The sequence below is a fragment of the Desulfomicrobium aestuarii genome, from assembly GCF_055385525.1.
Window position 1 is genome coordinate 113610 of the sequence record NZ_AP042427.1, and the last position, 459335, is coordinate 572944.

Genomic DNA, 459335 nt, shown 5'->3' on the forward strand with positions numbered 1-459335 from the left:
GTGATGGATTTGCCGTTCATATATCCTCCTTGCTATGCAGGGGGCGTTGGGATAGCCCTTGGCCGTCTCATGGATTGGGAAGCTATAAAGATTAATCGCCCCGCCGTCCATTGCGGGATGGGGGCGGTGATTGGTGTTCGCCTCGGGAAGAGGGGCGGCGGACGATGGCACGCGGCGTTGGATGGAGAGGAGCGCATTGCATGAAAGTGCTGGTTTTTGGAGGGACGGGGTTTATCGGCAGGAACCTCTGCGAAAGTTTGGTGCTTCAAGGCCATGGCGTGCGTGCGTTCAGCCTCAAACCGAAATGTGGCCACTGGCCAGACATTGAGGGCGTTGCTTGGACGGAAGGGGATTTTACATGCCAGTCCGATGTCTGTGAGGCGCTGCATGACGTCGACGCGGTTTTCCATTTGGTGAGCACGACACTTCCCCATACGTCGAATGAAAATCCGGTCAAGGATCTGCAAGATAATGTCGAAAGCACATTAAGAATGATGGATTGCATTGTTCGAATGAAGGAACGGCCGAAAATAATATTCGTGTCGTCCGGCGGCACTGTTTATGGGATTCCAAAGCTGATTCCTATTCCTGAAGATCATCCCACAGACCCGATATGTGCTTATGGTGTGGGTAAACTTGCAATTGAGAAGTATTTGTATCTTTACAATAAACTTCATGACCTTGATTATAGAATATTGAGACTAGCTAATCCGTACGGAGAGCATCAGCCTTTGTTTTCAGGTCAAGGAGTCATTCCTGTATTCCTCAGAAAGGCATTAAGTGGTGAGGATCTGGAGATTTGGGGGGATGGAACCGTTGTCAGGGACTATATTTACATAGGCGACGCCATATCTGCCGTAAGCATGGTTTTAAAATATGAAGGTGACGAGCGAATTTTCAATATCGGTAGTGGAAATGGTTTCAGTGTTAACGATATAATCGGCTTTATCGAGACAATACTGGAAAGGAAGATCATCTGTCGATATTTCCCCTCCCGCGTCTTTGACGTCCCTTCAAACGTTCTTGATATACGTCGTGCACAAACGCTCCTCGGCTGGAATCCGCAAGTCTCTCTCCTGAATGGCCTCGGGAGGATGGCGGATTACGTAAAAAAGAGCCTGGCTTCCTGATCCCTCAACCGCTTTGACGCTACCGGCGGGCGAATCGCCAGCGTTCCAGGAGAAAGAGGGCGACGGCCGCCCAGACCATGGAGAAGCCCGCCAGCTGGGTGCGGGTGAAGGGTTCGTGGTACATGAAGACGCCCAGCAGGAACTGGATGGTGGGGGCGATGTACTGCAGGATGCCGATCATGGACAGGGGGATGCGCTGGGCCGCGGCGGCGAACAGGGCCAGCGGGGCCGTGGTGACTGCGCCTGCGCCGACCAGGAGCAGGTCCGAGAGCGTTCCGGCGTGGAGGAAGACGCCTTTGCCCTCGAATTCGCTCCAGGCGAGCCAGGCCAGCGCGGGGGGGAGCAGGAGCGCGGTCTCCAGGGTCAGGCCCTCGAAGGCGGGCAGGGGTGCGCGCTTCTTGACCAAACCGTAGAGGCTGAAGGTCGACGCCAGCACCAGGGCGATCCAGGGCAGGCGGCCGTAGTCGAAGGCGAGGTAGACGACCCCGGCGGCGGCCAGGGCCAGGGGGGCCCACTGCAGGCCCCGCAGTCGTTCGCGCAGGAAGAAGACGCCCAGCAGCACCGAAAGAAGGGGCGTGATGAAATACCCCAGGCTCGCCTCGACGATGTAGCCCGCGTTGACGCTCCAGACATAGATGAACCAGTTCACGCCGATCAGAAGGCTCGCCAGCACGTAGCAGCGCCGGACCTCGGGGGACAGGCGGCCGCACAGGGGGCGCAGCCGCCCGAGCAGGCCCAGGAACACGGCCAGGGTGACGAAGGACCAGGCGATGCGGTGCGACAGGAGCTGGGCCGTGGGCACGTGTCCCAGAAGCTTCCAGTAGACGGGCAGCAGGCCCCAGCTGATGTAGGCCCCGGCGGCCATGAGGATTCCCGGTTGCATGTCGTGTTTCTTTCCGTTGCGTTCGAGGTTGTGGCGGCGCCGCGTTTCTAGAGGCCGTTCAGGTACTCCGGGCCGAGCTGGCGCATCTGGTTCTGGACCCAGTTCGCCCGCTGCATGACGTAGGGAGAGGGGCTTCGGGCCAGGAAGCGCCGCGGGTTCGGCAGCACCGAGGCCAGGATCGCGGCCTCGTGGCGGCTGAGCCGGTCGGGCGTCTTGCCGTAAAATCGTTTCGCCGCCGCCTCGACCCCGTACGTCCCGTCCCCGAATTCGGCGATGTTCAGATACACCTCCAGAATCCTCTCCTTGGACCACAGAATTTCAAGCAGGACGGTCAGGCCCGCCTCCAGCGCCTTGCGCACGTAGCTGCGCCCGGACCAGAGGAAGAGGTTCTTGGCCACCTGCTGGGTGATGGTGCTCGCCCCGCGGACCCGCGCGCTTTTTTCGTTGTGCTCCATGGCGCGGGCGATGGCGTCCACGTCGAAGCCGAAGTGGCTGGGGAAGTTCTGGTCCTCGGCGGCGACCACGGCAAGAGCCATGTGCCGCGGGATGTCCTTCATGGGCGTCCACGCATACATGACGGCCGGGCCGCCGTCACCGAAAAGCCGCTCGGCGTGCCGCACGAGCATGAAGGCGCTGGTGGGCGGAGGCACGAAACGCAGGACCGCGATGAGGAGCACGAGCCCCGGCAGGACCCATCCTGCCCCGCGCAGCACGCGACGCAGCAGGCCTGACGGGCTGCTGCCCGGCTTGCCGGTGGCGGGGCGCGCCGGGGTGCGGCGCGTGTTGGCGGAGGTTGTCTTGCGTGCCATGTTGGGGCTAGTGGTTCGGTTGCAGGGCGGGCGCCCGGCCAATGCTTGTGCGCCCGGGCCATGCCAAAGTCAATCCGCACCGTACGAGGGGACGAACATGAATCTTCTGCGCAACGCAACCCTGGACACCATCCACGCCCGTCACAGCATACGGCAGTTCTCGCCGGAGCCCCTGCCCGAGGACATGCTCACCACCATCCTGGACGCGGCCAACCAGGCCCCTTCGGCCCACAACCGCCAGTCCTGGAAGTTCGTCGTCCTGGAGGGCGATGCCCGGACGGAACTGGCCGAGCGCGTCTCGACCATATCCAAGACCTTCGAGAAACCGGCTTCGTCGCTCCTGCGCATGGCCGCCCGCAGCATCGCCTCGGCCCCGGTGACGATCGCCGTGGTCAACACCGGCGACCTCATCAGCCACGGCACGGAACTGTTCCAGGTCGACAAGGGCCAGGCCTTCGACTTCTTCCGCACCATGGAGATCCAGAGTTCGGCCGCGGCCGTGGAGAACCTGCTCCTGGCCGCCACGTCCTTGGGCCTGGGCGCCGTGTGGCTGGGCATCCTTTACCTGGTCAAGGACCGGGTGCTGGAGTTTCTGCAGGAGCCCGGCGGCGAGTTCATGGCCGTGGTGCCCGTCGGCAAACCGCTTCGGCCCACCCAAGGCCCGAACAAGAAGCCTTTGGAGAACGTCGTCAAGAAAATCTGATCAGTCGGAGGTGGGCGTCATGGCCGAAATGCGCATAGAAACCGACAGCATGGGGTCCGTCGAGGTCCCGGCCGACCGTTACTGGGGGGCTCAGACCCAGCGCTCCCTGAAATACTTCCGCATCGGGCATGACGTGATGCCGCTGGAGGTCATCCGCGCCTTCGGCGTCCTCAAGCTCGCCGCAGCCCGAACCAACATGGCGCTCGGCAAGCTCCCGGAGGGCCTGGCAGAGCCGATCATGGCGGCCTGCCGCGAGGTCATGGACGGGCGGCTCGACGAGCATTTCCCGCTGCGGGTTTGGCAGACGGGCAGCGGCACCCAGACCAACATGAACGTCAACGAGGTCGTGGCCAACCGGGCCATCGAAATCCTCGGCGGGGTCATGGGCAGCAAGCGGCCCGTGCACCCTAACGACCACGTCAACATGTCCCAGTCCTCCAACGACACCTTCCCGGCGGCCATGCACATCGCCGCGGCCCTCATGCTGACAGGCGAGCTTCTTCCGGCCGTGGAGGCCATGCGGGACGGACTGGAGGCCAAGGCCGCGGCCTGGGACCGGATCGTCAAGATCGGCCGCACGCACCTGCAGGACGCCGTGCCCATGACCCTGGGCCAGGAGTTCTCGGGTTACGCGGCGCTGCTGGCCGACAATCTGGAGCGCCTGCGCGGCTGCCTGCCGCATCTGTGCCGGCTGGCCCTGGGCGGCACGGCCGTGGGCACGGGTCTGGGTACGCACCCCGACTTCGCGCGCACGGCGGCGCGGGAGATCGCGGACATCACGGGCCTGCCCTTCGAGCCCGCCCCAAACTTCTTCGCCGCCCTTTCGGCCCATGACGCCGTGGTCGCGACCTCGGGCGCCGTGCGCACCCTGGCCGGGTCCCTGATGAAGATCGCCAACGACATCCGCTGGCTGGCCTCGGGGCCCCGGGCCGGCATCGGTGAGCTGGTCCTGCCGGCCAACGAGCCCGGCTCGTCCATCATGCCCGGCAAGGTCAACCCGACCCAGTCCGAGGCCATGACCATGGTCGCGGTCCAGATCATGGGCCTGGACGCGGCCGTGGGGTTCGCCGGGTCCCAGGGCAACTTCGAGCTCAACGTCTTCAAGCCCCTCATGATCTTCAACCTGCTGACCGGCATGCGCCTGGCGGCCGACGCCTGCCGAAGTTTCACCGAGCACGCCCTGCAGGGGCTCGCCGCGGACGAGGCGGCCATCGCCAGGCATGTCGGGGATTCCCTCATGCTGGTCACGGCCCTCTCTCCCGTCATCGGCTACGACAGGGCCGCCGAGGTGGCCCACAAGGCCCACGTCGAAGGCACGAGCCTGCGTCAGGCCTGCCTTGAACTCGGGTATCTGGACGGGGAGAGGTTCGACGAACTGGTCCAGCCCCTCCGGATGGCTCGGCCGCACGAAACGGGCTGAAGGGCATCCCGCCGCTCCCGGGAGCGGGGCGGCGGGAGGGACTAGGCGCCTTTGTTGCCCTTTTGGTTGAGTTCCGCCAGCCGGATGTATTTCTGGAAGGCGTAGAAGAAGGAGTTGACCGCCAGCACGAAGCCGGCCTTGCCGTCGAGGAAGCCGCGGCGGAAGACGTAGATCTTCAGGAACCTGGCCAGACCGTGTCCCAGGGCCTTGGCCACGCCAGAGCGTTTGCCCTTGGCGTGCATCTCCTCGGCTGCGATCTGCGTGTAATAGTTGATCTTGTCGACGTGCTGCTTCAGGTTTTCGTAGGGGTAGTGGATGATGTCGCCCGTCAGGCGGCGCGTCTTGCCCCTGGGCTCGAAGCCGTAGTGCGGGCCCGAGACGTGCACGCCCGTGTCGGCCAGGTGGAAGACGCGCGGCAGCAGGTCGGGGTACCAGCCGCTGTGGCGCAGGAACCGGTCGAAATAGAACGATGTGCGCGGGCAGACGAAGGCGCTCATGCCCTGCGTGTCCTCCAGGGCCGTCATGACCGAGGCGCGCAGCTCGTCGGACAGGATCTCGTCCTGGTCCAGGGACACAACCCACTGCGTCTCGATGTGGGCAAAGGCGAACTCGAACTGCTTCTTGGGGCCGGGCCAGGGGTTGACCAACACCGTGGCCCCGTGGCGTTCGGCGATGTCGCGCGTGGCGTCGGTGCTGCCCGAGTCCACGACCAGCAGCCGGTCGCAGAAATCCAGCGATTTCAGACAATCATCCAGATATTTGGCCCCGTTCAGGGTCAGGACCAGCCCCGTGACGGTGGGCCTAGCCAAGGCCTTTCTCCTCCAGCCCGCGCAGGATGGCGGCGAAGACGGCGTCCTCGTCCCTGTTGGCGTCCACCACCAGGAAGCGTCTGCGGTGCAGGGCGGCCCAGGTCAGGTAGCCTTCGCGAATGCGGGTGTGGAAGGCCATGCTCTCGGCCTCGAAGCGGCCTTCGGTGGCGGCCTTGTTGTCGCGCATGTTGCGGGTCAGGGCGCGCTTGAGGCCGATCTCCGGGTTCACGTCCAGGAGGATGGTGACGTCGGGCCACAGCCCCTGCACGGCCACGTCGTTCAATTGGTGCAGCAGGCTCGGTTCGAGGCCGCGGCCGTAGCCCTGGTAGACCACGGTGGAGTCGGCGAAGCGGTCGCAGATGACGGTCCGCCCGTCCTCCATGGCCGGCCGGATGACCGAGGCCACATGCTGGGCGCGGTCGGCCAGGTAGAGGAACAGCTCGCTGGTGGGGCAGAGGTCGCTGTTTTTCGGGTCGAGGAGTATCCGGCGCAGCTCCTTGCCCAGGCGGCTCCCACCGGGTTCAAGGGTGTGCAGGACGTCGTGGCCCTGCCTCACGAAATGCTCGATGATTTTTTTGCACTGCGTCGATTTGCCGCAGCCCTCCATGCCTTCGAACGTCAGAAACATGCATTCACCTCACTCGTGGTTGGATGTTGCGGTGAAGCCCATGGCCTTCAGCAGGGGCGAGGCGTCGGGTTTCGGGGCGGCCTTCCTGGCCTGTTTCGGCTCCGCCCCCGGAGTCTGCTTCGGCGTGCGTTCCGGCTGGAAGAGGTAGCGGCCCAGGGTGCGGTGGTACTCGCTCCAGCCCTGCGCCTCCTCGCCCTCGGGGGTGGTCAGGGCGCCCTGCACGGTGTTGATCTTGGAATCCAGGTTATCGGCGTAGTGCAGGACGAAGGCCTCCATGGTCTGCGGCACGCAGGGCGAGCCGAAGGCCAGTTCGCCGTGGTGGGCGACGATGATATGCTTGAGGTGCATGGCCAGGCCCTCGGGCAGGTCCTTGGCCTTGCGCAGGAAGGGCTCCAGCAGCTCCAAACCGATCTGGATGTGCCCCAGCAGCCGCCCGGCGTCGGTGTACTCGCGGCTGACGCCGTGGGACAGCTCGAAGGCCTTGCCCAGGTCGTGGCACAGGGCGCCCACGAGGAGAATCTCCTTGTCGATCTGCGGGTAGAGATCCGACAGGGCCCTGCAGATGCGCATGATGGCCAGGGTGTGCTCCAGCAGGCCGCCGGCGTAGGCGTGGTGGATGGTCTTGGCGCCGGGCGCGCTCAGCAGGGCCGTGCGGATGGGCTCGTCGCGCAGGATGCTTTTGCACAGGGCGGACCAGGGCTTGTACGTCAGTTCGGCGTGCAGGAAGGCCTCCAGCTCCTCCAGGAGCCGGGCCGGCGGGACGGCGGAGGAGGGCACGAAGTCGGCCATGTCCAGGCCCCGTTCCGCGGGGTCGATCACGACCATGCTGTTGATCCGCAGCTGCCGGATGCCGTTGTACGTCTCCTCCCGGCCGTTCACCTCGACGAACTGGTCGACCTGCAGGGACTCGTAGTTCTGGCTCTGGGGGAACCAGATGCGCGCCTCGATGCTGCCTGTCCGTCCCGTCAGGGTCAGGTGCCAGTACGGTCCGTTCTTGGCCTTTTTGGACTGGGCCTGGGAAATGACAAAAATGCCTGAAACAGTCTGATCTTCGGAAAAATCGCTTACGGATTTTTTTTCATTCGTCATCGAGTTGCAATTCCTGTATGAATATGGGAAAATACCGTTACGTCGAAGTATTATAATTTTCAAGAAGATTGGGCGGTTGAAGCCTCGCCTGCTATGGTGTCAAGCGGCGTCTTTTCCGTCCTTACAGGTAAGTTTTCGGCCTTGGCAAGGAGTGTGGCCCTGCCTGCCGGGTCAGAACGCTTTTCAGGGGGCGGGGGCGTGTCGTTCGTGTGACCTGCAACGGAACATCCAAACACAAGCGAAAGTTATGTCCAAAAAGAAAGGTCTGGCAAAAGTGACGATTTATCCGGACTGGTGCAAGGGCTGCGGGATCTGCGCCGCCTTCTGCCCGGCCGGAGTGTTCGAGCTTCGTGCGGACGGCAAGTCTCACGTGGTCCGCGAGGCCGAATGCGTGAACTGCGGCTTCTGCGAACTGCATTGTCCCGATTTCGCGGTTTCCGTGACGCCCAAGGAGATCAGCCGCAGAAAGACCGACGCGCGTCTGGATCCTCGTGTCGAGGCTGCGGATCCGTCCGCCGGGACGGATCCGGGTCCGGAAGAGAATGTTGGAACACCTAACCGGGAAGAGGATCATGGCCACAAAAAAGCGTAAGAAGAAGGAAATGTTCGCCCTCGGCAACGAGGCCGTGGTCGAAGGCGCCCTGCTTGCCGGTTGCACCTTCTATGCGGGCTATCCCATCACCCCCTCCACGGAGATAGCCGAGGTCATGTCGGCCAGGCTGCCGCTGGTCAAGGACGGCGTCTTCCTCCAGATGGAGGACGAGATCGCGAGCATGGGCGCCATCATCGGCTCGTCCCTGGCCGGCCGCAAGTCCATGACGGCCACCTCCGGTCCCGGCTTCTCCCTCATGCAGGAGAACCTGGGCTACGCCTGCATGACCGAGGTGCCCCTGGTCCTGGTCAACGTCATGCGCGGGGGGCCTAGCACCGGCCTGCCGACGAGCCCGGCCCAGGGCGACGTGCAGCAGGCGCGCTGGGGCTGCCACGGCGACCACCCCATCATCGTGCTTTCGGCCAGCGACGTGCAGGAATGCCTGGAAATGACCGTCGTGGCCTTCAATTTCGCCGAAAAGTACCGCACGCCCGTCATCCTGCTTCTGGATGAGATCACGGCCCACACCCGCGAGAAGATCGTCATCCCCGACCCCGAGGATTTCGAGATCATCTCCCGCGTCACGCCCGCCATGCCGCCCGAGTGGTATGTCTCCTACGAGGAGACCATGCGCGGCGTGCCGGCCCTGCCGCCGCTGGGTTCGGGCTACCGCTTCCACGTCACGGGCCTGACCCACGATCAGAACGGCTTCCCGACCTCCAAGCCCGACGAGGTCAAGGCCCTCATGCACCGGCAGTTCCGCAAGATCGACCAGTTCTTCTACGACATCCAGCTGGTGGACGAGGTGAACTGCGACGACGCCGAAGTGGTCGTAGTGGCCTACGGCTGCGTGGCCCGTTCGGCCGAGCTGGCCGTGCACATGGCCCGCGAGCGAGGGGTCAAGGCCGGGCTCCTGAAGCTCAAGACCCTGTTCCCCTTCCCCAAGACCGCTGTGCAGACCCTGGCGCGCCAATGCAAGGCCCTCGTCGTGCCGGAGATGAACATGGGCCAGATTTCGCGCGAGGTGAAGCGCGTCAACAACGGCCTGACCCACGTCATTACCAACAACCGCGTCGACGGGCAGATCATCACCCCCTCGGAAATCTTCAAAAACATCATGCAGGCGTGACCATGGCACAGGTAACACAACTCATCCACGACTACCTCCGGCACAACAAGAAGTTCCCCCACGTGTACTGCGCGGGATGCGGCCACGGCATCGTGCTCGGGTCGCTCATCCGCAGCGTGCACGGCCTGGGCTACGCCAAGGACGACATCGTGCTCGTGGCCGGCATCGGCTGCTCGGGCCGCATGGCCGTCTACGTGGACTTCAACACCGTGCACACGACCCACGGCCGCGCCCTGACGTTTGCCACGGGCATCAAGATGGCCAACCCAAACCTCAAGGTCATCGTCGTCATGGGCGACGGCGACGCCATGTCCATCGGCGGCAACCACCTCATCCACGCGGCGCGCCGCAACATCGGTCTGACCACGCTGGTCCTGAACAACAACATCTACGGCATGACCGGCGGCCAGTACTCGCCGACCAGCCCCGTGGGCACGGTCTCGGCCACTTCGCCCTTCGGGCAGCTTGAGCGCAGCTTCGACATCGTGGAGATGGCCATGGCCAGCGGCGCGAGCTACGTGGCGCGCGGCACGGTCTTCCACGCGACCATGCTCGACGGGCTCATCGCCGACGCCCTGGAGAAGCCCGGCTTCAACCTGGTGGAGATCCTGACGCCCTGCCACACCCAGTACGGACGCAAGAACAAGTTCAAGACCGTGGTCGACATGTACCAGTGGTACAAGAAGAACACGGTGAAGCTCGACCGCTACCGCCAGCTCAAGGCCGAGGAGCAGGACAAGTTCACGCCCATCGGCGTGTTCCGGGACGAGATGAGGCCGGGTCTGGAAACGCGGTACGCGGAACTGCGCAACAAGCTTCAGGAGCAGCGACATGCCTAAGCAGCACGAACTGAATCGATTCGAGATCCGTCTCTCCGGCACGGGCGGGCAGGGCATCCTGACCCTGGGCAAGATCATGGGCCAGGTCCTGGCCATCGACCACGGCTTCCACGTCACCCAGACCCAGAGCTACGGCCCCGAGGCCCGCGGCGGCGCCAGCCGGGCAGACCTGGTCATCAGCTCGCACCGCATCAGCTATCCCAAGCCCGTAAACCTTGACATGCTCGTGGCTCTCAGTCAGGAGGCCTGCAACCTGTACTTTCGGAATCTGAAGCCTTCGGGCTTCCTGCTCGTGGACACCTCGCTGGTGACGCAGACGCCCTCGAACATCTTCTGGGGCCTGCCCTTCACGAGCATGGCCCGGGACAAGGTCGGCGTGGCCCAGGCCACCAACATCGTCTGTCTCGGGGCCTTGAGCCACTTTCTGCCGTTCATGAACTTCGGCAACGTGAAAAAGGCCCTGGCCGGGGTGCTCCCGGCCAAGATACTCGACGTCAACGTCAAGGCCCTGACCCTGGGCTACAACCAGGCCAGGAAACTCTATCCGGACGCTTCCGAAAAATGGACATTCTCCTCACCAACGACGATGGAATCCGAGCAGTAGGCCTGCGGGCCCTGTACGCGGCGCTGGTCAAGGCCGGCCACCGCGTGCACGTGGCCGCGCCCATGACCGAGCAGAGCGCCGTGGGGCACTCGGTCACGCTCTTTTCGCCCCTGCGCGTCAGGGAAGTGGAGGAGCCGGGCTTTTCGGGCCTGGGCATCTCGGGCACGCCTGCGGACTGCGTCAAGCTGGCCCTGAGCCATCTGCTCCCGAAGCGTCCGGACATGATCGTGTCGGGCATCAACGCCGGCGCCAACGTCGGCGTTGATGTCCTTTATTCGGGCACGGTCTCTGCGGCCACCGAGGGCGCCCTGGCCGGCATCCCGGCCATGGCCGTGTCCGTGGACGACTACCACCCGGAAGAGCTCTCGGCCCAGGCCGGGTACGCCGTGGGCATGCTGGAGGGCGGTTTCTGGTCCTCGTTCCCGAAGCAGTGCGTCCTGAACGTGAATTTCCCGGCCGGTGCCCTGGCCGACGCCAAGGGCCTCCGGGTCTGCCGTCAGACGTCCTGCACCTACCGGGATTGGTACGACGAACGCAACGATCCCCGCGGCAACCCGTACTACTGGCTGTGCGGGGTCATCCCGCCGGAAAACGTGGAGCCCGACACGGACCGCGACTCCTTGAGCCGCGGGTACATCACGGTCACGCCCCTGACCTTTGACTTAACCCACGCAGAGTATATGAAGACTCTTGCCCGGCAGTTGGCCGGGAACGACTAACCGGATTTCAAGGAGACGACCATGCCTCTGACCACCCCCAAGGAAATGTTTGCCCGAGGTTACGCCGAAGGCTTCGCCATCGGCGGTTTCAACGTGAACAACATGGAGATCATCCAGGGGATCATGGAGGCGGGCAATCTCGAGAAATCCCCGCTCATCCTGCAGGTTTCGGCCGGCGCCCGCCGCTACGCCGGACAGGTCTACATCATCAAGCTCATGGAGGCCGCTCTGGCCGAGAACGACCTGCCCGCCTGCCTGCACCTGGACCACGGACAGAATTTCGAGATCTGCAAGGAAGTCATCGACGGCGGCTTCACCTCGGTCATGATCGACGGCTCGCATCTGCCCTACGAGGAGAACATCGCCCTGACCAAGAAGGTCGTGGCCTACGCCCATGACCGCGGCGTGTGGGTCGAGGCGGAGCTGGGACAGCTGGCCGGCGTCGAGGACGACGTGGACGTGGAGCACAGCGTCTACACCAACCCCGAGCAGGCCGCGGACTTCGTCGGCCGCACGGGCTGCGACTCCCTGGCCATCGCCATCGGCACAAGCCACGGCGCCTACAAGTTCGCCGGCGAGGCTAAGCTCGACTTCGACCGCCTGGAGAAGATCAAGGCCCTGCTGCCCGGCTTCCCCATCGTCCTGCACGGCGCGTCGTCCGTGCCCCAGGAGTTCGTCGAGATGGCCAACGCCTACGGCGCCCAGATCGCCGGCGCCAAGGGCGTGCCCGAGGACCTGCTGCGCAGGGCGGCCGCCTCGGCCGTGTGCAAGATCAACATTGACACGGACATCCGCCTGGCCATGACCGCCACCATCCGTAAGTACCTGACGGAAAACCCGTCCCACTTCGACCCGCGCCAGTACCTGCAGGTCGCCCGCAACGCCGTGCGCGACATGGTCGCCCACAAGATCCGCAACGTCCTTGGTTCATCCAACAAGATTTAAGCCCACGAGGAACAGAACATGGCTGTCAAAATCGCACTGAACGGATTCGGCCGCATCGGCCGCTACCTGGCCCGCATCATGGCCGGCAACAAGGACCTGCAGCTGGTCCGCGTCAACGCCCGCGGCGACAACGCGCAGCTGGCGTACCTGCTCAAGTACGACTCGGTCCACGGCACCTTCGCCGGGGACGTCACGCCCAACGAGCAGGGCTTCCTGCTGAACGGCCAGCAGGTCGAGGTGACCCGCAACGCCCCCGACGCCTGGGACTGGAAGGGCATCGACATCCTGGTCGAGTCCACGGGCAAGTTCACGGACCGCGAGAGCTGCGAGCGCCACCTGGCTGCCGGCGCGAAGAAGGTCCTCATCTCCGCCCCGGGCAAGAACGCCGACCTGACCGTGGTCATGGGCGTTAACGACTCCCTCTACGACCCGGCCGCGCACAACATCGTCTCCAACGCGTCCTGCACGACCAACTGCCTGGCCCCGGCGGCCAAGGCCCTGAACGACGCCTTCGGCATCAAGCACGGCCTGATGACCACAATCCACTCATACACCATGAGCCAGCGCATGCTCGACGGCACCCACAAGGACATCCGCCGCGGCCGCGCCGGCGCCATGAACATCCTGCCCACGACCACGGGCGCGGCCAAGGCCGTGAGCCTGGTCATCCCGGCTCTGGCCGGCAAGCTCGACGGCATGGCCGTGCGCGTGCCCACGCCCAACGTGTCCCTGGTCGATCTGGTGGTCGAGGTCGAGAAGCCGACCACGGCGGCCGAGGTCAATGCGGCCCTGAAGGCCGCGGCCAGCGGCCCCGAGGGCGGCGCCATGGGCTACACCGAAGTTCCGCTCGTTTCCATGGACTACGTCGGCAGCCACTACGGCGGCGTGGTCGACGGCCTGTGCACCTCGGTCATGAACGGAACCATGGTCAAGATCATCGTCTGGTACGACAACGAAGCCGGCTTCACCCATCAGCTGAAGCGCCTGGTCGCCATGGTCGGGGCCAAGCTCTAGGGATTTCGGCATGTTCCGCACAGAAACGCCCGGGCCGCCCGGGCGTTTCCGTTTTCAGGGCGGCTTGCAATTCGGCCCCGCCTTTTCTAGTCTCCGTCTTCCGGCCCACAAATTCCGTTTTCCCCCGAGAGCACCATGAGCGGTTTCACCCACCTGCATTGCCATTCCGAGTACAGCCTCCTGGACGGCGCCATCCGCCTGAAGGATCTGTGCGCACGGGCCGTTGATTTCGGTTTTTCCTCGGCCGCCATCACCGACCATGGCAATCTCTTCGGGTCCGTGCCGTTCTATCTCGAAGCCAAGAAGCACGGCATCAAGCCCATCATCGGCAGCGAGGTCTACATCGCCGACGACATGACCGACCGGGAGAACAAGAAGCGCTTCCACCTGGTCCTGCTGGCCCAGAACCTCGTAGGCTATCACAACCTGGTCAAGATCGTGTCCGCCGGGTTCCTGGACGGGTTCTACTACAAGCCGCGCGTGGACAAGAAACTCCTGCGCGCCCACAGCGAGGGGATCATCTGCCTCTCGGCCTGCCTGCAGGGCGAGGTGCCCTACGCCCTGCGCCACAGTACCTTCGACAAGGCGCTGCTGGTGGCCCGGGAGTACATGGAAATCTTCCCGGACCGCTTCTATCTGGAGCTGCAGTCCAACGGCCTCAAGGAGCAGGAGGTCGTCAACGACCGGCTCATGGAGCTGGCCAGGGAGACGGGTCTGCCCCTGGTGGCCACCAACGACTGCCACTACCTGGGCAAGGACGACTACGAGGCCCACGACATCCTCCTGTGCGTGGGCACGGGCAAGATCGCCTCGGAGAAGCAGCGCCTCAAGTTCGACACCAACGAGTTCTACTACAAGGCCCCCGAGGAGATGGAGGCCGCCTTCGCCCACTGCCCCGAGGCCGTCGAGAACGCCGGGCGCATCGCGGACATGTGCGAGGTGGAGCTCAAGCTCAAGCAGCATTTCTTCCCGGTCTACGACGTGCCCGAGGGCGTGACCCTGGACGAGGAGTTCCGCCGGTTGTGCGTCGAGGGCCTCAAGGAGCGCATCGCGGCCCTGCCCTACGAGGTGGACGAGGACTTCTACCGCGAGCGCCTTGAATTCGAGCTGAAGGTCATCATCGAGAAGGGCTTCCCGGCCTACTTCCTCATCGTCCAGGACTTCATCAACTGGGCCAAGTCCCAAGGCATCCCGGTTGGCCCGGGGCGCGGCTCGGCCGCCGGGTCCCTGGTCTCCTACGCCCTGAAGATCACGGACCTCGACCCCATCCGCTACGCGCTGTTCTTCGAGCGCTTCCTGAACGTGGAGCGCGCGTCCCTGCCCGATATCGACGTGGACTTCTGCTACAACCGGCGCGACGAGGTCATCAAGTACGTGACCCGCAAGTACGGCGCCGACCATGTGGCCCAGATCGTGGCCTTCGGGACCATGAAGGCCAAGGGCGCCATCCGCGACGTGGCCCGGGCCCTGGACGTGAGCCTCAAGGACGCCGACCGCATCGCCAAGCTCATCCCCGAAGACCTGAAGATGACCCTGGCCAAGGCCCTGGACGAAGAGCCGGACCTGCGGGCGCTCATCGACAGCGAGCCGCAGTTCCGCAAGCTCTACGACGTGGCCCGCCGCCTGGAGGGCATGGCCCGACACTCGTCCATCCACGCCGCCGGCATCGTCATCTCCCAGAAGCCCATGGTCGAGTACCTGCCGCTGCACAAGGGCAAGAACGGCGAAATCGTCACCCAGCTGGACATGAAGAAGGTCGAGCTCATCGGCCTCATCAAGTTCGACTTCCTGGGCCTCAAGACCCTGACCGTCATCGACGACGCCCTGAAGCTCATCCGCAAGAACGGAAAGCCCGTGCCGATTCTGGAGAAGCTTCCCCTGGACGACCCCCAGACCTACGAGCTCCTGTGCCGCGGCGAGACCGACGGCGTGTTCCAGCTGGAATCCGACGGCATGAGGCGCGTCCTGCGGGGCCTGAAACCCTCCTGCTTTGAGGACATCATCGCGCTCCTGGCCCTGTACCGTCCGGGGCCGCTGGAATCCGGCATGGTCGACGACTTCATCGGCCGCAAGCACGGCCTGCGCAAGGTCGAGTACGAGTACCCGGAGCTGGCCCCCGTGGTGCACCCCATCCTTGAGGACACCTACGGCGTCATCCTCTACCAGGAACAGGTCATGAAGATCGCCTCGGACCTGGCCAAGTACTCACTCGGCGAGGGCGACAACCTGCGCCGGGCCATGGGCAAGAAGGACCCGGCCGAGATGGCCAAGCAGCGGGTGCGCTTCCTGGACGGCGCGCGCGAGAACAACATTTCCCAGGAGGCGGCCGAGTACATCTTCGACCTGATGGAGAAGTTCGCGGGCTACGGCTTCAACAAGTCCCACAGCGCGGCCTACGCCGTCATCTCCTACCAGACGGCCTACGTGAAGGCCCACTACCCGGCCGAGTTCATGGCCGCCATCATCACCTCGGAAGTCTCCAACTCCGACAAGATCCTGGCCCACGTCAGCGCCTGCCGGGACATGAGCATCGAGGTGTTGCCGCCCGACGTGAACAGGAGCTTCAACGAGTTCACCGTCGAGGGCGAGTCCATCCGCTACGGCCTGTCGGGCATCAAGGGCGTGGGCGAGGGGGCGGTCGAATCCATCGTCGAGGAGCGCGAGAAGGGAGGTAATTTCACCAGCCTGCTCGATTTCTGCCAGCGCGTGAACCTGCGCAAGGTCAACAAGAAGGTGCTGGAGTCTCTCATCAAATCAGGCGCCATGGACGCCTTCGGGTGCTCGCGCCGGTCCCTGCTGGAGGGCCTCGACAAGGTCCAGGCCATGGCCCAGAAGCGGGCCAAGCGCAAAACCTCGGGGCAGCTCTCGTTCATGGGCATGGTGGAGGAGAACACCTGCAACCTGACGGGGCTGGGCATCGAGGGCGACGAGGCGGAGCTGTCCGAATACGGGGACGACGAGAAGTGCCGCATGGAGAAGGAGGCTTTCGGCTTCTTTCTCATCGGCCACCCCCTGCAGCCTTTCCGCCAGGAAATCCGCCGTCTCGGGTACACGTCGCTGGCGCAGTGCGTGGACCTGCCGGAGAAGACGCCGGTGCAGGTGCCGGTACTGGTCACGTCCGTCAAGACCATCATCACCAAGAAGGGCGACCGCATGGCCTTCTGCGGCATCGAGGACCTGGGCGGCTCGGGCGAGGCCATCGTCTTCGCCGAGCCGTACGCGGCCAGCCGCGACCTCCTGGCCTCGGAGGAGCCCCTGCTCATGACCGGCACCGTGGCCAAGCGGGAGGTTTCGGGCGGCGAGGAGGGCGAGGAGGGGCCCAAGAAGGCCAAGGTCCTGGCCGAGTCCTTCAAGCTCCTGTCGGAGGTGGTGGGCTCGGGCTCCGAGCCGGTGGTGCTCCTGGTGCGGGCCAACGGCCACGAACCGGACTGGGCGGGGCTCGGCGACATCGTGCAGCGCTACCCCGGCCAGGCCCCGGTGCAGGTCGATCTGGTGCGCGAGGACTACGTGTGCCGTCTGCAGTTCGGGCCCGACTTCATGGTCGCACCGTGTCCGGACTTTTGGCGGGAATTCGAACTGTGGCGACAGGCCTGAAGGAGATGAACATGGGCAAGGGACAATGGCGGCTGCGCGTCAGCGGCGATTTCAGTTCGTCGCACCAGCTGCGGCATTACGAGGGCAAGTGCGAGAACATGCACGGCCACAATTTCGAGGTCGAGGTGGACGTGGTCGGAGACCGGCTCGACCCGAAGCTCGGCATTCTCATTGATTTCAAGGTATTGAAACGCCTTCTCAAGACCGTGACCGACGAGCTGGACCACCGGCACCTGAACGAACTGCCCGCCTTCGCGGACCACAACCCGTCCTCGGAGCTGCTGGCGCAGTACGTCTACCGCCGCATGAAGGAACTGCTCGCCGCGCACCCCGTGCGCCTGGAGCAGGTCATGGTTTCGGAAAAGGCCAGTTCCCGCGCCTACTACTCCGAAGGAACGGACTGATGCGCGCGGTCCTGCAGCGGGTGCGCAGCGCCAGGGTCACGGTGGGCGGGCGCGTGACTGGCGAGATCGGCCCGGGCGTCCTGGTCTTCGTCGGCTTCGGCGGGGGCGACGAGCCCGGCATGGCCGGCGGGCCGGTCTGGAACAGGTTCGTGGACAAGCTCCTGGGCCTGCGGCTTTTCCCCGACGCCGGCGGTCCCATCAACGCGAGCCTGGCCGACCACGGCGGGGGCATCCTCGTCGTTTCCCAGTTCACCCTCTACGCCGACGTGCGCAAGGGGCGCCGCCCGTCCTTTTCCACGGCGGCCCCGCCCGAAGCAGCCCGGTCCCTGTACGATGCCTTCACCGCCGACCTGCGCCGCCGCTGGCCCGACGTGGCCGAGGGCGAGTTCGGCGCGGACATGGACGTGGCCCTGGTCAACTGGGGGCCCGTGACCATCTGGCTGGACAGCGACGAGCTGTAAGCCCCCTCTTGGCAGGCATGTTGCTAGCGCGGAGTTGAACGTTCACTTTTTGACAGGACGCAACATGCCGCACCCTTTCGGATCTTTCCGTATTCCTTGCCATCGCCCCGTGGAGCGGGCCAAACCGTGACCGCCGCGGACTATACAGCCGAAGCCCTGCGTGGCGAAGACGGCTCCCTGGATGTGCGCATCGTCAGTGACGGCCGTGCCCGCCATCTGGGAGGGCGTCGTGGGGCCGAGAACGAGCTGCGTCGCGCGGCCGACGTGCCGGGCGAGGGCGTACTGCCCGTGTTGCTCGGCTCGGGCCTGGGTGCGGGCCTGGCCGATGTCCTGGCGCGGATCGCGGGCCCCGTGGCCGTGGTCGACGCCGAGGGCGCTGTCTACGGCCTGACGGGGGTGCGGGAAAAATGGCGGGGAGATGCCCGGGTGCTGTGGATCGACGAGTCCGAACCCGAAACCGCGCTGGCCATGTTGACCCGCTGGCAGCTCGGTCACGGCGGTCTGCCCTTCGCCCCGGTCCTCGACCCCTTCTACGCCCGGCTGCGGCCGGAACTCTACCGCGCCCTGGCCGAGCGGCTTGAACTGTCCCGCAAGGTCGATTTCTGGGGCCGTGCGCGCTACCCCAAGTTCCGCTCGCCGCAGCCGCGGGTGCTCCTGCTGACCAGCACCTATTTTCTCATGGGCGAACTGGAGGCGGCCTGCAAACGTCTCGGCTTCGCCACATGCTTCGTACAGCTGCCCAGCCAGGAGGTGGGCAGCCAGGAGTTCGTGGAGCGCATGCTGGGGGAAATCCTGGCCTTCCGCCCCGACTTCGTGCTGACCATCAACCACCTCGGCGTGGACAAGGAGGGCATCCTGACCGGCCTCCTGGCCCGGCTCGAGCTGCCCCTGGCCTCGTGGTTCGTCGACAACCCCCACCTCATTCTCTACATATACGAAAATCTCTCCTCGGACTGGGTCACGCTCTTCACCTGGGACGCGGACAACATAGCGTCCCTGAAGGCCCAGGGCTTCGGGCGCGTGCATTATCTGCCCCTGGCCACGGACCCGCACCGCTTCGCCTTCGCGCCGGACACCGCGCCCGTGCGCGATGTGGCTTTCGTCGGCAACTCAATGGTCCACAAGGTGCGGGCCAAGCTCGAACGGTACGCGTTTCCGGACGCGCTCGAGCGCGACGTCGAGGATCTCGGCCGCGCCTTCATGGAGAGCGGCCTCCTGTCCGTCGGGGATTTTCTCGACCACGAGCGGCCAGGCCATGCCGCGCTGTTCCGGTCCCTGCCCGACGCGGACACGCGGCTGGCCTTCGAGACCCTGGTCACCTGGCAGGCGACCCTGCTCTACCGCCTGCAGCGGGTGGAGCGCCTGCTGCCCTTCAACCCCATGCTGGTCGGGGACCCGGGCTGGCACGAGTTGCTGCCGAAGGGCGGCTGGACCTATCACCGCGAACTCAACTATTACGAAGACCTGCCCCGGTTTTACCCGGCAACGCGCGTCAACTTCAACTGCACGAGCCAGCAGATGAAGGGCGCCGTCAACCAGCGGGTCTTCGACGTGCCCGTCTGCGGCGGCTTCCTGCTCACGGACCACCGACGCCAGATGGAGGATCTCTTCGAGCCCGGCCGCGAAATCGTCTGCTACGGCGATCCCGGGGAAATCCCGGACCTGGTGCGCCACTACCTGGCCCGCGACGACGCGAGGAGGAAGGTCACGGAGGCGGCGCGCCGCCGCATCCTGGCCGAGCACACCTACGACCTGCGCCTCTCGTCCCTGGCGCGGACCATGCGCGGGATCTACGGGTAATCCGTGAAGAAGCCCATCCTCGTCATCCAGATGCAGCGCATGGGGGACCTGATCCTGTCCTTCCCGCTCTTTTTGTGGCTGGGGCGGGCGTTCCCCGGTCACCCGGTCTGGGTCATGGCCGAACCCGCCTTTGCCGGCCCCCTGGCGCGCGTGAGCCCCGGCGTGCGCTATCTCGGGTACGGCCAGGCCGATGCCGTGCTGCACGAGAAGTTTCATCTGGTCCTGAACCTGAGCCACCGTCCCGAGAGCATGGAGCTGGCGGGCCGCCTGAAGTCCGAGACCCTTGTCGGCGGGTATTCGCGTGACGGCGTTGTCCGCGTCAACGGCGACTGGCAGGAATACCGCCTGTCCCTGACGCACAACAACCGCCACAACCGGTTCCATTGGGCCGACCTGAACGCCCTGGACGTGATCCCGCCGGGCGTCTTGGCCGCAACGAGTTGGCCCAGGCCGCGCGCCATGCCGGAGGACGTGCGCCAGGTGGGGCTTTTCCTCGGCGCGAACGAGCCGGACAAGCGGCCCTCGGCCCGGTTCTGGGCGGAGCTGGTGGGGGAGGTCGAGAAGCGCGGGCTGGTGCCAGTCCTGCTCGGCGGACCGGCCGAAATGGAGCTCGGACGCGAGGTGCGCCGCCTGGCCGGGCGCCCCGTGGCCAGCGCCTGCGGAGCGATGGGCCTGGACCGGTTTGCCCTGTTCGGCCAGCGCCTGGCGGCCATGGTCACGCCCGACACTGGGCCCATGCACCTGGCGGCCTGGTCGGGCCTGCGGGTCCTGAACCTGTCCATGGGGCCGGTCCACGCCTGGGAGACGGGCCCCTACCAGCCGGGGCATCTGGTCCTGCGCAGTTCGCGCGACTGCGTGGGCTGCTGGCGCTGCCGCTTCGACGGCCCGCGCTGCCACGATCCCTTTCGCCCGGCGCGGGTGGCCAGCCTGCTCGATGCGGCCCTGCGCGGCCCAGGGGAAAGGCTGGCGTCCATGCGGCTGCCCGGGCTTGAACTCTTCGCTTCGGACCGCAGGCATGGGCTGTATGACCTCGTTCCGGTCTCCGCGCACCCCAGGGCGTCCCAGGCCATAGGCGCGTACTGGCAGGCCTTCTGGATGCACGCCTTCGGCATAGGCCGGGCGGAAGGGTGCCGCCTGGCCGCCGATGCCCTGCGCCGGGAGCACGGCGCCCTGGCCCGCGTCATGGCCGTCCAGGGGGCGCGCTTCCTGCGCAGCCTGGCCGCGTGCGCCGACCCCGTGCGGCAGGCCCTGCAGTGGCAGAGCGCCTCGCCGTCGCTGCGGCCCTTGAGCGGTTACTGCGCAGCCCACGTCTCCAACCGCGACGGTTCCCCGGACAGCCTGCGGCGGGTTCTGGCCCTGACCGAAGAGCACATCGGTTTTCTGACGGAAAGCTGAAGCGTCACGGCTTCCCCCAACAAAAAAGGCGACCTGTGGGCCGCCTTTTTTGTTGGGTTTGAGGTGAATACCGTCCTCACTGCACCGATGTGTCGGCTCCGCCTTCCTCCCAGCCGCCGCCCAGGGCGGCGTAGAGTTCGACCACGGCCAGCTGCCGGGCCAGGCGCGCGGCCAGAAGGTCCTGGCGGGCCGAGAAGAGGGTGCGCTCGGCGTCATGCACGGCGAAGGCGCTCTCCAGACCGGCCTCGTAGCGCTTGTCCACGAGGATGCGGCTCTGTCCCGCGCTGGCGACCCGCCGAGCCTGGGCCTGGGACTGTCCTTCAAACCCCTCGTTCTTGGCCAGGGCGTCGGAGACCTCGCGGAAGGCGTTCTGCACGGCCAGTTCGTAGGCCGCGACCCGGATCTGCCGGTCGGCCTCGGCCACCTTCAGGTTGGCCTTGTTCCGGCCGGCGTCGAAGATGGGCAGGGAGACGCTCGGGATGAAGGTCCAGGTCCGGGCCGCGGCGTCGAAGAGGTCGTGGAGTTCGAGGCTCGCGTAGCCCATGCTGCCCGTCAGGCTGATGCGCGGGAAGAAGGCCGCCCGGGCCGCGCCGATCTGGGCCCCGGCGGCCCACAGGCGGTGTTCGGCCTCCAGGATGTCGGGACGTCGGGCCAGCAGTTCCGACGGCAGGCCGGGGGCCGGGGTTGCGCCCATGGCCACGTCGCGGATGGCCCTGGCCGGGAGGTCCAGCTCGGCCACGGGGCGGCCCGTGAGCACGGCCAGGGCGTTCTCGTCCATGGCCGCCTGGGCCGTGAGGCGGGCCTCCTCGGACTGGGTCACGGCCACGGCCTCCTCGGCCTGATGGCGTTCCAGGTCCGTGGCCATTCCGTTTGCGATCCTGGCCAGGGTCAGGTCCAGGGTGGCCTGGCGGCTCTGCCGGGTTTCACGCGCCAGATCCAGGGCCTCGCGGTCACCGGCCAGAGTCAGGTAGGTCCGGGCCACCTGGGAGACCAGGGAGATGTGCACGGCGCGCCGCGCTTCCTCCGTGGCCAGGTACTCCTCCAGGGCCTTGTCTTCCAGGCTTCTGACGCGCCCGAACAGGTCCAGTTCGAAGGCTGTAACGCTGAGGCCCGCGGCCCATTGCCGGTCGATGCCCTCGATGCCGCCGCGCAGGTCGCCCGGAGAGCGGGTATTGGAGTTCCGGCCCGAGGCGTCGACATTGGGCAGGAGGTCGGCCCGGACAATGCCGTGCTGGGCGCGCGCCTTGTCCATGGCCAGGATGGCCTGGCGAAGGTTTCTGTTCTCCTTCAGGGCCGTTTCGATGAGTTTCTGCAGGGCAGGGTCGGTGAAGACGTCCCGCCAGCCGGTTTCGTCGATGTCGGACGGCGCCGTGCCTGCATCGGCCTTGGCGGCTGCCCACGTCGCGGGCAGGTCCACGGCGGGGCGTTCGCGCTCCGGGGCCATGGTGGCGCACCCGGCTGCAAGGAGCAAGGCCAGGGTCAGGATCATTCTTCGCATGCTTCGCCTCCGCTGGGTATGATGATGCGCGACGTGGCGTTCTTGGGGTTCCTGCGGGACATGCCCAGCTTCGCCACGATGACGAAGAAGACCGGGACGAGCAGAGAGCCCAGGACCGTCGAGGCGATGGTGCCGCCGATGACGCCCGTTCCGATGGAGTTCTGGCCGCCCGAGCCGGCGCCGGAGTTCAGTGCCAGGGGCAGCACGCCCAGGCCGAAGGCCAGGGAGGTCATGATGATGGGCCGAAGCCTCTGGCGGGCCGCCTCGATGACGGCCTGGGCGAGGTCCATGCCCGATTCGGTCAGGCTCTTGGCGAACTCGACGATGAGGATGGCGTTCTTGGCCGCCAGGCCCATGGTCGTCAGCAGGCCGACCTGGAAGTACACGTCGTTGGTCATGCCGCGCAGGCTGACGGCCGCCAGGGCGCCGAGCACGCCGATGGGGATGACCAGGATGACCGAGGCCGGCAGGCTCCAGCTCTCGTACAGGGCCGCCAGGCAGAGGAAGACCACGATGATGGACAGGCTGTAGAGCAGGGTCGTCTGGGACCCGGCCTGGCGTTCCTGGAAGGACAGGCCGGTCCAGGAGAAGCCGATGCCCTCGGGCAACTGCCTGGCCAGGGACTCCATGGTCGCCATGGCCTGGCCCGAGCTCTTGCCCGGGGCCGGGGCGCCCAGGATCTGCATGGCCGGGACGCCGTTGTAGCGCTCCAGGCGCGGCGAGCCCGACGTCCAGTGGGCCGTGGCGAAGCTCGACATGGGCACCATCTGGCCCGACTTGCCGCGAACGTGCCAGCGGCCGAGGTCCTCGGGCATCATGCGGTAGGGCGCCTCTCCCTGCATGATGACCTTCTTCACACGCCCCTTGTCCAGGAAGTCGTTGACGTAGGAGCTGCCCCAGGCCGTGGCGATGACGCTGGTCACGTCGGACACGGCCAGGCCCAGGGCGCTGGCCTTGTCCCAGTCGATGTCGATGCGGTACTGGGGCGTGTCGTCCAGGCCGTTGGGCCGGACCATGGCCAGGTCGGGGTGCTGGCTGGCCATGCCGAGAAGCTGGTTGCGGGCGGCCGTGAGCTTTTCGTGGCCCAGTCCCGCCATGTCCTGCAGCTCGAAGTCGAAGCCCACGGCGTTGCCCAGCTCCAGCACCGCCGGCGGGGCGAAGGCGAAGACCATGGCGTCGCGGTACTGCGAGAAGGCGGCCATGGCGCGGCCGGCGATGGCCTTGACCTGCAGGTCCGGCGTCTTGCGCTGGCTCCAGTCCTTGAGGCGCACGAAGCACATGGCCGTGTTCTGGCCGTTGCCGGCGAAGCTGAAGCCCGCCACGGCCATCATGGATTCAACGGCCTGTTTCTCGTTTACCAGGAAGTGGTGCTCGATGCGTTCCAGCACCTCGATGGCCCGGTCCTGGGTCGAGCCCACGGGCAGTTGGGCCTGCACGAAGAGGATGCCCTGGTCCTCGTCGGGCAGAAAGCCCGTGGGCAGGCGCTGGAAGAGGAACATCATGCCGCCCAGGACCAGGGCGTAGACGATCAGGGAGCGGCCCCAGCGTCTGGTCATGCCCTCGACCAGCTTCCGGTACCCTCCGGCCGTGCGGTCGAAGCCGCGGTTGAACCAGCCGAAGAAGCCGCGCTTGCCGTGCCCGGCCTTGGCGGGCTTGAGCAGGGTGGCGCACAGGGCCGGGGTCAGGATCAGGGCCACCAGAACCGAGAGGACCATGGCCGAGACCACGGTGATGGAGAACTGGCGGTAGATGACGCCCGTGGAGCCGCCGAAGAAGGCCATGGGCACGAACACGGCGGAGAGGACCAGGGCGATGCCGACCAGGGCGCCGGAGATCTGGGTCATGGACAGGTGGGTCGCGTCGCGGGCCGAGAGGCCGTCCTCGTGCATGATGCGCTCGACGTTCTCGACCACGACGATGGCGTCGTCCACCAGCAGGCCGATGGCCAGGACCATGGCGAACATGGTCAAAGTGTTGATGGAGTAGCCGAATGCCGCCAGCACCCCGAAGGTGCCGAGCAAGACCACGGGTACGGCGATGGTCGGGATGAGTGTGGCCCGGAAGTTCTGCAGGAAGAGGTACATGACCAGGAAGACCAGGACCACGGCTTCAAGCAGCGTGCGGACCACTTCCTCGATGGAGATGCGCACGAAGGGCGTGGTGTCGAAGGCCGCCACGACCTTCATGCCTGCCGGGAAGGTGGAACCCATGTCCTCGATGTACTTCGCCACGGCCTCGACGGTCTGCAGGGCGTTGGCGCCGGTGGCCAGCTTGATGGCCGCGGCGGCGGCGGGCTGGCCGTTGAAGCGGGAGGCGATCTGGGAGTTTTCGGCCCCCAACTCCACCTTGGCCACGTCGCCGAGGCGCACGCTGGAGCCGTCGGAGTTGACCTTGAGCAGGATGTCCCGGAACTGCTCCGGGGTCTGCAGGCGGTCCTGGACGCTGACCGTGAAGTTGATGCGCTGCTCCTCCACCGAGGGCAGGCCGCCCAGCTGGCCGGCCGAAATCTGGGCGTTCTGGGCCCGGATGGCGGCGGCCACGTCGGCCGGGGTCAGGCTGTAGGTATGCAGCCTGTCGGGGTTGAGCCAGATGCGCATGGCGTGCTGGGACCCGAACAGGGTGACCTCGCCCACGCCCTCCACGCGGCTCAGCCCGTCGAGGACGTTGGCGGCCACGTAGTCGGCCAGCTGCGCCCTGTTCATGGAGCCGTCCTCGGACACGAAACCCAGGACCTGCACGAAGTTCTTGACGGCCTTGGTGACCTGCACGCCCTGGGCCTGCACTTCCTGGGGCAGCAGGGCCATGGCCAGCTGCAGCTTGTTCTGGACCTGGACCTGGGCGATGTCGGGGTTGGTGCCGGCCTTGAAGGTCAGGGTGATGGTGGCCTGGCCCGAGGACTCGCTGGTCGAGGACATGTAGTCGAGGTTGTCGATGCCCTTCATCTTCTGCTCGATGACCTGGGTCACCGAGTCTTCAAGTGTCTTGGCCGACGCGCCGGGGTAGGTCGCGCTGACGGACACGGACGGCGGGGCGATGGGCGGGTACTGCGAGATGGGCAGGCCGAAGATGGACAGCACGCCGCCAAGCATGGTGGCGATGGCCAGAACCCAGGCGAAGACCGGCCGGTTGATGAAAAAATGAGCCATGATATCTCCTTCTCTTTCCGGCTTGAGCGCGCGGAATCCGTTCGCGCCCCGGCTGGGCCGGGGCAACGGGGAGCGAGTTTTTAGTGATTCGGGAACGGGATCAGTTGGCGGCCTGGGCGACGCGGACCTGCGTGCCGGGGCGCGCCTTCTGCAGGCCCTCGACCACCACCCGGTCGCCCGAGGCCAGGCCCTGGCGCACGATCCAGTCGCCGCCCACGGCGCGGTCCAACTCCAGGGGGCGCGCGGCGACGGTCTCGGCGGCGTCCACGACCATGGCCATGGCCTGGCCCTGGGCGTTGCGGACCACGGCCTGCTGCGGCACGAGCAAGGTCTTGGCCAGCACGCCTTCCTCGACCACGGCCCGCACGTACATGCCGGGCAGCAGGTCGCGCTTCGGGTTGGGGAAGACCGCGCGCAGGGTCACGGCGCCGGTGCTCTGGTCCACGCTGGCCTCGGCCAGCTGCAGGGTGCCCTCATGCTCGTAGGCCGTGCCGTCCTCGAGGATGAGGCGCACGCGGGTCGCGGCCTCCCCGGCGGATTGGATGCTGCCGTTTTCCAGGGCGCGCTTGAGGCGCAGCATTTCGACGTTGGACTGGGTCAGGTCGACGTAGATGGGGTCGAGCTGCTGCACCGTGGCCAGAGCCAGGGCCTGGTTGGCCGTGACCAGGGCGCCGGGGGTGATGGAGGCACGGCCGATGCGCCCGGAAATGGGGGAGACGACGCTGGTCCGCTCCAAATCGATGCGGGCCGCCTCCAACTCGGCCTGGGCCGAGGAGACGTTGGCCTTGGCCAGGGCCAGGGCGGCCTGGACTTCGTCGTGGTCCTGCTGGCTGACGGCCTTGGTGCGGATCAGATCGGCGTAACGCACGGCCTTGAGGCGGGCGGGCTCAAGCTCGGCCTTGGCCTTGGCCACGGCGGCGGCGGCCCGGGCCACGGCCACCTCGTAGGTTGACGGGTCGATACGGTAGAGCAGGTCGCCGGCCTTGACCTCGGCGCCTTCGGTGAAGGCGCGCTTCTGGATGATGCCGCCGACCTGGGGCCGGATTTCGGCGACCTGATAGACGGCGGTGCGACCGGGCAGTTCGGACGTCAGCCGGACCTCGCGTTCCTGCATGGTGACGACGGCCACCTCGGGGGCGGGTCTGGCCGCGGCGGGAGCGGGCTGGTTGGCCTGGGACGGCTTGTGCCAGGCGAGATATCCGAGGCCGACTGCGGCCATGACGGCGATGATGACGAATGCTTTCTTCATGTGTACCTTCCTGAAGTTCTGGTGCATGCGGTAGGTGAATGATCGTTAACTTTGAGGGTAAAAAAAATCAGGGGGCCACGGCCTGCAGGAACATCCGCCAGTTGGCCTCGGCCTGGGCCTTGGGGTCGACCATGTCGCCGCGCCGGCTGTAGAGGATGGCGATGGTCAGGAACTGCCCCAGGAACTGGACGAAGATCCGGTCGGCGTCGATGTCCGGCCGGATCTCCCCGCTCTCCTGGCCTTCGCGGATGATGGCCGCGATCTGGGCTTGCTGCCGCTGGTGGCTTTCCACCAGGCGGGCCTTCAGGCGCGGCTCTTCGATCCATATGGAATCCGAGAGGACGAGGATGGGCAGGGCGCGGTAGCGCTCGATGACGCTGATGTGCAGTTCGAAGCAGCGGCGGAGTTTGGCCAGGGGCGGGCCGGGTTCCTCGAAGGCCAGCCGTGTCCCCTCGAACTTCACGGATTCCAGGAGGTCGAGGACGCTCGACAGGATATCCGCCTTGCCACCCGGAAAATGCCTGTACAGGGCCGGCGCGGTCACGCCCACGGCCCGGGCCACGTTGCGCGCGGTCAGGGCGCCGACGCCCTGGTCGGCCACGAGGGCCAGGGCCGCCTCGGCGATCTGTTCGCGGCGGATGGTGGTGGTCAGTCGTTTTGCCATGGGCGGCTAGTTAACGATCGTTCACTTCAGCGTCAAGCAGGAAATTTCAGACTCCCGAAAATGTGTTCGATCTCAAAAAAGGGAGGACGTTCTGTGCGGGATGAGGCGACTCATGGTCTGGACGCCTGACATGTGAAAAGACAACGGGCTGAAATTTTTGCTTGCCAGAGCGAAATGATTTCTTTAGAACTCTTCTTGATAATTTTTACTAATAATCAAAACAACCAAAAAAGGAGTAACAACCGATGAGCAAGACCACCGACAACCTGAAGGAAGCCTTTGCCGGAGAATCCCAGGCCAACCGCAAGTATCTGGCTTTCGCCAGAAAGGCGGACGAAGAGGGGTTGCCGCAGGTTGCCAAGCTGTTCCGCGCCGCCGCCGAGGCCGAGACCATCCACGCCCACGCCCATCTGCGCCTGCTCAAGGGCATCGGCTCCACGGCCGAGAACCTGAAGGAAGCCGTGGCCGGCGAGACCCACGAGTTCAAGTCCATGTACCCGGCCATGATCGCCGACGCCCAGGCCGAAGGCGAGAAGGCCGCCGAGCGCTACTTCGGCTTCGCCAACCAGGCCGAGGAGTGCCACGCCAATCTCTACGCCAAGGCCGCCGAAAAGATGGCCGCCCTGGAGTCCGTGGACTACTACGTCTGCAGCGTCTGCGGCCACATCCACGAGGGCGAGCCCAAGGACAAGTGCCCCATCTGCGGCGCCGCTCCCAAGGCCTACAACGTCGTGGCCTAGCGTCCTGCCGCCTGCCCGTGTCCGTTCGAGCCGCATCCTTTTGGGGGGTGCGGCTTTTTCATCCTTGCCGAAGGCGCCGCCGGTCATATCTTTCTGAAGAGACAAGGAGGCGACCCATGAAAATCGCCGTGGAAATCACGATCTTCGGGCACCGCTTTTCCGAGGTGGTCGACTACCCCGGCACGCCGCACTCCCAGGCCGAGGTCATCCGCTGGCTCATGAACCAGACCGAGTTCCGGTGGGTCGATTACGAGCATTCCCGCAGCGACGAGCGGCTTCTGTACGATCTCGAGGACGGCGTGAAGCAGTGAAGCGGGTTGGCCGCAAAGCCGACCTTGCGACGGCGTGTCGCAGGGGCTTCAAACGAGAAAGGCCGCGCTGTGGAGCGCGGCCTTTTGGTTATTTCCTGACGGGCGGCGGGGTCGGGCGCCCCTTGGCCTTGGTGAAGACGATGCCGCCTTCTTTGCCCTTGCGGTTGAACATGGACAGCACCTTCTCGGCTTCCTGGAAGGGCAGGGACACGAAGGCGAAGGTCTCCATGATCTGGATGTCCCAGACCTTGCGCGACGGGATGCGGCAGTTCTCGTCCAGGAAGGTCAGCAGGCGCTTGGGGGTCAGGCCGTCCTTGCGGCCCTGGGTGACGAAGAGGCGGGTCTTGCCCTTCTTGTCGACCACGAAGGCGTCCTCGATCTCACGGTAGTTGGAGGCGTCGAGTTCCTCCTGGAACATGTGCTGCAGCAGGGCGGCCAGGGTTTCGCGCGGCTTGCTCTGTTCGAGCAGTTCCTGGGCCATGCCCAGAAATTCAAGTTCCGGCTCCGTGGCCACGATGGCCGCCAGTTCCGCCCGGATACGCTCCTTCTTCATCTGGATGACGTCGCTGACCTTGGGCAGGCGCGCCTTGCGGATGTCCGTCTTGGCCTGCTTGCTGATGAACTGCAGGCGGCGGTACTCGGACGGCGTGATGAAGGTGATGGCGATGCCTTCCTTGCCGGCGCGGCCCGTGCGGCCGACGCGGTGCACGTATGCCTCGGGGTCGTGGGGCAGGTCGAAATTGATGACGTGGGTCAGGTCGTGCACGTCGATGCCGCGAGCGGCCACGTCCGTGGCCACGAGGATGCGCGCCAGGCGCTTCTTGAATTTGGCCAGGATCTTCTCGCGCAGGCTCTGGGACATGTCACCGTGCAGGGTGTCGGCGTCGTAGCCGCGCTCCATGAGTCGCTGGGACACGGCGTCGGCGTCGACCTTGGTGCGGGTGAAGACCAGCCCGTAGAAGTCCTCCTCCATGTCGATGATGCGGCACAGGGCCTCGAACTTGTCGGCCGCCGAGACCTCGAAGTAGATCTGGTCCGTCTGGGTGGCGGTCAGCTGCTCGGACGCGGCGCGGATGACCTGGTAGTCGCCCATGTATTTCTTGGCCACGCGCAGGATTTCCGGGGGCATGGTGGCGGAGAAGAGCATGGTCCGCTTGTCGGCCGCCGTCTGCTCCATGATCTCGGTCACGTCTTCAAGAAAGCCCATGTTCAGCATCTCGTCGGCTTCGTCGAGGATGAGGAAGCGGATGCTTGAGAGGTCGAGGGTGCCGCGGCGCAGGTGGTCGAGGACACGCCCCGGGGTGCCGACGACCACGGACACGCCCCGCTTCAGGTTCCGCAGCTGGATCTCCATGGACTGCCCGCCGTAGATGGGCGTCACGCTGACGGTCCGGCCGCCGCGCAGGGAGTTGATCTCCTCGGCCACCTGGATGGCCAGTTCGCGGGTCGGCGCCAGGACCAGGGCCTGCACCTTGCGGGCGTCCTGCTCCAGGAGATCCAGCAGCGGCAGGCCGAAGGCCGCGGTCTTGCCCGTGCCCGTCTGGGCCTGGGCCACGATGTCGCTTTCGCCGGCCAGCACGGCCGGGATGGTCTTGATCTGGATGGGGGTGGGCTCCTCGAAACCCTTGCGGGAGAGGGCCTGGATGGTCAGGTCGGACAGACCCAATTCGGAAAAAGTCGTCATGAGAGTACCTTGCGGGCGCGAGGCCACGCGGTCAAAAGTGCCCGGCGCTGGAACCGGGCCTACACCATGAGACCGACTGCCCAGGACGGGGGAAAACGCATTTCAGAAACGTGTGGAACCGGATGAGGCGACGCTCAAGAAGGTCGTGCGGATAGGGGGAACGCTCCCCCGCGAGGAAATGCTCGGGGTAAATAGACGACGTGGGCTCCGTTGGCAAGCAAAAAAAGGCGCCCCCCAGAGCCTGTCGCCCCGGCCCCGCCTTCAGCGGGCCAGGGCGATGGCGGCCAGGCTCTCCAGTTCCTCGGACAGGCCCAGGGCCTGGGTCATGCTCCCGCCCCAGCAGACCAGGCCGTGGTCGTCCATGAAAACGGCCTGGAAATAGCGGGCGGCCTGTCCCGCGGATTCCCCGAGCTCCGGCGTGCCGGGTATCTCGGACGGGATGCGGGTCAGCTTGGCGGCGAAGACCTGCCCTTCGTAGAGGGGCAGCTGCAGCAGGGACCCCTTGCCGCGCAGGGACAGGGCGATGAGCTTCGGGGGGTGGGTATGCACGATGGCCTGGGCCGCCGGCTGGTTGCGGTAGATTTCCAGGTGCACGGACAGTTCCGAAGAGGCCTGCGCCGACGACAGCGCGTTGCCGCTCTCAAGATCGACCACGGCCAAGTCTCGGGGCGAAAGGTGGCCCTTGGCGCTGCCCGTGGCTGTGATGACCACGCGGGAGCCCTGGCGCATGCTGATGTTGCCGTTGAACCCGGCGAAGAGCCCGCGCAGCCAGCCGTCGCGGCCCGCCTCGATGATGGCCCGCCCGGTGTCCGGGTTGACCAGGGACGGGAATTCCTCCCGGCCCGGGTCCGCGGAATTGTCCGGCTTGATGTCGATGACGGGCGTGCCGTCGATGACTTCCAGGGGATGGACCTGCAGGCGCAGGCCTTCGCGCCCGGTGATGCGCACGTTGTGCATGCCGATGGGTGTGGGCCGGTCCGGGGAGCGGGTGGAGAAGATGCCGCGCATGGGCAGGTCGCGGTTGCCCCGGGGGTGGCAGCGCAGCACGGAGCGGTCGCCCTGATGCATCCAGGTCAGCACGACGACGGCGTCGCCGATCTGCAGGTCCGTGGCCGCCGGTTCGAATTCGGGCATGATCTCGATCCAGACCGGGGGCAGGTCCGTATCCCCGTATTTGGGACATTCCTCGCGGGTGCGCAGATGGGAGCGGACGATGCCGACGATGTTCGGGTTCATGGAAGGTCCTTGGTGGATGTTCTCGGTTGCGGGGACGAACCTACCGCCCGTGCTGCCGCCAGTCAAACGCCGGACCTTTCTCCGCACGGGCCGCCCTGCGGCGTCGTGCATTTCTGAACGAAGCTTGTATTGAGGCATCGCGGGTGGTAGCGCTTGTGAAATACCAAACCGCAACCCCCGGAGCGCGCGCATGAACCGCTTCTCCACCAGCCTCCTGGGCGAGGCCAAAACCCTGCTGCTGGCCACCGACGGCTCGAACTACAGCGACGGCGCCGTCCAGGAGGCCATCTTTTTCGGGCAGGCCTGCCAGGCCAGGGTTGTCGTGCTGCATGTCGTCAGGATCGATACGGAGTCCCTGAAGTCCGCCAACGCCAAGGTCACGCGCAGGCAGCAGGAGATCGCGCCCTACATGGAGGAGGTCCGCAAGATGGCCAGGGACAGCGGGGTGGAGTGCGAGACCGTGGTCGTCGGGTCGTCGGTGCCGGAGCACGCCATCGTCGAGCAGGCGCGCATGCGCGGGGCGGATGTCATCCTCATGGGCCGGCACGGCCGCGCCGGCCGGCTGTACCTCATGGTCGGCAGCATGACGGCCAAGGTCATCGGCCTGGGCTTTCCCATGGTCCTCGTGCTGCCCAAGGAGTCGCTGCTGACGGGGACGCACGTCCTCGTGGCCGTGGAGGATTCGCCGAGCAGCCGCCTGGCCGTGGAGGAGGCTCTGAGCCTCGGGATGTGCTGCGTGACCCTGCAGCGCCTGACCTTCGTGGCCGTGGCCAAGCGCGAGAGCGGCCTCGGCGCTGCCCGGAAGATGGTCGAGGACGTCTGCGCGCGGGGACGGGAGAAGTGGCCGCACCTGCAGTTCGAGGCCGTGGCCGACGTCGGGCACCCCTCGAACGTCATCGTGCGGGCCGCCGAGGAGCGCGGGGTGGACATGATCATGATCGGCGGGGTCAACGGCAGCCGGCTGCCCAGGATGTTCACGGGCCGCGTGACCAAGGAGGTCTGCGGATGGGCCCACTGCGCGGTGCTGGTGGTCACTGCCTAGGAGCCCGTCCAAAATCCGTTCTGGACTGCGTTGCTCCCCGATTCCGGAGGGCTCATGTAGACGGCTACACTTCGCCCTCCGGAATCGGGGAGCGCCTTGCCAGAACGAATTTTGAACAGGCTCCGTCTTCAACAGGAAAGTTTTCAGAAGAGGAATGCAGGTGCGTTTCAGGGGCCTGGCCTCTTTTTCGAATAATCTGGCAAGGAACGGTCTCATGTCGATCAGGCTTTTGCGTTTTTTCCCCTTTCTCGCGTGGTTTCCCCTTTCCGCGCTGACGGTGCGGGCCGACCTCATGGCCGGCATGACCGGTGCCCTGATCCTGGTGCCCAAGGCCATGGCCTACGCCCAGCTCTCGGGCCTGCCCCTCTACTTCGGCCTCTACACGGCCTTCGTGCCGGCCATCGTCGGCGCCCTGTGGGGGTCGTCCCGGCAGCTCGCCACCGGGCCCGTGGCCATCGTCTCCCTCATGACGGCGGCCGCGGTCACGCCCCTGGCCGTGTCCAACACCCCGGAATACATCGGCCTGGCCCTGCTGCTGACCTTTCTCGTGGGCCTCATCCAGCTGCTGCTGGGCGTGCTCAAGCTCGGGACCATCGTCAATTTCGTGTCCCACCCCGTGATCCTCGGGTTCATGAACGCCGCGGCCATCATCATCGGCCTGTCCCAGCTGGACCTGATCCTTGGCATCCCCAAGGGGCGCAGCGACTTTTTCCTCAAAGACATCTGGGAGATGCTGTGGCTCATCCCCCATACGCACCTGCCCACCCTGGGCATGGCCCTGCTTGGCCTGGCGCTGCTCCTCGGGCTGAAGAGGATTCCCGCCCTGTCCAAGGCCGGCGTCCTCGTGGCTGTGGTCATCGCCACGCTGGTCAGCGCCCTGGTCGGGTACGACCAGAGGACCGGCGCCGTGCCCGGGGACATCGCCAGCCCTCGTGCGCGCGAGCTGGTTGCCCGCTACGAGGAGACCAACGAACGCATGAAGGAGGTGGCCGCGGACATCTCCGACCTTTCGTCCCGCCAGCGGCAGGCGGACAAGGAGGGGCAGGTCTGGGTGGCAGCGGGCCTGCGGCATCAAGTCGAGCTGGCGAAGCTCGACATGCGGTCCCTGGAGCGGCGACACAACGAACTGCTGCGCGGCGTGCGCCAGCTGCGCTTCGTGCGCCCCGCAGGCCGGGAGGACGGGCCCCTGTACGAACAGGGCGCCTCGCCCGAAGGCATGGTCACGGACGGCCGCGCATGGCACATCAAGAGCATCGAGCACGGCGCCATGAAGCTCGTGGGCGGCGGCGAGGTGGTGGGCGAGGTTCCGGCGGGCCTGCCGTCCCTGCAGATGCCGGCCATGAATCTCGACGCAGCGCTCCAGATCCTTTCCTCGGCGCTGATCATCGCCCTGGTGGCGTTCATGGAGTCCATCTCCATGGCCAAGGCCATGGCCAGCAAGGTCAGGCAGCATATCGACCCCAACCAGGAGCTCATCGGCCAGGGCCTGGCCAACATCGGCGGCTCCTTTTTCCAGACCTACCCAGCCTGCGGTTCCTTCACCGGGTCGGCCATCAACCTCCAGGCCGGGGCCAGGACCGGCCTGGCCATGGTCTTCAACGGCATCTTCGTGGCCGTGACCCTGCTTTTCTTCACCCCCTGGCTTTTCCATCTGCCCAAGGCCATGCTGGCCGTGATCATCATCCTGGCCGTGGCCGGGCTGCTCACCCCCCACGCGTTCATCCACACCTGGAAGGCCAGCCGCAGCGACGGCGTCGTGGCCGCGACGACCTTCTTCGTGACCCTGCTGGCCGCGCCGCATCTGGACCGCGGCGTCATGGTCGGGGCGGCCCTGTCCATCGGGCTGTACCTCTACCGGAGCATGGCCCCGCGCGTGGCCATCCTCGGCCGCTACACCGACGGGACACTGCGCGACGTGCACGTGCACCCGACCCTAGCCACCTCGGACCAGGTCACGGTCATGCGCTTCGACGGCTCCCTCTATTTCGCCAACGTGGCGCACTTCGAGGACGCGGTGCTGAAGGCCGTGGCCGACCACCGCGAGGCGAGGTTCCTGCTCGTCGTCGGGGACGCCATCAACCATCTGGACTCATCGGGCGAGGAGATGTTGCAGAGCCTGGTGGGGCAGCTCAGGGAGGCGGGTGTGGAGCCCGTGTTTTCAGGGCTCAAGAAGCAGGTCCTGGACGTGATGCGCGCGACGGGGCTGTACGAGCGCATCGGCGATGAGAACATCTTCGCCACGGAATGTCAGGCCCTGAAGGCCATTTTCCGCCGCCTCGGCGAAACCGTAGAGGACGACGCCCTCTTCGCCCACGTCAAGGCCATGGTCTGCTGACAGGAATCGATCCTTCGGTTCGCCTGGAACGGGGCGTCGGCAGGGCCGGCGTCCCGTTCTCTCATTCCAGTTCGACGAAATCCTCGATGATGAGCTTGAGACCGAAGCCGGGGAAGTTGATCTTGTATTTGTTGGGCTCCACCCGCTGCACGACCTTGCCGCGGCCGAAGATCTTGTGGCGGGCGTAGGTGCCCTGGACCGGCGTGTGGCCCTCGGGTCTGGCGCGGGGCGGCTCCTGGCCGGGGAAATCCTCGGCGCAGGTCGCGTGCGGCCTGGTTGCCTGCTGGACCGGCTGACGGGGCGGCGCGACCGTCTGCAGCCCGACGCCGCCCGTGAATTGCTCCCGGTAGCGGGACAGCAGGTGTGCGGGGATGTCCTGCAGGAAGGGGCTGACCCGGGCCGGGGTGGTGGCCGCGAGCTCCCGGCTGTAGAGGGTCTCGGGGGAGAAGAGGGTCAGGCTGTCGCGGGCCCGGGTGCAGGCCACGTACAGCAGGCGCCGCTCCTCCTCGAAGTCGTCGTTGTCGTTCATGGCGTGTCGCGAGGGGAAGCGGTCTTCCACCAGGTCGATGACCAGCACCGCGTCCCACTCCAGGCCCTTGGCCGAGTGAACCGTGGACAGGGTCACGGCCTGGCCGCGGGCCTCCTCGGCGTCGGGGCTGTCCAGGCTCAGGTCGCCCAGGAAGGAGGGGATGTCGTCGTAGCCCAGCGCGATCTGGGTCAGCTCCTCCAGGCCCGCCTCGCGGCGCGGGTAGTCGTCGGGGAACCGCTCCTTCATGACGGGCAGGTAGTAGTCGAGCACGAAGGTGATGGCCGTGGCGGGCCGCATGACCTGGGTGCGCAGGGTGTCCAGCACGCGCAGCAGCTCGTCCAGCTCCGGCTTCTTGGTCCGCTGCGCCTTGAGAAAGGTCTGGTCGTTGATCATGGCCGCGTGGTGGATCTTCTGGGCGCTCTTGGGCCCGATGCCCGGCACGTTGCCGAGCACCCGCTGCCAGGCCGGCAGGTCCGAGGCGTTCAGCCCCAGGCGCAGGCAGGCCAGCACGTCCTTGATGTGCGCCGCCTCGGAGAATTTGATGCCGCCGTACTTGCGGAACGGCAGGGCGATCTTGTTCAGCTCCACTTCGACATGGTAGGATTGATACCCCGCCCGGAAAAGCACGGCGATCTGGTCCAGGGGGTAGGTGCGGGCCAGTTCGGTGATCTTGGCCGTGACCAGGCGGGCCTGGCTGCGGTCCGAGAAGGGCTGGACGTGCTCGGGCAGGCGCGAGTCCGTGCGCTCGGAGAAGAGGCGCTTGCAGAACTTGTCGCGGAAGCCGTCGAGGATGGCGTTGGTCAGCTCCAGGATGGGCTGGGTGGAGCGGTAGTTCTGCTCCAGCTTGACGACCCTTGCGCCGGGGAAGGTCTTGGGGAAATCCAGGATGTTCTTCACGTTGGCGCCGCGGAAGGCGTAGATGGACTGCGCGTCGTCGCCCACGGCCATGACGTTGGGTCGCTCGTCGCCGGGCCGCGTCAGCAGACGCACCAGACGGGCCTGGACCAGGTTGGTGTCCTGGTATTCGTCGACCATGATGTGCGAGATGGACGAGGTCACGGCCTCGCGCACGTGCTGGTGGTCGTTCAGCAGCCGCTCCAGCAGGAAGAGCAGGTCGTCGTAGTCCAGCAGTCCGCATTCGGCCTTGATGCGCTCGTATTCCTCGATGAGCCGCGTCAGGTCGTCCTCGTAGGTTCCGAGGTGGTAGGCCTCCTGGCGCAGGACCTGGGACAGGGGCAGCTCCTTGTTGCGGCTCTTGCTGTACAGGCCCAGGATCGTGGCCCGCTTGGGGAACTTTCGGTCCCCGCGGCCGATGCGCAGACGGTCCTTGGCCTGGCCCAGAATGTCCTCGCCGTCGCCGCGGTCCATGACTGTGGCGCCGCGTTCGAAGCCCAGCAGGCCCGCGTACTGCTTGAGCAGGGAATAGGCGAAGCCGTGGAAGGTTCCGCCGCGCACGCCGCCCAGGCCCTGATGGCCCAGGAGCCCCTCGGCGCGGTGCAACATTTCCGACGAGGCCTTGCGGGTGAAGGTCAGCAGCAGGATTTCGAACGGGGATACCCCGGACTCAACCAGCCTGGCCAGGCGGTAGACAACGGTGCGGGTCTTGCCCGAGCCCGCGCCGGCGATGACCAGGACCGGGCCGTCCAGGGTTGTGGCGGCCTCGTACTGGGCCGGATTGAGATCGTTTTCGTAGTCGATGTGCATGGGTCTCAGTTCCCCAGGATGCAGGCGGGGAGGCCGTGGTGTTCGAGAATCAGGCGGCCGACGTCCGTGGGCGTGCGAGCGTCTTCGCCCATGGAGTCGAAGAAGAACACGTCGTCGGCCGTATGCATGCCCTGGCGTCCGAAGTGTCCGAAGACGCCCGGTCTGCCGAATTTGCCCTTTAGGTCGAAACCGGCCTCGGGAACCAGAATCAGGTCCGGGGCCAGGTGGGCCAGGGGGCCGCTGTAGAGGTCGGACCCGCGCAGGACGCTGCGCACGACCCTGCGGCCATGCCAGGTCAGGGCTGGCAGGGCGCGAATCAGTTCGCGGGCCAACCCTTCGGCCTCGGACCGGGTCAGATTGCCGCGGGCGAAGCGCTCTTTGGTGTGCAGGTAGATGCGTCCGGGGTCAAGGGCGAAGGCCCTGGTGCCAGGGCCGATGGCGTCCGTGTCCCACTCGCTCGTCGGGACGCGGGACAGGCGCAGCAGACCCGCCTCCCGCAGCCAGGCGTTGAGATCCACTTCCTGCACGAGGGCGGTGAACCCGTGGTCGGCCATGATCACGAGGCGTTTGGGTCCGGGCAGGGCGTCGTACATGCCCTGCACCTTTCCCACGAGCCGGTCCCAGGCGGCCATGAAGCGCAGGGCCTCGGAGCGCCAGGGGTGGAAGGGCTCCGTCAGGGCCGGGAAGAGGAAATGCCCCAGGCGGTCCGTTTCCGTCAGCACGAGGAAGAAAAGGTCCCAGGACATGTCCGGCCACAGGAGATCCAGGGCCTTTTCCCGGCAGGCCAGGGAACGGTGGAGTTCCTCAAGCAGGAAGGCCGGGTCCGTGGCCCCTCGCACGGTGTCGGCCTCGACCGTGTAGCCTTGGTCGGCCAGAATGCCCGCCAGGGCAGGGGGATGTACGGCGCCTTCCAGGGAGTGGGCCGGGAATCCCGCCACGAGCATGGCCCGCATGGGTCGCACCGGGGCCAGGTTGGGCATGTTCACGACCTTGGAGAAGAGCCCGGCCTCGGCCAGCCGTTCGAAGATGGTCGGCCCGTGCACATGGGTGAAATCCGTGAACCGCAGTTCGTAGGTCTGCGGGTCCATGTGCGTGAATCCGAAGACGCCGTGATGGCCCGGGGGGGACGCGGTGAACATGCTGGACCAGTTCACGGGCGAGAGTTCGGGCAACTCGGCGGAAATGGCCCTGCAGTGCGGCGAGGCGACGATGGCGGAGAGGTTCGGCAGCAGCCCCTGGGCGCACAGATTCACGGCCAAGGACCAGGGCAGGCCGTCCAGGCCCAGGAAAACCAGTCGGGAGGAATGCATGGGGGCGGTGTAGCAGGGGGAGGGGTCGTTGGCCAGACGGGAAAACCGGGCCGCCTGGCGGACGAATTTCGAACAAAATGTGCTTCCCCCCTTGCGCATGGGCCCCTAGATATTAGAAAGCAAACTATTATCAATCGGCCCCGGGGGCCCCGTAGAGTCATGCGGGACGCACCGGAGCGCAACAACGGGAGCAAGCAATGATCAAGAGAGATAATGTCGTGACGTTCATGGGCAATCCCCTGACTCTGGTCGGCCCCGAGATCACCCCCGGCATGGCGGCCCCGGATTTCTCCGTGGTCGACAACGACCTCGGCCCCGTGTCCCTGGCCGCCCTGAAAGGCAAGGTGGCCGTCATTTCCGCAGTCCCTTCCCTGGACACCCCGGTCTGCGACATGGAGACCCGCCGCTTCAATCAGGAGGCCCAGGCCCTCGGCGACAAGGTCAAGGTCCTGACCGTGAGCATGGACCTGCCCTTCGCCCAGAAGCGCTGGTGCGGCAACGCTGGAGTGGCCAACGTGCAGACCGTGTCCGACTATCAGGCGGCGTCCTTCGGTCAGGCCTACGGCGTGCTCATCGACGGCCTGCGCCTTCTTGCCCGGGCCGTTTTCGTGGTCGATGCGGCGGGCAAGGTGGCCTACGTGCAGGTCGTGCCGGAACTGACCCACGAACCCGATTACGCCGCGGTTCTCGATGCCGTGAAGAAGCTGCTGTAATCACGTTTCAGCGTATCGCTCAACACTCCACACCACGAGGAAGGTGACCCATGCTCAGTCCCAAGATGGAAAAAGCCCTGAACGAACAGATCAACGCGGAAATGTTCTCCGCCTACCTCTACCTGGCCATGGTGGCCTACTTCCAGGAAAAGAACCTGAGCGGCTTCGCCAACTGGATGACTGTCCAGAACCAGGAGGAGACGTTCCACGCCATGAAGTTCTTCAAGTATGTCGCCGAGCGCGGCGGACGCGTGACGCTGGGTGCCATCGACAAGCCCCAGTTCGAGTGGGAGAGCCCCCTGGCGGCCATGGAAGCGGCCCAGAAGCACGAGGCCTACATCACGGGCCGCATCAACGATCTCATGAACCTGGCCATCAAGGAAAAGGACCACGCCACTGCCAACTTCCTGAACTGGTTCGTGGCGGAACAGGTCGAGGAGGAGGACAGCGTGAACGAAGTCGTACAGAAGCTGCGCCTCCTGGGCTCCGACGGCGGCGGTCTGTTCATGATGGACCGCGACATGGCTACCCGCGTCTTCACCCCTCCGGTTGAATAGGGGGCGATCCGCCCCGCCGAGCGGCCCTTTCCTTCAAAGGGCCGCTCACGAAATGCATTGACAACCTGCTGACGGCGGCAATAGACCGGCCGCAGCAGTCATACCCTCGTCCTCATGAAGGCAGGCTGGGTCTCCCGGCCGCCTTTTTTTATGTGAGTCCATGGAAAGAATCTGGGTCAAGATCGCTCGCCTGAGCCGCTACACCTACCTACGCATCGTGCGCATCAAGGCGCCGGCCGAATCCATCGCCCTGGGCCTGGCCCTTGGCGTTTTCGCCGGGGCCATGCCGTTTCTCTCCCTGCAGATGGTCATCGCCGCGGCCCTGGCCCTGCTTCTGCGTGGGAACGTCATCGCCGCGGCCCTCGGGACGTGGTGGACCAACCCGTTCAACTGGCCCATTGTCTTCCCGCTCTTCTACGTGCTCGGCAAAGTCTTCGTGCCCGCCGACGTCACGCCCCTGAGCATCGGCGAGCTCATTCACCTGCCTCTGCTGGAGCTCCTGCAGAGAGGGTGGCAGTGGCTGCTCATCACCACCCTGGGCGGAGTCATCGCCGGCATCCCCATGTCCATCGTGACCTATTTCATCACCCTGCGCGCCGTGCGCATCTTTCACGACAGGCGCGCCAAGCGGAAGCTGGAGCGCCAGCGTCGGGTCCTGCACCGTGGCTAGTTCCGGGTTTTCCCAGCCCAAGAGGTCCCTGGGACAGAATTTCCTGTCCGACCCCAACATCTGTCGGCGCATCGTGGCCGCGGCGGAGCTCGGTCCCGCAGACCCGGTCCTCGAGATCGGGCCCGGGCGGGGGGCCCTGACCCGCGTCCTGGCCGGGCACGCCGGTCCGGTCATGGCCCTGGAGAAGGATTCGCAGCTGGTGCGGTTCATCCGGCAGGAATTTCCGCGCGTCGGCGTGGTGCATGCCGACGGCCTCGAATTCTGCTGGGAGGGTACGGGCGGGCTGCCCGGCCTGACCATCGTCGGCAACCTGCCCTACAACGTGGCTTCGCCCATGATCTGGGAGATGGTCCACCGCTGCCGTTCCTGGAAGACCATGCTCTTCATGGTCCAGAAGGAAGTGGCTCTGCGGCTCACGGCCCAGGCCGGAAGCCGGACCTACGGCGCCCTTTCGGCCTGGGTCGGCAATTTCGTGCGGGCCGAGTACGTGTTCACCGTCCCGCCGCACGTCTTCACCCCGCGCCCCAAGGTCGACTCGGCCATCGTGCGCTTCAGGCCCCGGCCCGACCCGGCTGAAGGGGAAGCGGCGGCCCTGTCGCGCCTGCTCAAGATCCTGTTCCAGCAACGCCGCAAACAGATCGGCACCATCCTCAAGGCTCACTGGACCGAAGCCATAGAGCGGTGGTGCAAACAGGCGGGCGTAGACCGGCGCGTCCGGCCCGAGGATCTGGGTTCCGACCTGCTGCGCTCGCTGGCTCCGCTGTTGGGGTGCGAAAAAAAGGGCGAGCGGGACCCGAAAAGCCCGCGAGCGTAGGTATTGCCTGTATTTTTGGAAAATTGACTTGACTTTGCCATGGAAATTCTGTTTGCCTGCGCTCTGAGCGTTTGCGCCGGAAACCTAGGCTGTAATTGGCTTCAGGCATCTGGACATGGTCCTTTTCTTCCAGTAGGGAGGAGCGCATTCGCATCTGGGTTTTTTTCGAATCAGGCTGGTTGTACCACATGTTGACGGCTGCGGGGTGCATGAGGCTTCTGGAGAGTCTCTCCGTGTCCGTTTGGTGAATTACTGCAAAGGAGGAAGACTGATGACGAAAGCTGAATTGGTTGCCAAGATGGCGGAAAAGGCCGGATTGACCAAGGCGAACGCCGAACGTGCCCTTACCGAATTTCTGAAGGCCGTCCAGGAGACCCTGGTGACCGAAAAGAAGATGACCCTGACCGGCTTCGGCACCTTCGTGGTCGAAGAGCGCCAGGCCCGCACCGGCCGCAATCCCCGCACCGGCGAAGAACTCAAGATTCCCGCCTGCAAGGTCGTCAAGTTTCGCCCCGGCAAGGAACTCAAGGACGCGATCAAGTAAGACCGTCAAGGGGGACTGACTTATGATGCTGCACGGGGAAACTGTTCAAAGCCCTCTGCCCCAGGATCTTCCCTGGTGGCAGCCTGATCACGCCATCTTTTTCGGAGTACTCTACGCGGTTCTGTTTATTATCGGAAGCGGCGTAGGCGTTGTCATCCTCAAGTCTCTCGCCGAGACCATCAAGGAAAAGATGTAGCAGCCTGATTTTCGGAGCTTTTCGAGGGCGCCACGGCGCCCTTTTCTTTTGCGCTTATTTTTCTTGCCATGCCTTTCGGCTTTGCGTAAGAAACAAAATTTCCTGCACGACACGAAGTGCGGGCAAGATCGAGAACGGGAGGTGATCCGTTTGCCAGGTGTATACATGGGTGACAGCGATACGTTTGACTACTCCCTGCGGAAGTTCAAGAAGCAGGTCGAGAAGGCCGGTATCCTTTCCGAGCTGAAAAAGCGTCAGCATTTCGAAAAGCCCAGCATCCAGAAGAAGAAGAAGGAAGCTGCGGCCAAGAAGCGTCTGATGAAGAAGATCCGTAAACTTCAGGTGATGTAATGAGTCTCTCCGAGCGCATTGAAAAGGACTACGTTGCCGCTTTCAAGGCGAAGAGGACTGACGAGGTGGCTGTCTTGAGAATGCTCAAGGCAGCCGTCAAGAACAAGCAGGTCGAACTCCGGCGGGAGTTGGCCGACAATGAAATCCTCGACGTCGTGGCCAAGCAGGTCAAGCAGCGTCAGGAGTCCATTGACCAGTTCCGAGCCGCGGGTCGGGTCGATCTGGCTGAAATCGAGGAGCGCGAGCTTCTCATTCTGCGCACCTATCTCCCCACGGCCCTCTCTCCCGCAGAACTGGAGGAGGCCGTCACGACGTCCATCCAGGCCCTCGGCGCTTCCGGCATGAAGGACATGGGCCGGGTCATGAACGCCATCCTGGGCGAATATGCCGGCCGCATCGACGGCAAGGAACTGAGCGCCCTGGTACGGGCGAAACTCACTTCGTAATCCTATGGATTCAAGAACATTGCAGCTGCTGGAATTCCCCAAGGTCCTGCAGCACCTTTCGCATTTTGCGGTCAGCGAGGCGGGCAGGGATGCCTGCCTTTCGCTTTTGCCCGATACCGACCCCGTCCGCATCGCCGAGCGCCTGTCCCTGGTGCGCGAGACCATGCACCTGTGCGGCAGCCGGGACGTGCATCTTTCCGCTTTTCCCGACGTGGCCGGCGTCTTCGCCTTCCTGAAGAACCCCCTGGCCTACCTCGACCTCGACGGTCTGGCTGGCGTGCGCGAGATGCTTAAGGCTGCCGCCACGCTGCTGGACGGCCTAGGCAGCGCCGACCCCGGGCGCTATCCCGGCCTGGCCGCCCTCGTCGCCGGTCTGACCCTGCCGCCCAAGACGTGGTCGGCCCTGTCGCGCTGCCTGGCCCCGGACGGGACCATCCGGGACGAGGCTTCGCCGGAACTCTACTCCGTGCGCCAGGAAATCCGCCGCGTGCATCAGATGTGCACGCGCAAGGTCCAGGACTTCTTTCAGAACAAGGATCTGCAGTTCATGCTGCAGGACGAGTTCCTGACCATCTCCTCGGACCGATACGTCCTGGCCCTCAAGAACAATTTCAAGGGACGCCTCAAAGGCATCGTCCACGACTACTCCCAGACGGGCGAGACGTGCTACTTCGAGCCGCTCTTCCTGGTGGAACTGAACAACGACCTGCAGGAGCACAGGCAGGAGGAGCGGGCCGAGGAGCAGAAGGTCCTGCGCTTCCTGAGCGAACTCATTCGCTCGGAGCAGGGCGCCATCGAGCGCACCTTCGCGGAGCTGGTCCGCTTCGACGGGCTTCTGGCCATCTGCCGCTTCGCCGCCAAGGCCGACGCCCACGTGGTCGACGTGGCCCCCGACGCGCCCCTGCACCTCACGGAAGCGCGCCACCCCCTGCTCGTCTTCGGCCATGAGGGCGTCGTGCCCGTGGACCTCGTCCTGCACGAGGGCCAGAAGGTGCTGATCATCACCGGCGGCAACGCGGGCGGCAAGACCGTGTGCCTGAAGACCCTGGGGCTGCTGGGCCTCATGGCCCACGCCGGCCTGCCGGTCACGGCCGCCGAGGGCAGCACCATGCCCCTGTGGGACAACTTCGTCGTGTCCATGGGCGACGAGCAGTCCATCGAGCAGAGCCTGTCGACCTTCACGGCCCAGATCCGCCATTTCAGCGAGATCTGGCCGCGTATCGACGCCCGCACCCTGGTCGTCCTCGACGAGTTCGGCGTGGGCACGGACCCGAGCCAGGGCGCGGCCCTGGCCCAGGCCGTGGTCGACGGCCTGCTCGAGCGCGGCGCCTGGGTCGGCGTGGCCACGCATTTCCCGGCCCTCAAGGCCTACGGCCTGTCCCGCGAGGGCGTGCGTGCGGCTTCGGTCATCTTTTCGCCGGACACCAGAAAGCCGCTCTTCAAGCTCGGCTACGACCAGGTCGGCGCCAGCCGCGCGCTGGACGTGGCCCGCGAGCAGGGCCTGCCCGACTCCATCCTGGCCCGGGCCCAAGAGTACCTGTACCTGGACGCCGGCAACACCGAAGAGATCTTCGACCGCCTGAACCGCCTGGCCGCGGAGAAGGAGGACGAGCTCGAGAAGCTCAAGGCCCGCACCCTGGAAGCAGAGCGCAAGTTCGCCCGCAAGCTCGAAAAGCTGGAGCAGGAAAAGGCACGCATGCAGACCGAGCTGCGCGCCGCCTCCGGCGAGATCATGCGCGAGTGGCGCGAAGGGCGGCGCGGACGCAAGGAGGCCCTCAAGGAATTGGCCCAGTTGCGGGAAGGCGTGGCCCAGACGCGGGGCGAAGAGGAAGAGGTCAAGAAACTTTCCATCGAGGCCATTGCCCAGGGGCAGGTCCTGTTTTATCTGCCCTGGAACAAAAAGGGGCAGGTCCAGGAAGTGGACGGCAAAAAGGAACGCGTTCGCCTGGACATGGGCGGTGTGTCCCTGTGGGTCTCCCTGGCTGACGTCCAGCCCGGGGAGCGCGACAAGACCGACGGCGGCAAGGTCGTGGTCCGCAGCGCCCCCTCACCGGTCACTCCGCTGCGCCTCGACCTGCGCGGCTTCCGCGCCGACGAGGCCGAGGCCGAACTGGCCAGGTTCCTGGACAAGGCGCTGCTGGCCGGGCGGAGCGAGGTCGAGATCGTGCACGGCATGGGCAGCGGCGTCATGCGCAAGGTCGTGCACGAGCACCTGAAGCGTTCCAGGGCCGTGGATTCGTACCGCCTGGCCGACGCGGACGAGGGCGGCGACGGAATGACCAGGGTGGTTCTGGCGGGATAATTTCAGCAAACGGAGCCTGATGAGCACGTTCGACCAGGGACTCATCGCGCAGATCAAGGCGCGCCTGCGCATCGAGGACGTGATCGGAAGGCATGTGGAGCTTCGCCCGGCCGGCACTAGGCTGGTAGCCCCGTGCCCCTTCCATCAGGAGACCAAGCCGTCCTTCTCGGTCAACCCTGAAGGGGGCTTTTATTATTGTTTCGGGTGCCAGGCCTCGGGCGACGTCATCGAGTTCTACCGGGCCATCAACGGCCTGGAGTTCGGCGAGGCCGTGGAGGCACTGGCGCGAGAGGCCGGTCTGGAGACCCGCCGGCGACCCTCGTACCAGCCTGCGGGGGCCCTGTCCAAAGGGCAGTGTCTGGAAATGCATGCCTTGGCCGCGGCCTTCTACCGGCAGACCCTCGCCCGGCCCGCCGGGCAGGCCGCGCGCGACTACATCGCGCGGCGGGGGCTGGCGCCGGAGATCGTCGAGCGCTTCTGCCTGGGCTGGGCTCCGGCCGGGTGGAACGAACTGCGCGACCATCTGCGGCGCGGCGGCTTCCCCGAGCAGCTGGCCGAGAAGGCCGGGCTGGTAAGCAGGTCGGCCAAGGGTTCGCATTACGACCGCTTTCGCGAGCGGCTCATTTTTCCGATCATGAACCTGTCGGGTCAGACCGTGGCCTTCGGCGGCCGCAGCCTGACGGACGGGGACGGGCCCAAGTACCTGAACTCGTGCGAGACGCCCATCTACACCAAGGGCGAGCACCTCTACGGACTGTACCAGGCCCGCCGCGCCATGTCGCACACCAAGAGCGTCCTGCTGACAGAGGGGTATGTGGACGTGCTGAGCCTGCACCAGTTCGGCTTCGAGAACAGCTGCGGGGTGCTCGGCACGGCCCTGACCAGGGAGCAGGTCCACCGCCTGTCCGGGCTGGTGGGGCGGGTGGACCTGGTCTTCGACGGGGACAACGCCGGCCGCAAGGCGGCCCTGCGCAGCGCCGAGATGATCCTGACCCAGGGCCTGAAGTGCCGGGTGCTGCTCATGCCCGAGGGCGAGGACGTGGACTCCGTGCTGCAGAAGTTCGGCCGGGAGCGCCTGGAGGAACTCGTGTCCCGGGCCGTGGACGGCCTCGACTACTGCATGCGCCAGGTCTCGGAGACCCGCTCTCCCAAGGAGGTGCTGCAGTGGGCCAGGGGCTTCGTACGGCAGCTCGGCGACCACGACTTGCAGGCCTTCTACCTGCCGAAGCTGCCGGCCGGGCTCGGGCTGTCCGAGGCCGAGTGGCGGCAGGTGCTGCCGGAGCCGGGCGGCGGGGCGGACAAATCCGCAGGCGGCAGTTCCCCGGCCAGGCTTGAAGCCTGCAAGCCGGCGCAGCGGGATCGGGATCTGCTGGCCTTCGCCGTGCGCTTTCCCGAGTACCACGGGCCGCTGCAGGAGCTGGGCATGGGATCGGCCCTGGCCACGGAGCGCGGCAGGATTTTCTGGAGCAAGATTTACGGGGCCAACACGCATGAGGTCTTGAGCACGCTCGATCAGGGCGAGAAGCAGTTTTACGTGCAGTGTCAGATGCGCTCCGACGTCGCCATGGACGACGGGCGGGGCGAGTGGGACGAGATCAGGGAATTTTTGCAGCAGACCGGCCGACGCCGCGAACTGGACAGCCTGAACGCGGGCCTGCGCAAGGCCCGCCTGGACGGGGACTTCCAGGAAGAGCTGCGTCTGCTGGCCCTCATTCAGGCCAGAAGGCAGGGCTGAAGTCCCGCGGCGTTCCTGCCGACGGGTGCATGGTTTTCATCAATTTTGGGGGTACGGATGAGCAATATCAAGGACGTGCAGCAGATTCAGGCGCTCATAGCCGAAGGGAAGAAAAAGGGCTTTCTGACCTTCGATGAGCTCAACAAGGCTCTGCCTTCGGAAGTCAACACTCCCGAACAGATCGACGAGATCATCGTCATCTTCGACCAGCTCGACATCGACATCGTCGACGAGAAGCTGTCCCGCGGCATCGAGATCGCCGAGGACGACGGCGAGGAGATCAAGGAGGAGGAGAAGCTCGAACTGTCCGAGGACGAGGACGGCGCCGACTATTCGTCCCGCAGCAACGACCCCGTGCGCATGTATCTGCGCGAGATGGGCGCCGTGGGCCTCCTGGACCGCGACGGCGAGGTCTACATCGCCAAGAAGATCGAAGCCGGCGAACTCGAGGTCATGTACGCCCTGGTCGAGGTGCCCGTGGCCGTCGAGGAACTCGTGCGCGTCGGCGAGGACCTGAAGAAGGGCCGCATGAAGCTCAAGGACGTCGTCAAGACCATCGAGGAGGACGACCCGTCCGAAGAGGAGATGAACCAGCGCGAGCGCGTCATCAAGCTTCTTGAGGAAGTGAAGAACATCTACCGCAAGAAGAAGCCCCTCTACACCCGCCTCGACGAGTGCGCGACGCTGGATAAGCGCGTCTTCGGCGTCCAGAAGAAGATCATGGACTACAAGGAAGGCGTGGTGCAGTGCCTGCGCGACATCAAGCTCGAAAAGACCCTGATCGACCGCATCATCGAGACCGTGGGCGACTACGTGCGCCAGATGCACAACTGCAAGCGCGACCTGTCGGCCTACATCCTGTCGCTCGGCAAATCCCAGGACGAGATTTTCGGCATCTTCAAGCAGCTCGACGCCCGGACCATCAACCCCGTGGCCGCGGCCGACCAGCTCGGCATGACCATGGAGGAGCTCTTCTCCTTCAAGGAAATGGTCAACGGCAAGATCGAGATCCTGGGCAAGCTGCAGGAAAACGCCATGCACGACGTGGAGCAGCTGGAGGAGATTCTGTGGCGCATCCGCAAGGGCAACACCGACGCACTCGACGCCAAGCAGGAGCTCATCCGCGCCAACCTGCGCCTGGTCGTGTCCATCGCCAAGAAGTACACCAACCGCGGCCTGCAGTTCCTGGACCTCATCCAGGAAGGCAACATCGGCCTCATGAAGGCCGTGGACAAGTTCGAGTACCAGCGCGGCTACAAGTTCTCGACCTACGCCACGTGGTGGATCCGCCAGGCCATCACCCGCGCCATCGCGGACCAGGCCCGCACCATCCGCATACCGGTGCACATGATCGAGACCATCAACAAGCTGGTGCGCACCTCGCGCTACCTCGTTCAGGAACTCGGCCGCGACCCCTCCCCCGAGGAGATCGCCGAGCGCATGGACTACCCGCTGGAGAAGGTCAAGAAGGTCCTCAAGATCGCCAAGGAGCCCATCTCCCTGGAAACCCCCATCGGCGACGAAGAGGATTCGAGCCTGGGCGATTTCATCGAGGACAAGAAGGCCGTGGCCCCGGCCGACGAGGTGGTCAACACCAAGCTGGCCGAGCAGATCGCCCAGGTCCTGTCCGACCTGACGCCCCGCGAGGAGCAGGTCCTGCGCAAGCGCTTCGGCATCGGCGAGAAGAGCGACCATACGCTGGAAGAAGTGGGCAAGCTCTTCAACGTCACGCGCGAGCGCATCCGCCAGATCGAGGCCAAGGCCCTGCGCAAGCTGCGCCACCCCGTGCGCAGCCAGCAGCTTCGCTCGTACTATGAATCCTGATCACGACCGGTTTCGGCATTCCAAGGCAACCTCCCGGGTTGCCTTCTTTTTTGGCGCGCTGCGGACGTTTTCGGCCGCAGTCCTGGTGCTGTGCATCCTGGGACAGGCAGCCTTCGCCGGCGACCGGCGCTTGCGGGTCGAAAAGGTGCTTGACGGGGACACCGTGGTCCTGGAAGGCGGCGAGCGGCTGCGACTGCGCGGCATCGACGCGCCCGAGGTCGGGCACAAAGGCGCCCCGGGACAGTACTACGGCCTGGAGGCGACCGAGGCCCTTGCGACCCTGGTGGCCGGGAAGACCATCGCCCTGGACAGGGACGAACTGGACCGGGACCGCTACGGACGCCTTGTGGGTCTGGCGCGGCTCGATGACGGGCGGCTGGTCAATCTGGCCATGATTGAACAAGGGGCCGCTTTCGTCTATCCACATCACTCGGACGGGGACGCGGAACTGGGCCATCGCCTTCTGCAGGCCCAGGTTGCGGCCATGACGCGCGGCAAGGGTTTCTGGCCGGCGCTGCTGCGGTCCGCTGCCGCGGAGCGCGGCTATCTGGGCAACCGCAATTCCCGGCGGTTCCATGCCCTGTCCTGTGCGCAGGGGCGCACGGTCGGCACGGCCAACCAGGTGCGGTTTTCCTCCCTTTCGGAGGCATTCGCGGCCGGTTTCGCCCCTGCCCGGGAATGCACCCCCTGGCCCGTCGAGCGGGGACGCTAGCTCACCACAACCGGAGAGATCTGCTTGAGAGTCATCATTGTCGGCGCGGGAGAGGTCGGGTTCCACATCGCCAAGCGCCTGGCGTCGGAAAACAAGGACGTCGTGGTCATCGACCGCAACCCTGCGGTGCTGCAGCGCATCCTCGACCACATGGACGTGCAGGTGCTCGAAGGGTCGGGCTGCAGCCCCCTGGTGCTGCGCGAGGCCGGCGTCGACAAGGCCGACATGCTGCTGGCCGTGACGGACAGCGACGAGATCAACCTCATGGCCTGCACCTTCGCCAAGATGCTCGCGCCCGGCCTGACCAAGCTGGCCCGCATCCGCAACGACGAGTACACGGCCTATGCGGAGCAGCTGTCGCGGGAGATCGGCATCGGCCTCATCATCAATCCCGAGGTCGAGGTCGTGCGCAGCATCGAGCACATGCTGCGCGCCCCCGGCGCCGTGGACATCAGCGACCTGGCCGGCGGCCGCATCAAGCTCGCCGGCACCTGGATCACCGAGGGCAACCCCCTGGCGGGCCTGCGCCTCCTGGAACTGCGCCGCAAGGCCGGCGACATGCCGCTCATCGTCGCGGCCATCGTGCGCAACGACAAGGTCATCGTACCGACGGGCTCCGACGAGATCCGCCAGGGCGACCTGGTCTATTTCGTCTGCGAGGACAGCCAGCTCCAGCCGGTCTTTTCCTTCCTCGGCAACCGACCGGGCAGGAAGAGCAGCGTGCTGATCATCGGCGGCGGGAACATCGGCCTGCGGCTGGCCCGCTCCCTGGAGAAAAAGCCCATCCACGTGAAGCTCCTGGACAAGAGCCCCGAGCGTTGCGCCGATCTGGCCGGCGAGTTGGACCGGACTGTGGTCCTGGTCGGGGACGGCACGGACCAGGAGGTGCTGCTGGAGGAGAACATCGGCGCCATGGACGTGGTCGTGACCATGACCGGCAACGAGGAAAGCAACATCCTGTCCTCGCTGTTGGCCAGGAAGCTGGGCACCCCGATGGCGATCACGCGACTGAACAAGATCGAGTACATGCCTTTGGTGCGTGCCATCGGTCTGGAGCATATCGTCAGTCCGCGCTTGTCCGCCGTGAACAGCATCTTCAAGCATGTGCGCAAGGGCGGTGTGCTCTCGGCCGTGGCCATCAAGGACGGGGCCGAGGCTCTGGAGGCCCTGGCGGGGCCCGATTCGAGCCTCGTAGGCAACGCCTTGAAAGATCTTTCCTTTCCCAAGGGCGTGCTCGTGCTGTGCATCATGCGCGGCGACAGCGTACTCATCCCTTCCGGTGACGACGTGATCCGCAGCGGTGACAGGCTGTTCATCCTGAGCCTCACGGAATCCATCCCCGAGGTCGAGCGGATGCTGACCCGGGGCCGGGAGGAAGACTGATGCGCTGGTCCGTCGCCCTGCACGTGACCGGGCTCATCCTCGTCTGCGTGGGCCTGTGCATGCTCGTGCCCCTGGCCTGCGGCTGGTACTATGACGACTCGTCCGTGGCCCCGCTCTTTCTGTCCCTGTGCGTGACGGTGCTGACCGGCTTTTTCCTCATGTTCCAGTTTCGCCGACCGGGCCCCATGGTAATCAACCACCGCGAGGGCATGGTCATCGTTTCGCTGGGTTGGGCCGCATGCGGCTTCTTCGGGGCCCTGCCCTTCGCCCTTGGCGACTTCCCGTCGTTCACGGACGCCTATTTCGAGTCCGTGTCCGGGTTCACGACCACGGGCGCTTCCATCCTGACCAACATCGAGGTCCTGCCCAAGGGGCTCCTCATGTGGCGCAGCCTGACCCACTGGCTGGGAGGCATGGGCATCATCGTCATGGCCATCGCCATCCTGCCCTTTCTGGGTGTTGGAGGCATGCAGCTCTACAAGGCCGAGGTGCCCGGGCCCGTGGCCGACAAGCTCCAGCCGCGGATCAAGGACACGGCCATGAGCCTGTGGAAGGTCTACGTGCTGCTGACCGCGGTGCAGGTGGTCCTGCTCCTCTTCGGCGGCATGGACCTCTTCGACAGCGTCTGCCATGCCTTCGGGACCATGGCCACGGGCGGCTTCTCCACGCGCAACGCGTCCGTGGCGGCCTACGGCTCGGCCTACATCGACTACGTCATCTCGTTCTTCATGCTTGCGGCGTCGCTCAATTTCGCCCTGCATTTCCAGCTCTTCCGCGGACGTCCCCTGGTCCTCTGGCGCGATCCCGAGTTCCGGTTCTTCGGCGTCCTCACGGCCGCGCTGACCCTCTTCGTGGTGCTGTCCATCCGGTTCACCAATTATCCATCCTGGGCCGACGCGGCGCGCTACGGCGTTTTCCAGGTGGCCTCCATCATCTCGACCACCGGGTTCGCCACCGCGGACTACGAGCTGTGGGGCCCCCTGCCGCAGGGCATCCTGCTCCTGTGCATGTTCGTGGGCGGTTGCGCCGGCTCCACGGCCGGCGGCATCAAAAGCATGAGGGTCATGCTGCTCTTCAAGCACGCCTACCGGGAACTCTTCCGCATGGTGCACCCGCGCGCGGTGCTGCCCATCAAGTTCGGGCCGAAGCTGGTCAAGGAGGAGGTGCTGGCGAGCATCTGGGGCTTCTTCGTGCTCTTCATCGCCCTGTTCGTCCTGTCCTCTCTGGCCCTGGCGGCCCTGGGCGTCGACGTGCTGACGTCCTTCTCCGCCGTGGTGGCCTGCATCGGCAACGTCGGCCCCGGTCTGGGCGAGGTCGGCCCCGTGGACAACTACGCCCGCATACCGCTGCTGGGCAAATGGGTGCTGATTTTCTGCATGTTGCTCGGGCGATTGGAGATTTATACGGTTTTGGTTCTTTTCATACCTGAATTCTGGAGAAAATAGCCCAAGGAGGCGTATATGACACAGTGGATCGAAATGGGAAAGTTTGCGGAGCTTGACGAAACGGCGCGCAAGGAAGCCAACCGCCTGGCGGAGTATGCCATCGACGTGGCCCTGGACCCGTCCAAGGTCATCCGCTTCGAGGAGACGGAGAAAGGTTTCCGCCTCATGATCGACGAGGACTTGTACAAGTTCTACCAGGGCATCTGATGATCCCTGAGGTGCTGCGGCGCATGCGCTCCCGGTTCGTGGGGCTGGCGGGCGGGTACGCGGAGCGGCTGGGGGAGCGGCGGGAGCACATCGTGCTCAAGCGCGACCACTCCCTGCGCGTGCACGCCCTGGCGGCCAGGATCGTGGCCGGCGAAGGGCTGGCGCCTGCCCTCCCGTTCCTGGCCGCGTCCCTGCTGCACGACATCGGGCGCTTCCCGCAGTTCGAGCGCTTCGGCACGTACCGCGACGACGAGTCCGTGGACCATGGGGACGAGGGGGCCGCCTTCCTCGAAGGAAGCGACTTGCTCGATTGCTTCGCGGGCCCTGATCGGGGCTGCATCGTCCAGGCGGTGCGTATGCACAACAAGCGGGAGATTCCGGAGGGCATGGACCCTCTGGCCAAGTCCATCTGCGAGGTGGTGCGGGACGCCGACAAGCTCGATATCGTGCCAGTGGTTCTGTCCAAAATGCAAGCTGCCGGGCCGCGCGATCCGGTGGTGACGCTCGGGCTCGCCGACGAACCGCTGGCCTGGACGCCGTCGGTGCTGGAGGCTGTGGTCGCCGGCGGCAACCCGTCCTACAAGGATCTGCGCTGCATCAACGATTTCGCGCTGCTGCTCGCGTCCTGGGGACCCGTGCTGGTGCACCGCAGCAGCCGCCGCATCTTCGCCGGCAGGGGCTATCTGGACCGGCTCTTCGCCCTTCTCCCCGCAGACCCCGGCATCGGGGCTCTCAGGGCCGATCTGGCCCGTCGCCTCGCGGCCTGAGTTGCAGCCACAGCAGCTCGTCCAGGGTCTGCAGGATTTCTCCGTAGAGTCCGCCGTAGCCCGGGAACTTGCCGAAGAGCTCCTGCTTGCTTTTCTGCAGGATGGGCGAGGCGCTGGATTCGGGGGAGGAGGGGGCGGTGGCCAGGATGCGGCGCTCCTCCAGCAGGTATTGCCGCGCCCGGCCGCAAAGTTCCCGGCAAAGGTTCAGGCAGGACGCGCCGCGGGCCGACCAGTATTCCGCGGCCGCGGGCGTCCGCTCTGCATGGCGGGCCTGCCAGACCATGGCCAGCAGGAAATTGAGCGGTGAGCCGGGCACGCCGCGTCGCCACCCCAGCAGCCAGGGCGTGCGCCAGGACAGGAGAAAGTGCCCCTGGCCGAAGGCGATGAGCTCCTCAAGTTCGCGCCGCATGGCGTCGAGGGCGGGGTCCGGCCACAGGGGGGCATCCAGCGAGAGGTCCCAGGGCGGTACGGCCGCGCCGCGACCCAGACCCAGCAGGCGGGCCAGCAGGGCGTTGGCCTGAGGCGAGTCCGGGGTCTCCAAGTGGGCGTAGCTCAGCACGAAACTCCCGTGGCCGAACCCGCCGCGCACGATGCAGGGCTCGCCGCGCAACCGCCCAGGATCGAGGTTGATGCCGTAGAGATCCTCCCATTGTCCCACCTCGTCGGCCGCGATGCCCGACCATTCCAGATCCGCAGACCAGAAATCAACTCCCGGACCTTCGTACCTGGCTACTACATCCAAGGGCAGGGCCTGATCCGGCTCGAACTGGGACGGCCACCAGACCGGCAGGGCCGCTTCGTAATCGGCCCCGCCGTCGCAGACCGCGCAGCGCAGGTGCCCGCTGAAGTTGGGCAGCCGGCGGCTGGCCGGCTTGCGGGACCACGAGCACAGGTCCAGGCACGGCGTGCCGCCCTCGGAGCCCAGGGCCAGTCCGGCCCCGCCGCAGAAGCCGAGGTAGGTCCCCCCTTCTTCGACGAAGTTGCGGATTTCCCGCCGCCCGTCTTCGCCCAGGGCCGTGGACTTGAGCCGGGCCCAGCCTCCGGGAACGATCAGGATGGGGGGCCTGAGGCTTTGCAGACGGCCGGAGCGGATTTCCCCGGCCCTGACCAGGGTGAAGGGGGCGTGCATGGCCGACAGGGCGCGGTGCAGGAGCAGGCCCCAGAGGTGCGATTCGTCCCACAGGACGGCCAGGGTGGAGGAAGGGGTGCGCATGGCCGTATCGCCTAGCAGGAACGGCGGTGGCGGGCAAGTCGGGCTTGATTTTTGGGGGGCGCCCCAGTACTCATTTTTGTTTCCGCCGCGCCGGGCCTCCCGGCGCTTTTTTCGCCGCAATCAGCTCACTGGAGTCCATCATATGGCCAACGAGACGCTTTCCAAGGGATACGAACCAGCCGACGTGGAAGGGCGCTGGCTCGACTACTGGAAGTCGCACCAGAGTTTCACGCCCGACGCGGCCAAGGCCGCCGCGCACCCCAAGGACAACTACTCCATCGTCATCCCGCCGCCCAACGTCACCGGCGCCCTGCACATGGGCCACGCCCTGAACATCACCCTGCAGGACATCATGTGCCGCTTCATGCGCCAGCACGGCAAGACCGTCCTGTGGGTGCCGGGCACGGACCACGCGGGCATCGCCACCCAGAACGTGGTGGAACGCAAGCTCCTGGCCGAAGGCAAGCGCCGCGAGGATCTGGGCCGCGAGGCCTTCATCGAGCGCGTCTGGGAATGGAAGGAGGACTACGGCGGACGCATCCTGAACCAGATCCGCCGCCTGGGCGCAAGCGTCGACTGGACCCGCGAGCGCTTCACCATGGACGAGGGCCTGTCCAAGGCCGTGCGTGAAGTCTTCGTCACCCTCTACGAGCAGGGGCTGGTCTACCGCGGCAAGTACATCGTCAACTGGTGCACCCGCTGCCACACGGCCTTGGCCGACGACGAGGTCGAGTACGCCCCGGCCAAGTCCACGCTCTACCACCTGCGCTACCCCCTGGAGGACGGCTCGGGCTCCGTCACCGTGGCCACGGTCCGCCCCGAGACCATGCTCGGCGACACTGCCGTGGCCGTGCACCCCGAGGACGAGCGCTACCAGCACATGGTCGGCAAGTTCGTCATCCTGCCCCTGGTGGGCCGCCGCATCCCGGTCATCGCCGACGCCTACGTGGACCGCGAGTTCGGCACCGGCTGCCTCAAGATCACCCCGGCCCACGACATGAACGACTGGGAACTGGGCCGCAAGCACGGCCTGGAAGCCGTCGGCGTCATCGACGACAAGGGCCGCATGAACGACAACGCGCCCGAGAAGTATCGGGGCTTGAGCGCCGCCGAGTGCCGCACGCTCATCGTCGAGGATCTTGGGGCCTGCGGGTCCCTGGTGTCCGAGGAGCCCTACGAGAACAAGGTCAACCAGTGCTATCGCTGCAAGACGACCATCGAGCCCTTCGTGTCCGAGCAGTGGTTCGTGTCCGTCAAGCCCCTGGCCGAGAAGGCCCGGGCCGCCGTGGAAGACGGCCGCACGACCATCTGGCCGGCCCAGTGGAACAAGACCTACTACAACTGGCTCGACAACATCCGCGACTGGTGCATCTCGCGCCAGCTGTGGTGGGGCCACCGCATCCCGGTCTGGACCTGCAAGGACTGCGGCGAGGTCATCGTGGCCCGCCAGGATCCGACGGCCTGCACGTGCGGCAGCGCCAACCTGACCCAGGACGAGGACGTCCTCGACACCTGGTTCTCCTCGGCCCTGTGGCCCTTCTCGACCATGGGCTGGCCCGAGAAGACCCATGAGCTGGCGGCCTTCTACCCGACCTCGCTCCTGGTCACGGGCTTCGACATCCTCTTCTTCTGGGTGGCCCGCATGATGATGATGGGCCTGCAGTTCATGGACAACGTGCCCTTCAAGGACGTCTACATCCACGCCCTGGTCCGCGACGAGCACGGCAAGAAGATGTCCAAGTCCACGGGCAACGTCATCGACCCCCTGCAGATGATCGACAAGTACGGCTGCGACTCCCTGCGTTTCACCCTGACCTCGTTCGCCGCCATGGGCCGCGACATCAAGCTGTCCGAGGCGCGCATCGAGGGCTACCGGCATTTCATCAACAAGATCTGGAACGCGGCCCGCTTCGCGCTGATGCACGTGGACGGCAACGAGCCCGAGTTCGACCCCAAGGCCCTGACAGGCCTGCACCACAAGTGGATCCTGCACCGCCTGGAGGTGCTTAAGAAGGAGCACGCGGCGCAGATCGAGGGCTACCGCTTTAACGAATCGGCCCAGGGCCTCTACGGCTTCGTCTGGCGCGAGTTCTGCGACTGGTACCTGGAGCTGATCAAGCCCGAACTCTACGGCGAGGACCAGGCGGCCAAGGCCGCGGCGCGTTCGTGCCTGAAGCACGTGCTGTCTGAGATCATGGTCGTGGCGCACCCCATCATCCCCTTCGTGACCCAGGAGATCTGGTCCTGCATCCCGGCCCTGGACGCCGAGAGCCTGTCCGTGCGCCCCTACCCCAAGGCCCGGCCCGAGTGCGAGGACGAGGGGGCCGTGCGCGACATGGAGTTCCTGCAGGGCGTCATCGTGGCCGTGCGCAACATCCGCGCCGAGCTGGGCGTGGCGCCTGGCATCGCCCTCAATGTCCTGGTGCGCGCCGGCGGCGAGGACCAGGCGTTCCTTGCGGCCCACGAGACCGAGATCGCGGCCCTGGCCCGCGTCGGCTCCCTGACGGCGGCCCCGGACATCGAGCCGCCCAAGGGCTGCGCCTCGGCCGTGGTCCGCGGCTGCGAGCTCTTCGTGCCCCTGGCCGGCGTGGTGGACTTCGTGGCCGAGCTGGCCCGCCTGGACAAGGAACTGGGCAAGATCACCAAGGAACTCGATTTCGTGACCAAGAAGCTCGGCAACGAAAGCTTCGTCAGCAAGGCCCCCGAGGACGTGGTGGCCAAGGAGAAGGCCAAGGCGGCGGAATTCGCCGAGAAGAAGGCCGCCCTGGAACAGCTGCGGGCCAAGGTGCAGGAGTTCGTCGGCTAGCCGGCCCACATATTCTAACGAAAGGAAACATCATGGCCAAAGCGTATCTCATCGGCGCAGGCCCGGGCGATCCCGGTCTGATCACGGTCAAGGGGCAGCGTCTCCTGCAGGAGTGCGAGGTCGTCATCTACGACTACCTCGCCAACAAGAGCTTCCTGTCCCTGTGCCGCCCCGACGCCGAGATCATCTACGTGGGCAAGAAGGGCGGGGACCACACCCTGCCCCAGGACCAGATCAACGAGCTCATCGTCAGGAAGGTCAAGGAAGGCAAGGACGTGGCGCGCCTCAAGGGCGGCGACCCGTACATCTTCGGCCGCGGCGCCGAGGAGGCCGAGGAGCTGCTCGAAGCGGGCCTGGAGTTCGAGGTCGTGCCCGGCGTGACTTCGGCCGTGGCCGGCGCGGCCTACGCGGGTATCCCGCTGACGCACCGCAAGTACGCCTCCTCCGTGTCCCTCATCACGGGCCACGAGGACCCGACCAAGCCCGATTCGGCCCACAACTGGCCGGCCCTGGCCACGGCGGCTAGCACCCTGTGCTTCTACATGGGCGTCAAGAACCTGCCCTACATCACGGGCAAGCTCATGGAGCACGGCATGCGCCCCGACATGCCCGCCGCCCTGGTGCGCTGGGGTACGACGAGCAAGCATCAGTCATGGGTCTCCACCGTGAGCGAGATCTCGGCCCTGGCCGAGCGCGAGGGCATCAAGGCCCCGTCCATGCTCGTGGTCGGCGAGGTGGTGCAGCTCCACGACACGCTGAACTGGTTCGAGAAGCTGCCCCTGCACGGCAAAGGCGTGGTCGTGACCCGCGCCCGCGAGCAGGCCAGCGGCCTCAAGGACACCCTGGAGCGCCTGGGCGCGGCCTGCTACGAATTTCCGACCATCACCATCGTGCCCCTGGAGGACTACGCCCCGGTGCGCGAGGCCATCGACGGGATTGCCGGCTACGACTGGGTCATCTTCACCTCGGTCAACGGCGTGCGCCATTTCTGGTACCAGCTCGAACTGGTCGGCAAGGACGCCCGGGCCCTTGGGGCCTCGCAGGTGGCGGCCATCGGCCCGGCCACGGCCGAGGCCCTGCTTGAGCGCGGCATCCGCCCCGACTTCATCCCGCCCAAGTACGTGGCCGAATCCGTGGTCGAGGGGCTCCTGGAGCGCGGCGTGGCCGGCAAGAAGGTGCTCATCCCCCGGGCCAAGGTCGCCCGCGAGGTGCTGCCCGAGGAACTGGCCAAGGTGGCGGCGCAGGTCGACGTGCTGCCGGTCTACGAGACGAAGCTGACCCAGGAGGACGGGGCCGAGATCGTCGAACTCCTGGAAAAGGGCAGGCTCCACTACCTGACCTTCTCCAGCTCCTCCACGGTGGAGAACTTCTTCGCCCTGGTCCCGGCCGACACCCTGCGCCCTTACGTGGGCAGGGGCCTCAAGATCTGCTGCATCGGACCCGTGACGGCCAGGACCTTGAAGGAATACGGGTTCACCCCGGACATCATGCCCGAGGACTACACCATCCCGGCCCTGGTCGACGCGCTGGTCAAGGGGTGATATGAGTCTGGCCCTGGGCGTTCTCGTCTCCGGCGCGGGCTCCAACCTGCAAGCCATCCTGGACCGGGTGCGGGAGGGGAGCCTCGACGCCGACATCCGCGTCGTCATCGCCAACAAGGCGGACGCCCTGGGCCTGGAACGCGCCCGAGAGGCAGGCATCCCCACGGCCTGTGTCCTGCACGCGGACTTTCCGCGGCGCGAGGACTTCGACCGCGAGCTGGTGCGCCTGCTGCGGCAGGCCGGCGTGGAGTGGGTGGCTCTGGCCGGGTTCATGCGCATCCTCACGCCCGAGTTCCTGACTCCCTTCGCCGGCCGCGTGGTCAACATCCACCCGGCTCTGCTGCCGGCCTGCGCGGGGCTGCACGCCCAGCGCCAGCAGGCCGGGCACGGGGTGCGCCTTGCCGGGTGCACGGTGCACTTCGTGGACGAGCAGATGGACCACGGCCCCATCGTCATCCAGGCCGCGGTGCCCGCCTTCGCGGACGACGACGAGGTGTCCCTTGGTGCGCGCATCCTGGAGATGGAGCACCGCATCTACCCGCAGGCCCTGCAGTGGATCGCCGAGGGGCGCGTGTACGTCGAGGGCCGTAAGGTCGTCGTCGACGGTGCGTCCCGGACGTTCTCGGGCCCGCATTGGACCAACCCCCCGCTGGAGCCACCTTTCGACCGTTAGGAGTCAGGCATGAACGCATTTCAGCTGGTTCTGACCGATGAGGAAAAGCGCTTCTGCAAGGACCTCATCCGCTACGTCATCGCCCATCATCTGGGCCAGGCAGAGGGCCCCAAACCGGCCCTGTCCTCCGAGACCCTGAACATGGAACTCGGCGCCTTCGTGACCCTCAAGAGGCAGGGCCGCCTGCGCGGCTGCATCGGCAACGTCGTTGGCAACGGCCCGCTGGTGTCGACCATCGAGCGCATGGCCGGGGCCGCGGCCTTCGAGGACCCGCGCTTCCCGCCGCTCACCTCGGAGGAACTGGACGATCTGGACATCGAGGTCTCGGTCCTGGGACCCATCACGCCCTGCCCGGATCCGGAACTCATCGAGATCGGCCGTCACGGGCTCTACATTCGCAAATCCCTGCACTCGGGCCTGCTCCTGCCGCAGGTGGCCACCGAGTGGGGCTGGGGCCGGGAAACGTTCCTGGACCAGACCTGCGTCAAGGCCGGCCTGCCCAAGGGGAGCTGGCGCAAGTCCAAGGTCGAGATCTGGTGGTTCGAAGCCGTCATCTTTTAAAGGAAGGTACATCATGCGCGCATTTCTCTTCGCTTTCGCCCTGTTCTGCCTGACCGCCACCGCGGCCCAGGCCGGAAACCCCAAGGTCGCCCTGACCACGAACAAGGGCGTCATCGTTCTCGAACTCGACGCGGTCCATGCCCCGGTCACGGTGGAGAACTTCCTGACGTACGTGAAGGAAGGGTTCTATTCGGGCACGGTCTTCCACCGCGTCATCAAGGGCTTCATGATCCAGGGCGGTGGCATGGACGAGTCCATGGCCCAGAAAAAGGGGCACGCCCCCATCAAGAACGAGGCGGCCAACGGCCTGAAGAACGACAAGTACGCCATCGCCATGGCCCGCACCGGCGAGGTCGACTCGGCCACGTCCCAGTTCTTCATCAACACGGCCGACAACGACTTCCTGAACCATGGCGTGCGCGATTTCGGCTACGCGGTCTTCGGCAAGGTCGTCGAGGGCCAGCAGGTGGTCGACGCCATCGACGCGGTCAAGACCGGGTCCAAGGGCATGCACGGCGACGTTCCGGTGGAGCCGGTGGTCATCGTAAAGGCCGAAGTGTTGCAGTAAGCTGCATCGCGGTTGCAACAAAAAAAGGGCGGTCCCGCAGAGGATCGCCCTTTTTTTTGGCCTTCCGCGCTGCGCTACGAGGCGAGCAGCTTGGGCAGGATGGTGATGATGGGCGGGAAGAGGGTCAGGATGAGCAGGCTGACCAACAGCGCCCAGAGGTACGGCAGGGACGCCTTCATGACCTTCTCCAGGGGTACCTTGGTGATGGCGCTGGCCACGAAGAGGTCCAGGCCCACGGGCGGCGTGATGCAGCCGATGGCCAGGTTGCAGACCATCAGCACGCCGAAGAAGAGCGGGTCGATGCCCAGGCTCTTGGCCACGGGCAGGAAGATGGGCGTCAGGATGACCACGGCCGCCGAGGCGTTGACCATGGTGCCGATGATCAGGAGCAGGATGTTCATGGCCATGAGGAAGAGCATCGGCGAGTTGGTCAGGCTGGCCACGAAGGCGCCGACGTGATGCGGGATCTGCAGGTTGGTCAGGAGCCACCCGAAGACGTTGGCAGCGCCCACCAGGAACATGATGATGGTCGTGCCGATGACGGCCTGGAAGATGATCTTGGGGAAGTCCCTGAGTTTGAGTTCCTTGTAGATGAACATGCCGACGAAGATGCCGTACACGGCGGCCACGGCCGCGGCCTCCGTCGGGGTGAAGATGCCGCCGTAGATGCCGCCGATGATGATGACCGGGGTCATGAGGGCGAAGAAGGAGTCCTTGAAGGAGGTCCACAGGGCCGGGACCGAGAACGTCCCTTCGGCCTTGAGGCCGTTCTTCTTGGCCAGCCACCAGCTGACCAGCATCATGGACACGCCCATGAGGATGCCGGGCAGGAAGCCGCCGACGAAGAGGTCGCCGATGGAGGTGTCGGCGATGACGCCGTAGACGACCAGGGTGATGGACGGCGGGATGACGATGCCCACGGTGCCGCCGGCGGCCACGATGCCCGTGGCCCACTCGCGGGAGTAGCCCTTTTTCTCCATTTCATTGACCATGGTCGAGCCTAGGGCGGCCGTGGTGGCTGCGGAGGAGCCCGAGATGGCGGCGAAGAACATGCCCGACACGGCCACGGCCTGGGCCAGGCCGCCCGTGAAGGAGCCCACCAGGGCCTGGGAGAAGTTCACCAGGCGCCCGGTCACGCCGCCGGCGGACATGAAGGAGCCGGCCAGCATGAAGAAGGGCACGGCCATGAAGGAGAAGGAGTCGATGCCCGCGTACATCATCTGCGAAACCATGACGAGGGGCATGTTCATGAAGAAGTGCAGGATGGTGGCAGCGGCCAGGCACAGGGCGAAGGCCACGGGCACGCCCAGGGCCGTCAGTCCCAGGAAGACGAAGAGAAGGACGAATTCCATGGCTATCCCTCCTGCCCGGTGCCGCGCCCGGAAATGTTTCTGAAGATGCGCAGGGTTTCCCGGAAGAGGTAGAGGAGCATCAGCACGCAGCTGACCGGGATGATGACGTAGACCCAGCTCATGGGGATATCGAGGCCCGGCGCGCGCTGGAAGGTCATGATGGAGGTCATCTTCCAGCCCTGGGTCAGGAGCAGCCCGATGAACACGTAACCGCAGACGTTGATGATGATGTCCAGGACGGTGCCGAAGACCGTGCCCTTGAACTTGTCCGGCAAGAACTGCACGGCCAGGTGGCCGCTCTCGCCCATGATCAGGGCCGAGCCCAGGAAGACCACCCAGACGAACAGGAAACGGGCCAGTTCTTCGGACCATTCAGGGGTGTAGTTGAACAGGTAGCGCGTCACGACCTGGGCAAAGATGATCACGAGCATGACCGACATGGCGACGACGGAGAAACCGTAGAGCACCGAGCGCACGCCCTTGAGAAGCTTGTCCATATAATCTCCTGAAATGTGAAATGTCCGAGCCATGGCCGCTTCAAAGCCCGCCCCGGGAGGCCGGGACGGGCTGGCTCACGTGTTTCTAGTTGCCCAGGGCCAGGACCTTGTCGATGTTGTCCTGCCCGACGGTGGGGGCGAATTCCTTCCACACGGGCTGGGTCGCTTCCATGAAGGGCTTGCGGTCCACTTCGATGACCTCGATCTTGCCGGTGGCCTTGATCTTGTCCCAGTACTCGTTGTCCTCCTTGGTGGACAGGTCGCGCTGCCAGGCGATGGCTTCCTTGGCGGCTTCCTGGATGATCGCCTTCTGGGCGTCGGAAAGCTTGCTCCAGGTGATCATGGAGATGAGCACCGGTTCCGGGGCGTAGGCGTGAGCCGTCAGGGAGGCGTACTTCTGCACCTCGAAGAAGCGCTTGGTGTAGATGTGGGCGCTGGGGTTCTCCTGGCCGTCGACCGTGCCCTGCTGCATGGCGGAGTACAGTTCGCCGAAGGCCATGGGGGTGGGGGAGCCGCCCAGGGACTTGATGGTTTCGATGTAGATCTTGTTGGACATGACGCGGATCTTGAGGCCGGCCATGTCGGTGGGGGCCTTCACCGGGCGGACGTTGTTGGTCAGGTGGCGGATGCCGTTCTCCATGTAGCCCAGGAGTTTGAGGCCCCGCGGCTCGAGTTCCTGGCCCAGTTCCATGCCGACGGTGTCCAGGGCCTTGTAGGCGTGGGCGCGGTCCTTGAACAGGAAGGGCAGGTCGAAGAGGGACATCTTGGGCTGGAACTGGCCGAGGTCGGCGGTGCCCGTCAGGACCATGTCGATGGTGCCGTAGATGAGGCCTTCGGTCATGTCCTTCTGGCTGCCGAGCTGGGAGGACGGGAAGACCTGGACTTCCATGTCGCCGCCGGACTTTTCGGCCACGAGCTTGGCGAAATGGTCGGCGCCCTGGGCGTAGGGGTGGCTGACCTCGGCGATGTGGCCGAGCTTCAGCACTGTCTTGGCGAACGCGGGGACGGTCAGCGCGATGGCGACGATGGCGACTGCGCACATGAAGAAACGTTTCATGACTCCTCCTGCAACAAAATCGTGTTGGGGGCGCGGGTGCGCCGTGAAAGGGACCTCGAGTTTCTGAAGCCACGGATACGCCGGCCGGTGAAGGAAATGTCGTTTGGAGCGAAAAAAGGAAAATCCCCATTTTGGGGATTTTGCTCATTGTGCTCACGCACGGAGGGACAAGGGCGGGGCGGGGTCAGCAGCGGAAGTAGCGGCGTTCCGGGCGGCCCACGCTGCCGTAGACCGCGTCGGCGTAGAGGGTGCCCTCGGAGATGAGGTATTCCAGGTAGCGGCGGGAGGTCGAGCGGCTGATGCCGATGAGGTCTGCCACGTCCTCTGCGCTCAGGCCCGCTTCCTGGGTCTGGTCGAACACGCCGCGCACCTTGCCCAGTGTCAGGGCGTCGATGCCCTTGGGCAGGCAGGCCCCCCCGCCCTGGGCGCGCGAAGCGGCGGGGTGGAGCAGGCTGTCCACGTCGTGCTGCTCGATGGCGCTGCCCAGGCGCAGGCGTTCGCGGTAGGCGCAGAACTTGGTCAGGCAGTCGTGGAAGCGCTCGGCAGTGACGGGCTTGATGAGGTAGTCGAAGACCCCGCCGCGCAGGGCCTCCTTCAGAGGGCCCATTTCCCGGGCCGCGGTGATGAGGATGACGTCGATCTCCAGGTCCCTGGACCGGATTTCGCGCAGCAGGTCCGTGCCGGGGCCTTCGGGGAAATAGAGGTCCAGCAGGATGAGATGGGGCTCCAGGGCCAGGGCCATGTCGCGTGCGTCGTCCAGGCGGTGGGCGATGCCGACCACCTCGCAGGTCGGGACACGCTCGGTGAAGCGGCGGTGCAGGTCGGCGATGCGCACGTCGTCCTCGACGATGAGTACTCTGGTGATCATCTCGGCTCCTTGGGGATGACTACGGTGAACAGGGCCCCGCCTAGGTGCCCTCGACTGACCATGATCTGCCCGCCGAGCTCCTCCAGGCGCTGGCGGACCAGGGACAGGCCCACGCCCCGGCGGCCCTGGCCCTTGGTGGTCACGCCGCGTTCAAAGATGTGGGCCTGCTCGTCCACGGCCACGCCGTGGCCCGAATCCTCGATCTCGAAGACGATGTCGTTGCCCAGGTCCGTGAAGGACATCTCCACAGAGCGCAACCCCGGCGGCCGCTGCAGGGCAGCCTCGAAAGCGTTGTCCAGGATGTTGCCGAGGATGGTCACGATCTTCTCCTGGGGTATCCAGGCCGGCACGTCGGCCAGGGTGCTGTCGCGGTCGATGCTGAAGCTGACCCGCAGCTCCTTGGCCCGGTTGTACTTGCCGAGGATGATGGCGGCAATGACCGGATGCGGCACCGCCTCGCCCAGGAAACGGATGAAATCCTCGTAGCCCGAGGATTCCGTGACCACAAGGTCCAGGGCCTCGCGGTAGGCCTCGATCTGGATCAGGCCCGCGATGGTGTGCAGCTTGTTGGAGTACTCGTGGGTTTGGACGCGAAGCAGTTCGGAGTATTCCTGCACCCGCGACAGTTCGGCCGCCAGACGGTCCAGTTCGTCCTTGCGCCGGAAACTGGCCACCACGCCGCGCACCTTCTGGTTCTGGAACACGGGCACGATGTTGAAGACGAGCTCGCGGCCGTCCACGCTTCGCTCCTGGTCGAACTCCGCCTGTCCCGTGTGCAGCGTGTGCAGGAGTCCCGCCTCCGGGATGACGGCGTCCACAGGCCTGCCAACGAAGCGCTCCTCCGGGCTCAGGCCGGCATAGCGCCTGGCGGCCTGGTTGCAGACGCGGATGTCGCCCTGGTGGTCAATGGCGATGACCCCCTCGCGGATGGTCTGCAGCACGGCCACGCGTTCCAGGTAGAGGTTGGTGATCTCGGAGGGTTCGAGCCCGAGGGTCATGCGCTTCAGGCGGCCGGCGATGACCACTGCGCTCAGGATGCCGACCACGCTCATGCCGATGATGTACATGAGCGGCTTGTCCAGGTGGGACGAGATGGACTCGTGCACGCTCTCGGACAGGTAGCCCACGGACACGAAGCCGATGACGGCCCCGTCGTCGCCCCGGATGGGCGTCATGCCGCGCAGGGAACGCCCTAGGGTGCCCACGGCCTCGGATACGTAGGACTTGCCCTCCTTGAGGGCCGGCCCGGTGTCCCCGCCGACGAAGGTCTGGCCGATGCGCTCGGGCACGGGGTGGGAGTATCGGCGTTCATGCGTGTCGCCGATGACCACGAAGGACGCCCCGGTCTGGGCCCGGATGGTTTCGGCCAGGGCCTGGATCTCACCTTCCGGGTCTCCGGCCTCTAGGGCGTGGCGGATGCGCGGGATCTGGGCGATGGTCTTGGCCGTCTGCAGGGCGGTCTGGCCGACCTGCTCGTGCAGCATCTCCTCGGTCAACCCCGAGATGACATGCCAGCTGACGGCGATCTGGACGACGACCAGAGCCAGCACCATCAGAATGAGGTGCCCCTGGATCGTTGTCGGGCGCAGCCAGTCGAAACTCCGCATCCATGGCTTCATGAACATCCCTCCGCGTTGTGCGTGAAGATTCTTCGCGAATTGGGGCTCCCTGGCAAGCCCTGGGCACAGTGGAGCGGGCGACGCAAGTCTGGCAAGGCTCACCGGACCCTGGCCAGCCAAGGAGGGAGAACCTTAATCCCGCCTCTTGCCAGAATTTTTTGTGACATTAAATGCAAAATAATCCTTTCTGTTGACGATAAGTTGAAGTTGTGTATAAATATCTTCAAACATCTAAAATATTTTGGAGGCCGTTATGGTAAACATGGATTATCCAGGACCAGGTTGGGGATGCTCGGCTATTGAAGGTTGTATGTCCGACGAAGCAAAAAGGCTGGCTGTAAAGGGATATTGCAAGGGCGTCGAAGGAGAACTCACCGCATGGAAGGCCACTCTGTATGACGTGATGGCCGCGTTTATGGATCTCAAGGACGCCGACCGCGGAAAGCTTTTGGATACCGTGACGGAAATCAAGGCCCTCGTTCGCGAAATCGAAGCCAAGACCGCCCAGCTTGAATCCGAATGTCCTCTGGAAGGGGTTCAGGCGGCTTCAAAGGATCTGGAAGACAAGATCGGTCTGGTCAGGGTACACTACAGCAAGGCCATGGAAGTCATTGGCGCTGGTTCCTTCGGAGGATGATTCAAGGTCTTGGAATTGGTCTGACAGTGGCGCCCGGTGTTTCACGCCGGGCGTTTTTTTTCGCCAGCCGCACAGCATTGGGAGGGTTGCCATGGGTATCCTATTCTGGATCAAGCTCTACCTTGCCACCGTACCCGTTTTTTTCGCCATCGACATGCTCTGGCTGGGCGTTCTGGCCCGGAGCTTCTACCAAACAAACCTGCGCCATCTCCTGAGCCCCGAAGTCAACTGGCCGGCGGCGTTCGTCTTCTATTTCATCTACATCGCCGGCATCCTCCTCTTTGCCGTGCGGCCCGGCCTGGAGGCCCAGTCCCTTGGCAGGGCCTGCCTGTGGGGGGCGCTTTTCGGCTTCTTCACCTACGCGACCTATGACCTGACCAATCTGGCCACACTGCGGGACTGGCCCCTCAACGTCGTTCTGGTTGATATCGCCTGGGGCACGGTCCTGTGCACCCTGGTTGCCGGCGGCAGCTACCTTCTCGCACTCAAGCTGGCCTGAAAGGGGGACGCGATGACGACAGTACTGCTCGGCGCGGCCGTGGCCGTGCTCCTGGCCATGAACGCCATGTTCGTCGTGGGCACGTACAGAAACGACAACAGCCTCATGGATATCGCCTACGGCCCGGCCCTGGCCTGGGCCGGGGTCGCCGCGTGGCTGGCCGGAGGGATGCCGGACCACTTCCGGCCCCTGGTCATGCTGGGCCTGGCCTGCCTGTGGGGGCTGCGGCTGGGCCTGCACATAGGCCTTCGCCACCGCGGCCGGGGCGAAGACTTCCGCTACCGGAACTTCCGCGAGTCCTGGGGTGGGACCTTCGTCTGGCGCAGCTTCCTGCAGATTTACATGCTGCAGGGGGCGGTCATCCTCGTCGTGGCCGCGCCCATCCTGCTGGCTGTGGCTCAGCCGGGCGGCGATCCATCCTGGTCCGACGCCCTGGGGTTGTCGCTCTTTGCCCTGGGCTTCTTCTTCGAGGCCGTGGGCGACTGGCAGCTCGCGCGCTTCAAAAAGGACCCGGCCAACAGGGGCCGCGTCATGACCACGGGCCTGTGGCGCTACACCCGGCACCCCAACTATTTCGGGGAGGCGACGCTGTGGTGGGGCTTCTTCTTCCTGGGGCTGGCGTCGCCGCTGGGCCTGTGGGGCGTGGTCAGCCCGCTGCTGATCGGTTTCCTGCTGCTCAAGGTCTCGGGCATACCCATGCTCGAAGCCAAGTACGAGGGCAATCCCGAGTTCGAGGCCTACAGACGGGCGACGAGCGCGTTCTTCCCGAGGCCCTCGAGGCGGGCGGCCTCCGACGAAGCCACTGCGGAGCCGGGGGGCGCTCCATGAAATCTTCCGGAACCAGAAGGACCACGGCCGTCATCGGAGGCGGTGTCGCCGGGATCGTGGCCGCCCACCTGCTGCAGGACATCCGCGAGGTCACGGTTTTCGAGGCGGCCGACTATCTCGGCGGCCACACCCACACCGTCTCCGTGCCCGACGGCGACACGCCGGTGGACACGGGATTCATCGTTTTCAACGAGGCCACCTACCCCCTCTTCATCCGCTTCCTCGACGAACTGGGCGTCCCGTCCCGGGCATCGGAGATGTCCTTCGGCTTCCACTGCGAGGAAACCGGGCTGACCTACGCCGGCACGGACTTGAACGGGCTTTTCGTTCAGCGCGGGAATATGGTGTCCCCACGGTACTGGCGTTTTCTGTTCGAGATCGCGCGCTTCTGTCGCCAGGCGAAGGACGATCTCGATGCCGGAGGCGAACTGGGAACCCTGGACGAGTACGTCCGCAGCCGACGCTATTCGCCGTTCATGGTCGAAAACTATCTCCTGCCCATGGCCGCGGCCATCTGGTCCACGCCGGCCGGGCGGGTGGGGCTCTTCCCGGCCCTGTCCTTCCTGCGTTTCTTCCGTAACCACGGCCTGCTGTCCTTGGTGGACAGGCCGCGCTGGCGGACCGTGAGCGGAGGCAGCTGCAGCTACGTCCGGGCCTTCCTGCGCCGTTTTTCCGGCACCGTGCGGCTGAACTCGCCCGTGGCCAGGGTTCTGCGCACGGACGAGGTCGTGCGGGTGGAGGTGGAAGGGGAGGAACCACAGGTCTTCGACGAGGTCGTCATTGCGGCCCACGCAGACCAGGCCCTGCGCATGCTGGGAGACCCGTCCGCGGACGAGGCCCGCCTGCTTGGCGCATGGCGCTACGAGGAAAACAGGACGGTCCTGCATACCGACGTCTCGGTCATGCCGCGGGAACGGGCGGCATGGGCCTGCTGGAACTTCCGCCGCGTGGCGGGCGAGGACAAAAACGTCTTCGTGACCTATTCCATGAATCTTCTCCAGGGGCTGGCCGGAGACAGGCAGTTCCTGGTGACCCTGAACCGGCCGACGCCCCATGACGAGTCGCAGGTCCTGGCCGATTTCATCTACCACCACCCCGTCTACACCAGGGATTCCATGGCCACGCAGGCGGAGCTTGCCTCCTTGAACGGGCGGCGCGGGACGTGGTTCTGCGGCAGCTATTTCGGGTACGGTTTCCATGAGGACGCCGTGCGGTCGGCCAACGCGGCGGCAGCAAGCTTGAGGAGGAGCTGATGCATTCGAGGATCTATTCCGGGGCCCTGCGGCATGAGCGCCTGTACAAGGTCCGGCACGCCTTTGACTACGGGCTGCACATGTATGCCCTGGACTTGGACGAGCTGGACGAACTGGACGGGGCCTGCCTCCTGTTCGGCCATAATCGCGTCCGTCCCCTGGCATTGCACGACCGCGACTATCTTTACCCCGGTGATGCTCCCCTGCGGGTGAAAGTCCTGCGCGCCCTGCGCGAGAACGGCGTTGGGGGGGACCCGGCCAGGGTCGTACTGCTGACGGCCCTGCGCCAGTTCCATTACGTCTTCAACCCGGCCAGCTTCTTTTACTGCCTCGATGCCTCGGGCCGGATCTTCTGCGTCCTGACGCAGGTCAACAATACCTTCGGCGAGACCCACCTCTACGTGCTCACGCCCGACGCCGAAACGGGCCGCTTCGGGACTGACAAGGCTTTTCACGTCTCGCCGTTCTTTCCGCGTAAGGGACGTTACGAGTTCGAATTTTCGACCCTGGGCGACGAGATGCGCGTGGCCATCACCTACATCCTGGAAGACGGTCCGGCCCTGACGGCTTCGTTCACCGGCGCGGCCCGGGCCGTGACATGCGCGAACCTGGCCGGCCTGCTCCTGCGCCATCCCCTGCGGGCGGCCGCGACCTTCCCGCGCATTCTGGCCCAGGCGGCGCGGCTGTATTTCGGGAAGAAGCGGCCCGTCTTCCCCAAGCCCGACCCCGCCTCGCCCATGACCATCCGCCAGGCCCCGCCGATGGTGGCCGACAGGGTGGGCCGGGCGGCGGTGACCGCCTTCCTGCGCCGTCTCGACCACGGGCGACTGACGATGCCCCTGCCGGACGGCGGCCAGGAAACCTTCGGGCCTGACGACGGCGGGCCGCGGGTCGAGCTGGCCGTGCACAGGCCGCGCTTTTTCCGGCGCACGCTCTTCTCGGGGGACATCGGCTTCGGCGAGGCCTTTGCCGACGGCGACTGGACCACGCCGGACCTGACGGGCCTCCTGCGCCTGCTGGCCCTGCGCGAGGAAACGCTGAACGACCGTCGCTTCCTGCCGGCCCTGGCCGGCCGGACCCTGAATTTCCTGGCCCACCTGCGCCGGCCCAACACCGTGTCCGGGAGCCGGCGCAACATCACCGAACACTACGATTTGGGCAATGAATTCTACAGGCTTTTCCTGGACCGGACCATGTCCTATTCCGGCGGCATTTTCCTGGACGACGGGGACAGCCTGGAGCGGGCACAGCTCAACAAGATGGACTCCGCCCTGGAGATGGCCGGCATCGGGCCCGACGACCACGTCCTCGAGATCGGCTGCGGTTGGGGCGGCTTCGCCCTGGAGGCGGTGCGGCGCACCGGCTGCAGGCTGACGGGCATCACCATCTCGGCGGAGCAGCACCGGCTGGCCACGGAGCGGGTGCGTGAGGCGGGCCTCGAAGACCGCATCGACATCCGTCTTGAAGATTACCGCCATGTGCAGGGCGTCTTCAGCCGGATCGTGTCCATCGAGATGCTCGAGGCCGTGGGGCACGTCAACCTGCCTGCCTATTTCGAGGCCATCGACCGTCTGCTGGCCCCCGGGGGCCGGGCCGTGATCCAGGTCATCACCATGCCCGACCGGAAATACGACGCCTACCGCCGCGGTTCCGACTGGATCCGCAAGCACATCTTCCCCGGCGGGCACCTGCCGTCCCTTGGGGCCATGGTTGCGGCCATGAGCGCGCGCACGCGGCTCGGGCCCACCCGCCTCGACGACATCGGGCCCCACTATGCGCGGACCCTTCGGATGTGGCGGGAGGCGCTCCTGGCCCGCCGCGCGGAGGTTCTGGCCCAAGGCTTCGACGAGGCCTTCCTGCGCAAGTGGGAATACTACTTCAGCTACTGCGAGGCCGGTTTTCTGTGCCGTACGGTGCGCAACTACCAGATGCAGCTGTCCAGGATGGGCGAGCCCGACGCGCGGGGAGGCGAGTGATGTCCGGCCTGCTGCGCACCAACGCCCTCAATTTCGTCCTCTACCAGTCCGGCTGGCTCTGCTGCGTTCTCGGCGCGGCCAATGGCCGGCCTTGGTTCGGAGCGGGCCTGGGGCTTCTTCCGGTTCTTGCGCACCTGGGGCTTGCCCGCAGGCGGGGCGAAGAGGCCTCCCTCATGCTGGGGGCGCTGGCGCTGGGCATCGTGGTCGACACGCTGCACATGCGGATGGGGACCCTGTCCTTCCAGGGCGGACTCCTGGTATCCGGGTTCCCGCCGCCCTGGCTCCTGCTGCTGTGGCTGCAGTTTGCGGCCACCCTGCGGTACTGCCTGCGCTGGCTTCTTGGGCGGTACGCGCTCGGGGCCGTTCTCGGGGCCGTGGCCGGTGCCGCCGCGTATTGGGCCGGGGTGCGCCTCGGCGCCGCGGCGTTCGGCGCCGACACGGCGCAGAGCCTGCTGCGCATCGGCGTGAGCTGGGGGATTTGCCTTCCGCTGCTGCTGCTCATCGCGGAAAGAAGAGAGGAGGAAGACGGGACGTACCGGCTCGTCTGAATGCAATCGCACGATTCCCCGCGGTTGTGATGACCGCCATGAACGGAAAACGCCCGGCGAGGTTCGCCGGGCGTTTTCCGTTGGGAGTGGGAGAGGCGGCTGGAAGGTTTGGCTGAGAAGCCAGCTCAGCCAAACCGTTCACTGCCATGACGCGATAGTCGAGTTCCGTTTAGCACGGCGGCAAAAAAAAAGTAAAACAAAAAGCCCGCGTATGACAAAAATAGAGCGTTTTGTAGTACGCATTCCCGTCGCATTGCGGCGTGTGCCGCATGGCCTCGGCAAACGCTTCAGGACCGTGTTTCGAGAGTTGGCTCGCCTTTTGATCTGCTTTCGGCAGCAGGAGGTGGATCATGCAGTTTTTTCCCGCAATGGCGCCTGGCGCCGGGCCTTCATCCCAGCCTTTTTCCCGCTTCGACTTCATGGAAGCGAGGTCTGGTCAGGATTTTTCAGGTCTTCTCTCGGAGCAGATGAACCAGGCCGCTTCGCAGGATGCGACGCCGAGGCAGGCAGAAAGCGAGCCTGCCTCCGGTCCTGAACCGGCTGCGCCGGAGTACCTGACCCAGGACGCAGCCCCGGCCGCAGCCGTCGTGGACGATGTCGTTCCGCAGCGGGAAGAGGCTCCCCCGAGCCATGAACACCACGCGGAAAGCGATGCCCGTGCGGAGTCCGGCCGGAGCGATGAATCGGCAAAAGCTGCCGGGAGCGCTCATGAAGCGTCCCGGAAAGGGGAGGAAAAGCGCGGCGGAATCCCCGATCGCGAGGCGGAGGCGACGCCGCCCGAGGCTTCGGCCGGTGCTGCGACGCATGAGTCGGGCCAGCCGGACACGGAGTCGTTGCAGGAGGAATTGGGCGCTGTCGAGCGGGAGGCCAAGGGACGTGCGCTCGTCAATCCCGACGTGGACGCCAGGATCAAGGCCCTGCGGGAACTGCTGGGCACCTTGCACCAAACCGACCCGGCAGAGCGCAGCGAGCTGGCCGTGACGCTGGGGGCGCAGATCCAGGCCCTGCGGGCTGAGCTCGCAGGACCGGGCGGCAAGGACGAAAACGCCGGCCATGCGTTGTCCCGCGCTGCGGCCGAAGGGGCCGGCAAACCCGGTTCGCTTCCGCAGGAGCGGACCGCCCGCAAGGGCCGGGCCGGAGAAGAGCCGGTCCAGGCCGCGGCAGACGGGCGGAAAGCGGGCGGCTCCGTGAAGGCCGCGCACTCGTCGGCTGCGCAAGGAGCAGCGACGGACGGGACATTTGCCGGCAAGGGACGGGCCCAGGTGTCGGCAGACTCCGTCCGCGAGGTCGCGAAAGATGGGGCGTCAGCGCTGACCGAATCGAAAGCGTCCGTGGCCCGGGCTGGAACCGAGGGCGCCAAGACGGCGGTCAGCCCTGCGGATGGTGCACGCTCCGAAGGAAAGGCGCAGCCGGAGGACGCGCTCGGCCGCGCCGGGATCAAGGCCCAGGCCGTGGACGGGCTCGACCCTCAGACTCCGGGCGGCGCCTCCGACGGGAATCAGACCGCCGTGAGCAAGCCGGCGACGACCTCGCATGAGGCGGCCCTCAAGGCTTCCTCCGACAGCGCGTCGCGCGAGGCCGGGAAGAGTCATGGCGCTGCCCAGGCCGCCGAACTCGCCGGTCGCGGCGAAACCGCCAGGGACCATGGCGCTGCCCCGGACGCCTCGCGGTCCGATGCGGCGGACGCGCGAAATGTCGCGTCGGCGCAGGCCAACGGGGCCAAGGGTGACCAGACCCGGCAGGATGCGCGGCAGGGATTTTTCGGCGCACGGGGCGAGGAACCTTCCCGAGCGGCCAAACCAGCGGCTTCGGCCTCCGGCAAGATCGTGCTCGAGACCGAGGCCCAGGCCCTGGGGTCAGGGCAGAGTGCCCAGTCCGCCGTTTCGCAGCGAGGGGAATCCCCGGTCGCTTCGCGCTCCGCGGAAGTCTACAGACAGGTCGAGACCGGCGCCTTCCGCAACCTCGGCCAGGGCGTGAAACAGCTCGTCATCCGGTTGGACCCCGAGGAACTGGGCCAGGTCAGCGTGATCCTGCAGGTCAAGGGCAAGGAGGTCCAGGCCGTGCTGCGGGCCAGCAACCAGGAGGCTTCGCAGGCCCTGGGAGAACAACTTTCCCAGTTGCGTACCCAGCTGGAGGCGCAGGGCCTCAAGGTCGGCAAGCTCGAGGTTCAGACCCAGCTGACCGACTCCCAGGGGCAATCCCAGTGGCAGGGCGCCGAGCAGCACAACCGCTACCAGGAGAACCGGGAGCTGGCCCTTTCGGCCCAGCGCTGGCGCACCCTCGAACGGGTGGACTCCGGACTGGTCCGGGAAGTGCAAAGTGGTATCCAGAGGGAAAAACTTTCCCAAAGCGGACTGGATATTTTTGCCTGAGAGGGGTGGGCCATGATCGATCAGATTCTGTCGCAGCAGGGCGGGTTTTACGGGGCCGAGACGAAGGGCGCCAACGACGTGCTGGGCAAGGACGCGTTCCTCAAGCTGCTCGTGACGCAGTTGCAGAACCAGGATCCCCTGAACCCCCTCGACGACAAGGAATTCATCGCCCAGCTGGCCCAGTTTTCGAGCCTGGAGCAGATGTCCAACGTCGCCGAAGGCATCAACGCCCTGACGGAAAAAACCGCCCAGCAGGACATGATGAGCGCGGTGAACTACATCGGCAAGCAGATCGCGGCCTCAGGCTCCAGCATGACAAAGGTCGAGAACTACGCCACGCCGGTCTACTTCACGCTGCAGGACGCCGCGGCCACGGTCTACGCCAACATCTACGACGCCAACAACAATCTCGTGCGCACGGAGAAGTTCACCTCCATGCAGGCCGGCGAGTTCGAGTTCAGCTGGGACGGCACCGACTACAATGGCGCCACGGTCGATAACGGCCAGTACAACGTGTATTTTTCGGCGGAAAGCGCCACGGGCAAGGCCGTTTTCGTCGATACGGAAGTGACCGGCGTCGTCACTGCGGTGGAGCAGGGCGAGGATCAGACCTACTTCCGCCTGAGCGACGGGCGCAAGATCGGCTTCAGCGACATCAAGAAGGTCGTGCAGCCGGCGGCCACGTCAACGGAATCATAGATTTTGCCGCGTCAGCGGCGGAACAAGGGGGTAATATATGGGCTTGTCAGCATCGATGTATTCCGCGACCAGCGGCCTCAAGGTCCATGGCGAGGACATGACCGTCATCGGCAACAACATCTCCAACGTCTCAACCATCGGTTACAAGGCTTCGCGCATGTACTTCGAGGACGCCCTGAGCCAGCAGGTGACCACGGCCTCGGGCGTGGGCCAGGTCGGGCGAGGCGTGTCCGTGGGCACGGTCATGGGCGATTTCTCCCAGGGCTCCCTGGAGACCACGACGGAGGCCACGGACCTGGCCATCGGCGGCAGCGGCTTCTTTGTGGTTTCGCCGGCCGGCCAGGATCTAAGTTACTACACGCGAGCCGGCAATTTCCGCTTCGACGAGGACGGCTTCCTGGTCGATCCGCACGGCTATCGACTGCAGGGTTGGCCTATAGTGGAAACGAATTCCAGCGTGGCAGCAGAAGGCGCGACAACTGTCGCGGACACGACCGGTGTTCAGATTCAGGGTGTTCCAACAGATATCAAGCTCGAGAATTTCCAGTCCCCCCCCCAGGCCACGAGCCGTGTCGACACGATTGTCAACGTGGACTCCGCGTCGGAAGACAGGTCTGCGAGTGATACGTCTCCATTCACCGCATTGTTTGATGAGTATGATGCGAGAGAGGAGTCTCCCCTAACTGAAGACAACTATGCCTACCAGACTACGATCAAGGTTTACGACGAAAATGGTTCCTCGCACAATCTGACGGTATATATGGACCCCGTTTCCAACGATGAAGTGGAAGCCGCTGCGGGGGGTAAACGATACTGGGAATATATCGTGGCCGTTCCTCCAGGGGAGGACAATCGACAATTCTGGGCAGACGGGGATGTAAAGCGAGGCATTTTGATGGCTGGCACGCTGACGTTCAACGCTGCAGGTGAGCTGGAGGACATGTCTGCCTTTACAATCAACAGCGCAACGCCTGCCGATCCGGATTTGCTTTCAGCTTGGGTGCCGGCAGAGTTTTCCCAAAATGGGTATCCCATATGCACGGCGAATTTTTTGGGAACAGACAATGGAAGCGTCACGCCAAAGGGAGCTGACTCCGAAAATACCAAAAGCATTGCATTCAATTTCGGGCTGCGCAACAGGGGTGAAGGTTGGAACCCCGAGAGCCTCACATCGTTGCAGGATCTGTACGATATTGATCCCTCGACCTTGACCACGCCATTACTGGCCACTGAGCTCAATAGTTTTAACGGCTTCGATTCCAAGGAGCCCAGCGCCCTTTCCACCACCAACTACGCAACGGGCTCCACGACCATATTCCAGGCCCAGGACGGCTATACCGCCGGGTTCCTGCAGAACATCTCCGTGGACCGCGACGGCGTCATCACGGGCCGCTACTCCAACGGCCAGGTCCTGGAGCTCTTCGCCGTGACCCTGGCCACCTTCAACAACAACTATGCTCTCTACCGCGAGGGCGGCAACCTCTTCTCCGAGACCCGCTCCTCGGGGCCGCCCATCACCGGCCTGGCCAACACCGGCGGCAAGGGCAGCATCGCCTCCAACTCCCTGGAGCAGTCCAACGTGGACCTGGCCACGGAGTTCGTGAAGATGATCACCACGGAAAAAGGCTTCCAGGCCAACTCCAAGACCATCACCACCGTGGACCAGATGCTGACGACTCTGATCCAGCTCAAGCGCTAACGCGCGCCTGAAAATAAACGCAAGGAAGCCCGCGCTGCACAACGTCAGCGCGGGCTTCCGATTTTTGTCGGGCGGGGCGTTAGAGCGCCTTGTCGAGGAACAGGCCGACCATGTTCTCGATGGACGCGGCAAGGTCGAGCATTTCATCGGCCGGGATCTTGCGGATGAGCTTGTCCGTTTCCGGGTCGCGTACCTCCACCTGGACCATGTCCGTGCGCTCGTCGATGTTGAATTTCAGGCTCACGCCGATGGAAGCCATGTAGGAGTCGACGGCCTCGGTCAGGTGCTGCAGCTTCTGCAGGGAAATTTCTTCCGTTTCGTCCTGGGGGGCGTTCGCTGTCCCGTCACGAAGCAGGGCGTGCAGATCGCGTTCGCTGTTATCCGGAGCGCTTCGCTGTTGGGCGACGTGGTCGACAGCCGTGAGCATTTCCTGGGGTTCGAAGGAAAGGGAGGATATTTTCATGGCCATGGCCTCCTCGTGATATTCTGATTCATCCTATTGATCGGCAGGCGACGGAAAAACTTTAGAACGGGCGGGGAGGCAAAATTGACCCGGTTTTTGACGCAAAAACGGACAATTTTTTTTAATATGCTGAAAATAAATGAAATGTCGAAAATGGCATTCGGAGTGCATTAAGGAGCGTACAACCGCACAAGGAGGTCATCTCATGTCTTTGGTCATTAATCATAATATGATGGCGATGAACGCCGCCAGGAACCTGTCACAGTCCTATGGAAATCTTTCCGTTTCGACCCGGCGCCTGTCCTCCGGACTGCGCGTGGGCACTGCCGCCGACGACGCGGCGGGCCTGGCCATCCGAGAGCTGATGCGCGCCGATATCGCTTCCCTCAACCAGGGCATGCGCAACGCCAACGACGCCATCTCCATGATCCAGACGGCCGACGGCGCCCTGCAGGTCATCGACGAGAAGCTCATACGCATGAAGGAGCTGGCGGAACAGGCCGCCACCGGCACCTACACCTCCGACCAGCGCCTGATCATCGATTCCGAATACCAGGCCATGGCCTCGGAAATCACGCGAATCGCCAATGCAACGGATTTCAACGGCATCTACCTGCTGAACGGCAATCTTTCGAGCAATAACTTTGACGGCGACGGACTGCAGTCGAGCGGCAAGCTCAAGGTGCACTTCGGCGCCGGCAACGACTCGGCCGAAGATTACTACTACATCCAGATCGGCAACTCCACGGCTTCGGCCTTGGGTGTCGGCAACCAGAGCGATTCGGCTGACGGAGGCTTCAGCATCTCCACGCAGGCGGGTGCTCAGAAGGCTCTCGACGCCCTGAACAACGCCATCGTCTCCAAGGACAAGATCCGCGCGAGCCTCGGCGCCCTCCAGAACCGCCTGGAGAACACCATCACCAACCTGAGCATCCAGGCCGAGAACCTGCAGGCCGCGGAGTCGCGCATTTCCGACGTCGACGTGGCCCAGGAGATGACCGAGTTCGTGCGCAACCAGATCCTGACGCAGTCCGCCGTGGCCATGCTGGCCCAGGCCAACCAGCTGCCGCAGATGGCCATGCAGCTCATGCAGGGCTAGTGACGGGTTTTCCGGCTAGTGGCGATGATCAAAGACGAAAAGCCGGGGTGTTTCACTCCGGCTTTTTCGATTTGCGGGGCGGGGTTTGCGGGGCGTCGTTTTCGGGCATGTCCGGGTAGCGTTCCTGCAGGAGATGCAGCGCCTGTTCCGCCGCGCCCTGTTCGGCCTTGCGCATGCTGCGCTCCTCCCATTCGAGGCGGGTGCCGTCCGGCAGGGTCACGATGACGGAATAGAGTTTGGCGTGTTCAGGCCCCCGGCTGGCCCCCAGGGCGTAGCTCGGGCGTGATTTCCAGATGCGTTGGGTGGCTTCCTGCAGCAGGCTCTTGAAGTCGCGCGGGCGGAAGGTCTCCGGAGGGGACGGCCAATGCCCCTCGAACAAAAATTTGACGCGTTCCGATGCGGCCTCCAGGCCGCCGTCGAGGTACACCGCCCCGAGGACCGCCTCCAGGGCGTCGCTCAGCACGGAATTCTTGTCCCTCCCCCCCTGACTTTCCTCCCCCCGGCCCAGCAGCAGGCAGTCGCCCAGGCCCATGCGCCGGGCTACGCCGGCCAGGGCCGTCTCGCTGACCATGGCCGAGCGCATGCGGGTCAGATGCCCTTCCTGGGCCTCCGGAAACTTGCGGTACAGTACGTCGGACACGGCCAGTTCAAGGACCGCGTCGCCCAGAAATTCCAGCCGCTCGTTGTGGGTCCCGCCGTGCTCGTTGGCATGGGACGTATGTGTCAGAGCCTGGATTAAAAGCTTGACTTGCTTGAACTCATAATGGATTCCAGACTGCAGTGTCCGCAGTGCATCGGAAGGAATTTCCAGAGACATCAAGGTTCTCCATGAGAGACGTTTATCTTCACGCCCTGTTTTCTCCCAAGGCCATCGCGGTCGTCGGCTCCCTCGACGGCGCGGGGGCTCCGGCCCGTGTGATCCTGGCCAATCTCGAAGGCTCCGGGTATCAGGGGAGGATCGTGCCCGTCAATTGGACCGGCGAGCGCCCGGCCGACGCATTGGAGTCCCTCGGGGACATCGATCTGGCCGTGGTCTGCCTGTCGCCCGAGGCCGTCCTCGACGCCCTGGAACGCATCGCCGACAAAGGCATCCGCACGGTCATCGTCACCTCGGCGGGGTTCCGCGAGATCGGCGGCAAGGGCTACTACCTCGAAGAGGCGGTCATCCAGCTGGCCGAGCGCCGGAACATGACGCTCCTGGGACCCAACTGCCTCGGCGTGGCCTCCTGGGCCGACCGCATGAACGCGTCCCTCATCTCCCGCCTGCCCGCCGAGGGCAACATCGCCTTCTTCTCGCCCTCTGGCTCCATGTGCAACGCCATCCTTGACTGGGCCGCCAGCGAGGAGATCGGGTTCTCCAAGTTCGCGAGCCTCGGCAACAGGGCCGTCATCGACGAGGCGTCCATGCTCCAGTTCCTGGCCGAGGACCCGCAGACCCATGTGGTCATCGGCTATCTCGAAGGCATGAACAACGGCCGCCGCTTCGCGCGAATCAGCCAGACCATCACCCGCGAGAAGCCCGTCATCATGCTTCAGGCGGGCATGACCGAGCACGGCCGCAAGGCAATTTCTTCCCATGTCGGCGCCCTGACCGGTTCCGAGCGCGCCTATCAGACGGCCCTCAAGCAGGCCGGCATCATCCAGGTCGACAACCTCTCGACCCTGTTCGACCTGGCGCGCATGTTCGGCACGCAGCCGCTGCCCAAGGGTGCGAGCCTGGCCATCGTGACCAACTCGGGCGGGGCGGGCATCCTGGCCGCCGACGGCATGGCCGGGACGAGCCTCAATCTTGCGCGTCTGGGACGGGAGACGTCCGAGCGGCTGGGGGAAATCCTGCCCAGCCACATGCAGGCCTCCAACCCCGTGGACATCGGCATGCAGGCCTTGCCCGAGCAGTACGCCCGCGCCGTGGAGCAGGTCGCCCGCGACCGTCAGGTGCACATGGTCCTGGTGGTCATCGCCCCGGGGCTTGGGGTGGACATGACGGCCATCGCGAAGGCCCTGGCCGACCTGCCGAAAACCCTGGACGCTTCCATGGCGGTCTGCCTGCTGGGCCAGGAGGGCGTGCTGGAGGCGAAGCGCTTCCTGCAGCGAAGCGGCCTGCCCTGCTATTCCAACCCCAAGGCGGCCCTGACCAGCCTCGAGGCCATGATCCGCTACGCGCAGTGGAAGACCACCGCCTACCCCGTCGAGGTCTGCTACCGCCGCGACAAGGCCAAGGCCGAGCGTTTTCTGGAAGAGTATCTGGAGATCGGCAAGACCGAGCTTTTCGGCTTCGAGGTGCAGCCGCTGCTGCAGGCCTACGAGCTGCAGTTCCCCCGGACCGAGTTGGCGCGCACCAGCCGCAGCGCGGCCAAGATCGCCAAGCGCCTGGCCTGCCCCGTGGCCCTCAAGATCGCTTCCCCCCACATCGAGTACAAGAGCGACGTGGGCGGCGTGGAACTCGGCCTGCAGACTCCGGAGGAGGTGCGGCAGGCTTTTCTGAGCCTCACGTCCAGGGTGCAGTGCCTGCGCAGCGAGGCCTTCATCTCGGGCTGCCTCGTGCAGGAGATGATTCTCGGCAAATTCACGGAGGTCTGCATCCGGGCCCGTCGGGACCCCAAGTTCGGCCCCCTGGTCCGCTTCGGGCTCTCGGGCAGCCAGGCCGAGATTTTCCAGGACTATTCCCTGCGACTGGCCCCTCTGTCCCTTGAGGACGCCGCGGGCATGATGCGCGAGCTCAAGGTCTTCTCGCTGCTCAAGCGCGAGCGGGGCCGGGACGCCCTGGACTTGCGGGCCCTGGAGGATGTACTGTTGACCATGTCGCAGATGACGCTTGATTTCCCCGAAATTTACGCTTTGGAATTCGACCCTGTCCTGGTGACCGCGCGGGGGGCGTGGATTGCCGGGGCGCGGATGTCCCTTTTGCCGCATGCCGAAGAGCGGGGGCGTGACCGATAACCGAGCCTCAATATCTCAGTCCTGATCAGGAGGGTGTATGGTAGGAATTTATGTTGGCGCGACGTCCGGCTATTCCGGAAAGAACATGATCGCCATGGGCATCGGGCTTAAGCTCCAGAAGGAGGGCTACCGGGTCGGTTACATGAAGCCCGTGGGCGCCCTGCCGCAGGAAAAGAACGGCGTTCTCGGCGATGCCGACGCGTTTTTCGTCCAGGACATCCTGGGCCTGGCCGAAAACCCGGCCCTGGTCACTCCCGTGGTCGTGGACCAGGATTTCAAGATGAAGGCCTTCACCGGCAAGTGCGACGATCTCATGCCGCGCATCAAGACCGCCTACGAGGAGCTTGGCAAGGACAAGGACGTCATGATCGTGGCCGGCTCGGGCAGCATGTACTCGGGCAAGTACTGCGGTCTGGACGGCGTCAGCGTGGTCAAGGCCTTAGGCATCAAGGCCATCGTCATCGACCGCTTCGTCAAGGAGCTGAACTACGACTACCTTCTGTCCATGAAGGAGCGTCTGGGCGACCAGCTCCTGGGCGTGCTCCTGAACGACATCCCGCCGTCCTTCAAGGAGGAGCTCGACACCCTCCTGCACCCATTCCTGGAGAGCAAGGGCATCAAGGTCCTGGGCAAGATCCCGAGCGACCCGCTCATGGGCGCCATCAAGGTCGCCGACCTGGCCGACCGCCTCGGCGGCCGCATCATCACGGCCCAGGACAAGTCCGAGCGCGTGGTCGAGAACTTCCTCATCGGCACCATGCAGGTCGAGAACTTCATGACGCATTTCCGCAAGAGCAAGAAGTCGGCGATCATCGTCGGCGGCGACCGCTCGGACGTGCAGCTGGTGGCCCTGGAAGGGCAGTGCCAGTGCCTGGTCCTGACGGGCAACCTCTACCCCAACGACATCATCATGACGCGGGCCGAGGTCCTCGAAGTGCCCATCGTCGTGGTCCGCGACGACACCTTCACCGTGGCCAAGAAGATGGAAGCCATCCTCTCCCGCCACAAGCTGCGCGACGTGATCAAGATCCAGCACGGCTCCCAGCTGGTCAGCTCCATCATCGACTTCCCGTTCATGAAGGACGCCCTGGGAATCTGAAGCCCCGGACCTCAGGCCGAAAGAAAAAGCCCCGCAAAAACGGGGCTTTTTTCTTTTCGGGAGAACGGCGAAGACATTCTTGCCGGGAGTCGCGTTCCGTCGCGGGTCGGGCAAGGTCTGCCGGAACTCCCTCGCGGGCCTCGTAATGCCTCCCGGCCTTGAGCTATGGGCGGAGGTCAGAGCGCTGCCCGCCACGCGGCCGGGAGGCAAACGATGCCAGGGCTCGGTCAGACAGCCGGCAGCCCTTGCCCGGCCCGCGACGGAACGCTTGCGGGTGTGCGTACGGTTGGGGAAGATCTGTACATGAGGTTCAGGGGCGGGTTGAGCCGCCCTCAGATCTCCCGGATGGCCTGGGTCAGCTTCTTCTGGTCGTCCTTGAAGAGCTTGTAGTTGATGGAATCCTCAAGCGCCTGGCGGCTGGCCTCGATGATGTTGTAGGACACGCCCACCGTGGTCCAGCGGCTCTTCTGGTCCCCGGATTCGATCAGCACCCGCACCACCGAGGCCGTGCCGCTGTGCCCCTCTTCCTTGTTCGCCACGGCCAGCACCCTGACCTTGAAGTCCAGCAGGCGCATTTCGCCCAGGTTCGGGTAGAAGCGCTCCAACCCCTTGCGCAGCGCGCAGTCCATGGCGTTGACCGGCCCCTTGCCCGTGGCCGCCGTGTGCTCGACCATGCCGCCCACGCGGAGCATGACCGTGGCCTCGGTGAAGGGCTCGACGCCCTCGGTGAAGACCGAGTCCAGGATGCGGAAGCTCATCAGCCGGAAATAGTTGCGCGCCCGGCCAAGCACTCGGTTGACCAGCAGCTCGTAGGAGGCTTCGGCGGCCGAGTACTCGTAGCCCCGGTCCTCGCGGTTCTTGAGCTCCGTCAGGAGTTCCAGGACGAAGGGGTCGCCCTTGTCCAGTTCGAAGCCGTACTGCTTGGCCTTGAAGAGGATGTTGGACTGGCCGGCCAAGTCCGAGAGGATGATGCGCTGCTTGTTGCCGACCAGCTCGGGCTCGATGTGTTCGTAGGTGCGTGGGTTGCGGCGCACGGCGGCGACGTGCACCCCGCCCTTGTGCGTGAAGGCCGACTGGCCCGTGTAGGGCTGGCGCTTGAAGCAGCGCAGGTTGGCCACTTCGGCCACGAAGGCCGAGGTCTCGGTCAGGCGCTCCAGATGCCCGGCGGGCAGGCAGGACAGTCCCATCTTCAGTTCAAGGTTGGGGATGATGGAGCAAAGGTTGGCGTTGCCGCAGCGCTCGCCGTAGCCGTTGATGGTGCCCTGGACCTGGACCGCGCCGTGGCGCACCGCCGCCAGGGAGTTCGCCACGGCCAGCTCGCAGTCGTTGTGCACGTGGATGCCCAGGCGCACCTGGGGCAGCCGCTCCCGTACGGTGTCCATGATGGACGCGATTTCCTCCGGGAGGCTGCCGCCGTTGGTGTCGCACAGGACCAGGAGCTCCGCGCCGGCTTCCCAGGCGGTGCGCAGACACGTCAGGGCGTATTCAGGGTTGGTCTTGAAGCCGTCGAAGAAGTGCTCGGCGTCGTAGAACAGTTCCTGGGCATTGGGCCGCAGGAAGGCCAGGGAGTCGCGGATGAGCTCCAGGTTGCGCTCCAGGGTGATCTTCAGGGCGTCAGTGACGTGGATGTCCCAGGTCTTGCCGAAGATGGTCAGGACCGGCGCGCCCGACTCCACCAAAGCCAGCAGGTTCTGGTCGTTTTCGGCCGCGACCTTGGCGGCGTGCGTGGAGCCGAAGGCGGCCAGCTTGGCCGTGTTCAGCTCGTACTGGCGCATCTCGGCGAAGAAGCGCTTGTCCTTGGGGTTGGACCCGGGCCATCCGCCTTCGATGTAGGCGATGCCGAGCTGGTCGAGCCTGGTGGCGATGCGCAGCTTGTCCTCGGTGGACAGGTTCAACTCCTCGGACTGCGTGCCGTCGCGCAGGGTGGTGTCGTAGATCTGGATGGTGTTCATGGTTCTCCCGGGATTATCCCCGGCTTCGCGCGCCCTGTGCGGGCGGCGTGTCGGGCGACAGGTTGAGTTCCCCTCGAAAGCGAAAAAGCCCCCGGACCTTGCGGTCGGGGGGCTTTGCTTGCGCGGACGTCCGTGTAGTGCAGGCGCGTCACTCCCCCGACCGTGACCGGATGATCACGGAAATCAGAATAATAATGGAAATGGGGGTGGAAACGGTTTTCATATGCTGCGCCTTTCTGCGTTGATGAACAATGGAGAATCGATTGTCAAGCCCGATCTTGCCGCGGGGCGGGGATCACTGGGCGATCTTGATCTCCAGGGCGTCGATGAACTCGATGCCGTTGTCCCGCCCCTCGTCGCCCAGGACGATGGCCTTGCGGCCGTCGAGACCCGAAGCGTCGATGCCGCGCACGATATAGCTCGATGCCTCGGTCACCAGAATGGTGCCGGTGCTGGTTTCTTCCAGGATGCCGTGTACTTCGACGGTGTCGCCGGCCAGGCCGGCGGCGGGGGCGGCCAGCAGGATGGCGCCGGCCAGGGCTGTGCATGCGCACATCTTCATCATTCTTCCTTCCACTCTCATCTTCTCCTCGGAAATGTTCGGCCCGCATGTGCGCCCCTTGACCCGAAGGGGTCCGGCGCAGAAGGGCGCGCGTGCGTTAGCACAAAATATGCCCCAAATACAACATGTTGAAATTACAGTATTCATAGGGGCTGACGCGGCATCGATGCAGAATCGGCGATTCTTTTTTTGCGCACAGGCATCGCAAGAGCGCAGAAGATGGCCTCGCCGGGAAAGAACTGCGGGTTCCTTTTTAAGAAATAGGAATCAATGGTTCCGTTTTTGTCTGGGCCGAAAGGACTTCTTGTCGAGACGGTGCCTGGTCATGAGCTTGTGCAGCTGGCGGGTGGTGATGCCGGCCGTGTCCGCGCTCTTCTTGATGCTGCCGTTGCAGGACTGCAGCAGGGCCCATAGGTAGCGGCGTTCGAATTCCTCGATGGCCGCGGCCCGGGCGGCGTGCAGCGGCATGAGGGCGTCGGAGCGGGTCGGCGAGTCGGCCTGGGTTTCCGGACGAAGGGTCAGCAGCTCCAGGGGCAGGCTCTCGGCCTGGATCTGGTCCGTCTCCTCCAGGATGCAGGCCCGCTCGACGATGTTTTCCAGTTCACGCACGTTGCCCGGCCAGGAGTATTCCTGCAGGGCCCTGGCGGCGCGCGGGGCGACGGAAGTGATGTTGCGGCCCGCGTCGCGTCGGAAATTGGCGATGAACTGTTCGGCCAGGGGCAGGATGTCCTCGACGCGCCGGCGCAGGGGGGGGACTTCGATGGGAAACACGTTCAGCCGGTAGAAGAGGTCCCAGCGGAACTTGCCCTGCTCGCACAGCACGGCAGGGTCTTCGTTGGTGGCCGCGAGGATGCGCACGTCGCAGGGGATGAGTTTTTCCCCGCCGACCCGCTCGAAGGCCTTTTCCTGCAGGATGTGCAGGAGCTTGATCTGGGCCGAGGGGGTAATGGTGCCGATCTCGTCCAGGAAGATGGTGCCGCCGTCGGCGAGCTCGAACTTGCCCTTGCGGGTGCGGGCGGCGCCGGTGAAGGCGCCTTTTTCGTGGCCGAAGAGTTCGCTCTCGATGAGGGATTCGGGCAGCGCGCCGCAGTGCACGCTGATGAACTGGCGGTTGCAGCGCGAACTGAGCTGGTGGATGAGCTTTGCCAGATAGCTCTTGCCCGTGCCCGTCTCGCCCGTCAGCAGGACCGTGGTGCGGGTGGGCGCGACCATCTGTACCTTGCGGTAGACGTCGCGCATGGCTTGGGAGCGGGTCATGGACGTGAAGTCCAGAGACTGCGGGGTCTGGCAGCGCAGGCCGGCCGCTCCGTTCATCTCCAGCCAGACGCGGCTCAGGGCCAGATGGATGGCGCGCGCCTCGTGAGGCGGCAGCAGGGGTTCGGCGTGGCACTGGCGCAGCACGCCCGTCTCCGGCAGCATGGCCGCATCCTTGATGAGGAAGAGGATGCGGCAGGCCGGGGCCCTGCCGGAGAATCGTTCCAGGGTTTCCTGGACGGTCTCCGCGTCGGCGAGGTCGCGCAGGTCCATGACGATGATCTCCTGGCCGGGATGGTCGGGCAGGCTCTCGGGTGGCATGGTCTTGACCGTGGCGGCGACCTCGTCGCCGGCCGCGGCAAGGAGTATTTCGCGCATGTCGCGGTGGGCGCTGTAGATGGTCAGCGGGTGCGTCATGACGGCCTCCGCATGGTGTTCAGGACGATTTCCGCGGCCCGGCCGGCGGCTCCGCCGTTGCCGAGCAGGGCGGGGAGGCTCGCGAGCTGCGCGAGGATGCGGCCGCGTTCCGGGGAGTCGGGAATCCAACGACTCACGGCATCGGCCAGGGCCGCGGGCTCGGCCCCGCGCTGCAGGAATTCGGGGAAGACCGGAGCGTCCAGGATGAGGTTGGGCAGGGACATGTACGGCGCCTTCACCAGGAGCCTGCCCAGGAGATAGGTCAACCGGGAGAAGGTGTAGGCCACGGCCGTGGGCGTTTCGAGCAGGGCTGTCTCCAGGGTGGCCGTGCCCGAGGCGGCCATGATGGCCCGGCAGGAGCGCATGAGCTCGTAGCGGCCGGAGCTGTCGACCAGGGTCACGGGCAGCTCCGAGCGCCAGTTGTCCGTGATGAGGGCGCGGTCCATGCCCGGGGCGACGGGCAGCACGAATTCCAGGTCCGGGAAGCGGCCGGCCAGGAGGTCGGCCGCTCGGGAAAAGATGGGCAGCAACCCGGTGATCTCGCGCCTGCGGCTGCCCGGCAGGATGCCGATGCGCCGTGGCGCCTGGGGCGTGCTCAGGATGGCGGCCGTGCGGATGGAGTCCAGCAAGGGGTGGCCGACGTAATCGACGGTCATGCCGTGGCGGGCGTAGAAGTCGATCTCGAAGGGCAGTATGCAGACGAGGCGGTCCACATGGCGGCGCAGGAAATCCGCGCGTCCCTCGCGCCAGGCCCAGAGCTTGGGGCTGATGTAGTAGACCACGGGGATGCCCAGGCTCTTGGCGATTTTGACCACGCGGAAATGAAAGTCCGGGGCGTCGATGACCACGATGACGTCCGGCCGCAGGGCCTCCATCCGCTCCCTGATGGTGCGCAGGAGGCCCAGGATGCGGGGCAGCTGGGCCAGGACCTCGGTGAAGCCCATGACCGAGAGTGACTCGGTCGCAAGCAGCGGTTCGACGCCTTCATCGCGCATGGCCGGACCCGCCATGCCCACGAACCGTGCGTCGGGACGCATGTCGCGCAGGGCGCGGACCAGGAGTTGGCCGTGCAGGTCGCCGGAAGTCTCCCCGGCGTTGATCCAGATGGTGGGCGAGTTCGTCATGGGGTGCAAATAGTCCCTTGCCGCCGAAATAACAAGAAGTCTAACCCCTTGCCCCGCCAGGATGTTTGGCATAGGTGGGGTCATGCGAAATCCTGCGTTCCCCTTGTTCCGGAAGGCTTTCTGGGTCGCGTACGTGTTGGCCCTGATCGTTTCTTCCCTCATGCCCGTCGCGTTTCCCGAGGCCCCCGAAGGCAGCGACAAGGCCCTGCATCTGTTGGCCTACTGCCTGCTCGTGGTGTTCTGGCCCCCGGACTGGTTCCGGCCCGCGGCGGTCATGTTCGGTTTCGCGGCGGGGCTTGGGGTGGCCCTGGAGATCGCCCAGGGCGTCCTGCCCACGGGTCGCCTGCTCGACCCTTGGGACGCCCTGGCCAACTGCCTGGGCGCGGGCCTCGGCCTGGCCTGTCTCCTGGCGTGGCGGAAAATGGGGAGGGGTGCGGCGTGAGCGCGGCGGAACTGTGGCAGCAGATATTGTGGCCCCTGTGCAAGCTGGTGGGCCTGGTGTCCGTTGGCCTTTTCATCGGCAACCTCATCGAGGCCCTGCACTGGACGCGCTTCGTGGCCCGTCTGGCCATGCCCCTGGCCCGCGTCGGGCGGCTGTGTGAGATTTCGGCCGCCAGCTTCTCCGTGGCCTTCGTCTCGGGCATCACGGCCAACACCATGCTGGCCGAAGCCTACGACCAGGGCAAGCTGACGCGCAGGGAGCTCATTCTCTCCAACCTGTTCAACAGCGTGCCGACATATTTCCTGCACCTGCCAAGCATGGTCTTCATCACCGCGCCCATCCTCAAGTCCGCGGCCCTGGTCTACCTGGGCATCACCGTGGGTTCGGCCGTACTGCGCTCGGCCTGCATCCTGCTCGTTGGACGCTTTGTGTTGTCGGGCCTGGACCGCTGCCATGCCGCCGAACTGCCGGCCGAGGAACGCATTGGCTGGCGACAGGTCCTGGACAAGACCTGGAAGCGTTTCCGGAGGCGCATCAAAAAGATCGTCATGATCACCGTGCCCATCTACATCGGCGTGCATTTCGCCCACGAGTTCGGCTTCTTCGCCGCGGCCGAGGGCTTCCTGGCCACGCACATGGGCTGGCTGTCCTGGCTGCATCCTCAGGCCGTAGGCATCATAGTCTTCCAGCTGGCGGCCGAGTTCTCGGCGGGCATGGCCGCCGCCGGGGCGCTCCTGGACTCCGGCTCCATGGCCGAGCGCGACGTGGTCATGGCGCTCATCGTCGGCAACGTGCTGTCCTCGCCCATGCGCGCCTTCCGTCACCAGTTCCCCTACTACGCCGGCATCTACAAGCCCGTCCTGGCCCTGGAACTCATCGTCTGCAGCCAGGGCTTCCGCGTGGCCAGCCTCGTGGTTTGCGGGGCCGTGTACTACTGGCTGAGCTGAGCGGGCCGCCGACGGCGGGTGAAAGACATGGATCCCCGCCTTCGCGGGGATGACGTTCATTCATTGCGGCAGTCCCGAGCTTTTTCAACCTGCCGGAAGTAGTAAACCTCCACGCCAAGCCTAGCGTCATCCCCGCGAAGGCGGGGATCCATTCCCACGCACGCCGTCTAGTCGCCTGCTTGACCCACTCGGAACAGAAGACCAAAAAAAACCCGGAGTTACCCGGGTTTTTTCAGTATATTCGCTCTCGCTTAGCGGCGCGGTCCGCGACGGTCGCCGCCGCGGTCTCCGCCCCTGCGTTCGCCGCCGCGGTCACCCCCGCGGGGACGGTCGCCGCGCGGGCGTTCGGAGCGGGGCTGAACCGGCTCGGGCTCCTCGCCCAGCTCTTCCAGGATGATGGCCTTGCGGCTGAGCTTGATGCGGCCGGAAGGTTCGATGTCGATGACGCGGACGCGGATGGCGTCGCCTTCCTGGCACACGTCCGTGACCACGTTGACCCGGTCGCGGGCCAGCTGGGAGATGTGGCACAGGCCTTCGAGGCCGGGCAGGATCTCGATGAAGGCGCCGAAGTCCATGATCTTCTTGACGATGCCGTCGTAGTCCTTGCCCAGCTCGGCCTTCTGGTCATAGTAGAGGACCATTTCGCGGGCCTTGGCCAGGGCGGCGGTGTCCGGGGCGAAGATGGAGATCTTGCCGGAGTCGTCGATGTCGATGTCGGCCTGGGTGGCTTCGCAGATGGCCTTGATGTTCTTGCCGCCGGGTCCGATGACTTCGCGGATCTTTTCGGGCGAGATGTGCACGATTTCCATCTGGGGCGCGTACTTGGACAGCTCGGGACGCGGGGAGGCGATGACCGCCTCCATCTGGTCGAGGATGTGCACGCGGGCGTCCTTGGCCTGGTGCAGGGCCTTCTGCATGACCTCGGCCGGGATGCCGGCGATCTTGATGTCCATCTGGATGGAGGTCACGCCGTCGCGCGATCCCGCGACCTTGAAGTCCATGTCGCCCAGGTGGTCCTCGTCGCCGAGAATGTCCGTCAGCACGAGGTACTCGTCACCTTCCTTGATCAGGCCCATGGCGATGCCGGCGATGGGCGTCTTGATGGGCACGCCCGCGTCCATGAGGGCCAGGGTGCCGCCGCAGACCGAGGCCATGGAGGACGAACCGTTGGACTCCATGATGTCGGACACGACGCGGATGGTGAACGGGAAGCCGTCCGGGGCGGGCAGCACCGGGGCCAGGGCGCGCTCGGACAGGGCGCCGTGGCCGACCTCGCGGCGGGACGGGGCGCGCAGCATGCGGGCCTCGCCGACGCTGTACGGCGGGAAATTGTAGTGCATGAGGAAACGCTTGGAGATTTCGCCGGCCAGGGTCTCGACGCGCTGCTCGTCGCGGGTGCTGCCCAGGGTGCAGGTGCACAGGGACTTGGTCTCGCCGCGGGTGAAGATGGCCGAACCGTGGGTACGGGGCAGGAAGCCCACTTCCATGGTCAGGGGGCGGACCGTGGTCAGGTCGCGGCCGTCGATGCGGGTCTTGTCGGTCATGATGCGCTGGCGCACGAGCTTCTTCTCGAGCTTCTCCAGGATCTCGCCGACGTTGCGCACGCGCTCGGGCGTTTCGGCGAAGCGGGCCACGAGCGCTTCCATGAGCTCCTGGCGGACCTTCTTCTTGGCGTCGCGGCGGTCCATCTTGCCGGGCACGGCCAGGGCCGCGGTCAGGGGGGCGGAGGCCAGTTCGGCCACGGCGGCGATGAGTTCCTCATCCTCCTGCGGGGGGACGACGGTGAACTTCTGCTTGCCGAGGATGCTGCGCAACTCCTCCTGGGCGTCCAGGAAGGGGGCGAGCTGGGCGTGGCCCCAGGCCACGGCCTCGGCCATGATGTCCTCGGACAGGAACTGGGCCCCGCCCTCGACCATGACCACGGCGTCGCGGGTGCCGGCCAGGACCATGTTCAGCTGGCTGGTGGCCAGTTCGGAGGCAGTGGGGTTCAGCAGGAACTGCCCGTCGCGGTAGCCGATGCGGATGGCCGCGATGGGGCCGGCGAAGGGGATGTCGGAGATGTGCAGGGCCGTGGACGCGCCGATCATGGCCAGAACATCGGCGTAGCGCTCCTTGTCCGAGGAGACGACCGTGGCGATGACCTGGATCTCGTTGGTGCAGCCCTTGGGAAAGAGCGGACGGATGGGCCGGTCGATGAGCCGGGAGGTCAGGGTCTCGTGGTCGCTCGGGCGGCCCACTTCGCGGCGGAAGTAGTTGCCCGGCACGCGGCCGGCCGCGTAGAGCATTTCCTGATAGTTGCAGGTCAGGGGCAGGAAGTCCACGACCCGGTCCAGGGCCTGGTGGGTGGCCGTGACCAGAACGACTGTGTCGCCCCACTGCACGGTGACGGAGCCGCTGGCCTGCAGGGCCAGTTTGCCGTGTTCGATGATGATTTCGCTGTCGCCCATGGGGATGGCGCGACGGGTGGTCTGAAATGCCATGGTGTGCCTCATGCTGGTTGGGCGCTCCAGCGGGGCAGCTGCGGCGGGTTTGGTGTTTAGGGCGTGTCCCGAAAGGAGTCGGGCCATGCACTAAACACAAAACCGCTGGCGTGAGGGTGCTGCCGGGAGCGCGGTTGATGAAAGGGGCAGGCGGGGCCGTGGGGCCCCGCCTTGGTGTCTACTTGCGCAGACCGAGTTTCGCGATCAGATCGCGGTAGCGCTGAATATCGGTTTTCTTCAGGTAGTTCAGCAGCTGACGGCGCTTGCCGACGAGCTTGAGCAACCCGGTCCGAGAATGGAAATCCTTCTGGTGACCCTTGAAGTGGTCCGTCAGGTAGTTCACACGGGCCGTCAGCAGAGCGACCTGCACTTCTGCGGAGCCTGTGTCGGTTTCGGTTTTTCCGTATTCCTTGACGATTTCAGCCTTCTGCTCAGCGGTTAAGACCACAGCAATATCCTCCGGTTTTCATGTTTCTTCCGCTTTTCCATTATCCACGTGCGAACCGAAGCCTTACGCTTGCCAGAGACCGCGCATGATCGCCCAGGACAGAACCTGGCCCTTGGGCTGCGCTTCCGCCAGAGCCAGAGGCTCGCGGGACGGGGAGAGCAGCAGGGCCCGGTCCCCTTCCTGGGCCGGGTACTCCGGAAACAGGGTCGTCGGCAGCCATGCCCCGTTGCGCACCAGCTGGGCCTGCTCGGTGTTGAGCAGCAGCTTGGGCCAGTGGGGCAGGGCCTGGACCATGGGCAGGACCAGCTCTGCGAGCCGGTTGCCGCTTTCCAGGACCGTTTCCAGGTCGTGGGCCTGGGCGAGGGTGAACGGATGGCTCGCCTCACGCTCCAGTTCGCTGAGGACCGCTCCGCACCCAAGTCGCTTCCCCAGGCTGTGGGCCAGGGAGCGGATGTAGGTGCCCGCGGAGCAGGTCACTCGAAAAGTGACGCTGGGCAGATCCATGGACAGGATCTCCACGTCGAAAATTGTCACGTCCTTCACCTTGACCGGGACTTCCTTCCCGGCCCGGTGCAGGGCGTACAGGGGCTTGCCCTGATGCTTGGCCGCCGAGACGGGCGGCACTTCCTGGCTCATGGTCCCAAGCCAGCCCATGATGTCGGCCCTGACCGCCTCCGGGTCCAGGTGATCCCAGGGGCTTTCGGCCATGATCTCGCCCTGCACGTCGTAGGTGTCCGTGGTGCGGCCCAGGACGAGGGTACCGCGGTAGGTCTTGCGGTCCTCGCTCAGGTAGTTCGCGAGCTTGGTGCCCTGGCCCAGAAGCACCACCAAGACGCCCGTGGCCATGGGGTCCAGGGTGCCGGCGTGGCCGATCTTCTTCTGGCCGAGGCTGCGCTTGATCCGATTCAGGCAATCCGTGGAGGTCGGACCTCCCGGTTTATGCAAAACCAGGACCCCGTCAAGTTGTTTCAGGGCAGTGGAGTTCACGCGCGGTCCAACTCCTCGGTCACGGCCCTGATCAGGGTCCCCTTGGCCTCGTCCATGGGCACCTCCAGGGTGCCGCCGGCGGCGTTGCGGTGACCGCCGCCGCCGAAGCGTGCGGCCACGGCCTGCACGTTGACGCTGCCCTTGGAGCGCAGTGAAAATTTGATGCCCCTGTCCTCCTCGCGCAGGCTGACGGCCACCTGCACGCCGCGCACGTAGAGGACGGTGTTGACCAGCCCTTCCGTGTCCTCGGGGCCGGTGCCCGTGCGCTCGAAGAGCTCGCGGGTGAAGGCGATGAGGGTCACGCGGCCGCCCGCATGCAGGCTGGCCTGCCGCAGCACCTCGCCGCGCATCTGCAGCTGGTTCAGGGTGCCGGTGGATTGCTTCTGCTCATGGAAGGGGCCGGGAAGCAGGCCCAGGCGCAGGATTTCGGCGGCCATTTCCAGGGTCTCGGGGCGGGTGTTGTTGAAGCAGAAGTCGCCCGTGTCGGAGATGAGGGCCAGGTAGACGTATTCGCCAAGCAACCCCACCATGGGCACGCCGAGCTTGCGCGACAGGATGCCGACCATTTCGCCCACGGACGAGGAGCGTTCCTCGATCCAGTTCATGGTCCCGAACTTCGGGTTGCCCAGGTGGTGGTCGATGTTGATGACGGTCTTGGACGCGAGCCACGGGCGGATGACCTCGCCGGTGCGCTCGGCGCTGCCGCAGTCCAGCACGATGATGGTGTCCGGCTCGTTTTCGGGCAGGGTCGTCAGAATCTCGCGCTTGGGGGCCAGCCAGGAGAAGCGACTGGGGATGCCGGACTCGTTGAAGAGGGTCACGCGCTTGCCCAGGGCTGCCAGCAGCTCGCCCATGGCCAGCATGGAGCCCAGGGCGTCGCCGTCGGGGGATACGTGTGAGAGGACCAGGAAGTTGTCGGTCTCCCGGATATGCTCAACGATCGGCTTCAGGTGGGGCGTCATAGACCATGTCCTCGAGAAAGGTGTCCCACTGGAAGCGCAGGTCGGGGATGCCCCGCAGCTTGAGCTCCTTGCCCAGGCGCGTGCGCAGGAAACCCTTGGCGCGGGTCAGGGCCTTGGTGATCTCGGGTTCGGCCGAGCGTCCCCTGATGTGGGTGTAGAGGACCTCGGCGATGCTGAAGTCCCGGTTGAGGCGCACCCCGGTGATGGTCACGAGCTGCAGGGTCGGGTCCTCGACCTCCTGAACCAGGAGGGAAGCCAGGACCTGCATGATCTGGTCGCCCATCTGCACGGCGCGGCGCGAATTGCTTCTTTGCATAGAAAATCAGGCTCCAAATACGTCCATGTCGGCATGGACCAGTTCGTCGGAGGTCGAGGCTTCGACCATGGCCAGGACCTTGGACAGCAGGCTGTGCACGTACGCGGACTCATTGGCCACGGTCACGACACCCAGAACCAGCGTCTGGTGCGAATCCTGAGCCTCGGTCTCGGCCACCGCCACGTTGAAGGTGTTGCGCAGCTTCTGCTTCAGACTGTTGGCGCTTTTCCGCTTTTCCTTCAAGGAAAAAACGCCGTGCAGACGGAATTCCAGGCGCAGGGTGCCGATGATCATGGCCGTGAACCGCTCGCGTGTCCGAATGTACCGTAAAAAATGAAAGGCATGGATCCCCGCCTTCGCGGGGATGACACGGAACTGACGCGATCGCCCTGTGCGTCATTCCCGCGGAGGAGGCAAAGTCAGTCTCCGCGGGAAATCCATGCCCTTATATCATCTACTCAGGGCCAGGACCTAGATGGTCCGGGCTTCTTCCACCAGTTCGAAGGCCTCGATGATGTCGCCGACCTTGATGTCGTTGAAGTTCTCGAGGGCCGCACCGCAGTCGTAGCCCTTGGTCACTTCCTTGGCGTCGTCCTTGAAGCGCTTCAGGGACGACAGCTTGCCGGTGTAGATGACCACGCCGCTGCGCAGCAGGCGGATGCCGGCGTTGCGCTTGAGCTTGCCGTCGCTGACCATGCAGCCGGCGATGTTGCCGACCTTGGGCACGCTGAAGACCTGCTGTACGTCGGCCTGGCCGAGGTAGACTTCCTTGATGTCGGGCGAGAGCATGCCGGACATGGCCGCCTTGATGTCATCCACCAGCTTGTAGATGATGTCGTAGAAGCGGATGTCGACCTTCTCCTGCTCGGCCACTTCCTTGATCTTGGCCGTAGGCCGGATGTTGAAGCCGATGATAATGGCGTTGGAGGCAGAGGCCAGCAGGATGTCGGATTCGGTGATGGCACCGGCGCCGCCATGAATGATGGCGATCTTGACCTCGTCCGTGGACAGCTTGCGCAGTGCCTCGGAGATGGCCTCCAGGGAGCCCTGCACGTCGGCCTTGAGGAGCAGGTTCAGGTTCTGGGCCTCTTCACCGGCCTTGGAGGCCAGGAAGCTTTCCAGGGTGACCTTGGACTCCTTGGCCAGCTCGCGGTCGCGGTGCTTGACGCGGCGGTCCTCGGCGATCTTGCGGGCGACCTTCTCGTCCTTGACGATGACGAATTCGTCGCCGGCCTCGGGGATGGCCTCGAAGCCCTGGATCTCGGTCGGGATGGCCGGCCCGGCGGACTTGATCTGGTTGCCCTGGTCGTCGAACATGGCGCGGACCTTGCCGCTGATCAGGCCGCAGACGAAGGCGTCGCCCTGGTTGATCTGACCTTCCTGGATGAGGACCGTGCCCACGGGGCCGCGTCCCTTGTCAAGCTTGGCCTCGACCACATGACCGCGGCCGGGCTTGTCGGGGTTGGCCTTGAGGTCGAGGACTTCGGCCTGCAGGAGGATCAGTTCGAGCAGTTCGTCCAGGCCCTGGCGCTTCTTGGCGGAAACGTGGGCGTAGATGGTCTCGCCGCCCCAGTCCTCGGGCATGAGGCCCAGGTCGGACAACTCGCGCTTGACGCGGTCGGGGTCGGCCCCTTCCTTGTCCATCTTGTTCACGGCCACGACGATGGGCACGCCGGCCGCCTTGGAGTGGCTCACGGCCTCGCGGGTCTGCTCCATGACGCCGTCATCGGCGGCCACGACCAGGACGACGATGTCCGTGACCTTGGCGCCGCGGGCGCGCATGGTGGTGAAGGCCTCGTGGCCGGGCGTGTCAAGGAAGACCACTTCGCCGCGCGGCGTGTTGACGTGGTACGCGCCGATGTGCTGGGTGATGCCGCCGGCCTCGCCAGAGGCCACGCTCGTGGAGCGGATGGCGTCAAGGAGCGAGGTCTTGCCGTGGTCGACGTGGCCCATGATGGTCACCACGGGCGGACGCGGCTTTAGGTCCTCGGCCTTGTCGGCCTCCTTGGGCAGCAGGAATTCGTCTTCGGAGAAGCCGACCTTTTCCACCTCGTACTTGAACTCGGCGGCGAGCAGCAGGGCCGTCTCGAAATCCAGCGACTGGTTGATGGTCGCCATGACGCCCATGGAGAAGAGCTTCTTGATCAGATCCTGGGCCTTGATGCCCATCTGATGCGCCAGGTCCGTCAGCCGGATGGTGTCCTCGACGCGGATCTTGCGCTTGGACGCCTTCAGCGGCTGGGTGATCTGCTGCTGAGCGCGGGCTCCGCCGGCCCTGCGGGCCTCGGCGCGCTGGGCCTTCTTGCCCTTGCTCAGGTTGAACTCCTCCTTGCGGTACAGGTCCTCGGCCTCCACGGTGCGGCGGCCCTTCTTTTTGCCGCGGGCATTGCGGGCCGCTTCGCCTTCGGGCGCGGGGCGGGGTGCGCCGGTGTCGCCGGGGCCCATGGGACGGGGACCGGGGCCGCCGGGGCCGCCGGGGCGCGGGCCCGCGGGGCCGGCAGGACGCTGCCCTGGACCGCCCGGACGCTGGCCGGCGGGACCCATGGGGCGCTGCGCGGCAGGGCCCATGGGGCGAGCGGCCGGACCCATGGGTCTGACAGGCGGCTGGCCTTCGGGCCGGGTGTCGGGAAATTCGACGATGGTCGGACGGGAAATGACCTTGACCGCGACGGTCGGGGGAGCCGGCTTGGGCTTCTTGCCTTTCTTGCGGCCCCTTTTGGCCTCGTCATCGCCTTCGGCGGCTGTTTCCGCCGCGGCTTCGGCCGTATCGTCGGCCGCTTCCCCGGTTTCGTCCCCGGTAGCCGCCTCTTCGACGGCGGTGGGCCGGGCAGGGGCTTCGGCGGCAACGGGCTCTTCGGGAGCTTCGGGTTTCCCGGCGGGCACGAGGGCTTCGGGCGCCTCGGGAGCAGCTTCTTCCTCGGCCTCCGGCGCGACCGGCTCCGGGGCGATGATGCGGGCCGGAGTGATGACCACGGCGCGGGCGGACTTGCGCGTTCTCGGCTTTTCCGTTTCAGGAGCCGCTTCGACGGCGGCCTCGCCGCTTTCGGCTTCGGTTTCCGTGTCGCCGGCCGATGCTTCGGGCGCGGAGGGGGCTTCGACAGCCGCGGCCCTGTGGCGCTTGCGCACGATGACTCCCGAGGTGGCGCGCGTCTCGACGACCTGCGGCTCGGCGGACCTGTTACGGTGGTGGCTGCGCACCTGATCGGCCTCTTCATCGGTCAGGCTGCTCATGTGGCTCTTGGCCGGAATCCTGAGCTCCCGCAATATCGTCATCAAATCCTTGCTGGAGATATCAAGCTCCGTGGCCAGATCCCTCACGCGCAATCTAATGGACATTCCCAACCCCCTTGCATTTCTTCTGCCAGCCCTTGAATCGCTCGAATCTGTTCCGGCACGCCGCATCTCGGCAAAGATAAAAACCCCGTCCCGGAAGTTTTCCGGTGCTGTCAGCGGTCAGAGTGAGCTCTCCGTGAACAGGGCAGACAAATCTCAGCAGTTCGTCCTTGTAAAAACGCTGTCTGCAGACGACGCACATGCGCATCGGCCGATGGCCGCTCCCGGCAGGCGTATCCGCAGGTTCCATCCTATTCCTCGTCCCCGGCTTCGGCCTGTTCGCCGCCGGCGTCTTCCGCCGGCTTTTCCGCTACCGCTTCCGGCTCCTCTTCCTTGTTCTGGCTGATGAGGAGGTTCAGGGCCGCGCGCAGGTTGCCGATGTTTTCCTCGTCGATGCCCTGGATGTCGAAAAGCTGCTCGTTGGTGCAGGCCGCGATGGCTTCCAGGGAGTCGAAGCCCGCCTCGGTGAAGTCGGCCACGGAAACCTGGGCCGCGCTGGCCAGCTGCTCCAGGAGCTGCCGGTTCTTGTGCAGCTTGTTGAAGCGCGTGTTGGTGAAGATGTCGATCTTCCAGCCCAGCAGCTTGGCGGCCAGCTTGACGTTCTGGCCCTTCTTGCCGATGGCCGGGGTCAGCTGGTCCTCGGGCACCACGACCTCCAGGGACTTCTCCTCGTCGTCGATGGCGATCTTGGAGATGCGCGCCGGGGACAGGGCGTTGGCCGCGTAGGTGGCGATGTCCGGGCTCCAGAGCACGATGTCGATGCGCTCGCCGCGCAGTTCCTGCACGATGTTGTGGATGCGCGAGCCGCGGATGCCGACGCAGGCGCCCACCGGATCGACGTTGGAATCCTGGGACAGGACCGTGACCTTGGCGCGCAGGCCCGGGTCGCGGGCCACGCCCATGATGTTGACCGTGCCGTCGGCCACTTCGGGCACCTCGCGGCGGAAGAGGGCGACCATGTACTCGGGGTCGGAGCGGGTGATGATGATCTGCGGCCCGCGGCCTTCCTTGCGCACGTCGATGATCAGGCCCTCGACGCGGTCTCCCTGGCGGAAGCGCTCGCGCGGGATCTGCTTGTCCTTGGGCAGCAGGGCCTCGGTGCGGCCGAGGTTGATGATCCAGCCCGAACGGTCGCGGCGCTGGATGATGCCGCTGACGATCTCGCCCTTGCGGTTCTTGTATTCCTCGTAAATGATTTCCTGCTCGGCGTCGCGCATGCGCTGGATGATGACCTGCTTGGCGCTCTGGGCGGCGATGCGCCCCAGGTCCTCGACCTGCAGGCGGAAGCCGATGGCGTCGTCGAGTTCGACGTTGGGGTCGTGCTTGATCGCGTCGGCCATGATGATCTCGGTGTCGGGATCCTCAACCTCTTCGACCACGATCTTGAACTGATAGACTTCGATCTCGCCGGTCTCCTCGTTGAAGGTGACCTCGATATCCATCTTGTCGCCATACTTCTTGGTCACGGAGGCCCGAATGGCTTCTTCCAGGGTGTCGATCAGCATCTCCCGGTCGATGCCCTTGTCCTTGCTGATCTGATCGATGGCTTTCTTGAGTTCCAAATTCATGAACGTCCTCCGTTCTGAGGGCGGAAACAACCGCCGCGTTCCGAAATATTATCGTTTTCCGGGCTTGCCCTGGTCGTTGTGTTCGTAGACGAGATTGATCTTGCCCACGTCCTCCCAGTTCAGCTCGAAGGTGTTCGCGCCGTCGGACAGGGTGAACAGGGGGGGGCTTATGGCAAGCAGGCTGCCCTTGAAATTTTTTCTGCCCTCGAGGGGCTTTTCCAGACGGAGGCGCACCGTCTGGCCGATGTAGGCGGCCATCTGCTCCAGCGAGAAGAAGGGGCGCTCCAGGCCGGGCGAGGAGACCTCCAGGGTGTACGCCCCGGGGATGATGTCATCGACGTCCAGGGCCAGGCTCAGGTGGCGGCTGATGTCAGCGCACTCTTCGATGCCCACGCCCTGGGCGGAGTCGAGGTAGACGCGCACGATCTTGTGGCGCCCGCCGGCCCCGAAGAGCAGGTCGATACCCCAAATCTCGAGGTCCCGCGCCAGACAAAGGGGCGTGACCAGTTCCAGAAGCCTTGCGTGAATTTCGTTCTTGTCCATTTGTGCCTGCCGGAAAAAAAAAGGTGGACCACGAAAAGGCCCACCCCCATCAGCTACCGAATATCAGTATGACCACATACAGGAGTGGAGCGGGTGACGAGGGTCGAACTCGCAACTCCAAGCTTGGGAAGCTTGTACTCTGCCATTGAGCTACACCCGCTCTGCAACCGTTTCCCTTGCATGACTGGGGGGATGGCCGTCAAGTGTTTTTTTCCGGCGCGGTGTCCCGCTGTTTCCGGGCTTCGGCGCACTGGCCTGGTATGTGCATAAAGCCTCGTGTCGAGGAGGATTCCCATGCAAGAAAGCAGCTACAGCGCCGTGTTCGGGGCCCTGACCCAGCAGCACAGGCTTGATACCATCGCCAATAATTTGGCGAACGTGAACACCACGGGCTACAAGGCGGACAAACTCTCGTTCCGGGACACGTTCCGCCGTTATGCCCACGACCTGCTGGACCCCAACACCACCCTGAACGAGCGGGTGCCGTGGCCCCAGGGCAACGTCCTGGCCCAGCCCAGGATCGCCGAGCAGGCCATAGACTTGTCCCAGGGCGCCATGCGCAGCACGGGCAACCCGCTGGATCTGGCCATAGCCGGTGACGGCTTTTTCCGGGTCCAGACGCCGGAAGGGGAATTTTTGACCCGGCAGGGCGTCTACCACCGCTCCAGCGAGGGCTACGTCGTGGACGGCCACGGCAATCAGCTCCTGGGCGAGGGCGGCCCGCTGCAGATCCCCGAGGACGGCACGGTGATCATCGACTCGAGCGGCCAGCTGTCCGTGAACGGGGAGGCGCTGGACGTCATCTCCCTGGTGCGGGTCGAGGACCCCCGGAACCTGGAAAAGGTAGGGCACTCGATGTTCCGCATCAAGGAGAACTCGAACGCCCAGCCCGTCCCCGCCGAGGACTCCACCGTGGAGCAGGGGTTTCTCGAGGGGGCCAACGTCGAAGTGGTCTCGGAGATGGTCAACATGATCGAGGCCCTGCGGGCCTTCGAGGCCTATCAGAAGATGATCAGCGGGACCTTCGAGCAGGACAAGAAGGCCATCGCCGAAGTGGGCGCGCCGAGATAATATTATTGATGCAGGCCGCGGCGTCCGAACACGGACGACCGGGCCGCGGCGGACCGCGCCGCAAGGAGAAGAGCATGATTCGAGCCTTATGGACCAGCGCTTCGGGCATGATCGCCCAGCAGCTCAACCTGGACGTCACCTCCAACAACCTGGCCAACGTAAACACCACGGGCTTCAAGAAGAACAGGGCCGAGTTCGAGGACCTCATGTACCAGAACATGAAGATCGCCGGCGCGGCCAACCAGGACGGCAACCAGCTGCCTGTGGGCATGCAGGTGGGAATGGGCGTGCGCCCCGTGTCCGTGCACAAGATCTTCAGCCAGGGCGATTTCCAGAACACGGGCAACCAGCTCGACCTGGTCATCGAGGGGGAAGGGTTCTTCCGCGTCGACCGCAACGGCGAGGAGCACTACACCCGAAACGGCGCCTTCAAGCTCGACAGCGACGGTCGCATCGTGACCGACAACGGGCACCCCCTGCAGCCCGAGTTCATCGTCCCGCCCGAGACCCAGAACATCGTGGTCACCGAGGACGGCCATCTGACCTGCGTGGACAAGGCTGGCGCGGAGATCGCGGCCACGGACATCCCCGTCTACACCTTCATCAACCCCGCGGGCCTCAAGGCCGTGGGCCGCAACCTCTACGTCCAGACCGACGGGTCCGGCGAGGCGGTGGAGAGCGTGCCCGGCGAGAACAACGCAGGCACCCTGGCCCAGGGTTTTCTGGAGATGTCCAACGTGGAGATCGTCGAGGAGATGGTCAACATGATCGTCGGGCAGCGCGCCTACGAGGCCAACTCCAAGTCCATCTCCACGGCCGACTCCCTGCTGCAGATCGCCAATCAGCTGAAGAGGTAGGGAATGCGTCTTTTCGTCATCCTGCTCATGCTTCTGTCCATTCCCGGCCTGGCCTCGTCGCAGGACAGGCTGGTCGTGGCGGAAGCCGTGTGCGTGGACGGGGAGGCCATCGCCCTGCGCGATCTGGCCAGGGCCGAGGGCCTGCGGGCCGAGGCCGTGCTGGCCGGGGCCGGGGATACCCCCCTGCTGGCCGCGCCGCGGTTTCCCGGCGCGCGGGCCAACCTGAGCGGGCCCCGGCTGCGCGAGCTCATCGAGCAGCGTCTGGGACCGGGGTTGCCGCCCATCGCGGTCCCGGATCAGGTGCAGGTCCAGCGCGGTGGGCAGGTCGTCAGCGGTCGGAGCCTCATTCCCGGAATCGACAAAATTTTGACGACGGCCCTGGCCGGCTACGAAGGGGAGGTCGAGATCCGCGAGCACCGCATCGCCGACTACCTCTTCCTCAAGGACAAGACGCCCGTCCAGATCCGCGTCGTGCCCGTCGCGACGCCGGCTCCGGGCCGCATCAGCCTGCGGCTCGAGGCCGTGGACGAGGGCGGGCGCGTGCTGGAGAGCTTCACGGGCACGGTCTTCGCCGATGTCTGGAAGACCGTCCCCTGCGCGGCCCGGGTCCTGAACAGGGGCGATGTGCTGGAGGCCGGGCTGGTCGGTTTCGCGCGCAAGAATCTGGCCTACATGGCCCGGCCGCCCTGGGACGGGCGCGGGCTGCCCCTGCGTATGACCGCGGCCGTGGGCGAGGGGCAGGCCATCTCGGCCGATGCCGTGGAGCCCATCCCGGTCGTGGCCAAGGGCCAGGTCCTGACCCTGGTCTACGAAGGGGATTCCATGAAGCTGACCGTGCCGGTGGAGAGCCTGGAGGACGGCGGCATCGGCAGCACCATAAAGGTCCGGAACATGCAAAGCCGCCGGGTGGTGGCCGCACGGATCGTCGACGCGGAGACGGCCCTGGTGCCGTAGTCCGGGAGGAAACATGCACAGACTGACCTATCTTTTCATAGCCGTTCTGGCCCTGGCCGGCTGCCGGGCCACGAGCCGGCCGCCCATGCCCGCGGCCATCGTCACGCCTCCGCCCCAGGAAAGGGCGGACCCGGCGACCAACCCGGGCTCGCTCTACGACCCCGACGGCGCGACGTCGCTTTTCGCCGACTCCCGCGCCCGCAGGGTCGGCGACGTGGTACTGATCAAGGTCGTGGAGACGACTCTGGCCAAGAACAAGGCCTCGACCACGGCCGACAAGGAAAACACCATGACCCTCGGGGCCACGGCGTACCTGGGCAAGGACAAGCTGCCCCTCATCCCCGGGGCGGAAGTCGGTTCGGGAGCCATGGTCGATGCGAGCTCCCTCAGCGAATTCGAAGGCGACGGCGAGACCAAGCGCGAAAGCACCATCAGCACCACCGTGGCGGCCCGGGTCTCCAGGGTGCTGGGCGGCGGACTCATGGAGGTCGTCGGCGCGAGGGAGACGAGGGTCAACGGCGAGACGCAGATCGTGGTGGTCCAGGGCGTGGTCCGGGACCGCGACATCGACGCAGACAACACCATCAAGTCCACCAGCATGGCCGAAGCCCGCATCGAACTCTACGGCGAGGGCATCCTGGCCGAAAAGCAGCGCCCCGGGTGGCTCGCGAGGATACTCGACAATGTGTGGCCCTTCTAGTCTTCGCGCCGGCCTGGTCCGGCTCGTCATCGTCGTGATCCTGGCGGCCCTCTGCGGCCCCGTCTACGGCGCCCGTCTCAAGGACATCGCCACCTTCGGGGGCGTGCGCTCCAACGACCTGGTCGGCTACGGCCTGGTGGTCGGCCTGCCCGGCACCGGCGACAAGAGCGGGTCCCGGTTCACGGTGCAGTCCATGGCCAACATGCTGGAGAGCATGGGCGTGAAGGTCGACCGTTCGGCCCTCAAGCCCAAGAACGTGGCCGCCGTCATGGTCACGGTCAAGATGCCCGCCTCTTCCCGGCCCGGGTCGCGCCTCGACGCCACGGTCTCCTCCGTGGGCGACGCGGCGTCGCTGCTGGGCGGCGTGCTCCTGCTGACCCCCCTCAAGGGCGTCGACGGCAACGTCTACGCCCTGTGCCAGGGCCCATTGGCCGTGGGCGGGTTTTCCGCCACAGGCGAGGCGGCCTCGGCCACCAAGAACATCACCACTGTGGGACGCATCCCCGGCGGAGCGGTGGTGGAGCGCAGCGTGCCCTTCTCGTTCAACGAGCAGGACGAGGTGGCCATCCAGCTCGGCGTGGAGGATTTCTCCACGGCCAAGCAGGTCACGGACACCCTGAACCGCGCCATGGGCGGGCAGTACGCCGCGGCGCAGGACGCGTCCACGGTCCGCCTGCAGGTCCCGCCCAAGTACCAGGGCAACATCGTGGGCCTCATGGCGTCCCTGGAAAATCTGGAGGTCCGCCCCGACACCCGGGCCAAGGTCGTGGTCGACGAGAAGACCGGCACCGTGGTCCTCGGGGCCAACGTCACCTTGTCGAAGGTGGCCGTGTCCCACGGCAATTTGAACGTCATCGTGTCCGAACAGCCGCAGGTTTCCCAGCCGGGGGCCTTCGCCGAGGGGCGCACCGTGGTCACGCCGTCGACGCAGCTCGGCGTGCGGGAGGAGCAGCGCCGTCTCATCCTCATGGACGGGGCGTCCATCCAGGAACTCGTCGACGGGCTCAACGCCATCGGTGCCACGCCCCGCGACCTCATTTCCATCCTGAGAACCATGAAGTCGGCCGGATCGCTGCACGCCGACCTCGAGGTCCTCTAACCCGGGAGGCGACATGAGCGAATTCCTCACACCCACGGCCCTGCCTGCCCAGGAAGGCGGTCAGAGCCTGCAGAACCGCCTGCGCGAGCTGCGCTCCCGCCTCGAACCCGGCGACAAGGGCCAGGACGAGGCCAAGCTCCGCAAGGCCTGCCAGGACTTCGAGGCCGTGTTCATCGGGCAGATCTGGAAGCAGATGCGCTCCTCGGTGCCCAAGGACGGCATGCTCCACTCCAAGGAGGAGGAGAGCTACCTGTCCATGTTCGACCAGGAACTCTCGGTCAAGATGTCCCGCAGCGGAGGCATCGGCCTCTCGGACCTGCTGTACGAGAACCTCTCTCAGCGCCTCGTCAACGCCAGCCGCGACACGGACTCCGCCAAACCCCTGAAGCCCCTGGACCGCAAGGCCATCTCGAAGCTCCAGGCCGAGGCCCGCGTGCAGGAGGTCCCTGCCGGGACCCTGGCCGCCATGACCGCCCAGCGCCAGGCCGAACAGCTGGCCCGGAGCATCGAGAAGGCGAACGGTCCGGCACCTGCGGAGCCCACCGTGGCCAGGGCGTCCTCGGACCTTGAGGAAGCCCTGCGCGTGGTGCGCATGGACCTGGAGAACGGCGACTGACGGAGCCGGAAATTCTTGCCGGGAAGGATGGGGCGCGGCACCGTCCCGTCCGGCCGGAAACCGGCCGTGACGCTTCCCTGACGGCACGCGCCGTCCCGGTGGTCGGAAATTTGCACGGTCGTGGAAGAGGTCCCTTGCGGCGGGCAGGTCTTTCCTGCCCTTCCCGAAGCAAAGCCCGAATTTTCGAAGGAAGTACACCATGCGACAGATCACACTCGGCAGTCTCGTTCGTCAGGCCATGGGCACGGAGCTTCTCTGTCAGCTCCTGCGGGAAGAGCATGCGCTCCTGCGCGCGGGTCAGCCCGACGCGGTGGCGGGGCTGGAGATGTCCATACAGGAGCTGATCCGGCAGCTGGTCCGCGAGCGCGAGTCTCTTGCCGATGCCCTGCAGCGGGCGGGATTCGCGAAGCTGGGGCCCTTTCTGGAGGGGCTCGGCGAGGTCGAGCGGCGGATTTTCGAGACGTGGCGCGCCAAGATCATCGCCGGCGAGCAGGAGAGCGCCCGCCAGGCCACGGTCAACGCCGACCTGGCCATGGCCCTGTGGAAGCAGAGCGGGTCGCTGCTGAGCCATTTCCAGAACCAGGTCGCCCCGAAGGAGCGCAACACCTACACCGCCAAGGGAACCTGGCGCGACCGCACGGCCACGGCCACCCTGGTGCGCGGGAGGTTCTAGATGCCCGGCATAGGCTCCATGCTCGAAATAGGGAAGAAGTCCCTGTTCGCCAACCAGGCGGCCATCGAGGTCGTCGGCAACAACATTTCAAACGCCAACACCCCGGGCTACAGCCGCCAGGCCGTGCGTCTGGAGGACGGCAACTACATCAATTACGCCCCGGGCCAACTCGGCACGGGCGTCAACGCCGTCGAGGTCATCCGCTATTTCGACGAGTTCATCGAGGCGCAGTACCTGGACAAGAGTTCGGATCAAGCGCGCTGGCAGACCCTCTACGAGAATCTGAAGAACGTTGAGATGGTCCTGAACGAGTCGAGCACCGACGGGGTCAATTCCGCCCTGGCTGCGTTCTGGGCCGACTGGCAGACACTCGCGGCCAACCCCGAGGACACGAGCGCCAGGTCGGCGCTGCTGGGCCACGCCGCCAACCTGGTCAGCGCCGTGCAGTCCGTGCAGGGCGACCTGCAACGCCTGCAGGACGGGGCCGACGACGTCATCTCCGCCGAAGTCGCCGAGATCAACAAGCTCCTGACCGGCATCGCCGAACTCAACAAGCAGATCACCGTGACCGAGGAGACGGGCAAGAACAACGCCAACGGCTTGCGCGACGAGCGCACGCAGCTCATCCGGCAGCTAGCCGAGAAGATGGACATCAACGTCATCGACAACGGCCTGGGCAACCTGACCATCACCACCACGGCCGGACACACCCTGGTGGACGGGCCCAACGCCTTTCGACTGGCCTTCGAGCCACCGCAGACCATTGCGAACCTGCAATCGGGCTCGACCTTCAACGGCGCGGTCGCCTTCAACGGCGAGAGCGCGACGGAATATACGTTGAAGATTTCGGATGTTTCTGGGTCGACGATAAAGTACGACGTCTACATCGACGGCGGGAAGACCCTTCTCGCGAAGGATGTCACCGCGAGCGAGGACGGCGTTCTCATGCCCGACGGCCGAGGAATCCTGAAATTCAAGCTGGGCACAGGGTCCGTCCTCCAGGTGGGCGACACGTTTCAGGTGCTCCCCAACAAGTCGCTGTTCTGGTACCAGACCTCTTCGTCCAAGGTGAACATCACGCCGCAGGTCCAGAGCAACGGGCTGGACAACGAGCGCCGGCTCACGGGGGGCACCCTGGCCGGGTATTTCCAGTTCCGCGATGCGAGCATCGGCGGGTACCTGGAAAAGCTCGACGCCTTCGCCGAGAGCCTGTCCTGGGAGGTGAACCGGATTCATTCCCAGGGCACGGGGCTTGAGCGGTTCGAGAATGTGATCGGCACCTTCGGGGTCGGGGACGCGGACAGCGCGCTGGGGGGCGCAGCCGGGCTTGTGTTCGGCGACAAGCTCGCGGCCGGGAATCTCGTCATCAGCCTCTACGACACTGCGACGGGCAGGATAGTCGAATCCAATCCTCTTGATTTTGATGCCGCCGCGGGCGTCCAGAATTTTGACCCGACTCGGCACATGCTTGAAGACGTTGTGGCCGCAGTGGAAAGGACCTTCACAAACAGTGACGGGGATTTGTTGATTTCGGCCTCCAGCATCGATGGTCATTTGCAGGTCACGGCCGCCGACGGCTACGAGTTTGCCTTCGGTTCGGACTCCACGGGGCTTCTGGCCGCCTTGGGGATCAACACGTTTTTCGAGGGCGCAAACGCGGGCAGTCTGGCCATCAACTCCACCGTCCGAGGCAACATCGCCTACATCAACACCGGCCACGTCAACGGCGCCGGCGAGATGAACGAGGGCGACAACACCACGGCCAAGGCCATCGCCGCCCTGCAGTCGGCCTCCGTGCCCACGCGCACCCAGGCCGACGGCACCACGCGGCAGACCCTGGGGGAATATTACTCCACCATCGTGGCCAAGGCCGGCTCCGACACCCAGAGCGCCAAATTCAACTACGAGTACAATGAGGCTCTGGCCACGGACCTCCTGGCCCGCCAGGAGGCCGTTTCGGGCGTGAACTTGGACGAGGAAATGACCAACCTGATCAAGTTCCAGCACGCCTACACGGCGGCCGCGAAGCTGATCACCACGGCGGAATCCATGCTGCAGGTTCTGCTCGGGCTCAAGCAGTAGGAGGCCGGCAATGCGCGTATCCCTTCGCAACCAGTACAGCAGTTTTCTCTACAACCTGCAGAACACCCAGTCCCGTCTCATGGAACTGAACATGCAGGCCTCCAGCCAGAAGCGCATCAACAAGCCCTCCGACGACCCCGTGGGCACGGCCAGGGTCCTCGACTACCGCAGCTCCCTGTCGGCCATCAACCAGTATCGCTCCAACATCGACACGGCCACGGGCTGGCTGAACCTGGCCGACGAGTCGATGCTCCAGACCAGCGCCATCCTGACCAAGCTCAAGGGCCTGGCCGAGCAGGGGGCCACGGGCACCATGACGGCCTCGGACCGCGAAGCCACGGCCTACGAGGTCCGTCAGCTCTTCAGCCAACTCGTCAACTTGGGCAACACCCGTTACGAGGGCAAGTCCATTTTCGGTGGTCAGAAGTTCGAGCAGAACGCCTTCGAGGAAGGGCTCATGGTCTACGACGAGGACGGCAAGAGCCTGGGGCTGGCCACGGGCGCCGCAAGCCGCAGCATCGTCGTGCAGTTCATCGGCAACGAGGGCGACACGGCTACGGTGGGCGACCCGGCCATTTCCATTCTCTGCCGCTATTCCAGCGACGGCGGCAAGACCTGGACCTCTGGCTCGGTGGGGACGGACGGCGCCCTGGACATGGGCGGCGTCAGCCTCACGCTGCCCAAGGGCAAGGTCCTCGACCTTTCGCCCGAGACCAACACCGACAGGGCAACCGGGTCCTGGCTGACCGTCGCGCCCACGGCCGTGTACAAGGGAGATCACGAGTCCCAGTCCGCGGTGAAGTATACAGATGCCGACCTTGACGTTTTGGCCGAGCCGCTTGGTGGATTCGAACGGGATGTAAGGGTGGAGGTGGCAGTTGATCCTGAGAATGGGGCAAATTTGTTGATCACCGCGACTCCCCTCGGCAATGGGGCGGGTGATCCTTTGGTTACGTTGATACCAGCATCTTCACCCTGTATAGTCGAAACGCCTTACGGAACTGTGCGCTTGTCAGGAGCAAACCTCGTCGGAGTAAAATTCGATGTGAAGTCCGGCTCCACGAGTGTGATCCAGATGGGCTCGGCGCTTAATGCCGAAGGTCGCGGTCTTTTCGACGGCGATGTGATGGTGCGCGTTACGGGCATAGTTCCCGCGACCGGCACCGAACCCGAAAAGGTGACCTACCTCCACAGCACCGACGGCGGGACGAGCTGGTCGGAAGAGCGCGATTCGCCCTACTCGGCAGCCGGGCCGGTGGAGCTTCTGGTGCCGGGCGGCAAGCTTGTGCTTTCAGCGAGAGACGGCGTGTTCAATCTGGAGGCGGGGGACCAATTCGTCATCCACCCCCAGACCGCGGCCCACGAGGTCGAGATTTCGGCGGGCCAGTACGTGCAGCTCAACAACATCGGCTCCGAGGTCTTCGGCGGCTATTACGAGCACGGCACTCAGCCCGCATTCGGCGATTCGGCCGGGGAGAAGAACATCTTCGTCGCCGTGGGCAGGCTCGTGGCTGCCCTGGAGAACAACGACCAGCAGGGTTGCGCCGAGGCGCTCAACAGCCTGAAGACCTCCCAGGAGCATTTCACCACCCAGCTGGCTTCCGTGGGCGCCCGGGAGAACAGGCTCGAGGTCGCCGACGCGGTGCTCTCGGGGCTCAAGCTCAACGAGACAGAACGCATGAGCAACATCGAGGATGTCGACCTGGCCACGCTCCTGACGGAGTTGGCCAATCAGCAGCTGTCCTACGAGACGGTCCTCAAATCATCGTCCATGATCATGAAGATGAGCCTGGTCAACTACCTCTAGGAAGGGTTTATGCTCATACTCTCGCGTCGGCCCGGCGAAAGCGTGCATCTGGGCGACGACATCAAGATCACGATCCTGAGCATCAAGGGGCAGCAGATCAAGATCGGCCTCGACGTGCCCGAGCACATGCCCGTGTATCGTGAGGAACTGTACCAGAAGGTGCAAAATCAGAACGCCTCGGCCCTCGAACTCGACAACCACGACCTGATGATGGCGGCAACACTATGGACAAGCACAGACAGACGATAAACACCCGCATCGGGCCCATGGCGGTGTCCCTGGACAAGACCATCCGTTTTCCGCGGGGCCTCATCGGCTTCGAGTCCCTGCGGGAGTTCGCCCTGGTCGAGTTCAAGCCCGGCTCTCCGTTCCATTTCCTGCAGAGCATGGAAATGCCGGGCATGGGCATGATGCTGGCCGACCCCTTTTCCTTCCTGCCCGGCTACGAGATTCGCCTGGCCTCGGTGGAGGAGCGCATCCTCCGCATCCGGAGCGTGAGCGACCTGTTCATCCTGGTCAGCGTCACGGTGCCCAAGGGCGACCCCGAAGGCTGCACCCTCAACCTGACGGGGCCCATCTGCGTCAACGTCCAGGAACGCCTGGGCCTGCAGTCCCCGCAGACGGACCTTCCCTATCCCTCGCGCGTGCTGCTGCGGGATCTGGGCGGAGGGGACAGGCGACTGGCCAACTCATAAGAAAAGCCCGACCGGCGGACCGGTCGGGCTTCTCGCGTTTGGCCCTTTGACTAGATCGGAGGGTTTTTTTTCATCCAACCCCATCTTTTCATCATTCCGAATTGACTACTTTTTCGCCTCCTGATATCTAGTTTTATGACTAGATATCAGGAGGTGTCTATGGGTCATCCCACCAAGATTCAGCTTATCCAGCGCCAAACCTCGGAACAGTGGTACGTCAACTTCCCCGCCGCCCTCGCTCAGGCCATGGAGTTCGACAAAGGCGAAGTCTGGGAATGGATCGTCGAAGACAAGAATCAGCTTGTTTTAAAACGCCAGATTCCTGTCGAGTCTGCGCTCAAAAAAAAACTCCCCAAGCGCTCTCCCAAGGAAAGTATGGGATCGGACTGAGGCTGACTTTCGAACAACTCTTCGAGCGCACGCGGCCCGCATTTCGCCAGCAGCGCACCTTCGAGCGAGCCAAGACGCTTGCGCTCTCAGGGCTTCTTTGTCTTGGACGCCATACGGTGGCGGGTATGCTCGCGACATCCGGCCAGCAGTTCCAGGATTGGTCGGCAAACTATCGCGTTTTTGAGCAAGAACGCATTGATGTTCCAGCGCTATTTTCTGCTGTGATCGCAGGGGTGATCGATACACTGCCGGATGGGGCGCCCATCGTGGGCGCCATCGACGACACACTCATCCGCAAGAAGGGTCGGCGCATTGCGGGAACTTCCTGGCGCCGTGATCCTCTGGGACCGTCGTTTACAAACAATTTCATCTGGGCGAGCCGCTTTCTTCAGCTCTCCCTCGCAATGCCTGAGAGCGCGAACGGACCTTCACCAGCGCGCATGATTCCCGTTGATCTGCGACACTGCCCATCACCGCGCAAACCTGGCAAGCGCGCTTCTGACGAGCAGCGGATGGAATGGAAAAACGCATCTTCACAGACTCGCATCTCCGCCGAAGGGGCACGCCGTATGCGCGTTTTGCGTGAGGAGTTCGATCGCCAGGGCATGCGTGAACGCCAGATCATCATGACTGCGGACGGAACCTTTACCTGCCGCGAAGTCTTCAAGAATTTACCCGGACGCATCGACTTGATCGGACGTATCCGCAAGGACGCCAGGCTCTACAAACTGCCTACGCCAGAGCAGGAAAACTGCGGACGCGGACGCAAACGGGCTTACGGCGATCGTCTGCCCACGCCGGAGGAAATCCGCAAGGATCAGAACATCCCCTGGGTTGATGTCCGTGCCTATGCCGCCGGCAAAGAACATCTCTTCAACGTCAAAGAGATCTCGCCATGTCGCTGGAAGCATGCCGGCGGGGAGCGCACGCTGCGTCTTATCATCGTCCGCCCCCTCGCCTACCGCCTGAAAAAACGTGCCCCTATGAACTACCGCGCTCCTGCGTACCTCATCACTACCGACTTGGCGCTACCGCTTGAAAAGATCCTTCAGTCCTACATCTGGAGATGGGAAATAGAGGTCAACTTCCGCGATGAGAAGACCTTGCTCGGCCTCGGGGAAGCGCAGGTCCGCACGAGCAAAAGCATCGAAACGCTCACGCCGTTTCTGGTCGCAGTATACGCGATGCTGTTACTCGCTCTTGAGAAAGTCGGCGGCCGAAGACGCTCACTCCCGCCTCCTGCCTGGCAACGTCAAAGAATCGCGGGACAATCGCGCACCTCCACGGCCCAAGCGTTGCGCGAGCTTCGGGCGGAAGTATGGGGGGACTCACTGGGTGGGAAAAATAAAAACAGCTTCATGAACACGAATACATCGTTCATGAAGCTGATTCATTTGGAAAGCTGCGCGGCCACTGCCGTTTGCTATGCTACGGGATAGCCAAACGCGAGAAGCCCGACCGGCGGACCGGTCGGGCTTTTTCATGACCTCTGTCGACGCGGGCCTACCCCCAGACGTCGAGCTCCTGCCGTACGAGGCCTGCCGCGATGTCCTTGCCTTCGGGCTTGTACTCGCCGGCCTCGATCCTGGCCTTCAGGTCCGCGACCTTGTCGGCGCGCAACCCGTCGCTTTCCTGCGCCGCCTTGAAGGCCGCGGCCTTGAGGCGCCCCTCCTCGGAGATGGAGATGCGGTCGTTGGCCCCTTCCTGGTTTGCGGCCGCCTTCTGGGCCTCCTGGTTCTTCTGCTCCAGCTGCTCCAGGCGGTGCGATTCGTACCCGCTGACCTTGGTGGTGATGTTGTTGATGGTCATGTTCCGCTCCCTCCGGGTGTCCCGGCTGCGCCGGCAGTGCCGGCCGCATCGGCGGTTTCCCGCCCGTGCATGAAAAATATCAGAGCATCGTCTCGTTGACCCTGCTCAGGGCGATCTCCCACAGACGGCGCATGAAAGCATCCTTCTGGCCGTTGGTCAATTCGCTGACGCCTTGTTCCGTCTTCTTCAGAACCTGCAGCCCGCTCCCGTCCGAAGGGTACCTGAAGACCATGTCCCCGCCGAATTCGCTCATGAGCTGCTGCTTGATGTCCCGGACCACGGGGTTGGTGCTGTCCGAGCCGATGAGGTTGTCCACGATCTCCCGGGCGACCTTCTCCACGAGCTGGCGGCGCTTGGCCTCCTTGGAAATGGAAACGGAATCCCCCTGTCCGGCGCGGTCCATGTACTTCTTGAACCTGGCGATGCGTCGGCCTGTGTCCTGGTGCTGGTCGTAGGTCCGCACCACGTTTTTGACGAGGAAGGGGTTCACTGTCACGGGCTATACCTCTTACTTCTCCCTATCGGTTGCCGCCGCGAGAACTTTAGGAAAATTCACGAAAAGCCGGAATAAAAATTTCTCTTTCTTTTCAGGCAGGACGACGGCTTCAAGCTCGGGCACGCTGTCCTTGAACACCCGTCGCCTTTTGCATACAGTCCCGCAAATGGGCAAAATCATCACCAAAATCGTCATCGTCCACAACAGCGCAAACGAACTGGCCCGCAGCATGGCCGGGCAGATCCGGGACTGGCTCGGCCACGAGGGGCGCTCGGCGCGCATCGTCGAGACCACGCGCGAAGCGGCGCACCCGGCAGAAACCTGGGCCGACGCGGAAATGATCCTGACCCTGGGCGGCGACGGGACCCTGCTGGCCGTGGCCCGGGCCGTTCAGGACCTGGGCATCCCCATCCTGGGCCTGAACCTGGGCAAGGTCGGCTTCCTGACGGAGATGTCGCCGGCTGACTGGCGGGAGTCCCTGACCACGATCCTGCGCGGGGAGTACGACATGTCCCTGCGTCTGGTGATAAGCTTCCACGTCCTGCGTCGGGGCCAGGAGTTCTACAAGGGATACGCCATCAACGATCTGGTCATCAGCTGCGGGAGCCTGGCGCGCATGATCCGCCTGGACATGTGGTACGGCAACGACCATCTCGGCACGGTGCGGGCCGACGGGATGATCGTGGCCACGCCGACGGGGTCCTCGGGCTACTCCATCTCCGCCGGCGGCCCCCTCATCTACCCGGAGCTCAACGTCTTCGCCCTGACGCCCATCTGTCCCTTCCTGCACGCCTTCCGCCCCATGGTCCTGCCTTTCGAGAAGGACCTGCGCGTCCTGGTTCGCGACGCCGACGTCGACGTCTATCTGACCCAGGACGGCCAGACCGGAGTGGTGCTGGCGCCCGGCGACAACGTCATCGCCTCCCGGGCCGAGAAGCCCCTCAACCTGATCCGCCCCCTGCATTCCCACTACGCCCACAAACTCAAATCCAAAGGATTCGTGAGAGAAAGCTGATGTCCAAGCTGCCCGACTTCTTTTCGGTCCGCGAGCTGCGCTACGGCCGCGACCCCTATCTCGACGCGTGGCTCCTGCATTTCATGACCGAGAACAACATCGAGCCCAGCGTCAACCCGGCCGAGAACGCCCAGCCCGAGCAACTGCGTTTCATGGTCGACCTCGACGACGACCAGGTCTTCGTGCCCTGCTCGGACGAGATGTTCGAGAACCTGCTGCACACGCGTCTCTCGGACACGCTGCGGGCCGAGTACCGCGAAAAATGGCGGCTGCTGGTCCATCTGGTGCGCATCAACATCACGGACCGCTACACGCGGCGCAAGATCTTCTCCCTGTCCCGGAACAAGGTCCGGCAGGTGCTGCACTCGCCGTTTCTGATTCCGTCGCGGTTTTTGAAGCAGCTGCTGACCATATTCATGGCCATGAGCGGCGTGCACGACCCGCAACGCACGGAGAAGAGCCTGGCCAACAGGCGCGCCGAGGAGTTCATGTCCAGGCCGGCCATGAACCGCTGCCTTTACGCCTGCCCGGACACGACCCTGGGCTGCACGTCCATCCAGAATCTGCGCTGGGAGCTCGACCTGCTGGAGCTGGCCCGGCTGTGCAAGCTCTCGCTGCGCCCGGCGATCTGGGAAGGCCCCGGAGAACACACGGACAGTCCGGCCTTTTTCGACGACATCTGCGCGCCCTGGCCCGAATTCACCGAGGTCATGACCCGGGTCATGGGGCCGGGCGACGGCCGCAAGCCCCTCAAGATCCTCTTCCTGCCGGGCAGCAGCGGCGAGATCGTCTTCGACCTGCGCTTCATCAGCGTCCTCACGCGCCTGGGGCACAAGGTCATCCTGGCCCTGAAGGAGGGGTTCTGCCTCGACAGTCCCGTGTTCTGGGACGTGGAGCACGACGGCGCGCTGGCCCGCGCCCTGGGCGAGGCGCGTCTGGTGGAGAACAGCCGCATGAGCAAGAACGACCTCCTGCGCGCCCAGCGCGAGGACTCCCTCATCGTCATTTCCGACGGCACCCGCGAGCGCCTCAACCTGTGGCGCACCAGCGTTACCTTCGCCCGCGCCTGGAAGGAGGCCGATCTCGTCGTGGCCAAGGGGTACGCCAACCACCGGCGGCTGATCATGAACTCGCACCTCTTCACGCGGGACGTCCTGTGCCTGTTCCGGGACGCGGACGGGCACGACCGGGTCGTGTTCAAGGAGAAGTCGCCGCGGGTGACCAAGATCACCGAATCCCAGGTCGTGGCCCAGGCCGACGCCATCATCGCGCGCATGCGCAGCGCCCGTGGCATGGGCAAGCAGGTCATGTTCTACAGTGCCATCATCGGCAGCATCCCGGGCCAGACCAAGGTGGCGCTGCGCGTGGTCAACACCTTCGTCTCACACCTGCGAGCCAAGCACGCCAACCTGATGATCATCAACCCGGCCGAACACTTCGTCGAGGGCATGGATGGCGACGACCTCATGTACATGTGGGAGCGGGTCCAGCGCAGCGGCTTCATCGACGTCTGGCGCTTCCAGACCGTGGCCGACATCGAGGACAGCTTCGAGCTCATGGGCGAGCCGGTCCCGGCCGAATGGCACGGCAAGGACGCCACTTTCTCCACGGGCTGCACCAAGGAGATGAACATCGCGCTCGACATGCAGGGCAAGCACCCCGAGATGCAGATCATAGGGCCCGACCCCAAGCGTTTCTTCCGGCGAATGGAGTACGGCGTGGGCAAGTATTTCGACGCGCGCATCCCGGACAAGGGACGCGGCCTGTGAGGCTTCTGGCGGCCGCCATCGCGCTTACGCTGCTGTGCGCCTGCGCGGCGCCGGGCAAGGCCCCGTCCCTGGTGGAGGCGCGGCCCGGTTCCGGGCTGGCCGCACGCGTGGCGAATGCCGCAGCGGCCGACCCCGTGCCCATGGCCCAGGCGTTGCGGCGCTCCCTGGACTATGTCCGGACCAAGCCCCAGGGCGCGCAGGCCTTCGGACCCGGCGGTCCCGAATGCACGTGGGCGGAGCTGGGGGCCTCCCTGGAGCACATGCTGGAGACTCTCCCGCGCCTGGGGGACGACCCCGGCCTGCTGGAGCGCGAGTTCGTCTGGCGCGAGGTGAACCCCGAACCCCTCATGACGGGCTACTACGAGCCGGAGTTCGAGGGCTCCCTGGGGCCCGACCCGCGCTTCCCGGTCTCCATCCACGGCCTGCCCGCGAATCTGCAGACCGTGGACCTCGGGACGTTCCACCCGCGCTGGAAGGGGCAGAGCCTGACCTGCCGCGTGGAGGGGGGCAGGGTCCTGCCCTATTTCACCCGCGAGGAGATCGACTCCCGCGGGGCGCTGACCGGTGCGCAGAAGCCCGTGGCCTGGACCCGCGACATCGTCGACGTCTATTTCCTGCAGGTGCAGGGCTCCGGGCGGCTGCGGCTGCCCGACGGATCCGTGCGCCACGTCCTCTACGCCGGGAAGAACGGGCACGAATATGTTTCCCTGGGCAAGGTCATGATCGACCGCGGGCTCGTCCCCAAGGAAGAGATGTCCATGCAGCGCATCCGGCAGTACCTGCGCGAGCATCCGGACGAGGTCACGGACCTGCTGAACACCAACCCGAGCTACGTCTTTTTCCGCATCGCCGACGACGGGCCCCTGGGGGCCATGGGCCGGGCGTTGACGCCGATGGTCAGCGTGGCTACAGATTCTGCCTTTCTGCCACTGGGCAGCATCCTGGCCGTGGAGGCCGGGTTGCCGCAGCCGGGCGGCACGGAGGAGCCCACGGCCTTTCTCGGCCTGGCCCAGGATCGCGGCGGGGCCATCAAGGGATCGCGCCTGGATCTTTTCTGCGGGGCGGGCGAGAGGGCCGAGTTTCTGGCCGGCCGCCTGCAGGCCCGCAGCCGCGTTTTTCTTCTGCTCAAAAAACAGGACGCACCATGACCATGACCCCTTCGGCCCTCAAGGCCCTTCTGCGCTCCGCCATCGCGGCGCAACTCGACCATGTGGCCCTGTGGCACCTTGAGGAGCCTGCGGCGGACATCCCGGCGCGGGACGGCGACGGCCTGGTGGAGCTGGTCCTGCGCCAGCACCTCAAGAACTTCCTGCTCTGGCACGTCGAAGACCGCGCCCGGCGCAAGGATGTGGACGACAGCGTCATCACCGCCTGCAAGCGCGAGATCGACGGGCTCAACCAGCAGCGCAACGACCTCATGGAGCAGGTCGACGCCTGGCTGGTGGGCGCCGTGTCCGCTTTCGAGGCCCAGCGGGACATCCCCGAAGACCGTCGTCGCTACAATACCGAGACCCTCGGCGCGGCCCTGGACCGCCTGTCCATCCTGAGCCTCAAGATCTTTCACATGCGTGAGCAGACCGAGCGGGACGACGTGGACCCGTCGCACCTCGAACGCTGCCGGGAGAAGCTCGGCGTGCTCCGCGCCCAGCATGACGACCTGTCCCGCTCCGTCCTCGAAGTGGTGGACGAGTACGCAGGCGGCCTGAAGAGCCCCAAAGTCTATTTCCAGTGCAAAATGTATAACGACCCGGCCCTCAACCCGGAACTGTACGCCGCCAAGCCCGTCGCCGGCTGAAGCGAAGGAGTGTCCATGCGCGACTATGAAGTGGTCATCGGCCTGGAGGTTCATGCCCAGCTCAAGACCAACAGCAAGATATTCTGTTCCTGCTCGACCCAGTTCGGGGCCGGACCCAACGAGAACACCTGCCCCGTGTGCACGGGCATGCCCGGCATGCTGCCGGTGCTCAACGCCCGGGCCGTGGAATACGCCGTGAAGATGGCCCTGGCCGTGGACTGCGCGGTCAACCGCCGCTCCCTGTTCGCGCGCAAGAACTATTTCTACCCCGACCTGCCCATGGGCTACCAGATCTCCCAGTTCGAACTGCCCGTGGCCGAGCACGGACACGTCGACATCCACACGGAGGGCGGCGTGAAGCGCATCGGCATCACGCGCATCCACATGGAGAACGACGCGGGCAAGAACATCCACTCCCCCGCGGACAACGCCTCCTACGTGGACCTGAACCGCGCCGGCGTGCCGCTGATCGAGATCGTCAGCGAGCCCGACATGCGCTCGGCCGAGGAGGCCGTGGCCTACCTGAAGAGTCTGCGCGCCATCCTCGTCTATCTGGGCATCTGCGACGGCAACCTGGAGGAGGGGAGCTTCCGCTGCGACGCCAACGTGTCCATCCGGCCGCGGGGGCAGGAGGAGTTCGGGACGCGCACGGAGCTCAAGAACATGAATTCCTTCCGCAACATCCAGCGCGCCATCGAATACGAGGTGGGCCGACAGATCGACATGGTCGAGGACGGCGAGACCATTGTCCAGGAGACGCGCCTCTTTGATACGGTCAAGGGCGTGACCCGCTCCATGCGCGGCAAGGAGGAGGCCCACGATTACCGCTACTTCCCGGACCCGGACCTGCTGCCGCTGGTCATCGACGAGGACCGGATGGAGGCCTGGCGTTCAGAGCTTCCCGAGCTGCCCGCTGCCCGCTGCCGCCGCTACCAGGAGACCCTGGGCCTGCCCGAGTACGACGCCCTGGTGCTGACCGCCGAAAAGGAGGTGGCCGATTATTTCGAGGCCGCCCTGGAGACGTATGCGGAGCCCAAGAAGATTTCCAACTGGGTCATGGGCGAGGTCATGCGCGAGCTGAACGACCGCGGCGCGACCCTGGCGGACTGCAAGGTTCGGCCGTCCGAACTGGCCGGGCTGGTCAGGCTGGTGGACGACGGCGTCATCAGCGGCACCATCGCCAAGAACGTGTTCAAGGAGCTTTTCGAGACGGGCGGCGACCCGGAAGCCCACGTCAAGGCCAAGGGCCTGGTGCAGATATCCGACACTTCGGCCATCGAGGGCCTGGTGGACGAGGTCCTGGCCGAGAACCCGGCCGAGGTGGAGCGCTACCGGGGCGGTGACAGGAAGCTGACGGGCTTCTTCGTCGGCCAGGTCATGAAGAAGTCCAAGGGCAAGGCCAACCCGGGGCTGGTCAACCAGCTCCTGGCGAAGAAGATCGGCTAGGCTGACGAAGTATCGTTCAAAAAAGAACGGGCGGTCTGCTGGCCGCCCGTTCTTTTTTGCGCATCCCGGGATGGACTCCGAGCCGTTGCCTAACGTTGCATCAGGGCCGCCGTGAGCCTGGCGGCCTTGACTATGTCCTCGACGAGGACGAACTCCTCGGTGGTGTGCACGCGGCTCATGCCGATGCCGAGGTTGATGCAGGACAGGCCCTGCCCGGAGAAGATGTTGGCGTCGCTGCCGCCGCCGGTGCCCTTGACCGCGCAGGTCAGGTTCTGGTCGTTGCAGGCGTGCAGGGCGCGGTGCAGGAGCATGCTGTGGGCCGGGACGTCCATGGCCGGGTAGGAGATCTCGTGGCTGAAGTCGAAGCTGCCGCCGAGCTCCTCCACGGCTTTGACGCAGCACAGGCGCATGTGCTCGATCTGGGCCAGGAGCTTTGCGTTCGTCTGGGACCTGGCTTCGCCCGTGAGGGTCACGCAGTCCGGGACGATGTTGGTCTGTCCGCCGCCTTCGATGCGTCCGAGGTTGGCAACGGTCTCCTCGTCGATGCGCAGCAGGCGCATGTTGCTGACGGCGTGGGCGGCAAGCTGGATGGCGCTGATGCCCTTCTCGGGCTCGATGCCCGCGTGGGCGCTGCGGCCGTGGAAGGTCACGCTGATGCCGGCCTTGCTCGGCGCGCGGACGATGATGGTGCCCACGTCCCCGCCGGCGTCCAGGACCACGACCTCGCGGGCCTTGATGCGCGAGAAGTCCAGGTTCTTGGCCCCGAACATGCCCGCCTCCTCGCAGACGGTGAAGAGCAGGTACAGCTCGGGGTGCGGGATCTTCTCCTCCTCCAGGTGGAAGAGGGCCTCCAGGATGGCGGCGATGCCCGCCTTGTCGTCGCCGCCCAGGACCGTGTTGCCGGCCGCACGGATGACGCCGTCGGTCAGCACCGGCTCCACGCCGATGCAGGGCGGAACGCAGTCCATATGGGCCGAGAAGGCGATGGCCTCGCCCGGCCCGGTGGCCGGCACGCGGACGATGACGTTGCCCGTGTCCCCGCCGATGGCGGTGCCGGCGTTGTCCACATGAATGTCGTACCCGCGCCCCGCCAGCAGGGCGCAGAGATGGTCGGCCACGGCCTTTTCATGCAATGAGGGGCTGTCGATGCGGACCAGTTCGAGAAACGTGTCGGTCAGTCGCTGTGAGTTGATCATTGTCGCGCTATGTCCTCGTGAGTGGGAAGTGCCGGGATCATTGCCTTTTGCTCAAAAAAGGTCAACAAGGTCATGGGGGCGGGACATTTCCCCGTTTCGCCCGCAAATTCGGACACGCACGGGCCTTCCGGGCCGCACACCAACAGGAGGCAGTCATGGCCAAGGGAATGATGATCGACACGCACAGCACCTTCATGGGGTATCTGCTCTGGATCTTCGGGTTCACCGGAGCGCACCGCTTCTACTACGGCAAGCCCATTTCCGGGACCGTCTATTTTTTCACCCTGGGCCTTCTCTTCATCGGCTGGATCGTGGACCTTTTCCTCATCCCGTCCATGGTGCGTAACGCCAGCCTGCGTTTCCGCCCCGGGCGCATCGACTACTCCCTGGCCTGGATACTGCTGACCTTTCTGGGGCTTTTCGGGGTGCATCGCATGTACATGGGCAAGTGGATCACGGGGATCCTCTACATGCTGACGGGCGGCTTCTTCCTGATCGGGTATGTCTACGATTTCTGGACGCTCAACGACCAGATAACGGTCATCAACGCCCGCGAGAGCTGATCGGTTTCGGGCGGGGGCTCAGGGGCGGGCCGGGCCGTCGGGGGCAGGCGGCGAGAACCATTTCCGGGCCAGGGCGTCCAGTTTCCCGCCTGCCCGCATGTCCGCGAGGGCCGCGTCCATGTCCTCCCGCAGGCGGGGCTGGTCCTTGCGCAGGGCGATGGCTACGTCGGACCCCGGGTCCGGGACGGTCAGGACCTTTACGTCCGTGCCCGACTCCCGGGCCAGGTATCGGCCCACCTCGAGGGGCATGATGGCTGCCGCGGTCTTCCCTGCGGCCAGGAGGCGCATGGCCTCCTCCTTGGTCTTGGTCTGGGTGACGCGGATGCGCGAGAGGATGCCCTCCTTCCTCCAGAGAAGTTCCACATACGAGTGCCGGTCCCCGGTGATGATGCGGCCGAAAAGGTCCTCCACCCCGGAGGCCGTGCTGTTCGCCGGGACGAAGACGGCATCGTGACGCCTGGAGTAGGGAGCGGTGAAATCGAAGTAGGCCAGGCGGAACTCGTTGACCTCCATGCCCGCGATGATGTCGATGCGACCGATGCGCAGCATGCTGACCACGCTGTCCCAATCCCCCTGGACAAAGCGCGCCTCCATCCCGAGACGGGCCGCCACGGCCCCGGCCACATCCACGTCGAAACCCGCAGGCCGGCCATCGGCCGTGAACTGGTAGGGCGGGAAGCCCGAAGCCACGCCAATGGCCAGGGTCTTCTCCTGGGCTGCCGCCATGCCGGGGCAAAGGAGGATGAGGGTCAGGATCTGCAGAAGACGGCTCATGGATGACTCCGGATTCGGGCTGGGATCATGCCCTTTCTAGCCTATGCAGACCCTGCGGACAAGTGGCGAAGGAAATTACCTGCCCCCGTCCGACTCGAGGCGATCGCACAGGGTCGAGAGCCGGTCGTGGAGTTTCTCGATGGAGGGGATGGACACGCATTCCTCAAGTCCATGCTGGGTGCCGAAGCCCTCGGCCCCCCAGATGGCGCCGGGGATCCCGTGGACCATGAGGTGGCGCGCGTCGCTGGCGCCGTGCTCGCGGGTCAGGACCGCGCCGGGGGCGATGTCCAGAAGTATGTCTGTCATGGGAGAGGGCGGCGAGGCGAAGACCGGGATGGTCGAGAGGACTTCGACCCTGCTGCGCACCCGATCCGCTATGGCTTCGGCCAGGCGTTGCGGGTCGTCGTCCTCGGTGAAGCGTATGTTGAACCAGCCCCGGGCCGTGTGCGGCACCTGGTTGATGGATTCACCGGCCCGGATTTTTCCGAAGTTGACGGTGCGGTGCCAGTGGTCCCCGCCGTCATCCCCTTCGAAAAGCTCGCGGATGCGCGCGTAGTCTTCGAGCAGCATGTCGATGGCGTTGCGGCCGAGCCACGGTCGGGCGCCGTGGGCGGCCTTGCCCGTGGCAGTCAGCATGATGTCGACGACGCCCTTCTCGCGGGTCACGATCCGTTCCGGTCCGCCGCCGTCGAGGGCGATGGCGAAGTCCGCACCGATCCCTTCCAGAGCCCGCGCCGCGCCGTTTTCCCCGCCAGTCTCCTCGTCGCCGGTGATGAGCAGGCCTAGGACCATGTCGCCCTGGGTCCGGCCGTTTCGTTCCAGGGCCCGCAACCTGTCGCGGAACAGCACCAGCGACAGGGCCACGTCGACATGGGTCATGAGCAGCAGGCGGGCATGGTCGCCGGGCATGACGAGGACCGACGGGGTCCTGTCGTGCACGATCTTTCGTGCCGTGATGCCCTGCCGCCCGCACCACTGAACGACGAAATCCGCGCAGCGCATGATCTCCTCCGGCCGCGAGTGCATGGAGGGGATGCGGATCAGGTCCTGGGTCAGGCTGACGATTTCGTCGCAGGCGTTCATGGCTTGGTGTCCGGGGATGGTGTGTTGTTGCGGCGGCCCTGAAAAGGAAAACCCGGCCGGGCCGGGTTGTTTCCTTACTTTTCTTCCGGGTTCAGCACCTTCTTGTCCAGAATGAAGACCGCCCCGATGAGCAGCAGGACAAAGACGATGAAGGAGAAGAAACCGAAGCCGCCGCCGGATGAGCCTTCCTCGGCGTGGGCCGCTGCCTTCTCTCCATGGGCGGCGTCCTTCGCGGCGGCGGGTGCGGCATGTTCCTCGGCCTTGGCCGGTTCGGCCTTCTTCTCAGCCTTGGCGGGCGCGGCATGTTTTTCTGCCGGGGCCTTGTCGTCATGAGCCGGGGTTTCCTTTTCGGTCGCGGCCGCTTCCGCGTGCGCCTCGGGGGCAGCATGGGCGGCGGGGGCGGCGTGGGCGGCGTGGGCGGCGGCCGGGGCAACTCCGGCGCGTTCGATGATGCTGACCTTGCCCGTCAGGATGTCGTAAATGGCGCCAACCACTACGACCTTGCCCGCGGCGGCGCGTTCGGCGATGGCGTGGCTCTTGGTCATGATGTCGTCCACTGCCTGCCAGACGTTGGCCTCGATGGCGGCGTTGATGAGCTCGGCCTTTTCGGCGCCGGGATGCTCATGCTTGGCCTTCTCCACGGCGGGCACGATGTTGTCGACCAGCAGGGGGATGCTGCCGTGGACCTCGGCGCCGGTGGTCACGGCCGTGACCGCGCCGCAGTAGGTATGCCCGAGGACCATGAGCACGGGCGTGCCGAGATGGTCCACGCCGTACTCAGCGGACCCGATCTCGTCCGTGTCGGCCACGTTGCCGGCCACCTTGATGACGAAGAGATCGCCCACGCCCTGGTCGAAGAGAATCTCGACGGGCACGCGGGAGTCGGAACAGGCGATGACCGTGGCGAAGGGCGCCTGGCCGTCGGTGGTGGTCAGCAGGCGGCGGGAGAAGCTGGTGTTGGGGTGGGCGGGTTGGCCCAGGGCGAAACGCAGGTTGCCTTCGCTCAGCATCTGCAGCGCCTGCTCCGGGCTGACCGGGTGGGCTGCGTCGGAGGAGGCCAGGGCTGCGATCGGGGCCAGAATGAACAGCAGAATCAGGACAAGACGCTTGATGAACATGGCAAAACCCCTGTTTTTCATGTTTGATGTATGCAAGGGGACCATGGCCCCCCGGGTGGCCGGAGAATGCTCGGGAAAATATGCACAAACCTAGCCCAGCCCGGTATGTATTTCAAGGATTCTTGTCGGAAAAAGGTGGGGCAAATGCGTAACATTCCGGAAATCCGAAAGAAATAATCGGATTGCCGGAAAATTAAAAGCGGCGCGCGACAAAAGCCGTGCGCCGCTTTGCTAGGGTTCGCCAGACTAGTCCTTGAGGACTACCTTGTCCAGGAAGACCACGGCGCCGACGAGGGCGACGACGAAAAGGATGATCAGCATGAATCCGGAGCCGCCCTCGGAGGCAGCCTCGGCCTGGTCGTCTGTCGCGGGGGCGGCGTGTCCGGCCGCTGCGGGTTCGGCATGGTCTGCGGCCGGTGCTGCGGCTTCGGCATGAGCCTCGGCCGGTTCGGCCTGTTCAGCTGCCGGTTTCTCCTCGGCGGCCTGGGCTTTTTCAGCGGCCGGGGCTTCGGCGGCCATGCCGAGCAGGTAGCGGCCGACCATGGTCTGCTGCTCCGGGTGCGCCCCGAGGAGTTTCACCGCGCCGGTGTCGGCATCGAGGAGCGCGCCCTGGACTGCGACCTGGCCCTTGAGCACGGCGTGGATCAGGTCGGGGGACGCGGCCAGGGTGTTGGCGTAGACGGCCCAGACGGACGCTTCGTCAAGGCCCAGGACGAGCACCAGCGGCGCGGTGATGTCCTTGGCCGCGACAGTCAGTCCGGTGTCGGCGCCGAAGGGCGCGCGGACAGAACCGACCTGTTCGGCCGCGAGATTGAACAGCGCGGCGGGTTCCTGGGCGATGCTCTCGTCCATGACCACGATGGCCAGGGGCTTGGTCTTGAGGCTCTTTTCGAGGGTGTACATTTCGTTGCCCAGGCTCAGGGCCTTGAGCGCCGCCTCGGGGGCCGCGGCCATGGCAGAGCCGGCAAGGACGCACAGCAACACCGCCAGAGAGATGACTTTTTTCATGTTCCGATTCCTTAGGGTATGAAGTTTGCGGTTGTCAGGTTCACGGCCCGGGGTCCACGTCGTCCCCGCGGCAGAGGCCCTGTTTGAATGCTTCCATCTCGTCCTTGAATCGCGAGGCCAGGACATCGCTCCCGCAGAACCCGCAGGAGATGCGCGCCGCGGCTCACCTGCCCACGATGCGCGCCGGATTCCCGCACAGGGGGCAGGGAATGCCGTCGTCCAAGGCCTCGTCCATCATTTCTCCAATTGCTGAATGCCTTCCACGACCCAGTGGCTGCCGCCCCCGGTTTCGTAGCGGCTGAAGTGCCACGCCTCGCGGACCTGTTCGGCCGGGGCCGCAGGGGAATCCTCGCGCAGCATGGCGTCGAAGAGGACCGTGGCGATGGTCTGATTGCCGATGGTCTTGACCTCCAGCAGGCGGGCTTCCAGAAGCAGGATCTCGGTCTTGCCCGGGCCCGGATCAGCCGCGGCCTGTGCCTGGATTTCAGCGAACACCTCGGGCGAAGTGAACTGTTTCAGGTCATTCAGGTCGCGCGCGTCCCATGAGGCCTGCATGCGCGTATATGCCGCCTTGGCGCCGTCCAGGAATTCCTTGGCGTCGAAGCCGGGGGGATAGATCTCTGCGGCGGAAGACGTCTGGTGCTGGCTGGAGCGGAGGTTGTCCCAGGCTCCGCGCTGCACGTCGTGAACCCGGCCCGGTCCGCCGGCAGTCTGGGGCGCCGGTTGGCGGCTGCGCAGAAACCTGAACAGCAGGAAAAGCCCCCCTCCGATGAGGAGGATATCGATGAAGGAAATTCCGGAGAAGCCCCCGCCAAACAGAAGGGAGCCGAGAAGCCCGCCCATGAGCATGCCGCCGAGCATGCCCCCGAACATCCCTCTGCCCCCCATGGGGGAAGCTCCGGGAGCCGCCTGTTGTGTCGGCGTGGATGAAGGCGCGGCCGGTTTTTGATAGCTTTTCGAATAGGACGGCTTGCTGCCGAAAGAGCCGCCGCCTCCCAAACGCTTGGCGTCCGCAAGGTCGGGCATGGTCAGGAGCATTAGACCCAGTCCGAGGATGACGGCTGTCAGGCTTGAGAATTTTGTCACAATTCCTCCTTGAGAAGGTTTGTTCCGTACCCGATATGGGTAAGGGATGGAAAACGGAAAATCAAATCCGAACAATCAAGGATTATAATGGCAAAATGGCGATTGAAAAGACCTGCCCCGTCATGCGGGCCCAGGCGGGTAAAAAAAAAGGCAGGAGCGAAAAACTTCGCACCTGCCAGGGAAGCCGGGTACCCGGAAGCAACTGTTACCGCTGCTTCCTTTCGGACCTGACGGGGTTGGCAGCGCATCCGCCACCCGGCTTCGCTTGATTTGTCAAAAAATGGCGGAGAGGAGAGGATTTGAACCTCCGGTACCCGTTAAGGTACACACACTTTCCAGGCGTGCGCCTTAAGCCAGACTCGGCCACCTCTCCGCGTTCGGGAAAAACGTCTCTATGTCAGAGCTGGGTCTTTGGCAAGAGAAAAAATATCCGAAAACGCATTTCCCCTTGGTTGTCTCCAGCTGCTTTTTTCCAGCATCGGCATGGGGTTGCCGATGTTCGGCTAGCGAATCGCCGTGGCCGGCCTGTCCAGGGAGTTTAGGGCATAGAACAGGCGAGGTGGATCTAGAGATACTGTCTGATCCAGTTCTGGATCTGGCCTGCGGGCATGGCCCCGGACATGCGCGCAACTTCCCGCCCCTGCCGGAAGAGGACGAGGCTCGGCACGGACTGGATTGCGAAGCGGGACGGGACCGCGCGCTGAGCCTCTGTGTCCATCTTGGCCAGGACGGCCTGACCCAGGAGAGCGGCCGCAGCCTGGGCGAAGGCCGGGCCCATCATCTTGCACGGCCCGCACCAGGGGGCCCAGAAGTCCACGAGGACGGGCAGGGTAGAGCGGGAAATGAAACGGTCGAAAGTCTGGTCCGTGAGGTCGATCGGGTTGGCCGGCAGGAGGGGCGTCGCGCACTTGGCGCAGACGGGGTGCTGGCGGATGCGGTCGGTGAGGACCGCGTTGACGGTCTGGCAGTTCGGGCAGACGGCATGTATTTTTTCCATGAGGGTGGCCTCCGGTTTGCGGCGTGGTTGGAAACGTATTGGGAATAAGCATCGTCGAGCGTGCGGCAAGATGGAGCGCAGCAAAGGAGGGGGAAATGCACGGCACGACGTGTGCCATTGAACAACGCGTTGCCCCGAGACGCACGTAGGGGCAGGCCTGCGTGCCTGCCCTTCTTCCGTTGGTGCGCACGGCAGGACGCACCAAAAAAAAACCCCTTCACGAAGAAGGGGTAGCTGTCGGCAGACGCTCGGAAAGGGTCAGATGCCCATGATGTTGTAGCCCGAGTCCACGTAGATGACCTCGCCCGTGATGGCGCGGGACAGGTCCGAGGCCAGGAAGAGGCCGGTCTTGCCCACGTCCTCCTGGATGATGTTGCGGCGCAGGGGGGCGCGTTCCTCGATGGTGGCCAGGATGGTCTTGAAGCCGGAGATGCCCGAGGAGGCCAGGGTCTTCAGGGGGCCTGCGCTGATGGCGTTGACGCGGATGCCGCGTTCGCCCAGGTCCATGGCCAGGTAGCGCACGCTGCATTCCAGTGCGGCCTTGGCCACGCCCATGACGTTGTAGTTGGTGATGACCTTTTCGGCCCCGTAGTAGGTCATGGCCATGACCGAGCCGTTGTCGTTCAGCAGGGGATCGAAGGCCTTGCACAAGGCCACCAGGGAGTAGGCCGAGATGTCCATGGCCAGGTGGAAGCCGTCACGCGAGGTTTCCACGTAGCGGCCCTTGAGGTCGTCGCGGTTGGCGAAGGCTACGGAGTGCACGAGAATGTCGAATTTCCCCCACTTCTCCTTCACCATGTCCGCGGACTCGGCGATGGCCTCGTCGCTGGACACGTCGCACTGGAACAGGAAGTCGCTGCCAAGTTCCTCGGCGATGGGTTCGACCCGCTTCTTCAGGGCTTCGCCGGCGTAGCTGAGGGCGATGGACGCACCGTTGTCCTTGAGTTCCTTGGCAATGGCGTAGGCGATGCTCTTGTCGTTGGCCACGCCGAAAATGAGGGCCTTTTTCCCTTGAACGAGCATGTGTCTTCTCCGGTTTGTTGCGCCTTACGGCAATTGCAAGGGGGTGCCTGTGAGCAGTTCGTACGCTTCCAGGTATTTTTTCTGCGTTTCCGCGATGACCTCGGCGGGCAGTGCCGGGGGCGGTGGGGTCTTGTCCCAGCCGGTTCCGCTCAGCCAGTCGCGCAGGTACTGTTTGTCGAAGCTGGGCTGGGACTGTCCGGGCACGTACTTGTCTGCTGGCCAGAAGCGCGATGAGTCCGGCGTCATGACCTCGTCGATGAGCAGGATGTCCTTGCCGTCAAGGCCGAACTCGAACTTGGTGTCGGCGATGATGATGCCGCGCTCCGCGGCCAGGTCGCGGCCGCGGGAGTAGATGGCCAGGGACAGCTCCTGGATCTTCTTGAGCAGCCCCTCACCGATGCGGGACTTGGCGTCTGCCAGGGTGATGTTTTCGTCGTGGGCGCCGAGGTCCGCCTTGGTGGACGGCGTGAAGAGTGGCGTTTCCAGCTTGTCGGAATCGACCAGCCCGGCCGGGATCTTGTAGCCGCAGACTGAGCCCGTGGCCTTGTAATCCTTGAAGCCCGAGCCCGTCAGGTAGCCGCGCACGATGCACTCGATGGGCAGAGGCTTGGCCTTGCGCACGATGACGGCCCGGCCTTCGAGGTCCCCGGCGTGGGGGGCCAGGGCGGCGGGGAAGTCGCGCACGTCCGTGGCCAGGAGGTGGTTGCGGACCAGGTCCTTGCAGGCGTCCATCCAGTACAGGGTGATCTGATTGAGGACCACGCCCTTGTAGGGGATGGGCTCGTTCATGATCACGTCGAAGGCCGACATGCGGTCCGTGGTGACGATCAAAAGCGTCTGCGGGTCGATCTCGTATATGTCGCGGACTTTGCCGCGCGAAAGGAGCGGGTACTCGCGGATGCTGGTCTTGGTGACGATGTTCATGGTTTCTCCAGTCGTTGTTCCACGCTGCGGGCGTGGGCTTCGAGGCCTTCAAGGCGTGCCAGGCGGGCCACCTTGGCGCCGTGGGCGCCGATGTAGGCCAGGTCCGTGCTGATGAGGCTCGTCTTCTTGCAGAATGTTTCCACCGATAGGGCCGAGGAGAAGCGCGCCGTGGACAGGGTCGGCAGCACGTGGTTGGGTCCGGCGAAATAGTCGCCCACGGGTTCGGGCGTGCTGTGGCCCATGAACACGGCCCCGGCGTTGCGTACGCTGCCGACCCAGGCCCACGGGTCGGCCACGCTCAGTTCGAAATGCTCGGGCGCCAGGCGGTTGATGAAATCCATGCCGATCTGCAGGTCCGGGACATGGATGAGGGCGCTCCACTCGGACAGGGACTTGGCGGCGATGGTGTTTCTCGGCAGGGCCGGGAGTTGGGTTTCGAGTTCCTTGCGCACGGCGGCGAGCAGATCGGCGTCGGGCGAAACCAGGAGGCTCGATGCCAGTGGGTCGTGTTCGGCCTGGGAGAGCATGTCGGCGGCCAGCCATGCGGGGTTGGCCGATGAATCGGCCAGGATGGCGATTTCGCTGGGGCCCGCGATCATGTCGATGCCGACCTGGCCCACCAGCAGCCGCTTGGCCGTGGTCACGAAGATGTTGCCGGGCCCGGCGATTACGTCCACGCGCGGGATGGTCCGGGTCCCGTAAGCCAGGGCGGCGATGGCCCAGGCAGACCCGCAGGCGAAGACGTGCTCGATTCCGAGAATGGCCGCCGTGGCCAGAATGTAGGGGTTGAGGGTCCCGTCCTTGCGCGGTGGGCTGACCACGCAGATGGTCTGCACGCCCGCGACCTGGGCCGGGATGGCGTTCATGAGCAGGCTTGAAATGAGGGGCGTCTCACCGCCCTGGCCGCCGGGGACGTACAGCCCGGCCCGGTCCACGGGCAGGACGAGCTGGCCCAGGGTGGTGCCGGGAGCCGGCGTGGTGATCCAGGAGTTCTGCTTCTGGCGTTGGTGAAAGTCGCGGATGTTAACCGCAGCTTCGCGAATGATGTCCGCGTCAGAGGCGGGAATCTGCCCGAGGGAGGCGGCAATGTCGGACTGGGGGACGCGCAGACCGTCCGCGGACATGGTCGGGCAGTCGAAGCGCCGGGTGTATTCGGCCACGGCTTCGTCGCCGGTCTCCCGCACCCGGGCCAGGATGTCGCGCACCAGAGGCTCGACATTGTCTTCGGCCGCGTCGCGCCGGGACAGCCAGGACGAGATCTCCGGCCAGTCGTCAGGGGTGGAGTAGGGTATGGATTTCAGAGGCATGAAGGCTCTCGCAACGTGTTTCGGAGTGGATGCCCCGCAGAGGGAGGATAAACGCATGGATTCCCGTATTCACGGGAATGACAGAAGCTTGGCGCACCGCCACGTGTCATTCCCGCAAAGGCGGGAATCCATCATTTCTCCCTTGGAGCCGTATCGGATACCCGCAAATTCCTATGCCGCGAACCCCCGAAAAGTCAAACCCTTCATCTGGCGTGAACAGCGGCGCCCGGCATTCATCACCAGTGAAGGCCGCAGCCTATGAAAAAGGGCCGGAGTTTGCGTCCCCGGCCCTTTCGGCGTCAGATGTGGATACAGGTCTTAGAACTTGTAGGCGAAGCCCACGGTGGTGAAGTAGGACGCGTCGAGATCGTAATCCATGTCTTCCAGATGTTCAGAGGAACCTGAAAAGTAACCCAGTTCATTGATGGCAGCCAGATTTTCGAAGATCATGTATTTGTTGACCAGATACACTTCAAAGCCGGAATCTTCCTCGGTGAACAGGGCCGGGGAGTCCTCATCGCTGGTGCCCTGGGCGTAGGCCAGGACCAGCTTGTGGGACAGTTTCTCCACGAACGAGATGTTGTCCAGAACCAGACCCACGGTCCAAAGTCCGGTGCCGTCGGAACCGACACCGAGCGTGTCCGTGGCGAAGGAGTCATAGGTGGTGCTGAAGGCGCGAACCCCACCGATGTAGGGGCTCAGACCCCAGCCTTCGGCCAAGGTGGGCAGGATAGTCTGGTCGTCAAGTCCATCATCGCTGAAGCCGGTGGCATAAGTGCTGAACAGCGTGGCGGTCAGCATGTCGAACTTGTAGGACGCTGCCAGGGCTGCGTACCAGCCTTCAGTTTCAAGGTCACCGTTGTCCGTTTCTCCCTGTCCGTAGATCAGGTCCGCAGCGAAAGTCAGCGGATCGAACATGGTGAGTTCGGCATTGGCGCCTAACACCAAAAAGGTCGCGTCATCGTAGATAGGCACTCCCAAAGTGGTTGCTTCTAAACCAGCATCGGCCCCAGCCCATGCATAGGCGAAATACGGCGCAATTGTGAGTCCGTCCAAGGCGACGGGAGCGGCTATGAACGCCATGTCGACATCGTCTTTGTCGCCGACATCAGGAGTGCCTTCTGTGTTGTAATCCCCGTCAGCGCCGCGCGTGTAGCCAACGGCCAAGCCGAACATGTCGTTGATTTGAGCGGAAACGGTGATGGCGGCGGCGTCGTCGTCGAAGACCGGGTGGCCGAAAACGCTCGGCAGGGCCACGTACTGCAGGCCAGCCTGGACGTTGACGGTTGTGTCCGGGAGGGTGAAGTTCAGGTAGGCGTGTTTGACTTCAATGTTGCCCTTGCCGTCGGTGCCCCAGTCACCTCCGATGTTGTCGGTGTTGTCACCCCAGACGTTGTCGATTTCCAGCCCCAGAACGGCCTTGAGGTTCTCGTTGGCGACATAGTCGAAGTAGGTGCGCATGCGCTGGGTCGTGAAGTAGTTGTCGCCGTCAGGGACATCGGAATTATGATCAATCAGATTTGCTGACCACATGCCATACATGTCCAAGTTTCCGCGAACTTTGAGCTCCGTCGCGGAAGCGCCGGTTGCCAGTGCCATGCACAGTGTGAATGCCATTGCGCATTGAATGATAAAACGTGTTTTCACAAACTTCCTCCTTTTACGCGTTGTTTTTGTCGGAACATCTGATCGCCGATATGGAAACCAAGGCTGTTCTTAAAGCGCCAACGCAAAACTCGGATAGTCGTGTCGCTACGAGTTTTATCAGTTACTTTATTGGTATTGTTATTGATGCCAGGAAGGATAAGCCTCAGAGTGACTCGGTGGAGAATCGTCGGGCTATGCGGACTGAGAATGCACTGATCGGGTAGGAGGCGGGGTCACCCCCGCCGTCCTCCCACACCACCGTACGTACGGTTCCGTATACGGCGGTTCATGCAACACATTGAAGTTTCAGGTAATGATCCAGCAGCGACACGAGTCCTAGTTTGTCGAAGTACTTCTTGGGAAAGGCCTCGTTCATGTGCGAGGCCCCCGAGTTCCACCATGGTCCGCGTCCGTTCATTGCGGACTTCAGTGCGCGGTCCTTGTTCATGCCCCTTTGCATCAGATTTCTGGCCCGGGTGTAGACCCGCTTCCACTGACGCCAAAGAATCAAACGCAGACGACGCCGTCCCCACCCGTCAAGTTCCTCGAACACGCTCTTCACTTCGACCAGCTTGAAGTAGTTCACCCAGCCACGCAGTATCAGCGTGAGGATGTTGATCACCGCTTGCAGGGATCGACCGCGTCCCTTGCGGCATTCTTCGCGTACCGAGTCTTTCAGCCGGGCAACGACCGCAGGGGCCACTTTCAGCCGAGGCTGTTTGTGAAACGTCATGCTGTAACCCAGGAACTTGCGGTTCCAGGGCCGGTCCACCGCGCTCTTGGCGGCGTTCACCTGAAGCTTCAGCCGGGTTTGCAGATACCGGCTGACCGAGGCCATGACGCGCTCTCCCGAGCGGTGAGTGCGCACATAGATGTTGCAGTCATCCGCGTACCGGCAGAACGCATGACCTCGGCGTTCGAGTTCCTTGTCCAGATCGTCCAACAGGATGTTTGACAGCAGCGGAGAGAGCGGCCCTCCTTGCGGAGTGCCCTCCGCTCGCTGGCTGCACAGTCCGCCCTTCATCAGCCCCGCTTGCAGGAATCGGCGGATGAGGCCGAGCACCCGCTTGTCCCCGATCTTGCGCCCCACGCGTGCCATCAGCACGTCATGATTCACGCGGTCGAAAAATTTCTCCAGATCCATATCCACCACGAATCGTTTGCCGGCGGCGACATGCTCCCGTGCCTTCTGCACGGCCTGATGCGCGCTTCTACCGGGACGGAACCCGTAGCTGGAGTCGGAGAAGCCGAGATTGAAGATCGGCGTGAGCACCTGATGCAGCGCCTGCTGGATCAGACGGTCCATGGCCGTCGGGATGCCCAGTTGCCGAGTACCGCCGCCGGGCTTGGGGATCTCCACCCCAGAACCGGTTGCGGTTCGTAGCTCCCGTCCAGAAGTGACTTCTCGATATGAGGATCGTAGTACCCCCAGACGTCCTCGACACGCATGCCGTCGACGCCGGGGACACCCTTGTTGCTGCGCACCCGCTTTGCCGCGGCGCGCATGTTCTCGCGTTCGACCACCGCTTCCATCACGTCCATAGCCTTCGGCCAGGAGTGCCCCGTCCTTGCCGTGACCCCATCCGCACCACGGGCCTGCTCTCGGGGATTCCGTCCCCTGCCCTCGGTCATGGCGGCAGAATGTCTCTGCCCTTCTGCGTTACTGCGGGTCATCGAAATTTCGGCTCCTGTCCCATGTTACATCTTCGGTCCTTCAGTCCGGTCGAGGGACCTACTATGACCTCTGCTGACTTCTGGGCGCTCATCCCCGCGCCTCTCGACGCGGGTAGCACATGGCAAACGCCCAGATCTCCCCGGGTAATGCACATCCACCTTCCCCCTTATGCCCGCCGCATCTACGTCCGCGCCTTCCGTACAGGTATCGGACTTTGAAGATAATGGCCTTCTTATCCAGCGCGGCCGCCTCATATGCGGTTTCTGTTCGTCGAGCCAGGGTTTTGCCTGCGGCTTCCTTCAGATTCCACCTCGCGGTGGACACCCTTGCCGTCCGGCTAACGCTTCCCCCTGTCGGGTGCGCAGAGGACTTTCACCTCCAAGTGGGTGCGCCCTGCCGGGCGCACCATAAAAAAAGGCCGGAGCTTGCGACTCCGGCCTTTTCGGCGTCAGGCGTGAAAACCTGAATTAGAACTTGTACTGGAAACCGACAGTGGCGAAGTAGGAAGAGTCGTCTTCGCGGTCGTCGTCGAAGTCGGGAGCGAAGAAGCCCAGTTCGTTGATGGCGGCAAGGTTTTCGTAGATCATGTACTTGTTGACCAAGTACACTTCCCAAGCGGAATCTTCTTCGTCGAAAGCGTAACCCTCATCTTTAGAGTTGAGGGCATCTTCATCGTTCGTGCCCATGACGTAGGCGACGGTCAGGTCGTGGGACAGCTTGTCGATGAACTGGATCTTGGCGAGCTTAAGACCGACAACCCAGGAAGCCAGGTTCATGTCGGCATCAATGCCGGAGAAAGTATCCCAGGAGGTGCTGAAAGCGCGAACGCCACCAACGTAGGGAGTCAGGCCCCAACCTTCGGCCAGAGTCGGGAGGTAGTTGTCTTCGTCTGCATCTTCATCTGCACCGGAGAAGTAGGTGGTGAAGAGGGTGGCGGTCAGCATGTCGAACTTGTAGGAGGCGGCCAGGGCGCCGTACCAGCCCTTGGTCTCGTAGTCGTCGGTGTCGCCCTCGCCGTAGATCACATCAGCGGCAAAGGTCAACGGATCGAACATGGTCAGTTCGGCGTTGAAGCCCAGGACCCAAATGTCCAGGTCGTCTACGAGGTTGCCTTCGCTGGCAGGCTTAATAACGATTTCGTCCTCATCAATAATAATGCTATCCGAGGTGTTGTCGGTATTTTTGCCAACCCAGGCATAAGCGAAGTAAGGAGCAACACTGAAGCCGTCCATGGTGATGGGAGCAGCAATGAAGGCCATGTCCTTGTCATCGTTGTCGGCGCCACTGCCGGTGAAGGAGGTGCTGCCGTCGGTGCCGCGGGAGTAGCCGACGGAAACGCCGAACATGTCGTTGATTGCAGCGCTGACGGTGATGGCGGCAGCGTCGTCATCGAAAACGGGGTTGCCGAAGACGCTCGGCAGAGCAACGTACTGCAGACCGGCCTGGACGTTGACGGTGGTATCCGGGAAAGTGAAATCCAGGTAGGCATGCTTCACTTCGATGTTGCCCTTGCCGTCGGTGCCCCAGTCAGCGGCGGAGCCGTCACCCCAATCGTTGTCGATTTCCAGGCCAAGGACAGCCTTCAGGTTTTCGTTGGCAACGTAGTCAAAGTAGGCGCGCATGCGCTGGTTGGTGGTGTAGTTGTCGCCATCTGCATTGTCGGAATCGTAGTCATACAGGTTGGCGGACCACATTCCGTACACGTCGATGTTGCCACGAACTTTCAGTTCGGTGGCGGAGGCGCTGGAAACCACGCTGAACAGCAGGGCGGCTACCAGGGCTACGAGAGCAAAACGTTTCATGTTCTTTCTCCTTTTGCGTTGGAAAATCAGTAGAAGCTGACGCCTGCTAAGTACGTATGCCAACTGCGGTCCAAAAAGCAAGCCTTTTGTGGCCGGTTTCTAGTGCAAAGTTTAATTTTTTTTACTGTTCAGTTTTTTGAATTTCGCCGGCGGTCCATGACGGATCCAGGGGCTAGCCGCGACTACGACCTCTGGCTGCGGGAAAGATCCGGACAAATCCGCTTCAAAAGCCATCGTCAAAAGGCTGGAACTTTCTCAACAATTCTCCGTGTGATCCGGAGGGTGGGGCAGGGCCGACCGCGGCAAGAGGGGCTTAAGAGGAAGAGCGGGACTCCGGAAGGGAGACGGCCGAGCAAGGCGCAACGGGCCCGGAGTCGGGCAACGCGCGCGGGACGGCAGACCCGAGGGGGGCTTCTTGCAGGATCATCGTTCAGCGAACGGTTTTCATGGCCTGGTCACTGATTCGTATCTGCCGTCAGTCGATGCGCATCGGCCGAAAAAAACCCTCGCCGCACTGCTCGGCGAGGGTTTGCCAATGGTCTGAGCCTGTTTTGGCCGGTTTCCGGCTAATCTACTGTTCAGATTGTTGAATGTTGCCGCCGGACTGGGACTGATCCAGAGGGTAAGCCACGACCGTGGTCTTTTTCCGGGTCGTGCCTGCCATGCCCGTATGGGAGTTGATGCTGACCACCAGATCAAGGGCTCCGTCGTTATCGATGTCCGCGAGAGCGTAGTCCGCGATGGTTCCCTTGATGCGCGCGGTCTTCCACTGCAGGCTCATGCCCACCCCGTCCCAGTACAGGCTGTGCATCTCGCCCTGCGGGTAGTCGCGGTAGTTGGAGAAGAGTTGGGCCGAGACGGATATGTTCCTACTGATGATAAGTTCGAAGCGGTTGTCCTTGTCCAAATTGCAAGGAATGGATCGTAGGGGGATATAGACCGTGTACTGCGGCGACTGCTTTGCATCCGGCGCCTTGAGGCCCAGGGCCGCCGGGTGGTATTCGATTCCTAGATTCGAGCCGGCGTAGGTTTCCTCCGTCGTGGTCAGCAACGAACCGGTGGAGCTGAACACGCGCATATGATCATACTCGTCGATCATGAGAATCTGATGGCTGTTCTCAAAGGGCAGGAACGTCACATTGAAAACGTTGCCCCCGAGAGGCAGGCTTACAGTCGGTCCTAACTCAAATTTCCCATCGGACTTAACCATTTGGTGTATGCTGCTCTGCATATACTTGGTCTTGCCGACCCCCTGTCCAACCAGAGTCGGCGTAAAGGCCGGAGGCATATTCAGCACGCCGAGATAATAGGGAATGTTGTCCTCGGTGATGGAGAATTTGCCGTCGAATTCAGCGATGAGGGAGGACGGTTTTTGTTCAATGGCACCCGCGATGACCAGTTCGTGTCGTCCGTCGCGGTTGATGTCGATGCTGTTCAGGCGCACGTAGTTGCGGTTTCTGGGCAGATCCATCTCGGCCACCTGCCGCATTTCGCCGTTGGTCACGCGGTAGGCGAAAAGCGAGTTGTCCGTCATGAGAAAGACTTCGTTCTTGCCGTCGCCGTCGCCGTCGCAGACGACCATGCCGCGGGAGGCGAAGGGCAGGGTCTGGCTGCGCCAGCGGCCCATGGAGGTGTCGGTGTCCTGGTATTTGAGGGACGGGTTGGCGTAGGCCGTGCCGGCCTGGGTTTCGTTGACGATGAGGGACTCGTTCATGGGCTTGGCGACCGGCTGGGCCTTGGCCGTCTCGGGGCGCTTGAAGACCTGGGCGTTGATGTCCGCGGCCACGGTCTCAAGCGTCGGGATGACCTGGTTCAGCTGGGTCTGCACCGGGCGGGGCTGGTTGGCGCCGGCGGGGTCGATGGTGTTGACGTCGAGGCTGCACTCCTGGCCCATGACCGTCAGGGAGCCCCAGACGAGGTAGTCCACGCCCAGGGTCTGGCGGATCTTCTCCGCTGCGGCCGCGTCGGCGGGCGGGGTGGCCACGCTCTTTTTGACCTTGCCGGCGTCCAGGGGGGTGAAGTTGTCGGGCCAGGTCAGACGGGTGGTCAGCATGCTCTGGATGCCCTGGCTCAGGTATTGGTATTCCTGCGGCCCGTGCACCCCGAAGGGGAGGACCGCGAAGGTCTTGGCCTGCTGGGCCAAGGCCGGGGCGGCGCACAGAAGCAGGACGGCGAGGCTGGCGAGAAGTCTCTTGAACATTGTCTCCTCCGGGAATACAAATTTCGGGCTGTGCCGGGTTTCTCACATTGAAGTGGCTCTTCATGGTAAGGAATCCTTGGAATGTCAACAGCACGGCGTGATCACCGCGGTTCTCCGGGGCGTCGGGCCGTGAGCGGGCGGAGCAGAGGAGACGCCGGATTGTGGCGCGGAAGGCCCGCTGATACGTTGTGTTTGCGCGGCTGGTTAATGAAACGGGGATTGCGTGTCTCGGGACGGCTTAGAAAGGCATGGATTCCCGCCTTCGCGGGAATGACATCGAAATGGGCACAGGCCCATGCAGAGACCATCCCGGCCGACCGCAACGCCTCCGGGCCATTCCCGCGAAGGCGGGAATCGATCCCCTCCGCCGTCGGGGATGCCGGTGGCGCATCGCGGCTCATCGAGGCCTGCACGTCCATTGCAGCATCATCATTATAAATAGAGGTACCCATGATCTCCAGACGTGACCTTCTCTTCGGCATGGTCCGCCGACTGCGCGAGACCGACGGCGACAAACCCGTTTCCGGCATAGGCGCGGACATCGGGCAGGCCGACGCGGCCTACGTACGCAGGGACTACGCCGCCGCCCGCGACCTCTACAGGGAGGTGCTCAAGGCCAACCGGGCGCACAAGGAGGCCCGGATCCGTCAGGGGCTGTGCCACTACCATCTCGGGGAGTACATGCAGGCCAAGGACACCCTGCTCATGGTCCACAAGCAGCACCCGAACGAGTACCTGGCCTGCCTCTACCTCGGACTGGCCTACGCCCGCCGCGACCAGCTCGACAAGTGCATGGAGGTCTGGAAGAAGTTCGTGGACCGCGACCACATCGGCGTCATGCGCGAGATCAATGTCCACCGCGCCCTGTTCGAGACCGGCGAGCCCCTGACCGGGGCGGAGGTGGCCGAGGCCGTCGAGAAGGCCCTGGCTCAAGGGTAGCTCGGAGTTCTGGGCTTTTCGCGCATTTTTTTTCGTTTTTCTCCGCAGGGAGGTCTTTCCTCGGCATTCCGTGCTTCCAGGCGTCTGAAGTAGTGGGGCGAAATTCCCCATGTTGCGCCGCTTCTGTACGTATCTCCTTTGTTTTCGGTGGGTTGACTTCGGTGCTGGCCGTCATGGGGCGAAATGCACCTGTGGGGCGAAATGCCCCGGTTTCCCTCGTCATATCCTCCTTTTTTGCCCTGTCCCGGCCCATCGTGAGCGGCGCGATCAAGATTCCCGTCATTCGTCATTCATGAAATCAAGGGGTTGCATGTTCGGATTGCGCTCGCCGCATTCAGACAGCCCGGCCGTCCGGCGGTTTGTTGGCACAGGCGTTGCTTTTGGGGGGATGGGTCTGCGGAGAAGCGCGTGCCCGTTCGGCAGTGAAAGTGTTCAAGGAGGAGTACGTGACGGAAGCCAATATTTTGCTGGTCGATGACGACGCGCAGTTCATCGACGTCATGAGGAAACGCCTGACCATGCGCAGCATGGAGGTGTTTCACGCAGGCAGCGGCGAGGAAGCCATGCAGAAGCTTGCGTCGCACGGCGAAATAGAGGTCGTCATCCTTGACGTGAAGCTGCCCGGATGCAGCGGGATCGAAGTGCTGCGGCTCATCAAGCAGCAGTACCCCCTGGTCGAGGTCATCATGCTGACCGGGAACGCCACCGTGGAGTCGGCCATCGACGGACTTCGTCTCGGTGCCTGGGACTATCTCATGAAGCCCTGCAACATCGAGGTGCTGGTCGAGAAGGTCAAGGAAGCGGTGGAGAAGAAGCGGCGGCACGAAGAGAAGATCGTCGACGCCCGGGTCCGAGAGATCGCCAGCCGCAGAGGCTGAAGGACGGTGAAGGCATGGCCGGGGACAGGATTCTGCTCATTGACGACGAGGCGCACTTCGTGGCCGCCACGGCCAAGCGGCTGCGCCGGCGGGGCTTCTCGGTCCTGGAGGCGAACAACGGCCCCGACGGGCTGCGGTTCCTCGAGCGGGAAACGGTCGATGCGGTGGTCCTGGACGTCGGAATGCCGGACATGGACGGCATCCAGGTCCTGCGGGAACTCAAGATGAGGTTTCCCCAGGTGCAGGTGCTGATGCTGACCGGGCACGGCAACATGGAGGTCGCCATTTCGGGCATGGCCATGGGCGCCTTCGACTATCTCATGAAGCCGGTGGAACTCGAAGTTCTCGTCGGCAAGATCCGGGAGGCCTGCGCCCGGAGGAAGAAAGCGGGTGAGGGAAGCGGGATGGCGTGACCATCCGTATACATTTCGGAAATTGCGATAAAGAGGAGGCGGAAACACGTATGGGATTCTTCAAAGATTGGGGTTCGTTCATGCTGGAGGGCTCAAGGTCCTTCGCGCGGTGGGAAGTGGAAAACGCCAGGACCATCCTTGGCGACAAGAGACGCATCTGGCTGCTCGCGCTGCTGCTCATCCCGTGCATTCTCGGCGGGTGGGCCTTCGCCGATGAGATCGGCCAGGCCCTGCCGAGCGCCATCGGCGGCAAGGAGGCCTACAGCCCGTCCTACTACAGCCTGTTCATTTTTTGTGTGTCGATCTTCGTCGGCGTGGGCGCGGGCCTCATCTCCGGCTGCATCGGCGCCGGCGGCGGCTTCATCATCGCCCCGGCCCTCATGAGCGCCGGCGTCAAGGGCATCCTGGCCGTCGGCACCGACCTGTTCCACATCTTCGCCAAGGCCATCATGGGCTCCGTCCTGCACCGCAAGATGGGCAACGTGTCCGTGCCCCTGGCCTTCGTCTTCCTGATCGGCGCCATCATCGGCACGACCGTGGGCGCCGGCATCAACCGCACGCTCTACAACATCAACCCGGTGCTGAGCGACGCCTTCATCACCGTGGTCTACACCGTCATGCTGGGCTTCCTGGGCTTCTACGGCATGTACGACTACTTCAGCGCCAAGAAGGCCGGCCACACCGGCGGCGCCCACGACACCAAGGAAGGCTCGGCCATGACGGGCATCGCCCAGAAGCTGCAGGCCGTGACCCTGCCGCCCATGGTCACCTTCGACCAGGGCATCGTGCCCGGTGGCCGCAAGATCTCCTGGCTCTTCCTGGTCCTGTCCGGCGCCCTGGTCGGCATGGCCGCGGGCATCATGGGCGTGGGCGGCGGCTTCCTGACCTTCCCCATCTTCGTCTACATCCTGGGCGTCTCGTCCCTGACCACCGTCGGCACGGACATCTTCCAGATCGTGTTCACGGCCGGCTACGGCGCCATCACCCAGTACGCCATCTACGGCTTCATCTTCTACACCCTGGCCATGGGCATGCTGTTGGGCTCCCTGATCGGCATCCAGATCGGCGCCCTGGTGACCAAGGTCGTGCCGGGCATCACCATCCGCGGCTTCTTCGCCATCTCGGTCATGGCCGGCTTCGTGAACCGGTTCTTCGCCCTGCCCAAGAAGCTGGTGGCCATGGGCTACCTGCCCGAATCCATGATCGGCTTCACCAAGGTCATGGACACGGTCGGCATGTACCTGTTCTTCATCGTCATCGCCCTGTTCGGTGTGTGGGTATTCGGGGCCTTCTTCAAGAACATCAAGACTCTGAAGTACGAGGATTGATCCTATGATTCACAATAAAAAGGAATTCAACGGAGGCCTCGCCCTCCTGGTGCTCTTCTTCATCGTCCTCTTCGCCATGTTCCAGCCCCTCTTCGACGGGCACAACGCCATGGCCTACCTGGACAACCTCTACAACTCCATCTCCAAGGGTTCCGCCTATTACGTGGACAACCTGAAGGAAGAGGCCAAGAGCGTGGCCGGCTACCAGGTCAACGTGACCATGAAGATGAAGAGCGAGTCCCAGGCCGCCGACAGCGTGGCCCTGATCACCGCCGCCGGCGCAACGGCCGAGGCCAAGGGCAAGGAGCTGACTGTCTCCGGCGATTACTTGGCCATCCTGAACGCCTGTCTGGAAGACTCGGACAAGATGTACCATAACGACGGGGCGGCCCTCATCGCCAAGTACCCGGTCTTCGCGGGCAAGGACGAACGTCAGGCCCTCTACAACTGGAACGTGATCCTCGAGGGCTTCGACAAGGGACTCAAGGAGCAGGAAGCCTTCGCCCAGGCCAAGGTGGCCTTCAACATCAACTCCAAGGTCGTGGAGACGGCGTACAACTACTACAAGGTCGTGCCCGAGCAGATCAAGGACAAGGTCGGCATCGTCATCTTCTCCCTGGCCTTCTACGTCATCTACACCATGTGGTACGGTTTCGGCATCCTCTTCGTCTTCGAGGGGTGGGGCCTGAAGATCAGCGGGCACTAGCCCCGGTCTGCCACAAGCCTGAAGCGTCGGCGCGGTCTCTGCGGAGGCCGCGCCGTTTTTTGTTTGGACCGGCCGGGCAGCCTCTGGTAGGTGGGGCGGGTCGGAATCCCGGGAGGAAGCATGAACCTGTCCGAGTACTACAACACCGTCATGGAACTCAGTCACGGCATCGTCATCACCCTGGACGAGAAGGGACGGATCATCCACGGCAATTCCCGCTTCGAGGCCGTGTCCGGCTTCGAGATCGGCCAACTGGCCGGGCGGGACTGGTTCGAGTCCTGCGTCGACGCCAAGCGCCGCGACCAGGCCCGCGTCCTGTTCGCGGATATCGTCAAGGCCGGGGACATGGGCTTCATGAAAGGGTCCCTGCGGGCGCGGGACGGGCGGAAAGTCTACATCGACTGGAACATGAAGCCGCTCTTCGATTCCCACGGCAGCCTCGTCAGCGTGCTGTGCGTGGGGCAGGACGTCACGGCCCACGTCGAGCGGCAGCACCAGCTGCAGCATGAGCACGATCGGCTGGTGGCCCTGAACAAGGAACTGTCCTGCCTGCACGCCATGAACCGCATCGTCTCGGACATGGACAGCCCCCTGCCCGACATCCTGCGCGAGATTCTGGGCATCATCCCGCCGTCCTTCCAGCACCCCGAGTCCACCGGGGTGCGTCTCGTGCTCGACGGCGAAACCATCCTCAGCGGGAATTTCCTGGCCGAGGCCGCCTGCCGCCTTGAAGAGGAAATCTTCGTGCAGCGCGTCAAGCGAGGCCGTCTGTGCGTGAGCCTCGAAGGGTGCGGGCAGAACGGCAAGGCCTTCCTGCCCATGGAGGCCGAGCTTCTCGCCGCCCTGGCCAAGCATGTGGGCTGGATCATCTCCAAGCGCGAGGCCCTGTCCACCCGTCGCAACCTGGAGCGCCAGTTGCAGCACGCCGACAGGCTGGCCAAGATCGGGCAGTTCGCGGCCGGCGTGGCCCATGAACTGAACGAGCCCCTGGCCAACATCCTGGGCTTCGCCCAGCTGGCGGCCCAGACACCGGGGCTCCCCGCCCAGGTCGCCAGGGACCTGGACAGCATCGTCAAGTCCGCGCTGCACAGCCGCGAGGTCATTAAGAAGCTCATGATCTTCGGCCGCAAGGTGCCCCTGCAGAAGACCCTGGTGGACCTGAACCAGGTCGTCCGCGACACCCTCTATTTCATCGAGATGAGTGCCTCGCGCGGCAGGGTCGAGGTGCGCACGGAACTGGCCGAGGGCCTGCCGCCCATCATGGCTGACCCGCAGCACGTCAAGCAGGTCATGGTCAATCTGGTGGTCAACGCCATCCACGCCATGCCGTCCGGCGGCGTCTTGACCATCCAGACCCAGTCTTTCAAGGATGACGTCTATCTTTCCGTGGCCGATACGGGCGTGGGCATGGCCCCTGAGGTGCGGCGGCAGATTTTCAACCCCTTCTTCACGACCAAGGACGTGGACCAGGGGACCGGGCTCGGGCTCGCCGTGGTGCACGGGATCGTGTCCGCCCACGGCGGGGTCATCGAGGTGGAGAGCGAGCCGGGCAGGGGAACGCGTTTCGAGATCACCTTCCCGTGCAGCGCGACGGCCCCTGACGGACAGGGCGTCGCGGAGGCGGCCGGTGGCGCCGGGAATTTCACGCCGGGAGCCGGGCAATGAGGAGGCAGGACATGCAGGACAAGGGCGCGACCATCCTGGCCGTGGACGACAGTGCGGCCACCCTCGAGGTCATCTCGCGCAACCTGGCCGCGGCCGGGTACGAGGTACACACCCGCGGCAGCGTCGAGGAGGCCGGGGCCTTCCTGGACGAGACGCCCGTGGACCTCATCATCACGGACTACAAGATGCCCAGGGCCAACGGCCTCGAACTCATCAAGCACGTGCGCGACAATTTCCGGGACACGGAGATCATGATGATCACCGGCTACCCGTCCGTAAGCGGGGCCGTGGAGGCCATGCGCGACGGGGCGGGGGAGTACCTGGCCAAGCCCTTCACGGGCGAGGAACTGCTGGCCGCCGTGCGGCGCATCCTCGACAAGCAGGCCCGCAGGCGCGCGGCCCACGACGAGAAGCAGGAGGCCGGGAATTTCGGGATCATCGGGGACTGCGCCGAGATGCAGGCCGTCTTTGCCCTCATCCGCAAGGCCTCGCGGACCAGCGCCAACGTCTTCATTTCCGGCGAGTCGGGCACGGGCAAGGAGCTGGTGGCCCGGGCCGTGCACTACAACAGCGACCGCCGCGCCTTCGCCTTCGTGCCCGTCAACTGCTCGGCCATTCCGGACACGCTGCTGGAGAGCGAACTCTTCGGCCACGTCAAGGGCGCCTTCACCGGCGCCAAGGAGAGCCGCGCGGGCTTCTTCGAGATCGCCAACGGCGGGACCATCTTCCTCGACGAAATCGGGGACGCGAGCCCCAGCATGCAGGCCAAGCTCCTGCGCGTCATGCAGAGCAAGGAATTTTCCATGGTCGGCTCCTCGCGCATCCGCACCGTGGATACCCGCATCATCGCCGCCTCGCACAAGAACCTGCGCCACTTGGTGGACCAGGGACTGTTCCGCGAAGACCTCTTCTACCGCATCCACGTCATCGAGATCCGGTTGCCGTCGCTGGCCGAGCGAGGCGACGACATCCTCATGCTGGCCAGCCACTTTCTGCACAAGTTCGCCACGGACATGAACCGCGAGGTTCCGCGCCTGACGGACGAGGCCCTGGAGGCCCTGCAGCAGTATGCCTGGCCGGGCAACGTGCGGGAACTCGAAAACCTGCTGCAGCGTCTGGTCATTATCTGCGACGGCCCGGTCATCGACGTGACGGACCTGCCAGAATCCATGCGCTTCACCATCACCCGCTCCCGCCACGGCGACAAGACTCTGGCCGAGGTCGAGGCCGAGCACATCCGCTCCGTCCTGGCCCGCACTGGCGACAACAAGACCCGCGCCGCCGAGATCCTGGGCATCGACCGCAAGACCCTGCGCGAGAAGTTGAAGCGTCTGGGGTTGGGGTGATTTTTTTCGACTCGACCCGGCTCGTTCGTGCGGGGGATGGTCAGTCAAGGGGGGAATACCCCCTCCCACCTCAGGTACTCCCCCTTGGCAGGGGGAGATTCAAGATCCTTGTCTCTCGTGTTTTTCGTGATGCGAAGAACGACGGTGGATTGCCGTGTTGAAGACTCCTCGCCGTGCAGTTGTTCCACATGCGTCATTGCTAACGTAGCGTGACAAGATTCGCCGGCAGCTGCTCCGCCTCCCCTCCTGCCAAGGAGGTGTGCCCGCAGGGCGGGGTGGTTGCCTCTTGCCCCATGTCCTGCATCCATTGAGGCGCCGCAGCGCGGTCACGATCCGGAATGCCTACAGGAATTTATTGATCACCGCCTTCAGGCTTTCGGCCGTGAAAGGCTTGTGGGTGATGTCGTTGACCCCGGCCTCCAGTGCGGCGCGGTTGTCGTTGACCTCGTTCTGGGTGGTGACCATGACCACCGGCAGCTCTTCCTTGGGGAAGATCTTGCGGATGGCCCTGGTCAGGTCGATGCCCGTGATGTCGGGCATGTTCAGGTCCGTCAGCACCATGTCCGGCCTGTTCTTCTCCAGCCATTCCAGGGCGCCGGCCGGGAACTCGAAGAGAACCGGCTCGAAGCCCAGCTCGTGCAGGGTCGACTTGTAGATGTTCAGGATCATGCGCGAGTCGTCCACGGCGCAGATGCGCTTGCGGGCGGCGGCCTTCTTCGTCTCGGGAGCCAGCAGCCTGAGGGCCAGCTCCGAGTACCCCTGTTCCTTCAGCACCGCGTAGAAGAAATCCCGGATGTCCTTGTGGGCCTTTGCCAGCTGGGCCACGGCCATGTCCTGGAAGCGCTCCTCGGTCATGAGGCTCAGGAAGATGCTCCTGGCCTGGGCGCTGATGACCGTGCGGATGATGCGGTGGGCGTCCTCGTCGCGGGCGCCGGCCAGGTTCTTGATCCCGGCGGCCATGATCTCGTTGAAGTTGCGGTCGATGGCCTTGGCCGCGGCGATGCAGACGTGCTCGACGGGGTCGCCCAGCCCCTGGGTCAGGACGTAGGCCCCCCGGTCCAGGGGCAGGAGGCCCAGGGCCTCGTAGGCGGCGAAGCGCACATTGGCGTTTTCGGGGTGGTTGTGCAGGAGCTTGCGGATGGGGGCGATGGCGGCCGGGTCCCCGATGTCGCCCAGGACGTTCAGGGTGTGCACGCGCAGGTCCGCGTCGTCGAAGAGCAGGTTCTCTGTGAGCAGGGGCACGGCCTTGGGCCCGATGGCCGCCAGGGTCTTCTTGGCGTAGCTGCGCAGGTGGGCGTAATGGGAGCGCATGGCCTCGTTCAGCTTGTCGAGCGAGATGGAGTCCTGCACCTTGGCGAAGATGTCCAGGATCAGCAGGTCGAGCTGGTTGTCCGTGCCCATGCGCTCGGCCAGCCGCAGCATGGCCGTGGGCGTGCCGAGCTTGCCCAGGGCCTTGGTGGCCGAGATGATCAGCGTGCGGTTCCCGGAGTAGAGGAAATCGCTCAAGGGGGTGGTGGCCGACGGGTCGCCGATCTCGCCCAGGGTTTCGATGAGCTGGTTGAGCTCCTCGACGTCCGAGGCCGCCAGCAGGGCGTCTATAAGGTCGGCGACCACGGATTCCAGTCGCAGCTCCGCGGCCATGGCGATGTACATCTTGCGGAACGGGGTCTGCGGGTCGCGGATCGCCCGGGAGACGAGGTCCGGCTGGGCCAGGATTTTCATGGCCAGGATTTCCCGGACCACGGGCAGCTCCGAAACCATGTCGCGGTGTTCGGACATGAACCGGGCCAGGATGGGCACGGCGAAGTCCGGATCGGCCGCGCGGAACATGCCCAGGACCTGCTCCCGCAGGGTCCGGTCCACGTTTTCGAGGTAGGCCAGCACCAGCCGGGCCTTGATGGGGTCCTTGCGGGCGATGTTCTCCCTGATTTCGGCCAGCAGATGGGCGTGTTCGGCCATGTCATCCTCCCAGGTTGGGGATGAGGGCGCGCAGCAGCGCGCCCAGGGCGGCGGCAGAACGGCCTGCCTGGTCCAGGATCTCCTCGTGGGAGGTGGCGGCCATGCAGTCCGGAAGGTTCTTGTTGGTCAGGCACGAGATGCCAAGCACCCTCATGCCCATGTGGCGGGCGACGATGGCCTCGGGCACCGTGGACATGCCCACGGCGTCGGCGCCCAGGATGCGCAGCATGCGCGTCTCGGCCGGGGTCTCCAGGCTCGGTCCGGCCACGGCGACGTACACGCCCTGCTCCAGGCGCTGTCCGCAGCGCAGGGCCGCCTGCATGGCCTTCTCGCGCAGGGCGGGGCAGTAGACCTGCGACATGTCCGGGAAGCGCGTCCCCCAGGCCTCGACGTTGGGTCCCGTCAGGGGGTTGCGGCCGGTCATGTTGATGTGGTCCGTCAGGACCATGAGCCCGCCCGTGGCGAAGAGGGGGTTCAGGGCCCCGGCCGCGTTGGTCGCGATCAGGGTCGTGACGCCAAGTAAGCCCAGGACGCGGACCGGCATGGTCACGGTCCCGGCGTCGTATCCTTCATAGAGATGGAAGCGCCCCGAAAGGATGAAGACGGGCGTGCCCTGGACGTCGGCCAGGAGCAGCGCGCCGGCGTGGCCCTTGACGGTCGAAACCGGAAAGCCGGGGATGTCCGCATAGGGAATGCGCAGGCGGATGGAGCCTTCCTCCACCCAGTCGCCCAGGCCGCTGCCGAGGATCAGGGCGGTCTTCGGCAATTCGGGACACGCTTTTGCGATGCTGTCCGCGGCTTTCTTCACGTCTTCCATCCGTTGCTGCATGGTCGAAATCCTTTGCGTTTGAGAAGGGTTAGCGATGAGTTGAACCGGTCGCCCCATGAATCTGGACAGCGGAAAGACCGTTGGTGTAAGGGCGGAAGACCGGTCGGAGAAATCGCACGAGGGTCTGGCAACGGCGTTTTGACCATAGACGATATCGGAGCGCTCTTGCAACTCCTTGTCAAAACTGCCTGCCAGGCGCCTCGCGGCCCGTCCACCGGGGGAAACATGGCCCGCAAGGCTTGCTCCGATGCGATTATGCATATAAGCGGGTCCGGCCTTGTGGCGGATTTCCGCCCTTTAATCAACGCCCAACAGACCATTCGAGGAAAAAGGCTCTTGCAGACATGAAGAACTCAAGCGAACCTAAACACCATAAGATTCTCATCGCCAACCGCGGTGAGATCGCCATCCGCATCATGCAGGCCTGCCGCAAGCTGGGCCATGCCTTCGTGGCGCTCTTCACCGATCCCGACAGGCACAGCGAGCACTGCGTCCTGGCCCGCAAGCTCGGCGGCGAGGACTCCCTGTACCGCGTCAGCTCCTATCTCGACGCCAACGAAATCTTCGCCGTGGCCGACCAGGCCGGCGCAACCGCCATCCATCCCGGCTACGGCTTCTTCGCCGAGGACTACCGTTTCGCCCGCCGGGTTGTGCAGCGCGAGCGCAAGATCATCTTCATCGGCCCCTCCTGGCAGGTCATCCGCGAACTCGGCGACAAGATCAACACCAAGCGCCTGGCCCGCAAGCTCGGCGTCCCGACGGTGCCCGGCTCCGACAAGCCCGTGACCGACGACCTCGAAGCCGAACACATCGCCAAGTCCCTCTTCGACTTCCAGAAGGAGCAGGGGATCAACAACCCGGTCATCCTGGTCAAGGCCTCGGCCGGCGGCGGCGGCATGGGCATCGAGGAGGTGGCCGACCTCGACAAGTTCCGCAGCACCCTGCGGCGCATCAAAAACTACGCCAAGCGCCAGTTCCGCGACGAGGGCGTGCTCATCGAGCAGCGCATCTTCGACTTCAACCACCTGGAAGTGCAGGTCGTGTCCGACCGCACCGGCCAGAACCCGGTCCACTTCGGCACCCGCAACTGCTCGGTCCAGTCCCTGGGCCACCAGAAACGCATCGAGGTCGCGCCCGGATTCGACCCGTCCTCCCTGCGCTACGCCTTCGACGCCCGCAAGGTGCTCGAAGACATCACCGAATACTCCCTGCGCATGGCCCGCGAGGCCGGGTACGACAACGTCGGCACCTGGGAATGGATCGTCAGCCCCACGGGCCAGCCGTTTTTGATGGAGGTCAACACGCGCATCCAGGTCGAGAACGGCGTTTCCGCCCGCATCGCGACCATCAAGGGCAAGGGCGACGTGGACCTCATCGCCGAGCAGATCCGGGTGGGCCTGGGCGCGCCCCTGGGCTACTCCCAGAAGGACATCGCCCTGGACGGCGTGGGCATCGAATACCGCATCATCGCCGAGGACCCGGACAACAAGTTCGCCCCGTGGGTCGGCCGCATCACCTCCTTCGGCTGGCCCGAGCAGGAGTGGCTCAAGCTGCACAGCCAGGTGCCCACGGACCGCGAGTACGAGATTCCCACGGACTTCGACCCCAATCTGGCCCTGGCCATCATCTGGGGCAAGGATCTGGCCGAGGCCAAGGCCAGGGGCGTCGAGTTCCTGAACGCCCTGAAGCTCGAAGGCGTCAACGCCTCGGGCGAGGCCCTGAAGTCCAACATCGACTTCCTGAGGCGCAAGACCGAGACCATCCTGGCGTTCTAGGGCTCGTCATCGCGCCCCGATTTCGACCGCGCCGGAAACTGATTAAGCGCTCAAGCGACGCCGGACATTCCGGCATAACCCAAGCCTGCGAGGCATTCGCGCACTCATTATGGATATAGAAAAACGCATACAGGAGCTTCGGGACCGCCTGAAGTACATACTCGACATATTCGGACCCGACGAGAACGCCAACGTGGCCATGCTGGAGGCCAAGCTCGGCGAATACGTGGCCCGCGAGTCCGGCCTGCCCAAACAGGAGGCCATTCGCCAGCTGGAGACCCTGGAGGAGCTGTTCAGGTTCCTGGAGAAGAAGCTCGAAAGGGAGCTGACGCCCATGAACAAGGTGCGCATCGTGCGCCACCCCCAGCGCATCTGCCTCAAGGACATCCTCGAGAACGTCTACGACAACTACACCGAGATCGGCGGCCAGGACGACTACAGCATCGACCCGAGCATGCTCATCGCCCGGGCCTACATCACCCGCCGTCGCGGCAAGAAGGTCCACAACCAGGCCGTCATGGTCATCGGCCAGGAGAAGGGGCACGGCCAGGAGTTCCGCAACGGCGGCTCCGTCAAGCCCTGGGGCAACGCCAAGGCCCTGCACTACATGAAGGTCGCCGAGACCGAGAACATCCCGATCCATACCTATATCTTCACCCCGGGTTCCTACCCCATCGAGGACTACCCCGGGGCGGCCCAGCAGATCGCCAAGAACCTCTACGAGATGGCCGGGCTCAAGGTGCCCATCGTGGCCGTCATCTCCGAGGGCGGTTCCGGCGGCGCCGAGGCCATCGGCCTGGCCGACACGCGCATCATGATGTCCCACGGCTACTACTCGGTCATCTCGCCAGAGGGCGCCGCGGCCATCGAAGGGCGCCTGCGCGGCGGGCAGCGCGCGGACACGAAGCTCATCGAGCACTGCGCCAAGCAGCTCAAGATCACGGCCGACGACAACCGCGCCAACGGCTACATCGACTGGAAGATCAACGAGCCCGAACTCGGCGCCCGGCCCGAGCACTACGACTTCTTCCGCAAGCTGCGAAAATCCGTCATCTCCTCCACGGACGAGATCGTGCTGAACGTCAGCGGCCTGCGCCTGTTCCGCTCCATCGCCCTGAAGCGGCACAAGGGCGCCGACGTGTACGTGCGCTGGAGCCTCAATACCCGGGCCAAGGAGCGCCTGCTCTGGACGCGCTACATGAAGTTCCGGCGCATGGCACAGCACGCCTACCTCGACAAGCGCCACTGGTTCAACCGCGGCAGCGAGTGGACCAGCGAACTCTTCTCCTCCCTCTACTCCTACTTCCGCTACGACCTCTTCGGGAAGCAGCACAAGAAGGTCACGGAGCTGGCCGAGGACGTGCACGCCGAGATGCAGGTCGTGGTCGGGCGCTCCACGAAGCTGTGGAACGCCATCACTTCCCGGCTGTCCTTCGGCAAGGGCAAGAAGGACGTGGACAAGGCCGGACTGACCTCCCTGTCGGTCTGGGACGACGGCGCCCAGAACAGCGGCAAGTGGCAGTACGTCAGCCCCCAGGCCAAGCTGGACCGCGCCGTGCCCTGCCCCAACACGGCCGTGCACGGCTGCCTCGACCAGTGGGCCCCGGACCTCTTCGGCGAGTGGGCCGGCGTGTGCAGCTTCTGCGGCCACCACTTCCCCATGGAATACCAGTGGTACCTGCACAACATCTTCGACCCGGGCTCCATCTACGAGCTCTTCACGGAGATCGAGTCCACCAACCCCCTCAAGTTCGAGGGCTTCGACCTCAAGCTCGACGAGGCCAAGCGCAAGACCGGCCACAAGTGCGGCTGCATGACCTTTGAGGCCCGCATCGAGGGCACCACGGTCATGGTCGCCATGTTCATGGGCGCCTTCCGCGGCGGCAGCGTCGGCGCAGCCGAGGGCGAGAAGTTCATCCGGGCCATGGAGCGGGCGCGCAAGAAGCAGCTGCCCTTCCTGTCCTACGTGCACGGCACGGCCGGCATCCGCATCCAGGAGGGCGTCAACGGCGTCATCCAGATGCCGCGCTGCACCCTGGCCGTGCGCCGCTACACCGAGGCCGGCGGCCTGTACCTGGTCCTCTACGACACCAACTCCTACGCCGGACCCGTGGCCAGCTTCCTGGGCTGCTCGCCGTACCAGTTCGCCGTGCGTTCGGCCAACATCGGCTTCGCCGGCCCCGGCGTCATCAAGGAGACCACGGGCCTGGACATCCCGCCCAACTACCACAACGCCTACCAGGCGCTGTCGCGCGGGCACATCCAGGGCATCTGGGACCGCCGCGAGATTCGCGGGAACCTCGTGCAGTCCCTGCAGACCATGGGCGGCCGCAACCTTTACTACCGATAGGAGTCGTACGTGATAGACGTCAAAGAATTGCTTCGTGAGCTGCGCGAGGAGCCCTACGAGAAGATCGTCATCCGGGCGCCCCACAGCGGCAAGGTGGAGTTCGTGGCCAGCGAGCCCGGGGTGCGCGTGGTCGGCCCCGGCGGCACCTGGAAGGAGGTGCCGGGCACGCTGCTGGCCAGGCTCGAACGCGAGCAGGTCAAGCGGCCCATCAACGCCCCGCAGAAGGGCGAAGTCATGTCCCTGGGCGACGTGCGGAACGGCCAGTTCGTGCAGGCCGGCCAGGAGCTCATGACCATCCGCCACTTCCTGACCAAGGAGGAGGTCATCGCCCGCATCCTGCGCCGCTCCCTGTCCCTCTTCCTGGCCCCGGAGAAGGGCAAGTACTACTTCTTCCCGGAAGTGGACATCAAGATCAAGACCAAGGGCAGCCAGACCGTGCACGTCGAGGACGGCATGGAGCTGTTCATCCTCTCGCGCATGAAGCGCGAGACCTCGGTGCGTTACGCCGGTCCCGGCGGCATCATCTACGCGGTCTACTTCGAGACCAACGATTCGGTCGACCGCGACGCCCCCCTCATCGGCGTCTGCCCCGAGAGCCAGCTGGGCCAGATCCAGGAGGTCGTCAGCCGCATCCAGAGCGAGTGGGAGGAGAGGGACTGATGGGCCGGGTGCTGCAGGTTCGTGTCCTGGCCTACACGTATGCCGAGGATGATGTCCGTAAGGCTTGGCCCTTACTGTGGAAACTGGCCTTCGAGGACAACACGCCGGGGTTCCCGCACGAGATGAAGGGTGTCCTCGAACTTGTCAGGGCTCTCGATGACCTGTATCAGTTCGGGGACGTTCCCGACGAGGTCCGCAGGCTCCTGGAAGATGGGCTGCCCAGGGTCGTGAAGGACGTCAAGGACATGCAGGCCCGACTGGCCGACTGGGATCCGCAGGCCGCCAACCAGGCCACGGACCGGATCGAGGAAGGTCTCGGCGAACTGGAAAAGCGGGTCGCCAAACCGTAGGCGGCCGACAACATACGAGGAGACGACATGGCAGGGAGTCTGAACAAGGTGATATTGATCGGCCGTCTGGGCCGCGACCCGGAAATGCGCTACACCCCCTCGGGGCAGCCGGTGGCCAACTTCTCCGTCGCCACCGACGAGTCCTACACGAGCAAGGACGGCCAGAAAGTCGAGAAGACCGAGTGGCACCGCATCGTGGTCTGGGGCAAGCAGGCCGAGTTCTGCGGCAACTACCTGTCCAAGGGCCGCCTCGTGTACATCGAGGGCAAGCTCGAGACCCGCAAGTGGACCGACAAGGATGGCGCCGAGAAATACACGACCGAGATCAAGGCCGACCGCGTGCTCGGCCTCGACTCCCGCCAGTCCGAAGGTGGCTACGCTCCGGCCCCGCAGTACCAGCAGCGCGGCCAGGCCCCGGCCCAGGGCGGCAACATGGGCTACGAGGAAGACCTCGGCCCGGCCTTCCCGTCCGAGGCCAGCGGCATGGACGACGCCCCCTTTTAGGGGAGATCCGAAATAATGACATGACAAAGCCAGACGGGTTCGGCCCGTCTGGCTTTTTTTCCTGGCAACGCCCCCGGAGACCCGGGGCAGACATCGGCGGCTTGCGGCATGATCATCGGCGTGGGCATCGACATCGCGGAACTGGACAGGATCGCGCGTTCCCATGAGCGGTTCGGCGGGAAGTTCTGTTCCCGCATCCTCACTCCGGCCGAACTATCGGCCATGCCGAGCAACTCCGTCCCATTCCTGGCCTCTCGCTTCGCGGCCAAGGAGGCCGCGGCCAAGGCCCTGGGCACGGGGTTCAGCCAGGGCGTCACCTTTCAGGACATCGAGGTGCGCTCCGACGACCTCGGCAAGCCGACCATCCATTTCCACAACGCCGCGCAGGCCAAGTTCCGCGAACTGGGGGCCGCAAGGGCCCACCTCTCCATTTCCCACGGCCGCGACAACGCCGTGGCCGTGGTCATCCTCGAGGCCTGAGCGCTTCGACCCTAGCTTTTGATCTCCACCGTCACCTCGGAGCCGCCGGACAGGGCCTGCGGCCCGGCCCCGCCCATGAACACCCGTCCGGCCTCAACGCCGAGAACCTGCACGAGCTGGTTCTTGACGAATTCGGCGCGGCTCGCGGCCAGGCTGACGAGATCCTCGTCGGTGACGCTTATGAGCTCGCGCAGCTTGGCCTCCTGCACTTCGCGCGAAACCTCCTTGTGCAGGCCGATGGCGTTCTTCTCCTTCTCGACGGGTTCGTCCTTGTAGGCTTCCCAGAGCAGCTCCGCGTACTCTTCGTCCGTGATCTCCAGTTCCTCGAGCACGGTTTGCTCCCGCTCCTTGCGCGACAGGTCGTCGTACTTGATGACCTGCAGCTTGCGCTGGAACTGCCTGTCGGCCATGGCCTGCCGGTCCGCCACCGGGTCGGCGCGCCCGATGATGGAGATGCTCAGGCCCGGGCGCTGCTTCAGGATGTCTGCCAGGGCCTGGATGCCCTTCGTGGTTTCCTCGGACGGCGTGGCCAGCCCGGCCGGGAAGGCTAGTTTGCTCACATCTCCCGCGCCCTCGGGCACGAGGCTGGCCAGCAGGGTGAAGGGCGAGGCCACGGCCTTGACGATGAGCCCGAGGAAGGCCTGCATGACGATGCCGCCGATGCTGAACTGCGGGTCGTTCAGGTCTCCCTTGACCGGGAGGTTGATGGCGATGTTTCCGGACATGTCCCGCAGCAGGGCCAGGCCCAGCTTGACCGGCACGTCGGCCGCGTCGGGTGATTCGACCTTTTCGCCGAGTTCCAGCTGGCGGGCCTTGATGGCGTTGCGCATGGCCAGGTTGCTGCCGTCGGTGCTGACACTCATGTCCCAGTCGAGCTGGCCCTGGGCCACGGGGTAGGCGATGAATTTCGAGGAGTAGGGCGAGAGGCCTACCAGGTCGAGGTTGCGCAGGGTCACGGTGCTGTTGGTTTCCACCGGGTCCTTCAGGGGGCTGATCCATCCGGAGGCGTTGACGGCCGCCGAGCCGTCGACGACCGCGGAGAGTTCGAGCTCCGCGCGTTTCTGCGGGTCGAGGGAGATGCCGCGCACGTTCAGGTCCACCGGGGAGACGACGGACGCGAACTGCGGCGAGAGGGTCTGGTCGGCGAAGGTGAAGCGGCCCTGTTTGAGCGCGAAGCTCCCGATATCGAGGGATTTGAGGCCCTCGGACTTGTCCGCCTTCTTCGGCTGCGCCTTGGCGGGCTTTTTCGCCGGCGGCGCGATGCGGTCCAGGGTGGTGCGGCCTTGGGCGTCGATGACGAAGCCGGCGCGCGGCTCCACAAGTTCCACTTCCCGGATGCTCAGGGCCAGGGGCGAAAGCTGCAGGGCCAGCTGGGACACATCCAGGGTCTTGAAGCCGAGGATTTCCGCTTTCGACCTGCCTTCCGTGACGCGAAGGCCATCAATCCGCACGGAGCCGGTGAGCTGGTCCTTGCCCTTGCCGCCCAAACGCCAGTTCAGCTTGCCGCCGAGCCTGCCGGCCGGGATGTCCACGGCGGCGGCGTCGGCCACGTAGGCCGAGGCCAGGGACAGGGGGATGCGGGAGAGATCGACGGTCCCCTTGGTGATCATGGTCGACGGCACGATGTCACCGCTCGCCTTGATGCTCCCTGTTTCCTCCACGCGGCAGGACAGGGTCAGGGGGATGGCCTTGGCCAGGTCCGTGGACAGGTTTTTCGTCAGGAAGGAGATCTGGTCCACCTCCAGGCGCGAGGGCTTGGAGAGGGTCTGGTCCGTGAGGGACACGCCGGACCCGGACAGTGAGAACTGTTCCACGACAACGCTCCAGGCCGGGGAGGCGCTCTTGGGCGCAGGCTTGCCGGAAACGGATTCCTTCGGGGCGAAAAGCTTCGCCAGGTCGATGGCTCCGTCCTTCTCGCGGACGACGTCGAGGTTCAGCGACAGGTCCACCGGGCCGACGGTCACGGCCGTCTTTGCCGTGTCCACGTTCACGGGGCCGACCTTGAGGGCGTTTACGCGGACGGGGGCATCCTTCTTTCCGGACAGAAGCAGGCGCACATCGGACACAGACGCTCCGCCGCTCGCGATTTTCCAGCTCGGCGCATTGCCCGTCGCGGTGTTGCCGGATGGTTTGCCCTGGGCTGATGTCGAGGGCGCGGCCAGGGCGGCCACGAGGGTCGCGCGGCCTGCGGTGTCCACGCCCGTGGTTACGGATGCGTCGGCCAGGGTGAGGACGCCCGTACGGACCTCGCGCCCGGCCAAGTCGACGAAGATGCCGTCCAAAGCCGCCTTGGCGAGCTGCACGTCGCCTGCGTCGCCCTTGGCCTTGAGGGCCAACCCGCGCACCTCGACCCTGGAGTCTTCCACGCGCGGGGCGGCGCTGGCGGTGTCCAGGACCAGGTTCACGGTTGCGTCGGCCTTGGCCGCGGCCAGGGTCATGGGCAGGGCGTCCCGGTAGAAGGGCGAGTAGGAGGGGATGTCGAGATTTCGCGCCTCGACGCTGACCTTGGCCTGGAGAGGCGTCACGGAGAAGGAGCCCTCCACGCCGAACTCTTCGCCGTCGGCCGTCATGGCCCGGATCACCGCCTGGGTGGTCGCGTTGGCGGCCGTGCTCAGGTCGGTGATGGTCACGTTGAGCCCCTGCACCTCCTTGGTGAAGGGTGTGGGCACGGTCTCGTCCCTGAACAGGACGCGGCCGTCGGAGAGCCGCACTTCGGGGATCTGCAGGAGCAGAGCCCTGGCGGGAGGCTGCGCTGTTTCGGCGGTCAGGGCGCCGTCAGTGGCGTTGCCCGCCTGCGTGGTCGCATTGGCCGCGGCTTGCGTGGCGTTCCCCATTCCGGCTGCCGCGACTTCGGTTCCCGCGGTGGCGTTTTCCGCTTTCGGCGACACGCTGCCGTTTGCCGCTGTCGCGTTTGAAGGGGCTGGCTCGCGGGTGAAGTAGCCCATCCAGTTCAGGCTGCCGTCCTTTTTGCGCACGAGCTTGATGAAGGGGCTTTCCAGGCTCACGGAGCGCAGTCCGAGCTCAAGGTTCAGGATGGAGATGTCGTCCAGGACGATTTCCGTGCTGGCGGCAGAGAGGACGGGCTCCCCATTGTCCGTCAGCTCGATATCGCGCCCCGTGACCGTGCCCTGCAGGGAGAAGGTCGGCAGCCGGTCCTCGTGTCGTTCGAAGACGAGCTTGTTTTCGAGGCTCAAAGTCCCCTTGGCCAGTTGGAGGTTTTCGTTGGCCAGGGCGTACGCCCAGTACTGGGGCAGCCCGAGGTCCATGACGTTCAGGGCGAATTCGGTTTTGAGAGAGTTGTCGAAGGGGATGGTCTGGCCTTCGAGGTTGAAGGGCGCCCCGTTGGCGCGGAAGGACAGGGTCGGGGTCATGAAGGTCGTCCAGTCCTTCTTGCGCGACGAGAATTGGGGCACCAGGAAATTGATTTCATCGATGACATGCGTCACGCCCCGGGTCTGGTCCTCAAAGACGATGGTGCCGTTGCCGACGGAAATCGGCTCGATGATCAAGGGCACAATGAGCGGCTCGGACTTTTCGGGTGCGGGCTCCTGCTTTCCACCGGTCAGATCCGCGAAGTTGGTCCGGCCATCCCTGTCGAGGCGGATGTTGACGCGCGGACCTTCGAGGCGAAGGTCGCGCACGACAATGGCCAGGCGCAGCAGGGAACTCAGTTCGAGGTTGGCGTGGAGGGCGTTGAAGGCCACGAACTCTGTACCAACCTCTTTTTCTTTGATGGAGAATCCTGCGATGTCAGAAGTCAGGGTGAAGGGATTGAAGCGGATTTCCTGAACGCCAACCTGTCGCTGAAGCACTTGCGAAACTTTTTCCTCCAAAACGTACCGGGCAATGCTCGGCAGAAGGAGGAAGCCGAACGCTGCATACAACGCGACACAGACGGCGGCTGAAAAAAAGACTTTCTGCCAAAAATTAAGAATGCTCCATGAAACGCGACTCTGTATCATAAATTGCTCCCTGATTTACTGTTATCAGGTAGCGGTAGCGCGCGTTTTTGGCAAGAAGGGGCGCAAGGTTATTGATGTTCGTTCCGCCTTAATTTTTGTCGAGATGTTTGTACGTCATGGGTTGGAGGAAAGACATGACTGCCGGTCGAGGCGGGATGGAAAATGTCATGACATGCGGAGACGGGCGGGGATTGCGAACGAAACAAAATTCGTCCTCGGTAGCGTCGAATTTCAATAATGTCGTCAGTTCAGGAAATCTTCAAATTAATAATCGGAGATATTTCATCTTTGCGCTGTATCCAGACAATAGTGCGAATATTTTTTATATTGAATCGATAATTTTTAAAAATTCTTTGCTTGATTGGATGATGTCAAATCTGCTTACAACTTTCAACCTTGCCTTTTGAGCCATTTGTTCAAGCAAATTTCGATCATTGAAAAGCGTGGATGCGAATTCTTTCCATTGATTTTCTCTTGTGACAAGAAATCCATCAACGCCATGCGAAATGATATCCTTGTTGAATCCTACAGATGACGCGAGGGGAACCACTCCGCAGGACATGTACTGAAGAAGTTTGAATCCACATTTTCCGCGAGTGTAAGGATCGTCATTCAATGGCATCAAGCCGACAGAAAATTTTTGAAGTAAGGAGAGCTCGTTTTCCGGTGTCCACTTGTTGAATTGAGTGTGTATAGAAAAATTTCCCGTGGGGGCCATATTGGATACGATCTGAATCGGATCGCCTGTAACGGCATGGAGCATCTCGGCGATGTTGCTCAGACCTGCAAGGTAGCTCGATGTTCCCATCCACCCGATTGTGAATTTCTTGGTTCTCATATCTGAGGTGCCGGGAGTGTAAACGCTCGTGTCGAGAGGTGTCGGCAGGATGAATACAGGTGGAACTCCCTTTGCCGCTTCGGCAAGATACGAGTTGCCTGCGATGACAAGGTCCGTATGAGAGAGCATTCTTTTGAAGCGACTCCACTTTTTGCCTCTTCCAGGTTGAGCTGCCTCTTCCTGATCTGTCCATATCGCATCGTCGAAATCAAACACGATTTTTTCGGAGATAATTTTTAGTGCCGATATCTCTGCGGGATGCAGTATTCTTTTTTGTACTATGCAGACGTCATATTTTTTTGTTTTGAATAAATTTTGTGCAAAAAACGAAATTCTTTGACTAATTGTTTTTGGATATCTCAAAACATTGATATTGATGTCGTATTTTTGCAATTCTTCAGCAATTGGTATGACGCGGAATCTCACGCTTGGGAGCGTTTCTTTTCCCTGTGTGAGCCATAAAATTGAGGTGATTTTCATTTCGAGCAACAATTTTGTTTAATTTTTCGTTTCATCTGATGTCCTATGCTGAAATATACGATTGGTTTAGATCGTGAAGGAGTCGACCGAGACCAGAATTTCTGGCAATGCTTTTGAGTGCAGCGCTGCCGAGTAGCGCCTGAGACCCGAACAAAGAAAATTTTATTTTCGCCCGGGTCAGCGCTGTGTAAACCAGTTCCCGCCCAAGTACGGGGCAAGGTTCTTCAGGCAGAATCAGTACGGTGTGCCCGAATTCCGAGCCCTGGCTCTTGTGAACGGTCATGGCGTAGCAGGTTTCATGTCTGGGCAGGCGGGCCGGGCTGAATGAGGTGAAGCCTTCAGGGGACGCAAAGAAGACGCGCAAGGCCTCGCCGACGTGCAGGGCGATGCCCGTGTCGCCGTTGAAGAGGCCCAGGTTGTAGTCGTTCTCAAGGATCATGACTGGGCGGCCTGGGTACCAGCCATCCCCTGCCGGCGCGCCAAGCGCCTCGCGGGCCAGGCGGTTCAATGCCTCGGTGCCTCGCGGGCCCTGGCGGACCGGCGACAGCAGGCGCAGGGCTCCGAACGTCTCGAAAGCGCGCGCCGGGTCCGTTTCCGTGCCCAGGCCCCTGAACGCCGCCCGCACAAGGGGGGCGAGTTCCGCGACCAGGGCCGCGTGCCCGGAACCCGTCTTCATTTCCAGATCGTCATGGGGCTGCGAAAGCTGTTCCGCCGCTTTCCCGGCCTCGCCGGCCACGATGCACGCGGCCAGGGCGGCGATGCCGCTGTCCGCGCCGAAACGCCAGCTTTTCCTCAGTTCCACCACATGGTCCGTCAGGGCCGAGACGCGGGAGGCCCCGGGCAGGCTTGCCCCTGCCTGGGCGGCGTCGGCTGTGAAGGCAGGCGAGAAGGCGTTGACGACGTCCTCGCGGCAGAGGTTGCCAAGCACCGCCCCGGCTTCCACCGAGGCGAGCTGGTTGCGGTCGCCCAGCAGCACCAGCCCGGCGTGTTCGGGCAGTGCCTCCAGCAGGCGGGCCGTCAGTTCGAGGTCCAACATGGACGCTTCGTCCACGACCAGCATGTCGAGTGGCAGGGGGTTGTCGCGGCCGTGGCGGAAGCCCCCGGCGCCCCAGCCAAGCAGGCGATGCACGGTCTGGGCACCCTGCGTCAGACATGCGTCGAGCTCCGGGGGCAGGCTTCCTCCCGGAAAGGCCGCGGCCAGGGCTTCGGACATGCGCGAAGCCGCCTTGCCCGTGGGCGCGGCCAGGCGGATGCGGAAGGGCGCGCCGGCGTGCATGCGGGCCGCCAGGGCCAGGATGCGGGCCACGGTCGTGGTCTTGCCGGTACCGGGTCCGCCCGAGATGACGCAAAAGCGGCTGCGCAGGGCCGCGAAGCAGGCCACGTCCTGCCAGTCGGTTTCTCCGCCTCGGGCCTTGAAAATGTCGGGCAGCAGGTCTGCCGGGATGTCCCGGGGCGGCGCGGCGGCCAGGCGCAGGAAGGCACGGGCCAGGGATTGCTCGTCGCGGAAGAAGCGGGCGAAGTACAGCCGCGCCCCGTCAAGGATGAGAGGCAGGTCGGAGTCGGGCGCGCCGATCACCCCCGTGTCCAGGCAGCCGTCCAATCCGTCCAGGCCCAGGGCGGCCAGCCGTTCCCGCACGCCCTCGTCGCCGAGGTGCAGGCAGACGTGCCCCTCGCGCACGGCCATGGAGACCAGGGCGGTCAGCCCCGCCGCGAGGTCTTCGTACCCGGGCCGGGCCAGGGAGGCGGCGAAGCGGGCCTGGTAGAGGTCGGCCGCGGTGAAGAGTTCGCTGGCAACGAGGCGGGGCAGGATGGCGGGGCTGGCGAACATCAGCGGTTCTCCATGTCGATGAGAGCCTTGTCCAATACGTCGAGGAAGCGCGGGTCAGGGCAGTCCTTATGCACGCCTTGGCCCCGTCGCTCCGGGTCCACGCCGCGCAGGAAGACATAGCGCACGCCTCCGAAGTGTTCCGCGTAGTCGAACTTTGGATTGCGCAGGGCCAGGTGGCGCTTCAGGGCCAGGCAGTAGAGGTGGTACTGCAGGAAGTAGTGGCTGCCGGCCATGGCGGCGTCCACGGCCTCGCGCGTGTAGTGGCCGGGAGTGGGGCCGAGCCAGTTGGATTTCCAATCGATGAGGTAATATTTGTCACCGCTGCGCACGACCAGGTCCATGAACCCGGTCATGAAGCCCCGGCGCGGCTCGAAGCGCAAGCTGCCCATGCGCTCCGGCAGGTCGGGCGGCAGAAGCCCGGCCGCGTCCCGGTACACGGCGGCCAGGGCCTCGCGGGTCACGGGGCGCAGGGGGAAGAGGAACTCCAGCTCGACCAGCTTGTCCTTCTGTTCGATGCCTTTCAATCGCAATCCATCGCCAAGATCAGCGTGCAGGACCCGCTTGACCATGTCCTGGACAGTTTGATGCCATTCCGGGGCAAAGCCGTAAGCGGCCAGCGCCTCGGCTACGGCGGCGGGAACGGTGCTCTCGTCCGCGAAATCTATACGCTCGAAAATCCTGTGCAGGCACGAGCCGGCGGCTGCGCCGCGCGGAAAATTCGCCATGGACCACTCGTCCGCGGCCTGGCCGGACGCATCGATCTCGTCCAGGCCTGGCCGCGCTCCGTGTTCCATGCCGCGTGTCAGGCCGGTGAAGCTGGCCAGCCCGAAGCCGGAGCCCAGGACACGGTCCCAGTTCCGGCATCGCAGCTCAGGGGCATGGGAGAACTGCGACGGTCCCGCCTCGGGCTCGGCGGCGGGCAGTTGCGCGACCTCGATGTCGCCACCCGCCAGTTCGAGCAGGTCCGCGCTAACCATCTCCTCATCGACGTCGTCCCAGTTTAGGGCGCTGTTTTCGCCGGCGCGGTGCCCGTGGAACAGCCATGCCGCGCCCGAGGTCTCGGCCTCGTTGATGCGTCCCCAGACCGCGTAGCAGCGGCATTTGGCGCGGGTCAGGGCCACGTACAGCAGGCGCACGCGCTCTGCCTGCGCCTCGGTCAGGGCCTGGCCTATGCGTCTTGGCAGCTCCTCCGTGCCCAAGTCGAGAAGCAACCCGCCTTCGTGGACCAGGGCCCGGTCCTCGGGGCATCTGGCCCGGCCAAAGATGAAGGGGCAGAAGACCACCGGGTATTGGAGCCCCTTGCTCTTGTGGATGGTCACGATCTGGACCGCGTCGCGATCCGTGTCCAGGCGCAGTTGGGACTCCTCGGTGCTGTCGGTGCCGAGCCGCCGGGCGAACCAGGTCAGCAGGGCATGCATGGACGCGCCCGACTCGCGTTCCCGGCTGTGGAGCAGCTCCAGGCAGTGCAGGACGTTGGTCATGCGCCGTTCGCCATCCGGCAGGGAGACAAGTCGCCCTCGCACATCGAGGTCTGCGAAGAGTCGGCGCGCGGCGGCCATGACGCCCCGGCGGTCCCACAGGTCCCGACAGGCGAGGAAACGTTCGAACCACGCCTCGAGTTTTCCACCGTCCTCATCGAGGAGCGCGAGATCCGGTGCCGTCAGGCCGATCATGGGTGTGGCCAGGGCCGTGCGCAGGGCCGCCGGGCGCTGGCATTCGGCCATGCCGCGCAGCACGGACAGCAGCTCCGCCGCCTCGGGGCTGGCGAAGACCGACGAGGTGTGGGTCACGACGCTCGGGATGCGAAGCGCGCCAAGGGCTTGGTGGATGGCCTCGCCCTGGGCGTGGGTCTCGACCAGGACGGCGATGTTCCCTGGCAGGAGCGGTGCGTCGCCGATGCGGATGCGCCCTTCAGTCGCGCCCCGTAGCAGGCGGCTGATCTCGGCGGCCACGGCCCGGCAGATGCGCGGCGCAAGGGCCCCCTTGGCCAGGGGCTTGTCCTCGCTTGTGACCTGCCAGAGGACCATGGGCGCGGGCGTATGCCCGTCTTCGCGGAAGCGGTCCCGCTCTTCGTCCGGGGCGCTCACGTGCTGATAGCCGATTTTCGGGTCCAGGAAGGGCCTTGGATTGTCAGGCCTGGAAAACAGGCGGTTCACGGCCGCGATGAGCTCCGGCGTGGAGCGGTAGTTGACGCCCAGTGTCATGCCGTGTTCGCAGTTGTCGGCTGCGGTAAGGTAGGTGTGAAGGTCCGCGCCCCGGAAGGAGTAGATGGCCTGCTTGGGGTCGCCGATGAGGAACAGGCTGTTGTCCCCGTCGCCGGTGGCGAAGAGGGTGCGGAATATGTCGTACTGCAGGCCGTCGGTGTCCTGGAACTCGTCGATGAGAGCGGCGCGGTACTGGGTCCGCGCCGCAGCGACCAGCTCGGGGCTGGCCAGGGCGGCGTGCATGTTCCGCAGCAGGTCGTCGAAACCCAGCACGTTGCGCCGCCGCTTGAGGTCATCCAGGCGCGCCGTCACGTCCGAGAGGAACGCATGGCGCAGATGGACCACGAAGGGTCCCATCACCTGTCGCAAGGTTTCGACACGGTCCAGGATGTCTTGAATCTCGTCGAACAGGCGGTGCTCCGGGGCAGTGAAGGCCTTTTTGGTCATGCCCCGCACGTAGGTCGAGGTCAGCTCGCTGAGGGCCTTGAGCTGCTCCTTGGCATCGAGCCTTGGGTCGTTCAGAAAGTTGCGCGCGGCTTTCAGGCGCTGATCCAGCTTCTGCGGCGAGAACTGGCGTGCATTGAAATTGTCCGTCCGGGCCAGCAGAAGCGTTCGGACTTCAGGGTCCATGACTGACCAGGAGGCCTTGAGCCTTTCGCATGCCTCCCGCACGGCCCGGTCCAGGGGCGTGGGGTCCGGCGCGGGACTGTCCGGCACGATGCGAATGCGCTGGGCCAGGAAGGGCAGACCGGACAGTTCCGTGAGATGGTCCGGGGTCAGCTGCGTGCGCACTCCCGTGCCGGTCAGGCCGCCAAGTGGCATGATGCGATTGCGCCAGAAATCCACGCAGACCTGGCGGCGCAGGTCCGAGATGTCCGTTTCGAGCTGGGTGTCGAAGAGAGCCGAGCACTCGAAGCCGTTGCGCCCGAGCATGCGCTGGCAGAAGCCGTGGATGGTGAAGATCTGGGCCAGGTCGAAGTTGCGCAGGGCGAGTTCCAGGCGTCGGGCGGCGTCGGTGCCGCCAAAGCGGGCCTGGAGGTCCCATTCCAGTTCTTCGTCGGCCACCAGGTCGCCGGCCAGCACCCCGGCCACGTCGGACAGTCGTTTGCGGATGCGTTCGCGCAGTTCCTCGGTGGCCGCGTCCGTGAAGGTCACCACCAGGATCTGGTCCACGGTCAGGTTCTTCTCCAGCAGCAGGCGCACGAAGAGGCCGGTCAGGGTGTAAGTCTTGCCGGTGCCGGCGCTGGCCTCGATGAGGGTCGTGCCGTCCAGGGGAGCTGTGCAGAGGTTCATGGGCTCCATCACTGGGCGCCTCCCAGAATGGGGCCGTAGATTTCCTCGGCCACGTCCGCGAAACGCTCCCAGTCCGGTTCGGCGTCGCGGAAGAGGAAGGCCAGGTGCGGGTCGTCGCGCTCGGGGCTGACCATGTAGCTGCCTTCCCACTGGCGCAGGGCCTGCATCAATGCCTCGGCGCGCTCCTTGGGCTTGCGGCCTTTGAAGCGGGCTTCGGCGAAGGCCAGGGAGGCCCGGGGGAAGAGAGGGATGGGGGCGCGCATTCCCTGCGTGTAGAGTCGCAGCAACCCTTCGAGGATGTTCCGGGCGTCCGGGGCCTCGGGTGCGGGGAAGCGGTCGTCGGTGCCGATGTGCATGGACTGGGCCGCATGGCCCGAGGCCGAGGCGGCCAGATGGCGGACCCACAGGCGGAGCATGTCCGAGCTTTTGGTCTTGGCCGGGCGGCAGGTCACGATGCGGTCGCCGTGGATGTCGAGGCGCCCTGTGAGCGTGACCCTGCCCAGTTGCAGCTTCAGGTCGATGCGCGCGGCCTTTTCGTCGCCGATGACGGCCCGTGCCTGGTCGGCCAAGGCGCGGACCTGGGAGCAGAGCTTGCGGCTCGCGTCGGTCCCGGCCTGGCCCGGAGGCAGGAGTTGCCAGGCCAGGAGCAGCCCCTCCAGATTGGCGGCGGGCTCGTCCAGGGCCGTACGCAGGAGATCCTGCAAGGGGCCGTAGGCTTCGAGACCAGTGGGCGCGGCCAGGGGTTCCTCGTCCAGAAAATCGTCCTCGCCTCTGCCTGGGTCGATGCGCAGGGCACGCAGCAGGTGGCGGCAGGGATGGGTCAGGAAGCGCGTCAGCTCTTCGATGTCGATCTCGATGTCCCGCTCCGTCCGTGCATCTTCGGGAGTATCGGTCGCGGGGAAGAATTGCCTGGACCGGTGCTCGGCATACAGCGCCAGCGCCGCGTCGCGGTTCTGGGCCGAGTAGGAGAAAAGGCGTGACCCTGCGCTGAAATAGTCCGGATGGAAGGCTTGCAGCTTGTGCTTGAAAACAAGGGCCTTTGAGGGCTGAAGACCGTCAACCGTACAGCCTTTGTCCAAGAAATCGAGCAGTTCCGAGACCAGAACCGACGGCGGTGCCTCGGTATTGTCGGATTGGGACAGGCCTGGGTAGGTCAGAATGAGGTTGTCGCGGGCCGAGATGATGCTCTCCAGGAACAGGTAGCGGTCGTCCTCGCGAAGGCTGCGGTCTCCTGGCCGCGGGCGGGCGGCCATGAGGTCGAAGCCCGGGGGCGTGTCCTGGCGCGGGAAGGCCGTGCTGGTCAGACCCGTAAGGCAGACCACTCGGAAGGGGATGGAGCGCATGGGTTTCAGCCCGCAGAAGGTCAGGCCCGAGGCCAGGAAGCCCGACTCGCCGCCGCTCTCGTCCAGGCGCTTGCGGATGAGGTAGAGCATGGTCCGCGCGTCGGCCTCGAAGTCGCCCATGTCGCCGGTCAGTTCGGTCACGGTCCGGCGGATGGCCAGCAGATGCTCGGCGTGGGCGGGGTCCTGGGGGAAGAAGGCGTCCAGAATCCACAGCAGACAGTCCCGCCAGTCGAAAGGCGTGCGCGTGTGATGCAGCCTGGACCACAGGGTGGCGAGTTCGTCGATCCAGGCGGTCACGCGGCCCAGCAGCTCCTGCTCGGCCGAGCCACGCAGCGCCAGGGGAGCGATGCCGTGCAGCGGGTTCGCCTCGCCGGTCATGTATCCGAGGTACAGGCGGGACAGGCCGCTCTCCCACGTGTTCTGGCCGAAATCACCCAGCCCCGCATTCCTGCGGAAATTCCGATCAAGCCCCCAACGCACACCGGATGCGCGCACCCACTCCAACGATCGCTGCGTATCGGACGCATCCATGTTCAGTCGTTGCCGCACAGGCGGGGCTTCGAGCAGGGCGCAGACCCGCGAGGTTTCGAAGCGGTGCTGTCCGAACTCAAGCAACTCCAGAAAGAGGCGGATGGTTTCGGCGGCCTTGGTCGGCTTGCGGTCGGAGATGGAGAAGGGGAGGTCTGTTTCTCCCGTGGTCCCGAAAACGGCCTGGATGACCGGCGCGTAGGCCTCGATGTCCGGGTTCATGACCAGGATGTCCTGCGACGAGAGGGACGTGTCCTTGGCCAGGAGGTCGAGGATCAGATCCTTTAAGACCTCCATCTCGCGCAAGGGACTGTGGCAACAGTGGACCTGGATGGAGGTGTCTGAGAAGTCCGTCTTTTCCTTGCGAACATCCAGATCAAGAAGATCGGCCTGGAGTTGTCCGAGCATGGTGCCCGCGTCTGGTTCCTCGTACAGCCCTGTTTCCACCGCGTCCCGGTCCATCAGCAGTTCCAGAAAGTCTTTCCCGACCGCGCCAAGACCCGCCAGCGGCATTGCGTCCTCGGGTCGTTCCGGGGAGGCGTGTTCTCCTGCGCGGTAGGCGCGCCGTCGTTCCCGATGAGTCAGAAGATCGCCCCAATACTTTCGGCAGGGGCTGAGCAAAAAGACGTGCACCTGGCTGTGCCTGGACAGGGCTTTCAAAAGATCGAGATAGACCGGCGGCAGGGTCGGGATGCCGAAGACGCAGACGCGGGTGGGGAGTTCCGGCAGGGACGAGCTTTTTTCCAGCTTGGCGATGGCCCGTTGCAGCAGCGCCGCGCGATGCTCCCCGCCCATGTCCCGGATCAGTTCCCGCCAAAGTCTGGCCTGCCAGGCTTCGCTGGCGACGTGACCGGGCAGGAGGAAGTTTCCGCTCGGTTCGCGGTTTTCCCAGCGTGCGGCCCACTGGGGGCGGAAGATGAGGTACTGGTCGAAATGATAGGCGATGCGCTCGGCCAGTTGCACGGACTTGAGCTCCGAGTCATCGCGTACGTAGCGCGCCAAGGGCGCGAACTCCGGCTCGTCCAGCAGGCCGCGCAGCAGGTGCGTGATGCGCCACAGCATGCGCTCCTTGCTGAGCGGGTATTCGGGGGGGAGGTCGGCCCGCAGTTCCCGGCAGAGCTCGTAGGCGAAGGCCACGGGGAAGGGGAAGCGCACGCCCGCGCAGACCCCGTGACGGCGGGCCAACTGCATGGAAACCCAGCGCTGCATGCCGCCGGACTGGACCAGGATGGTCTCCGGCTTCATGGGGTCAAGCGCTGTCTTCAGAACCTCCGCGAGCAGGTCCGCCAGATTTTCCAGGCGGTTGGATGCGTGCAGCAGGAAGCCTTCCATGGGGTCAGGACGCCGCCAGCCCCACTTCGCCTTCGATGCCCGTGATGGCCCCTATGGCCAAGGTCAGGAAGTCGCCCAGCTCCAGGCCGATCTTTTCGCATTCCTTGATCGTCTCGCGGCAGACCGAGGCGGCGAAGGCCTTGTCCTTCATTTTTTTCTTCAGGCTCTTGCCCTCCATGCCCTGCATGCGCGTGGGGCGGACGAGGGCGGCGGTGTGGATGAGGCCGGTCACGGTCTCGCCGCAGCGCAGGGCGAAATCGAAGGGGGTTTCGGGCAGGTTGCCGTTCATCTCGTTGTGGCGGGCGATGGCCTGCACGGCGTCGTCCGGCAGCTTCCCGGCCAGGGTTTCGGCGGTCAGCAGGCCGTGCTTTTCGGGGGTGTCCTTGGTCTGGGGGTAGTCGAGGTCGTGCAGCAGTCCGGCCAGGCCCCAGGTTTCTGGGTCGTGGCCGAGGCGGGCGGCCAGGGCGCGCATGACGGCTTCGGTCTCCAGGGCGTGGACATAGAGATGGTCGGGGGCGCTGGCCTTGAGCATGGCCAGGGCTTCGGTGCGGTCGAGCATGATTCCTCCGTGGTTTGGAAGGCAGAGAATTCCTGCATTTCCGCGCCGCGGTCAAGGATTCAGCAGCACGAAGTCCCGCGCTTGCCCGGCAGCCAGGTCTGGATGATGTACTGGGCGCAGCCCACGCCGGGCGTGACCGTGATGGCCGAAGTGGGGCAGTTCAGGGCGCAGGCACCGCACTCCATGCAGGCCTCGCGGTCCAGGACCGCGGCCTTGCCGTCCTGCACGGCGAAGATGCGGTGCGGGCAGACCGTGGCGCACAGGCCGCAGCCCACGCATTTTTCGCGGTCATAGGCCAGGGTGGCCACGTTTTCGAGATGGCGGTAGCGTTTCATGCCGAACCTCCGCTGAAGTTGCCGGCCACGAACAGGATCGCGGCCAGGAGAGTGCAGGCCGCCAGGACCGGGATGGCCCGGCGCATTTCCTTCTCCACGCCCGAGGGCGAGGTGTAGGGCGTGGAACCGGTGAAGTTGAGGCTCAGCCAGGACGACAGGGCGACGGTCCAAAGCCCCGCCCCGGCCAGTGTCTGCCAGGCGGCGAGTGGGAAGAAGAGGGGCAGGGTCAGGGCGCCGGCCAGGCCGAGGCCGGCTCCGCCAAGGGAAAAGACGCGCGGCAGCCTCGGCAGCAGAAGCGGGAACAGGACCGAGCCGCAGAAAAGGCCCAGGAGGGTGCCTCCCGCCGCCACCATCCAGCGGCTCCAGATGGCGGCGAGGGAGAATCCGTGCCCCATGAGGCTCAGGAGCGCCGCCACGGCGAAGGCGCCCAGGAGGGGCTTCCATCCCAGCACCAGCTCCACGGGGATGACGGCGGCTCGTTCTCTGAGGGAGAAGGTCACCTCGCGCATGGCCTCGTCGATGCCGTGGTCGAGGTAGCGGGGCAGGTCCTCGGCCCGGACGGGCCCGAACACGGCCTCGAACCCGCAGGCCTTGCGCAGGTCGCGGGCCCGCACCCCGTTGGCCCCGAGCTGGGGCAGGATCAGGCGGCGGTGTGACACGACGCGCTCAAGCCCCGTCTTTTTGACCTGCTCGCTGACCCCGGCCGCGCTGAAGGTGCCCTTGCCGCCCGCGCACCAGACGTTGATGCCGCGCGTGTCGACCACCAGCAGCCAGACGTCGCGCCCGGCCAGGGCGAAGCGGACCGTGTCGAAGGTCAGCTTGTAGTTGGCCGTGACGACCACCGGGGAGTCGGGGCCGGGAGCGCCGACGGCGTAGAGGCCGGGGTTGACGGTGTAGTGGTTGCGGTCAAGGCCCAGCCGGGCGCGGCAGGTCCCGAGCCGGTCCAGCGCCGTGGGGCCGGTCCGCAGGCGCGGGACGCGCCCTGCGGCGGTGGGCGTGAAGGCTTCGACGTAGTGTTCGATGCGGTATCCCGGAAGGTCGTCCACCCCTGCACCAGGGGCCGGCGGCGGGCCTCAGCACGCCCCCGATGCCGGGGAGGGAGAGGCCGCGTCAGGGGCGCACGGGCCTGAGCACGGGCCGGAAGGGGCCATGGGAAAGGGCTGCAAGGGTTCCATAGTGTCCTAGAGTGCGGTGACGAGGTTTTTGAGTTCGGCCAGCCGCTCCTTGTCCGCACAGTAGCAGATCCGCGGGCCTTCGATCTCCCCGCGGATGAGCCCCGCTTCCTTGAGTTGCTTGAGATGCTGGCTGACCGTGGACTGGGCCAGGGGCAGGATGCTGACGATCTCGCCGCAGATGCAGCGGTCGACCTGCAGCAGATGCCTGAGGATGGCCACCCTGGCGGGGTGCCCCAGGGCTTTGCAGAGGGAGGCGAGGGCGTCGTCGTTCCTGTCCTGGCTCATGATCGGCTCCAATTGTAAATCGTATTTCGTAAAAATACGATAAGCCTTGTTTTGAGTCAATCCCTCACCGCGTATTGAATTTTCCCCCATCCGGGGGCATTATGTGCAGACAAATTTTCGAGGAGGCACCATGCGCTGGAAACAATTCTTCACCCCGGTTCAGTCCATGAACCCGGACGAGGCCCGGGCCTATCTGTCCGACAAGACCCTGCAGGAAGTGACCATTCTCGACGTGCGCCAGGCCGGCGAGTACGAGGAGGGGCACATCCCCGGCGCCAAGCTCATCCCCATGGCCGTGCTGACGGATTCCCTGCACGAGATCGACCGCTCCAAGCCGGTGCTCGTCTACTGCGCCATCGGCGGCCGCAGCCGCATCGCCGCCCAGACCCTGGCCGGCAAGGGTTTTGACCAGGTCATCAACCTCTCGGGCGGTTTCAAGGCCTGGACCGGCCAGAGGGCCTTCGGTCCCGAGGAGGAAGGCGTCGACCTGTTCACCGAACTGGACAGCCCTGAGCAGATCCTGGCCACGGCCTATTCCCTGGAGGACGGGCTGCGCGACTTCTACCTGCGCATGCTGGAGCGGGCCTACGACGAGAAGATCAAGAGCGTCTTCAGGCTGCTGGCCGACATCGAGATCAAGCACAAGGACCGGCTGTTCGAGGAGTACACCCGCCTGACGGGCAAGGACGACCGCGGGGCCTTCGAGTGCTCCTTCGTCACCCCGCTCATGGAGGGGGGCATGACCACCCAGGAATACCTGGAGCGCTTCAAGCCCGACATGGACAGTCCCGTGGACGTCGTGTCCATGGCCATGTCCATAGAGGCCCAGGCCTTGGATCTCTACATGCGTTCGGCAGAATGGGTCTCGAACGAAGAGAACCGCGCCATCCTGGAGCAGATCGCCGGCGAGGAGAAGAGCCATCTGGCTCGTCTCGGCCAGATGTTGGACGAAATGCACGCCGCCGGCAAATCCTGACCGTTTCCTGTTTCCGAAACGGCGCAGATCAAGGCCCGTGTCGAAGTCGTACCGACTTTGCGCGGGCCTTTCCGCTTCGCGTGGCAACGCGGCCCAGGGCCTGCGGAGTGGGGCCATGGGAGAGGATACGTATTGTGTGGGAGGAAATTTGCGCATTGTGTACGGTCTTTGCGCGCGTATTTCGGATCAAAACTCTCATCATTCACCACCTCCGAATCAATATCCATGGAGAACGGACGGTTGCCCGACACCTTGCGCCCAGGCACGCCCCTTGCTGAACGGACGTCAACGCGGCGGCCATGTGGCCGCTTGCCAGCTGACTTTCGGGGGTGCGTGTCATGAAGCAGATCTGTTACCTTTTCTGGATTGCCGGGATGGCGACTCTTGTTGCTTATGGCTGGAGCGATAATATCCTCAATCAGGTTTCCGAGGTGGTCCGATTCATGGGGCGGCTTGTGGCCTTCATGATGGTCTAACCCTCCTCCTCTCGCGTATCCGCGGCCGGAAGGAACTGGCACCCTTCCGGCCGCGGGGTTTTCCATCACGTCTTTTCCTCCCTCCGGGACGTTCTTCCGCACCATCCTGCCTGCGCGCTGTTGCGCTCGCGCACGGCCCGTTATAGTCCACGGCATGCCTGCCGTCGTCTTTTCCCCCGATATTGCGTCCTGGGTGCGCTACGAGCGGCCCGCGGCCGTATTCGAGGCACATCGCCATGACGAGGTTCCCGGCATTCTGGCGCACCTCGAGGACGAAGTGGAGCGGACGGGCCTGCACGCGGTCGGGTTTCTGGCCTACGAGGCCGGGCGCGCCTTTGATGCGGCCATGCCAGCCGCGGCCTGCGCGCCCTTCCCGCTGGCCTGGTTCGGGCTCTACGGGCCACCCCGGCCCGTTCTCCTCGACGCCTCCGCGAGCGCTCCCGCCCCGGCCTGGACGCCCGAACTGGACGAACCCTCCCACGCCGCGGCGCTGGCCCGCATCCGCGAACATCTGGCCGGCGGCGAAACCTATCAGGTCAACTTCACGCACCGCCTGCGCGCACCCTTCGACGGGGACCCCTGGTCCCTTTTCTGCCGCCTGGCAGCCCGCCAGCCCTCGCCGCACTGCGCCTATGTCGATGTCGGGGATTTCGTCGTATGCTGCGCCTCCCCTGAAATGTTTTTCGAACGGGAAGGCGAGACGGTCCGTTCACGGCCCATGAAGGGCACCGCGCCTCGCGGCCGCTGGACTGGCGAGGACCGGGCCGTGGCCGAGGGGCTCGTCCGATCGGAAAAGGAGCGGGCCGAGAACGTCATGATCGTGGACATGGTGCGCAACGACCTCGGCCGGGTCTGCCGCCCGGGCAGCGTCCGGGTGCCCGAGCTGTTCCGGGCCGAGCGCTACCCGACCCTGTGGCAGCTGACCTCCCTGGTCGAAGGAAAGACAACCAGGCCCACGGCCGAGGTCATGGCCGCCCTGTTCCCGGCCGCGTCCATCACCGGCGCGCCCAAGGTCCGCACCATGCACCTCATCGACGAGCTCGAGATCTCGCCGCGGCGCATCTACACCGGCACCATCGGCGTCATGCTGCCGGGGCGGCGGGCCCGTTTCAACGTGGCCATCCGCACGGTCCTCGTGGACCGGAAGGCCGGGACGGCGGAGTACGGCGTGGGCGGGGGCATCGTCTGGGATTCGGCCCCGCGCGCCGAATACCGCGAAACTCTGCTCAAGGCTCGGGTGCTGGATACGCCGGCGCCGGAGTTTTCGCTTCTGGAGACCATGCGCTGGCGCCGGAAAACCGGGGTGTTCCTTCTCGAGGAGCATCTGACTCGGGTCGCGGAGAGTGCGGAGTATTTCGGTTACAGGCTGGATGTCGAAGGCCTGCGGGCGGAAATCGAGGCTGCGGTCCGGGAGGCGGACGGCCTGGGCGGCGTGCTGCGGCTGACGGTCGACGCGGGCGGGTCGGTCGGGCTGGAGCGGCGGCCCCTGCCTGCGCCCGGGCCCTGCCGTGTAGCCCTGGCACCCACGCCCGTCGATTCGCGCGACCCGTTCCTCTATCACAAGACCACGCGACGCGATGTCTATGAGCGGGCCCGTGCGGAGGTCCCTGGGGTGGACGACGTGCTGCTCGTCAACGTGCGGGGGGATGTCACGGAATCGACCATCGCCAATCTGGTGGTCGAACTGGACGGTGAACTGCTGACGCCGCCCCTCGAGAGCGGCCTGCTGCCGGGCACCCTGCGGGCCGCGTTGCTGCGGGCGGGGCGCATCCGGGAGCGGGCCGTGCACGTGCGGGAACTGTCCAGGTGCACGCGGATGTGGCTGATCAATTCCGTGCGGGGATGGCGCCGGGCTACCCTCGCCGAGCGGGACGGATTCTAGCGGGCCGCCCCAAGACGGCGATCCGCTGCGTCAGCGAGAAAAGCCAGGGTGCGCGGTGTATTGCGCATCCTGGCTTTTCTCGTTTCCTTGAGTTTTCAGCAGTCGGCTAGTCGCCCTCGGGCGCTCCCCGCTGCAGCAGGGTCGCGGCCAGGCCCAGGGTCAGGAAGAGGCCGTCGCGCACGATGTACCACGTCATGTCGCCCGCAGGCACGCCTCCCGACGTGAAGCATCCGCAGGACAGGTCGATGCCGCGCAGGCGGGCGCTGACCAGTGCTGCCAGGAACACGACGAGCATGGTGTTGGCCAGGAAGAGGGCGGGCTTCATCCAGACCCGGCACAAGAGCAGGGCGGCCACGACCAGTTCCAGCCAGGGCAGGGTCAGGGCCGTGAAATTGATGAGCACGTCGGGCAGGATGAGGTAGTAGCTGATGTCCGCGGCGAAATCCGCGGGCGAGATGATCTTGTTCGGCGCAGCGGCCAGGAAGAGGAGGGCCAGGGCGATGCGCGTGGCCCGGGCAAGGGACGCCGTGTTCATGACTGACCTCCGCCGTGTTCAGGGTTCTGCCCCGTGGCCGTGGGCAGGCCCTGTTCCTGCCACAGGGTCCAGCCGTTCCTCAGTTCAAGGACGTTTTCGATGCCCAAGGCCCTGAGGGCATCGGCCAGGTCCGCGCTCAGGCTGCAGCGTTCGCCGTCGCAGTAGGTGATGACCGTTTTGCCCGCCAGCCGGTCCCTGATGGCGGGGAAAACCTGCTCGAACGAGTGGAGGGGCAGGGAAAGGGCGCCTTGGACATGGCCTTCGGCATAGATTTCGGCGTCCCGGGCGTCTACGAAGACGGCCTGTCCGGCGGAGAAGAGCGCTGCGGCGTCCTGCAGTGAAATTTCCTCGCCTGCCGGGGCCGCCTGGCCGTCTTCAGCCGGGGGAACCGTGGCGTTCTCGGCGGGTGCGAGCTCCTGCGAGGCGTTGCCCTCATCGACGGGCGTCGCGGAGTCGGGGCTTTCGGCAGGGGTGGCGTTGCCCGCTTCCTGCACCGGATCCGCGGCCGTTTCGGAGGAGGCCGGCAGGGCGTCGGAAGCGTTCTCCGACGGGGAAGCGGCGTCCGTCGGCGGCGTTGTCTGGTTCTGTGTTGCGGGAGCCTGGGGGGCGGGGGCGGACGGGGCCGGCGCCTTTCTGGCCTCGACCAGCGGCAGGCTGTCGGGCCGGGCGGCGTTGAAGGCCAGCCCGAGGCCCACGGACAGCCCGACGGCGACCAGGGTCTGGAGGACGAAACGTGTAGATGCTTTCATGCCTGCTCCTGTATGGTTCGGCCTGTTCCTACGGCCTGACGGCCTCCAAGGCAAGGGGCTGCGTTCACGAGCCTTCGGCCTGGCGGCCGCCCTCGGGCACCGTGCGGCGGAATTCTTCCACAAGCCGGTCCAGGGCGTCAGACAGCGCATCCAGACCGTCCCTGCACGCGCCGACCCGCCCGGTGCCCGCGACGGTTTCCAGGGTCATGGCCGCTTCCCGCAGCCTGCCCGCGCCCAGGTTGGCCGATGCGCCCTTGATGCTGTGGGCCTGGGAGGCCAGAAGATCGAAATCCCCCTGCGACAGGGCCCGGCGCATGATGTCCAGGCGCCGCGCTGCATCGGCGCGAAAGCCGCCGACGATGTCCCGGGCAAGGTCCTCGTCGTCCAGGATGCGGCCCATGAAGGCCTGCCTGTCCCAGACGGTCTGCGGCGCGCCTTCCGCGGCCGGGGCCTCGCGCAAAACCGGCCTGCGGCGCTCCCCGCCCGGCAGCCAGGCCTGCAGCGCCTCGGCCAGGACCGTCAGGGCAATGGGCTTGGGCACGTAGTCGTTCATGCCCGCTTCGAGGCACTTATCGCGGAAACCCGCCTGGGCGTGGGCCGTCATGGCGATGATCGGCACGTCGTGGTCGAGGGCGGGGCCTGCGTGGTCGCGGATGAGGCGCGTGCACAGGAACCCGTCCATGACCGGCATCTGCACGTCCATGAGAACGAGGTCGTAGGGTGTGCGGGAGAGGGCCTCAATGGCCTGGGCCCCGTTCTCAGCGGCGTCGGCCTTGAGGCCCATGTTCGACAGGATGCCCAGGGCGACCTGCTGGTTGGTCACATTGTCCTCCACCAGGAGGATGCGGACATTGCGGTCCGAAAAGTCGGGGATGTCCCGCCTGGCAATCTCCCGCGCCACATGCCGGGTGACGAAGGCCGGCTCCGCGCCCCCGCCCATGACGATGTTCAGGCAGGCCCTCAGTTCGCCGTGCAGGACGGGCTTGCACAGATAGCCGGAGAAGCCCGCCCCGCGGAAACGCCTGGCGTCGCCGCGCTGACCCAGGGAGGTCATGAGCAGCGTGCGGGTGTCCCGGAACCTGTCGTCGGCGTGGATGGCCCGCCCCAGGGATTCCCCGTCCATGACCGGCATGCAGTGGTCGAGCACGGCCAGGCGGAAGGGGTCCCCCGCCGACGCGGCACTGGCCAGCCGGTCCAGGGCGCCCGGTCCGTCCTCGGCCTCGTCGGGGCGCATGCCCCAGGCCGAGAAGCGGGCCATGAGAATTTCGCGGTTGGTGACGTTGTCGTCCACGACCAGCACCCGCAGCCCTTCGAGACCGGCAGGATCGAGGGACCTGGCGCCCGTGGTCCTGGAGGCATCGAGCCGGATGGTGAACCAGAAGGTGGATCCCCGGCCCAGGACGCTCTGCACGCCGATCTCGCCGCCCATGAGTTCGACGAGCTTCTTCGAGATGGACAGGCCCAGTCCGGTGCCGCCGAAACGCCTGGCGATGGATGCGTCCGCCTGGGTGTAGTCCTCGAACAGGCGCTCCCGCATGTCTTCGGGGATGCCGATGCCCGTGTCGCGGACGGCGAAGAGCAGGGCGGTGGGCGAGGCGGCCTGCGGGCCGGTCCCGTGGGCCATGGAGACGCGCACTTCGACCTCGCCCGCGGGGGTGAACTTGATGGCGTTGCCTGCGAGGTTGGTGATGACCTGGCGCAGCAGGGCGGGTTCTCCTCTGAAGTGCTCCGGCACGTCCGGGTCGGCGGAGCAGATGAACTCGATGCCGTTTTCCGCCGCCTTCACGGCCAGCATGGAGGCCACGTCGTCCAGGAGTGGGCGCAGGTCGAAGTCGAGGCTCTCCAGTTCGAGGCGGCCGGATTCGATCCTGGAGAGGTCCAGGATGTCGTTGACCACGGCCAGGAGGGATTCCCCGCTGGATTTCAGGGTGCGCACGTAGCGGCGCTGCGTCTCGTCCAGGTGCGTGTCCATGAGCAGCCCCGTCATGCCGATGACGCCGTTCAAGGGCGTGCGGATCTCGTGGCTCATGCGGGACAGGAAATCGCTCTTGTCGCGCGCGGCCTGCTCGGCCCGCAGGCGGGCGTCGTCGAGTTCCAGGTTCTTGAGCTCCATCTGCTGGGCGAAGTCGTTGAGCCTCTGCTCGGCCTTCTTTCGGTCGGACACGTCGACAAAGCATTCCAGCAGCTTTTCCCGGCCTTCGATGTTGACGCGCTTGACGGTCTTCAGGATGGCCAGCCGGCTGCCGTCGGCCCGCAGCATTTCGCGTTCCGAGTTCTCCAGCGTCATGCCCTGGTCGCAGACGGGGCATTTTCCCCTGGCCGACGGGCAGAGCAGCTCGTGGCAGCAGCGGCCGACCATGTCCGCGGGTTCGGCGCCGAAGAGGGCTGCCACATGTTCGTTGGCGCGTTCGATGGCCCGCGTCTGGCCATCGACGATGACCACGCCGATGGGCAGGATGTCCAGCAGGGCGCGCTGCAGGTCTTCGCTCTCGCGTACGGCCCGTTCCATCCGGGAGCGTTCTGAGATGTCCTCCAGGGTCGCGATGGCGCCCGTTGGGGACTGCCCGGGCTGGAGGGGCTTGAAGTTGGCGCGCAGAACCCGCGTCGCCCCGCCGGTCACGGACGTGTACTCCCCCTCGATGAACGCCGGCTTGCCGTTCAGGGCCCGCTCCAGTCCGGCCCGGGCGATGGGGGATTCCAGATTCGTGGCGCTGAAGCCGATCAGTCGGTCGCGGCTCGAGGCCATGAGTTCCACCACCACGTCGTTGCAGTCGATGATGGAGCCTTCGCTGTCGAAAAGGATCATGCCCAGCGGCGAATTCTCGAAGATGATCCGGTGGCGCAGCTCGCTTTCGACCAGGGCCTGCTCCACGGCCTTGCGGCGGGTGATGTCGGTCATGAACCCCTGATAGAGGCTCATGCGGCCGTGCTTGTCGCGCATGGCCCTGGCGTTGCTCGAAACCCAGAGGGTCGAGCCGTCGCGGCGCTTGAAGCGGCATTCGTAATTGATGAGCCGTCCGTCGGCCTCCATCCTGCGGATGAAGTCGTCCCGGTCCTCGGGGGCGAAGTAGATCTGCGCGGCGATGTCCGTGACGGACCGGACCATGTCCGCCGGGGAGTCGTAGCCGAACATGCCGGCCATGGCCGGGTTGACGGCCAGGAAACGGCCGTCCAGGGTCGACGTGTAGACGCCGATGGGGGCGTTGGCCAGGACGTCGTCGCTGTCGAAGCCGTCGGCGGCGCCTCGCGTGGCGGTACGGGCGAAAAGTCTGTTGAGCATGCGCGGTGCCGTTCTCGTTGTGCTGCGTTCCGGGGGATTCAGGAATCTGGGCGCGTCGCCTTTCGCGTTCTCGGGTGTTTGGCCTAGATGCGGACGTAGGTGGCCGGCGCCAGCTGCCGCAGCGGCAGGCCCGTCCCGGCCAGGCTTTCCGAGTGGCCGATGAAGAGGTGTCCGCCGGGTTCGAGGTGGTTGCAGAATTTCTGCACCAGCTCGTTCTGGGTCTTCTTGTCGAAATAGATCATCACGTTGCGGCAGAAGATGAGGTCCATCTTCTCCCGGAACTGGAAATTGTCCATGAAGTTCAAGCGCCTGAAGCTGACCGTCTCGCGCAGCTCCGGCACGATGCGCACCATCCGCCTGCTCTTGTCCTTGCTGCGCAGCAGATACTTGCGGCGGAACTCCACCGGGATGGTGGCGATCTTCTCCTCTTCGTAGACGGCCCTGGCGGCCTTGTTCAGGATGTCGGTGGAGATGTCCGTGGCCACGATGGAGAAGCGCAGGGGACTAACGCGCTCATGATAGTCCATGAGGGTCATGGCCGTGGTGTAGGGTTCCTCGCCCGACGAGCAGCCGGCGTTCCAGACGGTGAAGACCCGGCCGGCGTTCTTTTTCTGCCACTGGGGCAGGATCGTCTGGGCCAGGAATTCGAAGTGCCGCGGCTCGCGGAAGAAGCTCGTGGTGTTGGTGGTCACGGCGTCGACCATCTGGGGCAGCTCCACCTCGAGCCCCTTGAGGGACTGCAGGTACTCCAGGTACTGCCCGTAGGAGCGCATGTTCAGGGTGCGCAGGCGCCGCTGCAGCCTGGCCTGGAGCATGGTCTTCTTGGCCTGGGTGATCTTGATGCCCAGTTCCGAGTAGATGAACTCGCTGAACTGCTTCAGCTCCCGGTCCGTCATCAGGGGGGCGTTCTGGGTGCTTGCGTCGTACATGGATCAGATGCTCAGGGCGGCGATGTCGAGGATGAGGGCCATGCTCCCGTCGCCCTTGATGGTGGCTCCGGAGATGCCGCGCACGTCGCGGTAGACCTTGCCCAGGCTCTTGATGACGGTCTGGTGCTCACCGATGACCCGGTCCACGACGATGCCGACCCTGCTGCTCTGGGAATTGCAGACCACGACCTGCTCGATGGGCGGCCGTTCGCCGGGGATGTCGAAGTTCGTGCGCAGGCTGACCCAGGGCACCATCTGGCCGCGCAGGTTGATGAAGGTCGCGCGCTCCCCGTCCTGGCGGATGAGCTCCACGCACTCCTCCACGGCGGCCAGCGGCATGATGAAATAGCTCTCGCCCACCTGGACCTGCAGGCCGTCGATGATGGCCAGGGTCAGGGGGATGCGCACGGATACCGTCGTGCCCTCGCCCGGCACGCTGTCCAGGGACACGCGGCCGCGCAGGGCGTCGATGTTGCGCTTGACCACGTCCATGCCCACGCCCCGGCCCGAGACGTTCGTTATCTTCTCGGCCGTGGAGAAGCCCGGCGCGAAGATGAGCATGAGGGCGTCCTTGTCGGAGATCAGGGCGTCCGCGGCGATGAGGCCCTTTTCCACGGCCTTGGCCCGGACGCGGTCGGGGTCGATGCCCGCTCCGTCGTCGATGATGCGGATGAGCACCTCGCCGCCCGAGTGTTCGGCCGAGAGCACGATGCGGCCTTCGGGGTTCTTGCCGCGCGCGATGCGCGTCTCGGGGCTCTCGATGCCGTGGTCGATGCTGTTCCTGAGGAGGTGGACCAGGGGGTCGCTCAGACGCTCGATGACGGTCTTGTCGAGCTCCGTGTCCTCGCCGTGGGTCTCCAGGACGATGCGCTTGCCCAGTTCCTGGGACAGGTCGCGCACCAGGCGCTTGAAGCGGCTGAAAGTCGTGCCGATGGGCAGCATGCGGATGCCCAGGGTGTTGTCGCGCAGCTCGTCGGACAGGCGCTCGATCTCCTCGGAGATGGCCTGCAGCCGCGGGTCGTTCTGCTCGCTGGCGAACTGGGTCAGCCGGGCCTGGGCCGTGACCAGCTCGCCCACCAGGTCCACCAGGAAATCGAGCTTCTGGGCCGGTACGCGGATGCTCGAGGCCTGGGCTTCGGCGCCGGCCGCCGTCTGCTTCAGACGCTTGACCTCCTGCTGCTCGGCCAGGGCCGCCTCGACCTGGCTGCGGCTGACCAGGCCCGCCTCGGACAGGAGCTGGCCGATGGGCTTGCGCTCCAGGAGGATGCGCTCCAAGGCGTCCTTGGTGATGTCGTTCTTGTCGACCAGGATCTGGCCGATGAGCTGGTAGGATTCCTCGTCGATGGTCTGGCAGCTGCCGACCTTCTGGATGGTCAGCTCGCAGTCGTCCTCGACGAAGATGAAGACGTCGCGGATCTCGTCCTCGCTGCGGGTCGTGGTCAGGATGACGTCCCAGAAGACCATGCACTGTTCGGGGTCCAGGGCGGGAAGCTCCGGGATGTCGCGGGTGTGCATGATGACGTGGTGTTCGCCCATCTCGCACAGCTCTTCGAGCAGCGCGGCCGGGTTGGTGCCGGTCAGGAAGATGTTGCGCGCCGGCACGAAGCGGATGCGCCAGGCGGCCAGCTCCGGGGCCTTGTCGCAGCAGGGGGGCACTTCGGCTTCCGGGGCGGCCGGGGGCTCCTCCGCGGCGGGGGAGAGGGCCTTGAGGCCGACGATGACCTCCCTGGCCCTGGCCTCGCCGCCCTGGTCCTCGCCTTCGAGCATGGCCAGGATGTGGTCCCTGGCCAGGAGCGTCAGGTCCAGGAGCTCCTTGGACACGGCGATCTGCCCGTTGCGGGCCAGGTCGAAGACCGTCTCGACCTCGTGGGTGAAGGAGGCGATGTCCTCGAAGCCGAACATGGCGCCCGAACCCTTGATGGTGTGCATGGCCCGGAAGACCCTGTTGATGACTTCCGAGTTTTTCGGGTCTTCCTCCAGTTCGAGGAGGGAGGACTCGAGTTCGCCGAGCAGCTCGAAGGCCTCTTCACGGAATGCCTGCCGGTTCAGTTCTTCTCTGGACATGGGCGATCCTTGGATCAGGTTGTTTTCAGCGCAGCAGTTTCTTGGCCACGGCCAGGAGCTGGTCCGGCTTGAAGGGCTTGACGATCCAGCCCGTGGCGCCGGCGGCCTTGCCCTGCTCCTTCTTGTCGGCCTGGGATTCCGTGGTCAGCATGACGATGGGCACGAACTTGTACTGGGCGTTGGCCCGCACGTTGCGGATGAATTCGATGCCGTCCATGTTGGGCATGTTGAGGTCCGTGACGATCATGTCCACGGGTCCGGACAGTTTGGCCAGGGCGTCCTTGCCGTCGCAGGCCTCGATGACCGAGTAGCCCGCGTCCTTGAGGGTCAGGCTGACCATCTGCCGGACGCTGGCCGAGTCGTCCACCGTCATTATTGTCTTGCTCATACGTGTTCCTCGATTCGGGTCGATATTTCCTTGATCAGGCTGTCCGCGCCCACGCTCGCCGCGAGTTCGACGAGTCCGTCGGGCAGCGGCAGGAAGCCGATGGGCCGGGACTGGTCCTTCAGCAGGGCGTGGAGCATCTGGATGAAGGACAGGTCGAACCTGTCCGCCCCCCTGAGGTCCAGGCGGAAGGGTTCCGGCGCGGCCAGCCGGGCCATGAGCGCCGCATGGATCTGCGCGGCGTGTTCCAGGGTCAGGCTGCCGTCGAGTCTGAGGACCGGATGTTCCGGGGTGCCTTGGATGGTGCTCGCAAACATGGGGGCTCCTTCGGGTTAGAAAAGTTCCACGTTGTCGCCGAAATCCTCTTCGGGGTCGGCGGTCTTTTCGGCCTTCCGGGGGGCCTTTTCGGATTCCGGTGCATCGAAGAGCTCGACGTTGTCGTCTCCGAAGAGTTCGACGTTGTCGTCCCCGAAGAGCTCAACGCCGTCGTCCCCGAAGAGCCCCGCGTCGTCGTCCGCCGCATGGTGCCCGAGCACAGCCAGGTGCACGAGGCGCTCGCTGTCCATGGTGTAGCGGGACAGCTGCTCCTTGAGCTTTTCGGGCTGGCGGGCGGCGTCGAGCTCCGGGCCGAAGGGGGTGAAGCCGCGTTCGAGCTCCAGGATGCCCTTTTCCAGTTCCTTCAGCTGGCTCGAGACCGTTTCGTGGAAATGGATGGAGGAGGTCAAGGTGCGGATCTGGACGATGAGCTCCCGGCCAAGGCCGGAGAGGTGGCCGATGTCGCGGCCGAGCTCCGCGTCCAGGGAGGCCAGGTGGTCCAGGACGGCTTCGAAGCGGTCCTGGATGCCGCCGACGAGTTCGGTCACGTCCGAGGAACGGGCCAGTTCGGACAGACGGTCGGCCAGGGTGGAAATGCGGTTCAGGATCGCGGCCACCTCGCCCGTGCGGGTCCGCGCCTCCACCGAGAGATTCTGGATTTCCATGGCGATGACGCCGAGCGTGCGGCCCAGGTCGCCGGTGTGGGCCGCCTTGACGCGGGCATTGAGGGCGATGAGTTCGATTTCGGCCCCGATGTCCTCGATGCCGTGCACGAAGGAACTGACCGTGGAGATGGTCTCGGCCATGCCTGACATGGTCCTGGACATGTCCGCCACATGTCCGCTCGAGGTGCGCATGGCGTCCATGACCTGGGCGATCTGCCTGCGGATGGAGTCGAGGACGGACGGGCCTCCCTGGTCGGAGTAGGCCACGGCGGCGATCCTGTCGCCAAGCCCGCGGGTGTTGTCGGCGATGGACTCCAGGTTGCTGATGAACTCCTCCACGGCCTGGCGGAACATCTCCTCGGCCTGGCGCAGCAGCGGGGCCTGCAGCCGCAGGACGTCGCGCACCCAGGCTCCAAGCCCGACCGTGTCGCCGTCCTCGGGAAGGCCGCGGATTTCGCCCTCGGCCTGGGCCAGGATCTCCTCCACATGCTCGACCTGCTGGCGGGTGATGTCGTGGAATTGCACCGAGGCGATGACGTGTCCCATGCTTTCGGTCACCTGGCGCGAGCCCTTGGCCAGATCCACGACCAGGGCCGCGGAATCCGTGCGCATGGTTTCCAGTTCGGCGATGCCCGAGAAAAGCTGCGCGAACATGTCCCTGACGCTTTTTTCCTGCGCGGAAATCTGCTTTCTGCTGCGGTCCAGGGACGAGGCCACCTGGTTCATGAGCAGGGCCGAGTGTTCGCCGATCTTGGCCGTGTGCTCGTCGATGACGTTGCCCAGGGCCTTCACGTCGTCGGCCAGGGTGGTGAAGCCCGAGCCCGAGGCGCCGAGGCGGGCGCTTTCGATGCGCGTCGTGATCTCCAGGACCTTGAGGGTCCGCACCAGGGGGGTGAAGCGGGCCATGGCCTGGTCCAGGGTGCGGATGAGCCCCAGGACCTCGGTCATGCCCTGCAACTGCTCCGTCGCGGAAACCGAGGAGAACACGGCCCTGGCTTCGGCCGTGTGCTTTTCGAGTTCCGCAATGGCCGCCTGGAGGGCGCCTTCGCCCACGGACGAGGCCATCTTCGTGGCCGTCGAGGAGAAGGTGTTCGCCTGGGAGTTGATGCCGAAGACGTTGGTTCCCAGCCGAAGAAAGTCATCCTCCCGGTCCTTGATCACGCTGGCCAGGCGGGGCAGCAGCGCGGGCAGGCTGAGGGCGCATTCCTTCAGCACGGGGCCGAGGTCGTTGCGCGGGGGTGCTGTTTCGTTCGACATGGAAAAATTCCTTTTCATGAAGCGGGCCGAGCCGCAAGGGCCGGCCCGCTGTGTTTCAGTCCGAAGCGCTGTCCGGCTCTTCCCGGGTTTCGAGCATTTGGAGTTCCTCGGGCGAGAAAACCTTGCCGATGTCGAGGATCATGATGAATTCCTCGTTCTGCTTGCCCATGCCCTTGATGAAGTCGGCGCGGATGGACGTGCCCATGCGCGGCGGCGGGTTGATCTGGTCGCTGCCCATCTCGAAGACCTCGCGCACGGAGTCGACGATGGCGCCCATGTGGCTTTTCTCCCCTTCCACCTCCACATCGACGATGATGATGCAGGTGTTCACCGTGTCCTTGACCTGGGGCATGTCGAACTTGATGCGCAGGTCCACCACGGGCACGGCGTGGCCGCGCAGGTTGATGACCCCGCGCATGAAGGGCGGCGTCTTTGGGATGCGGGTCACGGGCACGAGTTCGATGACCTCGCGCACGGACCCCGTCTCCAGGGCGAAGACCTCCTCGCCCAGGCCGAAGGTCAGATATTGCTGCGTCGTGTTGTCGCTCATGAGTTACCTCGGCCCTGGTTAGAAGCGTTCGAATTCGTCGTCCTCGTCGTCTCGGCCCATGTCCAGAGCCAGGCCGGCCGGGACAGGCCTGGCTGCCAGGGCCTTGGCCGGCTTGCGTGCTGGCTGGGGCCTGCCGTGGCGGGCGGCCTGGCGCGTGACGCGGGCGGTCGTGGCGCCGAGGTGGAAGAAGGAGATGGTCGCCTGCAGCTGTTCGGCCTGGCTGGACAGTTCCTCGGAGGTGGAGGCCATCTCCTCGGAGGCCGAGGCGTTCTGCTGGATGACCTGGTCGAGCTGCTGCAGGGCCTTGTTGATCTGTTCGGCGCCCGCGTTCTGTTCGTTGCTGGCCGCGGAGATCTCCTGCACGAGCTCGGCCGTGCGCTGGATGTCCGGGACGAGCTTGGTCAGCATCTGCCCGGCCTGGTCGGCCACGGAGACGGTGGAGGAGGACAGCTCGCTGATCTCGGCGGCGGCGGTGCCGCTGCGCTCGGCCAGCTTCCTGACCTCGGCCGCGACCACGGCGAAGCCCTTGCCGTGCTCTCCGGCGCGGGCGGCCTCGATGGCGGCATTGAGGGCCAGGAGGTTGGTCTGGCGGGCGATCTCCTCGACGATGGAGATCTTCTCGGCGATGTTCTTCATGGCGCCCACGGCCTGGACCACTGCCTGTCCGCCGGCCTGGGCGTCCTGGGCGGCCTTGAGGGCGATCTTCTCGGTCTGGGTGGCGTTGTCCGCGTTCTGGCGGATATTGGCGCTCATCTCCTCCATGCTGGAGGAGACTTCCTCGACGGACGCGGCCTGTTCCGTTGCTCCCTGGGAGAGCTGCTCGGCCGAGGCGCTCAGCTCCTCGGAGCCCGAGGCCACGTTGTCGGAAGCCGACTGGACTTCGCTGACGACCTCGCGCAGCTTGGCGACCATGTCGCGCAGGGCCTGGGCCAGGATGCCGAGCTCGTCCTTCTGGTTGACGTCCACCTCGGCCGTCAGGTCGCCCTGGGCCAGCTTGCGCGCGAATTCCACGCCCTTGTACACGGGGCTCGTGATGGACTTGGTCAGGATGAGGCCGAGGGCCAGGGCGATGATCACGCCGACGATCATGCCGCCGATGGCCATGGCGGTGTCCGTGTTCGCCTCCTGGCGGGCGGCCTGGACCGCCGTCCGGCTTTCGCCGACGCCGAGGTCCACGAGCTCGAGCATCAGGCTGTCCAACTTGGCCTGCGAGGCCTTGGACTCGACCATGAGCAGGCGGCCCATATCCTGAAAAGATTTCTGGGCATCCTCGGCCTGGCCGCGCATGGCGCGGAACTGGACGAAGACGTTTTCGGCGATGGGCAGCAGGTTCGCGTACTTGGCCTGTGCTTCCGCGGCACGGCCGGCGGCGGACAGTTCCTTGATGTCGCGGATGGTCTGGTGGAACGCCTGGTGCACGGGCGCGACCGAGTCCATGGCGCCCTTGAGGTGGGGGTTGGAGGTGGAGAAGCCGGCAGCCCACTTGCCGAAGCCGCACGCGGTATGGTCCGTGCCCCCTTCGAACGCGTGGCCCGTGGCCATGAGCTTGCCGACCTCGGTCATGAGCTTGTAGTGGTCGCCGCGATACTGCTGCAACCGGCCCATGAGGTCGTCGGGGTTCATGATGTCCAGGGCCAGCAGGTTCTGGTTGAGCTCGAGCACCTTGTTGTTGGCGCCGGCCAGGGTGGCCAGGGTCGCCTGGCATTCCTTCCATTTGGCGTCCTCGGCGGCGGTGCGCGGCAGGGCCGTGTAGGCGTCGGCCGATTTCCTGTACTGCTCGCGGATACCCTGGATCTGAACCGGGATGTCCTTGCGGTCCTGGGCCGAAAGCTCCGCGCTGAGCAGGGTGCGCAGGTTCGTGGACAGGTCGGAGACGCTTCCCTTGATGCGCAGCAGATGTTCGACGGAAGGCAGGGACACGTTGCCCAGTGTGTCGATGCTGCTTGAGAGGTTGCGCATGCCTGCAATGCACACGAGTCCGATGACCAATGCGATGAGGGCGGTCATGCAGAAGCCGCCGATGAGCTTGAGACCGAGTTTGATGTTTTTCACGAACGTCTCCCTGGGGCGGTGGGGTTGGAAGTGTATGAGCTTGTACCCTTTGTCACAAGGCGCCGTGTTATGCAATGCCTCTTTTGATTGTATGACAAAGCCGGACAACTCTTGCCTGCATGCTCCTTCCCCTGTGCCGCCCTTGTCCGGCGCCCCGTATACGGAACCGCCGGACAAGGAAAGCTCGTTTTCACCGTGTTTCAGCCTTCATCAAGATCGTTTTCCGCCATCATCTGGAGTTCCTCTGCCGAGAAAACCTTGCCGATGTCGAGGATCATGATGAATTCCTCGTTCTGCTTGCCCATGCCCTTGATGAAGTCGGCGCGGATGGACGTGCCCATGCGCGGCGGCGGGTTGATCTGGTCGCTGCCCATCTCGAAGACCTCGCGCACGGAGTCGACGATGGCGCCCATGTGGCTCTTCTCCCCTTCCACCTCCACATCGACGATGATGATGCAGGTGTTCACCGTGTCCTTGACCTGGGGCATGTCGAACTTGATGCGCAGGTCCACCACGGGCACGGCGTGGCCGCGCAGGTTGATGACCCCGCGCATGAAGGGCGGCGTCTTTGGGATGCGGGTCACGGGCACGAGTTCGATGACCTCGCGCACGGACCCCGTCTCCAGGGCGAAGACCTCCTCGCCCAGGCCGAAGGTCAGATATTGCTGCGTCGTGTTGTCGCTCATGAGTTACCTCGGCCCTGGTTAGAAGCGTTCGAATTCGTCGTCCTCGTCGTCTCGGCCCATGTCCAGAGCCAGGCCGGCTCCCGCGCCCTTCTGGGGCAGGGCCTTGGCCGGCTTCCTGGCTGGCTGGGGCTTGCCGCGGCGGGCGGCCTGGCGCGTGACGCGGGCGGCCGTGGCGCCGAGGTGGAAGAAGGAGATGGTCGCCTGCAGCTGTTCGGCCTGGCTGGACAGTTCCTCGGAGGTGGAGGCCATCTCCTCGGAAGCCGAGGCGTTCTGCTGGATGACCTGGTCGAGCTGCTGCAGGGCCTTGTTGATCTGCTCGGCGCCCGCGTTCTGTTCGTTGCTGGCCGCGGAGATCTCCTGCACGAGCTCGGCCGTGCGCTGGATGTCCGGGACGAGCTTGGTCAGCATCTGCCCGGCCTGGTCGGCCACGGAGACGGTGGAGGAGGACAGCTCGCTGATCTCGGCGGCGGCGGTGCCGCTGCGCTCGGCCAGCTTCCTGACCTCGGCCGCGACCACGGCGAAGCCCTTGCCGTGCTCTCCGGCGCGGGCGGCCTCGATGGCGGCATTGAGGGCCAGGAGGTTGGTCTGGCGTGCGATCTCCTCGACGATGGAGATCTTCTCGGCGATGTTCTTCATGGCGCCCACGGCCTGGACCACTGCCTGTCCGCCGGCCTGGGCGTCCTGGGCGGCCTTGAGGGCGATCTTCTCGGTCTGGGAGGCGTTGTCGGCGTTCTGGCGGATGTTGGAGCTCATCTCCTCCATGCTGGAGGACACTTCCTCGACGGACGCGGCCTGCTCGGTGGCGCCCTGTGAGAGCTGCTCGGCCGATGCGCTCAGCTCCTCGGAGCCCGAGGCCACGTTGTCGGAGGCCGACTGGACTTCGCTCACGACCTCGCGCAGCTTGGCGACCATGTCGCGCAGGGCCTGGGCCAGGATGCCGAGCTCGTCCTTCTGGTTGACGTCGACCTCGGCCGTCAGGTCGCCCTGGGCCAGCTTTCGCGCGAACTCGACACCCTTCTGCACGGGCACGGTGATGGCCTTGGTCAGGAACACCGCCGTGAAGATGCCGATGAGCACGCCCACGGACAGGCCGCCGATCATGACGGTCGACGCCGTGGACAGGTTCTGCACGGCCTCGTCGGCGATCTTCTGGGTGCCTTCGAGGCCCGCCACGGCGGTCGCCTGGGCCGCGTTGAGGACGTCCTGGCCGGTCTTGGCCCGCTTGCCGTTGACCTGGTCGAGTTCCTTCCAGTGTTCGCTCAGGCTGTTCATGGCCGTCTTGTACTGCATGGCGGCCTCGCGCGTGGCCGCGATCTGCTTGAGGTTGGCCTCCTGCCTCGTCACGGTCTTGAGCTTGTCGAACAGTTCGTCCATTTTGGGGAAGTTGTCCATGGCGGCTTCGACGAGCTTCAGGTCGCGCGTGGCCTGGGCGCGCCAGACCTTGATGCGGGTATCGTTGCCGAGGTCGATGACGTCGTTGAGCCAGGTGATCTTGTCGAGGCGCTCCGACAGCTTCTCGGCCGAGGCCCCTTCGGCCATCTCCCGTTTCATGGCCTCGTTCTGGGTGACGAGGAAGTCGCCGCAGTTCTTCATGTAGAGCGCCGCACCCTGGTCCAGGGCCTTGCGGTCGTTGTTCATCGCTTCGACGATTTCCACGGTCTGGTCGGAAAGTCCGACGTAGGCGCCGACCTCTGTCTTGGCCGCGGCCACCTGCTCCTTCAGCTTGACCAGCGCGGGATAGGTCTGGGCGTGCTTCTCGGCAGTACCCAGCGCCTGCTGCACGGCGGCGAGCTGCTTGCGGCCCTCGTCCAGGAAGCTCTGCTCTTCCGTGAAGGCGTAGCCCCGCCAGGCGTACATGGCCAGCAGAGACGAGCGTTCAATCTCGTTGGCCATGCCCACTTCGGGGACGTACTCCTTGGCCAGGCGGATGGAGTCGCCCTCGACGCCCTTCATGTTGAACACCGCCATGCCGCCAAGAATGCATGCAATGAGAATCAGAACACCAAAGCCTCCGCCGATCTTGATCCCCAACTTGATGTTTTTCATTCGTCCCTCCTTGTGAGTGAAACGGCGGAAATCCGCCCAGACTCTCCTCGTCGCACCGGTGACGCGTTGCCCCTGTCCCCTGTGAGGGCGCGGGGCAGCGCTCTCTTCCTCCCGCAACCGGCTCCGGGAACGTCGTTCCCGTGGTGCGGACTCATCGCATGTCGCCGGGAGCAAGCTCGCGGCTCTTCCTGGCCTGGATGTCCTCCAGAAATACGTCCCAGCCCCGCACCCCGCCGCGTTCGCCGCGCGTCACCCTGATGGAGCGCGAGGTCCAGGGGGTGGTGCCGTCCTTGCAGCGGATGCGGCATTCGAAGCCCGTGATCTCTTCCCTGACCAGGATCTGTTCCTGCAGGGCGGCCCAGTCCGGAGGCGAGGCGAAGGCTTCGGATTCGGAGTGCACGGCGCGCATCATCTGTCTGGCCGAGGCGTAGCCGTGCAGGCGGGCGTAGCGGGAGTTCATGCGCACGAACCGTCCCGCGGCGTCCACGGTGCACATGCCGATGGGCGCGGACTCGTACATGTCCTGGAGCTGCGCGTCGCTGTCCGGGGCGATCCGGGACTGCCGCTTGGCGGTGATGTCGCGCACGAAGACGATGACGCCGGTGACCTCGTCGCCGCTCAGGTCCCTGATGGGGTAGGCGCTGAATTCGATGGAGCGCACGGACGTCGACGACGTGACCTCCAGCACCTCGAACTCGTTGCGGCCCGTACGCAGGGACCTGACGGCGGGGCAGCGCGCGCAGCACTCGCCGAGCTGGTGGAAGGCCTGATGGCACTTCTTGCCCACGGGGTTGAAGCCTTCGGCGTACCAGCGGACCATGGTCGGGTTGGCGTAGCGCACGGTCATGTCGGGGGCGAGGACGCTGATCCCCTCCTCGATGCTACCCAGGAGCGTTTCGAGGAATGCCTCGTTGGCCAGGATCTGCTCCTCGATGGCCTTGCGCTGACTCATGTCGTGGTGGGTGCCCGTGATGCGCGTGGGCGCACCCGTGGCACCCTTCTCCATGAGCTTGCCGCGGGAGTGGATCCACTTGTAGGACCCGTCCTTGCACAGCAGGCGGTACTCGAAATCGTAGAATTCGGTTTCCCCGCGCACGTGCGCCGCCAGCGTGTCCATGGCCGGGCCGCGGTCGTCGGGGTGGAGCATGCGCTCCCACTGGTCGATGGTCAGCTCGAACTCGTGGCCGGCGTACCCGAGCATGGCCATCCACATGGGCGAGTGCTGCACCCTGCCCGTGGGGATGTCGTAGTCCCAGACCGCGCCGCGCGAGCCTTCCAGGGCGAATTTCCAGCGTTCCTCGCTGGCTTCCAGGGCCTGTCTGGCCTGCAGCAGTTCCGTGACTTCGAACTGGAGGTGCACGATCTGGGTGACGGTCCCGTCCGCCGCCAGCACCGGGGCGCTGCGGAGCAGCCAGTGACGGCCGTCGATGCTGCGGTAGGCCCCGTTCTGGATGGTGCGCGTCTTCAGCGCCCGCCAGGCCGTGCAGTAGGGGTTGGCCTCGGAACCGTCTGGGCCCAGCTGGCCGCATTTGCCCGCGCCGAGCTGGTGCATGAGGCTCGACGGGTTGTCCGTGACCGGGGTGTTGGACCAGACGATGCGGAACTGGGTGTCCAGGAGAACCACGGACACGTCCCGCAGGTTCTGGAGGATGGTGCTCTGCACCTTCTGCTGCTCGCGCAGCTGGCCTTCGAGGACCTGTCGCTGCCTGATCTCGTCGCGCAGCAGCCTGGTCAGCTCTTCGAGTTCGTTCTTGCGCTGGGCCAGGCGCTGGGTGGGCGAGTCGGCGGGCAGGCCCGCCTGCCCGGCCATCCTGTTCTGGAGGGAGGCCAGGGACTCCTGAAAGGCGGCCGGATCGGAGCGTATGATGGCCGTGGTCCTTTCCGAGAGCTTGCCGGCCAGGGCCATGAGCACTTCGGGGTCTTCGCCCAGCAGACGGGCCAGGGCGTGGATGCGCTCCTCGGTCAGGGGGGCGTTCTCGCCGCGTTCGAGCTTGCTGAGGTAGGAGTGGTGGATGCCGATGCGCTTGGCCACACTGCGGATGGAATAGCCCGAGTGCTTGGCGGATAGCGCCTCCCTGCGCTCTTTGACGTAACTTCCGAGGGAGCTCATTTGTCTATTATGAAGTAGCCATAATTTCCGGTGCAAGCATTATTTCGTCCGACACGTCACGTTTGCAAAAAAATAATCGGAGTGGGGATTGTTTCGGAAAATTGGGTCATTGGGGCCTCATGTTCGTCATACGCCCTTATCGGCGCCGGAGCCGGCCTGGGGCCGGGAGTAGTAGCCGCCCCGGGACAAAGTGGGCATCGACGAGTCGACAAAAATTGTCTTTGTGCGGAAAAATTACATTGACCATGGAAAAGTGGCTACCACATAATCGTCATGAGGCCCCCCCGACGACCGCCCGTCCCGACAAGGCCTGACGGGTCTTCTCGGGACGGGGTTTCTCGCCGGCATCCTGAAGACATGCCGGGGTCTGCAACGCAGCAAAGGACGGACGCGATCATGGATGGACTGTTGAGGAGCAAGGCGTGCCCGGAGGGCGCCCGAACGTGCGCCGCCCCTTTGCAGCATGGGCCTCACTGCGCTTTCGGTGCGCATCGGGGCGCGGCGGTCCCTGGCGCGCGGACGAGGGTGCGACCGTTCAGGGTTCTGGCGGCGGTCCTGGCCGCGTCTCTGCTGTGCGCGATGCTCGCCGTCAGCGCCTGGGGCGGGGGGCGTCATGCGCTCCTGATCAGCTCCTACCATCCGGGTTTCCCCACGTTCTTCGATCAGGCCGGCGGACTCCGCGAGGCCCTGGAGCCGGCCGGGGTGGCCCTGGACGTCGAATTCATGGACACCAAGCGTTTTTCCGTGAGCGAGGCCTCCGCGCGTTTCCTCGACACCCTGCGCTTCAAGCTCGGCGCCCTTCCGGCCTACGACGTCGTGGTCACGGCCGACGACGCGGCCCTGCGTTTCGTCCTGGACCACGGGCGAGAGCTGTTTCCGGGTCTGGACGTGGTCTTTTTCGGGGTCAACGACCAGAATCTCGCCCACAGCCTGAGCGGTTCCCAGGGGTTCACCGGGATCATCGAATCCGTGTCCATGGACGAGACCCTTCAAGACATCCGGACGCTGCGGCCGGGAGTCCGGGCCGTGCACGCCGTGGTCGACGGCCAGCCCGGCGGCCGCGGCGACCTGCGGACCTACCTTTCGCAGCGGGGCCTCATCCGGGACCTTGAACTGCATGTCCTCGATTTGGGATCCATGTCCTGGGACGAACTCGGAGACAGGCTGGCCGCCGTGCCGAAAAGCGACGCGATCCTGCTGCTCTCGGCCTACATGGATAGGCAGGGGGAGGGCAGGTCCTTCGAGGATGGTCTCGGGTTCATCCTCCGGCATGCGGGAGCGCCCGTGTTTCACCTCTGGGAGCACGGGATCGGCCAGGGCATCGTCGGGGGCAAGGTCATCTCCCACCTTGAGCAGGGCCGCCTGGCCGGAGGGCTCGTGCTGCGCATCCTGGAAGGCGAGGCGGCGCGTGCCATCCCGGTCATCGAGGGCGACGACGCCAACAGGCACGTCTTCGACCATGCCTCGCTCACGCGCTTCGGCATCGACGAGGCCCTCCTGCCGGACGGAAGCGACGTCCGGGGCAGGCCCGTGTCAATCATTTCGCGCTACATGCCGCACATCCTGCTGGCCGTGGCCTTGGTCTGCGTGCTGGTGGCTCTGGTCGCGGCCCTGCTGCACCATGTGTTCCGCCTGCGCAGCGCCAAGGCCAGCCTCATGGACAGCGAGTCGCGCTACAAGGCCCTGTTCAATGCCAATGCGGACGGCATCCTGGTGGCCGAAAGAACCGGAAGGCGTTTTGTTTACGCCAACCCGGCGGTGTGCCGCATGTTCGGCTACTCTGAAGAGGATTTTCTCTCTCTCGGCGTGGAGGACATCCACCCTCGCGAGCATCTTGCAGAGGTATTCTCCAGTTTCGAGCAGCAGGCCAGGGGCCAAAAGGACATCGTCGAAGGCCTGCCGTGCCTGTGCCGGGACGGGCGCGTCTTCACGGCCGACATCAGGAGCTTTACCCTTGAGGTCGATGGGAAGGCGTGCCTGGTGGGCCTGTTCCGCGACGTGACCGAGCGCAGCCAGGTGCTGGAAGCCCTGCTTCAGACCCGGGACGCGGCCGATGCGGCCAACCGCAGCAAGAGCGAGTTCCTGGCCAACATGAGCCACGAGATCCGCACGCCCTTGAACGGCATCCTCGGCATGCTGCAGCTCCTGGAGGGGCTGGAACAGTCCGCCGAGCAGCGGCAGTACGTGCAGATGGCGGCGAACTCCGCCCGGAGGTTGACCGGGCTTTTGAGCGACATCCTCGACCTTTCGCGCATCGAATCCGGCCGGTTGGCCGTCTGCGAGCGGCCTTTCGAGCTGCGGAAGATCTGCGCCTCCATCGAGGAGCTGTTCTCCCAGACGGCCGGCAGGAAGGGCGTGCGCCTGGTGGTGGCGGCGGCCGACGGGCTGCCCGGCAGGCTGACGGGGGATGCCCTGCGTCTGCGTCAGATTCTCTTCAACCTGGTCGGGAACGCCGTGAAATTCACCTCGGAAGGGTTCGTGCGCGTGGAAATGGCGTCTCTGGGCCAGGACGCGTCCGGGCGGGAGCGGGTCCTGTTCTGCGTCGGCGACAGCGGGCCCGGCATGGAGGACGCCTTCCTGTCCAGGGCTTTCGAGCCCTTCGTCCAGGCCGAGAAGGAGTATGTCCGGCAGCACCAGGGCGCCGGGCTCGGCCTGGCCATAGTCAAGCGGCTGGTGCACATGCTTGGCGGGACCCTGGCCATCGACAACGCGCCGGACGGCACGACGGTCTGCTTCACCCTGCCCATGGCGGCCGCGGGCGACACCGTCCCGGAGGACGACGAGGCCTACCTCCCCGAGACGGGCTCACTCAGGGTCCTGCTGGCCGAGGACGATCAGGTCAGCGTCTTCGCCGCCCGCCGTCTCCTGGAGCGGCTGGGCCACGTCGTCGTCTGCGCAGAGAACGGGCTGCAGGCTCTGGAGGCTTTGCGCGACGGCGAGTTCGACGTCGTCCTCATGGATGTCCAGATGCCGGTCATGGACGGGCTGCAGGCCACGCGGCTGATCCGGGCCGACGCGGGACTGGGGCCCATGGCCAGGGTGCCGATCATCGCCATGACCGCCTACGCCATGAGCGGCGACCGAGACATATGCCTGGCGGCGGGCATGGACGAATACATCTCCAAGCCGGTAGGCGTCCGCGAGCTGTTGCGGGCGCTGGCCTGCACTGTCCAGCCCGGGGCGGGCCGGAACGGGCCGCACGGGCGATGCACACTCCGCGATGAGGGCGCGTCATGTTGAGAAAGACGAGCGGTGGACCATTCGAAGCGGTCCGTTTTCAGGACTTTTTCGATCTGGACGAGGTCCAGCGGATTCAGGACAGCTTCGCCGCGGCCACGGGGGTGGCGTCCATCGTGACTACGCCCTCCGGGGTTCCCCTGACCCGGCCGAGCAACTTCACCCGCCTGTGCCGCGACATCATCCGCGCCACCGGGCCGGGGTGCGCCAACTGCATGCGCTCCGACGCCCTGCTCGGGGTCCACAACCCCGACGGGCCCGTCGTGCGGCGCTGCCTGAGCGGCGGCCTGTGGGACGCCGGGGTGAGCGTCACCGTGGACGGGATGCACGTGGCCAACTGGCTCGTGGGCCAGGTGCGCTCCACCCTTGAGGACGACGCCCGCATGCTCGACTACGCCCGGGTCATCGGCGCCGACCCGGACAGGTACCGCCGGGCCTTGGCGGAGGTCCCCTTCATGACCGAGGAGCGTTTCAGGCAGGTGGCCGAAGCCCTCTTCGTCATCGCCAACTCCCTGTCGGAGAAGGCGTACCACCAGGCGCAGCTGATGCGGGAGAAAAGGGAGCGCGAAGCGCGCGAGGCCATGCGCGCCATGCTCATGGACCGCAGCCGCGACGGCATCGTCATCATCGGCCGGGACCACCGCGTCATCGAGGCCAACCGGCGCTTCGCCGAGATGCTCGGCTACAGCATGAACGAGGTGACGGGCCTCTACACCTGGGATTACGAGGCGATTCTCGGGGAAGCGGAAGTCCGGGAGATCTTCGGCGACTTTTCCATCATCGAGAACACCTTCGAGACCCGGCACCGCCGCAAGGACGGCTCGGTGTTCGATGTGGAGGTCAGCGTGGCCGGGGCGACGGTCGGCGACAGCGCCTGCGTCATCGGGGTCTGCCGCGACATCTCCGAGCGCAAGGAGGCCGAACGGCAGGTCCGGCAGAGCGAGGAGCATTTCCGCGCGCTCTTCGAACTGAGCCAGGACGGGTACATCCTGGCCGACCCGCAGGGCCGGTTCCTGGACGCCAACAGCGCCTATTGCAGGCTGACGGGCTATTCCCTGCCCGAACTGCGCCAGCTCGGGGATTTCTACGCCATCACGCCGGAGAAATGGCGGCACTGGCAGCGGACCGAAATCTGGCCCAGGCTCCAGAAGACCGGCGACACCGGAGTGTACAGCAAGGAATACATCCACAAGGACGGCCACGTCTTCCCGGTGGAGCTGCGGGACTTCGCGGTCTTCGACGAGGAGGGGAACGTCCGGTACGCCTGGGGCATCGTGCGCGACATCTCCGAACGCATGCGCACCGAGGCGCGCATCAGCACCCTCATGCAGATGGTCGAGCAGAGTCCGGTCTGCATCGTCATGACGGACCCGCAGGGCCGCATCGAGTACGTCAACCCGAAGTTCACTCAGATTTCCGGCTACACCTTCGCTGAAGTCAGGGGCCAGAACCCCCGGATTCTCGGCTCCGGCAGGAAGCCCAGGGAGGAGTACGCCGAACTCTGGGCGACCATCTCTTCCGGTCGACAGTGGCGCGGGGAGTTCCACAACCGCCACAAGGACGGCAGCCTGTACTGGGAGTCGGCCCTCATCGCGCCCATTTTCGAACCCGACGGGAAGATCGCCCATTACGTGGCCATCAAGGAGGACGTGACGAAGCGGCGTCAGGCCGAGGAGGAGCTGCGCAAGCGCGAGGTGAACTTCAACCGGGTCGTGGACCTCCTCCCCCAGCTCGTTTCCTACGTGGACAGAGGCCTGCGCTACCGTTTCGTCAACAAGGCCTACGCCGGCCTCTTCCCGGCGGGCGACGTCGTCGGCAGGACCGTGCCCGAGGTCATCGGGCCGGAGGCCTTCGAAAAGTCCCGCGGGTTCATCGAGCAGGCCTTCCAGGGCAGGACGGTCCACTACTCGTACATGCTGCCGTACCCCGGCGTCGGCGAGCGGTTCATCGACGCCTATCTCGTCCCGGATTACTCGGGCGAGGGGGAGGTGGAGGGCTACTACGCCATCCTGAACGACCTGACCCACCTGAAGAAGGTCGAGGACTCCCTGCGGCGCGCCAAGGACGAGGCCGAGGCGGCCAACAAGCTCAAGTCCGAGTTCCTGGCCAACATGAGCCACGAGATCCGTACCCCCCTGAACGGCGTGCTGGGCATGCTGCAGCTGCTCATGTCCACGAGGCTCGACGCGGAGCAGCAGGACTGCCTGCAGACGGCCATGAAGTCTTCCGAACGGCTGACCCGGCTCCTGAGCGACATCCTGGACATTTCCAAGATCGAGGCCGACAGGCTCATCTTTCGGGACCGCTGCTTCGACACGGGCGAGATCGAGCAGGCCCTGGCCGACCTGTTCTCCCAGACCATCAGGGAGAAGCGCGTGGCCTACGCCTTCCGCCGCGACCCGGGCCTGCCCGGGCCGCTGCTCGGTGACGACGCGAGACTCCTGCAGGTGCTCTTCAACCTGGTGGGCAACTCCCTGAAATTCACCGATAACGGGAGCGTGGAGGTCGAGGTGTCGTCCCTGCCGCGCACGGCCGGTGCGCCCGTCAGACTCCTTTTCACGGTCCGGGACACGGGTCCGGGCATGTCGGAGGAGACGCTCAAGGACATCTTCGAGCCGTTCATCCAGAGCGACGGGTCGTACACCCGCCGCCACCAGGGGGTGGGTCTGGGGCTGTCCATCGTGCGCAAGCTGGTCGGCCGCATGGGCGGGTCCCTGTGCGTGGATTCAGAGCCCGGCCAGGGGACGGCCATCCACGTCTCGCTGCCCTTCGCGCTGCCGACGGCGTGCCCGCTGGAGGAGGACGGGGCGCGGAATCCCGGGGCCGGCCGGCGTGAGCTGCGGGTGCTGCTGGTGGAGGACGACGAAGTCAACCTTCTGTGCGGCCAGCGCCTCCTGAGCAGGTCCGGGCACGCCGTGACCACGGCCCGCAACGGCCGCGAGGCTCTGGAGATTTTGCGTACGTGCCGGGATTTCGACGTGGTGCTCATGGACATCCAGATGCCCGTCCTGGACGGGATTCAGGCCGTCGGGGCCATCCGCAGCGCCGAGCCGTTCGCGGCAATTTCGGACATGCCCATCATCGCCTTGACAGCCCATGCCATGGCCGGAGACAGGGAGAAATTCATGGCCGCCGGGATGGACGGGTACCTGAGCAAGCCCATCGATATCAGGAAGATCGAGCAGGAGATGGAGCGGGTTCTACTGGAAAAGGAAAAAGCGGGACGCGCGGGACTTTCGCGCGCGACCGTCGGCAGGACATAAACATACAGAGGTTGCAATGCGAATTCTGATTGTCGAGGACGATTTCGTCGGCCGCAAGATCATGCACAAGCTGCTCATGGAGTACGGGGAGTGCGACATCGCCGTGGACGGGGCCGAGGCGGTCAAGGCCTTCGACCTGGCCTGGGAGTCGGGGAACCCCTACGATGTCCTTTTTCTGGACATCATGATGCCCAACATGAGCGGCCACGAGGCCCTGAACATCATCAGGGGCAAGGAGAAGGAGCGGGGGGTGCCGCTGTCCAAGGAGGTCAAGGTGATCATGACCAGCGCCCTGGACGACGTGAAGAACGTGACCCAGTCCTTTTTCCAGGGCGGGGCTTCGGCCTATCTGGTCAAGCCCATCGAGCGGCGCAAGATCATCGACGAACTGCGCAAGCTCGAACTGATCTGAGCCGGGGCGTCAGTCCCGGCAGAGCTGGAGCACCGTCGGAGCGATGAGGTTCAGGGGCACGACCTTGTCCACGCCGCCCAGCTTGATGGCCTCGCCGGGCATGCCGAAGACCACGCAGGACGCCTCGTCCTGGGCCACGGTCACGGCCCCGGCCTCGTGCATCTCGAGCATGGCCTTGGCCCCGTCGTCGCCCATGCCGGTCATGATCACTCCCACGGCGTTCTTGCCGGCGTAGCGGGCGGCCGAGCGGAAGAGCACGTCCACGGACGGGCGGTGGCGCGAGACCAGGGGGCCGTCCTTGATCTGGACGTAGTACCGGGCCCCGCTGCGCTTGAGCAGCATGTGCAGGTTGCCGGGCGCGATGAGGGCCTGGCCGCGAAGCACCGTATCGTTGTCCGCGGCCTCCTTGACCGTGATGTCGCACAGGGTGTTGAGCCGCTGGGCAAAGGCGGCCGTGAACTTCTCGGGCATGTGCTGCACGATGACGATGCCCGGGCAGTCCACGGGCATTGCCTGCAGCAGGGTCAGCAGGGCCTCGGTGCCGCCGGTGGACGCGCCGACCACCAGAACCTTCTCGGTGGTCTGGACCATGGCTTTGGAGGCGGGCTTGGGCAGCATCGCGTCGGCCGTGAGCTTCTGGCTGACCTTCAGGGTTCGGGGCACGTACTTCTGCACCTTGGCCTTGGCCGCAGCCTTGACCTCGTCGCACAGCATGATCCGCGACTCCTCCATGAACTGCTTGGTGCCGACCTTGGGCTTCTGGATGACGGACACGGCGCCGTACTCCAGGGCCTTCATGGTCGTCTCGGCGTTCTTCTCCGTCAGCGTCGAGCAGATGATGGTCGGGATGGGGTGCTGGCTCATGATCTTCTTCAGGAAGGTGATGCCGTCCATGCGCGGCATCTCCACGTCCAGGGACAGCACGTCGGGAATCTGTTCGCGCATGATCTCGGCGGCGGCGAAGGGGTCGCCGGCCGCTCCGATGACCTCGATCTCGGGGTCCGAGGAATATATGGATGTCAGGGTCTGACGGACCAGGGCCGAGTCGTCGACGATCAGTATGCGGATTTTCTTGCTCATGTTCGTGCGCTCCGAAAGCGGGTGGAATGGCCTGATTTTGCGCAGCATATATCCAGAATCATGGAGAGTAAATCGCCAAGAGGCGAGCGGGGGGTCAAACGGCCTGGTACAGGGCGTGCCCCAGGTGTCGGAACCCCGGCGCGCGGGACATGCGCGCCCCGAGCACCAGGATGCCGCCGGGGGACAGGTAGCTCCGCAGCCTCCCCGCCAGCGCAGTGGCCAGGGCCGGGTGGAAATGGTGCAGGATCTGGCGGCAGACGATCACGTCCATGGGCTCGCGCAGGGAAAAGGACTCGAAGATGTCCTGGCAGCGGAAGCTGACGCGGTTGCGCACGCCGGGACGCAGTCGGACCAGGTTGTCGGGGGCGGTGCGGCTGCGCAGGAAGTAGCGCTTGGTCAGCGTCCCCGGCAGGTTGCGGACCGTGGCCGCGGGATAGACCCCGCGCACGGCCTGGCCCAGGTTGGCGGGCAGGAAGTCCGTGCCCAGGATGGAGAACTCAAGGCCCGGCAGCCTGGCCGCTTCCTCCAGCAGGGCGATGCACAGGCTGTAGGCGTCGATGCCCCGGTCGCAGCCGGCCACGAGGAAGGACGTCAGCGGTTCCCCGTGGCGGTGGTGGTCGGCAACGATTTCGGCCAGGAGGTCGAACTGTCGGGTGTCGTGCAGGAAGCCGTGATTCGTGCCCAGGGCGTCGACCAGGTAGGGAAGCTCCAGGCGCAGGCCCGGGCAGAATGTGTTTTCCGCTGATGACTTCTGCATTGGGAAAAGTTATCGTTTATAAATTGAATCGGTGCTTCCCAACCTACACCCATGGACTCCGTGACGGCAATGCACAAGACCGCGAAAAAAAAGATGTCCCTTCCTCCCAAGGATCTGGAGGGCGTCGAGGACTGCCGGGACATGCCGCACGAGTACCTCCTCGTGGGCCAGGGCGGGGTCTACAGGACCCCGACGGTGGTGCAGACGGTGCTCGGTTCGTGCGTGTCCGTGACCATGTACAGTGCCCGTTACCGGTGGGGAGGGATTTTTCACGCCCTGCTGCCGCGCATCGGCGACTTCTCCAAGACCTCGGCGCCCGGGGAGCGTTACCGCTACGTGGACTCGTCCATCATGGAACTGCTGCGGGAGTTCGCCAAGGCGGGCATCTATCCGGACAGCCTGGAGTGCAAGGTGTTCGGCGGGGCCTCTCCCCTGCACCAGAACTGCGACGCCTCGGCCGGCCGGCGCAACGTGGAGGCGGCCATGCAGACCCTCGTCCGCGAGGGCGTGGCCGTCAGCGCCTCCAGCGTGGGAGGCAACGTGGGCCGCAAGCTGTTCTTCCGCACCGACACGGGCCTGGTCCTGCAGAAGCGCTTTCAGGTCAAGGCCTGCACGGAGTGCGGGCGGTGAGGCCCGAACATCCCCGCTTTCCCCCCTTTCAGACTCCCGATGCCCGCCCGGCCGTCCCGGGATCGCAGGACGCCCGGCGTCCTCAGCGCGCAAGATACGCGGTTATGAAACCCTCGACCTGGTCGAGGAAGATGGGCCGCGAGAAATGGAACCCCTGGGCGTATTCGCAGCCCATCTCCTTCAGGATCTGATACTGGCGTTCGCTCTCGATGCCTTCGGCCACCACCGACAGCCCCAGGCTGTGGGCCAGGTTGACGATGGTGCGCACGATGACGCGGTTGGCGTGCTGGTCCAGCTGGGTCACGAAGCTGCGGTCGATCTTCAGGGTGTCGATGGGGAAGCGCTGCAGGTAGCTCATGGATGAGTAGCCCGTCCCGAAATCGTCGACCAGGATCGACACGCCCAGCTCCTTCATGAGCCTGAGCTTCTGGACCGTGATCTCGGGGTTGGTCATGACGTCGCTCTCGGTGATTTCGAGCTTCAGCAGCGACGGGGAGATGCCGCTCGACTGGATGCAGTCGAAGATGTTCTGCACCAGGTCCGGGTTTGAGAACTGGCGGGCCGAGAGGTTGACGGAAATGCTCAGGCCGCTGTCCGGGAAAGTGGTCGCCCAGGAGGAAAGGACCATGCAGGACTGTTCCAGGACCCACTGGCCGATGGGCAGGATGAGCCCGGTCTGTTCGGCGATGGGGATGAACTCCGCAGGCGAGATCCAGTCCCGGTCCGCGGGCTTCCAGCGCAGCAGGGCCTCGAAGCCGGTCAGAAGCGGCTCCTCGCCGATGGCGAAGATGGGCTGCAGGGCCAGATGCAGCTCGTTGTCGCGGATGGCGTTGCGCAGTCTGCTTTCGGTGTCCATCTTGCGCAGGGCCTTGTCCTGCATCTCCGGGGCGTAGAATCGCAGCTGGTCCGGCCCCTGTTCCTGGGCGTGGCGCAGGGCGATGTTGGCGCCCTGCAGGTAGCTTTCGGGCGTCTCGCATACGCTCGGCCCGAAAAGGGCCCCCAGGCAGGCGCTCAGGTGCAGGGCGTGCCCCTCGATGACCAGGGGGCGGTTCAGGGCGGCCTTGATCTTCTTGATGGCTGTCACGCCGCTTTTCTTGGACGGCAGTTCCTCGAACAGGACCACGAATTCGTCGTCGCCGAGCCGGGCCACGGTGTCGATGGTCGAAACCTCCTCCTGCAGGATGCGCCCGATGGTCTTCAGGAGCGTGTCGCCGACGAAATGCCCGAGGCTGTCGTTGATGTCCTTGAAACGGTCGACATCCACCTGCACGACGGCGAAGAGGTAGTCCTCGCGAACCCTGGCGCGGTCCATGGCCTGCTTGATGCGGTCCAGGCACAGGGCGCGGTTGGGCAGATTGGTCAGGGCGTCGTGGAAGGTGCGATGCTGCAGGCGTTTCTCGGCGTCCTTGCGGGCCGTGGTGTCCTCGAAGATGGCTGCGACCTGGCGTTCCTGGGGGCTGAAGGCCACGATGGAGAAGTGCCGGCCCAGGAAGGCGGCGTAACTGTCGAAACGGATGGATTCGCGGTTCAGGGCGGTCTTGCCCAGGACATCAATCCAGAAGGGCTCGACCCTGTCGAAGAGCTCGCGCAGGCTGCGGCCGATGATGCTCTCGGTCGGCAGATCGAAGAAGCTGGCGAAGGCCGGGTTGACGTCGAGCAGGATGAGGTCCACGGGCCGTCCCGCGTCGTTCAGGACCACCTCGTGCAGGGCGAAGCCGTTGAGCATGGAGTTGAACAGGAGCCGGTACTGCTGCTCGCTCTTCTGCAGGGCCTGGGAGGCTGCGTGCTTGTAGAGGGCGATCTCGATGGCCACATGCAGGTCGCGCGGCTTGGCGGGCTTGATGATGTAGCCGAAGGTCTCGGTGATCTTCGCGCGGCCGAGGGTCTCCTCGTCGTCGTGGCCCGTGAGGAAGATGATGGGGATCTGGGAGCGTTCGAGAATCTTCTGGGCGGCCTCGATGCCGTCCATGCGGCCTTCGAGGAAGATGTCCATGAGGATGAGGGACGGTTCCTGCCGGGCCACTGTCTCGACGGCCTCCTCGCCGGAGGCGACGATGCCCTGGACCGAGTAGCCGAGCTGCTGCAGCCGCTGCTGCATGTCGAAGGCGACGATGACGTTGTCCTCGACAAGGAGGATGCTCGGTTTATGCTGCCGCGTTTCCGGAGAGATGGGCGAATCAGCGAACGTACTCTGCATGATGGTCCGGAAATCCTTGGGAAAATGTTCAGTGTTGCCGAAAATTATGCCTCTTTCCGCTGGCTGCGACAAGCATTTTTCTGGAATATGGGGGAGCGGCAGGGGGCGCTGCGTGGGAGCCGGGTTCTGACGCCCGACCGCGGCCGGCGCACTATCCCGATTTGGTCATGAAAGAGTATGTGCCCCCGGCCAAGTCCTTGTCAGACTATCCCAAAGGCAGAGAAGGACAGGCCTGGATCGGGTTTGCAGGATTCGATGTTCGATGTTTAAAATCAGTCTTTTCGGCACGTTGTGTTGATCACAAAATTCAAATACTGGAGAAATGTTGAGTCGGCATTGTTAAAAATTTTTGGGGAAACATCAGGCCATAAACTCCAATGAGTCGCCAGATATTTTCCGTTTCCATCGGATGTTTTAAATTGATTTTGTCGACATACCGCTAAATTTAAAGGTGAGGTCGATGTGATGCATGAATATTCGTTGCGACGTACAGCCAGGAAAATTGAAGACCTAGAATCCATGTCTGTTTTGCGTAGATGTAATTGGGGAGTTCTTTCGATGATTGGCCCTGAATGGACTCCGTATGGAGTTCCCTTAAATTACGCATTGAAAGAAGATGGTGCGAGTAAAAAGATAATTTTTCACTGTGCCCGTGAAGGGAGAAAGATTGACTACCTCAAGCATGCGCCCCAAGCATCTTTCGTTGTGGTTGAAGGGGCAGTGATGCTTCCGGAAAAATTCAGTACGGCATACTCGAGCGTCATAGTTGCCGGGCGAATCGAAATCGTTGATGAACCCGGCGCGAAAAGGGATCTTTTGCAGTTTTTCGTACGGGAGCTGGCTCCGGATTATCTGGAGCGCGGTGACAAGCACATCGAGCATCGCCTGCACGAATGTCTTGTCCTGCAGATGGAGGTCGAGAGCATGTGCGGAAAGCGCCGAAAACTGGAGGAGCCGTATGCCTTGGCTCATCTCGGTTTCTAGCTTGCGAACGGGCGAGATCTGAACGGGGGTTTTTCAGCTTTCCGCACGAAGCAGGTCGAGCAATGGGGATAGCAGATGCGAGTTTGCTGCGGCGAGACGGTTTGTCAGCAATGGAGGTTCCTCCGTGAAGATGTCCGCAACCTTTCCTCCCGCTTCTGTGACAAGCAGCATCCCCGCTGCGATGTCCCAGGCTTTGAGGCTTTCCACGAAAAATGCGTCCAGCCTGCCCGCCGCGACGTAGGCCAGGTCGAGGGCCGCGGCACCGACCCGTCTGACGCCGGCCGCGTGAGATGTCACCCTGCAGAATCTTTGCAAGTAGGCGTCCAGTTCTGGCCAGGAGGGTGGCGGAAATACCGTGCCCACGAGCGCCTTTTCCATCGAGCCGATATTCGAGACGGTAATGGGCTTGCCGTCGAGGAACGCCCCGCGTCCGGCCATGGCCCAGAAGGTTTCGCCGCGCACCGGGTCGGCGATTACGCCCACGGCGACCTCGCCGTCCACGGTCAGCGCCAGGGAAACGGCATAGAACGGAAAGCCGTGCACATAGTTCATGGTCCCGTCGAGTGGGTCGACGATCCAGCGGCAGCGCGAATGGCCGCATGCGCCCCCTTCCTCTCCCGTGAAGGCGAAATCGGGAAAGTCTGCCTGCAGCCGGTTGCGGATGGCATCCTCGGCCCTGCGGTCGATGTCCGTGGTCACGTCGCCGGGGCTCTTGGTCGTCACCATATCCCCCGTGAGTTCCGACTGGCCTTTCACCAGAATCGCGCAGGCCTCCCGCGCTGCATCGAGACAGGCCGCGAGCGCGGCGTCCAGATCGACCATTTCAGCCATGCTTGATGGGCGAGTCTTCGAAGTCATGCCATTTCACCTCCCGGCTTGGCTGCCGATGATTTTCTTGGCCAATGCGGCCGCGCCGAACCCATTGTCGATATTGACCACACCAATTCCGGGCGAGCATGAGTTGAGCATGGCCAGGAGAGGCGCGAGGCCGTCGAAGTTGGCCCCGTATCCGGTGGAAGTCGGGACGGCGACAATGGGGGCCTGGACCAGCCCGCCGAGGACGCTTGGCAGGGCCCCCTCCATGCCGGCGACGGCGATGATCACCCTGGCCCGGCGCAGAGCCTCGATATGTGCCATGAGGCGATGAATGCCGGCCACGCCCACGTCGGCCACGAGGCGGGCCTTCAACCCGAAGAAAAGGGCTGATCCGAGGGCTTCCCGCGCGACGGGCAGGTCCGTCGTTCCGGCCGTGACGATGAGCACGTTCGATTCCGATTCGGCGGCGGGCTCGCGGATGTCGAGTCCCACACAAAACAACCCCGCCTCCTGCCAAAGGCTTCCCGTCGGAAACCGTTGTGTCAAGGCCGGGCCGTGCTCCGCAGCGAGACGGGTGACCAGCACGGGATGGCGCCCCTGCAGAGCCGTGACAGCCGCTTCGATCTGCTCGAAGGTCTTGCCCCGGCCGTAGACAACCTCTCCGACGCCGGTCCGTTCATGCCGTCCCGGGTCGGCGTTGATTTCGGCGAGCATTCTACACCTTCTGCCCGCACGACGGGCAGAACCTGAAATCGTTTCTGGTGACCGGCGCAGAGCAGGTCGGACATTTGCGAGGTGCGGGCACGAGGACAACCAGCAGTTCACCCTCTCTGACCGGGACCATCTTTCTGTCTTCCTGGAAATCGGCGAATTTAAGCACCCGATCGACCATGCCGTCAACCGGGGCAGCCACGGCCTTTTCCTGCTTCATGATGGAGATGTTGAAGAGCTCTTCACCCTTTTTCACCATATCCCCAGGCTTTACATGCACGACCCACAAATCGCCGTTGGAAGGCGCGCCGACTTGATACGGATCCCTCCTGTCGGCCATCTCCACGCCTGTCTCCACATGTCCGGCGGCTTCGGCCACCTTGACCTGCAGGCTGAAGGATTCGGAGTCGAGGGTGTAGGAGACCAGGCTCATCCCTTGGTCGTCAGGCCTGGAAATGTGTTTCAGGCACAACACATGGTGCTTGCCAAAGCTGTCCTTGAACATGATCTCGTCGCCGGCCTTCAGGCCTTCAAACCAGACATGGAGGGGGAGGCTGTTGCAATCCCCGTAGCGTGTCACGAATCTGATGGTATTGAGCGCATCACCTGGATGGCTAAGGTACATGAGGAATTCCTCTTCCGTGGGCATGCGCCCGATGTGTTCGGACAGGCTCTTCTGCTCCGCGACCACGTCCATGTCTTCCAGCGTAGTCAGAGGTGACGATTCGGTCCGGCGGGCGATGGCCTCTCTGAATTCAGGGCCGAAGGCCGATTCATAGACCCAGTCCGGCGGGAAGCCCAGGGGCAGCCGGCCGAACTTGCCCAGAAGCAGATTCCTGAAAGCGTCGTTGGCATCCTGATAGATCTCCAGGCGCGCGGCCCGAATCTCCTCGGGCAGGCTCTCCTCGGGCATGGTCACGACCTGGTCCAGGACGGACAGAAGCTTGCGCAGCCCCCTGCGTCCGCCGCGCTTGTAGGCGCCGGTCACGGCCAGGAAGGCCGTGTTCCAGGTGATCTGCGACCCCGGCGTCACGTCGTGGTAGCGTACGATCTTGCGGATGCCGGCCAGGAACTTGAGCATGAAGGGCAGCAGGTGGATGTAGCCCTGCTTCATGGCCCCTTCCTGGGAGGACGAGGTCGCGCCGCCGGGCATGCCGTGCTCGATGACGTCGTAGTCGATGCCCTGGAAGTACGGGGCCGTGTATCTGTCATAGTACGGCATGATCTGCTTGAGCACGAAGCCCGTGGTGCGGATCATTTCCTTGTTCAGGTTGGTCTTGAGGCCCAGTTCCTCGATGTAGGCCGCCGTGGACAGGACCTCGCCCTGGCCGTACCAGCGCACGGCCGCGCCGATGCCCGTGTCCACGATGTGCGCCCCGGCCTTGGCCGCAGCGGCCACGGACGGCACGAACAGGCCGTCGGTGCAGTGGCGGTGGAAATGGACGATCAGGTCCGGGTAGGCCTTGCGAATGGCCGTGACCAGTTCGGTCATGAAGACCGGCGGGCAGACACCGGCCATGTCCTTCAGGCCCAGGATGAACTTCTTCTCGGCCTGCTTCTTGGAGCAGCCCAGGACCTGGGCGTTCATGTCGATGATCTCCTGCACCACGCCCAGGTAGTGCGGCACGTCGAAGCCCTTGGCGAAGGACAGGGAGATGGCCGGTTCCCAGATGTTGCCCTTTGCGTTGAGCGCAACTTCCGCGAACGGCCGCATGTTCTCGATGTGGTTCAGAAAATCGAAGCAGCGCACCACGTCGTAATGCTCGCATATCATCTCGCCCGTGCGGCGCATGATGTTGCGCGGCACCGGCTTGTAGCCGAGCACGTTGGTCGAGCGGATGAGCAGCTGCTTCAGGGTCTTGGGCGCGAACTCGTTCCATTCTCTGGCCTCGGAGAAGGGGTAGGTCATGTTCGCGAGCATGGCCACGTGGAAATGCGCCCCGCCGCCGTTCTCCAGGGAGAAGAACCCGCAGTTGTCGAGGTAGGGCCCGATGATGCGGTCCTCGGCCAGGCGGAAGCGGTTGCCGGAGTTGGACTGCGTGATGTCGCGCGTCGTCGTGTCCGAGAAATGGACGTGGCCCGAATCGCGGATGTAGCTCAGGATGGCGTCGCGGTCGCCGCGCGGGTACGGGTACTCATAGTATTCGGGCTCGATGGACGGCAGGGACGGCTTGAAGGGGTCCATGCGCTTGCCTTCGCGCGTGCGGTACTCGCCGAGCTTGACGTGCGGGTTGTACCCGTGGGCCGAAATCTCCGCCACCAGGCGCGACAGGCGAACCGCCTCGGACTCCTTGTCCAAGTAGACCATGAGTTCGGGCGCGCTGGCCACGAACTTGGTGTCGTAGTCGCCGCTGCGGAAGCGCGGGTGGGCGATGATCTGGCGGTGGAACAGGATGGTCGTCTTGATGCCGCCGATGATGTATTCGCCCAGGGCCCGCTCCATGATGCCCAGGACCTTGTTCCACTGCGGGCCGTAGGCGATGAGCAGGGACGCGGCCGAGTCGTACTGGGCCGGGAACTCGTAGCCGCCGCACACGCAGGAGTCCACGCGCACGCCGGGTCCGCCCGGCGACATGTAGCGCGTGATGCGCCCCGCGTTGGGCGAGAAGTTGTGCTGCGGGTCCTCGCAGTTGACGCGGACCTGGATGGCGTGGCTTTTCGGGGTGCAGTTCTCGTCGTTCAGGCGCAGTTCGGCCCCGAAGGCCACGGCGATCTGCTCCTCCACCAGGTCGATGCCGTAGCGGCACTCGGTGATGCCGTGTTCGACCTGCAGGCGGGTGTTGACCTCGATGAGGTAGGCCTCGCCCTTGGAGTCCACCAGGAACTCCACCGTGCACAGGGAGTGGTAGCCCACGGCCTGCACCAGCTGACGCGAGTAGGCCTTGAGCTGGTCGCGCAGCTCCTGGGTCATGCCCGTCCACGGCGACGGCGTGATCTCGACGAGCTTCTGGTGGTTGCGCTGCACGGTGCAGTCGCGCTCGTCGAAGGCGAAGACGTTGCCGTACTTGTCGGCGATGACCTGAATCTCGATGTGGCGCACGGAGGTCAGCAGCCGCTCGACGTAGAGGCGCGGGTTGCCGAAGGACGCCTGGGCCAGGGTCGAGGCCTTGACGAAGGCGTCGGCCAGCTGGTCCTGGCTGAAAACTTCATAGATGCCGCGGCCTCCGCCGCCGCCCTCGGCCTTGAGCATGACCGGCAGGCCGATCTCCCCCGCCACCTTCTTGGCCTCTTCCACGGACACGGCCCCTTCGGAGCCCGGCACGACCGGGATGCCCAGCTTCTGGGCCAGGGTGCGGACCTGCACCTTGTTGCCCAGCAGGCGCATGGCCTCGGACGTGGGACCGATGAAGAGGATGCCCGCCTCGGCGCACTTGGACGGGAAGGAGTCGTCCTCGGAGGCGAAGCCCCAGCCGGGGTGGATGGCCGCAACGCCCCTGGCCTTGGCCATGGCGATGATCTTGTCGATGTCCAGATAGGCCCTCGGGTTCTCCCCGAGATGCAGCAGCTCCTGGGCGCCGGAGGTGAAGGGCGCGGTCTTGTCCACGTCCGTGGCCGTGATCATGGGTACGGCCTGGAACACTTCCTTGATGGAGCGGACGATGCGCCGCGCCGGAATGCCGCGGTTGGCCACAAGGATCTTCTTGCCCCGGATCTCCCGGGCAATCGCTTCAAAACTGCGGGGACTCAAGGACATGGCTCTCTCTCCGTAAGCGTCCATGGGCGGCATGATCATGAACGCGGTTGATAGGGCGAATTCGCGGTCAGGCTCCGCGGCGTGGCATAGGAGCGCGTATGGTCAATCATTGAGGCTGGCAAGTCGTACGAGTGTCCGTTCAATCGGGAAAAGGACGATTGTGTTTTTCGGGCATCGTTGACTGAAATGACTCCTGCCAGGCGCGTTTGGACGTTGCGCCTGGCAGGAGTGTCGTGACGAAAGGTCGTGCCGGTCTAGAAGAGCACACTTTGCGGCGTCGGAACGCCCAATAAAAACGCGAATCCGAACCAGACGGCAACGCACAGCACCGCGGTGAAAACGGCCGAGGCCATGGCTTTCTTGGCGGTCGTGACGCCGGAGTCGCTCAGGATCATGGCCATGCCGAAGAGAAACAGCACCGTGGCCGGGTAAAATCCGAGCAGCGGGATGACGCCCACGTACACGATGGCGCCCAGGGCGATGATGGCCACGCGTTTCACCGCCACCGGTTCTTCCGTCTTTGCCTCGCAGGCGCCTTCTTTGGCATTTGAGGGTCGGTTCAGGAGGCCGGAGGCGAAAATGTACGCGCCGCCGAGGGTCATGAAGATGATGAGCATCCTGGGGAAGAGCAGGCTCACCCCGTCGAGGTCTCCGCTTTGGGCCTGGAACACTCCGGCAATGGCGAGCGTGGCCAGCCCCGCGGCGATATCGGAAGTACGGCTACGCATGGTCGGAGCCCTCCTTTGCAGGCGTTGGCGCGCAGGCGCATTTGGCCGCCTGGCGTTTGCGTTTCAAGTCGAGCAGAAACGGCGTGATCAGGGACAGCGCGGTCAGGGCCATGAGCAGGATGGCGATGGGGCTCTCGAAAAACACATTGATAACGGAACCGCCAGACGCCTTTGAGAGATGAACGCATCTGCCGAGGTTTTCCTCGATCATGGGGCCGAGAATGATGCCGAGCGCCATGGCTCCGGTATCCAGGCCCACTCTGTTCGAGAAATAACCGAAGAAGCCAAAACCGATGACGATCCATACGTCGAGCATGCTGTTGCGGATGGCGTAGGCGCCGATGACGGACAGGACCACGATGCCGATGGCGACAAAGGTCAGGCGGATGCTGAGCAGCTTGGTCATGATCCGGGCCAGGATGAGCCCGATAGGGATCATGAGCAGGTTCACGGCGAACTGCGACATGATGAACGTGTACGCAAGGTCGCCTGTGGCTGTGAAAACCTTGAAGCCGGGCTGAATGCCCTTGGCCAGCAGGGCGCCGAGGATGACCGCCGCCACCGCGCTGCCGGGAATGCCCAGCGTGAGCATGGGGATGAGGGCGCCGCCGATGACCGCGTTGTTGGCGCTTTCACTGGCCGCGACGCCTTCGATCACGCCGGTGCCGTAGCGTTCGGGTTGCTTGTCCCAGCGTTTGGCTTCATTGTAGGCGATGATGGAGGCGATCTCTCCGCCGGCACCGGGCAGCATTCCCACCAGGGTGCCGATGACCGACGAGCGCAGCAGATTGACTTTGCACCGGCCGACAAGAGTTTTCACGACGTGCATGAGTGCTCCGGGAGTCGGCTTGTAGTCGGCGATGAACGGCTTGTAGCTGCCGATCAGGTACAGCACCTGGGAAAAGGAGAACAGGCCGATCATGGCGGGAATGACTTCAACGCCCTGCACCAGGGGATAATACCCGAAGGTGAAGCGGGGCACGCCCTCGTTCGGGTCGATGCCGATGGTGGCGATGATCAGGCCGATGGCGCCGCCCAGAAGGCCTTTGACGATGTTTCCCGAGGACATGACCGCGATGGTCGACAAGCCGAAAATGCACAGCCAGAAATTTTCGGGTCCGCCGAACTGGAGCGCGACGCGGGCGAGCGGTGCGGCGAGGAACAGCAGGAAAACCGTACCCACGATGCCGCCAAAAACGGAGGCCAGGAGCGACGTGTTCAGGCCGATGTCGGCGTGGCCGGATTGGCACAACGGCCATCCGTCGAAAGTGGTCGCCACGGACGAAGGCGTGCCGGGCGTGCAGATGAGGCAGGCGGAATTCGAGCCGCCATAGATGGCCCCGACATAGATCGCGCCGAGCATGATCAAGCCGCTGGTGGCGTCCATGGCGAATGTGGCCGGGACCATGAGAGCCACACCCATGGTGGCGGTCAGGCCGGGCATGGCGCCGACGATGATGCCACCGGTCAGGCCGACGACCATAAGAAATATGTTCAGTGGCTCAAAAAGGTGCCCGATGGCGGGCAGAATGAATTCCATCATCGGATGCTCCTTGGAGTCTCGGGGAGGATTCCCTCCCCGAGACCGTTAGGGGATTACTTCAGCAGACCGGCCTTTTCGAGGGCCGTCTTGGCGAATTCGCTCTGCTTCTTGACGTATTCCGCGAAGACGTCGCCATCCATGTATTCGGTGGGCTGTCCGGCAGTCTTCATGTCGGCCAGGTATTCGGGATCTTCAGATATCTTCTTGAATGTTTCGCGCAGGAAATCGAGCTGCGCCTTGTCGATGGCCTTGGGTGCGACGAAGGCGCGGCGGATGTCGGAGACCACATCGTACCCCTGCTCCTTCAGTGTGGCCACTTCGGGCAGGAAATCGTTGCGCTTCTCGGCCGCCAGGCCGAGCACGACCATTTCTTCAAGGCTTCTCATGACGTCGTTCAGGTTGCCGAACATGACGTCGATCTCGCCTCCGAGCAGGGCCGCGTTCTGGTCGGCAGCGCCTTTGTAGAAAATTTCGGTGACAGGGAACTCGTACTTGTCCTTCACGTCGAGGAACATGAGGTGATGGCCGCTGTTGGGGCCGACGAGGCCGACCTTGAGCTTGCCGGGGTTGGCCTTGGCGAACTCGAAGATGTCCTTGACGGATTTGAGCTTGCTGTCCTTGCGCACGGCCACGGCCTGGGGGTCGTTGACCACCTGGCAGATGTAGGCGAAATCATCGGGGGAAAACTGGGCTTTCTGGACGAGGGGCTGGAGAACGATGTGGGGGACGTTGATGCCGCCGATGGTGTAGCCGTCGGCCTTGGACATGGCGATCTCGCCGAAGCCGATGGCTCCGCCGGCACCGGGTTTGTAGACGAAGACCCACTGCTGGTCGGAGTACTTGTTCCAGTACTTCTGCATGATCCTGGCCTGGACGTCGCTGGAGCCGCCGGCGGTGAAGGCGATGATCATGTTGATGGATTTGTCGGGGTACTTGGCGAAGAGGTTGCCGGAGGACACGAGGCCGATGATAAAGATCATCAAAAAAATGCCTGAAATCTTACGCAGATTCATACGATCTCCTTGTATGTTTGTTTTCCGGGACATCCAAGTGACACTGTCAGGTCGCCAATGCTCCGACGTCATACTGTATGAGATGCGTGCGCAAATATTCGTGTGCCTAGCACTCGGAGGGCCGTTATGTGCAACGGCCAAATACGATTTGCGGCGGACCTGTTTCGTTCTGATTCGTCGTCAATGGCGTTTTCATGTTCATCATCAAATTCAAATGCTGGGGTGGTATCCGTCTCTCGGTTTTCATATCGCTTCCTCCCCGGGCAGGATGCCCGGGGAGGAAGCTGCAGGAGGTTATGCGCTTTCGTACAGGCGGGTCATGATGAATTCGCGATGACCCAGAGCCTCGGCGGCGGTCAGGCGGCCGTTGCAGGTGCGGATCATCATCTCCAGGAGCATGTCGCCGGCCTGGTCCATGTTGATCTCGCGGCGCAGCAGGCCGGAGACGTTGACGTCGAAGTGCTCTTCCATGGTCCGCAGGGTGCGGGGGTTGGAGCACAGCTTGATGACGGGCAGGATCGGGTTGCCGATGATGTTGCCCTGGCCCGTGGGGAAGAAGTGGACCACGAAGCCGGAGGCGGCGCACAGGGTGACCTGCTCGGCCGCGGCGGAGGAGGAGTCCTGGAACCACAGGCCGGGGCCGGTGGGGGCGACGGCCTTTTCCAGGCAGCCGACGATGGGGGCCTTGCGGCCGATCTTCTGGATGTTGCCCAGAGCCTTCTCCTCGATGGTGGTCAGACCGCCCTCGATGTTGCCCTTGGTGGGCTGGGAGTCGGACAGGTCGCTGGTCTTGTGGTCGTCGACGACCTTGGCGTAGCGGTCGAAGTAGAACTGGAAGTCCTTGCGTACCTGGTCGTTGACGCAGCGCTCGAGCACGAGGTGTTCGCCGCCGGTCAGTTCGGTGGTCTCGCCGAAGAGCAGGGTCGAGCCCTTTTCATACAGCTTGTCGTAGGCGTTGCCGACGGTGGGGTTGGTGGCGATGCCGGAGGTGGTGTCGGACTCGCCGCACTTGGTGGAGACCCACAGTTCCTTCACGTCGCATTCGACGCGCTGCAGTTCGGTGGCCCACTGCAGGTATTCCTTGGCCTTGCGGGAAGCGGCGCAGATGGTGTTGAAGTCGCCGTTCTTCTCGATGGCGAAACCGGCCACGGGCTTGCCGGTGGCGGCGATGCCCTCGACGATCTTGTTCGTCCATACGGGCTCGATGCCGATGACGACCACGGCGGCGACGTTGGGGTTGCAGCCGGCGCCGATCAGGGTGCGGAAATGCAGGTCCAGGTCCTCGCCGAACTGCAGGCGGCCGTAGGCGTGGGGGATGGCCAGCACGCCCTTGACGTTGTTGGCCACGGCCTCGCAGGCGGCGTTGGACAGGTCGTCCAGGGGCAGAATCACGACATGGTTGCGGATGCCGACACGGCCATTTTCACGACGATATCCGAAAAATTTGGTCTGCATGGATTACCACCTCTTGGTTTTGACGTTGTGGACGTGCAAGTGTTCGCCTTTCTTGATGGGGGCCACGACCTTGCCGATGTCGGTATTGTATTTGAAGACGGTGTCGCCGACGGCAAAATCCTTCAGGGCGACCTTGTGGCCGATCGGGATGTCGTTGAGAATCTTGATCTTGACGGTCTGGTCTTCTTTCATGACCCAGCCAGTGATCTCCTGATTGGCTTTCAAGCCTTCAACGACCACTACGCCAACGCCATCCGCGGCTTCGTGAACCAAAAAATCGATAGCCATGTATGCCTCCTAAAGCGGTTAAAATGTAGAATCGAGTTTTTAAAATAATTTCATTCGTTATAGAATAAAATTATTATCTCGATCTGCCTCGTTTCTTTAGCATAAAGTGAGCCTTTTTTTCTAAAATGCATATTTTATAATAGAAAAAAAATTTAAATAGAGTAAGCTCAAACGATTATGCGTTGTTTTTCTGTAATGATGGTATTCATTACAGAGTTGTTGCATCTGTTTTGATGCGCTTTCAAAGAGTATAAGCAAGGAGCATTCCAAAAAGCGGTGACTGCGAAAAAACGATAATTCTTCGATAAATCAGGTTTTTTTTTGAGCACTCCAGAGGGGGGAATATGCGCGGTGCTCGACAATGGACAATGTGCCCGAAATATGCTCGAATTCGGGCACATCACCTTGGCTGGGATCAAACCTTCGGGGAGGACACCTTGGATTCTGTCAAAAATCACCGCACGAACGCCCTGCGCCTGCCCAATGCGCAGGGGCTGGCCAGGGAACTCATCGCCTCTCTGGGCAAGGCGACGTCACGGAACATCTTTCTGCAGACCCTTTCCCGCCTGTTCCGCCAGCAGTTCGATTACGACCGGCTGTGCATCAATCTTTACGATCCGAACAGCGAACTGTTGAGCTATTTCACGGCAGCCGAGGGCGCAGTCATCAATTCCCTCTCGCCCATTCGAAAGGCCGAGAAGACCACCGTGGCCGGCCATGTCATCGCCTCCCGCAAGCCCGTGGTCATCACGGACATTTCCCAGCATTTCGCCGAGTCCATGCTGCACCCCATGGCCGAGGCCGGCCTGACCACGACCATGGCCTTTCCGTTGATCCTCAACGACAAGATCATCGGCACCCTGCACTGCTCCTTCCGGCAGAAACCGGACAATCTCTACGAGATCATGGAGTTCCTGCTCGAGCTTTCGCCTTACGTGGCGGCGGGGCTTGGTACCCTTTTGGGCATGGAGCACCTGGAGGAGGGGTCTGCGCTGACCCAGGTCCCCTTTGGTGGCGACGGGGGGGAGTGCGAGACGTTCTTTTTCGAAAGCCCGGCCATGCGTCGTTTCATGGCAAGAGTCCATGCTGTGGCCGTCCTGGAGATACCCGTGCTCATCCTCGGCGAGACGGGCACGGGCAAGTCGCGCCTGGCCCATTACATCCATTGCCACAGCCAGCGCCGCAACATGCAGTTCGTGAAGGTCAACTGCCCGGCCATGGCTTCCTCCCTCTTCGAGAGCGAACTATTCGGCCACGCCAAGGGGGCCTTCACCGGCGCGGCGGGCAAGCGCATCGGGCGTTTTGAACTGGCCCACCAGGGGACCCTGTTTCTCGATGAAATCGCGGAACTGAACCAAGAGATGCAGAGCAAGCTGCTGCATGTCCTCGACGACAACTGCTTCGAACGGGTGGGCGAAAGCGTGTCCTTGTCCGTCGACACCCGGCTCATCGCCGCGACCAACGTGAAGATGCGCGATGCCGTGGCCAAGGGCCAGGTGCGTAGCGACTTTTATTACCGGCTGTCGTCCTGCACACTGGAGATTCCTTCCCTCCGGGACAGGATCGAGGACATTCCGGCCTTGACGGGCTTCTTCGTGACACAGCTCGCCAAACAGTACTCGCTCCCGCAGATCACCCTGTCCCAGGCCATCCTGCAGCGGCTGGCCCGGCACTGCTGGCCGGGAAACGTCCGGGAACTTCGCAACGTCATTAGCGCCTTGCTCATCAGGAAGAGCGTCTCCGGCAACCTGACGCAGGACGACATCGAGGAGGCGTTGCTGACGGATGCGGCGGTCCATGCGGGCTCGGTTCTCCCCGTGTCGGCACCGGCAAAGCCGGCGGCAACATGCAGTCTCGAGGAGGTGGAACGCCAGCACATCATTCAGGCCCTGGCGCGGGCCCGGGGTGTCATCTCCGGATCCAGGGGCGCGGCAAAGATGCTGGGTCTTTCGAGGTCGACATTGCAGCGGCGAATGTCCAAGCTGGGTATTGATGCCGAGACCGTCAAGAACGGCGCGGCCTGAGGCGCGAAGAACCTGCCCAGTGCTCAGGACGTCCGCCCGGCGAACTGGGCAGGGGTCAGATCGTAAAGTCCAGCCCCGTCTGGAGGCTGACGGTGGAGAAGCGCATTTCGGCCAGATCGGCGATCAGCAGGCTGCCACGAAGGGCCGGGATGCGCCCGATCAGAATGCGGATGGCCTCGGTGGCCTGTAGAGCGGCGGCGAAACCGACCGCCGGGCTCGGTATGCCCTGGGTCAGCTCGCATCCATTTTTGTCGTTCATGAATTCGGCCAATCCAGTTTCGCCTGGCCAGGTGGTGCTGATCAGCGCCGTCCAACCGGCAATGCCGGCCGAGATGACGGGCACCTTCGCTGCGGACGCCGTGGCCTGCAGTTCGCGACGATGGGCCGCGCCACCCAGGCAATCGATCACGGCATCCACCGCCGGGAGCGGTTCGTCCTGAAAGCGCGCCTCCATGGGCACCACCCGGATCAGAGAGTTGATCTCCGCGGCCCGATCCTTGGCCGCTTCCACCTTGGGCCGGCCCATGGTCCCGGTCGCGGCCAGCAACTGCCTGTTGGCGTTGTGCATCTCGATTCTGTCCGGGTCGCAGGCCAGGATGGTCCCTACGCCGGCCCGGACCAGATATTCCAGCACGTGCCCACCCAGCCCTCCGCAACCAACGAGAAGAACCCGCGATCTGGCAAGCCGGGCCTGATCCGCAGGCGGTATGGTCGAAGCGTTTCGCCTGTAGCGTTCGGGCATTTCTCCTTTTTCGATGGCCGACGCCACCTCCTGCGGGACCGTCCGGCCCGATGCTGCGGCCCGGTCCAAAAAGAAGAGGTCGTCGTGGTAGGAGAGGGGAATGTCGGCGTTCATCGCGCCGGCCTGTAGAAATAGGTCGTGTTTGCGCTCGGGACCACGGCGATGCGCGGCTTTCTTTCGGGCGGGAATTCCCCGAGCCAGCGGTCCAGGGTGGCCTGGGCATCCCCCTTGCTCAAGTGGCACTCCGCCAGAGACTTCTCGTCCATGTCCGAATCGACCACCACCGCGAAGCGCGTCAGGGTCCTGCTGAACAGGAACGCCTTGTGCGCACCCATGCGGAATCCCAGTTCCTCGAATTCGCGCATTTGCTCCTCGGGACTGCCAAACTGGCGGACGTAGTTCAGGTAGTGGTCGTCGCCCACGCCCTGAGGGCAGGCTGCAAGAAGCAGAATTCTGCCGCCCTCGGCCGCGCACTGGGAGGCCAGGTTCAGCCCCTTCTGGGCTTGGTAGAGGCAGATGTCCTTGGGATCGCCGCCGCAGGAAGCGACGACGATGTCAAAGGGTTCCTCCAGGGGCAGCCCGTAGACCTTCTCGGAGAAGGACGCCCCGGCCTCGAGCACAGCCACAGGTTCTCCGGCCAGCAGGGCCACGGCCTTCTTGGCCGGGTTGAGGCTTACGTTGATGGCCAGATCGATGCCGATCATCCGCCCGGCCTCGTTGATGTCCAGGCGTGTGGGGTTGTCCAGGATGTTCCCTACCCGGGCCTCGGGGTTCGACATGAGGCTGTGGTTGTGCTGGATCAGCGCCTTCGATGCACAGCCGATGGCCACGCCCTTGGCTCCTCCGGTCATGCCCTGGAACTGGTGAGGGTCGATCATGCCGATGACGAGTTTCAGCTCGGCTTCGCCGTAGGCGGCGTTGATCTCCACGGGTGTGCCACGGCTCGTGATGCCGAAACTCGTCATGGGGGAAGCCAGGGCGTCGTGGGACACGACGGTGCAGCCGCGCAGGTCATCCGGGAGGATGCGCGCCAACTGGGCCGCGTCGGGGGCGGGATGCAGGCCGCCTCCGACGACGATGCGCACGCTTGCCGGGTCCAGGTCCGGCCAGATGCGAAAGAGGCGGTCCAGCAGGACGGGCAGGAGGATCTTCAGGGGCGCGGGCCTGGTCTCGTCCGGCACCGCGATGGCGACGCTGGCCGGCCTGGGCCGGTCCTCCAGCCTGGGCGCACCGATGGGATGGTCCAGGGCGTCGTCGAGGGCGCGGCCCATATCCTCGAGGATAGGCAGATCCCGCGGCTGCATGACGGTGACGTCGGCATCGTCGGGGAGTTCCAGGGTCCTGTATACTGATCCGTACTTGAGCGATATGTTCACGTTCCTAGCCTCCGCAGATGTAGGGACAAAGAGAGACGGACGCATTGTCCTGCAGCCGTGTTTTCAGGGTTGCCATCTGACCGTTGACGATGACGAACATGACGAGGTCCTCGGGTATGCCCAGGTGGCGGATGAGCTCCTCCACGGTCGGCGTGCCGGGGATCTCGTACGCGTCGGCATTTTCCGGCGCGTACTTCGCGAGGATGGCTTCCAGGGTCAGGCTGATGCGCATGCGTCCGTCCATCCTCAACGCTAGCCCAGCCAGTCAAGGCTCAGGTTGTACAGGGCTCCCGCGCGGGGAATCCCGTTCTCATCCCAGTTCATCATGGCGTAGTACATGTCGACGGCGCCCTGAAATTCGGCCGGGTCGATGGTTGTGCCCTTGAGGGGGCCTTCGGGCAGGGGCTCGAACATGCGGCGGAACAGCCTGTCGTCCTTGCGGTCCATGCCCTCCCGCACGTTGAACATGCGCGCCAGGACCATGGAGCGTTCGGCCACGATCATGAGCTCGTGCAGGCTCGTGGACCAGCCGGTCACGGCCTGGATGACCTCGCAGAGCTTGGTGTAGGTCAGGGCGAAGAGGGGGGCGACGACGAAGTTGCAGATGCCCAGGGTGTTGTTCAGGGCCCAGGTCTTTTCGCCGGCGATGAAGTAGCGAACCTTGTCGGGGCCGTTGTCCAGGGGCTTGGGCGGAGTGATGATGCCCAGGGGGTTGACCAGCTTCACGCCTTCGCCCTGGAAGGGCACCTCGTGGGGAGCCTCGATGTGGTCCGCGCCGGTGGGGGAGAGGGCGAAGCCCAGGCCCACGCCGGTCTTGCCGCGCGGGTCGTGGAAGGCCGGCTCCTGCCCTTTGACGTGGAAGGCGTACTCCTCGGAGCCCTTGCCGATCATTTCCGCGGCGCGCTTCACGCCTTCGGCCAGCACGTCGCCGATGCCCTCGCGCCGGGCAATCTTGTCGAGAAGTTCCAGCATCCCCGCGCCGTCGCCGAAGGTGATGGCCCTGCCTCCCATGTCTTCGGGGGCGAGAATGCCCCTTTCGGCCAGTTCCATGGCGAAAGCCACGGCCGCCCCGGCCCCGACGGTGTCCAGGCCCATGGCGTTGCAGATCTCGTGGCCGCGGCACACGGCGTCCAGGTCGCCCACGCCGCACATTGAGCCCAGGGCGGCCAGGGTCTCGTACTCGGGCCCGCCGTAGCGCTTCTCGCCAACGTTTTTGACCCTGCGCTTGCAGGCCACGGTGCACTTGTAGCAGGTGTGGTTGCCGTCGAAGACCTTTTCGTAGCCCTCCCAGCCGAGCTTGGCCGCATCCTCGAACTGACAGTCCTTCCAGTTGCGCGTGGGCAGGATGCCGGAGTTCTGCTGGGCCATCATGTGCTGGACAGTGCCGAACTTGCGCATGCCGACATTGGGCATGTGCTCGCCGATGCGCTTGCGGTGCCAGAGGTTCAGCTCCTTGAAGGCCTCGGGGTTGGCCAGCTTCAGGCTGCCTTCCTCGCCGCGCACGATGACGGCCTTGAGGTTCTTGGAGCCCATGACCGCGCCCATGCCGCTGCGGCCGTTGGCGTGGGCCAGTTCGTTGATGATGCAGGCCAGACGGCTCATCTTCTCCCCGGCGGGGCCGATGGAAGCGATGCGGATCTTCTTGTCGCCGAGCTCTTCGCGCACGGCGTCAAGGAAAGGCGCGTTCTCCATGCCCCAGAACGATCCCGCGTCGCGAATTTCGACCTGCCCCCTGTTGACCCAAAGGTACACGGGCCTGGGCGATCTGCCCCGGAAAACCACGGCGTCGTAGCCGGCGAGCTTCATTTCCGGACCGAAGTATCCGGCAGCCTCGGACTCGCCAAACCCGCCCGTCAAGGGGTTCATGGCCGCCACGGTGTAGCGGTTGAAGCCGGACATGCCGCAGCCGCACAGGACGGAGGCCGCGAAGACCAGGACGTTGTCCGGCCCGAGGGGATCTGCCTTCTTGGGGATGAACTTGTGCATGTACCAGCTGGCCATGGCGCCGCCACCCCAGTAGGTGCGGTACCAGGCCGCGTCGTGCTCATCGATTGACCACGTGCCGGACTTCAGGTCCACCACCAGGATTTTTCCGTTATATCCGAAAGGCATACTCGTTCTCCTTATCCTTATATTGAATTGATGCCTGGCGGCGAACCGCCGCCAGGCAGGTTTTCCTAGTTGCCCATGCCCAGGGCCTTCGGCAGGAAGGTCACGACCTCCGGCACGAAGGTGAAGAGCAGAATCGCCACGAGCAGGGCGAAGAGGTAGGGCAGCACCCCGAGGGAGATGCGCTCGACCGAGACCTGCGATATTCGTGACGCGACGAAGAGGTTCACGCCCAGTGGCGGGGTGAGCAGGGCCATCTCATTGGTGACCACCAGGATGATGCCGAAATGGATCGGGTCGATGCCGACCATGTTGAGCATGGGCATGAGCACCGGGACCAGGATGATGATCGTCGAGAGGGTCTCCATGAACATGCCGAGGATGATCAGCACGCCGATGATCAGGAGCAGGATGACGTACGGGTCGCTCGAAATGTTCAGAACGGCGGCGGCCAGCTGCTGGGGCGCTTCCTCGTAGGTCATGATCTTGCCGAAGAGGGTCGAGGTGCCGACGATGATGAGCACGGCCCCGCACAGCATTCCGCCCTCCAGGAGCGCCTTGTAGATGTGGATCGGCCGGATGGCCCGGTTGATGACGATGCCGACGAAGAGGGCGTAGGCCACGGCCAGGACGGCGGCTTCGACGGTGGTGCAGAGGCCCGAGTAGATCGATCCGAGGATGACGACCGGGGTGATGAGGGAAAAGAATCCCTTGCGGCAGCTGCGCAGGAATGTCGGCAGATGGAACGGGGGCGTGTTTTCGTCCCCGCGAAAGCCGTGTTTGCGGGCGATGAGCCACGCGGTGGTCGTCATCGCGAAGCAGACCACGAACCCCGGAACGAAGCCGGCCGTGAACATGGCCGTGACCGAGACGTTGGCCAGGATCGAATAGATGATCATGGGGTTGCTCGGCGGGATGAGGATGCCGATGGTGCCGCCGGAAGAGGCCACGGAGGCCGCGTATTCCTTGCTGTATCCGCTGCGGATCATGGCAGGCACCAGGATCGTGCCGACCGCGGCAACCGTGCCCGGGCCGGAACCCGAGATGGCCGCGAAAAACGTGCAGGCCAGGATGGTCGTCACGCCGAGGCCGCCGTGCATGCGGCCCACGAGCTGTTTGACCACGTCCACGATCTGGTTCGTGATGTTCCCGTGCTCCATGATTGTCCCGGCGATGACGAAGCAGGGAATGGCCAGGAGCGGAAAGATGTTCAGCCCGTCGAAAATCGAGTTGTGGATCACGGACATCGGGAGGTAGCCGCCGAAGTGCAGGGCCACCACCGAGGACACGGCCAGGCTCATGAAAATGGGCATCCCGAGCAGAAAGAGGGCGCCAAGGGAGATCAGGACCATTGCCATTACTGAGATTTCCATAGCTATTTCCCCACCATTTCGAATTCTTCCTGCACCAGTTCAAGCAAAGTCCCCTTTTTGTAGCGGACGATGTATCCCTCGACGATCCTCAGGCTCATGAGCACGAAGCCGAAGGGGATGATCATCTCCACGTACGCGCGCACGATCTTCAATGTCGGGGATAGCTCAGGGAAGTCCAGGCCTCCGCTGATGACAACCCAGCTCTCCCAGGCGATGTAGATGTTCAGGGCGGCCCAGAGCATGTCCGTGATAAACCTGAAAACGAGCCGGTATTTCGGCGGCATGAGCAGGTACTGGGCGGTGATGCGGACGTGGGCGCAATGTTTGGCCACGAGAGGGGCGGCCGCGAAGACCGTCCAGAGAAAGGCGTAGCGGCTGAGTTCCTCGGTCCACGGCAGGCCATGGCCGCCGATCCAGCGGGCTCCGACCTGGAGCATGAGGCAGGCAACCATGACGCCGACACACGTCACGCTCAAGATTTCCTCAAAATGATCATACAGCTTGCGAATTAGTGACGTTGTTTGGTTCGACATGGCTGCCAGCCTCCTTATAGTCCGTGTTACTTCATGAGGGATACGGCTTCGTCGATCATGGCCTTGCCGCCAACCTGAGCCTCGAACTGGGGCCATACGGTGCGGGCCTTTTCCTGCCACACGGGCTCGTCGGTCAGCTCCGTGACCACCATGCCCTTGTCCACGCACTGCTTCTTGGCCACGGCGTCCTGTTCGGCGGCCCACTTCCATTCGTACTGAGCGGCTTCCTTGGCGGCCTTGTCCACGAGGGCCTTGGTGTCGGCGTCGAGCTTGGCGTACCAGCCTTCGCTGACCAGCATGGGGCCGACCCAGAGCATGTAGTGCAGTTCGGTGATGTGGTTCTGCACTTCCCAGAACTTCTGGTCGCGGTTGACGGTATGCGGGTTTTCCTGGCCGTCGATGACGCCCTGCTGCAGTGCGTTAAAGGTTTCGGACCAAGCCAGGGGGTGCGGTTCCACGCCCCAGGACTTGAAGGCTTCGAGCTGGACGGCGACAGGGGGGACGCGGATCTTCAGGCCCTGCAGATCGTCGATCTTGGCGATGGGTTTCTTGGAGTTCGTGATGTGACGGTATCCGCCGATGAGCCAGGACAGGGGGCGGGTGCCGCTCTGCTCGACGACCTTGTCGCCGACTTTCTTGGTGAATTCATCATGGCCCAGCAGCGCGTAGGCCGCGTCGATCTTGGGGAACATGTAAGGCAGGTAGAAGATGTTGGCCTGGGAGGCGAAGGGGGTCAGGTTACCCACGGCCAGGACGGCGAGATGGATTTCCTGGTTGCGAAGCTGGCGGACATTGGATTGCTCGTCACCCATGGAGCCGCCGTAAAAAGTCTGGACCGTGATCTGCCCTCCGGATTCCTTTTCGACGATCTCCTTGAACTTGTTGATCGCCGTGGTGTGCAGGCTGCCTTCGGGGTTGGCCGTGGCAGCCCTGATGGTCATTTTCTTGTACTCGGCGGCGGAAGCCGTCGCTACGCTGAACAGAAAAACCAGGGCCGTGATGGCGTACAGAACTCGTCTCATGCGGTCTCTCCTCTGATCTCTGGCTGGGTTATATCTCCGCCTGCAAGGGATATCCATGCAGACCAATCACCGTATCGGAAGGATATGGGAAGCGGGCAAACCCGCTTTCCCCGGGACTCAATGAAAGGCGTTTCTCACCGCGTAATCTCGAAAACCCTCGAACTTGAGAAAGAACGGTTACTTGCCGACGACCTTTGCGACCGCGTTGCAGTCTTCCTTGCCGTAGCCTTCGGCGCTGGCGTTTTTGTAATAGACCAGAGCGGCTTCCATGGCCTTGAGGTCCAGTTCCCAGGCGCGGGCCATCTCCAGGCCCAGGCGCACGTCCTTCAGGGCCAGATCCAGTCCGAAGCGCGGGGCGTAGTCGTCGGCTGCGATCCACGGGCCGCGGACATCCATCTGGAAGCTGCGTGCGCCGGTGTCGGAAAGGAGTTCCAGGAGCAGCGTACGGTCCATGCCCGCCTTGTCGCCGACCTTGATGCCTTCGGCCAGTACGGCCAGATTGGTCATGCCGATCATGTTGGAAATGAGTTTGACGGCACAGGAGGCGTCCACGGAGCCGACATAGTTGGGGAGGCCGATGACTTTGAAGAGGTCGGTGTTGGCGTCGTAGAGGGCCTTGTCGCCGCCGATGAACATGGGTTCCTCGGCTTTTTCGGCATGGGCCGGCGTCTTGCCAAGAGTGCACTGGAGGTAGCCGAGACCGAGAGCTTCGGCGGCGGTGCGCAGTTCGTTGGCCGTACCGGGGTCGATGGTTGACAGTTCGATATGCAGGGCGCTCTTGCGCATCTTGGCATAGAGTCCGCCATCGCCCAGGACGACGCCCTTGATGTGCTGCGGCAGCGGCAGGCTTGTGAAGACGATGTCGCAGGAGGCCAGATCATCCACCTTTGCCGCCGCCCCGCCGGTGGTGCCGACGGCGAGGGTGCGCTTTACGGCCTCCTCGCTGAGGTCGAATACGAGTACATCCTTGCCGGCGCGAATCAGGTTGCGGGCCAGGGGGCCTCCCATGAGTCCTACTCCGATGAATCCGATCTGCATGTCTGCCTCCGTTGAAGTATTATTTTGGAATATTCAGGAAAATGAAGATGTTTGGCGCAAGCTGTTTTCTGTTGTGCACATGTATGGGCATGGTGAGCAAGGAGTGTTCCAAGAGGTCGGTCGAGCTACTTGAAATGGTATGTACTCAATCTACAGGACATTTTTGTTGATTGCGAGATCAGTGAAAAAGATGGCTGCTGCCCGGATGCGGGCATTGTATCTGGCTGTTCGGGCAATGAATGGGCGGATTCGGGCAAAATGGACTTGTCGTCGGACCGAGGCTGGAGTGGCGGGAATCGATGCTGGCGAACTTGTCGGCATCGAAGACGGGGTGTGTGCCTGATTTGTTGCGCGGCGGGCGAAAAGACGGCCCCGTGAAAGCCTGCACCTTCGGGGCCGTTTATTCCGCAAAGCCATGAGAGGGGATTTGAAGTAAACTGATGGTGATGGTTCAGCGCTTGTCCAGCCCTCCCAAGAGGATGTATTTGGTCTCCATATATTCATCCAATCCCTGCCTGCCGCCCTCACGGCCTATGCCGCTGTCCTTCATCCCGCCGAAGGGAACTTCGCCCGAGGCGAGAGCGACCTCGTTGGCGCCGACGAGACCGTACTCGAGTGCGTTGCTGACCCTCCACATCTGGCCCAGATCGCGGGTGAAGACATAGCTGGCCAGACCGTATGGCGTGTCGTTGGCGAGTTCCACGGCCTCATCTTCCGTGGAGAAGCGCACGACAGGCGCGATGGGGCCGAATATTTCCTCCTGGAAGAGACGCATGTCTCTGGTCACGCCGGTGACGATGGTCGGTTCGAAGAAATTGCCGCCCAGCGCAGACGGCTTGCCGCCGCAGACGATGGTCGCACCCTTGGCCACGGCGTCATCGAGGAGCGTCCGCATGAAGGCGAAAGCCTTGGCGTCGATGAGAGGACCCTGAGACACGCCGGGCTTGGTGCCGTCTCCAAGGACGATCTTGCCGGCTTCTGCCTTGAGGCGCTCCACGAAGGCGTCGTGCACGGCGTCTTCCACCAGAAAGCGGTTGGCGCAGATGCAGGTCTGGCCGGCATTGCGGAACTTGCATCCAATGGCGCTCAGAGCGGCATGTTCCAAATCCGCCTGCTTGAAAACGATGAAGGGAGCGTTCCCGCCAAGTTCAAGCGAAAGCTTCTTCATGGTCGAGGCGCATTGGGCCATGAGCGTCTTGCCGACCGGAGTGGAGCCTGTGAAACTCAGTGCCCGGATGGTCGAACTCTGGCACAGGGCATTGCCGATTTCTCTCGCGTCGCCGGTCACGACCGAGAAGACTCCTGTAGGGAAGCCCGCACGTTCCGCCAAAACCCCGAGAGCCAGTGCCGACAGGGGGGTTGCAGAAGCGGGTTTGACGATGACAGGACATCCGGCCGCCAGGGCGGGAGCCGCTTTTCTGGTGATCATCGAATTCGGGAAATTCCAGGGGGTGATGGCTGCCGACACGCCAATGGGCTGGCGGATGGCCAGGGGCTGTTTTCCGGCCCAGGGGGAGGGGATGATCTCGCCGTAGGCCCTGCGGCCCTCTTCCGCGAACCAGTCGATGTATGTGGTTCCGAGGATGATCTCACCCTTGGATTCGGCCAGCGGCTTGCCTTGCTCCAGGGTCAGGATCAGGGCGAGGTCGTCGATGTTCGCGTGAATGAGGTCATGCCATTTGTGGAGGATGGCGCCGCGTGCCTTGGCCGTCATGGCGGCCCATCCTTTGGACGCTTTGTCCGCGGCGGCAATGGCGCGCTCCGTCTCGGCTTTTCCGCAGTTTGGCACTCTGCAGATTTCGGCGCCGGTTGTCTTGTTCAGAACCGCGAACGTTTCGCCGCTGTCCGATCGGGACCAGGCGCCCCCGATCAGGCATGACGAACAAAGAAGTGATGAGTCTTTGAGTTGCATGGATTGGACTCCCTGACATGCTGAAATTATTGGTAAAGATAGTTGCTTCCACACCGCAGTGACGACAATGCGTATCAAGGGAACAGCAAAAATTGCGCCTGACGGGCCTGCCATCCAATTATTTTTTATCTTTCTGAAATTATGGGTAAAAATGATATCGTTGGGTCTGGGCTGGAATCATCTGTGTCAAATACGGCATAATGCATGCCTGGTTTTGTTCGATTGCGGGCAACATGTTCGCAGCCGGGTAACGGAATCGCGAGTGTGACGGGGGGCGCGCCAAACTCCGCGCGATTGCGAAGACAGGTCAGAGCGCGGTGGTTGTGCGTGGGGAGGTGCGGGGACGAAATTCCCGATCGGGGGTGCGGCGGCTGGCAGTCAGTTTGTATGTTCCCCGGTTTTTATCGCCGTCTCCTCGCTTTCCTTGAGCTTGCGGAAGATGGTGCTGCGGTTGATGCCCAAGCGTTTGGAGACTTCGTTCACGGAACCGAACCGGTCGAGGGCGCGGCGCAGGATGCCGCCTTCGAGTTGCTGCATGATTTCCTTCAGGGTCCGCCCGTCGATATCCACATCCGCCAGCGTCCCTTCGCAGTCGCAATCCCTGGGGGGGCCTTGCAGGCGAAGGGGAGGTCTTCGGTCCCGATGATGTCCTTGCGGCTGGTGACCACCAAACCCTGGATCAGGTTTTCGAGTTCGCGCACGTTGCCGGGCCAGGCGTAGCGCAGCAGGGCCTCGTCAGCTTCGGGACTGAGCATCATCGTTCGTTTGAACTTGGCGCAGAAAAAGTCGAGGAAGCCGTGGGCCATGGGCAGAATGTCCGCCCGCCGTTCGCGCAGGGGGGGCAGTTTGAGCACGGCCACCTTGAGGCGGTAATAGAGGTCGCTGCGGAATCTGCCGACGCGAACCTCCTGTTCGAGGTCCCTGTTGGTAGCGGCGATGATGCGCACGTCGACTTTGGTGGAAGAGGTGGCGCCCACGCGCATGACCTCTCGGTCCTGCAGCAGGCGGAGCAGGCGCGATTGCATCGGCAGCGGGAGTTCGCCGATTTCGTCGAGGAACAGGGTGCCTCCGGCCGCGGCTTCGATGAGGCCGATTTTTCCTTGCTTGTTGGCTCCGGAGAATGTGCCGCCGGTGTAACCGAAAAGCACGGTCTCGATCAGGCTCTCGGGGATGCTTGAACAGTCGGCCTTGATGTAGGGCTTCTCGGACCGAATGCTCATGGCGTGGACGTGACGGGCGATGACGTCCTTCCCGACGCCGGTCTCGCCGACGAGCAGCACCGTGGCGTCGGTTTCCGCGATGTTGTCGATCTGTTCGTAGAGCCTGCGCATGACCGGGCTGTTCACGACGAGAGGGTACTTCCCTGCGTACTCCCGGTCGGACAGGTTCATCTTCTGGTAGGTGTCGAGCAGTTCCTTCTGGACGGCCAGCTTGCGCTTGAGGTCCGCCAGCGTCGTAACGTCGCGGATGAAGGTGATGACGAAGGCCACCTCGCCGGCGTCGTTGAAGATGGGGGTGCCTTCGAGGATCAGCTTGCGGCCGTTGGCGTTCTGGATGCTGGAATGGCTTTTCCGGGTTCTGACCACCTCGGGGTTGATGACGATGTCGAAGAGACCGTGCTTCGTCATCTCGACGGCGGATTTGCCCAGCAGGGACTCCTTGGAAATGCCGGTCAGTTCGGTGTGCTTGGCGTTGAGGTAGACCACGATGCCCTCGTGGTCCGTGATGCACACGGCGTCCTTGAAACTGTCGAGGAATTGTTGGAAAAATTTGGTAAACATGGATTGGTGCTGCGAAAAGAAATTCTGTGAAAAAATGCAACCTCTTCCCAACGCCGTGACTCTGTCAAGGCGATATCTCGGGTTGCCATGATGCTGGGGGCGCCGGCGCGGTTGTGGCCTGTCCGGTCTGAGGATGCCCGACGGGCGACGGGACGCCGCCCGGCTGCTCATGCCCGACTGCTTCGGCGGGAAGGTCACGACCGCCGGGACGAAGGCGAAGAACAGGACGGCCGCGAGCAGGCCGAAGAGGTAGAGCGGCACGCCGATGGCGATGCGCTCAGCCGGAGGGGCCGCGTCCAGCTCCATGGACGGGAGACGGGGCGCTGCCTGGCTCAGCGGACGGCTGCGATGGCCTTGAGCAGAGGCATTATGGACGGGTCGAGATTGGCGTTGCCCATGGGGAAGGGGCGCTTCAGGAATTGGTACTTGGGCTGGCCCATGCGGTGGTACGGGAGAAGCTCGTAGGTCAGGCGGTCGCGCTTGGGGAGGAATGCGACAATGGCCCGGATGTCGTCCTGGGTGTCGTTGAACCCGGGGATGACCGGGGTGCGCACCAGGATGCGCAGGTCGGGGCAGGCGCGGCAAACCTGCTCGAAGTTTTCGAGGATGAGTTCGTTGCCGACGCCTGTGCCGCTTCGGTGTTTCTCTGTCGACATGGACTTGATGTCGTAGATGAGGGTGTCGAGGAGGCCGCAGGCTTCGATCAGGTCGTCCGGGGAGCAGTGGCCGCAGGTTTCCATGACGGTGTTGATACGCCTGCGTTTGGCCTCGCGAAGCAGGGCCAGGGCGAATTCCGGCTGGAACATGGCTTCGCCGCCGCTCAGGGTCATGCCCCCGCCTGAACGGGCGTAAAAGGCCCCGTCCTGTTCGACGGTCCGCAACACCTCGTCGACGTCCACAGACCGGCCGTAGACGTTCAACGCGCCGCTGGGACAGCCCTCGGCGCAGGACGGGTTTTCCCGGCAGATTGCGCAGTCCACGCAGTCCAGGTCCAGAAGACCTTCGATTTCCACGATACGCGAATCGGGACAGTTGCCCAGGCATCTGCCGCATACGGCCGGAGTCAGGCACTTGGTCATGTTGTAGGCAAGCTCGGGCCAGAGGTGCTGGGATTCGGGGTTGCTGCACCAGGCGCATTTCAGTGGGCAGCCCTTGAGAAAAACCATGGTGCGGATGCCCGCCCCGTCGTGCACGCTGTATTTCTGGATATTGAAAACGTAGCCGCGTCTGTCCTTGTCGTTCATGTCATTCCTGCTCAAAGGGAAAGGGCGGGATGGCCCCGCCCTTTCCCGGTTACATGCCGTCGTGTTCGGTACGTTCGATGATGTCGTTCTGCAGATCGCGGGAAAGGTCGCAGAAGTACGCGCTGTAACCTGCGATACGGACCAGAAGGGACCGGTAGCTGTCCGGATTCTTCTGGGCGGCCAGCAGTGTCTCGCGATTCACGATGTTGAACTGCAGGTGCCACAGTTTCAGGTCGCACCAGGTGCGGATCATGTTCATGACCTTGCGCGTGCCATCCTCGCCGGCCACGCACTTGGGCGAGAGCTTGATGTTCAGCAAGCGCGAGGCGCGATTGGTCAGTCCGTAGTTCTTGGTGTGGTAGTTGGACATGAGCACGGCCGTGGGACCGTTTTTGTCGGCGCCGTGGGACGCGGAGGAACCGTCGGACAGCGCGGTCCAGGCCAGGCGCCCGTTCGGGGTGGCGGAAACGACCTTGCCGAAAGGCACATGCGAGGTGATGGGCACATAGCGCACATCGACGTGAATGCCGCGCTCCTCGGAGCAGCGCTTCGCCTCGACCTGCGTGAACCGGTCGATATCCTTGGCGATGGCGTCGGCATAGGGGTCGTTGTTGCCGTAGCAGGGGGCGTTACGGAGCATCTCGCGCACCGGGGCGTGTCCTTCGAAGTTGGCCTTCAGGGCTTCGACGACTTCGCCCATGGTCAACTTCCTGTCCTCGAAGACCAGTTTCTTGATGGCTGCCAGGGAATCCACGATCGTGCCGTAACCCAGGAACTCGAAATAGGAGTAGTCGACGCCGCCTTCGATCTTGTACTCGTGCAGGTCCTGCAGGTTGTTCATGCACAAGTCGTGCATGACCGAGGAGAAGGGGGCCGCGAAGTGCATGGGGCGGACGCGGTCGACCACATACTGCTGCTGGAAGGCCTTGCGCAGCAGGTTCATATGCTGGGCCTTGTAGGCTTCGTAAAATTCCTCCCAGGTTTGCATGGCGCAGGGATCACCCGTCTGCAGGCCGATGAGCTCATCGCCGTAGTGCTGCATACGGCCATTGTATACGAGCATTTCCAGAGCTGAGGCGAAGTTGATGTACACGCATCCGGAAGTGTAGGTGTCGCGGTTGGGCATGCGCGCCTCGGTGCAACCCGAGACGGCGTAGTCCAGGGCGTCACGCATGGGGGCACCCTTGATCGCGTAGAGCGGAACGACCTCCTCGTCGTTGATCAGCTTGGGGAAACCGGATCCGTCCTTCACGGTCAGGGCGACCTCGTACAGGAAGCGATCGGGGGTGCGGCTGTGGATGCGTGCGGCCAGGTCGGGATAGTTCAGAGGAAAGTCGCGCTTGGATTCGAGGAAGAGGTAGGACAGATCGTTGGTGGCGTCCTCGCCGTCCGGGGTCTGGCCGCCGATGGTCACAGCCTCCCAGTGGGCGTAGCCTTCCTGGAACTCGTTGCCCGTAGGGTTGATGTACAGGTCGATGAACTGGGCCATGTCGACCCACATGCACTCGAGCAGTTCGCGCGCCTCGTCGCGGGTGATGGCCCCGCTTTTGATGTCCGCTTCGTAGAAGGGGAAGAGGTACTGGTCCATGCGGCCGTTGGAAATGATGGCGCTGGCCTTTTGCTCGATGCGCGAGAACATCTGCACGAACCATTGGCACTGCATGGCTTCACGGAAGTTGCGGGCGGGGTGGGCGGGTACGCGGGAGCAGATCTCGGCGATGCGCAGCAACTCGGCCTTGCGCTTGAGGTCCGGTTCCTCCGCGGCAAGCTGCCGGGCCAGGGTCACATGTCGGCCCGCCCATATCATGACCGCGTCGCAGACGATGATCATGGCCTCCAGGAAGGGCTTCTTGTCCCACATGTCCCGGGAGTTGGTCATGTCGAGGGCTGCCAGCTTCTCACTGGCCTCGTGCTGCAGGCCTAGAAAGCCGCGCCGGAGGACCTTTCAGACATCAGGGCATTCGAAAGATGGGTAATCGAGGGGCGTTAGACAGGTCCGGGTTTGATCGATTTTTACGGGAGATGTTGCGGCCGATTTGGCGCACGAACGAGTTGGGGGGGGCGGCTGTTGTCTGCGCCAAATAGCGCGCGAATCTGCGCCAAACGCCGCGCGCGCTTACAGCATTGGGGGACTTTCGAGAGGTGGGGGATATGGTGGGGGAAGGTTTTTGAAAAGAAGAAAGGAGCTAGGTTTTTATGCCTAACTCCTTGAAATGTCTGGTCGGGATGAGAGGATTTGAACCTCCGGTCTCTGCGTCCCGAACGCAGCGCTCTACCAGACTGAGCCACATCCCGAATGAGGAAATGGCATCTACCTAAGATGATTTTCCTTGGCAAGGATTATTTTCGATCTTCCATCGTGTTGTCAGCTAGTTGATTTTCAAATACGAAAACCGTGTAATCCAACGTCAAAGGCTTTGGTGCGGTCGCTTTCCCCGGGAGCGGTCGTGTCGAAGAGGTGGGAAGATGACTTCTTCGTTTCACGTGCTGGTGGTGGACGACGAGCCTGCCCTGAGGGAAATCTGCGAGGAGGCCCTCGGAGGGGCGGGGTATCGCGTCACTCTGGCCGCCAACGGGCAGGAAGCCCTGGCCAAGGCCTGCGAGCGCTGTTTCGATCTGGTCATCAGCGATCTGCGCATGCCCGCCATGAACGGCCAGGATCTCCTCACCCAGATTCGGCAGCGCAACATCGACTCGGACTTCCTGGTCATCACCGGCTATGGCACCACCGAGACGGCAGTGGACCTCATGAAGAACGGCGCGGCCGACTACATCGCCAAGCCCTTCGACATCAAGCACCTGTTGCTGCGCGTGCGCTCGGTCATGGAGCAGCGTCGGCTGCGCAAGGAGCAGGAGAAACTTTCGGCCGTGGTGCGCATGCTGGGTCTGAGCAAGCGCCTGGGCAGCCAGCTCAACCATCTGGCCGTGGTCGAGGAGTTCCTGAGCCACCTGCGCGAGAATTTCTCGCCCGACGCCATCTGCCTGCTCATGCCGGAGATGATGGAGCAGAAGCCCTGCCGCATCCAGGGGCGGCTCCTGGAGTCGAGCGAGCTGCTGCGCGTCTTCGTGACGAAGCTGTGCGACAAGATCATGCGCCACGGCCGCTCCTACCTGTTGGACCAGTTCACCCTGCGGCAATCCTCCTTCAATACCGCATTTTTCCCGCAGGGCTTCCCGTATTCCGTCATGGCCGTGCCCCTGGACCTGCCGCACAAGCGGGTCGGCGTCATCGCGCTGGTGCGCGACGAGAAAAACGCCCTGTACCGCGAGCAGGACCTCCAGCTTCTGGGAGTCTTCGCCTCGCACACGGCCTCGGCGCTGCAGAACTCGCACCTCTATTCGCGCCTGCGAACCATGAACCAGGACGTGATCCGCTCCTTCGCCCAGGCCGTGGAGGTCAAGGACTACTACACCCGCGGGCACTCCGAACGCGTGGCCGAATACGCCTGCCGGCTGGCGCGGGCGCTGGGCCTCGGGACCAAGGAGATCGATCTCCTGAATATGGCCGGCATGCTCCATGACGTCGGCAAGATCGGCATTCCCGACCACATCCTGAACAAGCCGGGCGCCCTGACCGAAAACGAGTACGAGATCATGAAACGCCACAGCTTCATGGGCCGCGAAATCCTCGGGCAGGTGGAGGCCATGAAGGATATCACGGACCTCATCTACCACCACCACGAGCGTTTGGACGGCCAGGGTTACCCCGACGGCCTGTCCGGCGACGAGATCCCCTTCCTGGCCCGCATCATCTGCCTGGCCGACAGCTACGAGGCCATGACCTCCAATCGCGCCTACCGGCAGGCCCTGCCCATGGACAAGGTCATGTACGCCCTGGAGCGCGGGGCCGGCACGCAGTGGGACCGGGAACTGACCGTGGCCTGGATGTCCATCGTGGAGCGGGAGAAGCCCGGCTACCATCAGCAATGACCCTGCCGCCGCACGCCCAAGGGCCGGCGGCGGGCCTGCCGTGCCTTTCGGCCGGTCACGGCGCGGTTCCTGGTCGCCTCCCGCGCACATGAGCACGTTTCCGCACCCCGCACATCTTCCCCCCGAGCGGCTGGACAAGGTCCTGGCCGTCCATCTCGGGCTTGGGATCAGGCGCTGCCGGGCCCTGATCGAAGCCGGTCTGGTCCTGGTCGACGGCAGGCCGCTGGCCAAGGGCGGGCTGGTGCGGCCCGGCCAGCTCGTCAGCGTGGCGGAACCGGCGGACGCGGGGCACGACGTCTGTGACATCGCCGGCGTCGGGATCGTTTTCAGCGCCATGGGGTTTGCGGCCATCTCCAAGCCCGCCGGAGTGCACACCGTGGCCGGGCGCGGCGGGAGCAGCCTCGAAGGGTGCCTGCCGGGGCTGGGCCTGTCCGGGTGGCGGCTCCTCAACCGTCTCGATCAGCTGACCGGCGGGCTGGTCCTGGCAGCCGCCGGGGAGCGGGAGGCCGCCCTGTACAAGGGGTGGCAGGAGGCAGGGCTGGTGCGCAAGTGGTACCTGGCCCTGGCCCATGGCGGCGTGGGGGAGCTTGAACTGGCGGGGCTGATCCTGGACGACAAGCGCCGCGTGGTGCGCGTCACCGGGCAGGAGGACGAAGCCCTGCGCCGCACGCTGGTCCGCCCGGTGCGCGACGTGGAGGGGAACACCCTGGTCTTGGCGCATATCCTCAAGGGGCGACGGCACCAGATCCGCGCCCACCTGGCCCATGCCGGGCATCCCCTCGTGGGCGACCCCGTCTACGGCGCGGGCGAGCCCGGCGGCCTTTTCCTGCATCACTGGAGGCTGGACATGCCGGGTTTCACGGCGGAACTGCCGCCGGAGTGGGAATTTGTCGATGTCCGCGCCGTCGAGTCTGTCCGTCTGTCCTTTCCTGTACCCTGACCCAGGAGGAAGCATGTCCCGGATTGCCCCGTTTCTTGCCCTTGCGGTCTGTCTGAGCCTCGCGTCCTGCGCCACGGCCGGCCCGTCGGATTCGGGCGGCGGCAGGCTGCGCGCCTGTCCCGGTTCGCCCAACTGCGTGAACTCCGAAGAAGGGAGCGCCCCGCCCTTGCCCGTGATCGGCGAAGACGGCTGGGCGAGGCTGCGCGAGGTGATCGTCTCGCTCGGCGGAAGCGTCGAGAGGGAGGAGGACGGGTACCTGCACGCCACCTTCCGTTCCCGATTCTTCGGTTTCGTTGACGATCTGGAATGCCGCAGGGACGGAGACGTGGTTCAGATCCGCTCGGCTTCGCGCACGGGCTGGTGGGACCTGGGCGTCAACCGGCGGAGGGTGGAGAGCATACGGCGGGCGCTTGGGGAATCGGCGGGGAAGTAGAAGGATGCGGGCGGGACCATGATCCCGCCCGCGTTTTTTCAGTCGAAGAGGGCGCTGGCGAATTCCTGGCCCGAGAAGGGGCGCAGGTCTTCCATCTTCTCGCCCAGGCCCACGAAGCTGATGGGAATCTTGAACTCCAGGGCAATGGCCACGATGATGCCGCCCTTGGCCGTGCCGTCGAGCTTGGTCAGGATAACCTCGTCCACGGGCGAGGCCTGGGAGAAGAGCTTGACCTGGGACAGGGCGTTCTGGCCCGTGGTGGCGTCCAGCACCAGGACGGTGCGGTGGGGCGCGCCTTCGAGCTTCTTGCCCAGGACCCGGTTGATCTTCTTCAGCTCCTCCATGAGGTTGTGCTTGGTCTGCAGGCGTCCGGCCGTGTCCACGAAGACCAGGTCGTAGCCCTCCTTCATGGCGTAATCCACGGCCTCGAAAGCCACGGCCGCCGGGTCGCTGCCGTGGGCCTTGGCGTAGAAGCCGGCGCCGACCCGCTTGGACCAGACCTGCAGCTGCTCGATGGCCGCAGCGCGGAAGGTGTCGCCGGCCGCCACCAGGACCTTGCGGCCCTGCATCTGGGCGCGGTGGGCCAGCTTGGCGATGGTCGTGGTCTTGCCCGCGCCGTTGACGCCGATCATGAGCACCACCTCGGGCGCCTGGGGCACCTTGGGGGCCTTGGGCTCCAGGAAGACCGCGGCCAACTCCTCCTTGAGCAGGGCCTTGAAGTCCGCGGCGTCGCGCCCGCCCGCCTGGCGGACCTTGGGCCGCAGGCGCTTCAGCAGTTCCTGGGTGGCGCTGACGCCCACGTCGGCCATGAGCAGGATCTCCTCCAGCTCCTCCCAGAAGGCGTCGTCGTAGCCCCCGCCCATGGACAGGAGCTGGTCGATGCGCATGGTCAGCTGCTCGCGAGTCTTGCCAAGCCCGGCGGACAGCTTCAGGAAGAGCCGGTTGCGCTCGTCCTCCTCGTCCTCCAGCTCCAGGGCCAGGGCCATGCGGTACTGCAGCTCCGAGCGGAACTCGTCCACATGGTCGTAGTCCATATCCGAAAGCCACGTGTCGAAGCGGGCGATGAAGTCTTCGGCCTCGGCCGACGGCACGTCCAGCTGCGCGAAAAGAAAGCGCAGGCGGTCCCACAGTGCGTCGCCGCGTTTGGTCACGCCGTCCAGGATGTGCGTCATCCAGGTCGAGAGCTTGGGCTCGGCCTCGCCCAGGGCCTGAACCAATGCCTGCTGCCAGGGCTCCAGGGCGGCCTTGGCCGTGGGCTTTTCCTGGAAAAGCATGGCCGGTTCGGCCGGCTCGGCCGGGGCGGGCGCCAGGGGCGCCGGTTCCTTGGGCTCTTCGCCGCCGAAACCGAAAAGCCTGCGCCAGCCGCCTTCCTTGCGCGCGGGCCCGGCGGCCTGCGCCGGTTCTGCGGGTCTTGCGGGCTCTGCGGCCCGAGCCGCTTCAACGGCCGGGACAGCTTCGATGGGCTCCGGGGTTTGGGCCTCGACGACCGGGACAGCCTCGATGGGCTCCGGGGTTTCCTCTTCGAGGCGGGGGGCTTCGGGCGGAGTCCGGACCTCTTCGTGCGCGGTTGCGGCTTCGGGATGTTCCGGCGCCAGGGGGGCCTGCGGCTGTGTTTCGGTCTCGGAGCCCCAGAGTTTCTTGATGCGGGAAAAAAAGCCCATGTTCAGGTCCTTTGGTGATGCATGATGTGATGAAGTTCAGCCGTCCAGATCGACGAAGACCTCTTCCCAGGCGATCTTGCCCCTGTCCTTGCGCACCTGGCGCAGCAGGAGGTAGACGGCGCCGCTGCCGCCGTGCTTGGGCAGGGCGGTGGTGAAGGCCAGCACGACGCGCTTCAGGGGGGCCTGGGTCAGCCAGGCGGTCAGCTCCTGGCGCAGCACGCCCTGGCCCAGGGGGGAGTTGCGGCCGCGCCCCGGGATGAGCAGCACGCAGCGCTTGCCTTCCATGTAGCAGCGCCGCAGAAAGTCAAGGACCGCGAGCTTGGCCTGGTCGGCGTTCATGCCGTGCAGGTCCAGGTGGGCCTGCACGCTGAACTCCCCGCCCTTGAGCTTGCGGAAGATCTTGGGGTCCAGCCCCCGGACCTGTCCGGTGATGAACTCGTGGGTGTAGTCCATCTCGAACTCGATGTTTTCCTCCAGCAGCCGGGCGAAGGTCGGCGGGGGGGCGGGGACCGCCTGGGGCGGAGCCGCCGCCGGAGCCACGTCGCGGCCGCCCTTGTTCAGGGGGACCACGTCGGAGAAGGCGTGCAGGAAGAGCTCGTCCTCGGATTTTTCCCGGGGCCCTTCGGCCGGAGCGGGCGCCGTGGCCGCGGGTTTGCGTCTTTTTTTCATCCTGGCCTTGAGGCCTGGATCTTTTTCCAGCGATTTGAAAGGATTATGCATTTGCGGTGTCCACTGTGGACAGGGGCCATACACCATAACGCGGCCGAGGGCAAAACCCAAGGGCCCGGTCCCGCGCCGGGTCTGTGGACAAGGCGCCCCCGGGTCTGCTACCCGGAGGCGATGGCGGTTCCAGGCATCCGTGCATCCAACCCCCCGTAACGCAAAGGCGCAGCGCATGACCCAGACCATGGAAGACAAGGACAGGTTCACGTTCCTGATCGTGGAGCCGGACGACGACGTCGCGCGGGAAATGAGCGCCGTCCTGGAGCGGCTCGACCTGAAGGCCGACCACGTGCGCGGTCATCTCAAGGCCGTGGCCCTGACCGAGGACGTCGCGTACGACTGCCTGCTCGTGTCCTCCCAGGGGGTGGACATCTCGGGCCTGGAACTCTGCGCCATGGTCCGGGCCCGTGAGGCCAGGCGTTCCCTGACCCCGGCCTACATCATCCTTGTCGGGCCCCAGGGCGACATGCTCCAGGTCTTTTCCAGCCAACACGATGTCGACGATTGCATCGCCGGCCCCTACATGGACCTGGAACTGGAGTGGAAGATGCGTCGCGCCCTGAGGGCCATGGCCCTGTGCCGCAGGTACGGCGCGTCGCGCCTGCTGGACCGGGAGACGGGCCTGCTGACGCCCGAAGGCCTGCGCATCTATCTCGGCGAGGAAGTGAACCGCATCGGCCGCCGGGAGGGCTGGGTATCCATGAGCGTCCTTTCGGTGCCGGGCCTGGCGGACCTGCGCCTGAGCTACGGGGACGGCTGGATGGAGTGGTTCAAGAACGGCATCTGGGCCTCGCTGCGTCGGCAGCTGCGCAACTACGACCGGCTGGCCTCCATGGACAACGGGTTCCTGTGCCTTGTCTCACCGGACCTCGACGAGGAGGGCACGCGCTCCATGCTGGCCCGGCTCGGCGCGGCCATCGGTGAATATCAGTTCCAGGATGATGTCCCGGCCGCGCGCATGACCCTGGCCGCACGGTATCTGTGCGTGCGGGTGCTTGGCGACTACCGGCAGTTCGAACGGACGAGCGACGTGCTGTGGAACTGGGTCTGCGAGAGGATGAACGAACCCGTGCCCGAAGGGGTCATGGGGCATACGGGCGCGGTCGATCTCGAACTGCGCTGCGCCCGGACCCTCTGAGCCTCAGGCGAAGGCCTGGTTGACGAGCGTCTCCACCTTCAGGGCCACTTCCTCGACCACGGGCTGGTAGTCGTTTTCGAGCAGGTAGAGCGGGACGCCGAGGCCCTTCATGTCCGCCGTGAACATGGGGTTGAAGTGGTACCCGGCCTTGGTGGCGAGGTAGTCCGCCAGCTTGATGAGCATGATGGCGGGGGGCGAGTCCTGGGCCACCTCGCGGTGATGGGCGTAAACCGCGAGCTGGACGTTTTTCGGAAATTTCCAGAGCTTGAGGGCCTTGGCGCTCAGGAGCGGGTGACTGACTCCGAAGAGTTTCTCTTCGACGTCCAAGGGGTTCCGGCCCCCCTCTTCCCAGATCTTTGCCATCACGGTGAATTCCCCGGGCATCAGGGTGGCCATGACCACGTACCCGATGTCGTGCAGCAGGCCGGCCAGGTACGTCCCGTCCTGTTCTTCCGGGGACATGGGAAAGAGGCTCGGGTAGTACTGCATGAGTTTCTTGGACAAGAGAGCCGTGCTCAGGCTGTGGGTCCAGAAGCGGCGGATGGAGAACGAGGGCGGGAATGCGTTCTTGGTGACCGAGTCGGCCAGGGTCAGGTAGTAGACGATGCCCTTGACCTCGTTCAGGCCCAGCCGCACGAGGGCCTTCTGCGGCGAGGTGATCTCGTCGAGGCCGCGGTACATTGGCGAGTTGGAGATGGCCATGATCCGGGCGCACAGGACTGGCTCGGCGCTCATGGCCTCGACGATGTCCTGCAGGCGGGTGTTGGGGGCATTGAGGAGCTGCCATAGCCTGATGACCATCGGCTTGAGAGGGGGCAGATCCCGGTCGCTGAGTTTTTCCAGATTGATCATGGGTTGGTTCGTCTTGGCAAAAAGGTTGTCGCCCCGTCGTCGGATGCAGCGTGTCCACGGGGCTAGCATACCCGGCCCTTCGAGGGCAATGGGTTGCGGGGCATTGTTTTCATCCATCTGAAATATAGGGAGAAAGGAATGAAGATAACGTTTCTTGGCGCGGCTCGGACCGTAACGGGCTCGTGCTACGTGCTCGAGTGCGAACACGCCCGTTTCGCCATCGATTGCGGCATGCACCAGGGCAACAGGATCATCGAGGCGCGCAACTGGGACGAGAGCGGGATGTACCGGCCCGAAGCCCTCGATTTCATTCTCCTGACCCACGCCCATATCGACCACTCCGGGCTGCTCCCGCGCCTGGCGGCCAAGGGTTTCAAGGGCCGCGTGCACACCACCGCGCCGACCCGCGACCTGCTGACCATCATGCTCGAGGACAGCGCACGCATCCAGGAGACCGACGCCCAGTGGCGCAGCACCAAGAAGCTGCGCGCCGGCGACCCGCCCGTGGAGCCCCTCTACACCGTGGAGCAGGCCCAGAAGGCCCTGAAGCAGCTGAAAATCGAGGAGTACAACACGGCCTTCGAGCCGGCCCCCGGCATCCGCGTGGTCTACAACGACGCCGGACACATCCTGGGCTCGGCCTTCATCGAGCTGTGGATCAAGGAAGGGGAGGAGGAGACCAAGCTGGTCTTTTCCGGCGACCTGGGCCGCCCCAACCAGCTCCTGGTCCGCAACCCGGAGACAGTCGAGCACGCCGATTTCCTCTTTCTGGAGTCGACCTACGGCAGTCGAAACCACAAGAACGAGGCCCAGAGCCGGCAGGAGCTGGCCGAGGCCATCGCCTACAGCTACGAGCGCGGCGAGAAGGTCATCATCCCGGCCTTCGCCGTGGAGCGCACCCAGGAGCTGCTGTACTCCTTCTATCTGCTGCGAAAAGAGGGGAAACTGCCCGAGGACCTGCCCGTCTACGTGGACAGCCCCCTAGCCATCAAGGCCACGGAGATCTTCCGCCGGCATTGGGACTACTACGACCACGAGACCAAGCAGCGGGTCAAGAGCGGCGAGAACCCCCTGGAAATGCCCAACCTCCGCTACTCCCTTTCGGTCGAGGAGTCTCGGGCCATCAACAGCTCACAGGGGCCGGCCATCGTCATTGCCGGCAGCGGCATGGCCAATGCGGGCCGCATCAAGCACCACCTGCGCCACAACATCTGGAAGCCCGGCGCGTCCATCGTCTTCGTCGGCTTCCAAGCCGAAGGCACGCCCGGCCGGCGCATCGTCGACGGCGCCCAGACCATCCGCATCCTGGGCGAGGAGCTTTCGGTCAAGGCCAAGGTCTTCACCATCGGCGGCTTCTCGGGCCACGCCGGACAGTCGCAGATCCTCGACTGGCTGTCCCACTTCCGCAATCCCGACGTGCAGATCTACCTGGTCCACGGCGAGCATTCCGGGCAGAAGGTCCTGGCCGAGCTCATCCGCGAGAAGTTCAAGTACACCGTGCACATCCCGGATTATCTGGACGAGTGCCTGCTGGAGAAGGGCGGCCGCTTCGAACTGACGGCGCGTCCGTCCCTGGCCGCTCCGCGCATCGACTGGGAATACCTGCTGGAGGAGACGACCGACAAGCTGGACCAGGTCCGGGAGCGGGTGGAGTTCATCCAGCGCATGGGCCTGTCCAACCAGGTGGAGATCCGCGGCAACCTGCTGGACATCAACGCCCGCTTCACCTCCATCCTTTCGGAGCTGATGTTCGAGCAGAAGCGCAAAGGCGACAAGGCCTAGCCCGTGCGCATCATCTCCGGGGAGTACCGCGGCAGGCGCATCCGCACCACCGAGGGGCCTGGCTACCGCCCCGCGACGGGCAAGGTGCGCGAGTCCCTCTTCTCCATGCTCGAATCCCAGGGCGTGGACTGGGGCGGGACGAGGGTGGCGGACATCTTCGCCGGCAGCGGCTCCCTGGGGATCGAGGCCCTGAGCCGCGGCGCGGCAGAAGCGGTCTTCGTCGAGAAGGCCGCCCACGCCGCGGCCCTCATCCGCTCCAACCTCGATGAGCTGGGCGTCGCGCGGCAGCGTTTCCGGATCGTCAAGGGCGACGCCGCGCGCTGGCTGGGTGGGGGCGGCACGGGCTCCTTCGGGCTCGTCTTCATCGACCCTCCCTACGGCAAGGATCTTTTCCTGCCAGCCCTGCGGCTGCTGCTTGACCGAAACGTCCTGGCGCGCGAAGGGCTGCTGTGCGCCGAGGTGGAGGCGGGACTGGCCCTCGACGCCCTCCCGCACCCGGACCTGGCGCTCCTTCGCGACAAACTCTACGGACAGACAAGGATATGCATATGGCGCAGAAACCAGAGCGCATCGCCGTCTACCCCGGCACCTTCGACCCCTTCCACAACGGACACCTGAGCCTCGTGCGCCGTGGCCTCGAGGTCTTCGACCGCATCATCGTGGCCGTGGCCAGGGACTCGGGCAAGAACCCGCTCTTCTCCCTGGAGGAGCGCGTCGACATGATCCGCGAGATCTTCCGCGGGCAGCTGCGCGTCGAGGTCGAGGCCTTTTCGGGCCTGCTGGTGGACTACGTGCCGGGCGCGCACGCCAACACCATCCTGCGCGGCCTGCGCGCCGTCTCGGACTTCGAGTACGAGTTCCAGATGGCCCTCATGAACCGCAAATTGAAGCCCAGCATCCACACCGTCTTCATGATGACGGACTACCGCTGGCTCTACATCAGCTCCTCCATCATCAAGGATGTGGCCAAGCTCGGCGGGGTCATCGAGGGGCTGGTGCCCGAGTCCATCCAGGCCCGCATCGAGGCGCGACTGGCCGACGTGCACGGCGGGGCGTCCGCTCTGCCCGCCGGGGGGCCCGCCAAGGCATGAGCGTCACGAGTCTCGTCTGCCTGGTCGGGGCCACCGGCACGGGCAAGACCGCCGCGGCCCTGGCCCTGGCCGGGGCCCTGGGCGGCGGGGTGGTCAACTTCGACTCCCGCCAGGTCTACGCCGGCCTCGGCATCGTCACGGCCCAGCCCACCGCGCAGGAGCGGGCCGTCTGTCCCCACGCCCTCTACGGCTACCTGCCCGTGGACCAGCCCGTCCGGGCGGGCTCCTTCGCGGCCGAGATCCAGGCGCGGGCCGAAGCCTACCGCAGCCAGGGCCTCGTGCCCATCCTCGTCGGCGGCACGGGCCTCTACCTGAAGAGCCTCGTCGACGGCCTGGCGCCCATCCCGGACATCGACCCGCGCATCCGCGAGGAACTGGCGCGGGAGTGCGCCTCCGTCGGGTCCCCGGCCCTGCACGCCCGTCTGCGGGGCGTGGACCCGGACTACGCGGCCAAAATCCACCCCAACGACCCGCAGCGCATCTGCCGAGCCCTGGAGGTCTTCGCCGCCACGGGCCGGACCCTGACCTGGTGGCACGGCCAGACCCGCCGCCCCGAAGGGCTGCGCGCCCTCAAGATCGGCCTGCGCACGGACCTGGCGACGCTGACGCCCCGCCTGGAACGCCGCATCGAACTCATGCTCGAAGCGGGAGCCCTGGACGAGGTCCGTCTGGCCTACGAGGGCTGCCCGAACAGGGAGGCTCCGGGGTTTTCGGGCATCGGCTGCCCGGAACTGCTGGCCGTGCTCCTGGACGGTCTGGACATGGCCCAGGCGCGGGCCGACTGGCTGCGCAGCACGCGGGCCTACGCCAAGCGCCAGCTGACCTGGTTCAACAAGGACCAGGACATCGCCTGGCACGACCCGGCGGATTTCGAGGGGATGGCGGCCAGGGCCAGGGAGTTCCTGGCATCACCGGCGTGAGGTGCCGGGTTGCTGCGGGGCGGCCCTCGCGCTACAGATTTTCACGAAGGAGTTTTTCCATGCAAGGACGCGTGTTAGGTGTGTTTGCTGCCCTGATGCTCTGGTCCACCCTGGTCCTGGCGGACCAGCGCGTGACGGTGCCGCTGGTCCAGGGCGAGGACAGGGCCGCGGCCGTCGGTCGGGGCTTCGACGAGGCCCTGGCCCTGGAAACCAGGGCCATCGCAGGCCCGGCGCTGACGCCGGCGCGGCTCAAGGCCGTCATGGGCGTCCTGGCCAAGGAGCGTGACTCCCTGGTCCTGGGCTACAAGGAAACGGCCGCAGACGCCGGCAATGCCACGGTCGCGGGCAACGCCACGGGCGAGGCGCTGACCCTCGACGTGCGGGTTCACGGCGCGGGCCTCAAGACCCGTCTGCGGGACCTGGGCGTGCTCTCCACGTTGACGGGCCCGCTGCCGTACGTGCTCCACCTGTCGGGTATGGAGCCTTCGCGTACCAAACGGCTTTCGGCCCTGCAGGAGCTCTCGGGACTCGCCCCGGTGGCCGCCGCCGGCGCGGACGTGCCGGTCCTGACCCTGTCGCAGGGCCGGGACTGGAACGGCGTGCTGAGCCTCGGGGAGTGGAGTTCGACCCGTTCTGCCAAGACCCTCGACGAGGTCTGGCTGGCGGTCTGGAAGGACTATTTTTCCCGTCCGGCGCAAGCCGGGGGAGGTGGGGCCGGGGTAGAAGTCCGCATCTCCGGCTGGCTTTCGAGCATGGGGCCCATGGAGTTCGACCGTCTCATGGACGGCTGGAATGCGGAGATCGAACGCAAGGCCCTGATCGGCGTGGAGATGGAAGGGCAGGGCATGGCCGGCGTGTGGCGGATCACGACCGGGTCCAGGGAAGCCCTGTCCAGGCGTCTGGAGGACGCGGCCAAGGCCCAGGGGCTGACGGTGCGGATCAGGTAGGGGCTTTTGAAAAGAAGAATCCCGGCCTTGGCCGGGATTCTGTCGATTTCAACCTTTGAAAATTCAGTCTTTCTTATCCGTCGTGTCCTTCGTGTCGGACTTGGGCGTCACGTCGATTTCTTCAGGCTCGCTGGTGGCCTTCTTGAAGTTCTTGATGGCCCGGCCCATACCTGAACCGATTTCAGGCAACTTGTTGGCCCCGAAAATAACCAGGACGATAACCAGAATGATGAGAAGCTCTGGGATGCCAATGCCGAACATGTATGCCTCCTCGGAAATGAATGGGCCTCATATACACATAGCCCTTCGGGCAGGTCAACATTTGCGTGACGAAGAAAAATCTTGGTTTCCGGATGGATGGAATGTATTCCCTAAATAGCCTGAGGTCATGTCCGCGGCGTCCGGACACCCGCGGACGGGGGGCGGCGTGAGCCGGCCGCTGCCGCCGCTTTCGCTGCCGGGCCGGGGATGCCGGTTCTGGGCGGCGGGACGCTGCATCTACGAGGAGCGTCTCAACCCGGGCCTGCATGCCGGGTTCGCCTGCACCGCGCTGCAGGCCCTCGCGGACAGCTTCGACGCCTTCGTGGTCCGCGGCGAGAGCCTGGGCCTGTCTTCGGAGGAGGCCGGACGCATCTGGGAGCGGCGTGTGGATGCGGCCTTGAACATTGGCCTCGACTGTGCAAATTTCATCCCCCTGCCGGACGAGGCCGGGGACGTGCCCTGCGCGCACTTCCTGGATGGCGTGTGCCTGCTGCGGATGCCCGTCTGCCCCGGGCGGTGCCGCAGGTTCGTGGCGGGATTCTGATGCGGATACGGTTAAGGAGATGATATGACCGCAATGCTCGTGCATTTTCCCTGGATGCACCCGAGGCTGGGCCAGGGGCCCCTGCCCGAGGGGCTCGTCTTTTTCGACCCCGGCGTGAACATGGACACGGACCGGCCGCGCTGGCGGCCCGAGCGCCTGCCCTGTTCGCCGACCGAGGTGCGCGCGCTGCTGCGCAGCTACATGGAGTTCGGCGAACGCTTCCAGCGCGCTTCTGACATGAAGGCCTATCAGGCCGCGGGACTGGACAATTTCTTCACGGGCACGAGCCTGGAATTCCGGTCGCAGCTTCTGGGCGGTTCGGAGCCCGAGGCGGCCGACCCTTGCCGCCAGGCCCAGATCCTGCTGGCCATGGCCCTCTTCCGCGAGGAGCAGTTCGTGGCCATGCGCGAGCAGGAAGGGCGGTTCGAGGCGGCCCGGGAGGGGTTCGCCGAGGTGCTGGGCCTCGATGACGAGGAGAGCTTCGCGGAGCTCGGCGTGCCCGACGAGGCACTCTTCCCGCGGGCCTGCGCGGAACTGCCCTGGAAATCCCTGCTGCCGTCCCTGCTGTGCTTCCTGCCCCGGGGCGCGCGGCTGTACGTGACCGACGCCGACGTGCTGCGGGAGCTTTCGGCCCTGGACCTGGAATTTTCCCCTTGCGGAGAGGACGGCGCTCTGCTGTGCTGCCGGCTGGACGAAGACGCCCTGGAACGGGTCTGCGGCGTCCGGGTCGAGCTGTCCGAACCCCTGACCATCGTGGCCCCGTCCCAGCAACCCTAACCAGCGAGACCTGAGTATGAGCAAAGAGCAACTCGGCAGACGCATCAAGCGTTACCGGGAAATGAACGAAATCAGCCTCGAAGATCTGGCTGCGCGCACAGGCCTGCAGCTTTCCTTCCTCAAATCCCTCGAAGAGGATTCGGTCTACCCGTCCCTGGGGCCCCTGCTCAAGGTCGCCCGCGGGCTCGGCGTGCGCATGGGCACCTTCCTGGACGACGAACTCGGCCACGACCCCCTCATCGTGCGCCTGGGCCAACGGGAGGCGGGCCTGAACATGCTCGGCGGCAAGGACTGCCCCGTGGACATGAAGTTCTACTCCCTGGGCCGCGGCAAGACCGACCGGCACATGGAGCCCTTCTTCGTCGAGATCATGCCGTCGACCTGCGCCGAGCGGAAGCTTTCGAGCCACGAGGGCGAGGAGTTCATCGTCGTGCACGACGGCGCCATCGAGGTCACCTACGGCCGCGAGGTGCTGACCCTCTCCAAGGGCGACTCCATCTATCTCAATTCCATCGTTCCGCATCATGTGGCCTGCAGCGGGGACTCCCCGGCCTCCATCTATGCGGTGCTCTACTTTCCGGAATAGTCCGGGATCATTCCAAGGGGGAGTCATGGACAAGCCAGCGTTGCGAGAAATTACCCTGGGGCAGATGCTCGACGAAGCCATCATGCAGCACCCGGACAACGAAGCCGTGGTCTACGTGGACCGCAATTTCCGCTTGACCTACCGGGAGTTCGGCGAACTGGTCGACAATCTGGCCAAGGGCCTCATGGCCATGGGCGTGCAGAAGGGCGAGAAGGTCGCCATCTGGGCCACCAACGTGCCGTACTGGGTGGCCTTCCAGTTCGCCACGGCCAAGATCGGGGCCATCCTGCTGACGGTCAACACCTTCTACAAGAAGGCCGAGCTCGAATACCTGCTCAAGCAGTCCGAGTGCGAGAACCTGCTGCTCATCGATTCCTTCCGCGACACGGACTACGTGCAGACGGTCTACGAGCTGGTGCCCGAGCTCAAGACCCAGGAGCGAGGCTACCTGCGCAGCGACAAGTTCCCGGACCTGAGGCGCGTCTTCTTCCTCGGCCAGGAGAAGCACCGCGGCATGTACTCCATGCCCGAACTGCTGGCCCTGAGCCGCGTGACCTCCGAGGAGGACTACCGCGCGCGCCAGGCCTCCCTGGACCCGCACGACGTGGTCAACATGCAGTACACCTCGGGCACCACCGGGTTCCCCAAGGGCGTCATGCTGACCCACTACAACATCGGCAACAACGGTTTCTGGATCGGCGAAAACCAGAAGTTCACCCACAAGGACCGGGTCTGCCTGCCCGTGCCCCTGTTCCACTGCTTCGGCTGCGTGCTGGGCGTCCTGGCGGCCATCAGCCACGCCGCAACGCTGGTCATCCTCGAAGGCTTCAGCCCCCTGCTGGTCCTGACGGCGGTTGAGGAGGAGAAGTGCACGGCCCTCTACGGCGTGCCGACCATGTTCATCGCCGTGCTCGAACACCGCTCCTTCCCCAGGTTCGACCTGTCCTCCCTGCGCACGGGCATCATGGCCGGCTCGCCGTGCCCGGTGCCGGTCATGGAGAAGGTCATGGACGTCATGAACATGAAGGAGATCACCATCTGCTACGGCCTGACCGAGACCTCCCCGGTCATGACCCAGACGCGGGTCAACGATTCGATGGAGCAGCGCACGCGCACCGTGGGCCGCGCCATGCCCGAGATCGAGGTGCGCGTGGTCGACCCCGAGACGGGCGAGCCCGTGGCCCCCGGCGTGCAGGGCGAGGTCTGCTGCCGCGGCTACAACGTCATGAAGGGCTACTACAACAACCCCGACGCCACGGCCCAGGCCATCGACCCCGACGGCTGGATGCACTCCGGCGATCTGGGCGTCATGGACGAGGACGGGTACCTGAGCATCACGGGGCGCCTCAAGGACATGATCATCCGCGGCGGCGAGAACGTTTACCCGCGCGAGATCGAGGAGTTCCTGTACCGCATGGAGGGCATCAAGGACGTGCAGGTGGTCGGCGTTCCCAGCCGCAAGTACGGCGAGGAGGTCGGCGCCTTCGTCATCCTCAAGGAGGGTTTCGACTACGGGACCGAGGACATCCGCGACTTCTGCCGCGGGCAGATCTCCCGCTACAAGATACCCAAGTACGTGGCCTTCCTGGACGAATACCCCATGACGGCCAGCGGCAAGATCCAGAAGTTCAAGCTGCGCGAGCTCGCCGGGCAGTATTTCCCGGAGGCCATGGAGTAGCCATGCCATCTTGCGCGGGCCGGCCCCGCCGTATCGACCTGCGGCTCGTCCGCGGCGTGGTCTTCGACTGCGACGGGGTCCTCTTCGACTCCCGCGACGTCAACCGCCACTACTACAACCACATCCTCCTGACCCTGGGCCTTGAGCCCATGAGCCCCGAGGATGAGGAGTACGCGTTCATGCACACCGTGGACGCGGCCATGGCCCGGATCATCCCCTCGGAGCTCAGGGCCAGGGCCGCCGAGGTGCAGGGGCACATGACCTACAACGACTTCATCGACCGCATGATCCCCGAGCCGGGGCTCTTCGAGCTGGTGGAGGACCTGGCCCGGCGCGGGGTGCGCATGGCCGTCAACACCAACCGCAAGAACTCCATGGAACTGGTCCTGGAGCGCTTCGGCCTGACCGGCTACTTCGACCCGGTCATGACCGCGGCCAAGGTCTCCCGGCCCAAGCCCGACCCCGAGGGGCTGCGGTGCATCGTCGAGGCCTGGGGCTTCGGCACCGGGGCGATGTCCTACCTCGGGGATTCGTCCGTGGACCAGGAGACGACGGTGCGGGCGGGGGTGCCGTTCTGGGCCTACCGGAACCGGGAACTGGCCGCCCAACTCCATGTGGACAGTTTCCATGAACTGCGGCAATGGTTTGAAAGGGGATTTTTCGAGATAATCGATTAACGCTTGCGCGGTCCGGGCGCTCGGAGTATCCCGCCCCAGCGCCGCGCAGGAAGAATATATCCGTACGGAGGCTTCATGCCGGTTTTTTCGAGTCTGATCACGGCCGTATACTATGTGGTGGACAGCGTCCTGTCCCTGTATTTCTGGGTGGTCATCGCCTCGGTGGTCATGTCCTGGGTCAACCCCGACCCCTACAACCCCATCGTGCGCGGCATCCGGACCCTGACCGAGCCCGTTTTCTACCGGATCCGCAAGTGGATGCCGTTCACCTATTTCAGCGGCATCGATTTTTCGCCCTTCGTGGTCGTCCTGGCCATCAAGTTCATCCAGGTCTTCATGACGCGGCTCCTGTCGCAGATGATGTTCTAAGGGGGCGATGGTGGCGAAGGACCGTCCGGTCTGGGCCGGCCCGGCCAAGGACGGCGGGTGGCGGATCAGCCTCTGGGTGCAGCCCGGGGCGAAGAAGACGGAACTGGCGGGCATGCACGGCGACCATCTCAAGATACGCCTGCGCGCCCCGGCGGTTGACAACAAGGCCAACAACGCGTTGACAGTATTTGTGGCCGAGCTCTTCGGAATGAAGACCCCGCAGGTGGTCATCGAGTCCGGGCACGGGTCCCGGCACAAGAACCTGCTCCTGATGACCGAGGAAGAGCCCGACTGGGACGTCCTGTCCGGCCGGGCATGAGGATAACCATAACGCTAAGGAGACATCCTATGGAACAGCAAGACCTCGAACTGATTGCGGCCCACATGGGTCACGACGAGGAACTCAAGGCTCTGTGGGAGGAACATGTGGGCTTCGAGAAGATCCTGGAGCGGTATTCGGGAAAAGCGGCGCTTTCTCCCGCTGAAGACCTCGAAGTGAAGGAGTACAAGAAGAAGAAGCTGGCCGGGAAGACCCGGATCCAGGCTCTGCTCGAAAAATACAAGAAACAGGAGGGATAGGAGCCATGGTGCTCACCGGTGCCCAGATACTCATGGAATGCCTGAAGCGGGAAGGGGTCGACCTGATTTTCGGTTTCCCCGGCGGCGCGGTCATCGACATCTACGATGAACTGCCCAAGCACCCCATCAGGCACATTCTCGTCCGGCACGAGCAGGCCGCGGTCCACGCCGCGGACGGCTACGCCCGGGCCTCGGGCAAGGTGGGCGTATGCCTGGTCACGTCCGGCCCCGGTGCGACCAACACCGTGACCGGGATCGCCACGGCCTACATGGATTCCATTCCCCTCGTCGTCATCACGGGGCAGGTGCCCACGCACCTGATCGGCAACGACGCCTTTCAGGAAGCCGACATCGTGGGCATCACCCGGCCCTGCACCAAGCACAACTATCTGGTCAAAAACGTCGCCGACCTGGCGACGACCATAAAACAGGCGTTTTATATCGCGCGGACAGGCAGGCCGGGGCCTGTCCTCATCGATCTGCCCAAGAACGTGGTCAACGCCGTCACGGAATTTTCCTATCCCGAGAGCATCAGCATCCGCAGCTACAACCCCAACGTGAACCCCAACCGCAAGCAGCTGCGCAAGGCCGCCGAACTCATCGCCCTGAGCCGCCAGCCCGTCATCTACGCCGGCGGCGGCGTGGTCTCCTCGGACAGCGCCGCGGCGCTGACCAGGCTGGCGGAGGAGTTCCACCTGCCCGTGACCACGACCCTCATGGGCCTGGGGGCCTTTCCGGGCGACAACCCGAACTGGCTCGGCATGCTCGGCATGCACGGCACCTACACGGCCAACATGGCCATCAACAGCTGCGACGTGCTCATCTCCGTGGGCGCGCGCTTCGACGACCGGGTCACGGGCCGCGTCAACGCCTTCGCCTCGCGGGCCAAGATCATCCACATCGACATCGACCCCACCTCCATCAGCAAGAACGTGGTCGTTGACGTGCCCATCGTGGCCGACTGCAAGCAGGGGCTCGAAGGGCTCATCGAGGAGGTGGCCCGGATCAAGGGCGTGGACTGGAAGGACAAGCATTCCGACTGGAACGCCTCCCTGGCCCAGATGAAGGCCACGTATCCCCTGAATTACGCCAAGAACGGCGGGGCCATCAAACCGCAGTGGGTGGTCGAGAAGATTTACGAGCTGTCCAAGGGCGAGGCCATCATCTCCACGGAGGTGGGGCAGAACCAGATGTGGGCCGCGCAGTTCTACACCTACAAGAAGCCCCGGACCCTCCTGACCTCCGGAGGCCTGGGCACCATGGGCTACGGCTTTCCGGCGGCCATCGGCGCGCAGTTCGCCTTTCCTGACAGGCTGGTCGTCGACATCGCCGGCGACGGGTCCATCCAGATGAACATCCAGGAACTGGCCACGGCCGTGAGCTACAACGTGCCCGTCAAGATCGTCATCCTCAACAACGGCTACCTGGGCATGGTCCGGCAGTGGCAGGAGCTCTTCTACAAGAAGAACTACTGCGCCACCTGCCTGCACACCAACCCCGATTTCGTGGCCCTGGCCAAGGCCTACGGGGCGGCGGGGTACCTGGTCGACAAGGCCGAGGATCTCGAGTCGACGCTGGAAGCGGCCTTCGCCTACCCGGGCCCGGTCATCGTCGACGTGCGCGTGGAGCCCGAGGAGAACGTCGCGCCCATGGTCCCGGCCGGTGCGGCCCTGTCCGAAATGCTGCTGGTTTAGGAGGCCGCCATGAGACATGTCCTTTCCATACTCGTCGAGAACGAACCCGGAGTCCTGTCCCGCGTGGTCGGCCTGTTCAGCGGCCGCGGATTCAACATCGAGTCCCTGAACGTCGGCCCGACCCTGGAAAACGGGGTTTCGCACATCACCATCTGCACCAGCGGCGAAGAGCAGATCATCGAACAGATCATGAAGCAGCTGCACAAGCTCATCACGGTCATCAAGGTCGTGGACCTGACCCACCTGCAGGCCGTGGAGCGCGAGATCGTGCTCATGAAGGTCGGTGCCGAGGACTCCAAGCGGGCAGAGGTGCTCAGGATCGCGGATATTTTCAGATGCAAGGTCGTCGACGTCAGCCCGGACGAGCTGACGCTCGAAATCACCGGGGATCAGGGCAAGATCAAGGCCGTCGTGGCTCTGCTGCAGCGGTTCGGCGTGAAGGAGTTCATCCGCGCCGGCACCGTGGCCATGCGGCGCAGCATGCAGCTCGCCGACTGATCCATTTGGCAATGGGGCCCGGCAGCGGGCATCACGAACCACGAGAGAAGGAGAAACCATGAAAGTTTACTACGACAAGGACGCCGATCTGAATATACTCAAGGACAAGGTCGTGGCCATCATCGGCTACGGCAGCCAGGGCCACGCCCACGCCCAGAACCTGCGCGACTCGGGCGTCCAGGTCATCATCGGCCAGCGTCCCGGCGGCGCCAACTGGCACCTGGCCCGCGAGCACGGCTTCGAGCCCGTCAGCGCGGCCGAGGCGGCCAAGAAGGCCGACCTGATCCAGATCCTGGTCCAGGACCAGTACCAGCCCAAGGTCTACCAGGAAGAGATCCTGCCCAACCTGACCGCGGGCAAGACCCTGGTCTTCGGCCACGGTTTCAACATCCACTACAACCAGATCATCCCGCCCAAGGACGTGGACGTGGTCATGATCGCCCCCAAGGGCCCCGGCCACCTCGTGCGCCGCGAGTTCGAGAAGGGCGGCGGCGTGCCCTGCCTGGTGGCCGTGCACCAGGACGCCACGGGACAGGCCCTGGCCAAGGCCCTGGCCTACGCGGCCGGCGTCGGCGGAACCCGTTCCGGCGTCCTTGAGACCACCTTCCGCGAAGAGACCGAGACGGACCTCTTCGGCGAGCAGGCCGTGCTGTGCGGCGGCGTGAGCGAGCTCATCCGCGCCGGTTTCGAGACCCTGGTCAAGGCCGGGTACCAGCCCGAGATCGCCTTCTTCGAGTGCATGCACGAACTCAAGCTCATCGTGGACCTGCTTTACGAGGGCGGCTTCAAGAAGATGCACCACTCCATCAGCGACACCGCCGAGTACGGCGACTACGTGACCGGCCCGCGGGTCATCAACGACGAGTCCCGCAAGGCCATGCAGAAGGTCCTCGAAGAGATTCAGGACGGCACCTTCGCCCGCAACTGGATCCTGGAGAACAAGGCCAACCTGCCGTTCTTCCTGGCCCGCCGGCGTCAGAGCCACGAGCATCAGGTGGAGCAGGTCGGCGACAGCCTGCGCGGCATGATGGCCTGGCTGAAGAAATAACACCGCTACCGGGCGGCCCTCTCTCGGGCCGCCCGGCAATCGATCAATGGGTGAGCGAGACGCATGTCAACCCCTTTGACAGAGGAACAACTCCTGTCCAAGGCCTGGGGCCTCTTTGCCAAGGACGATTACGCAGGCGTGCTGAACATCTGCCGCAGCGGCTATGCACAAGGCTTGCGCACCTACGACCTGGTCAGGCTCATGCTCGACAGCCTGAACAAGCTCGGCAAGGTCCAGGAGCAGGCCGAGGTCACCCTCAAGGTGCTGGGGGAGAATCAGTACCCCCCCAAGGTCGCGGCCAAGCTCTACTTCCGCGCCGGCCTCATCTACCAGCATCAGGAAGACATCTCCGAGGCGCGCCGCATTTTCGAGAAGGTCCGCATCCTCGACCCCGACTTCCCGGGCATCGAGCAGCGCATCAAGGCCCTCACCCCCCGCCCCGTGGCGTCGAGCAGCAGCCGCTACTCCTTTCTTCTCGACAAGGGCGTCATCAGCGCCGAGCAGCTCTCCAAGGTTCTTTCCGCTGACGGCAAGGACCCTGACAGCGTCCTTATCAAGGAATACAAGGTCGCCAAGAAGGATCTGGGCGAGAGTCTGGCCCGCTTCTACGGCACGGAGTTCGTGCCCTTTTCCGCGTCCAAGGAACCGCCCTTCGAACTTTTCGAGAAGCGCCGCCTGGACCCCGATTTTCTCAAGCGCTACGGCTGGATTCCGTTTTCCCAGGAAGGCAACACCATCACGGTGCTCATGACCAACCCCTTCGACCTGGGGCGCCTGGACGAGATCCGCTTCATCTACGGCACGTCGAACGTGCAGGCCAAGGTCACCCTGGCCTCGGACATCGAGCAGTACATCGAGCATTTCTACAAGCAGTTCGGGGCCGGAGAGGATCTGGCTGCGGCCTTCGACGAGGACGTCGAGGCCGGCGACGTGGTGTCGGCCGCCGATGAAGGCGAGGCGGAGCTCAGCGACACGGACAGCGAGGTCGTGCGCATGGTCAACGCCCTGCTGGTGGAGGCCTGGCGCAAGAACGTCTCGGACATCCACATCGAGCCCAACCCGCACTCGAAATTCTGCATGTTCCGCTTCCGTCTGGACGGCACGTGCTACGAGTTCCGCAAGGTGCGCCTGCCCCTGGCCCGTCCCATCGTCTCGCGCCTGAAGATCATGGCCAGCCTGGACATCGCCGAGCGCCGCCTGCCCCAGGACGGCAAGATCAAGATCAAGCTCCCGGACCGCAACAAGGTCGTCGAATACCGCATGGCCACCATCCCCACCCTGGAGGGCATGGAGGACGTGGTCCTGCGCGTCCTGGCCTCGGGCAAGCCCCTGCCCCTGGACAAGCTGGGCCTGCTGCCCCGGAACAAGTCCGCCTTCGAGAAGCTCATCTACAAGCCCTACGGGCTGATCCTCGTGGTCGGCCCCACGGGCTCCGGCAAGACCACGACCCTGCACTCGGCCGTGAGCTACATCAACACGCCCGAGCGCAAGATCTGGACGGCCGAGGACCCGGTGGAAATCACCCAGGAGGGCCTGCGGCAGGTGCAGGTCAACCCCAAGATCGGCCTGACCTTCGCCTCGGCCCTGCGCTCCTTCCTTCGCGCCGACCCGGACGTGATCATGATCGGCGAGATGCGCGACAAGGAGACGGCGCACATCGGCGTCGAGTCGTCCCTCACGGGGCACCTCGTGTTTTCGACCCTGCACACCAACTCCGCCCCCGAGACCGTGACGCGCCTTCTGGACATGGATCTCGACCCGTTCAATTTCGCCGATTCGCTGCTGTGCGTCCTGGCCCAGCGCCTGGTCAAGACCCTGTGCCCCAACTGCAAGAAGCCCTACACGCCGCAGCAGCAGGAGATCGACGAGATGGCCCTGGAGTTCGGCCCCGGCTGGGAGACCCACGCCAGGGAGTATCTGGCCGGCCCGCGGACCCTCTACCAGAAGGTCGGCTGCGCCCAGTGCGTGGGCGGCTACAGGGGCCGGCTCGGCATCCACGAGCTCATGGTCAATTCCTCGGGCATCAAGCAGCAGATCAAGCACCGCAAGCCCACCGAGGAAATCCGCGCCCAGGCCGTGACCGAAGGGATGCTGAGCCTCAAGCAGGACGGCATGCTCAAGGTTCTGGACGGGCACACGGACATGGACCAGGTCCGGGCCGTGAGCGGTTAGCCATGATTCTCTCCTCCAGCCAGCTCCGGGCCCTCAAGGAGCGCAACGACGAAGAGCTGCGCAAGGGCAAGCACGGCAAATACGGGTACCCGGCCCACACCATCCAGGACCTGCTCCTGACCATCGAAGCCGTGAAGAAGGAAAAGAAGAAATGGAAGCAGCTGGCTCAGGACAGGGGCAGGGCGCTGCAGGAGATCTTCGCCGCGGCTGCCAAAGCCGTGCCCGCGTCCCCCGAGACCGAGGACGACCTCTAGCCTCCATCGAACCCGGCCTTTCTCAGTAATCGTGCTTCCAGTTGATTCCGGCGCCCTGCCGGGAGTCCGTCCCGACCTCCGTCTCGACGCTGATCTTCGGCGTCAGCTGCACCTCGACCTTGGTCCGGTCCTGTCCGGACACGCTTCGCTGCGTCCGGATGTAGTACTTCCCGCCGACGTACCCGCCTACCCCCACGGACGTCTCGTCCTCCTCGTCCTTGCGGATATCGACTTCCTGCAGGCCCAGCCGTGACTTGACGGCCCCGAGCACGTCCAGGCCGGCCCCGACGCCCGTCATCTCAGCGGCGGCCTGGGCCAGGGCCACGGCCTGCAGGGGCGAGATCTCACGCATGGAGCGGCCGAAGAGGATCATGGCCAGGAGTTCGTCCTGGGGCAGGGCCGGGATCGAGGTCAGGCTCAGGCGGAAATTCCTGGCCGGACCGTTCAGGTGGACCTGCACGAGGGTGTCAAGGACGCGGGTTTCGCCGAGCATGTCCAGGAAGGGGTTGGGCGGGGTTTCCCCGGCCAGGAGAAGGGATCCCTTGGTCAGGTCGAAGATGCGGTCGAGGAAGTCGAAGGTGCCGCGCAGGAGGTTCATCTCGCCGCTCACGGCGGGGCGGACATGGCTCCCGCCGATGTGAAGACGGCCGCCCCATTCCGAATCGAGGCCGCGCCCCTTGACCGTGAGCCGGGCGGGGATGTCCACGTTCAGGTCCATCCCGATGAGGAAGTGCGGTTCGGCAGCCGGTGTGTGGTTTCCGGTGGCATTGGCGTTGATCTCGCGGACGTCGATATGCGGAGCTTCCTTGGCCGTGGACCTGGGCAGGGCGATGGCGGCCGGGTCCAGGGTCAGGTTGCCCGACAGGGCGGCCGCGTCCAGGTCGCCGCCGAAGCGGAAGGGGCCTGCGGCCGTGCCCTGGAACAGATCCAGCCGCAGCAGGCGGAAGGTCGCGAGGTCGACATCGAAGACGTAGGACAGGGCGTCCAGATCCACCGTGCCGCGTCCGGCGGCTCTGCCCGCCTCGCCGTCGGTGGCCGTGGCGTTCAGTTCGATGATCGAGCCCTTGGCCAGAGCGTCCACATCGGCCGACTCCACGGCCGTGCCGCTGCGGAAGTTCTCGTAGCGGCCTCCGCGGACCCTGGCCGAGCCGGTCAGGGCGGGATTCGCCCATGTCCCGCCGACCCGGAAGTCGAGTTCGCATTTGCCCGCCACTGCCTGGTCGTCCAGGCGCAGGAGAGTGGGCAGGGTGGCGAGTTCGGCGTACCCACCGATCCGGCCGGAGAGGGGGGCGCCGGGGCTCACGTCGACGGATGTCAGTCCGGCCCGGACGGGGCAGGACATTTGCGCATCCAGGGCGATCCCGCTGGCCGAATCCACGGTTGCCCTCGCGTCCAGGAGGTCGCGCCCCAGGCGGACCTGGGCCGTCGCCCCGAGATCCTGAAGGTTGCCGATTCCGGCCGCCCTGACGCGGATGTCCCGGGCCTCCATTTCCAGCACCGCGTCCGGGTCCTCCGGATGCCCCCGGACATGCAGCCGCGCGTTGACGCGGGCCCTGGGCATGCCCGGAAAGGCAGCGCGGAGCATGGCCGGGTTCATGTCGCGCAGTTCGGCCGAGATGTCGGTCCTGTCCGGTGCGACGGCCCCTCGGCTGGTCAGCCTGGCGCGGCCGAAACCGAGGACCGCCTCGCGCCACTCGGCCCGGCCGGGCCCCCAGGTCACGTCGAGCGGGGATTCGAGCTGCACCCGTTCCCGCAGGGCAACGCCCTGCACGGTGTCGACGCGAAGCCGGGCCGGGGATGAAGAAAAGAACCCCTTGGCCTCGATGTCGGTCTGGGCCTGGGCGCTGCTCAGACCCAGGTCGAAGGCCAGCCCCTGGCCGGCGCCCCGAAGCGATCCCGTGATCCGGTCCGCCCTGAGGGCGCCAAGGGCCACGGAGTCGAGGTCGGCCCGGATGTCCGTCCCGCGCAGCGGATCGGGCCAGACCGTTTGGCCTGTGACCGATGCCCGGCCGATGTCCAGGCCCATGACGCCGATGCCCTTGCCGCCGGCCTCGACGCGGACGTGCTGGGCGCCCTTGTCCCTGGTCATCTCGGCCCGGGCGGAAACGCTCCCCTGCAGGTCCCGGCCCAGAATCCGCCCCGGGACGCCGAGGTCCTCGCTCGAAACGTCCACGGTTCCGGCAAAAAGCAGCGTGGCCGGGTCGAGGTCGCCTGCAGCCTGGATCTTCGTGCCGGGGGCTTCGAGGAGGAAGCGGGACACGCGCACGTCCCGGCCTGTCGGCGCGGCCTCGATGCGCAGGCTTGCGGGTTGGCCTGCCGATTGCGCTTCGGCCGCGAGGTTCATGGTCGGGAGTTTCGGAAGACCCAGCAGGGAGGCGTCGGCTTTCAGGTCCTTCAGTTCAAGCCCGGCTACCGCGACGGCGACGCTTTGCGCGGTCAATTTCAGATCGAAAGAGGACAGCGCGCCTTCGGCCGTGCCGCGCACGGATGCGCCATGCTGCAGGCTCAGGCCCTCCCGGCGCAGGGCGGGCAGGGTGGCGTCGAATCCGGTCCGGAAGCGCGATGAAACCGGGTCGAACTCGCCGTTCATGGTGACCAGGGCGCGGGCGCGCAGAGCGGCTTCCCGGATCAGGACGCGTTCGGGTCCGGCCTCGAAGGCGGCCAGGAGGCGGCCGTCGCGGCCCAGCAGTTCTTCGATTTCCAGTGGGAGACCCTCGATGCCGGTCGCGTTCACGGCTAAATCTCCGGACAGGCGGCGTGTATCGGGCCCCATCGCACCCTTCAGGGTCGAAACGAAGGAACCGGAAAGCCCGGGCACGTCGGTTCCCATGGGGATTTGCCGCGCGTCGATCCTGGCCGCGACGTCGATCTCCCGGCCGAGCCGGCCGCTGAGATCAAAGGATATCTTTTCCGAGGCCAGGAGAAGCCCATCGACGGCGATGGACTCGAAATCGCCGTCCAGCGTGGCGTTGGCGTTCCAGGCGCGCATGCCTTCGGGCAGGTCGGGGGCCGTGGCGTGCATTTCCCCCCGGGCCTTCCAGCGGCTCAGTTCCGCAGGCATTTCCAGGGCGAGGTCCGCGTTCGCTGCGGACAATGCCTTGCCGGACAGACGCCAGTCCGCAAGGCTGGTCTGCACGCGTGCATGCAGGCCGTCGCCGTCCAGCCGCAGCACGGCCTGGGCGGATGCCGTTCCGGGACTGACGGCGGGCGTCATGAAGGCGTGCAGGTCCTTTGCCCGGCCTTCAAGCCGGGCGTCGAGTTCGCCCGAGACGCTGTCCCAGGTTGCGTTGCCACCGATGTCCGCGATGCGGCTTCGCGCGTCGAGCCTGTCCAGGTGCAAGGCCGGTTCCCGCCACGAGCCGCTGGCCGTGATGTCGACACTCTCGGGCGGCAGTCCCGACCAATCGGTCCAGGCAGGACCGGGAGTGAAGCCGGCCTGCAGCGTCATCTGCGGTCCGTCATCGAGATTCAGGGTGGCGTTGCCGGAGAGCGTCAGGACATCGGACAGGCTGCCCTCCAGGGTCAGCGGACAGGCACGGAAAGGCCCGCCGCCCGAAACCCTCAGGGAAATGCCCTCGGTACCGTTCACATGGGCGAGGGTATGCAGCAGGCCCCCCGGTGCCTCGTGCAGGTCCAGACGCACGTCCAGCTCGCGCCTGGTAAAATGGACCCGTCCCTCCAGGCCCAGGGCGTCGCCGTCGCGGTCGAGCCTCGCCAGCTGCAGCCTGGCCCGCGCTTCCCGCGCGTCAAGCTCGGCGGCGCCGTGGAGGGAGAGGAGCGCCTCGTGCCCGGCCACAGCCTCTCCGATCCGGATCTCTCCGGCGTCGATGCTGCGGATGCGAAGCCCAGGCCCGCCCGTACCGCCCCCGGATTCCCCGGCGGCCGGGAGACGGTCCACGGCGAGGGTCCCCACTCCCAGATGGTCCAGGGTGATGCGGCCGAGGAGCAAATCCCCCAGCACGGGGCGGACGCTGATGCCCTCCGCGCGCAGCCATGGCCCCGCGGCGTCGCTGACGGTCAGCTCTTCAAGATTCCACTCCCCTCCCAAGCGCAGGCCCCGCATTTCGAGACGGAACTGCGGCCCGGCCGTCAGGCCGTCGATGGCGTCCAGGAGCGCCTGCCTGCCGCGGCCGGTGCCCAGGGCGAGGGCGGCGAGCAGGGCCGTCGCGGCGAGGACGGCGGCCAGGGCGAGGAGGATCCTCCTGCGCATGGGCTGCGGAAGCGCGGTCATCAGAAGGCCTGCCCCAGGCTGATGTAGAGCTGGAACGGGTCGTCGATGCCGTCCCGGCGGTCCAGGGGCACCGCCACGTCCAGGCGGATGGGGCCGATGGGGGTGTAGTAGCGCAGCCCCGCGCCCGTGCCCCAGAAATATTCCTCCTTCTCGGCCGGGCTGCGCCCCGAGAACGCGCCGCCGCCGTCGCCGAAGATGACGAACCCGTACTCCCGGTTGATGCGCCAGCGCAGTTCCGCGGAGAAATCCACGGCGCTCACGCCGCCCAGGGGGGCGTCGTCCTCGTCGAGCTGGCCTGCGTATTGGTATGCGTACCCGCGGATGGACCCGCCGCCGCCGGCGTAGAGGAGCATGTCCTCGGGGATGCTCTCCCGGCTGGTGCCGGCCAGGAGGCTGTAGCGGCCGCGGGTGGCCAGGACGAGGGACCTGTCCCTGGTCAGGGGCAGGTAGTGGCGGCCCGAGACGTCCCAGAACACGAAGGACGCGTCGCTCTGGTCAATGCCGAGGAAGGGCTCGGCGCGCGCGGCCAGGGTCAGCCCAGTGGTGGGTTCCAGCGGGTTGTCGGCGTTCGAGAACTCCGCGATGAGCGGCGCGGAGACGAGGTTGAAGGTGCGCAGCTCGTCGTCGTCCACGCGCGCAAGGCGGTAGCCGAGACCGTAGCCGACCTCGAACTCCGACAGGGGGCGCCGGACCATGGCGGACAGGATGAGGTTGGTGGCGTCGTAGATGTCGGTGAGCTCGTTCTTGTACCTGGCCGCAAGGCCCAGGCTCTGGCGGGGACGGCCCATGTTGGGCAGGATCAGCTCCGAACCGGCCTGCTGCAGGTTTTCCGAGATCGACGTGTCCAGCCGCAGCTCCTGACCGGCACCGAAGATGTTGCGGTGCGTCCACCCCAGCCCGGCCCCGAGGCCCAGGTCGGAATAGTGCCACAGGCCCGCTCGGACGGTGCGCGGCGGGGCTTCGAGCAGGGTCACGCGCATGGTCACGCTGCTCGCGCCGGGCTGATGCTCCGGGTCGATGCGGACCGAGCGGAAGAGCCCGGTGCGGATGAGGTTTTCCCTGGTCTTGTCCACCAGACGCCGGTCATAGGGGGCGCCTGCGCTCCATTCCAGTTCCGGGGTGACGAAATCTTGGGAGAGGCTCTTAAGCCCTGAAATTTCGGTTTCCCCGAACACGGCTGCCCGTCCGGGGTCGATGATGTACGTGACGTGCACTTCCCGGGTGGCGTGATCGGCCGCCACATCGCGCGAAACCGGGACCGGCGAGGGATAACCGTATTCCTTGAGCCGTTCGAGGAGGGCGGTCTCCACATCGAGGACCGTGCCCGAGGAGTAGCCCGACCCGGCCTCGATGCCTCGGAGCGTGTCACTCATGAGGCTGCCTGCGACGGGGTCTGCGGGCCGCAGGATCAGTTCGGGCCTGGCGAAGACGAAGCGTGAGCCAGGGTCGATGCGGAAGCGCACCGTTGCCGGGCGTGCGTCCATGTCGAGCTCGCCTTCGATGGATGCCTGGAAATATCCCCTGGAGTCCAGGGCGCGGGCGAAGGATTCGACATCGCCGCGCATGCGCTTGCGCAGCAGGCCGGGGGAATCCGGCGGGTTTTCCCGCAGCCCCACGCAGTCCGAAACCGAGGCCAGCAGAGGGGTGAGGTCTTCGGGCAGCGGCGGGATGTCCACCGTGTACTCCACGGGCGCCGCGAACCCCGGCAGCGGGCCGAGGCAGACCGCCAGGGTCAGGCAGAGCGCGAGGAGAATCCGGACCTGCGAAGCTGGCATTCGGGATTCCTAGGGTCGGGTTGGCGGAGCGTCCTGGCCGGGGAGCCAGGAACGGACGAAACGGTCGACGTCGAATTTCCGGCGCGCGCCGGCCAGGTTCATGTACCTGATCTTGCCGAAAACCGGCCGTTCGGTCCAGCCGCGGTCGTGCACGCCGCCGATGGACCAGGCGATGCCCGTGTATCCGTTGCTGTCGCGGCCGTCGAGGCTGTAGCGGTCGTTGAGGAGGATGGCCGCTCGCATTGCGTCCTCGGCCGACGGCGACCACTCCAGGATCTTCTTGGCCCAGTACATGCGCAGGTACCCGTGCATCTTGCCGCAGCGGACCATCTGGGTCTGGGCCGCGTTCCACAGGGGGTCGTGGGTGCGGGCCCCTTCGAGTTCCTCCTGGGAATAGATGGCCGGCCGCGGGTCCTTGCGGTGTCGGTGCAGGGTTTCCCGGGCCCAGGCCGGGAAGCCGGATTCACGGTCGTAGTCCGGGGTGTGCAGGCAGAAGTTGTCCGAAAGCTCGCGGCGGACGATGAGTTCCTCCAGAAACGAGTCCACGTGCTCGCCGGACAGCTTGCGGCCCATGACTTCGAGCACAACGCGCTGGGCCGAGAGCATGCCGAAGTGCAGGTGCGCCGAAAGGTTGGAGCAGACGTCCCGGTTCGGGTCGTTGCGATCCAGGTAGCCGCGCAGGCGATGATCCAGAAAGTCATCGAGCAGGGCCCGCCCCGCGGCCTCGCCCGGCTGCACAAGGAACTCCTGGCGCGCGGGGGAGGCGGCCCGCAGGCCGGAGCGCAGGCCTGCGATGTCCGCCGGGTCCTTCCCACCCGGCAATGGGTGCGGGTGGGGCGGCAGCGTGGGGAAGTCGTCCAGGAACTCGTGCAGCTGTCGCCGGATTCTGGGCCGGATCGTCTTGGCCATGTACTCGCGGCGGTCCGTGGCCACACGGGCCGGGACGATGTTGCGGGAGTCCACTTCCAGGACCGGCTGGACGCTTTCGTTCAGCAGATCTTCGATCCAGTCTTTCTTGGCCCGCAGGGGGTCGAAGTCCGTGACGACAAGAGCCGCGTCGTGGGCGCGGGCGAAGGCGGCGACCTCCCTGCCGGGCTCCCCGCGCAGGGCGAAGAGGGGGATGCCGTCCAGGCGCAGGGCCGCGGCGGTTTCCTCCAGGCCCTGCAGGAGAAAGTCGTAGTGCGCCGCCGTGGCAGCGCCGAAGGACGGCGTCAGGCAGAAGACGGCGGCCACGGGCCGCCCCAGGCGCAGGGCTTCGAGCCTGGCGTGGGTCAGGCCCCAGTTGTCGGTCGCCCGGAAGTCGCGGTGCATCCAGTACAGCACCGGCCCTCGGCCTTCCGGGGCAGATTTCAGGACGTGTACGCGTCGCGGGTTCATGGTCGTGTCTCCTGGCAGCTGTCCATCCCGGTCCCGTCCGCGAGGTGGCGGCCGCGCAGCTGGCCGCAGGCGGCCATGATGTCCGGGCCGTGGCTGCGCCGCACGAAGGCGGTGCGGCCCAGGGCCTTGAGGGCGGCCGCGAAGCCTTCGGTTCGTTCCCGGTCCGGTGCCCGGTGGGGGGAACCCTGCACGGGGTTGCACGGGATGAGGTTGATCTTGGCGCGCATGTCCCCGAGAAGTTCGTGGAGCAGGCGCGCGTGCTGGTCTGCGTCGTTGGCGTCGCGGATGAGGATGTACTCGACGGTCACGCGCTCGCGTCCGGGCAGGGGGTAGTGCATCAGGGAGGGGATGAGCTCCCGCAGGGGCCAGGCCCGCGCGCCGGGCATGAGCCTGTCCCGCAGGTCCTGGGTCGGGGCGTGCAGGGAGACGGCGGGCAGGGCCAGCCGCAGGCGTCCGAGTTCGTCGAGACGGTCGGGGATGCCGACTGTCGATACCAGAATCTTCCTCCAGGACAAATGCGGCCCGCTGGCCCGCGTGAGGGTTTCCAGGCAGCCGCGCAGGGCTGCGAAATTGAGCAGCGGTTCGCCCATGCCCATGAACACGGCCCGCTCGGGCAACCGGCCCGTGGCGGCGCGGAGTTCCTCGCTGGCGGTCGCGATCTGGGCCAGGAGTTCGTCTGCGGTCAGGTTGCGGACGAAGCCCGAGCCGCCCGTGCGGCAGAAGGTGCAGCCCACGGGACAGCCGACCTGCGTGGAGAGGCAGAGGGTGTGCGACCTGGGCATGGTCATGATGACGGTTTCCACGGACTGCCCGTCATCAAGCCCAAGGAGCAGCTTGCGGGTGCCGTCGGCGCCGGTCTGCCGCCGGCGCACGGGCAGCAGGTTCCGGGACGACCACAACCCGGATGCGGGTTCATGCTCCGGGATGCGTGTCTGCAGTGGGCGGGCGCTTGGCATCATCAATACTTGTCCAGTTGTCCGGAGGTGTCAACCGGATGCGCACGATGCGTTCTTCCACGCATATGGCAACACATCAGCAGTCAAGAGATATGCATGCACTTTACCAACGTGTTGAAGAGAATTCATGATATGGATTGCTTTATTGATAAAGATTGATAATGATATCTCACATATCCGACGACAACGGGGGGATGGATGGCCGCAGACGCGGGGCGATGGTGGTGACGACGTCTTCGACGGCGCTGCGGAGCGGACGCGTCGGGCGGGACGGGATCGTGCATGAAGGACGCCGTCCTGCGGCGATCCCGCATCGGAGGGAGTCCCATTTTCCCTTGAAACATGCGGCGGTGCGTGACATCAACGGCAATGTCCGACGAGATGGGGCCGGATGGCCGTGCCGTGGCGGCGGTTGGTACCGGTTTGTTCCCGGCCTGCACACTTCAACGCGAGACAGAAAAGAATGAATGAAAGCAAATCCTCGGATGTCGAAGTTTTCGTGCACAGGAAGATCGTCGTTTCATTCCGCTGTCCGCTCTGCAATCTGGAAAAATCGATCAACGTCGAGAAGATCAAGGATGTCTCCCATTGGAAAGTGAACGCAACGTGCCGGCGTTGTGCGCACAAGTTCAAAGTGTCTTTCAATTTTCGCAAATTCTATCGCAAGGAAACTTCCCTGCACGGGCTCCTCTACCCGTCCTTCGAGACGCTTGAGCCATTGGGGGATGTGCACGTCACCGATCTGTCGCTGACCGGGATCGGCTTCAAATCCGAGAGATGTGCGCTCGGCGTGGGCGATGTGGTGGTCATCCGCTTTCTGCTTGACGACGAGGACCAGTCTCCCCTGGAAAAGGAAATCGAGATCACCTCCGTCCGCGGTCTCAAGGTGGGCGCGGTTTTCCGGGACACGAGCGGTTTCGACACGGTTCTGGGCAGATACATTCTTCCCTGACGGGAGTGGACGGACGTGGCGATGCGAGTAAGGAGCTGTATCGATGACTGAAGTGGACGGCGCGCGTTCCGCGGGCAAAACATGGTGTGTGGTGCTTGTCCTGGTGGCGCTGGTCGCCGTCGCCTTCGTCGGGGCCCTGGCCGTCTGGCCCGATCTGCTGTCCCTGGGATCCGGGCGCATCGTCGGGCAGGTGTCCATCGCCCCGCAGGAGGCGGCCCAGGCCGGCGGCCAGTGGCGGGTGGTCAGCCAGTGGCAGGCGCCGGGCGAAATGCAGGACGCCGGGAACATCTATCTCGTGGAGTTCAGGGACATTCCCGGCTGGGAAGCCCCGGCGCCCGTCATGCTGAAGAAGGGCGAAACCGGCGGGCGCGTGGAGGGCGTGTACATTCCGGCCCCCTTTTCGGAGCAGACCATCCTGACCTTCGCCGGTGCGAGCACCCTGGCCGGGAGGCTCGCGCCCGAACTCGCGCAGCTCTATCTCAGGCAGTCGGGCGCCGACGAGGTGAAGGTCGTCCCGGGCGCGGGGGCGGACGAATTTTCGGTGCAGGGCATTTTCTTCGCCGCCAAGGAGATCCGCAAGATCGAAATCCAGGGCCGCGGCACGCAGTTCGGTTTCATGGCCCTCAAGGACGGGCAGTGCGACGTGGCCCTGGCCGCGCACAGGCTCTCGCCCGTCGACGCCAGATCCATGGGCGGGATCGCCATCACCGGCGAGAGCGAGCACAGGCTCGGCATGGACGCGGTGTCCGTGGTCGTGCACAGGGACAACCCGGTCAAGGCCCTGACTTTGGATCAGGTCGGGAAAATTTTCGCCGGCGAGATCACCAACTGGGATCAGGTCGGCGGGCCGTCCGCGAAGATCAATGTCTTCGCCCTCAAGGACACCTTCGCCACGCGCGGCTTTTTCGAGAGCGTCTTTCTCGGCTCGCGGCCGATTTCCCCCGACGCGCGTGAGGTCGACGTCCAGTCCCAGCTGCCCGAGTTCATTGCCCGCGACCTCTGGGGCATCGGCTTCTGCAGCATCACTCTGGCCGGCCCGTGCCGCGAGATGCCCCTCAAGGCCGGCGCCGATTCCGAGCCCGTTCTCCCCGGCACGGACAGCATCCGCTCCCTGGCCTACCCGGCCAGCAGGAGCATGTATCTCTATGTCCGGGGCGATTCGAGCAATGTCCACGCCCGGGAGTTCATCAGACTGTGCCTGTCTGACGCCGGGCAGAAGATCGTCGGGAAGTTCGGTTTCGTGACGCTTGGAGAGCTTGCGGGCACCGCCGCGGCCGAGACCCATGTTTCGGGTGCGCAGCAGGCCGCTTCGAATCTCCCGTCGATTTTCCGGCCCGGAGCGCCATCGGTCCTCAAGGCCCCGGCCATCAGCGGCCCCTTGCCGAGGCTTGTGCAGCTCGACGGGGAGGTCGTGCCCGACGGGACACGCAAGGCCGTCCTGCAGGAATACCTGGACGGGGTGTACGGCGCCGAGCGGCTCCCCATCGTGTTCCGTTTCCAGTCTTCGAGTCTGGAGCCCGACGCCCAGGCCATGCAGGACGCCGGCCGTGTCACGGCCATGATGAAGGAGCCTGCCAACGCGGCCAAGGCCGTCATCCTTGTCGGTTTTTCCGATTCCGTCGGAGATTACGCCTCCAATCTGGCCGTGGCCGTCAAGCGCGCCGAGGTTGTCGCCGATATGCTCCGGAGCAGGGGCCTGCGCAACATCACCGTGCTGGCCGCAGGGGAGGAGGAAGCCGTGGAACCCAACGAATCCCGTATCGGCCGGGAAAGAAACCGCCGGGTCGAGATATGGCTGAAATAGCGAACACCCCCCCCGAGTCCGGCGATGCCGCACAGAAGGCCGCCATGCAGAGTATCCTTGTCATCGACGACGACAAGCTCATGTGTCTGGCCCTGGCCAGAATCCTCGTCTCCGCGGGGTACGAGGTGGCCCAGGCCTACAACGGCGAGGAAGGGCTGCAGAAGTACCGTAGCGGGAAATTCGATCTGGTCATCACGGACCTCATCATGCCGGACAAGGAAGGCATCCAGATCATCCGGGAGCTGCGCAAGGAAGACAGCGCCATACGCATCATCGCCATGTCCGCCGGAGGGCGCGGCGGTGCGACGGACTATCTGAAGTGGGCCAGGCTCATGGGCGCCAAGCAGTGCCTGAGCAAACCCATCAGGCGGGAGGAGCTCCTCGGAGCCGTCACCTCCGTGCTGGCCGCGCCGTGACGGGCGCGCCCCATACGACCACATGAACCTTTGCCCCTGCCGCATGCGGCAGACCGCGCGAGTCGCATATGGAAAAAAAGACGTCTCTCTTCAATCTGCTCCAGTTCAAGATCCACCTCGGCGTGCAGTTCATTCTGGCGGCATGCTTCTTCGGGCTGGGATATTTCATCTACGTCACCCAGCTGGACTTTCTGGTCAGCGACATCCGCAGGCAAGGCGAGGAGCAGGCCGAAATGGTCGCCTCGGCGAGCGTGACGGCCATCCAGAGGCAGAGCGTCTTCCTGCTGGAGGAACTGGCAGCCAAGGCGGAGTATTCACCGCGGGTCGCCTACTGCCAGATCGTCGACGTGGTGGGCAAATCATTCCTGACGGGGCAGGTCAGGACAGGGCTGACCCGTGACGACCTCATCAGCGCCTACACGGCCAATGACGTCGTCATGGTCACGCGCGACGTCCTCGCGGACGGCAAGCGCATCGGCCAGGTCAAGGTGGGCATGTTCATCGACAAGGCCCGCAAGGAGGTCCAGCGCACCGCCCTGCAGCTCGTGGCCGCCTTCGCCGCGGTCCTGAGCGTCATCGCCATCTTCATCTACGTTTTCCTGAACCGTGTCCTCATCAGCCCCGTCGTCAACCTCTCCTCCCTGACCAAGAGCCTCGCCCGGGGCCAGTTCGTGACCACGGACCTGGACCAGCGCCAGGACGAGATCGGCGTCCTGGCCGAGGGCTTCAACATCATGAGCCGCAACCTCAAGGAGGTCTACGAGGACCTGGAGAAGAAGGTCGACGAACGGACCCAGGACCTGAACAACGCCTACCACGAGCTGCAGGCCATCTTCGACAACTCCCTGGTGGGCATCGCGGTCTTTTCCTCGGACCACAAGGTCATCCGGGCCAACAGCCGCTTCGCCGCCATCTTCGGCTATTCCATCGAGGACATGCCGCTGGTCAGCCCGGAGAGGTTCCACATCTCGTCCCGGAACTACGAGGACTTCGTGAACAGGTTCTACGGGCGCCTTGCCGAACGCGAGATCGCCCAGATGGAGTACCAGTTCCGGCGCAAGAACGGCGCCGTGTTCTGGAGCCAGGTCTCGGCCAAGGCCATCGACCCCAAGGACCTGTCCCGCGGCGTGATCCTCGTCATCGAGGACATCTCCGACCGCAAGAAGGCCAGCGAGCTGCTGCGCCAGCACGCCGAGGACCTGCGCCAGGCCAAGGAGGAGGCCGACAACGCCACCCGCTCCAAGAGCGAGTTCCTGGCCAGGATGAGCCACGAGATCCGCACGCCCATGAACGCCATCCTGGGCATGGCCGAAATGCTCCAGGAGACGAGCCTCAACGAGGAGCAGCGCGAGTACGTCAAGACGTTCAGCTCGGCGGGCGAACTTCTGCTCGGGATCATCAACGACATCCTCGATTTCTCCAAGATCGAGGTCGGCCAGATCAAGCTCGAGACGATCTCCTTCAACCTGCCGGAGCTCGTCGAGGACGTGGGCAAGCTCTTCTCCTACCGGGCCGAGGAGAAGTCCCTGACCCTGACCCGCAAGGTTTCGCCGGGCCTGGCCAACCGCTACATGGGCGACCCGACCCGCATCCGCCAGATCATCATCAACCTGCTCGGCAACGCCATCAAGTTCACGAGCCGGGGCGGCGTGACCCTGGCAGTGGGCGAGTCCGTCATGGACGACGGCGCGCCGTGCTGCCTCTTCGAGATCCGGGACACCGGCATAGGCATCCCCGCCTCCAAGCTGGACGCCATCTTCGAGAGCTTCGCCCAGGCCGACTCCTCCACGACCCGCGAGTTCGGAGGCACCGGCCTGGGTCTGGCCATCTCCAAGAAGCTCGTGGAGCTCATGGGCGGCAGGATCTGGGTCGAGAGCGAAGTGAACAGGGGGACGTCCTTCTTCTTCAAGCTGCCCCTGAAACCCGATTTCCAGATGCAGCCGGCCGAGTTCAAGCTGAAGATCCCGGTCGACACCCGCCTGCTGGTCATCGAGGACATGCCCGAGGGGCACGAGAGCATTTCGAGCCTGGTGCGCAGCTGGGGCATCGTGCCCACGTCCCGCAAGTCCGCCGCCCTGGCCGTCGACGCCTTGAGCGCCAACAAGGGAGACCGGGCCTTCCAGGCCATCCTCGTCGACTCCGTTGTGGACCGCGAGCCGGGTTTCGACATCGTCCAGCTCCTCATGGGGCAGGGCATGCAGCTCTCCAGCGTGATCCTGGTGGCCGATTCCGAGGCGGAACTGGCCGAACTGCCCGGCGCGGCGGACATGCCCGGCCTGTCCACCATCCTGCGCAAGGACTGCCCGGCGACCCTGCACGACAGGCTCTTCGAGGCCATTTCCGAGGCCCAGCGCAAGCGCCTGACCGGGCTCCAGGACAGGAGCTGGAAGATTCTGCTGGTCGACGACGTCGAAGCCAACAGGCGCGTGGTGGAGCTGTTCCTGAAATCCCTGAGCGTGACGCTGGTGCAGGCTGAAAACGGCCGCATCGCGGTCGAGAAGTTCATGGAGGAGCCCTTCGACCTCGTGCTCATGGACATGGAGATGCCGGTCATGGACGGCCTGGAGGCCACCCGGCGCATCCGCATGTGGGAGGCCGAGAAGCGCGAGTACAAGACCCCCATCATCGCCCTGACGGCGCACGCCTTCCAGGAGCACCGCCAGAAGACCATGGCCGCCGGCTGCACCGAATTCCTGGCCAAGCCCATCAAGAAGCAGGCCCTGCTCGAAGTCGTGGACCGCTTCGCCGGGCAGCTCGAGTCCATGGCCCCCGAGACCCGGGAACCGGTCAAGCCCCTGGTGAGCCAGGCCTACGAGGAGAAGGATTCCCCGGTCCAGATCGACCCGGAGCTCGAGGACCTGCGGCCGCTGTTCCTGCGCACGGTGCGCGACTTTCAGTCCCAGCTGGCAGACGCCATCACCACCAAGGACTTCGTGACCATGCAGCGCAGCGGCCACAGCCTCAAAGGTCTGGGCAGCACCTACGCCGTGGACGAGATCAGCCAGGCGGGCAAGATCATCGAGATCGCGGCCAAGAGCCGGCAGCTGGAGGTCGTCATCGAGGCGGTCAACCATCTGGCCGTGTTCATGAACACGGGCGCGGCGCCGAAGATCCAGACCGCCGGGGAGCCCGAGGAGACGGCCTCGACGGACGTCCTGCCGGAACCCGTCTCGGGCCGTTACCAGGTCCACGTGGCGCCGGAGATGTCCGAACTCATCCCCTTCCTCATGGACGCCATGCAGAAGGACCTCGAGCTCATGAACAAGGCCCTGGCCCAGAAGGATTTCCCCACCCTGCGCCGCTTCGGGCACAGCCACAAGGGCTTCGGCAGCACCTACGGGTTCGACTACATCAGCATCATCGGCCAGCGCATCCAGGCGGCTTCCGACGCCCGGGACGCCGAAGAGCTGAAGGCCCTGCTGTCCGCCCTGGGCAACTACCTGGAGCGCGTCGACATCCTCTACGACATCAAGGAGGAACTGGTCGAGGAGGAGGTGACGGAACCGGTGTCCGGCGGCGTGCAGGTCGAGCCGGTGATCGAGCCGGTCGTGGAGGAGCAGGATTACAAGGTAGAGGTCGACGAGGAACTGTACGAGCTCGTCCCCTTGTTCATGGACACAATGCGTACTAACATTAAAGAAATGCGCGAGGCCGTGACCAAGGGAAACTTCGACCTCATCTGTCGGCACGGGCACAGCCAGAAGGGCCTTGGGAGCACCTACGGCTTTGATTATCTCAGCCATCTGGGGTACAGGATAGAGACGGCGGGGATGCAGAAGAACCCGGAGGAGATCGAGCTTCTGCTCGACGAAATGGCCGGATACATGGAAAAAGTGCAGATCGTGGAGCGCAAGGCATGAGTATGTACAATCAGGATATTGACGCCATGGCATCACAATACGTGACGCAGATACCCATTTCGGTTCTGCTCATCGATGACGAATTCCTCATCGGCGAGGCAATGCGCATCAAGCTGTCCGGCGAGACGGACATTACCTTCCATTACTGCAAGGAGCCCGACAAGGCCCTGGAGACGGCCATCTCGGCCCAGCCGACGGTCATCATGCTCGACCTCGTCATGCCCGGCGTGAACGGGCTGACCATGGTCAAGTTCTTCAAGAGCAGCGAGGATTTCAACGATGTCCCGCTCATCGTGCTCTCGGCCCGCGAGGAGCCCGAGTTGAAGAAGAAGGCCCTGGCCCTGGGGGCCAACGACTACATGATCAAGCTGCCGGACAAGCCGGAGCTCATCGCCCGCATCCGCTGCCATTCCGAGCGTTACATCTACAAGCAGCAGCGCGACGAGCTGATCATGAAGATCAGGGCCATGCGCGAGCACAGCAGCGCCGGTTCCGCCCCGACGTACCTGGTCTGACCATGCGCGGGGACGTGTGTCGCACGGGACCGGAACGTCATCTCCCGGTCCCGTTTCTTGTTTTTCAGCTATTTCGACGTGTCGGACGCGAGGATTCAGGATGCCCAAGACCCAGCTCATAGCCATCAAGAACATCTTCCAGGAAGCGCAGGCCTTCGAGATGGCCTGGAACAAGTGTCTGCCCGACCTCAAGGCTCTTTTCCAGGTCGATCAGATCCGTCTCTACCGGTGCGACGAGAAGAACTCCGAACTCTACGCCGTGGTCCTGAAGGACGGCAGGCCGGCGGAGGTCCGGCTGCAGATTTCCGCATCCAGCGTGGCCGGGTACACGGCCATGTCCCTGCTGCCCCTCATCCTGAAGGGCATCGAGCCCGACGACCTCGAGGCCGTGCACCCCAGCCTGCGTTTTGACCGGGAATACGACAAGCTGGTCGGGTTCGACACGACGAGTCTCATCAGCATGCCCATCCAGCACGAAGACTCCCTGCTGGGCGTCCTGCAGCTCCTCAACAAGAAGGGCGGGTCGTTTTCGCGGGAGGACGAGGCCTTCTGTCGGCTCATCGTCAGCATCATGGGCCAGAAGATGTTCGATGAACGCAAGCTCCCCAAGGGTCCCTACGAAAATCTCGTCATGCGCGGACTGGTGACCCGGCAGCAGCTCGACGACGTGCTGTCGCGGTCGTCCAAACGCGGCGTCTCGGCGTCGCGCCTGCTGCAGTACGATTTCGGGGTCAAGGCCGAGGACATCGGGGCTTCCCTCGAACTCTACTACCAGACCCCCTTCGTCCGTTTCCATGACAACCCCGTGCCGGAGCAGAACCTCAAGGGAATCAACCGGCAGTATCTGCTGAACAACCTCTGGGTGCCGCTGCAGGTCAGGGGCGACAGGGCCGTGGTCCTGGTCCACAACCCCCACGACTCAGAGATGCTCGAAGAGATCCGCCGGATCATGAACGTCCGGGAATACGAGTTCAAGGTCGGCCTGCCCGAGGAGATCATGGCCTTCCTGGGCGACCGCAGCCAGCTCCCGAAGGGCGGAGGGGCCGCCAAGGCCAAGTTCGAGGCGAAGCTTCCGGAGGAGATGGACGAGGACGAGGGCGACATGTTGTCGGACGACGATTTCGGCGAGGATCTGGCCGACACCTTCGCCGATCTGGAGGAGATCGCCGAGGAAGGCCTCGAAGTCTCCCATGTCGAGGAGGAGGACATCTCCCAGGAGAGCCGCCAGCTGGCCGTGCGCTTCGTGAACAAGGTCATCATGCACGCCCACAAGGCCGGGGCCTCGGACATCCACATCGAACCGTCCAAGCCCGGCCGCCCCGGCATGGTGCGCATGCGCATCGACGGCTCCTGCGAGCGCGTCCTGTCCATTCCCGAGAGCATCATCAAGCCCGTCATCTCCCGCATCAAGATCATCTCCAACCTGAACATCTCCGAGCGCCGCCTGCCCCAGGACGGCAAGGCCAAGGTCCGCTTCAAGGGCCGGGAGCTTGAGCTGCGCATCGCCACCCTGCCCACGGTCTACGGCGAGAGCGCGGTTCTGCGCATGCTCTCCTCGGGCCGGGCCATGCCCTTCGACAAGCTGAACCTGAGCGAACCCAACCGGGAGCACATCGAGCGGCTCGTGGTGAAGCCCCACGGCATATTCCTGGTGGTCGGCCCCACGGGTTCGGGCAAAACCACGACCCTGCACTCCATCCTGGCGCGCATCAACACGCCGGACAGGAAGATCTGGACCGTCGAGGACCCGGTCGAAATCACACAGCCCGGACTGCAGCAGGTGCAGGTGGACCCGGCCATCGGCCTCGATTTCCCCCGCATCATGCGCTCCTTCCTGCGCGCCGACCCGGACGTCATCCTGGTCGGCGAAATGCGCGACCTGCAGACCGCCCAGATCGGCGTGGAGGCCTCCCTGACGGGCCACATGGTCTTTTCCACCCTGCACACCAACTCCGCGGCCGAGACCGTGACGCGCCTGCTGGAGATGGGCATCGAATCCCTCAACTTCTCCGAGGCACTGCACGGCATCCTGGCCCAGCGCCTGGTCAAGACCCTCTGCCCGCAATGCAGGGAGGAGCACGCGCCCACGGACGAGGAGTGGAAGTTTCTGGTCCAGCAGTACGGCGAGAAATATTTCCCTGAACTCGGCCTGGACCGGGCCACGGCCAGGACGTTCAGGGCCAAGGGGTGCGGGCGCTGCTCCATGACGGGATACCGCGGCCGGACGGGCATCCACGAACTGCTCGTGGCCACGCCGGAGATCCGCAAGGCGATCTCGCGGCGGATGACGGCCGACGAGATCGCTGAAATGGCCATTGAACAAGGCATGCGGACCTTGTATCAGGACGGTATCGCCAAGATATTCAAGGGGGACATCGACATCCTCCAACTGCAGAAGGTTACCCTGGCGGAGTAACGCATGGAAGAACCAGCCGAAAGGACCGAAACGACGGCCGCCGAAGAGCCGGTGGTCATTCCGCCGAACCTCAAGCTGCGGCTTGAGAGGTGCCCCAAGTGCGCCTACGAGCGGAGAAAGGGGGATGACGATTTTGCCTCCCCCTTCGAGTGCCCCAAATGCGGGGTGGTGTACGCCCTGGCCATGGAGGAGGTGCGCCGGCGGGATCGGGGGCAGGAGCTGCAGGACGAAGCCGAGGCCGACGAACTGCGCTGCCTGGCCCAGGCCCAGGACGAGAACATCCGCAGCACGCAGGTGGGCAGTGCCATGTTCGTGGGCGACGAGAAGAGCAGGGTTTGGGTGATCGTGGCCGGGGTGCTGATTCTGGCGGCCGTCTGCGCGTACTTTTTTCTGTGATGCCTGCGGCCTGTCCTCTTCGGGGGGAACCCGCAGGCGCGATGCAACCGAGTGAACGATGGTGAGGTATGGCGAAGCTTTTTCCCTGGGATCCGTGGCTTGAGATGGAGTGCCTGAAGGAAGACATGAAGCGACTGGTCGAGGACTCGGTCTGTCCATCGCCTTTTGCCGCGGGCCTCAAGCGGCTGGGTCAGTTCCGACCCCTGGCCGACGTGGTGGAGACGGCCGAAGGCTTTCTCATTCTGGTGGAGCTGCCGGGACTCGAACGCGAGGACGTGTCCCTGGAGGTGCACGGCAGCGAACTGGCGGTCTTCGGCGAGCGCAAGCCGCCCGCCGAGCTCGTCGGGGCGGCGTTTCAGAGCATGGAGCGATTCTATGGCTGCTTTTCGCGCCGTTTCGCCCTGCCCATGGAGATCGACCCGTCCTCCGTCGAAGCCCGGATGCGGGCCGGCCTGCTGCACGTTCTCGTCCCCAAGCGTCCCCCCAAGCCGGAAAACAGGAACATCGCCATCACCTTCGAGGAAGAGTGAGGCTTCCGGGTCTACCCTCGTTCCTGCGGTGAGGGCGTATACCAAGGAGAAGATACATTGAGGATATCGCGACTTCTGGCAGTACTCGTTTTCTGGGCGCTCACAAGCGCCCATTTTTCTGCGGCGTCCACCCCCGGGGTACGCATGACCCCGGTCGTGCGCACGGTGCAGGACGTGGCGCCCGCCGTGGTCAACATCCACACCGCGCGCATCGTCGAGCAGGAGGTCAACCCTTTCGGCACGCTCTTCGACGACCAGCTCTTCCGGCACTTCTTCGGCGACCAGGACCTGACCCGGCGCTTCGAGCAGCGCAGCCTGGGCTCGGGCGTCATTATCGACGGCCGCAAGAACCTGGTTTTGACCAACGCCCACGTCATCGAGGGCGCCTCGACCATCCGCGTCCGCCTGCTCGACGGGCGGCAGTACGACGGCGAACTGGTCGGCTCGGACCCGGACTTCGACCTGGCCGTGCTGCACCTCAAGGACGCCCGGGACCTGCCCCAGGTGGCCATGGGGGATTCGTCGGACATGATGATCGGCGAGACGGTCATCGCCATCGGCAACCCCTTCGGCTTCGGCAACACCGTGACCACGGGCGTGGTCTCGGCCATGGGCCGGACCATCGAGACCAAGCAGGGCACCTTCACGGACTTCATCCAGACCGACGCGGCCATCAACCCCGGCAACAGCGGCGGCCCCCTCATGAATCTGGCCGGCGAACTGGTCGGCATCAACACGGCCATCTACGCCGAAGCCCAGGGCATCGGCTTCGCCATCCCCATCAACAAGGCCAGGAGGGTGGTCGACGAACTCGTCAGCCTGGGCCGGGTCCAGGCCGTGTGGCTCGGGCTGGAGGGCCAGGATGTGGACGAGCGCATCGCCGGCTACCTCGGTCTCGGGGAGGCCCGCGGCATGGTCGTGACCCAGGTCCACGAGCCCGCCGTCGAGAGTGCCGGGATCAGACCCGGCGACGTGATCGTGGCCGTGGGCCGGGTCGATGTCGAGGATCGCGGCCATTATCTGCGCATCCTCAGAAACTACACCCTCGGGCAGGACGCGTTGCTCGACGTGGCCGGCCAGGGCGGCCGGCGCACGGTCACGGCCCGCATGCAGCCCTTCACGGACGAGAAGGCCCTGGAGATGGCCGCCAAACGCTGGGGGCTGTCCGTGCAGGTCCGGGGCCGCGCACTGGCAGTGGCCGGAGTGCGGCCGGGCAGCCCGGCCCAGCAGCTCGGCCTCAAGCCCGGGGATGTCCTGGTCAAGATCGCCGGCGAGGCGCAGGCCTCGGTCACGGATTTCGCACGAGCCTTCAAGCGCTACCGCATGGCCAACACCGTGATGCTTCTCGTCGCCCGCGACGGCCGGGGCTACCACGTGCGCCTGCGGGTCTGACACGACAACCTGAGGAATAACCGATGAGCATCTGGTACAATCATGTGCGCGCGCGCATCCGCGTGGGCGCGATTGTGGATAATTTCAACATGATACGTGGATACGCGGCCAACCCCGCGCCGGTCATCAAGTCCGACGCCTACGGGCACGGCCTGCGCGAGGCGGCCCGGGCGCTGTTTGCCGCCGGCGCGCGGACCATGGCCGCGGGCACCGTGGGCGAGGCTGCCGTCCTCAAGGAGACGACGCCCGGGGCGGAGGTCATCTCCCTGCTCGGGCCCATCGACGCGGCGGATTACGGGCTGGTCTGCGAACACGACATCATCCCTTTTGTCGGCAGTTCCGAGCAGCTGCTTCTGCTGGAGGAGGCCGCGTCCAGGGCGGGCATGCCGGTCCGGGTCGCCCTCAAGTTCGACACGGGCATGTCCCGTCTCGGGTTCGGGGCCGACGAGGCCGGAGGGGTGGCGGATCTTCTGGAAGGGCTCGGCAGCGTCCGGGCCGTCATGGCCGCCTCGCACCTGGCCACGGCCGACGACCCCGAGCAGGACGGGTATGTGCAGGAGCAGGCCGGCCGCTTCGAGGGCATCCTGCACGCCCTGCATGCGCGGGGGCTCGACGTGCGGGGCAGCCTGGCCAACTCCGGGGCCATCTTCGGCCATCCGCGCACGCACCACGACCTGCAGCGTCCGGGCATCGCGCTCTACGGCGGCAACCCCTTCCACGGCACGGGCCTCGCGCATCTTGGCCAGGGACTCCGGCAGGGCATGGACGTTGTCAGCCGCCTGGTGCAGGTCCGCACCATCCCGGCCGGCCGGACCGTGAGCTATGGACGGACCTTCACCACGCCGCGCGAGATGCGCATCGGCATCGTCGCCGTGGGCTACGCGGACAACTATTCGCGGGGGCTTTCAGGAAAGGCGCAGATGCTCCTGCGCGGCCGCAGGGTCGACGTCCTCGGCCGGGTCTGCATGCAGCTCACGGCGGTGGACCTGGGGCCGGTGCCCGAGGCCGCCGTGGGCGACGAGGTCTTCATCCTCGGCGGGCCGGGCGAGAACGCCGTCAGGGCCGAGGAACTGGCCGCGTGGTGGGGGACCATCACCTACGAGGTCTTCTGCCTCCTGGGTCAGAACCCGCGCGAGTACGTAGAGTAGACGCGCCATCCACCGGCTTGAGGCACATCGCGCCGTTCCCGCGCATCCGGGGGCGGCGCGTTTTCATTCAGCGAGCCGTTCCAGTCCCTGGAGCAGGTCGTCCAGCAGGTCCTGCGGGTCCTCCAGCCCGATGTTCAGGCGGACGAGCGTCCTGCCCTGCAGCGGGCCGCCGAAGCGCCGCGCCGGCTTGCCCGTGGTCGCCAGGCTCAGGAAGCCGCCCCAGCTGTAGCCGATGCCGAAGAACTGCAGGCTGTCGAGGAAGCGGCCGAGAACGTCGTCGGGGTATTCCTTTTTCAGCGTTACGGCGAAGAGCCCCGACGAGCCGCGGAAGTCGCGCTTCCAGCGGTCGTGCTGGGGGTGGGACGACAGGGCCGGGTGCAGGACCGCGTCCACCAGCGGGTGCCCGGCCAGGCCCGAGGCCACGGTCAGGGCCGAGGCCTGGTGCGCGCGCATGCGCACGTCCAGGGTCTTGAGCCCGCGCAGGGCTAGGGCGCAGTCTTCGGGCGAGGCGTAGATCTCGCGGCAGGCGTAGAACCCCGCCAAGGTCTGCGCGTGGTCCGCGTTGACCGACACCGAGCCCATGAGCAGGTCCGAGTGGCCGCAGATGTACTTGGTCACGGACTGGATGATCACGTCCACGCCCAGTTCGAAGGGGTCGAGAAACAGGGGCGTGGCCCATGTGTTGTCGAGGACCGTGACGATCCCGCGCCTGCGCGCCTCGGCGGTCACGGCCGGGATGTCCTGGATCTCGAAGGTGATGGAGCCGGGGGATTCCAGGAAGACGAGGCGCGTCTCGGGAAGCAGGTATCGGACGATGTCCGCGCCGACGTCCGGCGGTACGGCGTCGCAGCGCACGCCGAATTTCCCGAGCACCTCATGGCAGAAGCGGGTCGTGGGGCCGTAGGCGTTGTCGCAGACCAGCACGTGGTCTCCGGCCTGCACAAAGGCCATGAGCGTCTCGGAGATGGCGCTGATGCCCGAGGGGAACACCCGGGTCAGGGCGGCCTTTTCCAGATCCTGCAGTGCCTCCTCAAGCGCCCGTTGCTGGGGCAGGCGGTCTGTGCCGTAGGTGATGCCGGGGTACTCGCCCCGTCCGGCCCGCAGGAAATCGGCGTGGCTGTCGAAGAGGACGGTGGAGCCGCGCTGCACCGGAGGGCTAATGGTGCGGGCATTCGGACAATGCGTTGGGGGAACGTGGATCAGTCGTGTGGAAGGGTGCATGGGGAGGCTCCCGGGTTTAGCAAAATCCGTGCGGAAGAAAATCGGGCTTCAGGTTTTGACGCGAAGGATTTCCTCGTGTAGGAACTCTCGAAATATTCCGGAACAGGAGGGGAAGCTATGGTTTTTCGACACAGTGGGCAAGGCCCTGTTGACTGGCTGCATGTGCTGTGCGGGCTCCTTTTCGTCCTGGCCCTCGCCGGCGGGGGTTGCGCCCGCAAGGTCGCTGGACCGGATTCCGCGGCCACCATTCAGACACCAGATCAGCAGACCGCCTTTGCGCCTGTGACGACCCAGGAAAACGCTCCCGTTCCCGCCCCGCCCCGCGAGGCCGACTTCGCGGCCATTTTCGATGACCAGGAACACCTTTTCGGCGATATGTCCTTGAATGCGGACTTCGACAACGAATACGAAGACGAGGCGGAGTCGAACGATGTCCTCGAGTCGGTCGAGGAAGTCCCCTCCATCAGCGATGTCGTGCTGGCCCAGTACGAGGATTGGCAGGGCGTCAGATACCGCGCCGGCGGGACCGACTACCGCGGCGTCGATTGCTCCGGACTGGTCCAGGCCATTTTCCGCGACGCCTTCGAAGTTGATCTGCCCCGCAGTTCCAGCGACCAGGCCAAGCTCGGTGAGTCCGTGGCCAAGGGCGACATCCGCCCGGGCGATCTGCTGTACTTCATCGACCGTGGCCGCAAGCACGTCGGCGTGGCCATCGACGACCGGCAGTTCCTCCACGCTTCCCGCCGCAAGGGCGTGATCATCTCCAAGTTCGACGGCTACTGGTCCAAGCGTCTCATCCGGGTCCGCCGGATTCTCGACGAAAGGGACCAGGACGCGCTGATGCGCAAGGGCGGCTGAGGCCCGAGCCTCGCCCCGATCCCGCCCTGACGGCGGTACATGGGTAAATGGGTATGCGCTGTCTCACGTCTCCGATTCCCCTGACCCGCCCGTTCCTCGTTCTCGCCGCCTGCGCCCTTTTCCTGTCCGCCGGCTGCGCGTCCAAGACCGTCATCCAATCCATCCCGTCCGCTCCGCCCTTACAGCAGCCCGTCAGGCAGCCTGCCGTGAAGGAAACCCTCCTGGCCAGCTACGAGGCCTGGAAGGGCGTCCCGCATCGCATCGGCGGCACGGACCGCCGCGGCGTCGACTGTTCCGGGCTCATGCAGGTCGTCTTCCGGGAGGCCTTCGCCCTGGAGCTGCCCCGCACCTCGCGCGAGCAGAGCCGACTTGGGCAGAACGTGCCGCCGGCCGACATGCGGCCCGGAGATCTCGTCTATTTCATCGACAAGCGCGGCGACCACATCGGCGTGGTGGTCGAGCGGGGCAGGTTCCTGCACGCATCCTCGACCGTCGGCGTGACGGTCTCGGAGTTCGACGCCTACTGGTGGCCGCGCCTCAAGCGGGTGCAGCGCGTGCTGCCGCCTTCCCTCACCGCGGCCCGGGCCGGCTCCTGAGCCGCCTGGCCAGCATCCATCCGTACACACTCCCATTGATCAGCAGCACCGCCGCGGCCAGAGCCAGCTGGACCCCGCGAGTCAGCCCTTCGGGGTAGATGACCGCCAGCAGGTAGTGTTCCAGGAAACTCCCGTCGTACCCGGCCTGGCCGGCCCGGCGCAGCAGTTCGTTTTCCAGGTCCGTCAGGGGGCAGTACCAGCCCATGGCCTCGACCAGAAAGCCCCAGACGGCGGCGGGAAGATGGATGAAGGCGAAGCGCGGCCGGCGCGGCACGGCCAGGGAGCCGAAAACCACCAGGCAGATGAAGAGCAGGTGCAGGACGAGGACGGCGTTCGCGGCCAGGAGATGGAGCATGATGGCCCCCGCAACGTGAAGCGGGGAAGGAGTCGCCCCCTTCCCCGCGTGTTCGGTTCTAGACTTCGAAGAGCATTTCCAGGTCCGACCTGGTGAGGCTCTTCCAGGCCGTCTGGCCGGGTATGATGGAGTCGGCGATGCCTTTCTTGGACTCCTGGAGCTTCAAAATCTTCTCCTCGACGGTGTTCTCGCAGATCATCTTGTAGGCGAAGACCTGGCGAGTCTGGCCGATGCGGTGCGTGCGGTCCGTGGCTTGGTCCTCCACGGCCGGGTTCCACCACGGGTCGTAGTGGATGACGTAGTCGGCCGAGGTCAGGTTGAGGCCCGTGCCGCCGGCCTTGAGCGAGATCAGGAAGATGGGGATCTCGGGCGTGTTGTTGAACTTGTCGACCTGCTCGAAGCGGTCCTTCGATGTGCCGTCGAGGTAGCAGAAGGGGATCTCGACCATGTGCAGCCAGTTGCGGATGATATGCAGCATCTGCACAAACTGCGAGAAGACGAGCACCTTGTGGCCGTCGTCGATGATGGAGGTCACCAGGTCCTTGAAGGCCTCGAACTTGCCCGAGGAGAGGTTGGCGTTGAAGCCGGGCATGTCGAGCTTTAAGAGCCGCGGGTGGCAGCAGATCTGGCGCAGCTTCAAGAGGGCGTCCAGAATGGAGATCTGGCTCTGGCCGATGCCCTTCTCGTCCACGTCCTGCAGGACCTGCTCTTTCAGCTTCTTGGCCAGGGCGGCGTAGAGGTCGCGCTGGTCGTCGAGCAGGGCCGAGTAGTAGATGTTCTCGACCTTGGGCGGCAGGTCCTTGGCCACCTCGTTTTTCGTGCGGCGCAGGATGAAGGGTTTGACGCGGGCCTTGAGGTACCCCAGGCTGTCGTCGTCGCCGTCCTTGATGGGCTTGACGAAGCCCTTCTGGAAGGAGGCCTGGGAGCCCAGGAAGCCGGGCATGAGGAACTCGAACAGGGACCACAGCTCAAGCAGCGTGTTCTCGATGGGCGTGCCCGACAGGCACAGGCGGAAGCGGGCCTGCATCTTGCGCACGCTTCGGGCCGTGATGGTGTTCGGGTTCTTGATGTTCTGGGCCTCGTCCAGGATGATGGCGTTGAACTCGAACTTCATCAGCTCGTCCAGGTCCCGGCGCAGCAGGGCGTAGGTCGTGATGATGAGCTCCGAGGACTCGATCTTCTTGAAGAGGTTCTCGCGCCGGGCGCCGTAGATAACCAGGCGCTTCATGTCCGGCACGAACTTCTGGGCCTCGCGTTCCCAGTTGGGCAGGACCGAGGTCGGCACGATGATGAGGTTGGGGCCCTTGTGCCCCTGTTCCTTCATGTACTGCAGGAAGGTCAGGGTCTGGATGGTCTTGCCCAGGCCCATCTCGTCGGCCAGGATGCCGCCGAAGTGGTACTCGCGCAGGAAGTTCAGGTAGCTGACGCCCTGCATCTGGTAGGGGCGCAGGGTGGCGGTCAGGCCCTTGGGCTGGGTGATCTGCTTGATCTCCTGGAAGTCGTTGATCTTGTCACGCAGCGTGTTCCAGAACCCGTCGGACGTGGTCTCGGGGATGTCCTCGAGGATCTTGTCCAGGACCGGGGCCTCGAAATTCTCGAAGCGCTTCTTGGGCGGCTTCTCGGGGTCCAGGCCCAGGGCGATGAGCTTGTGGCCGAGCTTTTCCAGCCACGACTCGGGCAGGCTCGTGTAGGAGCCGTCCTTCAGCTGCACGTAGCGCTTGCCCTGGGTCCAGGCCTTCCAGATCTTGTCGATGGGCACGGAGATGTCGTCGTACTCGACGTTTATCTCCAGGTTGAACCACTTGTCCTCTTCCTGGGTCTCCACCGTGGCCACGACGTTGGGGGGCGTCAGGCGGACCTTGTAGCGGGTCAGCTCCTTCTCGCCGTAGACGCGGTAGGCCTCGACCAGCTTGGGGTAGGCGTCGAGGAGGAAGGTGATGGCCTCCTCGGGCTCCAGGAACCACATGGAGCTGCTTCTGGGCTGGAAATTCATGTCCACCAGGGTCGTCAGCAGGGCCTCTTCCTCCTCCTGGTCGCGGCGGATGAGGAAGGACTTGCCCTCGAACTGGTAGCTGCCGGTCTGCAGGTCCTGGTTGGGGCCGGGCAGGCTGATGTCGCCGTGCTCGGTCTCGTAGATGTTCTGGATCTCGAGCGTCAGCAGGCTCCCCTCTTCGTTGAGGTAGAGCTTGGGGTTGTAGGTGGCCGGCACGAAGATGGGCTGCATGCGCTCCAGGAACTCGTCCTGGCCGTGCAGGTCCGAGGCCGGGATCTGGGTCCAGACCCGGTCCAGGAACTCCGAGATGTCGGCGTGGGGGATGACCGGAGGCGATGTGACCAGGTCCTGGATCAGGCTCGGGCGCAGGCCCGTCTGCACGGGGTAGAAGCTGTGCTTGAGACAGACCCACAGGGGCAGGTGGCCGTAGAAGGACACGTTCTGGTTCAGGATGGAGAAGGGCACCTTGCCTTCGCGGCCGAGCATGATGTCGAAGGTCAGGCCGTCGTCCGTGAACTTGGGGCGCAGCTGCAGCCGCATGGGCGTGCTCTCGATGCGCACGGGCTGTTCGGTCTCCTCCCAGAGCTGGTAGTACTCGTTCTTGATGGCCCAGAAGAACCAGGTCATGAGCCCGAAGGGGATCTCCACCCGGTGGCCGTAGTAGTCGAGATACTGGCCGATCTGCTCGCAGACCTTGGGCAGCTCGGGGGATATCTCGCACCAGTCGGGGTTGCGGACTATCTGCTCCAGGGTCACGGGGTTCTGGACCGTGGACAGTCCGGACTTGTTCTGGCGGGCGCGGAAGAACTCGACCTGCAGGCGGCCCGGTTCGGTGAAGAAGCGGTAGATGAAGTAGTGGTGTCCTGGTTCCGGTTCCAGGGCCGTGGAGAAGAAGTAGCGGAAGCTCTGCTTCCACTCGGACTTGATGGGCTGGGTCTCGGTCTCGCGTTTGACGTCCATCTTCGAGAGCAGGCCCAGGGCCGTGGCCGCCACGTGGCGGCAGATGCCGGAAAAGGAATCTTCGCAGTTGCAGTAGGAATGGACGCTGCCGTGGTCCAGGTTGATGCCCAGTTCGGACGTGTAGGTCTGGAACTCGTCTCCCTGGATCTGGCCCTCGACGTCCCAGGTTTCCTCGTCGCGGCGGACGTCGATCTTCTGGATGCCGCCGTCGGCAATGAGGTACTGGGCCCCGTCGCGGATATGCTCGGGGATGTTGTCAGACAAGAATGAGTTCAGGATGTGCTGAACGCGTGATTCGACGGAAGTAGGCATTTTGAGGGTTTATCTCCTAAAACCGCATTGGCGGCGATGTGGACCGTGTCCGCGCGGGGCGGCGGAAATCAAGAGCTGCCGGAGTTCGCACGGTACATCGGTCCATCTAATCAAATCAGAATTCTTTATCAAGAGCCGGGGGAACTTTGGGCGCATCTTTTTCCGGCTTGCCGGGAAAATACATGATCTGTTGCGCAGGCGCCCCGAATTGGTGGGGGCAATCCCGCCGGAGCGCTGGAAACGTATGACAACACGGCCCGAGCCCGCGGGGGAGGAAAGCGAAAGAGAAGTTGACTTTTTGCAGGCCGAAGGCCAATTTCAGGCTGGAACCGACTCCATCCCCTTGGGGCCAAAGGACAAAACATGATCCGCATTACCGACATTCTGGACCAGGCGTCCACCTACCTCTCCCCGACGGATGTGGCGCTCATCCAGAAAGCCTATGTTTTCTCCGCCGCGGCCCATGCGGGGCAGATCCGCCTTTCGGGAGAGCCCTATCTGTCCCACCCCCTGGAGGTCAGCAATATCCTCGTGGACCTGCGCCTGGACGCGGCCACCATCGTGGCCGGCCTGCTGCACGACACGGTGGAGGACACGGACGCCTCGGTGCCGCAGATCGTGGAGCAGTTCGGGCCCGAGGTCGGCGCCATCGTCGAGGGCGTGACCAAGATCAGCAAGATGAATTTCGAGTCCAAGGAGCAGGCCCAGGCCGAGAACATCCGCAAGATGATCCTGGCCATGGCCGACGACATCCGGGTCATCCTCGTCAAGCTCGCCGACCGCCTGCACAACATCTCCACCCTGGAGTTCCAGAAGGAGTACAAGCAGCGCGCCATAGCCCAGGAGACGCTGGGCATCTACGCGCCCCTGGCCAACCGCCTGGGCCTCTACCGCATCAAGGTCCAGCTCGAGAACTACGGCCTGCGGTATCTGAAGCCCGACGTCTACGCCCAGATCTCCGAGGGCATCAACCGCTACCAGGAGCAGGGGCAGGCCTACATCGACAAGGTCTGCGCCATGATTCAGGACATCCTGGAGCAGAACGACATCAAGGGCCGCGTCAAGGGCCGCGTCAAGCACGTCTACTCCATCTACCACAAGATGAAGCAGCGCGGCCTGACCCTGGACCAGATCTTCGACATGATCGCCTTCCGCGTCGTGGTCAACAACCTTCGCGAGTGCTACACGGTGCTGGGGCTGGTGCACTCCCTGTGGAAGCCGGTGCCGGGCAAGTTCAAGGACTACATCTCCATGCCCAAGGCCAACATGTACCAGAGCCTGCACTCCACGGTCATCGGGCCCGACGGCGAGCGCATCGAGATTCAGATCCGCACCGAGGAGATGCACCAGCTGGCCGAGAACGGCGTGGCCGCCCACTGGTCCTACAAGGAGCGCGGCAGCAAGAAGGCCCAGGACGCCGAGCGCTTCAGCTGGCTGCGCCAGATCCTGGACTGGCAGGGCGACCTCAAGGACTCCCGCGACTTCATGTCCACCTTGAGCCTCGACCTCTTCCAGGACGAGGTCTACGTCTTCACGCCCAAGGGGCAGGTCAAGGAGCTGCCCGAAGGGGCCACGCCCGTGGACTTCGCCTACACCATCCACACGGAGGTCGGGAACCACTGCGCCGGGGCCAAGGTCAACGGCCGTATCGTGCCCCTCAACACGCCGCTCAAGAACGGCGACACCATCGAGATCATCACCGACTCCTCCCGCAACCCCAGCCGCGACTGGCTGCACTTCGTCAAGTCCGGCAAGGCGCGCTCGCGCATCAAGCACTGGATCGGCACCGAGGAGCGGGCCCGCAGCCTGGCCCTGGCCAAGGAACTCCTGGAGAAGGAGGGCCGGCGCATGGGCATCAACGTGGCCAAGGCCATCAAGAACGGTGAGTTCGACCCCGTCGTCAAGGAATTCTCCTTCCGCCAGCTCGACGACCTCTTCTCGGCCGTTGGGCACGGCCGCATCACGGCCCGGCAGGTCCTCCGCAAGCTCCTGCCCAAGGAGGAGCAGAAGCCCGAGGAGCGAAAGCAGGCCGACAAGGCGGCCCCGGCCAAGCCCAAGGACTCCTCCGACGCCATCAGCATCAAGGGCGTGGACGGGGTGCTCATCCGCTACGCCCAGTGCTGCAACCCCCTGCCTGGGGACCCCATCATCGGTTACATCAGTCGTGGCCTGGGCGTGACCATCCATACCCAGGACTGCCCCAACGTGGCCAACATGGAGGTCGAGCGCCTCATCGACGTCAGCTGGGGCGGCGAGGAGGAGTCCAAGGTCCTGCCGGCCAGGATCAAGGTCATCTGCAAGAACCAGCGCGGCGTGCTCGGCATGGTCAGCAGCCTTCTGGCCAAGGAGGGCATCAACATCGACTCGGGCCAGTTCACCTCGGGCGTGGACGGCATGTCGGAACTCGACTTCGTCATCGAGGTCAAGACCACGACCCAGCTTTACGGGATCATCGAGAAGCTGCGCAATCTCGAGTCTGTCCAAGAGGTGACGCGATCCTCGGCGGGGTGAGATAGGGGGCCGTGACGCTCACGGCGTCAGGAACAAGAAAGGGGTTTCGGCATGCGGCTGGAATCCCTTTTTGTCATGGTCTGAGGCTTTTTCGGGTAGAGGAGGTGCGTTGAAATGCATGGATTCCCGCCTTCGCGGGAATGACTCGATACTGACTCGTAACGATGTGTCATTTCCGCAAAGGCGGGAATCCATGGGCGAAGGTCCGAGCGTTTTCGTTTCGGATGGCGTCATTCCCGCGAAGGCGGGAATCCATGCCGTTTGTCCGAAACGACCGCGGTGGGGGGCGATCAGCCCACGCTGACCAGTTCGATCTCGAAGGTCAGGGCGAAGCCCGCCAGGGGGTGGTTGGCGTCGAGGGTGACGTCGGCGTCGTCGAGCTCCACGATCAGGGCCGGGATTTCGTTGCCGTCGGGGGAGCGCAGGATGAGCTGTTCGCCCAGGGCCGGCTTGATTTCCGCCGGGAAGGACGTGCGCGGGATGCGGATGACCATCTCCTCGTTGTGGGCGCCGTAGGCTTCCTCCTCGGGAATGGTCACGGTCACGCTCTGGCCGGGCTCCAGCCCGGTGATGGCCTTTTCGAAACCGGGAATGACCATGTCCTGGCCGAGGATGACTTCGAGGGGTTCGCGGCCCCGGGAGGAGTCGAACTGGGTGCCGTCGTCCAGGGTGCCGGTGTAGTGAACCAGGACCCTGGTTCCTGCTGCAAGTGCCATGATGCGTCCTTCTTCGGTAAGAGTGTTGGGAAAATTATCCGGCGCGTTCGAGGTCCCTGAGCCAGACCTCCAGGGTGTTGGGCTGACCGGCCTGATGGTCGTCGGGGTAGAGCAGGGCCGACATGTAGAAGACGCTGCCGATGTCCAGGCTGCGCCGGGCGCTCTGGGAAAACATGTCCAGCCGGTGTTCGACCATGGGCCGCCTTTCGGGGCTCACGGCCTCCAGCAGGGGGGCGGCGTCCTCGGCCATGTTCGCCAGGAGTTCCGCCTTGCGGCGCATGCCCGCGCGGTATCCGGCGTCGTCGCCCTTGTTGTGCAGGAGGTCCAAGGCGGTTTCCTCCGCCTCCCGGACCAGCCGGATCCGTTCACGCAGAAAATCGAGTAAACTCTTCATGGAGACCTCCGTGTTCTTTCAGACAGGCTTCAAGCCGCGTGTCCAGGGGGAAGATCAGTCCGTCCCCGTGAGCCGTGTAAAAGGAGCGTTGCCTGCGCTGGAAGCGGCGGATCTGGCTCAGGTTCGAGCTGCCGATGGGGTCGCATTCCAGAACCGCCGAACGCATGGGGTTCTGCAGCAGGTCGAAGACCAGATCCTGGGCGTAGGAGATGGCCTCGGTGATGAAGACCTTCTTGCTCGAAAACGGCAGCAGGTCCCGGAAGACGCGCAGGGAGTTCTTGTAGGTGCGCTTCTCCACCAGCCGCAGGCTCTGGCGGAAGATGCGTTTCTTGATGAAGAACGGGACCTTTTTCTGTCCCATGGTCGCCAACAGCGTGTCGTCGGCGTCGGGGTGCGGCACGCGGAATATCCGCGAAGCCTGCTTGCGCGGGCATTCGACCTGCAGGTCCGCGAGCATCTCCACATAGGTGTGGGAGAATTTGCCCCGTCCGGCCGAGAAACCGAGCATGTTGGGCACGAAGTAGTTGTGGGCGATGACATCTGCCGCCAGGTGGGACAGGTAGCCGTAGGCGTAGGCCTGAGTTTCGGCGCTTTCGGCCTGGCGCAGCAGGGCCCGCCCCATGTCCCAGTTGTGGGAGTGGGTCGGCGTGTAGGTGCAGCCCTTGCCGATGAAGATGTCGGCCGAGAGGCAGCCGTACAGGTACTGTTCCGGGTGGGCGGTCAGCGCCCCGGCCAGGGCCGGGGCGAAGAGGTGCAGGTGGGCCAGGACGTTGTTGCCGATGGCCATGTGCACGCCGGGCCCCCAGGCCAGGGCGTCCTGGGGGAGCAGAAGCAGAAGCAGGAAGGCGAAGAGAAGGGCCATGTTCCCCCGGGTCAGCTTTTTTCCCTGGTGGAGTGAAAGGTGATGTCCGGCCATTGCTCCATGATGTATTCCAGGCGCCAGGCGCTGTCCACCAACAGGGCAAGGTTGCCCTCGGAGTCCGTGGACAGGGAGTGGAGCAGCTCCTTCTGGAAGCGTCCGAGCAGGGACTTGTCGTCGGTGTGGACCCAGCGCGCGGCCGAGAGGTTGACCGGGGCGTAGATGGCGTCCACCGAATATTCATCTTTAAGACGCGAAACGATGACGTCAAACTGCAGCACGCCCACGGCGCCCAGGATGTAGTCGTTGCCGATCATGGGCCGGAAGACCTGCACGGCCCCTTCCTCGGCCAGCTGCTCCAGGCCCTTCTGCAACTGCTTGGCCTTGAGCGGGCTCTTCAGGATGACCTTGCGGAAATGCTCGGGCGCGAAGTTCGGGATGCCCGTGAACTTGAGCTCCTCCTTGGTCGAGAAGGTGTCGCCGATGCGGATGGTGCCGTGGTTGTGCAGGCCGATGATGTCGCCCGCGAAGGCCTCCTCCACGCCCGTACGGTCCTGGGCCATGAAGATGGTGGCGTTCGATATCTGCACGTCCTTGCCGATGCGGTGGTGGCGGATCTTCATGCCCTTGACGTACTTGCCCGAGCAGATGCGCATGAAGGCGATGCGGTCGCGGTGGGCCTTGTCCATGTTCGCCTGGATCTTGAAGACCACGCCCGAGAACTCCTCCTCGAAGGGCGAGACCTCGCGCGTCACGGCCGGACGGGGGCGGGGGTGGGGAGCCAGTTCGACGAAGGTGTCGAGCATCTCCTGCACGCCGAAGTTGTTGATGGCGCTGCCGAAGAAGACCGGGGTCTGGGTCCCGGCCAGGTAGCGCTCCACGGAAAAGGGGTTGCCGGCGCCTTCCAGCAGCTCCAGGTCGCGGCGCAGGTCCTGGGCCTGCAGGCCCAGCAGCTCGTCGAGCTTGGGGTCGTTCACGTCGTCGATGACCACGCCCTGCTGGATGCGGCCGCCGTGGGTGGCCGAGAAGAGGTGGATCTGCTTCTTGTAGATGGAGTAGGTGCCCTTGAAGCCCTTGCCCATGCCGATGGGCCAGCTTAAGGGGGCGCACTCGATGCCCAGGTGCTCCTCGATGTCGGCCAGCACGTCCAGGGGGTCCAGGCCGTCGCGGTCGAGCTTGTTGATGAAGGTCATGATGGGCGTGTTGCGCATGCGGCAGACGTCCATGAGCTTGCGGGTCTGGGCCTCGACGCCCTTGGCGCTGTCGATGACCAGCAGGGCCGAGTCAACGGCCGTCAAAACGCGGTAGGTGTCCTCGGAGAAGTCCTCGTGGCCGGGCGTGTCCAGGAGGTTCACGTCGTAGCCGTTGTACTCGAACTTCATGACCGAGGTGGTCACGGAGATGCCGCGCTCCTGCTCCATCTTCATCCAGTCTGAGGTGGCGTGGCGGGACGCCTTGCGCGACTTGACCGTGCCGGCCATGTTGATGGCGCCGCCGAAGAGCAGGAGCTTCTCCGTCAGGGTCGTCTTGCCCGCGTCCGGGTGGCTGATGATACCGAAGGTCCGGCGTTTTTCCACGTTCTGTCGAATTTCTCTTGCGAGTGCGCTCATGAGTCTCTCCCGATGCAATCTGGCCCTGTGCTGGGCCAAGGAGGCAGTAGGCGCGATATCGGGAACAGTCAAGGAAGGCCGGGTCCGTTCAAATTGTGAAAAATTTCGCCAATCCCTTGACCCCGCTTCCGGCTCTGCTATGCTGAACCAAAATACTTTCCTATCATTCAACCGGTTATGGAGGTGTGCCATGCAGTATGCGGAAAAGGATCTGCCCGTTCGGCTGCACGACGGGGAAATGCTCGTCCTGGACGACGGCAACGAGCTGCGCTGGGAGAGCAACGGCGAGGCCAAGGCGGTGTTTGTCGGGAGCAGCTTCGACGCCACCATGGAACTCTTCCCCGGCCAGGAGGAGACGGTCAACGTCGGCGGGAAGAATTTCGTCCTGACCGCCTTTTTCGAGGACGCCCTGGAGGTCAAGAAGGCCTGACGGGCCCGCGGCCTCCGGAGTTCGGCTCCCTCATCGGATGTGACAGGGGACGCATGTCGGTTCCCCGCGTCGGCGTGGCCGTTGCGGGGAACCGGCTTTTCCGGCCCCCTTCACGCCGGGGGCGGGCTGGGTTAGAGACTGCCTTGAGGCGGGAGCGTCCCGTCCGTGGAGGAAACATGATCGATGCGGAAAAAGTGCTCAAGGGGCTTCTGGGCAGCAAGGGGGCCCTGGGCGGCCTCGGAAAGGTGACGGGCGGCCTCGGCCGGGGCTCGCTGCCCGGCAAGGCCGCTGTGGGCCTGGGGCTTCTGGGCGTGGCCATGGCCGCCTTCGAACATTTTGCGGAGCAGAAGGGGGCGGCCGCACGGGGGCCGATCCCTGCGGGAGGCCCCGGCGTCCCTCCCCCGCCTCCGGCCGGCAGGGTTCAGGCCCCGCCCCCGCCGCCTGGCAGCGCGCCGACTCCGACCACTCTGACCCCGCCGCCCCCGCCGCCTGCAGCCGTGCCGGCCGACCCGGTGCTGCTGATCCGGGCCATGATCGCCGCGGCCAATGCCGACGGCGTCCTCGACGACACGGAGCGCATGCGCATCCTGGCCCAGCTCGAAGGCACGGGGTTGAGTGACGAGGAGAAGGACTTCCTGTCCGCGGAGTTCGGCGCCCCCAGATCCCTGGAGGAGATTGCCGCCGCCGTGGACGGGCAGGCCGCGGCGGCGCAGGTCTTCACGGTCTCGCTCATGGCCGTGGAGGCGGACACTCCCGAGGAGCGGGAGTATCTCGAAGCGCTGCGGACGGCTCTCAATCTTACGGACGAACAGGCCCGGTCCATCGCCCGGCGCCTCGGCCGGAGCTGTGCATAGGCCGGGGCCCGCGAACGTTTATTCCAGGAGAGGACGCATGTCACAATGGTATCTGAGTTTCGACGGACGCCAGGAAGGACCCTTCGACCTGGCCCAGGCCCAGGCCCGGGCGCGCATGAACCCCCAGGGCTTCGCCTGGCGCGAGGGCTTCGCGCAGTGGGTGCCCATCTCCCAGCTCGCGGAGCTGTCCCCGGACCGCCCCGCGGTCATGGCGCCCCCGCCGCCCGTCGGGCGCGGCACGGACGAGATCGACTTCAAGATCGTCGGGCACGAGATGCAGTTCGTGGAGATCGAACTCGACCCCGGCGAGAGCGCCGTGGCCGAGGCCGGGGCCATGATGTACAAGGACGAGGCCATCCACATGGAGGCCGTGTTCGGCGACGGCTCAGGGGCGGCGGGCAACTCGTTCATGGACAAGTTGCTGGGCGCGGGCAAGCGCATCATCACCGGCGAGAGCCTGTTCATGACGGTCTTCACCCACACGGGCCAGGGCAAGGGCCGCGTGGCCTTCGGCGCGCCGTACCCCGGCAACATCATCCCCCTGTCCCTGAGCACGGTGAACGGGACCCTCATCTGCCAGAAGGACTGCTTCCTCTGCGCGGCCAAGGGCGTGTCCATCGGCATCCATTTCCAGCGCAAGATCCTGACCGGGCTGTTCGGCGGCGAGGGCTTCATCATGCAGCGGCTGGACGGCGACGGGCAGGTCTTCATGCACGCCGGCGGCACGGTGGTGGAGCGGGCTCTGAAGCCTGGCGAGGTCCTGGACGTGGACACGGGCTGCCTCGTGGCCATGGAACGGACCGTGGAGTTCGATATCAGACAGGCCGGCAACATCAAGACCGCCCTCTTCGGCGGCGAAGGGCTCTTCTTCGCACGCGTCCAGGGTCCGGGCCGGGTCTGGCTGCAGTCCCTGCCCTTCTCCAGGCTGGCCGGCCGGATGCTGCAGTCTGCCCCGGGCATGGGCGGGTCCAAGGACGAGGGCTCGGTTCTCGGCCCCCTGGGCACGCTCCTCGGCGGGCGTTGACTCCGTTTGGACGGAACGCAAAACGGGCCGGGAGAGGACGACCTCCCGGCCCGTTTCGTGTCCCGGAGGGGCGCTTGCGGCCTTCCCGGCCATGGCGTAGAGCGCCATGAAAACAGGAGGTGCCCACATGAAGTGGTACGCATATTTCATCATGATCGCGGCCGTGCTGTGCGCGTCGGGGGCGGGGGCCGCCGAGACGCCGGCCGCGTCCCTGGCCAACGTGCAGCGGGCCATCGACGGCAACGACCAGGTGCTGCTCGAAAAGTACGTCGACGTGCGGGGGATCATCGCCCGCGGCGTGGACGTGTTCGTCAAGGACTACGCGGCGCACCCGGCCGGAGAAGGGGGAGACCCCATGCTCGACATGCTCTCCGGCGGGCTGGCGGCCCAGTCCGGCGCGGCCGCCGACCAGTCCATGAAGCTCATGCTCATCGAGGAGACGCGCAAGTTCGTCATCCGCGGCGTGGCCTCGGGCGATTTTTCCGGCCGGCCGTCGCAGCGGCAGGACCTGCCCGAGGGAGGCATCTTTTCCGTGCTCTTCGCCGACGTGTCCACGGCCCGCAAGGAACTGCGCGGCGTGCAGGTGCAGCCGCCCAAGGGGGACCTGGCCACGGCTTCGGCGACCATGTTCGACCACGGCAGCAAGCGCGGCTATCCGGTCAAACTGGGCCTCAAGCGCCAAGCCGAAGGGTATTGGAAGGTCACGGACGTGACGAACATGGCGGAGCTCATCCGCATCGTGCGCAAGGAGGCCGAAGCGCGTTAGGCCGGACACGCAGCAATCTCTGCGACACGGAAAAGCCCCGCCCAGCGGGGCTTTTCCGCGTTTTTGCCCCGGTTTCAGGGCCGGGCCAGCAGGCCCAGCCTCCGCACGGCGCGCTGCACCGGAGCGTCCATGATCAGCCCGCAATTGAGGCGGATGAAACGCTCGAACCTGTCCGTCATGCCGAAGAGCATGCCGGGGGAGATGCCGATCCCCTCGGCGGCGGCGCGCTGGAAGAGGGTCAGGCCCGTGACGGCGTCCTCGGGCAGTTCCACCCAGAGCATGAACCCGCCGCCGGGGCGCGTGGCCCTGGTGCCGGCGGGGAAATGCCTGGCCACGGCGTCTCGCATGGCCTCGACCTGGTCCCGCAGGGCCCGGGTCAGGCGGGCCAGGTGCCGCTCGTAAAGCCCTTTGTCCATATACTCCGCCACGGCCAGTTCCGTGGCCGACACACCGGCCAGGGTCGTCATGGCCTTGAGTTCGTGGATGACGGCCCCCTGGCCGCGGGCCGGCAGAACGTACCCCGTCCGGTACCCCGGGGCCATGGACTTGGAGAAGGACGAGACCATAGTCACGCCCCCGGTCCGGTCGAAGGCCTTGCAGGCCGGCGGGCGGGGGCCGTCGAAGGTGATGTCGCCGTAGACGTCGTCCTCGACCAGCGGCACGTTCCGGCGGGCCAGGAGTTCGGCCAGGGCGCGCTTGCCGTCCTCGGGCACGAGGCTGCCGTCGGGGTTGCTCCAGGTGGGGGAAAGGATGCAGGCCGAGATGCGGAAGCGGTCCAGGGCCTGCTCCAGGTCGCCGAGGTCGACGCCGCGCTCCGGGTGGGAAGGAATCTCCACCACGCGCAGGCCGAGCACCTCGATCATCTGCAGGAAGAAGTGATAGGCGGGCACGGCGATGAGCACCGTGTCGCCGGGGCGGGTCAGGGCGCGCAGGGCCAGGGCCAGGCCCTCGGTGGCGCCGCAGGTCAGGACGACCTCCTCCGGGGCGGCGCTGACGCCCGCCAGGGCGAGGCGGCGGGCGATCTGGCGGCGAAGCTCCGGGCAGCCGGGCACCGGGCCGTAGTCGGCGCTGCGCACGGCCTGCCTGCGGGCGCAGGAACCGAGGATGCGGGCCAGATCCGCCGCCGGGAGCAGGCGGCCGTCGATGTGGGCCAGGCCCAGGGGCAGGATGTCGCTGCGGCCCATGGCGTCCATGGCCCGGCAGACCAGTTCCCCGCGCTGCACGGCGCGCGCCACGGGCGGCTCGCCGGGGGGCATCCCGGCCCGCGGCAGGAGGGCCGGCCGCCTGCGCACGAAATAGCCGGACCTGGGCCTGGATTCCAGGACGCCGCGCCTCTCCAACTCGGCATAGGCCTGGCCGACGGTGGTCAGGGACATGCCCATGGAATGGGCCGCTTGGCGCAGGGACGGGGCGCGGGAGCCCGGCGACAGCTCCCCGGATTCGATCATGGACGTGATCCGCTGCGCGACCGCCTTGTACCGCAAACCTTCCGCATGCTCTCCAACTGCCTGCACAACTGCTCCATCTGTCATCATTGAAATTATGAATTCTGTATCTATCATCATGACAGATTCGCGGGCAATGTCCAGACCTGTCGCAACCTCAGCCACAGGGAAAGATTGATTTTCCCCGCACGGAGCACTCATGTCCGCGCAACAGCACATGTCCGGCCGCCACATTCTTCTGGCGCTGTCCGTCGTCCTGGTCTGGGCACTCAATTTCCTGGTCATCCGCATCGGGCTCAAGGACCTGCCGCCCCTCTTCTTCGCGGGCCTGCGCTTCGCCGTGACCGCCTTTCCCGCCGTGCTCATCTTCGGCAGGCAGGGGATGCCGTGGCGTCTCATCCTGGGGGCGGGGACGTGCGTCGGGGTGGGGTATTTCTCCCTGCTCTTCGTCGGCATGAAGCTCGGCATGCCGCCGGGTTTCGCGGCCCTGGTCTCCCAGGGGCAGGTCGTGTTCACGGTCCTTTTCTCCGCGACCCTGCTGCGCGAGACGCCCTCGCCCCGGCAGTCGGCGGGGATCGGCATCGCCCTGTGCGGCCTGGCGCTGGCGGGCTTCGAGCGCATGGGCGCCCTGAATCCGGCCGGGCTCGTCCTGGTCGTCATGGCCGCCCTCTTCTGGGGCCTGGGCAACGTGGCCATCAAGCGTCTGGGGCGGGGCCTGGCGGTGGACGGGTTCCGGCTGGTGCTGTGGATGTCGCTGGTGCCGCCCCTGCCCAACTTCCTCCTCTCGGCCTGGCTGGAAGAGGGGCAGTGGGCGCATCTGGCCGCCTTGAGCGGAAGCGGCCTCTTCGCCCTGGCCTACACGGCCTTCGCCTCGACGCTGTTCGGCTGGGGTGCCTGGGCCTGGCTGCTGCGGCGCTACAGCGCGCCGCAGGTCGCGCCGTTCTCGCTGCTGGTGCCCGTGGTGGCCCTGGCCATGTCCGTGGCCTGGACGGGGGAGGAGTTCAGCCCGCTGCTGGCCCTGGCCTCGGCCCTGCTGCTGGGCGGCGTGGGCGTGACGGTCTGCGAGCCCTGGCTGGCCCGCATCCGGCCGGCCCTGAGCGGGCCGATCGCGGTCTGGAGACGGTGAGCTATGCTTCCTGCAGCGCGGAAACCGGCGTTCGGCGCAGGTCGGCCAGCTTGATGGCGGCCACGCCCGAGAGGAGCAGGGCGCTGCCCAGGACCTGCACCGGCGTCAGGATTTCGCCCAGGACGAGGAAGGCGAAGACGGCCGTGAAGGCCGGTTCCAGGGAGACGATGATGTTGGCGATGCTCGCGTCGAGCAGGGTCAGGCTGACGTTGTAGAAACCGTAGCCGCCCACCGTGGGGATGGCGCCCAGCAGGATCATCACGGTCCAGCCGCGCACGCTGTCGCCCAGCCAGAAGAGGTCCGCGAAGCGCTCGGCCGATCCGGGGACGCTCCCGCCCGTCATGTTGATCAGGAAGAGGAACGAGCCGGCAAAGGCGAAGATGTAGAGGAGCGTGGTCCACGGCGAGATGCCGCGCTCGGAGGTCACGCGGCCCATGAGGCTGTAGGCCGTGTAGCACAAACCCGTCAGCAGCCCGGCCACGACGCCCAGGAGGTTGACCTGCCAGGTCGCGGCCTGCAGCGCGCCGGAAATGAGGGCGCAGCCGCCCATGCACAGGGCGATGGCCGTGATTTTCAGCCAGCCCATGCTCTCGCCCAGGAACTTCCAGCCCAGGACGGCGGTGTAGGCCACGGAGCAGTAGACCATGACCGTGGCCACGGCCGCGCCGTTGTTGGCCACGGAAATGGCCCACAGGCCGTTGAACCCGGCCAGCATCAGCCCGAACAGGGCCAGGAAGGGCAGGTGCGCCCGGTCCACGCGTAGCAGACGGGGGCTGGTCACGAGCATGACCGGGAGCAGGGTCGCGACCACGAAGACGTTGCGCCAGAAGGCCAGGACCAGAGGCGGCATGTCGAAGTTCGTGACCAGGTAGCGGATGAAGATTGAGGTCGTGGACAGGAAGACGGCGCTGACGAGGGCCGCGGTGTATCCTTGGGCGGAGCGGGACATGGCCATGGGGGATCTCCTTCTTGTGCAGGGCTGGAAGGTGGTCTAGAGGGAAATTGGCCCTGCAGGAAGGGGCAATTTTTTAGAAAAATGACCAGTCCAATTTTTCCCCGGAGAAAACAGTGCGTCTCGCCCTCGACTTCGAATCCGGACACCCCCTCTATGTTCAGATCGGCCGGCACTTCCGCGACGCCATCCTGTCCGACAACCTGCGTCCGGGCGTGCGCCTGCCGGCCGTGCGCACCCTGGCCGCGAGTCTCGGCGTGAACCGGGCCACGGTGGAGAGCGCCTATGCCGAGCTCGTGGCCGAAGGGCTCGTCGCCTCCCGCCAGGGCAGCGGTTTCTACGTGCTGGCGCACGCGCCGGGCGAACCGGCCGCGGCGTCCCGTTCCGGGGACTGGCCCGCCTGGCAGGGGCGCCTGCGGTACGGCGGCTACGAGGCCATGAGCGCCTACCTGCCCGAGGCCAGCCGCCAGACGGACTGGATCGCCCTGGACGGCGGGGCCTGCGACCCCAGGCTCTTCCCCATGGACGAGTTCCGCAGGCTGCTCGGGCAGGTCATGCGCCGGGACGGGGCCGCGGCCGTGGAGTACGGGGAGATCGGCGGCTACCGCCCCCTGCGCGCCACCCTGGCCCAGGTCCTGGCCAGCCAGGGCGTGCAGACGAGTGCGGACAGCATCCTCATCACCGCCGGTTCCCAGCAGGCCCTGTCCCTGGTGGCCGCGCTGCTTCTGTCGCCCGGCCAGGGCGTGGTGGCGGAGCGGCCGACCTATGCGGGCGCCCTGGACGTCTTCCGCGCCCGCGGCCTGGCCATCCACACCGTGGGCGTGGACGAGGACGGCATGGACGTGGACGAACTGGAGCATGTCCTCGAACGCCACCGTCCGGGCCTGATCTACACCATCCCCAATTTCCACAACCCCACGGGCGCCTGTCTCGACGGGCAGCGGCGCAGACGGCTCATCAGCCTGGCCGGGCGTTACGACGTCCCCATCCTGGAGGACGACTACGTCGGAGACATCCGCTACGAGGGCCGCGCCCAGCCCACCCTCAAGTCCCTGGACCCCGACGGCCGCGTCATCTACGTCGGCACCTTCTCCAAGATGCTCATCCCCGGCCTGCGCGTGGGCTTCGTGGTGGCCGACGGCCCGGTCTACGACCACCTGCTACGCTCCAAGCGCTGCCACGACCTGGCCACCTGCAACCTCATCCAGCGCGCCCTGCGCGAGTACGTGTCCGTGGGCCGCTACCATGCCCACCTGCAGCGCTCCTGCACGATTTACCGCCGCCGCCGGGACGCCATGCTGGCCGCACTGGAGCGGTACATGCCCGCAGGGTCGTCCTGGGTGCGCCCCAAGGGCGGCCTCTTCGTCTGGGCCAGGCTGCCGGAGGGCATGAAGGCCTCGGAGGTACTGCCAAGGGCCTGCGAGGAGGGCATGATTTTCGCACCGGGCGGGAATTTCCATCTCGACCCGGCCGAGGGCGAGGGATGTATAAGGCTGAATTTCGCCTCGAACAGCGAGGAGATCATCGAGGAGGGGATACGGCGGTTGGGACAGGCCATGAAGGGTGAATGATGCGTGGGTGTCAGGGCGATACGTCCCGAGGGCGTCCGGAAAATGTGCGGATCATGAACGATGCGTCGGTGCCAGGGCGATACGCCGTAGGGGCGAAAAATTTTTCGCCCCTACATGCGGACCATGGGAAAAACGGGGATGCCGTGGTGATGCGTCGTGGGGGGGCGTCCGTACAAAATGTGCCGATCATGGACGATGCATCGGTGCCAGGGCAATGCGCCGTAGGGGCGAAAAATTTTTCGCCCCTACAATTGGCGGTCGATGGTAAAAATGTGGATTCCGGGCCGATGCGTCGCGGGGGTCGTACAAAATGTGCGGATCATGGATGATGCGTGGGTGTCAGGGCGATACGGCGTGGGGGGGCGAAAAATTTTTCGCCCCTACAGATACGCGGGGGCGGTAAATCGTATGGGCAGGCCTGTCGTCAGCGCTGCGCATTTTATGCATATCGCCACGAATGCACGGATCGCCGGCGATATGGTTGTGTCTGTATTTTTGCCTTTGTGGCGACCTGGTCTTGACCGGATTTGTCGTGACGCGTCATGATTCCCGCCCGGAGGACTGATGCCGTACAATCCAAAAATTCATCACCGACGTTCCATCAGGTTGCCGAATTATGATTATTCCAGGCCTGGCGCGTATTTTGTGACCATATGTGTGCAGGGCAGGTCATGTCTATTTGGTGATGTGGCGGACGGAGAAATGCGGTTGAATGATTTTGGCCGCGTAACATGCGATTGTTGGAATGACATCCCGAAACATTTTCCACACGTTCAGCTGGATGCATTTGTGATCATGCCTAATCATGTTCATGGAATATTGGTCATTGCCGATTTCGCGGTACCCATAGGGGCGAAAAATTTTTCGCCCCTACACGGAACGTCAAAAACGATCGGATCTGTGGTGCGTGGATTTAAAATCGGGGTGACCAAATGGCTGCGGGCCAACACCGACATTCATGTCGTATGGCAACGCAATTATTGGGAACACATCGTGCGCGACGAACCGGAATTGAACCGCATCCGGGAATACATCGCCAGCAATCCCGTGCGCTGGGAAATGGACCGGTTGCATCCGGAACAGGGATTGCGGGAAACGCCGGCCGTGTATGGGGTTGGTCATCCGGCGGATGACGCGGATTGGATGGCGTAGGGGCGAAAAATTTTTCGCCCCTACAATCACGGGATTGTATCGCCCCTACGCCCCGCCGTTTTTGGCGATGCGCACGATGCGTTTCAGTTGCCGGCACAGGCCCATGAGCTGGTGGTATTCGTTCAGGCGCGGGTTGACCCGGTTCAGCAGACGCTTGATGGACAGCATGAAGTAGTCGGGGTTCTCGGGCTTGAGGTAGTCGATGTCGATGAGGGTTTCGCGCAGTTCCGTGAAGAGGATCTCGCGCTCCTCGTGGTTGATGTAGCGGTCCTTGGGCTGGCCGGCCGCCTTGAAGGGTTTGCCGAGGGCCTTCTTGAAGCACTCGTAGAGCACGACCATGACGGCCTGGCTCAGGTTCAGGGAGGTCAGGTTCTCCGTGGTGGGGATGGTCATGAGCTGGTTGCACTGATCCGTTTCGTCGTTGGTCAGCCCCCTGTCCTCGGGGCCGAAGACGATGGCCACGGTGCCGCCGGTGTTGCGCTGCTCGACGATGAGCGGCGCTGCTTCTTCAGGCGTATGGATGGCCTTGCGCCAGCCGCCCGTTCGGGCCGTGGTCCCGTAGGAGAAGGAGTAGGGCGCCAGGGCCTCGGCCAGGGTGGCGTGGATGCGCACGTTGTCCAGCAGGTGCCGGGCGTGGTGCGTGGCCAGGGGCAGGGCCTTGTCGATGTTCCAGTTCCACGGGTCCACGAGCACGATCTGGCCGCAGCCCATGTTCATGCAGGCCCTGGCCACGGACCCGATGTTCTCGGGGTACTTGGGCCGGAAAAGTATGACGTCGATGTTCTCGAGCACGGTTTTCCTCTACACGTTGAACAGGAAGTGGACCACGTCCCCGTCCTTCAGGACGTATTCCTTGCCTTCGACCCGCAGCACCCCGGCGGCGCGGCATTTGGCCTCGGTGCCGTGCTTGACGTAGTCGTCGAAGGCGATGACCTCGGCCCGGATGAAGCCGCGCTCGAAGTCCGTGTGGATGACGCCCGCGCCCTGGGGCGCCTTGGTGCCCTGGCGGATGGTCCAGGCGCGCACTTCCTTGGGCCCGGCCGTGAAGTAGGAGCACAGGCCCAGCATCTCGTAGCCCGTGCGGATGACCAGATCCAGGCCCGACTCGGTCACGCCGTAGGACGCCAGGAACTCCTGGGCCTCCTCGGGGCTGAGTCCCACCAGTTCCTCCTCGATGCGGGCCGAGATCTTCACGGCGCGGGAGCCGCGGGCCTCGGCCAGGGCGCGCACCTGCCGCACGTAGTCGTTGTCCTCGGCCAGCCCCTCCTCGTCCACGTTCATGCCGTAGATGACGGGCTTGAAGGTGATGAGCAGCAGGTCCTTGCGCAGTTCCTGGCCCAGGTCGCTTTTCAGCTCTTCGAGCTCGGAGGCGGGTTTGCCCGCGTTCAGGTGCGCGATGAGCTTCTGCAGCAGTTCGAACTGCACGCCCAGCTTCTTGTCGCCCTTGAGCTGCTTGGACAGGCGGTCGGCCTTGCGCTCGGCGGCCTGCAGGTCGGCCAGGATGAGCTCCGTGTCGATGATGTCGATGTCGCGAATGGGGTCCACCGAGCCGCTGACGTGGATGACGTCGTCGTTCTCGAAGCAGCGCACGACATGCAGGATGGCGTCGCACTCGCGGATGTTGGCCAGGAACTGGTTGCCCAGGCCCTCGCCCTGGCTCGCGCCCTTGACCAGCCCGGCGATGTCGATGAAGTCCACCGTGGCCTGGATGAGCTTCTGGGAATTCACCAGCTCGACGAGTTTGGCCAGGCGCGGGTCCGGCACCGGGACCACGGCCTTGTTGGGCTCGATGGTGCAGAAGGGGTAGTTGGCGCTTTCGGCGTTCTGTGCCTTGGTCAGCGCGTTGAAGAGGGTGGACTTGCCCACGTTGGGCAGACCCACGATGCCGATGCTCAGTCCCATGATATCTCCTTCATTCCCCTCTCTTTCGCAGGGTCGCCAGCGTGGTCCGGGCATGCGCGCGAGGCGCATCACCTCGAAGCAATGGTCTCGGGTGTCGGCCGGTGTCTGGTGTGTGGGAATGGTTTGCGTGCGAATTGTCCTGCGTCCGTTCCCGGGCGCGGAGTGGCGAAGCCATAATATGATCGCATCCGTGACGCAAGACGATATGTCGTGAGGGAAATCGGGCGGCTGCGCGCACTGCTAGGCTGGAAACGATTGAGGCTTGACGGGAAGGTGGGAACGATTTTTGACGATTTGTCAGTAAAGTGGAAAAATTTTTGACCACTTTGGCCGAGTGGCCGCGCAGCCCGCATGGATGCATTTGAGCTTTCCCCCGAACGGGTATAAGCGGCCCCTATCACAACTTGCGAGGGGGATTTTCATGAACGAATGCCGCATCAACCCGTGCTGCCAGGACCTCAGTTCCTTCAAGGTCATGGACGTGCTGGAGCGGGCCTGCGCCCTGGAGAGCCAGGGGCGGGACGTCGTGCACCTGCAGATCGGCGAGCCCGACTTCGACACGCCCGAGTGCGTCAAGGACGCCGCCTGCAAGGCCATCCGCGACGGCCGCTGCCAGTACACCCACTCCCTGGGCATCATCGAACTGCGCGAGGCCATCTGCGCCCACTACCATGCCAAGTACGGCGTGGACGTCCATCCCGACCAGGTGCTCGTCACCTCGGGCACGTCGCCGTCCATGCTGCTGGTCTTCTCGCTCCTGTGCAGGCCCGGCGAGCGGGTCCTGCTCTCGGACCCGAGCTACGCCTGCTACCCGAACTTCATCCGCTTCACCGGCGCCGTGCCGGACTTCGTGCCCGTGAGCGAGGCCGACGGCTTCCAGTTCCGCGTCGATCAGGTCAAGGCCCGCATGGGCGAGGACGTGCGCGGCATCCTGGTCAACTCGCCGTCCAACCCCACGGGCACGCTGGTCAGCCCCGAGATCTACCGCGGGCTGGCCGAGCTGGGCGCGCCGCTCTTCTCCGACGAGATCTACCACGGCCTGGTCTACGAGGGGCAGGAGCACACGGCCCTTGAGTTCACGGACAACTGCTTCGTCTTCAACGGCTTCTCCAAGCTCTACGCCATGACCGGCTGGCGCCTGGGCTACGTTATCGCACCCAGGGTCTACATGAAACGCCTGCAGACCATGCAGCAGAACTTCTTCCTGTGCACCAGCTCCATCGCCCAGTGGGCCGGGGTGGCCGCTCTGACCCAGGCCGGGGACGACGTGGCGCGCATGAAGGCCGTCTACGACCAGCGGCGCAGGTACATGATCGGGCGGCTGCGGGAGCTGGGCTTCGGCATCGAGGTCGAGCCGACGGGCGCGTTCTACGTCTTCGCCAACGCGAAGAAGTTCACGAACGACTCCATGCAGTTCACCTTCGACCTGCTGGAGAAGGCCGGCGTGGGCGTGGCCCCCGGCGTGGACTTCGGTCCCGGAGGCGAGGGCTACATCCGCTTTTCCTACGCCAATTCCATCGAGAACATCGAGGAGGGCATGCGCCGTCTCGAAAAATACCTGGGAGGCTTGAAATGAACATGGTCGAAGTGGCCCTGAACCGGCCGTGCTGTTCGGGCTGCCTGGCCTGCGTGGAGCTGGCCCCGGAGATTTTCGCCTACGACGAGGCCGCCCACGTGGCCGTGATCCTCAAGAACCCCTGCGAGGAAGACCTGGCCCGCAAGGTCGTGGCCTACTGTCCGGACGACTGCATCGAGGTCATCGAATAGGGATTGACGTAAACAGGCAATCAAAGGGCGCTCCATTCGGGGCGCTTTCTTGTTTTATGGGCAAGGCGCAACCGCTCCCTCCTTGACTGTCGAACCCTCCTTCTTATCAGGAATTGTTCTTTTTTAATTACACCGGAGGCAGTCATGACCGCCATTTCCAACGATACCCTGGCCAACATCCTGTTCCGCCTGCACTGGGAAGAGCATGGAGTGCGCCATGAAGACAGTTTTTATGCCCAGAACGTGAACCTGTGGCGAGATGTATTCCCTGCGGGGCTGGAGAAGGAAATTTTCGGCCTGGAGGAAGGGCGGTCCCGGCATGTGGACCTGAAGCCTGGAGTTCATGTGCCGGTGCGGGACATGCGCAAGGTCGTGACCGTGCCGCGCACGGCCTTCAAGGTCGCCCCGGACCTTCCCCCCATTGTCCCGACCCAGGGCCGTTTCTATCCCCAGGGCTTGCTGCGCGGCCTGCCCGGCATCTATCCGCAGAACATCCAGCCGTTTAGGGTCATCAATGCCGGCGAAGACACGCTGACCGTCGATCTGAACCATCCCCTGGCCGATGTGCAGGCGCGTCTCGAAATCACGCCTTTGGCCGTCTGGACCAAGCAGGCGGAGTTCGGCGGGCAGTGCCAGGACTGGATCTGCGCCCTGACCGATGGGCCGGGGCTCAAGCGCAAGGCGGACAGGGGCACGGATTTCGGCCTGGACGCGCCGCTGGATAAGCCGTTGGGAGAGGGCGACGCCGCTTTCTACGCCACGCCGCGCAAGGTGGCCCATGTGGACAGCCAGGCGCGTGAGAACATCGCCAAGCTCTATGCGCGCCTTTTGCCCGGCAGGAAAAGGGTTTTGGACCTCATGGCCGGCTGGCAGTCCCACCTTCCGGAAGGTATCACGGCCACGGGCCTGGGCATGAACGCGGAGGAGATGGGCGAGAATCCGGCCCTGTCGTCCCACGTGGTGCACGACCTGAACGCCGACCCGGCCCTGCCGTTCGCGGACCGCGCTTTCGACGCCGTGATCTGCAGCCTGTCCGTGGAATACCTGACCCGGCCCCTGGAGGTCTTCCGCGAGATCGCCCGCGTGCTCGAACCCGGCGGACTGTGCGTCATGGTCTTTTCACACCGCTGGTTTCCGGACCAAGCCGTGCGGATCTGGACCGAGATGCACGAGTTCGAGCGGGCAGGGCTGGTCACGGAGTATTTCCGCCGGAGCGGGGGCTTCAAGGATTTGACCACCCTGTCCGAACGGGGCTGGCCGCGGCCCATGGACGCCCGCGACCGCTACTATCCCCTGATCCAGCATTCGGATCCGGTGCACGCGGTCTGGGGCATTGTTAGCTGAAGGACGCGTCTCGGCCGCCCCGCAAAAGGCGAAGGCCGCTCCGTGTGGGGCGGCCTTCGTAGTCTATTCCATGTCCGCGAGGCGTTTCTGGATTGCGTCCAGTTGAGCCTGCAGCGCCTCGGCCCGGTTTTTCAGGTCCTGTTTCTCCATGGCCGGGTCAAATCCGGCGCGCGGTGCGAAGCGTCCCTGAACTCCGGCCGCAAAGAAACGGTTCCTGCAGCCCCGGCCGCCGAAACCCATCCCGCGGCCGTACCCGTAGCCGGCATTGCCCGGCATTGTCGCGCCGGAGCAGTACCCGGTTCCTCTGCCTGTCATGGCGCCCATTCCCATGGGCCCCGTTCCGTCACCAGCTGGCATGACGATCCTCCTTCCCGCGATCGCGCGGGAGCGGTTGTGTGGAAAAATGTCACCCGTCCTTGGGGCCGGGGTGCATGTGGCTGTTCACGGCCTCGTGCAGGGATGACGCCGCCAGGAACGCGCAGTGGTGATGGTCTTCCGGAATCTGCCCGGCCCGGGACAGGATTTCTTCGCCGGTGATGTCGAGGATCTCCTCGGCTGTCCTGCCCACGGCCATCTCGGCGGCTATGGAGCCGCAGACCACGCTCGGCCCGCATCCGTCCGTCTCGAAGGACGCGGCTCCGACCCGCTCGCCCTCGAACCTCAGGAAGATGGCCATGGAATCGCCGCAGGTTCCCCGCAGCAAGGACGAGCCGTCCGCGTTTTCCAGCGCTCCCCGGTTGGGGGGAGCGACCCAGCGTTGAAATGCCTCCTCGCCCCAGGCCGCCCTGGTGTCCTCGTTGATGGTCTCTTGCAGGACCGCGACAATGCGGTCGAAATCGTCGCTCATGTGCGCAGCTTCTCCTTGGCTCGTTTCACTCTGTGCCTCATGTGACCTTGCCGGTGTTCTTTCCACTGAAGCAACAGCGATGCCAGTTGGCGGAACACAGGTCAAATTTAACCAACGTTTCGGGATGAAAGGGCTTTTTCGCATCGAAGATGCAAGCTTGCGGTCAAGGGGCGCACCCGCGCAACCTTCGCCCACGGCAGGGTTGCAGCGGTGCAGCGTCGCCTGCGTCCCGTCAGCCCCAGGCACGGCTTTGGAGCAGGACCTTGGCGCTGGTTTCCGGATCTGGCCGTGCGGATCTGGACCGAGCTGCACGAGTTCGAGCGGGCAGGGCTGGTCACGGAGTATTTCCGGCAAAGGGGTGGGTTCAAGGACTTGTCCACCCTTTCGGTGTGCGGCTGACCGCGGCTCATGGACACACTGGCCCGCTACTATCCCATGATCCAGCATTCGGGTCCGGTGCATGCGGTCTGGGCAGTGAAGCCCTGACTGCTCGACTGACGCCTCCATGACTCGGCGTGGTTGAATGAAAATGGCCGCACCCTTATGTTTGCGGCCATATTCATGTGTGCAGAGGGCGGCATTCAAGATGCGCCACCGCTTCTGCATGTGAAACCGCTCTTCCACCAGAGAGCACATGGATGCAGTGCGCTGCAATCCCTTTATCTTTCCACAGGCTGACGCTTCGACCACTCCACAGAGCCCCGGCAGGACAGGCGAGTAAACGAGAAACTCAGCCGATCCGTCCCCGTCCAAGGCCCAACAGCTCCGCAACCCGCATTCGTTTCCCGGTCCGGGCCACTGATAGTGCCCAGCACCCTCCCCGCATAATTCAGTATTCTCCCGCATGTGCTTCATCGGCCGATGCTGGCAGAGTGATGCGAAAATCATCGAGACGTCGCGCCTGAAGCCCCCGAGGCCCCAGCCATTCCCGGGCCCAGCGGCCGGCCGATTCGTTGACGAGGACGCGGCCGTCGCCGCGCGCGCCATCAGCACCCAAGGAGGTCTCCGTGGCTGAACCCGTTTGTCTGAACTGTCCGAAAGAGTACTGGATCGCCTTCGTCCTGGAATCACAGGGAGAGGAAGAACGGACCGACGATCCGAAGCAGGCGGCCATCTCCGCCGATGACTTGGAATTTTTCACATGTCACCCGGTTTCCCTCTCCGAGGAGCACGCATTTTCACTGTCCCTCGTCCGCAATGTCGTCTGGCTCGACACGCAGGGCAGCGCGATCAACGACGTGTCCATCGACTACGTTCTCTGCCCGGACATCGAAGCCCACGTGAACCTGCGCGAAGAATTCGGGTACCAGAAGGTGTTGCCGTGAAGAAAACTGTCAGGATCAAGCACGCCAATGATGAGTATGTCGGCCCCAGAATTTATGACAAGACGCCGCAGGAGATGTTTCGGCCCCGTGTGGCCTCCAACTGCGAGGTGAACCGGACCCATGTTTTTCGGGTCAAGCGGCGAACCGTGGCCATTGTCGTGGTGCCGGGGGTGATGGCGTCGCGGTTGAGCAATCTGGACAATGAGCCAGTTTGGGACCCGGATAATCTGAAGTTTATGGCGAGATCGTATTTTTGGTGCGCCCCGGAGAAGCGATACGACCTTCTCATCAAGAAAGGGCGCAAAGTCATGGCCCGAGGGGACCAAGAAAAATATAAAAACTACCCCAAAGCCGAAGAGCGAGGCTGGGCCGGCCTAGCCTGGGACTATTTCGCGAAATTGCTCGGAGGCCTTCAGGACTGGAACACGCCCCTGAAGGTGTTTCTGGACTTGCCGGTCTATGCCTTTGGCTATGATTGGGTGGATTCGTGCGAAGAGTCCGGGACTCTCCTGAAACAATTCATTCTGGAAAAAGTCAAAGCGGACAAGGTCATCATCATCTCGCATTCCATGGGCGGACTGGTGACGCGGCATGCCTTGGCCGGGGATGGAGGAGAGACCTTGGCCGAAAAAGTGCTGGGCGTCGTGCATGGAGCCCAGCCCGTGCACGGAGCACCGGACGCCTATCATCGCGCCATCGCAGGCACGGGATCGGAAGGCCTCCTTGGACGAATCGCCAGCGAGGTTCTGGGCCCCGACGGTCCGCACATGACCGCCATCATCCCCCACGCCCCCGGAGTTCTTCAGCTTCTTCCCAACCAGTTCTCCCGCAACAACAAGGGGGAAAAGGCTTGGCTGCATATCCAGGATCTGGACGATCCGGAAAAATTCACCTCCTACCCGAAAACCGATCCGTATGAGGAAATCTACGCAAAAAGCCACCATAAGGAATACTGGGGCTTCATCCATGGCGAATGGTTTCAGCCCCATGCCGAGGACGGAGCGACAATTGAAGCAGCTTTTCGCGGCGAAAACACGGGAGACATTGGGGGCGACGATCCCAGTATCGCCGGACAGTTGGGAATGCATATCTCGAAGGCGAAGGAAGTTCATAACCTGATCGGACCATATAGCCACCAGCGCACGATTCAGTTCTTCAGCAACGGCCAACACGAAACCATCGCCGAAGTGTGCTGGCTTGCGCGGGATATCACGCAGCATGTTCTGGACGCGCGAGTGGAGACGTATTCCCGAGAGGACAAACCGCAGCGTCATCTCAAGGATCTGAACTGCGTGCCCGATTTCAACCGCTTCGGACAATACGGGGAGGTGCGGTGGCGGGACGCCGGCGGCGCGCTGAGCGATGTGGTGCCGGGCAACGCGCTGCTCATCGACCTGCAGAAACGCATCCGCGAACAGGGCCTGCGCCTCTATATGCTGCGCATGACCGCATCCGGCGAGAAGGTCCCCGGCCTGACGGACGATCCCCTCCGCCATCAGGGCGACGGCACGGTGCCGCTCAGTTCGGCCACGGGCATGAATCCGGACATGAACGAATGGGGCGGATGCACGCACCTGCTGCCCGTCTGGTTCGAGCCAAACGGTGAATGCAAGGCCTGCACGGGGCAGGCCAATCAGGAGGCCCACGCCTCGTTCTTCGTCGACAGGAAGGGTGAAGCGCTGAACGCCGTCAAGAGAGCGATTAACAATCTGTGTCTCGGTTGGCTGAAAGGAGAGTTCACATGAACAAAAGCCTTTCCTTGATCATGACTGCCCTGCTGTTCATCATATTTCTCGGAGGATGCCGCTACATGACTATCGACACCGCCAGCCCGAACCCGAAGCTGCCTCCCTATCCCGTGACCATGTACTCGGCGGGGCGCTTCATGCTCCCCGTGCCGAATGGACTGGACATTTCCAGTACCGTTTTCAAGGTCAACAAGATCACCATTGAGGAAATTGCCTGGAAAAAGGGAAGGGATCGGGAGGAATATCTGAAGGAAGTTTGGACGACTGTGAGAGAGAGGGAGCACAAGACGTATCTTCGAAGAGCCAAGGTAGGGCCAGCCACTCAAGGCGGCTGGGCTGAAGAGGACATCAGTCATCTCTTTGGATATCCGGCCATGCTCCTTTGTTATAACGGGAATATGGCCGACCACAACATCGACGTGCATATAGGCCTGCCCGAGGCCATTCTGCGTCTGACGGAAAGTCGATTCTACCCGATCGGCAAAGCATGCATCGATATGGATAGCCGAATCCTAACTCTGTTCAAACACTACCGTTTCGGAAACAAGAACGTGGCTCCGGACAGTTTCTTTTCAGCCGGTGGCAGGGTGGAAGGCTTGAAGACATGGTATGAGCAGGCGGGTATCGGAGTCAAACGGCCGGCCAGTGAATCCCGGCCCAAGATTTATCTACGTTTCGACACCGTTCCGCCTGTGACTTCCGAATTCCCGAAAAGCATCTATGTCATTTCGGACGTGGCCAGAAAATACGGCATGAAACTGAATGTGTTGCGTTCACAAAAAAGGTTACTGGCTGGAATGGAAGGGCGGGAGGAAATATTTCTTCTCCGGGACAAGGATGACGACGAATTCGAGTTGACCGCCTCCTGGAGATACCAGGGAGTCAAAAAAGATCCGGAAAAACCAGATATAGAGATAGAACTCTCCTGTCCGGAAAGCGCCAAGGAAGAGGCCCTGCGCATGTGGGATGCGGTCATGAAGAATTTCACCACGGTCCGGGAATACTACGGCAGACGGTCATGAGCGGCGGGGAGCACAAAGCGGGTCATTGGCAGAGAACTGGACGGTGGCTCGCTCTCTTGCTCATTCTTTTCCTTGGAGGATGCCGCAACAAGACCATCGACACCGCCAGACCGAATGCGGCCATTTTCATGTGCGCAGAGGAGGGCATTTCAAGATTCAAGATGCGCCCCGTTTTCTCCCGCTAATGACTCCTTGCCCTAACGTTTAAAAGTACTTTTGACAGCATGTCCAAGAGCACTTACAAGGGTGCTGACCAAGGGAGGTTCATCATGTCCGTCATCACTGCCAATGACATCAAGCGCCGGGGTGTGGCCTGCATCGCCGAGAGCCTGGCCCACGCGCCCGAAGTGGCCATTTCCGTGCGCGGCAAGGAAACGTATGTCGTCATGAACATGGAACAGTACCAGCACCTGCGCGCCTGCGAACTGGAGGCGGCCCTGCTGGAAGCACGGAAAGACAGGGCGGAAGGAAGAATCGCCCACCGCACCGTGGAAGAGCACATCAAAGCCCTGAACGATGAGTAGCTATACGATCATCTTCACGGAGAGCTATGTCCGGCGGGCACGGAAGTTTTTCAAAAAGCACCCGGAACTCCTGGACCACTACGAAAAATGCCTGCTGCTCATGGAATCCAACCCCTTCCACCCCTCCCTGCGCATCCACGCACTGCAAGGCAAACTTGGGGGCCTCCACTCCATCTCCATCACCCTCAACTACAGGCTGACCATCGAATTTCTGATCGACGACAAGGAGATCATTCCCATCGATATCGGGACGCATGACCGGGTGTATTAGGTCTGGATGGAATCGGATGGATTTTTGGATTTCGGGAAATTCAAGATTCAAGATGCGACCCCGCTCCCGCGCATTGAATGAAAAAAGGCCGCATCATTATGGTTGCGGCGCTTTTATGTGTGCAGAGAGTGGTAATTGAATATTCAAGATGCGACCACGCTTCTCCATTATGCACTTCTATCTGCCATTTTTGACTTTCGCTCGTTTTCAATATCAATACAAAATCTTTCCGGATTGAATATTTCGTGGAAGTCTCTTTCGAGCGTGGCCATCATTCGATTTAAACAGCCGATAAAACGATGCGCGTTTTCCGCTGTTTCCCTTAAAAGCACGCCTTCTTCAGCCATAGGGTCACCGCTGTTTGTCACATAGCGCTTTGTCATGACGCCACCATCGTGCTCGTAAACGTGCCTTCTGGAAAACATCATGCGTATAAAATCATGCTCTGCTGACATTCCTTTCAGTAAATCAATATCAAAGCATGTTTTCAGTAATTCTTCGAACTTATCCAAGTTGTGAAATAATAACCCATCGAATTGCTTAATTCTTGATTTTTTCATTGGGATTCGAGTAACTAATTGGTCTACGAAGTCCCTTGCGGCTGCATCAAATTCGGATACAGATTGTTTCACAGCATCTGAAGCCGAAATAACATTGCTCTTCAGTTGCTCTCGAATTCGCTCCAAGGCCGATTTCAATGATGACGTTGTATTTCTCCAGCCGCAAGAAGCGCAATATCCATAACGTCCTCGAATATCGTTATAACTATTACACGTTGAACACTTAAATTCCGTCTGTTGCGTTGTCGATGTGTAATAGAAGTCAGGTCTCGGTTTTGTGTTTACGGAATCTGCTATAGCGTCCATGTCGATTACGACATTAGTTGTTGTGTTTTCTTGAATCTCTTCAAGCGCATTTTTTAACGATTTCACATAATGCAAAATATAAGCGTTTTGGGGTGGAGTTAGGAAATAATATGACTCTGCGCGCAATCCACAATATGGACAAGTGAGTGGGAATTTGGAAGGGATATTTTTCGTGCGGAAATGCTTCTTACACTGAGGACATTCATGCCCGAACATCCCTTGAGAATCAGATGCCATGAAGACTGCAATGCAGTTTGCGAGTGGTGGTGGATTCCAAGGCTGTCCAATTCCACCCAACACAATATTTCCGCATGCAAACCCATCCGGGTGAGCGTAAATACCCACAAGGCTAGAAGGGCGTGGCGCCGAATGAGAGCAGCCAATCTGGTAGCTTACTTGACCATTTTCATCACAGTGGATAGTGAAAGTTACTTTCCCTCCCGTATGCCCTACTTCAGTGAAGTCAGTTTTTTTCATAGTAATTAACATCGACCATGATTAGTTGTGCAGGGGATTGGATTGCTTCGAACGCTCACAATCACCGGCTGGTTTAGAGCGGCAGAGCGGTATGTGTGGAGAAAGGGCAAAAAGCGGTTAAGTCCTTTGACTTTTCTTTGCTATGCTTTCACCAGTGTCCGTCCTGCTATTTAACTTCGCATCTTCCTGCGGTAGGAACATGAAAGCGTAGTCAGCATAAACCTCACCTTGCTCCGATCCCGCGATTTCTTTTCGCAATTCCGCTACAAGAAAAGTTGCGGCAACGGCAAGTTCTTCTTTTGTCATACGTAGTTAAACGTTTGGCTGCCTTTGATTGCGTAGACAAAGCCTGCCGGCAAACTTTGGGCGTTGTGCCTACGTGACGTGGCGTGCAGCGGAAATGTAGGGGAAGTTGTCAGGACAAGGCTGTGCGTGAAGCGAGCAGCGCCTTGGCGCAGCCGCTGGCCATGATGGTGGCGCAGCCTGCCAGTTGCAGGGCGGAGAGGTTTTCTCCGAAGATGGTCCAGCCGAAGAAGACCACGGCCAGGGGTTCGAAATAGGCCAGGGTGCCGAAGGTGGCGGCGGGCAGGCGGCTCAGGGCCGCGACAGCGAAGGTGATGGCCAGGAAGCCGGGGATCAGGCCAGTGGCCAGGAGCCAGAGGGCGTTCACGGCAGAGATTTCGGGGCGGGAGTGCAGGAAGAAGGGGAGCATGACCAGAGCCCCGGTCAGGAGTTGGTAAAAGGCGCGGGTCATGACCGGGACGTGGGGGCGGATGCGGCGGTTCATGAGGATGAAGCCTGCGTAGCAGAGCATGGCCAGGGCTGCCAGGCCGAGGCCCGCCGCATGGTTCGAGCCGTCCGCGAAATCGAGCCTGAATTCCATCATGGCCGCGAAGCCGAGCATGGCCAGGCCGATGAGAATCCAGCCCGCGGGATTCAGCCTTTCCCCCATGAAGAAGTGCGCGAAGACCGAGGCGGCCACCGGGGCCAGATAGACGAGCATGATGGCGTTGGCCATGGAGGTCAGGTTCATGGCCTGCACGTAGAAGATGATGAACCCGGCCAGGAGCGCGCCGTTGACGATCACGGGCCAGGTCGGCCAGCGCCTGAGCGTTCCGGCCTGACGGGTGGCCAGGATGAAAACGGCCAGGAATCCCGCCCCGAGCAGGAGGCGGAAAAAAGTGACGGTCTCGGCGGGCAGGCCGGTGATTCTGGAGAAGACGCCGATGGTGCCCATGAACAGGGCCGAGAGGATGGCCAGGGCGATGCCGGTTGTGTCCAAAGGGAAATTTCTCCGTTGCGCAAAAAGGAAAGGACCGGAACGCATGCGCGCGCCGGTCCTTTTTCTATTCGAGGATGTTGACCGTGGCCGGTCCCCGTTTGACGGGGCGGTGGTACTGGACGTCGGGCCTGCCGAAGAGCATCGCGTAGCCGATGGCGTGATCGGCCGGGATGCGCAGGGTTTCCCGAAGCTGCGGGCAGATGGCCAGGGCCATCATGAACATGCCGTCCCACAGGGTGCCCAGGCCGTTGGCGCTGGCCAGGAGTTCGAAGGTGGTCAGGGCGATATGCGCGTCCTGCACCGCGCAGGGCACGCCGGGCGGGGTGCTCGTCAGCAGCATGTGCGGCGCGCCGCGGAAGATGGCGTCCTTGCCTTCGGTCCTCCAGACCTTCACGGCGAAACCCAGGTATTGCGAGACGATGCCCTCGGGCAGCCTGCCCGCGTCGGCCAGCGCCCCGAGGCGGTCCAGGGTCTCGCGGCGAAGCTGGTCCATGAAGGCCTTGTCCCGGACCACGGTGAACACGACGCCTTGGGCGTTGACCCCGCTCGGCGCGTGGAACGTCGTATCGACAAGCTCGTCGATGAGGGTCACGGGGACGTTTTCATCCCTGTAGCGCCGCACGGAGCGACGCCACTTGATCAGGTCGGTCATCTGCGCCGGGGACGGCAGGTCTTTCGCCGGATCGCTCTCTTCAGGCGTCAGGCCGAGGATGGACACGGCCCCCGTCGGGCAGACCGTGTAGCAGTGCTGGCAGCGGTAGCAGCGGCCCTCGTCGGTCATCGCGGGGAATTCGTCCATGGCGATGATGCCGGCCGGACAGTCCGCCGCGCATTCGCCGCACTGGATGCATTTGTCCTTGTCGATGTTAAAGTCGATCATCGGCGTCCCTCTTATCAGGCCGTTGAAAAATGGCGATCTGCTGCGTCAGCGGAAAAAGCCAGACCGCTTATGTATGCACAATACACTGCGCGTCCTGGCTTTTTCCGCTTCCTTGCATCTCACCATTTTTGAACGGCCTGCGAATTTTGAATTTTTCAACAGTCAGTTATTCGCTGACGCTTTCCAGGGCCGGAAAGCTGTCCAGATGCGGTTTGATCGCCGCGCCCAGCCAGGCGATGGTCTGCCCCAGATTCTTCATGTTGCCAAGCCCTTCGGCGTCGCCCTCGACCTCGCCCTTGTCGCGGCCGTAGCCCATGTTCCAGTAGACCGAGCCGGGGATGAGCATCTGGTTCATGAGGAACATGTGGTTGATGGTGTCGTAGACGTGGGTCGCCCCGCCGCGTCGCACGGCCACCACGGCCGCGCCGATCTTGCCCTTGAAGGCTCGGCCGTTGGCCAGGGCCACGAGGCCGGCGCGGTCCAAGAGCGCCTTCATCTCGGCCGAGACGTCGGTGAAGTAGGTCGGGGAGCCGAAGATCAGGGCGTCGGCCCGCAGGAGCTTCTCCATGACCGGGTTGAATACGTCGGTCTTCAGGGCGCACTGCCCGTCCTTGCGTTCGAAGCACTTGTAGCAGGCCTGGCAGCCGCGGATTCTCTGCCCGCCGACTTGGACCAGCTCCGTCGCCCACCCGGCCGCGGCCAGGGGCTCCAGGACCCTGTTCAGAAGAATTTCGGTGTTGCCGCCCTTGCGCGGGCTGCCGTTGACTGCGATCGCGTACATATTTCGTCCTCCATGTTGGGATTGACTGCGTGTTCCGGGCCAAGCTAGAGCACATATCGACGTTTTTGAAAAGTACTGTCTTGAATGTCTGGTACGTACACGGAGTATAGTAATGAGCAACGACCGGCCCGCGCCCTGCAAGATCAAGGAGATAGGCGGTAAGCGCTACCGCTGCTATTTCGAGCTGACCCTGTCCGTCATCGGCGGGAAATGGAAGCCCATCATCCTCTACCACCTTTCCCTGGCCGACGCCGTGCGCTTCGGGGAGCTCCGGCGGGGCATGCCCGACGTGACCGAGCGCATGCTGACGCGCCAGCTGCGCGAACTGGAGGCCGACGGCCTGGTGCACCGCGAAGTCTACCGCGAAGTGCCTCCCCGGGTCGAGTATTCCCTGACGGACATGGGCGCGAGCCTGATCCCGATCCTCAAGCAGATGCAGGCCTGGGGCGTGGAGTATGAGGATTTTCTTGGCGGGGAGGGGCGTTTCGGGGAGGAGGGGTATGAGCGTCCTCCTCAATCGGATACATCACAATATTTCACTTCATGATACAGTAAGGCAATTTCTTACCTGCATTTGGATATTTTGTTCCTATTTCATTTTCACTAAGCACAACGAAGTCAATCAAGTCTATGACTATATCTACTTCTAATTCTGGATATCTTCCCTGCTCTTTTATGTAACCGTCTTTCTTAATTTTTTCATTTATCATATCAAAAACAGAATTATGCGTCGCACTAAGAATCGCAATATTTGTTTCTGTTTCTATATAATGAAATTTTATTACATATTCACTATCCGTCCATGATCTCGTAGAGCGAATATAATGTTTCGTAATTTAAGTAAATTTTTGTAAATACTGATTAGAAATTTTGTTTGTTTTCATATCGTATGACTCCGTTGAGCAAATTGTTATTATCAGTGTTGCTATAATAAAAAACTTCATAATAATTACTCATTAGTTATCACAAAATACTGTATCACCATTCCCATTGATATAGTAGAAATCTCCATCCGATGAAATAACCATATAGAACAAGCACTTATTCTTGGCATATGCGGCGAATTCCATGTCTTGGTTGCTAGGTCTTGCACTTGAAAAAACATGCGTATGAAAATTCCCGATGGCGTTAGCTGGTTTTGGATCGGGGATGACCATCATTGCTTCCCCCTTTTTGAAGGCACTCACCGTGTATTCCCCTGGGTTGTCTTCCAGAATCCATCCTGAGTATTCCACGCCGTTTTTTCGGGTCAGTTCCATGGCACGGGAAAGGCCCTTCTGAACCGCCTCGCTCCCCTTGACGGCCATGACCGTTCTGCAGATTTCCTCCTCTGACGTTACTATCGCTGGAACCGGCTTCTGCAAACCGGGAAGAATCTCTCCCACAGATCCCATGTGCTGGCTCATTCCGTTCCTTGGCAGGCTTTCCGTCTCCTCACTCTCTGTGCTGTCCGGCAGTAGCGGCCTCGCCCCCGACCCCTTCCCCGGACTCCCTCCCGAGTTGATTTTGATCTTGGCTCCGCCCACATACACGCCTGAAGGGTCGATCTTGATGAATCCTGAGCCGGCCTTGATGGTCAGTTCCGAACCGGCCTCGACGACGATCTTGCGGCCCGCCGCCACGTGGGTCTCCCGGCCTGTGGCCACGAGCCATTTGTCGCCAATCCGGCAGTGACTGCTGCCGCGGACCGTCAGGTGGTCGTTCGACAGGAGTTCGACCTTGCGGTCCAGGCGAACCGTCTGCTGGTTTTCGCCCTTCACCAGGGAGTAGGAGAAATTGTCGATGGTGCGGTGCTGGTCGTGGAGGATGTGCTCCTTCCAGTCGTTCTTCACGTAGACGTTCACGTCCTTCTCGGCGTGGACGTAGATCTCCTCCTGTCCCTTCCTGTCCTCCACGCGCAGTTCGTTGAACCCGCGCGGTTCGCCTTGGGTCCCCGGCGTGGACATGGATTTGAAGACCGTGCGCGTCTTGTGCTCGGGGAGAGGGTACGGGACCGGGTTGAAGGAGTTGAAGACCCGGCCCGTGATGATGGGGCGGTCCGGGTCGCCCTCCAGGAAGTTCACGACGACTTCGTGACCGATGCGGGGGATTGCCATGGTCCCGAACTGCCCTCCCGCCCAGCCCTGGGCCACGCGGATCCAGCAGCTGGTGTTTTCGTCGCGGCCGCCTTGCCGGTCCCAGTGGAACTGCACCTTCACCCGTCCGTACTGGTCCGGGTAGATCTCTTCGCCGTCCGGCCCGGTCACGATGGCCGTGTGCAGGCCGTGGATGAGGTTTCGCGGGTGGCGCGACGCGGGAATGAAGCGGGTCGTGTTGGGGATGGCCTGGACCTTGGCGGCATACGTCATGCCCCGGTCCGGTGCCTCGTGCTCCAGGACCTGCGGCTGTTCGCCCCTGTGCTCCACGCGTACGACCCACCAGCGCCGGTTGAGGTCCCGTCGGTGGTGGTCGTAGAGCTCGAACACGTATCCCGGCGTCATGCGGGAGGCATCGGTGTCGGCACGCACGAGTTCGCCCAGGCAGAGATTGCGCTTCAGTTCCAAGCCCACGTAGCGCTTCCCGTCCTTCTGCAGTTGGTAGAGGTGCGGGTAACGGTACCGCTCCAGGGTCATGCCGGGCGGGACGGGCGCCTTGGCGGGATCGGTCTCGGCCAGGCCGACCTGCAGGTCCAGGCGCGTCTTCTCGAAGTTCCACTCGCGGAAGGTGAAGGCGTCGCTGCCGATGGCCCGGCCCGGCTCCATGCTGTGGACCGTGGCCGTGTCCGCCTCGGTGCCCGCGCCGGGATGAAAGCGCAGCAGGCTTTCCCCGTGAATGCGGGGGCCGTCCTGCATGTCCGAGAAGCAGAGCACGTGGCGGTCCTCGTGGTGCTCGAAATAGAAGTAGATGCCTTCCTCCTCGCACAGGCGCGAGATGAAGTGCTGGGCGGTCTCGCCGTACTGCACGCAGTACTCGCGGGGGGCGTAGTCGAAGAAGCATTTGAAGGCGTAGCTGTCGCCGGTGAAGTTCTGCTCCTTGAGGATCTGCGTGATGATCCGGGGCACGCTCAGGTTCTGGAAGATGCGGTGGTCCCTGGTCAGGCCCAGGAACCACAGTCGGGGCACGATGGTGGCGCGGTAGTGGGTGCGCACGTTGGCCGTGTGCAGCTGCTCGAAGACTCGGACGACGCCGTGCACGAGCCTGACCCCGCCGCTCCTGTCCGCAATGCGCAGGCACGCGGGCCTGGCCAGGACATTGGCGAAATCGATGTTGTGGGACTCGTGGACCAGTTCGATGACGAACTCGTAGGGTTCGTGCACCTCTTCATGGCCGGAGAAGGCGTAGACCCTGAAACCCGTCTCCCCGGATGAATCGAAGGTGAACCACGGACTGTCTGCTGTCGGATGCCGCATGAAACCTCCCCGCGCCGTGTCCCGGCACGCGTTTTCCGCTCACCGTGCCAGTATCGCGACAGCATAACCATTCGGGAATGTGTGTACTTTTTGCGGGAGGAGTCTGGCGAAAAGAGACCTGGCGGAGGCGGAGCCCGTACGGGAAGGACGGAGAAAAGCCGGAATGTGCGCCACGGCGTGTTGCCCGACGGCGATCACCCCGCCCCTTCAGTTGAGTGCGGAAATATGAGGGCCTGCAATTCGAGTTTTTGTTAGCAATGGCAGATGATTACAAATACAATGCGGTTCATTTTGGGCAGGAGTGGCGATTTTAAGGCCATTTAAAGGGGCTTTTTTGAGAAGAAACATCAGAAAATTAGGCTGTTATTGGTCTCAGAGACCCATGGTGAGCCATGGTTGCCATGGTATCGACGGGGAGGGGTACGAGCGACCGCATCAGGCGGAGGCGGATGCCGGGCGGGGGGGCGCAGATCGATTTGACACAGCTTGAGAGCGACCGGGTGGAGGCGATGGTCCTGGGCTGCTTGGTGCTTTTCTTGGGGCCGTGAATCAGGATTCCGTGATCAGGTTGACGATGAGGCGGATGAGCAAGTTCTTGTTGGCTGGCTGGCTTTCGGCCACCAGCAGGGTCAGGGCGGTCAGGGCTGTGTCCCCGATGCCACGGGCCATGTTTTCCTGGTGCAGGTACAGGAGAAAGAGCAGGGACGCGATGCGCTTGTTGCCGTCCGTAAAAGGATGATCCTTGATGATGAAATACAGCAGGTGCGCGGCCTTGAGTTCACGACTGGCGTACAGGGGCTCGCCGAACATGGTCTGTTCGATGTTGCCGAGAATGGCGGCCAAGGCATCGCCGCGCTCCTGGCCGAACAAGGGCGTGGCCTCGCCCCGCCCGGCCAGATCGGCTTTCAGACCGGCAATGGCGGACGAGGCACGGTCATGGTTCAGCACGCCCCGAGCGGGCCGGCACCCTTCGGGCAGGGCCAGACTGTCCTCGTCGTATTGCAGCAGAAGCCGCCAGGTCCTGGCATAGCCGGAAATCAGGGCCACCACGGCCTGCCCGGTGTCGGAAACCAGCCTGTTGGTGGTCAGGGTGCGGGCCAACAGGTCCAGCGCGGCCCGGGCCTCTTCCACGCCGCGTTCGGCCAGGCGATGTCGATTCAGGGAATACCCTTTGAGGAGATGGTCTTTCAGAACCGATGCGGCCCATTGCCGGAATCGCACGCCGCGTTTGCTGTTGACCCTGTAACCAACTGAGATGATGGCGTCCAGGTTGTAGAACTTGCGGGTACGTTCCACCCGCCGGATCCCTTCGATTTGAACTTGTAAGAATTCCTTACAGGTTGCCGTCTCCTGCAATTCATCGTCCGCATACACCTTTTTCAGGTGCATGGTGATGTTCTGGGGCTTGACCTGAAACAGCTCCGCCATCTGCGCCTGGGTCAGCCAGACGGTGTCGCCATCCAGAGTTACCTGCACCGGGTTGGGCGCGTCCGGGTCTTCGTAGATGATGATCTCGCTCATGGCCGCGCATCTCCAAAGGCCTGGCCGAGGCTCTTCCGGGGCGGGAAGATTTCGGTGAACGACAACCAGCGGTCTTCCAACTCGGTCATTTTCAAAACTCCATTGGCGTATTGGATTGCGGCCATGTCCGCCACAGGCGAAATAGGAGAACGTGGTAGCACTTCTCCCGAAAGGTGTTTCATGTATGCCCGGCTGTTTTATGCGAAGTCAAACGATCTTTGCCGATTACATGCGGATTCATCCGCCGGGACAAGGTTCATGGTCTGACGAAATCGGGATGCAGGGAAGAGCGATCGGAATTTGAACAGGTGGACCGTGCAACTGTGTGGCCGGGAACGCCCGGTTGACGCATCGGCCTGGGGTGTAATCATTTCCCGTGCCGGTCGAGCGGGCTTCAGAAGGTCATGAGCCACGTCACCACGGCTCCCGCCGGGATGAGCAGCAGGCCGGGCACGAGGATGCGAGGCAGGAGCTTGCCCGGGTCCTGGTGGAAGAAGTTGCAGGTCATCAGGTAGCAGATGTGCATGGGCGAGGCCATGATGCCCGCGTACCCGGCGTACATACCGAGGCTCAGGATCACCGGGATGAGATGGGGCTGGCCTGAGGAATGGGCGAGTCCGAAGAGCAGCGGGAAGGTCGCGCCCACGAAGGCGATGGTCAGGCCGGCCACAAAGCCCACCAGGAATGGCAGGACGATGACCATGACGTAGATCGCGCCGCCTCCGCCGAGGGCCCGTGCCAGGACATCGACGACGTGGCCCTGATGCAGGATTTCCTTGAAGATGAAGATGGCGCCGACCACGGCCAAAAGGGACAAGGTGTTGTCCTTGCCCGCTTCCCGCAACACCGCCGTCCATTTGGCCTGGGCCATGAACAGGCTGACCCCGGAGGCCAGGATCAGGGCCGCGATGACCCCGTATTCCATGGGCCTGCCCGGCCAGAGCACGGCGCAGAGCCATTCGCCGCCGATGGACCCGATGATGGCCGTGAAGAGCGGAAGGCCGCCGAGCCAGTCCCGGGCGCTGCGGGACTCGGCCGCGATGGCGGGCAGCCTGGGCGCGTTTTTCAGAGCCGGGCGCAGGATCAGGAGCCAGCCCAGGCCGATGGCTACCAGCGGGCCCGCCCACAAGAGCGCGACGATCCCGGTCACCGGGATGTGCGCCAGGGAGGAGGCCAGGATCAGGCCCGGATACAGGGGCCAGGCCAGCTCCCAGATGTGCCGGAACCAGTAGTTGATGAGGGCCTGGTCTTTGGCGGGGATGGCCAGCTCCGAGGCCGCCTTCTCGACCATGGGCGCCGAGAAGATGGCCCCACCGGGCATGGGCAGGAGGCCGATCAGCGCCGGAAAAAAGACCAGCAGCAGGGAGCGGGAGCGGATCTGGGCGCGGATGGCGCGCATGAACCGCTCCGACTGGCCGGAAGCCGAATACAGGGCGCTGAAGGCCAGGATGACGGCGATGATGGCGCAGAGCACGAAGGTCTCTTCGGTCAGGAGCGCGTCCGGGATGGCGCCCAGCCAGGCCAGGGGCGAGAGGCCAAAGAGGATCGCCAGCGCGAAGCTGCCCGCCAGGATGGACAGCCCCAGGCCCAGCTTCAGCCGGATGCCGGCGAGCATCACGGCGAACACGGCGACGACGGACAGGACGGGCGTCATCAGCGGCCCGCGCAGCACTTCTTGAATTTCTTGCCGCTGCCGCAGGGGCACGGGTCGTTGCGGCCGACCTTGGGATTTTCGTTGCGCACGGTCTCGGTCTCGTGCTCGCCGTCGAGATAGTACCAGCGTCCCTCGCGGCGCACGAAACTGCTGCGCTCGGTCAGGCGCTGGGTACCGCCCTTGTGGCGGAACGTGGCCCGGAAGCGGACCATCCCTTCATCCCCGTTCTCGGAGGCCTCCAGGATTTCGAGGTCCAGCCAGTCCGTGTCCCGGTTCCAGCGCCGGATGTCTTCCTCGTGGAACTCCTCCCGGTGCTCCTCGACCATGGACTCCCGCAGATGGGCCATCTCGTTGCGGGTGAAGGCCGTGAAGCGCGAACGCATCAGGGCTTCGGGGGTGGATGCGACGGTTTTGCTGGCGATGACGGGGCCGCAGCAGTTTTCGTAGGCCAGGCCGGAACGGCAGGGGCAGTCCATGTGCGCCTCCTAGTGGTTGCAGTCTTCGTGGGTGCACAGGATGGGCTGGTCGACGATCTCGCCGCGGGCCCAGCTGCCGAGCACGTCGCGGACGTCCCCGGTGCAGCCCCGGACGACCGTGATGCCGTGTTCGGCCATCTTGTTGATGGCGCCCTGGCCGATGTTGCCGACGAGCATGAGGGTCACGCCCTTGCCCTGCATGGTCACGCCCACGGTGGACTGGCATCCGCAGCCCGAAGGCGGGAAGAACGTCTCCTCCTCGACGATGCCCATGTCGTTGTCGAGAGTGAATATGGTGAACGTCCGGGCATGGCCGAAGTGTTCGTCGACGCGTTTTCCGGCGGTGGGAATGGCGATTTTCATGGCAAAACTCCTTGTTTTTCGGATCAGGTTGCCCGTATGATCGTTTCACATCGACGTCAATGTGCGACACGGCGGAGAAGCGCTCCGCAGGAGGCCGGAAATGAGCGAAGGAAAGCCGAAACATTATCGGAAATTGCAGGAGATGTACCCGGAGCTGATCGGCGCCGCCGAGGCCTTGGGCAAGACGGCCCAGGAGGCCGGGCCCCTTGGCGAGAAGGAGATGCAGCTGGTGCAGCTCGGCGCGTCCGTGGCCCTGCGGTCCGAGGGCGCCGTGCGCAGCCACGCCCGCCGGGCCCTGCAGGCCGGGGCGACGGCCGAGGAGGTGCGGCACGCGGTCATCATCTTGACCAGCACCATCGGATTCCCTACCGTCGCGGCAGCCCTGGACTGGCTGGAAAAGGTCCTCGAATAGCCCTTTTGCGAACCCGATTTCATGAAAGCGGCCCCCCACTGGGGCCGCTTTCGCTTGGAGCTCGTCATGCAGAAAATGGAATTCATCGCCACGAACGAGGCCCCGGCCGCCGTGGGGCCCTACTCCCAGGCCGTGCGTGCCGGAGGTTTCGTGTACGTCAGCGGCCAGCTCGGCCTCGTGCCCGCCACGGGCGCCTTCGCCGGCCCTGATTTCGAGGCCCAGGCCCGTCAGGCCCTGGCCAACGTGGGCGCCATCCTGTCGGCGTCCGGGTGCGGCGTCACAGACATCGTCAGCGTGGACGTGTTCGTCACGGACCTGTCCAACTTCAAACTCTTCAACGCCATCTACGACGAATTCATGGCCGGCCACCGGCCCGCCCGCGCCGCCGTGCAGGTCTCGGCCCTGCCCCTGGGAGGGGTGGTCGAGGTCAAGTGCGTGGCCGTGGCCCATTCATAAGGAACATTCATGGTCAACAAACGAACCCGCCGTTTCGGCGTCTTCCCATCGGCCAACGAGGACGCCCAGGCCGCCCAGCGGCACAAGGGCACGCCCCAGTGCACCTCCGACTCCTATCTCCTCGCCTTCCAGGACCAGCAGTTTCTGCTGCGCCAGGAGCTCAGGCCCGTGCGCCTGCAGCTGGAGCTCCTCAAGCCCGAACTGACCCTGCAGGAACACCAGATCGAATCGACCATCGTCGTGTTCGGCAGCGCCCGCATCCTCGACCCCGAGCAGGCCGGCGTCCGTCTGGAGAAGGTCATGGACGGGCTCAAGAAGAACCCCGACGACCTCGTGCTGCAGCAGGAGCTCGTCCGGGCCCGCAGGGCCATGACCAACAGCCGGTACTACACCGAGGCGCGCAAGCTCGGGCGGCTCATCTCCGAGAACATGGACAGGCACGGCCACGTGGTCGTCACGGGCGGGGGCGGCGGCATCATGGGCGCGGCCAACCAGGGCGCCCACGACGTGGACGCCATCAGCATCGGCATGAACATCGTCCTGCCCTTCGAACAGGAGCCCAACCCCTACATCACCCCGGAGCTGAGCTTCCAGTTCCACTACTTCGCCATCCGCAAGATGCATCTGCTGATGCGGGCCAAGGCCATGATCGCCTTCCCGGGCGGGTTCGGGACCATGGACGAGCTCTTCGAGACTCTGACCCTCATCCAGACCCGCAAGGTCAAGCCCATCCCGGTCCTGCTCTTCGGCCGGCGCTTCTGGCAGAAGGTCGTCAACTTCGAGGCGCTGGTGGAGGAGGGCACCATCAACGAGGAGGATCTGAAGATCTTCCGCTACGTCAGCACGGCCGAGGAGGCCTGGGAGATCATCTCGGCCAGCAACGGGCCGACCACGGACGGCAAGTACTAGCTCACTCCCTCACCGCACCGTGCACGTCGGCGATGATCCGTCCCGAGAGCGTGCGCATGACCCGGCTCATGGCTTCGACCACCGAGCCGGGATTTTTTTTGGCGCTGGGCTCGGACCCGCGGTAGGTACGCTGGAACAGGACCATGTCGGGCGCGGACGCGGCCCGCAGGTCCAGCAGGGTGACGGTCAGTTCGGCCGTGGCCAGCCAGCGGTCCTGGCCGTCTACTTCCAGCCACTCCTCGACCATGCCCTCGACGCGGTGGGTGGCCGGCAGGGCCGAACCCGGCCCGGCCACGGCCAGGAACAGGCCGCTGGCCAGCATGTCGCGGCGCAGGTAGTCCGCGGCCAGGATCTGGGGCGCGCTGCGCCACTGATGGTAATGGTATTCCTGCCGGCCGAAGGACAGGTCGCGGTAGACGATCTTGGCCGTGTTATACTCGGGGGCCACGCCGAAGCGGCTCACGCTGACGACGGCCTGCGCCCTTTCCCCGGACACCGCCGGGGGATCGTACTCCAGGGTGTAGTAGCGGGTATCGGGCACCGCGGTTCGGGCGGCTCCGCAGCCCGTCAGGGCCAGGACGAGGAAGGCGAGGGCGATCAGGCGGATGTGCATCGTATTCTACTCCTCGGTTGCCCGGGGGGCTTTGGGTTCTCCGAACAGGAGCTGGGCGGGCTGGTCCTTCACGCTGGTGATGAGGGAGTTCAGGTTGCCCGAGGTCTGCTCCAGGTTCTCGGCCGTGGCGGACAGTCGGTCTTCGAGGTCGCGGATGGTAGCCTGCATCTGCAGCATGGTCGCCTGGCTCTGGGCCATGAAGGCGTCGGTCTTGAGGGCCGCCCCGGCCAGGGCGCCCATGGTCGTGTCGACGTGGGGCCGGTTGGCGTCGAGCATGGACTGGAACTGCGCCAGCACGGCGTCCATGCGTGTCAGTTCCTCGGCGGCCTTGTCCATGAGCCTGCGCGAGGCCTCCATGCTCCCGTCCACGTTCCTGGCCAGGGACTGCAGGCGCTCCGGGCTGGCGGCGGCGTTGACGCTGGCCAGGAGGGTGCGGATGTCCGCGGAGATGTCGCCGATGCGGGCCTGGGCCACGGCTTTGTCCAGGGAGTTGAAGGCGTTCTTGGCCTGGTCGGCGATCCCCTTGAAGTCGATGGCCTTGATCTGGGCGGCGATGTCGTGGATCTCGCGGAAAAGCTTGCGGATGTCCGACGGCTTGGAGGCGATGACCGGGTATTCCGGCGTGAAGTCCAGCGCCGGCGTCGGGCCGTCCAGGGGCGTGCGCTTGTCGATTTCCACGAACATGGCGCCGGTGATGCCGACGTTGGAGATGGCGGCGACGCTGTCCGCGAAGCGCATTTCGTCGTCCGCATGCTCGTCGTCCACCAGGATGACGACCTCGATGAGGTGGTAGTCCGGGGCGATGCGGATGGCCTGGACTCGGCCCACGGGCACTCCGCGGTACTTGACCGGAGAGTCGACGTTCAGCCCCTGCACGGACTCGTCGAAGTAGGTCACGTACAGTTCGCCCTTGCGCAGGAAGGAGGTCATGCCGAGCCAGATGATGGCCAGGGTGGCCAGGCCGAGACCGGCCGTCATGAACAGGCCCACGGAAAAATTGACGCGCGCGGAAGCCATTATTCCTCCATCCCGGGCTGTCGGTTGAAGAACTGGCGCACGAAGGGGTGCGCGCTTTTTTCCTTGAGTTCGTGCGGGTCGCCTTGGGCGATGATGGATTTCGACGCCGCGTCGAGCATGACCACCCGCGAGGCGATGGTCAGGATGGACGACAGTTCGTGGGTCACGACGACGAAGGTCGTGCCCAGGGTTCGGTTCAGGCGCAGGATCAGGGCGTCGAGCCCGGCCGAGCTGATGGGGTCAAGGCCCGCCGAGGGCTCGTCGAGGAAGAGGATCTCGGGGTTCAGGGCCAGGGCGCGGGCGATGGCGGCCCGCTTCCTCATGCCGCCCGAGAGTTCCTCGGGCAGGTGGTGCTCGAAGCCCTCCAGCCCGACTTGGCGCAGCTTGAGGCGCACCAGGTCGTCCACGGCCCGTCCCCGAAGCCCCGAGTACTCGGTGATGGGCAGGGCCACGTTCTCGCCCAGGGTCATGGAGGAGAAGAGCGCCCCGCCCTGGTACATGACGCCGATGCGGGCCAGGATGCGCCTGTAGGCCCCGTCGTCATCCGGGTCCATGGCCATGCCGGCGACGGTTATGCGTCCGGCCATGGGCTTGTACAGCCCGACCATGTGCTTGAGCAGGGTCGACTTGCCGCAGCCGCTGCCGCCCAGGATGACGAAGACTTCGCCGGCGTGGATGTCGAAATTCAGGTCGCGCATGACGACATGATCGCCGAAGCCCATGGTCAGGCCGCGCACGGTGATGACGGGCGCGCTCATGGCCGCCAGTACCTCAGGATCACGGCCAGGATGGAGTCCGTCAGGATGACCAGGAAGATGCTCGTGACCACGGCGGATGTGGTTGCCTGGCCGACGCTGGCCGCCCCGCCGCGCACGCGGTAGCCCTTGAAGCAGCCCACCGTGGAGATGAGCAGGGCGAAGACGGCGCTCTTGAAGATGCCCCAGTTGATGTCGAAGATGGACAGGGTGCTCATGGTCTGGGCCATGTAGGCGTTCAGGGTCAGGTTCAGGGTGCCCACGCCGATGACAAGCCCGCCGGCGATGGCGAAGAGGTTGGAGAAGACGGTCAGCAGCGGCACGACCAGGACCGAGGCGATGACCTTGGGGGCCACGAGGAACATGGCCGGCTTGAAGCCCATGGTGATCAGGGCGTCGACCTCCTCGGACACCTTCATGGTCCCGATCTCGGCGGCGAAGGCCGAGCCCGAGCGCCCGGCCACGATGATGGCCGTCATGATGGGCCCCAGCTCCCGGACCATGGCCAGGGCCACCAGGGAGGCCACGTAGATGTTGGCCCCGAACTGCTGCAGCTGGACCGCGGACATGAAGGCCATGATCAGTCCCAGCAGGAAGCTGATGAGGCCGACGATGGGCAGGGCGTCCACCCCGACGCGCTGCATGTAGGAAACCGTGTCCCCGAGGCGCAGCCGTCCGGGGCGGACCAGGAGGGAGGCCAGGGTCGTGGTCGTCTCGCCGACGAAGGCGACGTGGCTTGCGGCCTGGTCGACGACATGCATCGTCTTTTCGCCGAAGCGCGTCAGGAGGTCCGGCCTGATGCGGCGGATGGGGCCCGGCTCGGGAGGCGAGTCCAGGCGCAGGAAGTCCAGGAGTTCCCGCACGTGGTCCGGGGTGCGCTCCATTTCGAGTTCCCCGCCGGACGCCCCGGCCATGCGCCTGAGTTCCATGATGACCAGGGCGCCGCAGTCGTCCATGCGCGTCACGCCGCCGAGATCGACGCGGATGCGCTGTGGCAGAGGACGTGGGACGTGTTCGAGCCGGTCCAGGATTTCCGGGACGGACTGCAGGTTCAGCGCGCCCCGCAGCGTCAGGGTCAGGGCGTCGGACCCGATGGAGATGTCGAGATCGGCGGTGTTTTTCATGGTGCGGTCGAATTGCTCGATATTCGGACCTCATAGCCGAGGGCGGACAGGCCGTCTACTCTGCGGGGGCGGCGCCCGGTGTCTTGTGACGGTATTCTCGATCTTGAAACTGCGCCCGGGGTGTGACAAAGGGGCTTTCAGAGGCCGCGGCGCCGTTCATACTGCCGCGGTTCCCCACCATGTAACCGGAAGTTTTTCATGACCCTTCGCCTTCTTTGCCTTCTGGCCGCCCTGGTTCTCGGGTTCGCGGCCCCTGTCCGTGCCGAGTCCCTCAAGCCTGTCCCGGAGTCCCTGTACCCCGAACTCGAATATCTCCTGACCGTCCCGCAGGGGTCGGCAGACCTCGCCCCCGACAAGCTGAACGCGATCGTGTCGTTTGTGGCCGCCACCCCGCAGGGCGTGAGCATGTCCATGCGGGACCGCGACAAGGCCGCGGGCGCCTTCCACTCCTTCTCCCTGCGCGGGAATCTGGCTCGCGTCGTGGATTACGCCTACAACCCGGACATCCCGGTCTACGTGACCATGCCGTCCTCGGTGCGGGATCAGGAATGGCTCGACCCGGCCACCCGCGATGACCTGAAGAGCCTGTCGCGGGCCGTGGAGCAGGGCGGTTCTTTCCAACTGCGCGGGCGCGAGCGCGAGATCATCACGCCCGATGCCAACACGGGCGGCTACTACGCCTACAGGCAGGACCGGGCCATGGCCGTCTTTCCCGGCCCGACGGGGCCGGTTCTCGTCTCCGTGGCCTGCCAGAACGAGCCCTCGGACATCGGCCGCAAGGGATTGGTGGTGGGGCCCGACTCCGACTGGAACTACCTCTACTCGGCCGAGACCGGCCTGACCAAGACGGGTCTGGGCTGGGTGGATTCCTACATGTACCAGGCCTACTCGGTTCTCGTGCTCGTCTCCGATACCGAAGCCGGCGTCGTGCGCGTCGGCTCCTTCAAGTGGCTGAACGCGGGCTGGGCCAAGGTCAACATGGTCAAGCAGATGCACATCGTCAACGGCATCAAGCGCTTCGCCGCGGACTTCAAGGCCGTCCTCGAATCCCCCCGCCTGCCGCAGGCCGGGGAGCTGGCAGCCATGTACAGGGATCTGCAGGGGGACAGCCCCGAGAACCTGCGCGCCCAGGTCGCCCCCTATCTCGACGCCATCGCCGCCGGCGGGTCGTCCTCGTCCCTGGCGGGCCCCTTCAAGAAGCTGCTGACCTCGGGCGAGTACCTGCGGGACATGAGCCGCGAGGAGATGGTCAAGATCGTGCTCAAGGAATTCCTCAAACAGCGCCTCGGCCGGCAGACCCTGATCCAGGTCGCCCGGGCCGGGGCGACCGGGACGGCGCACCCCTGACAGGCGGATCGTCCCGACAACAACGCCCAGACGCGCCGGAGTCCCATGTTCCGTTTCGCATGCCCCGCGTCCCTTCTTCAGCACCTTCGCCGCCTGCCGGCCGTGGCGGAGAACCGTCCATGACCCGGCCGGGCGACGAGGCGCGTCAGCGGGCGCGCGGCATCCGTGACGAGGCCCTTTCCCGGCTGGCCCAGCGGGACCGCGACTCAATCGACCATCTGCGGGCCGAACTGGCCGAAATGAAGGCCATGCTGCGCGAGCAGGGCGAGCGGCTCGCCACCCTGACGGCCCTGGTTTCCTCCCTTTCCGTAACGGAAGCACGGCCCGAAGACACACCCCCCGCATCCAACCCACGTCCCTTGTCCGGCGCCAAACGCGCCGCCCTTGAACGCATCCGCGACCTGCGCCGCCAGGACCTGTCTTTCGCCCGCATCTGCGAAATCTTCCAGGAGGAGGAAATCCCGACGCTGTCCGGGGACGGGCAGTGGTCCAAGGGTACCCTGTGGAACCTCTGGCGCAACCACGCCCGCCAGCTCGTCCCGGACGACAGGGACTGATTTCCGGCGGCGCCGCGTCCGTTTCACATGCTTTGACCGGCATCGGCCGGAGCCGTTCCCGTGGCGCAAAGGGTCTGGATAACCAGACCGATTCGTGGGATACGATAGCTGCGGACACTGTGCGTCAGGACAACGTCCCGGCTCTGCGCCCAGGCCATTTTCCGCATGAAGACGCGACAATCGCGCCCGGTGTATCGCGAGAGATTGATGGCGAGAGGCATCCATGAAACAGTTTGAAGGGTCTTTCCGCATGCCGCCGCAGCTCGGAACCGGCGATGGCCGGCCCCGACGCGTGGGATTCGAGCTGGAGTTTTCCGGCATTTTTCTGGATGACGCCGTCGCCGCCCTGGAGAAGTCCATGGGCGGGCACGTCGCGTCGAGGACCGCTGCGGAGGTGCGTTTCCAGTCGGAGCGGCTGGGCATGTTCCATGTCGAGCTGGATTGGTCCTTCCTCAAGATCAAGGCGGCCCAGGGCGGCGACGCGGGCGGCGGCGAGTGGCTGGAGCTCCTGAGCCACGCCGCGGCCCTGTTCGTGCCGGTCGAAGTGGTCTGCCCGCCGGTTCCCCTCGCGGATATGGCCATGCTGGAGCCCCTGCTGGACGTATTGCGGGAGGCCGGCGCCGTCGGCACCGAGGAATCCCTCCTGGCGGCCTACGGACTGCATATCAACGTCGAGATGCCGCAGCTGGACGCCCCGACGCTGTACGCCTACCTGAAAGCCTTCTCCCTGCTGCAGTGGTGGCTGGTCGAGGCCCACGACGTGGATATCGCGCGGCGGGTCAGCCCTTACGTCGACCTTTACCCCGAAGCGTACATGCGCCTGCTGTGCGCGGACCCCGAGCCGAGCATGGACAGGATTTTCGAGGATTACCTCGAGCACAACCCCAGCCGCAACCGCGCCCTGGACATGCTGCCCCTGCTGGCGCACATCGATGAACAGCGAGTGCGCCGGACCGTCAGCGACACGAAGGTCCGGGCCCGCCCGGCCCTCCATTACCGCCTGCCCGACTGCCTCATCGACCGCCCCGAATGGTCCTTGTCCGATGCCTGGAACATCTGGTGCGTCGTGGAGCGCCTGGCCGGCAGCGCGGACGACCTCCGCGCTCTGTCCGATGCCTTCCTGGCCGCCGAAAGACCCATCCTGGGTGTGAGCCGCGGCGACTGGGTCGAGTTCGTTGACCGATGGCTGGCAGACCGCGCGTTGGCGTGACCGGCAACGGCCGGCTCTGGTCGCCGGCCTGGTGGTGCACCCGGCTGGCCCTGTGGCTGGCCGGGGCCGAGCCCGTGCGCTTGAGCGTGCGCCACAGGGCCAGCGTGCGCAGCATGGACGCGCTCGTCATTGGCGGCGGCAACGACATCAGCCCCGAGCATTTCGGCGGCGACCTTTCGGACAAGGTCAAGGCCGACCCCAAGCGCGACCTGCTGGAGATCGAGTGCATCCGCTGGGCCCTGTCCCACGGGGTGCCGCTGCTGGGCATCTGCCGCGGCGCGCAGCTCATCAACGTGGTCCTCGGCGGCACGCTGCACCAGGACATCCGCCACCTGCGCAAGCGCACCTCCAACCGGCCCGGGCTCCTGCCGACCAAGCGGGTGCGCCTCGACCCCGATTCCCTGGTGGCCGGTGTCTGCGGCGCAGGCGCGCTCAGGGTCAACAGCCTGCATCACCAGGCCGTGCGCAGGCCCGGCAAGGGGCTGGCCGTGGTGGGGTGGGACCGCGACGAGATCGTGCAGGCGGTGGAGTGCGCCGGTGAGCGCCCGGTCATCGGCGTGCAGTGGCACCCGGAGTACCTGCTCTATCTGCCGTCGCAGTTCGCGCTCTTCCGCTGGCTGGTGCGTAGCGCAAAAAAGGCATGACCCCCTGACCGGGAATCATGCCTTTGCTTTCCGTGCGGCGCAGGTTCGCTTTTCTTTCCGGCTACATGACCAGGTGCAGGACCCTGGGCATGAAGGTCGGCACGTCCCAGCCGGGGACGTAGCGGTTCAGGGTCTCGATGATGGCGACGGCCAGCAGGCCCGCGTGGAGCATGGTGGCCAGCGCGATGACGAGCATGCTGCCCTTGAGGCGCATGGGGTTCTCGCTGACGCAGACCAGGAGGGACAGGGCCATGGCCAGGACCAGGCAGGCCGCCGAAGCCTCTCCGGCGTAGAAGATCTGGGGCAGGTGCAGGTTGAAGACGCCCTTCAGGCCGAGGTACATCCAGACCGTGACCGCCAGGGTGACCAGCCCCAGGGCGATGTGCCACTTGCAGAGAAAGGGGGGGGCGAAGCGGTAGTAGTCGCGGCCCCAGTCGTCGGCGTTGCGGCGCAGCAGCAGGTAGACGAGTCCTCCGGCGGCGGTCAGGCACAGGGCCATGGGCAGCCACAGGGCCGCCAGGGGCCACCAGGATGAGCCCCATGGGGGAAGAAAGGTCGGGTCGTCCAGGGGCAGGCCCCGGAAGTACAGCAGGGTCAGCAGGACGAGGCCCCAGTATCCGCATTTGACGGCCACGTTGCCGATGCAGCCGAGCAGGACGTGCACGGCCCGGCGTTCCTTGGCCGTCTTCCAGCCCAGGTCGTAGGCCACCAGGGCCAGGGTCCCGAAAAAGGGCAGGGCCAGGGTCACGGCCAGGAGCATCCGGTTGGTCAGGGCGAATTCGGACTGCCAGAATGGGCGGCCCATGAGCAGGGCCCAGCCGGCCAGGATCATGACCCAGAAGAGGGCGTGGCCGCGTACGCCGAGCCTCGATACCTGACGGGCCACGCGGGCCGGGAAGGGTTTGCCGGATACCAGGCCGATCAGTTCGCTGACCAGGGAGATGGCCGGCGCGCCCCAGAACAGGGATGCCAGAAGGAGCAGAAGGGGGAGAAGGGCGAACGCCCACTGGGGTACGTAAAGCGCCATGGGTACCTCGCGCGTGATGTCTGTATGTCGAAGAGTATGGCCAACTTGGCCGAATGCGGGCTATCTGCACCAAAAGGGCGCAAGAGGCAAGGCGCGCGCTCCCTTGAAAATCGGTCCGTTCTCTCCTATGCCTCGGGCGTAACCACGGGAGAAATGGTGGCGAAGCCATGAAAACAGTGCTGGCCTTCGGGGCCGGAATGATTGTCGGCGCCCTGCTCGCGTTCGCCGCCGGCCTGTACGTGCATCCGGGCCAACCAGCCAGGATTGCTGCGGAAAAGGCCCTTGCCGGGCTTTTCGCCGTCATGCGGGCCGTACCGGCGCGAATGTCCGCCGCCCTGGACGCAGTCACCGCCCCCAAACCGGTCGGCCTGCGCCGCCCCGTCGCGCGCGTGCTGCGCATGACGCGCACCGGAGTCGTCCTGGTCCACACCATCCTGCCCGACGAAACGAAAGCTGCCGAAAGGCCGATCCCCGACGAACGACGGCAAACGGCTTCCCTGCCGGCCCCTGAAGCCGTGCCTGCGGCAGGTCTTGAAATCCCGCGCGGCCCGGAACCGGCGCAGTCCCCTGCGATGCCGGCGTCCCGAGCCGAAGGGGGCACGCCACCGAAGGCGGCCGCCAAGGCCGGTCCCGAGAGCGTGTACGCCCAGGCGCTCAAGGCCTACGAAGCCGGTCGGCACACGGAGGCCAGGCAGCGTTTCGCCGCCTTCCTGCTGGCTTTCCCAGGCCATGCCCTGGCGCCCAACGCCCTCTACTGGACGGGCGAGACGTGGTACGACCAGGGCCGCTACGATCTGGCCGCGCAGGCCTTCGCCCGCGTTCTGCAGGAACATCCCCGCCACGCCAAGAGCCCGGACGCGCTGCTGAAGATGGCCTACGCGGCCATGCGCCAGGGACGCCGCGACGCGGCCAGGGCGTATCTGGACCAGCTCGACGCGCGCTATCCCGATTCCGGCGCATCCCGGCTGGGGCGGCAGGCGAGGGGCAGGCTGCAGGGCAGAAGCGACGGCGGCACCATGGTGGCGGCCCGTGGATGAGTTCGCCGCCAGCCTGGCCCTGCGCCACACCCGCGGCCTGGGGCCGCGGACCTGGAAGCGCCTGCTGGACGCCTTCGGCGGCGCGGCGGCTGCTGCCGAGCAGTGGGCGTCCTGGGCCGGGCGAGGGCTGACCCCGGCTCGCGTGCAGGAGGAGTTCGGGCGGGGCGCCTGGCGGGAGAAGGCCCTGGCCGAGGAGCGCAGGGCCCGGGAACTCGGCCTGTCCGTCGTGTTCTACCGCGACCCGGCCTGGCCCGACTTGCTGCGCGAGATTCCCGACCCTCCGCTTTTCCTGTACCATCTCGGCGACCTGAGCCTGCTGGCGCGGCCCTGCGTGGCCGTGGTCGGCTCCCGCGCGGCCTCCCGCTACGGCCTGGGCATGGCCGAGACCATGGCCGCCTCCCTGAGCCGCGCCGGGGTCTGCGTGGTTTCGGGCTTCGCCCACGGCATCGACCGCGCCGCCCACATCGGCGCCCTCGGCGGCGTGGGCGGGACCGTCGCCGTCCTGGGCACGGGCCTGGACCTGGTCTACCCCGCGTCCAACCGCGACCTCTGGGACCGCGTCGCCGCCGAGGGCCTCATCGTCAGCGAATTCGCGCCGGGAACGCGGCCCGAAGGCATGAATTTTCCCCACCGCAACCGCATCGTCAGCGGCCTTTCCCTGGGCGTCCTCGTGGTCGAGGGGGCCATCGGCAGCGGCAGCCTCATCACGGCCGAACTGGCCCTGGCCCAGAACCGCGACGTCTTCGCCCTGCCCGGTCCGGCCAATCTCAAGACCTACCAAGGCAGTCACCGGCTCATCCGGCAGGGGGCCTGCCTGGTGCAGAGCGGCGAGGACATCCTGCGGGAACTGCAGCCGCGCCTGCGCGGTCTCTCCTTGCCTGACGCCCCCGACTCCTTATCTTCTGAACACGCCGCGCCGGGGATAGAACGGCCCGAACCGGACGACCCCGAACACAGGGTGATGCACCGCCTGCTCCGCGGCGGCTTCCCGCAGCACATAGACGCCCTGACCCGCGGCACGGGCTGGCCTGCGGACAAGGTCAGCGCCACGCTCCTCTTCATGGAATTGCAAGGCCTTGTGAAGCAGCTGCCGGGGATGTACTATGCCCTTGCAACCTGAATGAAGGCATCGGAGAAACGCATGCAAAAGATACCCCTGCAACTGGCGAGGCCCGACATGGTCCTGGCCAAGCCCGTGGCCCGCGACAACGGCATGGTCCTCGTGGCGGCCGGAACAAAGCTGACGGAATCCCTCATCTCGAAACTGGGGAACATGGGGGTGGAGGAGGTGGCCGTGCAGGGCGACGCCCTTGGGATGGGCGACGGCTGCGGAGCCGAGGCCCTGGCCAAGAAGCAGGAGCGGCTGGAGCACCTTTTCCGCAACTTCAAGGAAGACAAATACATGCAGCGCGTGAAAGGCCTCGTTGCCGATTACTATGCGCGCAAGTGCGCCCTGGCCGCGGCCCAGGCTGCCCAAGGGGGAGGTGAATGATGGACGAAGATCTGCGCACGAAGCAAAAGGGCGAGATCCTGGCCGTCAAGGACCTGCCCACCCTGCCCGGTGTTCTGGAGGAGGTCGCCGTCCTCGTGCAGGACCCCAACACCTCCACGGACCAGATCAGCAAGGCCATCTCCAAGGACCAGGTCCTCTCGGCCAAGGTCCTGAAGATGGTCAACTCGCCCATCTACGGCTTCCCCGGGCGCATCGGCTCCATCCAGCACGCCTTGGTGCTCCTGGGGTTCAACGTCATCAAGGGCATCATCATCTCCACCTCCGTGTTCGACGTCATGAACGAGAACATGAAGGGCCTGTGGGAGCACAGCTTGGGCTGCGCCCTGGCCAGTTCGGCCATCGCCCGGGCCATCGGCTGCAAGGACCCGGAGGAGTACGCCGTGGCCGGCCTGCTGCACGACATCGGCAAGGTCGTGGCCGCCGTACAGCTGCCCGAAAGCCGCGCGGCCATCGACGCCCTGGTCCGCGAGAAGGACCTGTCGTACCGCAAGGCCGAGGCCGAGGTCCTGGGCTTCGCCCACGACCGCATCAACCTCTGGCTCTGCACCTACTGGAATCTTCCGCCCAACCTGAAGGAAGGGTTGTCCTACCACCATCGGCCCATGTCGGCCTCCCTCTATCCGAAGGTGGCGCAGGTCGTGCATGTGGCCGACTTCCTGGCCCGGCTCTACGGCGTGGGCAGCGGCGGCGACGATCAGGTCAGCGTCCTGGACGAGGGGGTGCTGGAGGCCCTGGAGATCACCCCCGAGGTGCTGTACCGGATCATGGACGATCTGGAGCGCGATTTCATGGACCTGATCTAGGACGGCGGGCATGAAGGACGGCAAGCATTTCTTCCTGGTCACGGCCGACCCCAAGCTCGAAGGGGGCCTGCGGGCGCTGTGGCCCGAGGACGAGGTCAAGTGGACCTGCTTCGGCCGGGGAACGTCGGCCCTGGAGTTTCTCTTTTCGGAACCCCCGGACCTGCTGGTCGTGGACGAGAGGCTGCCCGACCTGGCCGGGGCCGATCTGGTCCGGCTCATCAAGGGCGAGAACGTGTACCGCCAGCTGCCCGTGGTCCTCTGCCTGGCGGGCGAGGACGTGGCCGAAACCCTGGATTTCAGCACCCTCGAGATCGACGACTTCCTGATCAAGCCCCTTTCCCCGGCCACGGCCAAGGCCCGCCTCGTCCTGGCCTACCACCGCTCCACCCGCGAGCTCGACGCCAGCCCCCTGACCAAGCTGCCGGGCAACACGTCCATCATCCACAAGATCCAGGACCTCATCGACCGGCAGGAGGACTTCGCCCTGGCCTACATAGACCTGGACCACTTCAAGTCCTTCAACGACAAGTACGGCTTCTCGCGAGGGGACGAGGTGCTGCTGATGACGGCCCGGGTCATCGTCAACTCCATCCGTGGCTTCATGGGCGCAAGCACCTTCGTCGGGCACGTGGGCGGCGACGACTTCGTCTTCATCGTCCCGCCGGACAAGGCCGAGAGCGCCTGCCGGCAGGTCATCGACAACTTCGACTCCATCGTGCCCCACTTCTACGACCAGGAGGACCGCGCCCGCGGGGCCATCCATTCCCTGGACCGGCGGGGCAACGAGCAGGTCTTCCCCATCATGGCCATCTCCATCGCCGTGGTCTTCAACCGCGGCGGTCGCCTCAAGCACTTCGGCGAGGCGTCCCAGATCGCCATGAACCTGAAGAAGGAAGCCAAGAAAAACCCGGGGAGCTGCTATGTCATGGACAAGCGGTCCGGCTCCTGACCCCGTCGCGCTGTTCCTGCTGTACCTCGACGCCCAGCGCGGCTACTCGCCGGCCACCGTGGCGGCCTACGGCACGGACTTGGAAGGCGTGCACGTCTTTCTGCAGCGGAGGGACAAAGGCCTGCACGACCCGGCGGCCGTGACCAAGAACGACGTCACGGCCTTTCTCGCGGACCTGCACCGCAGGAGCCTGGCCAAGTCGAGCGTCTGCCGCAAGCTCTCGGCCCTGCGCGCCTTCTACCGCTTTTTGCGTCAGCGCAAGCTCGTGGCCGACGACCCGTGCGCGTCCCTGTCCAACCCGAAGCTGCCCAAGCTCCACCCCAAGGTCCTGAACGTCGATCAGGCCGTCCATCTGGTCGAGACGGACGTCGCGCCGGACCCCGAAGGCCTGCGCGACCTGGCTCTGCTTGAGGTCCTGTACGGTTCGGGGCTGCGCGTAAGCGAAGCCCTGGGGCTCGATTTCGGGGATGTAGATCTGGATCAGCGGCTGCTGCGGGTGCTGGGCAAGGGCAGGAAGGAGCGGGTCGTGCCCCTGACGGGCCCGGCCGTGGAGCGGCTGCGGCGCTATCTAGAGCAGAGGGGGGCTTTCGGCCCCGCGCCGCGGGAACAGGCCGTGTTTCTGGGGAAGCGGGGGGGCAGGCTGACGCGCAAGCAGGCCGACCGCATCGTCAAGGCCATGGCGGTGCTGAGCGGCGTCCCGTCCTCCATCAGCCCCCACACCCTGCGCCACAGCTTCGCCACGCACATGCTGCAGGCCGGCGCGGACCTCAGAAGCGTGCAGGAGCTGCTGGGCCACTCGCGCATCTCGACCACCCAGCGCTACACCCACCTGGATCTGGCGCAGATCATGCGCGTCTACGACGCGGCCCATCCCCTGGCGGGAAAGACGGCCGAATCCGAAGAATCCTGAAAGAGCCCGGGCGGCTCCCGCAGCGTCAGCGCCGGTGTTCGGCGATGACTTCCCGGGCCATTTCGGCCGCCCTGCCGGTGAAGTTCCGGCAACGCTCCATGAACCCGCGCTCGCGGAACATGGCCTGGCCCTCGGGGGTCCCGAGGTCGCACCCGTCGAGGAGCGTCCGGCAGTCGCGGCTGCCGAACTCGCCTTCGAACGTTTCGATGAGCTGCCCGCCGGCCGCGTAGACCGCGTCCATGGCGTCCTTTTCCGACCTGCGCCCCAGAACCGCACCTACGGCCATGAGCGCCCCGCTCAGGGCCCCGCACGGGCCGCAGGTCCGGGCCTGGCCGCTGCAGAAGGCCGAGGCCACGGCGGGCAGGAGCTGAGAATCGAGCCCTTCGGCCCTGGTCACGGCCAGCAGGACGCTTTCCGCGCAGTAGAAGCCCGAGGCCCACAGGTCCTCGGCGGATTGCCGCACGTCGTCGCGCGATGTTTCTGCCATCACGTTTTCCCGCCTACTGCATCTGGTCGGCCCCGGCCAGGGGCACAGCCAGGTCGTTGGACAGGACCCACAGGGCCAGCAGATGGCGCAGGGTCAGGTCGGCCTGGGCCATGGAGTCGCGGCCCGCGTCCTGGCTCGCCATCTCCTGGATGGCCATCATGTATTCCCGGGCGAGGGTGAACTCGGCGCAGATCTCGCGTACGAAATCCTCGTAGGTGTCGGGGTCCTGTTGGTAGAGTTGGTCCAGGACGCTCATGGTCCTGGTCAGGTTGAAGAGGGTGATGTCGCTCATCTGGGGCATGGTGCTTCTCCGTGAAAAGAGCCGGCCGCGGTGCATGTCCGCGGCCGGCTCGCTGGTGTTTGAAATATGGCGGCTACAGGCCGAGCTGGCTCAGCAGGTCGTCCACGTCGGTCTGGGACGCCCCGGCCTGGGGGCCTTTGAGCCCCGTGGCCCGCTCCTTGGAGGTCTGGCGGATCTCCTCGACGCTGCGTTCCGGGTTCTCCTCCATGGCCTTCATGGACAGGCCCGTGGCCATGTAGAGTTCGAAGACCACCTTCTCGATCTGCTGCAGGGCGGCGACGATGCGCTTGATGCGCTGGCCCGTCAGGTCCTGGAAGCTCAGGGTGGTCATGATCTCCATCAGGTCCTCGCTAAGGGCCTGCTGGCCTGCGCGCAGCTCCGCGATCTCGGGCGAAGCGTCCCGGGCCGCCAGGGAATCCAGGAGCGCCGTGGACCGTTCCGTCTGGTCCAGGTGCTTCTCGACCAGGGTCATGATGCTCTCGGTGGCCTTTTCCGTGGTCTGCAGGATGGCCCCGAGCTGGGTGGAAGCCTCGGAGAACATCTCGTCGGCCACGGGCGCCGGCGTCTCTAAGGGCAGCGCCGTTCCGTGTATCGCGGCGGCGTTGATTTCCTTGTAGATGGACTTCAGGCCTTCCTGCAGGTCCTTGCTGATGGCGCGGTAGAATTCGCCCTCGGTCAGGGCCATGGTCAGGGCGCGGTTGATCTCCTCCGAAAGCGCCGCGGAGATGACGTCGCGGATGGTGCTTTCGGCCCGGGCCGTGATCCTGTTCAGTAGTTCCTGGCTCAGCTGTTCCTTGTGCATCGGGCCTCCGGTCAGGATGAGGGGGAGAGGTGCCTTTCCCGCAGTTGCTCGCGCTGCCGGTCGACCACGAACTGCACGATCTTCTCGCGCTCGGATTCGCGCATCTCCCTGAACTCCAGGGCCCAGACCTTGTGCCCCCGGTGCTCCTCCTCGCGGATGAGCACCCCGGTGGTGCCAGCCAGGCTCTGGGGTTGGCTGCCCAGGGCGACGACCACCTCCACGGCCTGACCCAGCCGGAAGTCGCGGTCCGCGCTGAAGCGCAGTCCGGCGCCGCTGATGTCGTGGATGAGGACGGTTGCGGGGAAATCCTCCTGCAGGGACTGCTGGGTCAGGAGCGCGAGGATGGAGTTGAGCTTCTCGTTCATGCTCCGCAGGTACTGGACCAGCCCGTCAGGCAGGGCGTCCTGGGCTGCTTCCGAGAGCTGCGGCCCGGAAGCGGCCGGCGAGGCGTTGAAGAGGGGCCTCAGGTTGCCGTCGGGCAGGACCCGCAGATACCCCTTCAGGGCCGTGTCGATGCGTGCAAAGGTGCGCTCCGCGACGCTCATGTTCCCTCCGTCACCAGACGTTGGTGTCGACTTCCATGACCATGGCGTGCACGGGGCAGACGGTGACGCACATGTTGCAGGCCGTGCACTTCTCCTGGTCGAAATCGACCTGCCTGGTCTCGAGGTTGAGGTGCAGGGCCTTGGACGGGCACAGGGCCGTGCACAGGCCGCAGTGCATGCACAACTCCTCGCTGCGCGAGATCTCGTGGGCCACGGGGGTGACCCTGATGCCCTGCTCCTGCAGGTAGGTCACGCCCTGGCGGTAGTGCTCCGTGGTGCCCGAGAGCTCCAGGATCATGTGCCCTTCGCGGCGCGGGTTGATGTTGGCCTGCAGGATGTTGAAGGTCAGGTCGAAGAGCTTGGCCAGGTTGTACATCATGGGCTGGCCCGAGGATTCCGGGGGAAAACGCAGGCTGATGATGCGGCTGTATTCGTGGGTGGTCATGTGCTGTCCTGCCGTTGACGGCTACTTGCCTTCCTTCAGGTATGCCTGGGCCCGCTTGGCCTCGGCGGAATCGGGGTATTTCTTGATCAGGTCTTCGAGAACCAGCTTGCCGGCCTGGTCCTTCTTCAGCTTGTAGAAGGAGATGCCCTGCTTGAGCAGCGCCGGCCGGTACTTGTTGGACTTGCTGTGCTCCTCGATGACCTTCTGGTAGGTCAGGACGGCGTTGGCGTAGTCCTGCAGCTGGAAGAAGCATTCGCCCTGCCAGAAGATGGCGTTGGGCACGAGGGGATCCTTGGGGAAGCCCTTGACGAATTCGGCCCAGGTCGTCTGGGCCTGCTTGTACTTCATGGCGTAGAAGGCTTCCAGGGCCCTCTGGTACAGTTCCTGGCCCGGCACGTCGGCGGCAGTCTCCTCTCCCGCCGCCTGGGGCGGTTGGGGCGCCTGGGGCTGGGCCACGGCCGGCTTGCCGGGGGCCGTCGGGGCGATGGGGGGCTGGGCGGCAGGAGCCTGTCCGGCAGGCATCTGCGGCACCATGCCCGGTACGGCGGGGGCGGCTTCGGTTTTCGGCATCTCGTCGAAGACGACGCCCAGCTGCGAGGCCATGAACATGTTCCGGCGCTCGAGTTCCTGGACCTTGGCGTTCAGGGTTTCCACGGTCACGCCGCCCTGCATTTCCTGGGTGCGGCGGTAGTCCTCCATCTGGCCGGTGAGGGAGGCGAGCTGGCTGCGCATGGAGTTGAGTTCGGCCCAGCTGTTGGCCTGGACCGGCTGCGAGCGGGCCAGGTCGCTCTCGATCTTGGCGATGCGCTCCTGCAGCTTGGCCTGCTCCTGCTGCTGGTAATAGACTTGGCTGTTCAGGCGGTCGAAGTCCTTCTTGGACGTGACGCAGGCCGGAAGGGCGCCGAGCATGACGGCCAGGGCTCCGGCCACGATGATTTTGTTGGATGCGCGGAAAGAAGTCATGGAAACCTCTCTGAAGTGCTGTTTGCTCTTCCCTGGTATCCCGTGTCCCGGGACCAGGGGGTTATTTTTTCAAGGCTCGTTTTCTGCCGAAGAGGATATAGCCCACACCGCCCAGGACCGGCAAGATGACCTGGGCCACAATCCAGGCGGCCCGCTCCTGCTGCGTCGGGAACTCGTTCTTGTACAGGTGCATGATGGACCACAGGTTGGGGATGATGGGCACCAGCAGCAGCGGCAGGGCCCAGAGGGGTATGTCAGCGAACATGGCGATTCCTTATGAAAATGAGGTAGATGCCGAGGATCACGGCGCACAGGGCGATGAACTGGGTCACGCTGACGGGGCCGAAATCGCCGCGGTAGTCGGAGCGGAAGAGCTCGATCACGTAGCGGAAGGCCCCGAACAGGACCAGGAAGAGGCCCATGAGCTGCCCCGGAACCCTGACGAAGGGCTTGGCCGCCAGAATTGCGGCGAAGCAGACCAACCCGGCCAGGCTGTGGTAGAGTTGGGTGGGGTGCAGGGGCACGTTCAGGGGCGCCAGCGAATCAGGGTGGTAGAAGGTGACTGCCCAGGGCAGGTCGCAGGACGCGCCGTAGCAGCAGCCCGCGGCCAGGCAGCCGATGCGGCCGATGGCCTCGCCCAGTCCGATGCCCGGGGCCAGGATGTCCATCCAGACCCAGGGGTCCTGTCTTTTGACCTTGAGGAAGGCCAGGGCCAGGACGGCGGCCATGATGGCCCCGCCGGAATAGACCAGGCCGCCCTTCCAGAACATGAAGATTTCCTGGGGGTTGTGCCAGAAGTACATCGGGTTGATGAGGACGTACAGCAGGCGCGCGCCCAGGATGGCGCCCAGGATGATGTAGAAGCCCAGGTCCGAGACCGTCTCTGGGTTCAGGCCGCGCTGCCTGGCCTCGCGCATGGACCAGCCGATGCCCAGCAGAAAGCCGGCGGCCACGAACAGCCCGTAGGTGTGCAGGGCGAAGGGTCCCAGTTCGATGCCGAAAAGCACGAAGGGCGGGATCTCAAGGATTGTCGGAAACACAGCGTCGCCTCTGCTGGTAGAAGGACACGAGGAGGGCGCCCGCGCCGATGCAGATGCCCATGTCGGCCACGTTGAAGGCGGGCCAGTGCCACTCTCCCACGTAGAAGTCCAGGAAGTCGACGACCACCCCGAGCCGCACGCGGTCCACGAGGTTGCCCAGCGCCCCTCCCAGGATCAGCCCCAGTCCGTACACGTAGAACGGGCCGTCGTCCTCCTTGCTTCTGGCCAGCACCGCGATGAGCCCCACGGCCAGGATGGAGACGGCGACGAAGAACGGGCGCTGCCAGTCGATGTCGTGCCGGTTCAGAAAGCCGAAGGCCGCGCCCCGGTTCAGGACGTGCACGATGTCGAAGAATCCCGTGATGACCGAGAAACCCTTTTCCCAGACCGGGATGGTCTGCTGAATCCAGAGCTTGGTCAACTGGTCCAGAACCACGACGACGCCGGCCAGCGCCGCGATGAGGCGGTAGCGCCGCCTCATGTCCGGCGGCGGGCAGGGGACGCGCTTGGGCTTAGGCATGGTACTCCTGCAGCACCTTGGTGCAGCGCGGGCAGGCCTGGGGGTGGGCCGGGTCCGTGCCCAGGTTTTCGTCGAAGATCCAGCAGCGGGCGCATTTCTCGCCCTTGGCCTTGCCCACGACCACGGACACGCCGGCCACCTCGCCCTGGACGGCGTCGGCCGGGGCCGGGGCGTCGGTGACGGCGGCCTGGCTGACGATGAACACGTCGCGCAGGTCCGAGGCCACGGACTTGAGGCTCTCGAAGGCCTCGCCCGTGGCGTGGAGGGTCACGCTGGCGTCGAGGGAATGGCCCAGGGCCTTGGACTGGCGCAGGGGCTCGATGGCCTTGGTCACGTCGCCGCGCACGGCGAAGACGAGGTTCCAGACGGCCTCCTCCTCGTCGCTCAGAAGCCTCCCCTCGATTTCGGGGATGCGCATGGCGAAGACCGTACCGCCCGCCGGGCGCATGGCCTCGGGCAGGTGCTGGAAGATCTCCTCGGCCGTGAAGCTGAGGATAGGCGCCATGTCGTTCACGATCATGAGCAGGATGTGGTACAGGGCGGTCTGGGCCGAGCGGCGCTCCAGGCTCGTGGCGCCGGTGACGTAGGCGCGGTCCTTGATGATGTCGAGGTAGTAGGAGCTTAAGTCCGTGGTGCAGAGGTTGTGCAGGTTGTGGTAGACCTTGTGGAACTCGAAGCTCTCGTAGGCGGCCTGCACGGCCTGGTGCCGGGAGCGGACCATGTTCAGGGCGTAGCGGTCAAGGGAGAGCATGTCGGCCGCGGCCACGGCGTCCGTGGCCGGGTCGAAGTCGCTCAGGTTGCCGATGATGAAGCGGCAGGTGTTGCGGATCTTGCGGTAGGCGTCGACCAGGCGGCCGATGATCTCGTCGGAGATGCGCAGGTCCTCCTGGTAGTTCTCGGAGGCCACCCACAGGCGCAGCACCTCGGCGCCGTGCTTGGCGATGACCTCCTGCGGGGCCACGACGTTGCCGATGGACTTGGACATCTTGCGCCCTTGGCCGTCGAGGACGAAGCCGTGGGTCAGCACGGCCCGGTAGGGCGGCACGCCGCGCGTGCCCATGGAGGCCAGAAGCGACGAGTGGAACCAGCCGCGGTGCTGGTCCGTGCCCTCCAGGTACAGGTCGGCCGGGAAGGAGCACTCCTCGCGGCCCTCGACCACGGCGGCGAAGCTCGTGCCGGAGTCGAACCACACGTCGAGAATGTCGTCCTCCTTCTCCCAGTGCGTGCCGCCGCACTTGGGGCAGGTCAGGCCCTGGGGCACGACCTCGGACAGGGGCGCCTCGAACCAGTAGTCCGCGCCCCTGGGGTGGCTCTCGAAACGGTCGACGACGGAGTGGGCCCAGTCGCCGTCGAACCAGGCGTCGCCGCAGTCCTTGCACAGGAGGGCGATGATGGGCACGCCCCACATGCGCTGGCGCGAGATGCACCAGTCGGGGCGGAACTTGATCATGCTGTGGATGCGCTCCTTGCCCCAGGACGGGACCCAGCGCACGTCGTTGTCGATGGCGTCGAGCGTCTTGCCGCGCAGGTCGTTCGCCTCCATGGCGATGAACCACTGGGTCGTGGCCCGGAAGATGACGGGCTTCTTGCAGCGCCAGCAGTGCGGGTAGGAGTGCCGGATCTTCTCGCTGGCCAGCAGGTTGCCGACCTCGGTCAGCTTGGCCATGACCAGGGGGTTGGCCTCGAAGACGTTCTTGCCGCCGAAGAACTCCACCGACGGCAGGAAGCGGGCCTGGTCGTCCAGGGGCGAGAGGATCTCCAGGCCGCAGCGCAGACCAGTCTCGTAGTCCTCGCGGCCGTGGCCCGGGGCGGTGTGCACGCAGCCGGTGCCCGCGTCGAGGGTCACGTAGTCGGCCGTGACCACGGGGGAGGGGCGGTCGTAAAAAGGATGGCGGGCGACGAGGCCCTCGAGGGCCGCGCCCGTGACCGTGGCCAGGGACTTCCACTCGGACCAGCCGAACTTCCCGGCGCAGACTTCGGCCAGTTCCTTGGCCAGGACGTAGAAATTCCCGCCCGTCTCGATGAGGTCGTACTCGAAGTCCGGGTGCACGGCCACGGCCAGGTTGTCGGGGATGGTCCAGGGCGTGGTGGTCCAGATGACGATGTAGCTCTTACCCGCGGCGGCCTGGGGGAAGACCTCAGTCAGCCTGCCGGATTCCAGGGGAAAGCGCACGTAGATGGACGGGGAGGTGTGGTCGTCGTACTCGACCTCGGCCTCGGCCAGGGCCGTCTCGCAGGAGCCGCACCAGTAGATGGGCTTCTTGTTGCGCTGCACCGATCCCTTTTTGTAGAAATTGGCCAGTTCGCGGGCCGTGGCCGCCTCGTACTGGGGCGTCATGGTCAGGTAGGGCTTGTCCCAAGTGCCCAGCACCCCGAGGCGCTTGAACTCCTCGCGCTGGATATCGAGGTACTTGAGGGCGTATTCGCGGCACTTCTGGCGGATTTCGAGGATGGAGTACTTGTCCTTGCCGCCCAGCTCCTGCTCGACCTTGAGCTCGATGGGCAGGCCGTGGCAGTCCCAGCCGGGGACGTACTGCGCCTTGCGGCCCGTCATGTTGCGGTGCTTGACGATGACGTCCTTCAGGATCTTGTTCATGGCGTGGCCGATGTGGATATGGCCGTTGGCGTAGGGCGGCCCGTCGTGCAGGACGTAGGGCTCCTTGCCGTCGTTGGCGGAAACCATGGCCCCGTAAGCGTCACTGGCGTACCAGCCTTCGAGCACCTTGGGCTCGTTCTGGGTCAGGCTGGCCTTCATGGGGAAAGTGGTGGAGGGGAGATTGAGGGTTTTCTTGTAATCGCTCATGGGGCGGCGCTCCTGAAAGGTTATGCTCTGCGCCGTCCGTCCGCGGGACGGACGGCGCCGGTTCGTCAAGTAATGAAGTGGAGAACAGTGGAATATCCCGCACCCGAAGTCAAGTTTGCAGCGTCTTACAAGCCCTTTTCCCAGGCGTAGGCCGAGAGTGCGATGGCGTCTATGTCGTCGTGCCGCGGGACCCAGGCCATGGTCGCCCGGATGCGCGACGGGTCGGAGATGAGTGCCGGGGGGTCGCCGGCGCGCCGTCCGCTCTCCACGACGGGGAAGTCGACGTCGCTGACCCGTTTCACGGACTCGACGATCTCGCGCACGGAGTAGCCGTGGCCGTAGCCGCAGTTGAAGATCCCGGACGGATTGGCCGCCTCCAGGTGCCGCAGGGCAAGGACGTGGGCCGCGGCCAGGTCGGCCACGTGGATGTAGTCGCGGATGCACGTGCCGTCGGGCGTGTCGTAGTCCGTGCCGAAGATGTGCAGGGCCTCGCGCCGCCCCAGGGCGGCCTGGGAGGCGACCTTGATCAGGTGCGTGGCGTTGGGCGTGCACTGGCCGATGCGCCCCGCCGGGTCGGCCCCGGCCACGTTGAAGTAGCGCAGGATGACGTAGGTGAAGCCGGGGTGCGCGGCGGCGGTATCCTGGATGACCCACTCGCTCATGAGCTTGGTGCGGCCGTAGGGGTTGATGGGCTTCGTCGGGCTGTCCTCGGTCACGGCCGGCGTGTCGGGCATGCCGTAGACCGCGGCGGTGGAAGAGAAGACGAAGCGGGGGATGGCGTTCTTGACGGCCAGGCGGATGAGCTCCGTCGTGTTGTTGGTATTGTTCATGTAATATTTGAGCGGGTTCTCCACGGACTCGGGCACGACGATGGAGCCGGCGAAGTGCAGCACGGCCGAAAAGCCTTCCTCGGCCATGAGCGCGTCCAGCCGTTCCGTGTCGGCCAAGTCGCCGACCACGAGGCGCGCCGGGGGCAGGACGGCCTCGGCCCGGCCCGTGGACAGGTTGTCGTAGACCACGACCTCGCAGCCGGCCTCCAGCAGGGCCAGGGTGGTGTGGGACCCGATATACCCGGCTCCGCCGGTGACCAGTATCTTCGCCATGGATTTTTCCTCGCGTTCAGGTTGACTTTGCCGCTTCGCTCTTTACAGAAAGCCTTCGTGTCTGCAAAGCGGTTTGGCCGTGTATGACAGCAACTGCGCACAATAAGCGAATCACCATGAAGGAGCCCCCATGCCCACCGGTTTCACCCTCGTTTCCTCCACGCATGTCCCGGAGATAGCCTCCCAGGCCGACCTCTACGTCCACGACAGAACCGGTGCGCGCATCCTCTCGGTCAGAAACGACGACGAGAACAAGGTCTTCGGCATCACCTTCCGCACGCCCCCGGCCGACTCCACGGGTGTGGCCCACATCCTGGAGCACTCGGTCCTGTGCGGGTCGCGCAAGTACCCGGTCAAGGAGCCCTTCGTGGACCTCCTCAAAGGCTCCCTGCAGACCTTCCTGAACGCCATGACCTACCCGGACAAGACGTGCTACCCCGTGGCCAGCCAGAACCTGAAGGATTTCTACAACCTGACGGACGTGTACCTCGACGCCGTCTTCTTCCCGCGCATCACCCCCGAGATCTTCGAGCAGGAGGGCTGGCACCTGGACCTGCCGGCCGCGGACGCGGAACTGGCCGTCAAGGGCGTGGTCTACAACGAGATGAAGGGCGTCTACTCCTCGCCCGACTCGCAGCTGGCCGAGCAGTCCCAGCAGTCCCTCTTCCCGGACACGACCTACGGCCTGGACTCGGGCGGCCACCCGCGTGCCATCACGGACCTGACGTACGAGCAGTTCGCGCAGTTCCACCGCACCTACTACCACCCTTCCAACGCCTGGATCTTCTTCTACGGCGACGACCACCCCGAGGCGCGGCTCGAGCTGCTGCGCGAGTACCTGGACCGCTTCGAGGCCCTGGAGGTGGATTCGTCCGTCGGCCTGCAGCCCGCCTTCGACGGCCCGCGCGAGGTGCGCCAGGGCTTCGAGGCCATGGGCGAGGAGGACGAGGCCCTGGGCATGCTGACCATGAACTGGCTCCTGCCCGGCAAGGAGGACCCCGAGACGGTCCTGGCCTGCAAGATTCTCGACGGCCTGCTGACGGGCATGAACGCCTCGCCCCTGCGCAAGGCCCTCATCGAGTCGGGCCTGGGCGAGGACCTGACGGGTGCGGGCGTCGAGCACGAGATGGCCCAGATGTACTATTCCGTGGGCATGAAGGGCGTGCTGCCCGAGAATTTCGAGGCCGTGAAGGCCCTCATCCTCAAAACCCTCGAGGACATCGTGGCCAACGGGTTCGAGGCGGACCTCATCGAGGCCGGCCTCAACTCCGCCGAGTTCGACCTGCGCGAGAACAACACCGGCTCCTACCCGCGCGGCCTCATCGTCATGCTGCGGGCCCTGGGCTCCTGGCTCTACGACCTGGACCCCCTGGAGCTGGTGGCCTTCGAGAAGCCCCTGGCCGCCCTCAAGGACCGCCTGGCCCGGGGCGAGAAGGTCTTCGAGGAACTCATCCGCCGCCATATCCTTGAAAATCCGCACCACACGGTGGTCGTCCTGGAACCCGAGGAGGGCTACGCAGCCCGCGTCGACGACGAGGAGCAGGCGCTCATCCGCGCCCTGCGCGAAGCCCGCGCCGACCTGAACGACGAGGAGCTCGTGGGCCGCACGGAACAGCTGCGGCGCATGCAGGAGACCCCGGATTCCCCCGAGGCCCTGGCGACCCTGCCGTGCCTGTCGCGCGAGGACATCGACCCCGAGGTGCGCGTCGTGCCCACCGAGGCCCGCGACTGGGACGGGGCCACGGCCCTGCTGCACGACCTGCCGACCAACGACATCTGCTACCTGGACCTGGCCCTGGACCTGGGCGCCGTGCCCGAGCGGCTCATCCCCCTGGTGCCCCTCTTCGGCCGCGCCCTGACGGAGATGGGCACGGACCTCGAAGACTACGTGTCCTTCTCCAAGCGGATCAACAGCAAGACCGGCGGGGTCTACGCCCGCACCCTCCTGACCCAGCGCGAGGGCGGGCCCGACCCCGTGGCCCGGCTCGTGGTGCGCGCCAAGGCCGTGGGCGCGAGGGTTGGGGACATGCTCGGCATCGTGGGCGACGCCCTGACCCGGCCCCGTTTCGACGACCGGGAGCGTTTCCGGCAGATGGTCCTGGAGGAGAAGGCGGGACTGGAGCACGCCCTGGTGCCCTCGGGGCATCATTTCGTGGGCCTGCGGCTGCGGTCGCGCTTCAACCTGGCCGACAGCCTGCAGGAGCGCATGGGCGGCATCGAGAGCCTTTTTTTCCTGCGGGAACTGGCCGGCAGGATCGACGGCGACTGGAACGGCGTCCTGGACGACCTGGAGACCCTGCGCCGGGCCGTGGTGCGGCGCGGCGGCGCCGTGGTCAACCTGACCATGGACGAGACCATGCTCGCCGGACACGGCGAGCGCTTCCGAGAATTCACGGCCGGCCTGCCCGGCGGCGTTGCCGAGCGGGCGGTCTGGCCCGGCCCGGCCGCAGCGGAGCACGAGGCCCTGATCATCCCGGCCCAGGTCAACTACGTCGGCAAGGTCTGCGACCTGCACGCGGCAGGCTACGCGTTCCACGGCTCGAGCCTCGTGGCCTCGAAATACCTGCGCACGACCTGGCTCTGGGAGCAGGTGCGCGTCCTGGGCGGGGCCTACGGCGGCTTCTGCAGCTACGGCCGCCTGACGGGCCTCATGAGCTTCGGCTCCTACCGCGACCCCAACATCGCCTCCACCCTGGCGGCCTTCGACGGCTGCGGGAAGTTCCTGGAGCACGTCGGCCTGGACCGGGGCGAGCTGCTCAAGGCCATCATCGGCACCTCCGGCGACCTGGACCCCTACCAGTTGCCCGACGCCAAGGGCTTCACGGCCATGACCCAGCACATGGCCGGAGTGACCACGCAGACGCGCCAGCGCATCCGCGACGAGGTGCTGGCCACGGAGGAAGGCCATCTGCGCTCCTTCGGCACGCTCCTGCGCGAGGCCGCGGCCTCGGGGCTGGTCTGCGTCATGTCCGGCGAGGAGGCCCTGGCCAGGGCAGGCCTGCAGGGGCTCGAACTGCCGAGGAAACTGAAGCTGCTCTAGCGGGGACGTCCGGGCCCGGAGGAGGCGGGAATGCACCGTTTCTGAAGCATCCTCCGGGTTTTAAAAAGGTTTTGATAAATGTCGGTCCGCGTGGCATGAGGGTCACACTGAATCCGCCTGCCCATGGCGGATGAGACCTGCAACGCGGTGAACCGATGAACGACATCTCCCACTCCTCCCCGGGCGCGTACTCCGACGAACTGCTGTTTGCCGCGGAATCCGACGCCGCCGGTTCCAGGGTTCTGCCCGGATGGAAGCTCCTCATCGTCGACGACGAGGAGGAGGTGCACGTCATCACCAGGATGGTGCTGGAGGGCATGACCTTCTCGGGTCGTGGGCTGTACTTCCTGAGCGCCTATTCCGGCCGCGAGGCCGCCGAAATCCTGCGCGCCGAGCCCGACATCGCCGTCATCCTCCTGGACGTGGTCATGGAGACGGGGCAGGCGGGCCTCGAACTGGTGGAGTTCGTCCGGGGCGAGCTCGGCAACCGGCTGGCGCGCATCATCCTGCGTACGGGACAGCCGGGCCAGGCCCCGGAGCGCGACGTCATCACCCGCTACGACATCAACGACTACAAGCACAAAACCGAGCTCACGGCCCAGAAGCTCTTCTCCACCGTGACCACGGCCATCCGCTCCTACAACGACCTGCGCGTCATCGAAAAGACCCGCCAGGGACTGGAGCTCATCATCTCTTCCACCAAGGGGCTCTTCCAGCGCGGCGACATGGAGTTCTTCGCCCGCGGCGTGCTGGACCAGATGAGCTCGCTCCTGCGCGTGAACGAGGACTGCCTGTTCCTGCATTCGCCCTCCGGCTTCGCCGCCACGGTGCAGGACGGGGACATCTCCGTGCTGGCCGGCACCGGGGAGTTCAGCCACTGCGGGACGGACCTGTCCTGCAGCCTGTCCCCGGACGTGCTGGGCGCCCTGCGAAAGGCCGTGCGGGAGAAGTCGAGCCAGTTCACCCGCGACCATTTCGTGCAGTATTTCCGTTCCCGGCGCGGCGGGGAGAACCTGCTCTACTTCCGTCTGAACCACATGCTTAGCCCCTTCGAGCATCGGCTGGTCGAGGTCTTTTCCCGCAACGTGGCCGTGGCCATGGACAATATGCAGCTCGGCCTGGAACTGGCCAGCAGCCAGAAGGAGATCATCTTCGCCCTGGGCGAGTGCGTGGAGTCCAGGTCCAAGGAGACGGCGAGCCACGTGCGCAGGGTTTCGGAATGCTGCCGCCTCATGGCCGAACGCCTCGGCTTCGCCGCCCAGGACGCCGAACTCCTGCGCCTGGCCTCGCCCATGCACGACGTGGGCAAGATCGGCATCCCGGACTCCATCCTGCTCAAGCCCGGGCCCCTTTCGGCCGAGGAGTTCGAGGTCATGAAGACGCACACCCGCATCGGCTTCCAGATTCTCAAGGGGTCGCCGCGGCCCATCATGCAGGCCGCGGCCGTCATCGCCCACGAGCACCACGAGCGGTGGAACGGGCAGGGGTACCCACGGGGGCTGCGCGGGGAGGAGATCCACCCCTACGGCCGCATCGCCTGCCTGGTGGACGTCTTCGACTCCCTGCTTTCCCGCCGCGTGTACAAGGAGGCCTGGCCCCTGCCGCGCGTGCGGGACTACATCGCCGACGAGCGGGGCGGCATGTTCGACCCCGGCATGGTCGACATCATGCTGGGCGACCTGGGTTCCTTCACCGCCCTGCGCAACGAATTTCCCGACTGAACCGACGGGGTCCTGATCATGAGAAACGACGACATGATGGGTGAAGTCCGCTTCGCGGAGGAGACGCCGCCGCCATCGGCGGAAGGCAACGGCGCGTGGAAGGTCATGATCGTGGACGACGACGATTTCGTCCACAAGGTGACCGAACTGACCCTGGGCGACTACCGCTACCAGAACACGCCCGTGCAGTATCTGCACGCCTACTCCGGCCTGGAGGCCAAGATGCTCCTGGACGAGCACCCGGACACGGCGGTCATTCTCCTCGACGTGGTCATGGAGACCGAGAACGCGGGCCTGGAGTTCGCGCGGTATGTCCGCCGGGAGGCGGCCAACTCCTTCGTGCGCATCATCCTGCGCACGGGCCAGCCCGGCCAGGCGCCCGAGCGCAAGGTCATCACCGAGTATGACATCAACGACTACAAGCACAAGGCGGAGCTGAGCGAACAGCGACTGTTCACGGCCATCACGGCGGCCATCCGCTCCTTCAACGACCTGCGGACCATCGATCAGGGCAGGATCGGGCTGCAGAGCGTCATCGCCGCGTCGGCGGAGCTGTTCGCGGCCAAGTCGGTGCAGGACTTCTTCGTGCTCGCGCTGGAGCACATCCTGCGCACGGGCCGCTGCGCCGGCCTGTCGTGCAGCGAATTCGGCCTGGCCGGGACGGCACGCGACGGCCGCGTCGAAATCTTCGAGTCCCGGGGGCTGTTCGACCCGGGCGACGGCTTTTCGGAACCTGCGCGGCGCATGCTCGAACTCTGCAACGCAGCGCCCGCGGGCCGGCGCCTGCATGTCCTGGAGAGGGAATTCGCGGCCGGCTTCTACAACAGCCACACGGACCAGGACTATGTCCTCTACGCCTCCTTCGGCCGCCCCCTGAACGAGATGGAGCAGGGTCTGTTGCACATTCTGGGCGGCAACATCGCCGTGGCCCTGAACAACCTGTTCCTGACCGAGGAGATCGTGGCCACCCAGCGCGAGGTCGTGCTGACCCTGGGCGAGGTGGTGGAGACGCGTTCCAAGGAGACGGCCCAGCACGTCAAGCGCGTGGCCGAGTATTCCTACCTCCTGGCCGTCAAGTCCGGGCTGTCCGAGGACAAGGCCCAGCTCCTGCGCATGGCCTCGCCCATGCACGACGTGGGCAAGATCGGCATCCCCGACTCCATCCTCTTCAAGCCGGGCAAGCTGACGGAAGAGGAGTTCAACATCATCAAGACCCACACGGTCATCGGCCATTCCATCCTTAAGAACTCGCCGCGCCGGATCATGCGCACGGCCGCGACCATCGCCCTGCAGCATCACGAGCGCTGGGACGGAACTGGCTACCCGCATGGCCTGGCGGAGGACGAGACGCACATTTTCGGTCGCATCACGGCCCTGGCCGACGTCTTCGACGCCCTGGCCTGCGACCGCGTCTACAAGAAGGCCTGGCCCCTGGACGAGGTCCTGGCCTACCTGCGGGAGCAGCGGGGGAGGCAGTTCGACCCGCGTCTTGTGGACATCTTCCTGGCAAACATCGACGATATGATGGCCATCCGCGCCACCTACCCGGATTAGGGCGGCCGACGGGACATGGAGGGTTCATGACCGGACACGACCTGCGCGACGATCTGGTGTTCGCGGAAGAGGACCTCGTCGTCGCTCCCGCGCGTGGGGGGGAGGCCTGGAAGCTCCTCATCGTCGACGACGAGGAGGAGGTGCACAGCATCACGCGCATGGTCCTGGGCGGCTACGAGTTCGAGGGGGCGCCCCTTGTCTTCCTGAGCGCGTACAGCGCCGAGGAGGGGCGAAAGGTCATGGACGCGAACCCCGACGTGGCGGTCATGCTGCTCGATGTCGTCATGGAGACGCCGCACGCCGGCCTCGATCTGGCCCGCCACGTGCGCGAGGCGCTGGGCAACCGGCTGGTGCGCATCATCCTGCGCACGGGCCAGCCTGGCCAGGCGCCGGAGCGGCAGGTCATCATCGACTACGACATCAACGACTACAAGAACAAGTCCGAGCTCACGGCCCAGAAGCTCTTCACCGCCGTGACCACGGGCATCCGCTCCTTCCGGGACCTGCAGGCCATCGACCGCAGCCGCCAGGGCCTGGAGGACATCATCACCGCCTCGGCGGACCTTTTTCGCTCGAGCTGCCTGGAGCGCTTCGCCCGCGGGGTCCTGACCCAGATGACCTCGCTCCTGCGCCTGGAGGAGAGCTCCATGTACCTGGGCGCGGGTTCGGGCTTCGCGGCCCGGGACAGGGAGGACGACTTCGTCATCATCGCGGGCACCGGCGATTTTTCGGACATGAAGTCCCGGCTGGCCAGCGAGGCCCTGGACAGGCAGGAACTGGAACTGGTCCGCAGGGCGGTCGGAGCCGACGACTGCCTTTTCGACCACGAGTGCTATGCGGGCTGCTTCGGCATGGACAGCGGGTCTCGGCATGTCCTTTTCCTGCGGATCAAGCGCGGCCTCTCGGAGCTGGAGCAGCGCCTCGTGCATATCTTCGCGGCCAACGCCGCCGTGGCCTTCGAGAACCTTCTGCTCAACCGGGAGATGACCGAAACCCACCGCGAGGTCATCTTCACCCTGGGTGAGGTGGTCGAGAACCGTGCCCTGATCGAGGGCCTGCACGTGCACCGGGTGGCCGAGATGGCCCATCTGCTGGCGTGCAAGGCCGGCCTCGACGAGGACGACTGCGAACTGCTGCGCCTGGCCATGCCCATGCACGACGTGGGCAAGGTCGCCATCCCCGACCGCGTGCTCCTCAAGGCCGGTCCCCTGGACGAGGCCGAGCGCCGCATCGTCGAGGAGCACCCGCGCCTGGGCTTCGACATCCTGAACCGTTCCGGGAACCGCATCATGCAGGCCGCTGCGCGCATCGCCCTGGAGCACCAGGAGTCCTGGGACGGCAGCGGGTACCCGGCGGGCCTGAAGGGCGAAGACATCCACGTTTTCAGCCGCATCGCGCGGGTGGTGGACGTGCTGGACTCGCTCTTGAGCGAGCGCGTCTACAAGAAGCCCTGGAGCGCGGAGGACGCCCTGGCCCATCTCCGGGAGCAGCGCGGCCGGCAGCTCGACCCGGTCCTGGTGGACCTGCTTCTCGGGCACCGGGAGGAGTTTCTGACCCTGCGGGAGAACATTCTTCAGCAGAGCCGGGATGTTGAAACGGGAGAGCGCGAAAAAAAATCTTGACCGTCCAGCCCCGTTCACCTATCAAGCCCCTCTGCCTGGAGGGGTTCCCGAGTGGCCAAAGGGAACAGACTGTAAATCTGTCGTCGAACGACTTCGGAGGTTCGAATCCTCCCCCCTCCACCAGCCGACCACAACCCGCTTCCGAGCGGGTTTTTTCGTTTGCGGCGTCGGGGCGATGATCGGCCCTTCGCGTCGCGTCCGATGAAGCGGTCCTGTCCCGGATTCTCTTCTGATTGCGCGTCCGAGGCTGGACGAAATCCCGCGGATATGTGATTTTCCCGCGAAAGGAGGCCTCCCATGTTCGTACGCACCCTCTTCGTTGCCACGCTTCTTTTGTGCTTTTCCGGGTTCTCGGCGGCCGCGACGGGATATGCCGATCCCGTGCACGGCGCGCGCGGGATCGTTTACGGCGAGTACCAACTGCATGTCGCCAGCGACCCGGTCCCGGGCGAGGCCAACGCGGCGGTCCGCCTGGATCTGACTCTGGCCGACCCGAACGGGGCCACGGTCACGGATCTGGACCCGGCAGTCGCCCCGGAACTGGCCATCGTCCGCCTGGGGCTCGACGTGTTCACGCTCATGCGTCCGTCCATGGGCGCGGGGGGCGTGTTCACCATGAACCTGACCTTCCCCGTGCCGGGGACCTATTTCGTCTACCTTGGTCTCACGCCGCTGGGCGGTCGGGCCGTCACCGCCATGGCCGAACTGCAGATTGCGGGCGCCGCTCCGGCGCCGCTGCCCCTTGAGGTGCACGTGCCGGGCAGGGTGGCGAGCGAGACCCTGGGAGCGGACATCACCGTGGAAAAAACGCCGACCGGCCATCGCATAGACCTCGGCCTGATCCAGCCCGACGGCTCCCCGCTGACGGACGTGGACATGGCCTCGGGCGATCTGGTCATCCTGAGCGCGGATGGAAAGGAATATTTCCACGCCCGCCCGGCCCAGGCCGAAAACGCCACCTCCGCCGCATTCGAAGCCGCCTTCCCCCGCCCCGGCCTCTACAAGGCCTGGGCACTGTTCCAGGGCGCCGGCAAGGCCCTGGAGCTGCCTTTCGCGCTGGAGATCACGGATTGACCGGGGGAGCTGCCGCTGGCCGGCGCGCCCGGTCCCCGCTGTTCCCCTGACGCCCGCCAAGCCGCGGACGGCTGCGGCTTCACCAGTCCGTTCGGGTAGCGCAGCCGACGGGTGCATGCTGCGCAATCCGATTACGAATCTCAAGAATCAAAGAGCTGTATCCCGGCTGTCCGCAATGGTGATTGCGGGCAGCCTTTTTCGTCCGCGAACGAGACACGAAAAAACCCCGCCGAAGCGGGGTCGTCAGTCGTGTCCGGTTCTCCAAGCCGGTCCCGTCTCCACGTCAATGCGGGTGAGGGCGCACCAGGGGATGATTTCGGCCAGGTCATAGTTGCCGAACGCTTCCGGAAGGCAGGTCCCGGGATCATGCGCCGTCGCGACGCCAATCCAGGACGTGATAGCCCCATCCGGGCAGATCGACATACAGGCCCCGGTCGCGTATCTCGCCGCCGTCGCGGAGGTATGCGGTCCCGTCCAGATCCTCCAGACGCCATGTCGCATCTGCGACGTCATCCCCGAAACCTGCGACCAGACCCTGGGCGGGCGCGGGGGAGAAGTTCACGACCACCAGGCACCGGGCCGCGTCCGTTTCCCAGACCCAGGCCAGGAGGTTGTCGCAGGTCGTGTTGTCGGGCCAGCCGAGGCATTCCAGGAGGCGCCATCGGCCGCTTCTGCAGCCATTGTCGCGCAGGCGGTTCAGCAGGTCGCGGTAGAAGGCCAAGAGCTCCCCGTCGGGCTCCTCGTCCGGGCGGCGGGCCAGGAACACGGGCAGGCGCACACGGCGGCCGTCGAGCTGGCCCTCGTGGACCAGGGCCGCGCCGGGCAGGGTCAGGGCCACGACCGCGGCGGCCCGGTCCGCGCCCCGGCCGAAGACCGAGGCGGCACGCGGCTCGTCGTGGTTTTCGATGAAGCGGACAAGACGTTGCTGATAGTCGGGTCCGGCCGTGAGGTGCGAGCGGATGGCCGTCGGGGCGTCGTGTTCGAGGCGGTCGTAGAGGCGCTTGTCGTAGCAGAAGTCGAAGCCCTGCTGCTGCAGCTCCCACTCCAGGTCCCAGTAGGCCTCGGCCATGAAGACGAAGCCCGGAGCGGCCCGCCGGACGGCCGGGATGACCTCCCGCCAGTAGTCTGCCTCCGGCCTTCTGCCTGCCCGTTCCCCCCAGGTCCTTTCGAACACGTCGTTCAGCAGGAGCATGGCCATGTCGCAGCGCACGCCGTCGCACTGGCCGGCGATGTCCGTCAGGGTGTCCACGGCGGCTCGGCGCAGGCCGGGGTCGAAGGCGTTCAATTGGAGCACGTCGGGCCAGGCCGGGAAGTACGGGTCGCGGCCGCAGGCGAAGACGCGACCGCCGATCCCGATGAAGGACGACGGATCGCCTTCGAGATCTTGGGCGCTGCCCTGGATGAAGTACTCCGGGTGCTCCAGCGTCCACGGGTGGTCCGGGGCCACGTGGTTGGGCACGAAGTCCAGGATCAGGCCCATGCCGCGCTCGGCCAGGGCGGCGCGGGCCGCGGCCAGCCCCTGCGGGCCGCCGAGGTGCGCGTCCGCGACGTAGCGGCGGATGCAGTAGGGCGAGCCGACGTTGTCGGCGGCAGCGAAGTCGGGCAGGGCGCGGCGGAAGTCCTCCAGGAGCCCGGCGCTCTGCATGGAGATCCTGATGCCCGCCGGGCTGCGTTCCCAGACGCCCATGAGCCAGACGGCGTCGAAGCCCAGGCCCGCGATGCCGTCCCAGACCTCGTCGGGGACCGTGGCCAGGCTCAGGGGTTTGCCGGCCGCGCGGGAGAGTTCGTCCAGCCAGACCCGGGTGTTGATCTCGTAGATGAGGGGGTTGTTCTCCAGATGTTTCATTTCCGGCTCCTTTTCCGCGCATTGGCGTCTTGCCGGAACGCCGCCTGCTTGCCTTCCCTGAGGGTCCGTTCCAGGTCCAGCTGTCCGAAGAGCTGGATGGTCTTGGCCACGAGGCCGGTCCAGCCGGTCTGGTGGCTGGCGCCGAGGCCGGCGCCGTTGTCGCCGTGGAAGTACTCGTAGAAGAGGATGTGGTCCCGCCAGTGCGGGTCGGTCTGGAACTTCTCCGTGCCGCCGTAGACGGGCCGGCGGCCGTCTTCGCCCCTGGTGAATATCCGGGCCAGGCGGTCGGCGATCTCCTTGCCCACTTCGTAGAGGTTCATGAGTTTGCCCGAGCCCGTCGGGCATTCGATCCTGAAGTTGTCGCCGTAGTACAGGTAATAGTTCAGCAGCGCCCGGATGAGGATGATGTTGACGGGTATCCAGACCGGGCCGCGCCAGTTGGAGTTGCCGCCGAACATGCCCGTGTCCGACTCGGCGGGCAGGTAGTCGACCCGGTGCTCCTGTCCGTGGACGTGAAAGATGAACGGGTTCGCCTGATGGAATTTCGACAGGGAGCGGATGCCGTAGGGGCTCAGAAACTCGTTCTCGTCGAGCATCTTCGAGAGGATGCGCCGCAGGCGCTCCTCGCTGACCAGGGCCAGGATCCCCCGCTCGGCCACGCCCAGATGGCCGGGGCCCGTCTTGTGGATGGAGTCGAGGAGTTCCGGCATCCGCTTCAGCCGCCGCATGATCTGGGACATGGCTCCGGGGATGCTCTCCCGCTGCGACTTTTCGATGACCGTGGTCGCGGCCATGGGGAGCAGCCCGACCATGGAGCGCACCTTGAGCCGCTGTGAGCTGCCGTCGGGCAGCCTGAGCAGATCGTAATAGAACCCGTCCTCCTCGTCCCACATCCCTTCACCGCCGGGCCGGTTCATGGCCGCGGCGATGAAAAAGAAATGTTCGGCGAATTTGAGCACCATGTCCTCGTAATCGGAATCGAAGGCGGCGAGTTCGATGGCCAGTTCGCTCATGTTCTGGGTGAAGAGCGCCATCCACGCCGTGCCGTCGGCCTGTTCCAGGTAGCCACCCGTGGGCAGGGGAGCGCTGCGGTCGAAGACGCCGATGTTGTCGAGGCCCAGAAAGCCGCCCTCGAACAGGTTCTTGCCGAAGCGGTCCTTGCGGTTGACCCACCAGGTGAAGTTGAGGACGAGCTTGTTGAAGGTCGTCTTGAGGTACTCCATGTCCGCCTCTCCGCGCATGGCCAGCTCGGTGCGGTACAGAAAGAGCGTGGCCCAGGCGTGGACCGGGGGGTTCACGTCGCTGAAGTTCCACTCGTAGGCGGGCATCTGGCCGCTGGGGTGCAGATAGACGCCGCGCAGCATGAGCTGCAGCTGGTCCTTGGCGAAATCCGGGTCCGCCATGGCCAGGGGCAGGGTGTGGAAGGCCAGGTCCCAGGCCGCGTACCAGGGGTACTCCCACTTGTCGGGCATGGAGATGACGTCCTCGTTGACCATGTGGAACCATTCGGAGTTCCGGGCGCTGCGGTACCCCGAATGCAGGGGGTGGGAGTTGTGCTCCTCAAGCCAGCTGTCACCGTCGAAGAAGTAGAACTGCTTGCTCCACAGCATGCCGGCCAGGGCCTGGCGCATGATGAGGGCTGCGTCGGCGCCCACCGACGGCGGCGTCAGGGCTGCATAGAATTCGTCCGCTTCCCGCATCCTGGCGGCGAACATGTCGTCGAATTCCTTGCCAAAGGGCTGGCGCGGGAGGCTGTCCTGTTTGGACAGGCGCAGGCGGATCGTTGCGGACCCGCCGCCCACGATATCGAGCCGGTAGTGCGCGGCGGCCTTGGTGCCCCGCATTTCCGGGTTTACGGCGGCCTGCCGGCCGTAGACCACGCAGTCGTTGATGCCGTCCTTGGCGTACGGGGATGAATTGGGGCGGCCGGGGAAGAGGCGGTCGTTGTTGGTCACGTTGTCGGTGAAGAGCAGGGGTGCGTCGCCTTCGCAAAATAAGGTGAACTCGCCCAGCAGCCTGTGCGCCGCCGAGATGGCGCTCCCTTTCCCCTTCGCAGCCTGCCTGAGTTCCGGCGCCTCGGGAGCCCTGTTGGCCTCGCTGATCCAGGACGCCCAGTCGTTGCGGAACCACAGCGTCGGCAGGAGGTGCAGGTACGCCGCCTCCGGGCCCCGGTTCTCGGCCGTGACGCGGATCAGGATGTCCTCGGGCCCGGCCTTGGCGTACTCCACGAAGACGTCGAAGTAGCGGTCCCCGTCGAAGACGCCGGTGTCGAGCAACTCGTACTCCATCTCCTCCCGTGTCCGGCGCGCGTTGGTGCGGACCAGGTCCTCGTAGGGGAAGGCCGCCTGCGGGTACTTGTAGAGGCACTTCATGTAGGAGTGGGTCGGCGTGCTGTCGAGGTAGAAGTAGTACTCCTTGACGTCCTCGCCGTGGTTGCCCTCGCTGTTGGTCAGGCCGAAGAGGCGCTCCTTGAGGATGGGGTCCTGCCCGTTCCACAGAGCCAGGGAGAAGCACAGCCGCTGCTTGTCGTCGCTGATGCCCGCGATGCCGTCCTCGCCCCAGCGGTAGGCCCGGGAGCGGGCGTGGTCATGGGTGAAGAAGTTCCAGGCGTCGCCGCCCTCGCTGTAATCCTCGCGCACCGTGCCCCATTGCCGTTCGCTCAGGTACGGCCCCCAGTGCTTCCACGGGGCTTTCCCGTCCCGAGCCTCTTCAAGTCGCCTCTGTTCGGATGTCATGACGGAAACTCCTTCCTGCGGGCCTACCTGCGGGTGGGTTGCGACCGCTCCCTCGGATTTTCCGGGGCCTGGTCGAAGAATTCGCTGCAGTCGTTCTTCGATACCGCAGAGCAAGAAGCATGCTGTTCGAACGTTACGGACGGGGAGGGGAGGCACGCGAGGACGACTTGTTCGTTTCATACACCGGTTTCGTAAAAATGGGCAACCGCATTCGTTCGTTGCGCATTTTCATCGGGCCCATTTTCTCCAGCCGGAGGTGCGTTGCGTTGGGTCCTTCCAGATCGTGGGGGTGTCGGATCGTCCGGGTCGACAAGCCTTCGGGGACGATATTGCGTCCTTTGGTTGAAATCGCACAGCGCTCGGCGCCATGTTCATCTTCGCGACATCAGGCAGAGCAGGCATTGCGGAGGTGGACGAAAGTTTGTGAGCGATGGTATGTATATTGAAATATGTTGAGTACGGTTTTTTCTTAGAAAGCGTTGAGGAGTCATGAAATCCAACCAAGGAGAAGAATCATGAAAAGCAAGGTGATGACGTTGGTCCTGGCTGCGCTCCTGGCGCTTCCGGCCCTGGCCGGGGCGGTCACGGAGAAGGATTTCGAGGTCAAGACGACACAGAACCTTATCGATCTGTGCACTGCGGCCCCCAAAGACCCCCTCTACAACCAGGCCTTGAACTTCTGTCACGGGTACCTGGTCGGAGCCTACCAGTACTATGCCGCCGCCGCGGCCGGTCCGGAAGGGGTCACGCTCGTCTGCTTCCCGGAGAATCCCCCGACCCGCAACGAGGCCATCGCCATGTTCGTCGAGTGGGCCAAGGCGCATCCCCAGTATATGGGGGAGAAGCCCGTGGAAACTGAGTTCCGGTTCCTGATGGAGACCTGGCCCTGCAAGTGACGGCGGACGGGACGGGAAACCACAAACGGCATGCGTTCATGCACAGGGAGACGATCATGAAAGGTATCATTCTTGTCCTCACACTGGCCATCGTCCTCGGCATTTCCGGCTGTTCGGGAATGTCGGACACCCAGCAGCGGACCCTGAGCGGCGGCGCCATCGGCGCCAGCGCGGGCGCCCTGATCGGCGCCGTGAGCGGAAACACGGTCATGGGGGCGGCGGTCGGCGCGGCCGCTGGAGCCGCGGGCGGCTACCTCTACGACCAGAATCAGAAGTCCAAGGAGGCCGCCTATCAAAGCGGTTACAACGCCGGCCAGAAGGCCAACCAATAGGGGCCCTGCCGACATCCGTCGGTATTCGCCAATCCGTGCGCTCCCGCATGCCCTCCAGCAGGACGTGCGGGATGCGTCGTCGAGTTGTATGCGTTACGGCAGCGGGGTGCGGGGATCCGAATTCCGAGGTGTCGCCGGCTCCATGCAGATGGCAGGTGTCGGCATGCCCGTCGCCCGCATTGTCTTACCGGCCTCGACATGGTGCAGGTCGGCCGTGTCCAGCGAAAGACGCAACCCATTGTCTTTCGTCGTCCCTTGCTCACGAAAAGATTTCATGTCATTGAAAATTCATCAGGAATTGCGCCCCTCCGAGGTTGCTTCGGGTGGGCCGGACTTCGCTTCGAGGCTTCATTCATGGACGTTGTACTCCGCAGTCGAGGCAGCGCAAACGGAACAACCAATCGCCAGCAGTCATTCATGAGCACTCCGCCCGACCTTCACAGGCTGACCGCCGAAATTTCGGCCCGAATGGTCCGATCGACCATCGAGTCCCTGGACGAGGACATCACGCAGGCCCTGGCCGAGGTGCTACCCGCCCTGAACATCGATCGCGGAGGGCTGATCTCGGTCAGCAACGGCTCCCCCATCGCGCACGTCGAATACGCATGGTACTCGGACGGGTCCACGGAGGTCTCCCGGGATATCAACCTGGTCGAACACTTTCCTTGGGTCTATCAGAGGCTGGTGATCCAGCAGCGGATCATGTCCATCTCGAACCTCTCGGATTTCCCCCCCGAGGCGGCGGTCGACAGGCGCTCCCACGAGGCCATCGGCACCAAGTCCATCCTGAGCATACCCTTGATGATCGGCCGGCGCGTTCACCATGTCATGGTCGTGCACACCCTGAAGACGGAAAGGACCTGGCCCGAGGAGGTCATCGAGCAGATCCGCCTGATCGGGGAGATCTTCGTCAGCGCCCTGCAGCGCCGGGAAGCCGAGCTCGCCCTCAAGGTCACCGGGGACCGGCTGGAGCTGGCTGCGCGGTCGGCGGGGTGCGGGATGTGGGAGCTCGACCTCGAGACCGGCGTGTTCTGGATCACCCACAAGGCGCGCGAGCATTTCGGGTTCGGGAAGGACCAACACGTGACCATGATGGAGGTCATGGCCAGAATCGAACCTGAATATCACGCACTGGTGCTCGCGAAGATCGAGGAGGCCCGCAGGACCGGGGGCGAGGTCACCGTCAAGTACCGGCTCCTCGATGCCGGCGCCGGTTCGAGTTGGCTCGTCTCCAGGGGCCGGGTGGCCGAGGTCGGACCAGAGCGGCGGAAGCTGCTCGTGGGCGTGACCCTGGATATCACCGAGAGCATGGAGATGGAGCAGAGGCTGCAGGACAAGGTCCGGGAGATCGAGGAACTCAAGCGGCAGCTGGAGCGGGAGAACGAATTTTTGCGCAAGGAGGCCGGGGCCATCGTGGAGCAGGGGGAGGTGCTGGGTTCGAGCGCGAGGATGCGCGAGGTCATGACCCAGATCGCCCAGGTGGCCCGGACCGGGAGCACCGTTCTGCTGCAGGGTGAGACCGGCACGGGCAAGGGGCTCATCGCCCAGACCATCCACCGCCTGAGCGACCGGGGCAGCCGGCCCATGGTCAAGGTCAACTGCGCGGCCCTGCCCGGCGCCCTGGTCGAGAGCGAGCTGTTCGGCCGCGAGAAGGGCGCCTTCACGGGCGCCTTGAGCAAACAGCGAGGGCGGTTCGAGCTGGCCCACGGCTCCACGCTCTTCCTCGACGAGATCACCGAGATGTCGCTTGAGACCCAGGCCAAGCTCCTGCGCGTGCTGCAGGACGGGGAGTTCGAGCGTCTCGGCAGCCCTCAGACCATCAAGGTCGACGTGCGGGTCATCGCGGCCACCAACCGCAATCTGGAGGAGGAGGTCGAACACGGCCGGTTCCGGCGCGACCTCTACTACCGGCTGAGCATTTTTCCCATTATGATTCCTCCCCTGCGGGAACGTCCCGAGGACATCCCTCAGTTGGTCTGGGAGTTTGTAAGCGAGTTCGGCGAGCGCATGGGCAAGAAGATCCGCCGCATCGCCAGCCGCGACATGGAGACCCTGCAGGCCTATGCTTGGCCCGGCAACGTTCGCGAGCTGCGCAACGTCATCGAGCACTCCCTCATCGTCACCGCCGGGGAGACGCTCAATCTGCAACGTCTGACACCCAGCCACAACGTGATCGAAAAGGGACGCTCCCTGGAGGATATGCAGCGCCAGTACATTCTCTCCGTCCTGAAGAGCACACGGAACAGGATCAAGGGGGCTCAGGGGGCGGCGGAGGTGCTGCAGATGAAACCCTCAACCCTCTATTCCCGCATGCGCAAGCTGGGTATCATCCCTGAACGGGTATGACGTCAGGGACGGTATTTCGTCCCTGAATCCATATATAGTCCTTTTCCTTCAAGCACATATTCTCCGACACTCCGCGTATATCATTTTTCTCTTTTTATTCTGAATAATTGTGTTCAATTGTGCGGCGAGCCGCCATCAGCATGTTCCTTGCTTACGCTCAAGGGACATGCGCATGTTTTTTGCGACGGACATTCAGATTTCTCGCACTCGCAGAATAAATGCGATACGTAATAGGCGTAAACTCGGACTCCCGGACCTTTCGACATCCAGGCCGATTTCAAAGCTGAACCCTTTCGGGGGATTATGAATATCCTGATGTATTCGCATGATACCTACGGATTGGGGCATATCCGGCGCACCATGGCCCTGGCCCAGAACATGCTCGACAAGGATCACCGCATCCTCATACTGACGGGCTCGCCCATCGTCGGGCGCTTCGACTTCCCGAAGGGCATCGACTTCGTTCGCATCCCCGGAATGATCAAGCAGTCCAACGAGATCTACGTCCCGCACTCCATCGCCATCGACCCGTCCCAGGCCCTGGCCATCCGACAGAATATCATCCTGGCTACGGCCCAGACCTTCAAGCCCGACCTCTTCCTGGTCGACAAGGCGCCGCTGGGGCTCAAGATGGAGATCACCGCGACCCTGCTCTGGCTGCGCGACCACTCGCCCAAAACCAAGGTCGTGCTCGGCCTGCGCGACATCATGGACAGCCCGGAGAGCACCATCCAGGAATGGCAGGAGCGCAAGGTCTACGAGGTCTTCGAGCAGCTCTACTCGGAGATCTGGGTCTACGGCTGCCGGGAGATCTTCGATGCCGTGGCCGAATACGCCATCCCGGAGCGGATCGAGGACAAGATCCATTTCACGGGCTACATACCCCGGGCCGTGCCGCGCCTGCGCAACCGTCCGACCATCCGGCGTCAGATGGGGCTCGTCAACGGCGAGAAGTTCGTCCTGGTGACTACGGGCGGTGGCGGGGACGGCTACAAGGTCATCGACACCTACCTGTCCATGCTCGAAGACAGCCCGCGCCTCGACATCAAATCCATGATCGTGACCGGTCCGATGCTGTCCGCGGAGCTGTTCGACCAGCTCGCGGCCCGGGCGCGCAAGCTCAAGATCCGAATCGTCAAGTTCCACCGCAAGATGGAGCGGATCATTCTGGCCGCCGACTGCGTGGTCTCCATGGGCGGCTACAACACAATGTGCGAGATCATCTGCGCGGCCAGGCCCGCGCTGATAATCCCCCGCAGCAAGCCCCGCACGGAGCAGATCATGCGTTCCAGGATCTTCGCCCAGCGGGGCATGCTCGAATTCATTCCGTGGGAAACGGTGAATTGCGCCGAGATGCGGGAGAATTTGCTGACCATCCTGGAGAATCCTGCGCGCTACATCCAGTGCATGCACGATTTCCCCATGACCGCCTTCGAGGTCATCAACGAGCGCGTCTGCCAGGGCAAGCCGGGTAACGCGGGGGCAGCGTCATGCGGCAGCGACCCAATGTGGATGCCCGATTATTATCAGGATGCCCCGGCCGTCTGACCTTGGCTGGCCGGGCAGACCGTGCGCTTTTCGTGAAGGGACGCGATGGCGGCGCCTTGGCGCCCTTCGTGTCCGGGGCCTTGTCTCGTGCATCGGATGAAGGAGGTTCCATGCCATACCTGCGCTTCTGGCGGCTCGTGGCCGCCCTTGCGCTGTTCCTCGTGCTGGCCGTCCACGGCGCCCTTGCGGCCACGGGATCGAAGGGCGCGGGTTCCGGAAAGTCCGTCCAGGACATCCTCGACTCCGCGAGTGGGAATCCTGACGCGGCCGTGGCCGCCCTGACCGACGCCCAGGCTCGCGAGTTGCTGTTGCAAAAGCTCAAGCAGGAAGGACAACGCGTGGAAGGGGCACAGCCCCGGAGTGACGCGGTGGTCTCGCTGCTCGTGAACGCGCAGGTCGCGGTGCGGGGTTTCGCCGCAACGCTGCGAGGTCACTTCGCGGCGGCCGGCATGGAGATCGGGGCCTCGCGGCGCGTCGCGGAAGCCTTGGGAGAAGGGCAGGGAGCGGAACGCCTCGTGCGGTCCCTGGCGACCGTCGCGGCCGTCATCCTCTGCGCCCTGGCCGCTCTCATGGGGCTGCGCCGCAAATTTGGCGCCTTCCTCCGCAGCCTGTGCGCGCACGGGTCGACCAACATCGTCAGGGTGCGCCTTTTCCTGCTGCGGGCGCTTTTCCACGGCCTGTCACTGGGCGTTTATTTCGGCGTGTTCACGGCGCTCATGATGGCGGTCATGCCGGATGAAAGCCCGGCGCAGAACCTGGCCAACATCGTCTTCGTCGTGCTGACGTACGTCCTGATCCTGCAGGTCCTGGCGAAGCTGCTGCTTTCACCGGATTACGGCGCGCTGCGGCCCCTGCCCCTGGGCGACGAGGTGTCCTCGGCCCTGTACCGCTGGCTCATGGCCATCACCTGGGGCGTGGCCCTGCTGGCCGCCTGGAGCTCCGTGCTGAAGGAGATCGGCGGCGCTCCGGCCCTGGCCACGATGTTCCACGCCTCGGCCGGCGTGTTCTCGAGCCTGGTGCTTTCGGCCATGATCCTGGCCAACAGGGAGCGGGTGGCCCGCTCCTGCTCGGCATCGAACGCCGGAGATCATGGCGCGTCGGGCCTACTGGCTCGCTGCTGGCACTATCCGGCCCTGGCCTATGCCCTGTTCGTCGGCACGTTCTGGAGCGTGCGCGCCCTTTCGGTCGAGGAGTCCATGTTGCGGCTGGTCATGAGCATGTTCCTCATCCCCGTCTGCATCGGCATCGATCTTTGGGTGCGCAAATTCCTGGCCATGGCCTCGGAGCAGCACGAAGTCGTGCTCATGGACACGAGCGTCGCCGCGCCGGCCGAAGCCGTCGAAACCATGGATTCCGGGCAATCCGCCGAAGCGCCTCCGCCCTTCGTCCCGCCGGCCGGCAGGACGGTCAGGGATTTCATGCCCCTGGTCAGCAGGATCGTGCGCCTGACCCTCGCCGCGGCATCGGTCTTCCTGATGCTGCGGATCTGGGGCGTGTCCATTCCCATGGGCTGGCTGTTCGCCCGCAACGTCATGGGGGTGCTGCTGGTCGTGCTGGGCTCCCTCGTCTTCTGGGAGATCATCCGCATCCAGATCGACCGCAAGCTGCACGAGGAAATCGCCCTCTCGGGCATCGACCCCGACGACATGGAGGAGGGCGGCATCGGCGCGGGTTCGCGCACGGCGACCCTGCTCGTGCTGCTGCGCAAGTTCGTGCTGACGGTCATCGTGGTCCTGGGCGCCCTGGTGACCCTCTCGTCCATGGGCGTGGACATCGCCCCCCTCATCGCCGGGGCCGGGGTCTTCGGCCTGGCCATCGGCTTCGGAGCTCAGACCCTGGTCAAGGACATCATCTCCGGCGTCTTCTTCCTCATCGACGACGCCTTCCGCGTCGGCGACTACGTCGAGGCCGGGTCGGCCAAGGGCACGGTAGAGCAGATCTCACTGCGCTCCATGAAGCTGCGCCACCCGCGGGGCATGATCTACAACGTCCCCTATGGCAGCCTCAAGATTCTCCAGAACTTCAGTCGCGACTACATCATCAGCAAGCTCGACTTCCGCGTCCGCTACGACGCCGACGTCGAGAAGATCCGCAAGATCATCAAGAAGATGAACAAGGAGATGCAGGTCGACGAGAACTTCAAATCCCGCCTGCTGAGCGACATCAAGTCCAACGGCCTGCGGGGCATGGAAGACTCCGCCATGATCCTGCGCGTCAAGTTCAAGACTCCCCCCGGTCACCAGTTCTTCATGCAGAAGGAGGTCTATCGCAGGGTCCAGGAAGCCTTCCGCAAGCACGGCATCGAGTTCGCCCACCGCAACGTGACGGTCTACCTGCCCCCGGAACTCCAGGCCCTCGTGGCCCGCGAGACCGAAACAGGGAAGCCGGTCACCGCGGCGGCCATCGGCGGAGCAGCCGCGGCAACGCTCCTGGCCGAGGAGGAGCAGGCCCTGGCAGCCGCTGCCGCCAAGGCCGCCAAATCCGAAGGCAATACCGAGTGAGCCGGAGGCGGATGTATCGCCGCGAATCTCGTTCGTGATCTCCTGCACATCAGCATGCATCGTGCCGGACAGGGGTTTCGATCGGTATGTGTCCGTCCGCCGGAAGCGCCGATGTGCACGCGACACGCATGCAGGGACGATATATCGACCATAGGACGAAATGTCGTTGGCCCGGTGTCGCCCAAGGATGGCCCAAACTTTTCGGAGTGACGATTTCTTCTTTGCGTTCAGTGCGTTGTCTTGAAGAAATGCCGGTTCGACCGAGTGGTGCGTATCTTGTAAGGCAGTGACGTCGAATCTTCAGAAATCCTGAATGTCTCGTATTGCGAGGGAAGCATGCATCTCGCCATTTTCAAGATTTATCCCGTTGCGGGGGCTGCCCCGTCAGTCATCGACGTGCTGGAGTCCATGAGAGTCGCGCTGGCGGCGGACGTCTCGTGCCTGTGCTGTTCAGTGGCCTTCGAGACAGGAGAGGACGGCGCCATCGTGTTCACGGAGCGGTGGCAGTCCTGGGAGGCGTTGAAGGCCCATCTGCGGTCGACGACATTCTCCAGGATGCTGGAGGCCATGGAGTGGTCGCGCAAGGCTCCGACGACGGAGTTCTTCGACGCAACCGCGCTTGGGGGAATGGAGGTCATCGAAGAGGCCAGGGGCCGGTCTCCCGCGCGGTGACGCTGGTCCGTCGCGGACGGCCGCAGCTCCATGCGCTGGAGCGTCGGAAGTTTTCGTCAATATTTTCGTCACACAGGAAGAAAAGGAGTACCCATGAAAAAGTTCATTCTCATCGCGTTGATGTTCTCCTTGTGCGCGTGCGCGAGCACGGGAAACGACACGGTATCCAAGGACTTCAATCCCGCGGACCACTTTTTGGGCGCCGACTACGCCTTGCTGCAGAAAAACCCCGACCTGAAGGGCGGCCTGGGCTGGCGGAACCCTGCGTTCAACCCGGCGGTCTACTCGGCCATGTACATCGAGCCGGTGGTGCTGTGGCACGGCGAGGACATGGCCAAGGAGTCGGGGCTGGAGATGGAGGAACTGGAACTCCTGGCCAAATACTTTCATGACGTGCTGACCCATGTGCCGGACGGGAAGCCGATGAAGCTGGCCACCCAGCCCGGGCCGGGCGTCATCAGCGTCAAAGCGGCCGTGACCGAGGTCGAGGCCAGCAGTCCAGTGTCCAACGCCCTGACCTCCGTCATCCCCGTGGGCATACTCCTTTCGGCCGGCAAGCAGGCCGCCACCGGACAGGCCGTGGGCGTCGGCAAGTGCGCGGTCGAGATCCGTTTCGTCGATTCCGTGACGGGCGAGAACATCGCCATGTTCGCGGAAACCAAGATCGGCAAGAAGTACGATTCCGCCGGGTTCAGCAAGACGGGCCAGACCGAGGAGGCCATGAACGAGTGGGCGGCCCTGCTGAAGGAGCGCATCGCCGTGGTCTGGGGGCAGGCCAAATAGCGGGGGCTATTGGTTGGGTATGGTGGCGCGCGGTCATTGCGCGTCACCATGAGCGTTTCGCTCCAGGTTCCTTGTTGAAAAGGGCGAGGCGGCCTGTTTGTTTTTATTTTGGTCCGACAAGGTCTGCGGCAATGTCGCCGCTTCGCACTCATCAATCTTGTTCATGATCCACGCATGGTTTGATACGAATGCAAAAGGCCTTCCTGCGACAGAAGGAAGCCGTGAAGCGGATGGAGTGCAAAGCTTACTGTCGCCAAGGCGGGCGGCTGTGAAACCCGGGTTCAAGCTGAAAGGAGACGCCCATGAGAGGCTGTGAAGTGCGAGTGCGTAACGAACGTGTTGCTTTCCGTCCGCTGGTAGCCTTGGCAGCCGCCTGGGCGCTTCTGCCGGTGCTCATTCTGGGCAGCGGGTGCAAACAGGCCGGCGAGGCCGTCGCTCCTCCACCGCCTGTCGTGGAGGTGGTCAAGGTCGTCCAGCAGGACGTGCCGATCTACAGCGAGTGGATCGGCGTCCTGGACGGCTCCATCAACGCGGTCATCCGCCCGCAGGTCACGGGCTATCTGGTCAAGCAGAACTACATCGAAGGCGACATCGTCAAGAAAGGGCAGGTGCTCTTCGAGATCGACCCGCGCACCTTCCAGGCCGAGGTCAAGCAGGCCCAGGCCGCCCTGGAACAGGCCAAGGGCGAGTTGGCCGCGCAGGAGGCCTCCGCCGCCACGGCCCGGGCCGATCTGGCCAGGATAAAGCCGCTGGCGGCCAAGAACGCCGTGTCCCAGAAAGACCTCGACTACGCCATCGGGCGCGACCTGGTGACCAAGGCCGCTGTCGTGTCCGCCAAGGCCGGCATCGCCGTGGCCCAGGCCAATCTGGAAAAAGCGCAGCTGGAGCTGGGCTTCACCAGGATCACCTCTCCCGTGGACGGCGTGGCGGGCATCGCCAAGGCCCAACTCGGCAACCTGGTCAGCCCCAGCATGCAGGATGAACTGACCTCGGTTTCCGCCCTGGACCCCATCAAGGCCTACATCAACGTCAGCGAGCAGGAGTACCTGCGGGCCAAGACGGATGAGAACAAGGCTTCGAACGCGCCCCTGCAGCTGGTGCTGGCCGACGGCAGCGTCTATCCGCACCAGGGCAGGATGGCCCTGGCGGACCGTCAGGTCGACCCGGCCACGGGCACCCTGAAGATAGGCACTCTCTTCCCCAACTCGGGCAACCTCCTGCGGCCCGGCATGTACGGCAAGGTCAGGGCCGTCCTGCAGACCAAGTCCGGGGCCTTGATCGTGCCGCAGCGCGCGGTGACGGAGATGCAGGGCAAATACCTCGTGGCCGTGGTCGCCGCGGACAACAAGGTCGACGTCCGCCCGGTGATGGTCGGCGAGCGGGTCGATTCGGGCTGGATCATCGAGAAGGGGCTCAATCCCGGAGAGGCGGTGGTCGCCGAGGGCACCCAGAAAGTCCGGCCGGGCATGACCGTGACGCCCAAGCCTTTCGAACCCGCGGCCCCGGCGCCCGCCGGCAAGGGGTAGGCGCCATGGCCAGATTCTTCATCAACCGGCCCATCGTGGCCATGGTCATCTCCATCCTGATGCTCATCGTCGGCATCGTCGCCATGCTCGGGCTGCCCACGGCGCAGTTCCCCGACATCGTTCCGCCCGAGATCAAGGTCTCGGCGACCTACACCGGCGCCGACGCCCTGACCCTGGAGCAGGCGGTGGCCACGCCCATCGAGCAGGAGATGTCGGGCGTGGACAACATGAACTACATGTACTCCACCAACGCCAACAACGGCGAGACGAAGCTGACCGTCAACTTCGACGTCAAGACCGACCCCAACACGGACCAGCTCCTGGCCCAGATGCGCAAGGGCCAGGCCGAGGCCAAACTGCCGTCGGAAGTGCGCGAGTACGGCGTGAAGGTCGAGAAATCGACCTCCTCGCCGCTCATCATGTTCGGACTCTATTCGCCGAACGGCACCTACGACAACATCTTCCTGGCCAACTACTGCTACATCAACATCAACGACCAGATGACCCGCATCAAGGGCATCGCCAGCGTCACCGTCTTCGGCGCGGGCCAGTACGCCATGAGGCTGTGGGTCAAGCCCGACCAGCTGGCCAAGCTCAATATCACCATCCCCGAGATCATGAACGCCATCAAGGCCCAGAACACGGTCAACCCCGCCGGGCAGGTGGGGTCCGAGCCGGTTCCCGCGGGGCAGGAGTTCACCTACACCGTGCGGGCCCAGGGACGCCTGCAGTCCGAGGAGGAGTTCGGGGCCATCATCCTGCGCGCCAACCCGGACGGGTCCGTGGTCCGCGTCAGGGACGTGGCGCGCATCGAGCTCGGCGCCCAGACCTACAGCCTGGAAGGCCGCCTGCAAGGCAAGCCCGCCGCGCTCATCGCCCTCTACCAGATGCCCGGCACCAACGCGGTCGAGGCGGCCGACGGCGCCAAGGCCCTCATGGCCAAGCTCAAGGAGCGCTTCCCGGCGGACCTCGACTACGTCGTCTCCCTGGACACCACCCTGGCCGTGACCGAGGGCATCAAGGAGATCCAGCACACCCTTTTCGAGGCCCTCGTCCTGGTCATCCTCGTGGTCTTCATCTTCCTGCAGGGCTGGCGGGCGACGCTCATCCCGCTTTTGGCCGTGCCCGTGTCGCTGGTGGGCACGTTCATGCTCTTCCCGCTCCTGGGTTTCTCCATCAACACCCTCTCCCTCTTCGGCCTTGTCCTGGCCATCGGCCTTGTCGTTGACGACGCCATCGTCGTGGTCGAGGCGGTGGAGCACCACATCGAGCACGGCCTTTCGCCCAAGGAGGCGACCTTCAAGGCCATGGAGGAGGTCTCGGGGCCGGTCATCGCCATCGCCGTGATCCTGGCCGCAGTCTTCATCCCCACGGCCTTCATCCCGGGCATCACCGGGCGGCTCTACCAGCAGTTCGCCCTGACCATCGCCATCTCGGTCATCATCTCGGCCTTCAACGCCCTGACCCTGAGCCCGGCGCTGAGCGCCCTGCTCCTGAAGCCCAAGAAGAAGGGCTCGGGACCGCTGCAGAAGTTCTACGACTGGTTCAACCGCATGTTCGGGCGGGCCACGGACGGCTACGTAGGCATCTGCCGGGCGGCCGTGCACAAGAGCGTCGTCAGCATGCTCCTTCTCGTGGGCATCGTGGTCCTGACGGGCTTCTTCGGCGGGCGGGTGGCCACGGGATTCCTGCCCGAAGAGGACCAGGGCTACATGTACGGCGCGGTGCAGCTGCCCGACGCATCGTCGCTGCAGCGCACCCGCGACATCACGGCCCAGGCCGAAAAGCTGATAATGGACACGCCCGGCGTGAAATTCTGCACCTCGGTCGTGGGCTACAACCTGCTGAGCGGCGTGACCAACACCTACAGCACCTTCTTCTTCATCACCCTCGAGGAATGGGGCGCGCGCAAGACGCCGGAACTGCAGTACGAAACCATCAAGAACGGCATCAACCAGAAGCTGGCCGGGATCAGCGGGGCCATCGGCTTCGCCTTTTCGCCCCCGGCCATCCCCGGCATCGGCACCTCGGGCGGCGCGACCTTCATGCTCGAGGACCGGGCGGGCAAGGACATCGAGTTCCTGTCCGCCAACGTGAACATCTTCGTCGAGGCGGCGAAGAAGCGCCCGGAGCTGGGCAGCGTGTCCACGACCTTCCGCCCGACGGTCCCGCAGCTCTTCGTGGACGTGGACCGCGACAAGGTCCTCAAGCAGGGGGTCAAGATCGACGATGTCTACAAGACCCTGCAGAGCTTCATGGGCAGCGGCTTCGTCAACTACTTCAACAAGTTCGGCCGCCAGTGGCAGGTCTATGTCCAGGCCGAGGGCGAGTACCGGACGAACATCGAGAACGTCGGGCAGTTCTACGTGCGCAACAGCGAGGGCGCGACGGTGCCCCTCTCGGCCCTGACCTCGGTCAGGAACATCTCCGGGCCCGAGTTCACCATGCGCTACAACCTCTACCGCTGCGCCCAGATCAACGCCAACGCCGCGCCGGGCTACAGCTCGGCCCAGGCCATGAAGGCGCTGGAGGAGGTCTTCGCCGAAACCATGCCCCCCGAGATGGGCTTCGACTACATGGGCATGTCCTTCCAGGAGTGGCAGGCCCAGAAGGGCGTCTCGCCCATGGTCATCTTCGGTTTCTCGCTCCTGTGCGTCTTCCTGATCCTGGCCGCGCAGTACGAGAGCTGGTCATTGCCATTCTCGGTCCTGCTGGGCACGCCCATCGCCGTGGCCGGGGCCTTCGGGGCTCTCATGCTGCGCGGGCAGGAGAACAACGTCTACGCCCAGATCGGCCTGGTCATGCTCATCGGCCTCTCGGCCAAGAACGCCATCCTCATCGTCGAGTTCGCCAAGATGGAGTACGAGAAGGGCAGGCCGCTGCTGGAAGCCACCCTCGAAGGGGCGAAGCTGCGCCTGCGGCCCATCCTCATGACCTCCTTCGCCTTCATCCTCGGCTGCGTGCCCCTGGCCATCGCCTCCGGAGCCGGCGCGGTCTCGCGCCAGGTCATGGGCAGCGCGGTCATCGGCGGCATGCTTGCGGCCACCGTCATCGGCGTCTTCCTCATCCCCGTGTTCTACTACGTGGTGGAGAAGATCGGGGGCAACAAACCCGCGGCGCCGGCCGAAGGACCTACGGAGGTGCACCATGCGTAATCTCGTGCTCGCCTTCATGCTGGCCCTCATGGGGGCCGGATGCACCCTCGGACCCGACTACGTGCGACCGGGCTTGGACATGCCGGCGGCTTGGCGCGTGGAGAACGGCGAAGCCAACAGCCTGGCCGATACGGCCTGGTGGGGCGAGTTCGGCGATCCGGTCCTGGACGGTCTCATCGAAACGGCCCTGAAGGAGAACAAGGACCTCCTCATCGCCGCCAAGCGCGTCGAGGAGTTCGAGGCCCGCTACGGCATCGTCCGGGCCGACCTGTTCCCCCAGGTTGGGGCGGGGGCGTCCTACACGCGCGAACAGGTGACCCGCGAAGGTGAGAACAAGCCCGGGCCGGGGGTCGCGACCTTGACCGAGACCTATTCGACAAGCCTCAACGCCGCCTGGGAGATCGACCTCTGGGGCCGCATCCGCCGCAGCACCGAGGCGGCCAGGGCGCAGCTGCTGGCCACGGAGGAGGCGCGTCGCGGCGTCATCCTGACGCTGGTTTCCGACGTGGCCTCGGCCTACGTCAACCTGCGCGGCCTGGACCGCCAGCTCGAGATAGCCAGGGACACGGTCAAGAGCAGGGAGGAGTCCTTCAGGATCTTCCAGGAACGTTATGACGGAGGCATCATCTCCCTGCTGGAACTGACCCAGAACAAATCCCAGTACGAGGAGGCGCTTTCGCGGATTCCCCCCATCGAGAAGGCCATCGCCCTGCAGGAGAACGGCCTGTCCGTCCTGCTGGGGCACAACCCGGGCCCCATCCTCCGCGGGCTGGCCATCGACGAGCTGACGCCGCCCGCCATTGCGGCCGGCATGCCGTCGGACCTCCTAGAGCGCCGCCCCGACGTGCTGCAGGCCGAACAGAACCTCGTCGCCGCCAACGCCCAGATCGGCGTGGCCAAGGCCGCCTACTTCCCGGCCATATCCCTGACTGGCCTCTTCGGCTTCGCCAGCGAGGACCTCACGGACCTCTTCCTGAGTTCGGCCCAGGTCTGGAACTACAGCGCCCCGCTGACCATGCCCATCTTCACCGCCGGCAAGCTGTCCGGCAACGTAAGGGCGGCCGAGGCCGTGCAGCAGCAGGCCCTCATCGGCTACATGCAGGCCGTGCAGAACGCCTTCCGCGAAGTCAACGACGCATTGGCGGACCAACGGCAGACGGGCCTGCAGCTGGAGGCCCTCGGCCGGCAGGTCGATTCGCTGCGGCAATACGACGAGATCGCAAGGCTTCGCTACGACGAAGGGTACACGGACTTCCTGACCGTGCTCGACGCCGAGCGGAGCCTCTTCAACGCCGAGCTGGCGCACACCCAGACCCGGGTCGCGGTCCATCAGGCGCGCATCGGCCTGTACAAAGCCGTGGGAGGCGGTTGGACGGAGGCGGCAGCGGTGGCGGGAGCCGGCGGGAAGGCGGAAAAGACCGAATAGGCGGCCCCGCGCCGGGTCCGCAGGATGAAAAACCTTTAACGGATGGAGCGTGACATGACCCTGAAGAAATACGTGAACGAGAATGCCTGCCGCCGCGCCGGCCTTTCCGCCGGGCTCTGTCTCGGGCTTTTCCTGGCGCTGGCTCCCCTGCAGGCCCTGGCCGGCACGGCAACGGTCTTCGTCGAGGGGGTACCCGGCGGCGTCATCGTCAACACCGTCGAGATCAACGCCAAGGTCATCGAAATCGATCATGCCAAGCGCGTAGCAACCCTGGAGGACGAGAAGGGGGAAACCTTCACCGCCAAGGCCGGTCCCAAGGCCGTCAACTTCGATCAGGTCAACGTGGGCGATACGGTCAGGGTCGCCCTGACGGAAGAGCTTGTCGTCTTCGTCGACGAAGACGGCGTGGAGCCTTCCTCGTCCATGAGCGCGGCCGCAAAGACCGCGGAAAAGGGCGAGAAGCCCGGCGGGATCATGGCCCAGACCCGGCAGGTCACGGGCACCGTTACGGAGATCGACCAGCAGAACCGCAAGGTCACGCTCGACTTCGGCGACGGCCGGAAGAGAGCCTTTCCCGTCCGCGAGGATATCGACCTCGCCAAACAGAAGGTCGGCGACAAGGTGGTCTTCTCCTACACCGAGACAATCGCGGTCAGCGTCGAGAAGCCCTGAGGGATTCAGGCGCGTGTCTGTTCCGGCGCGTTCATGGAGCACGTCCCGTGCACGCGCCGGAACATCCTGCCGACCTTTTGCGGTTGGGCGAACGGAGACATGGACGACGTATCACGACTGCAGCGACTCATATGCGGGATTTCCGCAAAGCGCTGACGATGAACGTACCGGGCGTCGTCGTGCCGACTGCGGTCGACGCCGGCCATGTCGAGGCAAGGCACATGGACACAACGGGACACAAGGGCGACGAAGCAGCCAAACCGCTTTTCCGGTTTGTCGGGGGGCGGTTCACTCTCCTGCTCGCCTCGATCATCACGGCTCTCGCGGTGTCGCCTTTTCTGGTGGGTTTCGTGCACCTGAAGCTCCTCATGGACGTCTGCCTGACGGCCATACTCGTTTCGGCCATCCAGGCGGTCAGCGACAGGATGCGCACGTTCGTCATCGCCATGCTCCTGGCCATCCCCTATCTTTTCCTGAAATGGTCGGGAGTTTTCGCGGATGCCGCGGAACATCTGAAACTGGCGGAACTCTTCGCAGGGATATTCCTGGGCTACGTTCTCGTCCTTATCCTGCGCTACATCTCGACCCGACGGCAGGTCGACTCGGACGTCATCATGGCCGCCGTCTGCGGGTATCTTCTGCTCGGGTTCATGTGGGCCTACGCGTTCTTCTTTCTGGAGGCCGCCCAGCCGGGGTCCTTCCAATTCGCTCGCGAAGGCGCGCCAGCGACCCACGACTTCATCTATTTCAGCTTCGTGACCATGACCACCGTCGGCTACGGCGACTGCCTGCCCGCCTCGAACGCAGGGCGCTCCCTGGCCGTTCTCGAGGCAGTGATGGGCCAGCTCTACCTGGCCGTGACCATAGCCCGGCTGGTCGGCATGCAGGCGTCCAGACCGGATGAGTAGCTTCACATCGCAAGTCCGGAGAGGGAGGGCGACATGTCGCCACGTGCCTCGGCTTTCGGGCTTTTCGCCCGCGCCTACCCCTCGCACGCGAAGTCTCTGGTTGATTTTTTATGACATAGCCCCGGCCGTCGGCCGGGGTCTGATACCGGAGGAAGCATGCGCATACTTGCCTGTCATGGCTGCGATCTGCTGATCCGGCTGTCGGACGAGTCCGGGGTCGTCTCGCTGTGCCCGCGCTGCGGCTCGGTGTTGCAGAGGTCCAGGAGAACCGGCATCGACCGCCCTCTGGCCTTCGCCTTGTGCGGGTTGGTGCTTTTCGCCATCGCTCTGACCAATCCATTCCTGGCCATGAAGAGAGGGGGGGTCGTGCAGGAGACCACGCTGCCGACGGGCATCATCGAGCTCTGGAAGCAGCGCCTCTGCGGCCTGGGTTCGCTGGTGTTCCTGACCTGCGCCCTGATCCCCCTGGTCCAGCTCACCGGGCTGCTCTACATCCTCGCGCCTCTGCGCCTGCACATGGCGGCGCTGGCCAAGCTGGTCGCGGAGAGTTTCGACCCCCGTCTCATCTGGGATGTCATCGAGGAGGATTCATGACCGACGTATCCCTGTCCAAGGACCAGGCCGCACCGGCCACCGTGAGAAAGAAGGGCGGCATCTCCCTCGTCTGGATCGTGCCGCTGGTGGCCCTCGTCGTCGGGGGATGGCTGGCGTACAAGGCCGTCAGCGAGAAGGGGCCCGTCATCACCATCACCTTTTCGACCGCGGAGGGGCTCGAGGCCGGCAAGACGAAGATCAAGTACAAGGACGTGGCCGTCGGCCAGGTCGAGTCCATCCATCTGGGCGACGACCTCAAGCACGTCGTCGTCACAGCCGAACTGGAAAAGGACTACGGCCGCTACCTGAATGACAAGACCCGCTTTTGGGTGGCGCGGGCGCAGATCCGCGGCGGCACGGCCTCGGGCTTGTCGACGCTGCTCTCGGGGGCGTACATCGGCGTGGACCCGTCGCCGACCGGCCAGCCGACATTCAGCTTCAACGGCCTCGAAGTCCCGCCCGTCGTCACCTCCGGCCTGCCCGGAAAGCACTTTTGGCTCAAGGCCGCACGCCTGGGCTCCCTCAACGTCGGCGTGCCGGTCTATTACCGCCAGATCCAGGTCGGGCAGGTGGTCAGTTACGGCTTCGCCCCGGACGGGCAGACCGTCGACGTCCAGGTCTTCGTCGAGGCCCCGCACGACGCCAAGGTCACCCGGAACACGCGCTTCTGGAACTCCAGCGGTCTGGACGTGTCCCTCTCGGCCCAGGGGCTGAAGGTCGACACCGAGTCGATCGTCAGCATCATCTCCGGCGGGTTGGCCTTCGACGTCCCCGACGGCGTGGAGCCGGGCGGGGAGGCGGAGGAAAACGCGGCATTCCAGCTCTACCCGAGCCGGGAGAGCATCCAGGAGAAGACCTACACCCTGCGCAGGTCCTGGCTGGTATTTTTCGACCAGTCGGTGCGCGGCCTGAGCGTGGGGGCGCCGGTGGAGCTTTTCGGAATCAAGATCGGCGAGGTGTCGGGCATCGACCTCATCTACGACGAGAAGCGCAGGGATCTGCGCGTGCCGGTCCTGCTGTCCATCGAGCCCGAGCGGATTCAGAACGTGTTCAAGGCCATTCCCAGGCAGCGCGCCGGGGAGCGCGAGCCGCTGCTCAAATGGTTCGTGGAGGAGCGCAACCTGCGCGCCCAGCTGAAGACGGGCAACCTCCTCACGGGGCAGCTCCTGGTGGATCTCGGGTTTTACCCCGACGAGCCCAAAGCCGTCCTGGCCCATGAGAACGACCTGCCGGTCATCCCCAGCATGGGCGGTTCCATCGAGCAGATCCAGGAGAGCATCGCCAGGATCACCCGCGATCTGGAGAAGGTTCCCTTTGAGAAGATCGGCACGAATCTCGACCTGCTGCTGAAGGAGAGCACGACGACCGTCAGGGACGCCGGTGCCTTCGCGCGACGCCTGAACGGCGAGACCGCCCCGGCGCTGCAGTCCGGGCTCGTCGTCCTGCAGACCACGCTGCAGGAGGTTCAGAGCGCCATCGGCAAGGACTCGCCCCTGAACTACAACCTGAAGAAGACCCTCGAAGAGCTGGCCCTTACCCTGCGCTCCCTGCGCGAACTGACCACCGCCATCGAGAATCAGCCGCAGTCGCTCCTGTTCGGCAAAGGAGAGAAGAAGGATGAAAAGTAGCATCGCCCGCGCGGCGCTTCTGGGCCTGGCCTGGGCTGCGCTGCTTTCAGGTTGCGCCGGAAAGACGGAAACCATGTCCTACTACAGCCTGCACGTACCGCAGGCCTCGGCCGCAGCGCCTGCCGGCGACGCCGTGTCGGTCAGCGTCGGCCCAGTGACCCTGCCCGATGTCCTCAAGCAGACGCGCATCGCCACGGGCGGGGAGAACGGGCAGTACCGGCTGGCCGAATACCACCGCTGGACCGGCGAGGTGGACCGGGACATGGCCCGGGCCCTGGCCGAGCGGCTTTCGCAGTCGCTCGGTACCGAGAACGTGTCGCTCTTCCCGTGGAACCGGCAGTCCCGGTTCCGCGTCCTCGTCGACGTGGTGGCCATGGGCGGCAGCCTCGGCCGCGAGGCCACGCTTACCGCCCGCTGGACCCTGCTGGATACGGCAGGGGAGGGAGCCGTGGTGCGTCGCACGGATGCCGTGCAGCCCCTTCCGGACGCCGAGCACTCCTCCTGGGTCGCGGCCCAGCAGCACAACGTCGAAAAGTTGGCCGACGAAATCGCCGCGGCCATCAAGGCGGCAGGCAACTGATGGCCGGAAGGGAGCAGGCACCGGACGATGTGATCAAAAGGGCGCGCCGGTACGCCACCGAGGCGCACTCGCGCATCAATCACAGGCGCAAGTACTCACTGGAACCCTATGACGTGCATCTCAAGGATGTGGCCGAAATCGTGGCCTCGGTCTGCGGCGACCAGGAGATGATCGCCGCCGCGTGGCTGCACGACGTGGTCGAGGACACCCCGGCCAGCTTTCTCGACATCGAGCGGGAATTCGGGCCGGAGCTGGCCGAGCTGGTCATGGAGCTGACCGACGTCAGCCGCCCGTCGGACGGCAACCGCGCCACGCGCAAGGCCATCGACCGGGCGCGCCTGGCGGGCGTTTCGGGACGGGCCAAGACCGTCAAGCTGGCCGACCTCATCGACAATTGCCGCGACGTCTGCAAGCACGACCCGGAGTTCGCGCGGGTCTATCTGACGGAGATGGCCTCGCTCCTGGAAGTGCTCGCCGAGGGCGACCAGACCCTGTACCGGCGCGCTGTGGCCATGCTCGAAAAGAACGCCGCCAGGCTCGGCCTGTCGCTGACGGTCGTGGGTGGGTTGGCCGAGCCCGGGAGGGCGTTGCCGGGCGGCCTCGAATCCCTGGGGCGGGTGGCGCATCTCTTCCGCGACACCTTCGCCGCCAGGGACATCGCACGCGCCCTGCCTTCGGTGGATGCGCCGCTGACGCCGGCCGCGGGCGAGCTCATGGAGCGCGAGGGCATCCCCGTGCTCGGGGTGCGCCATGGCGGCAGGGTCCGGGGCTTTGCCCTGAGTGAGGACCCGATGCGGGAGCGGGAGTTCCGGACGGGCCAGATCGTGGCCGACGGGGCGAGCTTCTCCGAGGTCATCCTGGCGCTGAGCACGCACAGCCTCTGTTTCGTGCGCGTCTTCGACACCGTGTCCGGCATCATCACCCGCAGCGACGTCGAGCACCCCTACATGCGCATGTGGCTGTTCGGCATCGTGACCATGTACGAGATGCAGCTCGCGTCCATCATCGAGAGGATCTGGCCGGGGGATTCGTGGCGCGGGCTCGTTTCGGCCGGCAGGCTGGCCAAGGCCGAGGCGCTGATGGAGGAGCGCCGGCGCCGCGGCCAGCAGTGCACGCTGCTGTCGTGCCTGCAGTTTTCCGACAAGACGCAGATCATGGCCGAAGACCAGGCCATGCGCGACGTGCTGGGCTTCCCCTCCAGGAACGCGGCCCTCAAGGTCTGCAAGGAATTCGAGTCGCTGCGCAACAACCTGGCCCATGCCCAGGACATCGCCACGCACGATTTCGCCCAGATCGCGCGCCTGGCCGGGCGCATCGAGTCCATCAGAAATCCCGGGGAGGGTTTCGACCTGGGGTGACCCCGCTCCGAAAGACTGCCGCGCCCGCGGCGTTTCCCGTTCATCGTGCCGTGGGCGGCGACAAGGACGGCATTTCGTCCTTGGACCCGCATTCCGTCCCCGTTTGGGCCCGCCGGTCCGGCTGCCTGCCGTTCAGTCTCTCAATGTGCAGTAAATTTGAGATGATAGACAAGCGTTTCGGCAACGGTGGAATTGGTGCGTTTCTTGATTTGCTCCATGTTGCCCAGCCCTGCAAGCACCGCGCAGGGCGTCTGTGCGTCAGGCCTTGCCTGCAGCGCAGTGCGGTGGCGGATCGGTGCTGCGACGCTCCTGCAACCAGGGAGGAAACGTGATGCATTTCGTAAAACATCTGCTTGTTCTGCCATTGTTGCTTCTGTCGATGGCGCTGGGGATCGCCTTCGACGCCCATGCCGCCCCGTCGGCCGACAACGCGACCGCGGGGGACGCCGCCGTTATGGACCAGGAAGCGCGCACGCGGCTGCTGGACATGGCCGGGTTCATCGCCGGCGCGAAGACCTTCGGCGTGACCATCCGCAGCGGGTACGACGCGATCCAGGCGGACGGCCAGCGGATCGAATTCGGCGAAAAGCGCAGAGTCACGCTCCGACGTCCCGACCACATCCGGGTCGAGGCCGAGCGCAGCGACGGCGACCGGGGGCTGATCCTTTTCGACGGCAAGATCCTGACCGCCTTCAAGGCCGCCGACAACGTCTTTGCCCAACAGGACAGGAACGCCACCGTCGACGAGGTGCTCGTGTACATGGTCCGGGACCTCCGCCTGACAATGCCCCTGGCCAGGATGTTCCACACCGGGTTTCGGGACAGCCTGGAGAAGTTGCTGACTTCAGTCAGTTTCGTCGAGGAGAACTATCTCTTCGACGTTCCGACGGATCATCTGGCGGTCCGTTCAGATAACGTCGATCTGCAGGTCTGGGTCTCCCGTGGCGAACAGCCCCTGCCGAGAAGGGTCGTCATCACCTACAAGAACGAAGCTGACCAGCCGCAGTTCTGGGCCGAGCTGTCCGACTGGAATTTTTCGCCCGCGGTCACGGACGCGAGCTTTTCCTTCACGCCTCCGCCGGGAGCAGAAAAGATCCCGCTCCTGGCTCCCGTCAGAAAGAAAGGGGCCCTGCCCATGCAGGAAGGGGGTGCACAATGACGCTCGTGAATAGGACGGCAACCATCATCGTGGCGCTGGTGTTCATTCTTTCGACAACAATGGCGGGCTTTGTCGAAGCCCGGGGGGGAGGCCGCGGCGGAGGAGGCGGGCGAAGCGGAGGAAGCAACTTCAATCGCTCAAGCCCGGCCCGGGGGGGAGGAATGTCCTCCGGGTCGAGAAGCGCGGCCCGTCCTTCGACCCGCCAGTCCGGATCGGCGCAGCGTGCGGCGCGGCCCGAGACCCGCCAGTCCGGAGCAGTGCAGCGCCAGGCGCGCCCTGAAGCACGCCAGTCCGGGGCCGTGCAGCGCCAACCCCAGGCCGCCCGTCAGGAAAACGTGGCCCAGCGCCAGGGGACGCGGGAGCAGACCTCCTCGGAACGGCAGGGCCAGCGCACGGATCGCCAGGGGCAACGCCAGGAAACGTCTTCGGAACGCCAGGCCCAGCGGGGCGAGAATCGCGACGCAACCCGCGACGACCGCCTGCAGGGACAGGAGGAGCGGCTGGAGAACCGCGGCGAATCCCGTGAGGACTGGCAGGAGCATATGGATGACGCCCGCGAGGACCGCCAAGACTTTGCCGAGGATGAGTTCGACGACTGGGATCATGATGACGATTGGGATGGTTGGGATGACGATGACGACGAGTTCGAGGCCTTTGTCGTCGGCGCGGCCGTCGGTGCGACCGTCGGGGTCATCGCCGGCGCGGCGTCGCAGCCCGACGTAACGCACGTCACGAACGTGACGTACGTCACGGCCCTGCCTTGCGCCGGAACCGAAATCATCGTCAACGGCGTCGGCTACTACCAGTGCGGGACGACCTGGTACAACCGCGGGTACCAGAGCGGCAGCGTCGTCTACATGGTCAGCGGTCCCCCGCCGGGTTATTGAGATGGTGGCGGGACGATGCCCGCGCGGTGCCGGTCAGACGCGCAGATGTCCGAAGCGGGGCGCGGGTGGAGATCGGCGTTGAACGGGCGGGTTTAGTTTCAATCAAACCAGGAAGGATGGCATCATGATACTCTTCTTCGCCAGCGTGGGGTTCTTGCTGCTCGGCTATTTCGTCTACGGCGCGATCGTCGATCGGGCCTTCGGTGTCGATCCGTCCAGACCGACGCCGGCCGTGACCATGGAGGACGGCGTGGACTACATGGTCATGCCGACCTGGAAGATCTTCCTCATCCAGCTTCTGAACATCGCCGGGCTGGGGCCAATCTACGGGCCCATCCTCGGCGCCCTTTACGGTCCCGTCGCCCTGATCTGGATCGTCTTCGGCTGCATCTTCGGCGGGGCGGTGCACGACTACTTCTCCGGCATGCTGTCCGTGCGCTACGAGGGCCGCGGCGTGCCGGACATCGTCGGCCAGAACCTCGGCAACGCCTTCAAGCAGTTCATGCGCGTGTTCTCCATCGTCCTCCTGATCCTCGTCGGGGTCGTCTTCTTCCTCGGGCCCGCCGAACTGCTGCAGAGCCTGACCGGCATCGACCGCAATGTGCTCATCGGGGCGATCATCGCCTACTATTTCCTGGCCACGATCCTGCCAATCGACAAGATCATCGGCCGCATCTACCCGATTTTCGGGGCGGTTCTCGTCTTCATGGCCCTGGGGACGATCACCATGCTCATCGTCAAAGGTTACGAGTTCTTCCCGCAGAAGACCTTCGAGAACATCAACCCCGAGGGCCTGCCCCTGTGGCCGCTGATGTTCATCACCATCGCCTGCGGCGCGGTCAGCGGGTTCCATGCCACCCAATCCCCGATGATGGCCCGTTGCCTGCCCAACGAGAAATACGGGCGCAGCGTGTTTTACGGGTCGATGATCGCCGAGGGCGTCATCGCCCTTATCTGGGCCACCCTGGCCATCTCCTTCTTCCATACGCCCGAGGCGCTGAACGGCGTCCTGGCGAAAGGCGGGCCCGGACTGGTGGTCAACGAGGTGTCCATCGCCCTGCTGGGTCAGGTCGGCGGGATATTCGCCATCATCGGCGTGGTCGTGCTGCCCATCACCTCCGGGGACACGGCCTTCCGCAGCGCCCGCCTCATCGTCGCCGACATGCTCGATTTCTCCCAGAAGGAGCAGGGGAAGCGGCTTGTCATCGCCGTGCCCCTTTTCGCCATCGGATTTCTCATCTCCCTGTCCGATTTCGGGCTGATCTGGCGCTATTTCGGCTGGGCCAACCAGACCCTGGCCGCCGTAGTGCTCTGGACCGCCGCCATGTACCTGGCCAGGGTCGGGAAAACGCACTGGATCGCCACGGTCCCGGCGGTGTTCATGACGGCGGTGGTGGTCAGCTTCATCGTCAACTCGCCCATCGGCTTCAACCTTTCGATCAACGTCGCGACCATCATCGGCATAGCCGTGACGATCGTGTGCACGGTCGCCTTCTTCGTGAAAGTGCGGCGGCTTTCCGTGCGGACGTCGGAGGTTGCGAGGCCTTGACGGCCGGTACCGGAAGTTCCACGACGGGTGGCAAGGGCCCCGCGCAGATGGGGCTCCCGAACACGCAAACATAAGGACGTCGATCATGAAACGATTGAGTTTACTCGTGGCCTTGCTGGGTGTAGTGTGCATGAGCCCCGCCCTGTCACATGCCTTCGACTATACCGGCCAGTGGCGCGGGACGATCACGCAGTCCGTCAACGAGTGCAAGAATCTGGGCAAGGGCGTGCCCGGGGACTACATGCTGACATTCATTCAGAAGGGAGATGAGTTCGTGGGCATGGAAAACAGCGTCAAACGCCCGTACAAGGGGGCCGTCAACCCCAGTCGCCCGCAATTCGTCCATCTGGTCGGCTCGTACGTCGCCACCGGCGGGTATGTGACGGAAACCGTGGACCTGGAATTTCTGACGGAGACGACGGGCACCGGGAAATCGGTCTGGAGATGGTCCAACGATTTCTTCTCCTGCGGCGGGAATTTCACGTTCACCCTGGAGAAGGTTCAGCCCTGAGCGTAGCGTGCCGCAGTCGGATACCCGGATCGAGATTTCGATATGTGATGGCGGAAATGAGATTCCTGCCGTGCCGTTACATTCATTTCATCCAAGGAGATTAAGATGAGACCGCGTACCATTGCAGTCCTGACGACCCTCATTCTCTGCGGCATTGTTACCGGCGCATTTTCCGCGCAGCTATCAGTCAGGGGGAATCTCGATATCTACGGGATTTGGAGCGCCAATCTGTTTGATCTCGACTCGGACGTCGGGGACGGGGACAATTACTCGACCAGCCAGCGCTTGCGCACCTACTTTGATTTCGTCGCCAACGAGAACCTCAAGGCGGTTCTAGGCCTGGAAATGGACCAGCTCTGGGGCAAGGGCGACTCTGGAGACTGGGGTACGGACGGTAACACCGACGACCCGATCGAACTGAAGCACGCCTACCTGAACTTCACCTTCCCGGACACCACCGTCAGTGTCCAGGCCGGGTTGCAGTACGTGGCGCTGCCGAGCGTCTTCGGCAATCCGGTGTTCGACGACGATGCGGCAGCTCTGGTCGTCAGCCTGCCCATATACGAGGCAATAGGCGTGACCGTGGGGTATACGCGCGGTTCAGACACCTCCACCAATTTCGATGAATCCCCAGTCAGCGATGACGGCGTCAGCGACGACCTCGACATGGCCTTCATCGCAGTGCCCATGTCCTTCGACGCGGCGAGAATCTCCCCCTATTTCGGATACGTGTGGCTCGGGTCCGATTACGATTTTACGGATCAGCAGGGGCTGGAGACTGCGCTCGACCTGAGCCTGGCTGAAGACGACATCTCGATCTGGTTTCTGGGCGCCAATGCAAAGCTGAACATGTTCGACCCGCTGCTCCTTGCCGCCGACGTGATATACGGGGCCCTCGACTCGGATGATCTGGATTCTTCCGGCTGGTACGCAGCGCTGTCCGCCTCCTACAAGTTTGAGCCGCTGGTGGCCACGCTGTTCGGCACCTACGCCACCGGACTCGACGACGACGAGAACGACCAGACCCTGCTGCCCGTCCTGGCCGAAGACTGGAAGGTCAGCCCCAACTTCGGCGGGGTGCGCGCGTTTTCGACAACCTACGACACGTTCTTCACCAAGGCCGTCGGAGTCGGCAGCGACGGCACCGGCCTTATGACCGTCGGTCTCATTCTGGACAAGATCACGTTCATGGAAGACCTGTCGCACAAAGTGATCGTGGTCTATGCTCAGGGAACAGGCGACGAAGGAACGAGCTATTTCACGGAAGAGGATTCCGGCTGGGATTTCTATCTCGTCAATCAATACACGATTTACGAGAATCTGGCGGCAATAAGCGAGCTGGGATACTTTACCGGATCGAGCGAGAAGTACGACGACGAAGAGGGGCACGATCTGGATGCGTCATATTTTGGTACGATCGGCTTCTCGTATAAATTCTGAAAGCGATCAATTTTGATCGGATTCATCTCTTGAGATCGGGCTAATCGGCTTGCCCAAGGTCCTGGCAGCTGTTTAATTGACGCGAGCTGCCTGTTACCCTTGTCCAGCTTTGAAAAATTCTTGACGACGCTTCGAGTCTTGAATAGTGCGGGTTTCTCACGGTTTGCCAGGATAGCTCAGTCGGTAGAGCAACTGATTCGTAATCAGTAGGTCGAGAGTTCAATTCTCTTTCCTGGCTCCAGTAAAAATAAGGACTTAGATGCAAAATCTAGGTCCTTTTTTATTTCTTTGAGAATTTTTTTGGTATCCTCTCCCACTTCTCTCCCACTTTTTGGGCAGCAAGCCTCTATGACCTACCGCCATACCTTCGGCAGCACGCCTGCCCATCAGGGAGTTTCGCTTCTTACCATCAAGGAACTCTTGGGGCACAAGACGATCGGGATGACCATGCGATATTCGCATCTGATGCCCGATCACAAGCGTGAGGCCGTTCGTCATCTGCGCGGTAGAAAGACAGCAAAAGTGATCCCGCTTCGAAAGATAGCGGAGTGATCCAAAAATCGTTTGTTGAATCGTTATCGACGATTACCCGCTCTTGGAACCGCCTGTGTTTGGCGGTTAGGTCTGTCCGAAATTTCTGACAAGCTGTTGCGCCAGTTCCAATGCATCCACCGGCCAGAAAACTTTGGGGCGAGGGTGAGCAACTCCGGCACGTTGTTCAGGTTTGCAATCAATCACTTTTTCCTTCCATTGCGCGGGCACTGCTCCAAGGCCATGTACGGCCCCAAGAAGAGCTCCGCAAATGGCAGCATTGGTGTCGGTGTCTCCACCACGCATGACCGTATCGACCACGCCTTCTTCAAGGTTTGGGGCATGGAGAAGCTGCCAGATGGCGTTCTGGAAGGCGATGAGTACCCACCCTTGCTGGCGTCCGTAGTTTTTGGGTGGAGTCGTGGCTGCATCCGCGAGAGCGCCTTTCAAGGCGGGGTGAACGTCCATTTCCTCAGACCAGAGCAGCATCCCAGCATAGAGACTCTGCGAGGAGCATCCGCTCCGGATGACTCGGGACAAGGCCATGGCGAAAAGCGCATTGGCCTCGCAGCAGATCGGGTGCGGATGGGTTATGGATGCGTCTTTTTTTGCCCAGTCGCCAACGTCCCACAGGTTGTGATGCGTTCCAAAAATTCCCAGCGGGCTGACGCGCATGAGTGCTCCGTTGGCTTGGCTCTCCAAATTGGGCTGATCTCTCAGACCAGCAGCAATGGTTGCTCCGCAATCGAACGGGTGTGAGTCGTACCAGAATCGGTAGGCATTTCGAACGCTATATCTGTCGAACCGGCTATGCTCCACTAACGACCGGGCGAGCATGAGGGCCAGTTCCGAATCGTCTGTGGGTTGACCAGCCAGGGTGTTCCACGTGCCTCCGTTGGCCAATTTGCGTATCCCGGAGGGATAAAGGCTGCGTATCTCTTCCGCAGATTTGAATTCCACCAAGCTTCCCAGAGAATCTCCTGCGAGCTGCCCCATGAGGCAGCCTTGGGCGCGGGAGAGGATGCCGTCTTGTTCAGCATCTGGAATATCTTTATTCCAAGTCAGTATGTAGTTCCGCTGTTCCTCAGTTTCCGGGGATTGGCGGTACCGTGATTTGGGGCACCATCGCCACAGGCTGGACAGTTTCTCCAAAGCAGCGCTTCCGGCAAAGCCATGCCTGGCGAGCCAGCACCCGACAATCGTTCCTGTTCTGCCGATGCCGCCCCAGCAATGGATGTAGACGCCCAAGCCATGGGCCAAGGCGGAATCAATGGCATCAAGGACCGCAATAGTTGTTTCCCGCTTGTCGGGAACACTTACGTCCAGGATCGGGAACGTCAGGTATTCGGCCTGCGGGCAAATCACTTGCAGCATATCTCGGTACGGGGACAGACCATCGGCAGGCGTGGTCAGGTCGATGAAAACCCGGATGCCGGAGTCCAGCAGGGACTGTAATTTGGTGATGGACGATTCGTGGTCGAGATTCCGCGGGTATTCACCAGCGAGGAGTTTGCCGGGGATAATCCAATAGGAGTTGTCGATTGGTGGCTGAGTCATGAGGTCCTCTGTGATGGGCGGCGAGTTTTTATTGGCAATCAAAAGTTGTTAGATATAAAACTTGGCTGATTTTGGGCAGGAGGGGCGATTCTAAGGTCGAATAGAGGACCTTTTTCGAGAGAAAAAATCAAAAAATTATGATGTTATTGGTCTCAGAGCCCCAAGCATAAATGGCCTTCTTTACGCTTCATTGACTCCCGTACCTTTCAATAGCAGCCGGGCGATCCTCAATGCAAGTTGTACGAATTCGATCCATGACATGGTCGTCGAAGATGCTGCCAACATGCACAAACGTGTTCTCAGGGTGCGCGGCATGAACGAACACCTTTGCATCGTGGTGGATGATGGGATAGGTGTTTCGTCTTGATTCAGCCGAATTCACCTCAAGTGCGATATCGTCGAACAGAATCGCCTCGCGTAAGCGATCCGCAGCTTCCAAGAAAGCGGACTCGGTTAGGGCGTGTCTACGCTCTACTCGGGATGCGGGTCCTACCGGCCAGTACTGATAGATGCTCCACCTCGAGGGCTTCAATGAGCAGACGACATTGGCCAATGCAGGAAGATTGTTGATGTTGAATTGAGAAACGATAGTGTTCAACTTCAAATGGCTGCGGAAGTCGCTAAGCCAAGCTAGCTTCTGCATGGTTCTGGCGTAGTGTCCGGGCGACTGGCGCATTTCTTCGTGGATCGCAGCAGAAGAGCCATCGAGAGGAAGTCCAAGCAAATCAACAGTGCTTTTCAGAAGAGCCAGGGTTTCGTCTGTCTCGCTGAGTCCAAGACCATGTGTGTCAACATGAACAAAGAGACCGAGCTTTTTGGCCAATTCTAGGGTGTTGGCAATGAACTGATACTGAAAAGGATCGCCGCCACCAAAGGTTAGACGAGTAAATCCAAGTTCAGCAATCCTTTCGACCACCTTGGCAACAACAGACTCTTGCACGGATGAATCTCCGAATGGTACGTAGCACCATTCGCATTTCATTGCACAGCGATGCGCGAAGTTCAGGATCGCACGGCTTGGTCGAGCACTGTTTGTCATCTGATTTTCACATGCGGAAGTCCTTCTGGAAGCTCAGCGTGCATCGCCTGCGTCCAATCAGAGAAGGATACGCTCGTTCGCCAAAGCGTATCGAAGTGGCTCTTAAACAGTCGGTAAAGGCCCACTCCTTCGCTTGGATTTGAGTGCTCAATTCGCATGGCAAAGCTTCTATTTTCAATCCGGTCACCTACGGCACCCACGTGATAAGGGTCGAAGAAGAGACATCGATCTGTAGCAAATACCGTAGCATGCATTCCATATTTTACAAATCTGATCTCAAGTCCAGGATATGAGTTGTGAAGTTTAACAAGGTTTGCGATGTTGACCTTTGAATCCAATCTTTCGCCCCCGACATTGATCTGGTTCCGGAAGCCCTTTTCTGCGGAAAATGGATCAAGCAGAACAACGCGGAACTCCACGCCGGTCTTCAACCGCTCTTCGACGAACTGCCAGTGACGATAGACTCCTGGATCAAGATATGAGGCCCCGGAGTTAGCGCACAGCCACATAGTTTGTGCGTCCATGATCTCATTCTGTGTTCGTTCATTTCGCAGATTCTGTTCCTTAGCACATTGCATGTTGAAGTACTCTCGTACGCCGTACTTTTCTGCCGCTGAAGCGAGTCGATAAGCAAAGTCCTCGCGAACTAAGAGTTTCTTAGCCGCAGGCAATGCTTCCACTACCTTCAAGGTAATGAAAAATAATGCTGCTACGGCTGATACCACTGCGAAGCTGCTCCAGTCGTTTGTCTCGCTGAGATAAGCGGACGCGATCGCGGTGATAAAAAGAATTACTTCTCCTATAACAAAGGACCAGTGGAGCTTTAAGTGGTTTGAATGAGCCATTTGATCGCTTATCCATTTCAGTTCAGTTTTGTGGTTCGGTAAAGGCTAACAATATGTTGATAGATGGGGGGCCTCGAAGACATTAGCCTTCGTCTGGGCGTCGCGTTAAGTAGCTACTTTTATGCGAACCACACGAAAGCTAAGCCAACAAGTGTAATTACGATAATGAAACCAAATTGAATTTGTGAATGAGACAGCCTTTTTTCTCCACCAGCAAATTTTCCATATTGGTAATCAGAGCTGTTTTTTTGAAAGATAAATTTTTCATTTTGATCATAAAGATCCCACTCTTTTTCAATAGCCACTACTACTTGTCTTGCTTCTTTTGACCTTTTATAATGATTGTATTGGTTCAATAACGTCAACATTCCTAATATCCCTATGGCCATCATCATAAATAATTTTATGTATAGGCCTACATCCTGATCAACGCCTAGATGCACGTTCTCGCCGTCAGCAACTTTTAGAAATTTTAACGGTATAATTGCGAAGACTATAAGTGTAGTCAGGTATCGAATCGAATTTATAGTTTCATTCCAATGATGTCGTATGTTGTTCCATTGTGTATTGTATATTTCTTTTTCAATATTAAATTTATTTTCGTTGTTCATTGCTATTTATAACCTCTAATTTGCTATTTGAATTTAGAAAGTAGTATGGGAAAGATTTAGTCTGAATTTTGGATATTCTAGATTTTGCGCATTTTGCTTGAATTTCATTAAATTCAACTTCTTTCAATTCGTCAGTTAAGCGTCCCTTATTTTTGATGGGGATGATTTTGTGTAGTCTTATGGGGTAATTTTTTAATATATCAATAAGTTTTGGGATTGAGTGGATGTTTTGCTTGGATGCAATAGTGTAAACATGGACTATTGCGTTGTTAGAAATTGCGGATTTTAATGATTTCAAGGCGCGTTCATACGCGCCGACTTGGCGCACATATTCATCGTGAACGATTGATGGTCCGTGTAATGAAATTGCAAATATCAAATTGCTATACTTTAGCGAGAGTGTTTGGATATGATTCATTGAATAGCCGTTTGTAGATAGTATTGTCGGGCAACATTTTGTAGATATTGAGATGAATTCTTCAAAATCAGGATGGAGTAAGGGTTCTCCACCTGTTATGCAAATTCGTTTTATTTTTCCGTGTAATTTTTGTAATATTTTATAGTATTTTTTTAATTTAAGAAATATTTTCTTTGAATTACCGGCATCTGCTATACATACGGGGCATGAAAAATTACAATGATTTGTTATCTCAACGCATAATTCAATTGGCGATTCTTTTAAAGTGTTGAGTATTTCCGAATCATTATTTGTGTCGTTTAATATATATCGACGATATTCAAACAATTTTAGACATGTATCTTTTTCCTCATAAGTATTGTTTGGGCCAATATATAAAAAGCAATCTTTCTCAATGTCATATTTGAACATTTGAATTTTCTATTTGAGAAGTTTTGAATTATATGTTCTATTTAACCTGAAGGCGGCCTTGCTTGAATCCAAATGTCTTATCGATTCCTTTTTCTGCACGATATTTGTTCCAGAATGTTTGGATTTTGGATAAATGTCGAAGATCTTTTCTGGAGTTGATTGTCTTGCTGGAGACTATTGCGCTGATCTCATCTTTTGTTTTCATGTTGAATGATGAGCTATTTGGATCTCTGAAGAAGTTTCGCATTTCAAAATTGATATAGTCTGTTCCTGTCATTGATCTATTGTAGGATAGGATAATGCGAACGCCCTCGGCGCCATTATCAAGTCCAGGATACTTCTTCGCAATAGTTGAATAAAAATCATCAATAATTGCTTGGTCCAAGTGCATAATTCCTCCTTGTGACTATGCTTGCTCTGGCGATTTCTCCGGATGACAACACCGACGATCCGCCGGGGGCGGGTCGAGGCGGGTTTGGTAGGGTTGGCCGGTGGTGATGGCGTGCTGCATTGCGTCGTAGATTTCGAGAATGGTGCGCTTGGTGCGGTATTCTCCGTATTTGGCCTCGTCCTTGCGCTTTACGATGGGGAAGGTGTCCATGATGTAGTCAACAGCGTGGCGTGGGGTTGGGAAGGCGGCGCACAGGGTCGCGAGTTCAGCCTCGGTCTCTTTTTCGTCCTTTTTCCAGGTACCATCGGCATTGGCTGGTAGGTAGAGGTGGAAGAAGGCAGCATCCAATTCGCAACGCAGCAGGAAACGTCTGGCCTCGTCCCAGCGGAAAGGCGGGCCGTCAAAGCCGCAATCTTGAGCAAAGGGTTTTAGATCCCAAGCGGTATATGTGAGTTCTAGGGCTCTAGATTCTATCCAACTGCTCAGCAGTCCACGGCCCCCTGACCACGGACAGGCAGCATTGTAACTACTGGATGGAAATACTGGCAACTGGTTAACAATGAAAAAATTCATATTTGCGCCAGCAAGCTTCTGACGAGTTGCATAATCAAAAGCTAATGAGTTAACTGAACTCAAAAACGCAGAAACATTTTTAGGTTTAGAAAAATAACAAATTGGCGATGAATTTCCTACGGCACATCTCGGAATAACTGAGTAAATAGAGTTCCTGCTGTTTGTCATGACGTTTGTCATTCCGCGAAACACAATAAACCAGAGATATTCGTTAGGACACGAACACGCACTGATGATAACGCTTTTTTCAACCCAAAAACGTGGGAGTGGTGCAAAGCTGGGATCGGAAAGTTGGTTTAGTGTGGCTGCCTTTGTAGGTGCTTTCATTTTGAAACGGTCTGATTCTGGAATGCCCTCAAAGGTGCTGGGGCGATGATTGAACTGATGGAATAGCTTTGCCTCATACAGAGGCAGATACTCCATCCCTCCCTTATGAAAGACGTTGCCACCTAATTCCCAGCCGTCGGCATTCAACTGTTCTAAGGTTCTGAACAGGTGAGAGTCGTTGGACATATCAAACATTCGGCTGAATTTTATTCCCCAAGGATTTTCCTCGGGCTGCCCATCACGAGCTTCGCGAATGAGCACGGGCACACGGCGGTAGAGGGCTTTGGTCAGTTCAGCATCGTGCTTTGAGCGAAAAATTGGGCACGTTCTGGTGTTGGGATTAAGTCGCGCAATATCTTGAGTCGTTAGAAAGAAACGACGTTCTGGGTTGTTTAGTTCGTCTACACTGTGAGCGAAAAAAACAAATTCGGCTCGATCAGCAGTCTGTTTTGTCCCACGACCACAAGTAAGTAGGCAAAATTTAATTACGGGAGCAATCCCAGTGAATATCAAAAGTTTGTTTTCAAAATCAAAGAGACTTACTAATGATTTGGTATCTACCAAATCTTGAAAAAAGAACTTCGTAGTGTCATCGGAGGCAATGCCACTGGGGAGAACGCAACCCATCCGTCCAGATTCATTGATGAGTGTGCGAGCAGCTTCGGCAAAGATTGTGTAGACATTAATATCGCCACGGCCACATAACGGATATCTTCCGCTTGAACGCATTAAATGGCTTTCGCCTTCAGCCTTGCGAGAATCATCCAAAAATGCCTGATAAAATTCCGGATCGTTAGTCTGAAGTTGCGCAATGAGCTTTTTGCGGGCTGCTGCGTTGGGCGCGTTGGCAATTTCCGGACTTCGCTCGGCAAACCATTCCTTTTCTTGTAGCTTGACCCGCTCCCACGGTGGGTTCCCTAGTATTACATCAAATCCGTCCCTTCCAAAGACCTCAGGAAAAGCCAAATGCCAGTGGAAAAATTTATATTGCCCGGTAAGTTTTTCCACTTCCAAGGCCATTTCAGAGTCCATAGGTTGTCCCATGGCGTAGTCGTTTAGCTCCCGCTGTGTAATGCCTACGGGTTCATCGGCCTTTAGCGCCGGATGTCCAGGTTTGGGAGGAAAATACTTGCGCATGACAAAGGCCGCGCACCAAGCATCAGCGAGGTTTTTCTTACGGAGAAATTCAGGAGTTCCCTCATGCTGGCGAAATGCGTGTTCCTTGGCGTGGATATCCCGCAGGCTATTGGAGGGGATGGATTCAAGTGCAGCGGCAGTTTGACGCAGTTTGGCCTGGATTTCGGCCTCTTGCTTGACCAAAAATGGGAGGGTCGATTTTTTTTGTGACGCTTTATTTCGTTTTTTTAAGGCTGAGCAGGCGGTTTTTTCATCGCCCTCAATGGGCTTAAACGCTTCGTCGGGCAAGCCGGCTGCGATGAGTTCGGGTGTGGCTCCGATGAGGCTGTTGCCGCAGCGGATGTGATGGTCTAGAAATGACAGCGGCTTGCCAGGTTCCAGGGCCTCCAGCCAGAGACTGACCTTGCACAATTCCACAGCCATGGGGTTCAAGTCCACGCCGTAGATACAGCGGCCAATGACATCGCGCAGGGCCGTGCGCATGGCATCCGGACCGGGTTCTTCATCGCCGGTGCGCACGCCTGCCAGACGTTTGGCCAGACGGTGAGCGGCGGCAATGAGAAAATGTCCGCTGCCGCTGGCTGGATCGCAGATTTTAAGATCAAGGATGGCCTGTTCCGGATCTCCGTGAGTCATGGCCTGCTGGATGACTGGTTCCAAGGCGGAATCAAGGAGGCAGTTGATGAGGGCGGTGGGCGTGTAATAGCTGCCTGTCGTTTTGCGCTCATTGCCCGAGGCGGTCTGGAGGATGAATGCTCCAGAGACCGTGTCCAGGTCAGGATGGAGTTCCAGCAAGGACTCGTAAATTGAACCAAGTTCGCGGGCTCCGACATTTTTGAAATCAACGGGGCGACGCAGGCTCTCTGCTTCCATGAAGGATAGGGCACGTACGGCACGAAGCAGGTGCTCGTTGGACAGACGGGCCGGGGCCAAATCCGGCAGTGCTTCGTCAGACCACAAAAAACTGCCTAGTGGCGAAAGGCCCAATTCCGGACAGCCATCTTCACTACCCAATTGGCGCATGATGAGCTTCAAGCATTCATAGAGGTCGTGATGCTTTGTGCCAGCGAGTTTGGTGGCGAGGCGACGCAGGCGGGCCGTGGAATGCCAAACGGTGTAACGCTGGCGGGCATCCTCGGGTGTGCCAGTCGCATGCAGAAGGCCACGGTCCTCGGCGGCAAAAAGAAAAAGGAGGCGATAGACCAGACGCAGGAGCTGGCGGAAATAATCCTGTCTGGGCAGTGCGCCGGAACGCAGCCGGTCCTTCAGATCTGGATTGTGGTGTTCCAGAAAGCCCTGTCCCAGAATTTCGATGGTTTTGCGCACACTGTCGCGCAACGTATCCAAGGCGCGTACGCCTTGCTCCTGAGCGGATCTGGCCCAGATCTCCAGCCAGCAGGTGGCGGTATCATCGCTTTCCACGCGTGACTGATGGCAAAGGAGCCACAGCAAGGCAAAATCTGAAAAAACTTCACCTTCAAACATGGATTCAAGGTCAAATTCAATAAAAGCCTGGCGGCTCAAAGACTGGTTGTCCCGCAGGATGCGCAGTCGCAGGCCATTGGAACAGAATCCCCAAAGATGGCCCTCGGAGCGGTTCAGGAAATCCTGGACCATGGAATGTGGGCTGGATTGAGCCGCACCACGCACACCTTTGGCCTTGCGGTCCAGTTCCACTTGGCAGCCAACGAGATGGATGGGCGAATGGTGCCAGAAATGAGAGATGCTGAAGATCTTATCCCCAACAGTGCGGTCCTCGACTTTTGAGGAAAACAGACGGCCATACCCAAGTTCCGCGAAGAGTGGCAGAAGCAGGGTTTCTCGGGTTTGGCTGGTGCCCGTGTCAGCTTCCGTCAGGGATTCACGCTGGAGGCGAAATTTTTCCCATAAAGCTCGAACCCTGCTCCATGCGCGGTTGATGGATTCATTGAGTTTTTCGCCTTTGGGCAAGTGGTAGTCTTCAGGCGTGGTGCCGGGAATACGACCATCGCCAGCCAGAATTTTGGCCAGGATGTCGGCAGGGAGAAGTCCCCCTTCAGTGCGTACTGTGGAGAGGGAGGAATCCAGACTTGAGGTGTGCTTCATGTCGTTAACCTAATGTTCGAAAATGGGGAGATACACATACACTCCAAGAATATCAGGTTCACCTTGAGGTGTGACCTGATAGCGGATCCCTCGCGCCTTGGCTGCGGTGCGCACTCGTCGATGAGCATCCAGCAAGGCAGATGCCCTGTCAGTCATTACCGTGCGAATGTGTGGCAGGAGATGATCAGCTCCTGCTGTGACCTTGGCCACAAATCCCGCAGCCTGGTCGGGCAGGATGTTTTGGTCTGGCTCGGCAGTCAGCAGGGTTTGAGCGGCATCATCTTCCAGCCAGATCGCTCTTTCCGGGGCTCCAGTGTAGGCCAAAAGCGCACATTCTTCTGTCAGGCAGGTGTGTTCGATGCCCTGTCCCTGAGTTTGAAGCTGAAAGCGAAAGCGACATAAAAGGAGTGTAGTTCGGATGGGCACGTTTCTGGTACGCATGGCTCCGGCTCGGCGGGCCACTGATTTTTCGAGGGGATCAAGGGCCGTGCTCATGACATGAGTGGCCAGAGCTTCCACAAAGGGGTGCGTACGAGCCAGGTAGGTTTGCCCTTCGCCTGTTGGCAGGGCAAAGACAGCCTGGAGGTTATCTGGCAGGTCTAGGCGGTTTTTGGTGCGTGTTTCCACCCCGGAGAAAGAATAATCATGGGCCACGCGGTCGTTGAAGACAGATTTGCGCACATGCACGGCGCCCAAGAGCTTGAGGGCTTCGGTGGTGAATTGCTCCACGCTGGCGCAGTCACCGGCAGCAGCATTGGCAGCCTCCAGTTCACGAGCCACATCATCGACCTTGATAGACTGTTGGGCAAAGAGAGTGCGGGAGCGTTTTTCTTCGCGCCTGGCCACATTATCCCATTCCTGGGCTAGTCGATCCGCCTCGGGTTTGATGAATTTCTCAAACCCCGGAAGGATAAGTTGCTGCTGGGCTGGCCCTTGCTCCCTGCCTCGAAGCAAAAGGCCTTCGAGAATGGCATGCATGACCTTGTCACTGTCCTCGGGGATGGGCACTGACACGCCCAGAGCCTTGCGAATGGCTTCGTGCTTACGCAGGAGGACATCAAGCACAATGCCGTCAATTTGGTTGTCCAGGCCGTAATAGGTGATGACCCGGATGGTAGGGCATGGCTGACCGAAACGGTCCACCCGACCTTCGCGTTGTTCATGACGGGTGGGGTTCCAGGACAGGTCGTAATGGACCACGGCGTTGAAGCGATCCTGTAGGTTGATGCCTTCGCTCAGGCAGTCAGTGCAGACCAAAAGTCGTTTGGGATGTTTGCCCAATTCCTGAACTCGAAATTCACGTTCACTGGGAGGCAGCATGCCGGTTACGGCCATGACTTCAACGCCCCGCAAAGCCGTGCGCAAATGTTCAGCCAGATATTCGGCAGTGTGGATGAATCGGCAAAAAATGATGGGTGCGTATCCTTCGCTCAAAAGTTTTTTGGCCAAGCTGATCATGCCCTGGAGTTTGCTGTCTTCAGCTCCAAAGAGGGCTTCCGCGCTTTTGGCCAAATCCCGTAAACGTCGTCTGAAACGGTCCTGCTCGGATGAATCCGTTTCCATGTCGGCGGTATCAGCGCCGGGAATAGTATCCAGGGCATCCATTCCTTCCATATCTGTCAGGTCAAACACGGATTGGCGGCCCAGTTCGTCGACCAGGGGCAGGTCATCAGGATTGTCCAGGCCTGTGGCACGACTACGCAAGGTGGCAGCGGCTGCGGCAGGACTGGAAGCCACGGCGCGAAGCAAAGCCAGAGCGGACCACCAATGGATGCGCTGCTGGAATGTGCTTTTGCCCTGGCTGCGGTCAATGCTCTCCCGAGCCAGGGCAATTATGCGCCCGAACAGGGACTTGGCATCAGGGGTTAACTTCCAGGTGATCTCCTGCGTTTCGCGTTCAGGAAAAGGGGTTTGGGTATCCATGTAGGCCCGGATGTCTCCGCGCCTGCGTTGCACGAAATGTTCTGCCAGGGCCTTGCGGTGTTCTTCATTTTCTTTGCCTGAAAAATCTTCGGGCAGATTGGCAAAGGACGGACGCAGGAAACAAAGCAGGGAGCGGAACACATCATCTTTGCCACTATGAGGAGTGGCGGACACGAAAAGCATGTGCCGGTCTGGATTGCTCGCCAAATCATTGATTAGGTCGAACCGTTGTTTGGTGGCCCTGCCTCCGGAGGATGAAGCGCAGGAATGGGCCTCATCCACAATGACCATTTCCGGGCAGGTGCGCAGGAATTCAGCCCGACGGCGGTCTGACTTGATATAGTCCAGGGAGACAATGGTGAACGGATACACGTCGAAAAGTGAAGTACCTACGCCAAGCCCCCGTTCCAGTTTGCGCACGGTAGAGGGCAGTACGAGTTCGGCCTGGATATGAAATTTGTCGGCGAGTTCACTTTGCCACTGTTCGGCGAGTTGTGGCGGACAGAGGACTGCAAGGCGTTTCACTTCGCCTCGGTCTAAAAGCTCTCGGGCAATGAGAGCTGCTTCCACAGTTTTTCCGATACCTACGTCATCGGCAATGAGCAGGCGCACGGGATTTTGTTTCATGGCCATGAGCAGCGGTACGAGCTGATAAGGTCTTGGTTCAACGGCGATATGTCCAAATGATCGGAAAGGACCGCTGGTGGCTCGAAAACCAAGTCGCACGGCATCGCGAAGCAGGCCGCAGGTTCGGGCATCACCCAGATCTGTGGGTTCTGGTAATTCAAAGGTGGCGGGCCGAATTTCTTCCAGGCTAGGAAGGATGCCAACAGTTTCTTCTTCACAGCCTCCCAGAGGGCGTAGCATCAGGCACTGAGGATCGGATTGAGGCAACACCACCCATTCCCGACCTCGGGCATGGACCAGGGAACCAACGGCAAAATTCATTTCTTTCTCCCAAAAACATGTGGGTATTTATCCAGAATGGGACTCCACTGTTCTCCGGCTGCAAAGCGGATGACGGTCAGCCCCAAGTCTTCCATGTCATTTTGTTGAGCCTGGTCTCGGGCCTGGCGCTCTGGATATTCATGATGTGGACCATCAATATATACGGCGACCTGTTCTTTGGCATAGAAGAAGTCCGGACGGGTTTTGCATTCCGGGATGGGATACTGGGCATGACTCGGCAATGCGTGTCCCCGGACTTCAAGCTGATCAAGCCATTTTTGTTCCAGCTTCGAGTCGCAGCGTTTCTTGAGCCCGTCTAGATGGGCGGTGCGGGTTTGGGCCGAAGGGGCTGAAGAAACCTCCGCTGTGCTCAGGCTCAAGAGATATTCCTTGATGGAATGGCGGTTCAATTTTTCATGCACGCGCTGGTTGCCGTAGCTCATCAGGCAGTCATAGCAGGCGACAACGCAGTCTTCGCTGGCGTGTTCGGCTTTACCCAAATCCAGCCCTGTTTCTGGATTGAAATGACACAGGCGTAATGCTTCTCTGGCCACTGCGCCCATGGCCTTGGGATCATCCACCAGACGCCGCAACACCCCAGCTCCGCCTTCAGCGGATTCATAGATGAGGATGGAAAGAGGTTCGCCTCCAGCGGGCAAGGTTTCGGCGGACAGTTCAAATTCTTCCAACTGATATTCGCGCTGAATGGCCTGTTTGAGGGCGGCCTGAAGAGAAGTGATGGCCTCGGTACTTAAGTAGATATCCGGCACAAAGAGGAGGCAATTCTTACGATCCTCAACATACGGTATGACTCTCTGGGTTCGCCCGGTTCCGGCTTCGGTCAGTTCGGCGTCCGCTGACCCACTTCCTTCTTTGGTCCATGTCCCTCGGTCTAAATCCAATAAAAATCCCGGAGCAGAACGTTCCCCTTTGTTGGCCCATCCCATGTTGATGCGCCACAACGTTGCGCCGTGACCATATTTGAGTGTGGCGCGGCGCTGGCCATCCTGTCCGATGATTTCGGACAGGCGGTAGGCAGATGAACCGCCGTGCTGGGCAAAGCGAAATCCCGTGCGCAGGGTGTAGCCATACTTGGTGCGTTCTTCCTCGTCAGAATTGATGCGGTCCCGGCGACGGGTGGAGACATTGCGCATCCTGAAAAGGTTATCCAAGGCATGAGGTAGACGTTCACCGCACATTTCACAGTTATCCACGCCGTCACCGAGGGCGATGGGGTGGACATAGCCGCAAGCCATGCACTGTTTGACTTTACCCGAACCCAGTTCTTCGTCTTCCTGAACGTCGATCATGACTCGGCTGATCACGTAGCGGGAACCTTCATGGTATATGAAACTCCCAGGACCGAATTCGGAAATTGCAAGGAACCTTGGGCGGGCGATGTATTCGTCTCGACCACGCACGCCTCGCCTGCCTGGAATGAAGGCGGACAAAGGCAGGCGGGGGAAGTTGTAGCCGGGCAAAAAGCCTTCGCTGGCAAAATATCGGTAAGAATAGAAGTCGGACTGGAATGTGGATCCACTTTGGAGGAGTAGCTCGATCTGGGCCTCGGCTTCAGCTCGGAGTCTGCGTGCCTGATCGCGGTCTTTTTGGGATCTGCTGGCGTCGCTGATAATAAGGTTCTGTGCGTCGCGCTGTTCCACTGCTGCACGGTACAAACTGCGCCATCGTTCACATGAGTCCTCGAATTTACGTTCAATTTTACTCATAGCTTCGGGCAGCCACGTCGGCGCGTACCATCCGCAACCCTGAAGTTCGTTGGCCAATCCATCCAGAATTTCCTTGGCACGGATCATGGCTCGATCCTTGGACGGGACATCGGCCAGATGCGCTACGACTCCCTCCAATAGGGATAAAGCGGGCTTGTCTCCGGTGACATCCAAAAGATCTCGCAGAGATTTTTTCAGATCCAATCCTGATTCGGAAAGCCATATAGCGTGGACATGGGCGCGAATGAGGTCTTCATTAGCTAGGTCAAGCCGGGGAGTGGAAACGGCACCAGCCACCATCAAGCCAGGGTGGCGGAAAAAGTGCTGGTCGTGGGAACTGCCCTGGGCGCAATAGGTAATGATGAGAGCGGGCTGTCCGGATCGGCCAGCACGGCCACTACGTTGCGCATAATTGGCTGGAGTGGGCGGCACGTTGCGCATACTCACGGCATTGAGCTGAGCAATGTCTACACCAAGTTCCATGGTCGGGGAGCAATACAAAATGGGAAGATTGGCGTCTCGGAAATCCTGCTCTCGTTTTTCGCGCTCTTCACTGGAGACCTGGGCGGTATGCTCTTTGGCCTCCAGATTGGTGCCGTCTTTGGCTGCGGCGCGGTAGAGGTCCACAAAAAAAGGATTGGTGCGCCCGCCCTGCTCGTTTGCGTGCTGCATGCGCAGAGGATCGTACTGAGAAGCCAAGCCGTTGCCTGCTTTCCACACCATGACCGAAGCCGGAATCTGGAAGCCTTGCCCATTGTTGGAATCGGCCAGCACGGGCTCGACCAGTCCGCCTTTGGCCAAGGCTTCAAACAGAGTTGCGATGAGCACGCCGGTATCTTCCATCCGGATGGGATCAGGCCATTCTGGAAAGGCCTTGCGAAGCCAGCCGCCTAGGGTGCCCCGAGGTGAGAGGAAGACGTCGCCGCCGTATTCTTTGTGCCCTTTTTGTTTGGCCCTGGGGAATACAATGGCTGCATGGTGCAGCTTTTCATCCTCGTCGATTTTCCACGGGCTGATCAAATTCTGGCTGCTTTGCTGCCGGATACTCTCCTGAAATTCGGGCTTGAGATAGTCGACCTTGAGGGCCAAACGACGGCGCATGAAGTCCAGGAGCAGGCGGGAGACCTCCTCACGTTTTTCAGGGCTTGCCCCGGCCAGGACTGGATTGCCTTGCCATAAGGATTCGTCGGCGCAGATCTGGTCCAGATCAAGATAATCGATGTGCAGAAGACCACACTGCTCCAGATTGGGGGCAACAATACGCCAGCCTCTGCGCAGGTCGCTGTAGATGCGGTAGCCCAGAACATTCCAAAAGGCTTTGCGGACATTTGTGGCCTTTCCGTACTGGGCACCTGGGTCCACTGAGTAGCGATCTGGCGGGAAGATGCTCTTGTCAAAACCAAGTCCCAGAGCATCAAAAACTTTTTGTGGTAGGACATCGTGCTCCAGACCCGATGATCCGGATTGTTCGAGGGCATTGAAAAGGGCGGATCGAACTAAACCTATTTCAATAAAATCGTTGAAATGTCCGGCCTGAAGTGATGCGTCCTGACGATTATCCGTGAAGCACAGAAGTTTGCGGGCAATGGGGCTTAATTCTGTTTCCTGGCGAAGATGGCGCACTGTGGACATGGACAGGACCGTAGTGGCCGTGCTGCGACCTTCGGTGCCTAGGGTTGCAAGCTTGGTAAAATCGGAGATGCGGGGGGTATAGGATACTCGGCAGCGGTGGCAAAAGGTGAAGGGTGTGGCTACAAACCACGCCGGAGTTGCCTCTGGTGATGCCGCCGTCGAAAAGGTGCCGTCCTTTGAAACATACACCTTTTCCGGGAGGTATTTATCCTTGCTTTTTAAAGGATAGAGTTTGCCATCCTTTTCCTCGGTCCAGTCATCGGGCAGGCGTTCGGCTTGAAGCTGGGGGTCTGAAGGCCAAAGGTTTAATTCACTGATGTACAGATATCCGGCATAACCGTCCGCCAGAATAGCCTGCGAGGGATTTCTGGCGGAGAATTTTGTTTCCTGAGTTGATGGATCGACAATTCTCCAGACGCTGTAATACTCTTGTCCGCATTCTCGGCAAAATTGCAGGGGGAAAAGGACCGTGCGTTCTTCCTTATCCGGTGCGTACTGCTGGCCATGCAAAGTGATCGTTCGGGTGTTTTCCGGCTCAGGCGTGGCATAGACGGTGTCTCCCTTGCTTAAAAATTGATGCAATTTAAAGGCAAAAGGGGGTTTCCCAGTGTCAGGATTTTTAAGTTTATAGCCAGCCAACAGCGCGTCCTGGATGGGCTGGATGCAGGCCTGCACATCAAGACCGGTCGCTTCGGCCAAAAGTTGGGCAGCACCATGTTGGCCGCTTAGCGACCGAGGCTTGCATCGAATCAAAAGCCCTTCTTTTTCCTCTAGTCCCAGGCTGTATTCGATCCAGACGGAAAGAGGGTCCTGGATGAAAGTGGCGTAGTCAGTTGGCGGATTGTTGGCGTATTGGAGGGCGCGATCTCTTAGGGTTGAAATGAATCGTGGCGAGCCAAAATCCTCACATTCTGTTTCTTTGCGCAAGGTTTCAACGATAACGCGGTGGGGCATAACCTCCGCCCCAAAAAGCTTAGATGCGACAAGGGCGACTTCCCGCTGCTGTTCGGCAAATGTGCCTGGTCCTGCCAATGTGGCGGATGTACCGATACATTGGAGTTGGCTAATGGCTCCAGAAGGAGTGATGGTGTTGCGCAGTCGGCGGATGAGCATGCCTACGTCGGCCCCTTGACGCCCTCGGTAGGTATGTAATTCGTCAAAAACCAGGAACTGGAGGCCAAGGGCCGCTTCCACGAGTTTCTTCTCGAATGGGCGGGTCAGAATGAGTTCCAACATGACATAGTTGGTCAGTAGGATGTCTGGCGGGTTATCCAGAATTTCCTGCCGGGCAAGCTCCCCTTCCTGGCCTGTGTAACGTCGAAAAGTGACAGGAGGTTTGTCCCCGTAACCGTGGCATAGAAATTTTTTGAGTTCCAATTCTTGGGAATTGGCCAAGGCGTTCATGGGATAGACGATTATGGCTTTAATGCCATGACCGGACCCGTGACGCAGGACATAGTCCACGATGGGCACGATGTATGACAGGCTTTTACCGGAACCCGTTCCCGTGGTCAGGACATAGTTGTCGCCGGTGCGAGCGGCCTCGATAGCGTCGACTTGATGCTGATAGAGGCGCATCGGTCTGCCAGTGCCATCCTGTTCGGATTTATCTCCACGAAAGATTTTGGAGCATTCTGGAGCCAGGATGCCTTGGGTGATGAGGTCGTCGATCCATCCGCCCCAGGCAAAGGCAGGGTTGAGTTGAAGAAGGGGATCGGGCCAGAGAAGGCCAACGTTGAGTTCATGGTCGACAATCTGACGTATGCGATCATCGGAAATTTGAATGAAGCTCCCAATATAGTGGGAATAATCCTTGATGATGCTGTCGCGGAGTCGAAAAACATCCATCCCTGTCCCCCTCGTGAGTGTGTCGAGTAAAGGAAATATGAGCGCGAAGATCCGTGGAAGTGATTACGACCACCAAACTGATAAGCCTGATAGATAACTCTTTGTCAACATTAGGTATGTATGACAAAGCTCGGCTCCTGTGGACGATGAGGGAATATTAATGTCTGTCCAAGTATTATTTCGGTGATTGTCCCATGCAGTGGGGACAATCACCGAAAAAGTTTGAAGCAGGGCTTTATTTGCTGAGTACATGTAAAAATTTGGGCTCTTACCAAGTCACATCTTCAGGAACCCTCAAGCTTTATTGACCGCCTTAACCCAGGCTTTTGCTTCTGCAAGAGGGAATGGGCATTCTGAAGGAACATGCTGGACGTGGCTCAAATGGGAGTAAGATTTTCTGTTTTCGTCCTAAAATACAGTATAATAAGAGCTTTTTTCGTTTCTGATTGTGGCCCAAATAATTCTTCGTAACCATGCCAGACTTGTCCGGTGACAATGACATAGCCCAAGTCTATTCGCGTGAGCGGTGTGGTCAATTTTCGTTCGCTAGCTCGCAGGCATAAGGCGAAGGGCTTTGCCTAGGGATGAAAAAAAGCAGGGGTAGCAATCACGGCAGTTCAAAAAAGGTGTCCGATTGAAAATAGAGGACGTGATCTATGGGTATAGAAAATCTCTTGAGCAGGGAGCGCCCTCAACTGTTTTTGTATTCAAGAATACTGCTGAGTATATTTCAGATGAATGAAGATGAAACAAGAGTTCTCTTGGTATGCGGAATCCGAAGGGTATTTTTAGACTATACCCTCTCCACTCAGATATCTCAATAATTGAGGATTGTTTATGGAGCTATATTTCAAAGGAGTGAGATGCGCCAAGTTTATTCGAATCTGTAGTAGTTGATATATCAAAGTCCGTAGGCGGCTAGGTAAAACTTTGTTTTTAATTTGATGCCAAATATGCCCAAGTTCTAAACCTTCAATTTTGTCGATTTTTTCGAACTCCGTCAAAAAAGGAACAGTCAAAAATCCGTCAAGTTCATTTAGTAGGCTTATTCGAGCCTGTTCTAAGGCTGGGAATAATACAGAAACTTGCGCTGTCCAAATTCTTCTTTCTATCGTTTGATGATTGTCTAATATTGCGAGGGCAGATGAGTGCACCAATAGCGATCCTTCAATGTGAACTAAAGTTCCGTTATCACATGTCGGATTTTTGCATTGGTCCAAAGTCCATCCTTTTTCATGCGCATTTTGTGATAATATTTCTAATGTATTATCTATTAACTCATTTAGGTTGTATGATATTAGCGTGCTAGCAAGTTGTCTGTCGGTAAGAGAGAGTTCTGAAATTAATACTGTTTTTAATCGGCGCAACAATGAATTGCAATTTTTGTCTGAATTATAATAATTAATATATGTAGATATGTCAAATCTGTCAACTGCATTATTCCATGAATGTGTAACTAATGCAATGTCGCATTTTGGTAATGATTTGTTAATATGAGAAGGTATCGCGATGCATATTGTTCCGCGATTATAAGAGTCATGGCACTGGCAAGCGTGCTGATAGCTTTCCAGGAAGCGAAACCAATTTGTTAGATCTTCCTCTGCAATATTTTCAACCCATACCGCATATCCACCAAAAAGATTCAATTGCGTCAGTGTGCGAGCGTTGAAGACTGTTGAGGCATCAACTCGACGATCAAATAATTCATGAATATATCTTGCAGGACTGGCTTTTGGATTAGATATATTATCCAGATTTAAATTCTTAAAAGGACGTGTCTCTACGATCCATTCGCAAACAGCATCTTTAAGTCCGCGAATTTCTCCCTCTGGAATAATAGCGATTACATTTTGACCCTCAATCAAGCTTCGTCCGATTCGCTCCATATATGATTTAGGGCCAGGAAGTCTCCACCAAAGATCGAGCATCATCTTAGCCCTTTACTATTTTTGTAATAAAAGAGTTAAGTTGCCACTTATCGCGACCCTGTTGGCTAACAAGCGCGAGCATATCTCCCCACTTAATATATTTAGAAACATCTTCTTCATTAATATTATCCGTGAGTAGCGATAGTTCTGTAATGCTAATAGGGTCATTAAAATCAGCTAATGCTTGATAACATGTGAGTAATGATGGTGGAGTATGTATGAATGGGCTCCAAGAAGATTCCAAAGATACCTCTTCAGACACTGAATCCAATGCATCCATCCAATTGCGGGATCCTTTCTTGCACAAGTCTCCGAAAGAGTGCAATAATCCTCCCCAGTTGCCTGTATGGTAAGTTAGTTTTTTGCGATCATCTTGTGCTTGGGGGCCAATGGCTTCATCTTGGAGCCATGTTCTTAAAGCTTGATCATCCCATGGCTTCAGCGTGTGGAGCGTCACCTCAGTAAGATTATATTTGTCTTGCTGCTGCACCCACTCCCATGCCTTTTGTGGGTCGGCGATGAAGATTACGCAGACGCTTCGTTCCTTGGATTGTTTCCTTTTCATGCTGTCATGGGTGTATTTAATCCATTGCAACGTCCATGGTAGTTGTCCGCTTACGACGACAAGCTTCATGCCCTCATCTTTATTTAGCGATGTCATAATGCTGTCAAATTCTTTCTGGAAATGGTTTATGTCGTCAGCGTTATCGATTTGTGTGACGGGCATATTCAATTCATTGAGAAATTCAGGCACGTCGAGAAGACCAGCCAACTCAGACCCGAAAAGAATTGCTGTACTATATCCTGGCTGCAAAAGCGTTGATTCTTGGCTGCTCGTCAATGGACTGCGTTTCCAATACCCGTTTTTTTTACCACGTCTGAAAGAGGCTGAGTCAAAGCGCTTAGGTGGGGGAGAGTTCAGTGTTTCATAGAGAGCCGTTTCAATTTGCGATTCATTTCCCAGCAAATTTATTAAATTATGACTTCGGATGGAATAATCAGAATTCTTATGGCGCCTAAGGATGCCCAGTCCGACCATCTCATCAAGCATAATCTGAAAGTCTTCGACGGTTGTGGCCATTTCAAAGCCTGTGGGCCACATGTACTTAGCCTCTTGTCTGACCCAGTCAGCGTTTAATCTAGTTGCTTGTGGATCTATACCGTGTGCTGAAGCATATTCAAGAGCAATTCTCAGTGCGATGAATTTGTATCGACTGTCTAAATTTAGAGTTAAATTGAACCTGTATAAAATTTCGTTTCTTAGGCCACGGCTGAGATATGCGTCTTCAATATCTTGAAGATCAATGCAATATGGAAGCTCGTGTTTTATATGAGTCGCGAATTTTTCAGTAAAGTAGTGGATAAGATGCTTGCAAAATAATTGAATTAAGCTCGGATAGTAATTTGTATGAGAAAATATGCGAACTGGTAATGTATCATCTTTAAGTCTATATCCTGCAGTATGTAAAGGTTCCTTAATTAACTTGAGTGCATCCTTCCATTCTCCATTATTTAGTAATGGACCTATGCAAATTGGAGAACCTAAATGGCCAAAAATTGTGTTAGCATATTTTGCTGAAGCTTGGACATTATGTAAACCTGCAAGAACGAATTTAAACCTTTTCTCTGTTTTATCCATAAGGCTTTTTAATGCCAAAACATTGGGATACTCTGAGCGAAAATGACCGTTAGCATAGCTTGTTTTATCAACTTCAGAGTCGCTGTTACTGTCAGATTCGAGAAAAGCATCGGCTTCGTCCAGAAGTAATAATATTCGCCTTGCCTTGTCTTGATTTAGCCACTCTTCGATTTTTTTCTCTAAGGTTTGCTTTTGTAGATTGGGTTTCTTAACAATGCCTAGCTGATGTAATTCAATATTAATGACTAACCATATATCTTTGGCAGGAAGTTGATAGCCGATTTCTGCTGATTTAAGATCAATCCATTTTACGATCATTCCATTTTGAGCGCTATGATATTTACGTTCAACTTGTCGTAACAATGCAGTCTTGCCAAGCTGCCTGCCGCCGTAAACTAAATTTGTTCCGTCGGATGCAATTATAGACTGCTCTTCGCGCATTCTTCCAAAAAACATTTCAGGTGGAACCATGCTTGCTGCTGTTGTATAAGGGTTTACAAAAGTAAACGGCAGGGCGCATTCAAACATAGTCTTGAGGCGAACGCCTCTTTCACTGCTTAAAAAGCACAGTAAAATATCATCAATAATTAGTAAGGGCATGTTAGGGTGTTTTCTGCCATAAAGAACCATGTCAGCTCTGCTTTTGACAGTCATTCTACCCATATAAAATACAATAATTGGACTTGGTGTGCTTTTTTTCGAAGCTATCGCGATGATCTCTTCTTCGGGTGGCCTGTCCCACACGCAGAGGATATTGTAAGTCCCGTGAGCAGATGATCCATAGAAAGGGGGGATTCGTAATTCCTCGGGCGTAAGCCCTAGCACAGCTTTTATCTTGAACCAATTGAAGTTGCTGCCTTTTGAGCGCCGGTCTTCTAAGTCAACTGATTCAACATTGAACCCCAGGTGAGTCAAGACGCCGGCGATGTGTGGTTGAAGGTTTGCGCCTTTTGCTTTGATTTGGTCCCAAGCCCGGACCATTTTCGCAGCGCTTTCAAGCTGTGCTCCACGTACATCTCGTAAGTTGATGGGCCCAACGGCTTTTCCAGCAGCGATGTTTGTCGCAATCTCTTTCAATGATTGTGGAGCCTTTTTGAAAAAGTCATCAACGAATGATGGGTAAAATTCTTTAAAAATATCTCGGGTTGATTGGAACTCTTCATTTATTTTCTGGCCTGTCTTAAGCAGTTCGATGCTTTCATTTGCAGTAAGGAAGTCGCCTCGCTGCAGCATCTTTTCGATGATTCCCAGTTGCTCAGAAACGTCAGCCCCAAAGTTCTCACCGGCGAGGTGACCTGCCCGGCACTTTTCAGACCAGTCGAAACTTGAGATAGGTTTCCCCCTCAACCACGAGGGAACTGATGAAAAAGGGACGATTTTCCGAAGAGCAGATGGTGGGTATCCTACGCGAGGCTGACCGCAACCCGGTGGCCCAGGTGGCCAAGAAGCATGGAATCAGCGAGCAGACGATCTATACATGGCGCCAGCGGTTTGCAGGCATGTCCGCCGATGACGTGAAGCGACTGCGCCTGCTAGAACAAGAGAACACGCGGCTGAAGAAGATCCTTGCGGAACGGGACCTTGAAATCGAGGTCATGAAGGAGATCGCCGCAAAAAAGTGGTAGGCGCACCCGCCCGACGGCTCCAGGTGGCGTACGCCAGGAGTCGCGGACTTTCACAACGCAGGGCGTGTGCGCTGTTATCCACTTCCCGGTCGTCGCTCCACTACGAGTCGCGGCTGGAGGCCCGGGACAAGCCGCTGATGGCGGCGATGGCGGGCTTGGCTGTGACGTATCCGCGCTTCGGATACCGCCGGATCAACGTGTTCATGGAACGTCTGGGGCATGTCATGGGCGCCGACAAGGCGTTCCGGCTGTGGTCCAAGGCCGGGTTGCAGGTGCCCAGGAAGCGGCCTCGGAAACGCGTGGCTGCATCCCGGCCTCGCCCGCAACTGCCGATGGGATCAAACGAACTGTGGGCGTACGACTTTGTCTACGACGCCTGCGCAAACGGTCAGCAGATCAAATGCCTGACTGTAGTGGACGAATACACGCGTGAGTGCCTGGCTATAGATGTTGCTGGCAGCATCAGGTCGGGCCGGGTGATCGAGGTGCTGTCCCGCCTGATCAGCGAACGTGGAGCTCCTCTGAGCCTACGCTCTGACAACGGCCCGGAATTCGTGTCGAAGGCGCTGCTCAAATGGGCGGCTCGGGAATCTCTGGATTTGGCGCTGATTGAGCCTGGGAAGCCATGGCAGAACGGATTGAACGAGAGTTTTAACGGGAAATTTCGCGACGAATGTCTGTCGATGGAATGGTTCCGGTGTCGGGCCGAAGCGCGGGTTGTGATCGAGGAATGGAGGCGGCACTACAACTCCGTTCGCCCGCATTCAAGCCTGAACAACATGACGCCCGAACACTTCTGTCGGCAGTATGGAAAAAACCTGAACCGGGGGGAAACCCTCAAGAATTGAGTGGTCCGAAGTTTCCCGGCAGGTCAGAGGCGTGCTCTTATTGCATCAATCCGCTCATTTTGCTTCATTTCTAGTTCTGTGCGTATGAGATTCAATTTTGTTCTAGCTTGAGAAAAATCCTTTATAAAATCAATTTGATCCGTCATTCCTGCGGTTATTTTTAACTTATCTGCACGGTCTAACTCGCTTATTAAGTCAATTTGAACTGCTTGTTCGATTTTAGTTTCAGTGTTGCGGATATCCGCTGCTAAAGCGTTCTGTTGGTCCTTAATGTCATTTACGCGTTCCATGACGAGGAATTCATAATTTTCGGTGGATGTCGCTAAGCCGCTATGGAATATTTCGAGAATCTGGTCTGTAGCCAGATGGTTTCCATCTGCAAGATGTCGATTAAATGCAGTGTTCCAATCATCTATAGATTCTGAGTTTATCGACCTCAGTATCTTCTCGCCAATTTCAGTAGCGTCCGCTATAGGCATCCACTCTTCGTCAAGCTTCAAACCAGTGATTCTTAGTAAATCGCTGTTAATGATTATTCCTATGTGTGGAGTTTCGGTAGGTAAGTCTTTTTGTGGGTCGAAAAGATCAAGTAGCGAACTAATTTTGTTAGTCAGAATGCTTCTGGCAACAGTCAGTTCGCCGGGCGTAGTATCAGATTGTAGCCACCACTCACGTGCAGATTGGAGTTCTGTTATTAGTCGTTCTCGCCATTCCTGAAATGTATTTGATCCTTCGATGCCACTTGCCATCCTTGGTTTGCTTTGAATTTGATTGAGCCATTCACGAAGTAAGTTCGTTGCTTCTTCGGCATATTTGAGTAGCCTTTGCTTAAGTTTTGCCTCTATCGGACGCAAATCGGCTTTACGGCCTCTGACTTCCTTGTCAGTTACCACAATTTGCTTTTCAAGGAAGTTTCTTTCACTCCAATTTCTGACTACAGTCTCTACATGAGTTTTGTCATTGTTTTGACCGCCCGCGACAATTTCAAGAGCCATACCCAGATCGGATCCACTTTCAAGCCATTTATGCCATACTGCGGTCCCGCTCCCTTTAAACGGATTAGAACGCCGACTGTTGTCAAGCCAATTTTTTACCCTCTCTTGGAGTCCTTCTGTGGTTCCTGACCAGGCAGAATGTTCCTGAATTCCTTTAAGCAGAGAGGGAGTGAGTACAACTCCCTGTTGTAAACCTTCAAGAATTGTGCTTCGCAATGCGTACAGTTGACTCATTTTTTCTGGATATGGCATCTGTCGAAGGACATCGTGCATTCCAGAAGCTGGCGCAAAAAGTGATGGGCCAAGACATGACGCATAAATTGGTAATGCTTGACTCAGCTTAAGCTGATTGCTTGGTAAGCTTGAGAGGAAATCAAATATAAGTTTTGTATCTTTTCTCAGTTCGATAGTCATCTCAGTGTTGCTGTCTATGAGTTTTTTGCTCAATGATACAGCGTGAATCACACACGATGGCAAGGCGCTGCAGTATGTACCATCGCGATCTTCTTGGTATTTGCTAAGATGAAATGCTAGTCCAAGATTGAAGTTTTCGGCTAATTTCCAAATAAGGTTATCAATAGAATTGTGGCCGAAATCAGAGTTTATCGAGGTTGAATCATTAGTGTATGTTAAGAGTTTGTTTTTTTTAAATTGTCCGACGGTTCCTATTTCGTTAATGTATGAATCGTTGCCAAGAGGGCTCAATCTTTCAATTTCATCATCCAGTTTGTCTTTATTAGTGACAAGAACATCTTCACACATGGAAAATGCTTGCTGTGGCAAGTATGACTCTAGATCCTCATATGTAGATTTTGATGGGCTATCTTGAGAGAAAAGAGGTAGTGATGGTGTGTTTTCTTGAAAGTCCAGAGCCACTTCTTGGTTATGGGAGTCTTTTGTCTCTTCACATGTAGGGTCTATCTCTGAGACACAAGGGTTATGAGAGTCTTTTGTCTCTTCACATGTAGGATCTATCTCTGAGACACAAGGGTTATGAGAGTCTTTTGTCTCTTCACATGTAGGATCTATCTCTGAGACACAAGGGTTATGAGAGTCTTTTGTCTCTTCACATGTAGGGTCTATCTCTGAGACACAAGGGTTATGAGAGTCTTTTGTCTCTTCACATGCAGGTTCAATCTCTGATTCATAGATGAGTTTATTTTTATTTGTTACAAAACTGCAGAGTAGTTCAAGCTGTATGCTAAGTTTTTGGCTGAGTTTGGATCGTGCATCTTGAAATTCTTGCTCTTTTTTGAGATTTTGAAATACTGGGATTGGCTTGTTGAATTCCCGGAGTGTATTTTCGAGTTCCTCAAGTGCGTTCAGTATTTCAGTGTGATTATGTGTTGTGAACTCTTCCGGTATTAAGTGTTTTATTATATCTAATCCGCAGTAAGAAATAAGAGATGCATATTCAGTAAGGATTTTATTTAAAAATTCCCTTATATTTTTAATATTTTGGGCTGATTGTCTTTGTTCAATTTTTAATTTTGCCAGTTCTTTAAGTTTATCGCAAACAATTTCGATATTATCCCATAATTGATCTTCGGGCTGATACTTATCGAATTCTGTGAGATATTCTGCTAATGAAAAATGTAAATTTTTAATTTCATCTTCAATTTGTGTTGTGCTGCTAAGCATAAGAATAATTATAAGCTTAATTTGAATTGCAGGATATTCTTTATAATTTGTTTTAAAAAAATAATATAAATTATCCGCTAATTCAATCGAAACCTCTTTTTCGAGATCAATATTGTCGATATCAAATTTAAAATTTTGGTATAAGATTGCGTTGCTAATATTCTCTACGAGTTCACTGTGCATTTCAAGCCAGCATATAAGGATGATCTTGAGCAGTTCAGGATTATGATTTAGATTTTGGAAATGCGTTGCAATTATACTTCTTGGAGCTTTTAACGCATTTTTATATCCAGAGATTTTAACATTTTGGATATTGTCTCTAAATAATTTACAATATTTTGTATTTTCAATTTTACAATTTAAAACATGCTTCAATAATTCGTTAGTTATTTCTGTCGTGTCAATAAATTCTGATATATATTCACTAGCTTTATATTTTGAGTTGATTAATTCTGGCATCATTGATCCTTAGTTGCATCGAATTTGTAATTAAATAATGCTTATATATAAATTATTTTGCTTTATAAGAGCTTTTGTACACAATGATTACTATTTTAATATATCAAGTTTTATATATTGACAAGTATTTTATAATTGTTAAGCAGTTTGAGTGAATTAATTACCAATAAATAACTTAATTTTAATGAACCTAACTGGACGAGAAGTGTCAAGTTTTTTCGATTGTAAGACAAGTATCGTTAACGAAATGTCTTGTCGCATTTTTGCATTCGCGTCATACGGTTGCTTTTGTCCTAATTTTAATTTTTTAAATCTTTTTTTGATTGAATTCAACGGCTTTTTTACATTGCTGACAAATTGGAGTTGTTTTGGTATGTTCACCGTTTCGATCAAATAGTATTTGTGCTGCCTGAATTCATGTTTTTCAAATAATTACACCTATATATCACTTCCTTGAATGCCCTTCAATATCCTTGAGGGCATCTCTTTTTTGCCCCCTGCCAACAATAGGAGTGATCATGCACCATAACGATTACTGTTCGTCCGAAACAACCAAACTGGCAAAAGCCCTGATTCAGGTGCAGCACATATTGCAGCCTGCAACCAAGGACCGCCTCAACCCTTTTACCCATTCCAACTACGCCACCTTGAACAGCGTCATGGATTCCTGTCGCGAAGCGCTGCTCACCAACGGTATATGGCTCACCCAGTACCCGGTTCCGTCTGAACCCGGTCATCTCGGGCTTGTGACCAAGCTTGTCCATGCTGAATCCGGGGAGTGGCAATCATCTCATGCCGTTGTCCCTTTGCCGAAGAACGATCCCCAGGGCCTTGGTATCGCCATGACCTACATCCGGCGCTACTCCATTTCCGCCATGCTCGGCATCGTGACCGAGGAAGACACGGACGGAAACTTGCCCAAGGATTCCGGCAAGGGGGGACCGCGCCAGAAAAGGGCTCCAGCCATGCAAGACTCTGGAGTATCATCTCCTCATCCTCCCAGCCGATCACAACCAACCCAACTCCCCAAACTCGACGGGATCACCTACCAGGAAATCACCGCCACTGACGGGCAGGTATGCATCGTGGCCACCGGCAACACCCAAGCCAAAAAGGAGCTCCTGGCCGGAGCCGGCTTCAAGTGGAATCCTCAGCGAAAAATGTGGTGGAAATATGCGCAAGCGTCATGAAAATTCAGACACAAAACACAAGCGAAGGCTGCTCCACTCGGGCAGCCTTCGCCATTTTGGAGGATAGGAAATGTCAGCACAACCTCATGAGAGTAGAGCGCAAGGGCTCATGGCAATCCTGGCCAAGGGGCTTGTCGAAACGTCGATTCAGAGAACCGTGTCTTCATTGGGGGATCGAAGTCGATACATTGGCATGTCGGATATTGGCCGCGCTTTGGAGTGCCCGAGGGCAGCGGTGGGGAACAAGCTTTTCGGGAATAGCACCGAGCTGCAAGCGAATCCGGATGGCCTCTCGTCGATGCTCAGCAAACAACTTCGTCTGCAGCGGGGGCATTGGTTCGAGGCAGGCGTTTCCCAGGTCTTTCAAAACCAGGGGCTTCCCGTGATCGAGCAACTGGAAATACAAATCACGCACAACCAAGTGCCGATCAAGGCCCATTTGGACTTCACATTTGTAAGCGCAGTAGGACAACCCACAGTTCGGATTCTGGAACTCAAAAGCTGCGAAAATATCCCGTCAACGCTGTATTCTTCTTACGAAACTCAGGTCTATGGCCAAGTCGGGCTCCTGCGCGCACTTTGGAATCAACCGGCTTTTGGCGTGCACGGAGAACCGGGTAGAGCGGAATGTTCCGGTCGCACGTTTCCGGAGATTTGCCTGGAGAAACTTGGAATCGAGATGCCAACGGATGCATCGCTTGTGGATATCGAGGCATGGGTACTTTGTTTGTCCATGTCGGAGGCGAAGGCATTTGGTCCATACCTACCAGATAAATCCATGCTGAGTCTTTGCCTGCAAACGGCGGTGGATCTTTGGACGCTCACTGATGACGTGAGGTCAAACGGTGGCGATATTTTTGACTTGCCCACGGCCAAGGGGTTTCATGCTCTATGCCCGTGGTGCGAATTCAATGCGGATTGCCCGAAGTTTGAAGGTGTGGACCAGCCGCAATGGCGCCCTGATCTGGAAAAACTGGCAACGCTCAAAGGCGAACTGGATAGGCTGGATGTGGAAATATCCGAAATCGAGGATGGCCTCAAAACAGCCTACAGGCTCTCCGATGCCAGCGGCAACTGGATCAATGCCGATAATCAGCGTTTTCGGGTGTCGTCCCAATCCGGACGGCACACCCTGAACCGGGAGCAACTCCGGTGGGAACTTGCCGCCGGAATGGGGGAGGAGAAGGCAGAGGCCCTGCTTGCTCGCTGCGAATCGGAGGGAAAGCCCTTTGAACGGTTGATGGTCAGCAAAATTAACATGAAAAAGGTAGGTTGAAATGGGATATAGTTCTCGTGTCGGGATTTGCATATCGCAGGACACGGCCATCCAATTGGAAGCAATAATCAGGCTGCTTTGCCAGCCTCTGCAAGAGGAAGTCTCCAGCCTTTTCGAAGATGCCGATGTCAAAAAGCAAGATGACGGGTGCCGGGCCTGGTACTGGGATGGCTTCAAATGGTATTCAAGCGATTTTGGTGTCGCGTTTCTGGAAGGATACCTCGATGATCTGGAATGGGATCAGTATCTTTATATCCGTGTTGGAGAAGAGCTCGACGACGTCGATTACAGGGGAGGGTTATGGGACAACCCCTTTGGGATGTGCCTAACCAGAGCCATCGAATTTAACGAAGATTAACAAGGCACTACAACAAATCAATCCCGACTTCCCTTCACTGGGAGGCCGGGATTTTCTATTTTCTAGGAGGAAATATACATGGCCAATACGATTCACGAGGAATTTGCGAAATTGCAGCCTGTCGACTTGGACGCAGGCAACGTCTTCAGCGGTAGCCCCTCCGGCAGGATGATCAAAGGTTTTGCAACCCCTTGCTCCTACACGCCAACTCCCGATCCCGAGTACATCTTCCATGAGACCAGCCGCGACATCGTTGTCTGGCTCATGAGCACATCCGATCCCCTGTATGTTTTCGGTCCCACTGGTTCAGGAAAAACCAGCGCCATCAAGCAGCTCGCCGCAAGGCTCAACTATCCGGTCTTCGAGGTCACAGGTCACAGCCGCCTGGAATTTCCCGACTTGGTGGGGCACTTGTCCGTGCGAAACGGCAGCATGGAATACGAGTATGGTCCATTGGCCCTGGCCATGAAGTTCGGGGGGATATTCCTCTTGAACGAGATTGATCTGCTCGAACCCTCAACGGCCACCGGGTTAAACGGTGTGCTTGACGGCGAGCCTCTGTGCATCGCCGAAAACGGCGGTGAGCTTATTAACCCGCACCCGATGTTTCGATTCGCGTCAACAGCCAATACCAACGGTGGGTCCGATGAAACCGGATTATACCAGGGCACGCTCAGGCAAAATCTGGCTTTTCTCGATCGATTTTGGCTGTGTGAGATGGGCTATCCTGCGCGGGACGCAGAGGAGAAACTTCTGGGCGGATGCTGCCCGAAACTCCCTGAGGCTGTCCGTAAAAAGATGGTCGAATACGCAACCGAAATTCGCAGGCTCTTCATGGGCGAAGCTGGTGCTGGTATCGCAAACAGTATCGAGGTCACGTTCTCGACCAGGACGCTGCTGCGTTGGGCTGATCTGACGGTCCGATTCCAGCCGCTTTCTCGTCAGGGCATTCAACCTGTGACCTACGCCTTGGACCGGGCCTTGGGATTTCGCGCCACGAGGGAAACCCGCGCCATGCTCCACGAACTTGCGCAGCGCATTTTCCCGCAGTCCATGGGGGAGTAAGTGGGAGTGCAGCTGCTGATACCAATACAGATGCGAGCACTCCTGATGATATGACCAAAGTGCGGATGGCCCTGACTTCGGTCCTATTGGCCATGTCCGTCGATTCGTCTTTTCTTTCGACCTGCCAAACTCCTCCTTCCATCATTCTTAAAAAATCAAATCCCCATGGCGGCAAATTCTGGAAAGGCTGTGCGCTACCGCATGGTCTGTCCATCCGCTTTGGGAGAATTGCCACTGTCGGCCAAGAACGACTCCTTGGGCTGGATCGGTGCATCCGCGCCAATCCCGTTCAGGAGTTGATGAACAGGGCGCTTACCAAAATTCAAGAAGGCTATCGGCTGGAGTTCGATACGGCCTGATTTTCAAAACCCAACCCGTTGAAGGGGTAATAGATATGGAATTTACAAATCTTGATTTCCCGTTTTGCCAATCCATCGAGCTGGCCAAACAAATCCCCACGACGGGATTTCGCTATCACTGGAAAGCCGAAGCCGACGCCCTTGGCCTGACCATACGCATCTGGCTTGGAGATACCGAAGGTGTGCCATTTCAAACATGCATCACCCGCATCATTAAGAGCCAAGAGTGCAAGAACGAAAGCCCCATCCAGGAGATGTGGCGTAGGGTGCTGGAAAAAATAGACCGGCAGGATTTCATCATCGTGAACGGAAATTAGGGCGCCACACCAGGCGCTCTTTTCATTTTAAGGAGAAGAAAATGAACACGCAAACCGACATCAAGGTCCTGGACAATATCCTCGCCTTGCACCTTGAGGTGAATATCTGGACCGCACGCAAGAAATTAAGCCCCGAGGATTTTGACGGAGCGACACTGCCTCCGGATGACCTTGCTTCCCTGGGCAGCAAGCGGATCTGTGATCCGGAGGATTTGAGGGTGTTCGGAACGCTCAAGGCCAGAGCCGTGAGTCTGTTGGACCGAAATGGGGTCCGGTTCCTTGGTGGTTGGGCTATCCCCGAGAATCAGGCAGACGCCATCGTGACAGAACTTGAACAGATCCTGCACGACTTCAACACAGCCAAAGAGGATTTCCTGGCCCGCTATGACGAATCCGTGCGCGAATGGATCGCCAAGCATCCAGGCTGGGAGCAGATCATCTTCGATTCCACAGTCAGTGCCGACTATGTGCGCAGTCGCATGGGTTTCCTCTGGAGGCTCTATCGCATCGTCCCTCCCGATCCCGCAGACCCGGTCATGGTCGGTATTAAGGACGAAGTGGAGGGCCTGGGGCAAACGCTTTTCGGAGAAGTGTCCAAGGCTGCCACGGAAGCCTGGCACAAATGCTTTGCAGGGAAGAGCGAGATCACGCGCAAGGCCCTCTCGCCCTTGCGGACCATTCATCAAAAACTCTCGGGCCTGAGCTTTGTCGAACCTCGGGTATCTCCGGTTGCTGACCTCATTCACACCGCGTTCGAACACCTGCCCAAACGAGGCAGGATCGAAGGTGCGAACCTGCTCATGCTCCAGGGCCTGGTATCTCTGCTGCGGGACACGGACGGCCTTATCGAGCATGGGCAGAAGATCATGGACGGGACGACGTCCAAGGACGTTCTTTCCCTTCTGGTCGAAGGGCAGGGGGAGATGCCGGAGCTGGATGTCCAGGAGGAGTTGGGCATCGTGCCCACGGTGGACGATTTGCCGCCGATCTTTCGGGACATACCCATGCAGCCTGTGCTGCCCAGCTGCGGCTTGTGGTAGGTCCGCTGGACATGGACGGGCAACGCGTTTACCAAATCCGAAAGCCAAAAAGGATATGCCATGCACTATGACGCCTTTGCCACTCTGGACGCCCTGAAGTCCAAGCTCGACGCTCATCGTCCTCTCGCTCCGGAACTTGTCCGGAATCTGCGTGAGGATATGGTGCTGAGGTACACCTATCATTCCAACGCCATTGAGGGGAACACGCTGACCCTTATGGAGACCAAAGTGGTGCTGGAGGATGGGGTGACCATCGGCGGCAAACCGCTGCGAGATCATCTCGAAGCCATCAACCATGCCGACGCCATCACCTACTTGGAAGGCCTGGTGCAGGAGAACGTCCCGCTTGATGAGCGCATATTGAAGGAGCTGCATCAGCTTGTCCTGCGGGGGATCGACAACGAGGCAGGACGCTATCGCGGCTGCAACGTCATCATCTCCGGCGCTGGACATACCCCACCTGATCACCTCCATGTCGGCGAGCGCATGCAGCGCTTTTTCGATTGGTACCGTGGCGAGGCCAAGAGCCTTCATCCGGTGGAAAGGGCGGCCAGGGTGCATGCCGACCTGGTCATTATTCACCCCTTCCGGGACGGAAACGGCAGGACCTCCAGGCTCGTCATGAATCTGGAACTCATGCGGGCAGGATTTCCGACCGTAATCATCCCGGTGGAGGATCGGGCCGCCTACTACGAGAATTTGGACAAGGCGGGTAAGGATACGAACTACGGTCCATTTGTTCAGCAGCTTGGCCAGCTGGTCGAGCAAAGTTTCGACCCATACTGGTATCTGCTCGGCATAGCCTAGCCGGTAAACACAACAACGAACGAAAGCCCCGGAGTCACAAGCTCCGGGGCTTTTCGCATTTGGAGGTCTGATGATCGACACAAGAGCCGTGATGCGTTCGCTGCCATTGGTGGCAAGCGTGCTCGGCAGAAAATATGGGGTGAAGGTCGAGATAGGAGGTGCTGACGCTTATACGGACGGCACGGTTATTCGTCTGCCATCCTTGCCGAGCGATGTTCCCGATACGCTCTTGGCATTGGCTCGTGGATTTTTGGACCATGAAGCCAGCCATGTCCGGGACACGGATTTCAAGGCCCTGCAGGATGCCAATCTCACATCATTAGAAAAGCACGTGTGGAACACCCTTGAAGATTACCGCGTCGAACACAAACTTGCGTCCATATTTCCAGGGTGCCGCCAGAACTTCGATTGGCTCATCGCGCATATCTTCGGCTCAGAACAAAGGGACGAGCCTATTCAGCCTGCGGTGAATATCCTCAATTGGCTGTTGCTCGAAGTCCGGTCCTGGGATGTCCAGGATCTGTCCAACAAGCGGGACACTCTGGCTGGACAGCTGGACAGGGACTTTCCGAGGGTAAGGCCAAAGATCGAACGCGTGCTGAAGGCGGTTCGAACCAATTGCCGTTCGACCCAGGACGCTATCGGCTTCGCCCGTGAAATCGTGCGCATTCTGGATCAGTTCGCGAATCCTTCCACACGGCCGGAGCCGACCGACCTAGTCGACCCCGAACAACAGCAAACCCAAGGCGAAGGGAAGTCACTGGCCTCAACCAGTTCAAGCAGTGCAGAAGTTGGCAAGAATCAGCAGAAGCAGGAGAATCTTTCGGAAACTGAGGGCACTTTCTCGGGCGAAGATGCCCAAGAAGGGTCAGCAGTAGAGGACTACTCGCTTTCTACCGACCAAGCGGATTCCTCAAGAGATGATCGCTTAGATGACCCCGGTGAAATCGGGGATGAGGCTCGGGATCACCTTCTAGATCTGCTCGGGGCTGGAGAGGATGACCTCCCGCAAAGCCTAGGGGATATCCTGGCTGACGCCCTGCAGGTCAATTCGAGTGGGTCGAAAGATAGCGCCGTCACCGTGGCCGTTCCGACGACAAAAAATGCAGGCCCACTTTCCGTAGACGATGTTCTGGAGGCAAAGCAGGCGTCCATGGCGCTACGGACCAGACTGCAGGGACTCCTGCAAACCAAGATCCTTTCCAGGGCTTCAAGCGGAAGAAGAGGGCGATTGGATACCGGTCAACTTCATCGTCTGACTGTCTCGGATCATAGGGTGTTTAGGGTCAAAGCCGAGCGGGCAGGGATTGATACCGCCGTGCATATCCTACTCGACTGCTCCGGCTCCATGGTGCGCAGGATTCGTCTGGCCTGCCAGGCCTGCTACGCCTTTGCCTCCGCCTTGGAGGCATCGAAGATCAATGTTGCCGTGACAGCGTTTCCCAGTTCGCAATTACCACACGGATCCTATTCGACCGTCGCCCCCATTATTGCGCACGGCCAGAAAGCGCACATTGGCCTGGACCTCGTGCCTGCAGGCGGGACGCCCATGGGGGAAGCCTTGTGGTGGGTCATGCAGGATATGCTGCCTCTGAGTGAGAGGCGAAAGCTCATCCTTGTTGTTACCGATGGCGAGCCGGATTCTCTGGAGTGCGCGACTCAGGCCATTGAGCAGGGGGGAAGAGCCGGTTTCGAGATATACGGCATCGGGATCACCAGTCCCGGAATCAACGTGCTCCTGCCAGGGCGCAGTGCAGTGGTAAATTCCATGGCGGAACTGGCACCCGCCATGTTCGCTCTGCTTGAGGGTACGATTCTTGAGCGCTGATCCATTCCAGCCAGTCAACAACCGTGCGGGGGGCCAATGGTCCCCCGTTTTGTTTCAACCATTCAAAAAGGAGACGCTATGGAAGCAAGGAGATTCCAAGGGCCGATTCTCGGTCCGCCTGACAGGATCATCATCCGTCTGGGACATGTTCGTAACGTCCGCATCCGTGGGCACAACAAGGGAGGGAAGACTATATGAGTTGGGGACCAGCCATAGCGATCGCGATCGCCGTACTCGAAATTGTTAGGGAGACCCTCGATGACTGAAGAAATAATGCCCAGGGAGGATCGTATGGGAAAGATAATGACATTTATTGGCGGATGTTTGACCGGAGTTCTTGGCGTGTTTGCAGTGGCGGTGATGTCGGAATTGTCGTCAAACACCGCGCAGCCAGATGATTCGGAGACTGGTGGTGAACAAGACGAAACTCTGACTATGTCCGATAGCAGTAGCAACCAAGGTAACTGAACATTTAAGAGGCCGGCTTCCCAGAAGAAAGGGGAGACCGGCCTGATTCCACCTTCAAGTACAGCCTTATTGTGTGTAAGATATTTTTTTGTCTCATCAATTTCTTCGGATTGTGAAAAACGCCGCCATATGCGATGAGGATTTCAAGTTTGTGGAAGCTGGTGCTGGGCGTGGCAGGTGAGACGGAGTCGTTTTTCAGGGAAGGCCCATTGCTGCAACATAAACCTGACTATCAGCGTCAATTCGTGATCGTTGCCACGAGGTTAATCGTTCAAGACCCAGGTGGATCTTGGCGTTGAAAAATTGTCGATGGATGAGCATGTTGTCGAGCTCAAAACGGGGGCTGCCATTTTGGCGAAGTCCGTATAATAAAAATGTTAGGCAGCTAGGAAACAAAATCAGATCACGGAGAGAAAAAAGATGAGTGCGAAGCCCGAACGAGATGTTGAGAAAGGATATCCGAAGGCCGAATTCGTGGCCAAGCTGCGGCGTCTGGCCGATGCCCTGGAGAAGGGAGATCGTTTCGAGATTCAGATTGCAGGCGAGCGCCTATACGTTCCCGTCCGGGCACAATTCACCATCGAGCACGAACGTTCCGATGTTGAGGAGGAGATCGAATTTCAGATCAAGTGGTCCCGAGAGTAAGCCGAGCGAGCCTGATGTGCTCAATAGCCATAAATCGCGAAAATATTGGGTTCGCCAACAAGGTATACCTTGCCGTCCAACCCGAGCGTGATGCCCTCAGGTTGGAAATATCTGTTGTCAATGTCCAGCGTGAATGCATTCCGCTGTGCTCCGTTTGCATCCAATACGACGATTCGATTTGAAGCCTCACTCAAAATCCAGAAATGACTGTCCGAGGAGAATACGATTGAGGCAACGTCCTTAACCTTCAAGGCTGGCAATGGTTTTGAGTGGACTTCTATGGGCATGAACATTTCGTCAAGGACAATATCGCGACGGATGAATGGCTTGCCTTCGCGTATGGTGAAAATGGTTCGTGTTGCAGGATCATAGCTGAGGCTTTCAAAGCCTTTGTTCTTTACAGGTGCCATGCCAAGATCCAATCGTGCGTGGATGTCGTGGCCGACTTCTGTCACATTTTCAGGGATGTGAAAGATACTTAAGACCCCTCTGCGCTCTTCGACAATGGCAAACAGAGTGCCTTGGATGTGTGTGATGCCTTCTGTATCTTTGAACCCTTGAAGTTTTATACTTCGGAGCACTTCTCCACCGGGGCTCAGTTCGTAAATGAATTCAGGATCATTGGTGGCAGCGAAAAGCGTTCCTGTTTCGGCGTTCCAGGTCAGGCCGGACAGATTTTTGGGAATTTCCTTCAGGGGAGTAGGAGGCAAGATAACTTGTAACCGCTCGTCAGGCTCGTAACGAGTTTTCACGTAGACCACAGCCAACGTTAAAAGGAGGCAGACAACCAACGCAAATTGAATGATTCGACCGGAAGGGGAGCTTTTACGACTTAATGTGACAACCATGCCTATATTTCCTGAAAAGTGCTTGTGTGATTCCGCCGACAATTTCGGCGCCTGCCCGCATTGCCATTACTGTCCGGTAAAAATCACCAAACGTAAAGCTAGGCTGGAGTGGGACTGGAATAAGCCCCGCATCGAAGCTAGGCGACGAGTGTTTGTCGAGGACCCGGAAACATGGCTCTTTAACGACGGGCAAGGCGAGTCAGCCTTCAGAGTAGCAAAACGTAAGCTCGGCTTGAAACGACTGCGCAGGCGCGGCCAAGAGAAGGCCACTTTGTCCTTTTTCTGACCGCCACGGAGCTCAAAGTCTTGCGCATGCACAACTGGCTGTTGTGGCGCCTATTTTCTGTTCAATTTACAAAGATCAGTAGGTTCTTGGTATTTTTTCGGAGCCAGAAATATTCATTTTTCCCGAATCGGACAAAAATATTCCGGCAGCAAGCTCATGCCTGTTTTTGTTGATTCGGATTAATTGCAGCGAGATATTGGAAAGCCTTCCCCGCAGCTCAGGCCACGGAAGACATGAAAGCACTCATGTCGCAGCACGTGGACAAATCCCTTCTCCCCAAGCCTTCCCTAGCCCCAGTCACGTAAAAAATAAAGAATTCAAGCTTCTATCGCAAACCTGCTTCAGCTTGGAATGATGCAGATGCCTGAGCGCTTGCAGAATTGCTTGACAAGTAGCCGAATCAAACTATCATTTATAGTGAAGGGGAGTAGCTCCCAAAGGCAAGATCAACAATCTCGGCGCGAAAGCGCTTGGTCTTGCCGTCGGAACCCACCGATGAGCCAGACCTTCAGCATGATATCCCATGCTGGAGGTCTTTTTTTTGAAGGACCTCCACCCAACCACAGGAGGCTCCATGAAGAACGTTCCCGCACCTCTATCCTGCGCTGCCGATTCGCATCCAGAATTGGCCTATCTTTTTTTTCCGCTTATAGCCCTGACCCTTCTTCTCTTTGCCTGGCCCGATCTGGCAGACGCCAAATGCATAGGCGGGGGATGATCTTCCGGTAGCAATCCATCATACAGCAGTGGCTACAACCAGCCCATCCCTACAGCCAAAGACTCGTCAGCCATGGCGCAGCAGGCCGCGCTGAACGCTCCGTCCCGCTTCGGTGGACTTGGCGGCCTGCTCATGGTGGACGAGGGGAATTCCATGGAGCGTGCTTACCTGAGCGGACTCGCTCGCCAGTTGAAGCTTGATCCGTCCTTCAAGATGGAACGGGAGTGTCAAGCCAAGCATGCGCAAGTTTAATGTGTCACCGGCGCCCTACAAGTCGGGCTTGGCATAATTTCAAAGTGACGAGTAATGCGTCACTTTCGAGATGTCTTGGAATGTAGCCATTCACGCAGTTATCAAGGAAAATAACAATTCACCCTGGAGACAATCAGATGACCGAACCACGCCAAACGCCTTCTCTTCCCAATTTCAAGTCCAAAGCATTTAAGCCGAGCAGTTGGGGCCGGCGCATCGTCGTGGCCCTGGCCTTGACCGGAATCATCGGGACCGCTCTTGTCGTCACCTTGACCGTGCTTGCCGCCCGTTTCGTCGGCGGTGCTGTCGACTATCTGCAGTCCATGGACATGACAGCCCTGCAAACGAAGCTTTCCGAGGCAGACCTTAAACTTGACCAGCACCAACGCGAAATCATTGAGCCCCTTTTGAACAAGCTCAAGAATGAGGATCTGAGTCTTCCGCAGCGCGAGGAGATAGGACGGACCGTCATGGAAAACCTCGGGCCGGAACAACGCAAGCAGCTTGAAGCATTGAAAAATATTGAAGCTGCGGGATCAGGCGCGCTGGACCAACTGTTGGCATCCGTGGTTCGCAAGTTGGAGGAGTTGGGCGTACCCATAGGCATGCTGTCGGCTTTCATCCAGGGAGACGGTGAGAAAAGCCCCGCGCCGCAATGATCGCGGATCACTGATCCTTACAACGTGCTGTAAGAAATGCGAATGTGTATTTTTTACAGCACGAACCTTTGACAGCTTATAATCTATCAATGGCGTACCCTCAGCACAAATATTGTTCTTTGAGGTTTTGCGAGATTGCCATGAATTGTTTGCATTGGTACAGGGCGGCGGGAATCCGCGTGATGGCCGTCTTCAGGATGGACTGGCAGCTTCATTTTTTTGGGGATTGTTCTTGACGCTTACTGGCCAGTTTTGGGCACCTTTCTATTTATCCGGACTCCTTGTCACCGTGGCCAAGGAATTTCTGGATTTGTGGAGCAAGCGTCATTGGTGCTGGATTGATTTTGCGTGTGGATGCGGCGGTTGTCTCGCGGCTCTTGCCTTACTGTGACATTGGCGCGGCTTTCAGGCTTATGCGATCCGCCACCCCAAAAGGATTTTCAAGGAAAAATAGGGGGCCAATCTTGAATTTTGGCGGGTCGTATCAATCGTATCGAGGCTGCAGTGCTGCCAATCTGTTACACGGGATACACGAGCTACCTGATCAGCACGGTTTCCTGACAACTAGTATAAACGGATCCAGCTCACGGTTTGGGAATCGGAACTGCGTACGAAAACCAAATGATCGAAAAAATGCTATCATGCATGTGCGGTCAATCCGTTAACGTCGAAAGCTCATAGCCAGATATGTTTAAAATCATTATAATACGTAGATACAGAGAACTAAGTTAAATGAATTTAAACCGTAAAAAAATTGAAACAATGCCGTCTGAAAGTGTCGAGTATGTGATCAAAAATATTTCTGGGGATATGGTGACTTTGCGTGATATAATCAATGTAATCGGTCGCGATGGAATGCTGGTTTTCTGCATACTCCTTACGCTGCCTTTTATGGTCCCTGTATCCATACCAGGGCTCAGCACCTTGTTCGGACTGGTCATTGGACTGATCGGCGCTGGGATCATGACCCATCGTCCCCCCTGGCTTCCGGACCGACTGCTACGCAAGAAATTTCCAGCCGAGAGGCTACGATTGGCGTTGGAGAAGGGCACCGTTTGGATTCACCGATTGGAGCGAATAAGTCGCCCTTCGATTCCCGTTCTTACGTACGGATTAGGAATGGCGAGAGTAAACGGACTGATGCTGATTGCAGGTGCGCTGCTTCTGATGGCTCCCTTCGGGTTGATTCCTTTCTCTAATACGCTGCCTGGGTTGGCAATTCTCTTCCTGGCTATCGGAGTGCTCCAGCGGGACGGGAGGTCCGTTCTCCTTGGATACATGACTCTTGTTTTAACGTTACTCTATTTTATATTTCTCCTGCTGGGAGGGATCGCTTTTCTGCATGGAGTGATTTCATAGACTATTATTGAATAGATTGCGTCCATGGAGATCATCAGTTCAAATATCAACTCCATGTTGGGCAAGACCCACGAGCCGGAAAAGATTGTCCTGCTGATGATTCAAGAGATGGAGGACGCGACGGTGAAGATTGATCTTTGAAGGAGATGCTTAGCTATGCAAGGTAAAGCAAGGAAACCAGACAGCACGTTGTGGCATTCCTCGTCAGTGCAGGACGTTATGTCCGAGTTAGAGACAAGCCTCAGCGGGTTGACTGACCGCGAAGCAGCAGAACGACTGCAAAAATATGGCACCAACACGCTCCTTCGCAAGGGAAACGACAGCCCCTGGCTGATTTTTTGGCGTCAAATCAATAATCCGATTGGCTGGCTCTTGATCTCAGCTGGCGCATTGGCGGTCGGATTGCAAAAAATCACCGATTCCCTGGTGGTTTTCGGTGCGGTAATCGTCAACGCCATTATCGGATTTATACAGGAGTATAGAGCAGGTAAGGCCATCGAAGCGCTTGCTGCCATGGTGCCGGAATTTGCGACAACGCTGCGGAACGGAGAGTCCATTTCAGTTTCTGCCGAAAGCCTGGTCCCTGGCGACCTTGTGACCTTGCAGAGTGGCGACAAGGTTCCCGCAGATCTGCGTCTGATCAGGGTTAAAAACCTTCTGGTCGAAGAAGCCGCCCTCACCGGTGAGTCTCTGCCTGTGGCAAAGAGAAGTGATGCCGTTGCCCAGGATGCATCTCTTGGTGACAGGTTCGGCATGGTCTATAGCGGAACGCTTGTTCTTCAGGGCACGGCCACCGGTGTAGTGGTCGCGACCGGCGGCGCGACAGAACTGGGCCGCATCAATGCCCTGCTCAACCAGACCGGGCAGATGGAGACTCCGCTGACTCGTCAGTTGGCCAAGGTCAGCAATGGCATTACCATCGCTGTAGTCGGAGTAGTCGCCGTCCTCATCAGTTTCGGTATCTGGGTCAAAGATGCCCCTCTCGGTGAGTCCCTCATGGTTGCCGTTTCTCTCGCGGTGGCGGCAATCCCTGAAGGTTTGCCGGCGGTAATCACCATCTGCCTCGCCATAGGCGTACGGCGCATGGCCGAAAGGCATGCGGTCGTCCGGCACCTCCCGGCGGTGGAAACCCTTGGATCCACCACTGTCATCTGTTCTGACAAAACCGGCACACTGACCCGCAATGAGATGACTGTGCAAGTGGCATGGCTGGGCGGGCAGGAATACCGGTTTTCCGGCATCGGCTATGCCCCGAACGGGGAAATCGAACGCGACGGTGTCCGCCTGACCGAACTCCCGGCGGCCCTGCATGATCTGCTCACCACTGCCATCCTCTGCAATGATGCCGTAGTGCGTCTTGAACAAAACATCTGGACTATCACCGGCGACCCGACCGAGGCTGCGCTGGTTGCTGCCGCCGAAAAAGCAAACCTCTCGAGCCAGGATCTTCGCAGTGCCCATGTCCGTCTGGACGTCATCCCGTTCGAGTCGGACAGTAAATTCATGGCCACCCTGAACACGATTGACGGGGAAACCCATATCCTCTTGAAGGGCGCTCCGGAAACAGTCCTTGAGCGCTGTACCCTGAGCGAGGCGGAATTACGGCGAATCAATGAGGCCATGGCCACTTATGCCCGCCAGGGAATGAGGGTCATCGCCTTTGCACACAAGAAAACCGTCGCTGCGAAGCAGATCGAACCGGAGTCCGTCCGGGCGGGTTTGCAGTTTGCAGGGTTGCTCTGCATGATCGACCCTCCCCGGACCGAGGCGATGGATGCCATCAAAGTCTGCCACCAAGCCGGGATTACCGTTAAAATGATCACCGGCGATCACCCTGTGACCGCCGAGGCTATCGGGCGACAACTCGGTCTTCTGCCGCAAGGACAAAGCGCGATGTCGGGCCGTGACCTGGACGGCCTTTCCGAAAAGCAGATGCAGGACGCGGTCATGAGTACGAACGTCTTTGCGAGGGTGGCCCCGGAGCACAAGCTCCAGCTTGTCGAGGCCCTGCAGGCACAGCGCCATGTCATTGCCATGACCGGCGACGGTGTTAATGACGCGCCGGCCCTCAAGCGGGCCGACATCGGCATCGCCATGGGCATAACCGGCACGGCGGTATCGAAAGAAGCGGCCAAGGTTGTGCTCATGGACGACAACTTCGCTTCCATCACCGCAGCGGTGGAGGAAGGACGCCGGGTCTATGACAATCTCATCAAGTCCCTGGCCTTTATGCTGCCCGCCAATCTCGGCCTGGCCTGCACCCTGTCGGTTGCCATGTTTTTCTTCCCGACAATTCAGGTTGATGGTGTCAATGAACTCCTTTTGGCCATGTCCCCCAGCCAAACCCTGTGGATCAATCTGGTGGCAAGCGTGACCCTGTCTATCCCTCTGGCCTTTGAAGTGCTTGAGCCGAACGCGATGCGGCGACTTCCGCGCTCTCCCGACGAACCTGTGTTTTCGGGCTTCATTGTGACCCGCTTGATTATTGTCGGAGTCCTCATGGCGGCAGGTGCTTGCGGGCTGTTCCTCTGGGAGTACTATCGAATCGTCGGCCCAGAGCCGGTGACCAGCGCCCGGCATGCCCTGGCCCTTGCCGAAGCGCAGACCCTCTGCGTGACAAGCATTACCTTCACGCAGATTTTTTACCTGCTCAACTGTCGATCCCTGCACTCCTCGCTCTTTACCCAGGGCTTTTTCAGCAACCCGACGATATTCATAGGCATTGGGGTCCTGCTCGTGCTCCAGACATGCTTCATTTATCTGCCGCCACTGCAGACGCTTTTTAACTCCGCGCCGATTGACGGCCGGGGCTGGCTGTTTGCCATGGCGGTCGGGGCAACGGTGCTCCCAGTAATATCATTTGATAAGTGGGTCAGAAATCGAAGGAAGAATATGGCAGGAATTGGAGAGTAGGGAGAGATGAGTATCGGCGCTGTTCTTTTATGGATATATTTTAGAAATTTTCTCTATCACTACTGCTAGGCGGGGTTTGTGAATGGTCTGGACGAAGTGCGGGATATAGGATGTGATAACGAGGATTATGAGCATGTGGCAAGATGTATGGAATACAGTGCTATCGGAATTTACGGATATCTCAGATGTGACGCAAATTACACGAATCACGCTACGCCTTCTGGTTGCTGGAATCCTTGGCGGCCTTCTGGGGTACGAGCGGGAGCAGAAAGGTAAAAGTGCGGGGGTGCGAACGCATATGCTGGTCGCCATCGGGGCAGCACTCTTCGTCCTCATTCCTCAGCAATCCGGGGCCTCAACCGCAGACTTGACTCGGGTACTGCAGGGCCTGACCGCCGGGGTGGGGTTTCTTGGGGCCGGAGCTATAATTTTGGGCAGCAAACAGGAGGATACTCGGGGGTTGACTACGGCGGCAGGCGTGTGGGTAACGGCAGCAATCGGTATAGCTGCGGGAATGGGGCGGGAATCGACTGCCGCCCTGGCCACTCTTGTAGCCCTATTTGTCCTTACCGTAGTTCCTTGGATTCTCGGATATAGAAGAGAAAACAAAGAGTGACTTGAGGAAGCAAAACGAATTTGTCCGTCTCACAATTCGTTATGTCTGACTTTGCTACGCGCCATATAGGTGATCTCAATGGTCAGGCTGGATCTATGACATGATATTTCTGAGTGCCTCTAAATAAGAATATCGTGCTTCACGAATAATCCATAATTACGTCAGCAAGCCATCTTGCGCATTCTATATTACCTTTGGAGGTTGGTTGGATCAAAATGCGTGGGGACCCAGTCGTTACATTCGATGATATCACAAATTTTGACGGCTTGCACTTGGGTCATGATTTCCGAAGCAGCCATTGCTTTACGCTTGAATCGTATGTCTTCGTGTGCGTAGCCTAGGGCCGTGAGTTGGGGACTTCAGAAGAACCATGGCGACATATTGGCGGGTTCTGAGGAGTAGCAGGGACTACGCGTAGAATTTTTTTTGGCTTGGCTTCTGTATTAACATTTGTTAATTTTTTTTTGCAATGATGGACGTCTTCGTCTGGCAAATATTTTGTGAGCGTGGGTTTCTCGTTCTGATGGCATACGTAATCATCCGCAAGGGCGTACGGCACCTCTGCCGGGTTAACTCAAAATTGGGCAATTGGATGTGCCGTTCATTGTGTGGGAAGCATATCGGCACAAACGAAATGCGCTGAATCTGGCTTGTTTCGAAAAACCATGCGCCCGGTTCCAATCGTTGGAACCGGGCGCTTGCCTTCTGAGGACGGACGAAATTGAAAACTGTTTTGGATCATGTCGGACCGCTGGATCGCTCGTGCGAAGTCAGCTGCCGCGTGGACTTCATGGGCCGCGTGTCGCAGCACTCCGAGGTGCTTGCTTTGCCGTTCTATCTGCATCGCATTCCGGCCGGGTTCCCATCTCCGGCCGATGATTATCTCGAAACGGGCCTGGATCTGAACGGCTTGCTGGTCAGGAACCCTGCGGCGACCTTCATGGTGCGGGTCAGCGGTGACTCCATGATCGGCGTGGGCATTCACGATGGCGACATCCTGGTGGTCGACCGCTCTGAGACGGCGGCTCATGGCAAAATCGTTGTCGCGGCCCTGGATGGGGAAATGACGGTCAAGCGCCTTCACCTGAAAGGCGGGCGGTGCCGGTTGGTGCCGGAAAACAAGGCTTTCCAGCCCATCCAGGTCGGCACGGAGCAGGATCTTCAGGTCTGGGGCGTGGTCGTGGGCGTGGTTCGGAGGGTCTGATGCTTGCCGCCCAAAGCCGAGACTTTTTCGCGATGGTGGATTGCAACAATTTCTACGTCTCCTGCGAGCGGGTGTTCCAGCCTGCGCTCGAAGGCAAGCCGGTAGTCGTGCTCTCCAACAACGACGGCTGCGTCATCGCCCGGTCCAATGAGGCCAAGGCCCTGGGCATCGCCATGGGAGAGCCGGCCTTCAAACGCAAGACCTTCTTCGAGGGCAATGGCGTACGGATATTCTCATCGAATTACGCGCTCTATGGGGATATGTCCGCCCGGGTCATGCAGGTGTTGGCCGGGTTTTCCCCTGAGGTTGAAATCTATTCCATCGATGAGTCATTCCTGCTGTTCAGGGCCATGAGTCCAGACAAACTTGTTCAGATCGCCGACGACATCAGGCGGACGGTCCACAAATGGACGGGGATTCCGGTCTGCGTGGGAATTGCCAGGACGAAAACCCTGGCCAAGGTCGCGAACAGGTTGGCAAAGAAGACCCCTGCCAGTAATGGAGTCTGGCTGCTCGATGAGGCGCAGGACATAGAGCTGCAGCTGGCCAAGATCGATGTGGGCGACGTGTGGGGGATTGGGCGCCGCTATTCGCGTTTTCTGAAGGCTGCGGGCATCGATACCGCCGACAAGCTTGAGCGGGCTCCGCGGGATTGGGTGAAGAAGCATCTGACCATCGCCGGGCTGCATACGGTGCTGGAGTTGGGACAGATACCGTGCATCGCCTTCGAGGAGGTTCCGCCACCGGCAAAAAGTCTTGTCTGTTCACGGTCCTTCGGGACCCGAGTTGCCGAATTGGAAAGCCTGGAGGAAGCCTTGTCCGCGTATGTCCAGCGCGCCGCCGAAAAACTGCGTGCGAAGAGGCTGTTGGCCGGGGTGGTGCAGGTGTTCGCCGAGACCAGCCGCTTCCATCCCGATCCGCAGTACACCGGCAGCGGGAGTCAGGCCCTTGCCGCGCCTACCTCGTACACGCCGATCCTGCACGCCCAGGCCCTGCGCATCCTGCGGCGCATCTACCGCGAGGGGTTCAGGTACCAGAAAGTCGGGGTCATGTTTCTTGAACTCGTGCAGGAGAACAACCGCCAACTCTCCTTCATGGAGCCAAGCGGGGATGACCGCAGGAAACAGCAGGCCCTCATGACCATGCTGGACAAGGCCAACGATAAATACGGCCACAGGGTTCTGACCCTGGCCTCGTCTGGAGTCGGACGCAAGCCGTGGCACATGAGGCAGGAACGGAAATCGCCCCGGTACACGACGTGCTGGGCTGAATTGCCGCTGGTGAAATAACCGCAACCAGGGACGGCGGAGCCGGAAATGAGGTTTCAGAGGTGGATAGGCAAGATCGCGGTCGGGGCTGCTCTTTTTCTTCAGCTCGTCCTGCTCCAGGCCGGAGCAGGGTGGGCATGGACCGGCAAGGTTGTCGGGATTGCCGACGGCGACACGATCACCGTCATGCGTGACGGGCACGACCAGGTGAAAATCCGGCTTTACGGCATTGACGCCCCCGAGTCCGGCCAGCCGTTCGGCAAGGCCTCGAAGCAGAATCTGTCTTCCATGGTGCACGGGCAATCGGTGCAGATCGAAGTCATGGATACGGACAGATACGGACGCACCGTGGCGCGGGTCTTTGTTGACGCGGAGGACGTCAATGCCGCGCAACTGCGATCTGGTCATGCCTGGCTGTACAGGCAATACTGCAAGGGCTGGGTGTGCGGCGAATGGGCTGGGCTCGAAACCGAAGCGAGGTCGAGCGGGGCAGGTCTGTGGGCCGACAAGGATCCAACGCCTCCCTGGCAGTGGCGGCGTGATGAAAAAGAGTCATCGACGTCGTGGGTCGAGAAATTTCTGCGCAAAGCGGTTCGGCTGCTGTTTTGAAGACCATCGAGCCAGGCATCGCCATCGGTGATTGTCTGTGAGGGAATCCGCCTGGAACGTTTGCGTGGCGCAGAAAGGTCAGGCTTTGAGGGGCACGAGCAGTTCCGGGAAGTCGTTGCGCGTGTTGTTGACCCTGGTGCTCACGGGGTAGCTGTCGAATTCGTTCCGTGAGTCGGCGATGATCTCCTGGACGTCCGGCCCGGGTGTGTTCGGGTCCAGCCAGGCGTCAAAGTGTTCGGGCTTGAGGACTACGGGCATGCGGTCATGGATATGAACGATGCCAGGCGCTGCCGCCTTGGAGAGCAAGGCGCAGGAAAGCACCTGTGTGCCGTCCTGTCCTGTCCAGATGGCCCAAAGCCCAGCGAAGGCGATTGCTTCCGCATTCGGTGCGCAGATGTAGTAGGGCTGCTTCACCTGCCGGCCCGAGTCGCTCCTGACCAGTTCCTTTTCATTCCACTCGTACCATCCGCGTGCTGGCATCAGGCAGCGCAACCTGCGCAGACTGTGACGCCAGGTTGGCTTCTCGGCCGCCTCTTCAGACCGGGCATTGAAGGTCAGGGATGGCGGCGCCTCTTTCTTCCACCAATGGGGAATGAGCCCCCAACGCGCGCCGTTCAGTTCCAGCAGAGCATCGTCAGCCCTGAAGACCATGGGCACACGGGTTGTCGGAGCCACATTGAAGCGTGGCTCCGGCCAATGCCAATTCCAGCGGTCAATTTTCAGGATATGCGCAACCGCTGCTTCGTCTGGAAGGGAGAATCGTCCGCACATGGGTATCTCGTGCGCTTGGGTTCAGCAGAGGCAGTATCCGCCGATGATAGGAAGCAAGAGGCCGGCACCTTTGGTGAGGGGTGGCCGGCCTGATGATGCAGCTTATTCGGCCTTGGGAGCCTTCTTGCGTTTCTCCCAGAGCTTCATGCCCTGCATGGTCTTGCGGCGGTCTCGCGCCAAGGACTTCGCCACAAGGGACGTGCCTTTCTTGTAGCCATATTTTTCCTTGTACTGTTCCGGCGTGAGGCCGTGTGTAGCCAAGTGGCGCTTCGTCAAAACTTTGAACGACTTTCCGCACTCACAGCAGATGACGCTTTTTTCACGGATGGCATTTTTTGGATCGACAGCAGCTTCAGTTTCAACTGCAGGCGCGACACCTTCCGCAACTCCGCGAATGCTTCCAGCCAAGGATTTGATCATGGATGTGATCTCTTCCTCGTTCATGTTGCGGACAGATGCCTGGGCTTTGACGATTTCGATAGCTTGCTTGAGATAATCTTCCATGGAATCTCCTAATGATTTGGGATAATGTCGAGAAGTGGCCCCAGAAATTTGTACAAGCCTTTAGGTGGCATCTCTGCTAGCCCGGACACCTTCAAACGAAATTGATCAGGGAGCAGAGAATGACTAAGCGGACGAGACGGAAGCATTCAGCAGAATTCAAGGCCAAGGTAGCGTTAGCGGCGATGGCCGGGGACAAGACTCTTGCCGAGTTGGCGCAGCGTTTTGAGGTGCACCCGAACCAGATTACCGAATGGAAGCGGCAACTCAGCGAACGGGCCGCCGCCGTCTTCGGTAAACCGGCCGATAGTGAACCGGCGGTGGATTTGAAGGCCTTGCATGCCAAGATCGGCCAACTGACGCTGGAGAATGATTTTTTAGAAAGCGCACTCAGCAAGGTGGGATTGCTGAGCGCAAAGCGATGATCGACCGCGAGCACGAGGTTTCAATCAAGCGGCAGGCCGAACTGGTCGGGATAAGTCGCGGTACCGTGTACTATCAGCCTCGGCCGGTTAGCGCCGTCGACTTGGCGCTCATGCACCGCATTGACGAGCTGCATCTTGAGCATCCGTTCATGGGTGCCCGAATGCTTCGAGATCAACTGAATCGCTCAGGCATCGCTGTTGGGCGTAAGCATGTCGGCTCGTTGATGGCACGCATGGGGATTGCTGCGCTGTACCGGAAGCCCGGCACCAGCAAGAAGCATCCTGGGCACAAGGTATATCCCTATCTGCTACGAGGACTGCTCATTGAAAGAAGCAATCAGGTTTGGGCTCTGGATACGACCTACATCCCGATGGCCAAGGGTTTCGTGTATCTGACCGCAGTCGTGGATTGGGCCAGCCGAAAGGTCCTGGCGTCAAAGATAGCGATCACCCTGGAGGCTTGCCATGCGGTCGATGTGCTTCAGGAAGCCTTTCGCCGCCATGGTACTCCGGAAATCGTGAACACGGATCAGGGCAGTCAGTTTACGGCGATCGAGTTTGTAACGGCTGTCAAGGACAGGGGCTGCAAGCTGAGTATGGATGGCCGAGGAGCCTGGCGTGACAACGTTTTCGTTGAGCGGCTTTGGAAGTCGGTGAAGTACGAACGGGCATATCTGCACGCCTACGATACGGTGAGCGATGCCCGGAAGTCGATTATGGAATACATGGATTGGTACAATCAAAAGCGGCCGCATTCACGGTTGGGCAAGAAAACGCCTGACGAGGCTTACACCGAACGAATGTCGCCAGTGAGAATGGCAGTGTAAGAAGAGCGGAGATTCCACTTAAGAAACGAGCAAACGTGTTCAAACGAACTGAGCCACTTCTGTCGTTAGTGATACTCAAGCATAAATCGTACCTATGTCAATTGTTGGGCAAGAAAATTAATTTTCACAAAAGATGCTTGGTTGGCATATCAATCATGCCTCCACATTCACTGTCGGAGTTGGCTGCTGCTTTTCGCCGTAAATGACATGCTGAACACTGGACAGGCTACACCCGAGTTTCTCACCGATTTTACGAAAAGAAATGCCATGCTCTCTCAGGGTGCGCACCTTGAGCCGGTCCACGCTTTTCTTTCTGCCGCCTTTGCCATGGGCAGATTTTCACCGGAATCGCCGGCGTGTTAGTGGTGGCGGTGACGTCGGAACTGTCAACTTCAAAGGTGGGTGAAGAAAGCGCTTGCGATGTCACATCTGAAGAAGTGGTCAAAACAGAAGAGTGGTAACAGGGGTGGATGGCTCCCGCCTCCATCCCAAATCTGAGAGAAAGTGCGTTGCGTAGACACAGAAGCGTTCGGCAGTCACACTAACGTATTGCAAGTTCTCTGACTTAATTGATCGAAGGGAATTCGTAGAGGCTTGCTCGTCTTGCGAGAGGGAAGTATTGTCTTGATCACCAAGCGAGAGACGCATGACGCCAACATGAAAGCGGTGATGGTAAGAAATTTGTCTATAAGAACTATTATCATCAACTTGAGCGAAAAATCAAGAATGTTACAGTCAAAAAGCAAACCTTTGAAAGATTGAATTTAACGAGGATGTCAATGTCGGTGAATGACTTATGAAACAAAAGAAGCGGTAGACAGGTTTCTGGAGAGGAAGATTAGCCATTTGAGCTTTATATCTTATTTTTGTATAAATTACTGAGTGAATTTATAATTTTTTATATAGTGTGTTTTATAGGGTGGGTTATGCCTAAAAATCGTCCTTTATTTCATGATGTGATGGCAAGAAATAATGATAATTATGGAAAAATATTAGAGTTAGAATTTTGGAGATGCGAGTATACAAAAAGGAAGTATATATTAGATTTCAATGATAGGGAAAGTATTCAAGGGTATGATTTCATTAAATCATCATGTGGCGTTGACTTGGTTGATAAAGCGACAAGATTTGTGATGCATCACGCTGACGTCGCTCTTGGAATAGTAAATGATGCTTCTGCGCCTAGAAATGACATGTATATATATTTAGAGCAGGTAATAATAGCCTATCATAATTTTGTATATCGAGATAATCCAAAATATCGTATAGATGATTTAGAGGGAGTCGGATTTGATCTTTGGGAGTTGTATGATTGCCTTGGCGATAGAGAGTATGAAAGTGTTGGCGTATTGCATGCGGATGCTCGAAAGTATGGTTTTTATCCAATGGATTTGATAGCAATTCGTCCAATTGACGAGGTCGTAGGTCTTATAGACGATCATGTAAATTTATATAACGAGTTTCCATTCTTGCAAAATTCATTTCCTATAGAAGAAAAACAAGATATTGAATTTTATTACAAAGATAAAGATGGAAAAAGATATTTTGTTGAAGAAAAGTCGGCAGATGTCGTATATGTATACATTGATTGTTTAAACGGAAAAGAAACTATTGAAAAAATTTTTAGGAGAATTGTTGGATTAATAAATGAAGCAAAGAAAAATTGTCAAATGCATACTGCTGGAGATTGCGAAAATTCAGATATTCAAATTTGTATTTACGATAAATCAATAATTCAAGATAAGAGCAAATTAAAAGAAATATTAATTAATAACGTGTTGGCTTATAGAAATTGGCATTCACCAGAATTTATGTTTACAGAATCTACAATTCAAATGGGAAAACATTTAATTGTTCCTGAATACGAGCAGGTTCCGTTTAACATTAGAGCTGCAGGTTTGTATGTCTGGGATAAAGTTCACTTTTTCGGTCAAAAACTATCATCAGCAATAGTGCAAGCTAAAAAAGTGAATAGTCTTAAATTGAATAGGGATATGGATGATAGATCTTTAGACCGTTGCTATCGGCTTGCTAAAAATTCTGTTGAAAAAATGAGCGTGCTAAGGTTTAGTGATTTATAGTGATGTTTTATATATTCTTTATAAACGTGAATATTTTTTAGAACTTCAAGTTAAAATGAATCGCGACAGATCGCTTCTAATCAGAGACGAGCTGGTCGATACTGACGAGGAGTGTATAAGTCACTCGGATTTATAAACTGACCTCTTTGGTTTGCAATTGTTGGTCGTCATGCTGAACGAAGACTTTTTCCCATTGCCCCACTACGCGAAGTAGTTGGGATGATGGCGATATTTTCAATGAAACTCGTATAATACCTGTTCTAGTGCCGATTTCGGCAAGTCAAAACTGTCCCGCTTGACCTGTTCCTTCCTCCGTCTTTCTGCCTGGCCAAAATTATCAATCAATTGATTGCGGTCTTTCGCTTGCTCATTTCCTTGAGTGTGAAACTGCTCTTGCTAATCTGAACGGAATGCTCAGGGCAAGTTCAGACCGGATTCTCCAGTGCTGTCTGGGATACGGCTGACGGCCAACAACCAAGCTGATGATTTAAAGGCCTATATGGTGAGTTGTGATGAATACGAGCCGGTCTTTAAAGGCATGATTTATCGCAATAAAATAATTTAGAAACCTGCGGTATCTGTTTTTTTAAGAAACTGGCTTTGCCCCTAGCATAAATAGGGGGTTTCATATGAAAGAACAATTATTGGAGTCTTTGAGGAAGTCGTTGCCACCAATTGTTACTCGTAAGGAGATTGAAAGGCAAACAGGGAAGTTGATAAATTCCAGGACGTTAGCAAATTTAGATGCCTTGAAAATAGGACCTGAAGGCAAAATGATGTTTCGTTCCAAGGTGGCCTACGAGCGAGAGGCGTTTCTTCGTTGGTTTGCTAATCAACTGAAGGAGCAAAGCTAAGTAAGCGCTCATTAGAGCCCATCTTCCAATAATTTCAAGCCATGAGATAAAGGACCTTCAATCCAAGGAGGTCCTCATGAAATCTCGCATCCGCCAGAACCGTGCTGCCCGATGGCTCGCTCATGTTGAACAGTGGCGGCAAAGCGGCATGGGCAAGACTGCGTATTGCACGGCGCACGGCCTGAATTTCAGCTCATTCCGGTACTGGCTGCGCAAATCGCGTTCGGCATCAGTGGATGTGCCTGCCTTGCCGCCCGCAATCGTCCCTCTCCCGTTCACCCTGGCCCTGAAGGCTCCGTCCATCGGACTGCTTGTCGGCAACTGTTACGCCCTGGATATTCCTGCCGACTTCGACGAAGCTATGCTGACCAGACTTCTGTCCGTTCTGGAACCCCGATGCTGAGGATGCCTGCGGCCAAGGTCTATCTTGCTCCCGGCACCACGGACATGCGGGCCGGTATCGACAGGCTGAGCATGACGGTCCAGGGCATCCTTGATCTGGACCCTTTCTCTGGGCACCTCTTCGTCTTCTGCAACCGCAGGCGCGACGCCATCAAGGTGCTGCACTGGGATCGCAACGGCTTCTGCCTCTGGCACAAGCGTCTGGAGAAGCATCGATTCTGTTGGCCCGAGCGAGTGTCTGAGGTCATGAACATCACCCCTCAACAGCTCGGCTGGCTCCTTGATGGACTCACCCTCACGCCGCAAGGAGCTCATCAAAGGCTGCATTACAAATCGGTTCTGTAGCAATAAAATCCTTGCTATTTCAATATATTATTGCTAAGTGCGCTTACATGGGAGACATCGAAAATCTTCCCGATGACGTCGGGCAACTCAAGCATTTGGTCTGGGATTACTACCAGCAAAACCGCCATCTTCAGGACCGCGTGGCCCTGTTGCAGGCCGCGCTGTATGCTCCCAAGTCCGAAAAATCCAAGGACCTCTTCCAGGGCATCCTGCCTCTGCCTTTGGCCAGGATCGCCGAGGTGAAGCCCAAGCCCGCGGAAGTGCCCGTCGTCGAAGTCCCGGCCCACACCAGGGCCAAGCGGGGACGTAAGCCCCTGCCGGACAGTCTGCCGCGCATCGAGATCACTCACGATTTGCCCGAGGACCAGAAAGTCTGCGCCTGCGGGGCCTGCCTGAAGCGCATCGGCGAAGAGGTCTCCGAGAAGCTCGACTACGTCCCGGCCGTCATGCAGGTGGAGCGCCATATCAGGCCCAAGTATGCCTGCCCGGCCTGTGACGGCGAGGAGGGCATGCCGGTGGTGCGTATCGCGCCCATGCCGCCGCAGATTATCCCCAAGGGCATCGCTACGCCGAACCTCCTGGCGCAGGTCATTACCGCCAAGTTCGTCGATGCCATGCCGTTCTACCGCCAGACCAAGCAGTTTGCCCGCCTGGGCGTGGACATCCCGCGCCATTCCATGTCCGGATGGGCCATGGCCGTGGCCAAGGCGCTGGAGCCATTCGGAGCACTGTTCCGGGCGGAGATCCGCTCCGGGCCGGTCATCAACATGGACGAAACCACCCTGCAAGTCCTCAAGGAACCGGGACGATCCGATACGTCCACGTCATACCTGTGGCTCTTCCGTGGCGGAAACCCCAAGCGGCCGACCGTGGTCTATCGCTACGACCCGACCAGGTCGGGCTCCGTCCCCAAGGAATATCTGGGCGATTACAAGGGCTACATCCAGACCGACGGCTACTCCGGATACCAGGCTCTCGGCGAGTCGGACGACATCATCCACGTCGGCTGCATGGCCCACATCCGTCGTAAGTTCGTCGACGTCCAGAAGGCGACCTCGAAGAAGATCATGCACGGGACAGCCAAGGAAATCCTGGATCTCATCGGCCTGCTCTACAAGGTCGAGCACAATATCAAAGAGCTGGAGCCGGAGGAAAAGGTCGCCAACCGCAGGGAGCAGGCCGTTCCCATCCTCGACGCGATACGGGCCATCCTTGATGAGCGTATCGACCACGTCCCGCCCAAGAGCCTGCTCGGGCAGGCCATGACCTACGCCCGCAACCAGTGGAGCCGGGCCGTGCGCTACGTGGACTGCGGATTGCTCACGCCCGACAACAACGCGGCCGAGAACGCCATCCGCCCCGTGGCCCTGGGCCGGAAGAACTGGCTCTTTGCCGGCGTCCCCAAGGGTGCAGACGCCAGCGCCATGCTCTTTTCCCTGGTGGAAACCGCCAAGGCCAACGAGATCGAGCCCCAAGCTTACCTGAAATTCCTCTTCGAACGCTTTCCCGCAGCGCAGTCCACGGCAGTCATAAAGGCGCTCATGCCGCAGCACGTGGACAGATCCCTTCTCCCAAGCCTCCCCAAGCCCAAGCCGCGCAAGAAATAGAACTCCTCCCTGTCCCTATCGCATATCAGATACACCCGTGAAAGATGCGGATGTCTGAGCGCTTACAAAGCTAATGTGTGACCCCTACAGTCCGTTATATTGTTTTGAGCCGTTAGACCCCATCAATGCTCTCGGTGATTCTGCAAGAAAGTACTCGTTAGAGTTGGCTCAGGAGCTTGGAGCGCCAGTCAACATGGTTGCTTGCACGCTTATACCAATATTTGCTGCAGCACAAGTTGGAGCAAGTTGTTTCGTATCCAAGAATTTTCAAGTAGGCATGTCGATGTATTTCGCCGTAGGAGCTCCATCCGGGGCTTCAAAAAGCCCATGTGAAGCAAGGCAGCGTAAAGTTCTTGAAGAACTTATTGTTAAGCATATACTCTTAAGCCCAGAAGAAAAACGATATATTCTGGCAAAGAGAGAGATTTATAAACAACAAAGGAAGAAGATTAAAAAAGAATCATCTTCTGCAATCGACGAAATAGAGAGTAGTGAATATGCGAGGGAACTCGCTGATATTGATGCTAAGTTAGAAAAAATGACTATACCAGTTTCGCCAATGATGGGTAATATGTCTATTCCATCTTTTGTTGAAGAACTTAGCATTCGGAATGGATGTGGAATTAGAATTGATTCTGAGGGGGGGATCCTTGCTCAATTGAATACCGTATCTTCTACGAAGTTGACGTCAATTCTAGATGTATGGTCGAATGGCCCTGTTGATGACATCACAATGAAAAAGCAGGTTATAGTGCAGAAGCCGTTTTTTGTAACTTTGACAATGTGGCAGACAGAGCCTTTATGTCAATTCATTAGTAATAAAACATATATTGGTATTGGATTAGTTGCAAGATGGTTGATTTATATTGAGAATGATTGGCAGCCTCAAGTGGGGCGTGGATGTGTGTCGACTCAAAGTGAAGAATGGTATAAACGTCAGCTTGAGCGAGCATTGCTGCGAACTAAACAGAATATCTGCGGAAAGTCAGGAGATGATAATTTTGCTCTTTCCGAAGATGCTCGAATCGTATTGTCTCAATTTAAAGATTATTTGATACAGTCGCAAGCAAAGGGACAAATATACGCTAATTACCAAGATATTGCACAGAAACTTGACATGCAAGCTGTTCGTATCGCAATGGCGCTTTATGCAATGGAGTGTGGCGGCTTTAAGAATGTTTTAACTCTGATTATAGGTCCTGATATAATGCGCAGAGCTTGTTGTCTTGCACTGTATTTTGCAAATACTTCTATTGTATGGATTGAGAATGGTCGTTTAGAGGCTGTAAAAAAAGAGGCTTTGCCTATCATTGAGGGGATTATTTCATACCAAGAAAATAATTATGTAGAGGAGTTTATAACTACTGAAAGTTTAAGTAAAGTGTATGGATACACTAAATCAAAAATTCGCAGATTGATGTACTGGATGGTCAAAAATGGCTGGGTTCATCCTGAAATAAGAATCATTACGTCTCCTCTGGGGAATTCTGAAGAGCAAGAGGGATGGATTCCGCGAATAATGTTTAAAAGTTTAAATATTGTTTAAATTATATAGCTCAATATATAATTTTTAAATCTCATTTGTAGTACATATCTTTATTTGATGATATTGTTCATTTGTAGATTTTAAATTTATTATCACTGTAGTATTATGCTAGGATGTTAGACAGAACATCCTAGTATAATGCTGAGGACGAAGTCCTGTTGTTTCTAGGTAGGTGAGATTATATTGCTCCATTTTCACGAAGCATATCTTGTCGCAATAGTGTTATTGATCCTGATCAAATTTCTGGAGCGGCTTGATGATCTTCTCGAGCTGAAGATTCGCTCCGGTCGCCAATATGATTGGAACCACCCTGCAAGCACTCAACGAACAGGGGCGTCCGATACGTCCACGTCGTACCTATCGCTCTTCATTGGCGACAACCCCAATCGGCCGACCTTGGTCTATCGCTACGACCCGACCTAGTCGGGCTCCGTTCTCAAGGAGTATCTGGCGAGTACAAAAACTTCATCCTGACCGTTGACACTCCGAGTACCACCGTGACCTACGCTCGCAACCAGTGGAGTCGGGCCATACGCTGCGTAGACTGTGGCCAGCTCACGCCCGACAACAACGCGGCCGAGAACCAAACGCCATCAGTTCCGTGGCCCTGGGCCGGAAGAACTGGCTCTGTCAACGTACCCAAGTGTGCGGATGCCAGCGCCATGCTCTTTTTCCTGGTGTTGAACCGCCAACGCTGGAAGACGAGTCCTATGCCTGCCTTAAAGTCCTCTTTGAAAGCTTTTCTGTCGCTCATGCCTTGAAAGAAGTCCGGGCGCACATGCTGAGTGACTGGCCAGTGGAAGATGCTCTGAGCTGAACGTTTTTTTTTACCCCCCCCCTGAAAAAATGGGTTCAGGGGGTGTTTTTTTTGGGGGGGGGGTAAAAAATGATCATTTTGAAATTTTGATAAACCCTGGGTTGCGCTTCAGATCTGTCTAGAATCTTTCCAGAATCCACTTGGGTCATGGCCTCCAAAGCAGCCATGGCTTTACGCTTGGCTCGTTTGTCGTCGTGGGTACCGTCTCTGGCGCAGATCGTGTTCACTCCTGAGGACGGTCTCCAGATAGTCAACGTAACTGCTTTTCTCCTGTGCCGCGATCAGAGTGTACGAGGTGGCCGTTTTCCGTTGTTTTGGGTGGCCGTTTTCGAATGCACGACCCGGCCGTTTTCACGTGTTCCACGCAGGTGGTTTTTGCCGGTGCCGCAGGGCAGGCGCTTAATTCTTTATCTGATTACTGTTGGCTTATGGTGTTTTGCGGTGAGATTACGCCTCATTTGCTCCGCTGATCACCCGTCAATTGTAGCCTATAGGCCAGCTTTGCTCCGAGATGGTCCCTGTTTGCTCCGCCTCTTCTCTGGAAATGCGCTGGGTTTTCACTGAAAATCAGGGAAAAAATTATGTCAAAAATTTTAAATTTAATAATTTCTAAAAGATAAGCTAGCTGTCATTTGGGGGTGGGGCTCATGTTAGCACCATTGCCTACGTCGAAAATTTATTTGTGAAAATCCATTTGTCTCAATCTGCCTGGGACCTACGCTAGCAAAACAGGATTTTTCACTAGGTGCTCTAGGTGAGACACGAGGCCAGCTCGTGTCTCACTATTCATGATAGTTTGTAATATTGCTTTAACCACTCAATAAAGGAGTCACGCTCGTAAAGAACTTTTTTACCCATTCTGATTTTTGATGTTGGCCCTTCCCCTCTATTGTCGATGTTTGCCAGCGTTTTGGCGCCGAGTAGTCCTCCGAGATTGCTGACCGCTACACTACGTGTAAATATTGGCGGCAATGACTCGCTTATTTTCTCTACAAAAAACATCATATCTTGATGCATGTTTCCTCCTGGCATTAAGTTAATAAATGATAAAAAGTCATGTATAATGCATATTATAGTGACATATTTGTTGTTTGTTACATGTATTTATGGATACAGCTCTGAGTTAAGAAATGTTTAAGATCGTAATAAATTTTCAAAAATAATATGATATAATATACGCACTATTGATCACTATTCGCAATTTATCGCTCACTAGTGTGAATATTTCAATACTGGAGTTATGCAATGAAAAGTCAAGAAATGAGAATTATGTATGCAGGGTATGCTGACAAAGTCGAAGGAAAAGACAATTCTTGGAAAGTTATTCCGGACAGTGAAGCAGCTCGTAAACAAGCGTTGGAAGATGGATATACCGCTTTCAGTACGACATCGTTCAGTTACGAACCAGTAGATGAAAAGCCAGAGCCGATTCGATATGGTTCTCTATTTTTGGATATTGATTACAAATTAGATCCTGAGATAGCAGTTAACTTCACAAGAGATTTAGTTTGGGGAACACTTTTTGGGATGTATGGTGTTAATCCATATAGCTTAAAGTACTGGATATCCGGAGGAAAGGGTTGCCATGTGGAAATTCCAGCAAAAATATTTGGCGCAGAGGACGGGCACCCATTTTTGCCACGCATATATAAAGAAATGGTGCAATTTATAACGCGGACATGCAGAGAACAGGATTGCGCCAAAATTCTAGACTTACAAATGTACAATATGGGTAAGGGACGGCTTTTACGCTGTGAAAATATTAAAAGGGCTAATGGGCGGTACAAGGTCCCAGTCACATATGACGAATTAATGAAATATGATGCTAAGCATCTACTCGCTATGGCAGATACGCCAAGATTGAATTTTTCTGTTGTGGCGGATCCACCCGAGAGATCTTCAGCGATGGAGCAATTTTATTCTTCTGCGTTGGCCTTCCTGAATATTCGCAGCAGACGCTGTGGAGCGAGACTAGGCTTAGATTCACTTCTGGATTGTCGATTCATAGCGCACTGCTGGAACAATCGGCAAACCCTCTCAGAGACACAATGGTGGGCGATGGTTAAGATATTGATGGGTTTTGGCCCTGAAGCCAAGCCGATCGTCCACTTCTTCAGTCAAGGATATCCCAATTATTCTGAAAAGGAGACAGAAGATAAGATTCGGCAGTGTGAACGCCAAGCTAAGGATGTATCTTGTTCGTATGTCAAAGGGCTTCATGACTGTGGCAAAAATTGTAACGTGGGGAGTCCCCGATATCTTTGGATGAGGCAACAGGCGATAACTTCCAGGGCTGCATCGGCTTTTTCACTTGAAGAAGACGGAGTGTATTATGGTGCAGACAAAGAAAGCTCAGTTGCTGGGCAACTCATCTGTAGTCCTTTGAAAATATTAGGGAAGCTTCGTACTCCGGAGTCGCTGGAGTGGTCGAGGCTCGTTGAAGTTAAGGCGCCAGACGGAGTGGAAAAAAAGATTATCATCAACATGCGAGATTGTGTGGGGCGTGGTGACTCCGTGAGGGCGCTTCTTTCAGATAATGGCGTTGAGTTTTCTTATGCCCCAAAGGCACAGTCCTTATTCATGGAATATCTGCAAGCAAATGCTCCGGCGGGCCAGTTGTTTCTCCGATTTAGCAAAGTCGGTTGGCAGGAAGACGCATATGTGCTGCCTGACCAGATTTTTGGGAGTCCCTTCGATGAGGAAATTTATTTTGAAAGCAATATGACGAGCCTGCATCAGGTTTCTGGTTCACTCGATGAGTGGAAAGACCAAGTCGGCAAATTTTGTCGGGGCAACTCTCTGCTTGTCCTGCTGACCAGTTATGCGTTGACCGGACCATTGCTGAGGCCATGTGGTTTCGAAGGTGGCGGTATCCATATTTACGGTTCATCCTCAGCTGGAAAGTCGACTGCTGCTCATGTGGCCGGGAGTGTTTGTGGTGGGGGAGGTCATAAAGGTTTTATGAGACAATGGAACAGTACGCATAATGCAATTGAAAACACAGCTGTCTTGCACGATGACAATCTCTTGGTCCTTGATGAGATAGGGCAAGCTTCGGCGGAAACAATTGCTCAAATTCCTTATATGCTCGCTAATGGTCAGGGCAAGGCGCGAATGAGATCGGATGCTTCCGCCCGTAGCGTTGGGAATTGGTTGCTTAACTTCCTTTCCAATGGGGAGCTTACGATTAATGATAAGATTCAGGAGACGGGTAAATACACAGTTCATGTTGGACAGCAGGTCAGGGTTATCGATTTGCCCATTGACGCTGGGAGTGGGCAGGATCTCTACCAAAATAAACATGGGTATGGTGATAGCGCACGTTTGAGCGATGACCTTGGAAGCAGTTGCCAGAAGTATTACGGTAGTCCTCTGCGCGCATTTTTGACAGCATTTTGTGGTTCAAATCCATCTGAGAAGATGCAACACGTCGCCCTTATTTGTGAAAAAGCGCAGAAATTTGTAGATAAAAATAGTCCTGAAGGTGCTTCTGGCCAAGTACGTCGCGTGTGTCGCAAGTTTGCATTGATCGCAAGCGCTGGTGAATTTGCCATCGAATGCGGAATTTTTCCTTACGAGAAAAATGATGTATGGAAGGCTGCTGATCAGTGGTTTAAAATCTGGCTAAGCCAGCGTGAGAGTATTGGGGATCTAGAAATCTATAAAGTACTTAAGAGAATTCAAGATCATTTTGCGGTTGAATCAGAACAACGGTATGTTCCAATTTGTTTTGCAAAGACAGATGCGCGTATAAGAAAAGCGGGCTACTCTTGGGATGATAGATTTGGTGATAAACGCTATTTGATGTTGTCTGCAGTTGCCAATGAAATTTTGCGGGGCATCAATCGAAAGGTTATCTTAGATGAGTTGAGTAAGCGAGGATGGATTGAACTTAAGGATGATGGTACTATTCGCGAAACGAAGTCTATTGATGGTGCCAATTATCGAGGGTACATCTTTATTCCTAGAGCCTGGGAGGAAAAAAGTTGATCAAGAGTCGACTCTTAGCGTTGAAGCGTTGTCGTTAGATCGGGATGATTTTTTTTGATAATGTTGAGTTTGTGCGTTTTGTGCGAGTTTGAAGCTGTGTAATATCGAAATAGCCTGATTTCATCAGGTTTTTTTATGTCGCACAGGCGCACAAAACGCACAGACTATTTTTGCGTTCCGATAAAATGGAGGAGTAATGAATAAAACATTTTTATTGTGTAGTAAATTTTTTATCAAGTATAGATGATGATAAATAAAATGTATTAACACATTCATCATTCGAGTATGAATAAATTTAGGGATCAAAGTCTCTTATGGAGCAGGAATAATGTTCCTAAAAAAAAACGTCTGTGCGTTTTGTGCGTTTGTGCGAGTTAATATTTGCAAGAAAAATCGGCATTTTTTGCCAGACAGAGCCACTCGTGTCGCACAAAACGCACAGCAAATTGCCGATCTAACTTGGGCCAATAAATAATTGAGATCCGGTGATGCTCAATACAATTTGGTTAATTCAGATAGATGGTACTGAGTCTGAATAGTTAAAGCACTTTGATAAATTGAAAGGCTGGCAGTACGCGATAATCTGCCAGCCTTCATTGCCCCGATGGACTAAAAAACATCAGATATTTTATTCGCTATGTTGAGCTGGCGAAGTTATTTTTCCTTCGATTTTTGTTATCGATATGGCATCTGAGGGCACCTTTATGACCTTCGACGCGTCGATTTTTGAGTTTAACATAATCAATTTATAGATGATATTTTCAATGCTCAGTTTTAAGTCGACCATTTCGTTGCTTAGTGAGCTCAATTCCTGAAATTTGTCATCAGCGGCCATCTTCGTGAAGTACTCTTGCATGGACTGAATTTTTTTAATGTGAAGATCTACGCGTTTTAATCTGGCTCGGGTTGCCTTTTTCAAGGATTCGGCCTCAATCTTTGCCTCATAGGCAGTAAAGAGTTTTTCCTGCGCTTTAGGGGTGCTTTTTGTTGCGATTTTTTTTAGTTCACGAAGGGCAAATCGCTTATCTCCAAGGACTTTTTTTCGAATATTTTCTGAAAGGCCGTTGAGCGACAATATTTCGGAGACAGTATTCGGAGCCTTTCCAATTATCTTTCCAAGTTCTTTGTTGGACTCGATCCCATATCTATCAGCAAGTTTTTTGAGAGCCTCTGCCGTTTCCATTGCCGACAGGTCCTCTCGGACCAGATTTTCCACTAGGGCAAGTTCTTCAGCGTCTCCTGTCGTAAACCATGCTGGTATTGTTTCACGTTCCAGAAATTGATGAGCCCGGAATCGGCGTTCGCCAGATACGATGATGATTTGCCCGTCTTCCAGTTCCTTGACCAAGATGGGCTGGAGAAGTCCTTTATCATTGATCGAATCTGCGAGATTTTTGATTTCATATTCTGAGAAGACTTTTCGGGGCTGATCAGGATTAGGTGTCAGTTCGTTCAGCGCGATATTGTAGAGCGTTCCGCATTCATAGATTCCCATGATGTCTCCGCAAGAATGTGTGATTCAATGGCGTTTGGTTTCGATTCAGCCATTACGAGAATCATGATGATTCGACAACAACTGGAGTCGATGGAATCCATGTTCGTGATTATTTTTGTTATGCGATGAGATAAGCCCGGTAGCGACGCTGCCCAGATACGATTCTATTGTACCGTCTTCCAGTCCTTTGACCAGGATGGACTGGATCAATCCCTTTTCATCGATCGAATCTGCGAGCATCATTTTTTAGCTTAATCTCATTTTTTTTTGTAGATTATTTGTTGAAAAGATCAACCACATTCGACGGCTTCAACAATTCGTCGCCTAATCCATTAATGGCCTTCCGCATGGTTTCGTCAACGCCCTTGGCATATCTTAGGGCCATATGAGGGCTTTTCCATCCACATAACTTTTGTAGGTCAGGTAGTGACGTTCCTGATTTCGCAAGCCTAGTCGCCGCGCTATGTCTCAAAGTGTGAAAAACCACCCTGTCGCGCTTTGATCGTCCTTCGTTTAAGCCCAAGGCTTCCACCGTGTCTCTGAATGGTTGTGGGGTTGTCGTGTAGGGTCGTCCCGTTCCGCTCAAGAATACATGGCCCGTAACATGGCCTAGGTTGCGTAGATTGCTCAATAATTCCAACAAGGCGCGAGATAAGGGGATGGTTCTATCGTCGCCGTTTTTGGTTCGTCTGAAAATTACTTCTCCCTGACCAAGGTCGACGTCTTTCCATTCAAGGCTAGCGGCCTCACTGAATCTGCACCCGGTCAACGCGGTAAACAACGTGAAACGATAAGCCAGCTGATCACGACTGGCCAGGGTTTCCAAGATTTTAGTTAACTCGTCCATAGAGAGGATTCTGGTCCGGCGGTTACCGCCCCGGCCAAGGGTAGCTCCTACGTCCCTGGCCTGTGGCGGAGGAAAAGCCACCAGTTTTCGAGAGTAGGCAAAGGCCAGCACCTGGCGGAGCACAAGCGCAACGTATTGACGCGTTCTTGGAGCAAGTCCTGCGTCTACCAGTGTCCCCATGAGCCTGTCCCACTCATCCACGCCAATGGCCTTGATTGAAACATTGCCCAGAAGGGGTTTCAACCAATTATCGAAAAGGCCCTGATCCACTTGCCATGATCGTTCATTTTTCCGGTCAGCCTTGATCAGCTTGGAACTGGTAAGATAGACCGGCCAATACTCGGCAAGAGTCACATTTTGGGAGGCTTCAAGTTGCTGCTTGCGCTCGGCTTCTGCCTTGGTCTTGGCTGCCAGAGTACGCTGCTCTTGCAGGGTAGCAGGACCTTGACCCGTTCGGTGCGATTCCTTGAGTTTGGATCGTTCCGCAATGGCCCTGTCGAGGTTCCATCCCTCAGACCACCAACCAAGACCCTCTTCCTTCGTTTTGCCCTCAACCTTGTAACGGATGGCAAAATACCTGTCTCTGGCCACCCCATGCTTCCGAGTAGGGTGCTCATAATAGCGAATGCCTTTTTCACCTGCCGAGATCCATTTAACCGCCATTCCTCTCCCACTCCTCTCCCACTTTTTTTCCTGAAGGGACGTGTTTAACCGTGAAAGCTTGTGATGATCTAATGTGCCTTTAAGCCTTTGCTGTCAACGGTTAAGCGGGTGCTACGTGAAGGGTTGTGATGTTGCGTGAAAAGGGCATTTTTACGATTCGTAATCAGTAGGTCGTCAGTTCGATTCTGATTCCTGGCTCCAGAAAAAATAAGGACTTAGATGTTAATCTAGGTCCTTTTTTTTGGCGGTCTGCAAATGGACCGCAGTTTTGCCAGCTTTTTGCCACTTTTTCTTTTCTAATGACCGAAAAGAAGTGTCGACACGAATTCATGTTTTTGACTTTACCGCTGACCTGCCGGGAAACTTCGGACCACTCAATTCATGAGGGTCTCCCCACTGTTCATGTTTTTTCCATACTGCCGACAGAAGTGTTCGGGCGTCATGTTGTTCAGGCTTGTATGTGGGCGAACGGAGTTGTAGTGCCGCCTCCATTCCTCGATCACGGCCCGAGCCTCGGCCCGACACCGGAACCATTCCATCGACAAACATTCGTCGCGAAATTTCCCGTTAATACGCTCGTCAATCCGTGCGAAGTGGTGTCCAATTTCGAGCGGATTGTGACTGGATAACTTCAGGTGGTCTGAGTATGTAAAAGGCCGGACTCCAAGGGGAGGGCACGCATGCACCATATTTCGAACAAAAGGTAAGTATGCTGAAAACTCGTTTGTCCCGCTTTTCCGTGGTGCTGGCAGCGTCGTGTCTGTTTGTCGCTGTGGGCGCATTTTATCTGCTGCCGACGTCCGCCGACATAATTCATGAGGTGGAATCGCCGTATCAGACCATCTTTATATCCGAGGCCAACGGGATTCGTCGGATGCATGTCGGATCGTTGCTGGACAGGACGAGCGCCATGGATTTGAAGGATCCCTATCGCCACGTTTACGAATACACGGCCATGATGATGCTGGTCTCGGGCTATGTGGACATGCCGCAGAAAATACTTGTGGTGGGCCTTGGCGGTGGCACCGTCTCCCGCACCCTTCGGCGCGTCTATCCTGAGGCCGAGATCACCAATGTCGAATTCGACCCCGTGGTCGTAGACATGGCAAGGCAGTATTTCGGGTACGCCGAGGACGACAGGATGAAACTGGCCGTGGAGGACGCCCGGCGCTGGCTGCGAGGCACGAAGGAGCGTTTTGATGTGATCGTGCTGGACGCCTACCATGGCGGGTACATCCCCTTCCACCTGACTACGCGGGAGTTTCTTGAACTGGTCCGCGAGCGTCTCGCACCGGGCGGTGCGGTCTGTGCGAACACCTGGATCGACCAGGCTCTCGCCGAGCGCGAGTCGGCCACCTATCACGCCGTGTTCGGGAGCTTTCATCAATATGTCGGGAAGTGGTCGACGAACCGGATTATCGTGGCCTCTCCCGGGGGAGTGCCTTCCCGCGGAGAGGTGCGAGCCAGGCTTGCGGCCCTGGAGTCTGCCCGCAGACCGGAGGGGCTCGATCTGACGGGGATGTTCAAGGAACTGCTTGATTCGAATCCGACCTGGCCCGCCGGCACGGAGATCCTGACCGATGATCACGCGCCGGTGAATCTGCTCAAGGAGGGAAAATAGCGTGGCCCGTCCTCTCGATCTTCTTGTTTACGGCGTAGCCTTCCTGTCCGGAGGGGTGCTGCTCGGGCTCGAAATCGTCGCCAGCCGGATTCTGGCACCGTACTTTGGCAATTCGGTCTATGTCTGGGGCAGTCTCATCAGCGTCTTTCTGTTGGCCCTGAGTATCGGCTACTGGCTTGGGGGCGTGCTGGCGGACAGGCGGCCGAGCCTGGGAACGCTGGCCCTCATCCTGGTTACGGCCGCCGTCTTCATCCTGGTGCTGCCTCTGGTCTATCTGCCGGTAGGACGGTTCATCTCGGAACTCGACCTTGAATTCCGCTTTTCCGTGCTCCTGATCAGCGTCCTGTTCTTTCTGGTCCCCTCGGTGCTCATGGGGATGGTCTCACCGTTCGCCATCAAGCTGAGCGCCACCGCACTGGAGGAAATCGGGCGGACGTCTGGGCGGGTTTACGCCATCTCGACCCTGGGGAGCATCTCCGGGGCCTTGGCCGTGTCCTTCTTTCTCATCCAATGGCTTGGGACCCGGGCCATCGTCGTGGTGCTCGGACTCATCCTTCTCGTCCTGGCGCTGCTGTGCGCGGTATGGGAGGGAAAGGGCAGCGGCAAGGCTTGAGCCGTCCTTCCCTCATCTCCCTCAGTTCGATTCTGATCCCTGGCTCCAGAAAATCAAGGGGTTAGCATTTGATGCTCATCCCTTTTGTGTCTTGAGATCCGGCTCACGGGTTGGAGCCGCACCACGCCGCCTTCCTTTGCGATCGCGGGTCCGGGCGCGGCGGATGGGCGACCGGACTTCAGCGGGCGGCGCCGGCCTGGTGCTTGAGGAACGTTTCGTCCCGCAGTTCCTGAAAGGCGAGGTCCAGCTCCGCCTGGGTGTTCATGACGATGGGGCCGCCCCAGGCGATGGGCTCGCGCAGGGGCTTGCCCGTGAGGAGCAGCAGACGCAGGGGGCGGCTGCCGGCCGTGGCCGCCAGTTCGTCGCCGTCCTCGAAGAGCACCAGGGTGCCGTTGGCCACGGCGCTGCCGTTGATGGTCCCGTCGCCGCCGTGGACAAAGGCGAAGGCGGTGTGCCCCCTGCGGGTCGGGAGGACGAATTCCCTGCCTGGGGCGATGGTGCAGTCCAGGTACTGAGGTTCGATGACCACGTCGTCCACCGGCCCGGTCACGCCCGCGACGGTGCCGGCGATGACTTTGACGGAGGCCTCCGGAGTCCTGACCTCGGGGATCGTGTCGGCAGTGATGTCGCGGTAGCGGGGCGGCATCATCTTGCGGCTCGCGGGCAGATTCGCCCAGAGTTGGAAGCCGTGCATGGCCCCGGCCTCGTCGCCCTTCGGCATTTCCTGGTGGATGATGCCGCTGCCGGCGGTCATCCACTGCACGTCCCCGGCGGAAATGACCCCGCTGTTGCCGAGGCTGTCGCCGTGCTCGACGTCGCCTTTGAGCACGTAGGTGATGGTTTCTATGCCCCGGTGAGGGTGCCAGGGGAAGCCCCTGATGTATTCGTGCGGGTGGTCCGAACGGAAATCGTCCAGCATGAGGAACGGGTCGAAAAGGGCGGCTTCCCTGCTGCCGAACATCCGGCGCAGACTCACGCCGGCGCCTTCGGTCACCTGCTGGCCATGGTAGATGTGCCTGATCTCTCGTCTCATCGTATCTCCTTCGGCCCTGCGGCCGTCGTGTTTGCGCAGTTCTGCGTCCCTGTTGCCCATCCCGTCCGCCGTGCCTTGTCGCGTCATGCCGTTACATCCGGCGACCTGTCCGCAGGCCCTGTATCCTTCGTGCCCCGCAGCGTCTGTGAGGCCTTCGTGGCTTGCCGCAGCCTGACCTTCGGTCTGATCCGGCGCCGCGCCAACGAAAATGCGTCCAGCTTTTGCCTTCACTTCCGTTTCCGCACAGACGCGGGTGCGCGTTGCGCATGCTGCCTGCTGTCCGTTGCCCGGTCAGGTTGATGCCGGGTCTTTCGGCTTCATTTCAGTGTTTGAAAAATAATACAATTTTCAGGTTTCCTATTCAATTTGTTCTTCCAATCTTCTATCTTTCCCCCATGCCAAACATGAGATGGATTATTGTGCGAAAAATATTGGCGGGGGGGATAGCCGCCTTTTTTTTGTTCACCGCTGCAGCAGGTTACGCTTTGCAACTGAGCCCTGAGGAGGAAACGTATCTTCGTTCTCTCGGGCCGGTCAGCATTTGCGTAGACCCGGATTGGGAACCATTCGAGCGGCTCGATCAGGACGGCGCGTATGTTGGCATAGCTGCCGATCTGATGCGCCTGATCGGGGCAAGGGCCGGGATCACGTTTCAGGTTACGCCGACCCGTGATTGGGATCATAGCGTGGCCCTGTCCAAGTCCGGTCAATGCGACATTCTCGCCTTTCTGAACAAGACGCCGCTGCGCGATCAATGGCTGATCTTCACTGAGCCCTACTTCATCGATCCCAACGTCATCGTGACCCGGGCCGAGCACGACTACATCCCCAATCTTGCGGCCATTTCCAATGAAACGATGGTCCTGCCCAAGGGGACGAGCGTTGAGGAGCGCATCCGCAGAGACTACCCCAATGTGCGCCTGACCCTTGTCGAGTCGGAGGCCGAGGCGTTTCGTCTGGTGGAAAGCCGAGAAGCGGACATGACGATGCGTTCGCTGACCATGGCCGCATATACCATCAAGAAAGAAGGGTGGTTCAACCTGAAGATCGCCGGCGAGATCCCGGCATACGCCAACCGGATGCGCATCGGGGTGACCAGGGAAAAGCCTGTGCTGAAGGATATTCTGGACAAAGCCGTGGCCACGCTGACGCCCCAGGAAGTCAACGAGATCGTCAGTCGGCATGTTTCCATATCCGTGACAACGCGAAACGATTACGGGCTGCTGTTCAAGGTCGTGTCCGGCTTTTTGGCAGTGGTCGGCATGGGCTTGGTCTGGATCACGGTCATACGCAGGAAGAACCGGGATCTGGCCTTGCTGGGCGAACAACTGCGTCGGGATATGGTTGCTCGCACAGAGGTGGAGTCTGCGTTGCGTGAGAGCGAAGAGCGATACCGTCTCTTGGTCGAAACCGCTCAGGAGGGGATCGTGGTGGTGCAGGAAGAGTACCTCGCCTACACGAATCCGATGATGTCGGTCATCACGGGTTACACGGCAGACGAGATGAGAAGTTGGCCTTTCATACATCTGGTATTCCCGGAAGACAGGAAAGCGGTGCTGGAGAATCACAGGCTGCGCATGGATGGCCATGTCATACCGCGGTACCAGATGCGCATGTTGCGTAAAGACGGTGCTGTCGCGTGGGTCGAGGTCAGCGGGGCCCGGGTCGAGTGGGGCGGTCGTCCCGCATCCCTGAACTTTCTGTCGGATATCACCGAACGCAAGGCAATTGAGGAGAAGATCCATTTCATGGCTCAGCACGACCCGCTGACATCCTTGCCCAATCGGACGCTGTTCTTTGATCGCCTGGACCGGGCCCTGGCCTTGGCCAGACGCGAACGGCGGGGTCTTGCGGTGATGTTCGTTGATCTGAATGATTTCAAGCCGGTCAACGATACCTATGGCCACGGCATCGGCGACCTCTTGCTTCAATCCGTGGCCCGCAGGATCGAGTCCGCCCTGCGCGCTTCGGATACGGTGGCCCGCATAGGCGGAGATGAGTTTGTCGTCCTTCTGCCGACCCTCGAACGTTCAGCGGATGTCGAAGACGTGGTCCTGAAGATCGGTCAGTCGCTGACCGAACCCTTCAACCTCGATGGCCAGACGGTTGCCATTTCGGCGAGCATCGGAGCGGCTGTTTTTCCGGATCACGGAAACGATGCGGCATCGTTGTGCCGGCACGCCGACACGATGATGTACGAGGACAAGGCTCGCTTCAAAAAGATTTGAAACTAGATTTCCGTGGTGGATCATGCGTTCTGCTCGTATCGACGTGGCATGTTTCAGATCAATCACGTCTGCTCCTGACGCTGAATGTCTTCTGGAGTACGAGGCCCGTATCGGTCCGAAAGAGTATTTTGCGTCCGACGTCACCCCCGACGCTGGAGGCTTTGACCGTCAGGCCCGCCTCGGCGAGAGCCGCGTGTGCGGCCTGGATATTGCGGATTCCCATCGAGGCGCGAAGATGTTGATGTAGCGGTGATGCGCCGCCGAACAGTTTGCATTCGAGATCTTTTGGGGAGATTCCCATCCATGCAAAGTCTTGCAGAAGTCGTTTGACTGATGTGTCGACGTAGCGGAAGTGGTCATCTGCGGAATCTGCCGATTTGAATTCTTCATAACTCGGCAGGAAAGCATGGAACGTTCCGCCGCAGCGTCGTCTGCGACAGTGCATGGTCACTGAAATGCAGGATCCTAGTACCGTCTGGACAAGGGTTGGGACACGGAAAACCCCACCCTGGCCGATGAGGAGGTATACATTGTCGAGTGTCGCCTCTTCGGAACTCGCGGGGAATAATGGCGAAAATTGTCTGGATTGCATGAAGTGGATTGCTGGATAAGTCCATATGCCGCGTTACGATTCGTCTATCAGCGTTCTGCGGTGAACGCGGTGCCCTTCATGGCGGATCATCGTTAAGAATCTTTACGTGTAATTTTGTTTCATACAAGCAGTCTATTTCAGGCCATGGCTCGCTGTCATGCCTTATTGCGTTTTGTGACCTTGTCGAGGACTTCCTTGAGATCGTCCAGATGGACGGGCTTGCTGAGGTACTCGTTCATGCCCGCGGCGAGAAACTTTTCCCGGTCTCCGGCCATGGCGAAGGAGGTCAGGGCGATGATGGGAATGTCGGCTTTTGCGCCGGCTTCGGAATTCCGGATTGCCTTTGTCGCCTCGATTCCGTCCATGACCGGCATCTGGATGTCCATGAGGATGCAGTCGAAATCACCTGACTCCCACCGTTCAAGCGCTTCGAGGCCGTTCTCCGCCGTGGCCGACCGCACCCCCGCCTTTTCCAGGAGCCTCTGCATGAAATACTGGTTGGACAGGTCGTCCTCGACCAGCAGGACGCTGGCCGCAGGAAGGGGGCTTACGGCTGCGGCCGGTTGGGCGTTGCTTTGAGGGCTCGCCTCTCCATTGCGCCCGAAGGGCAGGATCACGTGGGCGGACGTTCCCTCGCCGGGCAACGTGTCCATGATGATATGCCCCTCCATGAGGGTGACTAGGCGCTTGACGATGGCCAGGCCGAGTCCGGCCCCCTGGTATGCCCTGCTGTACGCCGTGTCGACCTGCACAAAGGGCGTGAACAGATCCTTGAGCCTGTCTTCCGGGATGCCGATCCCCGTGTCGTGCACGGAGAAGGCGACCCTGAGCCCGGCGCTCGCCGGTGAGTCGATGGGGTAGATTTCAAGGGTGATGGCGCCCCGGTCGGTGAACTTGAAGGCGTTGCCCACCAGGTTGAAGAGGATCTGCCTGATCCTCGCCTCGTCCCCGACGAGGGTCTGCGGCGTGTCGGGGTCGATCCTGCACACCAGCGGGACATGCTTGTCCTTGTAGATGACGTCGAAGAGTTCGGTGACCGACTGTGCGAGGTCGCGGACGAGGAACTCCTTGCGATAGAATTCGAGCCGCCCCGTTTCGATCCTGGAGATGTCCAGGATGTCCGTGAGCAGCCTTGTCAGACGGTTCGTGGAGCGGACGGCCATATCGACGTACTCTTCCTGCTCCTGATCCAGGGCGGTCGTCTGCAGAAGCTGCATCATGCCGCTGATGCCGTTGAGCGGGGTCCGGATTTCGTGGCTCATGTTCGCCAGGAATTCGCTCTTGGTCCTGTTGGCCGCTTCCGCCTCCAGCTTGGCGCGGATGAGCTGATCTTCCATGGTTTTACGGTTGGATATGTCGTCCACTACCCATATGACCCCCTTGTCGAGGTCCGAGGGGTCCAGGGCCTTGCCGGACAGGGTGCACCAGACCGTGGCGCCGTTTTTCTTCCTGAGCTGATAGTCGATCTGTTTCTGGTTGTTTTGCGTCAGTTTGTCGTAATATCTGTTTCCAAAATCGAGGAAGTGTTCTTGGTCTACATGCAGTTCGCGTACGTTTAACCCGATCATGCCATCAGCCGACTCGTAGCCGAATATTTCCGCCAGGCGCTGATTCGCCCTGGCAAGAACGCGTCCTTTCCGCAGCAGCATGATGCCGACCTGGGAATTTTCAAATATGCTTTCAAACTCGTTCTTGATTTCCGCCAGAAGCCGTTCCGCCTTTTTCCGGGTCGAAATGTCGCGGACAGAGGAGAACGCATACTCCTGCTCCGCGAGCTGGATAGGGACGGTGACGATTTCGACGGGGATCTCCGTCCCGTCTTTATGCAGGTCCGCGCCCTCGAAATGATGCCGATGCAATTCCGCGAGCACGGTTGACCCGCGCGTTCCCCGGACCGAAGGGGCCTGGATGTCCGTCTGCGAAAGCCGCAGGAGTTCGTCGCGGTCGTATCCCAGCAGCCTGCAGGCGGCCATGTTCGCGTCAAAGAGCGTGTCGTCCTTGCGCCAGATGAACAGGGGGTCCGGTGACCTCTCAAAGAGGACTCGAAACCGCTCTTCGCTTTTTTTGAGCGCTTCCTCGACGCGTTTTCGCTCGGTGATGTCCTGATTGACTCCGATGGCCTTGATGTATTTTCCGGTGTTGTCCTTGGTCACCATATAGCGGACTACGATGTCGCGAATATCGCCGTCTCTCCTGATGATGCGGTGCTCGATGTGCGCCGTGCGACCATCGTACGCCCCGGACAAGATCTTTTCGATCTCCGATGCGACGAGCCACGCTTCGTCCGGGTGGACGAATTCGCGCGCGTATGTCTCGGCAGGCATGAGGAAGCCGCCTTCACGTGCGCTCGTAGTGCAGTAGAGGGAATAGAACTGTTCGTTGAAGGTGAACGTCATGGTGGACAGATCCAGTTCCCAGTGGCCCATATTCGCCATTTCCACGGCCAGGGATAGGCGCTCCTCGCTGATCTTGAGTTCATTCTTGATGCGGCGCTGCTCAAGGAGGAGAATGGCGCTGTTCACGAAGGCGGAAACCTGGTTGATATCGTCCTGGGTGTACCCGGCCGGCTTGTTGGCCACCACTGCGAGGGCCACGACTTTGTTGTCCCGGAGAATCGGTACGGAAAGGAGGTTTCTGATGGGCACGTGTCCCGGGGGGAGCCCGCGCTTGCATTCCGTGGTCCGGCCGTAGTCCCCGATGACGACGGACTGCCGCTCGAGCACGGCTCTGGCCCAGATCCCGGCCTTCTCTATGGGGAAGTGGATGGGGCTGTTTCCGACCGCACACTCGAGCATCGCGTCCCGGGACCAGGAATGGATGGACATTTCGCATTCCTGCTCGTCGAGAAAGCCGAAAAACGAGTACTGACTGTCCGTGAGGTTCCGAATCTCCTCGATCACCAGATCGCAGAGCTCGCGATAGCCCGCCTCGACCATACGCGAGATGTGCCACAGGGCCGTGAGCCTGGCCTTGAGGGCCGCCTGTTCCTCCATGGCCCGGCGGATCTCGGTGATGTCGCGGAATTCCACGGCGCGGACCAGCCTGCCCTTGTAGGGGAAGTTGCGGGCCTCGAGGCGGACCGGATACTCCTCGCCGTTCTTCCGAACCCCGAAGACTTCGTAGGGCTTCTCGTAGCCCGTGAGGATATTGCGCATGACCTCGCTTCTGGATCGTTCCGCGATGAGCCGCAGACCGTCCATGCCGATGAGCTCCTCTTCGGCGTATCCGGAAATCTCTGACAGACCGCGGTTGCAGTCCAGGATGACGCCCTTGTCATGGATGGCTATCCCGCCGAAGGATGCGTTGTGCAGGGCCTTGAACCGCGCCTCGCTCTCCTGGATCTCCCTCTCTTTTTCCCGGAAGGGCGACAGGTCCCGCACGAAGGCATACACCTTGCCGCCATCGTGGTCCGAATAGGTCGCGCTGACCTCGACATCTATGACTCTCCCGTTCTTGCACCGCTCCTTCGTTTCGAATCGGACCTGTTTCAGGTTCGCGATTTCCGTGATGCGGCGGAGCGTTTCCTCCTTGCCTTCAAGGAAGTCGATATCCCATATGTGCATGGCAAGAAATTCCTGCTGGCTGTAGCCAAGCATTTCCGTGCCATGTTCGTTTGTTTCCAGTATCCGTCCATTCATATCGACAACAAAAAAACAACTGAAAGCGATTTCAGCTATTGATGTGGATCTTTGCTCAAGATAATATTTGTCTGTAAAATCTCGAGATATGTGTAAAACTCCTTCAATTTCCCCGCTTTTCGTAATTCTTGGAGAATAGAGTACGTCCATATATCGTTTTCCAATGAGCGGATAATTTACCCATAGTGAGAACGATATCCGCTCCCCATTCAAGCATTTGCTGATTTTTGGCTTGATATCCTCTTCGAATGACTTTTCTCCAATAATTATGGCTGGAGTTTTGCCGATTATTTGGTCTTTTGGAATTCCAAGATATTTTTCATAAGCTCCATTTACGTATTGATATCGATATTTCGTATCAAGGAGTGACACGGGAGAGTCGATTGCTTCGAATAATGCATAGCAATCGATTTTCTCGTGATTGTAATATGATTCGTGAGATTCCATGCCGTTTGACAGGGTATCCTTGTCGAGAATTGCTTTCTTGCCGGATGCGCTTTTCGAGTCAGGCATAAATTCTCCGTGAGGCGGGGAGAGTGAGAATTGCTGATTCAAACTCCACGATCAATCGATGCACGGTTGGTTGCGCTCCGTCTCCCCGCCATTTCGTTGCTGGGGATCCTGATGGTGCCCCGGGTTCCGGCAGTGTCGCGCAACGGCCTGTAATACATTTGCTGTCATACATCTGTATTCGATTATCCCAACTCCGCAAGTCTGGAGACAATTTTAACAAGTTGGCGATAGCTTGATAGACAGCGGGCGCGGGGGCTTTCTCGAGTGTCAGACGGAATCCTCGCTTCCGTCGGGTGGGAACTGGGTGGGCTTTAGCGTTGATTTTCCTGGCTGGTCCCAACGCCGAGAACGGATGTTCCGGGCAGGGTCTGCCCGCTGGAGCCTCATGGGCCATGAGGACCGGGCCGGCCGAGGCCTGCCCGGAAGGCGCGTCACGTTGCCGCGGGGATCTTAAGCCAGAACCTTGTCCCCGATCCCGGCGCCGAGGAGAAGCCGACGGTGGCGCCGAGATAGTTCTCCGCCAGCAGTTTGATCGAGTACGTCCCCAGACCGCGGTCGGACCCCTTTGTGGAGAAGGAGCGCTTGAAGACCTGAAGCCTGACGGATTCGGGCATGACCGCCTCGTTGCCGACCCAGAAGACGGCTGAACCGTCCTCCCG

389 protein-coding genes, 5 tRNA genes, 1 other RNA gene and 4 pseudogenes (2 of these 399 cut by a window edge) are annotated in these 459335 nt (G+C 62.4%); 220 read left to right on the forward strand and 179 right to left on the reverse strand.

What is annotated here, in order from left to right; genetic code table 11:
* Positions 1-20, reverse strand: partial view of a glutaredoxin family protein gene (locus ACZ5AC_RS00540; protein ID WP_459822151.1) — the 5' portion only. 235 nt of this gene lie to the left of the window's left edge; only the first 20 of its 255 coding nucleotides appear in the window; it begins with the start codon at positions 18-20; the stop codon falls past the left edge of the window.
* A 180-nt stretch (positions 21-200) separates the two neighbouring features.
* Between ACZ5AC_RS00540 and ACZ5AC_RS00545 the strand changes: the two genes are divergently transcribed.
* Positions 201-1130, forward strand: a complete 930-nt coding sequence (locus ACZ5AC_RS00545) for an NAD-dependent epimerase/dehydratase family protein (RefSeq protein WP_464249018.1) — start codon at positions 201-203, stop codon at positions 1128-1130.
* Positions 1131-1149: 19 nt separating this feature from the next.
* On the opposite strand, the gene rarD is transcribed toward ACZ5AC_RS00545, so the two are convergent.
* Positions 1150-2013, reverse strand: coding sequence for an EamA family transporter RarD (rarD, locus tag ACZ5AC_RS00550; protein ID WP_464249019.1), 864 nt, complete (start codon positions 2011-2013; stop codon positions 1150-1152).
* 47 nt (positions 2014-2060) lie between these two features.
* Positions 2061-2822, reverse strand: coding sequence for a monofunctional biosynthetic peptidoglycan transglycosylase (mtgA, locus tag ACZ5AC_RS00555; protein WP_464249020.1), 762 nt, complete (start codon positions 2820-2822; stop codon positions 2061-2063).
* Positions 2823-2919: 97 nt separating this feature from the next.
* On the opposite strand from mtgA, the gene ACZ5AC_RS00560 reads away from it, so the two are divergent.
* Positions 2920-3525, forward strand: coding sequence for a nitroreductase family protein (locus ACZ5AC_RS00560; protein ID WP_464249021.1), 606 nt, complete (start codon positions 2920-2922; stop codon positions 3523-3525).
* A gap of 19 nt (positions 3526-3544) precedes the next feature.
* Positions 3545-4945 (forward strand): class II fumarate hydratase, encoded by a 1401-nt coding sequence (gene fumC, locus ACZ5AC_RS00565; protein ID WP_464249022.1) that lies wholly within the window; start codon positions 3545-3547, stop codon positions 4943-4945.
* A 41-nt stretch (positions 4946-4986) separates the two neighbouring features.
* Here the strand turns inward: fumC and ACZ5AC_RS00570 are convergent, their stop codons facing one another.
* The 3 genes from ACZ5AC_RS00570 to ACZ5AC_RS00580 are packed head-to-tail and all read right to left on the reverse strand — an operon-like array spanning position 4987 to position 7471.
* Positions 4987-5754: a glycosyltransferase family 2 protein gene (locus ACZ5AC_RS00570; protein ID WP_464249023.1), complete on the reverse strand. Its 768-nt coding sequence runs from the start codon at positions 5752-5754 to the stop codon at positions 4987-4989.
* Positions 5747-6382 carry a dTMP kinase gene (tmk, locus tag ACZ5AC_RS00575; protein WP_464249024.1) on the reverse strand — a complete coding sequence of 212 codons (636 nt, stop codon included), beginning with the start codon at positions 6380-6382 and terminating at the stop codon, positions 5747-5749. Before tmk ends, ACZ5AC_RS00570 begins: the two co-directional genes overlap by 8 nt.
* Before the next feature lie 9 nt (positions 6383-6391).
* Positions 6392-7471, reverse strand: coding sequence for a 3'-5' exoribonuclease YhaM family protein (locus tag ACZ5AC_RS00580; protein WP_464249025.1), 1080 nt, complete (start codon positions 7469-7471; stop codon positions 6392-6394).
* Between the two features lie 247 nt (positions 7472-7718).
* Here ACZ5AC_RS00580 and ACZ5AC_RS00585 point away from each other — a divergent pair, with 247 nt between their 5' ends.
* From ACZ5AC_RS00585 to ACZ5AC_RS00640, 12 genes are all read left to right on the forward strand, one after another.
* Positions 7719-8063 (forward strand): 4Fe-4S dicluster domain-containing protein, encoded by a 345-nt coding sequence (locus tag ACZ5AC_RS00585; RefSeq protein ID WP_464249026.1) that lies wholly within the window; start codon positions 7719-7721, stop codon positions 8061-8063.
* Positions 8044-9192: a 2-oxoacid:acceptor oxidoreductase subunit alpha gene (locus ACZ5AC_RS00590; protein ID WP_028577107.1), complete on the forward strand. Its 1149-nt coding sequence runs from the start codon at positions 8044-8046 to the stop codon at positions 9190-9192. Before ACZ5AC_RS00585 ends, ACZ5AC_RS00590 begins: the two co-directional genes overlap by 20 nt.
* A 2-nt stretch (positions 9193-9194) precedes the next feature.
* Complete coding sequence (locus ACZ5AC_RS00595) at positions 9195-10031, forward strand: 2-oxoacid:ferredoxin oxidoreductase subunit beta (protein ID WP_464249027.1); 837 nt, start codon at positions 9195-9197, stop codon at positions 10029-10031.
* Entirely contained in the window at positions 10024-10635 is a 612-nt protein-coding gene (locus ACZ5AC_RS00600) for a 2-oxoacid:acceptor oxidoreductase family protein (RefSeq protein ID WP_464249028.1), read from the forward strand. Before ACZ5AC_RS00595 ends, ACZ5AC_RS00600 begins: the two co-directional genes overlap by 8 nt.
* The gene (surE, locus tag ACZ5AC_RS00605; protein ID WP_464249029.1) at positions 10593-11354 is read left to right on the forward strand and encodes a 5'/3'-nucleotidase SurE; all 762 of its coding nucleotides are present in this window, start codon (positions 10593-10595) and stop codon (positions 11352-11354) included. Before ACZ5AC_RS00600 ends, surE begins: the two co-directional genes overlap by 43 nt.
* Positions 11355-11375: 21 nt before the next feature.
* On the forward strand, positions 11376-12299 hold the full coding sequence (gene fba / locus ACZ5AC_RS00610; protein ID WP_464249030.1) for a class II fructose-1,6-bisphosphate aldolase: 924 nt from the start codon (positions 11376-11378) through the stop codon (positions 12297-12299).
* A gap of 18 nt (positions 12300-12317) precedes the next feature.
* Positions 12318-13313, forward strand: coding sequence for a type I glyceraldehyde-3-phosphate dehydrogenase (gene gap / locus ACZ5AC_RS00615; protein ID WP_464249031.1), 996 nt, complete (start codon positions 12318-12320; stop codon positions 13311-13313).
* Between the two features lie 135 nt (positions 13314-13448).
* A complete protein-coding gene (gene dnaE, locus ACZ5AC_RS00620) occupies positions 13449-16907 on the forward strand; it encodes a DNA polymerase III subunit alpha (protein ID WP_464249032.1) in 3459 nt (1152 codons plus the stop codon).
* Positions 16908-16918: 11 nt separating this feature from the next.
* Positions 16919-17311, forward strand: a complete 393-nt coding sequence (queD, locus tag ACZ5AC_RS00625; RefSeq protein WP_464249033.1) for a 6-carboxytetrahydropterin synthase QueD — start codon at positions 16919-16921, stop codon at positions 17309-17311.
* Complete coding sequence (gene dtd / locus ACZ5AC_RS00630; RefSeq protein ID WP_464249034.1) at positions 17311-17772, forward strand: D-aminoacyl-tRNA deacylase; 462 nt, start codon at positions 17311-17313, stop codon at positions 17770-17772. The genes queD and dtd overlap by 1 nt, the downstream gene beginning before the upstream one ends.
* A gap of 126 nt (positions 17773-17898) precedes the next feature.
* On the forward strand, positions 17899-19572 hold the full coding sequence (locus ACZ5AC_RS00635) for a CgeB family protein (RefSeq protein ID WP_464249035.1): 1674 nt from the start codon (positions 17899-17901) through the stop codon (positions 19570-19572).
* Positions 19573-19575: 3 nt separating this feature from the next.
* A complete protein-coding gene (locus ACZ5AC_RS00640; RefSeq protein WP_464249036.1) occupies positions 19576-20967 on the forward strand; it encodes a glycosyltransferase family 9 protein in 1392 nt (463 codons plus the stop codon).
* A gap of 76 nt (positions 20968-21043) precedes the next feature.
* Here the strand turns inward: ACZ5AC_RS00640 and ACZ5AC_RS00645 are convergent, their stop codons facing one another.
* The 4 genes from ACZ5AC_RS00645 to ACZ5AC_RS00660 form a co-directional block, all read right to left on the reverse strand.
* A complete protein-coding gene (locus tag ACZ5AC_RS00645; RefSeq protein WP_464249037.1) occupies positions 21044-22465 on the reverse strand; it encodes an efflux transporter outer membrane subunit in 1422 nt (473 codons plus the stop codon).
* Complete coding sequence (locus ACZ5AC_RS00650) at positions 22453-25611, reverse strand: efflux RND transporter permease subunit (protein WP_464249038.1); 3159 nt, start codon at positions 25609-25611, stop codon at positions 22453-22455. The genes ACZ5AC_RS00645 and ACZ5AC_RS00650 overlap by 13 nt, the downstream gene beginning before the upstream one ends.
* Before the next feature lie 100 nt (positions 25612-25711).
* Entirely contained in the window at positions 25712-26860 is a 1149-nt protein-coding gene (locus ACZ5AC_RS00655) for an efflux RND transporter periplasmic adaptor subunit (protein ID WP_464249039.1), read from the reverse strand.
* A gap of 67 nt (positions 26861-26927) precedes the next feature.
* A complete protein-coding gene (locus ACZ5AC_RS00660) occupies positions 26928-27524 on the reverse strand; it encodes a TetR/AcrR family transcriptional regulator (protein ID WP_464249040.1) in 597 nt (198 codons plus the stop codon).
* 245 nt (positions 27525-27769) lie between these two features.
* Here ACZ5AC_RS00660 and ACZ5AC_RS00665 point away from each other — a divergent pair, with 245 nt between their 5' ends.
* Together ACZ5AC_RS00665 and ACZ5AC_RS00670 are read left to right on the forward strand one after the other, a co-directional pair.
* Positions 27770-28264 (forward strand): rubrerythrin family protein, encoded by a 495-nt coding sequence (locus ACZ5AC_RS00665; protein WP_464249041.1) that lies wholly within the window; start codon positions 27770-27772, stop codon positions 28262-28264.
* 116 nt (positions 28265-28380) lie between these two features.
* Entirely contained in the window at positions 28381-28575 is a 195-nt protein-coding gene (locus ACZ5AC_RS00670) for a hypothetical protein (RefSeq protein WP_464249042.1), read from the forward strand.
* Between the two features lie 88 nt (positions 28576-28663).
* Here the strand turns inward: ACZ5AC_RS00670 and ACZ5AC_RS00675 are convergent, their stop codons facing one another.
* A complete protein-coding gene (locus ACZ5AC_RS00675; RefSeq protein WP_464249043.1) occupies positions 28664-30259 on the reverse strand; it encodes a DEAD/DEAH box helicase in 1596 nt (531 codons plus the stop codon).
* 261 nt (positions 30260-30520) lie between these two features.
* Positions 30521-31495: a tRNA (N6-threonylcarbamoyladenosine(37)-N6)-methyltransferase TrmO gene (gene tsaA, locus ACZ5AC_RS00680; protein WP_464249044.1), complete on the reverse strand. Its 975-nt coding sequence runs from the start codon at positions 31493-31495 to the stop codon at positions 30521-30523.
* 190 nt (positions 31496-31685) lie between these two features.
* Here tsaA and ACZ5AC_RS00685 point away from each other — a divergent pair, with 190 nt between their 5' ends.
* Both ACZ5AC_RS00685 and ACZ5AC_RS00690 read left to right on the forward strand, forming a co-directional pair.
* The gene (locus tag ACZ5AC_RS00685) at positions 31686-32537 is read left to right on the forward strand and encodes a universal stress protein (RefSeq protein ID WP_464249045.1); all 852 of its coding nucleotides are present in this window, start codon (positions 31686-31688) and stop codon (positions 32535-32537) included.
* A gap of 214 nt (positions 32538-32751) precedes the next feature.
* Positions 32752-34872 carry a SulP family inorganic anion transporter gene (locus tag ACZ5AC_RS00690; RefSeq protein ID WP_464249046.1) on the forward strand — a complete coding sequence of 707 codons (2121 nt, stop codon included), beginning with the start codon at positions 32752-32754 and terminating at the stop codon, positions 34870-34872.
* A gap of 61 nt (positions 34873-34933) precedes the next feature.
* Here ACZ5AC_RS00690 and ACZ5AC_RS00695 read toward each other — a convergent pair whose 3' ends face one another.
* Both ACZ5AC_RS00695 and ACZ5AC_RS00700 read right to left on the reverse strand, forming a co-directional pair.
* Positions 34934-37105 (reverse strand): ATP-dependent helicase, encoded by a 2172-nt coding sequence (locus ACZ5AC_RS00695; protein WP_464249047.1) that lies wholly within the window; start codon positions 37103-37105, stop codon positions 34934-34936.
* A 5-nt stretch (positions 37106-37110) separates the two neighbouring features.
* Positions 37111-38514: an alkaline phosphatase family protein gene (locus ACZ5AC_RS00700; RefSeq protein ID WP_464249048.1), complete on the reverse strand. Its 1404-nt coding sequence runs from the start codon at positions 38512-38514 to the stop codon at positions 37111-37113.
* Between the two features lie 98 nt (positions 38515-38612).
* Here ACZ5AC_RS00700 and tpx point away from each other — a divergent pair, with 98 nt between their 5' ends.
* The 15 genes from tpx (at position 38613) to ACZ5AC_RS00775 (ending at position 53081) form a co-directional block, all read left to right on the forward strand.
* Positions 38613-39128 (forward strand): thiol peroxidase, encoded by a 516-nt coding sequence (gene tpx / locus ACZ5AC_RS00705; protein ID WP_464249049.1) that lies wholly within the window; start codon positions 38613-38615, stop codon positions 39126-39128.
* A 50-nt stretch (positions 39129-39178) separates the two neighbouring features.
* Entirely contained in the window at positions 39179-39685 is a 507-nt protein-coding gene (locus ACZ5AC_RS00710; protein ID WP_464249050.1) for a ferritin, read from the forward strand.
* Between the two features lie 160 nt (positions 39686-39845).
* Positions 39846-40355, forward strand: coding sequence for a DUF2062 domain-containing protein (locus ACZ5AC_RS00715; protein ID WP_464249051.1), 510 nt, complete (start codon positions 39846-39848; stop codon positions 40353-40355).
* Positions 40348-41169, forward strand: coding sequence for a 16S rRNA (adenine(1518)-N(6)/adenine(1519)-N(6))-dimethyltransferase RsmA (gene rsmA, locus ACZ5AC_RS00720; RefSeq protein WP_464249052.1), 822 nt, complete (start codon positions 40348-40350; stop codon positions 41167-41169). The genes ACZ5AC_RS00715 and rsmA overlap by 8 nt, the downstream gene beginning before the upstream one ends.
* 271 nt (positions 41170-41440) lie before the next feature.
* The gene (locus ACZ5AC_RS00725; RefSeq protein ID WP_015774631.1) at positions 41441-41713 is read left to right on the forward strand and encodes an HU family DNA-binding protein; all 273 of its coding nucleotides are present in this window, start codon (positions 41441-41443) and stop codon (positions 41711-41713) included.
* A gap of 346 nt (positions 41714-42059) precedes the next feature.
* Positions 42060-42260, forward strand: a complete 201-nt coding sequence (gene rpsU, locus ACZ5AC_RS00730) for a 30S ribosomal protein S21 (RefSeq protein WP_028577082.1) — start codon at positions 42060-42062, stop codon at positions 42258-42260.
* Positions 42260-42706 (forward strand): GatB/YqeY domain-containing protein, encoded by a 447-nt coding sequence (locus tag ACZ5AC_RS00735; RefSeq protein WP_464249053.1) that lies wholly within the window; start codon positions 42260-42262, stop codon positions 42704-42706. Before rpsU ends, ACZ5AC_RS00735 begins: the two co-directional genes overlap by 1 nt.
* A 4-nt stretch (positions 42707-42710) precedes the next feature.
* Positions 42711-45008, forward strand: a complete 2298-nt coding sequence (locus ACZ5AC_RS00740) for an endonuclease MutS2 (RefSeq protein WP_464249054.1) — start codon at positions 42711-42713, stop codon at positions 45006-45008.
* 19 nt (positions 45009-45027) lie between these two features.
* A complete protein-coding gene (gene dnaG / locus ACZ5AC_RS00745) occupies positions 45028-46743 on the forward strand; it encodes a DNA primase (RefSeq protein WP_464249055.1) in 1716 nt (571 codons plus the stop codon).
* A 57-nt stretch (positions 46744-46800) separates the two neighbouring features.
* Entirely contained in the window at positions 46801-48567 is a 1767-nt protein-coding gene (gene rpoD / locus ACZ5AC_RS00750) for an RNA polymerase sigma factor RpoD (RefSeq protein ID WP_464249056.1), read from the forward strand.
* 85 nt (positions 48568-48652) lie between these two features.
* Positions 48653-49279, forward strand: a complete 627-nt coding sequence (locus tag ACZ5AC_RS00755; RefSeq protein WP_464249057.1) for a thermonuclease family protein — start codon at positions 48653-48655, stop codon at positions 49277-49279.
* A 24-nt stretch (positions 49280-49303) separates the two neighbouring features.
* Positions 49304-50662, forward strand: coding sequence for a Trk system potassium transporter TrkA (gene trkA / locus ACZ5AC_RS00760; protein WP_464249058.1), 1359 nt, complete (start codon positions 49304-49306; stop codon positions 50660-50662).
* Positions 50662-52107, forward strand: a complete 1446-nt coding sequence (locus ACZ5AC_RS00765) for a TrkH family potassium uptake protein (protein WP_464249059.1) — start codon at positions 50662-50664, stop codon at positions 52105-52107. Before trkA ends, ACZ5AC_RS00765 begins: the two co-directional genes overlap by 1 nt.
* A 15-nt stretch (positions 52108-52122) precedes the next feature.
* Positions 52123-52314: a hypothetical protein gene (locus ACZ5AC_RS00770; protein ID WP_464249060.1), complete on the forward strand. Its 192-nt coding sequence runs from the start codon at positions 52123-52125 to the stop codon at positions 52312-52314.
* The gene (locus tag ACZ5AC_RS00775) at positions 52314-53081 is read left to right on the forward strand and encodes an HD domain-containing protein (RefSeq protein ID WP_464249061.1); all 768 of its coding nucleotides are present in this window, start codon (positions 52314-52316) and stop codon (positions 53079-53081) included. Before ACZ5AC_RS00770 ends, ACZ5AC_RS00775 begins: the two co-directional genes overlap by 1 nt.
* On the opposite strand, the gene ACZ5AC_RS00780 is transcribed toward ACZ5AC_RS00775, so the two are convergent.
* Complete coding sequence (locus tag ACZ5AC_RS00780) at positions 53047-54294, reverse strand: BPL-N domain-containing protein (protein ID WP_464249062.1); 1248 nt, start codon at positions 54292-54294, stop codon at positions 53047-53049. The two genes, ACZ5AC_RS00775 and ACZ5AC_RS00780, sit on opposite strands and share 35 nt — an antisense overlap.
* A gap of 142 nt (positions 54295-54436) precedes the next feature.
* Between ACZ5AC_RS00780 and ACZ5AC_RS00785 the strand changes: the two genes are divergently transcribed.
* The 5 genes from ACZ5AC_RS00785 to ACZ5AC_RS00805 are packed head-to-tail and all read left to right on the forward strand — an operon-like array spanning position 54437 to position 60443.
* Complete coding sequence (locus tag ACZ5AC_RS00785) at positions 54437-57100, forward strand: valine--tRNA ligase (RefSeq protein WP_464249063.1); 2664 nt, start codon at positions 54437-54439, stop codon at positions 57098-57100.
* A 32-nt stretch (positions 57101-57132) separates the two neighbouring features.
* Positions 57133-58641, forward strand: a complete 1509-nt coding sequence (gene cobA / locus ACZ5AC_RS00790; RefSeq protein WP_464249064.1) for a uroporphyrinogen-III C-methyltransferase — start codon at positions 57133-57135, stop codon at positions 58639-58641.
* Position 58642: 1 nt separating this feature from the next.
* Positions 58643-59314 carry a phosphoribosylglycinamide formyltransferase gene (gene purN / locus ACZ5AC_RS00795; RefSeq protein WP_464249065.1) on the forward strand — a complete coding sequence of 224 codons (672 nt, stop codon included), beginning with the start codon at positions 58643-58645 and terminating at the stop codon, positions 59312-59314.
* A 9-nt stretch (positions 59315-59323) separates the two neighbouring features.
* Positions 59324-59875, forward strand: a complete 552-nt coding sequence (amrA, locus tag ACZ5AC_RS00800) for an AmmeMemoRadiSam system protein A (protein ID WP_464249066.1) — start codon at positions 59324-59326, stop codon at positions 59873-59875.
* Between the two features lie 13 nt (positions 59876-59888).
* Positions 59889-60443, forward strand: a complete 555-nt coding sequence (locus ACZ5AC_RS00805; RefSeq protein ID WP_464249067.1) for a peptidylprolyl isomerase — start codon at positions 59889-59891, stop codon at positions 60441-60443.
* 74 nt (positions 60444-60517) lie between these two features.
* Here the strand turns inward: ACZ5AC_RS00805 and ACZ5AC_RS00810 are convergent, their stop codons facing one another.
* The 5 genes from ACZ5AC_RS00810 to ACZ5AC_RS00830 form a co-directional block, all read right to left on the reverse strand.
* Positions 60518-61795 (reverse strand): TRAP transporter large permease, encoded by a 1278-nt coding sequence (locus ACZ5AC_RS00810; protein ID WP_464249068.1) that lies wholly within the window; start codon positions 61793-61795, stop codon positions 60518-60520.
* A gap of 2 nt (positions 61796-61797) precedes the next feature.
* Positions 61798-62292, reverse strand: a complete 495-nt coding sequence (locus tag ACZ5AC_RS00815; protein ID WP_464249069.1) for a TRAP transporter small permease — start codon at positions 62290-62292, stop codon at positions 61798-61800.
* A gap of 85 nt (positions 62293-62377) precedes the next feature.
* Positions 62378-63349, reverse strand: a complete 972-nt coding sequence (locus ACZ5AC_RS00820) for a TRAP transporter substrate-binding protein (RefSeq protein WP_464249070.1) — start codon at positions 63347-63349, stop codon at positions 62378-62380.
* A gap of 184 nt (positions 63350-63533) precedes the next feature.
* The gene (locus tag ACZ5AC_RS00825; protein WP_464249071.1) at positions 63534-64217 is read right to left on the reverse strand and encodes a response regulator; all 684 of its coding nucleotides are present in this window, start codon (positions 64215-64217) and stop codon (positions 63534-63536) included.
* The gene (locus tag ACZ5AC_RS00830; RefSeq protein ID WP_464249072.1) at positions 64214-65836 is read right to left on the reverse strand and encodes an ATP-binding protein; all 1623 of its coding nucleotides are present in this window, start codon (positions 65834-65836) and stop codon (positions 64214-64216) included. The genes ACZ5AC_RS00825 and ACZ5AC_RS00830 overlap by 4 nt, the downstream gene beginning before the upstream one ends.
* 253 nt (positions 65837-66089) lie before the next feature.
* Here ACZ5AC_RS00830 and ACZ5AC_RS00835 point away from each other — a divergent pair, with 253 nt between their 5' ends.
* The 6 genes from ACZ5AC_RS00835 to ACZ5AC_RS00860 all read left to right on the forward strand — a co-directional run bounded on the left by ACZ5AC_RS00835 (position 66090) and on the right by ACZ5AC_RS00860 (position 71577).
* A complete protein-coding gene (locus ACZ5AC_RS00835; RefSeq protein ID WP_464249073.1) occupies positions 66090-66473 on the forward strand; it encodes a hypothetical protein in 384 nt (127 codons plus the stop codon).
* Between the two features lie 91 nt (positions 66474-66564).
* Positions 66565-66972, forward strand: a complete 408-nt coding sequence (locus ACZ5AC_RS00840; protein WP_464249074.1) for a DUF2177 family protein — start codon at positions 66565-66567, stop codon at positions 66970-66972.
* A 12-nt stretch (positions 66973-66984) separates the two neighbouring features.
* Positions 66985-67800: a DUF1295 domain-containing protein gene (locus ACZ5AC_RS00845; RefSeq protein WP_464249075.1), complete on the forward strand. Its 816-nt coding sequence runs from the start codon at positions 66985-66987 to the stop codon at positions 67798-67800.
* Complete coding sequence (locus ACZ5AC_RS00850; RefSeq protein ID WP_464249076.1) at positions 67797-69053, forward strand: NAD(P)/FAD-dependent oxidoreductase; 1257 nt, start codon at positions 67797-67799, stop codon at positions 69051-69053. The genes ACZ5AC_RS00845 and ACZ5AC_RS00850 overlap by 4 nt, the downstream gene beginning before the upstream one ends.
* Entirely contained in the window at positions 69053-71029 is a 1977-nt protein-coding gene (locus ACZ5AC_RS00855) for a DUF1365 family protein (RefSeq protein ID WP_464249077.1), read from the forward strand. The genes ACZ5AC_RS00850 and ACZ5AC_RS00855 overlap by 1 nt, the downstream gene beginning before the upstream one ends.
* Positions 71029-71577: a DUF2878 domain-containing protein gene (locus tag ACZ5AC_RS00860; RefSeq protein ID WP_464249078.1), complete on the forward strand. Its 549-nt coding sequence runs from the start codon at positions 71029-71031 to the stop codon at positions 71575-71577. Before ACZ5AC_RS00855 ends, ACZ5AC_RS00860 begins: the two co-directional genes overlap by 1 nt.
* 169 nt (positions 71578-71746) lie before the next feature.
* On the opposite strand, the gene ACZ5AC_RS00865 is transcribed toward ACZ5AC_RS00860, so the two are convergent.
* Positions 71747-71929 (reverse strand): hypothetical protein, encoded by a 183-nt coding sequence (locus tag ACZ5AC_RS00865; RefSeq protein WP_464249079.1) that lies wholly within the window; start codon positions 71927-71929, stop codon positions 71747-71749.
* Between ACZ5AC_RS00865 and ACZ5AC_RS00870 the strand changes: the two genes are divergently transcribed.
* From ACZ5AC_RS00870 to ACZ5AC_RS00880, 3 genes are read left to right on the forward strand one after another with little or no spacing between them, the layout of a single operon-like run.
* The gene (locus ACZ5AC_RS00870) at positions 71928-73949 is read left to right on the forward strand and encodes a flagellar hook-length control protein FliK (RefSeq protein WP_464249080.1); all 2022 of its coding nucleotides are present in this window, start codon (positions 71928-71930) and stop codon (positions 73947-73949) included. The two genes, ACZ5AC_RS00865 and ACZ5AC_RS00870, sit on opposite strands and share 2 nt — an antisense overlap.
* 12 nt (positions 73950-73961) lie before the next feature.
* On the forward strand, positions 73962-74648 hold the full coding sequence (locus tag ACZ5AC_RS00875) for a flagellar hook assembly protein FlgD (protein ID WP_464249081.1): 687 nt from the start codon (positions 73962-73964) through the stop codon (positions 74646-74648).
* Between the two features lie 37 nt (positions 74649-74685).
* Entirely contained in the window at positions 74686-76347 is a 1662-nt protein-coding gene (locus ACZ5AC_RS00880; protein WP_464249082.1) for a flagellar hook protein FlgE, read from the forward strand.
* A gap of 79 nt (positions 76348-76426) precedes the next feature.
* On the opposite strand, the gene ACZ5AC_RS00885 is transcribed toward ACZ5AC_RS00880, so the two are convergent.
* Positions 76427-76810, reverse strand: coding sequence for a flagellar protein FlaG (locus tag ACZ5AC_RS00885; RefSeq protein WP_464249083.1), 384 nt, complete (start codon positions 76808-76810; stop codon positions 76427-76429).
* A gap of 205 nt (positions 76811-77015) precedes the next feature.
* On the opposite strand from ACZ5AC_RS00885, the gene ACZ5AC_RS00890 reads away from it, so the two are divergent.
* On the forward strand, positions 77016-77909 hold the full coding sequence (locus tag ACZ5AC_RS00890; RefSeq protein WP_464249084.1) for a flagellin N-terminal helical domain-containing protein: 894 nt from the start codon (positions 77016-77018) through the stop codon (positions 77907-77909).
* A gap of 52 nt (positions 77910-77961) precedes the next feature.
* Here the strand turns inward: ACZ5AC_RS00890 and rnc are convergent, their stop codons facing one another.
* Positions 77962-78726, reverse strand: a complete 765-nt coding sequence (gene rnc, locus ACZ5AC_RS00895; protein WP_464249085.1) for a ribonuclease III — start codon at positions 78724-78726, stop codon at positions 77962-77964.
* Between the two features lie 11 nt (positions 78727-78737).
* Between rnc and ACZ5AC_RS00900 the strand changes: the two genes are divergently transcribed.
* Together ACZ5AC_RS00900 and ACZ5AC_RS00905 are read left to right on the forward strand one after the other, a co-directional pair.
* Positions 78738-80849 (forward strand): acetate--CoA ligase family protein, encoded by a 2112-nt coding sequence (locus ACZ5AC_RS00900; RefSeq protein ID WP_464249086.1) that lies wholly within the window; start codon positions 78738-78740, stop codon positions 80847-80849.
* Between the two features lie 37 nt (positions 80850-80886).
* Positions 80887-81948, forward strand: a complete 1062-nt coding sequence (locus ACZ5AC_RS00905) for a phosphotransacetylase family protein (RefSeq protein ID WP_464249087.1) — start codon at positions 80887-80889, stop codon at positions 81946-81948.
* A gap of 332 nt (positions 81949-82280) precedes the next feature.
* Here the strand turns inward: ACZ5AC_RS00905 and cimA are convergent, their stop codons facing one another.
* The 4 genes from cimA to lpxB all read right to left on the reverse strand — a co-directional run bounded on the left by cimA (position 82281) and on the right by lpxB (position 87257).
* Positions 82281-83900, reverse strand: a complete 1620-nt coding sequence (cimA, locus tag ACZ5AC_RS00910; protein ID WP_464249088.1) for a citramalate synthase — start codon at positions 83898-83900, stop codon at positions 82281-82283.
* Positions 83901-84195: 295 nt separating this feature from the next.
* A complete protein-coding gene (locus ACZ5AC_RS00915; protein ID WP_464249089.1) occupies positions 84196-84462 on the reverse strand; it encodes a hypothetical protein in 267 nt (88 codons plus the stop codon).
* 267 nt (positions 84463-84729) lie between these two features.
* The gene (locus ACZ5AC_RS00920) at positions 84730-86133 is read right to left on the reverse strand and encodes a sigma-54 interaction domain-containing protein (protein WP_464249090.1); all 1404 of its coding nucleotides are present in this window, start codon (positions 86131-86133) and stop codon (positions 84730-84732) included.
* Positions 86130-87257 carry a lipid-A-disaccharide synthase gene (gene lpxB / locus ACZ5AC_RS00925; protein WP_464249091.1) on the reverse strand — a complete coding sequence of 376 codons (1128 nt, stop codon included), beginning with the start codon at positions 87255-87257 and terminating at the stop codon, positions 86130-86132. The genes ACZ5AC_RS00920 and lpxB overlap by 4 nt, the downstream gene beginning before the upstream one ends.
* Positions 87258-87339: 82 nt before the next feature.
* On the opposite strand from lpxB, the gene ACZ5AC_RS00930 reads away from it, so the two are divergent.
* Together ACZ5AC_RS00930 and ACZ5AC_RS00935 are read left to right on the forward strand one after the other, a co-directional pair.
* Positions 87340-87699, forward strand: coding sequence for a VanZ family protein (locus ACZ5AC_RS00930; RefSeq protein ID WP_464249092.1), 360 nt, complete (start codon positions 87340-87342; stop codon positions 87697-87699).
* Complete coding sequence (locus ACZ5AC_RS00935) at positions 87696-88646, forward strand: hypothetical protein (RefSeq protein WP_464249093.1); 951 nt, start codon at positions 87696-87698, stop codon at positions 88644-88646. Before ACZ5AC_RS00930 ends, ACZ5AC_RS00935 begins: the two co-directional genes overlap by 4 nt.
* Positions 88647-88897: 251 nt before the next feature.
* Here the strand turns inward: ACZ5AC_RS00935 and pnp are convergent, their stop codons facing one another.
* The 11 genes from pnp to ACZ5AC_RS00990 all read right to left on the reverse strand — a co-directional run bounded on the left by pnp (position 88898) and on the right by ACZ5AC_RS00990 (position 99443).
* Positions 88898-91126 carry a polyribonucleotide nucleotidyltransferase gene (gene pnp, locus ACZ5AC_RS00940; protein WP_464249094.1) on the reverse strand — a complete coding sequence of 743 codons (2229 nt, stop codon included), beginning with the start codon at positions 91124-91126 and terminating at the stop codon, positions 88898-88900.
* A 178-nt stretch (positions 91127-91304) separates the two neighbouring features.
* A complete protein-coding gene (gene rpsO, locus ACZ5AC_RS00945) occupies positions 91305-91574 on the reverse strand; it encodes a 30S ribosomal protein S15 (RefSeq protein WP_464249095.1) in 270 nt (89 codons plus the stop codon).
* A 63-nt stretch (positions 91575-91637) separates the two neighbouring features.
* Positions 91638-92561, reverse strand: a complete 924-nt coding sequence (truB, locus tag ACZ5AC_RS00950; protein ID WP_464249096.1) for a tRNA pseudouridine(55) synthase TruB — start codon at positions 92559-92561, stop codon at positions 91638-91640.
* Positions 92558-93523 (reverse strand): DHH family phosphoesterase, encoded by a 966-nt coding sequence (locus ACZ5AC_RS00955; protein ID WP_464249097.1) that lies wholly within the window; start codon positions 93521-93523, stop codon positions 92558-92560. The genes truB and ACZ5AC_RS00955 overlap by 4 nt, the downstream gene beginning before the upstream one ends.
* The gene (gene rbfA / locus ACZ5AC_RS00960) at positions 93495-93839 is read right to left on the reverse strand and encodes a 30S ribosome-binding factor RbfA (protein ID WP_464249098.1); all 345 of its coding nucleotides are present in this window, start codon (positions 93837-93839) and stop codon (positions 93495-93497) included. Before rbfA ends, ACZ5AC_RS00955 begins: the two co-directional genes overlap by 29 nt.
* A 6-nt stretch (positions 93840-93845) precedes the next feature.
* Positions 93846-94133 carry a DUF503 domain-containing protein gene (locus ACZ5AC_RS00965; protein ID WP_464249099.1) on the reverse strand — a complete coding sequence of 96 codons (288 nt, stop codon included), beginning with the start codon at positions 94131-94133 and terminating at the stop codon, positions 93846-93848.
* Positions 94134-94310: 177 nt separating this feature from the next.
* Positions 94311-97175, reverse strand: a complete 2865-nt coding sequence (infB, locus tag ACZ5AC_RS00970) for a translation initiation factor IF-2 (RefSeq protein WP_464249100.1) — start codon at positions 97173-97175, stop codon at positions 94311-94313.
* Positions 97165-97422 carry a YlxR family protein gene (locus ACZ5AC_RS00975; protein WP_464249101.1) on the reverse strand — a complete coding sequence of 86 codons (258 nt, stop codon included), beginning with the start codon at positions 97420-97422 and terminating at the stop codon, positions 97165-97167. Before ACZ5AC_RS00975 ends, infB begins: the two co-directional genes overlap by 11 nt.
* A 1-nt stretch (position 97423) precedes the next feature.
* Entirely contained in the window at positions 97424-98740 is a 1317-nt protein-coding gene (gene nusA / locus ACZ5AC_RS00980) for a transcription termination factor NusA (RefSeq protein ID WP_464249102.1), read from the reverse strand.
* A gap of 48 nt (positions 98741-98788) precedes the next feature.
* The gene (locus ACZ5AC_RS00985) at positions 98789-99283 is read right to left on the reverse strand and encodes a ribosome maturation factor RimP (RefSeq protein ID WP_464249103.1); all 495 of its coding nucleotides are present in this window, start codon (positions 99281-99283) and stop codon (positions 98789-98791) included.
* Between the two features lie 85 nt (positions 99284-99368).
* Positions 99369-99443, reverse strand: a tRNA-Gly gene (locus ACZ5AC_RS00990).
* Between the two features lie 134 nt (positions 99444-99577).
* Between ACZ5AC_RS00990 and flgF the strand changes: the two genes are divergently transcribed.
* The 13 genes from flgF to ACZ5AC_RS01055 all read left to right on the forward strand — a co-directional run bounded on the left by flgF (position 99578) and on the right by ACZ5AC_RS01055 (position 111666).
* On the forward strand, positions 99578-100354 hold the full coding sequence (gene flgF / locus ACZ5AC_RS00995) for a flagellar basal-body rod protein FlgF (RefSeq protein WP_464249104.1): 777 nt from the start codon (positions 99578-99580) through the stop codon (positions 100352-100354).
* A 74-nt stretch (positions 100355-100428) separates the two neighbouring features.
* The gene (flgG, locus tag ACZ5AC_RS01000) at positions 100429-101211 is read left to right on the forward strand and encodes a flagellar basal-body rod protein FlgG (protein ID WP_464249105.1); all 783 of its coding nucleotides are present in this window, start codon (positions 100429-100431) and stop codon (positions 101209-101211) included.
* Positions 101212-101214: 3 nt separating this feature from the next.
* A complete protein-coding gene (gene flgA, locus ACZ5AC_RS01005) occupies positions 101215-102165 on the forward strand; it encodes a flagellar basal body P-ring formation chaperone FlgA (protein ID WP_464249106.1) in 951 nt (316 codons plus the stop codon).
* A 13-nt stretch (positions 102166-102178) separates the two neighbouring features.
* A complete protein-coding gene (locus ACZ5AC_RS01010) occupies positions 102179-102865 on the forward strand; it encodes a flagellar basal body L-ring protein FlgH (protein WP_464249107.1) in 687 nt (228 codons plus the stop codon).
* Positions 102849-103964, forward strand: a complete 1116-nt coding sequence (locus ACZ5AC_RS01015) for a flagellar basal body P-ring protein FlgI (protein WP_464249108.1) — start codon at positions 102849-102851, stop codon at positions 103962-103964. Before ACZ5AC_RS01010 ends, ACZ5AC_RS01015 begins: the two co-directional genes overlap by 17 nt.
* 13 nt (positions 103965-103977) lie before the next feature.
* Positions 103978-104580, forward strand: a complete 603-nt coding sequence (locus ACZ5AC_RS01020) for a rod-binding protein (protein ID WP_464249109.1) — start codon at positions 103978-103980, stop codon at positions 104578-104580.
* A 199-nt stretch (positions 104581-104779) separates the two neighbouring features.
* Positions 104780-105253, forward strand: a complete 474-nt coding sequence (flgN, locus tag ACZ5AC_RS01025; RefSeq protein ID WP_464249110.1) for a flagellar export chaperone FlgN — start codon at positions 104780-104782, stop codon at positions 105251-105253.
* Positions 105254-107335, forward strand: a complete 2082-nt coding sequence (gene flgK / locus ACZ5AC_RS01030) for a flagellar hook-associated protein FlgK (protein WP_464249111.1) — start codon at positions 105254-105256, stop codon at positions 107333-107335.
* Positions 107336-107345: 10 nt separating this feature from the next.
* Positions 107346-109142, forward strand: a complete 1797-nt coding sequence (gene flgL, locus ACZ5AC_RS01035; protein ID WP_464249112.1) for a flagellar hook-associated protein FlgL — start codon at positions 107346-107348, stop codon at positions 109140-109142.
* Between the two features lie 9 nt (positions 109143-109151).
* A complete protein-coding gene (gene csrA / locus ACZ5AC_RS01040; RefSeq protein ID WP_464249113.1) occupies positions 109152-109391 on the forward strand; it encodes a carbon storage regulator CsrA in 240 nt (79 codons plus the stop codon).
* Positions 109367-109837 (forward strand): flagellar assembly protein FliW, encoded by a 471-nt coding sequence (fliW, locus tag ACZ5AC_RS01045; RefSeq protein WP_464249114.1) that lies wholly within the window; start codon positions 109367-109369, stop codon positions 109835-109837. Before csrA ends, fliW begins: the two co-directional genes overlap by 25 nt.
* A 159-nt stretch (positions 109838-109996) precedes the next feature.
* Positions 109997-110227 carry a hypothetical protein gene (locus tag ACZ5AC_RS01050; RefSeq protein ID WP_464249115.1) on the forward strand — a complete coding sequence of 77 codons (231 nt, stop codon included), beginning with the start codon at positions 109997-109999 and terminating at the stop codon, positions 110225-110227.
* Between the two features lie 2 nt (positions 110228-110229).
* Complete coding sequence (locus ACZ5AC_RS01055; RefSeq protein ID WP_464250639.1) at positions 110230-111666, forward strand: IS701 family transposase; 1437 nt, start codon at positions 110230-110232, stop codon at positions 111664-111666.
* A 64-nt stretch (positions 111667-111730) separates the two neighbouring features.
* Here ACZ5AC_RS01055 and flgM read toward each other — a convergent pair whose 3' ends face one another.
* On the reverse strand, positions 111731-112036 hold the full coding sequence (flgM, locus tag ACZ5AC_RS01060) for a flagellar biosynthesis anti-sigma factor FlgM (protein ID WP_464249116.1): 306 nt from the start codon (positions 112034-112036) through the stop codon (positions 111731-111733).
* Positions 112037-112115: 79 nt separating this feature from the next.
* Positions 112116-112532 (reverse strand): DVU0524 family FlgM-associated protein, encoded by a 417-nt coding sequence (locus ACZ5AC_RS01065; protein WP_464249117.1) that lies wholly within the window; start codon positions 112530-112532, stop codon positions 112116-112118.
* A gap of 166 nt (positions 112533-112698) precedes the next feature.
* Here ACZ5AC_RS01065 and ACZ5AC_RS01070 point away from each other — a divergent pair, with 166 nt between their 5' ends.
* The 5 genes from ACZ5AC_RS01070 to gatB are packed head-to-tail and all read left to right on the forward strand — an operon-like array spanning position 112699 to position 118557.
* On the forward strand, positions 112699-113547 hold the full coding sequence (locus ACZ5AC_RS01070) for an NAD(+)/NADH kinase (RefSeq protein ID WP_464249118.1): 849 nt from the start codon (positions 112699-112701) through the stop codon (positions 113545-113547).
* Positions 113547-115316 (forward strand): ARMT1-like domain-containing protein, encoded by a 1770-nt coding sequence (locus tag ACZ5AC_RS01075; RefSeq protein ID WP_464249119.1) that lies wholly within the window; start codon positions 113547-113549, stop codon positions 115314-115316. Before ACZ5AC_RS01070 ends, ACZ5AC_RS01075 begins: the two co-directional genes overlap by 1 nt.
* Entirely contained in the window at positions 115313-116464 is a 1152-nt protein-coding gene (gene mltA / locus ACZ5AC_RS01080) for a murein transglycosylase A (protein WP_464249120.1), read from the forward strand. Before ACZ5AC_RS01075 ends, mltA begins: the two co-directional genes overlap by 4 nt.
* Positions 116465-116466: 2 nt before the next feature.
* Positions 116467-117111: a DUF4254 domain-containing protein gene (locus tag ACZ5AC_RS01085; protein WP_464250640.1), complete on the forward strand. Its 645-nt coding sequence runs from the start codon at positions 116467-116469 to the stop codon at positions 117109-117111.
* A gap of 15 nt (positions 117112-117126) precedes the next feature.
* Positions 117127-118557 carry an Asp-tRNA(Asn)/Glu-tRNA(Gln) amidotransferase subunit GatB gene (gene gatB / locus ACZ5AC_RS01090; protein WP_464249121.1) on the forward strand — a complete coding sequence of 477 codons (1431 nt, stop codon included), beginning with the start codon at positions 117127-117129 and terminating at the stop codon, positions 118555-118557.
* A gap of 89 nt (positions 118558-118646) precedes the next feature.
* Here gatB and ACZ5AC_RS01095 read toward each other — a convergent pair whose 3' ends face one another.
* Positions 118647-119753 carry a M20/M25/M40 family metallo-hydrolase gene (locus ACZ5AC_RS01095; RefSeq protein ID WP_464249122.1) on the reverse strand — a complete coding sequence of 369 codons (1107 nt, stop codon included), beginning with the start codon at positions 119751-119753 and terminating at the stop codon, positions 118647-118649.
* A 155-nt stretch (positions 119754-119908) separates the two neighbouring features.
* Here ACZ5AC_RS01095 and ACZ5AC_RS01100 point away from each other — a divergent pair, with 155 nt between their 5' ends.
* Positions 119909-120316: an NINE protein gene (locus ACZ5AC_RS01100; protein WP_464249123.1), complete on the forward strand. Its 408-nt coding sequence runs from the start codon at positions 119909-119911 to the stop codon at positions 120314-120316.
* An 18-nt stretch (positions 120317-120334) separates the two neighbouring features.
* On the opposite strand, the gene ACZ5AC_RS01105 is transcribed toward ACZ5AC_RS01100, so the two are convergent.
* The 16 genes from ACZ5AC_RS01105 to ACZ5AC_RS01180 form a co-directional block, all read right to left on the reverse strand.
* The gene (locus ACZ5AC_RS01105) at positions 120335-121090 is read right to left on the reverse strand and encodes a transporter substrate-binding domain-containing protein (protein ID WP_464249124.1); all 756 of its coding nucleotides are present in this window, start codon (positions 121088-121090) and stop codon (positions 120335-120337) included.
* Positions 121091-121165: 75 nt separating this feature from the next.
* Positions 121166-122173: a M20 family metallopeptidase gene (locus tag ACZ5AC_RS01110; protein WP_464249125.1), complete on the reverse strand. Its 1008-nt coding sequence runs from the start codon at positions 122171-122173 to the stop codon at positions 121166-121168.
* 74 nt (positions 122174-122247) lie between these two features.
* Positions 122248-123291: a carbonic anhydrase gene (locus tag ACZ5AC_RS01115; RefSeq protein WP_464249126.1), complete on the reverse strand. Its 1044-nt coding sequence runs from the start codon at positions 123289-123291 to the stop codon at positions 122248-122250.
* 246 nt (positions 123292-123537) lie between these two features.
* Positions 123538-124299 (reverse strand): hypothetical protein, encoded by a 762-nt coding sequence (locus tag ACZ5AC_RS01120; protein WP_464249127.1) that lies wholly within the window; start codon positions 124297-124299, stop codon positions 123538-123540.
* Positions 124300-124533: 234 nt separating this feature from the next.
* The gene (locus ACZ5AC_RS01125) at positions 124534-125385 is read right to left on the reverse strand and encodes a Tim44 domain-containing protein (protein ID WP_464249128.1); all 852 of its coding nucleotides are present in this window, start codon (positions 125383-125385) and stop codon (positions 124534-124536) included.
* Between the two features lie 172 nt (positions 125386-125557).
* An RNA gene (ffs, locus tag ACZ5AC_RS01130) (signal recognition particle sRNA small type) lies at positions 125558-125653 on the reverse strand.
* Between the two features lie 13 nt (positions 125654-125666).
* Positions 125667-125758: transfer RNA gene (locus ACZ5AC_RS01135), tRNA-Ser, on the reverse strand.
* A gap of 192 nt (positions 125759-125950) precedes the next feature.
* A complete protein-coding gene (trxC, locus tag ACZ5AC_RS01140) occupies positions 125951-126382 on the reverse strand; it encodes a thioredoxin TrxC (RefSeq protein ID WP_464249129.1) in 432 nt (143 codons plus the stop codon).
* Positions 126383-126640: 258 nt separating this feature from the next.
* Positions 126641-127405 (reverse strand): enoyl-ACP reductase FabI, encoded by a 765-nt coding sequence (locus tag ACZ5AC_RS01145; RefSeq protein WP_464249130.1) that lies wholly within the window; start codon positions 127403-127405, stop codon positions 126641-126643.
* Positions 127406-127429: 24 nt separating this feature from the next.
* Entirely contained in the window at positions 127430-128329 is a 900-nt protein-coding gene (locus ACZ5AC_RS01150) for a phosphoribosylaminoimidazolesuccinocarboxamide synthase (protein ID WP_464249131.1), read from the reverse strand.
* Positions 128326-129636 carry a histidinol dehydrogenase gene (gene hisD, locus ACZ5AC_RS01155; RefSeq protein ID WP_464249132.1) on the reverse strand — a complete coding sequence of 437 codons (1311 nt, stop codon included), beginning with the start codon at positions 129634-129636 and terminating at the stop codon, positions 128326-128328. The genes ACZ5AC_RS01150 and hisD overlap by 4 nt, the downstream gene beginning before the upstream one ends.
* 318 nt (positions 129637-129954) lie before the next feature.
* Entirely contained in the window at positions 129955-131283 is a 1329-nt protein-coding gene (locus ACZ5AC_RS01160; RefSeq protein ID WP_464249133.1) for an outer membrane homotrimeric porin, read from the reverse strand.
* Between the two features lie 286 nt (positions 131284-131569).
* Positions 131570-132589, reverse strand: a complete 1020-nt coding sequence (gene ltrA / locus ACZ5AC_RS01165; RefSeq protein WP_464249134.1) for a group II intron reverse transcriptase/maturase — start codon at positions 132587-132589, stop codon at positions 131570-131572.
* Positions 132577-132825, reverse strand: coding sequence for a hypothetical protein (locus ACZ5AC_RS01170; protein WP_464249135.1), 249 nt, complete (start codon positions 132823-132825; stop codon positions 132577-132579). Before ACZ5AC_RS01170 ends, ltrA begins: the two co-directional genes overlap by 13 nt.
* Positions 132826-133425: 600 nt before the next feature.
* On the reverse strand, positions 133426-134760 hold the full coding sequence (locus ACZ5AC_RS01175; protein ID WP_464249136.1) for an outer membrane homotrimeric porin: 1335 nt from the start codon (positions 134758-134760) through the stop codon (positions 133426-133428).
* A 571-nt stretch (positions 134761-135331) separates the two neighbouring features.
* Entirely contained in the window at positions 135332-136960 is a 1629-nt protein-coding gene (locus ACZ5AC_RS01180) for an FG-GAP-like repeat-containing protein (RefSeq protein ID WP_464249137.1), read from the reverse strand.
* 450 nt (positions 136961-137410) lie between these two features.
* Between ACZ5AC_RS01180 and ACZ5AC_RS01185 the strand changes: the two genes are divergently transcribed.
* The 7 genes from ACZ5AC_RS01185 (at position 137411) to ACZ5AC_RS01215 (ending at position 144235) form a co-directional block, all read left to right on the forward strand.
* Positions 137411-137899, forward strand: coding sequence for a tetratricopeptide repeat protein (locus ACZ5AC_RS01185; protein WP_464249138.1), 489 nt, complete (start codon positions 137411-137413; stop codon positions 137897-137899).
* A gap of 446 nt (positions 137900-138345) precedes the next feature.
* Complete coding sequence (locus ACZ5AC_RS01190; protein ID WP_464249139.1) at positions 138346-138777, forward strand: response regulator; 432 nt, start codon at positions 138346-138348, stop codon at positions 138775-138777.
* A gap of 14 nt (positions 138778-138791) precedes the next feature.
* A complete protein-coding gene (locus tag ACZ5AC_RS01195) occupies positions 138792-139190 on the forward strand; it encodes a response regulator (protein ID WP_464249140.1) in 399 nt (132 codons plus the stop codon).
* A 50-nt stretch (positions 139191-139240) separates the two neighbouring features.
* Positions 139241-140518 carry a sulfite exporter TauE/SafE family protein gene (locus ACZ5AC_RS01200; protein ID WP_464249141.1) on the forward strand — a complete coding sequence of 426 codons (1278 nt, stop codon included), beginning with the start codon at positions 139241-139243 and terminating at the stop codon, positions 140516-140518.
* Between the two features lie 4 nt (positions 140519-140522).
* The gene (locus ACZ5AC_RS01205) at positions 140523-141224 is read left to right on the forward strand and encodes a hypothetical protein (protein WP_464249142.1); all 702 of its coding nucleotides are present in this window, start codon (positions 140523-140525) and stop codon (positions 141222-141224) included.
* Between the two features lie 120 nt (positions 141225-141344).
* Positions 141345-142889, forward strand: coding sequence for a PAS domain-containing sensor histidine kinase (locus ACZ5AC_RS01210; protein WP_464249143.1), 1545 nt, complete (start codon positions 141345-141347; stop codon positions 142887-142889).
* Positions 142890-142900: 11 nt separating this feature from the next.
* Positions 142901-144235 carry a sigma-54-dependent transcriptional regulator gene (locus tag ACZ5AC_RS01215; RefSeq protein WP_464249144.1) on the forward strand — a complete coding sequence of 445 codons (1335 nt, stop codon included), beginning with the start codon at positions 142901-142903 and terminating at the stop codon, positions 144233-144235.
* A gap of 342 nt (positions 144236-144577) precedes the next feature.
* Here ACZ5AC_RS01215 and ACZ5AC_RS01220 read toward each other — a convergent pair whose 3' ends face one another.
* Together ACZ5AC_RS01220 and ACZ5AC_RS01225 are read right to left on the reverse strand one after the other, a co-directional pair.
* Entirely contained in the window at positions 144578-146194 is a 1617-nt protein-coding gene (locus ACZ5AC_RS01220; RefSeq protein ID WP_464249145.1) for a response regulator, read from the reverse strand.
* Position 146195: 1 nt separating this feature from the next.
* Positions 146196-147023, reverse strand: a complete 828-nt coding sequence (locus ACZ5AC_RS01225; RefSeq protein ID WP_464249146.1) for a purine-nucleoside phosphorylase — start codon at positions 147021-147023, stop codon at positions 146196-146198.
* A 344-nt stretch (positions 147024-147367) separates the two neighbouring features.
* Here ACZ5AC_RS01225 and ACZ5AC_RS01230 point away from each other — a divergent pair, with 344 nt between their 5' ends.
* The 6 genes from ACZ5AC_RS01230 to ACZ5AC_RS01255 all read left to right on the forward strand — a co-directional run bounded on the left by ACZ5AC_RS01230 (position 147368) and on the right by ACZ5AC_RS01255 (position 153142).
* Positions 147368-148798, forward strand: a complete 1431-nt coding sequence (locus ACZ5AC_RS01230) for an ATP-binding protein (RefSeq protein ID WP_464249147.1) — start codon at positions 147368-147370, stop codon at positions 148796-148798.
* A gap of 109 nt (positions 148799-148907) precedes the next feature.
* On the forward strand, positions 148908-151148 hold the full coding sequence (locus ACZ5AC_RS01235; protein ID WP_464249148.1) for a carboxyl transferase domain-containing protein: 2241 nt from the start codon (positions 148908-148910) through the stop codon (positions 151146-151148).
* A gap of 9 nt (positions 151149-151157) precedes the next feature.
* Positions 151158-151808, forward strand: a complete 651-nt coding sequence (locus ACZ5AC_RS01240; RefSeq protein WP_464249149.1) for a biotin attachment protein — start codon at positions 151158-151160, stop codon at positions 151806-151808.
* Positions 151808-152158, forward strand: a complete 351-nt coding sequence (locus ACZ5AC_RS01245; protein ID WP_464249150.1) for a formin-like protein 18 — start codon at positions 151808-151810, stop codon at positions 152156-152158. Before ACZ5AC_RS01240 ends, ACZ5AC_RS01245 begins: the two co-directional genes overlap by 1 nt.
* Before the next feature lie 27 nt (positions 152159-152185).
* Positions 152186-152662, forward strand: a complete 477-nt coding sequence (locus tag ACZ5AC_RS01250) for a single-stranded DNA-binding protein (RefSeq protein ID WP_028576997.1) — start codon at positions 152186-152188, stop codon at positions 152660-152662.
* Positions 152663-152770: 108 nt separating this feature from the next.
* Positions 152771-153142, forward strand: a complete 372-nt coding sequence (locus ACZ5AC_RS01255) for a holo-[acyl-carrier-protein] synthase (protein ID WP_464249151.1) — start codon at positions 152771-152773, stop codon at positions 153140-153142.
* 11 nt (positions 153143-153153) lie between these two features.
* Here the strand turns inward: ACZ5AC_RS01255 and ACZ5AC_RS01260 are convergent, their stop codons facing one another.
* From ACZ5AC_RS01260 to ACZ5AC_RS01300, 9 genes are all read right to left on the reverse strand, one after another.
* Entirely contained in the window at positions 153154-157104 is a 3951-nt protein-coding gene (locus ACZ5AC_RS01260) for a DUF748 domain-containing protein (RefSeq protein ID WP_464249152.1), read from the reverse strand.
* A 322-nt stretch (positions 157105-157426) separates the two neighbouring features.
* On the reverse strand, positions 157427-158422 hold the full coding sequence (locus ACZ5AC_RS01265) for a glycosyltransferase (RefSeq protein ID WP_464249153.1): 996 nt from the start codon (positions 158420-158422) through the stop codon (positions 157427-157429).
* 43 nt (positions 158423-158465) lie between these two features.
* Positions 158466-160250 (reverse strand): exodeoxyribonuclease V subunit alpha, encoded by a 1785-nt coding sequence (recD, locus tag ACZ5AC_RS01270; RefSeq protein WP_464249154.1) that lies wholly within the window; start codon positions 160248-160250, stop codon positions 158466-158468.
* Positions 160250-163747 carry an exodeoxyribonuclease V subunit beta gene (gene recB, locus ACZ5AC_RS01275; RefSeq protein WP_464249155.1) on the reverse strand — a complete coding sequence of 1166 codons (3498 nt, stop codon included), beginning with the start codon at positions 163745-163747 and terminating at the stop codon, positions 160250-160252. Before recB ends, recD begins: the two co-directional genes overlap by 1 nt.
* A gap of 8 nt (positions 163748-163755) precedes the next feature.
* Positions 163756-166950, reverse strand: a complete 3195-nt coding sequence (recC, locus tag ACZ5AC_RS01280) for an exodeoxyribonuclease V subunit gamma (protein ID WP_464249156.1) — start codon at positions 166948-166950, stop codon at positions 163756-163758.
* Between the two features lie 4 nt (positions 166951-166954).
* Positions 166955-167509, reverse strand: coding sequence for an HD domain-containing protein (locus ACZ5AC_RS01285; RefSeq protein ID WP_464249157.1), 555 nt, complete (start codon positions 167507-167509; stop codon positions 166955-166957).
* 59 nt (positions 167510-167568) lie between these two features.
* A complete protein-coding gene (gene hgcB, locus ACZ5AC_RS01290; RefSeq protein WP_464249158.1) occupies positions 167569-167844 on the reverse strand; it encodes a mercury methylation ferredoxin HgcB in 276 nt (91 codons plus the stop codon).
* Complete coding sequence (gene hgcA / locus ACZ5AC_RS01295) at positions 167841-169019, reverse strand: mercury methylation corrinoid protein HgcA (protein WP_464249159.1); 1179 nt, start codon at positions 169017-169019, stop codon at positions 167841-167843. Before hgcA ends, hgcB begins: the two co-directional genes overlap by 4 nt.
* Before the next feature lie 6 nt (positions 169020-169025).
* Complete coding sequence (locus ACZ5AC_RS01300; protein WP_464249160.1) at positions 169026-169304, reverse strand: ArsR/SmtB family transcription factor; 279 nt, start codon at positions 169302-169304, stop codon at positions 169026-169028.
* Between the two features lie 130 nt (positions 169305-169434).
* On the opposite strand from ACZ5AC_RS01300, the gene ACZ5AC_RS01305 reads away from it, so the two are divergent.
* From ACZ5AC_RS01305 to pabB, 3 genes are all read left to right on the forward strand, one after another.
* A complete protein-coding gene (locus ACZ5AC_RS01305) occupies positions 169435-170280 on the forward strand; it encodes a rhodanese-like domain-containing protein (protein ID WP_464249161.1) in 846 nt (281 codons plus the stop codon).
* A 338-nt stretch (positions 170281-170618) separates the two neighbouring features.
* On the forward strand, positions 170619-170756 hold the full coding sequence (locus ACZ5AC_RS01310; RefSeq protein WP_156902640.1) for a hypothetical protein: 138 nt from the start codon (positions 170619-170621) through the stop codon (positions 170754-170756).
* A gap of 154 nt (positions 170757-170910) precedes the next feature.
* The gene (gene pabB, locus ACZ5AC_RS01315) at positions 170911-172638 is read left to right on the forward strand and encodes an aminodeoxychorismate synthase component I (RefSeq protein ID WP_464249162.1); all 1728 of its coding nucleotides are present in this window, start codon (positions 170911-170913) and stop codon (positions 172636-172638) included.
* A 106-nt stretch (positions 172639-172744) separates the two neighbouring features.
* Here the strand turns inward: pabB and ACZ5AC_RS01320 are convergent, their stop codons facing one another.
* From ACZ5AC_RS01320 to ACZ5AC_RS01380, 13 genes are all read right to left on the reverse strand, one after another.
* Positions 172745-173173, reverse strand: a complete 429-nt coding sequence (locus ACZ5AC_RS01320; RefSeq protein WP_464249163.1) for a MauE/DoxX family redox-associated membrane protein — start codon at positions 173171-173173, stop codon at positions 172745-172747.
* The gene (locus ACZ5AC_RS01325; RefSeq protein WP_464249164.1) at positions 173170-173922 is read right to left on the reverse strand and encodes a rhodanese-like domain-containing protein; all 753 of its coding nucleotides are present in this window, start codon (positions 173920-173922) and stop codon (positions 173170-173172) included. The genes ACZ5AC_RS01320 and ACZ5AC_RS01325 overlap by 4 nt, the downstream gene beginning before the upstream one ends.
* 64 nt (positions 173923-173986) lie before the next feature.
* On the reverse strand, positions 173987-177202 hold the full coding sequence (locus ACZ5AC_RS01330) for a response regulator (RefSeq protein WP_464249165.1): 3216 nt from the start codon (positions 177200-177202) through the stop codon (positions 173987-173989).
* Positions 177203-177285: 83 nt separating this feature from the next.
* Positions 177286-178131, reverse strand: a complete 846-nt coding sequence (locus ACZ5AC_RS01335; protein WP_464249166.1) for a CheR family methyltransferase — start codon at positions 178129-178131, stop codon at positions 177286-177288.
* A gap of 3 nt (positions 178132-178134) precedes the next feature.
* The gene (locus ACZ5AC_RS01340) at positions 178135-180195 is read right to left on the reverse strand and encodes a chemotaxis protein CheA (protein ID WP_464249167.1); all 2061 of its coding nucleotides are present in this window, start codon (positions 180193-180195) and stop codon (positions 178135-178137) included.
* 25 nt (positions 180196-180220) lie between these two features.
* Positions 180221-180583: a response regulator gene (locus ACZ5AC_RS01345; protein ID WP_028578452.1), complete on the reverse strand. Its 363-nt coding sequence runs from the start codon at positions 180581-180583 to the stop codon at positions 180221-180223.
* Positions 180580-180897 (reverse strand): STAS domain-containing protein, encoded by a 318-nt coding sequence (locus ACZ5AC_RS01350; protein WP_464249168.1) that lies wholly within the window; start codon positions 180895-180897, stop codon positions 180580-180582. The genes ACZ5AC_RS01345 and ACZ5AC_RS01350 overlap by 4 nt, the downstream gene beginning before the upstream one ends.
* Before the next feature lie 15 nt (positions 180898-180912).
* A complete protein-coding gene (locus ACZ5AC_RS01355; RefSeq protein WP_464249169.1) occupies positions 180913-182817 on the reverse strand; it encodes a methyl-accepting chemotaxis protein in 1905 nt (634 codons plus the stop codon).
* 55 nt (positions 182818-182872) lie between these two features.
* Complete coding sequence (locus ACZ5AC_RS01360) at positions 182873-183367, reverse strand: chemotaxis protein CheW (protein WP_464249170.1); 495 nt, start codon at positions 183365-183367, stop codon at positions 182873-182875.
* Between the two features lie 18 nt (positions 183368-183385).
* Entirely contained in the window at positions 183386-185419 is a 2034-nt protein-coding gene (locus ACZ5AC_RS01365) for a methyl-accepting chemotaxis protein (RefSeq protein WP_464249171.1), read from the reverse strand.
* A 200-nt stretch (positions 185420-185619) separates the two neighbouring features.
* Positions 185620-186105, reverse strand: a complete 486-nt coding sequence (locus tag ACZ5AC_RS01370; RefSeq protein ID WP_464249172.1) for a chemotaxis protein CheW — start codon at positions 186103-186105, stop codon at positions 185620-185622.
* Positions 186106-186123: 18 nt separating this feature from the next.
* Entirely contained in the window at positions 186124-188151 is a 2028-nt protein-coding gene (locus tag ACZ5AC_RS01375) for a methyl-accepting chemotaxis protein (RefSeq protein ID WP_464249173.1), read from the reverse strand.
* Between the two features lie 151 nt (positions 188152-188302).
* Positions 188303-190261, reverse strand: a complete 1959-nt coding sequence (locus ACZ5AC_RS01380) for a PAS domain S-box protein (RefSeq protein WP_464249174.1) — start codon at positions 190259-190261, stop codon at positions 188303-188305.
* Between the two features lie 525 nt (positions 190262-190786).
* Between ACZ5AC_RS01380 and ACZ5AC_RS01385 the strand changes: the two genes are divergently transcribed.
* From ACZ5AC_RS01385 to ACZ5AC_RS01395, 3 genes are read left to right on the forward strand one after another with little or no spacing between them, the layout of a single operon-like run.
* A complete protein-coding gene (locus ACZ5AC_RS01385) occupies positions 190787-193501 on the forward strand; it encodes a response regulator (RefSeq protein ID WP_464249175.1) in 2715 nt (904 codons plus the stop codon).
* A complete protein-coding gene (locus ACZ5AC_RS01390; protein ID WP_464249176.1) occupies positions 193495-196761 on the forward strand; it encodes a PAS domain S-box protein in 3267 nt (1088 codons plus the stop codon). Before ACZ5AC_RS01385 ends, ACZ5AC_RS01390 begins: the two co-directional genes overlap by 7 nt.
* Positions 196762-196777: 16 nt before the next feature.
* On the forward strand, positions 196778-197173 hold the full coding sequence (locus ACZ5AC_RS01395) for a response regulator (RefSeq protein ID WP_464249177.1): 396 nt from the start codon (positions 196778-196780) through the stop codon (positions 197171-197173).
* 9 nt (positions 197174-197182) lie between these two features.
* Here the strand turns inward: ACZ5AC_RS01395 and ACZ5AC_RS01400 are convergent, their stop codons facing one another.
* Positions 197183-198253 carry a protein-glutamate methylesterase/protein-glutamine glutaminase gene (locus tag ACZ5AC_RS01400; RefSeq protein ID WP_464249178.1) on the reverse strand — a complete coding sequence of 357 codons (1071 nt, stop codon included), beginning with the start codon at positions 198251-198253 and terminating at the stop codon, positions 197183-197185.
* A gap of 94 nt (positions 198254-198347) precedes the next feature.
* On the reverse strand, positions 198348-199010 hold the full coding sequence (locus ACZ5AC_RS01405) for a CheR family methyltransferase (RefSeq protein WP_464249179.1): 663 nt from the start codon (positions 199008-199010) through the stop codon (positions 198348-198350).
* A 93-nt stretch (positions 199011-199103) separates the two neighbouring features.
* Here ACZ5AC_RS01405 and ACZ5AC_RS01410 point away from each other — a divergent pair, with 93 nt between their 5' ends.
* On the forward strand, positions 199104-199640 hold the full coding sequence (locus ACZ5AC_RS01410) for a chemotaxis protein CheD (RefSeq protein WP_464249180.1): 537 nt from the start codon (positions 199104-199106) through the stop codon (positions 199638-199640).
* 82 nt (positions 199641-199722) lie between these two features.
* Here ACZ5AC_RS01410 and ACZ5AC_RS01415 read toward each other — a convergent pair whose 3' ends face one another.
* The gene (locus tag ACZ5AC_RS01415) at positions 199723-201837 is read right to left on the reverse strand and encodes a putative bifunctional diguanylate cyclase/phosphodiesterase (protein ID WP_464249181.1); all 2115 of its coding nucleotides are present in this window, start codon (positions 201835-201837) and stop codon (positions 199723-199725) included.
* Positions 201838-202302: 465 nt separating this feature from the next.
* On the opposite strand from ACZ5AC_RS01415, the gene ACZ5AC_RS01420 reads away from it, so the two are divergent.
* Positions 202303-202821, forward strand: a complete 519-nt coding sequence (locus ACZ5AC_RS01420; RefSeq protein WP_464249182.1) for a pyridoxamine 5'-phosphate oxidase family protein — start codon at positions 202303-202305, stop codon at positions 202819-202821.
* 33 nt (positions 202822-202854) lie between these two features.
* Here ACZ5AC_RS01420 and ACZ5AC_RS01425 read toward each other — a convergent pair whose 3' ends face one another.
* The 8 genes from ACZ5AC_RS01425 to ACZ5AC_RS01460 all read right to left on the reverse strand — a co-directional run bounded on the left by ACZ5AC_RS01425 (position 202855) and on the right by ACZ5AC_RS01460 (position 213069).
* Positions 202855-203643 carry an inositol monophosphatase family protein gene (locus tag ACZ5AC_RS01425; RefSeq protein ID WP_464249183.1) on the reverse strand — a complete coding sequence of 263 codons (789 nt, stop codon included), beginning with the start codon at positions 203641-203643 and terminating at the stop codon, positions 202855-202857.
* 42 nt (positions 203644-203685) lie between these two features.
* Positions 203686-204351: a nickel pincer cofactor biosynthesis protein LarB gene (gene larB / locus ACZ5AC_RS01430; RefSeq protein ID WP_464249184.1), complete on the reverse strand. Its 666-nt coding sequence runs from the start codon at positions 204349-204351 to the stop codon at positions 203686-203688.
* A gap of 1 nt (position 204352) precedes the next feature.
* Positions 204353-208042 carry a pyruvate carboxylase gene (locus tag ACZ5AC_RS01435; protein ID WP_464249185.1) on the reverse strand — a complete coding sequence of 1230 codons (3690 nt, stop codon included), beginning with the start codon at positions 208040-208042 and terminating at the stop codon, positions 204353-204355.
* A 254-nt stretch (positions 208043-208296) separates the two neighbouring features.
* Positions 208297-208770 carry a tripartite tricarboxylate transporter TctB family protein gene (locus ACZ5AC_RS01440; protein ID WP_464249186.1) on the reverse strand — a complete coding sequence of 158 codons (474 nt, stop codon included), beginning with the start codon at positions 208768-208770 and terminating at the stop codon, positions 208297-208299.
* A complete protein-coding gene (locus ACZ5AC_RS01445) occupies positions 208763-210313 on the reverse strand; it encodes a tripartite tricarboxylate transporter permease (protein ID WP_464249187.1) in 1551 nt (516 codons plus the stop codon). The genes ACZ5AC_RS01440 and ACZ5AC_RS01445 overlap by 8 nt, the downstream gene beginning before the upstream one ends.
* Before the next feature lie 53 nt (positions 210314-210366).
* Positions 210367-211326, reverse strand: a complete 960-nt coding sequence (locus tag ACZ5AC_RS01450; protein WP_464249188.1) for a tripartite tricarboxylate transporter substrate binding protein — start codon at positions 211324-211326, stop codon at positions 210367-210369.
* Between the two features lie 294 nt (positions 211327-211620).
* Entirely contained in the window at positions 211621-212781 is a 1161-nt protein-coding gene (locus ACZ5AC_RS01455) for a UxaA family hydrolase (RefSeq protein ID WP_464249189.1), read from the reverse strand.
* Positions 212782-212784: 3 nt separating this feature from the next.
* Entirely contained in the window at positions 212785-213069 is a 285-nt protein-coding gene (locus ACZ5AC_RS01460; RefSeq protein ID WP_464249190.1) for a UxaA family hydrolase, read from the reverse strand.
* Positions 213070-213506: 437 nt separating this feature from the next.
* On the opposite strand from ACZ5AC_RS01460, the gene ACZ5AC_RS01465 reads away from it, so the two are divergent.
* On the forward strand, positions 213507-215093 hold the full coding sequence (locus tag ACZ5AC_RS01465; protein ID WP_464249191.1) for a sigma 54-interacting transcriptional regulator: 1587 nt from the start codon (positions 213507-213509) through the stop codon (positions 215091-215093).
* Positions 215094-215148: 55 nt separating this feature from the next.
* On the opposite strand, the gene ACZ5AC_RS01470 is transcribed toward ACZ5AC_RS01465, so the two are convergent.
* The 14 genes and pseudogenes from ACZ5AC_RS01470 to ACZ5AC_RS01535 form a co-directional block, all read right to left on the reverse strand.
* Positions 215149-215949 carry a HesA/MoeB/ThiF family protein gene (locus tag ACZ5AC_RS01470; RefSeq protein ID WP_464249192.1) on the reverse strand — a complete coding sequence of 267 codons (801 nt, stop codon included), beginning with the start codon at positions 215947-215949 and terminating at the stop codon, positions 215149-215151.
* Positions 215946-217211 carry a nickel-dependent malate racemase, LarAH5 family gene (larAH5, locus tag ACZ5AC_RS01475; protein ID WP_464249193.1) on the reverse strand — a complete coding sequence of 422 codons (1266 nt, stop codon included), beginning with the start codon at positions 217209-217211 and terminating at the stop codon, positions 215946-215948. The genes ACZ5AC_RS01470 and larAH5 overlap by 4 nt, the downstream gene beginning before the upstream one ends.
* A 4-nt stretch (positions 217212-217215) precedes the next feature.
* Positions 217216-217443 (reverse strand): MoaD/ThiS family protein, encoded by a 228-nt coding sequence (locus ACZ5AC_RS01480; RefSeq protein WP_464249194.1) that lies wholly within the window; start codon positions 217441-217443, stop codon positions 217216-217218.
* A 20-nt stretch (positions 217444-217463) separates the two neighbouring features.
* Positions 217464-219323 (reverse strand): aldehyde ferredoxin oxidoreductase family protein, encoded by a 1860-nt coding sequence (locus ACZ5AC_RS01485; RefSeq protein WP_464249195.1) that lies wholly within the window; start codon positions 219321-219323, stop codon positions 217464-217466.
* 65 nt (positions 219324-219388) lie between these two features.
* Complete coding sequence (locus ACZ5AC_RS01490; RefSeq protein ID WP_464249196.1) at positions 219389-220693, reverse strand: TRAP transporter large permease; 1305 nt, start codon at positions 220691-220693, stop codon at positions 219389-219391.
* Positions 220694-220695: 2 nt separating this feature from the next.
* Positions 220696-221163, reverse strand: a complete 468-nt coding sequence (locus tag ACZ5AC_RS01495) for a TRAP transporter small permease (protein ID WP_464250588.1) — start codon at positions 221161-221163, stop codon at positions 220696-220698.
* An 89-nt stretch (positions 221164-221252) separates the two neighbouring features.
* The gene (locus ACZ5AC_RS01500; protein WP_464249197.1) at positions 221253-222248 is read right to left on the reverse strand and encodes a TRAP transporter substrate-binding protein; all 996 of its coding nucleotides are present in this window, start codon (positions 222246-222248) and stop codon (positions 221253-221255) included.
* Positions 222249-222425: 177 nt separating this feature from the next.
* Positions 222426-223286: an NAD(P)-dependent oxidoreductase gene (locus ACZ5AC_RS01505; protein ID WP_464249198.1), complete on the reverse strand. Its 861-nt coding sequence runs from the start codon at positions 223284-223286 to the stop codon at positions 222426-222428.
* Between the two features lie 451 nt (positions 223287-223737).
* Positions 223738-225198, reverse strand: a complete 1461-nt coding sequence (locus ACZ5AC_RS01510; RefSeq protein WP_464249199.1) for an NAD-dependent succinate-semialdehyde dehydrogenase — start codon at positions 225196-225198, stop codon at positions 223738-223740.
* Between the two features lie 378 nt (positions 225199-225576).
* Positions 225577-225735: a helix-turn-helix domain-containing protein gene (locus tag ACZ5AC_RS01515; RefSeq protein WP_464249200.1), complete on the reverse strand. Its 159-nt coding sequence runs from the start codon at positions 225733-225735 to the stop codon at positions 225577-225579.
* 8 nt (positions 225736-225743) lie between these two features.
* Positions 225744-226979, reverse strand: a complete 1236-nt coding sequence (locus tag ACZ5AC_RS01520; RefSeq protein WP_464249201.1) for a sigma-54 interaction domain-containing protein — start codon at positions 226977-226979, stop codon at positions 225744-225746.
* A gap of 332 nt (positions 226980-227311) precedes the next feature.
* Positions 227312-228223 carry a (2S)-3-sulfopropanediol dehydratase activating enzyme gene (gene hpsH, locus ACZ5AC_RS01525; protein ID WP_464249202.1) on the reverse strand — a complete coding sequence of 304 codons (912 nt, stop codon included), beginning with the start codon at positions 228221-228223 and terminating at the stop codon, positions 227312-227314.
* 49 nt (positions 228224-228272) lie between these two features.
* Positions 228273-230168 (reverse strand): annotated as a pseudogene (hpsG, locus tag ACZ5AC_RS01530) ((2S)-3-sulfopropanediol dehydratase); the annotation flags it as partial.
* A gap of 273 nt (positions 230169-230441) precedes the next feature.
* A tRNA-Pro gene (locus ACZ5AC_RS01535) sits at positions 230442-230518 on the reverse strand.
* A gap of 171 nt (positions 230519-230689) precedes the next feature.
* Between ACZ5AC_RS01535 and ACZ5AC_RS01540 the strand changes: the two genes are divergently transcribed.
* The 3 genes from ACZ5AC_RS01540 (at position 230690) to ACZ5AC_RS01550 (ending at position 233526) form a co-directional block, all read left to right on the forward strand.
* Positions 230690-232153, forward strand: coding sequence for an HD domain-containing phosphohydrolase (locus ACZ5AC_RS01540; protein WP_464249203.1), 1464 nt, complete (start codon positions 230690-230692; stop codon positions 232151-232153).
* Between the two features lie 88 nt (positions 232154-232241).
* Entirely contained in the window at positions 232242-233093 is an 852-nt protein-coding gene (locus tag ACZ5AC_RS01545; RefSeq protein ID WP_464249204.1) for a pseudouridine synthase, read from the forward strand.
* Between the two features lie 13 nt (positions 233094-233106).
* Positions 233107-233526 carry a DUF1499 domain-containing protein gene (locus ACZ5AC_RS01550; protein ID WP_464249205.1) on the forward strand — a complete coding sequence of 140 codons (420 nt, stop codon included), beginning with the start codon at positions 233107-233109 and terminating at the stop codon, positions 233524-233526.
* Positions 233527-233564: 38 nt separating this feature from the next.
* Here ACZ5AC_RS01550 and ftsY read toward each other — a convergent pair whose 3' ends face one another.
* Complete coding sequence (ftsY, locus tag ACZ5AC_RS01555) at positions 233565-235187, reverse strand: signal recognition particle-docking protein FtsY (RefSeq protein WP_464249206.1); 1623 nt, start codon at positions 235185-235187, stop codon at positions 233565-233567.
* Between the two features lie 36 nt (positions 235188-235223).
* On the reverse strand, positions 235224-235856 hold the full coding sequence (locus ACZ5AC_RS01560; protein ID WP_464249207.1) for a Smr/MutS family protein: 633 nt from the start codon (positions 235854-235856) through the stop codon (positions 235224-235226).
* A gap of 226 nt (positions 235857-236082) precedes the next feature.
* Between ACZ5AC_RS01560 and ACZ5AC_RS01565 the strand changes: the two genes are divergently transcribed.
* The gene (locus ACZ5AC_RS01565) at positions 236083-237048 is read left to right on the forward strand and encodes a response regulator transcription factor (RefSeq protein WP_464249208.1); all 966 of its coding nucleotides are present in this window, start codon (positions 236083-236085) and stop codon (positions 237046-237048) included.
* Between the two features lie 3 nt (positions 237049-237051).
* On the opposite strand, the gene ACZ5AC_RS01570 is transcribed toward ACZ5AC_RS01565, so the two are convergent.
* Complete coding sequence (locus ACZ5AC_RS01570; protein WP_464249209.1) at positions 237052-237900, reverse strand: HDOD domain-containing protein; 849 nt, start codon at positions 237898-237900, stop codon at positions 237052-237054.
* 138 nt (positions 237901-238038) lie between these two features.
* Here ACZ5AC_RS01570 and ACZ5AC_RS01575 point away from each other — a divergent pair, with 138 nt between their 5' ends.
* Genes ACZ5AC_RS01575 through ACZ5AC_RS01595 form a run of 5 tightly spaced genes read left to right on the forward strand, consistent with a single transcriptional unit; the run spans position 238039 to position 242640 of the window.
* A complete protein-coding gene (locus ACZ5AC_RS01575; RefSeq protein WP_464249210.1) occupies positions 238039-239682 on the forward strand; it encodes an MBL fold metallo-hydrolase RNA specificity domain-containing protein in 1644 nt (547 codons plus the stop codon).
* Between the two features lie 3 nt (positions 239683-239685).
* The gene (rsmD, locus tag ACZ5AC_RS01580; RefSeq protein WP_464249211.1) at positions 239686-240300 is read left to right on the forward strand and encodes a 16S rRNA (guanine(966)-N(2))-methyltransferase RsmD; all 615 of its coding nucleotides are present in this window, start codon (positions 239686-239688) and stop codon (positions 240298-240300) included.
* A complete protein-coding gene (gene coaD / locus ACZ5AC_RS01585; protein WP_464249212.1) occupies positions 240231-240773 on the forward strand; it encodes a pantetheine-phosphate adenylyltransferase in 543 nt (180 codons plus the stop codon). Before rsmD ends, coaD begins: the two co-directional genes overlap by 70 nt.
* Positions 240770-241693, forward strand: a complete 924-nt coding sequence (miaA, locus tag ACZ5AC_RS01590; RefSeq protein ID WP_464249213.1) for a tRNA (adenosine(37)-N6)-dimethylallyltransferase MiaA — start codon at positions 240770-240772, stop codon at positions 241691-241693. The genes coaD and miaA overlap by 4 nt, the downstream gene beginning before the upstream one ends.
* Before the next feature lie 59 nt (positions 241694-241752).
* Positions 241753-242640, forward strand: coding sequence for a hypothetical protein (locus tag ACZ5AC_RS01595; RefSeq protein WP_464249214.1), 888 nt, complete (start codon positions 241753-241755; stop codon positions 242638-242640).
* A 63-nt stretch (positions 242641-242703) separates the two neighbouring features.
* Here the strand turns inward: ACZ5AC_RS01595 and ACZ5AC_RS01600 are convergent, their stop codons facing one another.
* Entirely contained in the window at positions 242704-242901 is a 198-nt protein-coding gene (locus ACZ5AC_RS01600; protein ID WP_464249215.1) for a twin-arginine translocase TatA/TatE family subunit, read from the reverse strand.
* Between the two features lie 166 nt (positions 242902-243067).
* Between ACZ5AC_RS01600 and ACZ5AC_RS01605 the strand changes: the two genes are divergently transcribed.
* The 13 genes and pseudogenes from ACZ5AC_RS01605 to ACZ5AC_RS01665 all read left to right on the forward strand — a co-directional run bounded on the left by ACZ5AC_RS01605 (position 243068) and on the right by ACZ5AC_RS01665 (position 253777).
* The gene (locus ACZ5AC_RS01605) at positions 243068-243445 is read left to right on the forward strand and encodes a hypothetical protein (protein ID WP_464249216.1); all 378 of its coding nucleotides are present in this window, start codon (positions 243068-243070) and stop codon (positions 243443-243445) included.
* 24 nt (positions 243446-243469) lie between these two features.
* Entirely contained in the window at positions 243470-244222 is a 753-nt protein-coding gene (locus tag ACZ5AC_RS01610; RefSeq protein WP_464249217.1) for a hypothetical protein, read from the forward strand.
* Between the two features lie 16 nt (positions 244223-244238).
* On the forward strand, positions 244239-244808 hold the full coding sequence (locus ACZ5AC_RS01615; protein ID WP_464249218.1) for a helix-turn-helix domain-containing protein: 570 nt from the start codon (positions 244239-244241) through the stop codon (positions 244806-244808).
* A gap of 25 nt (positions 244809-244833) precedes the next feature.
* Complete coding sequence (locus ACZ5AC_RS01620; RefSeq protein ID WP_464249219.1) at positions 244834-246486, forward strand: AMP-binding protein; 1653 nt, start codon at positions 244834-244836, stop codon at positions 246484-246486.
* Between the two features lie 2 nt (positions 246487-246488).
* Complete coding sequence (locus ACZ5AC_RS01625) at positions 246489-247163, forward strand: HAD family hydrolase (RefSeq protein ID WP_464249220.1); 675 nt, start codon at positions 246489-246491, stop codon at positions 247161-247163.
* A 75-nt stretch (positions 247164-247238) separates the two neighbouring features.
* Positions 247239-247532, forward strand: a complete 294-nt coding sequence (locus ACZ5AC_RS01630; RefSeq protein ID WP_464249221.1) for a YggT family protein — start codon at positions 247239-247241, stop codon at positions 247530-247532.
* Between the two features lie 10 nt (positions 247533-247542).
* On the forward strand, positions 247543-247851 hold the full coding sequence (locus ACZ5AC_RS01635; protein ID WP_464249222.1) for a DUF167 domain-containing protein: 309 nt from the start codon (positions 247543-247545) through the stop codon (positions 247849-247851).
* A 29-nt stretch (positions 247852-247880) separates the two neighbouring features.
* A complete protein-coding gene (locus ACZ5AC_RS01640; protein WP_464249223.1) occupies positions 247881-248111 on the forward strand; it encodes a DUF465 domain-containing protein in 231 nt (76 codons plus the stop codon).
* 5 nt (positions 248112-248116) lie between these two features.
* Complete coding sequence (gene ilvB / locus ACZ5AC_RS01645; RefSeq protein WP_464249224.1) at positions 248117-249805, forward strand: biosynthetic-type acetolactate synthase large subunit; 1689 nt, start codon at positions 248117-248119, stop codon at positions 249803-249805.
* Between the two features lie 9 nt (positions 249806-249814).
* The gene (gene ilvN, locus ACZ5AC_RS01650; protein WP_464249225.1) at positions 249815-250303 is read left to right on the forward strand and encodes an acetolactate synthase small subunit; all 489 of its coding nucleotides are present in this window, start codon (positions 249815-249817) and stop codon (positions 250301-250303) included.
* Positions 250304-250343: 40 nt separating this feature from the next.
* A pseudogene (ilvC, locus tag ACZ5AC_RS01655) lies at positions 250344-251351 on the forward strand (ketol-acid reductoisomerase); the annotation flags it as partial.
* A 63-nt stretch (positions 251352-251414) separates the two neighbouring features.
* Positions 251415-253523 carry an ATPase, T2SS/T4P/T4SS family gene (locus ACZ5AC_RS01660; RefSeq protein WP_464249226.1) on the forward strand — a complete coding sequence of 703 codons (2109 nt, stop codon included), beginning with the start codon at positions 251415-251417 and terminating at the stop codon, positions 253521-253523.
* A gap of 2 nt (positions 253524-253525) precedes the next feature.
* Entirely contained in the window at positions 253526-253777 is a 252-nt protein-coding gene (locus ACZ5AC_RS01665) for a hypothetical protein (RefSeq protein ID WP_464249227.1), read from the forward strand.
* Between the two features lie 22 nt (positions 253778-253799).
* On the opposite strand, the gene ACZ5AC_RS01670 is transcribed toward ACZ5AC_RS01665, so the two are convergent.
* From ACZ5AC_RS01670 to rlmN, 4 genes are read right to left on the reverse strand one after another with little or no spacing between them, the layout of a single operon-like run.
* Positions 253800-258008: a translocation/assembly module TamB domain-containing protein gene (locus ACZ5AC_RS01670; protein ID WP_464249228.1), complete on the reverse strand. Its 4209-nt coding sequence runs from the start codon at positions 258006-258008 to the stop codon at positions 253800-253802.
* Positions 258008-259783, reverse strand: coding sequence for an autotransporter assembly complex protein TamA (locus ACZ5AC_RS01675; RefSeq protein WP_464249229.1), 1776 nt, complete (start codon positions 259781-259783; stop codon positions 258008-258010). The genes ACZ5AC_RS01670 and ACZ5AC_RS01675 overlap by 1 nt, the downstream gene beginning before the upstream one ends.
* Positions 259784-259792: 9 nt before the next feature.
* Positions 259793-261160: a deoxyribodipyrimidine photo-lyase gene (locus tag ACZ5AC_RS01680; RefSeq protein WP_464249230.1), complete on the reverse strand. Its 1368-nt coding sequence runs from the start codon at positions 261158-261160 to the stop codon at positions 259793-259795.
* Positions 261157-262119 (reverse strand): 23S rRNA (adenine(2503)-C(2))-methyltransferase RlmN, encoded by a 963-nt coding sequence (gene rlmN / locus ACZ5AC_RS01685; protein WP_464249231.1) that lies wholly within the window; start codon positions 262117-262119, stop codon positions 261157-261159. Before rlmN ends, ACZ5AC_RS01680 begins: the two co-directional genes overlap by 4 nt.
* Before the next feature lie 388 nt (positions 262120-262507).
* Here rlmN and ACZ5AC_RS01690 point away from each other — a divergent pair, with 388 nt between their 5' ends.
* The 10 genes from ACZ5AC_RS01690 to alr all read left to right on the forward strand — a co-directional run bounded on the left by ACZ5AC_RS01690 (position 262508) and on the right by alr (position 275545).
* Complete coding sequence (locus ACZ5AC_RS01690; RefSeq protein ID WP_464249232.1) at positions 262508-263068, forward strand: PilZ domain-containing protein; 561 nt, start codon at positions 262508-262510, stop codon at positions 263066-263068.
* Between the two features lie 43 nt (positions 263069-263111).
* Positions 263112-264872 carry a phosphate ABC transporter substrate-binding/OmpA family protein gene (locus ACZ5AC_RS01695; protein WP_464249233.1) on the forward strand — a complete coding sequence of 587 codons (1761 nt, stop codon included), beginning with the start codon at positions 263112-263114 and terminating at the stop codon, positions 264870-264872.
* 44 nt (positions 264873-264916) lie between these two features.
* On the forward strand, positions 264917-265288 hold the full coding sequence (locus tag ACZ5AC_RS01700; protein ID WP_464249234.1) for a response regulator transcription factor: 372 nt from the start codon (positions 264917-264919) through the stop codon (positions 265286-265288).
* A gap of 68 nt (positions 265289-265356) precedes the next feature.
* Positions 265357-269148 carry an ATP-binding protein gene (locus tag ACZ5AC_RS01705; RefSeq protein WP_464249235.1) on the forward strand — a complete coding sequence of 1264 codons (3792 nt, stop codon included), beginning with the start codon at positions 265357-265359 and terminating at the stop codon, positions 269146-269148.
* Positions 269145-269663: a response regulator gene (locus tag ACZ5AC_RS01710; RefSeq protein WP_464249236.1), complete on the forward strand. Its 519-nt coding sequence runs from the start codon at positions 269145-269147 to the stop codon at positions 269661-269663. Before ACZ5AC_RS01705 ends, ACZ5AC_RS01710 begins: the two co-directional genes overlap by 4 nt.
* Positions 269664-269763: 100 nt before the next feature.
* Positions 269764-272079 carry a GspE/PulE family protein gene (locus tag ACZ5AC_RS01715; protein ID WP_464249237.1) on the forward strand — a complete coding sequence of 772 codons (2316 nt, stop codon included), beginning with the start codon at positions 269764-269766 and terminating at the stop codon, positions 272077-272079.
* A 3-nt stretch (positions 272080-272082) separates the two neighbouring features.
* A complete protein-coding gene (locus ACZ5AC_RS01720) occupies positions 272083-272475 on the forward strand; it encodes a hypothetical protein (RefSeq protein WP_464249238.1) in 393 nt (130 codons plus the stop codon).
* A gap of 68 nt (positions 272476-272543) precedes the next feature.
* Positions 272544-273005 (forward strand): Hsp20/alpha crystallin family protein, encoded by a 462-nt coding sequence (locus ACZ5AC_RS01725; protein WP_464249239.1) that lies wholly within the window; start codon positions 272544-272546, stop codon positions 273003-273005.
* Between the two features lie 144 nt (positions 273006-273149).
* Positions 273150-274397, forward strand: a complete 1248-nt coding sequence (locus tag ACZ5AC_RS01730; RefSeq protein WP_464249240.1) for a trypsin-like peptidase domain-containing protein — start codon at positions 273150-273152, stop codon at positions 274395-274397.
* Positions 274398-274420: 23 nt separating this feature from the next.
* On the forward strand, positions 274421-275545 hold the full coding sequence (gene alr, locus ACZ5AC_RS01735) for an alanine racemase (protein ID WP_464249241.1): 1125 nt from the start codon (positions 274421-274423) through the stop codon (positions 275543-275545).
* A gap of 63 nt (positions 275546-275608) precedes the next feature.
* Here the strand turns inward: alr and metC are convergent, their stop codons facing one another.
* A complete protein-coding gene (metC, locus tag ACZ5AC_RS01740; RefSeq protein WP_464249242.1) occupies positions 275609-276766 on the reverse strand; it encodes a cystathionine beta-lyase in 1158 nt (385 codons plus the stop codon).
* Positions 276767-276883: 117 nt separating this feature from the next.
* On the opposite strand from metC, the gene ACZ5AC_RS01745 reads away from it, so the two are divergent.
* Positions 276884-277624: an NlpC/P60 family protein gene (locus ACZ5AC_RS01745; RefSeq protein ID WP_464249243.1), complete on the forward strand. Its 741-nt coding sequence runs from the start codon at positions 276884-276886 to the stop codon at positions 277622-277624.
* Between the two features lie 47 nt (positions 277625-277671).
* A complete protein-coding gene (locus tag ACZ5AC_RS01750) occupies positions 277672-278220 on the forward strand; it encodes an NlpC/P60 family protein (RefSeq protein ID WP_464249244.1) in 549 nt (182 codons plus the stop codon).
* Here ACZ5AC_RS01750 and ACZ5AC_RS01755 read toward each other — a convergent pair.
* Together ACZ5AC_RS01755 and ACZ5AC_RS01760 are read right to left on the reverse strand one after the other, a co-directional pair.
* Complete coding sequence (locus ACZ5AC_RS01755; protein WP_464249245.1) at positions 278195-278575, reverse strand: DUF2784 domain-containing protein; 381 nt, start codon at positions 278573-278575, stop codon at positions 278195-278197. The genes ACZ5AC_RS01750 and ACZ5AC_RS01755 overlap by 26 nt on opposite strands.
* Before the next feature lie 58 nt (positions 278576-278633).
* Complete coding sequence (locus tag ACZ5AC_RS01760) at positions 278634-281840, reverse strand: DEAD/DEAH box helicase (RefSeq protein WP_464249246.1); 3207 nt, start codon at positions 281838-281840, stop codon at positions 278634-278636.
* Positions 281841-282203: 363 nt separating this feature from the next.
* Here ACZ5AC_RS01760 and ACZ5AC_RS01765 point away from each other — a divergent pair, with 363 nt between their 5' ends.
* Positions 282204-284351 (forward strand): RelA/SpoT family protein, encoded by a 2148-nt coding sequence (locus ACZ5AC_RS01765; protein WP_464249247.1) that lies wholly within the window; start codon positions 282204-282206, stop codon positions 284349-284351.
* A 290-nt stretch (positions 284352-284641) separates the two neighbouring features.
* Here the strand turns inward: ACZ5AC_RS01765 and ACZ5AC_RS01770 are convergent, their stop codons facing one another.
* From ACZ5AC_RS01770 to ACZ5AC_RS01785, 4 genes are read right to left on the reverse strand one after another with little or no spacing between them, the layout of a single operon-like run.
* Positions 284642-285067, reverse strand: coding sequence for an FKBP-type peptidyl-prolyl cis-trans isomerase (locus ACZ5AC_RS01770; RefSeq protein WP_464249248.1), 426 nt, complete (start codon positions 285065-285067; stop codon positions 284642-284644).
* A gap of 34 nt (positions 285068-285101) precedes the next feature.
* The gene (locus ACZ5AC_RS01775) at positions 285102-285461 is read right to left on the reverse strand and encodes a hypothetical protein (RefSeq protein WP_464249249.1); all 360 of its coding nucleotides are present in this window, start codon (positions 285459-285461) and stop codon (positions 285102-285104) included.
* Positions 285433-286323 (reverse strand): zinc dependent phospholipase C family protein, encoded by an 891-nt coding sequence (locus ACZ5AC_RS01780; RefSeq protein ID WP_464249250.1) that lies wholly within the window; start codon positions 286321-286323, stop codon positions 285433-285435. Before ACZ5AC_RS01780 ends, ACZ5AC_RS01775 begins: the two co-directional genes overlap by 29 nt.
* A gap of 11 nt (positions 286324-286334) precedes the next feature.
* The gene (locus tag ACZ5AC_RS01785) at positions 286335-287930 is read right to left on the reverse strand and encodes a peptide chain release factor 3 (protein WP_464249251.1); all 1596 of its coding nucleotides are present in this window, start codon (positions 287928-287930) and stop codon (positions 286335-286337) included.
* Between the two features lie 190 nt (positions 287931-288120).
* Here ACZ5AC_RS01785 and ACZ5AC_RS01790 point away from each other — a divergent pair, with 190 nt between their 5' ends.
* From ACZ5AC_RS01790 to ACZ5AC_RS01805, 4 genes are all read left to right on the forward strand, one after another.
* The gene (locus ACZ5AC_RS01790; RefSeq protein ID WP_464249252.1) at positions 288121-288360 is read left to right on the forward strand and encodes a hypothetical protein; all 240 of its coding nucleotides are present in this window, start codon (positions 288121-288123) and stop codon (positions 288358-288360) included.
* A 176-nt stretch (positions 288361-288536) separates the two neighbouring features.
* Positions 288537-289214 carry a DUF533 domain-containing protein gene (locus tag ACZ5AC_RS01795; RefSeq protein WP_464249253.1) on the forward strand — a complete coding sequence of 226 codons (678 nt, stop codon included), beginning with the start codon at positions 288537-288539 and terminating at the stop codon, positions 289212-289214.
* A gap of 37 nt (positions 289215-289251) precedes the next feature.
* Positions 289252-290238, forward strand: a complete 987-nt coding sequence (locus ACZ5AC_RS01800) for a TIGR00266 family protein (RefSeq protein WP_464249254.1) — start codon at positions 289252-289254, stop codon at positions 290236-290238.
* 127 nt (positions 290239-290365) lie between these two features.
* The gene (locus tag ACZ5AC_RS01805) at positions 290366-291004 is read left to right on the forward strand and encodes a hypothetical protein (RefSeq protein WP_464249255.1); all 639 of its coding nucleotides are present in this window, start codon (positions 290366-290368) and stop codon (positions 291002-291004) included.
* Between the two features lie 74 nt (positions 291005-291078).
* Here ACZ5AC_RS01805 and ACZ5AC_RS01810 read toward each other — a convergent pair whose 3' ends face one another.
* Entirely contained in the window at positions 291079-292740 is a 1662-nt protein-coding gene (locus ACZ5AC_RS01810; RefSeq protein ID WP_464249256.1) for an aminotransferase-like domain-containing protein, read from the reverse strand.
* Here ACZ5AC_RS01810 and ACZ5AC_RS01815 point away from each other — a divergent pair.
* A complete protein-coding gene (locus ACZ5AC_RS01815; RefSeq protein WP_464249257.1) occupies positions 292649-293575 on the forward strand; it encodes an EamA family transporter in 927 nt (308 codons plus the stop codon). The genes ACZ5AC_RS01810 and ACZ5AC_RS01815 overlap by 92 nt on opposite strands.
* Position 293576: 1 nt before the next feature.
* On the opposite strand, the gene ACZ5AC_RS01820 is transcribed toward ACZ5AC_RS01815, so the two are convergent.
* Complete coding sequence (locus tag ACZ5AC_RS01820; RefSeq protein WP_464249258.1) at positions 293577-294530, reverse strand: DMT family transporter; 954 nt, start codon at positions 294528-294530, stop codon at positions 293577-293579.
* A gap of 113 nt (positions 294531-294643) precedes the next feature.
* Here ACZ5AC_RS01820 and pdxR point away from each other — a divergent pair, with 113 nt between their 5' ends.
* Positions 294644-296098: a MocR-like pyridoxine biosynthesis transcription factor PdxR gene (pdxR, locus tag ACZ5AC_RS01825; RefSeq protein ID WP_464249259.1), complete on the forward strand. Its 1455-nt coding sequence runs from the start codon at positions 294644-294646 to the stop codon at positions 296096-296098.
* Between the two features lie 564 nt (positions 296099-296662).
* Positions 296663-297250, forward strand: a complete 588-nt coding sequence (locus ACZ5AC_RS01830) for a transposase (RefSeq protein WP_464249260.1) — start codon at positions 296663-296665, stop codon at positions 297248-297250.
* 45 nt (positions 297251-297295) lie between these two features.
* On the opposite strand, the gene ACZ5AC_RS01835 is transcribed toward ACZ5AC_RS01830, so the two are convergent.
* Both ACZ5AC_RS01835 and ychF read right to left on the reverse strand, forming a co-directional pair.
* On the reverse strand, positions 297296-298042 hold the full coding sequence (locus ACZ5AC_RS01835; RefSeq protein ID WP_464249261.1) for an RNA methyltransferase: 747 nt from the start codon (positions 298040-298042) through the stop codon (positions 297296-297298).
* Between the two features lie 9 nt (positions 298043-298051).
* Positions 298052-299152: a redox-regulated ATPase YchF gene (gene ychF, locus ACZ5AC_RS01840; RefSeq protein WP_464249262.1), complete on the reverse strand. Its 1101-nt coding sequence runs from the start codon at positions 299150-299152 to the stop codon at positions 298052-298054.
* Between the two features lie 421 nt (positions 299153-299573).
* Between ychF and ACZ5AC_RS01845 the strand changes: the two genes are divergently transcribed.
* The 3 genes from ACZ5AC_RS01845 (at position 299574) to ACZ5AC_RS01855 (ending at position 302263) form a co-directional block, all read left to right on the forward strand.
* Positions 299574-300728 carry a pyridoxal phosphate-dependent aminotransferase gene (locus ACZ5AC_RS01845; protein ID WP_464249263.1) on the forward strand — a complete coding sequence of 385 codons (1155 nt, stop codon included), beginning with the start codon at positions 299574-299576 and terminating at the stop codon, positions 300726-300728.
* The gene (locus tag ACZ5AC_RS01850) at positions 300725-300919 is read left to right on the forward strand and encodes a ferredoxin (RefSeq protein WP_464249264.1); all 195 of its coding nucleotides are present in this window, start codon (positions 300725-300727) and stop codon (positions 300917-300919) included. Before ACZ5AC_RS01845 ends, ACZ5AC_RS01850 begins: the two co-directional genes overlap by 4 nt.
* Before the next feature lie 144 nt (positions 300920-301063).
* A complete protein-coding gene (locus tag ACZ5AC_RS01855; protein WP_464249265.1) occupies positions 301064-302263 on the forward strand; it encodes a methyltransferase domain-containing protein in 1200 nt (399 codons plus the stop codon).
* Positions 302264-302326: 63 nt separating this feature from the next.
* Here ACZ5AC_RS01855 and ACZ5AC_RS01860 read toward each other — a convergent pair whose 3' ends face one another.
* Positions 302327-302620, reverse strand: a complete 294-nt coding sequence (locus ACZ5AC_RS01860; protein WP_464249266.1) for a DUF5320 domain-containing protein — start codon at positions 302618-302620, stop codon at positions 302327-302329.
* Positions 302621-302669: 49 nt separating this feature from the next.
* Positions 302670-303110, reverse strand: coding sequence for an iron-sulfur cluster assembly scaffold protein (locus ACZ5AC_RS01865; RefSeq protein WP_464249267.1), 441 nt, complete (start codon positions 303108-303110; stop codon positions 302670-302672).
* A 1007-nt stretch (positions 303111-304117) separates the two neighbouring features.
* Between ACZ5AC_RS01865 and ACZ5AC_RS01870 the strand changes: the two genes are divergently transcribed.
* The 5 genes from ACZ5AC_RS01870 to ACZ5AC_RS01890 all read left to right on the forward strand — a co-directional run bounded on the left by ACZ5AC_RS01870 (position 304118) and on the right by ACZ5AC_RS01890 (position 308000).
* Positions 304118-304435 (forward strand): hypothetical protein, encoded by a 318-nt coding sequence (locus ACZ5AC_RS01870; protein ID WP_464249268.1) that lies wholly within the window; start codon positions 304118-304120, stop codon positions 304433-304435.
* Positions 304432-306180, forward strand: coding sequence for an esterase/lipase family protein (locus ACZ5AC_RS01875; RefSeq protein ID WP_464249269.1), 1749 nt, complete (start codon positions 304432-304434; stop codon positions 306178-306180). Before ACZ5AC_RS01870 ends, ACZ5AC_RS01875 begins: the two co-directional genes overlap by 4 nt.
* Positions 306177-307205: a T6SS immunity protein Tli4 family protein gene (locus tag ACZ5AC_RS01880; protein ID WP_464249270.1), complete on the forward strand. Its 1029-nt coding sequence runs from the start codon at positions 306177-306179 to the stop codon at positions 307203-307205. The genes ACZ5AC_RS01875 and ACZ5AC_RS01880 overlap by 4 nt, the downstream gene beginning before the upstream one ends.
* A 269-nt stretch (positions 307206-307474) precedes the next feature.
* Positions 307475-307729, forward strand: coding sequence for a hypothetical protein (locus tag ACZ5AC_RS01885; RefSeq protein ID WP_464249271.1), 255 nt, complete (start codon positions 307475-307477; stop codon positions 307727-307729).
* Positions 307722-308000, forward strand: coding sequence for a type II toxin-antitoxin system RelE/ParE family toxin (locus ACZ5AC_RS01890; RefSeq protein WP_464249272.1), 279 nt, complete (start codon positions 307722-307724; stop codon positions 307998-308000). Before ACZ5AC_RS01885 ends, ACZ5AC_RS01890 begins: the two co-directional genes overlap by 8 nt.
* Before the next feature lie 167 nt (positions 308001-308167).
* On the opposite strand, the gene ACZ5AC_RS01895 is transcribed toward ACZ5AC_RS01890, so the two are convergent.
* The 4 genes from ACZ5AC_RS01895 to ACZ5AC_RS01910 form a co-directional block, all read right to left on the reverse strand.
* Positions 308168-309343, reverse strand: a complete 1176-nt coding sequence (locus ACZ5AC_RS01895) for a hypothetical protein (RefSeq protein ID WP_464249273.1) — start codon at positions 309341-309343, stop codon at positions 308168-308170.
* 415 nt (positions 309344-309758) lie between these two features.
* Positions 309759-310625, reverse strand: a complete 867-nt coding sequence (locus ACZ5AC_RS01900) for a DMT family transporter (protein ID WP_464249274.1) — start codon at positions 310623-310625, stop codon at positions 309759-309761.
* A gap of 64 nt (positions 310626-310689) precedes the next feature.
* Entirely contained in the window at positions 310690-311505 is an 816-nt protein-coding gene (locus ACZ5AC_RS01905; protein WP_464249275.1) for a nitroreductase family protein, read from the reverse strand.
* 166 nt (positions 311506-311671) lie between these two features.
* A complete protein-coding gene (locus ACZ5AC_RS01910) occupies positions 311672-312286 on the reverse strand; it encodes a flavodoxin family protein (protein WP_464249276.1) in 615 nt (204 codons plus the stop codon).
* 112 nt (positions 312287-312398) lie between these two features.
* Here ACZ5AC_RS01910 and ACZ5AC_RS01915 point away from each other — a divergent pair, with 112 nt between their 5' ends.
* The gene (locus ACZ5AC_RS01915) at positions 312399-312833 is read left to right on the forward strand and encodes a winged helix-turn-helix transcriptional regulator (RefSeq protein ID WP_464249277.1); all 435 of its coding nucleotides are present in this window, start codon (positions 312399-312401) and stop codon (positions 312831-312833) included.
* A gap of 409 nt (positions 312834-313242) precedes the next feature.
* Here ACZ5AC_RS01915 and tssI read toward each other — a convergent pair whose 3' ends face one another.
* The 5 genes from tssI to ACZ5AC_RS01940 form a co-directional block, all read right to left on the reverse strand.
* Entirely contained in the window at positions 313243-315675 is a 2433-nt protein-coding gene (gene tssI, locus ACZ5AC_RS01920; RefSeq protein ID WP_464249278.1) for a type VI secretion system tip protein TssI/VgrG, read from the reverse strand.
* 549 nt (positions 315676-316224) lie between these two features.
* Positions 316225-317196 carry a RhuM family protein gene (gene rhuM, locus ACZ5AC_RS01925; protein ID WP_464249279.1) on the reverse strand — a complete coding sequence of 324 codons (972 nt, stop codon included), beginning with the start codon at positions 317194-317196 and terminating at the stop codon, positions 316225-316227.
* A gap of 394 nt (positions 317197-317590) precedes the next feature.
* Entirely contained in the window at positions 317591-318850 is a 1260-nt protein-coding gene (locus ACZ5AC_RS01930; RefSeq protein ID WP_464249280.1) for a DUF401 family protein, read from the reverse strand.
* The gene (locus ACZ5AC_RS01935) at positions 318850-319326 is read right to left on the reverse strand and encodes a YchJ family protein (RefSeq protein ID WP_464249281.1); all 477 of its coding nucleotides are present in this window, start codon (positions 319324-319326) and stop codon (positions 318850-318852) included. The genes ACZ5AC_RS01930 and ACZ5AC_RS01935 overlap by 1 nt, the downstream gene beginning before the upstream one ends.
* 9 nt (positions 319327-319335) lie before the next feature.
* A complete protein-coding gene (locus ACZ5AC_RS01940) occupies positions 319336-319689 on the reverse strand; it encodes a NifB/NifX family molybdenum-iron cluster-binding protein (RefSeq protein WP_464249282.1) in 354 nt (117 codons plus the stop codon).
* Positions 319690-319789: 100 nt separating this feature from the next.
* On the opposite strand from ACZ5AC_RS01940, the gene ACZ5AC_RS01945 reads away from it, so the two are divergent.
* From ACZ5AC_RS01945 to ACZ5AC_RS01955, 3 genes are all read left to right on the forward strand, one after another.
* Positions 319790-320101 carry a carboxymuconolactone decarboxylase family protein gene (locus ACZ5AC_RS01945; protein WP_464249283.1) on the forward strand — a complete coding sequence of 104 codons (312 nt, stop codon included), beginning with the start codon at positions 319790-319792 and terminating at the stop codon, positions 320099-320101.
* A 66-nt stretch (positions 320102-320167) separates the two neighbouring features.
* The gene (locus ACZ5AC_RS01950) at positions 320168-320557 is read left to right on the forward strand and encodes a Rid family detoxifying hydrolase (protein WP_464249284.1); all 390 of its coding nucleotides are present in this window, start codon (positions 320168-320170) and stop codon (positions 320555-320557) included.
* 9 nt (positions 320558-320566) lie between these two features.
* The gene (locus ACZ5AC_RS01955) at positions 320567-321466 is read left to right on the forward strand and encodes an LOG family protein (protein WP_464249285.1); all 900 of its coding nucleotides are present in this window, start codon (positions 320567-320569) and stop codon (positions 321464-321466) included.
* Between the two features lies 1 nt (position 321467).
* Here ACZ5AC_RS01955 and ACZ5AC_RS01960 read toward each other — a convergent pair whose 3' ends face one another.
* From ACZ5AC_RS01960 to ACZ5AC_RS01975, 4 genes are read right to left on the reverse strand one after another with little or no spacing between them, the layout of a single operon-like run.
* On the reverse strand, positions 321468-322079 hold the full coding sequence (locus tag ACZ5AC_RS01960; RefSeq protein WP_464249286.1) for an ABC-type transport auxiliary lipoprotein family protein: 612 nt from the start codon (positions 322077-322079) through the stop codon (positions 321468-321470).
* 6 nt (positions 322080-322085) lie between these two features.
* A complete protein-coding gene (locus ACZ5AC_RS01965; RefSeq protein WP_464249287.1) occupies positions 322086-323096 on the reverse strand; it encodes an MlaD family protein in 1011 nt (336 codons plus the stop codon).
* Positions 323096-323854, reverse strand: a complete 759-nt coding sequence (locus ACZ5AC_RS01970) for an ABC transporter ATP-binding protein (protein WP_464249288.1) — start codon at positions 323852-323854, stop codon at positions 323096-323098. The genes ACZ5AC_RS01965 and ACZ5AC_RS01970 overlap by 1 nt, the downstream gene beginning before the upstream one ends.
* The gene (locus ACZ5AC_RS01975) at positions 323851-324975 is read right to left on the reverse strand and encodes an MlaE family lipid ABC transporter permease subunit (RefSeq protein WP_464249289.1); all 1125 of its coding nucleotides are present in this window, start codon (positions 324973-324975) and stop codon (positions 323851-323853) included. The genes ACZ5AC_RS01970 and ACZ5AC_RS01975 overlap by 4 nt, the downstream gene beginning before the upstream one ends.
* A gap of 198 nt (positions 324976-325173) precedes the next feature.
* Between ACZ5AC_RS01975 and ACZ5AC_RS01980 the strand changes: the two genes are divergently transcribed.
* The 4 genes from ACZ5AC_RS01980 to ACZ5AC_RS01995 all read left to right on the forward strand — a co-directional run bounded on the left by ACZ5AC_RS01980 (position 325174) and on the right by ACZ5AC_RS01995 (position 328733).
* Positions 325174-326322 carry a hypothetical protein gene (locus tag ACZ5AC_RS01980; protein WP_464249290.1) on the forward strand — a complete coding sequence of 383 codons (1149 nt, stop codon included), beginning with the start codon at positions 325174-325176 and terminating at the stop codon, positions 326320-326322.
* A 119-nt stretch (positions 326323-326441) separates the two neighbouring features.
* On the forward strand, positions 326442-326879 hold the full coding sequence (locus ACZ5AC_RS01985; RefSeq protein WP_464249291.1) for a hypothetical protein: 438 nt from the start codon (positions 326442-326444) through the stop codon (positions 326877-326879).
* 223 nt (positions 326880-327102) lie between these two features.
* Positions 327103-328089 (forward strand): amidoligase family protein, encoded by a 987-nt coding sequence (locus tag ACZ5AC_RS01990; protein WP_464249292.1) that lies wholly within the window; start codon positions 327103-327105, stop codon positions 328087-328089.
* The gene (locus ACZ5AC_RS01995; RefSeq protein WP_464249293.1) at positions 328062-328733 is read left to right on the forward strand and encodes a gamma-glutamyl-gamma-aminobutyrate hydrolase family protein; all 672 of its coding nucleotides are present in this window, start codon (positions 328062-328064) and stop codon (positions 328731-328733) included. The genes ACZ5AC_RS01990 and ACZ5AC_RS01995 overlap by 28 nt, the downstream gene beginning before the upstream one ends.
* Positions 328734-328794: 61 nt before the next feature.
* On the opposite strand, the gene ACZ5AC_RS02000 is transcribed toward ACZ5AC_RS01995, so the two are convergent.
* The gene (locus ACZ5AC_RS02000; RefSeq protein ID WP_464249294.1) at positions 328795-329760 is read right to left on the reverse strand and encodes a hypothetical protein; all 966 of its coding nucleotides are present in this window, start codon (positions 329758-329760) and stop codon (positions 328795-328797) included.
* A 167-nt stretch (positions 329761-329927) separates the two neighbouring features.
* Here ACZ5AC_RS02000 and ybgF (ACZ5AC_RS02005) point away from each other — a divergent pair, with 167 nt between their 5' ends.
* Genes ybgF (ACZ5AC_RS02005) through ACZ5AC_RS02030 form a run of 6 tightly spaced genes read left to right on the forward strand, consistent with a single transcriptional unit; the run spans position 329928 to position 334972 of the window.
* Entirely contained in the window at positions 329928-330797 is an 870-nt protein-coding gene (gene ybgF / locus ACZ5AC_RS02005) for a tol-pal system protein YbgF (RefSeq protein WP_464249295.1), read from the forward strand.
* Entirely contained in the window at positions 330790-331917 is a 1128-nt protein-coding gene (dprA, locus tag ACZ5AC_RS02010) for a DNA-processing protein DprA (protein ID WP_464249296.1), read from the forward strand. Before ybgF (ACZ5AC_RS02005) ends, dprA begins: the two co-directional genes overlap by 8 nt.
* A gap of 21 nt (positions 331918-331938) precedes the next feature.
* A complete protein-coding gene (locus ACZ5AC_RS02015; RefSeq protein ID WP_464249297.1) occupies positions 331939-332289 on the forward strand; it encodes a hypothetical protein in 351 nt (116 codons plus the stop codon).
* Positions 332289-333113: an HDOD domain-containing protein gene (locus tag ACZ5AC_RS02020; RefSeq protein WP_464249298.1), complete on the forward strand. Its 825-nt coding sequence runs from the start codon at positions 332289-332291 to the stop codon at positions 333111-333113. The genes ACZ5AC_RS02015 and ACZ5AC_RS02020 overlap by 1 nt, the downstream gene beginning before the upstream one ends.
* A gap of 10 nt (positions 333114-333123) precedes the next feature.
* Positions 333124-334062, forward strand: coding sequence for a GGDEF domain-containing response regulator (locus ACZ5AC_RS02025; protein WP_464249299.1), 939 nt, complete (start codon positions 333124-333126; stop codon positions 334060-334062).
* Positions 334034-334972, forward strand: a complete 939-nt coding sequence (locus ACZ5AC_RS02030) for a tyrosine recombinase XerC (protein WP_464249300.1) — start codon at positions 334034-334036, stop codon at positions 334970-334972. Before ACZ5AC_RS02025 ends, ACZ5AC_RS02030 begins: the two co-directional genes overlap by 29 nt.
* A 25-nt stretch (positions 334973-334997) precedes the next feature.
* Here the strand turns inward: ACZ5AC_RS02030 and ACZ5AC_RS02035 are convergent, their stop codons facing one another.
* From ACZ5AC_RS02035 to galE, 11 genes are all read right to left on the reverse strand, one after another.
* Entirely contained in the window at positions 334998-335459 is a 462-nt protein-coding gene (locus tag ACZ5AC_RS02035; protein ID WP_464249301.1) for a C-GCAxxG-C-C family protein, read from the reverse strand.
* Positions 335460-335472: 13 nt separating this feature from the next.
* Positions 335473-335760, reverse strand: coding sequence for a hypothetical protein (locus tag ACZ5AC_RS02040; protein WP_464249302.1), 288 nt, complete (start codon positions 335758-335760; stop codon positions 335473-335475).
* 73 nt (positions 335761-335833) lie between these two features.
* Positions 335834-336562 (reverse strand): protein phosphatase CheZ, encoded by a 729-nt coding sequence (locus ACZ5AC_RS02045; protein WP_464249303.1) that lies wholly within the window; start codon positions 336560-336562, stop codon positions 335834-335836.
* Positions 336563-336573: 11 nt separating this feature from the next.
* Entirely contained in the window at positions 336574-337107 is a 534-nt protein-coding gene (locus ACZ5AC_RS02050) for a PilZ domain-containing protein (RefSeq protein ID WP_464249304.1), read from the reverse strand.
* A 10-nt stretch (positions 337108-337117) separates the two neighbouring features.
* Positions 337118-337552, reverse strand: coding sequence for an NIL domain-containing protein (locus ACZ5AC_RS02055; RefSeq protein WP_464249305.1), 435 nt, complete (start codon positions 337550-337552; stop codon positions 337118-337120).
* Positions 337553-337573: 21 nt separating this feature from the next.
* Entirely contained in the window at positions 337574-338515 is a 942-nt protein-coding gene (ybgF, locus tag ACZ5AC_RS02060; protein ID WP_464249306.1) for a tol-pal system protein YbgF, read from the reverse strand.
* A gap of 61 nt (positions 338516-338576) precedes the next feature.
* Positions 338577-338780 (reverse strand): PLDc N-terminal domain-containing protein, encoded by a 204-nt coding sequence (locus tag ACZ5AC_RS02065; RefSeq protein WP_464249307.1) that lies wholly within the window; start codon positions 338778-338780, stop codon positions 338577-338579.
* Positions 338770-339555 (reverse strand): prolipoprotein diacylglyceryl transferase, encoded by a 786-nt coding sequence (gene lgt, locus ACZ5AC_RS02070; protein ID WP_464249308.1) that lies wholly within the window; start codon positions 339553-339555, stop codon positions 338770-338772. Before lgt ends, ACZ5AC_RS02065 begins: the two co-directional genes overlap by 11 nt.
* Positions 339536-340075, reverse strand: coding sequence for a signal peptidase II (lspA, locus tag ACZ5AC_RS02075; protein ID WP_464249309.1), 540 nt, complete (start codon positions 340073-340075; stop codon positions 339536-339538). The genes lgt and lspA overlap by 20 nt, the downstream gene beginning before the upstream one ends.
* On the reverse strand, positions 340068-342878 hold the full coding sequence (ileS, locus tag ACZ5AC_RS02080; RefSeq protein ID WP_464249310.1) for an isoleucine--tRNA ligase: 2811 nt from the start codon (positions 342876-342878) through the stop codon (positions 340068-340070). The genes lspA and ileS overlap by 8 nt, the downstream gene beginning before the upstream one ends.
* Positions 342879-343003: 125 nt before the next feature.
* Positions 343004-343981 carry a UDP-glucose 4-epimerase GalE gene (galE, locus tag ACZ5AC_RS02085; protein WP_464249311.1) on the reverse strand — a complete coding sequence of 326 codons (978 nt, stop codon included), beginning with the start codon at positions 343979-343981 and terminating at the stop codon, positions 343004-343006.
* A gap of 130 nt (positions 343982-344111) precedes the next feature.
* Between galE and ACZ5AC_RS02090 the strand changes: the two genes are divergently transcribed.
* From ACZ5AC_RS02090 to ACZ5AC_RS02115, 6 genes are all read left to right on the forward strand, one after another.
* The gene (locus tag ACZ5AC_RS02090; RefSeq protein WP_464249312.1) at positions 344112-347021 is read left to right on the forward strand and encodes an insulinase family protein; all 2910 of its coding nucleotides are present in this window, start codon (positions 344112-344114) and stop codon (positions 347019-347021) included.
* A 155-nt stretch (positions 347022-347176) separates the two neighbouring features.
* Positions 347177-348742, forward strand: coding sequence for a DUF3369 domain-containing protein (locus tag ACZ5AC_RS02095; protein ID WP_464249313.1), 1566 nt, complete (start codon positions 347177-347179; stop codon positions 348740-348742).
* Positions 348743-348760: 18 nt separating this feature from the next.
* Positions 348761-350296: an HD domain-containing phosphohydrolase gene (locus tag ACZ5AC_RS02100; RefSeq protein WP_464249314.1), complete on the forward strand. Its 1536-nt coding sequence runs from the start codon at positions 348761-348763 to the stop codon at positions 350294-350296.
* A gap of 26 nt (positions 350297-350322) precedes the next feature.
* Positions 350323-351918 carry a DUF3369 domain-containing protein gene (locus ACZ5AC_RS02105; RefSeq protein WP_464249315.1) on the forward strand — a complete coding sequence of 532 codons (1596 nt, stop codon included), beginning with the start codon at positions 350323-350325 and terminating at the stop codon, positions 351916-351918.
* Between the two features lie 37 nt (positions 351919-351955).
* A tRNA-Tyr gene (locus ACZ5AC_RS02110) sits at positions 351956-352041 on the forward strand.
* A 174-nt stretch (positions 352042-352215) separates the two neighbouring features.
* Positions 352216-352992, forward strand: coding sequence for a hypothetical protein (locus ACZ5AC_RS02115; RefSeq protein ID WP_464249316.1), 777 nt, complete (start codon positions 352216-352218; stop codon positions 352990-352992).
* A gap of 364 nt (positions 352993-353356) precedes the next feature.
* On the opposite strand, the gene ACZ5AC_RS02120 is transcribed toward ACZ5AC_RS02115, so the two are convergent.
* Together ACZ5AC_RS02120 and ACZ5AC_RS02125 are read right to left on the reverse strand one after the other, a co-directional pair.
* Positions 353357-354838, reverse strand: a complete 1482-nt coding sequence (locus tag ACZ5AC_RS02120; RefSeq protein ID WP_464249317.1) for a hypothetical protein — start codon at positions 354836-354838, stop codon at positions 353357-353359.
* Positions 354835-357573, reverse strand: a complete 2739-nt coding sequence (locus ACZ5AC_RS02125; protein WP_464249318.1) for an MGH1-like glycoside hydrolase domain-containing protein — start codon at positions 357571-357573, stop codon at positions 354835-354837. Before ACZ5AC_RS02125 ends, ACZ5AC_RS02120 begins: the two co-directional genes overlap by 4 nt.
* 515 nt (positions 357574-358088) lie before the next feature.
* Here ACZ5AC_RS02125 and ACZ5AC_RS02130 point away from each other — a divergent pair.
* The 7 genes from ACZ5AC_RS02130 to ACZ5AC_RS02160 all read left to right on the forward strand — a co-directional run bounded on the left by ACZ5AC_RS02130 (position 358089) and on the right by ACZ5AC_RS02160 (position 366651).
* Complete coding sequence (locus tag ACZ5AC_RS02130; protein WP_464249319.1) at positions 358089-358469, forward strand: Rap1a/Tai family immunity protein; 381 nt, start codon at positions 358089-358091, stop codon at positions 358467-358469.
* Positions 358470-358525: 56 nt separating this feature from the next.
* Positions 358526-358801: a YMGG-like glycine zipper-containing protein gene (locus ACZ5AC_RS02135; protein ID WP_464249320.1), complete on the forward strand. Its 276-nt coding sequence runs from the start codon at positions 358526-358528 to the stop codon at positions 358799-358801.
* 417 nt (positions 358802-359218) lie between these two features.
* The gene (locus ACZ5AC_RS02140) at positions 359219-361147 is read left to right on the forward strand and encodes a sigma 54-interacting transcriptional regulator (protein WP_464249321.1); all 1929 of its coding nucleotides are present in this window, start codon (positions 359219-359221) and stop codon (positions 361145-361147) included.
* 315 nt (positions 361148-361462) lie between these two features.
* Positions 361463-362695, forward strand: a complete 1233-nt coding sequence (locus tag ACZ5AC_RS02145; RefSeq protein WP_464249322.1) for a glycosyltransferase family protein — start codon at positions 361463-361465, stop codon at positions 362693-362695.
* Positions 362696-362805: 110 nt separating this feature from the next.
* Positions 362806-365196, forward strand: a complete 2391-nt coding sequence (locus ACZ5AC_RS02150; RefSeq protein WP_464249323.1) for a mechanosensitive ion channel domain-containing protein — start codon at positions 362806-362808, stop codon at positions 365194-365196.
* 336 nt (positions 365197-365532) lie between these two features.
* Positions 365533-365868 (forward strand): putative quinol monooxygenase, encoded by a 336-nt coding sequence (locus ACZ5AC_RS02155; protein WP_464249324.1) that lies wholly within the window; start codon positions 365533-365535, stop codon positions 365866-365868.
* A gap of 93 nt (positions 365869-365961) precedes the next feature.
* Positions 365962-366651, forward strand: coding sequence for a DUF3313 domain-containing protein (locus ACZ5AC_RS02160; RefSeq protein ID WP_464249325.1), 690 nt, complete (start codon positions 365962-365964; stop codon positions 366649-366651).
* Between the two features lie 33 nt (positions 366652-366684).
* Here ACZ5AC_RS02160 and ACZ5AC_RS02165 read toward each other — a convergent pair whose 3' ends face one another.
* Positions 366685-366816 carry a hypothetical protein gene (locus ACZ5AC_RS02165; RefSeq protein WP_464249326.1) on the reverse strand — a complete coding sequence of 44 codons (132 nt, stop codon included), beginning with the start codon at positions 366814-366816 and terminating at the stop codon, positions 366685-366687.
* A gap of 137 nt (positions 366817-366953) precedes the next feature.
* Between ACZ5AC_RS02165 and ACZ5AC_RS02170 the strand changes: the two genes are divergently transcribed.
* The 16 genes from ACZ5AC_RS02170 (at position 366954) to ACZ5AC_RS02245 (ending at position 384596) form a co-directional block, all read left to right on the forward strand.
* Positions 366954-368177 carry an efflux RND transporter periplasmic adaptor subunit gene (locus tag ACZ5AC_RS02170; RefSeq protein ID WP_464249327.1) on the forward strand — a complete coding sequence of 408 codons (1224 nt, stop codon included), beginning with the start codon at positions 366954-366956 and terminating at the stop codon, positions 368175-368177.
* 5 nt (positions 368178-368182) lie between these two features.
* Positions 368183-371332, forward strand: coding sequence for an efflux RND transporter permease subunit (locus tag ACZ5AC_RS02175; RefSeq protein ID WP_464249328.1), 3150 nt, complete (start codon positions 368183-368185; stop codon positions 371330-371332).
* Positions 371325-372758: an efflux transporter outer membrane subunit gene (locus tag ACZ5AC_RS02180; RefSeq protein WP_464249329.1), complete on the forward strand. Its 1434-nt coding sequence runs from the start codon at positions 371325-371327 to the stop codon at positions 372756-372758. Before ACZ5AC_RS02175 ends, ACZ5AC_RS02180 begins: the two co-directional genes overlap by 8 nt.
* 54 nt (positions 372759-372812) lie before the next feature.
* Complete coding sequence (locus ACZ5AC_RS02185) at positions 372813-373430, forward strand: hypothetical protein (protein WP_464249330.1); 618 nt, start codon at positions 372813-372815, stop codon at positions 373428-373430.
* Between the two features lie 158 nt (positions 373431-373588).
* On the forward strand, positions 373589-374338 hold the full coding sequence (locus tag ACZ5AC_RS02190) for a potassium channel family protein (RefSeq protein WP_464249331.1): 750 nt from the start codon (positions 373589-373591) through the stop codon (positions 374336-374338).
* Between the two features lie 156 nt (positions 374339-374494).
* Positions 374495-374932: a paraquat-inducible protein A gene (locus ACZ5AC_RS02195; RefSeq protein ID WP_464249332.1), complete on the forward strand. Its 438-nt coding sequence runs from the start codon at positions 374495-374497 to the stop codon at positions 374930-374932.
* Positions 374929-376560 (forward strand): PqiB family protein, encoded by a 1632-nt coding sequence (locus tag ACZ5AC_RS02200; RefSeq protein ID WP_464249333.1) that lies wholly within the window; start codon positions 374929-374931, stop codon positions 376558-376560. The genes ACZ5AC_RS02195 and ACZ5AC_RS02200 overlap by 4 nt, the downstream gene beginning before the upstream one ends.
* A complete protein-coding gene (locus ACZ5AC_RS02205) occupies positions 376550-377140 on the forward strand; it encodes a PqiC family protein (RefSeq protein ID WP_464249334.1) in 591 nt (196 codons plus the stop codon). The genes ACZ5AC_RS02200 and ACZ5AC_RS02205 overlap by 11 nt, the downstream gene beginning before the upstream one ends.
* Before the next feature lie 29 nt (positions 377141-377169).
* Complete coding sequence (locus ACZ5AC_RS02210) at positions 377170-378498, forward strand: HD domain-containing protein (RefSeq protein ID WP_464249335.1); 1329 nt, start codon at positions 377170-377172, stop codon at positions 378496-378498.
* A gap of 331 nt (positions 378499-378829) precedes the next feature.
* Entirely contained in the window at positions 378830-379657 is an 828-nt protein-coding gene (locus ACZ5AC_RS02215; protein ID WP_464249336.1) for a DUF2092 domain-containing protein, read from the forward strand.
* Between the two features lie 161 nt (positions 379658-379818).
* Positions 379819-380544, forward strand: a complete 726-nt coding sequence (locus tag ACZ5AC_RS02220) for a hypothetical protein (protein ID WP_464249337.1) — start codon at positions 379819-379821, stop codon at positions 380542-380544.
* A gap of 124 nt (positions 380545-380668) precedes the next feature.
* Positions 380669-382093, forward strand: coding sequence for a carbon starvation CstA family protein (locus ACZ5AC_RS02225; RefSeq protein ID WP_464249338.1), 1425 nt, complete (start codon positions 380669-380671; stop codon positions 382091-382093).
* Between the two features lie 85 nt (positions 382094-382178).
* Complete coding sequence (locus ACZ5AC_RS02230; RefSeq protein WP_464249339.1) at positions 382179-382604, forward strand: hypothetical protein; 426 nt, start codon at positions 382179-382181, stop codon at positions 382602-382604.
* Positions 382605-382709: 105 nt separating this feature from the next.
* Entirely contained in the window at positions 382710-384044 is a 1335-nt protein-coding gene (locus ACZ5AC_RS02235) for an outer membrane homotrimeric porin (protein ID WP_464249340.1), read from the forward strand.
* 165 nt (positions 384045-384209) lie between these two features.
* Positions 384210-384285, forward strand: a tRNA-Thr gene (locus tag ACZ5AC_RS02240).
* A gap of 107 nt (positions 384286-384392) precedes the next feature.
* Positions 384393-384596: a tyrosine-type recombinase/integrase gene (locus ACZ5AC_RS02245; RefSeq protein WP_464249341.1), complete on the forward strand. Its 204-nt coding sequence runs from the start codon at positions 384393-384395 to the stop codon at positions 384594-384596.
* A gap of 66 nt (positions 384597-384662) precedes the next feature.
* Here the strand turns inward: ACZ5AC_RS02245 and ACZ5AC_RS02250 are convergent, their stop codons facing one another.
* The 11 genes from ACZ5AC_RS02250 to ACZ5AC_RS02300 form a co-directional block, all read right to left on the reverse strand.
* A complete protein-coding gene (locus tag ACZ5AC_RS02250) occupies positions 384663-386132 on the reverse strand; it encodes an ADP-ribosylglycohydrolase family protein (protein WP_464249342.1) in 1470 nt (489 codons plus the stop codon).
* Positions 386133-386319: 187 nt separating this feature from the next.
* Positions 386320-387171: a radical SAM protein gene (locus ACZ5AC_RS02255; RefSeq protein ID WP_464249343.1), complete on the reverse strand. Its 852-nt coding sequence runs from the start codon at positions 387169-387171 to the stop codon at positions 386320-386322.
* Complete coding sequence (locus ACZ5AC_RS02260) at positions 387168-388016, reverse strand: hypothetical protein (RefSeq protein WP_464249344.1); 849 nt, start codon at positions 388014-388016, stop codon at positions 387168-387170. Before ACZ5AC_RS02260 ends, ACZ5AC_RS02255 begins: the two co-directional genes overlap by 4 nt.
* 119 nt (positions 388017-388135) lie before the next feature.
* Entirely contained in the window at positions 388136-388627 is a 492-nt protein-coding gene (locus ACZ5AC_RS02265; protein ID WP_464249345.1) for a hypothetical protein, read from the reverse strand.
* On the reverse strand, positions 388611-389456 hold the full coding sequence (locus ACZ5AC_RS02270) for a radical SAM protein (protein WP_464249346.1): 846 nt from the start codon (positions 389454-389456) through the stop codon (positions 388611-388613). The genes ACZ5AC_RS02265 and ACZ5AC_RS02270 overlap by 17 nt, the downstream gene beginning before the upstream one ends.
* Before the next feature lie 37 nt (positions 389457-389493).
* Entirely contained in the window at positions 389494-389847 is a 354-nt protein-coding gene (locus tag ACZ5AC_RS02275) for a hypothetical protein (RefSeq protein WP_464249347.1), read from the reverse strand.
* A 15-nt stretch (positions 389848-389862) separates the two neighbouring features.
* A complete protein-coding gene (locus ACZ5AC_RS02280; protein ID WP_464249348.1) occupies positions 389863-393969 on the reverse strand; it encodes an Eco57I restriction-modification methylase domain-containing protein in 4107 nt (1368 codons plus the stop codon).
* Positions 393970-393978: 9 nt separating this feature from the next.
* Positions 393979-396840, reverse strand: a complete 2862-nt coding sequence (locus tag ACZ5AC_RS02285; RefSeq protein WP_464249349.1) for a helicase-related protein — start codon at positions 396838-396840, stop codon at positions 393979-393981.
* The gene (locus ACZ5AC_RS02290; RefSeq protein WP_464249350.1) at positions 396837-402047 is read right to left on the reverse strand and encodes a DEAD/DEAH box helicase; all 5211 of its coding nucleotides are present in this window, start codon (positions 402045-402047) and stop codon (positions 396837-396839) included. Before ACZ5AC_RS02290 ends, ACZ5AC_RS02285 begins: the two co-directional genes overlap by 4 nt.
* Before the next feature lie 788 nt (positions 402048-402835).
* The gene (locus tag ACZ5AC_RS02295) at positions 402836-403978 is read right to left on the reverse strand and encodes a hypothetical protein (protein ID WP_464249351.1); all 1143 of its coding nucleotides are present in this window, start codon (positions 403976-403978) and stop codon (positions 402836-402838) included.
* Position 403979: 1 nt separating this feature from the next.
* Complete coding sequence (locus tag ACZ5AC_RS02300; protein WP_464249352.1) at positions 403980-406847, reverse strand: ATP-binding protein; 2868 nt, start codon at positions 406845-406847, stop codon at positions 403980-403982.
* A gap of 128 nt (positions 406848-406975) precedes the next feature.
* Between ACZ5AC_RS02300 and ACZ5AC_RS02305 the strand changes: the two genes are divergently transcribed.
* Positions 406976-408087 (forward strand): IS3 family transposase gene (locus ACZ5AC_RS02305; protein WP_464249353.1). Its coding sequence is split into 2 segments (ribosomal slippage): positions 406976-407225 and positions 407225-408087, totalling 1113 coding nucleotides; the frame shifts between segments, so codons are not numbered across the junction.
* Positions 408088-408110: 23 nt separating this feature from the next.
* Here ACZ5AC_RS02305 and ACZ5AC_RS02310 read toward each other — a convergent pair.
* Entirely contained in the window at positions 408111-411182 is a 3072-nt protein-coding gene (locus ACZ5AC_RS02310) for a hypothetical protein (RefSeq protein WP_464249354.1), read from the reverse strand.
* Between the two features lie 518 nt (positions 411183-411700).
* Here ACZ5AC_RS02310 and ACZ5AC_RS02315 point away from each other — a divergent pair.
* From ACZ5AC_RS02315 to ACZ5AC_RS02365, 11 genes are all read left to right on the forward strand, one after another.
* Positions 411701-412372, forward strand: a complete 672-nt coding sequence (locus ACZ5AC_RS02315) for an ERF family protein (RefSeq protein WP_464249355.1) — start codon at positions 411701-411703, stop codon at positions 412370-412372.
* A 109-nt stretch (positions 412373-412481) separates the two neighbouring features.
* Positions 412482-413648: a hypothetical protein gene (locus ACZ5AC_RS02320; protein ID WP_464249356.1), complete on the forward strand. Its 1167-nt coding sequence runs from the start codon at positions 412482-412484 to the stop codon at positions 413646-413648.
* Position 413649: 1 nt separating this feature from the next.
* A complete protein-coding gene (locus ACZ5AC_RS02325; protein WP_464249357.1) occupies positions 413650-414006 on the forward strand; it encodes a hypothetical protein in 357 nt (118 codons plus the stop codon).
* A gap of 78 nt (positions 414007-414084) precedes the next feature.
* Positions 414085-415071, forward strand: a complete 987-nt coding sequence (locus ACZ5AC_RS02330; RefSeq protein WP_464249359.1) for an AAA family ATPase — start codon at positions 414085-414087, stop codon at positions 415069-415071.
* Between the two features lie 50 nt (positions 415072-415121).
* Positions 415122-415430, forward strand: a complete 309-nt coding sequence (locus ACZ5AC_RS02335) for a hypothetical protein (protein WP_464249360.1) — start codon at positions 415122-415124, stop codon at positions 415428-415430.
* A gap of 35 nt (positions 415431-415465) precedes the next feature.
* Entirely contained in the window at positions 415466-415747 is a 282-nt protein-coding gene (locus ACZ5AC_RS02340; RefSeq protein ID WP_464249361.1) for a hypothetical protein, read from the forward strand.
* 41 nt (positions 415748-415788) lie between these two features.
* A complete protein-coding gene (locus tag ACZ5AC_RS02345) occupies positions 415789-416787 on the forward strand; it encodes a DUF3150 domain-containing protein (protein WP_464249362.1) in 999 nt (332 codons plus the stop codon).
* Between the two features lie 60 nt (positions 416788-416847).
* Positions 416848-417594 carry a Fic family protein gene (locus tag ACZ5AC_RS02350; RefSeq protein WP_464249363.1) on the forward strand — a complete coding sequence of 249 codons (747 nt, stop codon included), beginning with the start codon at positions 416848-416850 and terminating at the stop codon, positions 417592-417594.
* Positions 417595-417664: 70 nt separating this feature from the next.
* Complete coding sequence (locus tag ACZ5AC_RS02355; RefSeq protein ID WP_464249364.1) at positions 417665-419422, forward strand: cobaltochelatase CobT-related protein; 1758 nt, start codon at positions 417665-417667, stop codon at positions 419420-419422.
* A gap of 258 nt (positions 419423-419680) precedes the next feature.
* The gene (locus ACZ5AC_RS02360) at positions 419681-419890 is read left to right on the forward strand and encodes a hypothetical protein (RefSeq protein ID WP_464249365.1); all 210 of its coding nucleotides are present in this window, start codon (positions 419681-419683) and stop codon (positions 419888-419890) included.
* 420 nt (positions 419891-420310) lie between these two features.
* Positions 420311-420535: an amphi-Trp domain-containing protein gene (locus ACZ5AC_RS02365; RefSeq protein ID WP_464249366.1), complete on the forward strand. Its 225-nt coding sequence runs from the start codon at positions 420311-420313 to the stop codon at positions 420533-420535.
* Between the two features lie 20 nt (positions 420536-420555).
* On the opposite strand, the gene ACZ5AC_RS02370 is transcribed toward ACZ5AC_RS02365, so the two are convergent.
* The gene (locus tag ACZ5AC_RS02370) at positions 420556-421383 is read right to left on the reverse strand and encodes an SdiA-regulated domain-containing protein (protein WP_464249367.1); all 828 of its coding nucleotides are present in this window, start codon (positions 421381-421383) and stop codon (positions 420556-420558) included.
* On the opposite strand from ACZ5AC_RS02370, the gene ACZ5AC_RS02375 reads away from it, so the two are divergent.
* From ACZ5AC_RS02375 to ACZ5AC_RS02420, 10 genes are all read left to right on the forward strand, one after another.
* Positions 421382-421669: a transposase gene (locus ACZ5AC_RS02375; protein ID WP_464249368.1), complete on the forward strand. Its 288-nt coding sequence runs from the start codon at positions 421382-421384 to the stop codon at positions 421667-421669. The two genes, ACZ5AC_RS02370 and ACZ5AC_RS02375, sit on opposite strands and share 2 nt — an antisense overlap.
* A 574-nt stretch (positions 421670-422243) precedes the next feature.
* Entirely contained in the window at positions 422244-422387 is a 144-nt protein-coding gene (locus tag ACZ5AC_RS02380) for a hypothetical protein (protein ID WP_464249369.1), read from the forward strand.
* A 72-nt stretch (positions 422388-422459) separates the two neighbouring features.
* Positions 422460-422639, forward strand: coding sequence for a hypothetical protein (locus ACZ5AC_RS02385; protein ID WP_464249370.1), 180 nt, complete (start codon positions 422460-422462; stop codon positions 422637-422639).
* A gap of 137 nt (positions 422640-422776) precedes the next feature.
* Positions 422777-423298, forward strand: a complete 522-nt coding sequence (locus ACZ5AC_RS02390) for a hypothetical protein (protein WP_464249371.1) — start codon at positions 422777-422779, stop codon at positions 423296-423298.
* Positions 423299-424030: 732 nt separating this feature from the next.
* Positions 424031-424657 (forward strand): exopolysaccharide biosynthesis protein, encoded by a 627-nt coding sequence (locus ACZ5AC_RS02395; RefSeq protein WP_464249372.1) that lies wholly within the window; start codon positions 424031-424033, stop codon positions 424655-424657.
* A 156-nt stretch (positions 424658-424813) separates the two neighbouring features.
* Complete coding sequence (locus tag ACZ5AC_RS02400; RefSeq protein ID WP_464249373.1) at positions 424814-427570, forward strand: HAD-IC family P-type ATPase; 2757 nt, start codon at positions 424814-424816, stop codon at positions 427568-427570.
* 133 nt (positions 427571-427703) lie between these two features.
* Entirely contained in the window at positions 427704-428186 is a 483-nt protein-coding gene (locus tag ACZ5AC_RS02405) for an MgtC/SapB family protein (RefSeq protein ID WP_464249374.1), read from the forward strand.
* 721 nt (positions 428187-428907) lie between these two features.
* Positions 428908-429390: a LexA family protein gene (locus tag ACZ5AC_RS02410; protein ID WP_464249375.1), complete on the forward strand. Its 483-nt coding sequence runs from the start codon at positions 428908-428910 to the stop codon at positions 429388-429390.
* A complete protein-coding gene (locus ACZ5AC_RS02415) occupies positions 429390-430679 on the forward strand; it encodes a Y-family DNA polymerase (RefSeq protein WP_464249376.1) in 1290 nt (429 codons plus the stop codon). The genes ACZ5AC_RS02410 and ACZ5AC_RS02415 overlap by 1 nt, the downstream gene beginning before the upstream one ends.
* Before the next feature lie 27 nt (positions 430680-430706).
* Positions 430707-431267 (forward strand): thermonuclease family protein, encoded by a 561-nt coding sequence (locus ACZ5AC_RS02420; protein WP_464249377.1) that lies wholly within the window; start codon positions 430707-430709, stop codon positions 431265-431267.
* Positions 431268-431345: 78 nt separating this feature from the next.
* Here the strand turns inward: ACZ5AC_RS02420 and ACZ5AC_RS02425 are convergent, their stop codons facing one another.
* Together ACZ5AC_RS02425 and ACZ5AC_RS02430 are read right to left on the reverse strand one after the other, a co-directional pair.
* Positions 431346-432038, reverse strand: coding sequence for an SOS response-associated peptidase (locus tag ACZ5AC_RS02425; RefSeq protein ID WP_464249378.1), 693 nt, complete (start codon positions 432036-432038; stop codon positions 431346-431348).
* Between the two features lie 102 nt (positions 432039-432140).
* Positions 432141-432542 (reverse strand): Ros/MucR family transcriptional regulator, encoded by a 402-nt coding sequence (locus ACZ5AC_RS02430; RefSeq protein ID WP_092194232.1) that lies wholly within the window; start codon positions 432540-432542, stop codon positions 432141-432143.
* Between the two features lie 119 nt (positions 432543-432661).
* On the opposite strand from ACZ5AC_RS02430, the gene ACZ5AC_RS02435 reads away from it, so the two are divergent.
* Positions 432662-433791, forward strand: a protein-coding gene (locus ACZ5AC_RS02435; protein ID WP_464247381.1) for an IS3 family transposase whose coding sequence is annotated in 2 segments (ribosomal slippage) — positions 432662-432911 and positions 432911-433791 — 1131 coding nt in all. Because the reading frame shifts where the segments join, the coding sequence is not laid out codon by codon here.
* Positions 433792-433944: 153 nt separating this feature from the next.
* On the opposite strand, the pseudogene ACZ5AC_RS02440 reads toward ACZ5AC_RS02435, so the two are convergent.
* Positions 433945-434097: pseudogene (locus tag ACZ5AC_RS02440) on the reverse strand (hypothetical protein); the annotation flags it as partial.
* A 620-nt stretch (positions 434098-434717) separates the two neighbouring features.
* Here ACZ5AC_RS02440 and ACZ5AC_RS02445 point away from each other — a divergent pair.
* The 6 genes from ACZ5AC_RS02445 (at position 434718) to ACZ5AC_RS02470 (ending at position 440626) form a co-directional block, all read left to right on the forward strand.
* Positions 434718-435872, forward strand: coding sequence for a hypothetical protein (locus tag ACZ5AC_RS02445; RefSeq protein WP_464249379.1), 1155 nt, complete (start codon positions 434718-434720; stop codon positions 435870-435872).
* A 629-nt stretch (positions 435873-436501) separates the two neighbouring features.
* The gene (locus ACZ5AC_RS02450) at positions 436502-436726 is read left to right on the forward strand and encodes a hypothetical protein (protein WP_464249380.1); all 225 of its coding nucleotides are present in this window, start codon (positions 436502-436504) and stop codon (positions 436724-436726) included.
* 76 nt (positions 436727-436802) lie between these two features.
* Positions 436803-437129, forward strand: a complete 327-nt coding sequence (gene tnpA / locus ACZ5AC_RS02455; RefSeq protein WP_464247386.1) for an IS66 family insertion sequence element accessory protein TnpA — start codon at positions 436803-436805, stop codon at positions 437127-437129.
* Complete coding sequence (gene tnpB, locus ACZ5AC_RS02460) at positions 437123-437473, forward strand: IS66 family insertion sequence element accessory protein TnpB (protein WP_464247385.1); 351 nt, start codon at positions 437123-437125, stop codon at positions 437471-437473. The genes tnpA and tnpB overlap by 7 nt, the downstream gene beginning before the upstream one ends.
* A 47-nt stretch (positions 437474-437520) precedes the next feature.
* Positions 437521-439080 carry an IS66 family transposase gene (gene tnpC / locus ACZ5AC_RS02465; protein ID WP_464247384.1) on the forward strand — a complete coding sequence of 520 codons (1560 nt, stop codon included), beginning with the start codon at positions 437521-437523 and terminating at the stop codon, positions 439078-439080.
* Positions 439081-439273: 193 nt separating this feature from the next.
* Positions 439274-440626, forward strand: a complete 1353-nt coding sequence (locus ACZ5AC_RS02470) for a DUF3987 domain-containing protein (protein WP_464249381.1) — start codon at positions 439274-439276, stop codon at positions 440624-440626.
* A gap of 1603 nt (positions 440627-442229) precedes the next feature.
* Here the strand turns inward: ACZ5AC_RS02470 and ACZ5AC_RS02475 are convergent.
* Positions 442230-442460 carry a hypothetical protein gene (locus ACZ5AC_RS02475; RefSeq protein ID WP_459821612.1) on the reverse strand — a complete coding sequence of 77 codons (231 nt, stop codon included), beginning with the start codon at positions 442458-442460 and terminating at the stop codon, positions 442230-442232.
* A 228-nt stretch (positions 442461-442688) separates the two neighbouring features.
* Between ACZ5AC_RS02475 and ACZ5AC_RS02480 the strand changes: the two genes are divergently transcribed.
* Positions 442689-445433, forward strand: coding sequence for a DUF927 domain-containing protein (locus tag ACZ5AC_RS02480; RefSeq protein WP_464249382.1), 2745 nt, complete (start codon positions 442689-442691; stop codon positions 445431-445433).
* Positions 445434-446061: 628 nt separating this feature from the next.
* On the opposite strand, the gene ACZ5AC_RS02485 is transcribed toward ACZ5AC_RS02480, so the two are convergent.
* From ACZ5AC_RS02485 to ACZ5AC_RS02495, 3 genes and pseudogenes are all read right to left on the reverse strand, one after another.
* On the reverse strand, positions 446062-446928 hold the full coding sequence (locus tag ACZ5AC_RS02485) for a ParB/RepB/Spo0J family partition protein (protein ID WP_464249383.1): 867 nt from the start codon (positions 446926-446928) through the stop codon (positions 446062-446064).
* A gap of 274 nt (positions 446929-447202) precedes the next feature.
* Positions 447203-448438: a tyrosine-type recombinase/integrase gene (locus ACZ5AC_RS02490; RefSeq protein WP_464249384.1), complete on the reverse strand. Its 1236-nt coding sequence runs from the start codon at positions 448436-448438 to the stop codon at positions 447203-447205.
* Positions 448439-448812: 374 nt separating this feature from the next.
* Positions 448813-449022 (reverse strand): annotated as a pseudogene (locus ACZ5AC_RS02495) (integrase core domain-containing protein); the annotation flags it as partial.
* Positions 449023-449147: 125 nt separating this feature from the next.
* Here ACZ5AC_RS02495 and ACZ5AC_RS02500 point away from each other — a divergent pair.
* A complete protein-coding gene (locus ACZ5AC_RS02500) occupies positions 449148-450059 on the forward strand; it encodes a spermidine synthase (RefSeq protein ID WP_464249385.1) in 912 nt (303 codons plus the stop codon).
* Between the two features lies 1 nt (position 450060).
* On the forward strand, positions 450061-450672 hold the full coding sequence (locus tag ACZ5AC_RS02505) for a fused MFS/spermidine synthase (protein ID WP_464249386.1): 612 nt from the start codon (positions 450061-450063) through the stop codon (positions 450670-450672).
* 178 nt (positions 450673-450850) lie between these two features.
* Here ACZ5AC_RS02505 and ACZ5AC_RS02510 read toward each other — a convergent pair whose 3' ends face one another.
* Entirely contained in the window at positions 450851-451705 is an 855-nt protein-coding gene (locus tag ACZ5AC_RS02510) for a pirin family protein (RefSeq protein WP_464249387.1), read from the reverse strand.
* Between the two features lie 404 nt (positions 451706-452109).
* Between ACZ5AC_RS02510 and ACZ5AC_RS02515 the strand changes: the two genes are divergently transcribed.
* Positions 452110-453933, forward strand: a complete 1824-nt coding sequence (locus ACZ5AC_RS02515; RefSeq protein ID WP_464249388.1) for a diguanylate cyclase domain-containing protein — start codon at positions 452110-452112, stop codon at positions 453931-453933.
* 58 nt (positions 453934-453991) lie between these two features.
* Here the strand turns inward: ACZ5AC_RS02515 and ACZ5AC_RS02520 are convergent, their stop codons facing one another.
* The 3 genes from ACZ5AC_RS02520 to ACZ5AC_RS02530 form a co-directional block, all read right to left on the reverse strand.
* Complete coding sequence (locus ACZ5AC_RS02520; RefSeq protein WP_464249389.1) at positions 453992-454525, reverse strand: chemotaxis protein CheD; 534 nt, start codon at positions 454523-454525, stop codon at positions 453992-453994.
* Between the two features lie 155 nt (positions 454526-454680).
* Positions 454681-458676 carry a PAS domain S-box protein gene (locus tag ACZ5AC_RS02525; protein ID WP_464249390.1) on the reverse strand — a complete coding sequence of 1332 codons (3996 nt, stop codon included), beginning with the start codon at positions 458674-458676 and terminating at the stop codon, positions 454681-454683.
* A gap of 431 nt (positions 458677-459107) precedes the next feature.
* On the reverse strand, positions 459108-459335 hold the 3' end of the coding sequence (locus ACZ5AC_RS02530; RefSeq protein WP_464249391.1) for a sensor histidine kinase. 786 nt of this gene lie beyond the right edge of the window; only the last 228 of its 1014 coding nucleotides appear in the window; the start codon falls outside the window, past its right edge; it ends in the stop codon at positions 459108-459110.

Excerpts from the sequence above, each read along its gene's own strand:
- ACZ5AC_RS00545 (WP_464249018.1), top strand. The coding sequence starts at position 201 with ATGAAAGTGCTGGTTTTTGGAGGGACGGGGTTTATCGGCAGGAACCTC.
- rarD (WP_464249019.1), bottom strand. The coding sequence starts at position 2,013 with ATGCAACCGGGAATCCTCATGGCCGCCGGGGCCTACATCAGCTGGGGC.
- mtgA (WP_464249020.1), bottom strand. The coding sequence starts at position 2,822 with ATGGCACGCAAGACAACCTCCGCCAACACGCGCCGCACCCCGGCGCGC.
- ACZ5AC_RS00560 (WP_464249021.1), top strand. The coding sequence starts at position 2,920 with ATGAATCTTCTGCGCAACGCAACCCTGGACACCATCCACGCCCGTCAC.
- fumC (WP_464249022.1), top strand. The coding sequence starts at position 3,545 with ATGGCCGAAATGCGCATAGAAACCGACAGCATGGGGTCCGTCGAGGTC.
- tmk (WP_464249024.1), bottom strand. The coding sequence starts at position 6,382 with ATGTTTCTGACGTTCGAAGGCATGGAGGGCTGCGGCAAATCGACGCAG.
- ACZ5AC_RS00580 (WP_464249025.1), bottom strand. The coding sequence starts at position 7,471 with ATGACGAATGAAAAAAAATCCGTAAGCGATTTTTCCGAAGATCAGACT.
- ACZ5AC_RS00585 (WP_464249026.1), top strand. The coding sequence starts at position 7,719 with ATGTCCAAAAAGAAAGGTCTGGCAAAAGTGACGATTTATCCGGACTGG.
- ACZ5AC_RS00590 (WP_028577107.1), top strand. The coding sequence starts at position 8,044 with ATGGCCACAAAAAAGCGTAAGAAGAAGGAAATGTTCGCCCTCGGCAAC.
- ACZ5AC_RS00595 (WP_464249027.1), top strand. The coding sequence starts at position 9,195 with ATGGCACAGGTAACACAACTCATCCACGACTACCTCCGGCACAACAAG.
- ACZ5AC_RS00600 (WP_464249028.1), top strand. The coding sequence starts at position 10,024 with ATGCCTAAGCAGCACGAACTGAATCGATTCGAGATCCGTCTCTCCGGC.
- surE (WP_464249029.1), top strand. The coding sequence starts at position 10,593 with ATGGACATTCTCCTCACCAACGACGATGGAATCCGAGCAGTAGGCCTG.
- fba (WP_464249030.1), top strand. The coding sequence starts at position 11,376 with ATGCCTCTGACCACCCCCAAGGAAATGTTTGCCCGAGGTTACGCCGAA.
- gap (WP_464249031.1), top strand. The coding sequence starts at position 12,318 with ATGGCTGTCAAAATCGCACTGAACGGATTCGGCCGCATCGGCCGCTAC.
- dnaE (WP_464249032.1), top strand. The coding sequence starts at position 13,449 with ATGAGCGGTTTCACCCACCTGCATTGCCATTCCGAGTACAGCCTCCTG.
- queD (WP_464249033.1), top strand. The coding sequence starts at position 16,919 with ATGGGCAAGGGACAATGGCGGCTGCGCGTCAGCGGCGATTTCAGTTCG.
- dtd (WP_464249034.1), top strand. The coding sequence starts at position 17,311 with ATGCGCGCGGTCCTGCAGCGGGTGCGCAGCGCCAGGGTCACGGTGGGC.
- ACZ5AC_RS00645 (WP_464249037.1), bottom strand. The coding sequence starts at position 22,465 with ATGCGAAGAATGATCCTGACCCTGGCCTTGCTCCTTGCAGCCGGGTGC.
- ACZ5AC_RS00650 (WP_464249038.1), bottom strand. The coding sequence starts at position 25,611 with ATGGCTCATTTTTTCATCAACCGGCCGGTCTTCGCCTGGGTTCTGGCC.
- ACZ5AC_RS00655 (WP_464249039.1), bottom strand. The coding sequence starts at position 26,860 with ATGAAGAAAGCATTCGTCATCATCGCCGTCATGGCCGCAGTCGGCCTC.
- ACZ5AC_RS00660 (WP_464249040.1), bottom strand. The coding sequence starts at position 27,524 with ATGGCAAAACGACTGACCACCACCATCCGCCGCGAACAGATCGCCGAG.
- ACZ5AC_RS00665 (WP_464249041.1), top strand. The coding sequence starts at position 27,770 with ATGAGCAAGACCACCGACAACCTGAAGGAAGCCTTTGCCGGAGAATCC.
- ACZ5AC_RS00670 (WP_464249042.1), top strand. The coding sequence starts at position 28,381 with ATGAAAATCGCCGTGGAAATCACGATCTTCGGGCACCGCTTTTCCGAG.
- ACZ5AC_RS00675 (WP_464249043.1), bottom strand. The coding sequence starts at position 30,259 with ATGACGACTTTTTCCGAATTGGGTCTGTCCGACCTGACCATCCAGGCC.
- tsaA (WP_464249044.1), bottom strand. The coding sequence starts at position 31,495 with ATGAACCCGAACATCGTCGGCATCGTCCGCTCCCATCTGCGCACCCGC.
- ACZ5AC_RS00685 (WP_464249045.1), top strand. The coding sequence starts at position 31,686 with ATGAACCGCTTCTCCACCAGCCTCCTGGGCGAGGCCAAAACCCTGCTG.
- ACZ5AC_RS00690 (WP_464249046.1), top strand. The coding sequence starts at position 32,752 with ATGTCGATCAGGCTTTTGCGTTTTTTCCCCTTTCTCGCGTGGTTTCCC.
- ACZ5AC_RS00695 (WP_464249047.1), bottom strand. The coding sequence starts at position 37,105 with ATGCACATCGACTACGAAAACGATCTCAATCCGGCCCAGTACGAGGCC.
- ACZ5AC_RS00700 (WP_464249048.1), bottom strand. The coding sequence starts at position 38,514 with ATGCGCAAGGGGGGAAGCACATTTTGTTCGAAATTCGTCCGCCAGGCG.
- tpx (WP_464249049.1), top strand. The coding sequence starts at position 38,613 with ATGATCAAGAGAGATAATGTCGTGACGTTCATGGGCAATCCCCTGACT.
- ACZ5AC_RS00710 (WP_464249050.1), top strand. The coding sequence starts at position 39,179 with ATGCTCAGTCCCAAGATGGAAAAAGCCCTGAACGAACAGATCAACGCG.
- ACZ5AC_RS00715 (WP_464249051.1), top strand. The coding sequence starts at position 39,846 with ATGGAAAGAATCTGGGTCAAGATCGCTCGCCTGAGCCGCTACACCTAC.
- ACZ5AC_RS00725 (WP_015774631.1), top strand. The coding sequence starts at position 41,441 with ATGACGAAAGCTGAATTGGTTGCCAAGATGGCGGAAAAGGCCGGATTG.
- ACZ5AC_RS00735 (WP_464249053.1), top strand. The coding sequence starts at position 42,260 with ATGAGTCTCTCCGAGCGCATTGAAAAGGACTACGTTGCCGCTTTCAAG.
- ACZ5AC_RS00740 (WP_464249054.1), top strand. The coding sequence starts at position 42,711 with ATGGATTCAAGAACATTGCAGCTGCTGGAATTCCCCAAGGTCCTGCAG.
- dnaG (WP_464249055.1), top strand. The coding sequence starts at position 45,028 with ATGAGCACGTTCGACCAGGGACTCATCGCGCAGATCAAGGCGCGCCTG.
- rpoD (WP_464249056.1), top strand. The coding sequence starts at position 46,801 with ATGAGCAATATCAAGGACGTGCAGCAGATTCAGGCGCTCATAGCCGAA.
- ACZ5AC_RS00765 (WP_464249059.1), top strand. The coding sequence starts at position 50,662 with ATGCGCTGGTCCGTCGCCCTGCACGTGACCGGGCTCATCCTCGTCTGC.
- ACZ5AC_RS00770 (WP_464249060.1), top strand. The coding sequence starts at position 52,123 with ATGACACAGTGGATCGAAATGGGAAAGTTTGCGGAGCTTGACGAAACG.
- ACZ5AC_RS00775 (WP_464249061.1), top strand. The coding sequence starts at position 52,314 with ATGATCCCTGAGGTGCTGCGGCGCATGCGCTCCCGGTTCGTGGGGCTG.
- ACZ5AC_RS00780 (WP_464249062.1), bottom strand. The coding sequence starts at position 54,294 with ATGCGCACCCCTTCCTCCACCCTGGCCGTCCTGTGGGACGAATCGCAC.
- ACZ5AC_RS00785 (WP_464249063.1), top strand. The coding sequence starts at position 54,437 with ATGGCCAACGAGACGCTTTCCAAGGGATACGAACCAGCCGACGTGGAA.
- cobA (WP_464249064.1), top strand. The coding sequence starts at position 57,133 with ATGGCCAAAGCGTATCTCATCGGCGCAGGCCCGGGCGATCCCGGTCTG.
- purN (WP_464249065.1), top strand. The coding sequence starts at position 58,643 with ATGAGTCTGGCCCTGGGCGTTCTCGTCTCCGGCGCGGGCTCCAACCTG.
- amrA (WP_464249066.1), top strand. The coding sequence starts at position 59,324 with ATGAACGCATTTCAGCTGGTTCTGACCGATGAGGAAAAGCGCTTCTGC.
- ACZ5AC_RS00805 (WP_464249067.1), top strand. The coding sequence starts at position 59,889 with ATGCGCGCATTTCTCTTCGCTTTCGCCCTGTTCTGCCTGACCGCCACC.
- ACZ5AC_RS00810 (WP_464249068.1), bottom strand. The coding sequence starts at position 61,795 with ATGGAATTCGTCCTTCTCTTCGTCTTCCTGGGACTGACGGCCCTGGGC.
- ACZ5AC_RS00815 (WP_464249069.1), bottom strand. The coding sequence starts at position 62,292 with ATGGACAAGCTTCTCAAGGGCGTGCGCTCGGTGCTCTACGGTTTCTCC.
- ACZ5AC_RS00820 (WP_464249070.1), bottom strand. The coding sequence starts at position 63,349 with ATGAAACGTTTCTTCATGTGCGCAGTCGCCATCGTCGCCATCGCGCTG.
- ACZ5AC_RS00825 (WP_464249071.1), bottom strand. The coding sequence starts at position 64,217 with ATGATCACCAGAGTACTCATCGTCGAGGACGACGTGCGCATCGCCGAC.
- ACZ5AC_RS00830 (WP_464249072.1), bottom strand. The coding sequence starts at position 65,836 with ATGAAGCCATGGATGCGGAGTTTCGACTGGCTGCGCCCGACAACGATC.
- ACZ5AC_RS00835 (WP_464249073.1), top strand. The coding sequence starts at position 66,090 with ATGGTAAACATGGATTATCCAGGACCAGGTTGGGGATGCTCGGCTATT.
- ACZ5AC_RS00840 (WP_464249074.1), top strand. The coding sequence starts at position 66,565 with ATGGGTATCCTATTCTGGATCAAGCTCTACCTTGCCACCGTACCCGTT.
- ACZ5AC_RS00845 (WP_464249075.1), top strand. The coding sequence starts at position 66,985 with ATGACGACAGTACTGCTCGGCGCGGCCGTGGCCGTGCTCCTGGCCATG.
- ACZ5AC_RS00850 (WP_464249076.1), top strand. The coding sequence starts at position 67,797 with ATGAAATCTTCCGGAACCAGAAGGACCACGGCCGTCATCGGAGGCGGT.
- ACZ5AC_RS00855 (WP_464249077.1), top strand. The coding sequence starts at position 69,053 with ATGCATTCGAGGATCTATTCCGGGGCCCTGCGGCATGAGCGCCTGTAC.
- ACZ5AC_RS00860 (WP_464249078.1), top strand. The coding sequence starts at position 71,029 with ATGTCCGGCCTGCTGCGCACCAACGCCCTCAATTTCGTCCTCTACCAG.
- ACZ5AC_RS00870 (WP_464249080.1), top strand. The coding sequence starts at position 71,928 with ATGCAGTTTTTTCCCGCAATGGCGCCTGGCGCCGGGCCTTCATCCCAG.
- ACZ5AC_RS00865 (WP_464249079.1), bottom strand. The coding sequence starts at position 71,929 with ATGATCCACCTCCTGCTGCCGAAAGCAGATCAAAAGGCGAGCCAACTC.
- ACZ5AC_RS00875 (WP_464249081.1), top strand. The coding sequence starts at position 73,962 with ATGATCGATCAGATTCTGTCGCAGCAGGGCGGGTTTTACGGGGCCGAG.
- ACZ5AC_RS00880 (WP_464249082.1), top strand. The coding sequence starts at position 74,686 with ATGGGCTTGTCAGCATCGATGTATTCCGCGACCAGCGGCCTCAAGGTC.
- ACZ5AC_RS00885 (WP_464249083.1), bottom strand. The coding sequence starts at position 76,810 with ATGAAAATATCCTCCCTTTCCTTCGAACCCCAGGAAATGCTCACGGCT.
- ACZ5AC_RS00890 (WP_464249084.1), top strand. The coding sequence starts at position 77,016 with ATGTCTTTGGTCATTAATCATAATATGATGGCGATGAACGCCGCCAGG.
- rnc (WP_464249085.1), bottom strand. The coding sequence starts at position 78,726 with ATGTCTCTGGAAATTCCTTCCGATGCACTGCGGACACTGCAGTCTGGA.
- ACZ5AC_RS00900 (WP_464249086.1), top strand. The coding sequence starts at position 78,738 with ATGAGAGACGTTTATCTTCACGCCCTGTTTTCTCCCAAGGCCATCGCG.
- ACZ5AC_RS00905 (WP_464249087.1), top strand. The coding sequence starts at position 80,887 with ATGGTAGGAATTTATGTTGGCGCGACGTCCGGCTATTCCGGAAAGAAC.
- cimA (WP_464249088.1), bottom strand. The coding sequence starts at position 83,900 with ATGAACACCATCCAGATCTACGACACCACCCTGCGCGACGGCACGCAG.
- ACZ5AC_RS00915 (WP_464249089.1), bottom strand. The coding sequence starts at position 84,462 with ATGAAGATGTGCGCATGCACAGCCCTGGCCGGCGCCATCCTGCTGGCC.
- ACZ5AC_RS00920 (WP_464249090.1), bottom strand. The coding sequence starts at position 86,133 with ATGACGCACCCGCTGACCATCTACAGCGCCCACCGCGACATGCGCGAA.
- lpxB (WP_464249091.1), bottom strand. The coding sequence starts at position 87,257 with ATGACGAACTCGCCCACCATCTGGATCAACGCCGGGGAGACTTCCGGC.
- ACZ5AC_RS00930 (WP_464249092.1), top strand. The coding sequence starts at position 87,340 with ATGCGAAATCCTGCGTTCCCCTTGTTCCGGAAGGCTTTCTGGGTCGCG.
- pnp (WP_464249094.1), bottom strand. The coding sequence starts at position 91,126 with ATGGCATTTCAGACCACCCGTCGCGCCATCCCCATGGGCGACAGCGAA.
- ACZ5AC_RS00955 (WP_464249097.1), bottom strand. The coding sequence starts at position 93,523 with ATGACGCCCCACCTGAAGCCGATCGTTGAGCATATCCGGGAGACCGAC.
- rbfA (WP_464249098.1), bottom strand. The coding sequence starts at position 93,839 with ATGCAAAGAAGCAATTCGCGCCGCGCCGTGCAGATGGGCGACCAGATC.
- ACZ5AC_RS00965 (WP_464249099.1), bottom strand. The coding sequence starts at position 94,133 with ATGATCATCGGCACCCTGCGCCTGGAATTCCGTCTGCACGGCGTTTTT.
- infB (WP_464249100.1), bottom strand. The coding sequence starts at position 97,175 with ATGTCCATTAGATTGCGCGTGAGGGATCTGGCCACGGAGCTTGATATC.
- ACZ5AC_RS00975 (WP_464249101.1), bottom strand. The coding sequence starts at position 97,422 with ATGGAACCTGCGGATACGCCTGCCGGGAGCGGCCATCGGCCGATGCGC.
- nusA (WP_464249102.1), bottom strand. The coding sequence starts at position 98,740 with ATGAATTTGGAACTCAAGAAAGCCATCGATCAGATCAGCAAGGACAAG.
- ACZ5AC_RS00985 (WP_464249103.1), bottom strand. The coding sequence starts at position 99,283 with ATGGACAAGAACGAAATTCACGCAAGGCTTCTGGAACTGGTCACGCCC.
- flgF (WP_464249104.1), top strand. The coding sequence starts at position 99,578 with ATGCAAGAAAGCAGCTACAGCGCCGTGTTCGGGGCCCTGACCCAGCAG.
- flgG (WP_464249105.1), top strand. The coding sequence starts at position 100,429 with ATGATTCGAGCCTTATGGACCAGCGCTTCGGGCATGATCGCCCAGCAG.
- flgA (WP_464249106.1), top strand. The coding sequence starts at position 101,215 with ATGCGTCTTTTCGTCATCCTGCTCATGCTTCTGTCCATTCCCGGCCTG.
- ACZ5AC_RS01010 (WP_464249107.1), top strand. The coding sequence starts at position 102,179 with ATGCACAGACTGACCTATCTTTTCATAGCCGTTCTGGCCCTGGCCGGC.
- ACZ5AC_RS01015 (WP_464249108.1), top strand. The coding sequence starts at position 102,849 with ATGTGTGGCCCTTCTAGTCTTCGCGCCGGCCTGGTCCGGCTCGTCATC.
- ACZ5AC_RS01020 (WP_464249109.1), top strand. The coding sequence starts at position 103,978 with ATGAGCGAATTCCTCACACCCACGGCCCTGCCTGCCCAGGAAGGCGGT.
- flgN (WP_464249110.1), top strand. The coding sequence starts at position 104,780 with ATGCGACAGATCACACTCGGCAGTCTCGTTCGTCAGGCCATGGGCACG.
- flgK (WP_464249111.1), top strand. The coding sequence starts at position 105,254 with ATGCCCGGCATAGGCTCCATGCTCGAAATAGGGAAGAAGTCCCTGTTC.
- flgL (WP_464249112.1), top strand. The coding sequence starts at position 107,346 with ATGCGCGTATCCCTTCGCAACCAGTACAGCAGTTTTCTCTACAACCTG.
- csrA (WP_464249113.1), top strand. The coding sequence starts at position 109,152 with ATGCTCATACTCTCGCGTCGGCCCGGCGAAAGCGTGCATCTGGGCGAC.
- fliW (WP_464249114.1), top strand. The coding sequence starts at position 109,367 with ATGGACAAGCACAGACAGACGATAAACACCCGCATCGGGCCCATGGCG.
- ACZ5AC_RS01050 (WP_464249115.1), top strand. The coding sequence starts at position 109,997 with ATGGGTCATCCCACCAAGATTCAGCTTATCCAGCGCCAAACCTCGGAA.
- flgM (WP_464249116.1), bottom strand. The coding sequence starts at position 112,036 with ATGACCATCAACAACATCACCACCAAGGTCAGCGGGTACGAATCGCAC.
- ACZ5AC_RS01070 (WP_464249118.1), top strand. The coding sequence starts at position 112,699 with ATGGGCAAAATCATCACCAAAATCGTCATCGTCCACAACAGCGCAAAC.
- ACZ5AC_RS01075 (WP_464249119.1), top strand. The coding sequence starts at position 113,547 with ATGTCCAAGCTGCCCGACTTCTTTTCGGTCCGCGAGCTGCGCTACGGC.
- ACZ5AC_RS01085 (WP_464250640.1), top strand. The coding sequence starts at position 116,467 with ATGACCCCTTCGGCCCTCAAGGCCCTTCTGCGCTCCGCCATCGCGGCG.
- gatB (WP_464249121.1), top strand. The coding sequence starts at position 117,127 with ATGCGCGACTATGAAGTGGTCATCGGCCTGGAGGTTCATGCCCAGCTC.
- ACZ5AC_RS01095 (WP_464249122.1), bottom strand. The coding sequence starts at position 119,753 with ATGATCAACTCACAGCGACTGACCGACACGTTTCTCGAACTGGTCCGC.
- ACZ5AC_RS01100 (WP_464249123.1), top strand. The coding sequence starts at position 119,909 with ATGGCCAAGGGAATGATGATCGACACGCACAGCACCTTCATGGGGTAT.
- ACZ5AC_RS01105 (WP_464249124.1), bottom strand. The coding sequence starts at position 121,090 with ATGAGCCGTCTTCTGCAGATCCTGACCCTCATCCTCCTTTGCCCCGGC.
- ACZ5AC_RS01110 (WP_464249125.1), bottom strand. The coding sequence starts at position 122,173 with ATGAACGCCTGCGACGAAATCGTCAGCCTGACCCAGGACCTGATCCGC.
- ACZ5AC_RS01115 (WP_464249126.1), bottom strand. The coding sequence starts at position 123,291 with ATGTTCATCAAGCGTCTTGTCCTGATTCTGCTGTTCATTCTGGCCCCG.
- ACZ5AC_RS01120 (WP_464249127.1), bottom strand. The coding sequence starts at position 124,299 with ATGAAAAAAGTCATCTCTCTGGCGGTGTTGCTGTGCGTCCTTGCCGGC.
- trxC (WP_464249129.1), bottom strand. The coding sequence starts at position 126,382 with ATGGAAAAAATACATGCCGTCTGCCCGAACTGCCAGACCGTCAACGCG.
- ACZ5AC_RS01145 (WP_464249130.1), bottom strand. The coding sequence starts at position 127,405 with ATGCTCGTTCAAGGGAAAAAGGCCCTCATTTTCGGCGTGGCCAACGAC.
- ACZ5AC_RS01150 (WP_464249131.1), bottom strand. The coding sequence starts at position 128,329 with ATGAACATCGTCACCAAGACCAGCATCCGCGAGTACCCGCTCCTTTCG.
- hisD (WP_464249132.1), bottom strand. The coding sequence starts at position 129,636 with ATGCCTCTGAAATCCATACCCTACTCCACCCCTGACGACTGGCCGGAG.
- ltrA (WP_464249134.1), bottom strand. The coding sequence starts at position 132,589 with ATGGACCGTCTGATCCAGCAGGCGCTGCATCAGGTGCTCACGCCGATC.
- ACZ5AC_RS01170 (WP_464249135.1), bottom strand. The coding sequence starts at position 132,825 with ATGGACGTGATGGAAGCGGTGGTCGAACGCGAGAACATGCGCGCCGCG.
- ACZ5AC_RS01175 (WP_464249136.1), bottom strand. The coding sequence starts at position 134,760 with ATGAAACGTTTTGCTCTCGTAGCCCTGGTAGCCGCCCTGCTGTTCAGC.
- ACZ5AC_RS01180 (WP_464249137.1), bottom strand. The coding sequence starts at position 136,960 with ATGTTCAAGAGACTTCTCGCCAGCCTCGCCGTCCTGCTTCTGTGCGCC.
- ACZ5AC_RS01185 (WP_464249138.1), top strand. The coding sequence starts at position 137,411 with ATGATCTCCAGACGTGACCTTCTCTTCGGCATGGTCCGCCGACTGCGC.
- ACZ5AC_RS01195 (WP_464249140.1), top strand. The coding sequence starts at position 138,792 with ATGGCCGGGGACAGGATTCTGCTCATTGACGACGAGGCGCACTTCGTG.
- ACZ5AC_RS01200 (WP_464249141.1), top strand. The coding sequence starts at position 139,241 with ATGGGATTCTTCAAAGATTGGGGTTCGTTCATGCTGGAGGGCTCAAGG.
- ACZ5AC_RS01205 (WP_464249142.1), top strand. The coding sequence starts at position 140,523 with ATGATTCACAATAAAAAGGAATTCAACGGAGGCCTCGCCCTCCTGGTG.
- ACZ5AC_RS01210 (WP_464249143.1), top strand. The coding sequence starts at position 141,345 with ATGAACCTGTCCGAGTACTACAACACCGTCATGGAACTCAGTCACGGC.
- ACZ5AC_RS01215 (WP_464249144.1), top strand. The coding sequence starts at position 142,901 with ATGCAGGACAAGGGCGCGACCATCCTGGCCGTGGACGACAGTGCGGCC.
- ACZ5AC_RS01220 (WP_464249145.1), bottom strand. The coding sequence starts at position 146,194 with ATGGCCGAACACGCCCATCTGCTGGCCGAAATCAGGGAGAACATCGCC.
- ACZ5AC_RS01225 (WP_464249146.1), bottom strand. The coding sequence starts at position 147,023 with ATGCAGCAACGGATGGAAGACGTGAAGAAAGCCGCGGACAGCATCGCA.
- ACZ5AC_RS01230 (WP_464249147.1), top strand. The coding sequence starts at position 147,368 with ATGAAGAACTCAAGCGAACCTAAACACCATAAGATTCTCATCGCCAAC.
- ACZ5AC_RS01235 (WP_464249148.1), top strand. The coding sequence starts at position 148,908 with ATGGATATAGAAAAACGCATACAGGAGCTTCGGGACCGCCTGAAGTAC.
- ACZ5AC_RS01245 (WP_464249150.1), top strand. The coding sequence starts at position 151,808 with ATGGGCCGGGTGCTGCAGGTTCGTGTCCTGGCCTACACGTATGCCGAG.
- ACZ5AC_RS01250 (WP_028576997.1), top strand. The coding sequence starts at position 152,186 with ATGGCAGGGAGTCTGAACAAGGTGATATTGATCGGCCGTCTGGGCCGC.
- ACZ5AC_RS01255 (WP_464249151.1), top strand. The coding sequence starts at position 152,771 with ATGATCATCGGCGTGGGCATCGACATCGCGGAACTGGACAGGATCGCG.
- ACZ5AC_RS01260 (WP_464249152.1), bottom strand. The coding sequence starts at position 157,104 with ATGATACAGAGTCGCGTTTCATGGAGCATTCTTAATTTTTGGCAGAAA.
- ACZ5AC_RS01265 (WP_464249153.1), bottom strand. The coding sequence starts at position 158,422 with ATGAAAATCACCTCAATTTTATGGCTCACACAGGGAAAAGAAACGCTC.
- recD (WP_464249154.1), bottom strand. The coding sequence starts at position 160,250 with ATGTTCGCCAGCCCCGCCATCCTGCCCCGCCTCGTTGCCAGCGAACTC.
- recB (WP_464249155.1), bottom strand. The coding sequence starts at position 163,747 with ATGAACCTCTGCACAGCTCCCCTGGACGGCACGACCCTCATCGAGGCC.
- recC (WP_464249156.1), bottom strand. The coding sequence starts at position 166,950 with ATGGAAGGCTTCCTGCTGCACGCATCCAACCGCCTGGAAAATCTGGCG.
- ACZ5AC_RS01285 (WP_464249157.1), bottom strand. The coding sequence starts at position 167,509 with ATGCTCGACCGCACCGAAGCCCTGGCCATGCTCAAGGCCAGCGCCCCC.
- hgcB (WP_464249158.1), bottom strand. The coding sequence starts at position 167,844 with ATGAAACGCTACCGCCATCTCGAAAACGTGGCCACCCTGGCCTATGAC.
- ACZ5AC_RS01300 (WP_464249160.1), bottom strand. The coding sequence starts at position 169,304 with ATGAGCCAGGACAGGAACGACGACGCCCTCGCCTCCCTCTGCAAAGCC.
- ACZ5AC_RS01305 (WP_464249161.1), top strand. The coding sequence starts at position 169,435 with ATGCGCTGGAAACAATTCTTCACCCCGGTTCAGTCCATGAACCCGGAC.
- ACZ5AC_RS01310 (WP_156902640.1), top strand. The coding sequence starts at position 170,619 with ATGAAGCAGATCTGTTACCTTTTCTGGATTGCCGGGATGGCGACTCTT.
- pabB (WP_464249162.1), top strand. The coding sequence starts at position 170,911 with ATGCCTGCCGTCGTCTTTTCCCCCGATATTGCGTCCTGGGTGCGCTAC.
- ACZ5AC_RS01320 (WP_464249163.1), bottom strand. The coding sequence starts at position 173,173 with ATGAACACGGCGTCCCTTGCCCGGGCCACGCGCATCGCCCTGGCCCTC.
- ACZ5AC_RS01325 (WP_464249164.1), bottom strand. The coding sequence starts at position 173,922 with ATGAAAGCATCTACACGTTTCGTCCTCCAGACCCTGGTCGCCGTCGGG.
- ACZ5AC_RS01330 (WP_464249165.1), bottom strand. The coding sequence starts at position 177,202 with ATGCTCAACAGACTTTTCGCCCGTACCGCCACGCGAGGCGCCGCCGAC.
- ACZ5AC_RS01335 (WP_464249166.1), bottom strand. The coding sequence starts at position 178,131 with ATGTACGACGCAAGCACCCAGAACGCCCCCCTGATGACGGACCGGGAG.
- ACZ5AC_RS01340 (WP_464249167.1), bottom strand. The coding sequence starts at position 180,195 with ATGTCCAGAGAAGAACTGAACCGGCAGGCATTCCGTGAAGAGGCCTTC.
- ACZ5AC_RS01345 (WP_028578452.1), bottom strand. The coding sequence starts at position 180,583 with ATGAGCAAGACAATAATGACGGTGGACGACTCGGCCAGCGTCCGGCAG.
- ACZ5AC_RS01350 (WP_464249168.1), bottom strand. The coding sequence starts at position 180,897 with ATGTTTGCGAGCACCATCCAAGGCACCCCGGAACATCCGGTCCTCAGA.
- ACZ5AC_RS01355 (WP_464249169.1), bottom strand. The coding sequence starts at position 182,817 with ATGTCGAACGAAACAGCACCCCCGCGCAACGACCTCGGCCCCGTGCTG.
- ACZ5AC_RS01360 (WP_464249170.1), bottom strand. The coding sequence starts at position 183,367 with ATGAGCGACAACACGACGCAGCAATATCTGACCTTCGGCCTGGGCGAG.
- ACZ5AC_RS01370 (WP_464249172.1), bottom strand. The coding sequence starts at position 186,105 with ATGAGCGACAACACGACGCAGCAATATCTGACCTTCGGCCTGGGCGAG.
- ACZ5AC_RS01375 (WP_464249173.1), bottom strand. The coding sequence starts at position 188,151 with ATGAAAAACATCAAGTTGGGGATCAAGATCGGCGGAGGCTTTGGTGTT.
- ACZ5AC_RS01380 (WP_464249174.1), bottom strand. The coding sequence starts at position 190,261 with ATGAGCTCCCTCGGAAGTTACGTCAAAGAGCGCAGGGAGGCGCTATCC.
- ACZ5AC_RS01390 (WP_464249176.1), top strand. The coding sequence starts at position 193,495 with ATGTTGAGAAAGACGAGCGGTGGACCATTCGAAGCGGTCCGTTTTCAG.
- ACZ5AC_RS01395 (WP_464249177.1), top strand. The coding sequence starts at position 196,778 with ATGCGAATTCTGATTGTCGAGGACGATTTCGTCGGCCGCAAGATCATG.
- ACZ5AC_RS01400 (WP_464249178.1), bottom strand. The coding sequence starts at position 198,253 with ATGAGCAAGAAAATCCGCATACTGATCGTCGACGACTCGGCCCTGGTC.
- ACZ5AC_RS01405 (WP_464249179.1), bottom strand. The coding sequence starts at position 199,010 with ATGCAGAAGTCATCAGCGGAAAACACATTCTGCCCGGGCCTGCGCCTG.
- ACZ5AC_RS01410 (WP_464249180.1), top strand. The coding sequence starts at position 199,104 with ATGTCCCTTCCTCCCAAGGATCTGGAGGGCGTCGAGGACTGCCGGGAC.
- ACZ5AC_RS01415 (WP_464249181.1), bottom strand. The coding sequence starts at position 201,837 with ATGCAGAGTACGTTCGCTGATTCGCCCATCTCTCCGGAAACGCGGCAG.
- ACZ5AC_RS01420 (WP_464249182.1), top strand. The coding sequence starts at position 202,303 with ATGCATGAATATTCGTTGCGACGTACAGCCAGGAAAATTGAAGACCTA.
- ACZ5AC_RS01425 (WP_464249183.1), bottom strand. The coding sequence starts at position 203,643 with ATGGTCGATCTGGACGCCGCGCTCGCGGCCTGTCTCGATGCAGCGCGG.
- larB (WP_464249184.1), bottom strand. The coding sequence starts at position 204,351 with ATGCTCGCCGAAATCAACGCCGACCCGGGACGGCATGAACGGACCGGC.
- ACZ5AC_RS01435 (WP_464249185.1), bottom strand. The coding sequence starts at position 208,042 with ATGTCCTTGAGTCCCCGCAGTTTTGAAGCGATTGCCCGGGAGATCCGG.
- ACZ5AC_RS01440 (WP_464249186.1), bottom strand. The coding sequence starts at position 208,770 with ATGCGTAGCCGTACTTCCGATATCGCCGCGGGGCTGGCCACGCTCGCC.
- ACZ5AC_RS01445 (WP_464249187.1), bottom strand. The coding sequence starts at position 210,313 with ATGATGGAATTCATTCTGCCCGCCATCGGGCACCTTTTTGAGCCACTG.
- ACZ5AC_RS01450 (WP_464249188.1), bottom strand. The coding sequence starts at position 211,326 with ATGAATCTGCGTAAGATTTCAGGCATTTTTTTGATGATCTTTATCATC.
- ACZ5AC_RS01455 (WP_464249189.1), bottom strand. The coding sequence starts at position 212,781 with ATGCAGACCAAATTTTTCGGATATCGTCGTGAAAATGGCCGTGTCGGC.
- ACZ5AC_RS01460 (WP_464249190.1), bottom strand. The coding sequence starts at position 213,069 with ATGGCTATCGATTTTTTGGTTCACGAAGCCGCGGATGGCGTTGGCGTA.
- ACZ5AC_RS01470 (WP_464249192.1), bottom strand. The coding sequence starts at position 215,949 with ATGAACGCCGACATTCCCCTCTCCTACCACGACGACCTCTTCTTTTTG.
- ACZ5AC_RS01480 (WP_464249194.1), bottom strand. The coding sequence starts at position 217,443 with ATGCGCATCAGCCTGACCCTGGAAGCCATCCTCGCGAAGTACGCGCCG.
- ACZ5AC_RS01485 (WP_464249195.1), bottom strand. The coding sequence starts at position 219,323 with ATGCCTTTCGGATATAACGGAAAAATCCTGGTGGTGGACCTGAAGTCC.
- ACZ5AC_RS01490 (WP_464249196.1), bottom strand. The coding sequence starts at position 220,693 with ATGGAAATCTCAGTAATGGCAATGGTCCTGATCTCCCTTGGCGCCCTC.
- ACZ5AC_RS01500 (WP_464249197.1), bottom strand. The coding sequence starts at position 222,248 with ATGAGACGAGTTCTGTACGCCATCACGGCCCTGGTTTTTCTGTTCAGC.
- ACZ5AC_RS01505 (WP_464249198.1), bottom strand. The coding sequence starts at position 223,286 with ATGCAGATCGGATTCATCGGAGTAGGACTCATGGGAGGCCCCCTGGCC.
- ACZ5AC_RS01510 (WP_464249199.1), bottom strand. The coding sequence starts at position 225,198 with ATGCAACTCAAAGACTCATCACTTCTTTGTTCGTCATGCCTGATCGGG.
- ACZ5AC_RS01515 (WP_464249200.1), bottom strand. The coding sequence starts at position 225,735 with ATGCAGCAACTCGAAGGCGGCATCCTGCGCCGCGCCCTCGACCGGTTC.
- ACZ5AC_RS01520 (WP_464249201.1), bottom strand. The coding sequence starts at position 226,979 with ATGTTTACCAAATTTTTCCAACAATTCCTCGACAGTTTCAAGGACGCC.
- hpsH (WP_464249202.1), bottom strand. The coding sequence starts at position 228,223 with ATGAACGACAAGGACAGACGCGGCTACGTTTTCAATATCCAGAAATAC.
- ACZ5AC_RS01540 (WP_464249203.1), top strand. The coding sequence starts at position 230,690 with ATGACTTCTTCGTTTCACGTGCTGGTGGTGGACGACGAGCCTGCCCTG.
- ACZ5AC_RS01545 (WP_464249204.1), top strand. The coding sequence starts at position 232,242 with ATGAGCACGTTTCCGCACCCCGCACATCTTCCCCCCGAGCGGCTGGAC.
- ACZ5AC_RS01550 (WP_464249205.1), top strand. The coding sequence starts at position 233,107 with ATGTCCCGGATTGCCCCGTTTCTTGCCCTTGCGGTCTGTCTGAGCCTC.
- ftsY (WP_464249206.1), bottom strand. The coding sequence starts at position 235,187 with ATGGGCTTTTTTTCCCGCATCAAGAAACTCTGGGGCTCCGAGACCGAA.
- ACZ5AC_RS01560 (WP_464249207.1), bottom strand. The coding sequence starts at position 235,856 with ATGAAAAAAAGACGCAAACCCGCGGCCACGGCGCCCGCTCCGGCCGAA.
- ACZ5AC_RS01565 (WP_464249208.1), top strand. The coding sequence starts at position 236,083 with ATGACCCAGACCATGGAAGACAAGGACAGGTTCACGTTCCTGATCGTG.
- ACZ5AC_RS01570 (WP_464249209.1), bottom strand. The coding sequence starts at position 237,900 with ATGATCAATCTGGAAAAACTCAGCGACCGGGATCTGCCCCCTCTCAAG.
- ACZ5AC_RS01575 (WP_464249210.1), top strand. The coding sequence starts at position 238,039 with ATGAAGATAACGTTTCTTGGCGCGGCTCGGACCGTAACGGGCTCGTGC.
- coaD (WP_464249212.1), top strand. The coding sequence starts at position 240,231 with ATGGCGCAGAAACCAGAGCGCATCGCCGTCTACCCCGGCACCTTCGAC.
- miaA (WP_464249213.1), top strand. The coding sequence starts at position 240,770 with ATGAGCGTCACGAGTCTCGTCTGCCTGGTCGGGGCCACCGGCACGGGC.
- ACZ5AC_RS01595 (WP_464249214.1), top strand. The coding sequence starts at position 241,753 with ATGCAAGGACGCGTGTTAGGTGTGTTTGCTGCCCTGATGCTCTGGTCC.
- ACZ5AC_RS01600 (WP_464249215.1), bottom strand. The coding sequence starts at position 242,901 with ATGTTCGGCATTGGCATCCCAGAGCTTCTCATCATTCTGGTTATCGTC.
- ACZ5AC_RS01610 (WP_464249217.1), top strand. The coding sequence starts at position 243,470 with ATGACCGCAATGCTCGTGCATTTTCCCTGGATGCACCCGAGGCTGGGC.
- ACZ5AC_RS01615 (WP_464249218.1), top strand. The coding sequence starts at position 244,239 with ATGAGCAAAGAGCAACTCGGCAGACGCATCAAGCGTTACCGGGAAATG.
- ACZ5AC_RS01620 (WP_464249219.1), top strand. The coding sequence starts at position 244,834 with ATGGACAAGCCAGCGTTGCGAGAAATTACCCTGGGGCAGATGCTCGAC.
- ACZ5AC_RS01625 (WP_464249220.1), top strand. The coding sequence starts at position 246,489 with ATGCCATCTTGCGCGGGCCGGCCCCGCCGTATCGACCTGCGGCTCGTC.
- ACZ5AC_RS01630 (WP_464249221.1), top strand. The coding sequence starts at position 247,239 with ATGCCGGTTTTTTCGAGTCTGATCACGGCCGTATACTATGTGGTGGAC.
- ACZ5AC_RS01640 (WP_464249223.1), top strand. The coding sequence starts at position 247,881 with ATGGAACAGCAAGACCTCGAACTGATTGCGGCCCACATGGGTCACGAC.
- ilvB (WP_464249224.1), top strand. The coding sequence starts at position 248,117 with ATGGTGCTCACCGGTGCCCAGATACTCATGGAATGCCTGAAGCGGGAA.
- ilvN (WP_464249225.1), top strand. The coding sequence starts at position 249,815 with ATGAGACATGTCCTTTCCATACTCGTCGAGAACGAACCCGGAGTCCTG.
- ACZ5AC_RS01660 (WP_464249226.1), top strand. The coding sequence starts at position 251,415 with ATGTCAACCCCTTTGACAGAGGAACAACTCCTGTCCAAGGCCTGGGGC.
- ACZ5AC_RS01665 (WP_464249227.1), top strand. The coding sequence starts at position 253,526 with ATGATTCTCTCCTCCAGCCAGCTCCGGGCCCTCAAGGAGCGCAACGAC.
- ACZ5AC_RS01670 (WP_464249228.1), bottom strand. The coding sequence starts at position 258,008 with ATGACCGCGCTTCCGCAGCCCATGCGCAGGAGGATCCTCCTCGCCCTG.
- ACZ5AC_RS01675 (WP_464249229.1), bottom strand. The coding sequence starts at position 259,783 with ATGCCAGCTTCGCAGGTCCGGATTCTCCTCGCGCTCTGCCTGACCCTG.
- ACZ5AC_RS01680 (WP_464249230.1), bottom strand. The coding sequence starts at position 261,160 with ATGAACCCGCGACGCGTACACGTCCTGAAATCTGCCCCGGAAGGCCGA.
- rlmN (WP_464249231.1), bottom strand. The coding sequence starts at position 262,119 with ATGATGCCAAGCGCCCGCCCACTGCAGACACGCATCCCGGAGCATGAA.
- ACZ5AC_RS01690 (WP_464249232.1), top strand. The coding sequence starts at position 262,508 with ATGGCCGTGCCGTGGCGGCGGTTGGTACCGGTTTGTTCCCGGCCTGCA.
- ACZ5AC_RS01695 (WP_464249233.1), top strand. The coding sequence starts at position 263,112 with ATGACTGAAGTGGACGGCGCGCGTTCCGCGGGCAAAACATGGTGTGTG.
- ACZ5AC_RS01700 (WP_464249234.1), top strand. The coding sequence starts at position 264,917 with ATGCAGAGTATCCTTGTCATCGACGACGACAAGCTCATGTGTCTGGCC.
- ACZ5AC_RS01705 (WP_464249235.1), top strand. The coding sequence starts at position 265,357 with ATGGAAAAAAAGACGTCTCTCTTCAATCTGCTCCAGTTCAAGATCCAC.
- ACZ5AC_RS01710 (WP_464249236.1), top strand. The coding sequence starts at position 269,145 with ATGAGTATGTACAATCAGGATATTGACGCCATGGCATCACAATACGTG.
- ACZ5AC_RS01715 (WP_464249237.1), top strand. The coding sequence starts at position 269,764 with ATGCCCAAGACCCAGCTCATAGCCATCAAGAACATCTTCCAGGAAGCG.
- ACZ5AC_RS01720 (WP_464249238.1), top strand. The coding sequence starts at position 272,083 with ATGGAAGAACCAGCCGAAAGGACCGAAACGACGGCCGCCGAAGAGCCG.
- ACZ5AC_RS01725 (WP_464249239.1), top strand. The coding sequence starts at position 272,544 with ATGGCGAAGCTTTTTCCCTGGGATCCGTGGCTTGAGATGGAGTGCCTG.
- ACZ5AC_RS01730 (WP_464249240.1), top strand. The coding sequence starts at position 273,150 with ATGACCCCGGTCGTGCGCACGGTGCAGGACGTGGCGCCCGCCGTGGTC.
- alr (WP_464249241.1), top strand. The coding sequence starts at position 274,421 with ATGAGCATCTGGTACAATCATGTGCGCGCGCGCATCCGCGTGGGCGCG.
- metC (WP_464249242.1), bottom strand. The coding sequence starts at position 276,766 with ATGCACCCTTCCACACGACTGATCCACGTTCCCCCAACGCATTGTCCG.
- ACZ5AC_RS01745 (WP_464249243.1), top strand. The coding sequence starts at position 276,884 with ATGGTTTTTCGACACAGTGGGCAAGGCCCTGTTGACTGGCTGCATGTG.
- ACZ5AC_RS01750 (WP_464249244.1), top strand. The coding sequence starts at position 277,672 with ATGGGTATGCGCTGTCTCACGTCTCCGATTCCCCTGACCCGCCCGTTC.
- ACZ5AC_RS01755 (WP_464249245.1), bottom strand. The coding sequence starts at position 278,575 with ATGCTCCATCTCCTGGCCGCGAACGCCGTCCTCGTCCTGCACCTGCTC.
- ACZ5AC_RS01760 (WP_464249246.1), bottom strand. The coding sequence starts at position 281,840 with ATGCCTACTTCCGTCGAATCACGCGTTCAGCACATCCTGAACTCATTC.
- ACZ5AC_RS01765 (WP_464249247.1), top strand. The coding sequence starts at position 282,204 with ATGATCCGCATTACCGACATTCTGGACCAGGCGTCCACCTACCTCTCC.
- ACZ5AC_RS01770 (WP_464249248.1), bottom strand. The coding sequence starts at position 285,067 with ATGGCACTTGCAGCAGGAACCAGGGTCCTGGTTCACTACACCGGCACC.
- ACZ5AC_RS01775 (WP_464249249.1), bottom strand. The coding sequence starts at position 285,461 with ATGAAGAGTTTACTCGATTTTCTGCGTGAACGGATCCGGCTGGTCCGG.
- ACZ5AC_RS01780 (WP_464249250.1), bottom strand. The coding sequence starts at position 286,323 with ATGGCCCTTCTCTTCGCCTTCCTGCTTCTGCTTCTGCTCCCCCAGGAC.
- ACZ5AC_RS01785 (WP_464249251.1), bottom strand. The coding sequence starts at position 287,930 with ATGAGCGCACTCGCAAGAGAAATTCGACAGAACGTGGAAAAACGCCGG.
- ACZ5AC_RS01790 (WP_464249252.1), top strand. The coding sequence starts at position 288,121 with ATGCAGTATGCGGAAAAGGATCTGCCCGTTCGGCTGCACGACGGGGAA.
- ACZ5AC_RS01795 (WP_464249253.1), top strand. The coding sequence starts at position 288,537 with ATGATCGATGCGGAAAAAGTGCTCAAGGGGCTTCTGGGCAGCAAGGGG.
- ACZ5AC_RS01800 (WP_464249254.1), top strand. The coding sequence starts at position 289,252 with ATGTCACAATGGTATCTGAGTTTCGACGGACGCCAGGAAGGACCCTTC.
- ACZ5AC_RS01805 (WP_464249255.1), top strand. The coding sequence starts at position 290,366 with ATGAAGTGGTACGCATATTTCATCATGATCGCGGCCGTGCTGTGCGCG.
- ACZ5AC_RS01815 (WP_464249257.1), top strand. The coding sequence starts at position 292,649 with ATGTCCGCGCAACAGCACATGTCCGGCCGCCACATTCTTCTGGCGCTG.
- ACZ5AC_RS01810 (WP_464249256.1), bottom strand. The coding sequence starts at position 292,740 with ATGCGGATGACCAGGAAATTGAGTGCCCAGACCAGGACGACGGACAGC.
- ACZ5AC_RS01820 (WP_464249258.1), bottom strand. The coding sequence starts at position 294,530 with ATGGCCATGTCCCGCTCCGCCCAAGGATACACCGCGGCCCTCGTCAGC.
- ACZ5AC_RS01830 (WP_464249260.1), top strand. The coding sequence starts at position 296,663 with ATGCCGTACAATCCAAAAATTCATCACCGACGTTCCATCAGGTTGCCG.
- ychF (WP_464249262.1), bottom strand. The coding sequence starts at position 299,152 with ATGGGACTGAGCATCGGCATCGTGGGTCTGCCCAACGTGGGCAAGTCC.
- ACZ5AC_RS01845 (WP_464249263.1), top strand. The coding sequence starts at position 299,574 with ATGAACGAATGCCGCATCAACCCGTGCTGCCAGGACCTCAGTTCCTTC.
- ACZ5AC_RS01850 (WP_464249264.1), top strand. The coding sequence starts at position 300,725 with ATGAACATGGTCGAAGTGGCCCTGAACCGGCCGTGCTGTTCGGGCTGC.
- ACZ5AC_RS01855 (WP_464249265.1), top strand. The coding sequence starts at position 301,064 with ATGACCGCCATTTCCAACGATACCCTGGCCAACATCCTGTTCCGCCTG.
- ACZ5AC_RS01860 (WP_464249266.1), bottom strand. The coding sequence starts at position 302,620 with ATGCCAGCTGGTGACGGAACGGGGCCCATGGGAATGGGCGCCATGACA.
- ACZ5AC_RS01865 (WP_464249267.1), bottom strand. The coding sequence starts at position 303,110 with ATGAGCGACGATTTCGACCGCATTGTCGCGGTCCTGCAAGAGACCATC.
- ACZ5AC_RS01880 (WP_464249270.1), top strand. The coding sequence starts at position 306,177 with ATGAACAAAAGCCTTTCCTTGATCATGACTGCCCTGCTGTTCATCATA.
- ACZ5AC_RS01885 (WP_464249271.1), top strand. The coding sequence starts at position 307,475 with ATGTCCGTCATCACTGCCAATGACATCAAGCGCCGGGGTGTGGCCTGC.
- ACZ5AC_RS01890 (WP_464249272.1), top strand. The coding sequence starts at position 307,722 with ATGAGTAGCTATACGATCATCTTCACGGAGAGCTATGTCCGGCGGGCA.
- ACZ5AC_RS01895 (WP_464249273.1), bottom strand. The coding sequence starts at position 309,343 with ATGAAAAAAACTGACTTCACTGAAGTAGGGCATACGGGAGGGAAAGTA.
- ACZ5AC_RS01905 (WP_464249275.1), bottom strand. The coding sequence starts at position 311,505 with ATGATCGACTTTAACATCGACAAGGACAAATGCATCCAGTGCGGCGAA.
- ACZ5AC_RS01910 (WP_464249276.1), bottom strand. The coding sequence starts at position 312,286 with ATGTACGCGATCGCAGTCAACGGCAGCCCGCGCAAGGGCGGCAACACC.
- ACZ5AC_RS01915 (WP_464249277.1), top strand. The coding sequence starts at position 312,399 with ATGAGCAACGACCGGCCCGCGCCCTGCAAGATCAAGGAGATAGGCGGT.
- tssI (WP_464249278.1), bottom strand. The coding sequence starts at position 315,675 with ATGCGGCATCCGACAGCAGACAGTCCGTGGTTCACCTTCGATTCATCC.
- rhuM (WP_464249279.1), bottom strand. The coding sequence starts at position 317,196 with ATGAGCGAGATCATCATCTACGAAGACCCGGACGCGCCCAACCCGGTG.
- ACZ5AC_RS01930 (WP_464249280.1), bottom strand. The coding sequence starts at position 318,850 with ATGACGCCCGTCCTGTCCGTCGTCGCCGTGTTCGCCGTGATGCTCGCC.
- ACZ5AC_RS01935 (WP_464249281.1), bottom strand. The coding sequence starts at position 319,326 with ATGGACTGCCCCTGCCGTTCCGGCCTGGCCTACGAAAACTGCTGCGGC.
- ACZ5AC_RS01940 (WP_464249282.1), bottom strand. The coding sequence starts at position 319,689 with ATGAAAATCGCCATTCCCACCGCCGGAAAACGCGTCGACGAACACTTC.
- ACZ5AC_RS01945 (WP_464249283.1), top strand. The coding sequence starts at position 319,790 with ATGAGCGAAGGAAAGCCGAAACATTATCGGAAATTGCAGGAGATGTAC.
- ACZ5AC_RS01950 (WP_464249284.1), top strand. The coding sequence starts at position 320,168 with ATGCAGAAAATGGAATTCATCGCCACGAACGAGGCCCCGGCCGCCGTG.
- ACZ5AC_RS01955 (WP_464249285.1), top strand. The coding sequence starts at position 320,567 with ATGGTCAACAAACGAACCCGCCGTTTCGGCGTCTTCCCATCGGCCAAC.
- ACZ5AC_RS01960 (WP_464249286.1), bottom strand. The coding sequence starts at position 322,079 with ATGCACATCCGCCTGATCGCCCTCGCCTTCCTCGTCCTGGCCCTGACG.
- ACZ5AC_RS01965 (WP_464249287.1), bottom strand. The coding sequence starts at position 323,096 with ATGGCTTCCGCGCGCGTCAATTTTTCCGTGGGCCTGTTCATGACGGCC.
- ACZ5AC_RS01970 (WP_464249288.1), bottom strand. The coding sequence starts at position 323,854 with ATGAGCGCGCCCGTCATCACCGTGCGCGGCCTGACCATGGGCTTCGGC.
- ACZ5AC_RS01975 (WP_464249289.1), bottom strand. The coding sequence starts at position 324,975 with ATGAAAAACACCGCCGATCTCGACATCTCCATCGGGTCCGACGCCCTG.
- ACZ5AC_RS01980 (WP_464249290.1), top strand. The coding sequence starts at position 325,174 with ATGACCCTTCGCCTTCTTTGCCTTCTGGCCGCCCTGGTTCTCGGGTTC.
- ACZ5AC_RS01985 (WP_464249291.1), top strand. The coding sequence starts at position 326,442 with ATGACCCGGCCGGGCGACGAGGCGCGTCAGCGGGCGCGCGGCATCCGT.
- ACZ5AC_RS01990 (WP_464249292.1), top strand. The coding sequence starts at position 327,103 with ATGAAACAGTTTGAAGGGTCTTTCCGCATGCCGCCGCAGCTCGGAACC.
- ACZ5AC_RS01995 (WP_464249293.1), top strand. The coding sequence starts at position 328,062 with ATGGCTGGCAGACCGCGCGTTGGCGTGACCGGCAACGGCCGGCTCTGG.
- ACZ5AC_RS02000 (WP_464249294.1), bottom strand. The coding sequence starts at position 329,760 with ATGGCGCTTTACGTACCCCAGTGGGCGTTCGCCCTTCTCCCCCTTCTG.
- ybgF (WP_464249295.1), top strand. The coding sequence starts at position 329,928 with ATGAAAACAGTGCTGGCCTTCGGGGCCGGAATGATTGTCGGCGCCCTG.
- ACZ5AC_RS02015 (WP_464249297.1), top strand. The coding sequence starts at position 331,939 with ATGCAAAAGATACCCCTGCAACTGGCGAGGCCCGACATGGTCCTGGCC.
- ACZ5AC_RS02020 (WP_464249298.1), top strand. The coding sequence starts at position 332,289 with ATGGACGAAGATCTGCGCACGAAGCAAAAGGGCGAGATCCTGGCCGTC.
- ACZ5AC_RS02025 (WP_464249299.1), top strand. The coding sequence starts at position 333,124 with ATGAAGGACGGCAAGCATTTCTTCCTGGTCACGGCCGACCCCAAGCTC.
- ACZ5AC_RS02030 (WP_464249300.1), top strand. The coding sequence starts at position 334,034 with ATGTCATGGACAAGCGGTCCGGCTCCTGACCCCGTCGCGCTGTTCCTG.
- ACZ5AC_RS02035 (WP_464249301.1), bottom strand. The coding sequence starts at position 335,459 with ATGGCAGAAACATCGCGCGACGACGTGCGGCAATCCGCCGAGGACCTG.
- ACZ5AC_RS02040 (WP_464249302.1), bottom strand. The coding sequence starts at position 335,760 with ATGCCCCAGATGAGCGACATCACCCTCTTCAACCTGACCAGGACCATG.
- ACZ5AC_RS02045 (WP_464249303.1), bottom strand. The coding sequence starts at position 336,562 with ATGCACAAGGAACAGCTGAGCCAGGAACTACTGAACAGGATCACGGCC.
- ACZ5AC_RS02050 (WP_464249304.1), bottom strand. The coding sequence starts at position 337,107 with ATGAGCGTCGCGGAGCGCACCTTTGCACGCATCGACACGGCCCTGAAG.
- ACZ5AC_RS02055 (WP_464249305.1), bottom strand. The coding sequence starts at position 337,552 with ATGACCACCCACGAATACAGCCGCATCATCAGCCTGCGTTTTCCCCCG.
- ybgF (WP_464249306.1), bottom strand. The coding sequence starts at position 338,515 with ATGACTTCTTTCCGCGCATCCAACAAAATCATCGTGGCCGGAGCCCTG.
- ACZ5AC_RS02065 (WP_464249307.1), bottom strand. The coding sequence starts at position 338,780 with ATGTTCGCTGACATACCCCTCTGGGCCCTGCCGCTGCTGCTGGTGCCC.
- lspA (WP_464249309.1), bottom strand. The coding sequence starts at position 340,075 with ATGCCTAAGCCCAAGCGCGTCCCCTGCCCGCCGCCGGACATGAGGCGG.
- ileS (WP_464249310.1), bottom strand. The coding sequence starts at position 342,878 with ATGAGCGATTACAAGAAAACCCTCAATCTCCCCTCCACCACTTTCCCC.
- galE (WP_464249311.1), bottom strand. The coding sequence starts at position 343,981 with ATGGCGAAGATACTGGTCACCGGCGGAGCCGGGTATATCGGGTCCCAC.
- ACZ5AC_RS02090 (WP_464249312.1), top strand. The coding sequence starts at position 344,112 with ATGCCCACCGGTTTCACCCTCGTTTCCTCCACGCATGTCCCGGAGATA.
- ACZ5AC_RS02095 (WP_464249313.1), top strand. The coding sequence starts at position 347,177 with ATGAACGACATCTCCCACTCCTCCCCGGGCGCGTACTCCGACGAACTG.
- ACZ5AC_RS02100 (WP_464249314.1), top strand. The coding sequence starts at position 348,761 with ATGAGAAACGACGACATGATGGGTGAAGTCCGCTTCGCGGAGGAGACG.
- ACZ5AC_RS02105 (WP_464249315.1), top strand. The coding sequence starts at position 350,323 with ATGACCGGACACGACCTGCGCGACGATCTGGTGTTCGCGGAAGAGGAC.
- ACZ5AC_RS02115 (WP_464249316.1), top strand. The coding sequence starts at position 352,216 with ATGTTCGTACGCACCCTCTTCGTTGCCACGCTTCTTTTGTGCTTTTCC.
- ACZ5AC_RS02120 (WP_464249317.1), bottom strand. The coding sequence starts at position 354,838 with ATGAAACATCTGGAGAACAACCCCCTCATCTACGAGATCAACACCCGG.
- ACZ5AC_RS02125 (WP_464249318.1), bottom strand. The coding sequence starts at position 357,573 with ATGACATCCGAACAGAGGCGACTTGAAGAGGCTCGGGACGGGAAAGCC.
- ACZ5AC_RS02130 (WP_464249319.1), top strand. The coding sequence starts at position 358,089 with ATGAAAAGCAAGGTGATGACGTTGGTCCTGGCTGCGCTCCTGGCGCTT.
- ACZ5AC_RS02135 (WP_464249320.1), top strand. The coding sequence starts at position 358,526 with ATGAAAGGTATCATTCTTGTCCTCACACTGGCCATCGTCCTCGGCATT.
- ACZ5AC_RS02140 (WP_464249321.1), top strand. The coding sequence starts at position 359,219 with ATGAGCACTCCGCCCGACCTTCACAGGCTGACCGCCGAAATTTCGGCC.
- ACZ5AC_RS02145 (WP_464249322.1), top strand. The coding sequence starts at position 361,463 with ATGTATTCGCATGATACCTACGGATTGGGGCATATCCGGCGCACCATG.
- ACZ5AC_RS02150 (WP_464249323.1), top strand. The coding sequence starts at position 362,806 with ATGCCATACCTGCGCTTCTGGCGGCTCGTGGCCGCCCTTGCGCTGTTC.
- ACZ5AC_RS02155 (WP_464249324.1), top strand. The coding sequence starts at position 365,533 with ATGCATCTCGCCATTTTCAAGATTTATCCCGTTGCGGGGGCTGCCCCG.
- ACZ5AC_RS02160 (WP_464249325.1), top strand. The coding sequence starts at position 365,962 with ATGAAAAAGTTCATTCTCATCGCGTTGATGTTCTCCTTGTGCGCGTGC.
- ACZ5AC_RS02165 (WP_464249326.1), bottom strand. The coding sequence starts at position 366,816 with ATGAACAAGATTGATGAGTGCGAAGCGGCGACATTGCCGCAGACCTTG.
- ACZ5AC_RS02170 (WP_464249327.1), top strand. The coding sequence starts at position 366,954 with ATGAGAGGCTGTGAAGTGCGAGTGCGTAACGAACGTGTTGCTTTCCGT.
- ACZ5AC_RS02175 (WP_464249328.1), top strand. The coding sequence starts at position 368,183 with ATGGCCAGATTCTTCATCAACCGGCCCATCGTGGCCATGGTCATCTCC.
- ACZ5AC_RS02180 (WP_464249329.1), top strand. The coding sequence starts at position 371,325 with ATGCGTAATCTCGTGCTCGCCTTCATGCTGGCCCTCATGGGGGCCGGA.
- ACZ5AC_RS02185 (WP_464249330.1), top strand. The coding sequence starts at position 372,813 with ATGACCCTGAAGAAATACGTGAACGAGAATGCCTGCCGCCGCGCCGGC.
- ACZ5AC_RS02190 (WP_464249331.1), top strand. The coding sequence starts at position 373,589 with ATGAACGTACCGGGCGTCGTCGTGCCGACTGCGGTCGACGCCGGCCAT.
- ACZ5AC_RS02195 (WP_464249332.1), top strand. The coding sequence starts at position 374,495 with ATGCGCATACTTGCCTGTCATGGCTGCGATCTGCTGATCCGGCTGTCG.
- ACZ5AC_RS02200 (WP_464249333.1), top strand. The coding sequence starts at position 374,929 with ATGACCGACGTATCCCTGTCCAAGGACCAGGCCGCACCGGCCACCGTG.
- ACZ5AC_RS02205 (WP_464249334.1), top strand. The coding sequence starts at position 376,550 with ATGAAAAGTAGCATCGCCCGCGCGGCGCTTCTGGGCCTGGCCTGGGCT.
- ACZ5AC_RS02215 (WP_464249336.1), top strand. The coding sequence starts at position 378,830 with ATGCATTTCGTAAAACATCTGCTTGTTCTGCCATTGTTGCTTCTGTCG.
- ACZ5AC_RS02220 (WP_464249337.1), top strand. The coding sequence starts at position 379,819 with ATGTCCTCCGGGTCGAGAAGCGCGGCCCGTCCTTCGACCCGCCAGTCC.
- ACZ5AC_RS02225 (WP_464249338.1), top strand. The coding sequence starts at position 380,669 with ATGATACTCTTCTTCGCCAGCGTGGGGTTCTTGCTGCTCGGCTATTTC.
- ACZ5AC_RS02230 (WP_464249339.1), top strand. The coding sequence starts at position 382,179 with ATGAAACGATTGAGTTTACTCGTGGCCTTGCTGGGTGTAGTGTGCATG.
- ACZ5AC_RS02235 (WP_464249340.1), top strand. The coding sequence starts at position 382,710 with ATGAGACCGCGTACCATTGCAGTCCTGACGACCCTCATTCTCTGCGGC.
- ACZ5AC_RS02245 (WP_464249341.1), top strand. The coding sequence starts at position 384,393 with ATGACCTACCGCCATACCTTCGGCAGCACGCCTGCCCATCAGGGAGTT.
- ACZ5AC_RS02250 (WP_464249342.1), bottom strand. The coding sequence starts at position 386,132 with ATGACTCAGCCACCAATCGACAACTCCTATTGGATTATCCCCGGCAAA.
- ACZ5AC_RS02255 (WP_464249343.1), bottom strand. The coding sequence starts at position 387,171 with ATGACAAACAGTGCTCGACCAAGCCGTGCGATCCTGAACTTCGCGCAT.
- ACZ5AC_RS02260 (WP_464249344.1), bottom strand. The coding sequence starts at position 388,016 with ATGGCTCATTCAAACCACTTAAAGCTCCACTGGTCCTTTGTTATAGGA.
- ACZ5AC_RS02265 (WP_464249345.1), bottom strand. The coding sequence starts at position 388,627 with ATGAACAACGAAAATAAATTTAATATTGAAAAAGAAATATACAATACA.
- ACZ5AC_RS02270 (WP_464249346.1), bottom strand. The coding sequence starts at position 389,456 with ATGTTCAAATATGACATTGAGAAAGATTGCTTTTTATATATTGGCCCA.
- ACZ5AC_RS02275 (WP_464249347.1), bottom strand. The coding sequence starts at position 389,847 with ATGCACTTGGACCAAGCAATTATTGATGATTTTTATTCAACTATTGCG.
- ACZ5AC_RS02280 (WP_464249348.1), bottom strand. The coding sequence starts at position 393,969 with ATGAAGCACACCTCAAGTCTGGATTCCTCCCTCTCCACAGTACGCACT.
- ACZ5AC_RS02285 (WP_464249349.1), bottom strand. The coding sequence starts at position 396,840 with ATGAATTTTGCCGTTGGTTCCCTGGTCCATGCCCGAGGTCGGGAATGG.
- ACZ5AC_RS02290 (WP_464249350.1), bottom strand. The coding sequence starts at position 402,047 with ATGGATGTTTTTCGACTCCGCGACAGCATCATCAAGGATTATTCCCAC.
- ACZ5AC_RS02295 (WP_464249351.1), bottom strand. The coding sequence starts at position 403,978 with ATGATGCTCGATCTTTGGTGGAGACTTCCTGGCCCTAAATCATATATG.
- ACZ5AC_RS02300 (WP_464249352.1), bottom strand. The coding sequence starts at position 406,847 with ATGCTGCAGCGAGGCGACTTCCTTACTGCAAATGAAAGCATCGAACTG.
- ACZ5AC_RS02310 (WP_464249354.1), bottom strand. The coding sequence starts at position 411,182 with ATGCCAGAATTAATCAACTCAAAATATAAAGCTAGTGAATATATATCA.
- ACZ5AC_RS02315 (WP_464249355.1), top strand. The coding sequence starts at position 411,701 with ATGCACCATAACGATTACTGTTCGTCCGAAACAACCAAACTGGCAAAA.
- ACZ5AC_RS02320 (WP_464249356.1), top strand. The coding sequence starts at position 412,482 with ATGGCAATCCTGGCCAAGGGGCTTGTCGAAACGTCGATTCAGAGAACC.
- ACZ5AC_RS02325 (WP_464249357.1), top strand. The coding sequence starts at position 413,650 with ATGGGATATAGTTCTCGTGTCGGGATTTGCATATCGCAGGACACGGCC.
- ACZ5AC_RS02330 (WP_464249359.1), top strand. The coding sequence starts at position 414,085 with ATGGCCAATACGATTCACGAGGAATTTGCGAAATTGCAGCCTGTCGAC.
- ACZ5AC_RS02335 (WP_464249360.1), top strand. The coding sequence starts at position 415,122 with ATGACCAAAGTGCGGATGGCCCTGACTTCGGTCCTATTGGCCATGTCC.
- ACZ5AC_RS02340 (WP_464249361.1), top strand. The coding sequence starts at position 415,466 with ATGGAATTTACAAATCTTGATTTCCCGTTTTGCCAATCCATCGAGCTG.
- ACZ5AC_RS02345 (WP_464249362.1), top strand. The coding sequence starts at position 415,789 with ATGAACACGCAAACCGACATCAAGGTCCTGGACAATATCCTCGCCTTG.
- ACZ5AC_RS02350 (WP_464249363.1), top strand. The coding sequence starts at position 416,848 with ATGCACTATGACGCCTTTGCCACTCTGGACGCCCTGAAGTCCAAGCTC.
- ACZ5AC_RS02355 (WP_464249364.1), top strand. The coding sequence starts at position 417,665 with ATGATCGACACAAGAGCCGTGATGCGTTCGCTGCCATTGGTGGCAAGC.
- ACZ5AC_RS02360 (WP_464249365.1), top strand. The coding sequence starts at position 419,681 with ATGACTGAAGAAATAATGCCCAGGGAGGATCGTATGGGAAAGATAATG.
- ACZ5AC_RS02365 (WP_464249366.1), top strand. The coding sequence starts at position 420,311 with ATGAGTGCGAAGCCCGAACGAGATGTTGAGAAAGGATATCCGAAGGCC.
- ACZ5AC_RS02375 (WP_464249368.1), top strand. The coding sequence starts at position 421,382 with ATGCCTATATTTCCTGAAAAGTGCTTGTGTGATTCCGCCGACAATTTC.
- ACZ5AC_RS02370 (WP_464249367.1), bottom strand. The coding sequence starts at position 421,383 with ATGGTTGTCACATTAAGTCGTAAAAGCTCCCCTTCCGGTCGAATCATT.
- ACZ5AC_RS02380 (WP_464249369.1), top strand. The coding sequence starts at position 422,244 with ATGAAGAACGTTCCCGCACCTCTATCCTGCGCTGCCGATTCGCATCCA.
- ACZ5AC_RS02385 (WP_464249370.1), top strand. The coding sequence starts at position 422,460 with ATGGCGCAGCAGGCCGCGCTGAACGCTCCGTCCCGCTTCGGTGGACTT.
- ACZ5AC_RS02390 (WP_464249371.1), top strand. The coding sequence starts at position 422,777 with ATGACCGAACCACGCCAAACGCCTTCTCTTCCCAATTTCAAGTCCAAA.
- ACZ5AC_RS02395 (WP_464249372.1), top strand. The coding sequence starts at position 424,031 with ATGAATTTAAACCGTAAAAAAATTGAAACAATGCCGTCTGAAAGTGTC.
- ACZ5AC_RS02400 (WP_464249373.1), top strand. The coding sequence starts at position 424,814 with ATGCAAGGTAAAGCAAGGAAACCAGACAGCACGTTGTGGCATTCCTCG.
- ACZ5AC_RS02405 (WP_464249374.1), top strand. The coding sequence starts at position 427,704 with ATGTGGCAAGATGTATGGAATACAGTGCTATCGGAATTTACGGATATC.
- ACZ5AC_RS02415 (WP_464249376.1), top strand. The coding sequence starts at position 429,390 with ATGCTTGCCGCCCAAAGCCGAGACTTTTTCGCGATGGTGGATTGCAAC.
- ACZ5AC_RS02420 (WP_464249377.1), top strand. The coding sequence starts at position 430,707 with ATGAGGTTTCAGAGGTGGATAGGCAAGATCGCGGTCGGGGCTGCTCTT.
- ACZ5AC_RS02425 (WP_464249378.1), bottom strand. The coding sequence starts at position 432,038 with ATGTGCGGACGATTCTCCCTTCCAGACGAAGCAGCGGTTGCGCATATC.
- ACZ5AC_RS02430 (WP_092194232.1), bottom strand. The coding sequence starts at position 432,542 with ATGGAAGATTATCTCAAGCAAGCTATCGAAATCGTCAAAGCCCAGGCA.
- ACZ5AC_RS02445 (WP_464249379.1), top strand. The coding sequence starts at position 434,718 with ATGCCTAAAAATCGTCCTTTATTTCATGATGTGATGGCAAGAAATAAT.
- ACZ5AC_RS02450 (WP_464249380.1), top strand. The coding sequence starts at position 436,502 with ATGAAAGAACAATTATTGGAGTCTTTGAGGAAGTCGTTGCCACCAATT.
- tnpA (WP_464247386.1), top strand. The coding sequence starts at position 436,803 with ATGAAATCTCGCATCCGCCAGAACCGTGCTGCCCGATGGCTCGCTCAT.
- tnpB (WP_464247385.1), top strand. The coding sequence starts at position 437,123 with ATGCTGAGGATGCCTGCGGCCAAGGTCTATCTTGCTCCCGGCACCACG.
- tnpC (WP_464247384.1), top strand. The coding sequence starts at position 437,521 with ATGGGAGACATCGAAAATCTTCCCGATGACGTCGGGCAACTCAAGCAT.
- ACZ5AC_RS02470 (WP_464249381.1), top strand. The coding sequence starts at position 439,274 with ATGGTTGCTTGCACGCTTATACCAATATTTGCTGCAGCACAAGTTGGA.
- ACZ5AC_RS02475 (WP_459821612.1), bottom strand. The coding sequence starts at position 442,460 with ATGCATCAAGATATGATGTTTTTTGTAGAGAAAATAAGCGAGTCATTG.
- ACZ5AC_RS02480 (WP_464249382.1), top strand. The coding sequence starts at position 442,689 with ATGAAAAGTCAAGAAATGAGAATTATGTATGCAGGGTATGCTGACAAA.
- ACZ5AC_RS02485 (WP_464249383.1), bottom strand. The coding sequence starts at position 446,928 with ATGGGAATCTATGAATGCGGAACGCTCTACAATATCGCGCTGAACGAA.
- ACZ5AC_RS02490 (WP_464249384.1), bottom strand. The coding sequence starts at position 448,438 with ATGGCGGTTAAATGGATCTCGGCAGGTGAAAAAGGCATTCGCTATTAT.
- ACZ5AC_RS02500 (WP_464249385.1), top strand. The coding sequence starts at position 449,148 with ATGCTGAAAACTCGTTTGTCCCGCTTTTCCGTGGTGCTGGCAGCGTCG.
- ACZ5AC_RS02510 (WP_464249387.1), bottom strand. The coding sequence starts at position 451,705 with ATGAGACGAGAGATCAGGCACATCTACCATGGCCAGCAGGTGACCGAA.
- ACZ5AC_RS02515 (WP_464249388.1), top strand. The coding sequence starts at position 452,110 with ATGAGATGGATTATTGTGCGAAAAATATTGGCGGGGGGGATAGCCGCC.
- ACZ5AC_RS02520 (WP_464249389.1), bottom strand. The coding sequence starts at position 454,525 with ATGCAATCCAGACAATTTTCGCCATTATTCCCCGCGAGTTCCGAAGAG.
- ACZ5AC_RS02525 (WP_464249390.1), bottom strand. The coding sequence starts at position 458,676 with ATGCCTGACTCGAAAAGCGCATCCGGCAAGAAAGCAATTCTCGACAAG.